Annotated in this window: 421 protein-coding genes, 8 tRNA genes, 3 rRNA genes, 2 other RNA genes, 5 pseudogenes and 1 riboswitch (2 of these 440 running past the window's edge); of the genes and pseudogenes, 190 read left to right on the forward strand and 249 right to left on the reverse strand. The window is 62.0% G+C overall.

Going from position 1 to position 458,247, the window contains the following annotated elements; genetic code table 11:
* A protein-coding gene (locus CLU93_RS03815; protein ID WP_099764222.1) for a DUF3617 domain-containing protein crosses the window boundary here: on the forward strand, window positions 1-482 show its 3' portion. It extends 91 nt beyond the left edge of the window; 482 of the gene's 573 nt are visible here — the last part of the coding sequence; its start codon lies beyond the left edge, outside the window; the stop codon is at window positions 480-482.
* On the opposite strand, the gene CLU93_RS03820 is transcribed toward CLU93_RS03815, so the two are convergent.
* On the reverse strand, window positions 470-1,579 hold the full coding sequence (locus CLU93_RS03820) for a porin (RefSeq protein ID WP_099760061.1): 1,110 nt from the start codon (window positions 1,577-1,579) through the stop codon (window positions 470-472). The genes CLU93_RS03815 and CLU93_RS03820 overlap by 13 nt on opposite strands.
* Before the next feature lie 318 nt (window positions 1,580-1,897).
* Between CLU93_RS03820 and CLU93_RS03825 the strand changes: the two genes are divergently transcribed.
* Window positions 1,898-4,009, forward strand: coding sequence for a site-specific recombinase (locus tag CLU93_RS03825; RefSeq protein WP_099764223.1), 2,112 nt, complete (start codon window positions 1,898-1,900; stop codon window positions 4,007-4,009).
* Complete coding sequence (cls, locus tag CLU93_RS03830; RefSeq protein WP_099760062.1) at window positions 4,006-5,397, forward strand: cardiolipin synthase; 1,392 nt, start codon at window positions 4,006-4,008, stop codon at window positions 5,395-5,397. The genes CLU93_RS03825 and cls overlap by 4 nt, the downstream gene beginning before the upstream one ends.
* Before the next feature lie 164 nt (window positions 5,398-5,561).
* On the opposite strand, the gene CLU93_RS03835 is transcribed toward cls, so the two are convergent.
* From CLU93_RS03835 to CLU93_RS03845, 3 genes are read right to left on the reverse strand one after another with little or no spacing between them, the layout of a single operon-like run.
* Window positions 5,562-6,380, reverse strand: coding sequence for a metallophosphoesterase family protein (locus CLU93_RS03835; protein WP_099760063.1), 819 nt, complete (start codon window positions 6,378-6,380; stop codon window positions 5,562-5,564).
* A 3-nt stretch (window positions 6,381-6,383) separates the two neighbouring features.
* Complete coding sequence (locus CLU93_RS03840) at window positions 6,384-7,292, reverse strand: diacylglycerol/lipid kinase family protein (protein ID WP_099760064.1); 909 nt, start codon at window positions 7,290-7,292, stop codon at window positions 6,384-6,386.
* A gap of 12 nt (window positions 7,293-7,304) precedes the next feature.
* Window positions 7,305-8,057, reverse strand: coding sequence for a phosphatase PAP2 family protein (locus CLU93_RS03845; protein ID WP_306594675.1), 753 nt, complete (start codon window positions 8,055-8,057; stop codon window positions 7,305-7,307).
* Window positions 8,058-8,203: 146 nt separating this feature from the next.
* Between CLU93_RS03845 and CLU93_RS03850 the strand changes: the two genes are divergently transcribed.
* Window positions 8,204-8,428 (forward strand): hypothetical protein, encoded by a 225-nt coding sequence (locus tag CLU93_RS03850; RefSeq protein WP_010396348.1) that lies wholly within the window; start codon window positions 8,204-8,206, stop codon window positions 8,426-8,428.
* Window positions 8,429-8,521: 93 nt separating this feature from the next.
* On the opposite strand, the gene CLU93_RS03855 is transcribed toward CLU93_RS03850, so the two are convergent.
* The 4 genes from CLU93_RS03855 to CLU93_RS03870 all read right to left on the reverse strand — a co-directional run bounded on the left by CLU93_RS03855 (window position 8,522) and on the right by CLU93_RS03870 (window position 13,469).
* Window positions 8,522-9,622 (reverse strand): AI-2E family transporter, encoded by a 1,101-nt coding sequence (locus CLU93_RS03855; RefSeq protein ID WP_099760066.1) that lies wholly within the window; start codon window positions 9,620-9,622, stop codon window positions 8,522-8,524.
* Between the two features lie 89 nt (window positions 9,623-9,711).
* Window positions 9,712-10,902 (reverse strand): DUF1501 domain-containing protein, encoded by a 1,191-nt coding sequence (locus tag CLU93_RS03860; RefSeq protein ID WP_099760067.1) that lies wholly within the window; start codon window positions 10,900-10,902, stop codon window positions 9,712-9,714.
* Between the two features lie 20 nt (window positions 10,903-10,922).
* Window positions 10,923-12,467 carry a DUF1800 domain-containing protein gene (locus CLU93_RS03865; RefSeq protein ID WP_099764224.1) on the reverse strand — a complete coding sequence of 515 codons (1,545 nt, stop codon included), beginning with the start codon at window positions 12,465-12,467 and terminating at the stop codon, window positions 10,923-10,925.
* Window positions 12,468-12,572: 105 nt separating this feature from the next.
* Window positions 12,573-13,469: a LysR family transcriptional regulator gene (locus tag CLU93_RS03870; RefSeq protein ID WP_099760068.1), complete on the reverse strand. Its 897-nt coding sequence runs from the start codon at window positions 13,467-13,469 to the stop codon at window positions 12,573-12,575.
* A gap of 226 nt (window positions 13,470-13,695) precedes the next feature.
* Here CLU93_RS03870 and CLU93_RS03875 point away from each other — a divergent pair, with 226 nt between their 5' ends.
* Window positions 13,696-14,712 (forward strand): zinc-binding alcohol dehydrogenase family protein, encoded by a 1,017-nt coding sequence (locus CLU93_RS03875; RefSeq protein WP_099760069.1) that lies wholly within the window; start codon window positions 13,696-13,698, stop codon window positions 14,710-14,712.
* Here CLU93_RS03875 and CLU93_RS03880 read toward each other — a convergent pair whose 3' ends face one another.
* Window positions 14,713-15,981, reverse strand: a complete 1,269-nt coding sequence (locus CLU93_RS03880) for a glycerate kinase type-2 family protein (protein WP_099760070.1) — start codon at window positions 15,979-15,981, stop codon at window positions 14,713-14,715.
* An 87-nt stretch (window positions 15,982-16,068) separates the two neighbouring features.
* On the opposite strand from CLU93_RS03880, the gene CLU93_RS03885 reads away from it, so the two are divergent.
* On the forward strand, window positions 16,069-16,422 hold the full coding sequence (locus tag CLU93_RS03885; RefSeq protein ID WP_099760071.1) for a YnfA family protein: 354 nt from the start codon (window positions 16,069-16,071) through the stop codon (window positions 16,420-16,422).
* Between the two features lie 6 nt (window positions 16,423-16,428).
* Here the strand turns inward: CLU93_RS03885 and CLU93_RS03890 are convergent, their stop codons facing one another.
* The gene (locus CLU93_RS03890; RefSeq protein ID WP_099760072.1) at window positions 16,429-16,830 is read right to left on the reverse strand and encodes a TerB family tellurite resistance protein; all 402 of its coding nucleotides are present in this window, start codon (window positions 16,828-16,830) and stop codon (window positions 16,429-16,431) included.
* Window positions 16,831-16,899: 69 nt separating this feature from the next.
* Window positions 16,900-17,862: a TerC family protein gene (locus CLU93_RS03895; protein WP_099760073.1), complete on the reverse strand. Its 963-nt coding sequence runs from the start codon at window positions 17,860-17,862 to the stop codon at window positions 16,900-16,902.
* A gap of 157 nt (window positions 17,863-18,019) precedes the next feature.
* Between CLU93_RS03895 and nhaR the strand changes: the two genes are divergently transcribed.
* Entirely contained in the window at window positions 18,020-18,919 is a 900-nt protein-coding gene (gene nhaR, locus CLU93_RS03900; RefSeq protein ID WP_099760074.1) for a transcriptional activator NhaR, read from the forward strand.
* A gap of 115 nt (window positions 18,920-19,034) precedes the next feature.
* Entirely contained in the window at window positions 19,035-20,357 is a 1,323-nt protein-coding gene (locus CLU93_RS03905) for a chloride channel protein (RefSeq protein ID WP_096234553.1), read from the forward strand.
* On the opposite strand, the gene CLU93_RS03910 is transcribed toward CLU93_RS03905, so the two are convergent.
* The 5 genes from CLU93_RS03910 to CLU93_RS03930 all read right to left on the reverse strand — a co-directional run bounded on the left by CLU93_RS03910 (window position 20,354) and on the right by CLU93_RS03930 (window position 25,890).
* Window positions 20,354-21,310, reverse strand: coding sequence for a toxin-antitoxin system YwqK family antitoxin (locus CLU93_RS03910; protein WP_099760075.1), 957 nt, complete (start codon window positions 21,308-21,310; stop codon window positions 20,354-20,356). The genes CLU93_RS03905 and CLU93_RS03910 overlap by 4 nt on opposite strands.
* A 77-nt stretch (window positions 21,311-21,387) precedes the next feature.
* On the reverse strand, window positions 21,388-21,882 hold the full coding sequence (locus CLU93_RS03915) for a MarR family winged helix-turn-helix transcriptional regulator (protein WP_099760076.1): 495 nt from the start codon (window positions 21,880-21,882) through the stop codon (window positions 21,388-21,390).
* Window positions 21,883-21,962: 80 nt separating this feature from the next.
* Window positions 21,963-23,078 carry a toxin-antitoxin system YwqK family antitoxin gene (locus CLU93_RS03920; RefSeq protein ID WP_180287801.1) on the reverse strand — a complete coding sequence of 372 codons (1,116 nt, stop codon included), beginning with the start codon at window positions 23,076-23,078 and terminating at the stop codon, window positions 21,963-21,965.
* Between the two features lie 160 nt (window positions 23,079-23,238).
* Window positions 23,239-25,074 carry a lipid A export permease/ATP-binding protein MsbA gene (gene msbA / locus CLU93_RS03925; protein WP_099760078.1) on the reverse strand — a complete coding sequence of 612 codons (1,836 nt, stop codon included), beginning with the start codon at window positions 25,072-25,074 and terminating at the stop codon, window positions 23,239-23,241.
* A gap of 429 nt (window positions 25,075-25,503) precedes the next feature.
* Complete coding sequence (locus CLU93_RS03930; RefSeq protein WP_143451692.1) at window positions 25,504-25,890, reverse strand: hypothetical protein; 387 nt, start codon at window positions 25,888-25,890, stop codon at window positions 25,504-25,506.
* 112 nt (window positions 25,891-26,002) lie between these two features.
* Here CLU93_RS03930 and CLU93_RS03935 point away from each other — a divergent pair, with 112 nt between their 5' ends.
* Window positions 26,003-27,067, forward strand: coding sequence for a ribonuclease Z (locus tag CLU93_RS03935; protein ID WP_257224874.1), 1,065 nt, complete (start codon window positions 26,003-26,005; stop codon window positions 27,065-27,067).
* On the opposite strand, the gene CLU93_RS03940 is transcribed toward CLU93_RS03935, so the two are convergent.
* Window positions 27,054-27,710, reverse strand: a complete 657-nt coding sequence (locus CLU93_RS03940; RefSeq protein ID WP_099760080.1) for a tetratricopeptide repeat protein — start codon at window positions 27,708-27,710, stop codon at window positions 27,054-27,056. The two genes, CLU93_RS03935 and CLU93_RS03940, sit on opposite strands and share 14 nt — an antisense overlap.
* A 163-nt stretch (window positions 27,711-27,873) precedes the next feature.
* Between CLU93_RS03940 and CLU93_RS03945 the strand changes: the two genes are divergently transcribed.
* Window positions 27,874-28,533: an XAC2610-related protein gene (locus CLU93_RS03945; RefSeq protein WP_099760081.1), complete on the forward strand. Its 660-nt coding sequence runs from the start codon at window positions 27,874-27,876 to the stop codon at window positions 28,531-28,533.
* 33 nt (window positions 28,534-28,566) lie between these two features.
* Window positions 28,567-29,037 (forward strand): GNAT family N-acetyltransferase, encoded by a 471-nt coding sequence (locus CLU93_RS03950; RefSeq protein WP_099760082.1) that lies wholly within the window; start codon window positions 28,567-28,569, stop codon window positions 29,035-29,037.
* Window positions 29,038-29,040: 3 nt separating this feature from the next.
* Here CLU93_RS03950 and CLU93_RS03955 read toward each other — a convergent pair whose 3' ends face one another.
* Entirely contained in the window at window positions 29,041-29,658 is a 618-nt protein-coding gene (locus CLU93_RS03955) for a TetR/AcrR family transcriptional regulator (RefSeq protein WP_099760083.1), read from the reverse strand.
* Window positions 29,659-29,815: 157 nt separating this feature from the next.
* On the opposite strand from CLU93_RS03955, the gene CLU93_RS03960 reads away from it, so the two are divergent.
* Window positions 29,816-31,051 (forward strand): MFS transporter, encoded by a 1,236-nt coding sequence (locus CLU93_RS03960; RefSeq protein WP_099760084.1) that lies wholly within the window; start codon window positions 29,816-29,818, stop codon window positions 31,049-31,051.
* A gap of 9 nt (window positions 31,052-31,060) precedes the next feature.
* On the opposite strand, the gene CLU93_RS03965 is transcribed toward CLU93_RS03960, so the two are convergent.
* Window positions 31,061-31,555, reverse strand: coding sequence for a prolyl-tRNA synthetase associated domain-containing protein (locus CLU93_RS03965; protein WP_099760085.1), 495 nt, complete (start codon window positions 31,553-31,555; stop codon window positions 31,061-31,063).
* Window positions 31,556-31,623: 68 nt separating this feature from the next.
* Complete coding sequence (locus CLU93_RS03970) at window positions 31,624-31,821, reverse strand: DUF3079 domain-containing protein (protein WP_099760086.1); 198 nt, start codon at window positions 31,819-31,821, stop codon at window positions 31,624-31,626.
* A gap of 430 nt (window positions 31,822-32,251) precedes the next feature.
* Between CLU93_RS03970 and CLU93_RS03975 the strand changes: the two genes are divergently transcribed.
* Entirely contained in the window at window positions 32,252-32,617 is a 366-nt protein-coding gene (locus tag CLU93_RS03975) for a hypothetical protein (protein ID WP_143451693.1), read from the forward strand.
* A gap of 202 nt (window positions 32,618-32,819) precedes the next feature.
* On the forward strand, window positions 32,820-33,203 hold the full coding sequence (locus CLU93_RS03980; RefSeq protein ID WP_099760088.1) for a c-type cytochrome: 384 nt from the start codon (window positions 32,820-32,822) through the stop codon (window positions 33,201-33,203).
* A gap of 178 nt (window positions 33,204-33,381) precedes the next feature.
* Here the strand turns inward: CLU93_RS03980 and CLU93_RS03985 are convergent, their stop codons facing one another.
* Complete coding sequence (locus tag CLU93_RS03985; protein ID WP_099760089.1) at window positions 33,382-33,774, reverse strand: GFA family protein; 393 nt, start codon at window positions 33,772-33,774, stop codon at window positions 33,382-33,384.
* Between the two features lie 208 nt (window positions 33,775-33,982).
* On the opposite strand from CLU93_RS03985, the gene CLU93_RS03990 reads away from it, so the two are divergent.
* On the forward strand, window positions 33,983-34,774 hold the full coding sequence (locus CLU93_RS03990) for an alpha/beta fold hydrolase (protein WP_099760090.1): 792 nt from the start codon (window positions 33,983-33,985) through the stop codon (window positions 34,772-34,774).
* 403 nt (window positions 34,775-35,177) lie between these two features.
* Here CLU93_RS03990 and CLU93_RS03995 read toward each other — a convergent pair whose 3' ends face one another.
* The 5 genes and pseudogenes from CLU93_RS03995 to CLU93_RS04015 all read right to left on the reverse strand — a co-directional run.
* Window positions 35,178-35,663, reverse strand: coding sequence for an arsinothricin resistance N-acetyltransferase ArsN1 family B (locus tag CLU93_RS03995; protein ID WP_099764226.1), 486 nt, complete (start codon window positions 35,661-35,663; stop codon window positions 35,178-35,180).
* Between the two features lie 102 nt (window positions 35,664-35,765).
* On the reverse strand, window positions 35,766-36,419 hold the full coding sequence (locus tag CLU93_RS04000) for an NADPH-dependent FMN reductase (protein ID WP_099764227.1): 654 nt from the start codon (window positions 36,417-36,419) through the stop codon (window positions 35,766-35,768).
* Window positions 36,420-36,457: 38 nt separating this feature from the next.
* Complete coding sequence (locus CLU93_RS04005) at window positions 36,458-36,958, reverse strand: arsenate reductase ArsC (RefSeq protein ID WP_071078820.1); 501 nt, start codon at window positions 36,956-36,958, stop codon at window positions 36,458-36,460.
* Between the two features lie 56 nt (window positions 36,959-37,014).
* On the reverse strand, window positions 37,015-37,362 hold the full coding sequence (locus tag CLU93_RS04010) for an ArsR/SmtB family transcription factor (RefSeq protein ID WP_099760091.1): 348 nt from the start codon (window positions 37,360-37,362) through the stop codon (window positions 37,015-37,017).
* 322 nt (window positions 37,363-37,684) lie between these two features.
* Window positions 37,685-37,996 (reverse strand): annotated as a pseudogene (locus tag CLU93_RS04015) (phage portal protein); the annotation flags it as partial.
* On the opposite strand from CLU93_RS04015, the gene CLU93_RS04020 reads away from it, so the two are divergent.
* The 7 genes from CLU93_RS04020 (at window position 37,973) to CLU93_RS04045 (ending at window position 42,734) form a co-directional block, all read left to right on the forward strand.
* On the forward strand, window positions 37,973-38,332 hold the full coding sequence (locus CLU93_RS04020) for a lysis system i-spanin subunit Rz (RefSeq protein WP_180287802.1): 360 nt from the start codon (window positions 37,973-37,975) through the stop codon (window positions 38,330-38,332). The pseudogene CLU93_RS04015 and the gene CLU93_RS04020 sit on opposite strands and share 24 nt — an antisense overlap.
* Entirely contained in the window at window positions 38,316-38,804 is a 489-nt protein-coding gene (locus tag CLU93_RS04025; protein ID WP_099760092.1) for a phage tail protein, read from the forward strand. Before CLU93_RS04020 ends, CLU93_RS04025 begins: the two co-directional genes overlap by 17 nt.
* A complete protein-coding gene (locus tag CLU93_RS04030; RefSeq protein WP_099760093.1) occupies window positions 38,801-39,259 on the forward strand; it encodes a phage virion morphogenesis protein in 459 nt (152 codons plus the stop codon). Before CLU93_RS04025 ends, CLU93_RS04030 begins: the two co-directional genes overlap by 4 nt.
* A gap of 504 nt (window positions 39,260-39,763) precedes the next feature.
* Window positions 39,764-41,041, forward strand: coding sequence for an AAA family ATPase (locus CLU93_RS04035; RefSeq protein WP_099760094.1), 1,278 nt, complete (start codon window positions 39,764-39,766; stop codon window positions 41,039-41,041).
* Window positions 41,031-41,639 (forward strand): hypothetical protein, encoded by a 609-nt coding sequence (locus tag CLU93_RS27785; protein ID WP_143451694.1) that lies wholly within the window; start codon window positions 41,031-41,033, stop codon window positions 41,637-41,639. Before CLU93_RS04035 ends, CLU93_RS27785 begins: the two co-directional genes overlap by 11 nt.
* Before the next feature lie 241 nt (window positions 41,640-41,880).
* On the forward strand, window positions 41,881-42,510 hold the full coding sequence (locus CLU93_RS04040) for a phage baseplate assembly protein V (protein ID WP_099760095.1): 630 nt from the start codon (window positions 41,881-41,883) through the stop codon (window positions 42,508-42,510).
* Window positions 42,507-42,734, forward strand: a complete 228-nt coding sequence (locus CLU93_RS04045; RefSeq protein WP_180287803.1) for a GPW/gp25 family protein — start codon at window positions 42,507-42,509, stop codon at window positions 42,732-42,734. The genes CLU93_RS04040 and CLU93_RS04045 overlap by 4 nt, the downstream gene beginning before the upstream one ends.
* Before the next feature lie 147 nt (window positions 42,735-42,881).
* Here CLU93_RS04045 and CLU93_RS04050 read toward each other — a convergent pair whose 3' ends face one another.
* Window positions 42,882-43,256 carry a VOC family protein gene (locus CLU93_RS04050; protein ID WP_208624553.1) on the reverse strand — a complete coding sequence of 125 codons (375 nt, stop codon included), beginning with the start codon at window positions 43,254-43,256 and terminating at the stop codon, window positions 42,882-42,884.
* A 572-nt stretch (window positions 43,257-43,828) separates the two neighbouring features.
* On the opposite strand from CLU93_RS04050, the pseudogene CLU93_RS04055 reads away from it, so the two are divergent.
* Window positions 43,829-45,299: pseudogene (locus CLU93_RS04055) on the forward strand (serine hydrolase domain-containing protein).
* A gap of 379 nt (window positions 45,300-45,678) precedes the next feature.
* Here the strand turns inward: CLU93_RS04055 and umoC are convergent.
* Complete coding sequence (gene umoC, locus CLU93_RS04065; protein ID WP_099760098.1) at window positions 45,679-46,179, reverse strand: lysozyme inhibitor LprI family protein; 501 nt, start codon at window positions 46,177-46,179, stop codon at window positions 45,679-45,681.
* 849 nt (window positions 46,180-47,028) lie between these two features.
* On the opposite strand from umoC, the gene CLU93_RS04070 reads away from it, so the two are divergent.
* A complete protein-coding gene (locus tag CLU93_RS04070) occupies window positions 47,029-49,299 on the forward strand; it encodes a restriction endonuclease (protein WP_180287805.1) in 2,271 nt (756 codons plus the stop codon).
* A 197-nt stretch (window positions 49,300-49,496) separates the two neighbouring features.
* Here the strand turns inward: CLU93_RS04070 and CLU93_RS04075 are convergent, their stop codons facing one another.
* The 10 genes and pseudogenes from CLU93_RS04075 to CLU93_RS04120 form a co-directional block, all read right to left on the reverse strand.
* A complete protein-coding gene (locus CLU93_RS04075; RefSeq protein ID WP_099760100.1) occupies window positions 49,497-50,234 on the reverse strand; it encodes an HNH endonuclease in 738 nt (245 codons plus the stop codon).
* Window positions 50,235-50,358: 124 nt separating this feature from the next.
* Window positions 50,359-51,000 carry an SOS response-associated peptidase gene (locus tag CLU93_RS04080; protein WP_099760101.1) on the reverse strand — a complete coding sequence of 214 codons (642 nt, stop codon included), beginning with the start codon at window positions 50,998-51,000 and terminating at the stop codon, window positions 50,359-50,361.
* Window positions 51,001-51,010: 10 nt separating this feature from the next.
* Window positions 51,011-51,349 (reverse strand): hypothetical protein, encoded by a 339-nt coding sequence (locus CLU93_RS04085; protein ID WP_143451696.1) that lies wholly within the window; start codon window positions 51,347-51,349, stop codon window positions 51,011-51,013.
* 506 nt (window positions 51,350-51,855) lie between these two features.
* Window positions 51,856-52,071: a hypothetical protein gene (locus tag CLU93_RS04090; RefSeq protein ID WP_099760103.1), complete on the reverse strand. Its 216-nt coding sequence runs from the start codon at window positions 52,069-52,071 to the stop codon at window positions 51,856-51,858.
* Window positions 52,068-52,655 (reverse strand): annotated as a pseudogene (locus CLU93_RS04095) (phage portal protein); the annotation flags it as partial. The pseudogene CLU93_RS04095 and the gene CLU93_RS04090, both read right to left, overlap by 4 nt.
* A 264-nt stretch (window positions 52,656-52,919) precedes the next feature.
* A tRNA-Ser gene (locus tag CLU93_RS04100) sits at window positions 52,920-53,009 on the reverse strand.
* A 162-nt stretch (window positions 53,010-53,171) separates the two neighbouring features.
* Window positions 53,172-55,217, reverse strand: a complete 2,046-nt coding sequence (locus CLU93_RS04105) for a putative bifunctional diguanylate cyclase/phosphodiesterase (RefSeq protein ID WP_099760104.1) — start codon at window positions 55,215-55,217, stop codon at window positions 53,172-53,174.
* A 1-nt stretch (window position 55,218) separates the two neighbouring features.
* The gene (locus CLU93_RS04110) at window positions 55,219-56,343 is read right to left on the reverse strand and encodes an EAL and HDOD domain-containing protein (RefSeq protein ID WP_306594677.1); all 1,125 of its coding nucleotides are present in this window, start codon (window positions 56,341-56,343) and stop codon (window positions 55,219-55,221) included.
* Between the two features lie 266 nt (window positions 56,344-56,609).
* Window positions 56,610-57,239: a response regulator transcription factor gene (locus CLU93_RS04115; protein WP_099760106.1), complete on the reverse strand. Its 630-nt coding sequence runs from the start codon at window positions 57,237-57,239 to the stop codon at window positions 56,610-56,612.
* Between the two features lie 28 nt (window positions 57,240-57,267).
* Window positions 57,268-58,638, reverse strand: coding sequence for a cache domain-containing protein (locus CLU93_RS04120; RefSeq protein ID WP_099764230.1), 1,371 nt, complete (start codon window positions 58,636-58,638; stop codon window positions 57,268-57,270).
* Between the two features lie 245 nt (window positions 58,639-58,883).
* Here CLU93_RS04120 and CLU93_RS04125 point away from each other — a divergent pair, with 245 nt between their 5' ends.
* From CLU93_RS04125 to CLU93_RS04140, 4 genes are all read left to right on the forward strand, one after another.
* On the forward strand, window positions 58,884-60,944 hold the full coding sequence (locus CLU93_RS04125) for a carbon starvation CstA family protein (RefSeq protein ID WP_099760107.1): 2,061 nt from the start codon (window positions 58,884-58,886) through the stop codon (window positions 60,942-60,944).
* The gene (locus CLU93_RS04130) at window positions 60,944-61,144 is read left to right on the forward strand and encodes a YbdD/YjiX family protein (protein WP_010396213.1); all 201 of its coding nucleotides are present in this window, start codon (window positions 60,944-60,946) and stop codon (window positions 61,142-61,144) included. The genes CLU93_RS04125 and CLU93_RS04130 overlap by 1 nt, the downstream gene beginning before the upstream one ends.
* Window positions 61,145-61,431: 287 nt before the next feature.
* The gene (locus CLU93_RS04135; RefSeq protein WP_099760108.1) at window positions 61,432-64,311 is read left to right on the forward strand and encodes a hybrid sensor histidine kinase/response regulator; all 2,880 of its coding nucleotides are present in this window, start codon (window positions 61,432-61,434) and stop codon (window positions 64,309-64,311) included.
* Between the two features lies 1 nt (window position 64,312).
* Window positions 64,313-66,472, forward strand: coding sequence for a putative bifunctional diguanylate cyclase/phosphodiesterase (locus CLU93_RS04140; protein ID WP_099760109.1), 2,160 nt, complete (start codon window positions 64,313-64,315; stop codon window positions 66,470-66,472).
* On the opposite strand, the gene CLU93_RS04145 is transcribed toward CLU93_RS04140, so the two are convergent.
* From CLU93_RS04145 to ubiD, 7 genes are all read right to left on the reverse strand, one after another.
* Window positions 66,441-67,589, reverse strand: a complete 1,149-nt coding sequence (locus CLU93_RS04145; protein ID WP_099760110.1) for an esterase-like activity of phytase family protein — start codon at window positions 67,587-67,589, stop codon at window positions 66,441-66,443. The two genes, CLU93_RS04140 and CLU93_RS04145, sit on opposite strands and share 32 nt — an antisense overlap.
* A 100-nt stretch (window positions 67,590-67,689) precedes the next feature.
* Window positions 67,690-68,907 (reverse strand): CaiB/BaiF CoA transferase family protein, encoded by a 1,218-nt coding sequence (locus CLU93_RS04150; RefSeq protein ID WP_099760111.1) that lies wholly within the window; start codon window positions 68,905-68,907, stop codon window positions 67,690-67,692.
* A 3-nt stretch (window positions 68,908-68,910) separates the two neighbouring features.
* Window positions 68,911-69,501, reverse strand: a complete 591-nt coding sequence (gene recR, locus CLU93_RS04155) for a recombination mediator RecR (protein WP_071078710.1) — start codon at window positions 69,499-69,501, stop codon at window positions 68,911-68,913.
* Window positions 69,502-69,548: 47 nt separating this feature from the next.
* On the reverse strand, window positions 69,549-69,875 hold the full coding sequence (locus tag CLU93_RS04160) for a YbaB/EbfC family nucleoid-associated protein (RefSeq protein ID WP_010396201.1): 327 nt from the start codon (window positions 69,873-69,875) through the stop codon (window positions 69,549-69,551).
* A gap of 40 nt (window positions 69,876-69,915) precedes the next feature.
* A complete protein-coding gene (locus CLU93_RS04165) occupies window positions 69,916-72,195 on the reverse strand; it encodes a DNA polymerase III subunit gamma/tau (RefSeq protein WP_099760112.1) in 2,280 nt (759 codons plus the stop codon).
* 214 nt (window positions 72,196-72,409) lie between these two features.
* An RNA gene (gene ffs / locus CLU93_RS04170) (signal recognition particle sRNA small type) lies at window positions 72,410-72,508 on the reverse strand.
* Between the two features lie 123 nt (window positions 72,509-72,631).
* Window positions 72,632-74,116 (reverse strand): 4-hydroxy-3-polyprenylbenzoate decarboxylase, encoded by a 1,485-nt coding sequence (ubiD, locus tag CLU93_RS04175; RefSeq protein WP_099380300.1) that lies wholly within the window; start codon window positions 74,114-74,116, stop codon window positions 72,632-72,634.
* Window positions 74,117-74,594: 478 nt separating this feature from the next.
* Between ubiD and CLU93_RS04180 the strand changes: the two genes are divergently transcribed.
* Window positions 74,595-75,518, forward strand: a complete 924-nt coding sequence (locus CLU93_RS04180) for a lytic transglycosylase domain-containing protein (protein ID WP_165829343.1) — start codon at window positions 74,595-74,597, stop codon at window positions 75,516-75,518.
* A gap of 121 nt (window positions 75,519-75,639) precedes the next feature.
* Here CLU93_RS04180 and nusB read toward each other — a convergent pair whose 3' ends face one another.
* The 3 genes from nusB to ribBA all read right to left on the reverse strand — a co-directional run bounded on the left by nusB (window position 75,640) and on the right by ribBA (window position 77,973).
* Window positions 75,640-76,110, reverse strand: coding sequence for a transcription antitermination factor NusB (gene nusB, locus CLU93_RS04185; RefSeq protein WP_071078713.1), 471 nt, complete (start codon window positions 76,108-76,110; stop codon window positions 75,640-75,642).
* A 202-nt stretch (window positions 76,111-76,312) separates the two neighbouring features.
* The gene (gene ribH, locus CLU93_RS04190; protein ID WP_099760114.1) at window positions 76,313-76,795 is read right to left on the reverse strand and encodes a 6,7-dimethyl-8-ribityllumazine synthase; all 483 of its coding nucleotides are present in this window, start codon (window positions 76,793-76,795) and stop codon (window positions 76,313-76,315) included.
* Window positions 76,796-76,857: 62 nt separating this feature from the next.
* Window positions 76,858-77,973, reverse strand: coding sequence for a bifunctional 3,4-dihydroxy-2-butanone-4-phosphate synthase/GTP cyclohydrolase II (gene ribBA, locus CLU93_RS04195; protein WP_071078715.1), 1,116 nt, complete (start codon window positions 77,971-77,973; stop codon window positions 76,858-76,860).
* Between the two features lie 348 nt (window positions 77,974-78,321).
* On the opposite strand from ribBA, the gene CLU93_RS04200 reads away from it, so the two are divergent.
* Window positions 78,322-78,747 (forward strand): OsmC family protein, encoded by a 426-nt coding sequence (locus CLU93_RS04200; RefSeq protein WP_099760115.1) that lies wholly within the window; start codon window positions 78,322-78,324, stop codon window positions 78,745-78,747.
* Here the strand turns inward: CLU93_RS04200 and CLU93_RS04205 are convergent.
* From CLU93_RS04205 to glyA, 11 genes are all read right to left on the reverse strand, one after another.
* Complete coding sequence (locus CLU93_RS04205; protein WP_099760116.1) at window positions 78,744-80,021, reverse strand: hypothetical protein; 1,278 nt, start codon at window positions 80,019-80,021, stop codon at window positions 78,744-78,746. The genes CLU93_RS04200 and CLU93_RS04205 overlap by 4 nt on opposite strands.
* A gap of 137 nt (window positions 80,022-80,158) precedes the next feature.
* On the reverse strand, window positions 80,159-80,794 hold the full coding sequence (locus CLU93_RS04210; RefSeq protein ID WP_099760117.1) for a riboflavin synthase: 636 nt from the start codon (window positions 80,792-80,794) through the stop codon (window positions 80,159-80,161).
* Window positions 80,795-80,824: 30 nt separating this feature from the next.
* Window positions 80,825-81,898 carry a bifunctional diaminohydroxyphosphoribosylaminopyrimidine deaminase/5-amino-6-(5-phosphoribosylamino)uracil reductase RibD gene (ribD, locus tag CLU93_RS04215; protein WP_180287974.1) on the reverse strand — a complete coding sequence of 358 codons (1,074 nt, stop codon included), beginning with the start codon at window positions 81,896-81,898 and terminating at the stop codon, window positions 80,825-80,827.
* Window positions 81,899-81,960: 62 nt separating this feature from the next.
* Entirely contained in the window at window positions 81,961-82,530 is a 570-nt protein-coding gene (locus tag CLU93_RS04220) for a GspH/FimT family protein (protein ID WP_099760119.1), read from the reverse strand.
* A 3-nt stretch (window positions 82,531-82,533) separates the two neighbouring features.
* Window positions 82,534-83,031, reverse strand: a complete 498-nt coding sequence (locus CLU93_RS04225) for a type IV pilin protein (protein WP_099760120.1) — start codon at window positions 83,029-83,031, stop codon at window positions 82,534-82,536.
* Window positions 83,032-83,091: 60 nt separating this feature from the next.
* The gene (locus tag CLU93_RS04230) at window positions 83,092-86,931 is read right to left on the reverse strand and encodes a pilus assembly protein (protein WP_099760121.1); all 3,840 of its coding nucleotides are present in this window, start codon (window positions 86,929-86,931) and stop codon (window positions 83,092-83,094) included.
* Complete coding sequence (locus CLU93_RS04235; protein ID WP_257224876.1) at window positions 86,928-87,584, reverse strand: pilus assembly PilX family protein; 657 nt, start codon at window positions 87,582-87,584, stop codon at window positions 86,928-86,930. The genes CLU93_RS04230 and CLU93_RS04235 overlap by 4 nt, the downstream gene beginning before the upstream one ends.
* 12 nt (window positions 87,585-87,596) lie before the next feature.
* Window positions 87,597-88,565 carry a PilW family protein gene (locus CLU93_RS04240; RefSeq protein WP_099760123.1) on the reverse strand — a complete coding sequence of 323 codons (969 nt, stop codon included), beginning with the start codon at window positions 88,563-88,565 and terminating at the stop codon, window positions 87,597-87,599.
* Window positions 88,562-89,149 carry a type IV pilus modification protein PilV gene (pilV, locus tag CLU93_RS04245; RefSeq protein WP_257224877.1) on the reverse strand — a complete coding sequence of 196 codons (588 nt, stop codon included), beginning with the start codon at window positions 89,147-89,149 and terminating at the stop codon, window positions 88,562-88,564. The genes CLU93_RS04240 and pilV overlap by 4 nt, the downstream gene beginning before the upstream one ends.
* Before the next feature lie 216 nt (window positions 89,150-89,365).
* Window positions 89,366-89,830 (reverse strand): transcriptional regulator NrdR, encoded by a 465-nt coding sequence (gene nrdR / locus CLU93_RS04250; RefSeq protein ID WP_071078724.1) that lies wholly within the window; start codon window positions 89,828-89,830, stop codon window positions 89,366-89,368.
* Between the two features lie 143 nt (window positions 89,831-89,973).
* Entirely contained in the window at window positions 89,974-91,218 is a 1,245-nt protein-coding gene (gene glyA / locus CLU93_RS04255) for a serine hydroxymethyltransferase (protein ID WP_099760124.1), read from the reverse strand.
* 111 nt (window positions 91,219-91,329) lie between these two features.
* Window positions 91,330-91,454: riboswitch (ZMP/ZTP riboswitch) on the reverse strand.
* 315 nt (window positions 91,455-91,769) lie between these two features.
* Here glyA and ybgC point away from each other — a divergent pair.
* From ybgC to CLU93_RS04305, 11 genes are all read left to right on the forward strand, one after another.
* Window positions 91,770-92,171, forward strand: coding sequence for a tol-pal system-associated acyl-CoA thioesterase (gene ybgC, locus CLU93_RS04260; RefSeq protein ID WP_046682324.1), 402 nt, complete (start codon window positions 91,770-91,772; stop codon window positions 92,169-92,171).
* Between the two features lie 47 nt (window positions 92,172-92,218).
* Complete coding sequence (gene tolQ, locus CLU93_RS04265) at window positions 92,219-92,908, forward strand: protein TolQ (protein WP_071078726.1); 690 nt, start codon at window positions 92,219-92,221, stop codon at window positions 92,906-92,908.
* 15 nt (window positions 92,909-92,923) lie between these two features.
* The gene (locus tag CLU93_RS04270; RefSeq protein WP_242428498.1) at window positions 92,924-93,364 is read left to right on the forward strand and encodes an ExbD/TolR family protein; all 441 of its coding nucleotides are present in this window, start codon (window positions 92,924-92,926) and stop codon (window positions 93,362-93,364) included.
* A gap of 48 nt (window positions 93,365-93,412) precedes the next feature.
* On the forward strand, window positions 93,413-94,426 hold the full coding sequence (gene tolA, locus CLU93_RS04275) for a cell envelope integrity protein TolA (RefSeq protein WP_099760125.1): 1,014 nt from the start codon (window positions 93,413-93,415) through the stop codon (window positions 94,424-94,426).
* Window positions 94,423-95,700: a Tol-Pal system beta propeller repeat protein TolB gene (gene tolB, locus CLU93_RS04280; protein WP_099760126.1), complete on the forward strand. Its 1,278-nt coding sequence runs from the start codon at window positions 94,423-94,425 to the stop codon at window positions 95,698-95,700. Before tolA ends, tolB begins: the two co-directional genes overlap by 4 nt.
* Window positions 95,701-95,743: 43 nt before the next feature.
* On the forward strand, window positions 95,744-96,265 hold the full coding sequence (pal, locus tag CLU93_RS04285; protein WP_096234468.1) for a peptidoglycan-associated lipoprotein Pal: 522 nt from the start codon (window positions 95,744-95,746) through the stop codon (window positions 96,263-96,265).
* 135 nt (window positions 96,266-96,400) lie between these two features.
* Window positions 96,401-97,159: a tol-pal system protein YbgF gene (gene ybgF / locus CLU93_RS04290; RefSeq protein ID WP_099760127.1), complete on the forward strand. Its 759-nt coding sequence runs from the start codon at window positions 96,401-96,403 to the stop codon at window positions 97,157-97,159.
* 67 nt (window positions 97,160-97,226) lie between these two features.
* Window positions 97,227-97,302: transfer RNA gene (locus tag CLU93_RS04295), tRNA-Lys, on the forward strand.
* Between the two features lie 89 nt (window positions 97,303-97,391).
* Window positions 97,392-97,467 (forward strand) — tRNA-Lys (locus CLU93_RS04300).
* Between the two features lie 146 nt (window positions 97,468-97,613).
* On the forward strand, window positions 97,614-97,817 hold the full coding sequence (relB, locus tag CLU93_RS27790) for a type II toxin-antitoxin system RelB family antitoxin (RefSeq protein WP_143451697.1): 204 nt from the start codon (window positions 97,614-97,616) through the stop codon (window positions 97,815-97,817).
* Complete coding sequence (locus CLU93_RS04305; protein WP_099760128.1) at window positions 97,792-98,067, forward strand: type II toxin-antitoxin system RelE/ParE family toxin; 276 nt, start codon at window positions 97,792-97,794, stop codon at window positions 98,065-98,067. Before relB ends, CLU93_RS04305 begins: the two co-directional genes overlap by 26 nt.
* 32 nt (window positions 98,068-98,099) lie before the next feature.
* Here the strand turns inward: CLU93_RS04305 and CLU93_RS04310 are convergent, their stop codons facing one another.
* The gene (locus CLU93_RS04310; protein WP_099760129.1) at window positions 98,100-99,230 is read right to left on the reverse strand and encodes an acyltransferase family protein; all 1,131 of its coding nucleotides are present in this window, start codon (window positions 99,228-99,230) and stop codon (window positions 98,100-98,102) included.
* Between the two features lie 122 nt (window positions 99,231-99,352).
* Window positions 99,353-99,694: an ArsR/SmtB family transcription factor gene (locus CLU93_RS04315; protein WP_099764232.1), complete on the reverse strand. Its 342-nt coding sequence runs from the start codon at window positions 99,692-99,694 to the stop codon at window positions 99,353-99,355.
* Between the two features lie 105 nt (window positions 99,695-99,799).
* Between CLU93_RS04315 and CLU93_RS04320 the strand changes: the two genes are divergently transcribed.
* A complete protein-coding gene (locus CLU93_RS04320) occupies window positions 99,800-100,888 on the forward strand; it encodes an NADH:flavin oxidoreductase/NADH oxidase (RefSeq protein ID WP_099760130.1) in 1,089 nt (362 codons plus the stop codon).
* On the opposite strand, the gene CLU93_RS04325 is transcribed toward CLU93_RS04320, so the two are convergent.
* Both CLU93_RS04325 and CLU93_RS04330 read right to left on the reverse strand, forming a co-directional pair.
* Complete coding sequence (locus CLU93_RS04325) at window positions 100,882-102,369, reverse strand: MDR family MFS transporter (protein ID WP_257224878.1); 1,488 nt, start codon at window positions 102,367-102,369, stop codon at window positions 100,882-100,884. The genes CLU93_RS04320 and CLU93_RS04325 overlap by 7 nt on opposite strands.
* Window positions 102,366-102,824, reverse strand: coding sequence for a MarR family winged helix-turn-helix transcriptional regulator (locus CLU93_RS04330; RefSeq protein ID WP_099760131.1), 459 nt, complete (start codon window positions 102,822-102,824; stop codon window positions 102,366-102,368). Before CLU93_RS04330 ends, CLU93_RS04325 begins: the two co-directional genes overlap by 4 nt.
* 119 nt (window positions 102,825-102,943) lie before the next feature.
* On the opposite strand from CLU93_RS04330, the gene CLU93_RS04335 reads away from it, so the two are divergent.
* The 3 genes from CLU93_RS04335 (at window position 102,944) to CLU93_RS04345 (ending at window position 106,119) form a co-directional block, all read left to right on the forward strand.
* Window positions 102,944-103,019: transfer RNA gene (locus tag CLU93_RS04335), tRNA-Lys, on the forward strand.
* A gap of 81 nt (window positions 103,020-103,100) precedes the next feature.
* Window positions 103,101-103,176 (forward strand) — tRNA-Lys (locus CLU93_RS04340).
* Window positions 103,177-103,482: 306 nt separating this feature from the next.
* Entirely contained in the window at window positions 103,483-106,119 is a 2,637-nt protein-coding gene (locus tag CLU93_RS04345; protein WP_180287806.1) for an AAA family ATPase, read from the forward strand.
* A gap of 119 nt (window positions 106,120-106,238) precedes the next feature.
* Here CLU93_RS04345 and CLU93_RS04350 read toward each other — a convergent pair whose 3' ends face one another.
* Window positions 106,239-107,021, reverse strand: coding sequence for an AraC family transcriptional regulator (locus tag CLU93_RS04350; protein WP_099764234.1), 783 nt, complete (start codon window positions 107,019-107,021; stop codon window positions 106,239-106,241).
* Between the two features lie 66 nt (window positions 107,022-107,087).
* On the opposite strand from CLU93_RS04350, the gene CLU93_RS04355 reads away from it, so the two are divergent.
* Window positions 107,088-107,345, forward strand: coding sequence for a hypothetical protein (locus CLU93_RS04355; protein ID WP_099760133.1), 258 nt, complete (start codon window positions 107,088-107,090; stop codon window positions 107,343-107,345).
* 66 nt (window positions 107,346-107,411) lie between these two features.
* Window positions 107,412-108,017 (forward strand): IMPACT family protein, encoded by a 606-nt coding sequence (locus CLU93_RS04360; protein ID WP_099760134.1) that lies wholly within the window; start codon window positions 107,412-107,414, stop codon window positions 108,015-108,017.
* Between the two features lie 3 nt (window positions 108,018-108,020).
* Here the strand turns inward: CLU93_RS04360 and CLU93_RS04365 are convergent, their stop codons facing one another.
* Window positions 108,021-108,410 (reverse strand): hypothetical protein, encoded by a 390-nt coding sequence (locus tag CLU93_RS04365; protein WP_099760135.1) that lies wholly within the window; start codon window positions 108,408-108,410, stop codon window positions 108,021-108,023.
* A gap of 13 nt (window positions 108,411-108,423) precedes the next feature.
* Window positions 108,424-108,801: a nuclear transport factor 2 family protein gene (locus CLU93_RS04370; protein ID WP_099760136.1), complete on the reverse strand. Its 378-nt coding sequence runs from the start codon at window positions 108,799-108,801 to the stop codon at window positions 108,424-108,426.
* A gap of 278 nt (window positions 108,802-109,079) precedes the next feature.
* On the opposite strand from CLU93_RS04370, the gene CLU93_RS04375 reads away from it, so the two are divergent.
* From CLU93_RS04375 to CLU93_RS04395, 5 genes are all read left to right on the forward strand, one after another.
* On the forward strand, window positions 109,080-110,480 hold the full coding sequence (locus tag CLU93_RS04375; protein ID WP_099760137.1) for an L-cystine transporter: 1,401 nt from the start codon (window positions 109,080-109,082) through the stop codon (window positions 110,478-110,480).
* A gap of 80 nt (window positions 110,481-110,560) precedes the next feature.
* On the forward strand, window positions 110,561-111,325 hold the full coding sequence (locus CLU93_RS04380; protein ID WP_099760138.1) for a histidine phosphatase family protein: 765 nt from the start codon (window positions 110,561-110,563) through the stop codon (window positions 111,323-111,325).
* Window positions 111,326-111,519: 194 nt separating this feature from the next.
* Window positions 111,520-114,027, forward strand: coding sequence for a TonB-dependent receptor plug domain-containing protein (locus CLU93_RS04385; RefSeq protein ID WP_257224879.1), 2,508 nt, complete (start codon window positions 111,520-111,522; stop codon window positions 114,025-114,027).
* A 17-nt stretch (window positions 114,028-114,044) separates the two neighbouring features.
* Window positions 114,045-114,968 carry an SAM hydrolase/SAM-dependent halogenase family protein gene (locus tag CLU93_RS04390; protein WP_099760139.1) on the forward strand — a complete coding sequence of 308 codons (924 nt, stop codon included), beginning with the start codon at window positions 114,045-114,047 and terminating at the stop codon, window positions 114,966-114,968.
* A gap of 251 nt (window positions 114,969-115,219) precedes the next feature.
* Entirely contained in the window at window positions 115,220-115,549 is a 330-nt protein-coding gene (locus CLU93_RS04395) for a hypothetical protein (RefSeq protein ID WP_099760140.1), read from the forward strand.
* Window positions 115,550-115,651: 102 nt separating this feature from the next.
* Here the strand turns inward: CLU93_RS04395 and CLU93_RS04400 are convergent, their stop codons facing one another.
* The 3 genes from CLU93_RS04400 to CLU93_RS04410 form a co-directional block, all read right to left on the reverse strand.
* Window positions 115,652-118,873 carry an efflux RND transporter permease subunit gene (locus tag CLU93_RS04400; protein WP_099760141.1) on the reverse strand — a complete coding sequence of 1,074 codons (3,222 nt, stop codon included), beginning with the start codon at window positions 118,871-118,873 and terminating at the stop codon, window positions 115,652-115,654.
* A 3-nt stretch (window positions 118,874-118,876) separates the two neighbouring features.
* Window positions 118,877-120,049, reverse strand: coding sequence for an efflux RND transporter periplasmic adaptor subunit (locus CLU93_RS04405; protein WP_099760142.1), 1,173 nt, complete (start codon window positions 120,047-120,049; stop codon window positions 118,877-118,879).
* Between the two features lie 239 nt (window positions 120,050-120,288).
* Window positions 120,289-120,714, reverse strand: a complete 426-nt coding sequence (locus CLU93_RS04410) for a divergent PAP2 family protein (protein WP_071078753.1) — start codon at window positions 120,712-120,714, stop codon at window positions 120,289-120,291.
* A gap of 234 nt (window positions 120,715-120,948) precedes the next feature.
* On the opposite strand from CLU93_RS04410, the gene CLU93_RS04415 reads away from it, so the two are divergent.
* From CLU93_RS04415 to CLU93_RS04475, 13 genes are all read left to right on the forward strand, one after another.
* Window positions 120,949-122,031 carry a DUF475 domain-containing protein gene (locus CLU93_RS04415; RefSeq protein WP_099760143.1) on the forward strand — a complete coding sequence of 361 codons (1,083 nt, stop codon included), beginning with the start codon at window positions 120,949-120,951 and terminating at the stop codon, window positions 122,029-122,031.
* A 100-nt stretch (window positions 122,032-122,131) separates the two neighbouring features.
* Window positions 122,132-122,707 carry a TerD family protein gene (locus CLU93_RS04420; protein WP_096234446.1) on the forward strand — a complete coding sequence of 192 codons (576 nt, stop codon included), beginning with the start codon at window positions 122,132-122,134 and terminating at the stop codon, window positions 122,705-122,707.
* 64 nt (window positions 122,708-122,771) lie between these two features.
* Window positions 122,772-123,488, forward strand: coding sequence for a TIGR00266 family protein (locus CLU93_RS04425; RefSeq protein ID WP_071078756.1), 717 nt, complete (start codon window positions 122,772-122,774; stop codon window positions 123,486-123,488).
* A gap of 95 nt (window positions 123,489-123,583) precedes the next feature.
* Window positions 123,584-124,621 (forward strand): ATP-grasp domain-containing protein, encoded by a 1,038-nt coding sequence (locus tag CLU93_RS04430; RefSeq protein WP_099760144.1) that lies wholly within the window; start codon window positions 123,584-123,586, stop codon window positions 124,619-124,621.
* On the forward strand, window positions 124,618-125,775 hold the full coding sequence (locus tag CLU93_RS04435; RefSeq protein WP_099760145.1) for a phosphoribosyltransferase domain-containing protein: 1,158 nt from the start codon (window positions 124,618-124,620) through the stop codon (window positions 125,773-125,775). The genes CLU93_RS04430 and CLU93_RS04435 overlap by 4 nt, the downstream gene beginning before the upstream one ends.
* A complete protein-coding gene (locus tag CLU93_RS04440) occupies window positions 125,753-126,505 on the forward strand; it encodes an HAD family hydrolase (protein ID WP_099760146.1) in 753 nt (250 codons plus the stop codon). Before CLU93_RS04435 ends, CLU93_RS04440 begins: the two co-directional genes overlap by 23 nt.
* A complete protein-coding gene (locus tag CLU93_RS04445; RefSeq protein WP_099760147.1) occupies window positions 126,502-127,608 on the forward strand; it encodes a cysteine protease StiP family protein in 1,107 nt (368 codons plus the stop codon). The genes CLU93_RS04440 and CLU93_RS04445 overlap by 4 nt, the downstream gene beginning before the upstream one ends.
* Complete coding sequence (locus tag CLU93_RS04450) at window positions 127,601-128,587, forward strand: HpcH/HpaI aldolase/citrate lyase family protein (protein WP_099760148.1); 987 nt, start codon at window positions 127,601-127,603, stop codon at window positions 128,585-128,587. The genes CLU93_RS04445 and CLU93_RS04450 overlap by 8 nt, the downstream gene beginning before the upstream one ends.
* Window positions 128,584-129,819: a TerD family protein gene (locus tag CLU93_RS04455; protein ID WP_099760149.1), complete on the forward strand. Its 1,236-nt coding sequence runs from the start codon at window positions 128,584-128,586 to the stop codon at window positions 129,817-129,819. The genes CLU93_RS04450 and CLU93_RS04455 overlap by 4 nt, the downstream gene beginning before the upstream one ends.
* Before the next feature lie 33 nt (window positions 129,820-129,852).
* Window positions 129,853-130,227 carry a hypothetical protein gene (locus CLU93_RS04460; RefSeq protein WP_099760150.1) on the forward strand — a complete coding sequence of 125 codons (375 nt, stop codon included), beginning with the start codon at window positions 129,853-129,855 and terminating at the stop codon, window positions 130,225-130,227.
* 222 nt (window positions 130,228-130,449) lie between these two features.
* On the forward strand, window positions 130,450-131,403 hold the full coding sequence (locus CLU93_RS04465; protein WP_099760151.1) for a hypothetical protein: 954 nt from the start codon (window positions 130,450-130,452) through the stop codon (window positions 131,401-131,403).
* A gap of 109 nt (window positions 131,404-131,512) precedes the next feature.
* Entirely contained in the window at window positions 131,513-131,863 is a 351-nt protein-coding gene (locus CLU93_RS04470) for a transposase (protein ID WP_099759988.1), read from the forward strand.
* Window positions 131,864-131,880: 17 nt separating this feature from the next.
* Window positions 131,881-132,765 (forward strand): IS3 family transposase, encoded by an 885-nt coding sequence (locus CLU93_RS04475; protein ID WP_243420400.1) that lies wholly within the window; start codon window positions 131,881-131,883, stop codon window positions 132,763-132,765.
* A 58-nt stretch (window positions 132,766-132,823) separates the two neighbouring features.
* On the opposite strand, the gene CLU93_RS04480 is transcribed toward CLU93_RS04475, so the two are convergent.
* Together CLU93_RS04480 and CLU93_RS04485 are read right to left on the reverse strand one after the other, a co-directional pair.
* Complete coding sequence (locus CLU93_RS04480; protein ID WP_099760152.1) at window positions 132,824-135,259, reverse strand: hypothetical protein; 2,436 nt, start codon at window positions 135,257-135,259, stop codon at window positions 132,824-132,826.
* Window positions 135,260-135,384: 125 nt separating this feature from the next.
* A complete protein-coding gene (locus tag CLU93_RS04485) occupies window positions 135,385-136,398 on the reverse strand; it encodes a serine/threonine protein kinase (RefSeq protein WP_099764236.1) in 1,014 nt (337 codons plus the stop codon).
* A 103-nt stretch (window positions 136,399-136,501) separates the two neighbouring features.
* Here CLU93_RS04485 and CLU93_RS04490 point away from each other — a divergent pair, with 103 nt between their 5' ends.
* The 6 genes from CLU93_RS04490 (at window position 136,502) to CLU93_RS04515 (ending at window position 142,834) form a co-directional block, all read left to right on the forward strand.
* The gene (locus CLU93_RS04490) at window positions 136,502-137,200 is read left to right on the forward strand and encodes a UPF0149 family protein (RefSeq protein ID WP_099764237.1); all 699 of its coding nucleotides are present in this window, start codon (window positions 136,502-136,504) and stop codon (window positions 137,198-137,200) included.
* Between the two features lie 77 nt (window positions 137,201-137,277).
* On the forward strand, window positions 137,278-138,198 hold the full coding sequence (locus CLU93_RS04495) for a LysR family transcriptional regulator (RefSeq protein ID WP_099760153.1): 921 nt from the start codon (window positions 137,278-137,280) through the stop codon (window positions 138,196-138,198).
* Between the two features lie 118 nt (window positions 138,199-138,316).
* The gene (locus CLU93_RS04500) at window positions 138,317-139,870 is read left to right on the forward strand and encodes an MFS transporter (RefSeq protein WP_099760154.1); all 1,554 of its coding nucleotides are present in this window, start codon (window positions 138,317-138,319) and stop codon (window positions 139,868-139,870) included.
* A gap of 26 nt (window positions 139,871-139,896) precedes the next feature.
* The gene (locus CLU93_RS04505; protein WP_099760155.1) at window positions 139,897-140,967 is read left to right on the forward strand and encodes an HlyD family secretion protein; all 1,071 of its coding nucleotides are present in this window, start codon (window positions 139,897-139,899) and stop codon (window positions 140,965-140,967) included.
* Window positions 140,964-142,403: an efflux transporter outer membrane subunit gene (locus CLU93_RS04510; RefSeq protein WP_099760156.1), complete on the forward strand. Its 1,440-nt coding sequence runs from the start codon at window positions 140,964-140,966 to the stop codon at window positions 142,401-142,403. The genes CLU93_RS04505 and CLU93_RS04510 overlap by 4 nt, the downstream gene beginning before the upstream one ends.
* Entirely contained in the window at window positions 142,400-142,834 is a 435-nt protein-coding gene (locus CLU93_RS04515) for a hypothetical protein (protein WP_180287807.1), read from the forward strand. The genes CLU93_RS04510 and CLU93_RS04515 overlap by 4 nt, the downstream gene beginning before the upstream one ends.
* A gap of 9 nt (window positions 142,835-142,843) precedes the next feature.
* On the opposite strand, the gene CLU93_RS04520 is transcribed toward CLU93_RS04515, so the two are convergent.
* The 5 genes from CLU93_RS04520 to CLU93_RS04540 form a co-directional block, all read right to left on the reverse strand.
* Window positions 142,844-143,632 carry an ATP-binding cassette domain-containing protein gene (locus CLU93_RS04520; protein WP_099760157.1) on the reverse strand — a complete coding sequence of 263 codons (789 nt, stop codon included), beginning with the start codon at window positions 143,630-143,632 and terminating at the stop codon, window positions 142,844-142,846.
* An 8-nt stretch (window positions 143,633-143,640) separates the two neighbouring features.
* Window positions 143,641-144,693, reverse strand: coding sequence for a FecCD family ABC transporter permease (locus CLU93_RS04525; RefSeq protein ID WP_180287808.1), 1,053 nt, complete (start codon window positions 144,691-144,693; stop codon window positions 143,641-143,643).
* Window positions 144,690-145,628 (reverse strand): heme/hemin ABC transporter substrate-binding protein, encoded by a 939-nt coding sequence (locus CLU93_RS04530; RefSeq protein ID WP_099760158.1) that lies wholly within the window; start codon window positions 145,626-145,628, stop codon window positions 144,690-144,692. The genes CLU93_RS04525 and CLU93_RS04530 overlap by 4 nt, the downstream gene beginning before the upstream one ends.
* The gene (locus CLU93_RS04535; RefSeq protein ID WP_218968324.1) at window positions 145,616-146,716 is read right to left on the reverse strand and encodes a hemin-degrading factor; all 1,101 of its coding nucleotides are present in this window, start codon (window positions 146,714-146,716) and stop codon (window positions 145,616-145,618) included. Before CLU93_RS04535 ends, CLU93_RS04530 begins: the two co-directional genes overlap by 13 nt.
* Window positions 146,717-146,909: 193 nt before the next feature.
* Window positions 146,910-147,809, reverse strand: coding sequence for a DMT family transporter (locus tag CLU93_RS04540; protein WP_071078773.1), 900 nt, complete (start codon window positions 147,807-147,809; stop codon window positions 146,910-146,912).
* Window positions 147,810-148,126: 317 nt separating this feature from the next.
* On the opposite strand from CLU93_RS04540, the gene gcvA reads away from it, so the two are divergent.
* Both gcvA and CLU93_RS04550 read left to right on the forward strand, forming a co-directional pair.
* Window positions 148,127-149,071: a transcriptional regulator GcvA gene (gene gcvA, locus CLU93_RS04545; RefSeq protein WP_099760159.1), complete on the forward strand. Its 945-nt coding sequence runs from the start codon at window positions 148,127-148,129 to the stop codon at window positions 149,069-149,071.
* Window positions 149,068-149,433: a hypothetical protein gene (locus CLU93_RS04550; RefSeq protein WP_099760160.1), complete on the forward strand. Its 366-nt coding sequence runs from the start codon at window positions 149,068-149,070 to the stop codon at window positions 149,431-149,433. The genes gcvA and CLU93_RS04550 overlap by 4 nt, the downstream gene beginning before the upstream one ends.
* Window positions 149,434-149,504: 71 nt before the next feature.
* Here CLU93_RS04550 and orn read toward each other — a convergent pair whose 3' ends face one another.
* A complete protein-coding gene (gene orn / locus CLU93_RS04555) occupies window positions 149,505-150,113 on the reverse strand; it encodes an oligoribonuclease (RefSeq protein WP_180287809.1) in 609 nt (202 codons plus the stop codon).
* 56 nt (window positions 150,114-150,169) lie between these two features.
* Here orn and CLU93_RS04560 point away from each other — a divergent pair, with 56 nt between their 5' ends.
* From CLU93_RS04560 to ppnP, 15 genes are all read left to right on the forward strand, one after another.
* On the forward strand, window positions 150,170-151,450 hold the full coding sequence (locus CLU93_RS04560) for a M48 family metallopeptidase (protein ID WP_099760161.1): 1,281 nt from the start codon (window positions 150,170-150,172) through the stop codon (window positions 151,448-151,450).
* Window positions 151,447-151,812, forward strand: coding sequence for a 4a-hydroxytetrahydrobiopterin dehydratase (locus CLU93_RS04565; RefSeq protein ID WP_099760162.1), 366 nt, complete (start codon window positions 151,447-151,449; stop codon window positions 151,810-151,812). The genes CLU93_RS04560 and CLU93_RS04565 overlap by 4 nt, the downstream gene beginning before the upstream one ends.
* On the forward strand, window positions 151,809-152,714 hold the full coding sequence (gene rsgA, locus CLU93_RS04570; protein ID WP_096234426.1) for a ribosome small subunit-dependent GTPase A: 906 nt from the start codon (window positions 151,809-151,811) through the stop codon (window positions 152,712-152,714). Before CLU93_RS04565 ends, rsgA begins: the two co-directional genes overlap by 4 nt.
* 282 nt (window positions 152,715-152,996) lie before the next feature.
* Window positions 152,997-153,413, forward strand: coding sequence for a hypothetical protein (locus CLU93_RS04575; RefSeq protein ID WP_099760163.1), 417 nt, complete (start codon window positions 152,997-152,999; stop codon window positions 153,411-153,413).
* 235 nt (window positions 153,414-153,648) lie between these two features.
* Window positions 153,649-156,492, forward strand: a complete 2,844-nt coding sequence (locus CLU93_RS04580) for an ATP-binding protein (RefSeq protein WP_243420154.1) — start codon at window positions 153,649-153,651, stop codon at window positions 156,490-156,492.
* Between the two features lie 286 nt (window positions 156,493-156,778).
* Window positions 156,779-157,699 carry an ornithine carbamoyltransferase gene (gene argF, locus CLU93_RS04585; protein ID WP_099760165.1) on the forward strand — a complete coding sequence of 307 codons (921 nt, stop codon included), beginning with the start codon at window positions 156,779-156,781 and terminating at the stop codon, window positions 157,697-157,699.
* Between the two features lie 69 nt (window positions 157,700-157,768).
* On the forward strand, window positions 157,769-159,004 hold the full coding sequence (locus tag CLU93_RS04590; protein WP_099760166.1) for an argininosuccinate synthase: 1,236 nt from the start codon (window positions 157,769-157,771) through the stop codon (window positions 159,002-159,004).
* Between the two features lie 186 nt (window positions 159,005-159,190).
* Entirely contained in the window at window positions 159,191-161,002 is a 1,812-nt protein-coding gene (locus CLU93_RS04595) for a methyl-accepting chemotaxis protein (RefSeq protein ID WP_099760167.1), read from the forward strand.
* Window positions 161,003-161,006: 4 nt separating this feature from the next.
* Window positions 161,007-161,462: a chemotaxis protein CheW gene (locus tag CLU93_RS04600; protein ID WP_099760168.1), complete on the forward strand. Its 456-nt coding sequence runs from the start codon at window positions 161,007-161,009 to the stop codon at window positions 161,460-161,462.
* Window positions 161,459-162,694 carry a CheR family methyltransferase gene (locus CLU93_RS04605; RefSeq protein ID WP_099760169.1) on the forward strand — a complete coding sequence of 412 codons (1,236 nt, stop codon included), beginning with the start codon at window positions 161,459-161,461 and terminating at the stop codon, window positions 162,692-162,694. The genes CLU93_RS04600 and CLU93_RS04605 overlap by 4 nt, the downstream gene beginning before the upstream one ends.
* A 9-nt stretch (window positions 162,695-162,703) precedes the next feature.
* The gene (locus CLU93_RS04610) at window positions 162,704-163,390 is read left to right on the forward strand and encodes a chemotaxis protein CheW (RefSeq protein ID WP_099760170.1); all 687 of its coding nucleotides are present in this window, start codon (window positions 162,704-162,706) and stop codon (window positions 163,388-163,390) included.
* Window positions 163,387-165,672, forward strand: coding sequence for a hybrid sensor histidine kinase/response regulator (locus tag CLU93_RS04615; RefSeq protein WP_099760171.1), 2,286 nt, complete (start codon window positions 163,387-163,389; stop codon window positions 165,670-165,672). Before CLU93_RS04610 ends, CLU93_RS04615 begins: the two co-directional genes overlap by 4 nt.
* A 10-nt stretch (window positions 165,673-165,682) precedes the next feature.
* Window positions 165,683-166,732 (forward strand): chemotaxis-specific protein-glutamate methyltransferase CheB, encoded by a 1,050-nt coding sequence (cheB, locus tag CLU93_RS04620; protein WP_099760172.1) that lies wholly within the window; start codon window positions 165,683-165,685, stop codon window positions 166,730-166,732.
* Between the two features lie 10 nt (window positions 166,733-166,742).
* Window positions 166,743-167,768, forward strand: a complete 1,026-nt coding sequence (locus CLU93_RS04625) for a diguanylate cyclase (protein ID WP_099760173.1) — start codon at window positions 166,743-166,745, stop codon at window positions 167,766-167,768.
* Between the two features lie 25 nt (window positions 167,769-167,793).
* The gene (gene ppnP, locus CLU93_RS04630) at window positions 167,794-168,108 is read left to right on the forward strand and encodes a pyrimidine/purine nucleoside phosphorylase (protein ID WP_099760174.1); all 315 of its coding nucleotides are present in this window, start codon (window positions 167,794-167,796) and stop codon (window positions 168,106-168,108) included.
* On the opposite strand, the gene murB is transcribed toward ppnP, so the two are convergent.
* The gene (murB, locus tag CLU93_RS04635) at window positions 168,109-169,137 is read right to left on the reverse strand and encodes a UDP-N-acetylmuramate dehydrogenase (protein WP_099760175.1); all 1,029 of its coding nucleotides are present in this window, start codon (window positions 169,135-169,137) and stop codon (window positions 168,109-168,111) included.
* Between the two features lie 185 nt (window positions 169,138-169,322).
* Here murB and CLU93_RS04640 point away from each other — a divergent pair, with 185 nt between their 5' ends.
* Together CLU93_RS04640 and CLU93_RS04645 are read left to right on the forward strand one after the other, a co-directional pair.
* Window positions 169,323-169,808 carry a YajQ family cyclic di-GMP-binding protein gene (locus CLU93_RS04640; protein ID WP_010396032.1) on the forward strand — a complete coding sequence of 162 codons (486 nt, stop codon included), beginning with the start codon at window positions 169,323-169,325 and terminating at the stop codon, window positions 169,806-169,808.
* Between the two features lie 183 nt (window positions 169,809-169,991).
* Complete coding sequence (locus tag CLU93_RS04645) at window positions 169,992-171,251, forward strand: nitronate monooxygenase (RefSeq protein ID WP_071078790.1); 1,260 nt, start codon at window positions 169,992-169,994, stop codon at window positions 171,249-171,251.
* Between the two features lie 53 nt (window positions 171,252-171,304).
* Here CLU93_RS04645 and CLU93_RS04650 read toward each other — a convergent pair whose 3' ends face one another.
* The 6 genes from CLU93_RS04650 to CLU93_RS04675 all read right to left on the reverse strand — a co-directional run bounded on the left by CLU93_RS04650 (window position 171,305) and on the right by CLU93_RS04675 (window position 177,873).
* Window positions 171,305-172,603: a leucine-rich repeat-containing protein kinase family protein gene (locus CLU93_RS04650; RefSeq protein ID WP_099760176.1), complete on the reverse strand. Its 1,299-nt coding sequence runs from the start codon at window positions 172,601-172,603 to the stop codon at window positions 171,305-171,307.
* Window positions 172,604-172,713: 110 nt separating this feature from the next.
* A 5S ribosomal RNA gene (rrf, locus tag CLU93_RS04655) occupies window positions 172,714-172,826 on the reverse strand.
* Window positions 172,827-172,964: 138 nt separating this feature from the next.
* Window positions 172,965-175,840: ribosomal RNA gene (locus CLU93_RS04660) — 23S ribosomal RNA — on the reverse strand.
* 243 nt (window positions 175,841-176,083) lie between these two features.
* A tRNA-Ala gene (locus CLU93_RS04665) sits at window positions 176,084-176,159 on the reverse strand.
* Between the two features lie 25 nt (window positions 176,160-176,184).
* Window positions 176,185-176,261, reverse strand: a tRNA-Ile gene (locus CLU93_RS04670).
* 81 nt (window positions 176,262-176,342) lie between these two features.
* Window positions 176,343-177,873 (reverse strand): 16S ribosomal RNA (locus tag CLU93_RS04675).
* Together the 16S, 23S and 5S rRNA genes with 2 tRNA genes alongside form the textbook arrangement of a ribosomal RNA operon.
* A gap of 612 nt (window positions 177,874-178,485) precedes the next feature.
* Here CLU93_RS04675 and CLU93_RS04680 point away from each other — a divergent pair.
* From CLU93_RS04680 to CLU93_RS04690, 3 genes are all read left to right on the forward strand, one after another.
* Window positions 178,486-179,778, forward strand: coding sequence for a sensor histidine kinase (locus tag CLU93_RS04680; RefSeq protein WP_099760177.1), 1,293 nt, complete (start codon window positions 178,486-178,488; stop codon window positions 179,776-179,778).
* 63 nt (window positions 179,779-179,841) lie between these two features.
* A complete protein-coding gene (locus CLU93_RS04685; RefSeq protein ID WP_096234411.1) occupies window positions 179,842-180,600 on the forward strand; it encodes a LytR/AlgR family response regulator transcription factor in 759 nt (252 codons plus the stop codon).
* A gap of 165 nt (window positions 180,601-180,765) precedes the next feature.
* The gene (locus tag CLU93_RS04690; protein ID WP_099760178.1) at window positions 180,766-181,956 is read left to right on the forward strand and encodes a PAS domain-containing sensor histidine kinase; all 1,191 of its coding nucleotides are present in this window, start codon (window positions 180,766-180,768) and stop codon (window positions 181,954-181,956) included.
* A 45-nt stretch (window positions 181,957-182,001) separates the two neighbouring features.
* Here the strand turns inward: CLU93_RS04690 and CLU93_RS04695 are convergent, their stop codons facing one another.
* From CLU93_RS04695 to CLU93_RS04705, 3 genes are all read right to left on the reverse strand, one after another.
* Window positions 182,002-182,949: a porin gene (locus tag CLU93_RS04695; RefSeq protein WP_099760179.1), complete on the reverse strand. Its 948-nt coding sequence runs from the start codon at window positions 182,947-182,949 to the stop codon at window positions 182,002-182,004.
* A 317-nt stretch (window positions 182,950-183,266) separates the two neighbouring features.
* Window positions 183,267-183,917, reverse strand: coding sequence for a class I SAM-dependent methyltransferase (locus CLU93_RS04700; RefSeq protein WP_099760180.1), 651 nt, complete (start codon window positions 183,915-183,917; stop codon window positions 183,267-183,269).
* Between the two features lie 61 nt (window positions 183,918-183,978).
* The gene (locus tag CLU93_RS04705; RefSeq protein WP_071078844.1) at window positions 183,979-184,920 is read right to left on the reverse strand and encodes a CysB family HTH-type transcriptional regulator; all 942 of its coding nucleotides are present in this window, start codon (window positions 184,918-184,920) and stop codon (window positions 183,979-183,981) included.
* Between the two features lie 160 nt (window positions 184,921-185,080).
* Here CLU93_RS04705 and CLU93_RS04710 point away from each other — a divergent pair, with 160 nt between their 5' ends.
* The 8 genes and pseudogenes from CLU93_RS04710 to CLU93_RS04745 all read left to right on the forward strand — a co-directional run bounded on the left by CLU93_RS04710 (window position 185,081) and on the right by CLU93_RS04745 (window position 192,838).
* Window positions 185,081-185,854 (forward strand): sulfite exporter TauE/SafE family protein, encoded by a 774-nt coding sequence (locus CLU93_RS04710; protein WP_096234406.1) that lies wholly within the window; start codon window positions 185,081-185,083, stop codon window positions 185,852-185,854.
* Between the two features lie 69 nt (window positions 185,855-185,923).
* Window positions 185,924-187,612, forward strand: coding sequence for a nitrite/sulfite reductase (locus CLU93_RS04715; RefSeq protein ID WP_099760181.1), 1,689 nt, complete (start codon window positions 185,924-185,926; stop codon window positions 187,610-187,612).
* Complete coding sequence (locus CLU93_RS04720) at window positions 187,605-188,165, forward strand: DUF934 domain-containing protein (protein ID WP_096234404.1); 561 nt, start codon at window positions 187,605-187,607, stop codon at window positions 188,163-188,165. The genes CLU93_RS04715 and CLU93_RS04720 overlap by 8 nt, the downstream gene beginning before the upstream one ends.
* 9 nt (window positions 188,166-188,174) lie before the next feature.
* On the forward strand, window positions 188,175-188,891 hold the full coding sequence (locus CLU93_RS04725; RefSeq protein WP_099760182.1) for a phosphoadenylyl-sulfate reductase: 717 nt from the start codon (window positions 188,175-188,177) through the stop codon (window positions 188,889-188,891).
* 33 nt (window positions 188,892-188,924) lie between these two features.
* Window positions 188,925-189,842, forward strand: a pseudogene (cysD, locus tag CLU93_RS04730) (sulfate adenylyltransferase subunit CysD); the annotation flags it as partial.
* Window positions 189,842-191,161: a sulfate adenylyltransferase subunit 1 gene (locus CLU93_RS04735; RefSeq protein ID WP_099760184.1), complete on the forward strand. Its 1,320-nt coding sequence runs from the start codon at window positions 189,842-189,844 to the stop codon at window positions 191,159-191,161. The pseudogene cysD and the gene CLU93_RS04735, both read left to right, overlap by 1 nt.
* A 14-nt stretch (window positions 191,162-191,175) precedes the next feature.
* Complete coding sequence (gene cobA / locus CLU93_RS04740) at window positions 191,176-191,940, forward strand: uroporphyrinogen-III C-methyltransferase (protein WP_099760185.1); 765 nt, start codon at window positions 191,176-191,178, stop codon at window positions 191,938-191,940.
* A 247-nt stretch (window positions 191,941-192,187) separates the two neighbouring features.
* Window positions 192,188-192,838, forward strand: a complete 651-nt coding sequence (locus CLU93_RS04745; protein ID WP_099760186.1) for a hypothetical protein — start codon at window positions 192,188-192,190, stop codon at window positions 192,836-192,838.
* A 6-nt stretch (window positions 192,839-192,844) separates the two neighbouring features.
* On the opposite strand, the gene CLU93_RS04750 is transcribed toward CLU93_RS04745, so the two are convergent.
* Genes CLU93_RS04750 through lptF form a run of 4 tightly spaced genes read right to left on the reverse strand, consistent with a single transcriptional unit; the run spans window position 192,845 to window position 196,531 of the window.
* The gene (locus tag CLU93_RS04750) at window positions 192,845-193,816 is read right to left on the reverse strand and encodes a Stealth CR1 domain-containing protein (protein WP_099760187.1); all 972 of its coding nucleotides are present in this window, start codon (window positions 193,814-193,816) and stop codon (window positions 192,845-192,847) included.
* Complete coding sequence (locus CLU93_RS04755; RefSeq protein ID WP_099760188.1) at window positions 193,813-194,220, reverse strand: sirohydrochlorin chelatase; 408 nt, start codon at window positions 194,218-194,220, stop codon at window positions 193,813-193,815. Before CLU93_RS04755 ends, CLU93_RS04750 begins: the two co-directional genes overlap by 4 nt.
* A complete protein-coding gene (gene lptG / locus CLU93_RS04760) occupies window positions 194,220-195,389 on the reverse strand; it encodes an LPS export ABC transporter permease LptG (RefSeq protein ID WP_096234398.1) in 1,170 nt (389 codons plus the stop codon). Before lptG ends, CLU93_RS04755 begins: the two co-directional genes overlap by 1 nt.
* The gene (gene lptF / locus CLU93_RS04765) at window positions 195,386-196,531 is read right to left on the reverse strand and encodes an LPS export ABC transporter permease LptF (RefSeq protein WP_099760189.1); all 1,146 of its coding nucleotides are present in this window, start codon (window positions 196,529-196,531) and stop codon (window positions 195,386-195,388) included. The genes lptG and lptF overlap by 4 nt, the downstream gene beginning before the upstream one ends.
* A 67-nt stretch (window positions 196,532-196,598) precedes the next feature.
* Between lptF and CLU93_RS04770 the strand changes: the two genes are divergently transcribed.
* Window positions 196,599-198,092, forward strand: coding sequence for a leucyl aminopeptidase (locus CLU93_RS04770; RefSeq protein ID WP_099760190.1), 1,494 nt, complete (start codon window positions 196,599-196,601; stop codon window positions 198,090-198,092).
* A 96-nt stretch (window positions 198,093-198,188) separates the two neighbouring features.
* Here the strand turns inward: CLU93_RS04770 and CLU93_RS04775 are convergent, their stop codons facing one another.
* Genes CLU93_RS04775 through CLU93_RS04790 form a run of 4 tightly spaced genes read right to left on the reverse strand, consistent with a single transcriptional unit; the run spans window position 198,189 to window position 199,807 of the window.
* Complete coding sequence (locus CLU93_RS04775) at window positions 198,189-198,722, reverse strand: hypothetical protein (protein WP_257224883.1); 534 nt, start codon at window positions 198,720-198,722, stop codon at window positions 198,189-198,191.
* An 11-nt stretch (window positions 198,723-198,733) separates the two neighbouring features.
* Window positions 198,734-199,204: a CreA family protein gene (locus CLU93_RS04780; protein ID WP_071079295.1), complete on the reverse strand. Its 471-nt coding sequence runs from the start codon at window positions 199,202-199,204 to the stop codon at window positions 198,734-198,736.
* Window positions 199,205-199,236: 32 nt separating this feature from the next.
* Window positions 199,237-199,425, reverse strand: a complete 189-nt coding sequence (locus tag CLU93_RS04785) for a DUF1653 domain-containing protein (protein ID WP_034782199.1) — start codon at window positions 199,423-199,425, stop codon at window positions 199,237-199,239.
* 10 nt (window positions 199,426-199,435) lie between these two features.
* A complete protein-coding gene (locus tag CLU93_RS04790; protein WP_099760191.1) occupies window positions 199,436-199,807 on the reverse strand; it encodes a hypothetical protein in 372 nt (123 codons plus the stop codon).
* Between the two features lie 570 nt (window positions 199,808-200,377).
* Here CLU93_RS04790 and xth point away from each other — a divergent pair.
* Window positions 200,378-201,142, forward strand: coding sequence for an exodeoxyribonuclease III (xth, locus tag CLU93_RS04795; protein WP_099760192.1), 765 nt, complete (start codon window positions 200,378-200,380; stop codon window positions 201,140-201,142).
* Here the strand turns inward: xth and CLU93_RS04800 are convergent.
* Window positions 201,139-204,798, reverse strand: coding sequence for a sensor domain-containing protein (locus CLU93_RS04800; protein WP_099764240.1), 3,660 nt, complete (start codon window positions 204,796-204,798; stop codon window positions 201,139-201,141). The genes xth and CLU93_RS04800 overlap by 4 nt on opposite strands.
* A gap of 209 nt (window positions 204,799-205,007) precedes the next feature.
* Here CLU93_RS04800 and prpR point away from each other — a divergent pair, with 209 nt between their 5' ends.
* The 4 genes from prpR to CLU93_RS04820 all read left to right on the forward strand — a co-directional run bounded on the left by prpR (window position 205,008) and on the right by CLU93_RS04820 (window position 209,388).
* The gene (gene prpR / locus CLU93_RS04805) at window positions 205,008-206,633 is read left to right on the forward strand and encodes a propionate catabolism operon regulatory protein PrpR (RefSeq protein WP_099760193.1); all 1,626 of its coding nucleotides are present in this window, start codon (window positions 205,008-205,010) and stop codon (window positions 206,631-206,633) included.
* Between the two features lie 104 nt (window positions 206,634-206,737).
* Complete coding sequence (locus CLU93_RS04810; RefSeq protein ID WP_099760194.1) at window positions 206,738-207,610, forward strand: alpha/beta fold hydrolase; 873 nt, start codon at window positions 206,738-206,740, stop codon at window positions 207,608-207,610.
* 3 nt (window positions 207,611-207,613) lie between these two features.
* Window positions 207,614-208,672, forward strand: coding sequence for a sensor histidine kinase (locus CLU93_RS04815; RefSeq protein WP_257224884.1), 1,059 nt, complete (start codon window positions 207,614-207,616; stop codon window positions 208,670-208,672).
* Complete coding sequence (locus CLU93_RS04820) at window positions 208,669-209,388, forward strand: LytR/AlgR family response regulator transcription factor (protein WP_099760195.1); 720 nt, start codon at window positions 208,669-208,671, stop codon at window positions 209,386-209,388. The genes CLU93_RS04815 and CLU93_RS04820 overlap by 4 nt, the downstream gene beginning before the upstream one ends.
* 5 nt (window positions 209,389-209,393) lie before the next feature.
* Here CLU93_RS04820 and CLU93_RS04825 read toward each other — a convergent pair whose 3' ends face one another.
* The 4 genes from CLU93_RS04825 to clpS all read right to left on the reverse strand — a co-directional run bounded on the left by CLU93_RS04825 (window position 209,394) and on the right by clpS (window position 216,877).
* A complete protein-coding gene (locus CLU93_RS04825; protein WP_257224885.1) occupies window positions 209,394-212,747 on the reverse strand; it encodes a S41 family peptidase in 3,354 nt (1,117 codons plus the stop codon).
* 375 nt (window positions 212,748-213,122) lie between these two features.
* A complete protein-coding gene (locus CLU93_RS04830; RefSeq protein ID WP_099760057.1) occupies window positions 213,123-214,148 on the reverse strand; it encodes an IS110 family transposase in 1,026 nt (341 codons plus the stop codon).
* Window positions 214,149-214,277: 129 nt separating this feature from the next.
* Window positions 214,278-216,578, reverse strand: a complete 2,301-nt coding sequence (gene clpA / locus CLU93_RS04835) for an ATP-dependent Clp protease ATP-binding subunit ClpA (RefSeq protein WP_099760197.1) — start codon at window positions 216,576-216,578, stop codon at window positions 214,278-214,280.
* Window positions 216,575-216,877 (reverse strand): ATP-dependent Clp protease adapter ClpS, encoded by a 303-nt coding sequence (clpS, locus tag CLU93_RS04840; protein ID WP_096234388.1) that lies wholly within the window; start codon window positions 216,875-216,877, stop codon window positions 216,575-216,577. Before clpS ends, clpA begins: the two co-directional genes overlap by 4 nt.
* 321 nt (window positions 216,878-217,198) lie before the next feature.
* Between clpS and cspE the strand changes: the two genes are divergently transcribed.
* The gene (cspE, locus tag CLU93_RS04845) at window positions 217,199-217,402 is read left to right on the forward strand and encodes a transcription antiterminator/RNA stability regulator CspE (RefSeq protein WP_010395943.1); all 204 of its coding nucleotides are present in this window, start codon (window positions 217,199-217,201) and stop codon (window positions 217,400-217,402) included.
* A gap of 92 nt (window positions 217,403-217,494) precedes the next feature.
* Here cspE and icd read toward each other — a convergent pair whose 3' ends face one another.
* A complete protein-coding gene (icd, locus tag CLU93_RS04850) occupies window positions 217,495-218,748 on the reverse strand; it encodes an NADP-dependent isocitrate dehydrogenase (RefSeq protein ID WP_099760198.1) in 1,254 nt (417 codons plus the stop codon).
* Between the two features lie 290 nt (window positions 218,749-219,038).
* Between icd and CLU93_RS04855 the strand changes: the two genes are divergently transcribed.
* From CLU93_RS04855 to CLU93_RS04865, 3 genes are all read left to right on the forward strand, one after another.
* Entirely contained in the window at window positions 219,039-219,602 is a 564-nt protein-coding gene (locus CLU93_RS04855) for a pseudouridine synthase (protein WP_096234386.1), read from the forward strand.
* A 111-nt stretch (window positions 219,603-219,713) separates the two neighbouring features.
* Window positions 219,714-219,992 (forward strand): hypothetical protein, encoded by a 279-nt coding sequence (locus tag CLU93_RS04860; protein WP_133250722.1) that lies wholly within the window; start codon window positions 219,714-219,716, stop codon window positions 219,990-219,992.
* A gap of 131 nt (window positions 219,993-220,123) precedes the next feature.
* Complete coding sequence (locus CLU93_RS04865) at window positions 220,124-220,561, forward strand: DUF192 domain-containing protein (RefSeq protein ID WP_099760200.1); 438 nt, start codon at window positions 220,124-220,126, stop codon at window positions 220,559-220,561.
* Between the two features lie 161 nt (window positions 220,562-220,722).
* Here CLU93_RS04865 and rpsT read toward each other — a convergent pair whose 3' ends face one another.
* Window positions 220,723-220,989 carry a 30S ribosomal protein S20 gene (rpsT, locus tag CLU93_RS04870; protein ID WP_010395935.1) on the reverse strand — a complete coding sequence of 89 codons (267 nt, stop codon included), beginning with the start codon at window positions 220,987-220,989 and terminating at the stop codon, window positions 220,723-220,725.
* Between the two features lie 308 nt (window positions 220,990-221,297).
* On the opposite strand from rpsT, the gene murJ reads away from it, so the two are divergent.
* Window positions 221,298-222,845 (forward strand): murein biosynthesis integral membrane protein MurJ, encoded by a 1,548-nt coding sequence (murJ, locus tag CLU93_RS04875; protein WP_099760201.1) that lies wholly within the window; start codon window positions 221,298-221,300, stop codon window positions 222,843-222,845.
* 122 nt (window positions 222,846-222,967) lie between these two features.
* Here the strand turns inward: murJ and CLU93_RS04880 are convergent, their stop codons facing one another.
* The 12 genes from CLU93_RS04880 to gspG form a co-directional block, all read right to left on the reverse strand.
* On the reverse strand, window positions 222,968-223,450 hold the full coding sequence (locus CLU93_RS04880) for an FxDxF family PEP-CTERM protein (protein ID WP_099760202.1): 483 nt from the start codon (window positions 223,448-223,450) through the stop codon (window positions 222,968-222,970).
* Window positions 223,451-223,708: 258 nt separating this feature from the next.
* Window positions 223,709-224,383: a type II secretion system protein gene (locus tag CLU93_RS04885; protein WP_243420150.1), complete on the reverse strand. Its 675-nt coding sequence runs from the start codon at window positions 224,381-224,383 to the stop codon at window positions 223,709-223,711.
* Between the two features lie 5 nt (window positions 224,384-224,388).
* Entirely contained in the window at window positions 224,389-224,781 is a 393-nt protein-coding gene (locus tag CLU93_RS04890) for a type II secretion system protein (RefSeq protein WP_099760203.1), read from the reverse strand.
* A gap of 3 nt (window positions 224,782-224,784) precedes the next feature.
* Window positions 224,785-225,267 carry a type II secretion system protein gene (locus CLU93_RS04895; protein ID WP_099760204.1) on the reverse strand — a complete coding sequence of 161 codons (483 nt, stop codon included), beginning with the start codon at window positions 225,265-225,267 and terminating at the stop codon, window positions 224,785-224,787.
* Entirely contained in the window at window positions 225,264-227,282 is a 2,019-nt protein-coding gene (locus tag CLU93_RS04900; protein ID WP_099760205.1) for a secretin N-terminal domain-containing protein, read from the reverse strand. The genes CLU93_RS04895 and CLU93_RS04900 overlap by 4 nt, the downstream gene beginning before the upstream one ends.
* Complete coding sequence (locus tag CLU93_RS04905) at window positions 227,282-227,803, reverse strand: hypothetical protein (RefSeq protein WP_099760206.1); 522 nt, start codon at window positions 227,801-227,803, stop codon at window positions 227,282-227,284. The genes CLU93_RS04900 and CLU93_RS04905 overlap by 1 nt, the downstream gene beginning before the upstream one ends.
* The gene (locus tag CLU93_RS04910) at window positions 227,800-228,369 is read right to left on the reverse strand and encodes a hypothetical protein (protein WP_099760207.1); all 570 of its coding nucleotides are present in this window, start codon (window positions 228,367-228,369) and stop codon (window positions 227,800-227,802) included. Before CLU93_RS04910 ends, CLU93_RS04905 begins: the two co-directional genes overlap by 4 nt.
* The gene (locus CLU93_RS04915) at window positions 228,366-228,914 is read right to left on the reverse strand and encodes a hypothetical protein (protein WP_099760208.1); all 549 of its coding nucleotides are present in this window, start codon (window positions 228,912-228,914) and stop codon (window positions 228,366-228,368) included. Before CLU93_RS04915 ends, CLU93_RS04910 begins: the two co-directional genes overlap by 4 nt.
* Window positions 228,911-229,711, reverse strand: coding sequence for a hypothetical protein (locus CLU93_RS04920; RefSeq protein WP_099760209.1), 801 nt, complete (start codon window positions 229,709-229,711; stop codon window positions 228,911-228,913). Before CLU93_RS04920 ends, CLU93_RS04915 begins: the two co-directional genes overlap by 4 nt.
* A 10-nt stretch (window positions 229,712-229,721) precedes the next feature.
* Window positions 229,722-231,428 (reverse strand): GspE/PulE family protein, encoded by a 1,707-nt coding sequence (locus tag CLU93_RS04925; RefSeq protein WP_165829341.1) that lies wholly within the window; start codon window positions 231,426-231,428, stop codon window positions 229,722-229,724.
* Window positions 231,425-232,630: a type II secretion system F family protein gene (locus tag CLU93_RS04930; RefSeq protein WP_099760210.1), complete on the reverse strand. Its 1,206-nt coding sequence runs from the start codon at window positions 232,628-232,630 to the stop codon at window positions 231,425-231,427. The genes CLU93_RS04925 and CLU93_RS04930 overlap by 4 nt, the downstream gene beginning before the upstream one ends.
* A gap of 35 nt (window positions 232,631-232,665) precedes the next feature.
* Entirely contained in the window at window positions 232,666-233,109 is a 444-nt protein-coding gene (gene gspG, locus CLU93_RS04935; RefSeq protein ID WP_099760211.1) for a type II secretion system major pseudopilin GspG, read from the reverse strand.
* Between the two features lie 274 nt (window positions 233,110-233,383).
* Here gspG and CLU93_RS04940 point away from each other — a divergent pair, with 274 nt between their 5' ends.
* Window positions 233,384-233,773: a protease inhibitor I9 family protein gene (locus tag CLU93_RS04940; protein WP_165829339.1), complete on the forward strand. Its 390-nt coding sequence runs from the start codon at window positions 233,384-233,386 to the stop codon at window positions 233,771-233,773.
* A gap of 29 nt (window positions 233,774-233,802) precedes the next feature.
* Here the strand turns inward: CLU93_RS04940 and CLU93_RS04945 are convergent, their stop codons facing one another.
* Both CLU93_RS04945 and CLU93_RS04950 read right to left on the reverse strand, forming a co-directional pair.
* Window positions 233,803-234,441 carry an NF038129 family PEP-CTERM protein gene (locus CLU93_RS04945; RefSeq protein WP_099760213.1) on the reverse strand — a complete coding sequence of 213 codons (639 nt, stop codon included), beginning with the start codon at window positions 234,439-234,441 and terminating at the stop codon, window positions 233,803-233,805.
* Between the two features lie 10 nt (window positions 234,442-234,451).
* Window positions 234,452-237,475 carry an ExeM/NucH family extracellular endonuclease gene (locus tag CLU93_RS04950; RefSeq protein WP_099760214.1) on the reverse strand — a complete coding sequence of 1,008 codons (3,024 nt, stop codon included), beginning with the start codon at window positions 237,473-237,475 and terminating at the stop codon, window positions 234,452-234,454.
* Between the two features lie 384 nt (window positions 237,476-237,859).
* Here CLU93_RS04950 and CLU93_RS04955 point away from each other — a divergent pair, with 384 nt between their 5' ends.
* Window positions 237,860-238,618, forward strand: coding sequence for a PEP-CTERM sorting domain-containing protein (locus CLU93_RS04955; RefSeq protein ID WP_099760215.1), 759 nt, complete (start codon window positions 237,860-237,862; stop codon window positions 238,616-238,618).
* Between the two features lie 6 nt (window positions 238,619-238,624).
* On the opposite strand, the gene CLU93_RS04960 is transcribed toward CLU93_RS04955, so the two are convergent.
* The 20 genes from CLU93_RS04960 to CLU93_RS05055 all read right to left on the reverse strand — a co-directional run bounded on the left by CLU93_RS04960 (window position 238,625) and on the right by CLU93_RS05055 (window position 263,366).
* Entirely contained in the window at window positions 238,625-239,629 is a 1,005-nt protein-coding gene (locus CLU93_RS04960; RefSeq protein ID WP_306594685.1) for a TIGR03790 family protein, read from the reverse strand.
* 184 nt (window positions 239,630-239,813) lie between these two features.
* Window positions 239,814-241,232 carry a mannose-1-phosphate guanylyltransferase/mannose-6-phosphate isomerase gene (locus CLU93_RS04965; RefSeq protein ID WP_099760216.1) on the reverse strand — a complete coding sequence of 473 codons (1,419 nt, stop codon included), beginning with the start codon at window positions 241,230-241,232 and terminating at the stop codon, window positions 239,814-239,816.
* A 16-nt stretch (window positions 241,233-241,248) separates the two neighbouring features.
* On the reverse strand, window positions 241,249-242,394 hold the full coding sequence (locus CLU93_RS04970; protein ID WP_099760217.1) for a sugar phosphate nucleotidyltransferase: 1,146 nt from the start codon (window positions 242,392-242,394) through the stop codon (window positions 241,249-241,251).
* A 150-nt stretch (window positions 242,395-242,544) separates the two neighbouring features.
* The gene (locus tag CLU93_RS04975) at window positions 242,545-243,270 is read right to left on the reverse strand and encodes a WecB/TagA/CpsF family glycosyltransferase (RefSeq protein ID WP_099760218.1); all 726 of its coding nucleotides are present in this window, start codon (window positions 243,268-243,270) and stop codon (window positions 242,545-242,547) included.
* Between the two features lie 18 nt (window positions 243,271-243,288).
* Window positions 243,289-244,788, reverse strand: a complete 1,500-nt coding sequence (locus CLU93_RS04980) for a lipopolysaccharide biosynthesis protein (RefSeq protein ID WP_099760219.1) — start codon at window positions 244,786-244,788, stop codon at window positions 243,289-243,291.
* A 13-nt stretch (window positions 244,789-244,801) separates the two neighbouring features.
* Entirely contained in the window at window positions 244,802-246,004 is a 1,203-nt protein-coding gene (locus CLU93_RS04985; RefSeq protein ID WP_143451698.1) for a glycosyltransferase, read from the reverse strand.
* 45 nt (window positions 246,005-246,049) lie between these two features.
* The gene (locus CLU93_RS04990) at window positions 246,050-247,117 is read right to left on the reverse strand and encodes an acyltransferase family protein (RefSeq protein WP_099760221.1); all 1,068 of its coding nucleotides are present in this window, start codon (window positions 247,115-247,117) and stop codon (window positions 246,050-246,052) included.
* A gap of 191 nt (window positions 247,118-247,308) precedes the next feature.
* Entirely contained in the window at window positions 247,309-248,436 is a 1,128-nt protein-coding gene (locus tag CLU93_RS04995) for a glycosyltransferase family 4 protein (protein ID WP_099760222.1), read from the reverse strand.
* On the reverse strand, window positions 248,426-249,712 hold the full coding sequence (locus tag CLU93_RS05000; RefSeq protein WP_099760223.1) for a polysaccharide polymerase: 1,287 nt from the start codon (window positions 249,710-249,712) through the stop codon (window positions 248,426-248,428). The genes CLU93_RS04995 and CLU93_RS05000 overlap by 11 nt, the downstream gene beginning before the upstream one ends.
* A 57-nt stretch (window positions 249,713-249,769) precedes the next feature.
* Window positions 249,770-250,483, reverse strand: coding sequence for an exosortase-associated protein EpsI, B-type (gene epsI / locus CLU93_RS05005; RefSeq protein ID WP_099760224.1), 714 nt, complete (start codon window positions 250,481-250,483; stop codon window positions 249,770-249,772).
* Window positions 250,476-251,369, reverse strand: coding sequence for an exosortase B (gene xrtB, locus CLU93_RS05010; RefSeq protein ID WP_099760225.1), 894 nt, complete (start codon window positions 251,367-251,369; stop codon window positions 250,476-250,478). The genes epsI and xrtB overlap by 8 nt, the downstream gene beginning before the upstream one ends.
* A 461-nt stretch (window positions 251,370-251,830) precedes the next feature.
* Window positions 251,831-252,931 carry a glycoside hydrolase family 5 protein gene (locus CLU93_RS05015; RefSeq protein ID WP_099760226.1) on the reverse strand — a complete coding sequence of 367 codons (1,101 nt, stop codon included), beginning with the start codon at window positions 252,929-252,931 and terminating at the stop codon, window positions 251,831-251,833.
* Between the two features lie 394 nt (window positions 252,932-253,325).
* Window positions 253,326-254,213, reverse strand: a complete 888-nt coding sequence (epsG, locus tag CLU93_RS05020) for a chain length determinant protein tyrosine kinase EpsG (protein ID WP_099760227.1) — start codon at window positions 254,211-254,213, stop codon at window positions 253,326-253,328.
* Between the two features lie 16 nt (window positions 254,214-254,229).
* Entirely contained in the window at window positions 254,230-255,639 is a 1,410-nt protein-coding gene (gene epsF, locus CLU93_RS05025) for a chain length determinant protein EpsF (protein WP_099760228.1), read from the reverse strand.
* A gap of 109 nt (window positions 255,640-255,748) precedes the next feature.
* The gene (gene epsE, locus CLU93_RS05030; RefSeq protein WP_243420149.1) at window positions 255,749-256,513 is read right to left on the reverse strand and encodes a polysaccharide export protein EpsE; all 765 of its coding nucleotides are present in this window, start codon (window positions 256,511-256,513) and stop codon (window positions 255,749-255,751) included.
* Between the two features lie 88 nt (window positions 256,514-256,601).
* A complete protein-coding gene (locus tag CLU93_RS05035; protein WP_257224886.1) occupies window positions 256,602-257,522 on the reverse strand; it encodes an EpsD family peptidyl-prolyl cis-trans isomerase in 921 nt (306 codons plus the stop codon).
* A 306-nt stretch (window positions 257,523-257,828) separates the two neighbouring features.
* Window positions 257,829-259,211 (reverse strand): undecaprenyl-phosphate glucose phosphotransferase, encoded by a 1,383-nt coding sequence (locus CLU93_RS05040; RefSeq protein WP_099760229.1) that lies wholly within the window; start codon window positions 259,209-259,211, stop codon window positions 257,829-257,831.
* A gap of 8 nt (window positions 259,212-259,219) precedes the next feature.
* Window positions 259,220-260,467, reverse strand: a complete 1,248-nt coding sequence (epsL, locus tag CLU93_RS05045; RefSeq protein WP_099760230.1) for an XrtB/PEP-CTERM-associated polysaccharide biosynthesis outer membrane protein EpsL — start codon at window positions 260,465-260,467, stop codon at window positions 259,220-259,222.
* Between the two features lie 59 nt (window positions 260,468-260,526).
* Complete coding sequence (locus CLU93_RS05050; protein ID WP_099760231.1) at window positions 260,527-261,198, reverse strand: CAAX prenyl protease-related protein; 672 nt, start codon at window positions 261,196-261,198, stop codon at window positions 260,527-260,529.
* A 275-nt stretch (window positions 261,199-261,473) separates the two neighbouring features.
* Window positions 261,474-263,366, reverse strand: coding sequence for an ATP-binding cassette domain-containing protein (locus tag CLU93_RS05055; RefSeq protein ID WP_099760232.1), 1,893 nt, complete (start codon window positions 263,364-263,366; stop codon window positions 261,474-261,476).
* 221 nt (window positions 263,367-263,587) lie between these two features.
* Here CLU93_RS05055 and CLU93_RS05060 point away from each other — a divergent pair.
* Window positions 263,588-263,662 (forward strand) — tRNA-Arg (locus CLU93_RS05060).
* Window positions 263,663-263,703: 41 nt separating this feature from the next.
* Here CLU93_RS05060 and CLU93_RS05065 read toward each other — a convergent pair.
* The 15 genes from CLU93_RS05065 to CLU93_RS05135 all read right to left on the reverse strand — a co-directional run bounded on the left by CLU93_RS05065 (window position 263,704) and on the right by CLU93_RS05135 (window position 284,141).
* On the reverse strand, window positions 263,704-264,933 hold the full coding sequence (locus tag CLU93_RS05065) for an ISL3 family transposase (protein ID WP_257225118.1): 1,230 nt from the start codon (window positions 264,931-264,933) through the stop codon (window positions 263,704-263,706).
* Window positions 264,934-265,407: 474 nt separating this feature from the next.
* Window positions 265,408-266,553 carry an acyltransferase family protein gene (locus tag CLU93_RS05070; RefSeq protein WP_099760233.1) on the reverse strand — a complete coding sequence of 382 codons (1,146 nt, stop codon included), beginning with the start codon at window positions 266,551-266,553 and terminating at the stop codon, window positions 265,408-265,410.
* A 208-nt stretch (window positions 266,554-266,761) separates the two neighbouring features.
* Entirely contained in the window at window positions 266,762-267,169 is a 408-nt protein-coding gene (locus CLU93_RS05075; RefSeq protein WP_099760234.1) for a RidA family protein, read from the reverse strand.
* A gap of 26 nt (window positions 267,170-267,195) precedes the next feature.
* Entirely contained in the window at window positions 267,196-268,350 is a 1,155-nt protein-coding gene (locus CLU93_RS05080; protein WP_099760235.1) for an acyl-CoA dehydrogenase family protein, read from the reverse strand.
* Between the two features lies 1 nt (window position 268,351).
* A complete protein-coding gene (locus tag CLU93_RS05085; RefSeq protein WP_099760236.1) occupies window positions 268,352-269,206 on the reverse strand; it encodes an enoyl-CoA hydratase family protein in 855 nt (284 codons plus the stop codon).
* A 2-nt stretch (window positions 269,207-269,208) separates the two neighbouring features.
* Window positions 269,209-269,721 carry a MarR family winged helix-turn-helix transcriptional regulator gene (locus tag CLU93_RS05090; protein ID WP_099760237.1) on the reverse strand — a complete coding sequence of 171 codons (513 nt, stop codon included), beginning with the start codon at window positions 269,719-269,721 and terminating at the stop codon, window positions 269,209-269,211.
* A gap of 12 nt (window positions 269,722-269,733) precedes the next feature.
* A complete protein-coding gene (locus tag CLU93_RS05095) occupies window positions 269,734-270,534 on the reverse strand; it encodes an SDR family NAD(P)-dependent oxidoreductase (protein ID WP_099760238.1) in 801 nt (266 codons plus the stop codon).
* Between the two features lies 1 nt (window position 270,535).
* Window positions 270,536-272,917, reverse strand: coding sequence for a bifunctional salicylyl-CoA 5-hydroxylase/oxidoreductase (locus CLU93_RS05100; RefSeq protein WP_099760239.1), 2,382 nt, complete (start codon window positions 272,915-272,917; stop codon window positions 270,536-270,538).
* Window positions 272,914-274,533 carry an AMP-binding protein gene (locus CLU93_RS05105; protein WP_099760240.1) on the reverse strand — a complete coding sequence of 540 codons (1,620 nt, stop codon included), beginning with the start codon at window positions 274,531-274,533 and terminating at the stop codon, window positions 272,914-272,916. Before CLU93_RS05105 ends, CLU93_RS05100 begins: the two co-directional genes overlap by 4 nt.
* 93 nt (window positions 274,534-274,626) lie before the next feature.
* Entirely contained in the window at window positions 274,627-275,337 is a 711-nt protein-coding gene (locus CLU93_RS05110) for a response regulator (RefSeq protein ID WP_099760241.1), read from the reverse strand.
* 85 nt (window positions 275,338-275,422) lie between these two features.
* Entirely contained in the window at window positions 275,423-279,628 is a 4,206-nt protein-coding gene (locus tag CLU93_RS05115) for a two-component regulator propeller domain-containing protein (RefSeq protein WP_373629872.1), read from the reverse strand.
* An 81-nt stretch (window positions 279,629-279,709) separates the two neighbouring features.
* A complete protein-coding gene (locus tag CLU93_RS05120) occupies window positions 279,710-280,879 on the reverse strand; it encodes a patatin-like phospholipase family protein (RefSeq protein ID WP_099760242.1) in 1,170 nt (389 codons plus the stop codon).
* Window positions 280,880-280,930: 51 nt separating this feature from the next.
* Window positions 280,931-282,706: a gamma-glutamyltransferase gene (gene ggt / locus CLU93_RS05125; protein ID WP_099760243.1), complete on the reverse strand. Its 1,776-nt coding sequence runs from the start codon at window positions 282,704-282,706 to the stop codon at window positions 280,931-280,933.
* A gap of 84 nt (window positions 282,707-282,790) precedes the next feature.
* Entirely contained in the window at window positions 282,791-283,549 is a 759-nt protein-coding gene (locus tag CLU93_RS05130; RefSeq protein ID WP_071078915.1) for a 3-hydroxyacyl-CoA dehydrogenase, read from the reverse strand.
* A gap of 166 nt (window positions 283,550-283,715) precedes the next feature.
* Entirely contained in the window at window positions 283,716-284,141 is a 426-nt protein-coding gene (locus CLU93_RS05135; protein ID WP_257224888.1) for a hypothetical protein, read from the reverse strand.
* Between the two features lie 241 nt (window positions 284,142-284,382).
* Between CLU93_RS05135 and CLU93_RS05140 the strand changes: the two genes are divergently transcribed.
* Window positions 284,383-286,452 (forward strand): TonB-dependent receptor domain-containing protein, encoded by a 2,070-nt coding sequence (locus CLU93_RS05140; RefSeq protein ID WP_099760244.1) that lies wholly within the window; start codon window positions 284,383-284,385, stop codon window positions 286,450-286,452.
* A 51-nt stretch (window positions 286,453-286,503) separates the two neighbouring features.
* Here the strand turns inward: CLU93_RS05140 and CLU93_RS05145 are convergent, their stop codons facing one another.
* From CLU93_RS05145 to CLU93_RS05175, 7 genes are all read right to left on the reverse strand, one after another.
* The gene (locus CLU93_RS05145; RefSeq protein ID WP_099760245.1) at window positions 286,504-288,627 is read right to left on the reverse strand and encodes a sodium-translocating pyrophosphatase; all 2,124 of its coding nucleotides are present in this window, start codon (window positions 288,625-288,627) and stop codon (window positions 286,504-286,506) included.
* A gap of 195 nt (window positions 288,628-288,822) precedes the next feature.
* Window positions 288,823-289,479, reverse strand: coding sequence for an adenylate kinase (gene adk / locus CLU93_RS05150; RefSeq protein ID WP_071078917.1), 657 nt, complete (start codon window positions 289,477-289,479; stop codon window positions 288,823-288,825).
* Between the two features lie 245 nt (window positions 289,480-289,724).
* On the reverse strand, window positions 289,725-290,480 hold the full coding sequence (kdsB, locus tag CLU93_RS05155) for a 3-deoxy-manno-octulosonate cytidylyltransferase (RefSeq protein WP_099760246.1): 756 nt from the start codon (window positions 290,478-290,480) through the stop codon (window positions 289,725-289,727).
* A gap of 2 nt (window positions 290,481-290,482) precedes the next feature.
* Entirely contained in the window at window positions 290,483-290,659 is a 177-nt protein-coding gene (locus CLU93_RS05160; protein WP_010395789.1) for a Trm112 family protein, read from the reverse strand.
* Window positions 290,640-291,695 carry a tetraacyldisaccharide 4'-kinase gene (lpxK, locus tag CLU93_RS05165; RefSeq protein ID WP_099760247.1) on the reverse strand — a complete coding sequence of 352 codons (1,056 nt, stop codon included), beginning with the start codon at window positions 291,693-291,695 and terminating at the stop codon, window positions 290,640-290,642. The genes CLU93_RS05160 and lpxK overlap by 20 nt, the downstream gene beginning before the upstream one ends.
* A 93-nt stretch (window positions 291,696-291,788) precedes the next feature.
* Window positions 291,789-292,229 carry an ExbD/TolR family protein gene (locus CLU93_RS05170; protein WP_099760248.1) on the reverse strand — a complete coding sequence of 147 codons (441 nt, stop codon included), beginning with the start codon at window positions 292,227-292,229 and terminating at the stop codon, window positions 291,789-291,791.
* The gene (locus CLU93_RS05175; RefSeq protein WP_099760249.1) at window positions 292,226-292,828 is read right to left on the reverse strand and encodes a MotA/TolQ/ExbB proton channel family protein; all 603 of its coding nucleotides are present in this window, start codon (window positions 292,826-292,828) and stop codon (window positions 292,226-292,228) included. The genes CLU93_RS05170 and CLU93_RS05175 overlap by 4 nt, the downstream gene beginning before the upstream one ends.
* A 1,330-nt stretch (window positions 292,829-294,158) precedes the next feature.
* Here CLU93_RS05175 and xseA point away from each other — a divergent pair.
* A complete protein-coding gene (gene xseA, locus CLU93_RS05180) occupies window positions 294,159-295,520 on the forward strand; it encodes an exodeoxyribonuclease VII large subunit (RefSeq protein WP_099760250.1) in 1,362 nt (453 codons plus the stop codon).
* A gap of 138 nt (window positions 295,521-295,658) precedes the next feature.
* Here xseA and CLU93_RS05185 read toward each other — a convergent pair whose 3' ends face one another.
* From CLU93_RS05185 to CLU93_RS05210, 6 genes are all read right to left on the reverse strand, one after another.
* Entirely contained in the window at window positions 295,659-298,109 is a 2,451-nt protein-coding gene (locus tag CLU93_RS05185) for a TonB-dependent receptor (protein WP_099760251.1), read from the reverse strand.
* Window positions 298,110-298,217: 108 nt separating this feature from the next.
* Window positions 298,218-299,270: an ABC transporter ATP-binding protein gene (locus CLU93_RS05190; protein WP_099760252.1), complete on the reverse strand. Its 1,053-nt coding sequence runs from the start codon at window positions 299,268-299,270 to the stop codon at window positions 298,218-298,220.
* Between the two features lies 1 nt (window position 299,271).
* Window positions 299,272-300,639 carry a GH1 family beta-glucosidase gene (locus CLU93_RS05195; RefSeq protein ID WP_099760253.1) on the reverse strand — a complete coding sequence of 456 codons (1,368 nt, stop codon included), beginning with the start codon at window positions 300,637-300,639 and terminating at the stop codon, window positions 299,272-299,274.
* A 32-nt stretch (window positions 300,640-300,671) separates the two neighbouring features.
* Complete coding sequence (locus CLU93_RS05200) at window positions 300,672-301,490, reverse strand: carbohydrate ABC transporter permease (protein ID WP_096234333.1); 819 nt, start codon at window positions 301,488-301,490, stop codon at window positions 300,672-300,674.
* Window positions 301,487-302,476, reverse strand: coding sequence for a carbohydrate ABC transporter permease (locus tag CLU93_RS05205; RefSeq protein ID WP_243420146.1), 990 nt, complete (start codon window positions 302,474-302,476; stop codon window positions 301,487-301,489). The genes CLU93_RS05200 and CLU93_RS05205 overlap by 4 nt, the downstream gene beginning before the upstream one ends.
* Window positions 302,477-302,483: 7 nt before the next feature.
* Window positions 302,484-303,773 carry an extracellular solute-binding protein gene (locus CLU93_RS05210; protein ID WP_099760255.1) on the reverse strand — a complete coding sequence of 430 codons (1,290 nt, stop codon included), beginning with the start codon at window positions 303,771-303,773 and terminating at the stop codon, window positions 302,484-302,486.
* A 423-nt stretch (window positions 303,774-304,196) separates the two neighbouring features.
* On the opposite strand from CLU93_RS05210, the gene CLU93_RS05215 reads away from it, so the two are divergent.
* The 3 genes from CLU93_RS05215 to CLU93_RS05225 all read left to right on the forward strand — a co-directional run bounded on the left by CLU93_RS05215 (window position 304,197) and on the right by CLU93_RS05225 (window position 306,612).
* Window positions 304,197-305,216 carry a LacI family DNA-binding transcriptional regulator gene (locus tag CLU93_RS05215; RefSeq protein ID WP_071078929.1) on the forward strand — a complete coding sequence of 340 codons (1,020 nt, stop codon included), beginning with the start codon at window positions 304,197-304,199 and terminating at the stop codon, window positions 305,214-305,216.
* Window positions 305,217-305,426: 210 nt separating this feature from the next.
* Complete coding sequence (locus tag CLU93_RS05220; protein WP_096234329.1) at window positions 305,427-306,005, forward strand: superoxide dismutase; 579 nt, start codon at window positions 305,427-305,429, stop codon at window positions 306,003-306,005.
* Between the two features lie 235 nt (window positions 306,006-306,240).
* Window positions 306,241-306,612: a lysozyme inhibitor LprI family protein gene (locus CLU93_RS05225; RefSeq protein WP_099760256.1), complete on the forward strand. Its 372-nt coding sequence runs from the start codon at window positions 306,241-306,243 to the stop codon at window positions 306,610-306,612.
* A gap of 32 nt (window positions 306,613-306,644) precedes the next feature.
* Here CLU93_RS05225 and CLU93_RS05230 read toward each other — a convergent pair whose 3' ends face one another.
* Complete coding sequence (locus CLU93_RS05230; protein ID WP_099760257.1) at window positions 306,645-308,240, reverse strand: CYTH and CHAD domain-containing protein; 1,596 nt, start codon at window positions 308,238-308,240, stop codon at window positions 306,645-306,647.
* A gap of 120 nt (window positions 308,241-308,360) precedes the next feature.
* Between CLU93_RS05230 and mgrA the strand changes: the two genes are divergently transcribed.
* Window positions 308,361-309,401, forward strand: coding sequence for an L-glyceraldehyde 3-phosphate reductase (gene mgrA, locus CLU93_RS05235; RefSeq protein WP_099760258.1), 1,041 nt, complete (start codon window positions 308,361-308,363; stop codon window positions 309,399-309,401).
* Between the two features lie 5 nt (window positions 309,402-309,406).
* Here the strand turns inward: mgrA and CLU93_RS05240 are convergent, their stop codons facing one another.
* From CLU93_RS05240 to CLU93_RS05250, 3 genes are all read right to left on the reverse strand, one after another.
* Window positions 309,407-309,895, reverse strand: coding sequence for a DUF2244 domain-containing protein (locus CLU93_RS05240; RefSeq protein ID WP_099760259.1), 489 nt, complete (start codon window positions 309,893-309,895; stop codon window positions 309,407-309,409).
* 87 nt (window positions 309,896-309,982) lie between these two features.
* Window positions 309,983-310,300, reverse strand: a complete 318-nt coding sequence (locus CLU93_RS05245; protein WP_099760260.1) for a hypothetical protein — start codon at window positions 310,298-310,300, stop codon at window positions 309,983-309,985.
* Between the two features lie 66 nt (window positions 310,301-310,366).
* Window positions 310,367-310,702 (reverse strand): hypothetical protein, encoded by a 336-nt coding sequence (locus CLU93_RS05250; protein ID WP_099760261.1) that lies wholly within the window; start codon window positions 310,700-310,702, stop codon window positions 310,367-310,369.
* Window positions 310,703-310,987: 285 nt separating this feature from the next.
* Between CLU93_RS05250 and CLU93_RS05255 the strand changes: the two genes are divergently transcribed.
* The 6 genes from CLU93_RS05255 (at window position 310,988) to CLU93_RS05280 (ending at window position 316,696) form a co-directional block, all read left to right on the forward strand.
* A complete protein-coding gene (locus CLU93_RS05255) occupies window positions 310,988-311,302 on the forward strand; it encodes a DUF4148 domain-containing protein (protein WP_099760262.1) in 315 nt (104 codons plus the stop codon).
* A 123-nt stretch (window positions 311,303-311,425) separates the two neighbouring features.
* Complete coding sequence (locus CLU93_RS05260) at window positions 311,426-312,838, forward strand: efflux transporter outer membrane subunit (protein WP_099760263.1); 1,413 nt, start codon at window positions 311,426-311,428, stop codon at window positions 312,836-312,838.
* Between the two features lie 72 nt (window positions 312,839-312,910).
* Window positions 312,911-313,417: a MarR family winged helix-turn-helix transcriptional regulator gene (locus tag CLU93_RS05265; RefSeq protein WP_099760264.1), complete on the forward strand. Its 507-nt coding sequence runs from the start codon at window positions 312,911-312,913 to the stop codon at window positions 313,415-313,417.
* A gap of 10 nt (window positions 313,418-313,427) precedes the next feature.
* Window positions 313,428-315,566, forward strand: a complete 2,139-nt coding sequence (locus CLU93_RS05270; RefSeq protein WP_257224889.1) for an FUSC family protein — start codon at window positions 313,428-313,430, stop codon at window positions 315,564-315,566.
* Window positions 315,556-315,756, forward strand: coding sequence for a DUF1656 domain-containing protein (locus tag CLU93_RS05275; protein ID WP_071078940.1), 201 nt, complete (start codon window positions 315,556-315,558; stop codon window positions 315,754-315,756). The genes CLU93_RS05270 and CLU93_RS05275 overlap by 11 nt, the downstream gene beginning before the upstream one ends.
* A 49-nt stretch (window positions 315,757-315,805) precedes the next feature.
* Complete coding sequence (locus tag CLU93_RS05280; protein ID WP_099760265.1) at window positions 315,806-316,696, forward strand: efflux RND transporter periplasmic adaptor subunit; 891 nt, start codon at window positions 315,806-315,808, stop codon at window positions 316,694-316,696.
* Window positions 316,697-316,699: 3 nt separating this feature from the next.
* Here CLU93_RS05280 and CLU93_RS05285 read toward each other — a convergent pair whose 3' ends face one another.
* From CLU93_RS05285 to CLU93_RS05300, 4 genes are all read right to left on the reverse strand, one after another.
* Entirely contained in the window at window positions 316,700-317,446 is a 747-nt protein-coding gene (locus CLU93_RS05285) for an SDR family oxidoreductase (RefSeq protein WP_099760266.1), read from the reverse strand.
* Between the two features lie 80 nt (window positions 317,447-317,526).
* Entirely contained in the window at window positions 317,527-317,751 is a 225-nt protein-coding gene (locus tag CLU93_RS05290) for a hypothetical protein (protein ID WP_099760267.1), read from the reverse strand.
* Window positions 317,752-317,763: 12 nt separating this feature from the next.
* Window positions 317,764-318,435 (reverse strand): thiol:disulfide interchange protein DsbA/DsbL, encoded by a 672-nt coding sequence (locus CLU93_RS05295; protein ID WP_099760268.1) that lies wholly within the window; start codon window positions 318,433-318,435, stop codon window positions 317,764-317,766.
* A gap of 147 nt (window positions 318,436-318,582) precedes the next feature.
* Window positions 318,583-320,148 carry a TonB-dependent receptor domain-containing protein gene (locus tag CLU93_RS05300; protein ID WP_099760269.1) on the reverse strand — a complete coding sequence of 522 codons (1,566 nt, stop codon included), beginning with the start codon at window positions 320,146-320,148 and terminating at the stop codon, window positions 318,583-318,585.
* Window positions 320,149-320,383: 235 nt separating this feature from the next.
* Here CLU93_RS05300 and CLU93_RS28150 point away from each other — a divergent pair, with 235 nt between their 5' ends.
* Entirely contained in the window at window positions 320,384-322,672 is a 2,289-nt protein-coding gene (locus CLU93_RS28150) for a M1 family metallopeptidase (RefSeq protein WP_218968325.1), read from the forward strand.
* Window positions 322,669-323,553, forward strand: a complete 885-nt coding sequence (locus CLU93_RS05310) for a hypothetical protein (RefSeq protein ID WP_099760270.1) — start codon at window positions 322,669-322,671, stop codon at window positions 323,551-323,553. The genes CLU93_RS28150 and CLU93_RS05310 overlap by 4 nt, the downstream gene beginning before the upstream one ends.
* Here CLU93_RS05310 and CLU93_RS05315 read toward each other — a convergent pair whose 3' ends face one another.
* Window positions 323,554-324,444, reverse strand: a complete 891-nt coding sequence (locus tag CLU93_RS05315) for a LysR family transcriptional regulator (RefSeq protein WP_099764250.1) — start codon at window positions 324,442-324,444, stop codon at window positions 323,554-323,556. It abuts the gene before it with no gap.
* Window positions 324,445-324,556: 112 nt separating this feature from the next.
* Here CLU93_RS05315 and CLU93_RS05320 point away from each other — a divergent pair, with 112 nt between their 5' ends.
* A complete protein-coding gene (locus CLU93_RS05320) occupies window positions 324,557-325,372 on the forward strand; it encodes a DODA-type extradiol aromatic ring-opening family dioxygenase (RefSeq protein WP_099760271.1) in 816 nt (271 codons plus the stop codon).
* A gap of 98 nt (window positions 325,373-325,470) precedes the next feature.
* Here CLU93_RS05320 and ylqF read toward each other — a convergent pair whose 3' ends face one another.
* On the reverse strand, window positions 325,471-326,391 hold the full coding sequence (gene ylqF / locus CLU93_RS05325) for a ribosome biogenesis GTPase YlqF (RefSeq protein WP_243420398.1): 921 nt from the start codon (window positions 326,389-326,391) through the stop codon (window positions 325,471-325,473).
* 227 nt (window positions 326,392-326,618) lie between these two features.
* Between ylqF and CLU93_RS05330 the strand changes: the two genes are divergently transcribed.
* Entirely contained in the window at window positions 326,619-327,416 is a 798-nt protein-coding gene (locus CLU93_RS05330; protein ID WP_143451699.1) for a hypothetical protein, read from the forward strand.
* A gap of 159 nt (window positions 327,417-327,575) precedes the next feature.
* Complete coding sequence (locus CLU93_RS05335) at window positions 327,576-327,902, forward strand: hypothetical protein (RefSeq protein ID WP_099760274.1); 327 nt, start codon at window positions 327,576-327,578, stop codon at window positions 327,900-327,902.
* A 12-nt stretch (window positions 327,903-327,914) separates the two neighbouring features.
* On the opposite strand, the gene CLU93_RS05340 is transcribed toward CLU93_RS05335, so the two are convergent.
* Window positions 327,915-328,841, reverse strand: a complete 927-nt coding sequence (locus CLU93_RS05340) for a histone deacetylase family protein (RefSeq protein WP_099760275.1) — start codon at window positions 328,839-328,841, stop codon at window positions 327,915-327,917.
* Window positions 328,842-329,085: 244 nt separating this feature from the next.
* Here CLU93_RS05340 and CLU93_RS05345 point away from each other — a divergent pair, with 244 nt between their 5' ends.
* The 5 genes from CLU93_RS05345 (at window position 329,086) to CLU93_RS05365 (ending at window position 334,977) form a co-directional block, all read left to right on the forward strand.
* The gene (locus tag CLU93_RS05345; RefSeq protein ID WP_099760276.1) at window positions 329,086-329,994 is read left to right on the forward strand and encodes an AAA family ATPase; all 909 of its coding nucleotides are present in this window, start codon (window positions 329,086-329,088) and stop codon (window positions 329,992-329,994) included.
* 5 nt (window positions 329,995-329,999) lie between these two features.
* A complete protein-coding gene (locus tag CLU93_RS05350; RefSeq protein ID WP_099760277.1) occupies window positions 330,000-331,028 on the forward strand; it encodes a DUF58 domain-containing protein in 1,029 nt (342 codons plus the stop codon).
* On the forward strand, window positions 331,025-333,052 hold the full coding sequence (locus tag CLU93_RS05355) for a transglutaminase TgpA family protein (protein WP_099760278.1): 2,028 nt from the start codon (window positions 331,025-331,027) through the stop codon (window positions 333,050-333,052). Before CLU93_RS05350 ends, CLU93_RS05355 begins: the two co-directional genes overlap by 4 nt.
* A gap of 8 nt (window positions 333,053-333,060) precedes the next feature.
* Window positions 333,061-334,206 carry a lytic murein transglycosylase B gene (mltB, locus tag CLU93_RS05360; protein WP_099760279.1) on the forward strand — a complete coding sequence of 382 codons (1,146 nt, stop codon included), beginning with the start codon at window positions 333,061-333,063 and terminating at the stop codon, window positions 334,204-334,206.
* 438 nt (window positions 334,207-334,644) lie between these two features.
* Window positions 334,645-334,977: a hypothetical protein gene (locus tag CLU93_RS05365; protein ID WP_034751784.1), complete on the forward strand. Its 333-nt coding sequence runs from the start codon at window positions 334,645-334,647 to the stop codon at window positions 334,975-334,977.
* A gap of 100 nt (window positions 334,978-335,077) precedes the next feature.
* Here the strand turns inward: CLU93_RS05365 and cysM are convergent, their stop codons facing one another.
* Entirely contained in the window at window positions 335,078-335,980 is a 903-nt protein-coding gene (gene cysM, locus CLU93_RS05370) for a cysteine synthase CysM (RefSeq protein ID WP_099760280.1), read from the reverse strand.
* A gap of 59 nt (window positions 335,981-336,039) precedes the next feature.
* On the opposite strand from cysM, the gene CLU93_RS28520 reads away from it, so the two are divergent.
* The 3 genes from CLU93_RS28520 to CLU93_RS05380 all read left to right on the forward strand — a co-directional run bounded on the left by CLU93_RS28520 (window position 336,040) and on the right by CLU93_RS05380 (window position 339,683).
* Entirely contained in the window at window positions 336,040-336,174 is a 135-nt protein-coding gene (locus CLU93_RS28520; protein ID WP_257224890.1) for a hypothetical protein, read from the forward strand.
* 54 nt (window positions 336,175-336,228) lie between these two features.
* Entirely contained in the window at window positions 336,229-337,992 is a 1,764-nt protein-coding gene (locus tag CLU93_RS05375; RefSeq protein WP_099760281.1) for an FAD-dependent oxidoreductase, read from the forward strand.
* A gap of 125 nt (window positions 337,993-338,117) precedes the next feature.
* Window positions 338,118-339,683 (forward strand): phospholipase D family protein, encoded by a 1,566-nt coding sequence (locus CLU93_RS05380; protein ID WP_099760282.1) that lies wholly within the window; start codon window positions 338,118-338,120, stop codon window positions 339,681-339,683.
* A gap of 118 nt (window positions 339,684-339,801) precedes the next feature.
* On the opposite strand, the gene CLU93_RS05385 is transcribed toward CLU93_RS05380, so the two are convergent.
* The 15 genes from CLU93_RS05385 to gyrA all read right to left on the reverse strand — a co-directional run bounded on the left by CLU93_RS05385 (window position 339,802) and on the right by gyrA (window position 356,656).
* Entirely contained in the window at window positions 339,802-340,332 is a 531-nt protein-coding gene (locus tag CLU93_RS05385) for a ComEA family DNA-binding protein (RefSeq protein ID WP_099760283.1), read from the reverse strand.
* A 176-nt stretch (window positions 340,333-340,508) separates the two neighbouring features.
* The gene (rfaE1, locus tag CLU93_RS05390) at window positions 340,509-341,462 is read right to left on the reverse strand and encodes a D-glycero-beta-D-manno-heptose-7-phosphate kinase (RefSeq protein WP_099760284.1); all 954 of its coding nucleotides are present in this window, start codon (window positions 341,460-341,462) and stop codon (window positions 340,509-340,511) included.
* The gene (locus tag CLU93_RS05395; RefSeq protein WP_099760285.1) at window positions 341,459-342,826 is read right to left on the reverse strand and encodes a UDP-glucose dehydrogenase family protein; all 1,368 of its coding nucleotides are present in this window, start codon (window positions 342,824-342,826) and stop codon (window positions 341,459-341,461) included. Before CLU93_RS05395 ends, rfaE1 begins: the two co-directional genes overlap by 4 nt.
* A 78-nt stretch (window positions 342,827-342,904) precedes the next feature.
* A complete protein-coding gene (gene lapB / locus CLU93_RS05400; protein ID WP_099760286.1) occupies window positions 342,905-344,080 on the reverse strand; it encodes a lipopolysaccharide assembly protein LapB in 1,176 nt (391 codons plus the stop codon).
* 46 nt (window positions 344,081-344,126) lie between these two features.
* Window positions 344,127-344,429 (reverse strand): LapA family protein, encoded by a 303-nt coding sequence (locus tag CLU93_RS05405; protein WP_077400759.1) that lies wholly within the window; start codon window positions 344,427-344,429, stop codon window positions 344,127-344,129.
* Window positions 344,430-344,561: 132 nt separating this feature from the next.
* Entirely contained in the window at window positions 344,562-344,867 is a 306-nt protein-coding gene (locus tag CLU93_RS05410) for an integration host factor subunit beta (RefSeq protein ID WP_008446215.1), read from the reverse strand.
* A 17-nt stretch (window positions 344,868-344,884) separates the two neighbouring features.
* Window positions 344,885-346,597, reverse strand: coding sequence for a 30S ribosomal protein S1 (gene rpsA / locus CLU93_RS05415; RefSeq protein ID WP_071650172.1), 1,713 nt, complete (start codon window positions 346,595-346,597; stop codon window positions 344,885-344,887).
* Between the two features lie 118 nt (window positions 346,598-346,715).
* Entirely contained in the window at window positions 346,716-347,384 is a 669-nt protein-coding gene (gene cmk, locus CLU93_RS05420; RefSeq protein WP_099760287.1) for a (d)CMP kinase, read from the reverse strand.
* A gap of 111 nt (window positions 347,385-347,495) precedes the next feature.
* On the reverse strand, window positions 347,496-348,851 hold the full coding sequence (gene aroA, locus CLU93_RS05425; RefSeq protein ID WP_099760288.1) for a 3-phosphoshikimate 1-carboxyvinyltransferase: 1,356 nt from the start codon (window positions 348,849-348,851) through the stop codon (window positions 347,496-347,498).
* An 18-nt stretch (window positions 348,852-348,869) separates the two neighbouring features.
* Window positions 348,870-349,778, reverse strand: a complete 909-nt coding sequence (locus CLU93_RS05430) for a prephenate dehydrogenase (protein WP_180287811.1) — start codon at window positions 349,776-349,778, stop codon at window positions 348,870-348,872.
* 4 nt (window positions 349,779-349,782) lie between these two features.
* Entirely contained in the window at window positions 349,783-350,889 is a 1,107-nt protein-coding gene (gene hisC / locus CLU93_RS05435; protein WP_099760289.1) for a histidinol-phosphate transaminase, read from the reverse strand.
* 128 nt (window positions 350,890-351,017) lie between these two features.
* Complete coding sequence (pheA, locus tag CLU93_RS05440) at window positions 351,018-352,088, reverse strand: prephenate dehydratase (RefSeq protein WP_099764252.1); 1,071 nt, start codon at window positions 352,086-352,088, stop codon at window positions 351,018-351,020.
* Window positions 352,089-352,170: 82 nt separating this feature from the next.
* Entirely contained in the window at window positions 352,171-353,262 is a 1,092-nt protein-coding gene (serC, locus tag CLU93_RS05445; protein WP_099760290.1) for a 3-phosphoserine/phosphohydroxythreonine transaminase, read from the reverse strand.
* A 24-nt stretch (window positions 353,263-353,286) separates the two neighbouring features.
* Complete coding sequence (locus CLU93_RS05450; protein ID WP_165829331.1) at window positions 353,287-353,871, reverse strand: DUF2059 domain-containing protein; 585 nt, start codon at window positions 353,869-353,871, stop codon at window positions 353,287-353,289.
* A gap of 106 nt (window positions 353,872-353,977) precedes the next feature.
* Window positions 353,978-356,656, reverse strand: coding sequence for a DNA gyrase subunit A (gyrA, locus tag CLU93_RS05455; RefSeq protein WP_099760292.1), 2,679 nt, complete (start codon window positions 356,654-356,656; stop codon window positions 353,978-353,980).
* 648 nt (window positions 356,657-357,304) lie between these two features.
* Here gyrA and ompA point away from each other — a divergent pair.
* From ompA to CLU93_RS05490, 7 genes are all read left to right on the forward strand, one after another.
* Complete coding sequence (ompA, locus tag CLU93_RS05460; RefSeq protein ID WP_099760293.1) at window positions 357,305-358,015, forward strand: outer membrane protein OmpA; 711 nt, start codon at window positions 357,305-357,307, stop codon at window positions 358,013-358,015.
* 127 nt (window positions 358,016-358,142) lie between these two features.
* Entirely contained in the window at window positions 358,143-358,838 is a 696-nt protein-coding gene (gene ubiG / locus CLU93_RS05465) for a bifunctional 2-polyprenyl-6-hydroxyphenol methylase/3-demethylubiquinol 3-O-methyltransferase UbiG (RefSeq protein WP_099760294.1), read from the forward strand.
* A 68-nt stretch (window positions 358,839-358,906) separates the two neighbouring features.
* Complete coding sequence (locus tag CLU93_RS05470) at window positions 358,907-359,611, forward strand: HAD family hydrolase (protein WP_099760295.1); 705 nt, start codon at window positions 358,907-358,909, stop codon at window positions 359,609-359,611.
* Window positions 359,612-359,694: 83 nt separating this feature from the next.
* Window positions 359,695-360,055: a transfer-messenger RNA gene (ssrA, locus tag CLU93_RS05475) on the forward strand.
* A 668-nt stretch (window positions 360,056-360,723) separates the two neighbouring features.
* Window positions 360,724-363,699, forward strand: coding sequence for a TrlF family AAA-like ATPase (locus tag CLU93_RS05480; RefSeq protein WP_099760296.1), 2,976 nt, complete (start codon window positions 360,724-360,726; stop codon window positions 363,697-363,699).
* A gap of 111 nt (window positions 363,700-363,810) precedes the next feature.
* Entirely contained in the window at window positions 363,811-364,512 is a 702-nt protein-coding gene (locus CLU93_RS05485; RefSeq protein ID WP_099760297.1) for a DUF2971 domain-containing protein, read from the forward strand.
* A 612-nt stretch (window positions 364,513-365,124) separates the two neighbouring features.
* Complete coding sequence (locus tag CLU93_RS05490; RefSeq protein ID WP_099764253.1) at window positions 365,125-365,427, forward strand: HNH endonuclease; 303 nt, start codon at window positions 365,125-365,127, stop codon at window positions 365,425-365,427.
* A 519-nt stretch (window positions 365,428-365,946) separates the two neighbouring features.
* Here CLU93_RS05490 and CLU93_RS05495 read toward each other — a convergent pair.
* Window positions 365,947-366,810: a hypothetical protein gene (locus tag CLU93_RS05495; RefSeq protein ID WP_143451701.1), complete on the reverse strand. Its 864-nt coding sequence runs from the start codon at window positions 366,808-366,810 to the stop codon at window positions 365,947-365,949.
* A 93-nt stretch (window positions 366,811-366,903) separates the two neighbouring features.
* Between CLU93_RS05495 and CLU93_RS05500 the strand changes: the two genes are divergently transcribed.
* The 3 genes from CLU93_RS05500 (at window position 366,904) to CLU93_RS05510 (ending at window position 369,242) form a co-directional block, all read left to right on the forward strand.
* Entirely contained in the window at window positions 366,904-367,524 is a 621-nt protein-coding gene (locus CLU93_RS05500; protein WP_143451702.1) for a penicillin-insensitive murein endopeptidase, read from the forward strand.
* Window positions 367,525-367,550: 26 nt separating this feature from the next.
* Entirely contained in the window at window positions 367,551-367,907 is a 357-nt protein-coding gene (locus CLU93_RS05505) for a hypothetical protein (RefSeq protein WP_099760300.1), read from the forward strand.
* 180 nt (window positions 367,908-368,087) lie between these two features.
* Window positions 368,088-369,242, forward strand: a complete 1,155-nt coding sequence (locus tag CLU93_RS05510) for a sensor histidine kinase (RefSeq protein WP_099760301.1) — start codon at window positions 368,088-368,090, stop codon at window positions 369,240-369,242.
* A 48-nt stretch (window positions 369,243-369,290) separates the two neighbouring features.
* Here the strand turns inward: CLU93_RS05510 and CLU93_RS05515 are convergent, their stop codons facing one another.
* Both CLU93_RS05515 and CLU93_RS05520 read right to left on the reverse strand, forming a co-directional pair.
* Entirely contained in the window at window positions 369,291-369,533 is a 243-nt protein-coding gene (locus CLU93_RS05515; protein ID WP_099760302.1) for a hypothetical protein, read from the reverse strand.
* 233 nt (window positions 369,534-369,766) lie between these two features.
* Complete coding sequence (locus CLU93_RS05520; protein WP_257224892.1) at window positions 369,767-371,137, reverse strand: hybrid sensor histidine kinase/response regulator; 1,371 nt, start codon at window positions 371,135-371,137, stop codon at window positions 369,767-369,769.
* A gap of 269 nt (window positions 371,138-371,406) precedes the next feature.
* Here CLU93_RS05520 and CLU93_RS05525 point away from each other — a divergent pair, with 269 nt between their 5' ends.
* From CLU93_RS05525 to CLU93_RS05535, 3 genes are all read left to right on the forward strand, one after another.
* The gene (locus CLU93_RS05525; protein WP_099760303.1) at window positions 371,407-371,712 is read left to right on the forward strand and encodes a hypothetical protein; all 306 of its coding nucleotides are present in this window, start codon (window positions 371,407-371,409) and stop codon (window positions 371,710-371,712) included.
* 5 nt (window positions 371,713-371,717) lie between these two features.
* Window positions 371,718-371,960: an Imm32 family immunity protein gene (locus CLU93_RS05530; protein ID WP_099760304.1), complete on the forward strand. Its 243-nt coding sequence runs from the start codon at window positions 371,718-371,720 to the stop codon at window positions 371,958-371,960.
* A gap of 63 nt (window positions 371,961-372,023) precedes the next feature.
* Window positions 372,024-372,968 (forward strand): SMP-30/gluconolactonase/LRE family protein, encoded by a 945-nt coding sequence (locus CLU93_RS05535; RefSeq protein WP_180287812.1) that lies wholly within the window; start codon window positions 372,024-372,026, stop codon window positions 372,966-372,968.
* Between the two features lie 116 nt (window positions 372,969-373,084).
* On the opposite strand, the gene CLU93_RS05540 is transcribed toward CLU93_RS05535, so the two are convergent.
* Entirely contained in the window at window positions 373,085-374,152 is a 1,068-nt protein-coding gene (locus CLU93_RS05540) for an SDR family oxidoreductase (RefSeq protein ID WP_099760305.1), read from the reverse strand.
* A 97-nt stretch (window positions 374,153-374,249) separates the two neighbouring features.
* On the opposite strand from CLU93_RS05540, the gene CLU93_RS05545 reads away from it, so the two are divergent.
* The 3 genes from CLU93_RS05545 to CLU93_RS05555 all read left to right on the forward strand — a co-directional run bounded on the left by CLU93_RS05545 (window position 374,250) and on the right by CLU93_RS05555 (window position 377,405).
* The gene (locus CLU93_RS05545) at window positions 374,250-375,161 is read left to right on the forward strand and encodes a LysR family transcriptional regulator (protein WP_099760306.1); all 912 of its coding nucleotides are present in this window, start codon (window positions 374,250-374,252) and stop codon (window positions 375,159-375,161) included.
* A gap of 69 nt (window positions 375,162-375,230) precedes the next feature.
* A complete protein-coding gene (locus CLU93_RS05550; protein ID WP_099760307.1) occupies window positions 375,231-376,256 on the forward strand; it encodes a MerR family transcriptional regulator in 1,026 nt (341 codons plus the stop codon).
* Window positions 376,257-376,325: 69 nt separating this feature from the next.
* Window positions 376,326-377,405, forward strand: coding sequence for a hypothetical protein (locus CLU93_RS05555; protein WP_099760308.1), 1,080 nt, complete (start codon window positions 376,326-376,328; stop codon window positions 377,403-377,405).
* Here CLU93_RS05555 and CLU93_RS05560 read toward each other — a convergent pair.
* Together CLU93_RS05560 and CLU93_RS05565 are read right to left on the reverse strand one after the other, a co-directional pair.
* Window positions 377,402-378,622, reverse strand: coding sequence for a D-amino acid dehydrogenase (locus CLU93_RS05560; protein WP_099760309.1), 1,221 nt, complete (start codon window positions 378,620-378,622; stop codon window positions 377,402-377,404). The two genes, CLU93_RS05555 and CLU93_RS05560, sit on opposite strands and share 4 nt — an antisense overlap.
* Window positions 378,619-379,071, reverse strand: a complete 453-nt coding sequence (locus tag CLU93_RS05565) for a winged helix-turn-helix transcriptional regulator (protein WP_099760310.1) — start codon at window positions 379,069-379,071, stop codon at window positions 378,619-378,621. The genes CLU93_RS05560 and CLU93_RS05565 overlap by 4 nt, the downstream gene beginning before the upstream one ends.
* A 90-nt stretch (window positions 379,072-379,161) precedes the next feature.
* Between CLU93_RS05565 and CLU93_RS05570 the strand changes: the two genes are divergently transcribed.
* On the forward strand, window positions 379,162-380,352 hold the full coding sequence (locus CLU93_RS05570; RefSeq protein WP_099760311.1) for an MFS transporter: 1,191 nt from the start codon (window positions 379,162-379,164) through the stop codon (window positions 380,350-380,352).
* Here the strand turns inward: CLU93_RS05570 and CLU93_RS05575 are convergent.
* From CLU93_RS05575 to CLU93_RS05590, 4 genes are all read right to left on the reverse strand, one after another.
* A complete protein-coding gene (locus tag CLU93_RS05575; protein ID WP_099760312.1) occupies window positions 380,349-381,044 on the reverse strand; it encodes a Crp/Fnr family transcriptional regulator in 696 nt (231 codons plus the stop codon). The two genes, CLU93_RS05570 and CLU93_RS05575, sit on opposite strands and share 4 nt — an antisense overlap.
* A gap of 155 nt (window positions 381,045-381,199) precedes the next feature.
* On the reverse strand, window positions 381,200-381,847 hold the full coding sequence (locus tag CLU93_RS05580) for a response regulator (RefSeq protein ID WP_099760313.1): 648 nt from the start codon (window positions 381,845-381,847) through the stop codon (window positions 381,200-381,202).
* Between the two features lie 38 nt (window positions 381,848-381,885).
* Window positions 381,886-383,118, reverse strand: coding sequence for a GAF domain-containing sensor histidine kinase (locus CLU93_RS05585; RefSeq protein ID WP_099760314.1), 1,233 nt, complete (start codon window positions 383,116-383,118; stop codon window positions 381,886-381,888).
* 64 nt (window positions 383,119-383,182) lie between these two features.
* The gene (locus tag CLU93_RS05590; protein ID WP_099760315.1) at window positions 383,183-383,764 is read right to left on the reverse strand and encodes a DJ-1/PfpI family protein; all 582 of its coding nucleotides are present in this window, start codon (window positions 383,762-383,764) and stop codon (window positions 383,183-383,185) included.
* Between the two features lie 171 nt (window positions 383,765-383,935).
* On the opposite strand from CLU93_RS05590, the gene CLU93_RS05595 reads away from it, so the two are divergent.
* Together CLU93_RS05595 and CLU93_RS05600 are read left to right on the forward strand one after the other, a co-directional pair.
* Window positions 383,936-384,262, forward strand: a complete 327-nt coding sequence (locus CLU93_RS05595) for a hypothetical protein (protein WP_099760316.1) — start codon at window positions 383,936-383,938, stop codon at window positions 384,260-384,262.
* Window positions 384,263-384,328: 66 nt separating this feature from the next.
* Entirely contained in the window at window positions 384,329-384,628 is a 300-nt protein-coding gene (locus CLU93_RS05600; RefSeq protein ID WP_096234226.1) for an antibiotic biosynthesis monooxygenase family protein, read from the forward strand.
* A gap of 42 nt (window positions 384,629-384,670) precedes the next feature.
* Here the strand turns inward: CLU93_RS05600 and pncB are convergent, their stop codons facing one another.
* Together pncB and CLU93_RS05610 are read right to left on the reverse strand one after the other, a co-directional pair.
* Window positions 384,671-385,861 carry a nicotinate phosphoribosyltransferase gene (pncB, locus tag CLU93_RS05605; protein ID WP_099760317.1) on the reverse strand — a complete coding sequence of 397 codons (1,191 nt, stop codon included), beginning with the start codon at window positions 385,859-385,861 and terminating at the stop codon, window positions 384,671-384,673.
* A 77-nt stretch (window positions 385,862-385,938) separates the two neighbouring features.
* Complete coding sequence (locus tag CLU93_RS05610; RefSeq protein ID WP_099760318.1) at window positions 385,939-386,802, reverse strand: cysteine hydrolase; 864 nt, start codon at window positions 386,800-386,802, stop codon at window positions 385,939-385,941.
* Window positions 386,803-386,873: 71 nt separating this feature from the next.
* Here CLU93_RS05610 and CLU93_RS05615 point away from each other — a divergent pair, with 71 nt between their 5' ends.
* Entirely contained in the window at window positions 386,874-387,113 is a 240-nt protein-coding gene (locus CLU93_RS05615; protein ID WP_099760319.1) for a TIGR02450 family Trp-rich protein, read from the forward strand.
* Here CLU93_RS05615 and CLU93_RS05620 read toward each other — a convergent pair.
* Entirely contained in the window at window positions 387,095-387,349 is a 255-nt protein-coding gene (locus CLU93_RS05620) for a hypothetical protein (protein ID WP_099760320.1), read from the reverse strand. The two genes, CLU93_RS05615 and CLU93_RS05620, sit on opposite strands and share 19 nt — an antisense overlap.
* Window positions 387,350-387,489: 140 nt before the next feature.
* Here CLU93_RS05620 and CLU93_RS27800 point away from each other — a divergent pair, with 140 nt between their 5' ends.
* Complete coding sequence (locus tag CLU93_RS27800; RefSeq protein WP_133250711.1) at window positions 387,490-387,681, forward strand: hypothetical protein; 192 nt, start codon at window positions 387,490-387,492, stop codon at window positions 387,679-387,681.
* Between the two features lie 17 nt (window positions 387,682-387,698).
* Here CLU93_RS27800 and CLU93_RS05625 read toward each other — a convergent pair whose 3' ends face one another.
* Together CLU93_RS05625 and CLU93_RS05630 are read right to left on the reverse strand one after the other, a co-directional pair.
* Window positions 387,699-388,190 (reverse strand): nuclear transport factor 2 family protein, encoded by a 492-nt coding sequence (locus tag CLU93_RS05625; RefSeq protein ID WP_165829325.1) that lies wholly within the window; start codon window positions 388,188-388,190, stop codon window positions 387,699-387,701.
* A 156-nt stretch (window positions 388,191-388,346) separates the two neighbouring features.
* On the reverse strand, window positions 388,347-388,952 hold the full coding sequence (locus CLU93_RS05630; RefSeq protein ID WP_099760322.1) for an FMN-dependent NADH-azoreductase: 606 nt from the start codon (window positions 388,950-388,952) through the stop codon (window positions 388,347-388,349).
* Between the two features lie 134 nt (window positions 388,953-389,086).
* Here CLU93_RS05630 and CLU93_RS05635 point away from each other — a divergent pair, with 134 nt between their 5' ends.
* The gene (locus CLU93_RS05635; protein WP_099760323.1) at window positions 389,087-390,001 is read left to right on the forward strand and encodes a LysR family transcriptional regulator; all 915 of its coding nucleotides are present in this window, start codon (window positions 389,087-389,089) and stop codon (window positions 389,999-390,001) included.
* 132 nt (window positions 390,002-390,133) lie between these two features.
* A complete protein-coding gene (locus tag CLU93_RS05640; protein WP_099760324.1) occupies window positions 390,134-390,361 on the forward strand; it encodes a hypothetical protein in 228 nt (75 codons plus the stop codon).
* 3 nt (window positions 390,362-390,364) lie between these two features.
* Here the strand turns inward: CLU93_RS05640 and CLU93_RS05645 are convergent, their stop codons facing one another.
* The 4 genes from CLU93_RS05645 to CLU93_RS05660 all read right to left on the reverse strand — a co-directional run bounded on the left by CLU93_RS05645 (window position 390,365) and on the right by CLU93_RS05660 (window position 393,559).
* Window positions 390,365-390,676 (reverse strand): MerR family transcriptional regulator, encoded by a 312-nt coding sequence (locus CLU93_RS05645; protein WP_099760325.1) that lies wholly within the window; start codon window positions 390,674-390,676, stop codon window positions 390,365-390,367.
* A 3-nt stretch (window positions 390,677-390,679) separates the two neighbouring features.
* Complete coding sequence (locus CLU93_RS05650; RefSeq protein ID WP_099760326.1) at window positions 390,680-391,600, reverse strand: DnaJ C-terminal domain-containing protein; 921 nt, start codon at window positions 391,598-391,600, stop codon at window positions 390,680-390,682.
* A 131-nt stretch (window positions 391,601-391,731) separates the two neighbouring features.
* Window positions 391,732-392,424, reverse strand: a complete 693-nt coding sequence (locus CLU93_RS05655) for a beta/gamma crystallin-related protein (RefSeq protein ID WP_099760327.1) — start codon at window positions 392,422-392,424, stop codon at window positions 391,732-391,734.
* Between the two features lie 160 nt (window positions 392,425-392,584).
* Window positions 392,585-393,559, reverse strand: a complete 975-nt coding sequence (locus tag CLU93_RS05660) for a beta/gamma crystallin-related protein (RefSeq protein WP_180287813.1) — start codon at window positions 393,557-393,559, stop codon at window positions 392,585-392,587.
* A 366-nt stretch (window positions 393,560-393,925) separates the two neighbouring features.
* Here CLU93_RS05660 and CLU93_RS05665 point away from each other — a divergent pair, with 366 nt between their 5' ends.
* Window positions 393,926-395,320, forward strand: coding sequence for an MATE family efflux transporter (locus tag CLU93_RS05665; RefSeq protein WP_099760329.1), 1,395 nt, complete (start codon window positions 393,926-393,928; stop codon window positions 395,318-395,320).
* Window positions 395,321-395,522: 202 nt separating this feature from the next.
* Window positions 395,523-397,733, forward strand: coding sequence for a S9 family peptidase (locus CLU93_RS05670; protein WP_099760330.1), 2,211 nt, complete (start codon window positions 395,523-395,525; stop codon window positions 397,731-397,733).
* Between the two features lie 77 nt (window positions 397,734-397,810).
* On the opposite strand, the gene CLU93_RS05675 is transcribed toward CLU93_RS05670, so the two are convergent.
* The 5 genes from CLU93_RS05675 to CLU93_RS28530 all read right to left on the reverse strand — a co-directional run bounded on the left by CLU93_RS05675 (window position 397,811) and on the right by CLU93_RS28530 (window position 399,615).
* The gene (locus CLU93_RS05675) at window positions 397,811-397,996 is read right to left on the reverse strand and encodes a CsbD family protein (protein ID WP_071079044.1); all 186 of its coding nucleotides are present in this window, start codon (window positions 397,994-397,996) and stop codon (window positions 397,811-397,813) included.
* A 164-nt stretch (window positions 397,997-398,160) separates the two neighbouring features.
* Window positions 398,161-398,811 (reverse strand): class I SAM-dependent methyltransferase, encoded by a 651-nt coding sequence (locus CLU93_RS05680; protein WP_099760331.1) that lies wholly within the window; start codon window positions 398,809-398,811, stop codon window positions 398,161-398,163.
* A 67-nt stretch (window positions 398,812-398,878) separates the two neighbouring features.
* Window positions 398,879-399,082, reverse strand: a complete 204-nt coding sequence (locus CLU93_RS28525; protein ID WP_257225148.1) for a hypothetical protein — start codon at window positions 399,080-399,082, stop codon at window positions 398,879-398,881.
* Entirely contained in the window at window positions 399,027-399,482 is a 456-nt protein-coding gene (locus CLU93_RS05685; protein ID WP_257224893.1) for a M13 family metallopeptidase N-terminal domain-containing protein, read from the reverse strand. Before CLU93_RS05685 ends, CLU93_RS28525 begins: the two co-directional genes overlap by 56 nt.
* Window positions 399,472-399,615 carry a hypothetical protein gene (locus CLU93_RS28530; protein ID WP_165829319.1) on the reverse strand — a complete coding sequence of 48 codons (144 nt, stop codon included), beginning with the start codon at window positions 399,613-399,615 and terminating at the stop codon, window positions 399,472-399,474. The genes CLU93_RS05685 and CLU93_RS28530 overlap by 11 nt, the downstream gene beginning before the upstream one ends.
* A gap of 152 nt (window positions 399,616-399,767) precedes the next feature.
* Between CLU93_RS28530 and CLU93_RS05690 the strand changes: the two genes are divergently transcribed.
* On the forward strand, window positions 399,768-400,595 hold the full coding sequence (locus CLU93_RS05690) for an HDOD domain-containing protein (RefSeq protein ID WP_099760332.1): 828 nt from the start codon (window positions 399,768-399,770) through the stop codon (window positions 400,593-400,595).
* Between the two features lie 224 nt (window positions 400,596-400,819).
* A complete protein-coding gene (locus CLU93_RS05695) occupies window positions 400,820-401,071 on the forward strand; it encodes a flagellar protein FliT (RefSeq protein WP_243420140.1) in 252 nt (83 codons plus the stop codon).
* A 427-nt stretch (window positions 401,072-401,498) separates the two neighbouring features.
* Here CLU93_RS05695 and CLU93_RS05700 read toward each other — a convergent pair whose 3' ends face one another.
* On the reverse strand, window positions 401,499-402,614 hold the full coding sequence (locus CLU93_RS05700) for a type IV pilus assembly protein FimV (RefSeq protein ID WP_099760334.1): 1,116 nt from the start codon (window positions 402,612-402,614) through the stop codon (window positions 401,499-401,501).
* A 172-nt stretch (window positions 402,615-402,786) separates the two neighbouring features.
* Between CLU93_RS05700 and fumC the strand changes: the two genes are divergently transcribed.
* From fumC to CLU93_RS05715, 3 genes are all read left to right on the forward strand, one after another.
* A complete protein-coding gene (gene fumC / locus CLU93_RS05705; RefSeq protein WP_099760335.1) occupies window positions 402,787-404,181 on the forward strand; it encodes a class II fumarate hydratase in 1,395 nt (464 codons plus the stop codon).
* A gap of 96 nt (window positions 404,182-404,277) precedes the next feature.
* Complete coding sequence (locus CLU93_RS05710) at window positions 404,278-404,499, forward strand: RNA-binding S4 domain-containing protein (protein ID WP_099760336.1); 222 nt, start codon at window positions 404,278-404,280, stop codon at window positions 404,497-404,499.
* Between the two features lie 125 nt (window positions 404,500-404,624).
* On the forward strand, window positions 404,625-404,909 hold the full coding sequence (locus CLU93_RS05715; protein ID WP_099760337.1) for a hypothetical protein: 285 nt from the start codon (window positions 404,625-404,627) through the stop codon (window positions 404,907-404,909).
* A gap of 4 nt (window positions 404,910-404,913) precedes the next feature.
* Here CLU93_RS05715 and bufB read toward each other — a convergent pair whose 3' ends face one another.
* From bufB to CLU93_RS05760, 9 genes and pseudogenes are all read right to left on the reverse strand, one after another.
* A complete protein-coding gene (gene bufB, locus CLU93_RS05720; RefSeq protein WP_099760338.1) occupies window positions 404,914-406,536 on the reverse strand; it encodes an MNIO family bufferin maturase in 1,623 nt (540 codons plus the stop codon).
* A 17-nt stretch (window positions 406,537-406,553) separates the two neighbouring features.
* Entirely contained in the window at window positions 406,554-406,856 is a 303-nt protein-coding gene (locus tag CLU93_RS05725) for a BufA1 family periplasmic bufferin-type metallophore (protein WP_099760339.1), read from the reverse strand.
* A gap of 252 nt (window positions 406,857-407,108) precedes the next feature.
* A complete protein-coding gene (locus CLU93_RS05730) occupies window positions 407,109-407,309 on the reverse strand; it encodes a YjfB family protein (RefSeq protein ID WP_096234204.1) in 201 nt (66 codons plus the stop codon).
* Between the two features lie 57 nt (window positions 407,310-407,366).
* The gene (gene mobB, locus CLU93_RS05735) at window positions 407,367-407,903 is read right to left on the reverse strand and encodes a molybdopterin-guanine dinucleotide biosynthesis protein B (RefSeq protein ID WP_099760340.1); all 537 of its coding nucleotides are present in this window, start codon (window positions 407,901-407,903) and stop codon (window positions 407,367-407,369) included.
* 491 nt (window positions 407,904-408,394) lie between these two features.
* A pseudogene (locus CLU93_RS05740) lies at window positions 408,395-409,378 on the reverse strand (alkaline phosphatase family protein); the annotation flags it as partial.
* A gap of 100 nt (window positions 409,379-409,478) precedes the next feature.
* The gene (locus CLU93_RS05745; protein WP_099760342.1) at window positions 409,479-410,168 is read right to left on the reverse strand and encodes a general secretion pathway protein GspB; all 690 of its coding nucleotides are present in this window, start codon (window positions 410,166-410,168) and stop codon (window positions 409,479-409,481) included.
* Window position 410,169: 1 nt separating this feature from the next.
* Window positions 410,170-411,807: an ExeA family protein gene (locus tag CLU93_RS05750; protein ID WP_099760343.1), complete on the reverse strand. Its 1,638-nt coding sequence runs from the start codon at window positions 411,805-411,807 to the stop codon at window positions 410,170-410,172.
* Between the two features lie 51 nt (window positions 411,808-411,858).
* Window positions 411,859-412,383: a hypothetical protein gene (locus CLU93_RS05755; protein ID WP_099760344.1), complete on the reverse strand. Its 525-nt coding sequence runs from the start codon at window positions 412,381-412,383 to the stop codon at window positions 411,859-411,861.
* Window positions 412,384-412,613: 230 nt separating this feature from the next.
* Window positions 412,614-412,901: a hypothetical protein gene (locus CLU93_RS05760; RefSeq protein ID WP_099760345.1), complete on the reverse strand. Its 288-nt coding sequence runs from the start codon at window positions 412,899-412,901 to the stop codon at window positions 412,614-412,616.
* Window positions 412,902-413,247: 346 nt separating this feature from the next.
* Between CLU93_RS05760 and CLU93_RS05765 the strand changes: the two genes are divergently transcribed.
* The 12 genes from CLU93_RS05765 to CLU93_RS28155 all read left to right on the forward strand — a co-directional run bounded on the left by CLU93_RS05765 (window position 413,248) and on the right by CLU93_RS28155 (window position 425,361).
* Window positions 413,248-414,120 (forward strand): BadF/BadG/BcrA/BcrD ATPase family protein, encoded by an 873-nt coding sequence (locus CLU93_RS05765; protein ID WP_099760346.1) that lies wholly within the window; start codon window positions 413,248-413,250, stop codon window positions 414,118-414,120.
* Window positions 414,121-414,122: 2 nt separating this feature from the next.
* On the forward strand, window positions 414,123-414,857 hold the full coding sequence (locus CLU93_RS05770) for a GntR family transcriptional regulator (protein ID WP_096238325.1): 735 nt from the start codon (window positions 414,123-414,125) through the stop codon (window positions 414,855-414,857).
* Window positions 414,854-415,966, forward strand: coding sequence for an N-acetylglucosamine-6-phosphate deacetylase (gene nagA / locus CLU93_RS05775; protein ID WP_099760347.1), 1,113 nt, complete (start codon window positions 414,854-414,856; stop codon window positions 415,964-415,966). Before CLU93_RS05770 ends, nagA begins: the two co-directional genes overlap by 4 nt.
* Window positions 415,956-416,969, forward strand: coding sequence for an SIS domain-containing protein (locus tag CLU93_RS05780; RefSeq protein ID WP_099760348.1), 1,014 nt, complete (start codon window positions 415,956-415,958; stop codon window positions 416,967-416,969). The genes nagA and CLU93_RS05780 overlap by 11 nt, the downstream gene beginning before the upstream one ends.
* Window positions 416,970-417,082: 113 nt before the next feature.
* Window positions 417,083-418,339: an ABC transporter substrate-binding protein gene (locus tag CLU93_RS05785; protein ID WP_099760349.1), complete on the forward strand. Its 1,257-nt coding sequence runs from the start codon at window positions 417,083-417,085 to the stop codon at window positions 418,337-418,339.
* A 7-nt stretch (window positions 418,340-418,346) separates the two neighbouring features.
* Entirely contained in the window at window positions 418,347-419,216 is an 870-nt protein-coding gene (locus tag CLU93_RS05790) for a carbohydrate ABC transporter permease (RefSeq protein ID WP_099760350.1), read from the forward strand.
* A 12-nt stretch (window positions 419,217-419,228) separates the two neighbouring features.
* Window positions 419,229-420,077 carry a carbohydrate ABC transporter permease gene (locus tag CLU93_RS05795; RefSeq protein ID WP_257224894.1) on the forward strand — a complete coding sequence of 283 codons (849 nt, stop codon included), beginning with the start codon at window positions 419,229-419,231 and terminating at the stop codon, window positions 420,075-420,077.
* Window positions 420,074-421,102, forward strand: coding sequence for a glycoside hydrolase family 3 N-terminal domain-containing protein (locus tag CLU93_RS05800; protein ID WP_099760351.1), 1,029 nt, complete (start codon window positions 420,074-420,076; stop codon window positions 421,100-421,102). Before CLU93_RS05795 ends, CLU93_RS05800 begins: the two co-directional genes overlap by 4 nt.
* A gap of 57 nt (window positions 421,103-421,159) precedes the next feature.
* Entirely contained in the window at window positions 421,160-422,506 is a 1,347-nt protein-coding gene (locus CLU93_RS05805; protein ID WP_099760352.1) for an MFS transporter, read from the forward strand.
* A 14-nt stretch (window positions 422,507-422,520) separates the two neighbouring features.
* Window positions 422,521-423,654, forward strand: coding sequence for an ABC transporter ATP-binding protein (locus CLU93_RS05810; protein WP_099760353.1), 1,134 nt, complete (start codon window positions 422,521-422,523; stop codon window positions 423,652-423,654).
* 158 nt (window positions 423,655-423,812) lie between these two features.
* The gene (locus tag CLU93_RS05815) at window positions 423,813-425,129 is read left to right on the forward strand and encodes a tetratricopeptide repeat protein (RefSeq protein WP_099760354.1); all 1,317 of its coding nucleotides are present in this window, start codon (window positions 423,813-423,815) and stop codon (window positions 425,127-425,129) included.
* Between the two features lie 79 nt (window positions 425,130-425,208).
* Complete coding sequence (locus tag CLU93_RS28155; RefSeq protein WP_180287814.1) at window positions 425,209-425,361, forward strand: hypothetical protein; 153 nt, start codon at window positions 425,209-425,211, stop codon at window positions 425,359-425,361.
* 118 nt (window positions 425,362-425,479) lie between these two features.
* Here the strand turns inward: CLU93_RS28155 and CLU93_RS05820 are convergent, their stop codons facing one another.
* Complete coding sequence (locus CLU93_RS05820; protein ID WP_099764256.1) at window positions 425,480-426,601, reverse strand: acyltransferase family protein; 1,122 nt, start codon at window positions 426,599-426,601, stop codon at window positions 425,480-425,482.
* A 255-nt stretch (window positions 426,602-426,856) separates the two neighbouring features.
* Window positions 426,857-429,520 carry a TonB-dependent receptor gene (locus CLU93_RS05825; protein ID WP_099760355.1) on the reverse strand — a complete coding sequence of 888 codons (2,664 nt, stop codon included), beginning with the start codon at window positions 429,518-429,520 and terminating at the stop codon, window positions 426,857-426,859.
* A gap of 388 nt (window positions 429,521-429,908) precedes the next feature.
* On the opposite strand from CLU93_RS05825, the gene CLU93_RS05830 reads away from it, so the two are divergent.
* Window positions 429,909-430,649 carry a GntR family transcriptional regulator gene (locus CLU93_RS05830; protein ID WP_071079073.1) on the forward strand — a complete coding sequence of 247 codons (741 nt, stop codon included), beginning with the start codon at window positions 429,909-429,911 and terminating at the stop codon, window positions 430,647-430,649.
* Between the two features lie 192 nt (window positions 430,650-430,841).
* Here CLU93_RS05830 and CLU93_RS05835 read toward each other — a convergent pair whose 3' ends face one another.
* The 10 genes from CLU93_RS05835 to rpsP form a co-directional block, all read right to left on the reverse strand.
* Window positions 430,842-432,314: a carbon-nitrogen hydrolase family protein gene (locus CLU93_RS05835; RefSeq protein WP_099760356.1), complete on the reverse strand. Its 1,473-nt coding sequence runs from the start codon at window positions 432,312-432,314 to the stop codon at window positions 430,842-430,844.
* Window positions 432,311-433,129, reverse strand: a complete 819-nt coding sequence (locus tag CLU93_RS05840; protein ID WP_099760357.1) for an AraC family transcriptional regulator — start codon at window positions 433,127-433,129, stop codon at window positions 432,311-432,313. Before CLU93_RS05840 ends, CLU93_RS05835 begins: the two co-directional genes overlap by 4 nt.
* 205 nt (window positions 433,130-433,334) lie before the next feature.
* A complete protein-coding gene (locus CLU93_RS05845; RefSeq protein WP_099760358.1) occupies window positions 433,335-433,784 on the reverse strand; it encodes a CBS domain-containing protein in 450 nt (149 codons plus the stop codon).
* 81 nt (window positions 433,785-433,865) lie between these two features.
* Window positions 433,866-434,201 (reverse strand): DUF3579 domain-containing protein, encoded by a 336-nt coding sequence (locus CLU93_RS05850; RefSeq protein ID WP_029496213.1) that lies wholly within the window; start codon window positions 434,199-434,201, stop codon window positions 433,866-433,868.
* 225 nt (window positions 434,202-434,426) lie between these two features.
* Window positions 434,427-435,386, reverse strand: a complete 960-nt coding sequence (locus tag CLU93_RS05855) for a CobD/CbiB family protein (RefSeq protein WP_096234185.1) — start codon at window positions 435,384-435,386, stop codon at window positions 434,427-434,429.
* A 97-nt stretch (window positions 435,387-435,483) separates the two neighbouring features.
* Window positions 435,484-436,143, reverse strand: a complete 660-nt coding sequence (locus CLU93_RS05860) for a CoA pyrophosphatase (protein ID WP_099760359.1) — start codon at window positions 436,141-436,143, stop codon at window positions 435,484-435,486.
* A gap of 81 nt (window positions 436,144-436,224) precedes the next feature.
* Window positions 436,225-436,608: a 50S ribosomal protein L19 gene (rplS, locus tag CLU93_RS05865; RefSeq protein WP_071079077.1), complete on the reverse strand. Its 384-nt coding sequence runs from the start codon at window positions 436,606-436,608 to the stop codon at window positions 436,225-436,227.
* 130 nt (window positions 436,609-436,738) lie between these two features.
* Window positions 436,739-437,485 carry a tRNA (guanosine(37)-N1)-methyltransferase TrmD gene (gene trmD, locus CLU93_RS05870; protein ID WP_099760360.1) on the reverse strand — a complete coding sequence of 249 codons (747 nt, stop codon included), beginning with the start codon at window positions 437,483-437,485 and terminating at the stop codon, window positions 436,739-436,741.
* Between the two features lie 50 nt (window positions 437,486-437,535).
* Window positions 437,536-438,093 carry a ribosome maturation factor RimM gene (gene rimM, locus CLU93_RS05875; RefSeq protein WP_099760361.1) on the reverse strand — a complete coding sequence of 186 codons (558 nt, stop codon included), beginning with the start codon at window positions 438,091-438,093 and terminating at the stop codon, window positions 437,536-437,538.
* Between the two features lie 13 nt (window positions 438,094-438,106).
* On the reverse strand, window positions 438,107-438,358 hold the full coding sequence (rpsP, locus tag CLU93_RS05880; protein WP_010395524.1) for a 30S ribosomal protein S16: 252 nt from the start codon (window positions 438,356-438,358) through the stop codon (window positions 438,107-438,109).
* Between the two features lie 277 nt (window positions 438,359-438,635).
* On the opposite strand from rpsP, the gene CLU93_RS05885 reads away from it, so the two are divergent.
* The gene (locus tag CLU93_RS05885; protein ID WP_099760362.1) at window positions 438,636-439,070 is read left to right on the forward strand and encodes an NINE protein; all 435 of its coding nucleotides are present in this window, start codon (window positions 438,636-438,638) and stop codon (window positions 439,068-439,070) included.
* Between the two features lie 135 nt (window positions 439,071-439,205).
* Complete coding sequence (locus CLU93_RS05890; RefSeq protein ID WP_096234180.1) at window positions 439,206-439,832, forward strand: glycine zipper 2TM domain-containing protein; 627 nt, start codon at window positions 439,206-439,208, stop codon at window positions 439,830-439,832.
* A 75-nt stretch (window positions 439,833-439,907) separates the two neighbouring features.
* Here the strand turns inward: CLU93_RS05890 and CLU93_RS05895 are convergent, their stop codons facing one another.
* The 6 genes from CLU93_RS05895 to CLU93_RS05920 all read right to left on the reverse strand — a co-directional run bounded on the left by CLU93_RS05895 (window position 439,908) and on the right by CLU93_RS05920 (window position 447,444).
* Entirely contained in the window at window positions 439,908-441,698 is a 1,791-nt protein-coding gene (locus CLU93_RS05895) for an acyl-CoA dehydrogenase (protein ID WP_099760363.1), read from the reverse strand.
* 89 nt (window positions 441,699-441,787) lie between these two features.
* A complete protein-coding gene (locus CLU93_RS05900; RefSeq protein WP_077400542.1) occupies window positions 441,788-442,720 on the reverse strand; it encodes an electron transfer flavoprotein subunit alpha/FixB family protein in 933 nt (310 codons plus the stop codon).
* Between the two features lie 76 nt (window positions 442,721-442,796).
* Complete coding sequence (locus tag CLU93_RS05905) at window positions 442,797-443,546, reverse strand: electron transfer flavoprotein subunit beta/FixA family protein (RefSeq protein ID WP_099379460.1); 750 nt, start codon at window positions 443,544-443,546, stop codon at window positions 442,797-442,799.
* Between the two features lie 243 nt (window positions 443,547-443,789).
* Window positions 443,790-444,047, reverse strand: coding sequence for a sulfurtransferase TusA family protein (locus CLU93_RS05910; RefSeq protein WP_225317265.1), 258 nt, complete (start codon window positions 444,045-444,047; stop codon window positions 443,790-443,792).
* A gap of 200 nt (window positions 444,048-444,247) precedes the next feature.
* The gene (alaS, locus tag CLU93_RS05915; RefSeq protein WP_099760364.1) at window positions 444,248-446,866 is read right to left on the reverse strand and encodes an alanine--tRNA ligase; all 2,619 of its coding nucleotides are present in this window, start codon (window positions 446,864-446,866) and stop codon (window positions 444,248-444,250) included.
* A 119-nt stretch (window positions 446,867-446,985) separates the two neighbouring features.
* On the reverse strand, window positions 446,986-447,444 hold the full coding sequence (locus CLU93_RS05920; RefSeq protein ID WP_099760365.1) for a Fur family transcriptional regulator: 459 nt from the start codon (window positions 447,442-447,444) through the stop codon (window positions 446,986-446,988).
* A 159-nt stretch (window positions 447,445-447,603) separates the two neighbouring features.
* Here CLU93_RS05920 and CLU93_RS05925 point away from each other — a divergent pair, with 159 nt between their 5' ends.
* Window positions 447,604-449,673, forward strand: a complete 2,070-nt coding sequence (locus CLU93_RS05925; protein WP_180287815.1) for a TonB-dependent receptor domain-containing protein — start codon at window positions 447,604-447,606, stop codon at window positions 449,671-449,673.
* Window positions 449,674-449,780: 107 nt separating this feature from the next.
* On the opposite strand, the gene ugpQ is transcribed toward CLU93_RS05925, so the two are convergent.
* Window positions 449,781-450,524: a glycerophosphodiester phosphodiesterase gene (ugpQ, locus tag CLU93_RS05930; RefSeq protein ID WP_099760367.1), complete on the reverse strand. Its 744-nt coding sequence runs from the start codon at window positions 450,522-450,524 to the stop codon at window positions 449,781-449,783.
* A gap of 198 nt (window positions 450,525-450,722) precedes the next feature.
* Here ugpQ and CLU93_RS05935 point away from each other — a divergent pair, with 198 nt between their 5' ends.
* Together CLU93_RS05935 and CLU93_RS05940 are read left to right on the forward strand one after the other, a co-directional pair.
* Entirely contained in the window at window positions 450,723-451,826 is a 1,104-nt protein-coding gene (locus CLU93_RS05935) for a sensor histidine kinase (protein ID WP_099760368.1), read from the forward strand.
* Window positions 451,823-452,695 carry a LytR/AlgR family response regulator transcription factor gene (locus tag CLU93_RS05940; RefSeq protein ID WP_099760369.1) on the forward strand — a complete coding sequence of 291 codons (873 nt, stop codon included), beginning with the start codon at window positions 451,823-451,825 and terminating at the stop codon, window positions 452,693-452,695. Before CLU93_RS05935 ends, CLU93_RS05940 begins: the two co-directional genes overlap by 4 nt.
* A gap of 24 nt (window positions 452,696-452,719) precedes the next feature.
* Here CLU93_RS05940 and CLU93_RS05945 read toward each other — a convergent pair whose 3' ends face one another.
* Window positions 452,720-453,046: a hypothetical protein gene (locus tag CLU93_RS05945; protein ID WP_099760370.1), complete on the reverse strand. Its 327-nt coding sequence runs from the start codon at window positions 453,044-453,046 to the stop codon at window positions 452,720-452,722.
* Between the two features lie 164 nt (window positions 453,047-453,210).
* On the opposite strand from CLU93_RS05945, the gene CLU93_RS05950 reads away from it, so the two are divergent.
* Window positions 453,211-453,873, forward strand: a complete 663-nt coding sequence (locus CLU93_RS05950) for a hypothetical protein (RefSeq protein ID WP_143451703.1) — start codon at window positions 453,211-453,213, stop codon at window positions 453,871-453,873.
* 5 nt (window positions 453,874-453,878) lie between these two features.
* Here the strand turns inward: CLU93_RS05950 and CLU93_RS05955 are convergent, their stop codons facing one another.
* The gene (locus tag CLU93_RS05955; RefSeq protein WP_257224895.1) at window positions 453,879-455,165 is read right to left on the reverse strand and encodes an MFS transporter; all 1,287 of its coding nucleotides are present in this window, start codon (window positions 455,163-455,165) and stop codon (window positions 453,879-453,881) included.
* Between the two features lie 103 nt (window positions 455,166-455,268).
* Here CLU93_RS05955 and CLU93_RS05960 point away from each other — a divergent pair, with 103 nt between their 5' ends.
* Entirely contained in the window at window positions 455,269-456,171 is a 903-nt protein-coding gene (locus tag CLU93_RS05960; RefSeq protein ID WP_099760372.1) for a LysR family transcriptional regulator, read from the forward strand.
* Window positions 456,172-456,220: 49 nt separating this feature from the next.
* Here the strand turns inward: CLU93_RS05960 and CLU93_RS05965 are convergent, their stop codons facing one another.
* The 3 genes in view from CLU93_RS05965 to CLU93_RS05975 are tightly spaced (at most 19 nt apart) and all read right to left on the reverse strand, a layout consistent with a single transcriptional unit that may run on beyond the window.
* Window positions 456,221-457,093, reverse strand: a complete 873-nt coding sequence (locus CLU93_RS05965; protein WP_099760373.1) for a hypothetical protein — start codon at window positions 457,091-457,093, stop codon at window positions 456,221-456,223.
* A 19-nt stretch (window positions 457,094-457,112) separates the two neighbouring features.
* The gene (locus CLU93_RS05970) at window positions 457,113-457,904 is read right to left on the reverse strand and encodes a hypothetical protein (RefSeq protein ID WP_099760374.1); all 792 of its coding nucleotides are present in this window, start codon (window positions 457,902-457,904) and stop codon (window positions 457,113-457,115) included.
* Window positions 457,894-458,247 carry the 3' portion of a hypothetical protein gene (locus CLU93_RS05975; RefSeq protein WP_099760375.1) on the reverse strand. The gene runs 159 nt beyond the window's last position, so the window shows 354 of its 513 coding nt (coding positions 160-513); its start codon lies off the right edge, out of view — the gene reads right to left on this strand; the stop codon is at window positions 457,894-457,896. Before CLU93_RS05975 ends, CLU93_RS05970 begins: the two co-directional genes overlap by 11 nt.

Raw genomic sequence — 458,247 nt, forward strand, 5'->3', positions numbered from 1 at the left:
CCGGCCTGTGGCAAGTCGACAGCAAGATGGCCTCGCCCGACGCCGCCACCGACAACGCCATGTCCATGGTGTTGCAGCAACTGGGCAACCTTCCTCCCGATCAACGCAAGCAACTGGAAAGCATGGCCGCCAGCCGCGGCATGGCCATGCCCACCGTGGGCGCCGACGGCGCCGTGCGCGTGACGGCCTGCGTGACGCCGGACATGGCTGCGCGCAAGCAGATTCCCACGGGCCAGCCCGGCGACTGCAAATCGAAAAATACGGATATCGCGGGCGGCATGCATGTGTCGTTTACGTGCGCCAACCCGAAATCGAGCGGCGAAGGCAAGGTCATGTTCACCGGCGAGCAGGCGTTCAGCATGCAACTGGCCGTGACGACCAGCGCGCGCGGCACGCCGGAACAGGTAAATGTGACGAGCAACGGCAAGTGGCTGGGCGCCAGCTGCCCGGCCCCGGCGGCAACAGCAGCTCAGAAGCCGTGACGGAAACCCAGATTAAAAGCGGCGTCGCCGCGGCCCGCATCGCTGGCGTTGCCCACCGTGTAGCGGGCGCCGTTCTTGTTGTGGATCTTCGCGTAGGACGCGTAGAAATCGCTGCGTTTTGACAAGGAATACGTGAGGCCGACGGCCACCTGGCTGGCGTCGCGGTTGGCCAGATCGCGGTCATCCTTGCGCACCCAGGACGCCAGCAGCTTGAAGCCGCCCACGGGCACGGACACGCCCAGCAAGGTGTCGCGACTGTCCGAGGACGACATCGACAGGGCCAGCGAGCTGTAGGCGTTGTTCGGATCCCACGGTGAACTGCCATAGCCCTTGTTCACGCCCACGGCGGCAAAGGCGGTGGCCACTTTCAGGTCGACATTGGCCGCGATCAGGGTATTGCGGGCCGACATGTCGATGGCGGGCAAGGTACCGGAAGCGAGGATGAAGTTGTTCTTGCGCTGGTGCGACACGCTAACATTCACGGTGCCGGCCGAATAGCCGAGGGTGGCGCCGTACGCGCGGTTGTTGGCGTTGCTGTACGGCGACTCGCCAAAGCTGTAGATGGCGCTGGCGGACACGCCGCGCAAGGCGGGCGACACGTATTTGACGGTATTGTCGTAGCGTTTCACGCTGTAGCCGGCCAGGTTGCTGGCGCTGCCGGCCATGCCGCCCTTGAACGGGTCGGCCACATCGGTGAGCGCCAGGTATTGCAGGTTGTACTGGCGGCCCAGGGTCAGCGCGCCCAGGCGGCTGTCGAGGCCCACGTAAGCCTGGCGGCCGAACAGACGGCCGTCTTCCGACTGGCCCGTGTCGTTCTGCACGCCCGCTTCCAGGGTAAATACGGCGGACACGTCATTGCCCAGCGCTTCGCGGCCCTGCAGCCCCAGGCGCGAGCCGGACGCAACGCCGCCGGACACCTTGCTGCTGGCGCAATTGGCGGCACAGCCCCGCTCGGCAACGATGCCCGCGTCAAGCACGCCGTACACGGCAACGTTACTCGCTGCGGCACTGCCTGCGCCATCGGCGGCCTGGGCCATTGCGCCCAGCGCGAACGGCCCCATCCCTATCACAGCGAGCGCAAAATACGAGGTCTTCATGATAAATATCTCGGTGACGTGGGTGAAACTTCCCGGTATTGATCAGGACATGCGCTGTGTGTCACATCCCAGTGTTACCTTATCCTCGCTTTTTGTCCAGCCATCCGTGCGTTGTACAACAGAAACTTCAGCTTAGTCCCAGGAAACACGTCGCGCACTGACAACACGCAAGTTTGACCAAGATTGTGGCAATCCGCGGCAAAATGGCGTTAAAAGCAGGCCCTGCCGCAAAGCAATGTTCGGTGGCGAACGTTGCGCGATTTGACGCAGGCGGTACACTACTGGTTTTACCGACAGCGGCTCGCCCGTTTTTTTTGCATGCTAGCTATCCTCGAACGCATTGACCCGAACTCCAGCAATATCGACTTGCTGGTGGAATTATTCAACTCACTGCGTCCCAAGCGCCCGCAAGACAGCGCTACCGCGATCGCCAACGTGCGCACCCTGCGCCAGCTTCTCAAAGGTAACCCCGCGCAAGCGCGCGCCCTGCACGAATACGTGCTGCGCGTGCTGGCCGCGCGCCGCCACGCCAGCCTGTACACGGACATCGGCGTGCTGTCGAACAGCGGCTTTTTCACCGAATTGAAACGCCGCATCGCCTACCGCATGCTGCCACCCGCCCTGGGCGACGAGTACCTGAACGACGCGCTCGACCAGGTGCTGTACCTGAAGACCGATTATTTATGGATCAGCAACGTGCCCGCCACGGACTGGCTGGAACTGTTCGACGTGCTCACCAGCGACGATATCGAGCTGGCCATCGGCGACGGCAATATCATGCTGCCCGGCATACTCGACGCCATCCGCACCCTGTCCTACCGCGTCTGCGCCATGGGACTGGAACCGGAACTGACGCGTTTCCACAATGAAATCGAAGTGTTCCAGTCGCCGTTCATGGTGCAGAACACGGAAGTGAACGCCTACCTGGACGCTTACACGAATTTACTGCAAGGCAACATCGAGCACATCGAGGATGCGCGCCACCTGCTGGTGATGCTGGACCAGTGCGATGCCGTCATCGCCAAGATCCGCAAGAAGGCCCTGTACCAGGGCACCAGCATTCCCCTCACGTATTTATTGGTGGCGCTGGCGCAAAGCATCGACCGCCTGCGCAAGCTGCTGTTCCTGGTCGACACGAGCGGCGAGCTGCCCAGCTCCGCCAACGTGGATATCGCCGCCATCACGGTGGACGCCACGCAAGACTTGCTGCACCCGCAACCGGTCAGCCGCCGCCGCGCGGGCGCCGTGGGGCTGGCGCTGGAACTGATACGCGCGCATAACCACAAGTACAAGGTCAGCGACCTGTTTTCCGACAATATCAACTTGCTGGCGCGCAATGTGACGGAAAACGCCAGCCGCACGGGCGAACATTACATCGCGGAAAACCGGCGCGAGATGGGCGCCATGTTCCTCTCGTCGGCCGGCGCGGGCGTGATCATCGGCTTCATGGCCCTGTTCAAGATATTGATGTCCTACCTGCGTTCGGCACCGCTGGTCGAAGCCTTCATGTTCAGCATGAATTACTCGATCGGCTTCATGTTCATCCACTTGCTGCATTTCACGGTGGCCACCAAGCAGCCGGCCATGACGGCCTCGCGCATCGCCGCCGGCCTGCACAGCAAGGATGGCCGGAATATCGACCTCGACAGCATGGCGGAACTGATCAACAAGGTCTTCCGCACGCAAAACATGGCCGTGCTGGGCAACCTGGCGACGGCCATCCCCACTGCGTGGCTGATCGCGCTCGGCTACAAGGCGATCACGGGCCACCACCTGGTATCACCGGAAAAAGCCATGCACTTGCTGCACGATATCGACCCCATCGGCAGCCCCGCCATCTTTTACGCCATGATCGCTGGCGTGTGCCTGTTCGTGGCCGGCCTGATTTCCGGCTACTATGACAACCAGGCGCTGTACACGCGCTGGGCGCAGCGCATCGCGCAATTGCGCGGCCTGGGCCGCGTCATCGGCCAGGATCGCTTGCAGCGCCTGGGCTTGTACCTGGAAAACAACCTGGGCGGCCTGATGGGTAATTTCTATTTCGGTATCCTGCTGGGTTCCATCGGCACCCTGGGTTTCCTGATCGGCTTGCCCATCGATATCCGCCACATTACCTTCTCGGCCGCCAACTTTGCCACGGCGCTGGTGGGCCTCGACCATAACATGAGCTGGCAGCTGGCCGTCAAATCACTGTCGGGCATCTTCGCCATCGGCACGGCCAACCTGCTGGTCAGCTTCGGCCTGGCCCTGTGGGTAGCGCTGCGTTCGCGCCAGGTGCGCTTCAAGCACGGCATGCAATTGTTGAAGATTCTGGGCAAGCGCTTCCTGCGCTCGCCCATCGTCTTCTTCTTCGGCTCGAAAAACCCGCCACCCCTGGCACTGCTTGACGACTCGGCAAACATGTCACTGACAAACAAGGCTCAAAAATGATCAACAGGCGCATGCAATCCTGCCTCACCGCCCTACTGCTGTGCTGGACCCTGGCTGCATGCGCCTCGCTGCCCGATGTCAAGAACCTCAACACCACTTTGGCCCCCGTGGCCAGGCCCAATGTAATCACGGGCAAGGGCGCCTTGCTGAACGTCAACAGCCGCGCCGCCCTGCTCAACAAGCGCTGGGCCAAATCCGGCATGGACTTGAAGGCCCAGGCCGCGCTGGAAGAGGCGGCCACGGGCGTGCCTTTGATCAAGGGCAACAAGGTAACCCTGCTGTTTGACGGCCCGCAAACGATGGCCGCCATGTTTCGGGCCATCAGCGAAGCGAAAAACAGCATCAACCTGGAAACGTATATCTTCGACCAGGATCCGCTGGGCCTGAAGTTTGCCGACATGCTCATCGAAAAGCAGCAATCGGGCGTGACGGTCAACGTCATCTACGACAGCGTGGGCACCCTCGGCGTGCCACAGGCGTTTTTCGAGCGCATGCGCGCGGCCGGTGTGCACCTGGTAGCCTTCAACCCCGTCAATCCCGCCAAGCTCAAGGGCGACGACTGGAAAATCAACAACCGCGACCACCGCAAGGTGCTGATCGTCGATGGCAAGACGGCGTTTACGGGCGGCATCAACATCAGCGATACCTATGCGAAAAGCTCGCTGTTCCGCTCGAAATCGAAACCCACCGACAAGAAGGACGTGGGCTGGCGCGATACCCACGTGAAAGTGGAAGGCCCGGCCGTGGCCGCCTTCCAGTGGCTGTTCATCCGCACCTGGGCCCAGCAAGACCAGGCCGACTTGCCGGACGCTAATTATTTCCCCGTACTGTCCGAAGTGGGCGACAAGCTGGTGCGCGTGGTGGCCAGCGAACCGGACGGCGGCTTCGAAATCTACAAGGCGTATATCCTGGCCATCCAGGAAGCCAAGAAATCCATCCACATCACCTCCGCCTATTTCGTGCCCGACCAGCAGACGGTCGATGCGCTGGTGGCGGCCGCGAAACGTGGCGTGGACGTCACCGTGGTGCTGCCCGGCGTGTCCGACAGCGGCCTGGTATTCCATGCGGGACACGCGCTGTACGACCAGCTGCTGGCCGGCGGCATCCGCATCTTCCACTTGAAACTGGCCGTGCTGCACGCCAAGACGGCCGTCATCGACGGCGCCTGGTCAACGGTAGGTTCGACCAACATCGACATGCGCAGCTTCCTGCATAACAGCGAACTGAACGTGATCGTGCTGGGCGACAGTTTCGGCCGCGAAATGGAAAACGCCTTCCAGGAAGACTTGCGCGACTCGGAAGAAATCACCAAAGCGAAATGGGAAACGCGGCCCATCTCGGACCGCATGAAGGAGTGGGCGGCGCGCTTCATGAACTACTGGCTGTAAGGCACAGAGCTGTGCCCCGGCAGGTCGGCGTAGGTCGGCGCAGGTCGGCGTAGGTCGGCTTAGCGCAGCGTAAGCCGACATCAGCGTAATCCGACATCACCACAGCTATTACCAAAGCCAACAATAGCGTCGGATTACGCGCGGCTTCGCCGCGCTAATCTGACCTACAGCGGCCGCAAACTGGCCCACACGCCGCCCTGGCGTGCAAACGCTTCCGTGCTGACCTTTTCAAAGTCGGCGCTGTCTTCATTCCAGCTGTAGCGCTCGACTCTGATGCCGCTGTCTTCGATTCGGATGACATTGAACGAGTTCGACTCGCCCCTGCCCCGCGTTGACGTGGCCGTGCCCGCCTGCACCATCAGGGCAGCGTAGCCGTCGATCTTGTAGCGCGCCGAGGTGTCGCCTGCATGGCTGGCGTGCAAATGGCCGGCCAGCAACAGATCCACGCCACATTCGGAAAACATTTGCAGTGCCAGCGGCGCGCGGTCGACCAGGTCATCCTTGTCGAAATGCTCGGGCAAGTCAAAGGGATGATGCGTGACGATGATGCGCGTCAAGCCGGGCGGCAAACGGCCCAGGCGTTCACGCAGGACATCGATCTGCTCGTGGCTGATGCGGCCATCCTTAAACGTCAGGGAGCGGGCCGTGTTGATGCCCAGCACGGCGATTTCCTCGTCCACGTATTCGGGTGACAAATCGTCCGTCACGTGGCGCCGGTATTTCACCAGCGGCGTCAAAAAGCGGGAAAAGACGTTATACAGGGGCACGTCATGGTTGCCCGGCACGATGATCTGCGGCCCCGGCAAGCTGTCGAGAAAGTGCCGCGCCTGCTGGAATTGGACGCTGCGGGCGCGTTGCGTGAGGTCGCCGGAAACGACGACGACGTCCGGTTCAAGGCGCTCGACCAGCGCGCGCAGGGGCGCCAGCAGGGCCGCATCGACCCTGCCAAAATGCAAATCAGATAAATGCACGAGGGTACGCATGGCCTACTCCTGGGCTGGCGCCGGTGCGGGCACGATCACGTCCAGCGCGGCGGGACGGATGCGGTAGCGCAGCGGCGTATTCATGATGGTCACTTCGCCATCGGTGGCCACGCGCAGGCGGCGGTGTTTCGTGGCGATTTCCAGGTCATTGGCCGTCAGCATATCGAAATCCTTGGCTTGCGAGAGTTTGCCGAACAGCGCGTGCAAGGCCAGTTTCAGCAAGCCCAGGCGGCCCGGACGCTGTGCCACGTAGAGGCTCAGCTGGCCGCAATCGAGCCGCTCGCGCTCGCCGATATTCAAGCCTTCCATCAGGTATTCATTATTGCCGATGAAGACGAAAGGCGTGCGGCGCGCATGCACGGCGTCCTTGAGTTTCAATTGCACGCTGAGAAACGGATAGCGGCGCAAGGCCGCCACCAGCGCCCAGCTGAAGGCCAGCCACTTGCCCCGTCCCAGCCGGCGCTGCTGCTTTTCGCGGTCGCGCACGATGTCCGGATACAGGCCCAGGCTGGAATTGTTCAGGAAAATGCGGCCATTCACTTCGCCCACGTCGACCTGGTGCCGCACGCCCTGCGCCACATTGGCGATGGCCGCATCGAGCGCCAAGGGAATATTCAAATCCTTGGCGAAATGGTTCAAGGTGCCCAACGGCAAGACGCCAAACGGCGTGCCGCTGCCGACCACGACAGAGGCGACGGCATTGATGGTGCCGTCGCCGCCACCGGCCACGACGATGGGCGCGCCATCGCGCAAGGCCTGCTCGGCCGTGGCGATCATGTCGGCGCCGCTTTGTGCCAGGGTGATGGCAGCGTCGAGGCCCACAGCCAGAAACTGTGCTTCGAGCTGCTGCGCCCAGTCGGGCGCATAGCCGCAACCGGCGCCCGCATTGATGATGACTGCAATCTTGCTCAGGATCGTTTCCCCTTATTTGGTTTGCCGGATATGCCGGCGGCGGCGCAGGGTCGACACGCCGGCGATGCAGATGGCCAGCCAGCCATAGCTTTCCGCCATGGCTGCCAGCACATCGCTCAGGTAATGCGCGCCCAGGTAGATGCGGCTGAAACCCACGAGTGACGCCATCAGGAAAGCGCCCAGCGCGATGGCGATGCGCTTGCCCCACGCGTTCGGTGCCGTCTGGCAAATCAGGTAGGCGGCCAGCAAGCCGTACAGGGCAGTCGAGGTGGCCGTATGGCCACTCGGAAAGCTGTACGTAGTCAAGGCCGTCTGCAGGAGCGGCTCATCAAAACTGGGCCGCGCACGGACAAAGATGTACTTTAGCAGCAGGTTCAAAAACATGACGCCCGGCATGGTGATGACCAGGGTAAACAGCCAGTAATCGGCGCCCTTGCGGTGCAGATACCAGCCCAGCAGGGTGGCCAGGGTGATGGCGCCGATTACGCCATGCATATGCGTGACGACCAGCAGGCAGCTGGTGATCCACGGCACGGCATGCTGGTTGAACCACTGCGCCACCTGCAAGTCGATCACGGTGATTTGAGCCATGCCCATCACCGCTTCGGCGATCTCGTGGAACACCACGATGGCCACCAGCATCAGCGCCACGCCCACCGTCATATGCAGGCCCAGCTCGCCTTCGGGCGACAGGCGCGCCTCGACGAAGCGGCGCAGTTTCGTGGTCCAGCCCGTGGTCATGCCCATGTCATTCTTCTCTTGCAAACTACTTACTCCTCAAATCAAGCGGGATGATCAAAAAAACCACACCATTAAAAAAATACTGTTTATTCATACAGTAGCTGTGTTTTCATACAGTAGTTATGCTATTCTGATGACTCGTTCAACACATCTCCCTCAAAGGAATTGTCATGGCAACATTGAATAGCGGTTTTGGCTCACGCTTCGGCCTGGAATACGCCCCAAGCTCTTTCCTCGTCCGCATGGGCAAGCGCGAAATCCTCGTCTGCCGCGACTTCCGCAAGCGCTACTACACCGTCAATCCCCTGATCGAGTGCGGTACGGGCATCGAGCCGGGCTATGTTGAAGTGCTGCTGATGCGCCGTTGGCTTTTAATATTATCTAAAGCGCATTAAGTCCACCTTAACCGCGTAGCGGTCCAGGTGTTCGGCCCGGCCACGCCGGGAACGCGCCAGTACCGGCCAGCGGCAACGCTGGCCGACCCCTCATTACTGTGTGCGTTCCGGTGCGGCCGGGCTGGCAGGTGTTTGCACTGGCAGCACCTTGTCAGACACATTCGCTTCGTACCACAAGGTCACGAACAGCACCATCACGACGGGACCGATGAACAGGCCCACGAGGCCCAGAGTCTCCACGCCGCCCAGAATGCCGAACAACACGGCCAGGAAGGGCAAGCGGGTGGCGTTGCCGATCATGCCGGGACGCACGAAGTGATCGGCCACGAACAGCACCACGGTGCCCCACACGGCCACGCCGATGGCGGCGCCCACATTGCCCTGGATGACCAGCAAGGCGGCCGCGCACAGGTAAGCGAGCGGTGCGCCGAACGGGATGATGGCCAGGATGCCGGTGGCGAACGCCCACAGGGCCGGTGACGGCAAGCCGGCGATGGCGTAGGCGATACCGATCAGCACGCCTTCGGCCAGACCCACCAGCACCAGGCCGTTGACGGTCGCGCGGATGGCGGTAGGAATCTTTTGCGCATAGCGGCCCCAGCGCTCAGGACGCAGGAAATGGCTGCCGACGGCCGTGATCTGGCGCGTCAGCGCTTCACCATCCTTGTAAAAGAAAAACAGGCACAAGAAGGCCAGGCCGAAGTCGACCAGGCGGTGGAATACGTCCGCGCCGAGGATTTTCAGGATGTCGCGCGCGGAATGAAAGCCGCCCACGGCGCTGCCCGCAAAGAAGTGGCCGAGGCCATGGGGCTGGCTCAACGTAGCTAGCCACCAGTCGCCGATGGCGCTGCCGGCCAGCGGAATATGCGCCACCCAGTCCGGCACGGGCAAGCCGTCGGTATTCGCATGGACGACAAAATTGGCCAGCACGGGCACTTCGCGCGCCGCCTGCGCCACGCCGAACAGCACGGGGATGATGAAGATGCAGGCGAACCCCAGGGTCAGCACGGCCGCCGCGATGATGGTGCGCTGCCCCAGCGCCGCGCGCACGCGCAGGTACAGTGGCCAGGTGGCCACGCACAGGATGCCGGCCCACACAAGAGGCAAAAAGAAACGCTGCATGACGAAGGCCGTCACGGCAATCAGGGCCAGGGAAAAGCCTGCGCTGACGATGTCGCGCTGGGTATCGGTCATACCACTCCATTCGTGCCCGGCGCCACAGGCCGCCAGTATTCGCCATGCGCCAGTTGCGCAGGCGTAGCGTAACACGGAGGCATTCCGATTTACACGAGGCCCAGCTCCACCGGTTTGACTCCGGCAAACACGTGCTCGAGTTGCGCCGGCGTCAAACCGAAGGTGCGGCGCAGCAAGCCGCCCAGTACGGCGCGGTATTCATTCAGCACGGGCATGTCGCGGTTCTGGAACAAATTCGCCTGCGAAATCGCCACCTGTTCGCCCGCCACCTGCTTGCCCTTGATCCCGCCGCCCAGCACCCAGAACACGCTGCCGTGGCCGTGGTCCGTGCCGCGGTTGCCGTTTTCGCGGAAGGTGCGGCCAAATTCGCTGACCACCACCACCACGGTGTTGCGCCACTCGCTGCCCATTTCCTGCGAAAACGCGGCCAGGCCACGCCCCAGCTCATCGAAACGCCCTGCCAGATAGCCGTTGGCGCCACCCTGCCCCACATGCGTATCCCAGCCGCCCACGTCGACGAAACCGATATTGTATTTGTCCTTCATCAAGCGGGCGATGCGCTGCGCTTCCAGTTCAAAACCCTTGGTACTGATGGCGTTGCGGTTGGCCGCCTGCATCTCTCCCGTCAATTCCTTCGTCACATCGTCGCGCACGGCAAAGCCCGCGCTGACCGGTTGCTGCAAGGGCGTGCCCTTGTACATGGCGGCGATGAGCTCACTTTGACGCGCATCAATGCCCGACTTGCCTACCGAGCGCAGCCCCATGTTCGGCACTTGCACGCCGCCCTGGAAAATCAGGGGCAACTGGTCGGTGAAGGAAATCGCGTGCTTGCCCTGATTGGCATTCAGGCTTTGCGCCAGCCGGTTCAAAAAGCCCGAGCGGAAATCGCGGCGTCCGCCGATCTCCTGCCCCAGCTCGATGCTGTCCTGCGTCTCGAAATGGCTGCGCGTCAAATCCGTCGTGCCCGCAAATGGAATGAAGGCCGCCTCGCCGCCGTTGAACATGGGGTAGATGGTCTCGCGCAAGGCCGGATGCAAGGCCCAGTCGGCATTCAGAGCCAGCGCGCCGTTGTCCGCGCCGGGTTTCGCAATGGCGATATTCGGCCGCGCCGCATAGTAAAAATCGCTGCCGAGCGGCACCAGCAGGTTGTTCGCGTCATAGCCGCCGCGCAAAAAGACGAACAGCAGCCGGGCATTCGTGGCGGGTGCGGCCAGCAAGCTGCCCGCATGCGACAGCAAGGGCGCGGCGGCCAGGGCTTTCAACAGGTCACGACGGTGCATGGCAATCCTCCGGTTTCAACTTAGCGGTGCATCATTTCGGGTGATGAGAGCAAGAAGGTGTTCCACTCCTGCGGCGAAGCGGCCTGTTCCAGGGCCTGGCGCGTGGCCGGGCTCAAGGTCGGCTGCAGCGACTGGTAATACAGAGCGCTGGCCAGCTGGGGAAACGCCACTTTTTCCTGCGGCTGCGGGCCCTCCGTCTTGAACAGGCCGGCGCTGCCCGAACCGATGGTGCGGGCGATATCGAAACGCGTCGTCATCTGGCCGGGGCTGGCCCAGGACGCATCCGTCATGGGATAGCCATCGGGCGTCTGGCGTCCGTACAGAGGCTGGCCCATGCGCGAAAGCCAGTTCAGCAAGGGGCCCGCGTTGAGGATGGGCTTGTCGTCATAGCTGAGGCGCACGGCCGACACCACATAATGCATGGGGTCCTTGAATTTCTTGCCCAGCGACTGCCTGAATTCGGGACTGTTGAACATGGTCTGCAGCACGTCGGCGATCATGCCATCGTTTTTCTGGAAGGTGGCGGCCATGCGCGCCACCAGCGGCGCGGGCGGATTGTCGCCCACGAAATACTGGGCCAGCTTGCCGCTGATGAAATGCGCGGTGGCGGGACTGCGGCTGAGGCGATCCAGCGCTTCGTCGAGTTCGGCCAGCCCCCTGCCCTTCACCGTTTGCCCGAGGAATTGCTTGTCGCCGTAATCGTGGCGGTTCGGGTTGAATTCGAACAAGCCCCGGCGCACGTATTGCGATTGCAAGGCCGGTTTCACCTTCGGCGTGTCCCCTCCCAGGTTGACGCCCACGCCCGTCAGGATGCGCGCCAGTTCCTGCACGTCCATCTGGCTGTAGCCGCCGTTGACGCCCAGGGTGTGCAACTCCATCAGTTCGCGCGCATAGTTTTCATTGATGCGCTTGACGGCGTTGGCTTCATTGTCCAGATAGCGCAACATGGCCGGATGGTGGACGGTCGCGCCCAGCAAGTCGCGAAACTTCCCCAGGGCATGCGGCGCGATGGCGTTCGCCTCGTAATCGCCCACCATGGCGCGCAAGTTGTGCTTGCCCTGGTGCACGCTGAAATGGTTGAGCCAGAACCAGCTCAGCTGTTGCTGCAGCTGGTTCGGCGAATACACGTCCAGCAACAGCGAACGCGTGGCCGCCTCGCGCGCCAGGCGGTTGAGTTCCTGCTGGTAATCCTTTTGCGCCTGCTGCTTCGCCATGTCATCCATGACGGCGGCCGACTCCTTGCGCTTTTGCTCCATCGACATCACCAATTGATCGAGCGGTACCTGGCTGATGGTCATGGCGTCGATCTGCGCCTGCACGGCGGGTGGCAGCTTGGTTTTGCCTGGATGCAACTGCGCCTGCAAGTAAGCGCTCCAGCCTTCCTTTTGCAGCTGGCGCACGCTGCCGCCATTCACGCCCCAGCTGACCCGTTCCAGCATGGCGATGCCTTGCGCGGCATTGTCAGGCACGGCGGCATGCTGCGCGGCGGGCGGCGCCGTCGCGGCGCAGCCGGCCAGCAACAGCAGACACATCAAGGTCGTCGGCAACAGTCGGTTCGGGTTCATGGCCATCCTTCAAGCGGTTTCATGCACAATGCCTGAGGGTACGCCCAGCTTGACCCGCGCATGATTGCGATTTGCAACGAGTTGTAATCAATACTGCCATTCTCATCATTGCGCACACTTGTCACGCAGGAAATCGCGCAGCTGCAGCACCAGCGGCGTCACCTGCGCCCGGTGCATGCACAGCAGTTGCAGGGGCGTGGCCTCGCCCGCCACCTCGGGCAGCAGCACCTGCAGGCGGCCGGCCGCCACGTCGCCGGCAACGTCGAGCCGTGATTTATAGGCGATGCCCAGGCCCGCCACGGCCCAGCGCCGCACCAGGTCGGCATCGTCGGCGCTGCGGTTGCCGCTCACTTGCACGGTGACTTGCTCGCGCTGCGGCAGGCGGTAAAAAGTCCAGCGGTCGTGCATGCCATCTTCCAGCGCGAAGCGCAGGCAATTGCGCTGCGACAAGTCTTCCAGCGCCAGCAGGGGGCCGTGCGCGCGCAGGTAGTCGGGCGAAGCCACCAGCACGCGGTCGTTGGCAGGCGCGATGGGCATGGCAACCATGCTCGAATCGTCTTGCTGCCCGTAACGCAGGGCAATATCGACTTGCTGGCGCACCATGTCGGCCACCCGGTCGCTGACGCTGAGCTGGTACTGCAGCTTGGGATGGCGCAACTGGAATTCGTCCAGCCAGCCCAGCATCAGATTGCGACCCAGGTCGGAAGGCATGGCAATTTTCAAGGTTCCGCCGAAACTGTCCTTGCCCGCCAGCAGCGCATCGTGGCCCGCGCGCAGCAGGCGCAAGGCTTCGCGCGCGTGTTCCAGGTATTGCGTGCCTTCCGCCGTCAAGCTCAGTGAACGCGTCGTGCGGGTCAGCAGGCGCAAGCCCAGCTCCCCTTCCAGGCGCTTGACGGCGGCGCTGGCCAGCGCGGGCGAAATGCCGATCTCGCGCGCGGCCGCCGACAGGCTGCCCCGGTCGGCCGTGCGGACAAACACCTGCAAGTCATCGAGTCGCAGCAATTTTCAGCATTCCTTTGAAAGTGTTTCGGCACACGCCCTCTTTTTCCCTGGCGAGAAAATGGCCATGATACGTCATCAAGCCTGTATGGCGTAGGTCGGATTAGGTCCGAAGGACCGTAATCCGACAACATTGTTGGCGTGGCCGATGGTGGTGTCGGATTACGCGCGGTACAGCCGCGCTAATCCGACCTACCCAACTCCATCACTGTTTTACCAAAGGAAGAATATGAAAGCCATCGCCTACCACCACAGCCTGCCCATCACGGATGCCGACGCCCTGCTCGACATCGAGCTGCCCACGCCCGTCGCCACGGGGCGCGACCTGCTCGTCGCCGTGCACGCCATCTCCGTCAACCCCGTCGACGCCAAGGTGCGCAAGAATCGCGCGCCGAAAGAAGGTCAGCCGGAAGTACTGGGCTGGGATGCGGCTGGCGTCGTCACGGCCGTCGGCCCCGACGTCACCCTGTTCCAGGTGGGAGATAAAGTCTGGTATGCGGGCGCCATCAACCGCCCCGGCAGCAACAGCGAATTTCAATTAGTCGACGAGCGCATCGTCGGCCACATGCCCGCCAGCCTCGACTTTGCGCCGGCCGCCGCCCTGCCCTTGACGGCCATTACGGCCTGGGAATTGCTGTTCGACCGCCTGCAGCTCAGCCGCGACAAGAGTCTGACGGGCAAGTCCCTGCTGGTGATCGGCGCGGCCGGCGGCGTCGGCTCCGTGCTGGTGCAGCTGGCGCGGCAATTGACGGGCGTGACCATCATCGGCACGGCCTCGCGCGCGGAAACGGCTGACTGGGTGAAGGAACTGGGCGCCCACCACGTGATCGACCACAGCCTGCCGCTGGCGCAGGAAATCACGCGCCTGGGCTTGCCGCCCGTCGATTACGTGATCAGCCTGAACCAGACCGACAAGCATTTCGAGCAAATCGTGGAACTGATCGCGCCGCAAGGCAAGTTCGCCCTGATCGACGACCCCGAGCACATCGACGTGCGCAAGTTCAAGGGTAAGAGCGTGTCGTTGCACTGGGAGCTGATGTTTACCCGTTCGCTGTTCCAGACGGCCGACATGATCCGGCAGCATGAACTACTGGAAGAACTGGCGCAGCTGGTGGATGCGGGCACCATCAAGACCACCCTGGCCGAGCGCTTCGGCACGATCAATGCGGCGAATCTGAAACGCGCGCATGCCCTGCTGGAGAGCAATACGGCCAAGGGCAAGATTGTGCTGGAAAATTTTAATTAATCAGGTAATCAGGATGGCCCGGAAATCATTGACATTCGTCAAGGTCGGGCCAGTGATCACGGAATCTCCCAGCGCCTGGAAGAAGCCGTGGCCATCGTTGTTGTCGAGGCTGTCGCGGGGACGGATAGCCAGGTCCCAGGCGCGCTGCAGGGTGTCCGGCGCCAGATACGCGCCGGCGATGTCTTCCTGGCCGTCGACGCCATCCGTGTCGCCAGCCAGCGCGTGGATGCCCGCGTGCCCATCGAGCGCGATGCCCAGCGCCAGCAGGAATTCCACGTTGCGTCCGCCGCGGCCATTGCCGCGCACGGTGACCGTCGTTTCGCCGCCCGACAGCAGCACGCACGGGGTGGGAAACGGCTGGCCGCGCAAGGCCGTTTGCAGCGCGATGCCGGCCATGACTTTGCCCACGTCGCGCGCTTCGCCTTCCAGGCTGTCGCCCAATATATACGGTGTGACGCCGGCCGCGCGCGCCACGCCAGCGGCTGCTTCCAGCGCCATCTGCGGCGTGGCGATCAGGGTTGTCTGCGTGCGCGCCAGCCGCGGATCGCCGGGTTTCACCGATTCGCCGCGCCCGCTTTCCAGCACTGCGCGCAAGCTGTTCGGCAAGTCCATGCCGTAGCGGCGCACGATGGCCAGCGCATCCTCGCACGTGGTCGCGTCGCCCACCGTGGGACCGGAAGCGATATCGCCCAGCTTGTCGCCGGGCACGTCGGAAATGGCCAAAGTGATGACTTGCGCCGGATGGCAGGCGGCTGCCAGGCGGCCGCCCTTGATGGCGGACAAATGGCGGCGCACGCAATTCATTTCGCCGATGGTAGCGCCCGAGGCCAGCAGCGCGCGGTTCAAGGCTTGCTTGTCTTCCAGGCTGATGCCGTCCAGCGGCAAGGCCAGCAGCGACGAGCCGCCGCCCGAAATCAGACACAGCACCGTGTCGTCCGCCTGCAAATTACCCACCAGGTCGAGCATGCGCTGCGCTGCCTGCATGCCGGCCGCATCCGGCACGGGGTGCGACGCTTCCACGATCTCGATGCGCTCGCACGGCACGGCGTAACCGTAGCGCGTCACCACGAGGCCAGACAACGGGCCCGGCCAGTGCTGCTCCACGGCGTGCGCCATGGCGGCCGACGCCTTGCCGGCGCCGATGACGATCAGCCGCCCCTTGGGCGCGGGCGGCAGATGGGGCGGTACGCAGTGCGATGGCTGGGCCGCTTCGATGGCGGCCTGGAACATGGCTTGCAGCAAGGCACGCGGCGCTGGGGTGGTCGTCATGGTGTTTCCTCCGGTATCCGAACCCGATCATAGCAGTGCCGCCAAGCGGGCAACTACAATGAGGGCAAAATTACTCACAGGAATGCAATGTACGACGCCATCGAATGGACCAGTCTAGCCCGCACTTTCGGGCTGTTTACCGTCACGGCCGTGGCCGAACTGCTGGGCTGCTACCTGCCCATGCTGTGGCTGAGCAACAAGGGCAGCGCCTGGCTGCTGTTGCCGGCCGCCCTCAGCCTCTTGATCTTTGTGTGGCTGCTGACCTTGCATCCAGCCGCCAGCGGCAGGGTGTATGCCACGTATGGCGCCATCTATATCGCCACGGCGCTGGGATGGCTGTGGCTGGTGGACGGCATCACGCCCGCCTGGACCGACATCGCCGGCGTGGGCCTGGCCCTGGCTGGCGCCGCCGTCATTGCCATGGGGCACAAGACGGCTTGATGTGCATCAGGCACCATGCGCACGGAAGTTCGTTTCCGCCGACCACGCGGCGCTGGCACGGGCCAGCAACACGGCTTCGCCATCGGCCAGCCAGTCGTCCGCATCGGCGATCTTCCACATGGCTTGCAGCAGCTTGCGGCGCAAGTCCGGATCATCAATTTCATCGAGCAGGCTGTCGATCACGCCATTGGCCAGTTGCACGGCGCCATGCACGGTCGAGGTCAGCATGTCGTCGCACAAGTCTTGCAGCAACTGTTGAAAAGCGGCTGGCGCCAAGTCGATATGCTCGAGGATCTTGCTGCGGTGCATCGCTTGCAGCTCGGTGCTGGCCAGGTTGCCATCGACTACCATCATCAGGGCCAAAATACGTCCCGCTGCCTGGGGACTGTTCGCTTCATAAGTACGCATGATTTTCTACTCTTTCTATTAGTCAATTAAAGGGCACGCCACCGCCAGGCGGGGCGCGCCGTACTGCATTTACTTCTTGTCGCTGCGGGTGATGAATACACTCGCCACGCAGCTCGATACGATCAGCACTGCCACCACCAGCAACGACGCTTCCACCGGCACGTGGTACCACGGCATGATCAGCATCTTGGCGCCGATGAACACCAGCACCATCGCCAGGCCATACTTGAGCATGTGGAAGCGGTCAGCCACATCCACCAGCAAGAAGTACAGGGCACGCAAGCCCATGATGGCGAACAGGTTCGACGTGAAAACGATGAACGGGTCCGTCGTGATGGCGAAAATCGCCGGGATCGAATCGACCGCGAACACCAGGTCCGTCACCTCGATCAGGATCAGCACCAGGAACAGCGGCGTGACATAGCGCAATTCGCCTTTTGCTACGAAGAAACGCTCGCCATGGTCGCCATCGGCTACTCGCAAATGGCGGCGGGCAAAGCGCAGCACGGGGTTGTTCGCCACGTCCGGCTCCGCATCGGCCGCCACCAGCATACGCATACCGGTAATCAACAGGAACGCGCCAAACAGGTACAGCACCCAGCTGAACTCGCTTACCACCCATGCGCCGGCCATGATCATCACGGCACGCATGACGATCGCGCCCAGCACGCCATAAATCAACACGCGGCGCTGGTACTGGATCGGCACCTGGAAGGCGCTGAAGATCAGCAGGAAGACGAACACGTTATCGACCGACAGCGCTTTTTCGATCAGGTAGCCGGAGAAAAATTCCAGCGCCTTCTGATTGGCGATCTCGGGTCCGGCCGTGCCGTTCAGATACCACCACAGGCCACCGTTGAACAGCAGGGCCAGGCTGACCCACACCAGCGACCACGTCGCCGCTTCCTTGACGCTGACCTTGTGCGCCTTGTTGCCGCCGAAGACGAACAAGTCCAGCGCCAGCATCGCCAGAACAAAAGCGATGAAGCCGGCCCACATGGGTGCCGTTGCAATACTCTCCAGGCCGTTCATCGCTGGCCTCCGCAACTGTCTGTTTCTATCCTGATGACCATGGCACTCTCCTTGCATGAATTGAGCAGCCATCATAGTCTGAATATAAACATCGAACAAATCGAATATAATTGACGAATACATCGAAAAACTCAATGTATTAGCTTTAGGGAAAAGCATGTCGACACTCAACTTCAAGCACTTGCGCTATTTCTGGATGGTGGCCAAGACGGGCAGCATCGCGCGCGCGGCCGAACAGCTGCACCTGACGCCGCAATCGATTTCCGGCCAGCTCAGCGAATTTGCCGACACCCTGGGCGTGGAACTGTTCCGCCGCAGCGGGCGCCAGCTGGAATTGACGGACACGGGCCGGCGCATCCTCAGCCATGCCGAAAGCATTTTCAGCACGGGTGATGAATTGCTGGAAATCGTGCGCGACCAGTCGCGCACGGCGACGACGACGTTTCGCGTGGGCTGCGCCGATTCCGTCTCGAAACTGATCGCCTGCCGCCTGGTTGAACCGGCGCTCCGCCTGGCCGAACCGCTGCGCATCATTTGCCGCGAAGGCCGGCTGGCCAGCCTGCTGGCGGACCTGGCCGTGCACCGGCTCGACCTGATCATGGCGGACCGCCCCATGCCCGCGCATTTGAGCGTGCGCGGTTTCAACCATTTGCTGGGCGAAAGCGGCATGACCCTGTTCGGCACACCGGCGCTGGCCGCCACCCTGACGGGGGACTTTCCGCTATGCCTCGATGGCGCGCCGCTGCTGCTGCCGGGCGAAGACTTCGCCATTTACGGGCGCTTGCTGCAGTGGCTCGGCGACAACCATCTGCACCCGCGCATCGTCGGCGAGTTCGACGACAGCGCCATGATGAAGGCCTTCGGCCAGTCCGGCGCGGGCCTGTTCTTTGCGCCCACCGTCATCGCGCCCCAGGTGTGCGAACAATATGCCGTGGTGGCGCTGGGCCGGGTCGACAGCCTGGTCGAGCAAGTGTATGCCATCACCACGGAACGGCGCCTGAGCCACCCGGCCACCATCGCCATCAGCCAGAGCGCGCGGCACGAGTTGTTTGTGTAGCAGTTCTACAACTGACGTTCCACAATTAAAACCCCGCAAATACATTCGAACAAATACATCTATATAATGGCAAGTCTCCCCGACGCCCTGCGCGCCCCTTCCCGGAATTGCCGCAATGAAGCACTTGCACGACATCCCCTCTGCCTTCAAGCATGAATTTGCCAACCCGCGCCTGTGGTGGTCGCGTGCCGTCGTCGTCGGCATGGCCGCCATCGCGGGGCTCGTCGTCGTGGGCTTTACATGGCTGGCGGAGGAAGCGCTGGACTTGTTTCTCTTTTTCAACGGCAAGGCCTGGTGGTTCGCCCTGCTGTGGACACCGGCCTGCGCCGCCCTGCTGGTCTGGCTGACGCGCCGCTACGCCATGGGTGCGGCCGGTTCCGGCATCCCGCAAGTGATGGCCACCCTGGACCCGGCCGTGGCGCCGGAACAGCGTTCGCTGTTCGTGTCCCTGAAACTGAGTGCCGCGAAAATCGTCCTGACGGCGGGCGGCTTGCTGGGCGGCCTATCACTGGGGCGCGAAGGACCGTCCGTGCAAATTGCCGCCGGCGTGATGCTGGCCGCGCGCCGCCTGCTGCCGCGCCACTCTCAGGTGAGCGCCCATTCCCTGCTGGTGGCCGGTGGCGCGGCCGGCATCGCGGCCGCCTTCAACACGCCGCTGGCGGGCGTCATGTTTGCCATCGAAGAATTGTCGCGTTCACCCGAGCAGCGCAACAGCGGGCTGATCGTCGCTGGCATCGTACTGGCCGGCATGATGGCCGTCTCGATCCACGGCAACGCCACCCATTTCGGCATCATCCATCCTGGCCCCATCGGCCTGGCGCTGGCACTGCCAGGTTTACTCGTGACCCTGGTCGCGGGTGTGGCCGGCGGCCTGTTTGCCAGGCTGCTGCTGGCCTCCGCCCGCGGCAACCCGCTGGGCAAATTGTCCGCGTGGAGAAAGGGCCGTCCCGTGCTGTTCGCCGCCGTCTGCGGTGTGCTGGTGGCAGCCATCGGCATCGCCAGCCACGGCGCCACGTTCGGCAGCGGTACCGTGGCCACGCGCGCCATGCTGGAAGGTTCCAGCGACGCCTCGCCCGCCTTTGTCGCCTTCAAATATGTGGCCACATGGCTGACCGTCTGGTCGGGCGTGCCGGCCGGCATCTTCGCACCGTCGCTGGCCATCGGCGCCGGCATCGGCCACGATATCGCCGTGCTGCTGCACTACCCGCACGCGCCGGCCCTGATCGCGCTGGGCATGGTGGGTTTCCTGGCAGCCGCCACGCAGGCGCCGCTGACGGCGTTTATCATTGTCATGGAAATGGTCGATGGCCACGGCATGGTGCTGAGCCTGATGGCCTGCGCCGTGGTGGCCAGCACCGTCTCGCGCGTGCTCAGCGAACCGCTGTACGGGGCGCTGGCACAACTGCAGCTGCAACGGCTGCCAGCGCCGCCCAACTAGAAATAGCTGCAGGGGCGCAGCAAGCTGCCGTCCTGCCAAGCGCAGACGGTACGCGTGCCATCTTCGCCCCATCGGCGCTCCAGGCCGTGCTTGCGCCCGTCGACATACTCCACGGCATGCAGCGGCGTGCCATCGTCGCGCCAGCTTTGCGTGCTCAGCATGACGCCATCCTCGAACAGGTTTTTCTGGTCCAGCTGGCCATTTGCGAAATACAGCAGCGACCAGCCCTGCGGCTTGCCATGCAGGAAATTGAGGCGCGACTTTTCGCGGCCGTCCGGCCACCAGGTCTGGTGCAGGCCGTTGCGCTGGCCTTCCAGATACGGCCCCCGCTCGGCCAGCCTGCCGTTCGGATGAAACGCTTGCGCCTCGCCCGACAGCACGCCGTCGGCAAAATGCGCGCGGTTGCTGACCTGGCCATGCTCGTCAAAGCTCAGGTACTCGCCATCGGCGGGCTGGCCGGCGTGATACAGCAAGGCATGACTCAGCTGGCCATTCGCATGATAGTGGCTATGCAAGCCCTCGTACTCGCCGGCGCGGTAAGCCTTGCGGCTTTTTACTGTTCCATCCGCATGGTAGGCGACGGTCACGCCATCGAAGTCGCCCTCCCCGTTGCGCTCTTCCAGCAGGGCCAGCCGGCCATCGGCGAAATACACGCTGCGCTGGTAGACGTAGCTGGGTGACTCCAGGTCCATGCTGCGCAGCCAGGCATCCATGTGCAGCTTGCCTGGCGGCTGCGCGAAATGCAGCTGCCAATGCCAGGCCTGGCGGGCCGCATCGTGGCGCAGTGGCGCGCGCTGCTCGTACACGGCAGCAGCGGCTGCGGCGGGCTGGTAATCCGCGTCAAAATACAGGGAAGCTGGCGCCTGCCCGGAAGGCAAGGCCGGAGTGGCAATGGACATGGGAGGGGAACCGGCCAGGATGGCGGCCAGCAAAACGGAAGTGAATATCTTCAATGCATGCTTTCATCAACGCTGCGACAGCGCCGATGATAATGGCAAGCGGGGCGCTCCAGCCACACGCTTGCGCGTCACTACATGGTGAAAGGAAACGGCTGCATGCCCGCCTGCCTGTCATCGGGGGCGACCACGGCCAGCAAGGCGTTCAAGCCCTGGTTCAGGTGCGCCAGGCTGTCGGGGTCCAGCTGGGCCAGCGCACTGGGCAGCAAGCCGCGCGCCGGCTGCGGCGCGCCGGCGATCACGGCCTGGCCCTCCGCCGTCAGGGTCAGCGTGACCACGCGCTGGTCGGGCTGGTCGCGCGCCTTGCGTACATAGGCTTTTTTCACCAGCGCGTCGACCAGGTTGCTGGCCGTCGTCTGGTGGATCGACATCGTGCCGGCCAGTTCGCCCATGCGCAGGCCTGGGCGCTCCAGCAATTCCTGCATCACCCACAATTGCGCGCCCGATACGCCGCATTGCTTCTCGATCTGCGCCGAGTGCCGCTGCGCCGCGCGCATGACGACGCGCATGTTTTGCAAGGCCAGGCCCTGTGCCCGGGCCACCGCCGAAACTTCCGCTTCCACCACCATTGCCTCCAGTTGTCAGACCCGGCTGCGCGCCTGCTGGCGGGCCGGAATCCCTGCATGATACCTGCAAAGGCGGCCCTCCACTAACTGCCTGTTACAGACTGTCCATCGCGCCAGGCCTGCTCCAGCACCAGCTTGCCGGTCTTGTCCCACTGGCGCTCGATGCCGTGCTTCTTGCCATGTTCGTAAGGCACGATCTGCCGCAGGCTGCCATCGCTGTACCAGGTCTGCAGCAAGCCGTGGCGCTGGCCTTTGACAAACGGCGTCACGCTGGCGCGCACGCCGTTGGCATGCCAATCCGTCGTATCGCCATGGTCGCGCCCCTGCGCGTCTTTCTGCCAGGCAAACACGGGCCGGCCATTCGGAGCCCACGTTTGCAAGCTGAGCACGGCACCTTTCCGGTACAGCGACTTGTTCGACACGACGCCGTTGCCATGGCTTTCAAACGACCAGCCGTCGGGCTGGTCGTGCACCCACATGGTCCTGGCCAGCACGCTGCCATCCTGGGCAACCGTGACAAACTCGCCCTCGCGCTTGCCATTCACAAACTGTCCCCGTTGGAACAGCTTGCCATCGTCATAAAACGATTCCTGCACGCCATCCATCTTGCCATTGCGTCGATACGAGCGGTGGCTGACGGCGCCGTTCGCGGCATACGACACTTGCTCGCCATCGGCCATCTCGTCGCCGTGATACAGCGTCTTGTGCGCCAGCTGGCCATTCTCGTGATACGTTTCCGAGATGCTGTCGCGCCCGTTCGGCAAGGCGGTCACCCGCTGCTGGACCTGGCCATTCTCGAAGTACACGCAGCCGCCGAGCAGCTCCTCGCCCTGGGCATTGAAGTAGGTTTCGCGCAGCAGTTGGCCATTCTCGTAGTAATGCTTGCGAAAACGCACGAACCTGACCTGGCTCAAGTCCAGGTCGGTGGTGTAGGTTTCAAAGGCCAGCATGCCTGGCGTGTCGGGAAATTCGAGCCGCACATGCCAGGCGCCCAGCGCCTCGTCGCGCACGGGCGGCGTGCGCAGCGCGTACACGGCGCGGCGCTGATTGCTCGGCATGAAATTTTCATCCAGATACATGGTCTGCTGTTCCTCCTGTAGCGTTGGCGTTGTCGTTGGCGCCAGTTCCTGTGCCGCCAGCGGCAAGGCCGCACCCAGCGCGGCGGCCAGCAGCCAACGCCGCGTTTGTTGATTCTTCATGTTGCTCCATTGATCATGTTGCTTTGCGGCCACCATCATAAAGGCAAGCGCCGTTCGCCATGGGCACGATTGCCGCCCATGAAAAAAGGCCGGGACGGACCTGCTGGTCCGGCTCCGGCCCGGCGGATGCACTGGCGCGCCAGGCGCCAGGTGTCAGGCTTCAGCTCACGCCATTCTTAACGGGAGACAACTGGCTCGCATGCAGCCGTGCATATGCGCCGCCCTGCTGCAGCAAGGCGGCATGGCTGCCCGACTCCACCAGGCGCCCGCCCTGCATGACGACGATGCGGTCGGCGCTTTCGATAGTCGACAAACGGTGGGCGATGACGATGGTGGTGCGATTGCGCATCAGCACTTCCAGCGCCGCCTGCACCTGTCGCTCCGACTCCGTATCGAGCGCGCTGGTCGCTTCGTCGAGCAGCAGAATCGGCGCGTCCTTGTACAGGGCGCGGGCGATGGCAAGGCGCTGGCGTTGTCCGCCCGACAGGCGCGAACCGTTCTGCCCCGCCTGCGTTGCGTAGCCTTGCGGCAACTGCATGATAAAGTCGTGCGCGTAGGCGGCGCGCGCCGACGCTTCGATTCTGTCCTGGTCCGGGGCCGGGTCGCCATACGCGATATTCGCCGCCATGGTGTCATTGAACAAAATCACATCCTGGCTGACGAGGGCGAACTGGCGCCGCAGGGCCAGCAGCGCGTAGTCGCGCAGGTCGACGCCGTCGAGCAGGATCTGCCCGCCGCTGACGTCGTAGAAGCGCGGCAGCAGGCCCAGCAAGGTCGTCTTGCCGCCGCCCGAGCCTCCCACCAGGGCCACCGTTTCGCCGGCGCGGATGTCGAGCGTGATATCGCTCAAGGCCGTGGGCGCATCGGGATCGTCGCTGTTGTAACGGAAGTGGACGTTTCGCAAGGACAGATTGCCCTGCACGGCCACCGGCGCGATGCTGCCCGGGTCCGGTTCCAGCGGCGTGTCGATCAGGCCGAAGACGGATTCGGCCGCCGCCAGGCCCCGCTGCAGTGGCTCATTGATCTTCGTTAAATTCTTGATCGGCGACTGCATCGCCATCAGCGCGCCCATGAAGGCGACGAAGGCGCCCGGCGTGATGGCGCCGCTTTGCGCGCGCAGCATGGCAAAGTAAATCACGGAAGACAGGGTAATGCCGACGAGCATCATGATGAAGCCGGAATTCATGGCCGAGGTGGCGGCATGTTTGACGGCCAACTGGCGGTTGCGCTTGACGACGTCGACGAAGCGCGCCTGTTCATAGTCTTGCCCGCCAAAGATCTTCACCACGCGCTGGCCGGCGATGCTTTCATCCAGCACGGACGTCAGCTCGCCCACGGCTTGCTGCGAACTCTTGCTCAGGTGGCGCATGCGGCGTCCCGCCAGGGTCACGACGATGGCCACGATGGGCATCGAGGCCATGCAGAACAGGGCCAGTTTCACATCGATGCTGAACAGCAAAATCAGGTAGCCAATGGTGGCGACGGAGTCGCGCACCATCACATTTAGCACGTTCAAGCCCGCCTGCGACACCTGGCTGGCGTCGAAGGCCACGCGCGACTGCGTCAAACTGGTGGTGGTGGTATCGAAGAAGCGGCTGGGCAGGCGCATGATGGTGGCGAACATTTTTTCGCGCAAATCGGCCTGCACCCGGCTCGATAGCCATACGGAACCGTAATCGCCGGCAAAGCTGGACACCATGCGCAGCACGGCCAGGCCCAGGATCGTGGCGGGAATCACCCACAAGTCCACCTGTCCCGCATGCGCGGGCAGGAAGCGGTCGACCCAGCCCTGCAGCATGCCCATCACGCCGGATGCGGGCGCGACCTGCTCGCTGGCCGTCGTGCGCATGGCATCGACGACGTTTTGCAACTGGCGGATTAACAATACATCGGTGGCGGACGCCACGCCGACAGCCAGCAAGGTGGCGGCAACGATGGCGCCATAGCGGCGAAACTGGCCGGCCAGGCGGAAGAACAGGAGGCGACTTTGCTGCATGTAGTTGGAAAAAGTGAGGGTAAAGCGTGATTCTAACCGCTGCCAGACTTACCTAAGCAGGTCGCAATAAGTTATTGTGATTTCTGACTTCCATAACCGACGCTCTGCGGTGTTGCCCGCTGCTAGCAGTGCTCGCACTGCGTCGCAGCGGGCGCCTTGCAGAGCATCCGGTTCTGTTCGTCATAACTTTACAATAATTTCCCACGACCTACTTAGAGCCTGTCCCAGTAGATGAATACATCCCCTGCTGGCGCCCCTCAGAAGCGGGGACTGCGTTGATCGTCGTCGCGTGGCTCGCCACGCGTCCTCCTCACGCCTTGTCCGCACTCCTGATGAACTGCCAGCAAAAGACGCTCCCTACTGGGATAGTCTCTTAGACGAAAGTCGCACCTTGCCGGTGCAGAACCGGCAAGGGCCATGCGCGGGAAATCAGCTCTTCGCTATTGTCCACGCGGCCGTGCCGGCCTTGCAGACTTTCAGCTTGAGGGTTTGTTCCTGGCCCTTGGCGCTCAAGCCCACCTGTACCTTGCGGCAGGTTTGCGCGTCCGTCTTTTGCGTGTCGCTGGCCGTGATCTCGGCGGCGATGCGCACGGAATTGCGCAAGCCTTCATTGCTCCATTGCACGGTTTCGCCATCCTTCTTGTCATTGAGCACGTCGGCGACGGCTTTCACGAAGACCGGCTTGTCATTCTTGTTCAGGTAAGCCATCGGCGTATCGGCCAGGAAACCCAGGCCGACGGCGGAAGCGGAAGCGGAAGCGCTGCAGGCTGCCAATGCCAAGGCGGCGACGATTTTCCGATAGTGTGTACGCATCATGTCCTGCCCTTTAAAGTGAATTCGATAGTAGCTACAGTATGACCCGAAATGACTCCGGATCATACTTTTAACGCAGGCATTCTATATTTGTTTGCGCAAAGCAAGTGTACGCTTGAGCTGGTACCGCGTTGCCTCGCGCCACAAGCTGGCTGCGGCCAACAGCGTTGGCAAGCCCGCACGCCTGCCGCATAATGCGCCCATGTTCAAACTGACTTTTCTCGGCACGTCTTCCGGCGTGCCCACGCGCCACCGCAACGTCACCTCGCTGGCCCTGCAAACCACGCACAACCGCGACTGGTGGATGATCGATTGCGGCGAAGCCACGCAGCACCGGCTGCAGCGTCTGCCCTTGTCCGTGCACGACCTGGTGGGCATCTGCATCACCCACGTGCATGGCGACCACAGCTATGGGCTGCCGGGCTTGCTGGCCAGCGCCTCGATGACGGGGCGCAAAAAACCCCTGCTGCTGATCGCCCCGGCCGCCATCAAGGCCTGGATCGACGCGACCCTGCTGCACACGGAACTATTTTTGACGTATCCGCTGATCCACATCGACGTGGACAGCGCGCCAGTCGTGCATGAGGAAGCGGGCTTGACCATCTCGCGCCATGCGCTGTCGCACCGCGCACCGAGCGTCGGTTATCGTTTCGCGCTGGAAACGAGCAGATGGAAGCTGGACAAGGCCGCCCTGCACGCAGCGGGCGCGCCACCCGGCCCCGCCTGGGGACTGTTGCAGGCGGGCCAGGATGCGATCCTCGACGATGGCACGGTCTTGCACGCCACCGCTTTCCGCCAGACGGAAACGCAGTGCGCCACGGTGGTGATCGGCGGCGACAACGACACGCCGGCGTTGCTGGCGGACGCCTGTGCCGGCGCGCAGCTGCTCGTGCATGAAGCCACCTACACGGAAGCGATGCTGCAAAAGGTGGGCCCCGGCCCCACGCACAGTTCCGTGCAGCGCGTGGCGCAGTTTGCCGAAGCGGTCCGCTTGCCGAATCTGATCCTCACCCACTTCAGCGCCCGCTATCACAATGCGGACGGCATGGCCGAGCTGGAAGCGGAAGCCCGGCTGCATTACTCGGGTGAATTGTTCCTCGCGCGCGATTTCGACAGCTATGAACTCGATGCGGCGGGTGTACTCACCAAGCTGCCGACAAAGAAATCTAGTGGGGATTGACGCCGTACTGCGCCGCATATTCAGCGGCCAGCGCGCGCGCCGCCTGCTGCTGTGACGGCGTGAGGATTTCCAGCAACTGGTCGCGGTTCTTGATCGATTGCGCGCTTCCCGCCTCGGCCGGCATGGCAATCCATGCATACGCCTGCACGTAATCGAGCTCGACGCCCTGCCCTTGCGCGTACAGCAAGCCGTATTCATTCTGCGCCGACAGGGAACCGGCCTCGGCCGCCTGCTTGTACCAGAACGCCGCCTCGGCATAGTCTTGCGGTACGCCATCGCCCTTGCGGTAAGCCTGCGCCAGGTTGAATTGCGACTGGCCATCGCCCGCCTCGGCCGCCTGGCGCCCGTATGCCAGCGATTGCGCCATGTCTTGCACCACGCCATCGCCGCTCGCATACATCAGGGCCAGGTTGGCCAGCGACGGCGGGAAGCCCGCTTGCGCCGCCGCCGTGAACAGTTCCACCGCTTTCGGCACGTCTTGCGTCACGCCATGGCCCTGGTAATACAGGCTGGCCAATAAATGCTGGCCGGCCGGTTCGCCGGTGCGCGCAGCCGCGCCGAATTGTTTAAAGGCCTCGGCGTAATTGCCGTCGTTATAAGCGAGGATGCCCGCTTCATTCAAAGATTCGGGAGAGGATGTCATCAGAATTCCTTAATCGTGGATTTTTTGGCATTGTACACAGCACTGTTCCGCGCCGAATGCACGATAGGAACGGTGTGGCGCATTGCCCAAATCCTGCGTTATGATCGTTCACTGCACGATTAAATCCCGGCATAACGACAAATGCCAGCCCAAGAATATCTCCATGAAACTGATTGTTTTGCTTTTATCCCTGATTTCCACCTCGGCTTATGGCGCCACGCTGCACCTGGACAAAGCCGCGACAGGCAAAGTGCGGCAAGCGGCCGATATCCGCTATGCGAATCACGATGAAAAGCAGACCTACCAGCTGAAAATCGGCAAGCAGTGGATAGCTGGCAGTTGCAGCAGCAGCGGCACGGGCAATTTGCATGCGCTGCTGCTGGACATGAATTTCGACGGCCATGCCGACCTGTGGGTGACCGGTTACACGGATAGCCAGGGACGCGTCCGCTGTTCCGACGTGTGGCTGTGGGATGCGCCAGCGAGGCAATACCGTTTCAACAAGCCCTTATCGGCGATTCCGAATCTGGATATCCGCATCGCCGATCAAGCAATCGCAGGCGGCATCGCCAATTGCGGCTGCGCGGCGCAATGCTTTTATGAAGACAGCTATGCTTGGCAAGCCAGCAAATTAATTACCACCGCCCGGCGCGAACAGGATTGCGAGCGCTACCGGGAATACCGCTTGAATGATAAAAACGACTTGATCATCGTCAAGGATGAAATCATCGATAGCGGCAATCCCGGCCAGCAGGCCATCGAGAATACCAAAGCCTATGACTGGCAGCGCCACGCGCACATCATGCGCAAACCGTGGGAATAAATCCTTCACTACCATCGAACAATGAACACACACATGACGACACATCCAGCATCGATCACTTTCCATGCCGCCAAGGCGGAAGACACCCCGGCCTTCATCGCATTGCGCGGCAAGACGCGGCAAAACGCCATTTCCAGAGAACGCCTGGCAGAAGTGGGCATCACGGCCGACACCTGGGCGGACATGATGCGCTCAGGCAGCCTGCCCGGCCAGGTCTGCCATCATGACGGCCACCTGGTCGGTTACTGCTTTGGCGAGCGCGACACGGGCGAAATCATCGTCCTGGCGCTGCTGCCGGAATTCGAAGGTCTGGGCATCGGCAAGACCTTGCTGGAATTGGTAATGATGGAGCTGCGCGCGCAGGGCCATCAACGGCTATTCCTCGGCTGCTCCAGCGATCCCGCCTCGCGCTCCTACGGCTTTTACCGCTACTTGGGCTGGACCGCGACGGGCGAGACCGACAAGTATGGCGACGATGTGCTGGAGTTTCGCTGGACGGCCTAGCGTCTAGCCCGGCACGCGGCTGGCATCCCACACGCGCAGGATCTGCGTGATGGCAGGTTCAAACACGGCGTAGCCCACGCCATCGCGGGCTTGAATCGCCACGCCCGATAAAAAACTGTCAAACACGGCTGCCAGCGCTACCCCATCCGTCTGCGCGGATAACTCTCCGCTGGCCATGCCCCGCTCGACACAGTTCACGAAGCCGGCGCGCGTGCGCGCGCGCGAAGCGGTCAGAGGCGCGGCCACGGCCGCATGCTCGGCCGTCGGCGCGCTCATGCAGCCGAGCGCCACCATGCAGCCCGGCGGATGCCCCGGCTCGGACTGCATCGCCGCCGACTGGCGCAAGGCCTGCTCGACAGCCGCGCGCGGCGCCAGTCCATCGTCCCACAAACACGCCGTCACGCGTGCAAAGGTATCCAGATAGCATTGCGCCGCCTCGCGGAACAGTGCTTCCTTCGAACCGAACGCCGCATAAAAGCTGGGCGCGGAAATGCCGCCGCCCAGGCTCGCCTTGAGCTGGCTCAAGGACGTCGATTCATATCCCTGCTGCCAGAATAAAAACATGGCCTGCTCGACCGCTGCCTGCCGGTCGAACGTGCGCGGCCGTCCCATTTGCGCCATTTATCGCTCCTTCTCATCTACTCATAGGCCACTTACATACTACTCGATACAGAAGTCGTTGACAACGCAGCGCGCCATCGCCTATATTTATACCGATCGATACATATGTACCGCCACGACGGTCAGGGGCAGTCCTGCGCCTGCCCACTTTACAAGGATGTTTTCCGTGAATCACGCCACACTCACCACCGGAACCAGCGCTGCGCTGGCCGACCGCCTCCCCATCGCCGGCCTGCTGGCCCTGGCCATGACGGGTTTTATCTGCATCGTCACGGAAACCCTGCCCGCCGGCTTGCTGCCGCAAATCAGCGCGGGCCTCGGCATCAGCGCCGCGCTGGCCGGGCAAATGGTCACGGCCTATGCGCTCGGCTCCCTGCTGGCAGCCATTCCACTCACCATCGCCACGCGCGGCTGGCGCCGCCGCAACGTGCTGCTGCTGACCATCATCGGCTTTCTCGTGTTCAATACCGTCACGGCCCTGTCGTCCCACTACTGGCTGACCCTGGCGGCCCGCTTCTGTGCCGGCATGGCGGCCGGACTGGCGTGGAGCTTGCTGGCCGGCTATGCCCGACGCATGGTGGCGCCGCACCAGCAAGGCCGCGCTCTGGCGCTGGCCATGGTGGGTGCGCCCATCGCCCTGTCGCTGGGCGTGCCGCTGGGTACCCTGCTCGGCTCGCTGGTGGGCTGGCGCGCCGCGTTCTGGATTATTTCCGCCCTGACATTAGTCCTGATCGCCTGGGTGCTGGCGAAAGTGCCGGACTACCCGGGCCAGTCCGTCCATGAACGCCTGCCCCTGCGCCGCGTCTTCACGACGCCGGGCGTGCGGCCCGTGCTGGCCGTCGTCATCGCCTGGATGCTGGCGCACAATATTCTCTACACCTACATTGCCCCGTTTGTGGCCCCTGCCGGATTGACGGGACGCATCGACCTGGTCCTGCTCGTCTTCGGTGCCGCTGCCATGGCCGGCATCTGGATCACGGGCAAGCTGGTCGAGCGCCATTTGCGCGCCAGCGTGCTGGCCAGCCTGGCCGTGTTCGCCACGACGGCCCTCGTGCTGGGCATCGCGTCGCACCTCCCTGCCGTCGTCTACCTGGGCATGGCCGTCTGGGGCTTGTCCTTCGGCGGCGCGGCAACGCTGTTACAGACGGCGCTGGCCGACACGGCCGGCAGCGGCGCCGACGTGGCCTTGTCGATGAATGTGGTGGCGTGGAATGGAGCGATTGCAGCCGCGGGCGTGGTCGGTGGCGCCTTGCTGGAAACCTGGGGTGCGGGCGCCTTTCCCTGGGCCATGGTGGCGTTGCTGGTGCTGGCTTTCGTGATCGCCTGGTCGGCCAGCGCACATGGATTCCGGCCAGGACGGCGCAGCGGCAGCGCGCCCGTAGCAAGGCACTGAGGCGACCGTTTAATCAGCCGCCGGCACCGTCACGATGCGGGGCACGTGCCCCGTATGCGCCAGGAAACTGGCCAAGGTGGCATGCGACAGCGCCACGGTGGCCGTGTTGCGCAGCGGATGGGCTTGCACAGAATCAGCTTCCCATACGGCCTGGTCCAGCACCAGTTCCACCGCCTGTGCGCCGTCGTGTATCAGCGCAAACAGGCTGACGGAGCCGGGCGTGATGCCCAGGTGCTGCAGCAGGCGCTCGGGCGAGGCCATGCTCAACTTGCTGGCCGTCAGCAAGCGCCCCAGTGCCGCCAGGTCAATGCGCTTGTCGAACGGCACGATGACGAGAAAATGCCGCCGGCCCTTCTCGTCGCGCACGAACAGGTTTTTCACCATCAGGCCGGACATGGCCGGCACGTGGTTCAGTGCTTCATCGATGGTGTGCACGGCCGGGTGTTCGACCAAGGTGTAGTCACCGGCGCTGCTTGCCAACCAGCGGAACAGGGTTTCTTGCATGGTGATTTTCTCAGCGCGGGCGCGTGTGTGATGGGCAATTGTAGCGCCGCGCCGCATGGTGCGCTTGACTAAGGCTTGCTTTCGTCCTCTTTCTTGTCAGCGGCCGCCAGCCCCCATTCATTCCAGCCTTCGCCAAACAGCTCGATAGGGTGCTGCGTGCGTTCGGAACCATTGCCGCAGCGCATAGCGTCCGGCGGGCAATACTTGTCGCAGCCCCAGCAGATGCGTTCGGGGTTCTTGGGGTTCAAGGGAAAGGGCTTGGCCATGGCGTGGGGATGCAGTCGGTTGAGGTCTCTTCGACGACTCTAGACCTGGCGCGGGGGGCGGTCAAACGAATTTCAGTTGGGAATTTGCTCAAGTCAAGTTTGCGAAGATTGCTGTCGCGGCAGCTGGCATCCTGCGTTCATCCAGGAGACCAGCGAATGTCATTCCCTCTCATAGCTGGTCACCGCATCATTAGCATTACTCTTGATGACCTTCATTATTTTGGCATTGCCTTTATACTTCATAATCGCTTTACCGCGTAGAAAAGGACGTTTCCAGTCGCGCCGTAGACAAGATGCATGCCCGCATTTAACGCTCATCAAGACCGAGGCGGCCAGGTCACGCAAGCAGGCACGCTGAAACTTATCGGATAAAGAACAAATTTGGCAAAGGATTATAAGTATGTTGCTACCGTTACGATTGCATAAACGCGTGTACGCCACCCTTGCTGGCTCCTTTTTTCTTGTTGCGGGTGCCTCATCGGCGTTTGCCAGCACGCTTGACGAGGATCGGACACGCGGTGACATACATGGATTGTTTGAGATAAGGGAGGCTGCGGTACAGTTCATTGCAGCAGAGAATGTAAAAAATGGAACAAAGTGGCAAGCCATGGAGCCGAACCGGAAGATTCTGGTTGCCAAATGTGCGGTATCTCTGCGCGTGAAATGGGTTCCGAAGAGCCATGGCCTGTCTGGACCGAATGTTGCGGTAAGTTGCAACCAGACCGTAAAGCCGACGATGCAAAAGAAGTGGGAAGTGTTCGTCCCCATCAACAAGGGGCCGATGGCGCATACATGAGCACATCGGGGTCATTCCATGGCATTGCACACGAACTGAGGTGCTGGACGTCATAGAAGCTGACTCAACCGAGGAGATAAGCGGAACCACGCGGCGCGGTCTTATCACTGGCACCACAATTTCGCTCCTGAATCGCTAAACTAGTGCAACCGAACAACGGCAGATATAATAATCGACTCAGATTTTATTAATACAAGACCACATGAAAATCAAAATATCATTCATCGCCTCGCTAGGAATGCTATCGCTCATTCAAGCATCACCATCCTTCGCGGATAATATCAACGGGAAAAATCTCTATATACAGCGATGCGCCGTGTGCCACGGAACAGATATCAAGGGAACAGGACCACTGGCGAATAAAAGCAATCCTCCCACGCCTGACCTTACAACCTCCGCCTTCAAAAAACGCCTGAAAGATTATCCGGGCGTTATTGTTTCATCAGTCATACTTCGCCCGAATGGCGACTTGATTCCAAAAACTTTGCGAGAAAATGGCGTAAAAATATCGCCGTACGCATGGAAGGTTCAGGATTTTCGCGACTTGAATCAATACATGAGTGGGGTGATTGCAAAGACTCGATGATTTCCAGACAAGATTGGTGCGTGAAGTTGCCGTTGGAGGATTCAGCGCGGGCTGGGCCGGCAGGCCCGGCGCTTCAAATCTCGCACGCAGGACGCGAAGGCAGCAAACGAACATCGACATTCTTCGAAATATCAAGAGTGCAATAAAAAAGCCAGTCAACTGACTGGCTTTTTTTGATTTATGTTGGACTTTCTTGAAACTGTTTTGCATTGTCACAAATTTCATACCATGCAGGCTTGGAGCCAACATAAACATGAAATTGCATTCTTACCTCAGGGTCATCATCCAGGCAGTTAACCGATATTGGAAATGAATCACTCTCTGAACCAATTTCCCCCAACGACGTTCCGCAGTTTTTGCAAAAAGTTCTTGCATATTTAAAAGGAGGCTCTGGCTCATAGCGTTGAATAAATTCCCGCCCCTCCAGCAAGGTAAAAGAGTTTTTATCAACAAAGGCCAAGGCACTCGCTCCAGCCTTCCGACAACGAGAACAGTGACACATGCCCATCATGCTTGGGGATGATGCCAATTCAAACTTTACTGAGCCACAGCAGCAACTGCCTTTGATCATGAGGTGTCCTTTTTGAAAGTTGACACTGTATTTTTACACAGTACTTCTGGACAGGCAAGGTCCACATGGAGAAATTTTCAGAAGTTAAAGCAGAAGCACCGTGTGGGCGCGAAGAGCCAGATACCGATCAGATACTGACAAAAACTGACAGTCGACCCACGTATGATCGGCAAATCAAAAACTAAAAGGTTACAGGGATAAATCCACCATGGCTACTTTTACGCATTCTTCAGGCCACTACTTATCCGTTGACGATGCCGAAATATACTTTGAAATCATAGGTAATCCGAAAGGGAGTCCATTGCTGTTACTGCACGGCGGCTTAGGCAACCTGACAGACTTCAATGGCATTGCCGCTCAACTTGCAAGTGAATTCAAATTGATTGGCGTTGATTTTCGTGGACACGGCAAGTCGACGCTCGGAAAATCCCGCCTGAGCTATCAACGATATCAAGCAGATGTTGAAGCTATTCTGGCGCACTTGAACATCGATTGTTTTTCCATACTGGGCTTTAGTGACGGTGGCATCACTGCCTTGCGCATGGCCGCTGAAACCCCTGCGCGGATCAAGGGACTGGTGGCTGTGGCGGCTCAAAGTCAAATGGAAGTGGACGACCCGATCCTTCCCATGTTAAGTGGCGTGACGGCTGATTTCTGGGAGACAAAGTTTCCCGATGCCGTCTCCTACTACAGAGAGAACAATCCAGAACCAGACCTTGATGCCTTGATCAAATCGGTGGTATCGCTCTGGACAGATATCAAACACAGCGCTTACCCTGGCAATCTGATCAAGCAGATCACGGCAAAAACGTTGCTGGTGCGTGGCGACGAAGATCATCTTTGTTCGCTAAAGTGCATCGCTGAACTACGAGATCAAATAAAAGGTTCTGCCTTCCTGAACATCCCATATGCGGGGCACGAGGCATACAAAGATTCTCCTGTTTTATTCATGGAGGTGGTGCACGATTTCCTTAGCAATCAGATTCCAAAAACATGTTAGTTGTCTAGTTTCGTGCTGATCCGCATTGGCGACACCAGACGCTTCCGGGTGCGAATTTTTGGTCAATCATTGCTTTGCGAAGGGACTCAGGGCGCGAGGTTCAGATCTGCCATTTTGCACACGGAGTGATGCGTTGAGTGCAGTGCGCGCCCTCGGTGCGCGGAGTTGCCGCGCAGTGGCCGCAAGGAGAGGATTCGAAGGGCTGGGCCTATCGGCCCAGCCCTTCGAATCTCACGAACAGTGTAACCCGTCGCTAGTTTTTAATCCTTCAAAATACTTCATACATTTCAGATGATTACGCGCGATTTCGTTCCGCAATCAGTGTTTTTCTACCGCCTAACAACGGGCTGTTTTCACCGCCCTACACGGACGATGCGGACATCCAATAATCATAAATAAATGACTACGCAAGCTGCAGCTCCCAATATCCCACATCAATCCACTGATCAAATTTACGGCCGACCCGCTTGAACATGGCCACCTTCTCGAATCCCAGGCGTTCATGCAAAGCGACACTGGCGTCGTTAGGCTGTGCGATACCCCCGATAACCACCTGCAGCTTTCGCTGACGTAAATCATCGATTAGCGTGCTGTAAAGCTGCAGGCCAACTCCCTGCCCCATATACTCATGCGCCACGTACACCGTCGATTCGACCGAAAAACGATAGGCGCTCCGCGCACGCCAGGGTGTTGCGTAGGCATAGCCGACTATCTCTCCGTCACGCTCAAAGACATACCACGGCAACTGCGCGCCGACAGAGGCGATACGCTGGGCCATCTCATCGATGCCCACTACGTGCTCTTCAAACGTGATGGTGGAGCTGCTGACGTAATGGTTGTAGATCGTGGCGATCATGACGGCATCGGCGGTAGTGGCAAGTCGAATCATCAGGGGATCCAAATAAACGTGAAGTGACAGGAGGTAGCGCGGCCGCAAGCTGCGCATGGCGCTTTTTAATGGCATTCCAGCAATAACTGATCCACTTGTGCCTCATGGCGCATTGCGCTGGGACGGGTCGCGCAGGAATGCCGGCGAAGGTCCTGTTCCTCCAGAACGCGCCCGCTCCCGTCCAGCGGCCTCGGCCCACCAGGTCAGCTGGGAAAAGGTGCGCTGGATATAGGAAACCCAGCGCGTACTGTCGACTTCGGGCGCAAAGGTACCATCTGCAGCGAAAACAGTGTGTGCGGCCGGGATGTGCACCATGGCTGACACCGGCAAACAACCCAGCTCGGACAGAAAAGCGCGCATGCCCACCGCCGCCCGCACGCCCCCCCACTGTCCTGTCGAATAAGTCACGATGGCACTGGGCTTGAAGGCAAACAGGGAACTGCCAAAATGGTTCAAAAGGTGCGCCAGTGCCGGACTCATCGAATGATTGTATTCGGGGCTGACCATCACATACCCATCGGCGCTGGCAATCTCACTTGCCAGGTGTTCCAACGGCAGGGGTGCCCGCCCCTTTGCATAGGAAAAGTGCGGCTTGAACACTTCACCCAGGTCGTAATCGAGTGGATCGATGAGCACCACATTGTGGCCATCGCGGCCGCACTGCGCCGCGCACGCCTTGGCGACGCGTTCGCCCACGCGCGCCGGCAGGGGTGGTGTGCTGGTGCGAATCGAACCGAGAAATACCAAAATTTTCATGTTGCCCTTTCCAGCCAAGACCTCGGCCGCGTCACACATCAGACGGCGCTTTGTCCGATGGCTTTGATCTCATGTTGAATCGCGTTTTTTTCCAGCATGTGCAGCGGCAAGCTGACGAAGACGTTCATTCGGGTCATTATCTGACGGAACACCTTATGAAATACCGCGCGCTTTTCTTCGTCGGTGCCGATCGCTGCAGCAGGATCTTCAAAACCCCAGTGCGCCGAAAGGGGATGGCCTGGCCAATAAGGGCAGACCTCGCCGGCCGCGTTGTCGCATACAGTAATGATGAAGTCCATGTGCGGTGCGTCAGTAGTTCCAAATTCATCCCAACTCTTGCTGCGCAGTTTTTCGAGCGGATAACCGGTCGCTTCAATTTGTTCGATGGCGAATGGGTTCACGCTGCCACCCGGATGGCTGCCAGCTGAAAAGCCGCGAAAGCGCCCCTTGCCCATAGTAGTGACCAGCGCCTCGGCCATCACGCTACGGGCTGAGTTTCCGGTACATAGAAACAATACGTTGTACACTTTTTCGGTCATGACGACTCCTTCAAACAATGCATGGTGGGTAAGCGGTTCGATTTGTACGTTTGGATTCATACAGCGTCACAGACAATGCCTTGCCCAGTAATGCAAGGTGCACCACCGCAGCAGTTATCGGTCAAGAAACCGACAAGGGCATTCATGTTGTCAACATCCGCTGCGTAGATGACAAAGCGTCCATCCTGGCGCGGCACGACAAGACCCGCGTGCACCAGTTCCTTTAAGTGAAATGACAGGGACGATGGCGGGATACCGATATGTTCGGCAATCTTCGTTGCCGCCATTCCTTGTGGCCCGGCCTGGATAAGCAGGCGAAAGCTGGCCAGACGCGATTCTTGCGCCAGCACAACTAAGGCAGCAATAATTTTTTTGGTTTCCGTATATCCCCAAGTCAATTCCATAATTCCATAATAGTCGAATTATGGAATGAAAGTAAAGCTGTTTATGCCACGCCGCCCCTAAGTTAGGTCGGCTGGATTAACTGTTTGGCCCAGCATTGCGCGCATGGCCGCGCTCGATGCGGCCCTGTTCGAATGACATGTAGGGGCGGCGCGAGGACTACGGCGCGAGGGTCTGGTCCGCCATTCGTACACGAACTGATGCGTTGGCCGTCGTTACAGGCTGGCTCAGTCGAAAAACTGATTAGAACTACGAACGCGCGCCTGCGGCGCGCGATGCTGCCGCGCAGCGGCAGCGGTTGGAGGATTCGAAGGGCGCGAAGGCGCCCTGCTCGCTTCCGCCAGGAAATAGAGAAACCGCTTTCTGAACTGACCCCAGATAGTTGCCCGGCCCCTTGCTGTCGCGCATGGTTTGGCGCAGGTTGTCCACGTCCTGCGTGTTGGCGGCGGCGTCCATCATGTAGAAGACGAAACCGGCGTGCGAACCGTTCTTGTAGTACTTGCGACGGAACAGGGTGGCCGCCTCATTAAGCCAGGCCGATTGCAGCGCGCTCAAGTACTGCGGCACGCCGTACAGCTCTTGGTTCACGTCCGGTTCCATCAGGTGGAAGACGTGGCCCTTGTCGAACTGCAGCGGGCGGCCGCCACCAGCAAAGCCGCCCTGGCACAGCGCGCCGACCACCTCACCCAGGAGCAAACCCATGCGAAAACTGAACGCGACCGTTTTAACGATGACGTGCGCAGCGGCGCTGTGCGCCTGTCAATCCCCGTCACCAGCGGCCAGTGCGCAGCCACTGCAGATTCCACCGCTGCCGCAAGCGATCAGCACCAAGCGCGCGCCGAACTTGACCCGGCGACTGCGGCAGCTCTTGACGCCATTGCCGGCGACGGCGACGACGCCACCCGCCAGATGAACGCCTGCATCGACGTTTACAACACCGTGCGAGACACCTACCATGTACAAACCGAATAGCCTGCGCCAGCACCTGGCCGCCGCCATCCCCGACCTGCAGCGCGACCCCGACCGCCTGCTGGTCTTCGCCGACGAGGGAAACGTGGTGGCGTCGGCCACCGCCTCCCTCTCCTTCGAATACCGCTTCAAGCTCAACCTGATCGTGACCGACTACGCGGGCGACGCGGACGCCATCATGGTGGCCCTGATCGCCTGGCTCAAAGTCCACCAGCTCGACCTGATGGCCAACGAGGAAACCCGCAAGCATGGCATCGCCTTCGAAGTCGATTTTAATAACCATGAAACGGTCGACATTTCCATCAAGCTGGACCTGACCGAGCGCGTGACCGTCAAGACCGGCGAAGCGGGCCGGTTGGACATCAAGCACCTGGCCGAGATACAGCACATGCCGGCCTATGCGGACGAGTTCTGGAAGCTGTACGACGGCGAGACGCTGCTGGCCGAATGGCGCACGCCCGAGGCCAAGGCATGAGCGACGACCTGCATGCGCTGGAAGCCTGGGCCGGCGCCCTGCTGGCCAAGCTGCAACCGGCCCAGCGCCGCGCCATCAATCACAAGGTAGCCATCGACCTGCGCCGCAGCCAGGCGCAGCGCATCAAGGCGCAGCAGGGGCCGGATGGCGCGGCCTATCCGGCGCGCAAGCGGCGCAAGGAATTCAAGGGAAAGAATGGACGCATCAAGCGGCAGAAGGCGGCTATGTTTGCCAAGATTCGCACCGCAAAACACCTGAAAGTGAAGGCGACCGGCGGCCAGATCGAAGTTGGCTTCTTTGGCTGGGCGGCGCGCGTGGCGCATGTGCATCAGTTTGGCCGGCAAGAGCGAGTCAATAAAAACGGACCACTCTGTAGGTATACGGAACGGCAGCTGTTGGGGTTGAGTGAGCGACAGCGAACATTGATACGTGAGACCTTGTTGTCTCACCTTTGAAAGAAAAAGCTACATCAATAAGCACCATTTTTCTCAAAAATTGACAAAAATATTATACTTTACTAACATTGAATTATAGGAATGGGAAACAGCGAAACACAAATTTTTGACCTTAAGCAACAACGCAGACGGTTCGCAGGCGAATTTGCGACAAACCGACACTACGCTGACGTAGCATATTGATTCCATAAAAGCAATATTTCTTGCCTGCATTAATTTCTAGTGATACCTAGCGCACGGGTGTATACATGTTAGGATCGAGCGGCACATCATGAACGATGCGACTACTTTTCAAGTGAAGTCCACGCGAACATACCTTTCCAAAATCGATGGCGCACTTTACACTAACGCTTCCGAACCCCACAACTGGGCCCTTCTCCGCCTTCATTGCTCTTAATGAGAAAATGCTTTTTGCTCGAATATTCGAACACGCCACAAAAATTAAAAAATTAAGAAAACTGTTTTTGGGAAATTCATGCTCGCTACTTACCATCAAAATTAAATATGAAATTAACCATAGAAAATATCGGTTCACTTAAAACTGCCACAATAGACCTCAAAGATATTACAGTAATTGCAGGGGAAAACGATTCCGGAAAAAGCACAATTGGAAAAGTTTTTTTCGCATTGATCCAGGCTTTTTCAAATTACCCAATTCTTTTGCAAAATGAACGAAAACAATATATTCAAAGTCAAATTGAAAGAATATATTTCGAACTTCGGCGAAATTTTGACTTAGCCCACTATCCCGACATCAGAGAAACATTCTCCATATCAAGAACTTTTCGTCGTTCCGAAATTCTTGACGATTCCATACTAATGGAAATGACTATGATGTTAAATCGTCTATATGAAATTTCACCTGAGAAATCACCCATTCTCAAACACTCTCAAGCGCGTCTAGACAATCTTCGCGAATATGTAAGTGTGAAATTATCAGAAAAGGAAGCAATTGCCAACTCAATCCTTAAGGCTCTTCAATCAGAATTTAGTGGTGAAATTGTCAGAAAGCCACAGTCTGAGCCTGCCAGAATAATATTGGCAGATGGCGAGACAACCATTCTCAATCTTTTGCTGACTGATGAAAAGATTTTAGACTTCCAAGGAGAGGAAGAAATTGAATTCAACGATGCAACTTTCGTTGATGGTCCTGCAGTTATACAATTTCATAACGCAATGAGTGGTTTTAGTCCATTAGGTGAGTCTCATCGACAATCGGAATCGATGCCATTTCACACACTTGATCTATCTCAAAAACTAAGGAATGGCGGATTCAATCTTTTTTCAATAGGAAAAGGAGATGCCTTCGAACTCAGCAATACTTACAAAGGAAAACTATATTTTGACAAGGAAAAAAAGAGCTTTCTTCTAGATAAGGGAAGCTATCATATCTCATCGAATAATATAGCATCCGGAGTCAAGGCACTTGGATTGTTAGACATGCTGATCGAAGGAGATTACATTCGTGAGCACACCCTACTAATACTAGACGAACCAGAGACAAATTTGCATCCAAAATGGCAAATAGAATATGCAAAAATGCTATGCAAACTCTCAAAAGCTGGCGCCACAATTTTAATAACAACACATAGCCCATATATGGTTGAGGCATTAAAAGGATATGTGGGAAAATATAAAATTAACGGTGGGTTTTATGTATCAAGACGGAATCCCGCTGGTGAAATAGAATACAATGACTGCACTCGCGACATTACACCAATCATTACTGCTCTATCCGAGCCACTTTCTGACCTTATAGATGAAATTAGCGATGACTTCTAAATCCAAGGAAATTTATGATCACTTAACACTAGATTTCCCTCATGCGCTACAACCGATCACCACATTAAGTAAAAACACTTCAGATAAACGAGATTTTGTTTTATCTACGCACCTGGCATTTAATTTCGACTTAATTCAGAACTATTGCCCAGTACACCCAAACCAAAAAGAAAAATCCCCAGACGCGCTATTTTTTTATGATGATATCTTATATTTCGTTGAATTTAAAGAAGGCGACATAAAAAAAGACGATGTTCGCTTAAAAATCCATGAAGCAATAGTCAGCTTATTTCATTATGCAATAAGTAAAAATATATCTACACGAGAAGAATTTGTAAATCTAGACATCAGGTATGCAATCATAATGCGTCCAACGGTACGCGGGACTCCCCAAAAGTCATTTCTAGATACTCTCGAAGCATCATCGAAATATTTCAATTTGAAAAACTTGGAGGGATTGCTAATAAAAAAAACAAAAGTAGCTTTTCAACCCATGTCCATTTTAAATCTACTAAACAAAATTACCAACGGCGCAGTTTCATCAATAAATGTAATGAATCGAGACCAGACAGCGTCCGAATCTTTTAATTGCACATAGAATTAATTATAGATTTTCATACTATCTCCAAAACCAAAAGCCAGTCAAAAGGTAGTGAAAAATAATTTATCTCATAGTACTCATCGGTAGTTCTTTTTTTGAGACGGCAGTCCTCGCTACCTAGTCGTCCATACCTAAGAAACAAAAGTATATGTATCTTGGGCTGCCGTAGCAGTCGCTAAGTCGCATAACAACCCGCCCCCGCGTGCATCCGCACGCGGACTTCGGCAACATGCACTGCATGAACGCCGACCTGTCCGACCTCCTCCGCTTGCTGCAAAACCTGATCCGCCTGGGCACTATTGCCGAAGTCAAAGGGGCCAAGGCGCGCGTGCGGCTCGGCCCGACACTCACCACCGAATGGCTGAACTGGGCTACGCCGCGCGCCGGCAGCACGCGCACCTGGTCGGCGCCTACGGTCGGCGAACAGGTCATCGTCTTTCCCCCGGGCGGCGACCTGACGCGCGGCATCATCGTGCCGGGGCTCTACTCGCAGGCGTTTGACGCGCCCGAATCCAGCCCCACCATCCACACCACGCGTTACCCCGACGGCGCCGTGGTACAGTACGACCATGCGGCCCACTCCCTGACGGCCACCCTGCCAGGCGGCACTGCCACCATCACCGCCGACAAGGTGACGTCGAACGCGCCCAGCACCATCTGCACGGGCGACCTGACCATCATGAAAAACCAGATCGTCAACGGCGCCACTACCCTAAACGGCGGCGTGAACGCCAAGGCCGGCGCCGCTGGCGGCGTGGCCATGGCCGTGCAAGGGACGATCAAAGCCAGCGAGGACGTGCTGGCCGGCGCCATCAGTCTGGCCAAGCATGCGCACGGCGGCGACAAGTCGGGCGGGCCGCAATCATGATGGGCATGCACGCCGCCACCGGGCGCAGCCTGACGGGCCTGGGCCACCTGCGCCAGTCAGTCACAGACATTCTCACTACGCCGATGGGTTCGCGCATCCGGCGCCGCCGCTATGGCTCCGAAGTGCCCGAGCTGATCGACCAGCCCCTGAACAACGCCACGCAGTTGCGCATCTACGCGGCCACCGCCTTTGCCCTGCGCCACTGGGAACTGCCTCCACTTTAAAGGCGTGTGCCAACTGACGCCCCTCAAAATACTCATTAAAGAATTTTCGAGTAATTCCAGAAAAGGTAGAAGTCTTTGCCCCAAGAGCTTTTGGAGTTTCAGAAACAAGTTCCGCAATATCAAATCTGCTTAGCGGCTGACCAGTCATCATTTGTTTTGGTATAGGTCCCAGCGATTTCCGTAGAGATCCTCAAATACCACGACCGTTCCGTACTCTTCCTGACGCGGTTCCTCACAAAAGTGAACGCCTGCGGCCTTCATGGCAGCATAATCTCGCCAAAAATCGTCTGTGTGGAGGAAAAGGAAAACCCGCCCACCACACTGATTGCCAATAAATACCTGCTGGCTGTCGTTTGAGGCACGAGCCAACAAAAGATTACAATCGCTTTCTGGGTTCGGCGTTACAACCACCCAACGTTTCCCTGCTTGTGGCGTGTCTTCGACCACCGTAAATCCGAGTTTTTCTGTGTAGTACTCGATAGCCCGATCGTAATCGTCGACGACGATAGCCACATACCCCATGCATCTTTTCTGCGTTCTCAAAATTCCAATCCTTCCATTTTCGCCAGCTGGCGGCGAGGGTTTTCACGGCTGAAGCCGAATAACATTCGTACCTACTATGCTACCTACGAATGAACATTGGAACAAAAATTCTTTGCGCACACGCCCCCAGGCGCGACGACATCAAGGTAAGAGTAAAGTCAGCGCCGTCTTGAGCCTGGCGTTGATTTGGCAGATGATGGCATCACACCGCTGGGAAGCGGCATGTTTTTTAAGCTGAGGGGAGCTGCGCGGCGCAGTTCCAGGGCAGGAAGTCGTCGACCGGCTGACCGGATGATCGGCGATATTGGTTGCGCGCCCCTACCATTAGATCCAGGGCGAGCAAATGGCAGTCTGCTGCTATGACCATGGCTGCTCCTCCCCGCTTTTGTCGGCACTGACCCCGCTGTTTTTGTTGGCAATGCCAGCGCCGCGTAGAGATTTTGCTGAAAACAATCGGCCTGGACCAAGCATTCCACCGTCCGTCGCAAATCCAGGGAGCCTCGGGCAACGCTCGATAAGATTAGCCCATCCAATTAATGAAAGGGAAGCTTATGCGCATTCGTCTATGGCTACTGCCAGTCCATGCTTCAAGCCGCGCGCTACGCCTGGGAGCCTTGCTGGGGGTGGCGGCATGTAGCGGCCCCGCCCACGCGGGCGAGTCCGATATAGCCGAGCGTATCGCCAGCGGGCTGCGGCAGCGGGTGGACATCGCAGGCGAGCCGACGCAGACCTTCGATATCCAGCAGCGCCTGCGCCGCTATAAGGTCTCCAGCGTCAGCGTGGCGGTCATCCGCGACGGCAAGATCGCCTGGGCCGGCGTCTACCGCCAACCGTCCGCACGTGCGGCCGACACCGACACGCTGTATCAGGCCGCGTCCATCAGCAAGGGCGTGACCGGCGCGCTGGCGCAGCGGCTGACGGGCAGCAGCAAGCTCCAGCTCGGTAGTCCGGTGGACGCCTGCCTGCGGCCGTGGAGCCTGCCCTCCGGACAGCAAAGCCCCGAGCATCCGGTGACCTTGCGCAATTTGCTCAACCACACCGCAGGGGCGACCGTGTCCGGCTTCCCCGGCTATCCGCCGTCGCAGGCGATCCCTACGGACCTTCAGGTAATCAAGGGCGAGCCGCCGTCGCTCACGCCGGCGGTCGCCATCCAGACCATCCCCGGCGCCGCCCATGCGTATTCCGGCGGCGGCTACACCATCGCCCAAGTCGCCATGCAGCAATGTCTGCGCACGCCTTTTGCGGAGTTGATGCGCCAGCAAGTACTGCAGCCGCTGCGGATGCGGCGCATTCGCGCAGCCATTGCCGGCGGCAGAACACAACCGCGCGCGCGGCCACTACGCCGACGGCAGCGAAGTCGAAGGCGGGGCCTTCGTCTATCCCGAACTGGCGGCCGCCGGCCTGTGGACCACGGCCAGCGACCTGGCGCGCTTCGCCATCGGTGTCCAGCAGTCGTGGAAAATCGGCACGGCCTTTCTGAGCACCACCAAGGCGCGCGATCTGCTGACGCCGGCGTTGAACAATTATGCGCAAGGCTTCTTCGTGGTCGGCGATGGTGAGCACAAACGCTTCATGCATGCCGGCGGCAACACCGGCTTCAAGAGCACCTACGCGATGTATCTCGACAGCGGCAACGGCGTAGTAGTAATGACCGACGGCGACAACGGCAGCTATCTTGGCGGCGAGATCGTCAAGGCGGTGGCGTCTGCCTACGACTGGCCGGACTTCAAACCTCGCCTGGCCCAGACGGCGCCGCTGGACCTGGCAACGGCCACACGCCACGTCGGCATCTACCAGCTCGACAACTTCGAGGGCCGTTTCGCCAACCGCTACGAACTGCGCTTCGACGGCAAGGACTGGACGATGGTGATGCCGGACATCGGCGCCACCCGGCTGGTGCCGACCGGAAAAACGAGCCTGGTGTGCCCCGAGACCGGCGACATCATCGAACTGATGCAGGATGGCGCCCAAGACCTGCTGTTAATCGGGGGGCGCAAGGCCCACCGCAGCCCGGACAGCTGAATCGGCAACGGTAGCGCCAACTCGGCAAGAGCGTACGAGGCGGTGCTGGCAAGCTACGCTCACGACGAGCATCCAGACTAGTTGCGGAAATCACTTCCGCAACTAGTCACCTTAAGAAAAGAAAAATTATTGTCTTTTTGGTAAAATAGATCTAAAAACAAGGACTTATTCCATAGTTCTGGCGGAAGCGGTGTACCGCGATTATCTCAGCTTTATGCGCCTTTTAAGCCGCCATACGCCAATCGTACCTACTCTACCTACGCATGAAAATCGGCACAAAAAGTCTTTGCGTACCCGACTGCGAGGGAATCATAGTGGTTGGCACATATTATCGAGCAAGCGAAAATAGCTCGATTTCAACGCTGAGCGGGCAATAAAATCAATTGGCAAGTTGCTTCGTTCTCCAGCGCATTAAATCGACTTCGCACGAATTTAAAAGATCTCCAGCGCCGGAGCCTCCCATCACAGAGTCGCCGACCCACCGGCACTGCGCAACCTTGAAGCTCTCGAAAGCTTTCTGAGAATTGCGCAACGAGGTCAGGGCTTTGACAGTCGCACTTGAATCAATTTCCTTTGTATTCGCCTCCAATTTTTGGTAGGCGCTATTCATTTGCGACTTGGCTTCCCGACGTTTCCCCTCAAGGCAAGACTGCAACGCTGTCCGGGGTTGATCGCCAATAGCGCTGTAGCACTCGTTCAACGCCCCAACCGGAGCGTTGCTGGTCACCGTAGCTTTTGCAGCGACGGTAGCAGAAGTAGTTGCAATATCGATCGCGCCATTTGTCATTGCACTCATGTCAGGTTTAGCGGGCACTTGAGCATTTGCCAAACCAATAGCGAACACAGTTGTGATAACGACCGCAGAAATGAGTTTACTCATATGTATTTATCCTTTGTAAAAACGTGCAACGCAGCGCTACCTACGACTTTCCGCAAGCAGGGAGCTGCAAGGTGTTGGCTGTGAAGCTAGTGACGAAAAATCGCGGCAACAGAACGCAGAGGGATCACTTCGTATGCTTGACAAACGAATGCCTGCAGGGTGCCGTCAAACGGTGCACAGCCTGGAATTGTCCAAAGAGTGTCTCGTACAGCGGCTCGTCTCCTAGTACGCCCGACTGACCGCCAAGAGACAGGCTTATTTCACTTCCAATATACATCACACGCGGACTCAAGCTGTGTACACATGGCATTGATTGGGGCGCGACGGTCTTGGGGCGCGAGAGTCTGGTCCGCCACTCGGACACGGACTGATGCGTTGGGTGGCGTGGAAGGTGGCTCAGTTGGAGACCTAATGAGAACTACGAACGCGCGCCCACGGCGCGCGGAGCTGCCGCGCAGCGGCAGCAGGTGGAGGATTCGGGGCGGGCTGGGCCGGTAGGCCCAGCCCTTCGAATCTCACACGCAGGGCGCGAAGGCGCCCTGCCCGCTTCCGCCAGGCAATAAAAAACCGCCCGAAGGCGGTTTCTTTATTTCCTGGCGGAAGCGGTGTAAGGCGAATAACCAATGTTTATGCGGCTTACAAGAGCAAAATAGCAATTGTACCTACCTAGCTACCTACGCACGGGAATAGGTAAAAAAGTCTTTGCATACAGCCCCCACCCACCCGACGACATCAAGAAAGAACACACTTGGGCGCTTTTGATTAGATACATGGCATGCAACCGCAATGCCATACTTGCCGATCTTGCCTCATCTATGCTCTACTGTTCAAACTAATAGGGAGACGTGGATGTCGGATTATGATTTTAAGACTTTGAATGATAAAGAATTTGAGATCTTCTGCTGCGATTTGCTTGGTGCTCATCTAGGTTTCAGGATTGAACGTTTTAAACCTGGGAAGGACTTAGGGGTTGACGGAAGATTCTTCGCCTCCGATGGCGCAGAAGTAATACTTCAATGCAAGCACTGGGCCAATACCCCTACGGCTCAGCTTATCAGAGCATTGAAGGACACGGAAAATCAAAAAATAAAAAAACTAAATCCAAGTCGCTATATATTAGCAGTATCAAATAAATTATCAAGATCCGACAAAAAATCAATAGCATTAGCGCTTTCCCCACATCTTCTATCTGAAAATGACATATTCGGCTGCGAAGACTTAAACGACATAATAAAGCAGCATGCAGGCATCGAACGCAATCATTACAAACTCTGGATGACTACAACCGAAGTTTTGTTAAATTTAATTAACAACGCAATTGTAGGGCGAAGTAAGAGTGAGTTAGACGCAATCCAAGATAGGTTTCTTCGCTATGTTAAAACGTCCAATCATCAACTTGCATTAGAAAAATTAGATCAACTGCACGCCATCATCATAACTGGAGAGCCTGGGATCGGAAAAACTACGCTTGCGGGGCAGATTTGCCTCGATTACGCAGCTCAAGGCTACCAATTCATAAAAATGAGTGATGACATTTTTGAAGCTGAAGCAGTTTGCGATCAGGACTCAAAACAAATCTATTTTTTTGATGATTTTCTCGGGCGAAATTACTTAGAAGCGCTCAATGGACATGAAGGATCAAAAATTACTGCCTTCATTAGGAGAATTTCCACAAGCAAAAATAAGAGGTTCGTTTTAACTTCTCGCAGCACCATATTAAGTCAGGGGAAATTTCTAATAGATCTACTTAGACATAATAAAACTGAGAGAAACGAATTTGAAATGAGCATCCACCGGCTTAGCGATTTAGATAAGGCCAAAATTTTGTACAATCACGTTTGGTTCTCTGGCTTACAACAAGAATACATAGATATCATTCATGAAAATGAAAATTACTTAGAGATTGTAAAGCATAAAAATTTCAATCCTCGACTCATCAGTTATGTAACTGACCCCTATAGATTATCAGACATTCTCAGTGAGAACTATTGGAAATTCATTTCCGGATCGCTTGACAATCCTTCCGAAATATGGGCGCATCCATTTGATGCGCAGCAAGATGATTTTACACGAGCAATAATCATTTTAGTCTCCATGAATGGGCGTCGCATAAATGAGAGTAGGCTTGCCGACGCATATTATGAATATATAGCCTTTCCCGAGAATAACACGATGAAAGGCAGGCGGGATTTCTATTCAAATATGGAGTTATTAACAGGATCATTTTTAAATCGATTCGTGGATCGGGATGGAGAGATTCAATTCGATTTATTTAATCCATCCATCGGTGATTTTATAATTAAAAGATACTCAAAAGATAAGTCGATTCTTAGATTATCATTTATCTCATTGAAAACAGTTGATTCTATAACGGCATTTTTTGGGTTATTCCGAGAGATGAAAATACGAGACGCGGTTTCGCAGGAAATAGTCTGCTCAGCTCTCAAAGCAGCTTCAAATAAGGAGTATGATGGGTACTCCCTTGGCTATCTTCTTGATTTATCAAGCTCTACCATAATAAAATGGGAGGATAGTTCAATATTCTCACCTACCCTTCGAAATCTGTGTAAGCATGTGCAATCCAATTTAGATAGTGTGCGACTATCCGAGAATTTGCTTACTTTATTTTTCTGGGCGGTTATTAATGACGCCATACCTCAAGCTGACATTGCAGATTATCTTAAAGATAATTTTGGATCTGTTACAGAAGATGGCGAAATAACAGCGTGTTGGGAATTAATCGAAATTTTAAGTTTATATGATGAAACGAAGGAAGAATTTCGCGAGCTTTTTAGTGAAGCGCTCAGAGAAACAATTTTGGACAATTTGTCAGCCTTCGTTGACATTACTGAAGCTTTTTCCCGTTGCGACTATGATGAGTCTTCAAAAGCAACTAGTAGGCTCGCAGAAATTATTTCTGACAAGCTCTCTGAGCTAGGGTTACCAGAAGAGTTCATTGATGCCTCTGATATAGCGAAAGACTATGATATTAAAAGTGAAATGGATGATTATTTCAGGAACTCATACATACCTAGTCATCAGGTAAATGAAATAAATTATCGGCCAAGTGAGGCGAAGTCACCAGATGATCCAATTCATGATTTATTTAATCGAAGCTAAGAAAATTTGAGATTGGCAGAGTGTTTTTTCTCCATTATTCATGAATGGCAGGCTATTAGCTATGTTCGTTTAATTGAATAGGTTCGCATAAGGACGCGAGGGTCAGGTCCGCCATTCAGACACGGGCTGATGCGTAGGAGGTCCTGGAAGCGGGCTCCCCATTATGCGACACCAGAAAGTAGGATAAGGCAAGCGTGCTACATCGTAGTGGCTGCCCCATGATGGAACCTTCGATGGCAGTTGGGACAAAGTGCAACAGTGTTCTCTATCGAATCATCACCACCGGCAGCTAGCCGCACCTTATGATGAACTTCCAGGTATGGTGTACCATCTGTGGCGCGCATGAAAGGCGCTTCAGCCAGACATGATTCGCATCGTCCACCAGCTCGTAGTAACCTTTCGGCGACAACATCCGGATTTCTGACAAAGACTGTTGACTGAACAACGATTGAAGTGGGTTTCCTTCCTGTATTTGCGAGACGTCGCAATCGATCTTTTGACGAACCACGCAAAGATCGTTCGACAGCAACGGCGAACTCAGCTTCAACCTCAACAATAGTCTTGGGTCTTTGCATAAGCGCATCAAAATAATTAGCGACCTCGCGCATCAAGTGCATCCGGGTCTTGTAGTGGTTTTCATAGTACGCTATATGACCTCGCAGAGCAGTAATGGCATTTACCTTACAATGCTCATCATTCTCTGCGAAAATCTGCTCCATGAAGTAACGCATCGCTGACGCACTCATAGCCCGATAAAACACCCTGCCTTCTAACAAGCACTTGTAGTCAACTATGAAATCATTTGCCGTGGTGTCGTTTAGGCCGTGTTCCGAAGAAAGAACTTTCCCTCCATAAGTCGCCTTCATATGACCATCAAACACTTTTTTTGCTACTTGGTAAGCTGCTGACACTTGTTCCTCAGTAATCTTCATCATTTCCCTCCCGATATACCGAGCTGTAATGACCTGAGATATAAGTGAAACTCAGTAGGCCATCTCTAATATTCTGCGATAGGCAACGAATACGTACTTGCTTTTTTAATAAAAACCAATCTGCGCTTCATTTTGCCTTTGCTCTGGGCGGAAGCGGATCAGCTACAGCTAGGAGGCGTTCTGCTGGAAACTGCTGGAACACATCCTCTTCGGTCACAAAGGAGCCATCGAGCCAGCCGTGATACTGGTCCGGGTCGAGGATCATCACCATCCGTTTTTCATCATCAGGCTTTTGGAAACGCTGCATGAGCGGGTGGCCATCGGCGTTTATCGTCAGCATCGAGAACGACAACAGCAAGTCTTGCGGCCGGAATTCCCATATCCCGGCGACGGCGGCCGGCATGCCATTGGCGCGCTCGATGCGCCAGCGAACCGGCTTTCCAGTCTCATAGCAAGGTTCAAAGAAATTTTCCGCTGGGATAATGCAGAACTGTTTGCGCTTCCAGGCATTGCGGAAGGACGGCTTCTGCGCTACGGTTTCGGTGCGGGCGTTGTAGGTCTGGCGCGCCAGCTTCATATCGGCCCAATGCGGCACCATGCCGAAACATGCTGGGGCAACTTCCAGCTCACCGGGCACATCGTGCGACGCGCGAATGATCGGCGCCATGTAGCCTGGCCAGGCTTCTGGCGGCAGGTCAAATTGAGGGGAGCGGACAGCAAAATGCTGTTCGATTTGATCGCTACGGCTGGGGGTATAGTCGGCGCACATGCAATTTATTCTACCTGCCTTCCGGCATTGGTGGCGGCTCCGTCCCGACAAAACACAGCCAGGACTGCGCATAGTCGCAAAATTGCATATCTTTCTTGCTGCGCTCAAATCCTGACAACACCATGCGCCCATCCCGATACCAAAGCAAATTCACATCGAACAGTGTGTCGACGTAGTTTCCTTTCTCTCCGTAAGTGAACCGGGCCAGCTTCACCAAACGGTGCAAGCCCTGGTCTGTTGTTTCAATGACTTCCAACGTTCCGGGTCGTGCCGAGTTGTAGCGATCATGCAGCCGTCGTTTGGGCACCTCCACGCCAGCAAGGCGCATCTTTAACATTTTAACAATCATCGTGACACCTGAATTAAATACTGTATATACATACAGTATAACAAGAGTTCTTGAGGTCGCAATACCCGGCAATGACGCGAGGGCGTGACGATGAATGATGCGCAGAATACAGACACCAGTACATGGGCCAGAAGCGCGCCAGGACGCGGCGCAGCGCGAAAACAACACCGTTCCCACGTCGCAACACCACCCGCACGAAAAAGCGCTCAAAGTGCGTCAAAATGCGTCAAATCGCATGCCCCCTATTCACCACGCGGCACCAGTCCTCATGCGCCTTCAGCCATGGCGCAAATTTGAGTCAAAAGAGCCCTATATAGCGGGCAGGTGTGGAGGGGGGGGGCAACTGCGCGCGCCGGGCCGAAATAGGCTTTTTTCTTGCGTTTGATGCAACATCCATCGTCGGGACGTGAAAAAGCCACCTCGTGGGCGGCCTGTGCGGTGGCTGGGGCGGTCCGGCACGGCTGGGGTGTCGCGGCCCCACCCTGGCGGCTAGTGCGGCGGGGCGGTCATCCTGGGCGGCCGGCGCGGATCATCGCCGCCTGTTCCTTCTCGTAGTCGTCGCGGCAGTCCACGCCACAGAACAGCAGCGCGGGCGCCAGCGGCTCGTCGCAGTAGTGGCAGCAGCCATGCGCCGCCAGGCCCGGCCGGCGCCGCACGGCGACCAGGCCGCGCGCCACCTCGGCAAAGATGATCTTGTCAGTGTTGTCGATGTAGTCGCTCATTGCGCGCCCTCCTTGCCCAGGCCCAAGTCATACGGGGCGAACTTCACCACTTCCACGCCGGCCCACTCGTTGATGGCCATGAACTGCGCCTGCAGCGGCACCAGCTCGTTGCGCGCGAAGACGCGCGCGGCCGGTTCCACGGCGCCGAAGCGGCCGGCATTGTTCGGCAGGATGCCCATCAGCTGCGGCGGCACGCGATGCGCGGCCAGCTGGTCGTCGCGCGTCACGCTCTTGATGTTGAAAAACTCGTCCTTGGCGGCCACGTCGGACACGGGCAGAATCTGGATGCCGTCCTTCTTGCCGTTCGGCGCGTACATGAACAGGTTGCGGAAGTTGCCCGGCCCCTTGCTGTCGCGCATGGCGTGGCGCAGGTTGTCTACGTCCTGCGTGTTGGCGGCCGCATCCGTTATGTAAAACACGAAACCGGCGTGCGAGCCGTTCTTGTAATATTTGCGACGGAACAAGGTGGCCGCCTCGTTGAGCCAGGCCGATTGCAAGGCGCTCAGGTACTGGGGCACTCGGTACAGTTCCTGGTTCACGTCCGGCTCCATCAGGTGGAACACGCGGCCCTTGTCGAACTGGTGCACGACGCAAGGGTCAGGTCCGGTATTCAGACACGGACTGGTGCGTTGGGTGGCGTGGAAGGTGGCTCAATTGGAGACCTAATGAGAACTACGAACGCGCGCCCTCGGCGCGCGGAGCTGCCGCGCAGCGGCAGCAGGTGGAGGATTCGGGGCGGGCTGGGCCGGTAGGCCCAGCCCTTCGAATCTCACACGCAGGGCGCGAAGGCGCCCTGCTCGCTTCCGCCAGGCAATAAAAAACCGCCCGAAGGCGGTTTCTCTATTTCCTGGCGGAAGCGGTGAGATTCGAACTCACGAACAGTGTAACCCGTCGCTAGTTTTCAAGACTAGTGCCTTCAACCACTCGGCCACGCTTCCTGATGGCAGCATTATACATAAAGGTCAGTGGCTTACCAATGGCTAGTACTCCGGTGGCCTTATTTCCCCCTAGCGGCAAGGACTGGGGTCGTACTCGGCGGGTACGACCCCGGCTCTTCGCCTGTGGGTTCAATACCTGCGCAGGCACTCCAAAGCAAAGCTCTACAGCCCCCAGTTTTCCCGCAGCGCCTTCTCGAACTCCAGCGCCGGCAACGGGCGCGAGAACAGGTAGCCCTGCACTTCGTCGCAGCCGGAGCTCTTCAAAAATGCCAGTTGCTCGGCCGTTTCCACGCCTTCCGCGATCACTTTATGGTGCAGCTGCTGGGCGATGCTGATGATGGTGCTGGCGATGGCGCAGTCGCTGGCGTCTGTCGGGATGCCGGTGGTAAACGAGCGGTCGATTTTTAGCGTGTCGATGGGGAAACGCTTGAGGTAGGACAAGCTTGAATAACCAGTGCCAAAGTCGTCCAGCGACAGGGCCACGCCCAGCGCCGTGATACGGTCCATGATGCCGATCACGCGCTCGATGTTGTGCATCAGCGTGCTTTCCGTGATTTCCAGTTCCAGCCAGGCCGCTTCCAGGCCGTAGCGGGCCAGGGTCGCCGCCACCCTGGCGGGCAGGGCCGAGGTGAATTCGCGCGCGGAGACGTTGACGGCCAGGCGGATCGGCGGCAGGCCGGCCAGTTTCCACGCTTGCGCCTGGGCGCAGGCCGCTTCCAGTACCCATTCGCCCACTTGCACCACCAGGCCCGTCGATTCGGCCAGGGGGATGAACTCGGCGGGCGGGATCATGCCGTGCTGCGGGTGGTGCCAGCGCACCAGCGCTTCGGCGCCGATGATGCGCCCGCTGCCCAGCGCGTATTTCGGCTGGTAGTGCAGCAACAGTTGCTGTTCCGATAATGCCTGGCGCAAGCCTGTTTCCAGGCGCATGCGCGCCTGCATGCCCAGGTTCATGTCCTGGCTGTAGAAGGCCACGCTTTCCGCTTCGCCGCCACTGTCCTGCTTGGCGCGGTACATGGCGATGTCGGCCTGGCGCAGCAGGGTTTCCGCGTCCTGCCCGTCTTGCGGGTACACGCTGATGCCGATGCTGGCGCCGACGCGCAAGTCGTGGCCTTCGATCAGGAACGGTTGCACCAGGGAAGCGAGCAGCTTTTGCGCCACCATGCTGGCCTCGAAGTGCTGGCCGATGTCGAACAGGCCCACGGCGAACTCGTCGCCGCCCAGGCGCGCCACCAGGTCCTGGTCGCGCAATACCTTGCGGAAACGCAGCGAGACCTGGCGCAGCAGTTCATCGCCGATGCGCCGGCCCAGGGTGTCGTTGATCAGCTTGAAACGGTTCAGGTCGATGAACAGCACGCAACCGAGCATCTTGCTGCGCTGCGCCACGGAGAGGGCCTGGTCGACCAGCTTGGCCAGCAAGGTGCGGTTGGGCAGGCTGGTCAGCGGATCGTAATAGGCCAGATGGTGCAATCGCTCTTCGGCCAGCTTGCGTTCCGTGATGTCCGTCAGGTAGGCGATGAGTCCGATGGGCTTGTCGTCCATGTCTTGCAGCGGCGACAGGGACAGGCTGGCCCAGAAGATTTCGCCCGACTTCTTTCGGCGGCGCACCTCCATCAGGCGCCCTCCCTGCTCCAGGAAGGCGTCGTGGAAGCCCGTATCTTCGTCGTCGTACAGGAACAGGATGTTGCGCCCCACGGCTTCCACCGAGGTGTAGCCGAACAGGCGTTCGGCGCCCTTGTTCCAGCTGGTGATGTAGCCCGTCAAGTCCATCGTCAGCACGGATTCGTGCAACTGGTCGAGGATTTGCGTCTGCTGCGCCAGCAAGGCTTCGACTTGCGCAAACGCATGGGTCGAGCGTTGCGCCAGCGAATGCACCTGCAGCACGCCGGCCGTCAGCGAGGCCAGGCTGGCCAGGTGGCGGCGGTCGGCGTCGTTGTACAGGCTGCGCCCCGCCACGCTGTAGTGGCCGAAGCAGTGGCCGTCAAAACTGATTTCCTGCAGCAAGGCAGGCGTGTCGCTGGGAAAAATCGCGGACGATGCAGCGGCGTCCATGCTGCCCGCAGGCAGAAACTGGCCATGCGGGCTGGCCATCACGGCGCTGGCGATGCGGCCCAGCTCAGCCACCAGCGCGGGACCGCGCAAACGCACGACGGCATCGCACAGGGCGGCGCTGTCACCGAGGTAATCCGACACCGGCAGCAAGGTCATGCTAGAGGTTCCGGCTGACCTGGATGGCCCATTGGTAGGCCTGTAGCAGGCTGCGCCAATAGGTTTCTCCATCGATGCCGGCACGGCGCAAGACTTCGGGCGGCGGCGTGGCGCTTTCGACCAGCGCCAGCAAGTTGCCCAGCTCGCCATTGCGTTCCAGCAAGGCGTCGTTGACTTCGGGTGCCAGGTTCAGGGTGGCGATGATCTCTTGCATCGGCATGCCCAGCAGGACGTCGAGCAGGGAAAACACGCCCGCCATGAAGGCCAGGTCTTGCGCATCGCGGTCACCGCCGCGCAACTGGCACAGCGCTTCCATCTGCGCCGCGCGCACGGCCGCCAGCGGCAGCAGCGCGTGGATCTTGCCGTCGTCTTGCTGGCGCGCATACAACAGCAGTTGCAGCCAGCGCTGCAGCTGGCGCCGGCCCAGCAGGCTGATGGCCTGGCTGAAGCTGGTAATCGGCGCCGTGAAACCGAAGGCGGCCGAATTGACCAGTTTTAATAGATGATAGCTGAGCGATGGGTCCTGTTTGAGCGGCACTTCCAGCTCGTGCGCGTCGGCATCGCGGGCCAGCAGGCCCAGCAGCGCCAGCAAGCGCCGGCGCGAGGTGGCGTCTTCCGGCTCGCTTTGCTGGCGCGCATGCTGCAAGGCGTAGTCACCGGCAAACCAGCTCACGCCGATTTCTTGCAATGCGGCAAGCTGCGCCGCGTCGACGATGTTGTAGGCCAGGTGTGGCCCCGGCAAGGGCAGCAGCTGATGCAGGGCCGGGCGTGCGCCCGCCGCGTCAAAACTCAGCGCGCGCGCGTCGACCTGCGCCGCCACCACGGGACCGGCATCGGCGCCATCGAGCAGGATGCGATAGCCGGCGTCGCGCCATTGCTGGCATTTTTTCTGAATTTGCTTGTCGCCCGCAAACTGCGCCGGCAAACGGAAAATGGTGCGTTGCGGCGCCAGTTGCGCCAGCACGGCCTCGTCCACGCCATGCGGGTCGGCCAGGGGAATAATGCAGTCGAGCGGTGCCAGGAAGGCATACGCATCGGCAGCGGCCAGCGCCGCCAGCAGCGGCGCCGTCGAGGCCTGCGGACCATGCAAGGTGACAGCGACCCACTCGTTATGAGCATTGGCCACTGCTTGTAATCCCACCAACGGAAACAGGTTTGATTCAGACGCTGACATCGGTATCTCAGTGTGGGTAGGGCGCCATAGTAAATAAACTGACCAGCATTGGCAACCCTGGCCCGACAGGGATGCTATTTCGACAGCGAGAATCATTCTATCCGAATCTCACCCGTGAAACAGTTTAATTTTGGCAATAAATATTCAAAAAAAACACTCCCCCCGGGAGACCCGCCTGTCATGCGGGTTTGAAAAAATCACCGTGACGCGAGCGCCGTTCAGGTGCCGCCGCCATGCGCATGTTCGACCGCGTATTTGATCAATTCAGCCTGCCCTTCGATGCCCAGCTTGCGCTTGATGTTCAGGCGGTGCGTCTCGACCGTGCGCACGCTCAGGTCCAGGTCGCGGGCGATCTGCTTGTTCGACTGGCCCGCCGCGATGTGTTGCAGCACTTGCTGCTCGCGCGTGGTGAGGAAGGAATCGTGCACTTGCGGCCGCGATAACTGCCGCGCCAGGGCCGCGCTGTAATAAATGCCGCCGGACATCACCGTCTCGATGGCGAAAACGATATCTTTCCCTGGAGCATCCTTCAGCACATAGCCGCGCGCGCCGGCGGCGATGGCTTGCGACACATATTCGAGCTTGTCGTGCATGGACAAGATCAGCACGGCAATCTGCGGAAACGCCTGCTTGAACAGCGCCGTCGCTTCAATACCATTCGTGCCGCGCATATTGATATCCATCAACACGAGGTCCACCTGGTGCGCCCGCGCCTGATTCAACGCTTCGTCGGCGCCGCCCGCCTCGGCCACGACGTCGAAATGCGCCACCGCTTCCAGGCGCGCGCGCAAGCCGTCGCGCACGAGGGGATGGTCGTCCACCAGCAGGATGTTGATCGTCTCGGTCATGTTTCGGTATCTTCTCGGTATCTGTTACTCAGTGTGTCGGTGGAAGGGCGAGCCGCGCCAGCACCAGGGTGCCGGCCGGCGACGAGGTGATGTGCAGGCTGCCGCCGATGGCTTCCATGCGTTCCGTCATGTTGCGCAGGCCGATGCCGCGCTGCGGATGCAGGGCGATGCCGTCGAAGTCGAAGCCGCCGCCATTATCCTCGATGCGCAATTCCACCGCCTTGCCCGCCTCGCGCAGGCTCACTTCCACGCCGCGGGCGTGGGCATGGCGCTCGCAATTGGTCAGCGCTTCCTGGGCGATGCGGAACAACACGGTATTGACCATGTCGGGCAAGCCCTCGCCCGCCGCCGCCGGACTGGCCGTGAAACTGGCTTGCGCGCTGCTGCTGTCGTTAAATTCATGCACCAGGTGGTCGAGCGCGGCGGCCAGGCCCAGGTCGTCGAGGATGGCCGGGCGCAGGTTGTGCGAAATGCGCCGCACCTCGCCCAGCACCTTGTTCAGCTGCTCGGCGGCCCGCTCGAACGTGGCGGGCGCCTTTTCTTTCTGCTCGGCATTACCGGCCAGGCGCGCGATGCCCGCCTCGATTTGCAGCTTGATCGACACCAGCCACTGGCTGATGCCGTCATGCAAATCGCGCGACAGCCGCGCCCGCTCCTCTTCCTGCGATTCGACCACGCGCTGCGCCAGCACTTTCAGTTTGGCGTCGGCCACGCGCAATTCGCGCAGGTTCAGCACCAGGCCGCAAGCGGCCACCAGCAGGGAACCGAGGATGGCGATGGCGGCGATCAGCTCCATGGTCGAGCGGATATTGCGCGACTGCTGGGCATCGACCTTGGCCAGCGCCTGGTCCACGTCATCCATGTAAATACCGGTACCCATCATCCAGCCCCATTCCGGCATCAATATCACATAGCCGAGCTTGGGCGCGGACTTGTTGCTCGAGGGCTTGATCCAGTTGTAGCGCTCGAAACCGCCGCCGCTCCTGGCGCGCTGCATCAGGCGCTGGATGGTCAGGTTGCCGTCTGCGTCGCGCAACTCCCACAGATTCTGCCCCACCAGTTCGGGCTGGCGCGGATGCATCAGCGACTTGCCCTGCAAGTCATAGATGAAGAAGTAGCCATCATCGCCATAGCTGAGGGCCGACAGGATGCGCTTGGCTTCCTCTTGCGTGGCGGCATCCTTGCGGCCCGAACCATATAACGAGGCGATGGAATGGCTGGCCAGGGTCACGTAATGCTTGAGTTCGGCTTCCTTGCTGGCCAGGTACGCTTGCTGGATGGTGGCGCGCTGCTGCTCGGCCAGGGTAATCGCCTGGTGCCGCACGGCAAACGCGATGGCGCACAGGGCAAGGATGAGCGGCGTGATGGCCAGGAAGATGACTTTCTGTCTGAGTTTCATGGCCTGGCGCGCTCCGGCGGCGTCGATGCTGGTGGGAATACGTGATTTTACGTCGCGGCGCGGCAATCATTCTGCGTAGTAATACTGAGCGTTACTGCGTAGTCGTGCGCTTGCGGCAATTATACGATTCCTGAATACTTGCCATAAGCTGCAAATACACCAAAAGTTACATCAAACTGGCGACGACCAGGACCCGCAGCACACATCATCGCACGGCACAGCGCCCGTCAATCTCTGGAGGAAGCATGAACCGCATTTTCAAACAGCTCGGCTGGGCAGCGCTTGCGCTTGCCGGCGCCGGATCCCTGGGCGTCGTCGCCCTGCAACGTGGCGAACCGATCAGCGCAATCTGGATCGTCATCGCCGCCGTCTGCGTCTACCTGATCGCCTACCGTTTCTACAGCCTGTTCATCGCCGACAAGGTGCTGGGCCTGGATGCACGCCGCATGACGCCGGCCTTCAAGCACAACGATGGCCTCGACCACGTACCGACCAACAAATATGTGCTGTTCGGCCACCATTTCGCCGCGATTGCCGGCGCCGGCCCCCTGGTCGGCCCCGTGCTGGCCGCGCAGATGGGCTATTTGCCCGGCATGCTGTGGATCTTGGCAGGCGTCGTGTTTGCGGGCGCCGTGCAGGATTTCATCGTGCTGTTCATTTCCATGCGCCGCGACGGCCGCTCGCTGGGCGACCTGATCAAGGCTGAACTGGGCGAAATTCCCGGCATGATCGCCTTGCTGGGCTGCTTCATGATCATGGTCATCATTTTGGCCGTGCTGGCCTTGATCGTCGTCAAGGCGCTGACAGGCTCCCCATGGGGCAGCTTCACCGTGATGGCGACGATTCCCATCGCCCTGTTCATGGGCGTGTACTCGCGCTTCATCCGCGTGGGCCGCATCGGCGAGATTTCCATCATCGGTTTTGTGCTGCTGATGCTGGCCATCATCGGTGGCCAGTATGTGCAGGAACACGCCGTGCTGGGCCCGATGTTCACGTTCACAGGCACGGAACTGACGTGGATGCTGATCGGCTACGGCTTCATCGCTTCCGTGCTGCCCGTGTGGCTGCTGCTGGCGCCGCGCGACTACCTGTCGACTTTCCTGAAAATCGGCACGATTCTGGGCCTGGCCATCGGCATCATCGTCGTCGCGCCTTACCTGAAAATGCCGGCCATGACCAAGTTCATCGACGGCTCCGGCCCTGTCTGGTCGGGCAATCTGTTCCCCTTCCTCTTCATTACGATTGCTTGCGGCGCCGTCTCCGGCTTCCACGCGCTGATTTCCTCGGGCACCACGCCGAAGATGATTGAAAACGAAAGCCACGCCCGCTTCATCGGCTATGGCGCCATGCTGATGGAATCGTTCGTGGCCATCATGGCCCTGGTAGCCGCCTCGACCATCGAGCCGGGCATCTATTTCGCCATGAACAGCCCGGCCGCCCTGATCGGCACGACAGCCGAGTCCGCCGCACAGGCGATTTCGCAGTGGGGCTTCTACGTGACGCCGGAAATGCTGACGCAGACGGCCAAGGACGTTGGCGAGCACAGCATCATCTCGCGCGCGGGCGGCGCACCGACCCTGGCCGTCGGCATGGCGCAGATTCTTTCCGGCGCCATCGGCGGCAAGGCCATGATGGCCTTCTGGTACCACTTCGCCATCCTGTTCGAAGCGCTGTTCATCCTGACGGCCGTCGATGCAGGCACGCGTGCGGGCCGCTTCATGCTGCAAGACTTGCTGGGCAGCTTCGTACCTAGCCTGAAAAAGACGGAAAACGTCATCGCCAACCTGCTGGCCACGGGCCTGTGCGTGGCGGCCTGGGGCTACTTCCTGTACCAGGGCGTGGTCGATCCATTGGGCGGCATCAACACCCTGTGGCCGCTGTTCGGCATCGCCAACCAGATGCTGGCAGCCATCGCGCTGATCCTCGGCACCTGCGTGCTGTTCAAGATGAAACGGGGACAGTATGCGTGGGTGACGATCACGCCAACCATCTGGCTGCTGCTGTGCACGCTGACGGCGGGCTGGCAAAAGATCTTCGACGCCAACCCGCGCGTCGGCTTCCTCGCGCATGCGAAGAAATACTCGGCGGCATTGGACGAAGGCACCTTGCTGGCACCGGCCAAGTCGGTGGCGCAGATGCAGCAGATCATCTTCAACGATTACCTGGACGCCGGCCTGGCCGCCTTCTTCGTCATCGTCGTGATCAGCGTGCTGTTCTTCGGTATCCGCACCATCATGAAGGCACGCGCCGACAGCCAGCCAAGCACCAAGGAATCGCCGTTCCAGGCCATGCCCACGGTGCAATGATGATCGACGAAATCATCAAGGCTGGACGGTATCTGGGGCAAAGCATGCGGCTCATGTGCGGCTTGCCCGAGTACGACACCTATGTGGCGCACCGGGAAGTGACCCATCCCGGCGAGCCGATGATGACGTATGAAGAGTTCTTCCGCGAACGCCAGGAAGCCCGTTATGGCGGCGCCGGCAAGCGTGGCGGCTGCTGTTAGTAGTGGGGTCAGACCCTTCGGGTCTGACCCCGGCTTTTCTCCGGGTTTGATTTCATTAGCCCCAAAAGCAAATACTGGGGTCAGTCCCTGCGGGATCGACATGTGCCCCATTGGGGCACATGTCCCCGACGGGTCCGACCCCACCCCTCGTTGTTTCATCTCGTATAAGTTCCCCTCCCCTCTCTTCCCTTAGACCCACATCAACATCGGGGTGTGTCTTCGCGTCTATATTTTTCCAATAGGAATTAAATAACAGTCAACGGGCGACCGGGGGAAGCAGCGAATTCATGTTCAATTTCCAACGCTCCAGCATCAGCCAGAAGCTGACCATGATCTCGGTACTGTCCTCGGGTTGCGCGCTGCTGCTGGTGTTCGTGGCGTTTGCGCTGACGTCCGTGCTCAGCCACAAGAATGATGAAGGCAAGCAATTGCTGTCGCTGGCGGGCGTGATCGGTGCAGCCAGCGCGGTGCCCTTGCTGCTGGGCAAATCGGCACAGCCGCAGGCCGAACAGGTGCTGGCCGCGCTGGCCGCGCGCGACGAGGTGGCCCAGGCGGCCCTGTTCGACCGGGGTGGGCGCCTGTTCGCCCTGTACCGCGCGCCGCAGCATGCGGATGGCCTGGCAGCACCGGAAGACATGGACCCGGCCCTGCTGGCCGACATGGCCGTGCAACCCGTCACGCAAGGCGCGGGCACGCCCCTGGCACCCGCCATGCGTTTGTACCGTCCCGTCTACCGGCCCGGCGAGCCGCAGCAGATCCTCGGCGCCGTGCTGATTGAGGCAGACCTGAACCACATGTGGCGCGACATCGGCCGCCACGTGGGCGCCATCGGCGGCGCCACCGTGCTTTCCTTCCTGATCGCCGTGTTCCTCGCGCGGCGCTTCAAGAGCGTGATTGCCGAGCCGATCACCAAGCTGATTGATACAGCGCAAAAAGTGTCGAGCAGCCAGACCTACAGCCACCGCATCGCACACCAGCGCAGCGACGAGCTGGGCGTGCTGATCGATAGTTTCAACGACATGCTGGCGCAGATCGACAGCCGCGACAGTACCCTGGCCAATTACCGCGACCAGCTCGAGCGCCAGGTGGGCGTGCGCACGGCGCAGCTGGAAAAGGCCAAGGATGCGGCCGAGGCGGCCAGCCAGGCGAAGAGCGCCTTCCTCGCCACCATGAGCCATGAAATCCGCACACCGATGAATGGCGTGCTGGGCATGACGGAACTGCTGCTGGCCAGCCCTTTGAGCCCGCAACAGCGCCACTACACGAGCATGGTGCAGCGCTCGGGGCAGAATTTGCTGGTGATCATCAACGACATCCTCGATTTTTCCAAGATCGAGGCGGGAAAGCTGAGCGTGGAGTACATCCGCTTCAATTTCCGCGAATTGCTCGACGACATAGAGCACGTGTTCGCGCCGCAGGCGGAAGCAAAAAACATCAGCCTGGAATTCGATATCGCGTTTGACATCCCCATCGCCATCTGCGGCGACCCGAACCGTTTGCGCCAGATCATCGTCAATCTGCTGGGCAATGCCATCAAGTTCACGGAAACAGGCAAGGTCACCGTGAAAGTGACCGTGTGCAGCGAAGATGCGCCCAGCGTGGGCTTGCGCTTCGAGGTGCACGACACGGGCATCGGCGTGTCGAACGAGGCGCAGACGCGCATCTTCGAATCGTTCTCGCAGGCCGATGGTTCGACCACGCGCAAGCACGGCGGCACAGGCCTGGGCTTGACGATCTCGAAACAGCTGGTGGAGCTGATGGGCGGCACTATCGGCGTCGATAATGCTTTAACGCAAGGATCGATCTTCTGGTTCGAAGTAAATTTCGATAAGCGGCGGGTCGACAACGATGACCCGTCCTTCAACCTGAAAACCACACGAGGGTTACGCGCCTTGATCGTCGACCACACCCCCGCCACGCGCGCCGTGCTGGAGCGGCAGCTGGCCAGCTGGCACATCGTCAGCGACAGCGCCGGCACGGCCAGCGATTGCCTGGGCAAGCTGCGCGCGGCCGCGCAGGCGGGCACGCCGTATGCCGTGGCCCTGCTCGACATGGAATTGCCGCGCACCAGCGGCCTGGCCCTGGCCGCCACCATCAAGAGCGATCCGTTGCTGGCCGACCTCAAATTACTGCTGCTGAGCACGGAACAGGCGGCGGCCGATCCCGTGCAGCGGCGCGAGGCGGGCGTGGCCTTCCAGCTGATCAAGCCAGCCCGCGAATGCGACCTGTTCGACTGCATCGTCACGCCGCCGCGCGCCAGCGAGGGCATGCGCATCCATCCGCCGCACACGGCGCGTCAGGTGGGCCGGCGCCAGCGCCGCCGCGTGCTGCTGGCCGAAGACAATCGCGTCAACGTGGAAGTGGCGCTGGCCATGCTTGACAGCCTGGGCCTGGACGTGGTGTGCGCGCACAACGGCGAAGAAGCGTTGCAGGCGGCGCAGGCCGAGGATTTCGATCTGATCCTGATGGACTGCCAGATGCCCGTGATGGACGGCTTTGCCGCCACGGCGGAAATCCGCCGCCATGAACAGCAGTGCGGCCACGCGCGCGTGCTGCCGATCGTCGCCATCACGGCCAATGCGCTGCAGGGTGACCGCGAAGCGTGCCTGGCGGCCGGCATGGACGATTACCTGAGTAAGCCTTTTACGCAGCAGGACCTGGGCCACACGATTGCGCGCTGGATCACCCTGCCGCGCGCGGCCACCGTGCACCACAGCGAGGCGCCGCAGGCGCAAACACCGCCAGCGCCGGTGGAAGTGCCGCCCGAACCGCCGCCCGAGGTAACGCCGCCATCGGCCGCCCCGCCAGCGGGCCAGCCCCTGAACCGGCAGGCGCTGGAAAACATCCGCGCCCTGTCGCGCACCGATGGCGATGCGCTGCTGGAACGGGTCATCCTGGCTTTTACCAGCGAGACGCCGCGCCAGTTGAGCGCCATGCGCGCAGCGATTGCCGGCGCGGATGCGGAAGCGCTGCGCAAGGTGGCGCACAGCCTCAAGTCGGGCAGCGCCAACGTGGGCGCCGATGGCCTGGCGCAGCTGTGCAAGGAGATGGAAAAACTGGGCCGCGCCGGCAGTACCGAGGGCGCGGCTCCCCTGCTGCTGCAGATGCAGCAAGCCTTCCTGGCCGTACGCGAATCGCTGAGCGCCATCCTCGTGAAGGAACACTGACATGACAGCGCCCCTCCCTCCCCCACGCGGCCTGGTGCTGGTCGCCGACGACGATCCCGTGATGCGCTTGCTGATGCGGCAAATGCTCACCCAGGTAGGCCTGGACGTGATCGAAGCCGAAGACGGCGTGCAGGCGCTGGCCAGCTACAAGCACAGCGGGCCGGATCTGGTCATGCTCGACGTCGACATGCCGGCCCTGGACGGCTTTGCCGTATGCCGCGAAATCCGCCGCCAGGAAGTGGGCGGCACCGTGCCCATCATCATGGTCACGGGCGGCGACGAGCTGGAAGCGGTCACGCGCGCCTACGAGGTGGGCGCCACCGACTTCATTTCCAAGCCCATCAACTGGCCCATCCTCGGTCACCGCGTGCTGTACGTGCTGCGCGCCAGCGACGCCATCGCCCGCCTGCGCATCGCCGACGCGCACAACCGCGCCGTGCTGGCCGCCATCCCCGACACTTTCTTTCGCCTGAATCGCGAAGGCTTTTATCTCGACTATGAACAGGGGCACGACGCCAGCGCGGGCTTTTCCCTCAGCGACTGCGTGGGCAGCCATATCCGCGATGTGCTGCCGCCCGAAATCGCCGCGCGCCTGCTGGACCAGGCCCACGCCGTGCTGGCCACGCAGCATATCGGCTCGGTCGACTACACGCTCACGCACGAAGACAGCACGCGCCATTTCGAGGCGCGCCTGGTGGCGACAGGGGCTGACGAGGTGCTGGGCCTGGTGCGCGACATCAGCGAGCGCAAGCGCACGGAAGAGCAGATCCGCCGCCTCGCCTATTGCGACAGCCTGACGGGCATCCCCAACCGCCAAGCGTTCCTGGAAACGCTGGAGCGCGAACTGCTGCGCTCGAAAGAACACGACAAGAAATTCGCCGTGCTGTTCATGGACCTCGATGCCTTCAAGCGCATCAACGACACCCTGGGCCACGACGTGGGCGACCATTTGCTCAAGGTGGTGTCCGAGCGCCTGCGCGAAACCATCCGCCCCAGCGACCTGGTGCTGCGCGCCGAACACGAGTTTGAGGCCAGCTTCGGCGGCAGCAACCTGGCGCGCCTGGGCGGCGACGAATTCACGATCCTGATTCCCGACCTGGAGCGCGTGGAAGATGCGCTGAACGTGGCGCACCGGGTCAAGGAAGCCATGCGCCGGCCCTTCATGATCGAGGCGCACGAGATTTTTGTGACGGCCAGCATCGGCATTTCGCTGTATCCGGAAGATGGCGAGGACTGCAATTCTCTATTGAAATATGCAGACACGGCCATGTACCACGCGAAGAACTGCGGCAAGAACAATGCCAAGCTGTACAGCTCATCGCTGACGATGGAAATCATGAGCCACGTCAAGATGGAAGTGGGCTTGCGCAAAGCCTTGCAGAACAACGAGCTGTACCTGCTGTACCAGCCGCAGATCGATGTGCCCAGCACGCAGATCGTCGGCGTGGAAGCGCTGGTGCGCTGGCGCCATCCCGAGCGGGGCATCATTTCGCCCACGGAATTCATCCCGCTGGCCGAAGAGACGGGCCTGATCGTGCCCATCGGAGAATGGGTACTGCGCACGGCGTGCAACCAGGCCAAGGCCTGGCAAAGCGATGGCGGGCGCGCGATCCGCATGGCTGTGAACCTGTCGGCCAAGCAATTCAAGGATGAAAACCTGATGCAGATCGTGCTCTCGGCCCTGGCCGACACGGGCCTGGACGCGCGCCTGCTGGAACTGGAATTGACGGAAGGCACCTTGATGGACGATGCGCGCGCCACCATGGTGACGCTGGAGCAATTGCGCGGCATCGGCGTGTACCTGTCGATCGACGACTTCGGCACGGGATATTCTTCAATGAATTACTTGAAGCGCTTCGACGTGCGGGCCTTGAAGATCGACAAGAGCTTTATCGCCGGCTTGCCGCAGGATACGGAAAACGCGGCCATCACGCGCGCCATCATCGCCATGGCACATGGCTTGAAAATGGTGGTGGTGGCCGAGGGCGTGGAAACGGACGAGCAGTTGCTGATGCTGGAAGAATACGGCTGCGACATGGCGCAAGGCTATTTCCTGGGCCACCCGTCGCCGCACGACACGATCACGGCCATGCTGGCCAGGCAAGCGGGCCAGCTGGCCAGCCTGGAAACTAGAGCACTTCGAAGGCAAGGATTTGCGTGACTTGCTGGGCGTTGAAATTATCGTCGGAAATCATCACCAGGCTGCGGCGGCCGTTTTCCAGGCGCGGGCCCCAGCTGATGCCTTCGATATTGTCGATTCTTGCCAGGCCGATCTTTTCCAGGTCCAGCAGCAATCGCTTGCGCGCCGGCACGTACTTCGCGCCCGCCAACGCCGGCATGGCCTGGATATCGGTGGCGCCATCGGTGTCCATCGCGTAGATGCGCACGTGGTTCGAATACACGCCGTCCGCGTGTTCCACGCCGGCCCGCTCCACCACCAGCACCTGATGGTCGTTGACGGCAAGGATTTCCGACACGCCATTGTCCGCCTCGCGCCCCGGCGCGGGCCGCGAGGCCACGGCTTCAATCGGATACGCGTACTGGCGCAGCACGGTGCCAGCGCGGTCCAGGCGCGTGATGCGCACCACGGAGCCATTGTCGGGCGTGGCCAGCGGGCCATCCTGGTACAGGGCCGCTTCCATGCCCAGCCACAGGCTCTTGCCATCCGAGGAAAACGACAGTGCCTCGAAGCTCATGTTGTTGCGCGAGCCAATTTCTTCCTGCGAAACCTTGAACATGGCGGGCGTGGGCAAGGTAGCCAGGTAGTGGCCGCCGCTATCGGCGTGGCGCACAAACGGATGCAGACCCACCTTGCGGTTGCCTTCGCTGCCATACCACAGGCTGCCGTCCTGCGGATCGACGCGGATGGTCTCGATGTCGGGCACCTGCTCGCCCTGGTCCAGTTTTGCATGCGCCAGGTTCGGGTAGCGGCTGCCGTCAGGCTGCGTGAAGAAATGCACGCTGTTCAAGGTCACGCCCGTAAACGCCTTACTGTCGTAGGACAAGGCAGCGCGGTAGAAGCGGGCCGGATTGATTTCCGAGCGGTCATCGCTTTCCATCACCCAGCTCTTGTTGGCCGCATCGTAGTCGATGCCGGACAAGCCGCCCACCGTGGTGCCTTCGAACGCCTGTTTCAAGGCGATGCGCTGCTCGCCGATCAGGCGCAGGCCGGCAATCGGCGCGTCGTGCGGGAAGCTGGCGCAGGCGGAGAGGAGGATGGATACAGCCAGCGCGGGGATCAGGCGCGCGCGCAGGGCGCGGAGGGACGACTGCTTCACTCAATTCCTTTATGAAAACCAAAGGGCGGAATCCGGGGTCGGACCCTGAGGGTCCGACCCCAGTCCTTGCCTGGGGTTAAAATGATTTGCCAAGCTAAACCTACACCACCCCATCGGCCTTCAGTTGCGCGATGGCGGCCGCATCGTAGCCGAGCGACGCCAGCACTTCATCGTTGTGCTGGCCCAGAGTCGGCCCCAGCCACTGCGTCTTGCCCGGCGTGGCGGACAGTTTCGGGCTGATGGCAGGCAATTTGACGGGCGTGCCGTCGGCAAAATGGTGTTGTTCGAACATGTCGCGGGCGAGAAATTGCGGGTCGCTCAGCATATCGCGCACGGAGTAAATTTTGCCAGACGGCACATCGGCGGCCTTCAGCACGGCCAGCGCGCTGTCTATCGTGTGGGTGGCGCACCAGGCTTGGACGGCGTCGTCGATTTCCTGCGTGCGCGCCACTCGGCCATCGTTGCGCGCCAGCTGCGGGTCGCCCGCCATGTCGATGCGGCCCATGGCCAGCATCAAGCGCTTGAAGATTGCGTCACCGTTGCCGGCAATCACGATGTTTTCGCCGTCGCCCGTCGTGTACGTATTCGAGGGTACGATGCCGGGCAGGGAACCGCCCGTGCGCTCGCGCACCACGCCCGCCTGGTCGTATTCGGGCACCAGCGACTCCATCAGGTTGAACACGGATTCGTACAGGGCCACGTCGACCATCTGCCCTTCGCCGTGCTCGCGCCCACCGGTCACGTCGCGGTGGCGCAGCGCCATCATGGCGCCAATCACGCCATGCAGGGCCGCCACCGAGTCGCCGATCGACACGCCCACGCGCACGGGCGGACGGTCGGCAAAGCCGGACACATAGCGCAGGCCGCCCATCGATTCGCCGATGGCGCCGAAACCCGGTAAATCCTTCATCGGTCCCGTCTGGCCGAAACCGGACAGGCGCACCATGATCAGGGACGGCTTGATCTGCTTGAGCTGTTCGTAGCCGAGATCCCACTTTTCCAGCACGCCGGGGCGGTAGTTCTCGACGATGATGTCCGCTTCCAGGGCCAGCTGGTGCGCGATGGCGCGGCCCTCGGGCGTTTTCAGGTTCAGCGTCAGACTTTTCTTGTTGCGTGCCTGCACCGACCACCACAGCGAGGTGCCATCTTTCAGCACTCGCCAGGTACGGATGGGGTCGCCGCCATCGGGCGACTCGATCTTGATCACGTCGGCGCCGAATTCGGCCAGCATGCGGGAGCAGAACGGCCCCGCGATCAGGGTGCCCAGTTCCAGCACTTTAATGCCCGCCAAAGGACCAGCCGACGTTTTCTCTTGCATGATTTAGGTTGCCCTGCGGTCGAGCATCGCGCGGGCAATCGTGCCCGCGTCGACGTATTCCAGTTCGCCGCCCACGGGCACGCCGCGGGCCAGGCGGCTCACGCGCAAGCCCCGCGCCTTCAGCATTTCGCTGATGTAGTGGGCCGTCGCTTCGCCTTCATTCGTGAAATTGGTAGCCAGTACCACTTCACCGACCACGCCATCGTTGGCGCGGCCCAATAATTTTTCGAGGTGGATATCTTTCGGGCCGATGCCGTCCAGCGGAGAGAGTCGCCCCATGAGGACGAAATACAGGCCCTTGTAGGTGAGCGTTTGCTCGATCATCAGCTGGTCGGCAGGCGTTTCCACCACGCACAGCAAGCGCTTGTCGCGCTCTTCGTCGAGACAAGTCTCGCACACTTCATGTTCGGTAAAGGTATTGCACAGGCCGCAGTGATGCACGGCATCGACGGCCTGGAACAGGGCGCGCGACAGCATGGCCGCGCCTTCCCTATCGTGCTGCAACAAATGAAATGCCATCCGCTGCGCCGACTTGGGGCCGACGCCGGGCAGGCGCCGCAGCGCCTCGGTCAAAAATTCAAGCGACTTGGACATGGATCAACCCTGCCCCGTGCCACAGATCGAGCGCATGCGGGATTGCATCAGAATGGCATTTTGAAGCCGGCTGGCAAGTTCATGCCGCCGGTCAAGCCTGCCATTTTTTCCGCGGACGTCGCTTCCGCCTTGCGCACGGCGTCGTTGAAGGCGGCAGCCACCAGGTCTTCCAGCATGTCCTTGTCGTCAGCCAGCAGCGACGGGTCGATGGAAACGCGCTTGACGTCGTTCTTGCACGTCATGACGATTTTCACCAGGCCGGCGCCGGACTGGCCTTCCACTTCCACCAGCGCCAGTTGGTCCTGGGCCTTTTTCATGTTGTCTTGCATTGCTTGCGCCTGCTTCATCAGGCCAGCCAGTTGATTTTTCATCATGAGAATGCTCCGTTCAATTCAGTTGTGAGTGTGTTAATCATCAATGCAGGGTTGGCGCGGCAGAGCCGGCCGGTGCAGGGGTAATCGTTCCCGGCACGACAAAAGCGTCGAATGCACGCTTCATGTCGAGCACGAAGGGATCGCTGGCGATGGTTGCTTCCGCTTGCAGCTGGCACGCCTCGCGGTGCGCCTGCGCTTCCGCGCTGGCCGTGTACCAGACGGCGCCCAGTTCCGTGTCGACCGCGACCTTGCGGCCGAAGCGTTCGGTCAGCGCGGCCGCCAGTTTTTCCACGTTGGCCGGGCTGCGCCACGTGTCGATCGGCACGCGCAGGCGGAACGTGGTGCTGTGGCCATCGTGCAGGCATTCAATCAGCTCGGCCTGCACGGCCAGCTGCTGGGCCACGCCGCGCAAGGGCAACACGGCGGCGACGGCCGGCCAGTTGCCATCCCAGTCGAGGCCCGGCACGGGCGTGATCACGTACGGCCCACTGGGCGCGGCTTGCTTGGCGGCACGCTGCGGCATGACGACGGCGGGCTGCTCGGAACTTTGCGCGGCGGGCGCCGACACGGCGGCGGACGCGCTGTCGTCGGAAAATTCGGTGACCCACGGCGGCAAGTCGTCATCGGCGGGCGCCTGCTGTGGCGGCGCCTGGCGTGCCGGCTGCACGGGCGCGGGTGTAGCCACAGGAGCTTCCATCACGGCCACGGGCGGCGCATCGTCCCACGGCGCCGGCGCTTTCGCGGCGGCCGGTGGTGGCGGTGCAGCCTGGACCGGCGCGGCCGGCGCGGCGACGGCAGCCGCTGGAGCCGGTGCGGGAACAGCCGGCTTGGGTGCCGATGTCGGCGCCGACGGCGCGCTGCCCGGACGGCCTTTCGAGGCGGCACGGGCCGCTTCCAGCGCCGCATTGATGGCGGCGCGCGCGGAACTGATCGGCGCGCCCGAGGCTGCCGGGGCAGCCGGCGGCGGCGCGGGGGCGGCTACTGGTGCCGGCGCCGGTGCAGTTGCGCGTGGCGGCGGCGCTTCGCTGCGCGCCATGCTGGCGGCAGCGGCGGCGACGACGGCGGGCGGGGTCACGGTTGCATGGCTCGCCACGCTGTTGGTAGCGGCGCGGGAGGCCGGTGCGGATGCGCCAGCGGCGGCGCGCGCGGCGGCGACAGCAGCGGGACGGTTGCCCGTTGCAGCGGCCGGTGCTGCCGCCGGCACGCCATCGGCGCCGCCCATGCCAGGCCGAAAGGCCAGCATGCGCAGCAAGGTCATGGTAAAGCCCGCATATTCGTCGGGCGCCAGGCCCAGTTCATTGCGGCCATGCACGGCGATCTGGTAAAACAGCTGTACTTCTTCCGCGTCAAACGCGCCGGCCAGACGCACGATGTCCGCGTATTCCGGCAAATCCTGCGGCAAGGCGGCCGGCACGGTTTGCGCCAGCGCAATACGGTGCAGCAAAGTGCCCAGATCCTGCAGCGCGCCGTTATACGACAGGCTGCGCGAAGCCATCTCGTCGGCCACGGCCAGCAGATCGGCGCCGTCCTGCTGCGCCAGCGCGTCGAGCAGGCGCACCAGATACGACTGGTCGAGCGCACCCAGCATGCCTTGCACGGCGTCAAGCGTCACTGCGCCGGCCGCGTACGCGATGGCCTGGTCCGTCAGCGACAGCGCATCGCGCATGGAACCGTGGGCGCCCTGGGCCAGCAGGCGCAAGGCCGGCTGTTCGAAATCTATGCCTTCCTGTCCCAGGATATTGTCCAGGTGGCTGATGATGTGGCCGGGCGGCATCTGCTTGAGGTTGAACTGCAGGCAGCGCGACAGCACGGTCACGGGAATCTTTTGCGGGTCCGTCGTGGCCAGGATGAACTTGACGTGTTCGGGCGGCTCTTCCAGCGTTTTCAGCATGGAGTTGAAGGCGTGATTGGTCAGCATGTGCACCTCATCGATCATATAGACCTTGAAGCGCGCATTGCTTGGCGCGTAGACCGCCTGTTCCAGCAGCTGCGCCATTTCATCGACGCCGCGGTTCGATGCCGCATCCATCTCTATATAGTCGACAAAGCGTCCCGCATCGATCGCCGTGCACGCTTCGCACACGCCGCAAGGCTGGGCCGTGATGCCGCCCGTGCCATCGGGGCCGATGCAATTGAGCGACTTGGCCAGGATGCGCGACAGGGTCGTCTTGCCGACGCCGCGCGTGCCCGTGAACAGGTAGGCGTGATGCAATCGGCCGCTGTGCAAGGCATGCGTGAGCGCGCGCACGACGTGCTCCTGGCCGACGAGCGTCTCGAAATTCTTGGGGCGGTATTTACGGGCGAGGACTTGATAGGACATGCTGAGATTTTACCATGCGATTTTGCGGGTGATCCTGCGCGGCGGGCGCAAGCCTCATGGCCGGGCCATACACTATGGCAAACGCGGCAAAGCAGCAATTGTATAACATGGAGGGTGGCATTTCTGGAAAATCAGGCAAGCATGCGGACTGGCAAAACACAGTGCCGCAAAACAAAAAAGCCGCCAACGGCAGCTTTACTGTTTGTTTCCCGAAGGAGGCGAGCCTGATCTGCGGCACTCATGGTTAATAGCCGTGGCTGCTTCGTTCCCGACCTGACCAGGTTAGCCATGCCACGATGCGCAGGGGCCCGCCAGGGACAATTATAACCGACCTGCGCAAGATTGGGGAAGTTGGTGCGCGACCATGCTAACCCAAAGGCAAAATCTGGGGTCGTACCCTGAGGGTACGACCCCGGCATCTGCTCTTGGGCTGGCCTTACAAGCCCAGCTCTTGCCAGATACCATCCACCTTGGCCTTCACTTCCGGCGTCATGGCAATCGTCGTGCCCCACTCGCGCGTCGTTTCGCCCGGCCATTTATTCGTCGCATCGATGCCCATCTTGCTGCCCAGGCCACTGACGGGCGAAGCAAAGTCCAGGTAATCGATCGGTGTATTGTCGACCAGCGTGGTGTCGCGGATGGGGTCGACGCGCGTGGTGATGGCCCAGATGACCTCTTTCCAGTCGCGGATATTCACGTCTTCGTCGACCACCACGATGAACTTGGTATACATGAACTGGCGCAGGAAGCTCCACACGCCGAACATCACGCGCTTGGCGTGGCCCGCGTACTGCTTCTTGATCTGCACCACGGCCATGCGGTAGCTGCAGCCTTCGGGCGGCAGATAGAAATCCGTGATTTCGCTGAACTGCTTTTGCAGCAAGGGCACGAACACTTCGTTCAGGGCCAGGCCCAGCACGGCCGGCTCGTCGGGCGGCTTGCCCGTGTATGTGGAGTGGTAAATCGGGTCACGGCGCATGGTGATGCGGTCGATGGTAAACACGGGGAAACTGTCCTGCTCATTATAGTAGCCCGTGTGGTCGCCATACGGCCCTTCCAGCGCGTGTTCATAGCCGCTCGGATGGTTTTCATCCGGGTAGATATGGCCTTCAAGCACGATTTCGGCCGAGGCGGGCACGCGCAGCTCGCTGCCAATCGCTTTTACCAATTCGGTGCGGCTGCCGCGCAAGAGGCCGGCGAACTGGTATTCCGACAGGCTGTCCGGCACCGGCGTGACGGCCCCTAATATAGTAGCGGGATCGGCACCGAGCGCGACGGCGATCGGATACGGCTTGCCCTTGCTTTGAATCGCATGCTCGCGGAAGTCCAGCGCCCCGCCCCGGTGCGCCAGCCAGCGCATGATGACCTTGTTGCGTCCCAGTACTTGCTGACGATAGATGCCCAGGTTTTGCCGCTTCTTGTTCGGGCCCTTGGTGATCACCAGGCCCCAGGTGATCAGGGGCGCGATATCGCCGGGCCAGCAATGCTGGATGGGCAGGCGCGCCAGATCCACGTCATTGCCTTCCCAGACGATTTCCTGGCACTTCGCGCCGCGCAACTCTTTCGGCGACATGTCCCACACGGATTTCACCAGCGAACCGAGGCCCAGCAAGTCCTTGAAATCCTTTGGCGGTTCCGGCTCCTTCAGGCGCGCCAGCACATGGCCGATCTTGCGCAACTCGCTGACGTCTTCCGCGCCCATGCCCAGCGCCACGCGGCGCGTGGTGCCGAACAGATTGCCCAGCACCGGCATGTCGTATCCGGTCGGATTATTGAACAGCAAGGCCGGTCCGCCAGCGCGCAAGGTGCGGTCGCACACCTCCGTCATCTCCAAAATCGGCGAAATGGGGGTCGAAATAGGCTTAAGTTCACCCATTTGTTGCAGCTGAGAAATAAAATCTCGCAAATCTGAATATTTCATGTGTTTTTAATTTTTTTTGACGTCGGACGCCGTTGCTGAAGGATCTATGCCAAGTAATTGATTTTATTGGCTTTTGGCACAATGCAAGACAAAAAGTAAGACATAAAAGTAATAAAGAATCGATTCGTTAGTATTGACTTGATATAAAACGGCTTCTACAATTCGCCCAACTTGAAAGAGCACGCCGGCCCAGGGCTTGATTTTAGCGTTTCTCTTTCATTCACGGAGTCGGGGCTCCACATGACATTTTAAGGAGTGTTTTCAAAAGGCGTCTGCCTTACCCCCGGTAAAAGTTGTATTGCGACTGATCCAATACCAGCATGGGACCGATCAGCTCAAGCAAGCAATGACGGCGTTTCTCGCACGCATCCATACGCGGCGGAAACGATGATATTTCTGATGCACGGCATTGGCAGTACCCACAACACCGCGAAACCGCGGAGGGACTGCCTGTTGACGCGACATTTCGGGGAACTCTATGACTCATCGTAGCACTGAAGCAGCATTGCCTGCTTCAACCGTGGCTGGCCAGCCAGCGTTGGCGCGTTTGCGCGCCCGCGCACAAGCCATTTCGGCACGTGGTGTATTGACTACGGCGCAACACACACTGACAGTCTTCGGCATTTCCGCCCTGGCACTGATCGCCCTGCTGATGTTCCGCCCCGACTTGGGCAAGCAACTGACGCACAGCCTGTTTCCGCTGCCGATGGCAGAGGCGCAAGCCGTTGAAGCGCCGGCCCTGTCGGCACTGATGGAAGCGCCTGCTTCCGTGCAAATGGCCGCCGCCAACGAGGCACCATTGACCAAGGAAGAAAAAGCCTTGCTGGGCACGCAAAAGCAGCAGCAATGGGTCACCAACTGGCTCTCCAAGCGCTACCGCGTGGCCAACGATGCGACCAATATGCTGGTCTCGACGGCGTACCTGACGGCGCGCGAAATCAAGCTGGATCCGCTGCTGATCCTGGCCGTGATGGCCATCGAATCGGGCTTGAACCCGTTCGCGGAAAGCCCGGTCGGCGCACAAGGCTTGATGCAAGTCATGTCGAAAGTGCACCATGAGCGCTTCCAGGAAATGGGCGGCGTGCAAGCAGCCCTGAACCCGGTCGCCAACATCCGCGTCGGCTCGCTGATCCTGAAAGACTACGTCACGCGTGGCGGTTCCGTCGAAGCGGGCTTGAAAACCTATGTGGGCGCCGCCAACTTCGCCACCGACTCGGGCTACGGCTCGCGCGTGCTGGCCGAATACCGCCGCCTGAAGCAAGTATCGGCTGGTCAGCGCGTGCCGACCAGCACGCCGGTGATGGCATCGAACACGCCAGCGCCAGCCAAGGCGCCGGCAGCGGTAGCGGAAAGCGGCATCACCATCAAAGTATTGCCCCACAACGAGATCGCCGGCCTGTGACCCTTTAAAAGCCCTCACAGGGGCATCCAAAAAGCTGCACCCAATGAAAAAGCCACCGCACGCAAGTGCCGGTGGCTTTTTTGTTGCCCTGCGGCAGCGGCCGCAGGAACTACGCTCTATATTACTTGCGCTTGTTGGCGCCCACTTCTTCCTCGCGGAATTTCACTGCCAATTTATCCAGCACGCCGTTCACATACTTGTGGCCGTCGATACCGCCAAACGACTTGGCCAGTTCGACCGCTTCGTTGATGACGACGCGGTACGGGATTTCCATGTTGTTCTTCAGCTCGAACGCGCCGATCAGCAGGATGCCGTGTTCGATGGGCGATAGTTCCGCGATGTTGCGGTCGATCAAGGGTGCCATGCTGTCGCGCAGCGCCAGCGAATCCTTGATGGCGCCGTACAGCAGCACCGTGAAATGATCGCCATCGGCCTTGTCGAAACCATGCGCGGCGCGAATATTGTTCACGACGGTGGTCGCGTCTTCATTGTTCAGCAGCCACTGGTACAAGCCCTGCAGCGCAAACTCGCGCGCGCGGTGACGCGGCGTGCGGTTTTTGCTGGGATTGGCGAGCAAATTTTTCTCAGTCATGATTGTTACCTGTTCTTAAGTACGTGTTCACTACAAATTCCGGCGAGACAGCACGGCGCGCTTTTCAACGCGCCGCAGCCAACCGCGTGTCAGAACGTTCGAGAAAATGCTCAGAGCAAGGCGCGAGCCCGAAGACAGTACGAATGTACGGCGAGGGCTTGCAACGCAGCTATGGGCGTTTTATCGGACGTTCACTACACGGCTAGTCCTCCTCGGATTCTTGCAACTCTTCTAGCGCTTGCGCTAAATTAGCCATTTCCACTGCCACGCGTGCCGCTTCGGCTCCCTTGACCAGCATGCGCACTTCCGCCTGCTCGTCGTTTTCGGTCGTCAACACTGCGTTGGCGATGGGGATGCCGTAATCGAGACCGATGCGCGTGATGCCTGCGCCCGATTCGTTCGATACCAGCTCGAAGTGATAGGTTTCACCGCGAATCACGGCGCCCAGTGCGATCAGGGCGTCGAATTGCTCGGTTTCTGCCATTTTTTGCAGAATCAGTGGGATTTCCAGGGCGCCCGGCACGGTCACGTGCAGGATATCTTCATCGGCCACGCCCAGCTTGCTCAACTCTTCCAGGCATGCCGACAGCAAGCCACCACCGACGATTTCATTGAATCGTGCCTGGACGATACCGACGCGCAAACCTTCGCCGGCAAAATTGGTTTCATAAGTTCCTACGCTCATCATATGCCTCTTTATAAGTGATCAGCGGCGGCGCCGTGCGCCAGGCCGCTGAAGGTGATTAATTACTGCTGGCCAGGATGGCACTGAAAACCCGTGACTTCCAGGTCGAAACCGGCCATCGACGGCATCTTGCGGGGGCTGGCCAGCAATTGCATCTTGCTCACGCCCAGGTCGCGCAGGATTTGCGCGCCGATGCCATAGCTGCGCAAGTCCATGCTGGCGGCACGGCCTTTCGGCTTGGCTTGCGGCGTGTCCAGCGCGGCGAACTGGGCAAACAGCTCGCTGGAGGTCTCGCCGCAGTTCAGCAAGACCATCACGCCACGCTCGGACTGCTTGATGGCCGCCATCGAGGCCGCTACCGTCCACGAGTGGGTGGTCGCTTCGCTTTCCAGCACGTCCAGCAGGGAAACGGGCTGGTGCACGCGCACCAATGCTTCCAGGCCGGGCGCCAGGTCGCCATGCACGAGGGCCAGGTGGGCCGAGGCGCTGGGCTTGTCGCGGAATGCGATCAAACGGAATTCGCCGTGTGCCGTGTGCAGAGTGCGCTCGGCAACGCGCTCGACCAGGGACTCCGTCTGGCTGCGGTAATGGATCAGGTCGGCAATCGTGCCGATTTTCAGGCCATGCTGCTCGGCAAACACCAGCAAGTCAGGCAGGCGTGCCATGGTGCCGTCGTCCTTCATGATTTCGCAAATCACAGACGCGGGCGTCAGGCCGGCCATGGCCGTCAAGTCGCAACCGGCTTCCGTATGGCCTGCGCGCATCAGCACGCCGCCTTTTTGCGCTTTCAGCGGGAAGATATGGCCAGGCTGGACGATATCGCTGGGCTGCGTGCCCTTGGCCACGGCCACCTGGATGGTCTTGGCGCGGTCGGCGGCGGAAATGCCCGTCGTCACGCCTTCGGCCGCTTCGATGGAAACAGTAAAATTGGTGCCGTAGGCGGTGCCGTTGCGCGACGTCATCATCGACAGGTTCAGCTCGTCGCAACGCTCTTCCGTCAGGGTCAGGCAGACCAGGCCACGCGCATGCGTGATCATGAAATTGATGGCTTCAGGCGTCACGAAATCGGCGGCAAGCACCAGATCGCCTTCATTTTCCCGGTCTTCTTCATCGACCAGTATCACCATGCGGCCGGCGCGTAATTCAGCGACGATCTCTTCGGTGCTGGATATAGACATATTCATCCTCGTATGACGCCGGTCAAAACCTGCTGCGTGTCGGTTTTGCCAAGCGTTGTTATGTTAATGAAACTAAAAACTACAACATGGAGCGCGAATACTCCGCGGATTTCCGGGAATTTTCTTATAACCTGCTATTTTAATGGATTTAGCGCTTGCAGACCTGAAATAAGACAGCTTTGCGGCACGGATGCCGCAGCTTGCCTACAAAGCGCCGATTCCTCGATCCAGCGCACACGGAGGCGGCAAGACGCGCGCCGCCGGCCTTGCGAAGAGCATAAGATCAGCCGGTCACCGCCACGGCGCTGACACCCCACTCGCAGCGACACCTCACACAGGAGCGGCAACATGAAAACCAACGGATCGGCCATCTGGTCAGGCGGCATCAAGGACGGCAAGGGCGCCATCAGCACGCGCAGCGGCGCCTTGCAGGAATATCCCTACGGCTTTGCCAGCCGCTTCGAAGGCAAGCCCGGCACCAATCCCGAAGAATTGATCGGAGCCGCCCACGCGGGCTGCTTCACCATGGCCCTGTCGCTGATCCTCGGCGAAGCGGGCCTGACGGCGGAAAAGATGGAAACGACGGCCGAAGTGACTCTCGACAAGGTGGACGACGGCTTTGCCATCACGGCCGTCCACCTGACCCTGAAAGCAAAGATACCGGGCGCCGACCAGACTAAATTCGAGGAATTGACGGGCAAGGCCAAGGCCGGCTGCCCCGTGTCGAAGTTACTTAAAGCCAACATTACCCTGGACGCTACCCTGCTGCCTTAAATTTTCGTCACGGGCTTGACGGGCTCCACGGCAGCGACGGGCGCCACCAGCGGCAGGCGCGAGTCGCTGGCCGGCAATGGCCGGTTCATCAAACCCGGATTCAGCGCTGCATTGTTCAGGTTATACGCGGCGATGGCCGCCGCCACGGATGGGTCTTGCGACGAGGGCGGCGGCACGGCCATGCCCGCATTTTGCGCGGCCAGCGCTTGCGCCTGGGCATTTTGCTGGGCCAGCTGGGCTTGCGCCGTCGCCAGGCCCGCATCGGCTTGTACTTGTGCTTCGCCTGCCAGCGACTGAGCCCGGTCGGACGCCGCCCGTATCGCCCCCGCAGCCTCCTCCTGCTGCGCCTGCTGATCGGTATTCATGCGTTCGCTGTCGATGCGCCGGGCATCCACGCGCAGGCTGTCTGCCCGCTGCGCCTGCAGCAAGTCCGGCTCATCGATGGTGACGGCTGCCGGCGACGGAGGCCGCAATTCCTGCAAGTCCTGGTTCAACTCTTCCGTTTCCAGTTGCTGCTGCAGTTCCAGTTGCCGTTGTGCAATGGCAGCCGTTTGCGGCGGTGCCGCATCAACGGCCTGCGGCTGCGCGGCCTGCACGGCGCTGGACGGCAGTGCTGCACCCGCCAAATCCGCTTCGACCACGGCCGCCAGCGGCGCGCCCTGCTGCCGGACCAGCACGGCGCCCACCTGTACCAGCACGTCCGTTCCCTGTTGCAAGGCATCCAGGGTGGCGCTACTGTCGGCCGCATATGCGGCTTGCAAAGTTGCTGCGTCGACATCTTCATTGCGCAAATCGATGCCGATGCGGGCCAGTTGCGCTTGCGTGAGCAAGCCACCGTCCTGCGCCAGCGCGGCGGCCGCATCCGTGGTGCCATCGCCCGACAGCAAATCGTAGCGCTGCGCCAGGCTGCCCGGCGTGTCGCCCGCCGTCGCCAGCTGGCTGGCATCGATGCCGCTCGTTTGCAGCTGGGCGAACGATTCCGTCAGCTGTCGCGCCAGCGCCAGCAAGTCGTCATTGACATTCACGGGGGTATTTGCCGTGCCGGCCTGCTCTGCGACGCCCTGCAAGGCCAGCAGTTGCCGGCGCGACAAGGCCACGCCGGACAAGAACTGCCCCAACGGAGAGAGGTCGACCTGGGTCGATGACAGAGCGGCAAGGGCCGCCGCCGCGCTGGACGACGGCACGGGCAGCGCCGGCGCCAGCGGTGCCGTTGCGCCCACGCGGGGCGTCGCCGGTATGACATTGGGCACGGTTGCGCGCGAAATCGGGTCCATGGCTAGCCTCCACTGCAGAAAGCTTCATAGTATGCGCGTCTGCAAGAAAAGCAACACACGCTTGGCAAGATGCGAAGGCCGGCGGGGGTGTTGCTGTGTTCCGTTGCTGTGTTCAGTTCCGGTATTCAGTTCTTGTTTCAGGCGGCGGCCTTGTCCAGCGACAGCATGCGCTCGACATAGCGGGCGATCAGGTCGATTTCCAGGTTGACCTTGCCATCGACCGTCAGGTGCTTCAGGGTCGTCATGGCGATAGTGTGCGGAATCAGGTTGATCGAGAAGCGGCAGCCATTGACGGCACCCACGCCCAGGTCTTCCACGCGGTTGACGGTCAGGGACACGCCGTTGACGACGACGGAACCTTTGAAGGCCAGGTATTTCGCCAGTTCATGCGGCGCTTCGATGACCAGCTCCCACGATTCGCCCACGGCTTCGAATTTGCGCACGATGCCCAGGCCGTCGACGTGGCCGGACACCAGATGGCCACCCAGGCGCTCGGCCAGGGTCAGGGCTTTTTCCAGGTTCACTTCCGTGGTCGTATCGAGACCCACGGTGCAATTGAGGCTTTCGCGCGAGACATCGACGGCAAAGCCCGTGTCCGACTTTTCCACCACCGTCATACAAGCGCCATTGATGGCGATCGAATCGCCCAGGGCCACGTCGGCCAGCGGCAAGCCGCCCGCATGGATGGTCAGGCGCACGCCGGCATCGAGGCCGCCGTCGAGTGCTTGCACGGTTTCAATCTTGCCAATGGCGGCAACAATTCCTGTAAACATGGAGCTAACCTTATAAAAAGTGTGAGTGTATTAATTGCGCTGCGCGAATCTTGCAAGGATACGCAAATCCTCGCCCACTTGCTGAACCTGGTGAAACTGCAAAGTGCGCTGCTGTTTGAGATCCGTCAAGGCAGGCAAGGCAAACATGCCTTGCGCATCGCCCAGCAAGGTGGGCGCCAGGTAGACCAGCAGCTCGTCGACGCAGCCTTCGCGGATCAGCGAGCCGTTCAGTTTGGCGCCGGCCTCGACGTGGACTTCATTGATTTGCCGGCGTCCCAGTTCCAGCATCAGCGCGGCCAGGTCGACCTTGCCGTCCCCGTTCGGCAACACGATGACTTCCGCGCCCAGGGCATGCAGCTGCGCCTCTTTCTCGGGGTTGGCGACGGCCGCCACGATCCACGTGCCGCCGCCTTGCAAGATGCGCGCATCGAGGCTGATGTCGAGCCGGCTGTCGACGACGATGCGGCGCGGCTGGCGTGGCGTCTCGACGGCGCGCACGTTCAATTGCGGATCGTCCGCCTTGACCGTGCCGATGCCCGTCAGGATGGCACAGGCGCGCGCGCGCCAGGCATGGCCGTCGGCACGCGCCTCCGGTCCCGTGATCCACTGGCTTTGTCCATTGTGCAAGGCAGTCATGCCGTCCAGGCTGGCCGCCGTTTTCATGCGCACCCACGGCTTGCCGCGCTGCATGCGCGAAAAGAAGCCGATATTCATTTCATATGCCTCGTCAGCCAGCACGCCCGTGCTGACGGCGATGCCGGCCGCTTCCAGCTTGGCCAGCCCCTGCCCCGCCACCAGCGGATTCGGGTCCGTCATGGCGGCCACGACGCGCCCCAGCCCCGCGCGCACGAGCGCATCGGAACAGGGCGGCGTGCGGCCATGGTGGTTGCACGGCTCCAGCGTGACGTACGCAGTGGCGCCGCGCACGTCGTTGCCGCGCGCCGCCGCATTCGCCAGCGCTTGCACCTCGGCATGATCCTGCCCCGCCGCCTGCGTCACGCCAGCGCCGATCACCTGGCCATCCCGGACGATCACGCAGCCGATGCGGGGATTGGGCGAGGTCGTGTACAAGCCGCGCGCCGCCCATTCCAGCGCCAGGCGCATGCCATCGATATCGTTGAGTATTTCCACGGGCTTCTTTGATAGTGAGTAATAGATAAGTCGGGTTACGAACTGTCGGCCACGCCGCTACAATTGGTCGCCTGCTGCTGCGGATCGCACACGCGCACCCGGCCCAGCATATTGATTTTAATATGCCGCACCTGCGTTCCCAAATTCAGGGACAAGGTACCCCAGCGCGCCGCCAGGCTATTGGTCGCGCTGCAACTGCGTCCTGCGCCATTGTAGGCGATATAAAACGGCGCCGTGGCCGAGGAAAACGCAAACTGGGCCGCAATGCCCGCCGGCAGCGGTCCCTGGCGCAACAGCAATTCGTCGCCGTCATCGAACGCCAGGTTGGCATTGCGGTCGATGAATGCCAGCCAGCCCGTGCCCCAGTCCGTGCCACCAGGCCCGGCCGGCATCAGCAGCACGCGCTGTCCCCGCGCCATCGCCTGCGCCCGCGTCAATTCGATGGCCGAGAACAAGTCCGTGGCCGCCGCGCGCACCTGCTGGCGCGCCAGCAACTGCTGCAGGCTGGGCATGGCGGCGGCCGTCAGCAGCGCGGCGATTGCCAGCACGGCCAGCAATTCGAGCAAGGTGTGCCCTGTCCGGCGCGGGTGCTTGCGCGTGCTCATGACTTAGGGCCAGCAACGGCTGGCGGGGCCGCTGCTGCCGCGCTGGCCCGTGCTGCTCAAGGACAGGACACCACAATCGGCATCCTGGAATTGCGCATCGACCTTGGACGTGCCCGGCATGGCCCGCAACAGCACGCATTGCCCTATCGCCATACCGGGACAGGCCAGCGCCTCGATTTCATACGCGCTGGCAACCGGCCCTTCGCCGGACCACCACGGAAACGCTTGCACCTGCGGCGCCGGCGAGGCCGAGGAAAAAGCCAGGTAATGATTGTTTTGCGAATAATAACGTTCCTGCTGCTGCATCAGCCGCAGCAGGGTCGCCTGCCCCTGCACCCGCTTGGCGCGCACGACATGGCCGTGATAAGCGGGTACGGCCAGCGCCAGCAGCAGGCTCATGATCGCCAGCACGGACAGCAGTTCGATCAGGCTGAAGCCCGGCGCGTTGGCAGCAGAAGCGCCACCGTTTGCGGCGACCCAATTCCGGCTTGCCACTTCCATGCGACCTCCCCTCTTCCCAAAAAAGCGCCAGCCGATACGATGCGCATGCCATGCCCACGCCTATTTCTTCTTGGCCGCCTCGTGCAATTCGCGCCAGTTCGCCACTTCGCGCCAGCTCAGGCGCCGCGCTGGCAGCGGCGCGCTGACGACCTTGAGCACCGTCCCGCTGGCCGCACCGGGCAAGCCAGGTTGCAGCACGGCCAATTCCTTGCGCCCCTCGGCCCGCCCTGCCGCCGTCGCGGCGCCCACCGTGCTGTTCAACTCCAGCGTCAGCGGCGGCGCGCGCGCCAGGCCATCGAACAAGCGCCCCGTCTGCGCGCCCGCCTGCACGACGCCGGCACCATCGGCGGCAAAGCCGCTCAGCACATCAAGCACGTACAGGCGTGTGGCCGGCTTGCTGCAGGGATCGCGCCCGGGAAGGACGGTATTGAACAGCACCTTGCCGGCGGCCAGCACGGGACTATTGATGCTGCGTTCGCCCGTCTGCGCCGTATGGAGAAAATCGAGGTACCAGCCGCGCATGGCCTCGCTGCCCGTATAGCGCAGCTCCGCGCCGTCGACGCGCACGCCGCCCACCGCCTCGCCCAAGCTGCGCGGCTCCAGGTCGGCCCGGCTGCGCGTGGGGGATGTTTCCCGCAAATCATCGTGCACGGCATAAAACGACTGGGACAGAAAGGCGGCAGGCCAGGTATCGGCCGTTTCGACCAGCTTGCCCGTGCCGAACAGCAGCACATAGCCGCCACCGGGCGCGTACGCCACGCTCGGTTGCTGCGTCACGGGCTGGCGCCGCCCCTGCGCGTCGCGCGCGACAAAGACCAGCTTGCGCCCCTGGCCCTCCTTCCACGGCGGCCCGCCGGCCATGCCGAGACGCCAGATATTGCCCTGCAAATCGCCCGCATACAGATACGCCAGTGCGCCATCGCCGCCCGGCACCACGGCGGGCGGCCCCAGCGCGTGGAGGGCGGCATCGGCGTCCTCATCAGTTTCGTGGCCACCGCCACCGCTGGCCACGGGCACCTTGAGCCGGAAGTAATTACTTCCCAACAGCCAGGGTGTGCCAGGCGCCTTGTCCAGCGCCAGCAGGAACATGGCGGCGGCCGCTGCGGGCGCCGTCGTCTCCTTGCCGTCATTCACATGGTTGTTGTAGCCGCTGGCAACGATGGCAAAATCGCGGTAGGCCACAGCGCCCTCCTTGCCGCCCATGTTGATGCGGGCGAAGGATGGCGGGGCGCGCACGTTGCCCATCAGCCTGTCGTCGCGATCGGTAAACTCCCACAGCGCCCCGTCCTGCGCGAAGCGCGCCGGGTCGGTGATGTCGAGCGCAAACACGCCCTGCGCCCCGCCACCCATGGCCGACACCAACACCGTCTTCCAGCGTCCCAGCGCCAGCACTTCCGCCGTGGCCGCCGCGCCATCGAGCAGCGGGCCAGGGCTGTAGTGAGTGCTCGCAGCGTCTGCCGCCGCGTGCAGCAGCGCCTGCGGCAGATAGGCAAACACTTCGCTGCCCGTGCGCGCATCAAAGGCGTGCAGCAAGCCATCGTTGGCGCCCACATACAACATTCTGCGCCGCTGCAGCAGCGCCTGGCGGTGCAAGCCATAACCGGTGCCCGGCATGCCCAGCCGCGGCGCACCCACGTACAGCAGATTGCCGTAGGGTGCCGCCCCCAGGCTGCCTGACCTGCGCCGCAGGAAGCCGCCCGGCTGGCCCACCTCGTGCGTGCGCTGGCCCAGCAGGTACGCCAGGCGCACCTCCCCTTGTCCATCGCCGCCGTTGAAGGCACTGCGCTGCTCCGCATCGAGCCGCGTCCAGGCCAGCGGCATCAGGGCGCCCTTCGCGTCGAGCGTGTAGACGGGACGCAAGGACGCGGGCGTTCCATCCGGTGCCACCTTGTCCAGCCCGCCGGCGCGCCACCATGGCTTGCCGGGAAGCAGTGCGCCATCGGCGCCCACGGCAAACGCGGTGCGCGACAAACTCATGCTGCCATCGGCCAGGCGCAGCTGCGTCTGGAACCAGTATGCCTCTTCCGTGCCGCTGGCCAGCGCCATCAGGGCCGGCCCGGCAAGCGCCGCCGGCAAGGTAGCCTTGTCGGCGGCAGCAAAGGCTGCGCGCAGTCCCGCGATCAGGGCAGCCGGGTCGCTGCCGGGCAAGTAATGGGCGGGCCAGCGGCCATCCACGCTCCACTCCTCCAGCGCGCTGCCCGTTGCACTCTTGAACGGGTTGGCGTCGCCATTCGCATCGATAAAACCGCCATATTTGGCCGCCAGCAACAAGGGCCTAGTGGCAGGAGAGGCAGCCGGGTCGCCCTGGCGCAAGTCGCCCGCATAGTGCTCGACCTTTGCGACGCTGTCGTTCTTGCCGCCAGGACGCAGTGGCTGCACATGCGACCAGTAGGCCAGCCCTGCCGCATGGTAGCTGGCACCGCCCGCCCCGTCGGACAGCCATTCCAGCGCCGCCAGGTCGGGCCGTGGCGCGGGATTGCCGGGCGTGCCGCCGCTTTCCAGGCTGCCCACCGCGTGCGTCCAGGCCATCGCATCAAATGGCGGCGACGCAAAACCATCGGCGGCGCGGACAAGGTCGCCGTTGGATGCGGGAGTTAGTGGGACATTGCCGGGCACGTAGCGGTCGCCCTCCATGCCCGCATCGCCGAGGCTGACGATGCTGTGGCGCTGGCAACTGGCCGTTTGCGGGTCGCTCCATGCGGTCACGACCGGCAAGCCATCGTCGATGGCGGGCGGGGCCGTGGCAGGCGGCACCGGGGCGCTCGCCTGCCTTCCCTGCAGGTAGCGCAGCGATTCGTACAGCAATTCGGCCAGCGGCGCCGCCCTGGCGTACGCACCGGGATGTCCGGCGTTGCTGCGGCCCAGGCCATTGATGTAAGCGGTCACCCCGCCGCCAGAGCCCGCAGCTTGAGAGCTATAGACGCCAGTGGCTCGATTCCATTCGGCGTCGGCATTGTCTTGCGGCATATAGTCGGGCGCCGCCCAGCGCTGCCGTCCCACATGGGCCAGCGGCGCGCGCAGCACGCCGCCATACACGGTGCCGGCGCTGGCGCTCACGCCGTTCAAGTGACCAAACACGCCCACGCGCACCCTGCCGCCATGGCGCTGCACGGCGCCCACCGGCTTGTAGTGCTTGCCATATGCCAGGCATAAATCGTCGCGCAGCGGCCCTTCTTGCGTGTCGCAGACGCGCACGCGGGCGAGGAACACACCGTGCGTGGCGGCAGTGCCGGGCGCGTTGCAACTGCCGCCCGGGGGCAAGCTGGCGTCGCCGAACAGCAGGCGGTTGCGGCAGGAAACGATAGCCAGTTGCGCCAGCGCAAACGGCGTCGCCGCCGCCACGCCAGCCTGCAAGACCTTGCGCGGGAAAAAGACAGGGTGGGCAAAGAAGTCGATGGGGCTGTCGGCATCGGGCAGCCAGGCACGCTGCAGCACCGTCTTGCGCACTTCGTCGATGACCCGGTCGCCGCCCGTCAGCGCATAGCGGACGATATCGAGCATGCTGGCGCTGGCCCAGTTCAGAAAGTTGCCACTGAAACTATCGCCGCCGCAGCCGTGCAGCGCATCGGCCCGTTTCAACACGGAGAAATAAGCGGTCGCCACGCGCAAATCGGGCTGCATGACGCCATCCTTGCTGCGGTACGGATAGCTGTAGCACATGCGCGCATGGAAGTACCCCAGGTACTCGCGCTGCGGCGCATAGTCGCCGCCATGTGCGGCAGCGGCTGCCGCATGCGTGAGGGACAGGTTGAGCAGCAGATTCGGCGGCACCCTGGCGCCGTGCAAGCCCGCGTCGGCCCGCGCCAGCGCCACCGTCGGCTGGGCCGCGACGGCACCACAAGCCAGGCAAGCCAGCAGCGTCAGGCAGACGGACCACAAAGCGAATGAGCAAGCCCTCATGGCCCCGCTCCCGCCGCCTCTTTGCGATAGTAGCTTTGCAGCACGACTTGCGTGCTTTCCTGCGCGCCAAAACCGATGGCCGTGATGCGGTACACATAGCTTTCCGTGGCCAGTCCGCCAGCCACTGCCGCCGCCTGCGCGCCGGGCGGGTGGAACGGCAGCAGTTCGATCAGGTAGCGGGGCCGGCGCGATGGCAGGAAACCCTGCCCCGTCTGCATGACGGCGCCCGTGAACTGGCCATATGGCACCGTGCGGCTGCTCCCTTCGGCGCCATCGAGGTCCGTACTTAGCCAGAGCGCCGGCGCCTCCGGCGCTGCGGGCAGGCACAGGCCCAGTGCGCCTGCCTCGCCACAGCCGTCCGCGAACCCGGCCGCGCTGCCTGGTGCGAAGAGGCTGCTACGCCCCGGCGCGCCGGGCAAGCCTTCGATATCGTTTTGCGCATCCACCAATGCCTCCTCCGCCGCCTGAAACGCGATCTGCCGGTCGCGCTCGCCACGTGCCGCCTTTTCGCCCTGCAAGGCCATCTGCGCCGCCGATATGCCCAGCAGCAAGATGATCACCAGCAGGCACAGCACATACACGAGGGTGGCGCCACCATGACGTACACGAGCTGCGCACCAAGGTTCGCAACAGCGCCCGCTCGCGCCCGCCATCGCGCCGCCCGCCTAGGCCGGCCCGTTGCGCAGCATGATGCTTGTCTGCACCAGTTGTCGCAGCCGCGAGCGCGTTGCTATGGGCAAGGCCGTGCGCGCGATGCGCACGCCCGTGTCGCCAGCGCCGTGCGCCTCGGCATATGCTTTGCCGAACAGGTCGAACTGCGCCGGCCCCAGTTCCGCCATCTTGTCCGCCTGGCCCGCCTCGCCATGCAACAGCAGCGCCACGCGCACGCCGGCCACGCGCTTCCAATGTGTGCGGCGGTGCAAATCGCGCTGGCGCGCGGCCGCATCCGCACCCACCAGCACCAGCGCCGCATCGTAGGCGTCGAGCGCGCTGGCGTTGACATAGCGGTTCGCCACGCCGTCGGGTGGCGTATCCGTGTCGAGGCCATACAGCACCTGGAAACCGTCGACGCCGCGGATGATGGCGTCCGCACCCCAGCCGTTCGCGCCACGGTATTTGCAGCGCAGTTCGCCTTCGCCATCGGCGCCCTGGGCCACATAGAAAATGCTCCAGCCCCGCTGCGCCTGCGTTTGCGCGGCGCCCACGCCGAAGCCGGCGCAATTGAGCACGGAACCGTCGCCACCCTCCTCCTTGCCGGCACCGTAATAGCGCAGGGCCAGCACGTCGCTGCCATGCAGGGCGCCGGGCAACGCGCCGCTGATGCCCTCGCTGTTCTTGCCCAGGCTGTGCGCGTCGAGCCCCGCGATATTCGCGCTGTCATACGCGGCATGAGCGACGGGCGCGGCGCTACTGTCCCAATTGACATACGCCGTCTGGCGCACGGCGCGGGCGATGGTGTCGAGCGCATAGCGGCCGTTATCATCCAGGCGCGCGCTGGCGGACTGGTCGCCATAACTGCCGCTGGCCGCCAGCAGCACGCTACTGGCCGCCAGCATCAGCAGCGCGCCCAGCGACAGGGCCACCAGCAATTCGACGAGGCTCATGCCGCGATGCCAGCGCAAGACCGTGTTCATGCGCCGCCTCCCAGCTGGAATGCCAGCCTGGGCAGCGACTCGCCTGCCGCATTCAAGGCCGGCGAGCCATCGGGCTGTCGGCCGCGCCAGCCCAGCTTGATGACGATGGGCGCGCCCTTGCCGCCGTTGCACGCCCACGGCAAGCCCTGGGCGGCGGCATCCCATGCAGGCGCGTCGCGGCAGATATGCAGGCGCGCGCCGGGCAAGGCCGCATGCAGTTGCTGTTTCCATTCGGCGATGTCGAATTGCGCCAGTTCGGCCGCGCTGCAGGCGGCAGCACCGAGGCAGTCGGGCACGCCACCGCCGGCTTCCGCGTCGTCCGCCGCCGCGTAGGCCACGTTCAGGTAGGGATTGCCCGTATCGGGGCCATTCATGAGTACGCTGTTCGCGCGCATGCGCTCGGCCATGCCGGCGGCCAGTTGCACGCCTGCCGACAATAGCGCCGACTCGTGGCGCGCGCGCAGGGAATGCAGTTGCAGGATGCTGGCGCCCAGCAAGCCCAGCGCCAACAGCAGCAGCGACACCAGCACCTCGACGAGGCTGCTGCCACCCGCAGGAAACATCGTGCGACCGCCATTGCGCATACGCTACTCCCTTCCGCAGACAGAGTCGCAAGAACAGGCGGCCCAGCTACACGATAGGCGCGCGCAAAAAAACGGGTCTGCGCTGGCGCAAACAGCACGGCGATAAGGTGAGAAGAACAGCGTAGGGATTGATCAGACCGCTTGCCAGGCGAACGCTGGCGTGGTGCACACGGGGCGCAGAACCGGCCCCGTTTTCAAGTTTTCAATAGGTGAGCGTCAGGGCTTGCTGCGCGCCTGGCCCACTTCGGCGATCGCATCCTGGAACTCGGCCAGGTCTTCGAAATTCTTGTAGACGGAGGCGAAGCGGATGTAGGCGATCTTGTCGAGGCGCTTGAGTTCTTGCATGACGAGCTCGCCGATATAGCCGGAATCGACTTCGCGCAAGCCGCTGGTCAGCAATTTTTCCTGGATGGAGGCGATGGCCGTATCCACGGAGGCGGCCGCGACGGGACGCTTGCGCAAGGCCAGCATCAAACTGCCGCGCAACTTATCCGCAGCGAACTCCGTCCGGCTGCCATTCTTTTTGACGACGGCCGGCATGATAAGTTCAATGCGCTCGTAGGTGGTAAAACGCTTGTCGCATTTGCCGCAGCGGCGGCGGCGCCGAATGGCATCCCCTTCCTCCGATACGCGCGTATCGAGAACCTGGGTGTCGCCGTGCTGGCAAAATGGACATTTCATGGGCTGGCTACAACTTTATAGTAATAATTACGGGAAATCGCCGCCCTTGTACAAAGGGCGCCCGAATCACTCCGGACGCCCTTGGGCACGAAGGAATGTGTCATACAGAATCTTACTCTGTATGACACATTCTGGACAAATAATTATGCGTACACTGGATGCGCGTCGGCCAGCACTTTCACGGCCGCTTTCACGCGCTCGATGGTGGCGGCGTCATGCGGATTGTCCAGCACGTCAGCGATCAGGTTGCCCACTTCTTCCGCTTGTGCTTCCTTGAAACCGCGCGTCGTCATCGCCGGGCTGCCCAGGCGGATGCCCGAGGTAACGAAAGGTTTTTGCGGGTCGTTCGGGATGCCGTTCTTGTTGCAGGTGATGTGCGCGGAACCGAGGATGGCTTCGGCTTCCTTGCCCGTCAGGTTCTTGGCGCGCAGGTCGACCAGCATGACGTGCGATTCGGTGCCGCCGGAAACGATGCGCAAGCCGCGCTTGATCAGGGTTTTCGCCAGCACGTCGGCGTTCTTGACCACTTGCTTCTGATATTCGACGAATTCAGGGCTCAGCGCTTCCTTGAAGGCGACGGCCTTGCCGGCGATCACGTGCATCAGCGGGCCGCCCTGGATACCGGGGAAGATGGCCGAGTTGATGGCTTTTTCGTGTTCGGCCTTCATCAGGATGATGCCGCCACGGGGGCCGCGCAACGATTTGTGCGTGGTCGAGGTAACGAAGTCGGCGAATGGCACCGGGTTCGGGTACAGGCCGGCGGCGATCAGGCCGGCGTAGTGGGCCATGTCGACCATGAAGTAGGCGCCCACTTCCTTGGCGATCTTGCCGAAACGCTCGAAGTCGATCTTTTTCGAGAACGCCGACGCGCCGGCGATGATCAGCTTTGGCTTGCGTTCGCGGGCCAGACGTTCCATTGCCTCGTAATCGATGTCTTCTTCCGCAGTCAAGCCATACGACACGACGTCGAACCACTTGCCGGACATGTTCAGCGGCATGCCGTGGGTCAGGTGGCCGCCTTCGGCCAGCGACATACCCATGATCAGGTCGCCTGGTTTCAGCACGGCAAAGAACACGCCCTGGTTCGCCTGCGAGCCGGAATTCGGCTGCACGTTCGCGCATTCGGCGCCGAACAGCTGTTTCACACGGTCGATGGCCAGTTGCTCGGCCACATCGACGTATTCGCAGCCACCGTAGTAACGTTTGCCTGGATAACCTTCGGCATATTTATTCGTCAGCTGCGAGCCTTGCGCTTCCATTACGGCTGGCGAGGTGTAGTTCTCCGACGCGATCAGTTCGATGTGGTCGTGCTGGCGCGTGTTCTCTTTTTGAATGACGGCGAACAATTCAGGATCGACGTTGGCGAGGGTGTCATCTTTTGCAAACATGTAAAAACTCCAAGTATGAGGGTGCTTGTACTGGCAGGTTGGATCGAATGAGGGGAGCCGGCGTTAAGTGAATAACAACATTGGACAGGCAGCCTCTTCGTGCTTTTCCATAGTGGCTACCCAGGCGAACGGCTGATGAAAAATCTCACGTTTCCCGGTGGGTGCCCACCTTTCGCCGGTTTGCCGATCGCCATCCAGGGAGATCGCCCGACTTTTCGCCAGTCACGTGAGACGTAATGGAAATCAAATTGTAAGTTAAGTGCCCAAATTGAGCAAGGAATGCAACCGTGCAGCTATAATCGCGGCGCACCATCGCAGCCCGGGCATGGCCACAGGCCGCCCCGCAGCATGGCTGCGGCTCTTAAGCTGAACGTAAACCTGGCTGCGGCATGTAAGCGTATGTTACGAAGCTTGCCATTGCGCCCCCCAGATTTACAATGCTGCGGTGCAACTTATATGCAGCTTTTGCATGGCTTTCCAGCAAGCGCCCACAGTCACAAGAAGAAAAATCGCGTAAAATGTTGCTCAATCTCACTACTGGCGCAATAAACATGCCTTCAGTCTTTACCTGGAACGTACGTGTCTACTATGAAGACACCGACGCCGGCGGCATCGTCTATTACGCAAATTACCTGAAATTCTTCGAACGCGCGCGTACCGAATGGCTGCGCGCCATCGACGTGGGCCAGCAGGAATTGCTGGAACAACACGACGCGATGTTCGTTGTCAAAAGCGTCAACGCCGACTATCATGCGCCAGCCAGGCTCGATGACACGGTAAGATTAACCTTAAGCATAGAAAAAATGGGGCGCGCCTCCATCGTTTTCCTGCAACAAGCCTGGTGCGGCGACCGCCTGCTGAACACGGCCCGCGTCAAGATCGGCTGCGTCGACTCGGCATTGCGCCCGCGCGCCGTGCCTGATGCAGTGGCGGCCCGCATGCGCGCTGCCTGAGCCCTACCGCCACCCCCCGGACAATTCACCCAACAGACTGCCAGCCAATGAACGTTACACAAGATCTTTCTTTCCTCGCGCTCATCTCCAATGCCCATTTGATCGTGCAACTGATCATGGCCCTGCTGCTGCTGATTTCCCTGACCAGCTGGACTTACATTTTCCGCAAGATGTTTGCCGTGCGCCAGGCGCGCAAGCAAACCATCGAATTTGAACGCAGCTTCTGGGCCGGCGGCAACCTGCATGCGCTGCATCAAAGCGCCAGTGGCAACCGCGACCAGAGCGGCGCGCTGGCGCGCATTTTTGACGCCGGCATGGGCGAATTCATCAAGGGCAAGGCATCGTACGGTTCGCGCGAAGCGCTGGACGTGGGCGCCGTGCTCGACGGCGCACGCCGCGCCATGCGCGCCGCCTTCCAGCGTGAAATGGACGTACTCGAATCGCACCTGGCCTTCCTCGCCTCCGTCGGCTCCGTCTCGCCCTACATCGGCTTGCTCGGTACCGTCTGGGGCATCATGAACGCCTTCCGCGGCCTGGCCAACGTGCAGCAAGCCACCCTGGCCGCCGTCGCGCCCGGCATTGCCGAAGCGCTCATCGCCACCGCCATCGGCCTGTTCGCGGCCATTCCCGCCGTCGTCGCCTACAACCGCTTTTCGCATGACATCGACCGCCTGGCGATCCGCTTCGAGAGCTTCGTCGAGGAATTCTCCAACATCTTGCAGCGCCAGTCGCGCTAAAAGGGAGCAAGGTCCATGGGTTCCTCATTCAATAGCGGCGGCATGCGCGGTGGCCGTGGCCGCAAGTTCAAGTCCGAAATCAACGTCGTGCCGTATATCGACGTGATGCTGGTGCTGCTGATCATTTTCATGGTGATGCCATCGTCGAACAATCCCAGCGTGGTGAACCTGCCCAACGCGGAAAGGTCGGCGAAACCACCCGATGACTATATTCAGATCGTGCTGAAACCGAATGGTTCGCTGTCGATCGGCGTCATCGGCAAGGAACAGTTGTCGCCGGAAACGGAACCGAACCGCGACGCCCTGCTGCGCAAGCTGCGCGGCTTGCACGAGAGCAATCCCGACTATCCCGTGATGATCGCGGGCGACAAGGAAAGCAAGTACGACGATGTGATCCAGCTCATTTCGGAAGCGAAAAAGATGGGCATTACCAGAGTCGGCCTGGCCACCAAGTAAGCGCATTACCCTGTTTCCAGACTTGACCGTTTTTAGATAGACTAGACTTTGCAGAACAAACAAATCGACCATGTACTCGGCAAGCCTTACAGCGTGCCGCGCGAACGCAGCCGCTGGCCCTCGCTGGGCCTGGCGCTGGCGATGCACCTTGGCCTGCTGTTTTTCCTGTGGGTGGGCGTACACTGGCAAAATACGGAACCTGTCGCCGTCGAAGCGGAAGTGTGGGACCTGAAAGTGCAGACGGCCGCGCCGCCGCCCGAGGTGGCGACGGAACCGGAGCCGACACCGGCGCCGCCGCCGCAACCGCAAGTGGAGCAGCCGGCCCCGCCGCCACCGCCGCCGGTGGCAGCGCCCGAGCCGAAGGTTGACCTGCGCGAGGCGGAGATCGCCCTGGAACGCAAGAAGGCCAAGCTGAAAGAAGAAAAAGACAAAGCGGCAGCGGAAGAACGCCGCAAGCAGGAATTGAAGGAACGCGAAGAAGAAAAGCGCGAACTGGAAAAACAGAAGCAGAAAGAAAAAGACAAGGCTGACAAGCTGGAAAAAGAAAAAGCCGACAAGCTGGAGAAAGCCAAGGAAGCCAAAGAAAAAGCGGCGGAAGAAAAAGCCGAGAAAGAACTGGCAGATAAAAAAGCGGCAGTGGAAAAAGCCGCCAAGGCGAAAAAAGCGGCAGCAGAAAATGCCGCCGCCGAGAAAGTGCGTTCCGATGCCATGAAACGGATGATGGCGCAGGCAGGCAATGGCACAACGGGCACGGCCGCGAAAGCGACCGCGCCACGCAAGGACAGCGGCTATGTCGCTGCCCTGACGAGCAAGATCAAGAGCAATATCGCGTACAGCGGTAGCACGGACGTGCCGGGCAACCCGCGCGCCGTGTTCAAGATCGAGCAACTGCCAACTGGGGAAATTATTTCGGTCCGAAAGATTAAAAGCAGCGGTCTGCCGGCGTATGACAGCTCGGTGGAAAACGCCATTAATAAATCGTCGCCACTGCCGAAGAAAAAAGACGGCACCGTGGAACGCGAGATTGAACTCATATTCGAGATGAAGGATTTGCCTAAATGATGATCATGAAAAAAATGAGCTATGTCGTGCTCTGTGCCGGCCTGATGCTGGGAGCCTCCGGCGCCCAGGCGCAGCTGCGCGTGGAGATTACGGGGATCGGCAGCAACCAGATCCCGGTGGCTGTCGCCAGCTTCGTCAATGAATCGGCGGCGCCGCAATCGCTGTCCGGCATCATCAAGGCCGACCTGGCGCGCAGCGGCGTGTTCAAGCTGATCGACGCCGATGCGCCCGTGTCGGAAACGGCACCCGTCAGCTACGACCAATGGAAGTCGCGCGGCGCCGACGCGCTGGCGGCCGGCAGCGTGCAAAGCATGGCCGATGGCCGCCTGGACGTGCGCTACAAGCTGTTCGACACCATCAAGGGCGCGCAGATTTCCAGCATGAACAATGCGGCCGCGCCGCAGTTCAACCGCCTGCTGGCGCACAAAATCGCCGATGACATCTATGAGAAACTGACGGGTGTCAAAGGCGCGTTTGCCACGCGCATCGCTTACGTCACGCAATCGGGCCGCGAATACCGCCTGGAAATCGCCGACGCCGATGGCGAAGGCATCCAGGTCGCCCTGCGCTCGAACGAGCCGATCATTTCGCCGTCGTGGTCGCCGGATGGTACCAAGGTGGCGTATGTCTCGTTCGAAAAGAAAAAACCCATCGTTTACGTGCAAAACCTGGTGACGCGCCAGCGCACCATCGTGTCGAATGAAAAAGGCAGCAATTCGGCGCCCAGCTGGAGCCCGGACGGTTCGCGCCTGGCCGTGGCCCTGTCGCGCGATGGCCATACCCAGGTCTATACCGTCAATGCCGACGGCAGCGGCTTGCGCCGTGTCAGCAGCAGCAGCGGCATCGATACGGAACCCCAATTCTCGGCCGATGGCCAAAGCATTTACTTCACCAGCGATCGCAGCGGCGGACCACAGATCTACCGCATGTCGGTTGGCGGTGGTGACGCCAAGCGCGTGACGTTTGGCGGCTCCTACAACATCAGCCCGCGGATTTCGTCCGACGGGAAGACTCTCGCTTATATTTCCCGTCGCGACGGCAATTTCCAGCTCTACGCGCTCGACCTGGCTAGTGGCCAGGAACTGCGCCTGTCGGACACCGCCAACGACGAATCACCGAGCTTTTCGCCCAACGGGAAATATATCATGTACGCGACCGAATCCGGACGACGCAAGTCGCTGGCAGTGGTATCGGTGGATGGCCGCGTCAAACAGCGTTTGACTACGCAAGCTGGCAATATCAAGGAGCCCACCTGGGGTCCTTTTATGAAGTAAATGCTGTACAGTTTCACCTTTAACCATGACCCGGAGAATAAAAATGAGTAACTTTAAAAGTTTGGCTTTCATCGCCGCTACCGCAGCCCTGCTGTCCGCCTGCAGCACCCCAGTCAAAGTCGCAGAAACCCCAGTGGTTGAGCGCGCTCCTGAAAAAGTCGTCGCTCCAGTTGACACCCGTCAAGTTCAGCCAGTAACGACCGCATCGGTCGATCCACTGGACGATCCAAAAGGCGTGCTGGCTAACCGCAGCATCTACTTCGACTTCGACAAATACGTCGTACGCGAAGCAGACACCGCAGTTGTGCAAAACCACGCTGGCTACCTGGTGAAAACGCCTAGCCGCAAGATCCTGATCCAAGGTAACACCGATGAACGCGGTGGCGCTGAGTACAACCTGGCCCTGGGCCAGAAACGTGCTGAAGCCGTGCGCAAATCGATGGCCGCCCTGGGCGTGCCAGAAGGCCAAATGGAAGCCGTGTCGCTGGGCAAAGAAAAGCCTAAAGCTCAAGGCAGCAACGAAGCAGCATGGGCAGAAAACCGCCGCGCTGACATCGTTTATTGATGTTCACGGGTGAGCGCTGCAGCATTGACGCTTACCTAACTGGCCAGTCATAGGCATAATAATGGGGCGCAGCGCGGTGATTCACCGCCCGGCGCCCCGTTTGCATGTTTTGCGTAACCTTTGAAAGCCCGACCCATGATGACATTCTCGAAAGCCGGCGTCGCCGCCGCCTTGATGGCCGCGTTTGCCTACCTGCCCCTGCACGCCAACGCCGCCCTGTTCGACGACGACGAAGCGCGCAAGGCCATCCTGGAGCTGCGCGCCAAGGTGGACGCCATGGCACGCGACCTGAACAGCCGCATCGACACCAAGGCGGACAAGACCAGCACCTTGAGCCTGCTCAACCAGCACGACCAGACCATGCAAGAGATCGCCCGCCTGCGCGGCCAGATCGAAGTGCTGGGCAACGACCTGACGAATGTACAAAAACGCCAGAAGGATTTCTACACCGACATCGACGCGCGCCTGCGCAAGCTCGAGCCGCGCCAGGTCACCATCGATGGCCAGGAAGCGGCCGTGGGCGTCTCCGAGCAAAGCGCGTACGAGTCCGCATTCGGCCTGTTCAAGTCCGGCGACTACAAGGGCGCCGTCACGGCCCTGGACGCCTTCGTGAAACGCTATCCGGAATCGGCCTACGCGGCCAACGCGCAATACTGGCTGGGCAACGCCTATTACGCCCAGCGCGACTGCAAGAGCGCCATCACGGCCCAGCAGGCAGTGCTGAAACACTATCCGGACAGCCCGAAAGCGCCCGACGCCATGCTCAACATCGCCAGCTGCTACACGGAGCTGAAAGACAAGCCGAACGCGACCAAGACCCTGAACGCCCTGATCTCGCGCTACCCGGACTCCAGCGCGGCACAAGCGGCCAAGGAACGGGGCGGCAAAAAGTAAAACGGGGGAAAAAGTTGCCCGTTAGGTTTGACAGAATCCCGGGCACCCCCTATAATCTTCCTTCTTCGGGTCGTTAGCTCAGCTGGTAGAGCAGCGGACTTTTAATCCGTTGGTCGCAGGTTCGAATCCCGCACGGCCTACCACGAATACGCAGTACTGATCTGCTTGCGAGTTGTACCAGCAAGCATTTTTTTACAGCACAGTGTTACCGAAGTTGTAGTAAAAAGTTTTTGGGTCGTTAGCTCAGCTGGTAGAGCAGCGGACTTTTAATCCGTTGGTCGCAGGTTCGAATCCCGCACGGCCTACCAAATACTATGAAGAAGCCAACCGTTCGCGGTTGGCTTTTTTGTTTTCAGCAGCATCACTTGCACGGGATGCCCCCACCCCTGACACAAATCAAACGCCTTATCACCTGCGATACAACTTTGTCGGACTGCCGTATAATCAGACCATCATGAACGCCACCCCATCCTCGACCCCGTCCGAATTTGCGACAACGGAAGCCGCCGAAACCTATGAGCACTGGTTTCGCGCAAAGGTGCTGGCGTCGCTCAATGATGACAGGCCTGCCGCACCGCACGAGACAGTCATGCTGCAACTGAGAAAAATCGTCACGCCGCAGACTGACGGCCATGCTGCCGATTCAATGGAAGGTTGAAGCGCAGGAAGATTTGACCGCGATACTCACGTATATCGCGCAGCGCAACCGGCCGGCGGCGTTGCAGCTTTACAATGACATCGACCACGCCATCTCCCGACTTCCCTGCCACCCTTACCTATACCGGCCCGGAAGAGTTTCAGGTACGCGCGAAATGCTTGCCCACCCAAACTATGTCGTCGCGTATCGCGTTGAAGCAAGCGCGATAGAAATTCTTGCCTTCATGCATACACGGCAACTATATCCTTAAGCCCCTTCTCCCGGCATATCGGAAACCAATCCTTAACGCGACACCAACGCCGGCCGCCCCGCCAGATGTGCCACCACACCGCCCATCACCCGCCCCAGCGGCACCTCCACCCAGCGGTAAAACGCCGCCCCGGCCGCCAGGCTGGCGCCCCAGGCCGTCAGCATGCCCAGCGCCTGCCACTCCGGTTCGAGCGGCACATACGTGATAAATAATGCATTGACCAGCAGGCTGACGGGAAAGTGCACGAGGAATACGGCATACGAGATGCGCCCCAGGACGTTGATGATGCGCCAGGCGCGGCCCTGCGAAGGCGTGCGGGCGCGGCCGAACAGGAACAGGGCGCAGGCGACGATCAGGGCCAAGGCGATGCGGCTGCGGTAGTCGACGGCCAGGGCCAGCAGGACGGGCACGGCGGCCATGACCATGAGCGCGGTCATGACACCGGGCTTGCGCCTGGGGTCGCTGGCCCACCAGGCCATGAGTCCCAGGCCATAGCTGCCGAAGAAATACGGCGCCCAGTTGTCCCAGTCCGCGTCGAGATTGAAATACAGCAAGGAAAAGGTGATGCCCACGGTGACGGCCAATGGCATCAGCCAGTGCCCGCGCCGCTGGCCCGCCAGGCGGCCGCCCAGCCACAGCAGCGATACCGTCAGCAGGTACAGCTGGAAATCGATGGCCACGTACCAGGCGCCGGCCGACAGCGATTCATAGCCCAGCACGCCGTGCAGCAGCAAGGCATGGGCGCTCAACTGGCCCAGGGTGACGGCGGCCGACATGGAGTCGTGCAGCATCCAGATGCCAGCCACAGGCGTGATGATGGCGGCGAGCAAGGTGGCGGCCAGGAAAGGCGGCGCCAGCTTGGCATAGCGGCGCCAGATGGCTTGCAAGGGGCTGGAGATGCCGGGATGGCCGGCGGGCGAGAGGGATTTGGCGACCAGAAAGCCGCCGATGACGAGAAACACTTGCACGGCGATGCGCGCGCTGCCGCCCAGCCAGTCCAGCAACTCGGGCCACAGGGGGCGCACGTAGTCGGACATGGGGCCGTAAAACGCCAGGTGGTGCAACACGATCAATTGCGCCGCGCCCGCCTTTAAACCATTGATCCAGCCAAACTGCGGACGATTTTCCAGGTCCGTCTGTACTACCACTGCTGCTGCCGTCATTCCCATCCCTTGCCATGCCAGGTAGTGTCGCCAGCCCATCGCGCAACAGGCGCGCGGCCGAGGATTTACCGAAAGGCCGACATGATAGCCGAGCCTGGCAAATGGCGGGGCACGGCAGGCGGCTAAGCCGCCGGTTTTTCCGCCTCCGGCGCCGCGGGCGCCAAAGGCTGCTGCGCCAAAATGGCATCGAGCAAGCCGGGGAAACGGCTCTCGATATCGGCGCGGCGCAAGGTATTCATGTGCGTCGTGCCCGCGTTTTCCGTGTAGACCAGGCCCGCTTCGCGCAAGACCTTGAAATGGTGGGAAACGGTCGACTTCGGCCGCCCGCCGTCGAGGTCGCCGCAGGCGGCCGCGTCCACTCTGGCCAGGTGGCGCACGATGTCGAGGCGGATGGAATCGCTCAAGGCATACAGCACTCTTTCGAGCACGAATTCGCTGGCGGGAGGATGTTTGTGTGGACGCATGAGCAGAATCATACAGCATGCGCTATACTAATTCCATTATTCGAATATTTACGAACTACCGAATCAGCATTTCCCTATCTACCACCAACACACACAAAGGCCACCATGTCCGCCCTCTTCCAACCCTACACCCTCAAAGACATCACCCTGCGCAACCGCATCGCCGTGCCACCCATGTGCCAATACATGGCCGTCGATGGCCAGGCCAACGACTGGCATCTGTCGCATTACGCAGGCATGGCGCGCGGCGGCGCGGGGCTGGTGATCGTCGAAGCGACGGCCGTGGCGCCGGAAGGCCGCATCACCCCCGGCTGCACGGGTATCTGGAACGATGATCTGGCGCAAGCCTTCGTACCCGTCGTGAAAGCCATCAAGGCGGCCGGCTCCGTGCCAGGCATCCAGATCGCCCACGCGGGCCGCAAGGCCAGCGCCAATCGCCCATGGGAAGGCGACGACCATATCGCTGAAGGCGACGCGCGCGGCTGGCAAACCATCGCCCCGTCCGCCATCGCCTTTGGCGGCGGCCTGCCGAAAGTGCCGCGCGCCATGGACCTCGACGATATCGCCCGCGTGCAACAGAACTTCGTCGACGCAGCCGTGCGCGCGCGCGAAGTGGGCTTCGAATGGCTGGAACTGCACTTCGCCCACGGTTACCTGGCGCAAAGCTTTTTCTCGTCCCACGCGAACCAGCGCGACGATATCTATGGCGGCAGCGTGGAAAACCGCAGCCGCTTTTTGCTGGAAACATTGAAAGCCGTGCGTGCCGTATGGCCCGAGCACCTGCCGCTGACGATCCGCTTCGGCGTGCTGGAATTTGACGGCCGCGACGAGCAAACCCTGCTCGAATCGATCGGCCTGGTGCGCCAATTCAAGGATGCCGGCATGGATATGCTCAGCGTCAGCATGGGCTTCACGATTCCCGACGTGTCGATTCCGTGGGGGCCGGCCTTCATGGGACCGATTGCCGAGCGCGTGCGCACGGAGGCGGGCGTGCCCGTCTCGTCCGCCTGGGGCTTCGGCACGCCAGCGATTGCCGAGCGCGTCGTCAAGGAAGAACAGCTGGACGTGGTCATGGTCGGCAAGGCGCACCTGGCCAATCCGCACTGGGCATACTTTGCCGCCAAGGAACTCGGCGTGGAACGCGCCTCGTGGACCCTGCCGGCGCCGTACGCGCACTGGCTCGAGCGCTATTGATCATCGTTGAGCGTTGCCGGATGCCCCTCCAGGGGCAGTTCCGGCAGAAACAGCAAGAAGACCAGCCCCACTAGCAGCAGCACGGCGCCGGCGCCAAACACGCTGGCGATCGCATGGCGGTAGACCTCTACCGTCTGAACCGCCGCATGCGCGCCCAGCGCCGAGACGGCTTCCACGCCATGCTGGTGCAGCTGATGCGCCAGGATGGCGCCGGACGCCGTCACGCCCAGCAAGCCACCCAATGAGCGGAAAAAGGCCAGCATGGCCGTACCCACGCCGCGGCGCGCCAGCGGCAAGGCATTTTGCACGGCAATCGTCATGTTCGGCATCACCAGTCCCAGCCCCGTGCCGAGGAAGAAGATGGCCGGCTCGATGATCCAGTACCCGCGCGACGTTGCCATGGCCCACGCCAGCACGGCAAACGCCAGCACCGCCACGCCCAATCCCGCCACCTGCACCATCTTGTACTTGCCCGAGCGCGACAGCACGCGGCCGTTGAACATCGACGACGCCACCAGCCCCACCATCATGGCCACCGTCATCACGCCAGACTCCGCCGGGCTGGTGCCCATCACCAGCTGGAAGAACAGGGGAAAGAAGACGCTGGCGCCCATCAGGCCCATGAAGGTCATGGCCATCACCAGGCTGGCAATATTGAAGGTACGGTTCTCGAACAGGTCGGGCGGCAGCACCGGTTCATCTACCCTGCTCACGTGGAAGGCCAGCCAGATACCCAGCAGCACGGCAATGCCGCCGCACACCTTGATGGCCAAGGCATCCCACGGCCACTCGGTGCCGCCCAGCGCCAGCACCAGCAAGGCCGCCGTGATGGCGCCCGTCAGCAATGCCGACCCCAGGTAGTCGATCTGGTGCGCATGCGTGCGCGCGGGTTTGCGCATGGCGCGCGCAATGATGACAAAGGCGGCCGCGCCGATGGGCAGGTTGACATAGAAAATCCAGTGCCACGACAAGGCATCCGTGATGACGCCGCCCAGCACGGGGCCCAGCACGCTGGTGACGGCATACACGATGGGCACCATGCCTTGCCGCTTGCCCCGTTCGGCCGGCGGCACGATGTCGCCGATGATGATTTGCGCCAGCGGCATGAAACCGCCCGCACCGAGGCCCTGGATGGCGCGGAAGATGATCAGTTCCGTCATGTTCTGCGCCAGCCCGCACAGCACGGAACCGAGCAAAAAGGTCAGCAGGGCTGTGAAGATCATGGGACGGCGGCCATACTGGTCGGCCAGCTTGCCGTACAGGGGCATGGTGGCCGTCGAGGCCAGCACATATGCCGTCACCACCCACGACAGATGCGCCATGCCGCCCAGGTCATCGACGATGCGCGGCAAGGCCGTGGCAACGATGCTCTGGTCCAGCGCACCCAAGCCCAGCACAGCCATCAGGCCCAGATAGATGGCGCGCACTTCGCGTTCGGTGACGGGTTTTACGGCATCGGAAGCTTGATCGTGGCCGCTCATGCCTGGCCAATCTCAAGCAGCGGCTGCATGGCAGCGGCCAGCGCATCGATCTGCGGCGGCGTCAGACGGGCGATGCGCCGCGCCAGCGCATCGCGGCGGCGCGCGCGCAAGGTCTCGAGCACGGTCAGCCCTTGCGCGGACACCTGCAGGCCAGAGCGGCGCCGGTCTTGCGGATCGGGCGCGCTGCGCTCGACCAGCCCCGCTTCTTCGAGCGACTTGACTTGCGCGCTGACGGTCGGCCCGCGCACATTCTGCAGCCGCGCCAGCGCGGCCACGCCGATGCCCGGTTGCTCGTGAATCAGCGCCAGCAGCATGTATTGCATCATCGACACACTGCCTTCCAGCTCGCCCCCTTCGCGCTGCATGGAACGCAGCAGGCGCTTGAAGGCAGTACGCAATTCATCGGACAGCGCCAGCGCGCGTGCGGGGATGGGCAGGTCTTCGGTAGTGGACATAGGAATATATAAGTAGGTAGGCTATCTACCCATATTATGCCCTACCCAGACACCATGCAAGGTTTTTTCCATCCCCGCCCTTCCCAAAACCGCCTTTGGCCGTCATAATAGCCGCCCTTGGGTCGTTAGCTCAGCTGGTAGAGCAGCGGACTTTTAATCCGTTGGTCGCAGGTTCGAATCCCGCACGGCCTACCAAGAATTTGCAGTGCGTTTGCATGCCTCCACGGCAAGCACGCACCGCACAGTGTTACCGCAGTTCAGTTGTAAAAAGTTTTTGGGTCGTTAGCTCAGCTGGTAGAGCAGCGGACTTTTAATCCGTTGGTCGCAGGTTCGAATCCCGCACGGCCTACCAAAAATTTAGCAGTACAGATAAGGGCTACCCGCTTCGGCGCGTAGCCTTTTTTTGCGTCCCCCATGAAAAATATTCCCCAATTGGGGAATATTTTCTCTTCCATCTTCCCAAGCATTGCATAATAGTCATCTCAATACCCTGAAACAGGTAAATTTACCTTTTCATTTCCTGATACTCACTTGAGAATTCATGCTGTATTTTTCCATGTTGAAGAAGTATTGAATCTGAGCTAGAAAAACATATACTGGCTTTCCGTTGCTATTAATGCAAGTTTGCTGCGTCGTTACTTCACTAACCAAGGAGAATATGAATATGCCTGATTCGATTGCAGAGGTAGTCGCCGCCGATCCTTTCGATACGTGGATTGCATCGCGTCCCCAATGGTTGCAAACGGCAGCCTCGGACATGCTTGCAAAGCGTGCACTTCCCGACTCTGGCGATATTGAAGCCCTTTCGAGCCTTTGTATGGAGGAAGCAGGCGGAGCGGGCAAGGACAAGTTTAAGTCGTTAGGAAACGGCGCTCTCGGCGCGGCGCAGAAACGCCCCCATTTGCATTTAGTTGGACTAACTAAAGTCATTGGTGTGAACGCGATATCGAATGACGCCGAGCTTGAGTTCGGGGATTCGTCCTTGGTTGCAATCTATGGGCCGAACGGCACCGGGAAATCCGGCTATTCAAGGCTGTTGAAGCACGCATGTGGCTCGCGCGCAAAAGAAGATATTCTGCCCAATGTGTACCATGAGAAACCGTTAGCGCCGAGTGCATGCGTCAACCTGACCTACGGAGGCACGGCGAAAAGCGTTGACTGGACTCTAACGAATGTGACAAACGGCATTCTGAAAGAAGTACATATTTTCGATGCCCACACCGCCGCCCTCTACTTCGGCCAAAAGAACGAAGCGTCATACGAACCGAGACGGGTCAGATTCGTGACTTCCCTAATCAAGATTTGCGAAGATATAGCCTCGAACCTAGATGCCCGCAAGAACGCGCTGCCATCGAAAATGCCAATCGTACCCGGCAATCTCCTTTTAGCTGCCGGGACGAAATGGGCAACAGCACTTTCCGCATCGACAAAAGATTCCGATATTGCAGTACGTTGCACATTTAGCCCTGAACTCGAAGCTGAGCGTCTGAACGTCGAACAGTCAATCAATCAAAAGAACATTCCTGAACGACTGGTCACCATTGCCAAGAACCTCGGCACCATAGCTACGGCGGAAAAATACATTTCCGGTCTCAAGCCTACATTCCACGACGACATCGCTGCACCCATTATTAAAGCGCGTGCCAATGCAGTTACCAAGCGAAAGTCCGCCACCGAGGAAGCTGGCAAGGTTTTCGCCAAGGCATCGCTCGACGGCGTAGGAAAGGAGACGTGGCAATCCCTTTGGGAAGAAGCAAGAAAATATTCGGAGCACAGCGCTTATCACGGACTTGCCTTCCCATTTACAGGAGACGGAAGCCAATGTGTCCTGTGCCAACAGCAACTCGACAGTGACGCCAAAACGCGCTTGGTTTCGTTCGAAGAATTCGTTAAGGGCGCGCTTGAGGCGGCGGCAAAGAAAGCTGAAAAAGATCTCAAAGACTTGGCATCCAATGGGCCAACTATGCCAGAAGAGAACGCCTGGCAGCTTCAGTGCGGGATACTCCAATTGGACGCGCCCTTTACTGAATCCAGCCGCAAGGCGTTGAAATTACGACTCGACGCTATCCAGTCGTTGGAAGACCCCGCGAACATTCCACAATTCGACTGGACACCCTTCGAACAGAAGGCTACCACGCTTCGAAACGGATTGGAGGCCGAGCAAAAGACTCTCAATGAGCTCAAGAACGACGAGAAGCGCAAGGAGCTCGAAGCCAGACTTACAGAACTCCAATGCATGAAATGGCTGTCGGAAAACAAGCAATCCATTACAGATGAAGTATTGCGCCGCAAGAAGCTGAAGGAAATCGATGCCGCTCTAGCGTTGACGAAAACGAACACTCTGACGACTAAGGTGAACGAACTCAGCGATCTCGAAATGGCAAAGGAATATCAGGATCGCTTCTTGGCAGAATTAGAGCAATTGGGCGGGAAGAAGATACCGATCTCGACATCGAGCAAGAAGCAGGGAAAAGGCAAGGTAAGTATCGGCCTTGCGATCAAAAGCGGCATATCAACAGCAGACGCGAAACGCGTCCTCAGCGAGGGCGAAAGCCGAATCGTAGCGTTGGCAGCCTTCCTCGCTGATATCGCGGGCTCCGGAGAACCCACGCCATTTATCTTCGACGACCCGATCTCATCTCTCGACCAGACGTATGAAGAAGCCGTAGTTCATCGGCTCGTCGAGCTCTCGAAAACGCGTCAAGTGATCATCTTCACGCACCGGCTTTCCATGATCACGCTACTCGAAGATGCTGTAGAGAAGGTCGAAAAGCAGGCCGAAGCTGCAAAGGAACCGTCACCCGTGAAGCTTTTGGCCCATACTCTGCACAAGCTCGGTTCAAGCTCCGGTATCGTCGAAAAATCCACTGTCAAGAATTCGAACATCCAAAAGTCCGCGAATGGGTTGCGCGACCAAGAAATGGCAAAGCTCCGAAAAGCACTTGAGGCAAAGGATGTTGCTGGTTATGAGGCTCAAGCAAAGTACATTTGCAGCACGTTTCGAACGCTCGTTGAGAATTCAGTCGAAAAGCTTCTAATGAATGGTGTGGTTGCCCGCTTCAGGAGGTCGATAGAGACCAAGAACAAAATTGGCGCACTTGCGAAGATCACCACCGACGACTGCGTTTTAATCGAGGACATGATGACACGTTATTCAGTCTTCGAACATTCTCAATCAAACGAACTACCAGCCGAAACTCCTGACTACGACAAGCTCAAGGAGGACATCGAACGGTTCGCCACCTGGGTCGGCGAGTTCACGAGCCGTAAATACGGGCCGATGGCCCAACAATGATTCAGACCACTTGAACGTCTCGGAGTGCCGGGGTCAAGCCCTGCACTCGTACACGATTTCAGCCTTGGCCGTCTCTATCTGCAGCAAGTTGTGCTTTATCAAATACCGATATTGCTCAATTAACTGCCATCCCCTTCCCCATACTTGCCCGGCGTCACGCCCATCACCCGCTTGAACATGGCGATGAAGGCGCTGAGGTTGTCGTAGCCTAGGTCCAGTGCAATCGTCGTGACCGGCTGGCCGGCGGCCAATAATTCCAGGGCGCGCAGGATGCGGGCGCGCTGGCGCCAGGCGGAGGGGGTAAAGCCGGTCTCGATCGTGAAACGGCGCGCCAGGGTGCGCGGGGATACGCCAGCCCAGGTGGCCAGCGCTTCCACGCCCCGCTCGTCGGCCAGGTCATCGAGCACGGCGCGCGCCATGCGCAGCAGGCGCGGGTCCGTGGGCAAGGGCAAGCCGAAGGATTCGTGCGGCGCGGCGGCGATCTCGTCGAGGATCACGCCCGCTACCCTGATCTGCCGCGCGTCCGGCGCGCCCTCGTCCCAAGCGCTGGCGCGGGCCACCGCCTCGCGCAGCAAGCCCGAGACGCGCATCACGCAAGGCGCGGCGGGCAAGCCGCCGCAACTGGCCTCGTCCACATACACGCTCCAGCCCGCAAACGGGCCGTGCGAGCGCAGCGCATGGACGTGATGGGGCGGCATCCACACGCAGTGGCTGGCCGGCACCACCCACTGCCCGCTGTCGGCGGCAACGGAGAGCAAGCCACGCATGGCGCCGAACAGCTGGCCGCTGGCATGGTGGTGCGCCGCCGTCACCCGTTCCTGCGGCTGGGCAATGCGCAGGGCGCGCAGCGGCGACGACGACGATGCTGCAAAAATTGGCGGATTTGACGTATCGAATGACATAAACACCGCAGGCAAGACAATCCGGCCATCATACAGTGAAGTCTTTCCAACCTTCAGGAGTTCACCATGCGTGCAGAAGACGTATTAGCCGATCAACAAAACCAGGGCCAGTTCAATGGCGTCACCGTGCGCAAGGGCACGGTGGGCGCCTTCCTCGCCAATGCCAGGCTATGGCTGGACGACGCCAGCAGCATCGACGAAAAGGCCGTCGCCGAGCGCGACATTGTCGACGCCTTGCCCGCCCTGCACGCGCTGGGCCTGTTCGATATCCTGCAAGTGCGCGATTCTGCGCTGCGCGAACTGGTGGCCGTCGCCGCCGCGTGAGCAGGCTGACTCGTCCACGGCGCGCATTTCCTCTATCATGCTGCTTTGCCCGCCTTCGCACCCGCCATGCCGTTTACCATTGCCACTCCCGTCCACAGCGAACTGATCATCAAGAAAAGCCGTTTCATCGGTTGCGTGCAGCCGATGACGGACCGCGCCAGCGCGCAGCAGGTAGTCCATGACTTGAAGGCGCAACATCCGGGCGCCTGCCATGTGTGCTGGGCCTTGCTGGCGGGTGGGCAGTCGGCGGCCGTCGATGATGGCGAACCGAGCGGCACAGCCGGGCGGCCCATGCTCGACGTGCTGCGCCACCAGGACCTGGAAGGCGTGCTGGCCACCGTGGTGCGTTACTTTGGCGGGATCAAGCTGGGCGCGGGCGGCCTCGTGCGTGCCTACACGGACAGCGTGGCGCAAGCGTTGTTGCAAGCGGAAAAGACGGCCATCGTGCGCCAGCGAACCCTGCGCTGCACGGTGCCGTATGCGATGGAAGGCATGCTGCGGCGCGAACTCGATGGCGCCGGCGCCACCTTGCTGAACGTGGAACACGGCGAGCATGTGCTGTTCGACTTCAGCCTGGCGGAAACGGCGGCCACCGCCCTGCTGGCCCATCTGCATGAGGCGGGCAATGGGCGGATAGCCTGGCTAAAAGTTGAAGCCGAAGAGGACGAGTAAAACCTACAGGTCGCGCGGCCGCTTAATCTGCAGCAAAATGAAATGTATCCACGCCAGCGCCGGCAACACCAGCAACAGCAGCATTAATCCGGCCGGCATGTCCGGCACGAAACGCACGAAGCAGGCAAGAAAAGCGGCGATGGCCAGCCAGAAGCGCCAGTTGAACGCATAGGCCTTGCGCGCCACCGTCGCCAGCGCAATGCGCCAGAATTCCAGCAAGACCCACAGGCCGCCCGTCAGCAACAGAGCGGCCAGGGCATGGTCTCCGGGGGCGTCGGCCCAGGTGCGCACCAGGTTATACAGCAGCACCGGATAGCCGGCCGTGACGGCCAGGGTAGCTGGGCCGGCGGCGATGACAGCTTCAAACAGCTGCCCTTTGGAACGATGATCCACTAAACCTTGCTCCTCAAGCCACGACGCCCGAATGGGCGGCGGTCACTTGCAGCGCGCCGGCCGCATCCTGCGTCCAGACGCGCGTAAAACGGAAGTCGCCATGCGTTTCCACGTCGTGATAACTGCCCGTCAACTGCATGCGCACGGAGACCACGGCCACGTGGCCGTTGACGCGCACATGGCGCTCGGAGGCGCGCAAGTCCGTGATGGTCAGCAGGCGCTGCTCGTGCGCCGCCAGGTCCGCATGCTTGCTCAGCAAGTGCCCCAGGTGATTGGTAAACAACAAGTCATCGGCCAGCAACACATTCAGTACAGCCACGTCGGAGGCCATCATGGCCAGGCGCAAGCGCTCTTCCGCATCGAGTACTTGGGCTTCCGTTAAAGCATTCATCTTTTTCCTTAAAAATAGTACGCCAGATTAGCAAACGAACAAACGTGCAATGCTGGCATGAAATCTTCCTTTTCACAATCATCCGGCAGACCTATTCCTGCGCTTATGCCTGTGAAGCATATTTATATAGCGTAATATTCGCAGCGGTATGGCACAAAACGCCACCATAGTACTGTACAGTGCTTGCCCTTCCGCCCCGGGCTGGGGCAGCTGTCAGTGGTAGTACAGTTTTATGTGCTGCGTGCAGTCTCGAATAAAACCAAGATAAGGCCCCCTTCATGGCAATTAACATCATTCTGAACCTGCTCGTTGCGTTGCTCGTCTTCGCCTTCATGTTCCACCAGCAACGCAAACACGCGACGTTTACCGTGCGCGTCTTCACGGGCCTGGGCCTGGGCGTGCTGCTCGGTGCGGCCGTGCAAGCGCTGTATGGCGCCGGTTCGCCCATCATCGCGGGCACCAATGAATACATCGACATCGTCGGCAGCGGCTACGTCAAACTGCTGCAAATGATCATCATGCCGCTGATCATGGTCTCCATCATTTCCGCCATTTTAAAGCTCAAGGATGCGAGTTCCCTGGGCAAGATCAGCGCGCTGACCATCGGCACCCTCCTGATTACCACCACGATCGCCGCCGCGCTGGGCATTTTGATGGCCAAGCTGTTCGGTCTGACGGCCGTGGGCCTGACCTCGAGCGCGGCCGAAGTGGCGCGCGGCGTGCAGTTGCAAGGCTCGCTGGAAACGGCAAAAGCCCTGTCGCTGCCAAAATTGCTGGTCAGCTTCGTACCGACCAACCCCTTCCTCGACATGACGGGCGCGCGCAAGACGTCGACCATCGCCGTCGTCGTGTTCTCCATCTTCATCGGCATCTCGGCCACGGGCATCGCGGCGAAAAAACCGGAAATCTTCGCTTCCTTCGAAAGCTTCATGAAAGTGGCGCACGCCATCGTCATGCGCATGGTCACCCTGGTGCTGCGCCTGACGCCGTACGGCGTGTTTGCGCTGATGTTTGAAGTGGTGGCCTCGTCGAGCTACACGGACATTTTAAAGTTGATCAACTTCGTCGTCGCCTCGTACAGCGCGCTGATATTGATGTTCCTGGTGCACCTGGCCATCATCGCCGGCGTGGGCCTGAACCCGCTGCGCTTCGTGAAAAAAGTCTTCCCCGTGCTGGCCTTCGCGTTCACGTCGCGCACGAGCGCCGGTTCGATCCCGATGAGCGTGCAGACGCAAACCCAGCGCCTGGGCACGCCGGAAGGCATCGCCAACTTCGCCGCCTCGTTCGGCTCGACCATCGGCCAGAACGGCTGCGCCGGCATCTACCCAGCGATGCTGGCCGTCATGATCGCCCCTACCGTTGGCGTCGACCCGTTCACCGTCAGCTTCCTGCTGCCCTTGCTTGCCATCATCACCATCGGTTCCGTCGGCGTGGCCGGCGTGGGCGGCGGCGCCACGTTTGCCGCCCTGATCGTGCTGTCGGCCATGGACTTGCCCGTCGCACTGGCCGGCTTGCTGATCTCCGTCGAACCGCTGATCGACATGGGCCGCACGGCATTGAACGTGAGCGGCTCGATCACGGCCGGCACCGTCACCAGCCGGGTCATGGGGCAAACCGACCTGGCCGTCTACAACAGCGACGACGCGCCTGACCTGGACGAAGCGGAACACGCCGCCTAAGAAGCCATCCACCGGCGCGCCGCGCCTTGCCGCTTTCGTCTATATTTATTCACAATAAATACAGAGGAAGGCGCAAGGCGATGGAGCAGAAATGGCCGCAGCAATTGTGGATCGTGCGTCACGGCCAAAGTGCCGGCAACGTGGCGCGCGATGCCGCCGAAGCGGAAAAACAGTTATTGATCGCCATCGCCGAGCGCGATGTCGACGTCCCCCTCTCCGAGCTTGGCGCGCACCAGGCGCACGCCCTGGGTGACTGGTTCGCCACCGTCCCCTCTGAACAACAACCGACCGTCGTGCTGTATTCGCCCTACGTGCGGGCGCAGCAGACGGCGCAAGCCGTGCTGGCGCGCCTCGATGCGGACAGCCTGAACTCCGTGGTGGCCGACGAGCGCCTGCGCGAAAAGGAATTCGGCATTCTCGACCGCCTGACCGTGCACGGCATCGCCAGCAAGTACCCGGAACTGTACGAACAGCGCCAGCACGTCGGCAAATTTTACTTCCGCCCACCGGGCGGCGAAAGCTGGTGCGACGTCATCCTGCGCCTGCGCAGCGTGCTCGACACCATCACCCGCGAATACCGGGGAGAAAGAGTGCTGATCGTCGGCCACCAGGTCATCGTCAACTGCTTGCGCTACCTGCTGGAACGCTGCGACGAGCACGCCATCCTGGCCATCGACAAGGCGGCCGACGTGCCCAACTGCGGCATCACCTCGTATGCCTTCAACCCCGCCCTGGGCAGGCACGGCAAGCTGCAGCTGGACCTGTGCAACTTCGTCGCGCCGCTGGAAGCGGCCGGCACCCCCGTCACGGCCCAGCCCGACATGCCGGCCGCGCCCAAATCCTGATCCTTCGGAGGCCTGCGTGGACGCTATCGACAGCACGCCTTGGCTACATCACGCCTTCCCTGCTGCGTTCCTGGCGGCATAAAAACAACAGCATAAGCATATCCAGAAAGAATCGTTAGCGCCGGCGGGCGCCTCCCTTAAGCTCATGGCAACTGTTTCCACACCGACACTAATCGAGCCCAAAGGACCACGCCGTGCATCCGCGCCACTTCTATCCTGTATCTGCCACTCCCGCCACGCCGCTGCGCGCCATCGTGCTGGCCTGCGCCATGCTGGGCGCACCGTCCGCCTGGGCACAAGATGCGCAAGCTACCACCGGCAGCGCCAATGAAACGGCCAGCGCCAGCATCGACCAAGTCACCGTCGTCGGCTCGCGCGCGCGCAACCGTACCGTCTTCGACAGCAGCGTGCCCATCGACCGTTTCGGCGCGCGCGAAGTGAGCAATGCGCTGTCGACTGGCGACGTGGGCGCGGCCCTGCAAAACCTGTCGCCGTCGATCAACTTCCCCCGCATCGAGTCGAGCGGCGCGTCGGATTCCGTGCGCGGCATCCAGCTGCGGGGCCTCGCGCCCGACCAGGTGCTGGTGCTGATCAACGGCAAGCGCCGCCACACGAGCGCCGTGCTGGACACGGAAAGCAGCTTTGCCGGCACCGTACCGGTCGACATCAACGCCATTCCGCCGAACGCCATCGACCACATCGAAATCCTGCGCGACGGCGCCGGCGCCCAGTACGGCAGCGATGCCGTGGCGGGCGTGATCAACATCGTGCTGAAAAAGGCGCGCACGGGCGGCGCCGCCTCCGTCAGCTATGGCACCAACCACACGCATTTCGACCCGACCGATCGAACCCTGACGGATGGCCAGACCGTCATCGTCAACGCCGACTATGGCGTGCCGCTGGGCGAGGCCGGATTCTTCCGCTTCGGCGCGGAAACGCGGCGCCGCTCGCCCACGGAACGGGCCGGCCCCAGCGACGCGGGCTGGACTTCCTACAACTTCACGCCGGCTGACCAGGCGCTCGACGGCAAGGTGGTGTTCAAGTCGGGCGACTCGCGCCAGCGCAACAACTACCTGTTCTACAACACCCAGCTCACCCTCGCGAATGGCCTGGACCTGTACTCGTTTGCCACCCTCAACGAGCGCAAATCGGACGGCAGCGCCTACTTCCGCTATCCGGGCGACCCGTCGAATGTGCCGGCCCTGTATCCGAACGGCTACCGCCCCGTCACCAATGGCGACAAGCGCGACCTCAGCATCGTGGCCGGCGTGCGCGGCAGCACGGGCGAGTGGAACTGGGACGCCAGCGCGCGCCACGGCAGCGACCGCTTTGACTACGGCGTGAGCCACTCCGTCAACGCTTCGCTGGGCGCGGCCAGCCCCACGCGTTTCAAGCTGGCCGGCTTCGACTTCCGCCAGAACGCCTTGAACCTCGATGCCACGCGCAGCATCGACATCGGTTTGCCCGCCCCTTTGAGCCTGGCAGTGGGCGCCGAATGGATGCGCGAAACCTACACCAGCTCGGCCGGCGACCCCGCTTCGTATGCGGCCGGCAATTTTACCGACGCGCCACCGGGCGCGCAGGCGGGACCGGGCTTGCGCCCGTCGGACGCCTACGACGGCAGCCGGCAGATCCGCTCCGTGTATGCGGACGTGGAAAGCGACCTCACGCCGCGCCTGCTGGTGGGCGCCGCCGCCCGCTATTCCCACTACAGCGACTTCGGCAGCGCCAGCACGGGCAAGCTGTCCACACGCTATAAAGTAACCGACACCTTTCTCGTGCGCGGCTCGCTGTCGAACAGCTTCCGCGCACCGGCCCTCGTGCAGACGGGATTCCGCTTCGCCACACTGAACTTCAATGCCGATGGCACGGCCCTGCAAACATCGGCCCTGCTACCGGCCAGCGACACGCTGGCGCGCAGCTTCGGCGCGCAACAGCTGAAACCGGAAAAGTCGACCAACGTCTCCCTCGGCCTGGCCTGGAAACCGGCGGCCGCCACCAGCGTGACGGTGGACGCCTATGTGATCCGCATCCGCGACCGCATCACACGCTCGAGCGATTTGCAGAGCGACGCCGTCACCGCCTACCTGGCCGCGAATGGCCGCAGCGACATCCAGTCCGTGGCCTACCTGGCCAACCTGCTCGACACACGAACCAAGGGGCTGGACGTGGTGCTGAATCACGACCTGGCCTTCACGTCAGGCAAGCTGAACCTGAACGCGGCGCTGAACCTGAACAAGACCAGTCTCGACAAGGTGCGCCAGAGTTCCGCTACGCTGGCCAATATCGATCCGAGTTTGACCCTGCTGACGGAGACGAGTTTGTTCCGCATCAAACATGCGTCCCCGAACAGCAAATTGATACTCGGCGCCGACTGGCAGACGGCTGGCTGGGGCGTGCAGGCGCGCGCCACGCGTTTCGGCGAGTTGAAAGATTTTTCCTACGACAGCGATGCGCCGCTGATCGACGGTATTCCCGCGCAGCGCTTCGGCGCCGTCTGGTCGCTGGACCTGGAAGGCCAGTTAAAACTGAGCAAGCAACTGACGGTGAGCGTGGGCGGCAACAATATCCTCGACCGCTATCCGCAGCGCGTGCGTGAAACGAATAACGCCACGTATGGCGGCGCCCTGCCCTACAATTTCATCAACCCCATCGGCGTGAACGGCGCGTATTTCTACGCCAAGCTCAGCTACACGTTTTAACGTTACGGAAAGAACCCATGATCATCAAGAAAATTTCCCACCTCGTCGCCGGCGCCTGCCTGAGCGCCCTCCTGCTGTCGCCCGCCCAGGCTGCCGCACCGCTGGTGCTGATGACGGACTTTGGTACGGCCGACGGCGCCGTGTCCGCCATGCATGGCGTCGCCTATGGCGTCGATCCCCAGCTGACCATCTCGGACCTCACGCACCAGATTCCCGACTACGACATCTGGCTGGGCGCCTACCGCCTGTACCAGACGGCCAATTACTGGCCGCAAGGCACGGTGTTTGTTTCCGTCATCGATCCTGGCGTGGGGACCAAGCGCAAGTCGGTGGTGCTGAAAACCAAGGGTGGCCGCTACTTCGTGGGGCCGGACAATGGCCTGTTCACCCTGATCGCCGAGCGCGACGGCGTGGCCGAATTGCGCGAAATCGATGAAAAGGTCAACCGCCTGGCTGGCTCCGCCGAGTCGTACACCTTCCATGGCCGCGACGTGTACGCGTATGTCGGTGCGCGCCTGGCCTCGGGCGCCATCAGCTATGAACAGGTGGGTCCGCCATTGCCGAGCGAATCCGTGGTGAAAATCGCGTATCAAAAACCTGTACGCGACGGCAATACCATCCGCGGCATCGTGCCCGTGCTGGACGTGAAATATGGCAATGTGTGGACGAATATTCCGAAATCGCTGCTCGACGAATTACAGGTGAAACTGCACGATCCGCTGCAAGTGCGCATCTTGCACAAGGGCAAGCAAGTGGCCAAGGTCACGGCACCCTTCGAACACACGTTTGGCGGCGTCGCCAAGGGCAAGCCGCTGGTCTACCTGAACAGCCTGCTCGACGTCGCTATCGCCATCAGCCAGGGTGACTTTGCCGCCCAACACCACGTCGCCTCGGGCGTGGATTGGGAAGTGGAAGTGAGCAAGGCCCCTGCCGCCAAATAAATGCCCTTGCGCGGCCAGGGCATCCTGCCCTGGCCCAACTGGCCATATCCATTGCGGGTTTGCGCTACATCAAACCCAGCGCTCTGCCGGCCCCCGCCAGCACCACACCTGTGCAAGTCCGGTGAACCTGTGCCGGCCCACCCGCTCTAAACCTTGCAAGCGATGCCAGCCATGTTTCAGATACGCAATCTGGCGAGGCATGCGTTTCCACGACAGTCTTCCACTGAATCTTCCACTGAAGAGGAACAATCATGACGGCTCCACTCCTGACCACCAGCAAGCTCGTCCTCGGTAGCGCCATCGTCTGTGCGCTGCTGGGCGGTTGCAACAAACACAGCGACACCAGCACCAGCACCACGCCCGCTGCCACTGCGCCGGCAGCGCCGCCCGCCACCAGCGGCACGTCCGGCACCACAGGCACGACCAACCCGGACACCACCACGCCGGTCACGCCAGGCATGACACCGGGCACCACCACCAACCCCGATGGCACGACCACTCCACCATCGACCACGCCGCCGAACAACGGCACGCCACCGGGAACAGGCACAGGCACCACGCCGCCACCGCGCAACAGCTAGCGCACACCGGTCCGCAGCGTCAACTGACAGGCAAAAAAAGAGCCTTCCGAGGAAGGCTCTTGAAATACCACGGCGCAGCGCAAGCTGCGCCTTGGCCCGGTACTATTTTTGCAGGCTGACCGACGCCGTTTTCGGCGTACGGCGTCCCATCAGGAACAGCACGGCCTTTTTCAGCATGCGGTAGACGAAGCGCACCATCAGCAAGGTCAGCACGCATTCGAGCAAGGTCAATATCATGGCCACGATCACGGGCATGTGCGCGGCGCGGCGGTGGAACTTGGCCACGGCGCCATCGCGGGCGATTTCGATGCTGTCATAGAAGGTCGGCACGACCAGCAGGGTCAGAATCGTCGAGGTGATGGTGCCGCCGATGATGGCGATCGCCAATGGACGGTAGAACTCGCCGCCCTCGCCCAGGCCCAGCGCCACGGGAAACATGCCGGCGATCAGCGCAAACGTCGTCATCAGGATGGGACGCAGGCGCATGCGGCCCGCATACATCAGAGCGTCCTCGCGGCCATGCCCCTCTTCCTCGCGCTTGCGCGCCGCGTCCAGCAGCAGGATGGCGTTCTTGGCGACCAGACCCATCAGCATGATGATGCCGATAAAGCTCATCAGGTTGAGGGTGTTATTGGTGATCACCAGCGCCACCACCACGCCGATCAGACTCAGCGGCAAGGACATCATCACGGCCACTGGCGCCGTGAAGGAACCAAACTGCATCACCAGGATCAAATACATCAGGCCGATACCCATCACCAGCGCGATCAGCATTTCCGTGAACAGCTCTTGCTGGTCCTGGCCGGCGCCACCGAGCGCCAGGCCGTAGCCGGGCGGGAAGTCGATGGAGTTGGCCAGTTTCATGGCGTCGCTCGTCACTTCACCGTTCGAGCGGCCTTGCGCATTGGCCGACACGGTGATCGTGCGCTTGCCATTCTTGTGCTCGATGCCGGACGGGCCCTTGCCCATGGTGATGGTGGCGATCTGGTCGAGCGGCACCATTTGCGACGTGCCCGTCACGCTGATCGGCAGGCGCTCGATGTTTTCCGATGCCACGCGGTCATCGGGATGCAGGCGCACGGCCACGTCGCGCGTTTCGCCCGTCGGATCGACCCAGTCGCCCACTTCCACGCCGGCAAACGCCACGCGCAACGATTGCGCCGCATCATTGACGGAAATGCCCATCGAGTTGGCCAGGCCACGGTTGAGCTCAATCTGCAGCTCGTTCTTCGGGTCTTGCTCGGACAGGCCCACGTCGACGGCACCGGGAATGGCGCGCAGCTTATCCATGTAGGCGTTGGTAATTTCCATGAGTTTACGCGAATCCGGACCCGTGAATTCCACCTGGATGGGTTTTTGCGAACCATTGCTCAAGTCATCCTGCACCACGTATTCGGCGCCCACCAGACGCGACATCTTCTCGCGCAGCTCGACCGCGATTTCCTTGGCCGAACGCTTGCGGGTGTTGCGCTTGCCGATGTCGACATACACTCTTCCGCCGCCCGCATTGATGGAGCTGTTGGTATCTTTGGTTTCAGGCAAGGTGCGCGCCAGCACGGCCGCCGCTTCCAGTTTCAGACGCGAATACTCGATGCTGCTCGACGATGGCGTGCGCACATTGATCATCAGATTGCCCGAATCGGATGCCGGCAGGAAACTCGTGCCGCCATGCGTGGCGTGCAGGGCGATGGCGCCCACCAGGCTGCCGAAGGCGATGACGGCCATCCAGCGGCGGTGATGCAAGGCCCAGGCGATCACGCGGCCATAGCGGTCCGCCTGGTGGTCGAACCAGTGGTTGAATTTCTCCAGCACGCGGCCGATGCCCTTTTTCGGCGCCGCATGTTCCTCGACCGGGTCGCCCCAGTAGGCCGACAGCATGGGGTCGAGCGTAAACGAGATGCCCAGGCTGACCAGCACCGAGCACGTCACCGTCAAGGCAAACGGACGGAACCACTCGCCAGATATACCGGGCATGAAGGCCACGGGAATGAAGACGGCGATGATGGAGAACGTCGTGGCAGCCACGGCCATACCGATCTCGGCCGTGCCTTCCAGCGCAGCCGTACGGCGATCCTTGCCCATCTGCATGTGGCGCACGATGTTTTCGCGCACCACGATGGCGTCATCGATCAGCACGCCAATGGCCAGCGACAGGCCCAGCAGGGTCATGAAGTTCAGGGTAAAGCCGCACAGCCACACGGCAATGAAGGCGGCAATCACGGATGTCGGCAGGCTCAGCGCCGTGATCAGGGTCGAACGCCACGAGTTCAGGAAGGCGTAGACGACGAAAATCGTCAGCACGGCGCCCAGCACCAGCGATTCGATCACGTTGTTCAGGCTATGCTGGGCGTTTTCGCCGCCGTCGCGCGTCACTTGCAGGATCGTGCCTTTCGGCAAGGTCTTGTTGATTTCCGCCACCATGTCGCGGATCTTGTTGGCCACGCTGACGGTGGAGGCGTCGCGCACGCGGGTAATCGATATGCCCACGTTGGGCTTGCCGCTGCGCATGCTCAGGCTGTTGACTTCGGCAAAGCCATCCACGATGGTGGCCACTTGCGCCAGGCGCACGATTTCCTCGCCGCGGCGCTTGATCACCACTTTTTCGAAGTCGCTTGGCGACTCGATGCGGCCCACCAGGCGGATGCTTTTCTCGTCCAGAATGCCGCGCACCTTGCCCACCGGGGCATTCGTGTTCTGGTTGCGCAAGGCGGTGACGACGTCGCTGACGGACACATTGTATTCACGCAATTTTTCCGCGCGCAGCAGCACGGACAGCTCGCGCTTCAGCGAACCGCCCACGTTGACCAGCGCCACGCCATCGACGGTGCGGAATCGGTCCGACAGCACGTCCTCGGCCAGGCGCGAAATTTCCGCGTGGCTTTGCGTATTCGACGACAGCGCCAGTTGCATGATCGGTTCGGCAGCCGGGTCGATGCGCTGCAAGATAGGCTCGCGCATTTCCGTCGGCAACTTGTAGCGCACGGCGGCAATCGCATTGCGGATATTGTCGGACGCTTCGATCAAATTGGAATTGAACGAGAACTTCAGGAAGATGGTGGCCGAACCTTCATTCGAATCGCTGTTGACCTCGGTCACGCCGGAAATGCTTTGCAAGGACTTTTCCAGGCGGTTCACCACTTCGCGCTCGACCGTATCGGGCGATGCGCCAGGGTAAGGAATGCTGACGACGATGAAAGGCACTTCAACGTCCGGATTCTGGTTGACGCGCAATTTCTTGAGCGCCAGCAAGCCGACGCACATCATCGCCAGGATCAGGACGATGGTGGCGGTGGGCCGCTTGATACTGAAATCGGAAAGGAACATGGCTTAGTTTCCTTTACCGGCAACGGCGGTGCTGCTGCTGGCCACGGCGGCAGCGGGCACGGCCTTGGCTGCCGTCAATTCCACCTTCTGCCCATCCTTGAAGGTCGAACCGGGCGTGCGCAGCACGGTATCGCCGCTGGCCAGGCCGCTTTGCACTTCCCACTGGCCCGTGCGCACATCGCGCGCGCCGATGCGCAGTGTGACTTTATGCAGAGCTTTATCCTTGACCTTCCACGTGTACGTGACGTCGCCCGCCTTCACCAGCGCCGAGTCGGGAATCATCAACGCGCTGATGCTGTCCGTCTCGATGCGCCCTTCCGCATACAGGCCGGCCACGCGCGGTTGTTCCTTGTCGTTGAAATCGACCAGCACGGCCACCTGGCGCGTGACGGCATTGGCAGCAGGATCGACACGGCGCACCTTGCCCGCGAAATCCTGGCCCGGATACCCATTGATGCGGAACAGCACGGGCTGGCCCACCTTGACGACACCGATCTTGTCGGCCGACACCAGGCCTTCCAGACGCATGCTGGTCGGATCGATGACCTTGATCAATTCCTTGCCGATTTGCGCCGTATCGCCATTCGATACCTTGCGCTCGCTCACGATGCCGTCGAACGGCGCGCGCACGAGGGTGCGCTGCAGTTGCTGGCGGGCCTGGGCGGCGCGGCTTTTCGCGGCGGACAGATCGCTTTGCGCATTGTTGCGGCGAATTTCCGCGTCTTCCAGTGCCTGCGTCGACGTCATGCCCGAAGCGCGCAGGGTTTTCATGCGCTGGAACATGCGTTCGGACTGTTCCAGCACCTGGCTGGCGGCACGGCTGGCTTCCTCGGCCGAATTGAGACTGTCGCGGATGGACGTTTCATCCAGGCGCACCAGTACGTCGCCCCGCTTGACGACTTCACCATTTTCCTTCATGACCTGAATCACCACGGCCGATACTTCGGCGCGCAAGTCCGCGTTGCGCTCCGGTTGCACGGAACCGGTGATGACGGGCCCCGAGGCCAGTGCATTGCTCTGGATGGTCAGCAAGTCTTCCGGGGAGACCAGCAAATTGACGGCGGCGCCCGCCTGTTCCTTGGCTCCTTTGTCACCCTTGCCGGGATCTTTGGACTCTTTGCCGCAGGCGGTCAGGGCGGAAGCGATTGCCAGAACAAACAGGGTTTTGCGCAACATGGGTAATTCTCCGGATAGATAGCACCGCTACCGTCCCCACGGCCCGGATAGGGCTGCAGGCGTTAGCAAGCATTTATTTTTATTAAAACCACAAGCGCCAAAGTATCCATGAGCGTGTCCGGGCATGTCAATCGGCCGTTTCCTGTAATGCTTTAATCAATGGATGAAACGTAGTTTTTACGCCCTGAAACGCAAAACCCCGCCTTGAAGCGGGGTTTTGCATTTCAGGGAAAGCGGGCTTAGCGGCTAAAAACGGTGTTGATCAGGAAGCCGATCGCCACGCCCGTGCACAGGCCGCCGGCGATTTCCACCAGGGTATGGCCCATGCGCTCACGCAAGGTCTTGTGCGCGGCGCTGGCCGCTTCCCCGGCCAGGCGGTTGATGGCCGCCGCCTGCTTGCCCACGTGCTGGCGCAGGCTGTTGGCGTCGATAATGACGATGAAGGCCAGGGTCACGGCCACGCCGAAGGCCGGGTGGCCGATGCCTTCGCGCAAGGCGATCAACGTTGCCATGCTGGACACGACGGCGCTATGATTGCTGGGAAAGCCGCCATTGCCGACCAGGCCGAACGCCCATTGCCGCGTGCGAACACTGTTGATCAGGAATTTGATCGGTCCGACCAGGATCCAGGCGATCAGGGGCGTGACGAGGTAAGCGATATCCACGGGTATTCCTTCTTTTATATGTAGAGAGTGTGTCTGGAGAGACGGGCGCGCCGCAATTATCGCAGATCATCCGCGCCAGCAGAACTGTCTGGCGTCAGACTATAAAACGCGGCCCCGGGGGGCAACTAATATAAAATCATGGCATATACAACAATTGACGTGTATCAACACTGAGTGCGTCGTGCACAGCGGCGCGGATAATCAAACGTCTTTCACACTTGCAACGGGGTCCTCATGCGGCATTTCAGAATTTCCTTTTTAGTCACTTTTATCCTGATGGCGGTGTCAGGCTGGTGGGGTTACAGCCATGGCGGCATGCCCGGCCTGATCAATGCCCTGTGGATCACGGGCGTGCTGGGCATCATGGAAGTGTCGCTATCGTTCGACAATGCCGTGGTGAATGCCTCGGTCTTGCGTCACTGGAATGAATTCTGGCAAAAACTGTTTTTGACGGTCGGTATCCTCGTGGCCGTTTTCGGCATGCGGTTGCTGTTCCCGCTGGTCATCGTTTCTGTCGCCACGGGCCTGGGCCTGGTCGATGTCTGGACCATGGCCACCACCACGCCGGACGTGTATGCCAAGCACCTGACGGACAACCATGCGCAAGTGGCAGCCTTCGGCGGCGCCTTTTTGCTGCTGGTGTTCCTGAACTTCCTGTTCGACGACGAGAAGGAATTGCACTGGCTGGGCTGGGCCGAGGAAAAAGTCAATGCGCTGGGCACCGAAAGCCTGGCCGTGCTGATCACCATGGGCGCCGTGGCGGCCTGCGTGGCGATGGGCCCTGCGGATGAAAAATACAGCGTGCTTGCTGCGGGCATCGTCGGCATCGCCGTCTACATCGGCGTGAACTGGATCAGCGGCTTGCTGGAAGAAGGCGAACCGGACTTGCAGGATGACGCGGAAGAAGGCGCCGCGCCAGCCAAAAGCGGCAATGGCGACCTGGTGAAAACGGTCGCGCGCGGCAGTATCGGCGGCTTCCTGTACCTGGAAGTGCTGGATGCCTCGTTCAGCTTTGACGGCGTGATCGGCGCCTTTGCCATCACCAACGACGTCGTCATCATCATGCTGGGCCTGGCCATCGGCGCCATGTTCGTGCGCTCGATGACGGTGTTTCTGGTGCACAAGGGCACGCTGGACGAGTTCGTCTACCTCGAACACGGCGCCCATTATGCGATCGGCATCCTGGCCTTGATCATGCTGGCATCCGTCAAGTACCATATTCCGGAGTGGTTCACGGGCCTGTCGGGCGTGGCCTTCATCCTGGTCTCGCTGTGGTCATCCCTGCGTTATCGCAAACGGCACGCGGCACAAGCTTGAAATCGGGGGTTGCGCCCCCAGTTATGAGAGTAATGGCACGAGCGCCTGGCGCTCATCCCATGAAGGCATGTTTAAGCTAAATCACTAAAAGGAGCACCACATGGCAATCAGTTTGCAAAAAGGCGGCAACGTCAACCTGAGCAAGGAAGCACCGAACCTGAAGAAGATCATCGTCGGCCTCGGCTGGGATCCTCGTTCCACGGATGGCGCCACCTTCGACCTTGACGGTAGTGCTTTCCTCCTGAAAAGCGACGGCAAAGTCCGTGGCGACTCTGACTTCATCTTCTACAACAACCTGAAGTCGACCGACGGTTCCGTCGTCCACACGGGCGACAACACCACGGGCGAAGGCGAAGGCGACGATGAGCGCATCGAAATCGACCTGTCGCGCGTACCAGCCGACATCGACCGCGTCAGCATCACCGTCACCATTCACGACGCCGACGCGCGCCGCCAGAACTTCGGCATGGTCTCGAAAGCCTTCATCCGCTGCCTGAACGCGGAAGGCGAGAAAGAAATCGCCCGCTACGACCTGTCCGAAGACAGCTCGACGGAAACGGCGATGATCTTTGGCGAAATCTACCGCTACAACGGCGAATGGAAGTTCAAGGCCATCGGCCAGGGCTTCAACGGCGGTCTCGGCCCTCTGGCCCGTTCGTTCGGCGTCAACGCTTGATTTTTTCATGAGCTAAACGCAGCCGCCTGAATATCCTCAGGCGGCTTTTTTTTGGAGATTTATCATGCCAGTATTTAGTGTCACGGGAGACGTCGATCCCTTCCTCCACGTCAGCATGAAGCAGGGCGAAACCATCTATTGCGAATCGGATGCGATGGTGATGATGGAAACGGCGCTGGACTTGAAAGGCAAGATGACGGGCGGCTTGGGCAGCGCCATCATGCGTCGCTTCGCGAATGGCGAATCGTTCTTCCAGCAGCACATCGAAGCGGTGCGCGGCAGCGGCGACTGCCTGCTCTCGCCCACCCTGCCGGGCGCCATCGAGGTGGTCGACGTGGGCGCGCGCCAGTACCTGCTCAACGACGGCGCCTTTGTCGCCGCCACCTCGGGCACGGAAATGAAGGTGCGCACGCAGAGCCTCGGCAACGCGCTGTTCGCCCAGTCGGGCGGCTTCTTCGTCATGGAGACGGCCGGCACGGGGCAAGTGGTGGTGTCGGGCTTCGGCTCCATGTTCCAGCTCGACGTCGAGCCGGGCAAGGATGTCGTGATCGACAATTCCCACGTGGTGTGCTGGGACAATAGCCTGAAATACGAGATTTCCGTGACCACGGGCGGCGGCTCGGGCGGCGGCGGCATCGGCGGCTTCCTCGGCAATATCGTCAATAGCGTCACCAGCGGAGAAGGCATCGTGCTGCGCTTTTCCGGCTCGGGCAAGGTCTTCATCTGCTCGCGCAACCGCGACGCGTTCCTGAAGTGGACGGCGTCGGGCAAAGCCGGCTGATTTCCTCCTTCTAAGGCCAGGTTAAGTCTGGTCGCTTAGACTCCCCGCGCGCGCACCTGCGCGCGGCTTCCCCTATTTTCACCCGGTCCCCGTACATGCAAAGAGTCTGGTTCAACAAAACATTTTCCTCGGTCGGCACGGCCATGCGTTTGATCCGCGAAGCCGACATGGCCGCCACTGGCGGCGCGCCGCGCTATCACATCGTGTGCAGCAATACGAACGCGCACGCGGCAGCCTTCTTGTCGGCCCACGAATACGCGGTCGAACCGTCGGGACTGACGGGCCACAACTATGTCGAGTGGTGCCTGGAATTTTGCCGCGAGCGGGGCATCACGATTTTCTGGCCCGGCAAGGAAGCGGGCCTGATCGGCAGCGCCAGCGCGCGCTTCGCCGCCCTCGGCACGCGCGTGCTCAGCGTGGCCACCGAAGAGGTACTCGACCTGATGCACGACAAGGCACGCTTCTGCGACGGCCTCGATCTGCCCATGGCGCGCCCGGCCGACTACCGCGCCGTCACCACCATCGAAGAATACGACGCCGCCTGGGCCGAGCTGCGCCCGCTGCACCGCAAGCTGTGCATCAAGCCGTCCGAATCCGTGTATGCCCTGGGCTTTGCCATACTCGATGAAGAGCGCAGCAGCGCCCAGCTGCTGCTGGCCGGCGCCGCCTACCAGGTCAATGCGCAAGAGCTGCGCAGCGGCCTGGCGCAGATGGCAACGTTCAAGACCCTGCTGCTGATGGAATACCTCGATGGCCACGAATACAGCGCCGACTGCGTCGCCGACCAGGGCAAGCTGATTTGCGCCGTGCCGCGCAAGAAGCTGCACGGGGGCGGCAGCGGCCAGCTGATCGAACTGCGCGACGACTTGCTGGCCGCCTGCGACAAACTGGCGCGCGACTACCGCCTCAATGGCGTCTTCAACGTCCAGTTCCGCGAAGGCGCGAACGGCCTGGCCTTGTTGGAGATTAACCCGCGCATGTCGGGCGGCATCGGCATGGCGTGCGCGGCGGGTCCCAACCTGCCCTACCTGGCGCTGGCCGGCTTCGACCAGGGCTTTGACAAGCTCAGCGTGCCCGCCATCCACGAAGGCATGCGCGTGGGCGAAGCCGCCTACGCCGTGGAGCTGCCATGAACAGCGTCAGGAAGCAGATGCCCACGGGTGAGCTGACCCTGAAGGTGGACGAGGCGCGCTTTCCGCTGGACTGGCTGATCGGCTTTGCCGCACGCGCCAACGCCAAGCGCGGCTTCCTGTTCCTGTCCAAGGTGCTGGGCAAGCACTGGCCCGTCACGCCGCGCGCCATGCAAGCCATCCACGACGACCTGGCCGCGCAAATCCCCCCCAGCCTGCCCGGCCCCGTGGTCTTCATCGCCATGGCGGAAACGGCCGTCGGCCTGGGCCAGGGCGTGTTCGAGGCGTGGCTGCGCGCCAACCCAAATGGAAAAGCGCTGTTTTTGCACAGCTCGCGCTACCGCGTGGGCACGGTGCCCTTCTTCGAGTTCGAGGAATCGCACAGCCACGCGCCGCGCCAGTTTTTGCATTTATCGGACGCGGCCAGCGCGCTGTTTTCCACCGCGCGCAGCCTGGTACTGATCGACGATGAAGCGTCGACCGGCAACACCTTCGCCAACCTGGTGCAAGTGTGCCGCGCGCGCTATCCGCAGCTGGAAAAGCTGCACCTTGGCGTAATCACCAATTTCATGGGCCAGGCCGCCAACGCGGGCTTGAGTGAGCGTTTCGGCCTGCCCACGACCATCGGCGCGGCGCTGTCCGGCCACTACGCCTTCCAGGCCGGCGATGCGCCAGCGCCGGTAGCGGCCAGCGCGCAGCGCTTCGAAGCGAATGCGGAACGCGGCGCCAGCCCCGCCTTCGGGCGCATCGGCGTGGGCCGCGCCCTCACGCCACCGCAAGGTCTTGCCGTGCAACTGGCGCAGGAAATCGGCGCCGGCGACTCCGTGCTGGTGCTGGGCACGGGCGAATTCATGCACCCGTCGTTCCTGCTCGCGCGCGAACTGGAAAGCCTGGGCAAGAACGTGGTGGTGCAATCGACCACGCGCTCGCCGATTTTGTCGTGGGGCTCCGTCGGCCATATCGTCCACTGCGACGACAATTACGGCGAAGGCATCGCCAATTACCTGTACAACGTGGCGCCTGGCCAGTACCAGCACGTTTTCATCTGCCATGAAACGCCGGCCAGCCCGGCCCTCATGCAACTCGCCGGCCAGTTGAATGGCCGCCTGTTCCACTTTCAGTCAGAGACCAAAATTGAAGAAATTCCTGTTTGTTGATCTGGACGACACACTGTTCCAGACCCCGAAAAAATGCCCGGGCGAGACCGACCTGCAAGCGGCCGCCTATTTGAAAAATGGCGACGCCTGTTCGTTTACGACGGCGCGCCAGCGCGCCTTCTTTGAATTCGCGCAAAGCGGCATGACCCTGATCCCCGCCACGGCGAGAAATGGCGACGCGTTTCGCAGAGTCGACCTGCCTTTTACCAGCTACAGCGTGCTCGACTATGGCGGTATCGTGCTGCAGCCGGGCGGCGCGCTCGACGCCGGCTGGCTGGCCCTGATGCAAAGCGACATGCAGACGGCGCTGCCCGGCCTGCAGGATGCCATGCGCATCATCGACGATTTCCAGATCAAGACGGGCATGCCCTCGCGCGCGCGCCTGATCGAGGATTACAACACGCCGTTCTACATCGTCGTCAAGGACCATGAAGCGCGCGGCGAACGCCTGGCCGACATCGAAGAGCAAGTGCTGCAGCAGTGGATCGCCACCGAAGGTTCGAACTACTTCATCCACCGCAACGGCAACAACCTGGCCGTGCTGCCGAAGACCCTGAACAAGGCGCGCGCCGTGGCTTACCTGCGCGCGGAACTGGAAGCCGAACATGGCCCCATCGTCAGCTTCGGCATGGGCGACAGCCGTTCGGATGCGCGTTTCATGGCCGCCTGCGACTACGCCATCATTCCCAACGGCACCCAGCTGGCGGCACTCACGGTGGCGGCGCTATGACCGACCGCACGCAGCATTTCAGCGGCAGCTACCGCCAGGAAGATGTGGAGTTTCTGCTCACGCCGATGGCGCTCGAACCGATCCTCGATCTGGCCGAAAAAGAGCGCTTGATCCAGTCCGGCCAGCGCCACTACAGCGAGATGCTGTCGCCAGAGTCCCTGCCCTCGCCCGCCTACCTGGCCCTGTTCCAGAGCGCATTTGCGGCCAACCGCCTGCAGATGGCGCGCGACTGCCTGCGCCTGGCGGCCCTGATCGCGGCGCGCCGCACTGGCGCCATCACGCTGGTGTCGCTGGCGCGCGCCGGCACGCCCGTGGGCGTCATCCTCGGGCACTTGCTGCGCCAGGTATTCCAGCGTGAGTGCAGCCATTATTCCGTTTCCATCATCCGCGACCGCGGCATCGATGCCAATGCCCTCAAGTACATCCTGGCGCAGGGCCACAGTGACGCCTCCATCGTCTTCGTCGATGGCTGGACGGGCAAAGGCGTGATTTCGCGCGAACTGCGCCAGACCGTCAATGATTTCAACGCGGCCAATGGCACGGCCATCGACGGCGGCCTGTTCGTGCTGGCCGACCTGGCCGGCACGGCCGCCTGCGCCGCCTCGGCCAGCGACTACCTGATCCCGTCGAGCATTTTGAACGCCACCGTCTCGGGCCTGGTCAGCCGCTCCGTGCTCAATGATGCCATCGGCCCCGACGACTTCCACGGCTGCGTGTACTACGCGCAGTTCGAAGCGCACGACCAGTCGCGCGATTTCGCCGACGGCCTGGTGGCCGACGCCATGGCGATCGCTGCCAGCAGCGGCGTCCCGCTGGCCGAAGCGAGCGATGCGCCAGCCATGGCAGCACGCTCGCAAGCCTACATGGCCGCTGCGCAGCAGGAATACGGCATCAGCGACATCAACCTGATCAAGCCAGGCATCGGCGAAGCGACGCGCGTGCTGCTGCGCCGCGTGCCCGAGCGCCTGATCGTGCGCGACACGAATGCGCCGGACGTGGCACATTTGCTGCTTCTGGCGCAGGAAAAAGCCATACCCGTCATAGTAGAACCGGCGCTGCCTTACCAGGCGGTCGCCCTTATCAGGAGCGCAGTCGATGGATAACAACTCCCTACACCCACAAAGTGAGCATAAAGCGGCGCTGGGCGCCTCCATGTATGTGCCGACCACGCACAAAGACTTGCTGGCAATCGCCAATGGCGACAAATTCAGCCATTTGCGCTCGGTCATCCTGTGCACCGAAGACGCCATCGCCGAACGCGATCTCAGTTACGCGCTGTTCAACCTCTCGCTGGCGCTGCAAAACATGTGCGACGAATCGGATACCTTGCGCTTCGTGCGCGTGCGTAATCTCGAAGTACTGGCGCGCGTGCTGGCCATGCCCGGCGCCGACAAATTGAGCGGCTTCGTGCTGCCGAAATCCACGCGCCACAACTTCGCCGCGTATTTCGAGCTGGTGCGCCACACGCACCATCTGCTGATGCCGACCCTGGAAACGGCGGAAGTGTTCGACGACGAGGAAATGAAGCAGTTCCGCATCATTTTGTCGGCACCGGAAGTGCGGCGCCGCATCCTGGCCCTGCGCATCGGCGGCAACGACTTATTGGCCCTGCTGGGACTGCGCCGCCCCACCAGCGGCACCATCTATCAAACGCCGCTGGGCCAGGTCATCGGCCGCCTGGTGACCATCTTCAAGCCGCACGGCTTCCAGCTGACGGCGCCCGTCTTCGAGCACCTGTCGCAGGGCAGCTGGCTCGATGCCGAAGTGGCGCAAGACATGGCGCACGGCATGATCGCCAAGACGGCCATCCACCCGGACCAGGTGCCGCAAATCGAGCGCCACTACCAGGTGGCGCAGTCGGACATCGAACTGGCGCTGCGCATCATCGACCCGGATAGCCCGGCCGTGTTCCGCATGCAGGAATCGATGTGCGAAGTGGCCACGCACAGCAGCTGGGCACAGCGCATCATCGAACAGGCGCGCCTGTTCGGCATCCGCCATGCGACCGACGCGACACCGGCGCACGTACCGACTACCTCATTGACTCAACTCTCAAGCGACGAAGGGATTGCACGACCATGACCAATTTCACACGCGGACAAAAAGGCAAACTGGCTGACCTGGGCTTGAATGGCCCGTTTGCCGTCACGCTCGATATCGTTTCGGGTTCGATGGAAGTGGACGTCAGCTGCTTCGGCGTTGATGCGGCCGGCAAGCTGTCGGACGACCGCTACATGGTGTTCTTCAACCAGAAAAGCGCGCCCGACAACGCCATCACGGTGGACTTGAACGGCCCCCGCTCCACCTTCCAGGTCGACCTTTCGCGTCTGCCCGCCTCGATCGACAAGCTGGTCTTCACGGCGGCGACGGAACAAGGCAGCATGCGCGCGCTGGGCAACTCCAGCATGGCGCTGGGCCAGGCCGCCACGTTTGCCTTCACGGGCAATGACTTCCAGGACGAAAAAGCCGTCATCATCGGCGAACTGTATCGCCGCGACGGCAGCTGGCGCTTCGGCGCCGTGGGCCAGGGTTTTGCGGGCGGCCTGGCGGCGCTGTTGAAACACTTTGGCGGCAGCGAAGCGGGGGCATCGTCCCCTGCTCCCGTGTCCACGCCAGCAGCGCCACCGCCACCGGCGAATAAAATCTCGCTGTCGAAAATCCGCCTGGAAAAACGCGGCGACAAAATCTCGCTCGACAAGCGCGACAGCGGCGGCTATGGCCGCATCAAGGTCAACCTGAACTGGAACCAGAACGCCGCGCAAGGCCAGGCGCCCGCCTCGAAGCTGGACACGGGCTTCCTGGGCAAGCTGTTCAACAAGCCGGCCAGCCGTTCGGGCGGCATCGACCTCGATATCGGCTGCCTGTTCGAAATGAGCAATGGCAGCAAGAGCGCCGTGCAAGCCTTGGGCAACAGCTGGGGCGCCTACGACCGTCCGCCGTACATTCACCTGGAAGGCGACGACCGCACGGGCAGTATCAGCAGCGGCGAAAACATCTTCATCAACGGCACCCATTTCGACCAGATCAAGCGCGTGCTCGTGTATGCCTTCATCTACGAAGGCGTGCCGAACTGGGCCGCCACCGATGGCATGGTGACGATCGAGATCCCCGGCCAGCCGACCGTGGAAGTACGCCTCGACAGCGACAGCCAGCACGCCATGTGCGCCATCGCCATGCTGGAAAACCACGGTGGCAACCTGCAGGTGACAAAACTGGTGGAATACTTCGGCGGCCAAGGTAAAATCACGGCGCACCAGGCCATGGACGAAAGATATAACTTTGGCCTCAACTGGAAAGCCGGCCGGAAAGACTAACTCTTTCTCCAACTAAACAATTCACCCCCAACCATGACCCCTACGACCAAAAAAGTCACCTTCGCCTTCGTCATCTTCCTCGTGGCCGGCTTCCTGCTGCTGGCCGCGTACACGTGGATGGCCCTCAGCTTCTCGTACTCGGAAGGCGAACGGGCGGGCTACCTGCAAAAGTTCTCCAAGCGGGGCTGGATTTGCAAGACATGGGAGGGTGAATTGCTGCTGACGGCGCTGCCGGGCACCATCCCGGAAAAATTCCAGTTCAGCGTGCGCGATGAAGAAGTGGCGAAGCAACTGACGGCTGCCGCCGGCAAGCGCATCCTCGTCACCTACAGTCAGCACAAGGGCGTGCCGACGCAATGCTTCGGCGAGACCGAATATTTTGCCGAAAAAGTCGTCTTGAGCCAGTAACACCACAATTCAGCAACATCGCGCCGGCCAGCCCTTCCAGGCCGGCGCCTCCCCTCCCGCCTCATCATTGGTGCGCATCACACATTCCCGCTTTCTTATACACTTGTGACGAGCTCTGGCTAAACAGTTTACCAATGTAGTCGATGTGCAAGATTCTTGCGCAATCGCATGACACTGCGCCAGCCTATCGTTAGGGTGTATTCACCCGTCACTGGAAACCGCATGCGCATACCATTTACCGTCCTGGCGCTGCTGGCCGCCACGCTCACCCCGTCCGCCCAGGCACAGGATATCTCCGGCATGGCCGGCGCCCTGAAAGTCAGTTCGACCAATGAGCGCACCTTTGTCGGCGCCATCAGCTACACGCAGCCGGTAGGCAATTACAATGCGGTAAGCCTGTCGTATATCAACGAAGGCCACCCGGAAGACCATCACCGCGACGGCATGGCGGGCCAAGTCTGGCTGCGCACGAAAAAAGTGGAGCAGGGCCTGATGCTGGGCGCCGGCGTGGGCCGCTACTTCTTCTTCGACACGGCCAAGACGGATGAAGCGCCGCACAATTTCGACAATGACCATGGCTGGGGTTCCATCGTCAGCCTGCAGGCACGCTGGCAGTTCGACAATCGCTGGTATGCGCAAGCGCAGCTCAACCGCATCCGCCCCAGCGGCAAGGACAACACCACGCACCTGCTGATCGGCGCCGGCTACCGCTATGACGGCGTGCCGGGCGCCAAGCTGCACTTGCAGAACTGGGCGCACGACGACACCTTGACCTTATCGACCGGGCACACCATCGTCAACAGCTTGCGCTCCGAATCCTCGCGCCCGTTCACCTTGGAATACCGGCGCGCAGCGGGAAAATACGTGGACTGGACGGTCACCGCCCTCGATGAAGGCAATGCCGACCTGGCGCACAGGCGCGGCGTGGCCACCCAGCTGTGGCTGATCCGTTCACTCAATGAAAAGGTGGAATTCGGCATGGGTGGCGGTCCCTACCTGGCGTGGGATGCGCGCGATACCCAGGGCCACGGCACGCGCCTGACAGGCTTGCTGTCAGCCACAGCCCGCTACCACTTCGACCGCCGCTGGGTGGCGCAAGTGGCGTGGAACCGGGTCGTCACCGATTACCACCGCGATGCGGATGTGATTTTGGTGGGGGTGGGACGGAAGTTTTAATGGAAATACAGACGCAACCCAAACCTGGGACTGGGGTCGGACTGAGCTAGCCCGGATTTGATGGAGGGTCACTAATTTGAGAAAATAGTGACATCCAAAGGAATCCATCATGACCAAGAAGCCATCGCTTGCCGTATCAGACGCTGTTCCCGCTACGCAAGTGCGGCGGGAACGCACCGTTTTCTCCAGGCAGTTCAAACTCACTGCTGTAGAGCGCATGCAGGAACCTGGCTGCAGCCCGGCCGCCTTGGCGCTGGAACTGGGCATCCGCCGCAATCAGCTGTACAAGTGGGCTGCCGCGCTCAAGCAAGCTGGCGAACTGCCGGCGCCGAAAGTGGTAACGCCTGTCTCGACCACGGATCTGGCCAAAGAGAATGTCCGTTTAAAGCGTGCACTGCAGGCTTCGCTGGAGGAGAACGCCATCTTAAAAAAGCTCGATGCGTACTTAACGCGGCGTTAAAGCACAAGTACGCTTTCATTACCGCGCACCAAGCCGAGTTTCGGCTCGCCGCGATGTGCCGGGTACTGCAGGTCAGTCCCAGCAGTTATTATGCGGCCGCGAAACGGTTGCCCAGCTTGCATGACACTGTCGATCTGGCGCTGCGCGAGGACATCAAGCGCCTCCATGCAGAACATCGCTGTGCGCCGGGCGCGGTCAAGACCTGGCGGCTGTTGCATGCACAGGGAATCATCTGCGGCAAGCACCGCGTGGCACGCCTGCGCAAGCTCGATGGCATTACGTCGATGCGCCGGCAGCGCTTTCGTGTCATGCAGACACATCAACACACCGAGCCTCCAGCGCCTGATTTGTTGCAACGGAAGTTCAATGTTGCCGCGCCCAATACGGCCTGGGTGGGCGATATCACGTCGATACGTACGCGTGAAGGATGGCTGCATCTGGCCATCGTGCTCGACCTGTTTGCACGCCGGGTGGTGGGATGGTCGATGGATACGTCGCAGCCTGCCATGCTACCCATCGCGGCCTTGAGGATGGCCATTGCGCAGCGCAAGCCGCCTGCCAATCTGATCTGTCATACCGATCAGGGCAGTGTGTACGGATCGGCGGCCTATCGCAGCGTGCTGCAGGAACATCAGTTGCGGCCCAGCATGAGCCGGCGTGGTAACTGCCACGATAACGCCGTGGCCGAGAGCTTCTTCTCGCAGCTGAAAAACGAAATCACGCACAATACGACGTATGCCACACGCGAAGAGGCCAAGGCTGCTATCGTCGATTACATCGAGGTGTATTACAATCGGATGCGCTTGCATCAAAGCTTGAAATACCGCACCCCAATCGAGGTTGAGGTGCATTACGCATCGATTAAAAATCCCCCGCACCGCGAGGGAGTGACTCTCCATTAAAACCGGGACACCTCAGACCTTAAGGTCCGACCCCGGCTGTTATCGGGTTCTCAGACTCTCAGCGCGAACGCCAGACGGCACCGACATCATTCGGCTGCGTCAATCTCTCGATCACTTCGCGCGTCAAACTGGCCGAGCTGACTTGTTCGGCTTTTGCGCGGGCGGCGCTCAAGGAGCTGGAAAAGACCGTTTGCGGCTGCTCCAGGCTGGCGCGCAGGGCAGCCAGTTCGCGCTCTTGCTGCTGCGCGCGCGCCGTGTCCTGTTCCAGCAATTGCTGCCTGGCGGCGGCCATCGCGCGCGTGGTCTCGGCGGCCTTGCGCTGCAGGGCAGCATGCGCCTGGGCGCTGGCCAGCAACGCTTGCTGCGCGGCGAGTTTTTCGCTGGCGGCCTGCTGCGCGACCCGTTCCAGCTGCTCGCGCTGGCGCATGGCGTCGAGCGCCTGCTGTTCCATGGCGGCGCGTGTTTCGGCGGCCGCCGTTGCCTGCTTTTCCACTTCCAGGCGACCGGCGATGGCTTGCGAGGCGCGCTCTTCGGCGCTGCTGGTCTGGCGTTGCTGTACCAGTTTTTGCGCGATCAAGGCCAGCGACTCGCGTTCGGCGGCGACGAAATCACGCTCGGATGCCAGCAGCGCGTCGGCCGCTTGCGCCTTGTCTTCTTCCACGCGGGCGCGCTCGCTATGCACTTGTCCCAGTTCCACGGCCAGGCGCGCCTGCGCCTGCACCGCTTGCGCGGCAGCCGCTTTCTGCTCGCCTTCGACCAGCGCCTGGTCCATCAGGATGCGAATGGCGTCGGCTTCCTTTTGCGCCGCTTCCCGCAAGGCCTGTTCGGCAGCGTGCTGGCCGCGCAGCAGTTCGGCTTGCGCGTCTTCTGCGGCGATGCGTTCCTGCGCCGCGTGACACGCCAGCGCTTCCGCTTCGAGTTTCTCTTTCAAGGCGGCCAGGGCGGCTTGTTCGGCGGCCAGACGCTCCTGCTCAGCTTGCAGCAATTGCTCCGCCTGCCGGACTTTTTCCTGCGCCAGTTGCGACGCCTGCGCCTGCGCAGCCAACGTCGCATTGCCGGCATCGACCGCGGCCTGCTCGGCATCATTCTGGCTGGCCGCCAGTTCCGACGCCTGGCGCGCCTGTTCGGCGCGTTCGTGCGCCAGGCTGGCGGCGCGCTGCTGCTCTTCCAGTTCGCGCGCAGCTGCCACGGCGGCTGCCTGCTCGGCCGCTTCGCGCGCCTTGGTCTGTTCCAGTGCGGCCGTTTCCGCTTCCAGCTTGGCGTGGCCAGCGATTTCCGCATCCTGTTCGGCCGCTACGCGGGCCAGCGCCACGGCGCGCAGCTGGCGGTCCACCTCGATGCGCGCCTCGGTGGCGGCCAGGATGCGCACGTCGGCATCGCGGCGCGCCTGCGCGCTGGCCACGGCGACCATTTCCAGGCGCTCGCGGTGAATGGCCGCGTCGCGCAATTCCTTTTCCGTCTGCAGGCGCAAACGCAGGGATTGGGCCGCATGGCGTTCCGATTCCGCCTGCGCCAGGGCGATGGCTTCGCGTTCCTGCTCCAGGTGCGCCAGCGCGCGCGCTTCTTCCAGGGCGCGCACTTCGGCGGCGGCGCGGTTGAAGGCCGATTCCAGCGCGATCTGGTCGGCGCGCTCGCGCTGCACCGTCAAGTCCAGCGCTTCGCTTTCCGCTTCGGCCAGCATCTGCGCCGTCTGGCGCGCACCGTGCGCATGGCGCTCGCGTTCACGCGCCAGCACGGCGACTCTGGCGTCGGCCGAGGCGATGCCCACCATTTCTTCCTTGGCCGCCTGCACGGCGGCGACGCGCTCGACGGCTTGCAGGCGCGCCTGCTCCGTCTGCACCTGCAATTCTTCGGCGGCGCGGGCGGCCTGCTCGGCCAGTTCCGACTGCACCGCCACTTGCTCGCAGGCGCGCAAGCGGCTTTCCTGTTCCGCGCGCGAACGCTGTTCGGCGGCCAGGCGGATGGCATTGTCGGACTCCACGCGCGCGCGCAGTTCAGCCGTCTCCTGCCTGACCGCCTCCAGGCGGGCCACGCTGGCCTGCGCGGCGGCGCGCATGGTATCGAGACGTTCACGGTTGGCGGCAATCGCTTCTTCGGCTGCCTGCGCATTTTGCTGTGCGGCGGCGGCGGCGGCCGCGTCGATGGCGGCGCGGTCCTCAGCCAGCGAGCGCACGCGCGCCTCGGCCAGCGCGCGGCTTTCGGCGGCGCAGGTGGCCTTCGCTTCCGCTTCCACGCGGGCAATCGCCTCGTGGATGGCCTTCAATTCCATTTTCTGGCGTTCGGCGGTGGGCGCCTTGCTGTCGGCGTCAGTTGCCGGCTCGGCTTGCGGTTCGGCGTGTAATTCGGGTGTGATGGCGACGGCCGGTGCTTCCGCCTTGCGCTCCAGGTCCTTGAAATCATGCAGCGAGACCATGCTGTCCTGGTCGAACTCATCGTCGGCGGAATACGCGACGGTGAGGGAGGCGGCCTGGCGCGGATTTTGCTGTGCTTGCATGATTTCTCGCTTATTCGGGTGAATTCTTTTGCTTATGGGAATTTATTACCACCATTATCGAACAGGCATGCACAAATCAGCACGGCAAGAAGAGCGCCTTTTACCACGCTTTTCGGACGTTTAGGTCAGACAGGCCACAATGGCGCTTCATCCATCAGCGCCACCTGCTCCCTGAGTTCAAGGATACGGTCCTGCCAGTAGCGCTGCGTGTTAAACCACGGGAAGGCGACGGGGAAGGCGGGGTCGTCCCAGCGACGCGCCAGCCAGGCCGAATAATGGATCAGGCGCAAGGTGCGCAGCGCTTCGACCAGGTACAGTTGGCGCGGGTCGAAATCGCAAAAATCTTCGTAGCCGGCCAGGATGTCGCTCATCTGGCGCACCTGGTCGCCCCGTTCGCCCGACAGCATCATCCACAGGTCCTGGATGGCCGGGCCCATGCGGCTATCGTCGAAATCGACGAAATGGGGGCCGGCGTCCGTCCACAGCACGTTACCGCCATGGCAATCGCCATGCGTGCGCAGCACGGCCACGTCACCTGCGCGGTCATAGCAGCGCTTGACGCCATCGAGCGCCTGCTGCGCCACGCTGGAATACGCGGCCAGCAGTTCTGGCGGCAGGAAATTGCCCTCCAGCAAGAACTCGCGCGGCTCGACGCCAAACGTCTGGTGATCGAGTGCCGGCCGTTCCTTATAGGTGGACAGCCCACCGACGGCGTGGATGCGGCCGATGAAGCGCCCTATCCATTCCAGCGTGGCCGGATCATCCAGCTCGGGCGCGCGGCCGCCGTGGCGGGGGAAGACGGCAAAGCGGAAGCCCTGGTACTGGTGCAGGGTGCTGCCGTTGATGGACAGCGCCGGCACCACCTGGATTTCGCGCTCGACCAGCTCGGACACGAACGCGTGCTCTTCCAGGATGGCCGCATCGCTCCAGCGTGCGGGGCGGTAAAACTTGGCCACCAGGGGCGCGCTGTCTTCGATACCCACCTGATAGACGCGGTTTTCATAGCTGTTCAGGGCCAGCAGGCGGCCATCGCCGCGCAAGCCCACGCTGTCGAGCGCGTCGAGCACGCAATCGGGGCTGAGAGCGGAAAAGGGATGGACGGGCCGGTCGTCCTCGTGCGGCTGGTTTTCATTGTGCATAAGCGACATTGTAAGGCGCACGCGAGCCGCCGGTGCAAACACTTCGGTGATGAAGCGCTGCAAGGCGTATACTGGCGCCTTACATTCAATCAAAGAGCAAGCCATGCAACTCGAACAGCCATTATCAGAAAAAGAATTCGACGAATTAGACCAATTCCTGTTGTCGGAGCGCTGCTCCGAAGACGCGATGACCATGGATATGCTGCACGGCTATCTGACGGCCGTCGCCATCGGCCCGGAACCGATCATGCCAGCCGAGTGGCTGCCGCGCGTGTGGGGCGAAGATGCCGAAGATGCACCGAAATTCAAGAACAGCAAGGAAGAAGAACGCATCGTCAACCTGATCATGCGCTTCATGAACGAAGTGCTGGTGACGTTTGAAGTGGCGCCGAAAGAGTTCGAAGCCCTGTTCGTCGAGCACGACTACGAAGGCCAGACCCTGATCGACGCCGAAGCCTGGTGCTGGGGCTTCTGGGACGGCATGGAACTGCGTCCTGGCTCGTGGAGTGAAATCTGGACCTCCGAAGTGGCCGAGCTGATGCAGCCGATCTACCTGCTGGGCGCCGACGAAATCAAGGAAGAAGAACTGAAACTGGTGGAAGACCCGGTCAAGGCGCACAAGCTGGCGCAGGAACTGGAAGCGAACCTGCCGGCCATCCACCGTTTCTGGGTACCGCGCCGCAAGGCACCGGTGCAAACCATGAAGCGCGAAGAGCCGAAAGTGGGCCGCAACGACGACTGCCCTTGCGGCAGCGGCAAGAAGTTCAAGAAATGCTGCGGCGCCGAGCCGGCAGCAGAGTAATACCGCAGTAGCATCCCTGTTGCGCCGGCGTCCTGCCGGCGCGGCGCTGGCGCTGGCCCCCGGGCTATAATCGCCGCATGAAACTCCCCGACCTGAACCTGCTCGTTGCCCTCGACATCCTGCTCGAGGAAGGCAGCGCCGTGGCTGCGGCGCGGCGCATGCATCTGAGTGCGCCGGCCATGAGCCGCACCCTGGCGCGCATCCGCGACGCCATCGGCGACCCCGTCTTCGTGCGCTCCGGGCGGGGCCTGGCGCCCACCCCGCGTGCGCTGGAATTGCGCGAGCAGGTGCGCGGCGTGGTGGAGCAGGCGCACGCCATCTTCACGTCCGGCCGCGAAGTCGACTTGCGCACCCTGGAACGCACCTTCAGCCTGTGCGCCAACGACGTGTTTGTCGGCGCCTACGGCGGCAAGCTGCGCGACCTGCTGGCCGTGCACGCGCCGCACACGGTGCTGCGCTTCGTGCCCGAAGGCGATGGCGCCACGGAAAACGACGCCTTGCACGCGGGCCGCATCGACCTGTACATCAGCGCGCGGCGCGCCTTTGCGCCCGACATCAAGCTGCAGCAGCTGTTCTCCAGCGGCTTTGTCGGCATCGCCCGCAGCGACCACCCGATCTTCGACGGCCCCATCAACCTCGACAGCTTTACCGAGTACGAACATATCAGCGTCTCGCGGCGCGGCCTGGCGCGCGGCCCGTTCGACACGGCCTTGGCCGAGCGGGGCTACACGCGCCGCGTTTCGCTGATCAGCCCCAACTTCCAGTCGGCCATTTTCGCCGTGGCCGATTCGCGCCTGCTGCTGCCGCTGATGCCCACGCCGCTGCTGGCCATCGTCGAGCGCCTGGGCCTGAAGCTGCGCACGTTCGAGCTGCCCATCCCCGTCGACAACGTGGAAGTCTTCCAGGCCTGGCACCCGCGCCTCGACCACGACCACGCGCACCGCTGGTTGCGCCGCATGATCAAGGAGCTGTGTGGCAGCACGCCGCCAGACGCTTAGGGTCTGAGCCCCACTCATCATTGCGTCTGACGCAACTCAGACTTCATCAATGATCAATTTTCATAACATTTAGCGCTACCTATACTGCGTGGACTGATCCTCATCCACGGAGTTGCCTGTGTCTGCTGTACCGTTTCCCGGCGCCACCCCCGCGGCCGCGCCACCCGCCCCTCCCGCACCTCCCGCACCTCCCGCCTTCGGCCTGCGCCTGGCCACGGGCCTGACCGGCGTGCTGCTGGCCGTGCTGGTGTCCGGCCTGAATGAAAACATCACCAAGGTCGCGCTGGCGGACATCCGCGGCGCCATGGGCATCGCGCGCGACGACGCCAGCTGGCTCGTGGCCCTGTACGCGGCCGCCTCGGTATCGGCCATGGCCTTTGCGCCATGGTGCTCCGTCACCTTCTCGCTGCGCCGCCTGACGGCCAGCGCCATCCTCGTCTGCATGGCCGCCGGTCTGCTATGCCCGTTCGCGCCGAACCTCTCCGTGCTGATGCTGCTGCGCGTGGTACAGGGCGCGGCCGGTGGCGCCCTGCCACCCATGCTGATGACAGTGGCGCTGCGCTTCCTGCCGCCGAACATCAAGCTGTATGGCCTGGGCGGCTATGCTCTGAGCGCCACCTTCGGTCCCAGCCTGGGCACGCCGCTGGCCGCCTTCTGGACCGAGTACCTGGGCTGGCAATGGGCCTTCTGGCAAATCGTCCCGGGCAGCATCGTCGCCCTGCTGATGGTGTCCTGGGGCTTGCCGCAAGACCCGCTGCGCCTCGAACGTTTCCGCCAGTTCGACTGGCGCGGCCTGCTGCTTGGACTGCCCGCCATCAGCATGCTGGTCATCGGCATGCTGCAGGGCGAGCGCCTGGCGTGGTTCGCCTCGCCGCTGATCTGCGTGCTGCTGGGTGGCGGCGCCGTGCTGCTGGTGCTGTTCTTCATCAACGAATGGTCGCATCCGCTGCCGTTTTTCAAGCTGCAGTTGCTGTCGCGGCGTAACCTCAGCCACGCCCTGCTTACCCTGGGCGGCGTGCTGTTCGTGCTGCTGGCCGTGATCCTGATCCCTTCGTCCTACCTGGCGCAGGTGCATGCTTACCGTCCGCTGCAAACGGCGCCCGTGATGCTGATGGTGGCGCTGCCGCAGCTGATCGCCCTGCCGCTGGTGGCCGCCCTGTGCAATCTGCGCGCCGTCGACTGCCGCTGGGTGCTGGCCATCGGCCTGGCTCTGCTGGCCCTGTCCTGCGTGCTCGGTGCGCGCATGTCGCCGGACTGGATCCGCACGCATTTCTACCTGCTGCAGGCGGTGCAGATTTTTGCGCAACCGATGGCCGTGATTCCCTTGCTGCTGCTGGCCACCACGGGCCTGGCGCCGCAGGATGGTCCTTTCGCCTCGGCCTGGTTCAACACCATCAAGGGCATGTCGGCCGTCGTCGCCACCGGCGTGCTCGATGCGCTGATCACGCGCCGCAACCATTTCCATTCGACGGTGCTCAGCGAACGCCTGGGCAATTTGCCTGCCGGCGTGGACATGGCAGGTTTGGATCCTGGCTTGGCGCAGCGCATGCATGCGCAAGTCGTCACCCTGACCTCGTCCGACCTGTACCTCACCGTGGCCGCCATCGCGCTGGCCATGATTGTGATCATTCCCATCCTGCCGACGCGCGTCTATCCGCCGCGCGCCGCCTGACTTTTACTTCACGAAAGAGCTTCTCCATGCAAAAACCCATACTGCGCTCGCGCGCCTTTCTTCTCGGCCTGGCCCTGCTGGCCTGCGCCCTCGCCTTTTGCGCCTGGCAACTGCTGTTTTCCCCCAGCGAAGAACAAGGCACCGACGACGCCTTTGTCAGCGCCGACTACACCGTGCTCTCCCCCAAGGTGGGTGGCATCGTGCGGGACGTGCTGGTGGAAGACAACCAGACTGTCAAGGCGGGTCAGCTGCTGGCGCGCATCGACGACCGCGATTACCAGGCCGCCGCCGCCTCGGCCCGCGCCGACGTCGCCGGTGCCGAAGCGCAGCTGGCGAATGCCCGCGCCACCTTGCAGCGCCAGCAATCGGTGATCGAGCAGGCCAGCACCCTGGTCGACGCCAACCAGGCGGAAGACAAACTGGCGCAGCAGGAGCTGGCCCGCTCAACGCACCTGGCCGGCCAGGGCGCGGGCAGCGTGCAGAACGCGCAGCAGGCACAATCGCGCTTCGATGTGAGCCGCGCGCGCCTGGCGCAAAACCGCGCCGCCCTCGTTGCCACCCGCAAGCAGACGGACATTTTGCAAGCGCAGCAAGGTGCGGCCGAAGCGGCCCTGCTGCGCGCCCGCGCCAGCCTGCAACGCGCCGAACTGGATTTGTCGCATACGCAGCTGCGCGCCCCCATCGACGGTATCGTGGGACGCCGCGCCGTGCGCGTCGGTGCCCTGGTCGCTCCCGGCGCCAGCCTGATGGCCGTGGTGCCCTTGAACCGCAGCTTCATCGTCGCCAACCTGCAGGAAACCCAGTTGACCCACGTGCGCCAGGGCCAGCGCGCCAGCATCGCCGTCGACGCCTATCCGGGCGTACTCCTGCACGGTACGGTGCACAGCATCGCGCCCGCCACGGGCGTGACGTTTGCCGCCATCGCGCCGGAAAACGCCACCGGCAACTTCACCAAGGTGGTGCAGCGCATCCCCGTCAGGATCGCGCTCGACCCGGGCCAGGATGGCGACAGTCGTTTGCGCGTCGGCATGTCGGCCGAAGTGCGCATCGATACGGCCATGCGCCGCCAACAGCTGCAACAGGTGAGCGCACGATGAAAGCACTGATACTCATCACGGCCCTGGGCCTGGCCGGCTGCGCCAGCGTCGGCAGCGACTTCCAGCGCCCGCACAACGATCTGGGACAGCAATGGCGTCAGGCGCAGGATGCCCGTTTCGCCGCAGCACAGGATGGCGCCATCGAACAGCGCTGGTGGGACAGTTTTGGCGACGCGACTTTATCCTCCCTGCTGCAGCGCGCCGCCGGCGCCAACCTCGACCTGCTGGCGGCCAGCAGCAGGCTGGAACAGAGCCGCGCCGCGCGCGGTGTGGCCGGCGCCGCACAAGGCCCGTCGCTGGGTGCGAATGGCAGCTACAGCCGCGCGCGCAACAGCGAGCAGGGCTTGAGCGACCCGTCGCGCAACAACGGCCAGTCCGCCTACAACCTGTGGCAAGGCAACCTCGACGCAGCCTGGGAACTGGACTTGTGGGGCCGCGTGCGGCGCGAAGTGGAAGCGGCTGACGCGCGCGTCGACGTGGCGCTGGAAACGCAGCGCGGCGTGCTGCTGGCCGTGCTGGCCGAAACGGCGCGCGACTACATCGAGCTGCGCGGCGCGCAGCAAACGCTGGCCATCACGCAGCAACTGCTCGATATCGCGCGCCATACCTTGAACCTGACGCGCATCCGCCTGCGCGAAGGCGCGGCGACGCAGCTCGACGAGGCCGAGGCGGCAGCCCACGTGGCCACCATCGAAGCGCGCCTGCCGCCGTTGCAGCAGCGCGTAGCGCGCCTGGGCAATGCCCTCGCCCACTTGCTGGCGCTGCCGCCGCAGTCCCTGCAGGCGGAACTGGCAGCCGGCAAGGACATTCCCGCCATGAGCATGCAGGTGCAACTGGGTGTGCCAAGCAGCCTGGCCGAACGGCGGCCCGACATCCGCCGCGCCGAAGCGCAGCTGCACGCGGCCACGGCTGCCATCGGCGTGGCGCAAGGCGATTTTTATCCACGCATCACGCTCTCGGGCAGCGTCGGCCTGCAGGCGATGCAGCTGTCCGATATCGGCTGGGACGCCAGGCGCTTCGCCTTCGGCCCCGGCCTCAGCGTGCCCCTGTTCGATGGCGGCCGCCTGCGCGGCAACTTGCAATTGCGCGAGGCGCAGCAGCAGGAAGCGGCCATCGCCTACCGCCAGACGGTGCTGGCCGCCTGGCACGAAGTGGAAGATGCGCTGTCTGGCTACCAGGCCAACGCCCGCCGCCAGGTCAGCCTCGATGAAGCCGTCAAGCAGGGACGCCGGGCGCTGGGCAGCGCGGAACTGCAGTACCGCCAGGGCGGCACGGACCTGCTCAACGTGCTGCATGTGCAAAACACCTTATTGAACAACGAAGCGGCGCTGGTCGACAGCCGCGCCACCGCTGCGCTATCGCTGGTCCAGGTCTACAAGGCGCTGGGCGGCGGCTGGCAGGCATTTTCAACCAACTCGCAAGGAAGCACGCCATGAAACCGAATCCCGCACATTTTTCCATCCACGACGTCAGCGACTTTCCCATCGTGCGCTTTCGCCCTGAAACGGCCGTTACCGGCTATGCCCCGCTGTGGGAAAACGACATGGAAGCCCTGCTGCGCCATGGCGCACCGTTCGTCCTACTGTTCGAAGAGGAACTCAGCGATGAAGCGCATATCGACCGCAAGCGGCGCGGCCTGTGGCTCAAGCACAACAAGGTGGCGCTGGCCGCCCTTTGCCGTGGCCTGGTATCGGTCGAGGCGGACGCGGAGCAGCGCGCGCGCCTGCAGGCGATGGCGGCCGGCGCCATGAAGGCGTTCGGCATCGTGCAGGAAGTCGCCGCCACGCGCGAACAGGCCGAGGCCCTGATGGTGTGGCTGCTCGGTAGCGGCCAGATGGCGCGGCCGCGCGCGGCGGACGTCTGGTGAGTGAATGAGTCAGGCGGCTCTGCGCACCGCGCTTCTGGCAGGGATGACGCACACGTCGCCATCGCTATTGGTCGCCGTCGTCAGGGCGATGCCGTACAGCGCGGCCAAGGCGGGAACGGCGCCGGCATCGCTGGCGATATCGGCGACCAGCTGGCCCGAACGCACCAGCAGCAGCCGGTCAAAACCCAGCAAGGCGTGATTGATGTCGTGCAGGATGGCGACGACGGCGTGGCCGCGCGCGGCGCAAAACTGCTGCAGGCTATCGAGCAAATCGAACTGCAGGCCGGGATCGAGCGCCGCCAGCGGTTCGTCGACGAGTATCAAGCCATTTTTCACATCCCACATCTGCGCGAAGAGGCGCGCCAGCTGCACCCTGGCCTGCTCGCCACCGGACAGGGTGTCCAGGCGGCGGCCCAGCAAATGCGCGGCGTGCGCCAGGGCGGCCGCGTCCTGCACGATCCGTTCCAGTTGGGGGTCAAGCAGGCGCGCCACCCGTCCCAGACCGATCACCAGCGCGCACTGCAATCCAAAAGCCACGTTCGAGCCTTGCGGCAGCACGGCGCGGCGCAGGGCCAGGTCGGCCAGCGGCCACTGCGCCAGCGGCCGGCCCGCGAATATCACCTGTCCCGCCTGCGGCTGCAATTCGCGCGCCATCAGTTTGAGCAGGGTCGACTTGCCCGCGCCGCTGGGGCCAAGGATGGCGACGCGCTCGCCGGGCGCCACCCGCACATTGAAGGGGCCGAAATACTGCTGGCCCAACTGGGCGGTGGCGAAGGAGAGTTCCAGCAGTGGCGTCATGTTCACCTCTAGGCGCTGGCGTGGCGGAAGCGCCGCAACAGCATCAAGAAAAATGGCCCGCCCAGCAAGGCCGTGAAAATACCGACGGGGACTTCCGCGGGAATGGCGACAGTGCGCGCCAGGGTGTCGGCCAACAGCAGCAGCAAGCCGCCCATCAGCATCGCCAGCGGCAGCACGCGGCGCTGGTCGGCGCCCAGCCAGGTGCGCACCAGGTGCGGCGCGATCAGGCCGATAAAACCGATGCCGCCGCACCAGGCGACGGCAAACCCCGTCAGCACGGCCACCAGCACGATCACCTGCGTGCGCAGCCGGCCCACGTCGATACCCACGTGCAGCGCCTGCGCCTCGCCCAGCGCCAGCGCATTCAATGAACGCATCAGGAAGCGCGTGGCCCACAGCGCGCCGGCCAGCACCAGCAGCAAGGCCGCCACCTGGCGCCAGCTGCCGGCCGACAGCGAGCCGAGGGTCCAGAAAGTCAGAGTGCGCAGCTGGTCGTCGCTGGCCAGGTAGATGCACAGGCCCATGACAGCCACCGTGATGGCATTGAGCGCCACGCCCGTCAACAGCAGGCCGACGATGGAGCCTGGCGTGGCCCAGCGGGCGACGCGGTCGAGCAGCACGCAAATGAGCATGGCGCCGGCAAACGCGGCCACCGGCAGCAGCCACACGCGCAGCTCGGGCGCCACGTGCAGGCTGGCGGCGAAGACGATGGTGGCCGCGCCCGCGCAGGCGGCGCCGCTGCTCACGCCCAGCAGCCCCGGGTCGGCCAGCGGATTGCGAAACAACCCTTGCGTCAGGCCGCCGGCCAGCGCCAGCGCGGCGCCGATCAGGATGGCAAACAGGGCGCGCGGCAAGCGGATATGCCACAGCACGTATGCGCCACCGGATAGCGCATCGTCGCCCGCTTGAAACGGCGCCAGCCAGTCGGCCAGTGTCACGGGCACGGCGCCCGCCTGCACGGCGATGAGCAAGCCGCACACCAAAGCGGCTGCCAGCAGCCCGCCAGCACCCCAGCGTGGCCAGCGCCACGGAGCGACGTGCATCAGCGAGGCGACGTTCATGCGGCCATGGCTTTGGCAAACGCTGCGTCGAGCTCCATCAGCGCCTGCGGCATGCGCGGGCCAAAGCCCAGCAGCAGCATGGCTTCCTGCGAGACGATGCGGTGCGTGCGCCCGGCCGGCGTCTGCGCCAGTCCTGGCAATTTGAGGATGCCATCCACGCCGCCCGATGCCTTCAGACCCTGGTCCGTGACGAGCACGATATCGGGCCGCGCGGCGATCACGGCTTCCGGCGTCAGGGGCTTGTAGCCGGCGAATCCCCCCTGGCCGCCCATCACGTTGACGGCGCCCGCGTACGCGAGCATGGCATCGGCACCCGTCTCGCGCCCGCCCACCATCACCTGGTTCGGCGCATGGGCGAGAATGAACAGCACGCGCACGGCCGATTGTATCGGTGATTGGCTGCGCTGGCGCACCTTGCCCAGGGCGCCGTCCCACTGCTGCTGCAAGGCTTGCGCCAGGCGCGCGGCGGGGTCGGCACGGCCCGTGATCTGGCCCACCTGTTTCACCCGTTCGAGCAAGCCTTCGAACTGGTTATTCGCGCTCAGCACCGCCACCGGCACGCCCGCGTCGCGCACCTGACGCAACACCGCTTGCGGCCCCGCTTCCTCGGTGGCGATCAGCTGCGTGGGCGCCAGCGACAGCACGCCCTCGGCCGACAGGGTGCGCGCGTAACCCACTTGCGGCAGCTGTTGCGCCACGACCGGATACAGCGACGTCGTATCGACGCCCACCAGTTCGCCCTGCGCTCCGAGCGCGTAGACGATTTCCGTCAGGGCGCCGCCGACGCTGACAATGCGCCGCGCTTTCGCCACGGGTTTACCCGCGTCGGACACGGCGGCCAGCACCTGCATCGGCGCGGCCAGGGCCAGTGCTCCCGCCCCCATTTTTTTCAGCGCGATGCGGCGCGCCACGCTGGCGGCGATCATGCGGCGCATAGTTCGCCCTCCTGCGCCACTCTGTCGACGATATGGCGCCATTCGCACAATTCATGCACGCCCGGCTTGCGTTCGCCGAAGAACATGACGATGGTGTCGCCCCTGGCGTCGAACAGTTCCACCGACGTCACCAGGCCATCGACTGTCGGCTTTTTCACCACCCAGGCGCTGGCGATATGGTCTTCGCGCAAATGCAGGTTGAAGCGCGTGTCGAGGACATTGATCCATGGCCCCATCACGGCGATCTTGTGCACGGGGCCAGAATGGATCTGGATCATGCCGGCATTGCCGACGAAGGCCATGATGGACACCTTTTCGAGGGCGGCATCGTTGAGCAGGTCGAGTACGCAGGATTTGTCGATCTGCTGCACGAAGCGCGGCTCGGCCAGGCGCAGGCCTTGCAGGCGCGAGACCGCATATTTTTTCAGCACGGTGAAAAATTCATGCGTGTCGCGCAAATCGGCCCAGGCGGCACGAAAACCGGCCACGTCGATCTGCGCGTCGGGCAATTCGGCCGGCGGCGCCGCCGGCGCCGTCACGGCAATGCCGGCCGCCTGGTTCGCATCGGCAAAATGCGTCACCAGCGCGTCGTAGGCGGCCAGGTCGCTGTGCGGCTTGAGGAAAATCTTGTGCACGGCATGGCCGGCCGCATCGAAGAATTGCAAGCTGCGCTGCACCGCGTTTTCGCCCTCGTTCACCTCGCGTACGGCAAAGCCATGCGCCCAGTGGCGGTAAAACACGCGCAAGTCGATGTCGCCACCAAGCACCAGGCCCACATGATTGTTGTGGCTGGCTTTTCGATAGACGCCCGTCTTTTCATGCACGCACGAGGCGTTGCGCGTCAGCGCCATGACTTCGCCCAGCGGTTCCAGCGCGGCGACGATGGCGGGCCAGTCGGCTTGCAGGCGCACCGCGCCCAGCAAGGCGCCATCGGCCAGCGACAGGCCCGCATGTGCGGCGATCAGCTCGCCTTCGGCAATGCCCAGTTCCTCGGCGATGTCGCGGTGGCGGGCCTTCTTTTCGCAGCGCAGGCGGGCAAATTCTCTGGCGACCAGTTCGGTATTGCAAATGGGGAACGTGCTCGACACGGTGTCTCCTTTCAAGGCGAACACTGGCTGGCATGCGGAGGGCTGGCTGGTGGTGGGGGAATCTTGCAGTCAATTATAAATGAGAATCATTCGCAATCAAGATTTTATGTGTAAAAAAAAGCGCCGCGACAGGAAACCCGTCGCGGCGCAAAGGAGACCGATCGATACAGCCGATCAGTTCAGAAAAACAGGATCAGGCGCTGGCCTGCACGCCCGGCATGGCTGCGGGCTTGGCAGTGGGACGCTGCGCCAGCAAGACGACGGCGGCCAGCACCATGGCGCCGCCCAGCAATTGCGTGCCGCTCACGGTTTCTTTCAGCATGGTCACGCCGAACGCCATCGTGATCACTGGTTCAAACGTGGAAATGATGGAGGCCTTGGCCGCGCCGATTTGCGCCACGCCGGCAAAGAAGGCGGCAATCGCGATGGCCGTCGAGAACAGGGCGATGGCGCTGACGGCCAGCCAGCCCGTCGCCGTGCCCGGCAAGGCCACGCCTTGCCACAGGGCAATCGCAGTATTCGACAGGCCAGCCGTGCCCAGGATCACCACGCAGGCGGCCAATGGGTGAATATTCTCGCGGCTTTTCGACAGGCTGTTGCCAAACAGGATGTACACGGCGTACACGCCTGCCGCCATCAATGCCAGCGCGATGCCGATGGGCTGGCCCTGCAGCTTGCCGCCCAGGGTGATGGCCATGCCGGCAATCGCCAGCGCCATCAGCACCAGCATGCGCCGGTCCAGCTTTTCCCAGCCCAGCGCCAGCGCCAGGATCGTCACCAGCACGGGATACACATACAGCAACATGCCGCACAGGCCACTGCTGGCATACATCAGGGCATTGAAATAGCCTTGCGACTGGGCTGTATACATCAGGCCCATCAGCATGTAGCCGGCCAGCAGGCGGCCGCGCGGCAAGCGCCAGCCACCGAGCCACACGAGCGGCAGCAACAGCATGGCGGCGATGACGAAACGCAAGGCCAGCATGGTCGACGGGTTGACCCCGGACGCATAGGCCGCCTTGGCAAACACTGCGGAACTGCCGAAACCGGCGGCCGACAGCAACACCAGCGCAACAGCGCGGCGATCAGACATGACTAAACCTCTTTGAGTACGCCAGGGTAAACCTGCTGCGCGTCGCGCTTTGCGGCCGGCGATGCTCACCGTACTGAAGTACGGTTGCGCTTCTCGGCCACAAATCACTGCCGCTCGCGACGGTTTTCCCAGGCGTTGTAAATATTAATGCCAAGCAAGGCTGGAAGGTGATGCGTACGTGAAATGCATGCGTGAATCCTATTGCGGGTCACTTCACGTAATGACGGCATCATATTCGCTTGCGCAAAATGAAACAAACCAATATTCTTCACGGATAGGCCGAATATTACTGAGGCTCAATTCTCTTGAAGAGTGCCATGTCACGTCCCTTGCCCCCGCTCGCCGCCCTGCACGCCTTCGAAGCGGCTGCCCGCCATGAAGGCTTCCAGCGCGCGGGCGAAGAATTGCACGTCTCGGCAGGCGCCATCGGCCACCACGTGAAACAGCTGGAAGCGTGGCTCGGCGTCGTACTGTTCCAGCGCCTGCCGCGCGGCGTGGTGCTCACCAGCGCCGGCCAGCGCTATGCGGCTTCGCTGGGACCGATACTCAACCAACTGGCCGACGTCTCAGAGCAGGCGCGGCGCCAGGGCGACGACAAGGTGGTGACGGTGACGGCCACCAGCTCACTCGTCTCGCGCTGGCTGATGCCGCGCCTGGGCCGGCTGCGCGACCGCTATCCGCAAATCGAGCTGCGCGTGCTGGCCTCGATGCACCCGGTCGACCTGGCGCGCGATGGCGTCGACGTGGCCATCCGCCTGGGACCAGGCCGCTATCCGGGCCTCAAAGTGGATTTACTCATGGAAGAATGGTTTTCCGCCGTCTGCAGCCCCGGCTTTCGCGCCAACGCGGCCAGCCTGCGCCAGCCCACCGACCTGCTGCGTTACCCGCTGCTACACGACGAGCCGGAAGTGCACCTGCCCGGCGAAATCGACTGGACGCGCTGGCTGCACAGCTGCGGCGTGCATTACAGCGGCAATAGCGGCAACAGCGGCGCGCGCTTTTCGCACACATACTTATGCTTGGACGCGGCCGCCAGCGGCCAGGGCGTGGCCATCGCCGCCAGTCCCCTGATCGGCGACGACCTGCGCTCGGGCCGCCTGGTGCGCGTCTTCGAACACGCCGTGCGCGGTCCCCACTGCTATTATCTGCTGCGCTCGCCCCAGGCGGAAACGCGTCCCCTCGTGCATGCATTCTGCGAATGGCTGATCGCCGAGGCTCGCGCCGACCAGGAAACCGTCTGGCCCACCGTGGAGAGCGCATGACGAACAGGGAACTGGCGCGCAGCGCCACCTATATTGTCCAGCATGAATATGAACAAGCCACGGTGACGGCGGCCGATGGCCGGCAAGCCAGCCTGGGCGAATTCTATGGCGATCCGGCCGTGGCCTTGATCGATATCCATGAGCAATGGTGCGCCGTGGCGGGCGAGGGATTGGTGCTGTGCCGGCTGGGACAGCCGTTCGGGCAGAGCGCGGAATATTTCCGCCAGCCTGGCGAAGTGCGCTGGATCACGGCTTTACGACAAACGGGGCCGTTTGCGCTGGAGTGGCAGGATGAGGATGGCACTTGGCGCAGCCTTGTCTTTGAGGCGGCGGATGTGTCGGCTTACGCGCCAGGGCGCTAACCCGACCTACGCCAGCGGCGGTAACGGCTCGTAGGTCGGGTTAGCGCATAGCGCGTAACCCGACAACACCATTACAATTTAATAAAATGCTCGCGGTAGTACTTCAGCTCTTCGATCGATTCCAGAATATCGGCCAGGGCCGTGTGCTTCTGGTGTTTCTTGAAACCGGTGGCGATTTCCGGCTTCCAGCGCTTGCACAGCTCTTTCAGTGTCGATACGTCCACATTGCGATAGTGGAAGAACGCTTCCAGCTTCGGCATGCCGCGCACCATGAAGCGGCGGTCCTGGCCGATGGTGTTGCCGCACATGGGCGACTTGCCTGCCGGTACGTATTTCTTCAGGAATGCGATCAGTTCCGCTTCCGCCTGCGCTTCCGTCACGGTCGACGCTTTCACCTTGTCGATCAGGCCGGAGCGGCCATGCGTGCCCTTGTTCCAGGCATCCATCTTGTTCAGCGTTTCATCCGACTGGTGGATCACGAACACGGGGCCTTCGGCCAGCAGGTTCAAGTGCATGTCCGTCACCACCACCGCCACCTCGATGATGCGGTCGGTATCGGGCTCCAGGCCCGTCATTTCCATGTCGACCCAGACCAGGTTCATCTCATTTGGACGTGCCGGGACGGCGGGTGCGGGGGTGGATGCAGAGGTGGGTGCAGATAAGTCGGTCGCTTGTGACATAATTCTCTCTTGGCCTAATCAAACTAAATAATCAGCCATTTTCTCACAGGCACAGAATGTATTCACTCGCGTTTTCGATTTTGTTTGTATCCGTCCTCCTTTTGACCCTTGCCGTGCGCTTCTGGCTCGCTTCGCGGCAGATCCGCCACGTGCTGGCGCACCGCGCCGCAGTGCCTGCCGAATTCGCGGAAAAGATCCCGCTGGCCGCGCACCAGAAGGCGGCCGACTACACGGTGGCGAAGACCAAGTTCGGCTTGCTGACCTTGCTGATCAACTACGCCGTGCTGATCGGGTTCACCTTGCTGGGCGGCTTGCAGTGGCTGGCGCTGTCCCTGAATGAATGGATGGGAGCGGGTTCGCCCATGCTGTACCAGATCGGCCTGATCGCCGCCTTCGCTGTCATTTCCGGCCTGATCGACCTGCCTTTTGATTACTACCGCCAATTCGTGCTGGAACAACGTTTCGGCTTCAACACCATGGCACGCAAGCTGTTCTTCACGGACATGCTCAAGGGCGTGGGCCTGGGCGCGGCCATCGGCTTGCCGCTGATCTGGGTCGTGCTGACCCTGATGGCCAGGTCCGGCGACCTGTGGTGGCTGTACGCGTGGTTCGTCTGGAGCGGCTTCCAGTTGCTGATGATGGTGCTGTTTCCCACTGTCATCGCTCCCCTGTTCAACAAATTCACGCCGCTGGCCGATGCAGCGCTGAAAAGCCGCATCGAAGGCTTGATGCAGCGCGTGGGTTTCGCTTCGAAAGGCTTGTTCGTCATGGATGGCTCGAAGCGCAGCGCCCACGGCAATGCGTATTTCTCGGGCTTTGGCGCCAACAAGCGCATCGTCTTCTTCGACACCCTGCTGTCGCGCCTGGCGCCGCAGGAAATCGAAGCCGTGCTGGCGCATGAACTGGGCCACTTCAAGCTCAAGCACATCGTCAAGCGCATCGCCATGATGTTCGTCATTTCGCTGGGCTTTCTGGCGCTGCTGGGCTTCCTGAAGACGCAGCCATGGTTTTATGCGGGCCTGGGCATCGATCCCGTCACCCTGGCACTGACGGGCCAGCCGACGGATGCGCTGGCCCTGCTGCTGTTCATGCTGGCCTTGCCCGTCTTCACTTTCCTGCTGGGACCGCTGACCTCGCTCAGCTCGCGCAAGCATGAATTCGAAGCCGACGCCTTTGCTGCCACGCACACGCAGGCGGACGACCTGGTCTCGGCGCTCGTCAAAATGTATGAAGACAATGCGTCAACCCTGACGCCCGACCCGCTGCACTCGGCCTTCTACGACTCGCACCCGCCGGCCAGCGTGCGCATCCGCCACCTGAAAGGGGCTACGACATGAATACGCCATCGACTTCGCAAGACCTGACCCAACTGAATTGCTCGCCACGCCAGCAGGCGCTGGGCGACACGGACATCGCCACCCTGCACGCCCTGCTGCCCCAGTGGACGCTGCAAAATGGCAAGCTGTGCCGCGACTTCGGCTTCAAGAATTACTACCAGACCCTGGCGTTCGTGAACGCCCTGGCCTATATGACCCATACGCAAGACCACCATCCGGAGCTCATCATCACTTACAAAACCTGCGCCGTGCGCTACGATACGCACTCGGTCAACCAGGGCGCCGGCGGCCTGTCCGAAAACGACTTCATCTGCGCCGCCAAGGCCGACCTCATCTACCAGAGCAGCCAGGTGGTCCCATGAGCGAAGGCAAGTTGACGGGTATCATCATCGCCGCCCACGGCCGCCATTACCTGGCCGACGTGGATGGCGCCAAGCTGCAATGCGTGACGCGCGGCAAGAAGACCAATGTGGCCGTGGGCGACATCGTGCACCTGACGCGCACTTCCAACGACCAGGCCGTCATCGACCGCATCGAGGAACGCAAGACCCTGCTGTACCGCTCGGACCAGTACAAATCGAAGTTGCTGGCAGCCAACCTGACGCAGCTGTTCATCGTCGTGGCGACGGAACCGGGCTTTGCCGACGACCTGATCTCGCGCTCGCTGGTGGCGGCCGACGCGGCCGGCATCGCGGCGCGCATCATCCTGAATAAAACGGACGTAACGGCCTCGCTGGAGCGCGCCCGCGAACGCCTGCTGCCGTATTCCTCGATGGGCTATCCCGTCGATGAGGTATCGGCGCGCGCCGAACCGGAACACGCCGTGGCCACCCTGGCGCCGCTGCTGGCGGGCCAGTCGTCTATCCTGATCGGCCAGTCGGGCATGGGCAAATCGTCGCTGATCAACCTGCTGGTGCCGGACGCGGACATCGCCGTGCGCGAAATCTCGGCCGCGCTCGACACGGGCAAGCACACGACGACCTTTACGCGCCTGTACAAACTGGACGAACTGGGCGCCAACAGCTCCATCATCGATTCGCCCGGATTCCAGGAATTCGGCCTGTACCACCTGTCCGAGGGCATGCTGGAACGGGCCTTCCGCGAGTTCCAGCCCTATCTGGGCGGCTGCAAGTTCTACAACTGCCGCCATCTGATCGAGCCGCAGTGCGCCATCCTGCAAGCCTTGTCTGAAGGCAAGATCGCCAAGATGCGCCATACCCTGTATGGCCAGTTACTGCACGAATCGGCGCAAACGCTGTATTGAACGCACGTGGCGCCCGTCCCCTGAGCGGGCGCCAAACCGATAAAAACATTACCACTGCAAATTAAACAGAATTAAATTCTGCTGACAAGCCCGCTTTCTCGCATTCATTCCAAAACCATCCATCGTCCGATTTCGCGTTTCAGCGCCGGATTCCTGCATTTCATCGCTTTGAGCTGGCATGGCGCCGGGCCACTTGCTACCTTGGCATTGTCCCCGCCAGCGAACCTGCTGGAGACAACATCAGTCTAACTCCAACCAGCATTTTGATCACAAGGTGAAATCATGAAAGCATCGTTCTCGCGTACCCTCGCCCTCGGTAGCGCCGCCCTCGTCCTCGGCCTGTCTTGCCTCAGCGCCAGCGCGCTGGAAATCGGCGAACAGGACAAGGTCCAGGTCTCCGGCACGGTCTATAAACTGGCCCCGCAGGAATTCAGCCAGTACGGCAATCGCTACATGCTCGACACGGGCGATACCTTGCTGCTGCGCCAGCAAGTCAACCGCTATTTCACGCAAATCAAGGGGCAGCCCGAAGTAGAACTGTTCGGCCGTGCGCCGGGCGTCTTTGAAACGGCCAGCGGCACGCGCCTGGAATTTCGCAACGATGGCGACGTCGTCGCCATTAGCGGACTGAGCAATATTCCGGGCGCCGTGGCCAAGGCGGGCGACACGGCCAGCACCGGGCACTTCGCCGGCCGCTAAAGCAGCGGCACGGCGACCGGCTGGCAAGCCATTGCCAGGCTGTCCACGGGGCGTGCATCAGCCGGCAGCGGCTGATGTACGCCCCGCCTGCTTTGCGCAGCCTGAAATGGCGCGCGCAAAAAATACTGTCGAGCCTGCCAAACAACTGCATCCGAATGCAGCTTACAATGCGATCCAATAAGGTGTCACTGGCCGCTGGCCAACACCATCGCCTTGCGGGAGATTTCGGATGGAAATGTTCGCACTCGAACATGACATTGCACAGTGGGAAGACACACTGCGGCCATTGCGCGCCCTGGAGCGCCTGCCCTTGCTGATGCTGCTGGCATGGCATTTGCGCCAGCGCAACTGCGGACAAGCACTGCACCATGCGGCCGAAGCGGCGGCCCTGCTGCCCCAAGCCCAGCTGCCGGCCCACGCCCTGGCGATCGCGCAGGCGCGTTTGCAACTGGTGCAGGCGGAAGTGGCATGGCTGCAAGGTGCGCTCGATGCGGCTGAAAGCCTGGCCATGGCGGCGCACGCCATCCTGTGCGAGCACAGCGACGGCGCCGGTTGCGCCGACGCCCACTGGCTGCTGTCCTCGATCGCCGTCGACCGGGGCGACCATGCCCGCTGCGATGCCGAGCTGCTGGCCGCTGCCGGACAAGCGCGCAGCGCCGGCGATGCGATGCGCGCCAGCCTGGCCGACGCGGCCACCGCGCGCTGGGCCGTCTTGCGCGATGCGCCGGCCGCACAGGCCCGCTGGGGCAAGCACTTCCAGGCCGACAGCGGCAAGCTGCCTGCGCCGCTGGCCGCCTGGGTGCATGACTTCCGTGGCTTGCTGGCGCATACGTCGCGCGACCTGGGCGCGGCTGCCGGCCATTACATGCAAAGCTATGAAGCGGCGCTGGAAAGCGGCCAGCTGCGCGGCGCCATCACGGCCGCCATCAATATCGGCGACTGTTTCTCCAGCCTCAACGACAATGAATCGGCCCTCGAATGGATGCAGTGCGCGCTGGACCTGGCACGCCCCACCGGCTGGCCGCGCAGCATCGGCGCCTGCCAGACGCATACGGCCGAAACCATGCGCAAGCTGGGGCGCCTGGCCGCCGCCGAAGACTTGCTGCGCGAAGCGCTGCACCTCCTGGCGCCCATGTCGGGAGCGCGCACGTATGCCAACGCGTTGCTCCACCTGGGCGAACTGAGCCTGGACAAGGGCGACTACGACACGGCGCTCGATGCCTTCAGCCGCCTGGCGCAGCGCGCCGAAGCGCTGGGCCAGGCCGATTTCCGCAGCATGGCCCAGCGCGGCAGCGCCCACGCGCTGTCCTACCTGGACCGCCCGGACGAGGCGCTGCAGGCGGCCGAGCGGGCCCGGCAGTTGGCCACGGCGCAGGGCGACGCCATGCACCAGGTGGCGGCGCTGCGCGTGCTGGCCATGCTGCATGCGCGCCACGAGCTGCCGCCGCCGGCAGGCATGCAGGAACGCAATCCGGCCTTGCATTTCCTGCACCAGGCGCTGCAGGTAGCTTCTTCCATCGAAGGCTATGTGCCGCCCGGCGAACTGCTCGATGCGCTGGCACGCGAATACGCGCATGCGGGCGACTATGCGCGCGCCTACGACATCGCCCTCGATGCGGGCGTGGCACGCGAAAAAAGCCACACCCAGCAAGCCAGCAACCGCGCCACCGCCATGCAGGTCTATCACCAGACGGAACATGCGCGCTCGGAAGGCTATCACCACCGCGAACTGGCCGCTTCCGAAGCGCGCCGCGCCGAAGTGCTGCAGCAGACCAGCGACACGCTGGAACGGCTGTCGGCCATCGGCCAGGAAATCACCACTCACCTGGACGCCAGCGCCGTGTTCCAGGTGCTTGACCGCCACGTGCATGCCTTGCTGCCAGTCAACACCTTCGCCGTCTACATGCTCGATGCCGCCGGCACGGCGCTACGCCGCGCGCACGGCATGGAAGCGGGCCGGCCCCTGTCCGACAACGCCATTCCCCTGAGTAATCCACGCGCCTACTCCGTGCGCTGCCTGCTGGGCCGGCGCGAAGTGTATATCGACCAGGTGCCGCCCAAGCGCCACGCCTACACCGTACCCGGCACCCTGCATAACCAGAGTGTGCTGTACGTGCCCTTGACGGTGGGCGAGCGCGTGCTGGGCGTGATGACGGTGCAGGCTTGCCATGCCCACGCCTACGGCGAACGCGAGCGGCTGATCTTCCGCACCCTGTGCGCGTATGGCGCCATCGCGCTCGACAATGCCAGCGCCTACCGGCAGCTGCAAGATGCCCAGGCGCAACTGGTGTCGCAGGAAAAACTCGCCGCCCTCGGTTCCCTGATGGCCGGTGTGGCGCATGAACTCAATACCCCGATCGGCAACAGTCTGTTGATCGCCAGCACCATGCAGCAAAAGACGGAAGACGTGGAACGCCTGATGAACGGTCCCGGCCTGCGCCGCTCCGACCTGGCCGCCTACATCGACGATGCGGGCAAGGCGTCGGCGCTGGTGATGCGCGGCCTGCACAGTGCGGCCGACCTGGTCAACAGCTTCAAGCAGGTGGCGGTCGACCGCACCACGGAACAGCGGCGCCAGTTTGACCTGCAACAGGTGAGCAATGAAATCATCGCCACCGTCATGAACCGCATCCGCAGCTCGGGCCACCGCATCGAGACGGACATCGCATTCGGCATCGCCATGGACAGCTATCCGGGCCCGTTCGGCCAGGTGATCACCAACCTGATCAACAACGCCCTGCTGCACGCGTTCGCTCCCGCGCCCAACGATGGCGGCGCCGGCGCGGGCTGCATGCGCCTGTCCGCCACGCTCGATGGCGCGCGCGTACAGATCGTCTTTGCCGACAATGGCGGCGGCATTGCCGAACAGCATCTGTCGCGCATCTTCGACCCCTTCTTTACTACCAAGCTGGGCCAAGGCGGCAGCGGCCTCGGTTTGTCGATCAGCTACAACATCGTCACGGCCTTGCTGGGTGGCACCATCCAGGTGACCAGCAGCGCCGCCGGTACGCGTTTCACGCTCGATCTGCCGCTGCTGGCGCCGCAGAACGATGCGGCCACGCCGGCCAACATCTATTGAGCCGGCAAGAGCCTGGCTGGACGCGGCCACTTGTCTACACAAGTACCCGTCCGGCCAGTCTTTCCAATCTAAAAGCAAAACCCTTATAATTGAATGGCTGAAGTCCCTGCCATTGCATGATTTACAACTTGGCAAACCGCATCGACCCGCGCGACAAACAGGCACGGGCACCGATCAACACAGCAGCGCGCCGGGCGAGGCAGTCATCAGACGAGATGTTGTACGCTGATGCAACCCGGCGGGAAAGGCACGCCGCCGGCGGCCTGCGCATCTTCAAGTGGTCATTATGTCGATAAAAAAACCGATCAAGCACTACCTCCAGTTCTCCGATTTCACGTTGGAAGAGTACGAATATGTGATCGAACGCGCCCATCTGATCAAGCGCAAGTTCAAGAATTACGAAATCTACCATCCACTGATCGACCGCACCTTGGTGATGGTCTTTGAAAAGAACTCCACCCGCACGCGATTGTCGTTCGAAGCGGGCATGCACCAGCTGGGCGGCGCCGCCATCTACCTGAACACGCGCGATTCCCAATTGGGCCGCGGCGAGCCGGTGGAAGACGCGGGCCAGGTCATGTCGCGCATGTGCGACATCATCATGGTGCGCACGTTTGGCCAGGAAATCATCGAGCGTTTCGCCGCCAATTCGCGCGTGCCGGTGATCAATGGACTGACCAATGAACACCACCCGTGCCAGGTCTTTGCCGACATCTTCACCTACATAGAACACCGCGGCTCGATCGCCGGCAAGGTCGTCGCCTGGATCGGCGATGCCAACAACATGCTGTACTCGTGGCTGCAGGCGGCCGAAGTGTTCGGCTTCCACGTCAACGTCTCGACGCCGCAGGGCTACGACATCGACCTGGCGCAAGTCAAAACGGAACGCTATACCTTCTTCGCCAACCCATCGGACGCCTGCGAGGGCGCGCACCTGGTCAACACGGACGTGTGGACCAGCATGGGTTACGAAGCGGAAAACGCGGCCCGCATTGCCGCCTTCGACGGCTGGATCGTCGATGGCGCGAAGATGGCCCGCGCCGCGCCCGACGCCCTGTTCATGCACTGCCTGCCCGCCCACCGCGGCGAGGAAGTGGCCGCCGAGGTGATCGACGGCCCGCAATCGGTGGTGTGGGACGAGGCGGAAAACCGCCTGCACGTGCAAAAAGCGCTGATCGAATACCTGTTACTCGGTAAAATCAACTAATTCGCCAGGCACTGCAACCATTCTGGCAGCATCGCAATACATACATCGACAACGACAACTGGAAGCAATATGAGCGACATTAAAAAAGTAGTCCTGGCCTATTCCGGCGGACTCGACACCTCCGTCATCCTGAAATGGCTGCAAGATAACTACCAGTGCGAAATCGTCACCTTCACGGCCGACCTGGGCCAGGGCGAAGAACTGGAACCGGCGCGCGCCAAGGCCATCAAATTCGGCATCAAGCCGGAAAACATCCATATCGAAGACGTGCGCGAAGAATTCGTGCGCGATTTCGTCTTCCCGATGTTCCGCGCCAACACCGTGTACGAAGGCGAATACTTGCTGGGCACCTCGATCGCCCGTCCGCTGATCGCCAAGCGCCTGATCGAAATCGCCAACGCCACCGGCGCCGACGCCATCTCGCACGGCGCGACCGGCAAGGGCAACGACCAGGTGCGTTTCGAACTGGGCGCCTACGCGCTCAAACCTGGCGTGAAAATCATCGCCCCATGGCGCGAGTGGGATCTGCTGTCGCGCGAAAAACTGCTGAAGTACGCGGAAGACGCCGGCATCGACATCGACATGAAGCACAAAAACGGCGGCGCGCCGTACTCGATGGACGCCAACTTGCTGCACATCAGCTTTGAAGGCCGTCACCTGGAAAACCCGAGCGCCGAAGCGGAAGAAACCATGTGGCGCTGGACCGTCAGCCCTGAAAACGCGCCGGACGAAGCCGAGTACCTGGACATCGAATACGAAAAAGGCGATATCGTCGCCATCAACGGCGTGCGCATGTCGCCTGCCACCGTGCTGGCCGAACTGAACAAAGTGGGCGGCAAGCATGGCGTGGGACGCCTGGACCTGGTGGAAAACCGCTACGTCGGCATGAAATCGCGCGGCTGCTATGAAACCCCGGGCGGCACCATCATGCTCAAAGCCCACCGCGCCATCGAGTCGATCACCCTGGACCGCGAAGTGGCCCACCTGAAAGATGACCTGATGCCGCGCTACGCGTCGATGATCTACAACGGCTACTGGTGGGCGCCCGAGCGCGTTGCCCTGCAAACCCTGATCGACCACACGCAGGAAACCGTGAACGGCTGGGTACGCATCAAGCTGTACAAGGGCAATGTCATCGTCGTCTCGCGCGATTCGAAGACCGACTCGCTGTTCGACATGAACATCGCCACCTTCGACGAAGACGGCGGCGCCTACAACCAGGCCGACGCCGGCGGCTTCATCAAGCTGAACGCCTTGCGCATGCGCATCGCCGCCATCGCCCGCGAAAAGCGCGGCCAGAAGTAATTGCTTACAGGGAGGCACCGCCTCCCGTACCAACCCAAGCCGCCCACGGGCGGCTTTTTTACGTCTGGAACGCACTGGTCCGCGATTTACGCCCCTGCGCGCCCCTGGATTGCCCCCCATTTTGCTGTCCCCGTGGCAAAATGCTACAGTGCAATTTAGTCGAAACTTCCCGCTTCCGGAGCCACCATGTTCAAAGACCTGAGTATCAAGAATAAACTGTACCTGGGCTTCGGCTCCATCGTGGCCATCATCCTGATCCTGCTGGGCGTCGCCTACAACAGTTTTTCGCGCCTGTCGGAGGCCAATGCATGGGACCGACATACGATGGACGTGCTGGTCGAGATCGACAAGATTCACAATTCCGTCCTGCAAATCCAGGTGGAAGTACGCGGTTTCATCCTGACCGGCAACGAAGCCTCGCTGAACCCGGAAACGGACGAGATGGCAGTGCTGAGCCAGCACACGCAAAAAGCCATCAGCATGACGACCGACAACAAGGTACAGTCGGAACGCTTCCGCAAGATCGACCAGCTGACCAGCACCTGGGTCAAGGAGTGGATCAATCCGCTAATCGAAAAACGCCGCGCGCTGGGCAATGGCCCGGGCGCCACGGAAGCGGTGGCGCGCACCATGCCGCCAGGCGGCTACCCGGCCGTCAAGCAAGCCAACAAGCTGCTCGACGAAGTCGCGGCCGAAGAGTCGCGCTTGCTGGCCGAGCGCACGGCCAATACGGAAAAATTGCAGGAAACCATGCTGCTGACCCTGGCCCTGGGCGGTCTGCTGTGCGTGGTGCTGGCGCTGGGCATTTCCTACCTGCTGGGCCGTTCCATCCTCGGTCCGCTGAACAACCTGACCGATGCCGTCGGGCGCATCGCCGGTGGCGAGCAAAACGCGCGCGCCGCCATCCTCTCGCGCGACGAGCTGGGCAAGGTGACGGAAGAATTCAACCGCATGGCGCAAACCATCCAGGACAACCAGGCCAATGAGCTGGCGGCCACCAACAGCTTGCGGGCCAAGGTCGATTCGCTGCTGGAAGTGGTGTCGAAGGCGGCCTCGGGCGACCTGACGGGCAAGGTCGGCATCACGGGCAGCGACGCCATCGGCCAGCTGGGCAATGGATTGGCGAAGATGTTTGAAAACCTGCGCAGCCTGCTCAACAATGTGCAAAAGGCCGGCATCCAGGTGACGACGTCGGCCACGGAAATCGCCGCCTCGGCACGCCAGCAGGAAGCCACGGGCATCGAGCAGGCGCAAACCAGCGTGGAAATTCTCAGTACCACCAAGGAAATCTCGGCCAATACGAGCCAGTTGCTCAAAACCATGGAAGACGCCACGGCCGTGGCCGACTACACGACGAATGCCACGGCCGAAGCGCAAAACAACCTCAAGCGCATGGATTCGACCATGCAGCACATGGTCTCGGCCACCGACTCCATCAATGCCAAGCTGGCCGCCCTGTCGGAAAAAGCCAGCAATATCAATAGCGTGCTGATCACCATCACCAAGGTGGCCGACCAGACCAATATCCTCTCGCTGAACGCCGCCATCGAGGCGGAAAAGGCGGGCGAAGCGGGCCGCGGCTTCTCCGTGGTAGCCACGGAAATTCGCCGCCTGGCCGACCAGACCTCTGTTTCCACTTGGGATATCGAGCAAATGCTCAAGGAAATGCAGTCGGCCGTGTCGGCCAGCGTGATGGGCATGGATAAATTTTCCGAGGAAATTCGCCGCAGCGTGGGCGAAGTGCGGCAAGTGGCCGAGCAGCTGTCATCCGTGATGGACCAGGTGCAAAAACTCACGCCGCAATTTGATGCCGTGCTGCAAGGCATGCAGTCGCAAGCGATAGGCGCGTCGCAAATTTCCGACACCATGATGCAGCTCAACGACGCCACCCAGCAAACGGTGGAATCCTTGAAAGCCACCAGCGAAGCGGTGCACCAGTTGCAATATGCGGCGGGCGACCTGCAGTCGAGCGTGTCGTCCTTCGCCGTCACCATCTGATCCCATGAAAGTACTGCTCTTTCACATCGGACGCGACCGCTATGGCCTGCCCCTGGCCGGCATCGTGCGCGTGCTGCCGCTGCTGGAGCTGAAACAGCTGCCGCTCACGCCAGACTATGTGGCCGGCCTGATGGACTTGCACGGCACGCCCGTGCCGGTGATCGATCTGTCGCGCCTGGCCGGGCTGCCGGCCGCCGTCGCGCAGTTCGACACGCGCATCGTCATCGTCGACTACCGCGCGCCTGGCGGCGCCACGCATGCGCTGGGCTTGATGGCCTCGCAGGTGCGCGGCATCGCCGACATCGACCCGCAAGGGCTTGAAGACAGCGGCGTGGCGACGGCGCCGTTCCTGGGCCAGGTGGCCAGCGACGCCGACGGCATCGTGCAGCTGGTCGAACTGGCACACCTGCTGCCGCCCGACGTGCGTGCGCTGCTGTTTCAAGACGCGAGCGCGCAATGACGGCACAAGCCCTGCTGCGCCGCGCGACCGGCCTGTCCGTCTCCAAAGCCGTGGCCGAGCGGGCCGTCGGCCAGCGCATGGAGCAAACGGGCTTTAGCGATAGTGCCGCCTACCTGCAGGCGCTCACGCCGGCCGAAATGACGCAGCTGATCGAACTGGTAGTGGTGCCCGAATCGTGGCTGTTCCGCGACCCGCAGGCGTTCTACGCCACCGTCGAACTGGTGCAGGAACGCTGGGCGCGCGGGCGCGCCACGCGCATCCTGTCGATTCCGTGCGCGGGCGGCGAAGAACCGTATTCGATGGCCATGGCGCTGCGCGACGGCGGCGTGCCGAAACAGGCCTTCAGCATCGACGCGTATGACCTCAGTCCCGGCTGCATAGAACGGGCGCAGGCCGGCGTGTATGGCCGCAACGCCTTCCGCGCGCAGGACGTGGCCTTCCGCGAGCGTTATTTCACGCACGTGGCCGATGACGCCTACCGCATCATCGACGCCCTGCGCGAACAGGTGACCTTCAGGCAGGGCAACCTGCTGCAGTTCGATACGGCCACCTGCAGCCGCCATTACGACGTCATCTTCTGCCGCAACCTGCTGATTTATTTCGACAAGCCGACCACGCGCACGGCCATCCATAACCTGTCCGCCCTGCTGGCCGACGACGGCATGCTGCTGGCCGGCTACGCGGAAGTACCGTCGTTTTGCCAGAACGGCTTTGCGCCGCTGCAGTTCCGCCAGGCCTTCGCGCTGAAAAAGGACGCCACGCCACCGGCCGCCGTGATCCAGGTGGCCGCCTTGCCGCCGCCGACGCGCACGCTGCGCAGCGTGCCGCCCGCGCCACGGCCCGCGCCGGCCCGCGCCGCCCCTGCGCCGGCGGCGCGTCCGCGCCCCGTGCCGGTGCCGGCGCCGCAGCCACCGGCGGATCTGCTGGCCGAAGCGCGCCGGCTGGCCGACCGTGGCCAGTTGCGCGAGGCGGGTGAAAAATGCCACGCTCACCTGGCCCGCGTGCCCGAGGCGGCCGAAGCGTATTTCATGCTGGGCATCATCAATGAACTGGCCGGCAAGATGGACCTGGCCGACGACTACTGGCGCCGCTGCATTTATTTGCAGCCGGACCATTACGAGGCGCTGTGCCACCTGTCCCTGCTGGCCGAACGCAATGGCAACCACACGGCCGCCACCACCCTGAAGGCGCGCGCGGCGCGCATCTACCAGCGCCGCCAGGCGTCCAACTAAGGGGCAAGCATGACCAACCTCATCGCCACCGAGTCCTCCGCCGGCATCGACGACTGCTGGAACCATATCGGCGTGGTCGGCGACCAGAGTTGCCCCAGGCTGCCAGCCAATGTACATTGCCGCAACTGCGACGTGTATGCGGGCGCCGCCCAGCGCAACCTGCAACGGCCCGTGGACGCACATTACCAGCGCGACTGGGCCAGCCACTTCCGCCAGATCGATGCGGGCGGCGAAGTGCGCGACAGCTCGGCGCTGGTGTTTCGCATCGGCCGCGAATGGCTGGCGCTGCCCACGCGCGTGTTCGATTCCGTCGCGCCGCAAGCGAAGCCGCACGTGCTGCCGCACCGCAGCGGGCGCGGCCTGTCTGGCATCGTCAATATCGGCGGCAAGCTGTATCCGTGCATGTCGCTGGCCAGTTTGCTGGGCATCGACGAACAGGGTGCGCCGCCGGCCCGCGGCCGCCACACCTTTGCGCGCCTGCTGCTGATGCGCTGGGAAGAGCAAGCCTATGCCCTGCCCGTGGCCGACCTGCACGGCATCGTGCGCTACGCCTCGGGCAGCGTGCAAACGCCCGCTGCCACCATCAACAAGGGCCTGTCGCGCTATCTGTCTGGTGTCATCACCGAGGGCGACATGCGCATCGGCTGCCTGGACACGGCGCTGATCGGCTTTCAACTTGCGAGACTATTACGATGAGCCAGGACCAGCACGGCGACCTGAGTGCCTTTTCCATGCTGGACCTGTTCCGCATGGAGGCGGACAGCCAGACCCAGATTCTCACCGATGGCTTGCTGGCCATGGAACGCCATGCGGGCGACGCGGCCGCCGTCGAATCGATGATGCGCGCGGCGCACTCGATCAAGGGAGCCGCCGCCATCGTCGGCCTGCAAGTGGTGGTGCAGCTGGCGCACGGCATGGAAGACAGCTTTGTCGCCGCCCAGCATGGCCGCCTGAAACTCACGCCGGAGCGGGTCGACGTGCTGCTGTCGGGCGTCGACCTGATCGTGCAGCTGTCACGCCTCGACGATGCGGGCGCCGAAGCGTGGCTGGCCGCCAACGCAACGCAGATCGACCAGACCCTGAACGCCATCGCCGGCATCGCCGAGCTGCCCGAACTGCCGGCCCTGCCCCCGCTGCCTTCGCCTGTGTCGTCGTCCCCCGCCGAACTGCAAGCGACGGTGGCCGGCGGCCTGGCGGGCGAGGAAGTGGAGTCGGCTGCCGCCCACGCGCCGCGCACCGGCGCGCCAGCCAAGGCCCAGGCGCAAAATTTCGACAAACTGCTGTCGCTGGCCAGCGAATCGCGCATCAATGCGCACCAGATGCACCCGTTCATCGGCGCCCTGCAGCGCTTCAAGCGCAACCAGAGCAGCCTGTTTTCCGCCATCGAACAGCTGCATGTCGCCATTGCCCGCTCGGGCGACCCGGACCTGATGGAAAAATCCCTGCTGGCGCTGCACAAGACGCAGCCCCTGAAGCAGTTCATGCTCGAACACATCGCCGATATCGAAACCTATGAACGGCGCCTGCTGGCCGTCTCGCAGGGCATGGTCGACGAAGTGCTGGCGCTGCGCATGCGCCCTTTCCGCGACGGCATCCATGCGTTTCCGCGCATGGTGCGCGACCTGGCGCGCAGCCTGGGCAAGGAAGTGCAGCTGGAGATCGACGGCGAAGACACGCTGGTCGACCGCGATATCCTGGCGAAGATCGAAAGCCCGCTGAACCACATGCTGAGGAATGCCATCGACCATGGCATGGAAGGTCCGTACGAGCGCATCGACGCCGGCAAGGCAGCAATGGGCACGATACGCATGGAAGCGCGCCACCGCGCCGGCATGCTGAGCATCGAGATCAGCGACGACGGGCGCGGTGTCGACCTGGAAAAAATCCGCCAGTGCGTCATCGAGCGCAAGATGGCCAGCCCCGCCATGGCCGCCGCGCTGTCGCCGGGCGAGCTGCTGGAATTCTTGTTCCTGCCCGCCTTCAGCCTGAAAGCGACGGCCAACCAGTTGTCCGGACGCGGCGTGGGCCTCGATATCGTGCACGAGACGATACGCCAGCAAAACGGCACGGTGCGCCTGGAGTCGGAGCCGGGACGGGGTTTTCGCGCCCTGATTACCCTGCCGCTGACGCAGTCGATCGTGCGCGCGCTGGTGATCGACATCCAGGGCGAGGCCTACGCCATCCCCATCGTCAAGGTGGAAAGCGTGGTGCGCGTGCCGCAAACGGCCATCCATACCTTGGAAAACAAGCAGTTCTTTGAACTCAAGGGCGAGCATCTGGGCCTGGTGTCGGCGGCGCAGGTGCTGGAGCTGGGCGAAACACCCAGCTGCGCCGACGATTTGCCGGTGGTGGTGATCGGGCGCGGCAAGCAAAGCTATGCGCTGGTGGTCGACGCCATCCGCGGCGAGCAAAGCCTGGCGGTGCAAGCCATCGACCCGATCTTTGGCAAGATGCGCGACATTTCCGCCGCCGCCCTGCTCGACGACGGCGAGCCGGTGCTGATCCTCGACGTGCCCGATTTGCTGCTGTCGATCGACAAGCTGCTGCACGAGGGCGGCCTGCACCAGCTGGCGCAGGCCGGCCACGCGCAGCAGCGCCGCGCCAAGCGCATCCTCGTCGTCGACGATTCGCTGACGGTGCGCGAAATGGAGCGCAAGCTGCTGCTGGCGCGCGGCTTCGACGTCGACGTGGCAATCGACGGCATCGACGGCTGGAACGTGGTGCGCAGCGGCGAGTACGACCTGGTGATCACCGACGTGGACATGCCGCGCATGGATGGCATCGAGCTGGTCTCGCTGATCAAGAAAGACCTGCACCTGCACAAGCTGCCGGTGATGATCGTCTCGTACAAGGACCGCCCGGAAGACCGCGCGCGCGGCCTGTCCGCCGGCGCCGATTATTATCTGACCAAAGGCAGCTTCCACGACGAGACCTTGCTCGACGCGGTGGCCGACCTGATAGGAGATGCCCGCTTATGAGTCGTACTTCATGAAAATTGCCATTGTCAACGATGTCGCCATGGCCGCCGAAGCCCTGCGCCGGGTAGTGGCCAGCACGCAGGAGCACCAGGTGCTGTGGATCGCCCGCACGGGACTGGAGGCCGTGCGCATGTGCGAGGCCAACCGTCCCGACCTGATCCTGATGGACCTGAACATGCCGGAGATGGATGGCGTGGAAGCGACGCGCCTGATCATGGAGCAAAGCCCGTGCGCCATCCTGGTGGTCACGGGACGCCCGCAGGACAATGTCAACCAGGTGTTCCGCGCGCTGGGCGCCGGTGCGCTCGACGTCACGGCCACGCCCGTGCTGCAGGGAGAAGTGGGCGGCGACAGCGAACTGCTGGCCAAGATCAAGACCATCGGCAAGCTGATACGCCACAGCGCCGAAGCGCCGCCGCCGCGCCAGGTGCAAGCGAACGGCGAGCGCGGCGATGGCCAGGTCACCACCCTGGTGGCCATCGGCGCCTCGACGGGCGGGCCGTCAGCGGTAGCCAAGGTGCTGTCCGGCTGGACGGCGCCGCCCGGCTGCGCCATCGTGGTGGTGCAACATATCGATGAAACCTTCGCCTCGCACTTCGCCAAATGGCTGGACGATCAACTGGACATGCCGGTGCGCGTGATCGCCGAGGGCGACGAACTGGTGGCAGGCAGCGTGCTGGTCGCCAAGACCAATGATCACCTGCTGCTAGATCAAAATTATCGTTTGGGTTACGATGCGGCACCACGCGACTATGTTTACCGTCCTTCCGTCGATGTCTTCTTTCATTGCGTGGCACAGCACTGGCGCGGCGATGCCATCGGCGTGTTGCTCACAGGCATGGGCCGCGATGGCGGCGACGGCTTGCTGGCCATGCGCCGCGCGGGCAAGACGACGATAGCGCAAGACCAGGCCAGCAGTGCCGTGTATGGCATGCCGCGCGCGGCAGCCGAACTCGATGCAGCGCAGCAAATCCTGCCATTGGATAGAATAGGCGCCAGCCTGCGCAACCGCCTGGGCGCGAAACTCAACAATGGGTGGGAGTCCTCCCCTAACATCTGAAAAGAATGCAATGCCAGAATTTTCCTCCAGTTTCACCCTGCATGAGCCCGCATTGACCGAATTCAAGGTCAGCGTGCTGCTGGTGGACGACCAGTTGATCATTGCTGAGGCAATCCGGCGCATGCTGAGCGACCAGCAGGATATCGAGTTCCATTACGTGACCGACGCCACGCAGGCGCTGGACACGGCGCTGCGCTTGCAACCGACCGTCATCCTGCAAGACCTGGTGCTGCCGGGCATCGACGGCTTCGCGCTGATCCAGCTGTACCGCGAACACGCGGCGCTGGCGCATGTGCCGGTGATCGTGCTGTCGGCCAAGGATGACCCGAAACTGAAGGCCCACAGCTTTGCCGTCGGCGCCAATGATTACGTGGTGAAACTGCCGGACCGCCTGGAATTGCTGGCGCGCATACGCTACCATTCGAATGCGCACATCAGCCGCCTGCAGCGCGACCAGGCATTTCGTTTCCTGCGCGAAAGCCAAAAAAACCTGGCCGATGCGAATATCGAATTACAGAAACTTGCCGCCCTCGATGGCTTGACGGGCATCGCCAACCGCCGCCGCTTCGATGAAACCTTGCAATTCGAATGGCCGCGGGGCCAGCGCGACAAGACGCCGCTGAGCCTGCTGTTCTGCGATATCGACCATTTTAAAAGCTATAACGATCACTTTGGCCACCTGGCGGGCGATCTGTGCCTGAAAAAAGTCGCTGCCGTGCTGACGGAACATCTGAAACGCCCGGCCGACCTGGCCGCCCGCTATGGCGGCGAAGAATTCGCCCTGATCCTGCCGGAAACAGAAGCGGCCGGCGCGCTGCTGATCGCCGAAGCGTGCCGGCGCCACCTGGAGGGCTTGCAGATCGAGAACCCGGCGGCAAGCACGGGCATCGTCACCATCTCGATCGGCGTGGCCACCATCGTGCCGTCCCCGGACTCGACGGTCGAGCAACTGATCAACCGCGCCGACCAGGCCCTGTACGCGGCCAAGCGCGGCGGACGCAACAGCGTGCTGAGCGCCGCTGACGTCGAAGACTGATTTTTAACAGCAAGGAAAGTGAAGCATGAGCACACAACTGGACAATGTCAGCGTCGTCAAAAAGTCGAATATCTACTTTGACGGCAAGTGCGTCTCGCACAATGTCATCCTGGCCGATGGCACGAAGAAAAGCGTGGGCGTGATTTTCCCGTCATCGCTGCGCTTCAACACGGGCGCGCCGGAAACGATGGAAATCGTCGGCGGCCTGTGCAAGGTCCGCCTGGCCGACGCGACAGAATGGAACAGCTTTGCCGCGGGCACGCAATTCAAGGTGCCGGGCAATAGCCATTTTGATATTGAAACCGTCGAAACTGTCGACTACGTCTGCCACTTCGGCTAATCAGACAAACACAGGCTCGGGCGACAGGCGCACGCCATATTTCGCCTCTACATCATCCTGTATCGCTGCCGCCAGCCGGGTAATGTCCGCGCCACGAGCGCCGCCATTATTCACCAGAACCAGCGCCTGCTTGGGATACACTCCCGCGGGCCCCAGGTTTTTTCCCTTCCAGCCACACTGATCGATCAGCCAGCCGGCTGCCAGCTTTTCCGTACCATCGGCTTGCGCATGGTGCACCAAGGTGGGAAAACGTTCCAACAAGGCAAGACACTGCTCGCGTGACACCACGGGATTCTTGAAGAAACTGCCCGCATTGCCGATCACGGCCGGGTCGGGCAATTTACGCCGGCGTATCGCCATCACCGTTTCAGCCACCTGTTGCGGCGTCGGTTCGGCAAGATGGCGCTCGGCCACGGCCTGTGCCAGTTCCGCATAGCGCAAGTTCGGCTGCCACTCGGCAGGCAAGGCAAACGTCACTTCCAGCACGATCAGTTCGCGCCCGTCCGCCTGCTTGAAGATGCTGTCGCGGTAAGCGAAACGGCAAGCATCGCGGTCCATGTCGAAGACGATGCCGCTGGCGCTGTGCATGACGCTCACGCTATGCAGATAATCCTTGATTTCAACGCCATACGCGCCAATATTCTGGATAGGGGCCGCGCCCACGGTACCGGGGATCAGCGACAGGTTTTCCAGCCCGCCCACGCCTTGCGCCAGGGTCCACTGCACGAAGTCGTGCCAGTTTTCACCGGCGGCGGCGGTGACGAGGATGGTCTCGAAGTCGGCCTGCGCCAGGCGCATGCCGCGCGTGGCCATGTGCAGCACGGCGCCGGGAAAGTCGCCCGTCAGGACGATGTTGCTGCCGCCGCCCAGTATCAGGCGCGGCATGGCGGACAAGGCGGGATCTTGCAGCGCGGCCTGCAATTGGGCTTGCGACGTGATGCGTACGTAGGCGGCCGCATTGGCCGTGATGCCGAAGGTATTCAGGCGCTGGAGGGAGTAATTGTGTTCGATGGTGAGCTCTGGATGCATGGGATAGGGGAATTTTGCTCGATTATAGAGCGAAAGCGACAAAAAACCACCTCAGGACAAGGGCGACTTGCCCGTTGTCCGTTAAAATGTCGCATCTTTAACAGGGCCGTCCCATGGCGCAGAATCAGCCGCCAAGGCCCAGTGCGCCGAGCGCGCGCTCGCTTTAACAAGAAAAGGAACAGACCATGCCATCATTTGATGTAGTCTCCGAAGCCGATATGATCGAAGTCAAGAATGCCGTCGAGCAATCCAACAAGGAAATCACGACCCGCTTCGACTTCAAGGGCAGCGACGCCCGCGTCGAACACAAGGAAAACGAATTGACCGCGTTTGCGGACTCGGAATTCCAGCTCAGCCAGGTGCGCGACGTCCTGACGAACAAATTGACCAAACGCAAGGTCGATGTGCGCTTCCTCGACGAAGGCGACATCAAGAAGATCGGCGGCGACAAGGTCAAGCAGATCATCAAGATCAAGAATGGCATCGAATCGGATGATGCCAAGAAAATCGTGCGCGTCATCAAGGACAGCAAGATGAAGGTACAAGCGAGCATCCAGGGTGAAGCCGTGCGCGTCACCGGCGCCAAGCGCGACGACCTGCAGGCGGCCATGACCATGCTGCGCAAGGACGTGCCCGACATGCCGCTGGAATTTAACAATTTCCGCGATTAATTTCGATGCGGCGCGCGATCCGGCCCGCGCTTGCACCAGCATGCTGGCAAGCTGTCCCGGAGAGCCTGCCCGCTTGGGGTAGAATTGAAGCTGCGCACAGCTACATGCGCCCGCGCGCCCGACCGGCAGCGGGCTTGACCGTACATCTGGCTCAGTGATAACCACGGTAGTCTAAGGATAGCAATGAAACGTGTTGATGATTTCCGCCTGCGATTTGGCAAAAAAGAATATGTGCCCATCATGATAGGCGGAATGGGTGTGGATATTTCCACGTCGGAGCTGGCCCTGGAAGCGGCCCGGCTGAACGGTATCGGGCATATCTCCGATGCCATGGTGGAAGATGTGTCGGATCGCCGTTTCGACACCACCTTCGTCAAAGACAAGACGAAACTGTACAAGTTCAACATCAATAATAGCGACAAGGCCGTGGTGCAGTTCGACCTGGGCCGCCTGGCCGAAGCACAGCGCCTGCATATCGGCCGCACCATGGAAGCGAAAAAAGGCGATGGCTTGATCTTCGTCAATTGCATGGAAAAGCTGACCATGAATGGCCCCCGCGAAACCTTGCGCGTGCGCCTGAATGCGGCGCTGGACGCGGGCATCGACGGCATCACCTTGTCGGCCGGCTTGCACTTCGGCTCGTTTGCCTTGATCGCCGACCATCCGCGTTTCCGCGATGCCAAGCTGGGCATCATCGTCTCGTCCGTGCGCGCCTTGCAGATTTTCCTGCGCAAGAACGCCAAGCTGGACCGCCTGCCCGACTTCATCATCGTCGAGGGACCATTGGCCGGCGGCCACCTGGGTTTCGGCATGGACTGGGCCAATTACGACCTGCACACGATTACCGCTGAAATCCTCGCCTACCTGAAGACGGAACAGCTGGACATCCCGCTGATCGCCGCTGGCGGCATCTTCACGGGCAGCGATGCCGTCTCCTTCCTGGAAGCGGGCGCAGCTGGCGTGCAAGTGGCGACGCGCTTCACCGTCACCGAGGAATGCGGCTTGCCAAACAAGGTCAAGCAGGAATACTACAAGGCCTCAGAAGAAGACATCATCGTCAACGGCGTCTCGCCGACGGGCTACCCGATGCGCATGCTGAAAAACACGCCCGCCATCGGCGCCGGCATCCGTCCAGGCTGCGAATCGTATGGCTACCTGCTCGACGCGACGGGCAATTGCGCGTACATCAACTCGTACAACCGCGAAGTGGCGGCCCATCCGGAACAAAAAACCGTCGTCGTGATGGACAAGACGTGCCTGTGCACGCACATGCGCAACTTCAACTGCTGGACCTGCGGCCATTACACGTATCGCCTGAAGGACACCACGCACAAGCTCGACAACGGCGAATACCAGATCCTGACGGCCGAACACGTCTTCAAGGACTACCAGTTCAGCGTCGACAACCAGATCGCCCTGCCGGAAAAAGCAGTCCAAGGCTGAATATGCTCAGCCTGAACTGAAAATGGCGCAGCCTGCGAAGGCTGCGCCATTTTTTATGCGGGAAGCATATCTCGCAATGCCCGCTCGATCACGTCGAACTGTGGCCGCCGCAGCACGTCTTCCTGCAGGCAAGCATCCATCATGGCCTGCAGGCCGGGCAAGGACGTCGCGCCATGCGCGATCAACTCGCCCAGCAGTACGCCAAAGGCGCGCGCCTCTATACCCTGCAGCAAGTCCCCTTGTGGCGAACCGGGCGCAAACATGGACGCTGCGCCAAAGTCGCCCAGCAGGCAGGCGCCACCATCCGCATGCAGGATATTGTGGCCATACAAATCACCATGCACGATGCCGCGCGCATGCAACTGGCACACGGCCGAGGCGATGCCATGGGCAATGGCCAGCGCTTGCGGCGTATCAAAGCGCACGCCATCGGCATACACATCGCGCGTGCATGATGCCAGGCTGGGTGGTCCCGCCAAATTGCGGAAAGCGGCATCGATGAGCGGCATGACCAGGCCCATCGCCTGTTGCGGATGCCCATCGAGCGTCCCAAGGATGGGAATCAGGCCCGCGTGCGTACCCGCGCCGACACAGGCGGCCATTTCGCTGCGCGGCAAGCCGTCGCTGGTCATCGCCCCCTTGAATACTTTGACGGCGACATCATCACGCCCATCGAGGCGGGCACGGTATATCACGCCAGATGCACCCTCGCCCAGCTGCTGCGCCAATGCCAGGCGGGACCAGGCCACACCCGCCACGCCGGCATCGCTCAGGGCCGCCAGTTCGCGCACTTCCGTGAACGGGTTGCCCGCGTACGCAAGCCAGCTCAGGCATGGCAAAGACAGCAGGCAATCGGGCAGCGCCGTGAAACGGTTGGCGGCAATGCGCACCAGTTCCAACTGGCGGCAATTGGCCAGGGAGGCGGGCAAGCGGGCCAGACAATTTCCCGCCAGCATGAGTTTCTGCAATGCACCGCACTTGCCCAACTCATCCGGCAAGACTTCGATGGCATTGTCGGTCAGGGTCAGCCAGCGCAGCCTGGGCGGCAAGGCTGCGGCTGGCACGTGGTCGATCCGGTTCGCCTTGAAACCGATCATTTCCAGCGCAGGACAGGAACCGAGCACGGCCGGCAAGGTGGTGAACAGATTATCCGAGCAAAAAATGATGCGCAGCTTGTGCAGGCGCGGCAAATCGTCAGGCAGGGAGGACAGCGCATTGCCCGATAAATCAAGGATTTCCAGGCTGTCGGCCAGGTCGAATATCTCACGGGGAAAGTCGCTCAAGCCGCAGGACAGCTTCAGGCGGCGCACGCCGACCAGTTGGCCAGTGTGTAATTGTTCCAGTGTATGCACAGCAGACAAGATATCCCTTTCAAAAACCCGGCAAGCGCTGGTATCGCTCAATCCAGCGGACGTAAAAAAACCCCCACCGGATCACCGATGGGGGTTTTTTCGAATAACAAGCCTGACGATAACCTACTTTCACACTGGTTGCAGCACTATCATCGGCGCAAAGTTGTTTCACGGTCCTGTTCGGGATGGGAAGGGGTGGGACCAACTTGCTATGGTCATCAGGCATAACTTGTACTGGCATTTGTCCTCAATGGAGCGACAAAGCCTGAATCTGGAAGAAGCAAAGATTGGGGTAATGAATTGTAGTATCAACAAACACGCAACGTTGTACCGTCTTATCCTCTGTACCTGCTAAGGTTATAGGGACAAGCCGTACGGGCAATTAGTACTGGTTAGCTTAATGCATTACTGCACTTCCACACCCAGCCTATCAACGTCCTGGTCTCGAACGACCCTTCAAAGAGCTCAAGGCTCTGGGAAATCTCATCTCAAGGCAAGTTTCCCGCTTAGATGCTTTCAGCGGTTATCTCTTCCGTATTTAGCTACCCGGCAATGCCACTGGCGTGACAACCGGTACACCAGAGATACGTCCACTCCGGTCCTCTCGTACTAGGAGCAGCCCCCTTCAAATTTCCAACGCCCACGGCAGATAGGGACCAAACTGTCTCACGACGTTTTAAACCCAGCTCACGTACCACTTTAAATGGCGAACAGCCATACCCTTGGGACCGGCTACAGCCCCAGGATGTGATGAGCCGACATCGAGGTGCCAAACTCCCCCGTCGATATGAACTCTTGGGAGGAATCAGCCTGTTATCCCCAGAGTACCTTTTATCCGTTGAGCGATGGCCCTTCCATACAGAACCACCGGATCACTATGTCCTACTTTCGTACCTGCTCGACTTGTCAGTCTCGCAGTTAAGCACGCTTATGCCATTGCACTATCAACACGATGTCCGACCGTATCTAGCGTACCTTCGAACTCCTCCGTTACACTTTAGGAGGAGACCGCCCCAGTCAAACTGCCTACCATGCACTGTCCCCGATCCGGATAACGGACCAAGGTTAGAACCTCAAACAAACCAGGGTGGTATTTCAAGGTTGGCTCCACGAGAACTAGCGTCCCCGCTTCAAAGCCTCCCACCTATCCTACACAGATTGGTTCAAAGTCCAATGCAAAGCTACAGTAAAGGTTCATGGGGTCTTTCCGTCTAGCCGCGGGTAGATTGCATCATCACAAACATTTCAACTTCGCTGAGTCTCGGGAGGAGACAGTGTGGCCATCGTTACGCCATTCGTGCAGGTCGGAACTTACCCGACAAGGAATTTCGCTACCTTAGGACCGTTATAGTTACGGCCGCCGTTTACTGGGACTTCAATCAAGAGCTTGCACCCCATCATTTAATCTTCCAGCACCGGGCAGGCGTCACACCCTATACGTCCACTTTCGTGTTTGCAGAGTGCTGTGTTTTTATTAAACAGTCGCAGCCACCAGTTTATTGCAACCCTTTCACCCTCATGGAGTAAACCAATCAAGCTACCGGGGCGTACCTTTTCCCGAAGTTACGGTACCAATTTGCCGAGTTCCTTCTCCCGAGTTCTCTCAAGCGCCTTAGAATACTCATCTCGCCCACCTGTGTCGGTTTGCGGTACGGTCTCGTATGACTGAAGCTTAGAGGCTTTTCTTGGAACCACTTCCGATTGCTTCGTGCACAAGTGCACTCGTCTCAACCCCTTGAATTGCGCACCCGGATTTGCCTAAGTGCCTTCTATGAGCCAAAAACCAACTATTCCAACAGTTGGACAACCTTCCGCGATCCGTCCCCCCATCGCATCATACGACGGTGCAGGAATATTAACCTGCTTCCCATCAGCTACGCATCTCTGCCTCGCCTTAGGGGCCGACTCACCCTGCTCCGATGAACGTTGAACAGGAAACCTTGGGCTTACGGCGTGGAGGCTTTTCACCCCCATTATCGCTACTCATGTCAGCATTCGCACTTCTGATACCTCCAGCATCCTTTACAAGACACCTTCGCAGGCTTACAGAACGCTCTCCTACCATATCCAATAAAGGATATCCGCAGCTTCGGTGACTGGCTTAGCCCCGTTACATCTTCCGCGCAGGACGACTCGATCAGTGAGCTATTACGCTTTCTTTAAATGATGGCTGCTTCTAAGCCAACATCCTGACTGTTTTAGCCTTCCCACTTCGTTTTCCACTTAGCCAATCTTTGGGACCTTAGCTGGCGGTCTGGGTTGTTTCCCTCTTGACGCCGGACGTTAGCACCCGACGTCTGTCTCCCAAGCTCGCACTCATCGGTATTCGGAGTTTGCAATGGTTTGGTAAGTCGCAATGACCCCCTAGCCATAACAGTGCTCTACCCCCGATGGTGATACTTGAGGCACTACCTAAATAGTTTTCGGAGAGAACCAGCTATTTCCAAGTTTGTTTAGCCTTTCACCCCTACCCACAGCTCATCCCCTAATTTTTCAACATTAGTGGGTTCGGACCTCCAGGGCGTGTTACCGCACCTTCATCCTGGCCATGAGTAGATCACTTGGTTTCGGGTCTACACCCAGCGACTGATCGCCCTATTCGGACTCGATTTCTCTACGGCTTCCCTATGCGGTTAACCTTGCCACTGAATGTAAGTCGCTGACCCATTATACAAAAGGTACGCAGTCACGGAACAAGTCCGCTCCTACTGTTTGTATGCACACGGTTTCAGGATCTATTTCACTCCCCTTCCGGGGTTCTTTTCGCCTTTCCCTCACGGTACTGGTTCACTATCGGTCGATTACGAGTATTTAGCCTTGGAGGATGGTCCCCCCATATTCAGACAGGATGTCACGTGTCCCGCCCTACTTGTCGTACGCTTAGTATCACCGGTCCAATTTCACATACGGGGCTATCACCCACTATGGCTCCTATTTCCAGAGGATTCTGTTATCGGTCCGACTATCACGTACAGGCTCTTCCCATTTCGCTCGCCGCTACTTTGGGAATCTCGGTTGATTTCTTTTCCTGCAGCTACTTAGATGTTTCAGTTCGCCGCGTTCGCCTTGCATACCTATGTATTCAGTATGCAATACCCTAAAAGGGTGGGTTGCCCCATTCGGAAATCTGCGGATCAAAGTGTGTTTGCTCACTCCCCGCAGCTTATCGCAAGCTACTACGTCCTTCATCGCCTGTAATCGCCAAGGCATCCACCATGTGCACTTATTCGCTTGTCCCTATAACGTTAGCCTCTCATCATTTGCATGAGGAAAGAGCGCTACAGGGATAAGAAAGTACAACGTTGTTGCTTGTTTGTTGATACATACAATCATTACCCATCGATTTGCTTTTTACGGCAAACCAATCAATAAATAATCTTTACTTCTTCCAGATTGTTAAAGAACATACAGCACTTGATCTCGAAAAGACCAAACCTAAATCCCGGTGCACTTATCAGCACTGATTTACGTTTGAACTTTTGGTGGAGGATGACGGGATCGAACCGACGACCCCCTGCTTGCAAAGCAGGTGCTCTCCCAGCTGAGCTAATCCCCCTAGGGTATTTCCAGACTACAGAAACTGGTAGGGCTGGTTGGACTCGAACCAACGACCCCCGCGTTATCAACACGGTGCTCTAACCAGCTGAGCTACAGCCCCAAATGCTGTTCTTTATATTAACAGCCGATAAGTGTGAACATTTGATGCGTGAATCAGTTACCTGACTCGTGCAAACTCTAGAAAGGAGGTGATCCAGCCGCACCTTCCGATACGGCTACCTTGTTACGACTTCACCCCAGTCACGAATCCTACCGTGGTAAGCGCCCTCCTTGCGGTTAAGCTACCTACTTCTGGTAAAACCCGCTCCCATGGTGTGACGGGCGGTGTGTACAAGACCCGGGAACGTATTCACCGCGACATGCTGATCCGCGATTACTAGCGATTCCAACTTCATGCAGTCGAGTTGCAGACTACAATCCGGACTACGATACACTTTCTGCGATTAGCTCCCCCTCGCGGGTTGGCGGCGCTCTGTATGTACCATTGTATGACGTGTGAAGCCCTACCCATAAGGGCCATGAGGACTTGACGTCATCCCCACCTTCCTCCGGTTTGTCACCGGCAGTCTCATTAGAGTGCCCTTTCGTAGCAACTAATGACAAGGGTTGCGCTCGTTGCGGGACTTAACCCAACATCTCACGACACGAGCTGACGACAGCCATGCAGCACCTGTGTACTGGTTCTCTTTCGAGCACTCCCTGATCTCTCAAGGATTCCAGCCATGTCAAGGGTAGGTAAGGTTTTTCGCGTTGCATCGAATTAATCCACATCATCCACCGCTTGTGCGGGTCCCCGTCAATTCCTTTGAGTTTTAATCTTGCGACCGTACTCCCCAGGCGGTCTACTTCACGCGTTAGCTGCGTTACCAAGTCAATTAAGACCCGACAACTAGTAGACATCGTTTAGGGCGTGGACTACCAGGGTATCTAATCCTGTTTGCTCCCCACGCTTTCGTGCATGAGCGTCAATCTTGACCCAGGGGGCTGCCTTCGCCATCGGTGTTCCTCCACATATCTACGCATTTCACTGCTACACGTGGAATTCTACCCCCCTCTGCCAGATTCTAGCCTTGCAGTCTCCAATGCAATTCCCAGGTTGAGCCCGGGGATTTCACATCAGACTTACAAAACCGCCTGCGCACGCTTTACGCCCAGTAATTCCGATTAACGCTTGCACCCTACGTATTACCGCGGCTGCTGGCACGTAGTTAGCCGGTGCTTATTCTTCAGGTACCGTCATTAGCAAGAGATATTAGCTCTCACCGTTTCTTCCCTGACAAAAGAGCTTTACAACCCGAAGGCCTTCTTCACTCACGCGGCATTGCTGGATCAGGCTTTCGCCCATTGTCCAAAATTCCCCACTGCTGCCTCCCGTAGGAGTCTGGACCGTGTCTCAGTTCCAGTGTGGCTGGTCGTCCTCTCAGACCAGCTACTGATCGATGCCTTGGTAGGCTTTTACCCTACCAACTAGCTAATCAGATATCGGCCGCTCCACGAGCATGAGGTCTTGCGATCCCCCACTTTCATCCTTAGATCGTATGCGGTATTAGCGTAACTTTCGCTACGTTATCCCCCACTCTAGGGTACGTTCCGATATATTACTCACCCGTTCGCCACTCGCCACCAGAGCAAGCTCCGTGCTGCCGTTCGACTTGCATGTGTAAGGCATGCCGCCAGCGTTCAATCTGAGCCAGGATCAAACTCTTCAGTTTAATCTCTGTTTAATGTCATTTCTGACAGGTCGGACAGTATCACTACCATCCAAATCTTTTGCATTACAAAAGATTTGCTCACTCAAAAAACTGACAGGCTACTTCCGAAGAAGTATCCTATTTCATTATTTCTTGTGAACATTTGATATTTTAAGTTAGACGCCAATCCGAAGATTGACGCTGCACTTACATCAAATGCCCACACTTATCGACTGTTAGTTGTTAAAGAACGGTATTCGGTACTGCTTTCGCGCTATCGACAAAGCGTTGTGTTTGTCAGCTGCGAAGAAGGGAGAGTATGAAGCTTTTTCAGCATTTCGTCAACCTTCTTTTTTGCCCGCTTCACTCGGCATTTGCATGCAGCGTTCAGCGAGGGGGCGAATTATAGCCTTGGGCTGCGCGTCCCGCAAGGGCTATTTTGATTCCGCACCTCCCCTCACCGCCCAGCAAGCCTTGTCTTCACTTCAAGCGCCTTTTTGTGCAGCCTGTCGCAATCGGCTGGCTTAGTTCGTGGTCTTTAGGCACAGTGGCAACATCAGACTCTGACGCTACTCAACAAGGGGTTAAACTTGCCCGCTGCGTCGATTAACTCTTGTACTTGAAAGTGCTCCCATGCTTCCGATTTCCAGCCTGCCCCAATTGTTGAAAACCATCCTCGCTTGGGTGCAACGGGCATTCGACGCGACGACAACCTGGGTTACCCAACTGTCTTGGTGGAAATTTTTCCTGTTCGCGGCGCTGGCCCTGATCGCCGGCTCCATTTTGCAAGATGAGCTGTTCTCGTCCAGCCCGGACGAAGAAGTGGTCATCAAGTCGCATAAACGCAGCAGCAAGGGAACGGGCGAAACCAATATCCTGATCGACGATACCGGCATCCATTTCAATCCCCGCAATAGCAAGAACCGGCGCAGCAGCGCGGCCGACGCGGCCAGCGATCCGGCCGATGCCGCCGAGGCGGACGCCCAAGCCAGCGCCGTACCGCCAGAGCCGCCTCAACCACCGGCCGCCCCCGCCAAACCCAGCTACCCAGTAACAACCAATGCTTCGGGGGAAGAAGTCCATATTGAATTGCCACCACAAATCGGCGAAGAGCTGTCGAATGCCATCGAAGAAGCTGTCGATGATGCTGCGGAGCAAAAAGTGTCGCGCTACCACCAGCAAGCGTCGACCTGGTTCAAGAGTTTTGTATCCTTGCTGGTGCTGGCCCTGTTCGCCATGAAAGCCCTGGTTGGCGGCAAAAAACGGGCCGAAGCGGAAACTGTCACAGCGAATGAGGCGGCCGAACGCGAATCCATGCAGCGCCAGCTCAGCGAAGCGAAGATGCAGATGATGCAGGCGCAAGTCGAGCCGCACTTCCTGTTCAACACGCTTGCCTCCGTCGAACACTTGATCCAGGTTGATCCACCGCGCGCGGCCAAGATGCAGCGCAGCCTGATCCAGTATCTGCGCGCGGTGCTGCCGCAAATGCGCGACAACGCCCTGATTACCAACCTGGGCCGCGAAGCGGACATGGTGCAAGCGTACTTGAACCTGCTGAAAATGCGCATGGAAGAACGCCTGACCGTCGATTTCCAGATTCCCGATGGCCTGCGCAGCGCCGCGTTCCCGCCCATGATGCTGCAATCGATGGTGGAAAATGCCATCAAGCATGGCCTGGAAGTCAAGCCGGAAGGTGGCACCCTGCGCATCGTGGCCGAAGTGGCGCACAGCAAGCTGCGCGTGATCGTCACCGATGACGGCCTGGGCTTTGGCGTGGTGCCCAGCGATGGCACGGGTCTGGGTTTGCCCACTATCCGCGAACGCCTGAAGCTGCTGCATGGCGACCAGGGCAGCCTGACCATCACGCCCAACCAGCCCAGCGGTGTATGCGCCGTGATCGAAGTGCCCTATCAGCTGTCTAAATAAGACAGTTGATAAAAACGCTAAATCATTGAATAATCAATCTTCGCCTGTTCACACTTGAGACCTATGCCTACCGCTATTATTGCCGACGACGAAAGACTGATGCGCGACCAACTGCGCCTGCGCCTGGGCCAGGCCTGGCCCGAACTGGAAATCATTGGCGAAGCCAAGAATGGCGACGAAGCGATCGAACTGGTGGAGCAACTCAAGCCCGACTTTGCCTTCCTCGATATCCGCATGCCGGGCAAGACGGGCATGGAAGCGGCGCAAGTGATTGGCAGCAAGACGCATATCGTCTTTGTCACGGCCTACGATACCCACGCCGTCGAAGCCTTCGAGCGGGGCGCCGTCGATTATGTGCTCAAGCCGCCCGAGCATGAGCGCTTGCTGGTGACGGTGGAGCGCCTGAAAACGCACTTGAACAAGCCTGCGCTGGACGTCAACAGCAGCGTGACGGCCATGCTGTCGCAACTGGCGGAAAAAATCACGGCCAAGCCCACCTATTTGCAATGGATACAGGCCAGCATCGGCCAGGACTTGCGCATGATCCCTGTGGAAGAGATTTTATTTTTCCGTTCGGACGAGAAATACACCTGCGTGCAAACCGCCAAGTACGAGGCACTGATCCGCAAGCCCGTGCGCGATCTGGCCGAAGAGCTCGATCCTGCGCTGTTCTGGCAAATCCACCGCGCCACCCTGGTCAACGTGAATGCCATCGAAGGCGTGACGCGCGACATCCGCGGCCGCCACCTGGTACTCATCAAAGGCAAGTCCGACAAGCTCGAAGTGAGCCGCAGCTTCTTGCACCTGTTCAAGCAAATGTAAGTCGCTCGCCGCCGCCCGGCCCATGCCGGCGCGGCGCCTTGATCTCTTCCTCCCCCCTTCCTGCGCCACATCAAGCCACGCCGCCCCAGCAGGCATAGGCTACATGAAGTCCCACTCTCCATCGCTGTCTTGCCTGCCTTCGTACACGTTCGCAAGGAGAAGCCCATGCCCGACCGAGGCAGTCCCACACTGCTGCGCATCCTGCCGCTGGGCATGGCGGCGGCGCTATTGCTGTGCTTGTTTCCTCCGCTGAAAGCCCGCCGGCAACGGCAGGCGCGCGGGCAAGCCATCATCGACAGCGCCAGCGACGCCATCATCAGCATCGACAGCGGGCAAATCATCCTGCATGCGAACGCGGCGGCAGCCAGATTGTTCGACGACACGCCGGCCGGCATGCGCGGCAGGCGCCTGGGCCACTATATCCTGCGCGACTTGCGTACCCTGGACGGCCTGGGCAAGCACGATGGCGATCCGCCGTTTGGCGACATCAACCAGGAGCTGCGCCTGACGGGCCGGCGCGCCACCGACTACACGCTGACGGGACGGCGCAGCGATGGCGCCATGTTTCCCCTCGAAGGCTCGCTCTCGGCCATGCAAGAAGACGGCCATAGCGTGTTTACCATCATCGTGCGCGATATCAGCGCGCGCCAGCAGATGCATGCACAGCTGGCCCGCTCCTTTTCGCAATTGCGTGAATTGTCGAGCGCCCTGCAATCTATCCGCGAAGAAGAGCGCAAGCATATCGCGCGCGAACTGCATGATGACCTGGGGCAATTGCTAGCCACCTTGCGGGTTGACCTGACTCTGGTGCGCCAGCACTCGGATACCACCGTGGCTCTGCAAGCGTTGCTGCACAGTATGGACGGCTTGCTGGTGACGGCCATCACTTCGCTGCGGCGCATCGCCAGCAACCTGCGTCCGCGCGCGCTCGATGAAGGAGGTTTGTATTTCGCGCTGCAAAAATTGCGCCACGACTTCCTGTTGCGCCGCGCCATCCATTTTGACTTGCTGGCCGACGAGGCCGACCTCGTGCTCGACGACGCGCGCAGCACGGCCATCTACCGCATCGTGCAAGAAGCGCTGACGAATATCGCGCGCCATGCCGAGGCCAGCCACATCACCATCGCTCTGCACCGCATCGATTCCTCGCTGGCGATCACCATTCAGGATGACGGCCGCGGCATTGCCGAACATGACCTGGAAAAAGCTGCGGCCCTGGGACTGCTGGGCATGCGCGAGCGGGTGTGGGGCTTGAACGGCAGCATCCATATCGGCGCCGATAACGAACTGGGCGGCACGCGCATCGACATCTCGCTGCCCATGCATGCCGGGGCGGCAGAAGCCGCAACGCAATAAAAAAGGCGCCCGCAGGCGCCTTCACTCCATCACATCGAATGATGCTTAGAATTTGTGTGCCAGGCCGATCTGGTACGAAGTCAGCGACTTGACGCGCTCGCGGCCAGCGTAAGCGTACACGTCGGTACGCTTCGACAGGTGATAATCGTAGCCGAAGCCGAATTCCTTGATGGTGTCCCGATCCTTGAACTTGTTGTTGCTTTGCTCTTGCTTGCCGTACGACACTTTGGCATCGCCGCCGCCAACCGTGTAGTTCAGGCCGATCAAGTAGGACTTGAATTCGCCGTTGGCAGCCACCTTGGTGTCGCCTTTCGAGTAGGCGGCCGTGATCTTGGCCGGGCCGAATTTATAGCCGCCACCGATGGACCACAGGTCAGGCTTGGCGGCCGTTGCCGTTGCTTGCACGGCTTTCTCGTAGCCGGCGTGCAAGCTGATCGGGCCATTATCGTAGGTTGCCAGGCCGATCACGCCTGCGTCAGCGCTGTTGACTTCGCTCAGTACGTATTGCAGGCTGCCCACGAAACCTTCAAAGCTTGGGCTGTTGTAGGTCACGGCATTGTTGACGCGCGACGAGCCGACACCCGAACGCAGCAGGGTTTCATTGTTCTTGCCGACCACGCCATAGGTATTGAATGGATCGACGCGGGCGATGGTGCCATCGACCAGATTCTTGGTGCGGCCCAGGATGGCGGTACCGAACGCGCCTTTCAAACCCACGTAAGCCTGACGGTCGAACAACACGCCCTTTTGCGCGCCGGTGTCAGCCAGGAATTCACTTTCCAGGTTGAAAATTGCGGACAGGCCGCCACCCAGATCTTCCGTACCCTTGAAACCGAGGCGCGACGCATTGTTTTCGCGTTGTACCGTCGGCTGGCCAGTGGTCTTGGCGATACCGAGGTCAACCAGACCATACACGGTAACGTTCGATTGTGCTTGCGCCGTAGCTGCTGCGAAGGTGCCGATGATCAATGCTGCCAGAGTAATTTTTTTCACTTGAGATTCTCTACATTAGGTTGGACAAGTTGAGCTGCTGCTGAGCTGCTTAGCTGCTGAACCGAATCATGCCCACGAAATACTTCAACAATATGACATCGACAAGATGTTGCTTTTTGGCACAACATCGTGTCACATAAAAACAACAGACGAAAAAAAACCGCCCGAAGGCGGTTCATGCGGCGTGAGGCCTATTTACCGTAGGTCGGATTAGCGTGGCAAGGCCACGCGTAATCCGACAACATTGTTGGCAAGGCGGCGGTGTCGGATTACGCGGCTGCGCCGCTAATCCGACCTACCATATAGACAGATCAGCTTTATTTCAGGCGGCAGCTCAGCAGCCAGTAGTATTCCAGGCGCTTCATGCGGATTTCACGAGCCGAGTGGGCAAACTTCTTGCGCAGATGACTATCCGACGGGAAATTCTTCAGCACTTCATAGCGCTCGCCCGCCTCCGTCGTGCGGAACTGGTGGGTATTGCCCAGCAAGTCAGTGCGCGCGATGACCGTGCTGCTGCCATCGACATAGGAATTGTCGATCAGCACCAGCAGGATGTCCTTGCCCAGCTTGTTGCGCAATTGCTTCAGGTATTTGTCCTGGTCTTCGCGCTTGACGTGCGACCACCAGAAACCGGCGAACACGGCCGTGAACTTGCCCAGCACATCATCGGGCAAGTTGAATGCGTCGAGCTTGGCGAAGGTGACGTTGTCGGGCAAGCCGCGGGCTTGGGCCAGCGCCAGCATTTCATCGTTGATATCGGTGGCCAGCACGGACTCGGCCGACTCGGCGACCACTTCCGTCCAGTAGCCGGTACCGCAGGCCAGTTCCAGCACGGTGTGGCCTTCCAGCACGTCGGCAACCTTGTCGCGCAACACTTCCAGGTCTTCCTGGCGTTCGGGCTTGTCATAGACGCGCTCGTACTGCTGCGCGATGGTGGCGTAATATTTGGCAAGCTGATCGGTAATCATTGTTTCTTCTCTTCTTAAATAATCTTGGCCAGGCACATCGCCCGGCCGACTTCATGCATTGTTATAGTTCGTAGTGCTCTTTATCACCGCTCATCGCCTGCTCAATGAGCTTGCGGTTCAGGGTCGGCGTCAGCAACTCGATAAAGGTATAAATATAGCTGCGCAAATACGCGCCCTGCTTGACGGCCACGCGCGACACATTCATGCCGAACAGGTGGCCGACAGGGATGGAGCGCAAGCCTTTGTCGCGTTCGGCATCAAAGGCCATACCCGCTATGATACCAATCCCCATGCCCAACTCGACATAAGTCTTGATGACGTCGGCATCGATGGCTTCCAGCAAGATGTCCGGCTTCAGGCCGCGCAGCACGAAAGCGTGGTCGATCTTGTTGCGTCCGGCAAACGCGCTGTCATAGGTAATCAGGGGGAAGGCAGCGATTTCTTCCAGGGTTACGGACTTCGATTTGAGCAGCGGATGGTCGACCGGCACCACCACCACATGCTCCCATTGATAGCAGGGCAAGGTAATCAGGCCATCGATGGCGGCGATCGATTCCGTGGCGATGGCAAGATCGGCCTGGTCGCGCTGCACCATCTCGGCGATCTGGCGTGGGTTGCCTTGCAGCAAAGATAAGCGTACCTTGGGGAACTTCAGCATGAACGCTTGCACCACCTTGGGCAAGGTGTAGCGCGCCTGCGTATGCGTGGTGGCAATGGTAAAGCTGCCGCTGTCCTGCGCCGCGAATTCCTTGCCGATGCGCTTCATGCTGTCGATTTCCTGCATGATCAGCTCGACCGATTCCAGCACCAGGCGGCCCGGCTCCGTCAAGCCGCGGATGCGCTTGCCGTGGCGTGTAAAAATATCCACGCCCAGCTCTTCCTCCAGCTCGATGATGGCTTTCGATACGCCCGGTTGCGACGTAAACAAGGCCTTGGCGGCATCCGTCAGGTTATAGTTCTGACGGACCGCTTCGCGCACGAAGCGCAGTTGATGGAGATTCATTGCTGGTTTGCCCTAGATTGCCGTAATTTACCGAGTTTCCGCCCTACCCATGATTTTGCGTTCATGCATATACGCATATCGCATATAAGCAAATGCGTACTAAGTAGTTTGGAATAAACACTAAGTTTATTACTATTGCGGGTACTTTGGGGGTGCAAGCATGACTTTGTCTTATATAGTCTCAGGATTTGCCGTAGGATTACTCGTAGGAATGACCGGCGTGGGCGGCGGCTCGCTGATGACGCCGCTGTTAACCCTGCTGTTTGGCGTACCGCCCTCCGTGGCCGTGGGCACCGACCTGGCGTTCGCCTCGATCACCAAGAGCGCCGGCACCCTGACGCACCGCCTGCGTGGCACCATCCGCTGGGATATCGTCAAGCGCCTGTGCATCGGCGCCCTGCCTGCCGCCGTCGTCGCGACCCTGGCGCTGAAATCATTCGGCACCCTGTCGCCGGAAATCGGCCAGATCATCCGTTACTCGATCGCCGCCTCCGTGCTGCTGACCGTCGTGGCGCTGATCTTCAAGGGCCGCATGCTGGCCTGGATCAACGCGCACCCTGAGAAACAATTACAAGGCAACAAACTTGCCGCCGCGACCATCATCGCCGGCGCCGTGCTGGGCGTGCTGGTGACGGTCTCGTCGATCGGTGCCGGCGCCATCGGCGCCACCTTGCTGGTGATGCTGTATCCACGCATGACCTCGGCCGAAGTGGCGGGCACCGATATCGCCTACGCCGTGCCCCTGACTGCCATCGCCGCCCTGGGCCACTGGTGGCTCGGCTCCATCCACTGGGAATTGCTGGCCTCGCTGCTGGTCGGCTCCCTGCCCGGCATCACGCTCGGCTCCTGGGTGGCCCGCTCCGTGCCGGAAAAGTTTTTAAGAGTGCTGCTGGCGATGACCTTGACCGGCGTGGCAATAAAGCTAATCTATTAAAGACAAGAGCAGTATCCAGAACATCATCCCAGGCAGTCTTCCAGTACCCCGGCTTTTTTAGGAATTGATATGTACCATTACGATCAGTACGACCACCTCATCATCAAAGAGCGCATCGCCCAGTACCGAGACCAGGTTGCGCGCCGTATCGCCAATGAACTGACGGAAGAGGAATTCATCCCGCTGCGCCTGCAAAACGGCCTGTACATGCAACGCCACGCCTACATGCTGCGCATCGCCGTGCCGTACGGCTTGCTGTCGTCGACGCAGATGCGCATGTTCGCGCACATCGCGCGCAAGTACGACCGCGGCTATGGCCACTTCACCACGCGCCAGAACATCCAGTTCAACTGGATTGAGCTGGAACAGACTCCCGATATCCTGACGGACCTGGCTTCCGTGGAAATGCACGCGATCCAGACATCCGGCAACTGTATCCGTAATACAACATCGGACCCGTACGCCGGTGTCGCCGCCGATGAAATCATCGATCCGCGCCCGTACGCGGAAGTGTTGCGCCAGTGGAGCACCTTCCACCCCGAGTTCATCGCCCTACCGCGTAAATTCAAGGTCGCCATCAATGGCGCCGAGCAAGACCGCGCCGCCATCGCCGTGCACGACATCGGCTTGACGGCCGTGCGCAACGCCGCTGGCGAGGTGGGCTTCAAGGTCATGGCGGGCGGCGGCATGGGCCGCACGCCGATTCTGGGCAGCGTCGTGCGCGACTTCCTGCCATGGCAGCATTTGCTGACATACATCCAGGCCATCATGCGCGTGTACAACCTGCACGGCCGCCGCGACAACAAATACAAGGCGCGCATCAAGATTCTGTTGAAAGCCATCGGCGTGGAAGAATTCACGCGCCAGGTGGAAGCGGAGTGGGTCGACTTGAAAGATGGTCCGGAAACATTGACCACCGAGGAAATGCAGCGCGTGGCGGACTTTTTCAATCCGCCCGCCTACCTTGCCCTGCCGGAACTCGACTACAAGGCCGAACACGCGGACAACAAGGCGTATGTGAACTGGCTGGCGCGCAACGTCAAGCCACACCAGCGCCCCGGCTATGTGGCCGTGGTGCTGTCACTCAAAAAAACCGGCGTGCCACCGGGCGACGCGACGGCCGAGCAGATCGATTTCGCGGCCGATCTGGCCGACCGCTACAGCTTTGGCGAACTGCGCGTGACGCATGAGCAAAACCTGGTGCTGGCCGACGTGGAGCAGTCGAAACTGTTCAAGCTGTGGCAGGAAGCCAAGGCGCACGGCCTGGCCACGCCGAACATCGGCTTGCTTACGGACATGATCTGCTGCCCCGGTGGCGATTTCTGCTCGCTGGCGAACGCCAAGTCGCTGCCGATCGCCGCCGCCATCGCGGAACGCTTCGACAACATCGACTTCCAGCACGACATCGGCGAGATCGAACTGAATATTTCCGGCTGCATCAATGCCTGCGGCCACCATCACGTGGGCAGCATCGGCATCCTCGGCGTCGACAAGGATGGCAGCGAATGGTATCAAGTGTCGATCGGCGGCGCGCAAGGCAACAACGCTGCCATCGGCAAGATCATCGGACCATCGTTCTCTTCCCTGCAGATGCCTGAAGTCATCGGCCGCCTGCTGCACGTCTACGTGCGCGACCGCCACGAAGGCGAGCGCTTCGTCGATACGGCCCAGCGCCTGGGCCTGGCGCCGTTCAAGGAACACGTATATGCAACGCCGATCACGGTCGGCAACCTGGTGGGAGAAGACGAATATGTTTGAAGTACGCGAAGAAATCATCAAGAACGCCGCCGTGGTGCCAAATACCTGGGGCTTGCTGCGCCTCGATGAAAACGACACGCCGGAAACGGTGGTCGTGCCTGCAGGCAAGGTCATCGTACCGCTGCCCGTGTGGCAAGCCCAGCGCGACACCCTGCTGGCGCGCCTGCCCGACATCGGCGTCTGGCTGGCCAGCGACGAGCGCCCGGAAGAGCTGGCCGCCGACGTGGCGCAACTGCCCGTCATCGGTGTGGACTTCCCGAAATTCACGGATGGCCGCGGCTATTCCATCGCCTTCAACCTGCGCGCCCGCCTGGGTTTCCAGGGTGAATTGCGCGCCATCGGCGACGTGCTGCGCGACCAGCTGTTTTCCATGCATCGCGTCGGCTTTGACGCGTATGCGACGCGCCCCGACCGCAGCATCCATGATGCTCTGAAAGGTTTATCGGTCTTTTCGGAAACCTACCAAGCCTCGTGGGATCAGAAATCGCCGTTGTTCCGCCGTCACCAGCGCGAAGGCCAGAATCCTGACCTCGACAACGCAGCCGGCATCTGAGGACCCATCATGAGCGATCTGACTTCTTTGATTGACGCCACCGAGCAAACGCTGACACGCATCGCCGCGGAGTTTTCGCCGGCCGTGTTCGCGTCCAGCCTGGCAGCCGAAGACATGGTGCTGACCGACATGATTCTCAAGGCAAAGCTGCCAATCGGCATCTTTTCCCTGGAAACAGGCCGGCTGCACCAGGAAACCCTGGCCGTGCTCGACAAGGTGAAAACCCGCTACGACCACGACATCACCCTGTACCGCCCGCAACCGGAAGCGGTGGCGGCCTACGTGGAACAGAACGGCCTGAACGCGTTCTACAACAGCGTCGAGATGCGCCGCGAATGCTGCCGCATCCGCAAGGTCGAACCGCTGGGCCGCGCCCTGGCCGGCAACAAGGCCTGGATCACGGGCCAGCGCCGCGCCCAGTCCACCACGCGCGCCGAATTGCACGTGCAGGAAGACGACGCGGCACATGCGATGACGAAATTTAATCCGCTGGCCGACTGGTCGGAAGAAGACGTGTGGGCCTACATCCGTGCCAACGACGTGCCCTACAACGCGCTGCACGACCAGGGTTACCCGTCCATCGGCTGCGAACCGTGCACGCGGGCCGTCCAGCCGGGCGAAGATGTACGGGCCGGACGCTGGTGGTGGGAAAACCCGGACTCCAAGGAATGCGGCCTGCACATGGTGGACGGCAAGTTGATACGCATCAAATCCGTGGCAGCCTGAACAGACACAACAGACTCAGCAGAACAAGAAAGCACCCATATGAGCAATATTTTGAACCAGCGTCACCTCGACAGCCTTGAATCGGAAGCCATCCACATCCTGCGCGAAGTGGCGGCCGAATCGGCCAATCCCGCCTTGCTGTTCTCGGGCGGCAAGGATTCCGTCGTCCTGCTGCGTTTGGCCGAAAAAGCCTTCCGCCCAGGCAAGTTTCCATTCCCCCTCGTGCATATCGACACGGGCCACAACTTCCCGGAAGTCATCACGTTCCGCGACAAGAAAGTGGCGGAACTGGGCGAACGCCTGATCGTCGGCTCCGTGGAAGATTCGATCCAGCGCGGCACCGTGCGCCTGCGCAACCCGGCCACGGATTCGCGCAATGCGGCGCAAGCCGTGACCTTGCTGGAAACCATTGCTGAATACAAGTTTGACGCCTGCATCGGCGGCGCGCGCCGCGATGAAGAGAAGGCCCGCGCCAAGGAACGCATCTTTTCATTCCGCGACGAATTCGGCGCCTGGGACCCGAAAGCCCAGCGCCCCGAATTGTGGGATTTGTATAACACGCGCGTCCATCCCGGTGAAAACATGCGCGTCTTCCCCATCTCGAACTGGACCGAACTGGACGTGTGGCAATACATCGCCCGCGAAAAACTGGAATTGCCGCCGATCTACTTTGCGCACGAGCGCCAGGTGATCCCGCGCAACGGTTTATTGGTGCCGCTGACAGACCTGACGCCGCCACGCGAAGGCGAAACGGTGGAAACGCAAGTCGTGCGCTTCCGCACGGTGGGCGATATCTCGTGCACCTGCCCCGTCTCGTCCGATGCGGCAACGGTCGACGCCATCATCGCCGAGACGGCAATCACGCAAATCACGGAACGGGGCGCCACCCGCATGGATGACCAGACTTCCGAAGCCTCGATGGAAAAACGCAAGAAAGCAGGGTATTTCTAATGAACGCAGCAATCTCCAACACCACCTCCACCGACAGTTTAGAGCGCGGCATGTTGCGCTTTATCACGGCCGGTTCCGTCGATGACGGCAAGAGCACCCTGATCGGCCGCTTGCTGTTCGACAGCAAGGGCATCTTCGCCGACCAGCTCGACGCCATGTCGCGCTCCAAGCACAAGCGCACGGTGGGCGACACGGTCGACCTGTCGCTGCTGACGGACGGCCTGGAAGCGGAACGCGAGCAAGGCATCACCATCGACGTAGCCTACCGTTATTTCGCCACGCCGAAACGCAAGTTCATCATCGCCGACACGCCGGGCCATGAACAGTACACGCGCAACATGGTCACGGGGGCGTCCACGGCCGACGCCGTCATCATCCTGATCGACGTGTCGAAAGTCAAACTCGGTGACGATGGCAGCGTGGAATTGCTGATCCAGACCAAGCGCCATTCGACGATTGCCCATTTGCTGCAGATCGAGCACGTGGTCGTCGCCGTCAACAAGATGGACCTGGTCGACTACGATGAGACGGTGTACAACCGCATCGTCGCTGCCTACCGCACATTCGCCCAGTCGCTGGGCTTGAAAGACATCACGCCGATCCCGCTGTCCGCCTTGACGGGCGACAACGTCGTCGAACGCGGCGACAAGCTGGGCTGGTACACGGGCCCGACCCTGATCGAGCTGCTTGAATCGCTGTCCGTCTACGACGAATCGCACGACACGCCTTTCCGCTTCCCGGTGCAACTGGTGGCGCGCCACAATGGCCACGAAGCGAACGACTTCCGCGGCTACATGGGCCGCATCGAGGCGGGCAAGGTCAGCATCGGCGACACCCTGGTGGTGCAGCCCTCGGGCCAGACGGCAACGGTCAAGGATATCGTCACGCTGGACGGCTCGCTGAGCACCGCCGTGGTGGGCCAGTCCGTCACCCTGCTGCTCAATGAATACCTCGACATTTCGCGCGGCGACTTGCTGGCCAGCAGCGAGCGCCCTGCCACCCTGCTGAAAACAGTGGTGGCCGACGTGTGCTGGCTGTCCGAAGACGCGCTGGACCTGCGCCGCAAGTACTGGATCAAGCACGGCACGAAACAGACGGCGGCGAAAGTGACGGCGATCGAGTCGATCCTCGACATCAATACGCAGCAGCGCCATCCGGCCGAAGGCTTGAAGCTGAACGATATTGCGCGCATCAGCCTGAACGTGCAGCAGGCACTGGCAGCCGACGCGTATGCCGATATCCGCGCCACCGGTGCGTTTATCCTGATCGATGAAGTGACCCACCAGACGGTCGCGGCGGGAATGATCCGTCTCGACTGAGGAAGGCAAGCACCATGAACAACTCCGCATCTCTCCCCGGCAAGGTCTATTTGATCGGCGCCGGCCCCGGCGCACAAGACCTGATGACCTTGCGTGGCGCGCGCCTGCTGGCGCAAGCAGACGTCGTGCTGCACGACGCGCTGGTGACAAGCGAGATGCTGGAGCTGTGCCCGCAGGCGCAAAAAATTCTTGTCGGCAAGCGCTGCGGCCAGTTGTCGACGGCGCAGGCGTTCATCAACAAGCAACTGGTCGACAATGCGCGCAAGCACGCCGTCGTGGTGCGGCTGAAAGGGGGCGACCCCATGCTGTTCGGCCGTGCCGACGAGGAGCTGCGGGCACTGGAAGAAGCGGGCATCGCTGTCGAAGTGGTGCCCGGCATTACCACAGCCCTGGCGGCGGCCGCCGCTACACAGCAACCACTGACCAAGCGAGGCGTCTCGCGCAGCGTGGCCTTCTTTACCTCCAGCACGGCGCCGGGCGAAACGGAGCAAACGCGCATTCCCGACTGCGATACCTTGGTGCAATACATGGGCGGACGCGAAGCCATCGCCACGGCGCAGCGCCTGCTGGCCCAGGGCCGGCGCATTGACACGCCCGTGGTAGTGATTGAAAACTGCAGCCGCCCGGAGCAGCGCATCGTGCGCCTGACGCTGAGCGCCCTGGCGCATGGCCTGGGCGACACCCACGGCCCCGTGCTGGTGATGCTCGGTGATGCCATGGCCGCGCGCGCGCACCAGGCCATCGAAGATGAGGCTGCTGTTCTGCTGCGCCATGCCTGAATAAATACAGCGTATTTTACCGACTTTAAAGTCAGTAACCGACGTCTTCAAAAGAAACATGATACGATGCACCCGCATCTTTTCTCGAGAAGTTGTTGCGTGATAGCAATCAAATCACGCTACACCCCGCCATAGCGCTTGCTGTGCGGCCTCCCCGCTGACGGGAAACGCGCAGCAGTCTCCCCGAAAAAAGCTGCGCCCGCAGGCTGCAATACCGCGCCGCGCAACTTTAGCCTTACGATCACACATGAATTTCTCTTCCGTGCGCGAAGCCCTGACTTCGCTCAGCCGCAGCAATGCCGGCGTCGCCAGCGCAGTACTCCTGAGCATGGCAGCCTCCATCGCCCTGTGGACGGTGTTTCCAGATATCGACGATGAAAACCATTTACTGGAATGGCTGCAGGCGCTGTTCCTGGCCCTGGCCTGTACGGTGCACGGCGTGCGCGCATGGCAAGAGCCTGACCGCCAGTCCCTGCGTTTCCTCATGCATGCAGGCTTGTCGGCCCTGCTGTTCGGCTTCCTGCTGCGCGAACTCGATATCGACCAGTTCGGTACGGCACCGGCCTGGGCACAGCTTGAAAAAGCCCTGCGCGTGGTGGAATTGCTGATCCTGATACGCGTGCTGATTTTCTTCGCGCCGCGCGCGCGCAAAGTCTTTGCCCATGCCGGCCTGATTTTCAGCATGCGCATCACCATCCTGACGGCCATCGGCGGCTTGCTGATGGTCGCTGGCTGGCCTTTCGACAAGAAGGTATTTCACGGCATGCCGGACGCTTACGCGCTGCTGGGCGAGGAAGTCTTCGAACTGGGCGCCTATTTGCTGCTGTTTCTCGCATCGCTGTCCGACACCACGGCCGCCGCCCGCATCAGCCTGGCGCCCCGGAAGAAAGCGGCTTAACCGTCTTCAAGTTTCAAAGGAAGATGGCAGCGGCAGCAGCCGCTGCAAGGACGCGGCCACGCGCTGCAGGCGCGGATCGTCATCCTCGGCCTCGTCGCAGGTATCGTTGATGCAGAAAAACGGCAAACGGCCGAAACGTGCCGCCAACGCCTCGAGCTGCTGCGGCGCATCCACATCGCCGCTGGCAATATGCAGCGGGTCGAGCATGCGCGAGCGCGCCAGTCCCTGATGCACCATCCAGCGCGGCACCAGGTCGGGCAGCAGTGCCGGCACCTGCCAGGAACGGAACACCGTCGCGCGCACGCCGGCAAACATGGCCGGCGCCAGCCCTTCCAGTGCATGCAGCGCGCTTTTCAGCATGGGCCGCGGCGCATGCGCATACAGGTGCGGTTCATGCCGGTAATCGGCGTACTGCGCCGACAGCCATTGCCGCGAGAGGGTGGCGCAATTCACGGGCGCCGCCACGTCGGCGCGCAAGCCCTGCAAATCGGGCTGCAGCGCACTCTCCGTAAACACACTCAGATGCCCCCCCCCTTCCTCACCGAACCAGAACGCGGGCTCGAACGGCGCGCCAAAAAATACGTCGTCGTTCAGGTACAGGAAGCGTTCGGACAAGCCGGGAATATGGTGCAGGTATGATTCGATATGGCCGGAGTCGAACACGGGCAGGGAGGCACCGGGCATCAGGCTGGCATGGTCGATTACCGTCAGGCGTGGTGAGACGCGCAGCCAGTGGGGCACTTGCCGGTCCGTCAGCAGGTAGATGTGGCCGTGGCCGGGGAAGAAGCGCTCGAGCGCGCGCAGGTTGTAGCGCAGTTCGCCGTTGTCGCGGTAGCGCCCCGCCACGTTGCCGTGCAGGGCCAGCTGGCCGGGATACGCCTGCGCCCAGGCGGCATAGGCGTGCTGCCGGCGCGTGCGCCATGCGGGATCGGCGCCGTCAACCCACAGGTAGACGATGTCGATGTCGATGCCGCTCAAGGGAGAATGCTGGAGCCTGGCGCCGCCACGCAGTAATCGGCGATGGCAGCGAGCACGCTGGCGTTCTCACCTACCGCCTCGACCACCTTCAGGCGCAATGCCGGATGCTGCTGGCGCAGTTCTTCCAGCAACAGCGGCAAGTCGCGCAGCACATGCCCGCCCTGCCCCAGGAACACGGGCACCACGGTGACGTCCAGGATGGCGCCGGCGGGCAGCTCGGCCAGCAGGGTCGCCACCAGTTCGGGCAGGCGCGGCGTCATCAGTTCCAGGAAGGCCAGGTGCACGCTGGTGCCGGGCATGCGCGCCTGGCTCAGATCACGCAGGCGCTCGAAGGGCGCGGCCCACGATGCGGCGCGCGCGCCATGGGCAAACAAGATCAGTGCCTGTTGCACGTTCGTCTCCATTAGTGTCTTTCCACCCACCACAAGGCGCCCAGCGCCAGCAGCAGATACAGGGTGCTCGGCGCCACCGCCGTCAGGAAGGCCGGCCAGGTGCTGAGCAGTCCAAGATGCGAAAACAGGGTGTTGACCAGCATGAAGCTCACGCCGATCATGATGCCGATGAAGATCTTCAGGCTGATACCGCCGCTGCGCGTGTGCATGTAGGCGAACGGCAGCGCCAGCGCCATCAGCACGAAGATGGCCAGCGGATCGATCAGCTTTTTCCAGAAGGCGATGCGGAAACGCTCGGTTTCCTGCTTGTTCTCGGCCAGGTGGCGCGTGTACACGGCCAGTTCGCTGGCCGACATGCGCTCGGGGTCGGAAGCCGACACCGTCAGGATCTTCGGCGTCACTTCCGACGTCATGTCCTTGCTGGCGCTCTGTACCGTGCGCACCAGGCTCGTTTCCTGCCCAAAGTAGTTCGCCAGCTTCGGTTCGAAGCCGGGCGAGGTCGCCGCGCTGTTCGAGAACGAGGTTTCCGTCACATCGGTCAGGCGCCAGATATTATTGCCCTGATACGTCGCCCCCTTGGCCACGGTCAGGGTGCGCAAACGCATATCGGTATCAAATTCATACAGCTTGACGTTTTTCAGCTGGCCGTCCGGACGCGCTTCGCCCACATTGAAAAAGCGCGAACCGGTGACGGTGCCCGTCAGGCCGTCGCTCTTGACCATGTCCTTGGTCCACAGGCCCGAGCGAAACTCGCTCGACACGGCCGCGCCGCGCGACGTCAGCTTGAGGCGTTCGGCCAGCGGCTCGGTACGCGGCGTGATCAGCTCACCAAAGATGAAGGTGATGACGACGAAGACGATACCGATGCGGAACAGGAAACCGGCCGCCATCGCCGTCGACATGCTCGAGGCGCGCATGATGGTAAATTCGGAGCTGGCCGCAAACTGCGCCATCGTGTAGATCGTGCCGATCAGTGCCGCGATCGGCATCACCTCGTACACATGCCCCGGCACCAGTACCAGCACATACAGGAAGGCATACTGGATGGTGTAGCCGTTGCGGCCCACCTTGGGCAGCTCGCCCGTCAGGTCGATGAAGGCTTGCAGTGCCAGGAAGGCCAGCAGCACGAACAGCACCGCCTGGAATATCGAGACCGCAAAATAGCGCTGTAAAATCTTCATTTCGATACCGCTTTACTTGGTTTGCCGGCGCGGCGCGCGCGCTTGAAGGACGCCAGCAGGACCAGCGGATGATAGCGGTGATTCACATTCAGGCGCCATGCAAACAGCGCCACCACGGCCAGTGCCGCCAGCAGGTGCAGCGGCCACCAGGCCAGGCCGAATGTCAGGCGCCCCTGTTTCACGCTCGCTTCGACGACCTTGATAAGATTGCTGTACGTAAAGAAAATCAGCAGGGCCACAATCAGGTTGGCCGAACTGCCGGCGCGCGGATTGACAAAGCCCAGCGGAATGGCCAGCAGGATCAGCATCAGGCCGATCATGGGCGCACTGACGCGCCACAGCAATTCGGCCATGGTGTAGGGATTCGGATCGGCGATGAGCGCCATGGTGCTCATCGCGCGCACGCCCAGTTCCGCGCCCAGTTCCTGCTGCTTGCTCTCGATGCGCATGATGTACTGCTCGAATTCCATGGTCTGGAAGTCCGCCTGCGTCGGCACGCCCTGGTAGCGGCGGCCGCTCTTGAGCACCAGGAAGCGTTGGCCCTTGGCGTCGGTATTGATCACGCCTTCCTTGGCGACGACGACGACGGCGCTGCCTTTCTCATCGACGGTATTGACGAAGACGTTCTGCACCACGTTCTTCTCGCCACTGACACCCTCGACGAAGAAGATACGGTTGCTGCCGGCTGATTCGCGGAACTGGCCCGGCGTGACTTTCTGCAGGTCTTCGCGCTTTTCAAAGCGCGCCACATATTCATCGCTTTTCTTTTGCGCCCACGGCGTGGCGTACAGGCTCAGGATGCCGGTGGCCAGCACCAGCGGCAGGCCGAAGCTGAGCACGGGCCAGATCCAGCGCGACAGGCTCAGGCCGGAGGCAAACCACACCACCATCTCCGACTCCTTGTAGCTGCGCGTGACGACCATCAGCACCGAAATGAAACCGGTCAGGATGATGATGGTGGGCAGCTGCATCAGAGCGGAAAAAACCATCAGCGACATGACGTCGGCCGACGCAATCTTGCCGCCCGCCGCCTTGCCGAGAATACCGATCAGCATCCAGGTGAGCAGGATGCTGAATAAAACAGTGAAGGTGGCCCCGGCGGCACTAGCCAATTCACGTCGAAGGGCGCGTTGAAAGATCATTCGGAGTTTATAATTCGGGTCAGTTAGTTGAGTAACACGTTACTAGTAAATGAAAACGGAGAACCAAATGGACTTTAGCATAAAAGCATTCGATACCAAGAGCACCCTCGGCACGGCCAAAAGCGGATGCATCGCGGTTGCGGTATTCGAAAACAAAAAACTGTCGCCAGCGGCAAAATCGCTGGACAGCAAGGGTGCGATTTCGGCTGCGCTGAAGTCCGGCGACATCAGCGGCAAGCCAGGCAGCACCTTGCTGCTGCGCGCAGTCGATGGCGTCGCCGCCGAACGTGTTCTGCTGGTAGGCATGGGCAGCGATGAAACTGTCAGCGAAAAAAGCTTCGCTACCGGTGTACAAGCGGCCCTCAAGGCTTTCGGCTCGCTGGGCGCTGCGGACGCCATTATCGCATTACCGCTGACGGAAGTGAAAGAGCGCGACGTAAATTGGGCAATCCGTTGCGTGGTGCAAGCCGCCCACGACAGCGAATACCGCTGCGACTCGCAAAAAAGCAAAAAAGATCCGGCACCAGCAGGCGTGCGCAAGATCGCCCTGGCAGCGCCGGCAACGGCAGCCACGCGCGGCGCGCTGGCGCAAGCCATCGCCATTGCCAACGGTTCCGACCTGACGCGCAAGCTGGGCGACCTGCCTGCCAACGTCGCCAACCCGACCTACCTGGCCAACACGGCCAAGCAACTGGCCAAGGATTACAAGTTTGAAGTCGAAGTGCTGGACCGCAAACAGCTCGAAGCGCTGAAAATGGGCAGCTTCCTGTCCGTCACCAACGGCAGCGAACAACCGCCAAAATTCATCGTCCTGAAACACATGGGCGGCAAGGCCAAGGATGCACCAGTGGTTCTGGTCGGCAAGGGCATCACCTTCGACACGGGCGGCATTTCGATCAAGGCCGGTCCTGGCATGGATGAAATGAAGTACGACATGTGCGGCGCCGCCTCGGTACTGGGCACCTTCCGCGCCATTGGCGAAATGAACCTGAAGCTGAACGTCATCGGCGTCATCGCCGCGTGCGAAAACATGCCATCGGGCCGCGCCACCAAGCCGGGCGACATCGTCACCTCGATGAACGGACTGACCATCGAAGTGCTCAATACCGACGCCGAAGGCCGTCTGGTGCTGTGCGACGCGCTGACCTACGCCGAACGCTTCAAGCCGGCAGCCGTGGTCGACATCGCCACCCTGACGGGCGCTTGCGTCGTCGCCCTGGGCCACCACAACAGCGGCCTGTTTACGCGCAGCGATGTGGCGCATGACCTGCTGGCCAATGAACTGCTGGCAGCGGGCAAACAGTCGAGCGACACGGCATGGCGCATGCCGATCGAAGAAGCCTACAACGAGCAGCTGAAGTCGAACTTCGCCGACCTGGCCAACATCGGTACACCAGGCGGCGGCTCGGTGACGGCAGCGGCGTTCCTGGAAAACTTCACCAAGAAGTACACCTGGGCGCATCTGGACATCGCCGGCACGGCATGGAAATCGGGCGGCGCAAAAGGCGCGACCGGCCGTCCAGTGCCCCTGCTGACGACGTTCCTGATCAATCGGGTCTAAGTTGACGCCTTGCCGGTAGCGCCCTGCGCTACCGGCGTCGCGAAACAGCCGCCACGGTCACTGACCATGGCGGTTTTTTCATGCGTGGCGTATTAATCAGTAGACGACGGGATTGGGCAAAGGCGATGGCGCCACCTTCGGCTGCACCACCGCTTCCGGCACGGCGGCCGCTGGCGGCGGCGCGGAAACCGGCGCGGGCGGCGGCGCCAGGCGCGCGGGGTCTTGCATGACGATGGTCAAAATCGATGGATAATCGAAGCCGGCGCCGGTGTTGCGGTCAACGAAATAGCCGACGCCCAAGGTCAGGATGACATTACCCCAGACGCTGGCATTGAGCTTGGGGTCGATGTGGTCGTCCGTGGCGATGGCGGGTGAACCGTGCTTGCGGCAATCGACCTTCAACGGCTCCTGGCTCTTGCGGATGGTAATGCGCCCCGGCGTGGTGACGAACCACTTGCCCACGTCGTTGCTGAGGATACAGCCGGCGCCATTGAGCTCGCGGTTGTCCTGGATGGTTTGCACCAGCACCATCTGCTCGGTATTGCCGGTCAACGTGGCGCAGCCGCCCAGCGCCAACAGCAGCGTCCCGGCGGCACAGGCGGCAAGGGGGGCAGACAGCGGCGCACGCATGGGTAGCTCGCTTAACGGACGGGAATCGGCTGGTCGCCGGGCACGGCGACGGCGGTGACGCTGTTTTTCGGGCTGCCCTCGATCAGGCGGTCGGAATACACGAGGTAGACCAGCGCATTGCGCTTGCTGTCGACCATGCGCACCACGCGCACATGCTTGAAGAAGATCGAGGCACGCTCGGTAAACACTTCTTCCTGGCGCGGCAGCTTGCCCTTGAATTGCAGCGGCCCCACCTGGCGGCAGGCGACGGCAGCATCGGCCTTGTCCTCGGCCAGGCCGACGGCGCCCTTGATGCCACCGGTCTTGGCGCGCGACAGATAGCAGCTGACGCCAGCGACACGGGGATCGTCGTAGGCCTCGACGACGATCTTGTGGTCAGGACCGATCAGTTTGAACACCGTGTCGACCGAGCCGATGGTTTCGGCATGCGCCGCGGTGCAGGCAAAGCCCAGCACCAAAGCGGCAGGCAGCAATTTACGCATGAAATAATCCCGGGCACGCACGCAGGCGGCCATCAGTTGATGGGAGCGAAACGCTGGACCATGACGCCTTCGACTTCGATCAGTTGAAAGAACACGTCTTTCGGCCGGGTCCAGATGGAACCGTCCGCGGCGCGATACACGATCATCGGCGTCAGATCCGCTTCCAGCGTGGCTTCGCACACCAGTTCATAAATGCCGCCCTTGTAGTGTCGATAACGCATCGCCGTCCCCTCAAGCCGTTGAATCTTCGCTCTTGTCGTCGGCCAGTGCCTTCTGCTTCATCTTCAGGCCCTGGATCACTTTCAGTATGCCTTCCATGCCGGCAGCGCCATCGGCGCCGCTGAAGGCGTCAAGCACTTCATTGAGCACCTTGTTGCGCACGATCGCCTCATCGGAGGACATTTCCAGCGCGCGCTGGGCTTTCGCCGCCTTTTCGGCCGCGCTCACGCGCGGCTTGGCCGCCGTCTTGCCATGCGTCAGAGCTGCCTGCCAGATAACCCAGCGGCGCTGGGTCTCGAAAATCAGGTACTCATCCGGTTTGTCTTCTCTTCGCCGCACAATGTGGCCGTCACGCTGCGCCCACGCTTCAAATGCAGTTCGCATTTTCTTCCTTTGCAAATGCTACGCGCAAGTCTCACTATTAAAACTGCAACATTTCAAAATAGTACCATCTATTGATGTTGCAAAACAGTCTCATAGATATAGTACTGCAATTTATATAACAAGTCTGGCGGCGCCAAGGACGGAACTGACGCTCCGCCCCGGCACAGTGGTCATGTAATCGGAATAGCAATTACAACTAATTACAACTGCTTCCTGTTCGGTTCTCAACTTGGCTGTAACAAAGCCGTGTGACACAGTTGTTACATTGTGCCATTTTAGTAGTTTTTATCGCGTTTCAGCGAGAAACTTTACACCTTTGTCGCGTTAAACGGCGAGACGCAGCCTGCCACGCCAGCCATTTATGCCAAATCAAACACAGGGGTTGATCAATCATACACAAAAACATAATATTCATGCGCCACGATTGGCTAAATATAAATACTTTATGAACACTCTTTTTCCCTGTGGGAAAATAAGGTGCTTGCGCGACAAGCGCCGGGCAGCACGCCGGCGACACGCATGCGGTAAGATTCGCGCTTATCGATACCTATTCAAGCAAGGATTTTTCCCATGAAACTCGCCACCTGGAACGTCAACTCACTCAAAGTGCGCCTGCCGCAAGTGCTGCAGTGGCTGACAGACAACCCGGTCGACATACTCTGCTTGCAAGAGACCAAGCTCACGGATGACAAGTTCCCCGTCACCGAGATCGAGGCGGCCGGTTACCAGGTGGTCTTCAGCGGCCAGAAAACCTACAACGGCGTGGCCATCCTGTCGAAGCTGCCGATCACCGACGTGGTGAAGAACAATCCCCGCTATGAAGATGCGCAGCAGCGCATCCTGGCCGCGACGATCGGTGGCGTGCGCGTCATCTGCGCCTACGTGCCGAACGGCCAGAGCATCGAATCGGACAAATACGAGTACAAGCTGGGCTGGCTGTCCGCCCTGCACGACTGGCTGGCCGAAGAAGCGCTGCAGCACCCGCAGCTGGCCGTCGTGGGCGACTACAATATCGCCCCCGACGACCGCGACGTGCACGACCCTGTCGCCTGGGCCGGCCAGGTGCTGGTCTCGGACAAGGAACGCGCCGCCCTGCAGCGCCTGTTCGACATCGGCCTGACGGACGCCTTCCGTCTGTTCGAGCAGGCGGAAAAATCGTTCAGCTGGTGGGACTACCGCCAGCTGGGCTTCCGCCTGAACAAGGGCTTGCGCATCGACCATATCCTGCTCTCGCCCGCCCTGGCTGGCCGCTGCACGGCGTGCGTGATCGACCGCGTGCCCCGTAAATGGGAACAGCCGTCGGACCACGCGCCGGTTGTGGCCACCATCGATTAAACGCTGCGTCTCTCTAGCAGCACCTGCGCATTAACCGCCGGCACGGGCGCGGAGAACAGATAGCCCTGCGCATAGCGGCAGCCGTTCGCCTGCAGCAGGGCGAACTGTTCTTCCGTCTCCACGCCCTCGGCCACGGTCGACAATTGCAGGCTGTCGGCCAGCGCGATGATGGCCGCCACGATGGCGCGGTCTTCCGCGCTGTGTTCCAGGTCCTTGATGAAGGCACGGTCGATCTTGACCTTTTTCACGGGGAAGCGCTTCAGGTAGGCCAGGCTGGAATAGCCGGTGCCGAAATCGTCGATCGACAGGCGCAGGCCCATGCCATTAATCTGCCGCAAAATCTCCAGCGTATGCTCGCCGTGCTGCATCAGCGCCGTCTCGGTGATCTCGAATTCCAGCAGCGCCGGATCGATGCCCGTTTCCCGCACCACGTCGCCGATGGCCGCCACCAGGCCCTTGTGCATGAACTGGCGCGGCGACAAATTCACCGCCAGGGGCACGGGCTGCAAGCCCTGGCGCTGCCAGGCCATGCTTTGCTCGCACGCCTGGCGCATGACCCATTCGCCCACCGGCACGATCAAGCCGTTTTCCTCCATGATGGGAATGAAGCGGTCAGGCAGCACCAGGCCGTGGCCAGGGCGGCGCCAGCGTAGCAGCACTTCCATGCCATGCAGGCGGCGCGTGGCGATATCGATGATGGGCTGGTAAAACAGTTCGAACTGCTGCAGCGCCAGCGCCGTGCGCAAGCTGCTTTCCAGGTCGAAGTGCAGGGCCGCCGCCTGGTTCATCGTCTGCGTGAAGAACTGGTAGTTATTGCGGCCATTGCCCTTGGCGTGGTACATGGCCGCATCGGCATGGCGCATCAGGGCGTCGACATCGCCGCCATCGTCCGGATACACGCAGATGCCGATGGACGGCGTCACGTGCAGCACGTGGCCGTCGAGCGGAAAGGCGGGCGTCAGCGCCTCGATGACCTTCTCGGCCACGCGCGCCGCCTCGTCGGTGTCGCGGATGCCCGGCACCAGGACGACGAATTCATCGCCGCCCAGGCGCGCCACCGTGTCGCTGGCGCGCACCGCGCGGCACAGCCGAGCAGCCACTTCCTTGAGCAGCACGTCGCCCGTCATGTGGCCCAGCGAATCGTTGATGGTCTTGAAACGGTCCAGGTCGATGAACATCACGGCCAGCTTGCGCCCGGAGCGCTGCGAGGCCAGCATGGCCCGCTCCAGGCGGTCCGACAGCAGTGCGCGGTTCGGCAAGCCCGTCAGGTTGTCGTGATAGGCCATGTGGTGCACGCGCGCCTCGGCCTGGCGCCGTTCGGCGATCTCGCCCTGCAGCAGCAGATTGGCGCCGGCCAGTTCGGCCGTGCGTTCGTGCACGCGCAGCTCCAGTTCGTCGCGCGCGCGGCGCACCGCCTCGGCCGCCTCGCGGCGCGCCGTCACGTCGTCGACCAGCCACACGGAACGGCCATGCGCATGCGCCAGGTCGAACGGCCGGCCGGACAGGCGCGCCCAGAAGCGGCTGCCATCCTTGCGCACCAGCTGGTATTCCGACATGTGCACACGCCCCGCCGCGAAGTCGCGCGCCGTCTCGCCGCGTGCCGTCTTCCACGCGGCCACGTCCGGATACAGGGCCTGCACCGACAGGCCGTTGATCTCGCCGGGTCCATAGCCGAACAGCTCTTCCATCTTGCTGTTGGCGCGCAAATTGTAGCCGCCCTCCACCACCGAGATGCCCAGCACGGCGCTGTCGAGGATGGCCTGGTTTTCCAGCAGCGCATTGCGCAAGGATTCTTCGGCGCGCTTCGCTTCCGTACGGTCCTCGATGATCCAGATGGTGCCGGCAGCGGGATCGTCCGGATTGACGACATAGGCGATCAGCTGCGCCCACAAGGTCGTGCCGTCGCGGCGCATCATTTCCACTTCCGTCTGGAACGGCTTGGCCACCGACAGGAAAGGGAAGGCCGCCGCGCCGAGCAACTCGTAGGACTGCTGCGACACGTACAGCGCGCGCCCGGGCAGGCCCAGCGCCTCGTCGCCGCTGTAGCCGAACATCGCGGCAAAGCCCAGGTTGTAGCGCGTGATCTGGCGGTTCTTGGTATACAGGATGCTCACCGAGGCATTCGTCATGATGGCCGCCACTTCCATCTGCGCCTGGCGGCTGTCCGTGACGTCTTCGAGTATCCAGATGGTGCCCTGCTCGCTATGCGCCTGGTCGACGGCCTTGGCGCGGATGCGGCACCAGAACAGGCTGCCATCGCGGCGGCGGAACAGCACCTCATCCTGCTCGTACGGCAAGCCCTGCCCCAGCAGGGGCGTGGCTTGCACTCCAAACGCTGCGTAGGCGGCGGGCGAGGGAAACAGCTCGGCGGCGGGCAGGCCCGTCATCTCCTCCTGCGCGTAGCCGAACATTTCGGCGAAGCGGGGATTGCAGCGCAAGACCAGGCGCGAACGCGAAAACAGGATGCCGACGGACGCATTGTCGAGGATGGCCTGCTGCTCCAGCATCAGCTGGCGCGTGGCCTCCTCGGCCGCTTTCTGCGCGCTGCGGTCGTCGAACAGCCAGATCGTGTCGCGCAAGCCGCGGTCGGTCTGGCTCTCCGGGTTCAGCACGTAGCCATACGCCAGCGCCCAGAATGTGGAACCGTCGCGGCGGCGCATCTCCATCTCGCCCTGGAACGGCTGGCCGCGCCGCAGCAGGGGCGACGCTTGCCGCACCACGTTCTCGTAGGCCGCGCGCGACGGGTACAGGTCGGCGACGGCCAGGCCCACGCCGCTGTCGCCATCAAAGCCGAAGCATTCGGCGAAGCGGCGGTTGTAGCGCAGCACGCCCTTGTCGCGCTGAAAACCGATGGCCAGCGGCGCGTTGTCCATCACGGCCTGCATTTCCAGCATGGCGCGGCGCAGCTGGTCTTCATCGCGCCGGTGGTCGCTGATATCTTCGATGATCCAGACCGTGCCGTCATGCGTATTCAAGGGATCGACGGCGCGCCCGTGCAGCCGGCTCCAGAACAGCGTGCCATCCTGGCGCCGCAATTCCAGTTCGGTGCGGTATGGCTTGCCCTTGGAAAGCAGCGGCGCCGCTTCCAGCCCCAGGATGCGGCAATGCTCGGCGGAGCGGTACAGCACCGCGCCCGGCATACCGGTCAACTGGTGGCGCGCATAGCCGAGCATCTCGGCGGCGCGAATATTGCACTCCTCGATGAAGCCGCCCCTGGAAAACACGATACCGACGGCCGCGCTTTCCAGGATGGCCTGCTGTTCCAGCAAGGTCTTGCGCAAGGCGTGCTGGTCGCGCTGCTGCACGCTGATGTCGGCAAATACCAGGGTCGCGCCCGGCAAGCCATCGCCCACCGGCAGCGGCTTGGCCCATACCTGCACGGCGATGGCCGCATCGATTCCCTCCAGGCTGCTGTCCCAGTGCCGTTCGCGCCCGGCCGCCCCCAGCGCGCCACGCAGCATGCTGCTGCTCGACGCGCGGTAAGCATCCGTGAAACAGTCGGCCAGCAGGCGGCCCGACACATCCCTGCCCAGCAGGGCGCTCAAGGCGCCATTCACCGCGACCACCATGCCGCAGGCATCGCAGGCGCAGGCGGGCAAGGCGATCAGCTGCAAGGCATCGGCGATGAAATCGGGACTGGTCGGTACGCGGTTCATGGACACCATGGGTCGGTTGTTAGCGGTCGGAATGCACCTGACCAATATATTCGTCAGGCATCATAGTGCTGTTAGATCATAAACCAGTTTCCCGGGGTTTTTTCATATTCCTTATTGGCAATACCTGAAACACCACAGACCACTTGCAACACGCCCGTTGCACCGGCGTTGCATGGCAAGAAAATGAAACAAATCGTTTAGAATAAAGCATGCGCCGCCCTCCCCAACCTCCGCTCGACCACCGCGACAAACCCGTCATCTGGACCGTCTCCGTCTCGCGGTTGTTCGACCTGTTCCGCGACATCACGCTCGAATACGACGACCTGGCGACGATTGAACCGATCAACCTGGGCTTCGACGACGCCGTGCGCCACATCCGCGAACGCATGGCCACGGAGCGCTGCGACGCCGTCATCGCGGCCGGCTCGAACGGCGCCTACCTGAAAGGCCGGCTGTCGGTACCCGTCATCATCGCCAAGGCCAGCGGCTACGACGTGATGCAGGCGCTGGCGCGCGCGCGGCGCATCTCGCCGGACATCGGCGTCGTCACCTACCAGGACCCGATGCCGGAACTGGCCGAATTTGCCGCCACCTTCGGCTTCCAGATTGCCCAGCGCACCTACGCCACCGAGGAAGACGCGCGCGCGCAGATCAATGAACTGAAGGCGGCGGGCGTCAAAGCCGTCGTCGGCGCGGGCCTCGTCACCGACCTGGCCGAGGAGGCAGGGCTGGCCGCCGTCTTCGTGTATTCGGCCACGGCCATCCGGCGCGCCTTCGACGACGCGCTGGAACTGGCCCGCCTGACCCAGATCGAATCGAACCGGGGACGGCGCGCGGTGGTGGCCGACACCCTGCGGGCGCGCCACGGCCTGCACGATTTGCGCGGCGACTCGGAAGCGATGGAAGCGCTGCGCCAGTCGGTGGTGCTGTATGCCCGCTCGCCGGCGACGGTGCTGATCCAGGGCGAGACGGGCAGTGGCAAGGAGCTGGTGGCGCAGGCGATCCACCGCGAAAGCCCGCGCAGCCTGGGCGCGAACCGGCCCTTCATCGCCATCAATTGCGGCGCCATCGCCGAATCCTTGCTGGAATCGGAGCTGTTCGGCCACGAGGATGGGGCCTTTACGGGGGCGCGCCGGGGCGGCCACGCGGGCCTGTTCGAGGCGGCCAACCACGGCACCCTGTTCCTCGATGAAATCGGCGAAATGCCGCTGGCCCTGCAAACGCGCTTGCTGCGTGTGCTGGAAGAACGCGAAGTGGTGCGCGTGGGCGGCACGCGGCCCATCGCCATCAATGTGCGCATCATCAGCGCCACCCACTGCGACCTGGAGCAGCGCATCCGCGAAGGACGCTTCCGCGCCGACCTGTTCTACCGCCTGGCCGTACTGCGCCTGCATTTGCCGGCCTTGCGCGAACGCGCCAGCGATATTCCCGGCCTGACCGAATGGTCGCTGAAAAACGCGCTGGCCGCGCTGGGCGCGCGGCCGCACCCCAACCTGCACGCGGAAATCCAGGCCTGCGCGCCGCTGCTGCGCCGCTACGACTGGCCCGGCAACGTGCGCGAACTGCGCAACCTGGCCGAACGCCTGGCCCTGTTCCTGGCCGCCGAACCGCTGCAGGCGCTGACGCCCGCCTTCGTGCTGTGTGTGGCGCCAGAACTGGCGCAAGGCGCCAGCCCGGCCACGGCTTTGCCGGCGCCGGCTGCCGCCGCACCGCCGCACCCGGAAGACGAAAGCGCCAGCGCCGTACTGGCGCGCTTCGGCGGGCGCCGCGACGCGGCTGCCCATTACCTCGGCATCAGCCGCACCACCCTGTGGCGCCGCCTGCGCGCCGGCTGAGGAGGGGAACAGGGCCGCTCATCCCTGCCTGCCGCCGCTCATCCTGCGGCGCTGGCGGCGGGCCGCCTGGCTCGCTAGCATCGTCGTCAAGGAGGAAACACCCCATGAAAAAAACGATATCCGCATTGACCTTGCTTGCCAGCGCACTGCTGACAGGCGCCGCACACGCGGCCACGCCAACGGCGTTCACGGTCGACGTCACCGGACAAGGCCGCCCGTTGATCCTGATTCCCGGCCTGGCGTCCTCGGGCGAAGTCTGGCAAGGCACGGTGGCGCGCCTGTGCGGACCGAAAACAGGACGCGCCTGCCATGTGCTGACCCTGGCCGGCTTTGCCGGCGTGGCGCCCATCGAAGGCGACCTGCTGGCACAGGCGGAGCAGCAACTGGCCGACTACATCAGCACCCAAAAACTGGGCCGGCCAGCCATCATCGGGCATAGCCTGGGCGGCTTCCTGGCGTTGAAAATGGCCATCGACCATCCGACCCAGACGGGCAAGCTGCTGATCGTCGACTCGCTGCCGGCGCTGGGCGCGGTGCAAATGCCCTCCATAACGCCGGAACAGCTGCAAGCCATGTCGAGCCAGATGCAATCGGCCATGCGCGCGCAGGATGCGGCCAGCTCCAGCGCCAGCCAGCGCCGCACCGTCGCCGGCATGGCCAGCGCGCCGGCCGACGTGGAGCGCATCATCGGCTGGGGCCAGCGCTCGGACCGCGAAACGGTCATCCGCGCCATGGGCACGCTGATGACCAGCGACCTGCGCCAGGAGGTGGCGCGCATCACCTCGCCCACGCTGGTGCTGGGCACCTGGATCGCCTACAAGGAGTATGCGCCGCGCGCCGCCATCGAAGCGACCTTCCAGCAGCAGTATGCACAGCTGCCAGGCGTCAAAATCGCGCTGGCCGACACGGCGCGCCATTTCATCATGTACGACCAGCCGGACTGGATGCATGCGCGCATCGAACAGTTCCTGGAGTAGGCAGTGAACGCACCCTTGCACCGGCCGCCGCTGCTGACCAGGATCAACTGGTACTGGACCTTCCAGCTGGCCTGCTGGGGCGCACTCGCCCTGTTCAACAGCGTGTATGGCGGCTCCTCGCAGCTGCGCATCGTCGTGACGATTGCCTGCTGGGGCTCCTTGGGCGGGCTGTTGCTGTCGCACCTGTGGCGTGGCGTCCTGCGCCGGCGCGGCTGGGCGGCGAACGGCTTGCGCTGGAAACGCATCTTGCCCTCGCTGGCCTTGCTGGCCGCCATCCAGACGGCCAGCGTGACGGCCGCCTTCCACGTCATGTATCCGCCCGACGTCCTGCGCGGCCTGGCATGGCTGCCCGGCGCGCTGCTGTTCTGGTTCGGCGTCTTCCTGACCTGGACGGTGTTTTACTTCACCGCGCTGTCGCTGCGCCGCGCCGCCCACCTGGAAGCGGAAACCCTGCGCCTGCAGTTGCATGGGCGGGAAGCGGAACTGCGCGCGCTGCAGGCGCAAGTCAATCCGCATTTTTTCTTCAACAGCCTCAATAGCGTGCGCGCCCTGATCTTCGAAGACCGCGAGGCGGCCGCGCACATGATCGACCAGCTGGCCAACCTGATGCGCCACGCGCTGCAATCCAGCCAGCACGCCACGGTGCCGCTGTCGACTGAACTGGACGCCGTGCGCGCCTACCTGGCGATCGAGCAGTGCCGCTTCGAGGATCGCCTGCGCGTCAGCTTCGCGATCGAGATAAGCGCGCCCGAGCTGGAACACGTGCGCGTGCCGCCCATGGCCCTGCAAACGCTGGTGGAAAACGCCGTCAAATATGGCGTCGAAACAAGCGCCGACGGCGGCGACATCCGCATCACGGCGCAGCGCGGCGCTGGCATCGATGCGCTGCAGATCGAGGTGGCCAACACGGGCGAGCTGCGCAGCGCGTCCGGCTCCACCGGCATCGGCTTGCGCAATGCGCGCCAGCGTTTGCAGCTGGCTTGCGGCGAGCACGCCAGCCTGGAACTGCGCCAGCAGGCGGGCTGGGTATATGCCACCATCCATTTGCCGGGGAAAATATGAACGGCCAGCCGCTCAAGGTACTGCTGGTCGACGATGAGCGCCTGGCGCGCGCCGAGCTGCGCCGCCTGCTGGCGCCGCATGTGCAGCGCGGCGCCGTGGAGATCGTCGGCGAGGCGGCCAGCGCGGCCGACGCCATCGCGCAGATCGGCAAGCTGCGCCCGGACCTGCTGCTGCTCGACGTGCAGATGCCGGGCGGCTCCGGCTTCGACCTGCTGGCGGCGCTCGATGATGCGCCCGACGTCATCTTTTGCACGGCCTTCGACCAGTACGCGCTGCAGGCGTTTGAAGTGAGCGCCCTCGACTACCTGCAAAAACCCGTGCAGGCGGCACGCCTGGCCACGGCCCTGGCGCGTGCCGGCGCGCGGGCGCACGCCATGCCGCCGCCCGCGCCGCGCAAGGTCTTCATCAAGGATGGGGAACGCTGCTGGTTTGTCGCGTTTGACGATATCCGCCTGCTCGAATCGGAAGGCAACTACACGCGCGTGCATTTCGGCGCACAGCATCCGCTGATGCTGCGCACCCTGAACCAGCTGGAAGCAAAGCTCGACCCCACCCTGTTCTTGCGCGCCAACCGGCGCCAGATCGTCAACCTGGCGCAGGTGGCGCAACTCACGGCAAATGCGGCCGATGGCCTCGACCTGCACCTGCTGGACGGCAGCGTGGTGGAAGTATCACGCCGCCGCGCGCAACAGTTCAAGGCCGCCTGCGGCCTGTAACGCGACTACTTCAGCGCGGGGATAGGCTGCGCCTGGAAGGCGGGGCGCGGCTGCTCCTTGAGCTTTTTCGCCAGCATGTCGAGCGCCACTTCCAGCTGGCGGTCGGCGCCGACGAAGGTGGCGTGCGGCGGATTTTCCACCTCGACGTCCGGCACCACGCCCACGCCTTCGATCAGCCACTGGCCATCGATGCCGAACTGGCCGTTTTCCGCCACGCGCGCCATGCCATTGTCGGCCAGGCGCGTATTGTCGCTGAGCCAGACGCCGGCGCCGGCCGTGCGCTTGCCTACCAGCGGCGCCAGTTTCAATGCCTTGATGCCCGCGGCGAAGGTCTCACCATCGGAGTACGTGAGCTCATCGACCAGCACCACCAGGTGGCCGCGGAAAGTGTTCTGCATGTTCGACGATGGCTGCACGCCCGGCGGCGCCCAGTAGGCCCAGGCCTTGCGCAGCAGTTTTTCGATGATCCAGCTGTCGATATTGCCGCCGTTATTGCGCCGCACATCGATGATCAGGCCTTCGCGGTTGATGTTGGCGTAAAAGTCGCGCGCGAACGAGGCGATGTCGTTCGCGCCCATGGCGCGCAGATGCAGGTAGCCGATGCGCCCCTGCGAGGCGGCCGCCACCTGCTCGGCGCGGCTCAATTCCCAGTCGCCATAGCGCAGCGCCGTCTGTTTCGCCATGTTGACGGGCGTGACGATGACGGCGCGCGGCGCACCTTTACCTCGTTGGACCTGCAGCAGCACCTGCTTGTCGGCCTGGTTCAGCAACAGGTCGCTGATATCGCGCGCGGCCAGCACGTCCTTGCCATTAACGGCCGTGATCACGTCGCCCGCCTTCACATCCACTTCGGGGCGCGACAGCGGTGCGCGCACCGAGGGCAATTCCGCTTCGCTGCGGTAGACATGCTCGACCAGGTAGCCCTCGCTGGTGCGCGCCAGCACGGCGCCCAGGCCGGCCGGCGTGCCTTCCTGCTCCGTGCGGCGCAATTCGCCGGGACGGATCTGCGAATGCAGGGCGCCCACTTCGGCCACCATCATGCCGAGTAAATCATTGAGTTCGGCGCGGTCCGTGACCCGCTCGACCAGCGGCGCATATTTGTCGCGCGCCGCCTTCCAGTTCACGCCGCGCATCTTCGCGTCGTACAGGAAATCGCGGTGCAAGCGCCAGGCGTCGTTGAACATCTGCTTCCATTCCAGGCGCGGATTCGACACAAACGTCCAGTCGTCGACTTTTACTTTCGCCTTCGACAGGTCGGCTGGCAGCTTGGCGCCCGCCTCGATCACCAGCATCTCGCCCGGCCCAGTAGCCGCTGTCCGGTAGTACAAATGCTTTTTATCCTGCGCCAGGTCGAATTCGCGCACATTCGCCACCAGCAGTTCCGGTTTGGAGCCGGTATTGCCGATGGCGAGCGTTTTCAGGCTGAACTTGTTCTCGCCGCTGTCGCGCTCAAGGAAATACAGGCGCTTGTCATCCATGGCCAGCGCACCGTAATTGCCCGCCGCCAGCGGCACTTCATACAGGCGCTCGGCCAGTCCCTTGAAGACGACGTCCGGCAGCGCCGCCGGCGCTTTCTTCACGCTCGTCTTGCCGCCGGCCTTCTCCAGGGCCTTTTCCGCCGCCAGTTCGGCCGCCTTTTCATCGTCCGTCTCGGCCGGTTTCACTCCCGGACGGCTCAGCTCATCATCGGGCTGGAACGGGAAACGGTTGCCCGGCTGCAGCGCCAGCGCATACACGCCGATGCGCTTGTCGAACACGGGCCCCATGTTGCGGTCGCCCCACGGCGACCCGTTGGCCAGCTGAAAATTGCGCGCCGACATGAAGTACAACCAGCGCCCATCGGGCGAAAACACGGGCGAACCGGACGTGTAGCGGTCGCTGGTGACGAATTGCAGCTGCTTCGAGGCGAGGTTGTACAAGCCGATCTGCTCGCGCTGCTCGTTGCTGGCCACACGCACGATGGCCAGGTTGCGGCTGTCGGGCGACCATTGCACTTCGTCATGCTTGTCCACGCCCGCCTTGCCCGCGTCGTCGATCAATTGATTGCCCTTGGTGGCCAGGTCCAGCAGCCAGAAACGGCCCTTCTTGTCCGTATGCGCCAGCCAGCGCCCGTCGGGCGACGGATACAGTTTCCAGCGGTGATTGTCGCCCTGCGTCGTCAACTGCTCGCCCTTGCCCGAACCATCGGCGGCGTACTTCCAGATTTCGTTCTCGCCGCTCGTATCGACGATGGCGAACACGGATTTTTCGTCGCTGGAAAAGACGGCGTCGCGCGCCCGCGCCCCTTCGGGAATGGCGATATCGACGCGGCGCAAGCTGCCCGTGCCGGCGATGCTGACGCGGCCCCTTGCCGTGAGGATGATGCGCTCATCCTTGCCCGACAGCTGCACATTGGAGAGGGTATCGAGCGGCGAGCGGATCTGGCGCGCGCGCTGCTGGTCGAAGTCGGACACGAGGCTGATGGCCAGCGCCTGCGACTCGCTGGCGCCGGGGGCGTTCAGGTCCAGCACGTGCAAATCGGCACCCAGCTGGTAGACCACCTTGCCGTCGCCCAGCGCGGCGTTGCGTACGTCCCACTGCGTGTGGCTGGTCAAGGCGCGGCGATCGGAGCCGTCGGGCAGCATGCTCCACAGGTTGTCGCTGCCGCCCGCGTCGCTAATGTACACCACGCGGCCCTGCCACCACATGGGGCGCTTGTTGTTGCCCGCCAATACAGCAGGGTCCGTGTGCATGCGCACGGCCTCGCCCTTGCCGCCCAGGTCATAGCGCCACAGCGTGGCATGCGCACCGCCCCGGTAGTTGCGCACATTGTCGTTGGTCACAGCCAGGCCGAAACGCGTGAAAAACAGCGTCTTGCCCGCATCGTCGAGCACGGCGTCGTTGGCGTCAGCCACGGGAAACACGCGGCGCGTCTGTTTCACGGGGTCGATGGCGGCGACGATGCGGCGCGAAGCGGGGCCGTCCGTATTTTGCGTGCTGACCAGCACTTCGCCCTGCGCCGTCCAGCCCAGCACCAGCACGCCGCCATTATCAAAGGAAATGCGGCGCGGCAAGCCGCCCGCCAGCGGCATCACATACGCTTCCTGCGCCCCTTCGTAGGCGGCGGAAAAAGCCAGCCACAGGCCGTCGCGCGAAATCGCCGCGTTCGTTTCATAGCCGGGATGCGTGGTCAGGCGCTGCGCCGCGCCGCCACGCACGCTGCTTTTCCACAAGTCGCCTTCGGCCGTGAAGACGACGGTGTCGCCGCGTACGGCGGGAAAACGGAAATAGCTGCCGGCAGGCGCGGTGGCGGCGGCCGCAGCGTCAGCCAGCAGGCCGGCGGAAAACAACAGGAAGGCGAGAGTGCGGGAAATTTTCATGTGGGCATCCAGATAGCGGTCAGGTGGCATGGACATCATGTCGATACCGGACAGCAATTCTGGCATAAGCGCGACCAAAGAAAACCTTCTTTATTGCCCACAAAAGCGTAAAAAAAATCTATGGTCACCCTCCTTTTTGCAAGCTGATTTTGTATGATGTGAGTAGGCTTGCTTAAATCTATCCGGCGTCTGGTTGGAGATGGATCTCCGCGCCACGATGAGAGTCGCGCCTGTCGGTCCTGAAAACCCGCTCGGCTTTCACAGCCGATTTTTTAGCCAGAGTATCCGGCAGGCCGGTGTGCCGTTCACGTCATCCAATATCAGCAGTCGCAAAACCAGGTAGGTGTGCTGTCAAACGGTGAGTCTGGGAGGCCCTCATGTTGTCATGGGGGCCTCTTTTATTTCAAATTCGGTATGGTGGGCCGCGATGGCCCATGCCATGCGCGCCAGTTTGTTGGCCAGGGCGCACGCCACCACATTCGAGTGGCGACGCGTGAGCATAGAGCGGACCCATTGTGCCAGCTGTCCGCGTTGGCGCTCCAGTCGCTGCATGTAGGCCCGCGCGCACTGCACCAGCAGGCGCCGCAGATTCTTGTCGCCGCGCTTGCTGATGCCCAGCAACTTGTTTTTACCGCCGGTACTGTACTGGCGTGGCACCAGCCCGACGGCGGCGGCGAAGTCACGCCCGCAGCGGTAGTGCTTGCCGTCACCGACTTCGGCGGCCAGCACGCTGGCGGTGATCGGTCCGATACCCGGTACCGTCATGAGCCGCTGGCCCAGATCATCTTCAGTGACTTGCCGGGTCAGATCCTTCTCGATCTCGGCGATCTGCTGGTCGAGGTACTTGAAATGGGCATGCAGTCGCTCCAGCACTTGTACCAGCCGTGCTGGCAGGCGCTGTTCTGCCAGCACGGAAGGCAAGCGCTTGATCGCCGCGTGGCCGACGGGCAAGCTGATACCGAACTCCAGCAGAAAGCCGTGGATTTGGTTGCTCGCCTTGACACGCTCGCGTACCAGCGATTCGCGCACGCGGTGCAGCGCCGAAAGCGTCTGTTGGGCCTCGTTCTTGGGCGTGACAAAACGCATGGCAGGACGGCTGGCCGCCTCACAAATGGCTTCTGCATCGATGAAGTCGTTCTTATTGCTCTTGACGAAGGGGCGCACGAACTGCGGCGAGATCAGCTTGGCCTCATGGCCAAAGCTGGCCAGTTGCCGGGCGATGCAGTGCGCTCCGGCACAGGCCTCCATGACGATGGTACAGGGATGAAAAGTGGCGAGAAACGCGATCAGTTGTGGGCGGCTGAACTTCTTGCGCAGCAGTGTTTTACCTTGACGATCCTGTCCGTGGACATGAAAGCTGTGTTTGCCGAGATCGATGCCGATGAGCATGACGTTTTCCATGATGGCCTCCTTCAGAAATGAAAACACCCTATAAGTTTAGTAACTTATAGGGTGGAGGGTGACCATCTCATTACCCGCGCCACTTGCGTGGGGCGGGTTTCTTGCGCACTGCGTCGCAGCGTAAAGCGATTACTCCACTTCCACCGTCTCCGGTGCCGCCGTCGGTGCCGCGTCTGGCGGTTCCGGGAATTCCAGCAAGACCTGGTCCTTGTCGTCAAGGTCGACGGTGACCCGTCCGCCGCTGACCAGGCGGCCGAACAGCAGCTCGTCGGCCAGGGCCTTGCGGATCAGATCCTGGATCAGGCGCGCCATCGGCCGTGCGCCCATCAGCGGATCGAAGCCTTTCTTGCCGAGGAAAGCACGCAGCTTCTCGGTAAACACGGCTTCGACCTTTTTCTCGTGCAACTGCTCTTCCAGCTGCATCAGGAACTTGTCGACCACGCGCAGGATGATGTCCTGATCCAGCGCGCGGAAGCTGATGGTCGCGTCGATGCGGTTACGGAATTCCGGCGTGAACATGCGCTTGATGTCGGCCATCTCGTCGCCTGCCTGCTTGGAGTTGGTGAAACCGATCGAGGCTTTCTGCAAGCTTTCCGCGCCGGCATTGGTGGTCATGATGATGATCACGTTGCGGAAATCGGCTTTGCGGCCATTGTTATCCGTCAAGGTGCCATGGTCCATCACTTGCAGCAGGATATTGAAAATGTCCGGATGGGCTTTTTCAATTTCATCGAGCAGCAAGACCGAATGCGGCTTCTTGGTGATCGCTTCCGTCAGCAAGCCACCCTGGTCGAAACCAACATAGCCTGGTGGCGCGCCGATCAGGCGGCTGACGGCATGGCGTTCCATGTATTCCGACATGTCGAAACGGATCAGCTCGATGCCGAGGATGAAGGCCAGTTGCTTGGCCACCTCGGTTTTTCCGACACCGGTAGGACCGGAGAACAGGAAGGAGCCGATCGGCTTGTCCGTCTTGCCCAGGCCGGCACGCGCCATCTTGATGGCCGAGGCCAGCGCGTCGATGGCGGGATCTTGCCCGAAAACAACGTTGCGCAAGTCGCGGTCGATCGTCTGCAGCTTGCTGCGGTCGTCCTGGTTGACCGTTTGCGGCGGAATGCGCGCGATCTTGGCGATGATGTCCTCGATCTCGGCCTTGCCGATGGTTTTCTTTTGCTTCGACTTCGGCAGGATGCGCTGCGCTGCGCCCGCTTCATCGATGACGTCGATCGCCTTGTCGGGCAGATGGCGGTCGTTGATGAAGCGCGCCGCCAGTTCGGCCGCCGTCGACAGGGCCGAGGCCGAGTATTTCACGCCGTGATGTTCTTCGAAGCGCGACTTGAGGCCGCGCAGAATCTGGATGGTTTGCTCGACGGTCGGCTCGTTGACGTCCACTTTCTGGAAACGGCGGGAGAGCGCATGGTCTTTCTCGAACACGCCGCGGAATTCCGTGTACGTGGTCGCGCCGATGCATTTCAATTGACCATTTGCCAGTGCCGGTTTCAGCAAGTTGGAAGCGTCCAGGGTGCCGCCCGAAGCCGAACCCGCACCGATGATGGTGTGGATTTCGTCGATGAACAGGATGCCGTTCGGATTGTCCTTCAATTGCTTGAGCACGGCTTTCAGGCGCTGTTCGAAGTCACCGCGGTATTTGGTACCGGCCAGCAAGGCGCCCATGTCCAGCGAATACACGACGGCATTTTGCAGGATTTCCGGCACATCGCTTTGCGTGATGCGATAGGCCAGGCCTTCGGCGATGGCCGTCTTGCCCACGCCCGCCTCGCCCACCAGCAGCGGATTGTTCTTGCGGCGGCGGCACAGGATCTGGATCACGCGGTCGACTTCTTCCTCGCGGCCGATCAGCGGGTCGATCTTGCCTTCGGCAGCGGCCTTGTTCAGGTTTTGCGTGAACTGGTCGAGCGGGCTTTCCTTTGGCTGGCCTTCGACCGGCGCGTCTTCCACGCCTTCGGAGGCTTTCGCGCTTTCCGTCGACTGGTCCTTGCGCACGCCGTGCGAAATGAAATTGACCACATCGAGGCGCGTCACGCCCTGCTGGTGCAGGTAGTAGACCGCATGCGAATCCTTTTCGCCGAAGATGGCCACCAGCACATTGGCGCCCGTGACTTCCTTCTTGCCATTCGAGGCGGACTGGACGTGCATGATGGCGCGCTGGATCACGCGCTGGAAACCAAGCGTCGGCTGGGTGTCGACTTCGCCCGTGCCAGGCACGGTCGGCGTGTTATCGCTGATGAAATTGGTGAGGGTCTTGCGCAGGTCCTCAATATTGACCGCGCAGGCACGCAACACCTCGGCAGCAGAGGGATTGTCCAGCAATGCCAGCAGTAAATGCTCAACCGTGATGAATTCATGCCGTGCCTGCCGAGCTTCGACAAACGCCATGTGCAAACTTACTTCTAATTCCTGCGCAATCATACTTCCTCCATCACGCACTGCAGGGGGTGCCCCGCCTTGCGCGCATGCGTTAAAACGAACTCCACTTTGGTACACGCTATATCTTTAGAGAACACGCCGCACACTCCTTTGCCGTAGCGATGAACACTGAGCATGATTTGCGTCGCCGTTTCACGGTCCTTGTTGAAATACTCCTCAATGATGGCCACCACAAACTCCATCGGGGTGTAGTCGTCATTGAGCAAGGCCACCTGGTAGAGCGGTGGCGGCTTCAGCACTTGCCGCTCCAGCAGGGTTTCTGTGTCGTGCTTGGTTGCCATACGCTTATTCTAATGCTTTCACAGTGGTTGTCATGCGCAATATCTACGCCTTTCCAATTGTTTTCAATCTTACGCGTTTTCTTAATAGTGCGCAGATGGCGACCTTGCTGTCAAAATCAAGAGTTGCTTTTTTGGTTGCCGTGAAGAATTTGGCAATCTCGATGGAAAAGCGCTTGACTTCATTATTTATTCCGCCAACAATGCTGTATCGACTGTTGCAGTAATGTACAGCTTGATAAGAAGTGAGACGTCGAGGAGGGGGCAAGAAGCTTCTTGCTTTTATGGCTCGTGTGATTTGTTTTAATTTTGAAAGTTCTTTTTATGGCAACAGGTACAGTTAAGTGGTTCAATGATTCCAAAGGTTTTGGCTTCATCACTCCAGATGACGGCGGCGAAGATTTGTTTGCTCATTTCTCCGCAATCAACATGAACGGTTTCAAGACCCTCAAAGAAGGTCAAAAAGTTCAATTCGAAGTCACGCAAGGCCCTAAAGGCAAGCAAGCTTCCAACATCCAAGCAGCCTAAGCATCGCCGGCCCTCAGATGTGAAAAACCCCGTTTTCGAACGGGGTTTTTTTTCGTCCGCAGGGTGCGCTGCACCCTGCCCTGCCCCGCGTGTTACATGTGCTCGATCATCACATCGCCGAAACCGGAGCACGACACTTGCGTCGCGCCTTCCATCAGGCGGGCGAAATCGTAGGTGACGCGCTTCGAGGCGATCGATTTTTGCATCGAAGAAATAATCAGGTCGGCCGCTTCCAGCCAGCCCATGTGGCGCAGCATCATTTCCGCCGACAGGATCAGGGAACCGGGGTTCACATAATCCTTGCCTGCATACTTGGGCGCCGTACCATGCGTCGCTTCAAACATGGCCACGGAGTCGGACAGATTGGCGCCCGGCGCGATGCCGATGCCGCCCACTTGCGCCGCCAGCGCGTCGGAAATGTAATCGCCGTTCAAATTCAAGGTGGCGATGACGCTGTATTCGGCCGGACGCAGCAGGATTTGTTGCAGGAACGCGTCAGCAATGGAATCCTTGACGATGATGTCGCGGCCCGTCTTCGGATTCTTGAACTTGCACCATGGACCGCCATCGATCAGCTCGGCGCCGAATTCCGTTTGCGCCAGCGCATACGCCCAGTCGCGGAAGCCGCCTTCCGTGTACTTCATGATGTTACCTTTGTGCACGATCGTCACGGATGGCTTGTCATTGTCGATCGCGTACTGGATGGCCTTGCGCACCAGGCGCTGCGTGCCTTCGATGGAGACGGGCTTGATGCCCAGGCCGGACGTGGCCGGGAAGCGGATCTTCGTCACGCCCATTTCATTGATCAGGAAATCCATCAATTTCTTGGCTTCGGGCGAGCCTTGCTGGTACTCGATGCCGGCGTAGATGTCTTCCGAGTTTTCGCGGAAAATCACCATATCCGTCTTTTCCGGCTCTTTCACGGGCGATGGCACGCCCGTGAAGTAGCGCACGGGGCGCAGGCAGACATACAGATCGAGCTGCTGGCGCAGGGCCACGTTCAGCGAGCGGATGCCGCCGCCGACGGGCGTGGTCAGGGGGCCCTTGATGGAGACGACGTAATCTTTCAGTACGGCCAGGGTTTCTTCCGGTAGCCACACATCGGGACCGTACACATTCGTCGATTTTTCGCCCGCGTAGATTTCCATCCAGCTGATCTTGCGCGCGCCGCCATAGGCCTTGGCCACGGCAGCGTCGATCACCTTGATCATGACCGGGCTGATATCGATGCCCGTGCCATCGCCTTCAATGAAGGGAACGATGGGATTATCTGGTACATTCAGCGAAAAATCGGCGTTGACGGTGATTTTTTGGCCGTCAGCAGGTACAGTGATATGTTGATACATCGTGATCTCCGAAGTGGGACACACCGCTGGCGGGCAACACTGGCCGGCGACGCGCTCTGCGGTTGCAGAGTTTACAAAAACAAGTCCGAACATGGTGGCAACAACGCACTTTAGCAGGGAAAGAACAGCCGGGCCATCTGCGGCGCCAAAGAACCTCGTTGCCATACCGCTTATGTCTTCTATAAGACATAAGACTGTGTTTCACATTATGCACCACTATCTTACAGGGCGCCACGCTTTTGCGGCGCCGACCAGCAGCCACCACCGCTTACATCCATTCCCCGACCAGCATGCCACTCATCCTCTTCAATAAACCATTCCAGGTCTTGTGCCAGTTTTCGCCGCAGGACGGCCGCGCCACGCTGGCCGACCATTTGACCATTCCCGGCATCTACCCGGCCGGCCGGCTCGACGCCGATAGCGAAGGCTTGCTGCTGCTGACGGATGACGGCCGCCTGCAGCACGAGATCAGCCACCCCGACCGCAAGGAAGCAAAAACCTATTTGGTGCAGGTCGACGGCGTGCCCGATGCGGCCAGCCTGGCGCGCCTGCAGGCGCCGCTGGACCTGGGCGACTTCATCACCAAGCCGTGCAAGGCCGTGCGCATCGCTGAGCCGGACTGGTTGTGGCCGCGCAACCCACCGATCCGCGCGCGCGCCGACAAGCCGACCTCGTGGCTGGCGATCACGTTGAAAGAAGGAAAAAACCGGCAAGTGCGGCGCATGACGGCTGCCGTCGGCCTGCCCACCCTGCGCCTGGTGCGCAGCGCCATCGGCCCGTTCTCGCTGGCCAGCCACCCTCTGCTGCCCGGCGAATGGTGCGAAGTGCCAGCGGAGAACATTGGCAAGGCGTGAACAGGACAAGAAAAAACGGCTTCAGCACTGAAATTTTGCCAATAAGCACTATTTATTTTTAGATAATGCATTAAAATCATCTGACCTTAACATGACGGAAAAGGAAAGATGATGACAAAAGTAATATTGATGTTGGCCGCCTCCCTGTTTGCCGGCGCCGCACTGGCGCAATCGGGCGCCAAGGTGCACGCTTCCGCAGCGACCGATGCCGTCAAGCCGCCACCGGCATCGGCAGCCAGCCATGCCTCGGCTGCCACCGATGCCGTCAAGCCGGTGCCGCCGGCGTCGGCTACCGTCAACGCCTCGGCCGCGACGGATGCGCCGCGCCTGATTCCCCAGCCGCGCAAGACCAGGCAGCCGGCCGCTGAAGCAGGCAAGCCCGTGAAGTAAGCGTCGTTCCCGGGGTGACCGCAGCGACCATGTTGCTGTAACCCCACGCTTTCGGAACGGCCAGGCAACATGCTTGACCAGGCAGGCGCCTGCATGGCTTAATCGCCGCTTCGCAGCCACCGTCCCGCGCCATGAAAAAACCCCTACGCCGTCTCAGCCTGTCCATCGCCCTGCTGGCATGCGCCAGCATTGCCCAAGCGCAGAGCGTGCAGCTGTCGGCCGGCATGCATTTGATCCAGGCGGAAGTGGCCGCCACGGAAGAACAGCGCGAACTGGGTTTGATGTACCGTGAGAAGATGCCGGCCAATGCGGGCATGCTGTTCGTCTTTGGCAACCCGTCGACGCAATGCATGTGGATGAAAAACACGACGCTGCCCCTGTCCGTGGCCTTTATCGATGCCAGCGGCAAGATCGTCAACATCGAAGACATGCAAGCGCACACGCTCGACAGCCACTGCTCGACCAAAACCGTGCCCGTGCGCTATGCGCTGGAAATGAACCTGGGCTGGTTCAGGCAAAAAAACATCAAGCCGGGCATGAGCATCGGCAACCTGCCCGCGACGCGTTAGGCCGTAGCGGCCGCAGTCAGCCGCTGGCGGGCGCGGCCGCAAAACCGCACAAAAAACGCGAAAAAACCCGCCAGAACGAATCTGCGGGTTTTTGCTTTTCAACCAGTGCCAGCGTACCGGCACAGGCAAGACCACCGTGGTGGCTTGCCTGCTGGCGAATATTAAGCGGACAGTGCTTTCAAGGCAGCTGCCAGACGGCTCTTATGGCGAGCTGCCTTGTTTTTGTGGATGATCTTCTTGTCAGCGATACGGTCGATGGTCGACACGGATGCTTGGAAGATTGCAGCAGCTGCTGCCTTGTCACCGCCCTGGATCGCTTTGCGAGCAGCTTTGATAGCCGTGCGCAAGGTCGAACGTTGGGACGAATTGTGTGCGTTTTGCTTAACTGCTTGACGAGCGCGTTTGCGCGCTTGTGCGGTATTTGCCATGGAATTTCCTAAAACAGGGTCAAAGTGCGTTTGCAAACATTAGTGTTTGCCAACCGGTGCGTTCTGTGCGTCTGCCGAACCATGTGTGCCAAACCAGTGCCTGTCAAACATTAGTGTCTGCGTAACAGAATTCTGTACAGCCTTCGATTATAGCGATATTTTCATGCGGGGGCAAATCAAAAAACCATGTGTGACACCAAAAACACCTGAAAATGGGCCCGGCAAGGGCGAATCGACAGCGAATCGGCCGCAATTGTTACCATATTTTAAGCGTTTAACGGTAGCGCGCCCGGCTATAATCTGCCCCCATGAACTTGCTTAAAACCCTCGCCGCCATCTCCAGCATGACCATGCTGTCCCGTGTAACCGGATTATTGCGCGAAAGCCTGTTCGCGCGCGCCTTTGGCGCCGGCGCCTACACGGACGCCTTCATTGTTGCCTTCCGCATCCCCAACCTGTTGCGCCGCTTGTTTGCCGAGGGTGCGTTCTCGCAAGCCTTCGTGCCGATCTTGTCTGAATACAAGAACCAGCATGGCCAGGAAGCGAGCAAGCAACTGGCCGACCACGTGGCCACCACCCTGGTCTGGGCCACTTTACTCGTGTCCGCCATCGGCATCGTCGGCGCGCCGTGGTTCGTGTATGCGATCGCCACGGGCCTGACCAAGGACGCGGGCGCTTTTGACGCGGCCGTGTGGATGACGCGGCTGATGTTCCCTTATATTACTTGCATGTCCTTCGTGGCCCTGGCGGGCGGCATCCTGAATACCTGGCGCGAATTCAAGATTCCCGCCTTCACGCCGGTGCTGCTCAATTTATCATTCATCGCCGCCTCGCTGTTCCTCGCGCCGCACCTGAAACAGCCGATCTATGCCATGGCCATTGCCGTGTTCGCCGGCGGCCTGCTGCAGGTGGCCATCCAGATTCCCGCGCTGATCAAGATCGGCATGCTGCCACGCCTGTCGCTCAATCCCGCCATCGGCCTGTCCGACGGCGGCGTGCGCCGCGTGCTGAAAAAGATGGGACCGGCCGTGTTCGCCGTCTCGGCAGCCCAGATCAGCCTGATGATCAACACCAGCATCGCCTCGCGCCTGGCGGAAGGCAGTATTTCCTGGCTGTCGTATGCGGACCGCCTGATGGAGTTCCCGACCGCCATGCTGGGCGTGGCCCTGGGCACCATCTTGCTGCCCAGCCTGTCAAAGGCCAACGTGGATGGCGACAAGATGGAATACTCGGCCCTGCTGGACTGGGGCTTGCGCCTGACTTTCCTGCTGGCCCTGCCCGCCGCCGTCGGCATGGCGACCCTGGCCACGCCGCTGATCGCGACATTATTTCACTACGGCAAGTTCACGGCCGAAGCGGTGGCCATGTCGACGCAACCGCTGGTGGCCTACAGCCTTGGTCTGATCGGCATCATCCTCGTGAAAACCCTGGCGCCCGCGTTCTATGCGCGCCAGGACATCCGCACGCCCGTGAAAATCGCCATCGGCGTGCTGATTGCCACGCAGTTGATGAATCTGCTGTTCGTGCCCTACATCGCCGTGGCCGGCCTGGCCCTGTCGATCGGTCTGGGCGCCTGCCTGAACGCCTCTTTTCTCTACTGGGGCTTGCGCAAGCGCGACATCTACCAGCCGAAACCGGGCTGGGCCAAGTTCTTCCTGCGCCTGTTGCCGGCACTCATCGTGATGGGCGGCGTGGCGTATGCTGGCGCCATGCGCATCGACTGGATCACCATGCAAGCCCATCCGCTGCTGCGGGCCGGCGCGCTGGCCCTGCTGGTGAGCCTGTGTGGCGTGGCGTACTTTGCCACCTTGTTTTTAGTTGGCTTCCGCTTCCGCGACTTCAAGCGCAGCGCCTGACACGCGGCGCAGGCCCCGCTGCCTGCGCCCTGCCATCGGCAGGACGCCCCGCGCAATGTGGCGGGGCGAAAAAAAACCCGCCGAAATGCAGGCGGGTTTGGCGATACGACAAGACAGCGTGATCAGGCTGCCTTTTTTGCGGCACGGCGACGCGCCATGAAGCCCAACAAGCCCAAGCCGCCCAGCAGCATGCCATAGGTTGCTGGCTCAGGCACGGCGCTGACGGTGTACGTCCCCGAGTAATTGCCGCCAGCCAAGGCGTTACCGTACAGTTGCAGCTTGAACGGACCGACACCGGTGTATTCCACGCCAAAGAAGCGCAGGCTGCCAATCGATAATGATTCACCCAGCTTGCCGTTCAAGTTCGATGTCAGCGCATTAAACGAAAGGTTCTGGCCGGAAATCGACAAGCCGATGTTGTACTTGCCCGCGCCCAAGCCGTTGAGGAAGATTTCATCGAGGCCGCCGGACAGGATGCCATCGTCTACGACGGCGCTGAAGGCATGCGCGCTGCCATCAGCATTAACATTGATGACTTGATCACCTGCATAAGCACTGAACGACGCCGCAGCCAGAATGCCGGCAGCGATAAATTTCAATTTCATAGTTTATCCCTTAAATAGTCATTTATGGCTGCGATGCGCAGGCCACCAATAGTTTTAGCACTAAGTAATTCACAATATTTTCCTGAGGATTACTTGAAGTACTGAACAGAATAGTAGCATAAATGCATTTAATTACTTGCAAATATTTTATCTAAGTTTCATCGGTGATAACCATTTACGGACTGAACTATTTGCCTACATCGAGCACTTTCCATAGGTAAATAGTTCCGCACGCATCGTCCCGCTGCCAGCCGCCCGCTAGCGGGGCACTGGCACTGCGGCGGCGTCGCCTGGCAGCTCGGCCGGAGCCTGAATCTGGGGCGCTTCTGGCGGCGCGTCTTCTTGCTGCGCAGAAATAGGCTGGGGAAATAAAGATGGTGGCGGTGCGGCGGCACCGCCTGGCGAAAGTGCGGCCGATTCATTTGCCAGGCCGGCTTCCCCAACCTGCGCCGCCGGCTGGAGCGCTTGTGCGTCGACCATGAAATGCCATTCCGACAGCCGTGCCTTGCCGTCGAAACCGGCAAACCGGGCCTCGAAGTTCCCTACTTTCAACGCTGCGGCCGGCGACAGGCTATGCACGCCGATGATGCCATTGCTGCCGGGCTGGTACAGCAAGCCCCATTCGGCACGCCCCGTGATGGGGTCAACATATAGCTTGCGCAGATGGCGGCGCAACTGCGGCACGCGGGGATCGCGCAGCAAGGCGGAAAGCGTCGGCGGCTGTTGCGGCTGCCCCGGGGGCGTGGCGGCAGCATAACTGCGCAGGGCATCGGAAAACTGCGCGCCGATGTCGAGCAGCTCCTGCTCGGCCGCCTGGCGCTGCAGCAGGGAACCCATCTTCAGGCCGGCCGCGCCCACCAAGCCCAGAATGGCCACCAGGATGATCAGCCCAAGGTAGGTGAAGCCGCGCTGGCGGTGCGCACGAGCATGCATCGCAGCTACCAGTCGGCAAACGGCGTGCCGTTGCGGTCCTTGCCAGGCGCGCCACTCTTGACGTCATACACCTGGCCCGGCGTATCGTCGGGCGGCGCCACGATCAGCCATGTCGCTTCGCTCTCCGTGATGGGGTCGATGGGCATGGCGCGCAGGTATTTCTTGTCCACCAGTTGCTCCAGGGTATCGGGATAGCGGCCCGTATCGCCGTGGTACTGGTCGATGGTGATGCGCAGATTGCGCAAGTTGTCCGCCAGCACGGTTTCCTTGGCCTTATCCAGGCTGGGAAAATAGCGCGGCACGGCCAGGGTCAGCAGCAGCGCCACGATGCCGAGCACCACCAGCAGTTCGATCAGGGTAAAGCCGCGCGCGCGCGCAGCATGGTTATCGGCAGCCATGGTTCACCATAAGCGGTAAGGCACATTGTTCAGGCCAGTCTTGCTGGACGTGCAATACACATCGTAGACGTCGTCCCCCTCGCGCGGCTCGGTCGCCTCGCTGGCGTAACTGCGCCGGCCCCACGTCTGCGCATCGCTGAGGCTGGCATCGGCATTGAACGGGTCGCGCGGCACGCGGCGCAGGAAGAACATCTTGCTGCGTTTCGGGTTGCGCTGATCCGGTACGCCCTCGACCAGCAGTTCCAGGCTTTTCGGGTAGCCGCTGGCGTCCGTGACGCGCACGATGCGTCCTTCGTCGCCGGCGCGCTTGTACGCGTCCAGAGCCTGGCGGATATCGCGCAAGGCGCGCCGCAAATCCTGTTCCTGGCGCCGCTGCATGGCCACCTGCGTGACGGGCACCACCAGCGTGGCCAGCACGCCCAGGATGGCCAGGGTCACCAGCAGTTCGATCAGCGTAAAACCGCCGTGCGCGCGCGCCAGTCTCATTTGGCAACCGGCACCGGCTGGCTCGACGAGAACGGCAAGGGCGCCGCCTGCAACGGCACGGACTGGCCGGACGATATCGGCAGGGGCGACGCGGCCGGCTCGGGCGATGGCGCCACTTCCGGCGCGGGCACGCTCTGCGGCAAGGTCGATGGCACCTGGCCCGGCACCATCAACGGCTGCGGCGGCGGCGCCTGCATGCCCACGGCCGACGGGCCGGAACGCACGACCACCGTACCCGGCATCTGCGTGGCTGCCTTGGCCGCCATGTCGGGGCGGCGGCGGAAGCTGCCTTCCGTGCCGGCCGAAAATTCCGATTCCTTCGCTTCCGGACGCTGTACCGTGCGCACCAGGTGCGGCGTGATCGACAGCACGATCTCGGTCTTCTGGCTGTCATCCTTGCTGCTGCCGAACAGCCGCCCCAGCACGGGAATATCGCCCAGGCCCGGCACCTTGTTGCCCGAGCTGCGCTCTTCATTGTTGATCAGGCCCGCCAGCACCTGGTTTTCGCCATCCTTCAATTGCAGCATGGTCGAGGCCTGGCGCGTGCCGATCTGGTACAGGGTCGAGCCGCTGCGGGTGGTGGTGGCGGCGCCCAGGTTGCTCACTTCGAGCGAGATGCGGATACCCACTTCATTGTTCAGATAGATGGTCGGCTCGGCGTTCACCGTCAGGCCCACGTCCAGGTAGCTGACGGATTCGGAAGCGAAGCCGCCCGTGCCCGGCGAAATGGTGGTGGTCACCACGGGCACCCTGTCGCCGATGACGAACTTCGCCTTTTCGCGGTTGCGCACGCGGATGCGCGGATTGGCCAGGATGTTGGCGTCGCCGTCCGTCTTGTTGACATTTGCCGTCACGGCCAGGTTGCTCACGCCGATAGTACGCTGGTTCAGATTATTCAAGTCGTTGACGGTCAGCCCCATCCCGCCCGAGGTGGAAAGCGGCGTCAGGGTCAGGCTCGTCGGCCAGGCCACGCCCAGTTCCAGCAGGCGGCTGCGCTTGACTTCGAGGATTTCCAGCTCCAGTACCACTTCCGCCTCGGGCACGTCCTGCAACGCGATCAGGCGCTCGGCCAGGCGGATCGCCTCGGGCGTGTCGCGCACGATGACGAGGTTGAGTTTTTCATCGGCCACCACGTCGCGCGTCTTCAAAATAGTCTTGAGCGTGTTGGCTACCTGCCTGGCGTCGGCATTGGCCAGGAAGAAGGTCTTCACCAGCACTTCCTGGTACTCTTTCAATTTTGCCGCCACGTTCGGATAGATCAGAATCGTGTTCGCATCCATCACCTGCTGCTCCAGCTGGTTCGTCACCAGCAGGAAGTAGATCGCCGATTCCACCGTGCTGTTCTTCAGGAAGATCGAGGTTTTCGCATCGGCCTTGACGTCCTTGTCGAAGACGAAATTGAGGCCGGAGCGGCGCGCAATCAGTTCGAACACCTGTTTTAATGGCGCGTCGCGGAACTCGATGCTGATCGGCTGCTTGTACGATTTGGCCAGGCCCGATTCGACGACAGGTGGCGCCGTCTTCTCATCGACTTCGCGCAGCAGCGCGCGCGCGCCCGCATGGTTCGGCTGCTCCGTCAGGATGGCGTTCAGGCGCTGGCGCGCGGGGTCGTAGCGCTTGGCGTCGATATCCTTCTGCGCTTCGGCCAGCAGCTTGCCCTGCCGCTGCGCGCGTTCGAGCGCGCGCAAGCCGCTGTTGGCGCGCTCGTTCTGCGCATCGATGTCCAGCACGCCAAGGAAAGAGGCGCGCGCCAGCTCGCCCTGCCCCGTTTGCGCCTGGCGCTCGGCCTGCTGCAAGCCGGTGCTGGTGGCCCGTTCGCGCGCCTGCAGGTAGGCGCTGCGGTACTGCACGTTGCCGGGGTCCTGCTGCAGCGCTTCCTGCAGCTTTTGCAGGCCGGCAGGCACCTGGTTTTGCGCGATCAGCTCGCGCCCGTCGCGGTAGGCCTGCTGCCCGGCACAGCCGGACAGCAGCACCAGCAGTACCGGCAGCAGCGCCGATGAAAAGGAACGAGACATCACTCGAATACTCCAATGTTGAGCTGCTGAACCTGGTTCAACGGCAGATAAGTGAGCGTCATGACGGGCGGCGCGATCGTCACGACCTTGTAGGCGCCATCGATAACGGTATTGGCACGCACGATATACGTCTTGTCGGCGCGCGACAAAAACACTTCCCAGGCGCCATCGGCGACCGCCTTGCCCAGGTAGACGAAGGGCAGCGGCGGCGCCATCGGCGGCGCTGGCGGCGGTGCGGCGCTGGCCACCATTTTCGGTGGCGGCGGAGTCCAGTTCTGGCTCTGGAAGACACCATCGGCGCCGCCAAAGGTGTCGCCGTCCTCGCCCGCCACCTCGCTGCGCGGCAGCAGAGCCAGGATGGCTGGCTGCGCGACGGCAGGCCGGGCAGCGCGCTGGCGCGCGGGCGCCACGGCCCGCTCGACCGCCTCGGCCACCTCGGAGACGGGCTGGCGCTCGCCAAACAGCAGCAAGGCGCCCGCGCCCAGCACACCGGCCAGCAGCAGGTAATGGCGCGGCGTCATGGTGCATCTCCCGCGCTGTCAGCTAAATAAAAGGTCAGGCGCAAACGCGCTTCGAGCTGCGTGTCGGCGATCTGCTCGCGGCGAAAACTCAGTTCATCGAGCGAGGCGAACGGCATGGCGCGCAGCGCCTGCAGCGCAAACTGCCACACAGCCGCATAACTGCCCTTGAGTGGCAAGGTCACCTGGTAAGTGGCGACGCGGCTGGCCTTGTCGTAGCCGCTCTTGTACTCGCCCTGCGCCAGCTGCAAGCCGTTTTTCGCGGCCAGGTCGAACAGCAGCTTGACTTGCTGCTCGACGTGGCGCTGCTGGCCCAGCGTCGCATGGAAGCGCGCCAGATTCTCGCCCGATGTCGCCACCGGTGCCGCAGCAACTGCGGCCAGCGAGGCCGCCGGCAATGGACGCGCTTCCAGCTGCGCGGCCACGGCGCGCTGCTGCCAGGCCCAGGCCCAGGCCCAGGCGGCCATGCCCAGCACCAGCAAGGCCACGGCCAGGCAGGCGGGCGCGCCCGCGCGGCGCAGCAGCAGTTGCGCGCGCAGGCGCAAGGCATGGAGGTCGATGGCCATCATGGCGCCCCCCAACGCGCTTCGAGCTGGAAGCGCAAGGGCTTGTTCGGGTCGAGTTCATTGATTTCATGGCGCAGCAACTGCACGCGGATGCCAAACAGCTGCTGCTGCTTCAATTGCGCCACATACGCCACCATGGCGTCGCTACTGGTGGTTTCGGCCGTGATTTTTAGTATCCGCTTGCGCGCATCCGGCTCCAGCGCCAGCAGCGCGATGCCGGGCGGCGTGGCGCTCGCCAGCGCATCCTGCAGGTCGCGCCACGGCAGGTTCAGTTGCAGGATGGCCGCATTCACGGCCGCCGCCTGCGCCGGCGCAATCGGCACGATCGCCACAGGTGCCGGCCCCTGCGTGGCTTGCGCGACGCGCTGCTGCGCGCGCTGCCATTGCGCCTCGCTGGCCTGCTGGCGCTGCAGCGCGGCACTGCCGCTGTATGCCGCCGTGGCGATCAGCGCCACGCCCAGCACCCCCGTGATCCATGCCCATGCGGGCACGCGGTGCAGGCTGCGGCGCCAGCCTGGTGGCGCGAAATCGATATCGAGGCGCGTCATGCCAGGCCTGCGCTGCGCGCCAGCCGCGCGGCGGCCGACAAGGCGCCGTCCCCGTCTGGCGTAGGGAAAATCTGGCAGTGGAACGCTTTCGCCTGCGTCAGCCATGCGGGCGGCGGCGCGCCGCACAGCTGCAGCAGCGCCGGTGCCGGCACGCCTTGCAGCAGCGCTTCGCGCATCAGCGTCTGCTCCAGCCAGCCATGGTCAGCGTCCGCGGGCACGGGCAACGCGCGCACGGCGCGCAGGCAGCCATCGTGACGCACGCCCAGGGTCAAGGTGTTCTCCTGCAACTGGCCAAACCAGGCGCCAGGCTTGAGCGCGCCATGCCAGCGGTTCCAGTGGCGCGCAAATTGCGGCGTAATAAAGATCAGGGAAAGCTTGCGCGCTTCGGCCACGCGCGTCAGCTGCGCCAGCAGCGCGCGCGGCACGGCGCAGAAAAACGGCGCGCGCGCGTCCCAGGCGTGGCAGCTTTGCCACAGGCCGGGAGGATCGCCATACAGCGACTGGAAACGCAGCGCGGCGGCCGCCTCGATATCGGCCAGGCGCGCGGCGCCCTGCGGCATGTCCACTTGCCACAGGCGCGCCAACGCATCGTCGAGCACCACGGACAAGGGCCAGCGCGCGTATTGCCCCGCCGGCAGCATCTGTTCCAGCGCCTGGCCCAGGGCGGCAAAGTCGCCATGCAGGCCGGTGTCAGGCACATACGCGACCTCGCGCAGCAGGGCCCATGCCGGTGCGCGCCAGCGGCTGCTGCACCACAGGCTGACGCTGCCCGCCGCTACGCCCAAACGCAAACCCATTCCAAAACTTCTACGCATGCAGGGTGACCCTCTTGATTTCCGTGATGGTGGTGGCGCCCCGCTTGACCAGTTCCAGCGCCGCCAGGCGCAGGCTGCGCGTGCCGTTCGCATACGCGGCCGCCTTGATCTGGCGGATCGGCTTTTTGTCGACGATGAGTTCGCGGATTTCATCGGTCAGCACGAGAATTTCGGCGATCGAGCGGCGCCCCTTGTAGCCCGTGCCGCGGCAGTCGCCACAGCCCTTGCCCTGCTTGAATTCATATGCATCAACGTCGGCGCGCACCAGCCCCACGCTGGCCAGCTCACCATCGTCCGGCGCGTACGGCGTGGCGCAGTGGGGGCAATTGGTGCGGATCAGACGCTGCGCCCAGATGCCGTTCAGGGCCGAGACGAACGCATACGGGTCGATGCCCATGTGGGTAAAACGGCCGAACACGTCGAATACATTATTCGCATGCACGGTGGTCAGTACCAAATGGCCCGTGAGGGCCGACTGCACGGCGATTTCCGCCGTCTCGCGGTCGCGGATCTCGCCCACCATGATTTTATCGGGGTCGTGGCGCAGGATCGAGCGCAACCCCCTGGCAAAGGTCAGCCCCTTCTTTTCATTCACGGGTATCTGCAAAATGCCGGGCAACTGGTATTCGACGGGGTCTTCGATGGTGATGATCTTTTCGCGCCCGTTATGGATTTCCGTCAGCGCCGCGTACAGGGTCGTGGTCTTGCCAGACCCCGTGGGACCGGTGACGAGCAACATGCCGTAGGCTTCCTGCGCCAGCGCGCGCAACGCTTCGAGCGACGGGGCGTCAAAGCCCAGTGCTTCGAGCGTCAGCGCGCCATATGCCTCGATCATGGCGCGCTTGTCGAGAATGCGGATGACGGCGTCCTCGCCATGGATGCTGGGCATGATGGAGACGCGCAAATCGATTTCGCGCCCGCCCGCCTCGACGCGGAAACTGCCGTCCTGCGGCACGCGGCGCTCGGCGATATCGAGTTCGGCCAGCACCTTCAGGCGCGAGATGATGTGTTCGGCCACTTCGATGCCGTTGACGGATGTGGCGTGATCGAGCACGCCGTCGACGCGGTACTTGACGGCCAGGCCGCCGGCCGTGCTTTCCAGGTGGATGTCCGAGGCGCCCGCCTTGAGCGCGTCGTACAGCGTCGAGTTGACCAGCTTGACGGCGGGGCTGGCCGCTTCCGAGACGCTGGCGAATGACAGCACTGCGGCCGTCTTGCCATCGCGGCGCGCGTCGTTCGCTGCGCCAGGCAGCAGGTTGTCGACGGCGCGCGCCGATTCTTCCTGCTTCGACAGGTAGGCGCCGATGTCGGCCTGCAGCGCCAGCCGCACGGTCAGGCTGGCCTGTCCCGCGCGCGCGCCCAGCCAGGTTTGCAGGTCGAGGTCGAACGGGTCGGCAATCACGCCCACCAGCTGACCATCGGCGGCGCGCAGCAGCACGCTGTGGCGCGCCAATGCCTGCGACAGCGGCAGCAGGTCGAAGGCGGGAACGTAGGCCAGCATGTCGGCCGTTTCCAGCACGGCCAGGCCGAACGGGCGGGCCAGTTCACGCACCACGGCGCGCGCCTCGAGGCCGCTCAAGTGCTGCAATTCTTCGACCAGGCTGCGCTTCGATTGCCGGCACACGGCGCGCGCGCGCTGCAGCAGCGCCGCGTCGATGGTCACGCCGGGTGCGCTGGATTCGGGACTGGTGTGCATCATGAAATATCGCCTGCAAGGTCAAAGATGGGCATGTACAGCAGGATCACGATGGCGCCCACGATCAGGCCGATGGCGGCCATCAGCAGCGGCTCGAAGGTGCGCGTGAAGCGGTCGATCCAGCGGCTGATCTCACCGTCATAAAAGGCCGCCGACTGCGTCAGCATGGGGCCCATGTCGCCCGTGCGCTCGCCCACGCGCAGCATGCGCAGGGAAATCGGCGTCGTCAGTTGATGCTGCTCAAACGCGGACGACAGGGGCTGGCCCGCCTCGATGGCGCCGCGCGCGCCCTGCAGCGATGCCTGCATGCGCGGCGAGACCATCGCTTGCACGGTGGATATTGCCTGCACGATGGTGATGCCGCCTTCTGCCAGCATGCCCAGCGTCAGGTACAGGCGCGACAGTTCATAGATGCGCACGCGCTCGCCGATGCCGGGCAGTTTCGCCAGCAGGCGCGCCACGCCGCCGTGGCGCAGCACGCGGCGCAAGGCCGCAAACACGACGCCACCGGCAATAAGCAGCCCGAGCAACAGCAGCACGCCATGCTGCGTGACGAACTGGCCCCAGCTGAGCATGACTTGCGACATCCACGGCAAGTTGCGCCCGGCGCCCTGGTACACCTCGGCAAAGCGCGGCACCACATAGCTGATCAGGAAGGCGCTGACGCCGCCGCCCACGGCCAGCAGGATGGCCGGATAGATGGCGGCGCTGACGATTTTTGAACGCACCGCATCGATGCGCTGCTGGTAGTCGATATAGCGCGACAGCGCGCGCGGCAAGTCGCTGGTGCCTTCGGCCGCCTTGACGATGCCAATGTAGAGCGGTGGAAACAGTTCGGCCAGCTCTGCCAGCACGGCGGAAAAACGTTTGCCTTCGCGCAAGCCTTCCAGCAGGCGCGTGAGCACGCTGCGCGTGGCCGGCGCCGCTTCCTTTTCCAGCAAGGCTTCCAGCGCTTCGACGATGCCCAGACCCGCATTCAATAGCGCCAGCAATTCCTGGCTGAACAGCAACAGGGGCAGCGCGCGCGCGCGCTGGCGTCCGGCCGCGCTGAACGGCGTGGTCCGCAGGGGACGGATGGCGCTGACGAACAGGCCGCGCGCCTCGGCCTGGCGGCGCGCGTCCGCTTCGTCGCGCGCGTCAATCACGCAAGTCGACAAGGTGACCGCTGCCTGGTCCGTGGAGAGCGCGCGAACTTCAAACTGCATGATGGCGTTTCCGTGAGGGAGGAGTGGCGCTGGCGCTATTGCGCGCTGATGTCGGCGTTGTCGCCGCTGCCACCGGGCTGGCCATCCTTGCCCATCGAGACGATGTCGTACTCGCCCTTGCTGCCAGGTGCGCGGTATTGATAGGCATGGCCCCAGGGATCGAGCGGCACGGCCTTTTTCAGGTACGGTCCATTCCAGCGCGTGCCCGCAGCCGGCGGCGCCACCAGCAGTGCGCCCAGCCCTTCTTCCGTGCTCGGGTAGCGCCCCACGTCGAGGCGATAGGTATCGAGCGACTTTTCAAACGCCTCGATCTGCGCCTTGGCCACCGTCACTTCCGATTTGCCCAGCTGGGCAAAATACTTGGGGCCGACATACGCCGCCAGCAAGCCGATGATCACGATGACGACCAATAATTCGAGCAATGTAAAACCACGCGCACCGCGCGCTGCTGCCAAGTTATGCTTGTGTGCTGCTTGCATCCGCGAACTCCCTCTTGCTTACCTTCGACATTGCCCCCCCATGCGCAGCTGATGGCCGCACGCAGGAGTGACACGCTTGCCTGATGCATATCAGGCTACCATGCCGCTTATGGTTAATACAATCTTTTCTTTGCATTGTAAATAACAAAATTTCAGCAAAAAAACATGAACTTGCGCAAAACGCCAGGTTGCGCCGCGCGCGCCGCCCGCCGCGCAGCACGCGTACAATCAGTGCACGGGTGGCATGCCGCCGCCGCGCACCGAAGGAGCATGCATGTCCGCATTCCATCTGAGTCTGGCCATTTTCGCTGGCGCCATGGCGCAGCCGGCAGGCGCATCGGCCGCCCCCGCGCGCCAGGCGTATATTGTGCAATTACCCGTGCAATTGCTGGCAGCGGCGCCAACGGCAGCCGCGCCAGGCGCGGCGCAGCGCGAAGCCCGGGCAACACAGGCCGAGGCGCAACGGCGCGCCGTGCTGGCGCTGGTGCCCGAGGCCAGCGTGCAACACCACTACACGGCCACGCTGAACGGCTTTGCCGCCCTGCTCACGCCCGACGAGGTCAAGCGCCTGCGCGCCAGTCCCCTCGTCGCGCGCGTCTCGCCCAGCACCGAAGAGCATGTCAATGACAGGGGCGCGCGCAGCGTGCCCGATGCGCAGCGCTGACGCCTGGCCCGGGTCGGCACAGCCGGTGCCTACGCCGCGGGCAGGCGCTGGCGGCGGCGCAAGGCAAAGCCGATCAGCGCCAGGCCACCCGTCAGCATCATCCATTCCGACGCTTCCGGCACGGCCGATATCGACGCGATGCTGGCATAGGTGCTGCCGGCGATGCTGGCGGGCAAGCCGCCATTGAGCGGCGTCAGTTCGAACTGCACCAGGTTGCCATTCACGTTGCCCAAGTATGAACCGGCGCTGGCGTCGAGCAAGCCCACGCCGAAGGTCGTGCCCGCGTTGCCGGCCGTGTTCAGGAAGTCGCCGCCAAAGACCACGTTGAAGGCGAACTTGCCGCCCAGGGTCACGTTGTGAAACCAGTCGTTGTAGGCGCCGCTATTGCCGAAGGTCAAGGTACCGGGCACGCTGCCGCTGACATTGCCTTCCTGCGATTCGAGCGCGCCAAAGGCGCCCGAGAAGTTGCTCAAGGTGGCACTGGCGCCTGGTGCGGGGCTGTTGCCGGCGATAAAGGCAAAGTCGAGGAAGCCGGCGCCGGAAAACTGGCTGGTGTCGATTTCCACGTGGTAACTGAGCGGGCCCGCAAGCGCCAGGCTGGAACTGCCAGCGAGCAAGGCGGCCAGCACGGCGTGGCGCAAGGTACGGCTGAGTGTCGTTGCAAACATGATGATGTCCTTAGAAGTTGCCGGCGAAGATGCTGGCCGAGTAGTGGATCGTCACTTTCGACGGATTGCTGAAACTGACGGAAAACGAAGCCGTCGCACCCGGCGCCAGGCTGGCCGCGTTCACCGTGACGTAGGGGGCGCCCGCATGGCTGCCCGTGGCGTTGCTCAGGCTGATGCCGGCCGGCAAGCCGCCGAACACCACCTGGAACGGGCCGCTGAGCGTGCTCGTGCCCGTATTGGTGAAGGCAAACGTCCCCGTGTATTTCTGCGTCACGCGGTTGAACGTCAGGCCCGAGCTGGCTTGCGCCACGGCGGCCGTGATGTCGCGGTAGGCGGGCTGCAAATCCAGGCTGACGACGACGGGGTCGTGGTCCGAGGCGCGGTATGGCAAGGCGTTGTACAAGTCTTGCGGCTTGGCCGCATCGATGTTGTAATCGATCACTTCCGGCTCGTCGGCATTCACATGCCACTCGGCAACTCCGGCCACTTGTGGGCTCAGCGCGGCGCTGGCCAGCGCATGGTCGAGGTAGCCGCTCTGGCCGCCAAACACATACGAATACGGTATCCCGGACGGGCGCACGAAACGTTCGAGTTCATTGACGAAGCCGGCGCCCGTGATGACCTGGATCGGGTCTTCCGCGCCATACGAATTGAGGTCGCCGATGACCAGCACGTCCGCGTCGCCGGCAGCGGCTGCTACTTGCGGCACGAAACTGCCCACCAGCCGCTGCGCCTGCTGCACGCGCATGGCGTTCCAGCAGCTCTGGCTATCGTTCTGGTCTGCGTCCAGCCCGCCCGACGGGCAGCTGCCCTTCGATTTCAAGTGGTTGACGACCAGCGAGAATTTCTCGCCATTGCCGGCGCGGAAGGTTTGCGCCATCGGCGGACGGTTGTTGATGGCATTCGCATCCGACAAGGCGCCGCCCACCAGGCCCAGCTTGGCCGGCTTGTAGATCATCGCCACGCGGATGGCATCCGTGCCGGTGGCGGCCGGTTTCGGCACCACGGCATAGCTCACGCCACCGATGGCCGCATTCAGTTGCTCGACCAGGTAGGTGACGGCCGTCTCGCCATTGTTCTGGATTTCCATCAAACCCACTACGTCGGCATCGATGGCTTTGAGTTCGGCGACGATCTTGTCGCGCTGGCGCACGAATTCAGCCAGGTTGTCGGCACCGCGGCAATTGCTCTTGCTTGTCGACGTGCCCAGGGTACAGCCCTGTCCCGTCTGGCCAAACACGTTGCTGCCATTCGTAAAGGTCGTGAAGAAATTGAGCACATTGGCGCTGGCCACCTTGACGTTACCAGCAGGCAATTCCGGGCCGGCCGCACGCGGGTTGTCGCGTGAAAACTGCGGCGCTTGCGTCGGCTGCAGTTTGTACGCGGCACCGCCACCGCCGATGGCGCCAAAGTCGACCACGCCTGTCAGGTCGGCCACCGTATCGCCGCTGCGCACGGTGTTGTCCTGGCCGATGTAAGGAATGGTGGGCGGCGTCACGAAAATGCCATCGTCGAGCACGATGAGATTGTTCGCATTGGCCGCGATCAAGGCTTGCGCTTCGTTTGATCCGGCTGGGTAACGGTTGGTCGGCACTTCGCGCCGTCCGGCCGACAGGGTCAATTCGCCGCGCGCGCCCAGGTAGGCGTTTTGCGACACGGTCAACGGCTGCGTGAAGCGCACCAGCATGCCTTCCACGGCGGCCAAGTTATCGTTTGGCAAGGTCACATTCGTCGGCACGACGGCGTGGCCGGCGCTTTGCGTGAGGATGGCCGTCACGTCCTTCAATTCCGTGTAGGAATTTTTCGCGCCCGTGGGCGTGTATTCAAACACCGTGCCCGTCACGCGCACCAGTTCGCCCGGCTGCACCGTGGAAACGGTATTGCCCGTGTAGACAAAGATGCCGTCCGAAGTCGATGGGTCGCCGTCGCCGGCCGCATCCTGGATGAAGAAGCCGGTGCCCACTTTCAGTGTCACCACGCCTTCGGTAGTCTGTACGGAATTGGCGTACGGGCTGGCCGCGCCGCTGCCCTGGATTTGCGGAATCGTATGGCTGATGGCGGCCAGGCCCTGCACGGCCACATCCACCTTGCACGAGGCTGTCTGCTGCTGGTCGTTGCTGAAACTGACGATGACGGGGTAATTACCCACCGGCACGCCAGCGGCCACCAGCAGGTTCACGCTGGCGCTTTCGCCAGCCACGCCGGCAGCGCTGAAGCTGGCAAGGCTGATGCCGGCCACGGCGGGCGAACTCAAGATGGCGGCATTCACGACGCCATCGACGTCGGAAGCGCGCAGCACGGCGTTGCCGCCATTGCCCACGGCCAAGGCCAGGCTGGCGGGGCAGTTGGTGATGATCTGGTGCACCACGGGGCCGCCGCAGGCATTGCGCGGCGAGGCCGTGTTGCGCGGCGTCACGCTGCCGCTGGCGAAATCCATGCCATTGTCGTCCGTATCGCTGCAGCCGCCGTTCGCGCGCGCAATAGACAGGGTATTCGATGGCGCGGGCGCCAGATTGCCCTCGAAACCGTTGGCCGTACCGAAGCCGACCAGGTCGATGACGGCTGCGCCCGTGGGGCTGGCGCCCACCTGGGCCGTCTTGCTATTGCTTAACAGCACCTTGCCCGTCGTGCCCGACATGGTCAGACTGCCCGAGGCATCGGGCGTGGGCAAGTCCTGCGTGCCGCCCGCGCCCTTGGCTTGCTGCACCAGCAAATACTGGCCAGGTTGCAAATCGATAGCCGGCAAGGCCGTCACGGACCAGCTCGTATTGGCAGCGGCGCCGTATTGCACGCTCCAGTTGCTCAGGTTCACGGGACTGGCGCCACGGTTGAACAATTCAATGAAATCGTTGCGGTACAGCGCACCCGTATTGCCGCCACCGCCATACACTTGGCTGATGACGATATCGGAAGCGGCCAGTGCCGGCATGCCCAGCGACGACAGCAAGCCGGCCATCAGGGTCAGGCGCCACGGCGCGGCGCGCAGGGACAGTCCGGGCAATGCAGGGCGAACCGGCGTGTAACTATTTTTCATAAAAATTCCTGGTGGAAACTTAAAGTTCCGTCTGCCAATACAAGCAGCCGGCGTTGAATTTCAGGCAATAACATTGGTCAATCAAATAGTCTTTTTACTATTAATTCATAGTAATATTCAAGCGTGACAGCTTGATGACAAAAGTTGATGAGAATGCATGCACTTTGCACGTACAGGAATGGCAAGCTGGACTATCACACAATATTTTGTTGCATAAAAGTATGCGCAACTGTATGAAATGATAATAAAAATAAGCTATGGGAAATTGCGTAGAGTACAAGTATGCTACCATCTGTTTGCGCGAGATAAACATCTGGCGGCAAACAGCAGAGATAGGAAAGATTGATCATGAGAAAAAATAGTTACCCTTCATACTCAACACTGTTGCTTGCAGGATCTCTGCTGCTGCCCCTGCTGCCGGCCCAGGCGAATACCTACGCTGGTTACTATGTCAATCCGCAAGCCGTGCCGCCTGGCAAAAAACCGAATTGCGCCCAGTCCATGCAAGATGGAAACACGAAAGCGCAGGGCCAGGGCGCATCCGGCGTCAGCATGGAAAGCGTGAACAGCCCGTGCAGCCTGTCCAATGGCGATATCAATTACGATGAATTCAAGAATGATGGCGTCGCTCCCGGCCCGGTCAGCAGCGTCGGTGACGATGCCGCCTACCACCGCAGCCTGCCCAGCGACGATGCCAAGACTGGCGTCAAACGCTTGCCATCGGATGCACTGGAGTTCACCAGCGTGAGCAGCCGTCCGCTCGCTACCATACCTGGCGCCTTGACCAGCACGGGCACGGACAGTTTCAATGCGGCGTCAACGTTGCAGCCTTTCGCGCCGGCTGGCTGGGTCGGCTGGCCTGCGGCGAATGCTGGCGGCACCGAACGCCTGGCAGCTGCCAGCTTCGTCAGCCCCGACGCCACCGGCGGCGCTTCCGGCGACCCTGGCGTGTTTGGCACCAATTCGCCCGTCGCGGGCGTGGAGACGCCAGAGACGCCCGTCGTCACGCCGCCCATCGTCACGCCACCGGTGGTGACGCCGGTCGATCCGAATATCCCGGCCATCCCGGAAGCATCCACCTGGGCCATGCTGCTGGCCGGACTGGCCCTCGTCAGCCTGGCGCTACGCCGCCGCAGCAGCTAATGTCTGTCAGCGTCGGTATGGCGTACTCAACGGTTCGCCGATGAAGATACCCTGCGCCGGCCAGGCCACGCTCTTCCAGTAAGCCTCGATCGCCGTATCGCCGGACAGATAGCGCTGCAGCAGCACCGTCGGTTGCGGAAACTTCTGCCAGTAATTACACGGTTCGCTAACACTACCATAACTGGCCGTGGCGCCCGCCTCGAGCCAGCGCAAGCTGCTCATCTGCCCCGTCCCCAACAAGTCGCCGCCATACGACGTCAAATGATCGGCCAGCGCGCCCGGTGCAAACTTGAGCGTGTCGAGCTTGGCCACGCGCGCCATGCCCGTCTGGTAGACCATGATGTCCGTTGCGCCGTCGAGCTCGTCGGCGCGCAGGCGCTTGATGTTCAGTTTTTTTGTCGGCAAACGTCCTGCCGGCGGAAAAAACGGCGCACGGCTGTTGCGCGCCGTTTCACCGGTCGTCAAATAATACGCATTCGCTTCCTGCAAGCGAAAACCGGCGCTGACGCCACGCTCGATCAGCTGGCGCGCCTGCGCCACCGATTCGGTGGGCAACAGCATGCTCAGGCGCATCTTGTATTGCGCATACGGCAGGCCGTGCGCGGCATTGAAATAAGGGCTGGGCTGGCTCGCGCCACAACTGCGTGCACACAGTCCCGCATCGACGCCCAAGGTGTAGGCGGCAGTGATGGAATTGCATTCGACGGCATACGGCGCCGTCCAGACCATCAGCACGGCCTGGATTTCAGGGCTGAGCTGGCTGTCGATCTGCTTTTTCAGAGTGGCGAACTCGACGGCGCTAAGCTTATGCGGACGATTGGCGATGCGCACGTGAACGATATTGGCAGCCGGTATATTGCGCGCCTGCCGATAATAGTCGGCGATGGCCACGCTATTGGGCTCATCGTCGTTGACCACCAGCGCCAGCTGCCCGGCCGATAGCGCCGGCGACATGGCGGGGGCGACAAACTGGGCGCGGGCGTCGGCCTGCACCAGGACGCTGGCGAGCAAGGGTATGAGCAGGTATTTCAAAGCGGAGAGACTGGCCTGTGCTGGTCGAAGGGGCAAGAGACGCTTGCGGCATGCTGCTAATCTACCTTGAAAGACTTGGCTTTACCAAGCAATATTGCCGGCAAATTCTGCTCGATGAAAACCTCGGAACGCCAGAACCGTCGCCCTGGCGTTGCATGTGTGCTTAGACGCGTTTGTAGACATCTTCGTAGCGCACGATATCGTCTTCGCCCAGGTAGCTGCCGGACTGCACTTCGATCAGGTGCAGCGGCAGGCGGCCGGGATTTTCCAGGCGATGCGTCATGCCGATAGGAATATAGGTCGACTGGTTTTCACTCAGCAATTTGACTTCATCACCGCACGTCACCTGCGCCGTGCCGCTGACGACGATCCAGTGTTCGGCGCGGTGATGATGCATCTGCAGGGATAGCTTGCCGCCAGGATTGACCGTAATGCGCTTGACCTGGAAACGGTCGCCGACGTCGATGCCTTCGTAGCACCCCCATGGGCGATACACCTTGGTGTGCTGCAAATGCTCGGTACGGCCCGTGCTTTGCAAGTGGGAAACTACTTGCTTGACGCGCTGCACCTGGTCCTTGTGCACCACCAGCACGGCGTCCGCAGTTTCCACCACGATCACGTCCTGCACGCCGATCAGCGCCACGATGCGGCTTTCGGCACGCACCAGCGAATTGCTCACGTCGTCCAGGTACACATCGCCGCGCACGGCATTGCCAGCGGCATCGCGCGGCAAGACCTCGCGCAGCGCGGACCAGGAGCCCACGTCGCTCCAGCCGATATCGGCCGGCACGACCACGGCGCGGCTCGTGTGTTCCATCACGGCATAATCAATGGAGTCGGCGGGACAGGCGGCGAACTCCTTCTCGCTCAGGCGGCAGAAATCGAGGTCGCGGTAAGCCAGGCGTACTGCCGCTTCGGTGGCATCGGCCATGGCGGGCTGGAATTGCGTCAATTCCTGCAAATAGCTGGCGGCGCTGAAGAGAAACATGCCGCTGTTCCAGAAGTAGTCGCCACTGGCAACAAAACCGGCCGCGCTCTGCGCATCGGGTTTTTCCACGAAGCGATCGATCTGGTAGCACGCTTCGCTGCCCGCGATGGCGGCGCCACGACGGATGTAGCCATATCCCGTTTCCGGCGCCGTCGGCACGATGCCGAAGGTGGCCAGCGCTCCTTGCGAGGCGGCCTGGAGCGCATTGTCGATGGCAGCATGAAAGGCCGCCCGGTCTTCAATGACGTGATCGGCAGGCAACACCAGCATGATGGCTTGCGGGTCGAGCGCTTGCAAATACCAGGCGGCGGCGGCGACGGCCGGCGCCGTGTTGCGGCCCACCGATTCGAGCATGATGGCCAGCGGTGCGATGGCGATATCGCGCATCTGCTCGGCCACCAGGAAACGGTGCTCGTCGCCACAGATCAGCAGCGGTGCCATCATCTCCGGCCAGCCAGCCAGGCGCAGCGCCGTTTCCTGCAGCATGGTTTTGTCTGATACCAGCGGCAACAACTGCTTGGGCAGCGCTGCGCGCGACAGGGGCCAGAGGCGGCTGCCGGCGCCGCCGGACAGGATGACGGGATAAATCTTCATGGTGGACGTCCTCTATTTATTTCAATAATGCAAGTTCAACGGCGCTGCGGCGCTTGCTGCGCCGGTCGCGCGCGTTCGACCATTGATCGGTCAGGCATTCGGACACGTGTTTCATGTCTCCGTTGCGGTCGACACTGTATTCCTTGAAGACGATAACTTCTTCCAGAGCAATGTTCTGCAGCACGCGCGTATATTCAAAAAGCACGCTGCGCACCACGCGCGCACCGGAACAGATATGGCTACCATGACCGATCCAGGTGGGGCCGATGATGGTGGCGCCCGCTTCGATCTTGCAGCCCGAGCCGATATACACGGGCCCTTCGATGTGCGTGCCTTCCCACTCGATGCTCGTATTCAAGCCCACCCAGATGCCCTCTTCCAACTGTACTCCAGGCACGTCCATGTGGGCCACTTCCCCCATCATGACGCTTTGCGATACTTCCCAGTAATCCTTGATGTTGCCGATATCAATCCAGTTGAAGGTGCGCGACTGGGCGTAGAAAGGCAAGCCTTTTTCTGCCAGCAAGGGAAACAAGTCCGAGCCGATGTCGAAGACCGTGTCCTTCGGTATCAAGTCCAGCACGGCAGGCTCGAAAATATAGATGCCGGTGCTGACATGGTTCGACAGGGCTGTTTCCTGGCTGGGCTTTTCCTGGAACGCCTTGATACGGCCATCCTTGTCGCTGACCACCACACCATAGCTCGACACCTTGTCCCACGGCACTTCGCGCGTGATCACGCTGGCCAGCGCCCCCTTGCGGCGATGCTCGAACAGGGCCGACTGGATGTCGAGGTTGATCACCGCATCACCGCACAGGACGATGGTGGTATCGTCAAAAAAGCCACCGAATTCCTGGATCTTCTTCATGCCGCCGGCCGAGCCTATCGGCTGCGGCACCACCACGCCGCCATCGGTCAGATAGCCTTCGAACGAGTAGCCGATCTGCACGCCATACTGGTGGCCATCGCCGAAATACTCTTCGATCTTTTCATGCAGGTAACTGACATTGACCATGATGTCGCGCACGCCATACTTGGCCAGATGCTCGATCAGATAGGCCATCACGGGCTTGCCCAGGATGGGGATCATGGGCTTGGGTAAGTCATAGGTCAGCGGGCGCACGCGCGTCCCCTTTCCTGCCGCCAAAATCATTGCTTTCATTTCACGCTCCAATGTCTATGGGGACGCCGAACTCTGCTTGCGCCTGCCCGAAGCCGTAGAATATCACCAATTTGGCAACACTATTACCTTTTTTATATTATTTGTTGCGCAGTGCAACATGCCAGACTGTCATCTTTGCTGGCGAGCGCGTCAGCGGTATTTGGCGCACTCGCGCAGGAATACCAGAATATCCCAGGTATAGCGTCGCAGCAGCCGGCGCGGCTCTTGCAGCAGACGGTAAAACCACTCCATGTGGATGCGCTGCACAAAAGCGGGCGCGCGCCGCTTGCCGCCGGACCAGAAGTCGAACAGCGCGCCCACGCCCACCAGTACGTTGGCGTCCAGGGCATCCTGATGGGCGAGTATCCAGCGCTCCTGGATAGGGTTGCCCATCGCCACGAGCACGACCTGGGCGCGCGTCGCATTGATTTGCTGCACCAGATCGGGCGCATTGCCGATGCCGGCATGGCCATCGCAACTGCCGACGACATCCTGCCCCAGCACCGTGCGCACATGCGTCACCGCCTTGGCCAGGATATCGGGTTGCGCGCCCAGCATGAACACGCGCAGCGGCTGCGCGCTTTGCTCGAACAAATACGGCGTGAAATCGGTGCCATTCAGATTCGCGGCGAAACGGCGCCCCTGCATCAGCCTGGCGGCGATATCCATGCCGACACCATCGTTGACGATGAGGTAGCGACGCGAGGGATCCGCTTCCAGTACGAAGCGGTTTTTCACGATAAAGTTGGTATTGGCAAAAAACAGCGCCGTCTTTTCCCCACGCGCGATGACGCCCAGCAAGTGCTGCGCAAGCCACTCGCGCGTCGTGCTCAGCACGGGAAAGCGGCTGATGTTGATGGTTTCTGGTGCTTCCATGGTGCTTGTGCGCCTCCTTCAATCCGCGGCAGCGCCGCGGTGCTTCAAATTGCGTAATTGTCTGAGCAGTGAGAATGGATCAAAGCCCCCTGCCGTGCCGCGCAGCGCGCGCCCCAGCAGCAGCATCGGCAGCAGATAGGCGATGGCGCCGGCAAACAGGGCCAGCACCAGCAGCACGATGGCGCTGCCCTGCAACCAGCGCGCCATCGCATACAAGGTCAGCAACAGTGCCGCAGCGCCCGCCAGGACAGGCTGCAGCGCCACCAGGAAGGTCGTCCAGGGCAAATCCATGGCCTTGCATGCCAGGTGCTGCGACCACGGCAACATCAGCAGGTAGGCGGCGGCAAACGACAAGCTCATCGCCAGCAAGCCATACTGGCTGAAGCAGGCGGCCAGGACCACGGCCAGGCTCAGCTGCAAGATACCGAGCAGCGGCGGCCAGCGGCTGTGTCCCAGGGCAAACAGCACATAGTTGTTCAGTTCCGCTACCGAAGAGAGGCAATACAGCAGTGCCAGCGCGGCGATGGTGCTACTGGCAGGCAACCATTTCTGGCCAAATACCGTTGCCACCAGCGGCTCGGCCAGGGCGGCCTGGAACAGCAGCATGGGCAGCATCAGGAACAGCATCATCACCAGCAATTGCAGGTAAGCATGGCGCAGCTGCTCGGGCTTGCCGCTGGCGGCGGCGAACACGGGCAGCGACACGCGCAGCAGCGACGCCGTGATGACCAGGTACACGGCCGACGTCAGGCGCTTGGCCAGGTTGTACAGTCCGGTCGCATACGGCCCCAAAAAGATACTCACCAGCAAGGAATCGCCATTGCTGTTGGCAAAGGACAAGATGCCGGAGACGCTGACCTGGCGCACATCATGCCAGTAGCGGCTGGGCCGCGCGCGCCACGCCAGGCTGGGCAGCCAGCCGCTTTGCAGCACCACCAGCAGCAGTGCCAGCCCGGCCGCCATCACTTGCTGCACCACCAGCGACATGGCGCCCCAGCCACGGTAGGCGAGTGCAATACCGAGCACGCCACCGAGCATGACGGACACGGTGGAGCGGATGGCCAGTTGCTTGAATTTCATCTGCCGCACCAGCCGCGCTTCGTAGGAACGCACCATGCCGAAGAACAGGATGGAAAGGCTCATGCCTTGCAGCACGGGCGCCAGCGATGGCGCGCTGAACAGCGCCGAGACGGGGCCGGCGCTCAGGAACATGCAGGCGCACAGCAACAGGCCGGCCGCCGTGCAGCGCCAGAACAGCGCCGAATAGGCGCCGTCATCGGGTTCTTTCGCGCGTATCACGGGCATGGCCAGTGCGTCGAGCACGACCAGGCGCGAGAACAGAATGAACAAATGAGCAATCGTCAACAAGCCGAATTCGGCAGGGTTGAGCAGCCGCGCCAGGATGGCGAAGATGATGAAGGACAAACCCTGCTGGGCCAGATTGTCGAGCACGGCCCAGAAGGAGCCGGACGCCATGCCAGGCGCCTTGACGTTGCCTTCGGCTTTGCTCTCGTTCATGCTGCTGCCCCGCTCACGGGCGTGCCTTGTAGCTGGCCACGGTCGCGCTGACGAAATCGCTGATGCGCGCGGCGATCGTGCCGATATCGAAGCGGTGCGAATGCTGCAGCGCATTTTGCGCCAGGCGCATGCGCGCAGGCTCGTCCGGTTCCAGCACGTCGCGTAGCAAGGTGATCAGTTCGTCGTGCTGGCCCGAGGCAAAGGTGTAGCCATTCTCGTTTTCGCGGATGCTCTCGGCGATGCCGCCGGAACGCGCGCAAATGACGGGCACGCCGTAGGCCAGCGCTTCGACCACGATGCGGCCAAACGGCTCCTTCCACTTCGACGGCACCACCAGCACGTCGAACAGCGGATACACGTCATCGGGCTTGACCCAGCCCATGAACTCGACATCGGCATCGCCGAATTTTTCACGCAGGCTGGCCACATACGCTTCGTCCTCGCCCGTGCCGCCGATCAGGAAGCGTACATTGCTGTTCGGTCCCATCAGGCGCGCCGCATCGGCCAGCACGTCGACACCCTTGTGCGGCGCCAGCACGCCCATGTAGCCAACGACCAGCTTGCCGTCGCGCGCCTTGGGCACCCGCCCCGCGATGGGGAACACGGGACCGGGAATGACGGCCGAGGTGGCGTGCTTGAAGTAGCCCAGTTCCAGATGTTGATCGACAACAAAACGCGTTTCGCCAAAGACCCCGTCCACCAGGTGCGACATCGGCTTCTTTCCCACTGACAACACCTTGCAACTGCCGCACTGGCCCGTGCAATTGGCGCCGTTCTTGAACAGGCCGCCACGCCAGCAAGCCAGAAAGTAACTCTGGATGACGTGTACCACGGGCACCTTGTGCATGCGCGCCAGCAACCAGGTTGCCACATTGATGTTTTCAATGCTGACCGTCATGACGACGTCGGGCCGGAAAGCCTTGACGTGCGGGCGCAAGCGCCAGTAGGCGCGCGGATTGAAATTTTCCAGCACATGCCACAACATCTTCAAGGCTGCCGGGCGTTTGGTAAAAAAGTAGTCCCAGTATACATTCGGCGAGCGCATGATATGCACTTCCACGCCCTTGTAGTGTTCCACGCCGGCGGCGTCGCCGACAGTGACGACGCGCACCTCGTGCCCCTGGGCCAGCAAGCCGCTGGCGATCATGAACGAGCCTTCCGGCCCGCCCCCTTTGCCGCGGGGAGGAAAGGCGGCACACACAAGCAAAATTTTCAAGTCGGCGCCCGATCAGTAAAAAGAGAGAAAAAAGTGGACATCGCGTCAGCTGACGGTGGCCCCGTTCTTGACGCCCAGGCGCGTGAACATGCCTTCGATCCGTCCGGCGTACTTCTTGCCGAGGGTTTTCACGGCCAGCGCGCAATAGCGTTCCACCGTATAGAAGTACAGGGTCGCCAGCGCAATGATCAGCATGAAAGTCAGCGCGACGACGACGGGATGGGTAATCTCGTCCGGATACAGTTTCTTGACCCAGTACAGCACCGGCATGTGCAGCAGGTACAGTGAAAAACTCAGGCTTCCCATCAGCCGCAGCAAGGGATTGCCGAACAGCAGGCGCGCGCTGAGGGAGTCGAAGGAAAAGACGAAAACAAAGAAGGCCACCAGCATCGCCATCACCAGCGTGCTGAGGTTTTCATGGGGCATGCGCTCGCTGAGCTGGATGATGCCGCATTCGACGCCAAGGAAAAGCAGCAACAAGCTCACATGGATGATATTGATCAACTGCGGCTGGTGAAATTCAATGTGCATCTTCCGGCGCACCACGCCGGCCAGCACGCCAAAGGCAAAGTAGTGCAGATTGGCGCCCACAAACGTGCCCGGCAGGCTGCGGCGCAGCATGATCAGCAGCACGCAGGCGAAGACGAGAAAGACCAGTGGCAAGGCATTCTTGGTCGACACATAGTGGGCCGTCGCGCTCCACAGCAGCAGGAACAGGACATAGAACTGCACTTGCGGGTCTATCGTCCAGAAGACAGACTCGTTACCGATGAACAACAGATGACGCAGCAAATTGTGTGCGCCGATCTGATACACGAACTGCGGGTCGAAGCAAGTGAAGATGACGAAGGACGCAAGGATCGTGAACAGGTAGACGGGCGCGATGCGCGTAAGGCGCGCCAGGCTGTAGGCAGTCACATCCTCGGCACAGAATTTCTTGTCGATATACAGGTAGGACAAGAGAAAGCCGCTGAGCGAGAAGAAAAACATCACGCCCAGGTTATGGAAATGGTGCGACAGGCGCAAAAATCCTTCGCTACCCATGTGGGCGTAAATCACCATCAGCGCGGCAAAACCGGCCAGACCGGAGATTAAATCGATTTTCTTGTTCACTCAGATAGCTCACCGGTTATGAAGGAAAAACATAGCCGTCTCGGCTGCTCCTGCAATCGGTGCATCAACACACCGCCGCGCAGCATTATTATAATTAGATTAATCTTTATTGCCTGCATATTAGGACATGCAGCTTGAAATAATTACCACTTACACCACAGTACCTATGAGGAAACATCTTTGACGCCAGCTTATTTTCGCTTGCGCAGCAGTTCTTCATAGATTGCCACGTAGCGCGCGCCGATGTGATTCCAGCTGTACTGCTCGGAAAAATGCTGCAATTGCATGCGCCGCGCCGCGTACGCATCCTGGTCTTGCGCATGCGCGGCGGCAATTGCCGCCATCGTCTGCGCCACGTCGCCAGTGTGCAAGATACCGAGCTGCGCCTTTTCCAGCAGCTTGCGAAATGGCGGAATATCGCTGAGCACGGGCGTCAAGCCCGCGCTCATCGCTTCGATGGCGGCGATGCCAAAGCCTTCATGACGCGACAGGCAAATATAGTAGCTCGACTGCGACATCAGCTCGGCCAGTTGCGCATCGCTGGGATTGGCGACGATGCTGACGCGTTCGGCAATCCCCTTCTCGCGCGCCAGCGCTTCCAGGTCGGCGCGGCTGAGGTCATACTCGCGCCCGGCAATCACCAGGCGCCATTCAGGATGGCGCGCGGCCAGTCCGGCAAACAGGTCCAGCGTTTCCTTCAATCCCTTGTTCGACGACCAGCGCCCGAAATACATGATGCACGGCAACTTCGTGGCGGAACCCTTGGCCTGGTACTTTTCCACATTGACGCCGTTTTCAATCACCGTCAGGCGCGGCGCCTTGATGATCTTGCCGAACAGATTGCCGTCATTGTCGCTGGTGCCGACCACGCGCGCATAGGCGTGCGAGGTGGCGCGCGTGACGGTATGGAAGAAGATCGTCTTCAAACGCGAAGCAAAGCTGGTATGAAAGAAGCCGCCATGGGTGGAGGCAAGCAGCGGACGTCGGTGCAGCCACTTGGTGGCTGCCAGGAAATCATAGGCAAAATCGACGCCATGCACGTGCACCACGTCAAAGTCGCCCAGCAGCCGCACCACGCTGGGCGAGAACGGATAGCGCGTGGAGCCCGAGTAGGGAATACGGATCACGCGCACGCCATTGACCACCTCTTCTGCCGGCAGGATGTCGGCCGGGTTCACGAATACGCGGTTCAGCGTGATGATGGTGGGAATATGGCCGTGGCAACGGGCTTGGTAATGGGCAATATTTTGTACGACATCTTCCATGCCACCGATCGATGGATAGTACTGGCGAACAACATGTGCAACTTTAATCGGCATAATGGGCTTTCCCGGCAACAAATTGGCCGGAGCGCAGCGGAGAGGCCAGCCATTTCTTGTCGCGCACGGCGCAACAGCCGAGCAAGAACCAGAGGACGCCGGCCGACTTCAGCGCGAACAGGGAGGTACCGCTGATGCACAGGATCAGCGACATATAGATAACGATGTAGGTACGGAAGCGCTCGCCGTGTTCGTCGCGCATCTTGATCATCCACAGGCCGATCCACAGCACCACGCAGCCAAACAGGCCAAAGCGCGTCAGGATGATGGAATAGCCCATGTCGCCGAAGTTGATGTTGTAGCCGGCCAGTCCGAAAATTTCCGCCGTGCCGAAACGCACCATGGTAATGCCGCTCGAATACAAGCGACCAGGAATATTGTCGCTGTAGCGCCCATCGTAATACAGGCCGAACAGGATCAGGATGACGGCGCACACGAAAGGCAGCAGCATCACCAGTCGATTGCCGCGTCCCGAAAAAAGCAGGCGCATCAGCACCATCACGCCCACAGTCACCAGGCCATAGCGCGAATCGGCCAGGGTGATCATGATGGCGGCGGCGGCGAGAAAAAAGGCCATCGAACGCCATTGCTCGCGGCCCTTGGACAAGCCCCATGCGGCCACGATCACGGAAAAGTTGCCGAGCGAGACAGGTTCGAGAAATACGGACGAAACGCGATGGTTGCCCAGCAGGAAAGGCAGGATGGTGCGGCCGATGCCGGCCGGGCGGATACCGTTCAGCGCCAGGGTACTGCCTTCAGCCCAGTTGGTACTGGTGGTTATATTACCTTGCGCCAGGTAATACGAATACACATTGAACAGCTTGGAATACACATCGACCAGCAGCAACTCGAAAAAGCCCACCGCCAGCACGATATAGATAATGATTTTCAACAGACGGTCGGCGTATTTCTCGTCACCGAAATTGCGCCCAAGAAAATAGAAGAGCACCAGGATGATAATGTCGCGGAAACCCTTGGGATCGAGCGAACTGCGCAGCAAGGCCAGCAGCAGCAAATACGAGGCGATCAGGGTCAGGATGGCCACGAAAGACAATTCGATGCGGCGCAACAGCAGCACGGCACAAGTGACGTAGATGCACAGCTCGGAAAACGCCACCAGCGCCGTCGATGCCTTGAAGAAATGCGTGTGCACAAAGCACAGCACGGCCTGGTAAACCGTGGCGGCGATCAGGATGGCCAGCAACAAATGGCGCTTGTTGCTCTCCTCGCCAGCGTCGGGCAGGCTGGCGTGAGCGGGGCGGGCGTAGAGTGTCATGCTTGTTTCATCATCGGTTAATAAGACAGATTGGTCAGGCTGCACGCCGTGGTATTGCTAGTCATCGAACTTGCCGGCGAGTTTTTCCGTCGGCGCCTTGCCGATATGGGTAAACAGGGCATTGACGAACTGATCCTGCAACGCATATGCCGCCGTCTTGTCGGCCTGGATGCTCGAGACGCGGAACAGCAAGCCATCGGGCACCTTGCCGCCCAGGCCATAGAACAGCTGGAGCAGCTTGCGCCCCACGCCGGGCAAGGTGGCGCGATCGCCAACGGTAACCCAGTAGGTAATCGGCTCATTGCGGCTGCCACTGACTGCCACCAAGCGGCGCACGGGAATGTTGCGCTCGGCCGCCTTCAACGTGCCAACGTCGTTGCTGGTGATGGCAAAGCCTTGCGCCGTATAGCAAATTTCGGGGCGGTGTGCCTGCGTCGCTTCGCCGCGCTGGTCATCGCCATAAGCGACCGACAGCAAGATGCGTTCGCCAGCGGCGTTCACATAGGTGCGCGCCAGCGTTTGCGTGTAAATCTTCGCCAGCGCAGCCTCGGCTTCCGGGTTGACCACGGCGGCTGCCGCATCGCGCTCTTCATGCCACTCGCCAAACTCGGCCGGCACCAGTGCCGTCAGATCCAGCATGGGCTTGCCTTCGGACATTTTGACCGTGGGCGTCACTATCTTCGTCAGCACCGAGGTCGATACCATCAGCACGCCCAGCAGCAGGCCCGCGAACAGCGTCTTGCGCTGCCTACCTTGCAGTGTATCAAGCATGTTTTTTCTCCCGCCGCTGCACATACGACTGCAACAGCCAATCAACGCCCAGGATCAGCAACAGGGCGGATATGAACAGCACCATGCCCGCAAAACCATGCAGGAAGCCCTGCCCTGCCGCGTCGCCGAAATAATACGTAATCAGGGTCAAGGTCATCACGCGGATCACATTGGCCGTAAAGGAAATCGGCACGATCAGTACAGCCAGCACGCCGTTGCGCAGGGCCGACGTATGGCGCACCAGATTGAGGTAGAACAAACCCAGGGCTTCGAGCGTAAACAGCGTGTGCAAACCGGCGCAGGCATCTGCTACCATCAACTGATATTGGCCCATCTGCAAAATCACGCCGCTGCGGGCGATCGGATAACCAAGGAAAAACAGCACATGTTCAGTGACATACGACACAGCCGTCTTCATCGGCATCGTCAACATCGCCACCAGGATGCCGGGCAAGGGAATCATGAACAGCATGAAGAACAGGGGGAACCACATGATGCGCAAGGCCAGGGTGCCGCGCTTGATCAACAGCACTGCCGCCAGCAGGACGATGTAGGAGCCGATTTCAAAGATGGAAAACTGTTGCGAGCGGCCCAGCACATACATGACCAGGCCCACCACGGCGACGATCCAGCCGGCCTTGGAGGTAGGCTGGCCTTCGGTTCTTGCCATCATTTCCGGCCACTTGCGGTACAGCAGCCAGGTCGACAGCACGAGGATGATCGGGCCATGCGCCTGCTCCTCGCTCATCCACAAGCCAGTGATCAAGTCATAAAAGGACGGGACGTACAGGGCCAGCAAACCGACCACGACCGGTCCCCATTCGGGAATGGCGGCCTTCCACCACGGTATCACGGCGTCGCGCGAGCTTAAGGAAGAGGTTTGCATCACTACCCCATGAATGACTGTCGTATCAAAAGCGCCTGCCTTACCGAATGGTACAGCACCGCATCGTTGGCATCGGTTAAACCTCGGCCTATCGTATTTGCAAGATAGCTCCCCCAGAAACCTTTAAAGGATAAGAAACTATTTTAACAAAACATTAAGATTATAACGGAGCCGCGACGCTGGTCAAGCTGAAATACTGCATTTGGGCAGGCTATTTTTTCGTCCACGCGCAAATATTGGCAAAATAGACAAATCCCTGTGCAATCAATCACTTGCCATACGGAAAAATGATTCTCTTGGTTAACTTTAACCTGCCGCAGTTGCCACGACGGAAACGGACTGACACAAACGGCAACACACGCACTTCAGCAGCAAGCTACACGATGAAACGGGGCGCATGACCGCGCCAACTGACGCGGCCATGCGTGTGCAACAAGCGATGTGGCACGCTACGCCACCGTCTATTTTTGCCACTCGACCTGCAGCAGGGACAGGGAATTGCGCGTCACGCCCACGACCGGCTGCACACTGAAGATATAATTCTTGCCCCACCACGCGCCCGCTGACCAGTACGTCCAACCGGCCCATGGCGCATTACGCATCGACGTCAGCGCCGCCTGCAAGGTGGGCCGGCACTCTAGCGTGTCGGCAACGCCAAATTCGCCCATGAATACCCTTTGCTTGTTGGCCACGGCCCAGACCCTGACCTTTTCGAGGATATCAGTCAGCTTCGCCGGTGAGATGCAATCGGCCTTGGTTCCCGAGTAATTCGAGTCGACATACTGGTGCACCTCGATCAGGGTGCGTCCCAGCGGGTCTTTCACGCTAGCAAAAGTCGTGGCGTTGGACACGCCGTCGCGCGGCGTGGCCCAGTCATGCGCGCCACTATAGGTACCGCCAGCAATGACGACCAAGTGTTTCGCGTCATTTTCACGCAATTTTGCCAGCGTGGCCTTGGACGTTTCGCCCCATTGCCTCAGGCTCGTCAGCACCGGCTCGTTCATGAGTCCAAGCGCGACCGTATCAACATCAGGGAAGGCTGTACTCATGCGTACCCAGAAATCGGCGAAGTCCTCGGTCGTGGCGCCAGGCCTGCCCAATGGAATATTGTTGTAGGCACCATAGTTATGCGCATCGAGCAGCACACACACGCCGTGCGATTTCGCCGTCTCCACCACCCTGGCAATAAATCTGAGCTGTGTCGGGTCGAGCGGGCCGCCCACGACCGGCTGCAAGCGTTCCCAGCGGAACGGCAGGCGCAGCATGTTCGCGCCCAGATTGGCAAAGTAGCTGATATCGCTCGCGCTCGGATACATGAAATCCTTGAATACGGTACCGGGAATCTTGCCACCATTGAATTCTGCTCCGGCCAGATTGACGCCGCGCAAGGGCGCCTTGTCCAGGCAAGTGGCGCCGACAGGCACGGCAACGGCCATCGCTGCGGCCAGCAACACGCCCAGCGCGCCCCGGCGCAAACGTCCTGCGCCCGCCATGGCGCTGCCGGCATCTGCCCCCCCGTGATCGCCGCTCAATTGTCGGACTGTGTCGAACAGAAATTTCATGTTGGCATCCCTCCATTGTGGAAATACATCGTTTGCCACTATACATTTCCCATCCTTGCTGGCGCAATACAAACCAGGCCTGGCTTGATGTTGAGCATGGCTGGCCTTGTCAATACGTGCATCGTGTTGCCACCGGCAAGCATTCCCCCTATCCGACCGCAAGCGGCCATCTTTGCCGAGCAACGGCCCGCTCAACGAGCGATAGTTGAATCATAAGCGCTAATTGCTACGACGCCAGGACAAGCCGCTCTATTTCATCATGGAAAAATTCGTGTGCCGCTTGCTCACATCATGAAAATGGCCGCACAGGGCGGCCAGGCAAGCTCGGGCAGAGGAAGCGTGCATATCATGCCTGCTCAGGCACGATATGCGCAGGGGCAGCAACAATGTGGGGTTAAAACTCTTGCATAACGGTACCGACAATTTCAACACCGTTACGCTCCAACTGTTCGGCGAAGGTTGCCAGATCGGCCAGTCCAGTGGCATTCTTGCGCGCCACCAGCAAGGCGCCGCCCGCACGCGCAGCAACGGCCAGCGCGTCCGAGCCGCTGGAGAATGGCGCGACGTCGTACAACACCACGTCATAGCGCGAGGCGACTTGCTCGTTGAGCGTGGCAAATGAAGTGCGGCTAAGCAATTCCTGCGGATTCGGCGGCAAGGTGCCCGCGCTCATGACCGACAAGGCAACAAACGAATCGATCTTGGCGATCGCGTCCAGGTCGCCGCGGCCAGCCAGCAGGTCCGACAGGCCCTGGCGACCTTTCAGGCCGAAGAATTCCTGCTGTTGCGGCGCGCGCAAGTTCGCATCGACCAGCAAGGTTTGCTCGCCGAGCTGAGAAAAGACCACGGCCAGGTTGGCGGCAAAGATGGCTGCGCCATCGTCCGCATTGATACTCACCACCACCAGCGCCTTGTGGCCGCGTGCGAACCAGCGCAGCATCAGCTGGCTGCGGATGGCGCGCAAGGTTTCGACTTGCTGGCCAAATGGCTCGTACGCGGCAAGCAGCTTGTCCGAAAAGTTGCCGGTGCCGCGCGGCAGGTAGGGATAATTGAACTGGCGTGCGAGTACCTGCTCGATATCGGCTTCGGTGATCAGGCCCAGGCGCTGCGCCGCTTCACCAAAACGGATGCCCAGTTCCTTCTGCATGCGCAGCACGCGTTCGGCATTTTCCGGCGTGATCTTGCCCGACTCCAGCAGCAAGCCGCCGATGCTGGAATCGCCAACGTGCGCCGTGTGGGCGCCAGGTGCTGGTACATGCCCAGCCAGTGCAGGATGATTCATTGTGTTTCCTATCGAATTAATTCAAACGCAAGCGGCTCGACAACACCGACTTCAGGGACTTGAAGCGGCGGCGCTTCGGCGCTTGCCAGGCGATCACGCCCAGCACCGGAATTTGCAGCGCATCGAACAGATCGCGTTCGGAGCGCACGCGGCGGTCCAGCATTTCCAGCAGAATACTCAAGCCCAGGCCCAGCAAGCCGCCAAAGAAGAAGGCAAGCACGGTGTTGAGGATGACTTTCGGCCCCGCCGGCGCGACCGGCGGCACGGCAGGATTGAGGATCGATATATCGGACTGTTCGGCCTGGCCTTCGATGCTGGTCTGCGAAAAACGCTGCGACGTGGCGTCGTAGGCGCGCTGGGCGCTTTCGACATCCTTCATCAGCACGCCCATTTCATCGCGCGTGCGGTTCAGTTCCAGCACCTTGGTTTTTTGCGCCGCCATGGCGCCACGGATGGCACCTTCGCGCTGCTGCAAAATCTGCGCATTGTTGCTCACGCTGCCTGCAGTGACACGAATAGCCGTTGCCAGGTCGCTGCGCAATTTATCGAGTTCCGCCTTGGCGCTGATGTATTGCGGGTGGTTCTGCGACAGGCGCTGTGAAATCTCGGCAAACTTCGATTCGGCCGTGCCGAGGGCAATCTTCAAATTCTGGATCATCGGATTTTGCGCCACATCGGGCGATTCCAGCGACGATGCACCTTGCGCCATGCGCTGGCGCGAGGTCGCTTCCATCGACTGCGACTGCGCCATCACCAGTTGCTGCGACAAATCGTTCAGGCGGTTCGATTCCACGTCGACGCGGTTATCCAGGCTGACGATGCCATTTTCCTGCTGGTACTTGGACAAACGGCTTTGCGTGGCTTCCAGTACATCGCGCATCTGGCGCGTCTGGTCATTGAAATAGGCCGATGCTTTTTTCAAAGGCTCAACTTTCAGCTGGATGCTGACGCGCTGGTACTCTTCGGCAAAGGCATTCGCGATGGCGGCCACGAAACTCGGGTCCGAACCGCTGAAACTGATTTCTACAACGCTACTTTCACGCGAAGGGACGACCTCGAGTTTTTTCAGCAACAGATCGGCCAGCCAGTCACGCACCGCGCCCTCGCCGCCCGTGGCAGCGTTGAACTGGGCGATGACGGCAGGATTTTGCGCCAACTTCAGCGAATCGACGACATGCAGGGCAACGTTCTTGCTGCTGATGATATCGATTTGCGTCGCCATGTAGCCGGCCATCAGTTGACCCGGCATTGCCAGGCCCGTGACGGTATCGACGCCCTTGTAATTAAGCAACACGGATGCCGTGCCCTTGTACGTCTTGGGCAGGAGCAGGCTGATCGCCAGCGTTGTCGCCACCACAATCACCAGGGTGATCCAGATGACGCGCTGGCGAGCGCGCAATATCAGTAAAAACTGGGAGAAATTCATAGAAACCGTCTCATATCATTGCAAAACAATCGGTGCAAAATAAGCAGCAAGGCTGCTGCCACCATCAGAGCCTATCCCAGCAGAAGACGCTCACTGCTGGAATCTGCTCTTAAAACCAGCTTTCCTTCACATACACCACGTCGTCGCTGAGCAGCAGGTCATCGTGATTGGCATCGAGGATCTGCAACTTGCCATCCGGACCCCGGCGCTTGATGCGGATGTTGCGCTCGGTGCCGCGCTGGGTCAGGCCACCACCGGCCGACAGCGCCTGCAGCACCGTCATCGAGCGCTCCAGGCGCATGGGGCCTGGACGTTGCACTTCACCATAAATATAGATGCGTGGCGCACGTTCTACAAATACAACATCGTTGGCGGCCAGGTCAAAATCGCGGTTCAGGTCGGAAGTACGCACCATTTCCACGACATCGACGACATCGGTAGTGGTCTTGCCATCGCGTTTGCGGATCAGGCTGACCGTATCGCCGCCCTCGGGACCGATGCCACCGGCCAGCGCCAGCAAGTCAAGCAGGCTGCGGCGGCCATCGACCGGATAACGGCCCGGTCGGTTCACCTGGCCCAGCACCGACACTTGCTGACTTTGCAACAAGGTAACGATGATATTGACTTGCGGCTTTTTCACAAAACCGCCCGTTTCGAGCTTGTTGGCAATCTTCTTTTCCGCCTCGGCGACGGCCATTTTCATGACGTTGACCTGGCCGATCAGGGGGAACGTGATGTCGCCCGCTTCGCTGACGCGCGTTTCCACGCCCAGATCCGGGTTGCCGTAGACGGAAATCTTCAGCACGTCGCCCGCGCCGAGCACGACTTCTCCGGCATTGGCACTGCCCAGCGTGAAGGCCAGCAGTGAAGTCATTATCAAAAGTATCAGTCGTTTCATCATCAGCTCGATCTCGTCGGTCATTACGGTTAGTTATGCAAAATATCAATGGTGCCAGACATGCTTATTTCAGGCCAGCAACGCCCCGTGCGGTAGCCGCAGCACTGGCGCTTGCCGAGGCGGCAGACGCCGCACCCGACGCCGCAGTGGCAGCAGAAGCGGCAGGCTGGTTCAGATACTCGATCTTGGCCGCTGCGCGCAGGCGCTCCATTTCTTTCTTGGCGGCATCCTTGGTCCTGGTATTGACCAGGTACTGCTCGATCTGCGGCGCGGCGGTGGCCAGCTTGACCGGCACATCCTTGATGTCGACGATCGTCATCAGCATCGCGCGTTCACCTTCATTGATGATGAACAGCTGGCCTTTTGGCATGGCTTGCAACTTGGTCACCAGCTCCGGCGCCAGGTCCGTCGTCGTGCGCGACACCTGGGCACGCGCAAAACCGATCTTGTTGCTCTCCATCCAAGCCGCTACCTCATCGAGCGACTTGCTCTTGTCGATCACTTGCTTGAGCGCATCGTTCATATCCTTGCTGGCGATCAGCAACTGGCGCATGTCGAACTGCTTGCGATTGCTGAACAACTCAGGGTGCTTGTTGAAGTAATCTTCCACTTCGGCCTTGCTCGGAGGCACCATGCCGCTCAATTTCTTTTGCATGTAGGCCTGGCTGATGATCAGCGCCTTGGCCCGCTCGACGGCTTGCATGACCTTCGGATCGCGGTCGATCTTTTCTTTCAACGCAACATTCTCGACCACTTGGCGGTCGATCAGTGCTTCGAGCAATTGTTTGCTGGCCGCTTCCTGCTGCGCCGCCGGCACGCCGGCGCGCTGTAATTCCTCGTTCAGTTGCAGCGCCGTGATTTCTTCGCCATTCACGCTGGCGAGCGCCTGGCCCACCTTCTTCTGCTTGTCGCCACCACAGGCAGCCAGGCCAGCCACTGTCAACAGGATAACGCCAGCGGTCAGGATGCGTTGTTGGACATTCATTCGTTTCATTTTCATCGGACTCGCCATCTCAGAGGGTTCAACATGTTTTCAAGCGCTGCCACGCTTTTCGGGCAGGCGGGTCAAAACGATGCATGCACTACATTGTTTCAGCACGTTATCTTACAGGCCCTGCAATCACTTTAGCATGCAACAGGTACAAATTATGCAACAAAATTATAGAAATCACAAATATTGCAACTAATTTTCTTTGGTCAACATAAAAGCCAGACGCCGGGCAAGCTGGGAGTTGTCGCCACGCCACAATGCTTGGCTGTGCGGCAATCTTCTTGATAGTCTGTCGCATCATCAATGGGCATTTTCCCGTTTCAGCACCACTTGCACCGTGCGCACCACGATCCACAGGTCCAGCCACAGCGACCAGTTACGCAGATAGTCCAGGTCGAAATGCACGCGCGCTTCCATCTTGTCGAGGGTTTCCGTCTCGCCCCGCAAGCCATTGACCTGCGCCCAGCCGGTAATGCCCGGCTTGGCCTTGTGGCGCAACATATAGCCCTTGATCAACTTGCGATACTGCTCGTTGTGCGCCACTGCGTGCGGTCGCGGGCCAACGATACTCATGCGCCCTTGCAACACATTGATAAACTGCGGCAACTCATCGAGCGAACTGCGGCGCAGGAAAGCGCCGATGCGCGTCAGGCGCTGGTCATCCTTGGTGGCCTGCACCACCTTGGCACCGTCTTCCGACACCGTCATCGAACGGAATTTATAGACGATAATTTCTTCGCCGTACAGGCCGTAGCGACGCTGCTTGAAAATGACGGGACCGGGCGAAGTCACCTTCACGGCGATGGCAATCATCAGCATCAGCGGCAGCAGGCACAACTGGATCAGGCAGGCGAGCACCAGGTCACTCATGCGCTTGATCGTGCTGTTCCAGCCTGTAAATGGCGATTCGCAGATGGCGATGACGGGCATGCCGCACACATTGTCAAAACGCGCCTGCATCAGGTCAAATACATAAATATCCGGCAGGAAATACACCGAGGTGGTGGTGTCCTGCAATTCATCGAGCAACTTGCGGATGCGCGGCTGCGCCGAGATGGGCTGGCTGATGAAAATCATCTTGGTCTGCTTGCTGCGCACGTAGGCGGCAATCTCATCCATTCGGCCCAGCATCGGGTGATGCATGCCCTCTGGCCAGCGCTCCTCTTCCCGGTCGTCAAAGTAGCCGTCCACCTGCATGAACAGGTTCGGGTGCTTGCTGATGGCGTCGGCAAAGCGCACGCTGACATTGTTGGCGCCGATGATGGCGACAGAGCGCACTTCGTCGCCGTTGCCCTGGATGGAATGCGCGCGGCGCACCGCCAGTTGCAGGAAGATCAGCAGCAACGGCGTGATGACAAACCAGGCATACACGGCCTTGACATGATAATGCTGCGCCAGGCCGCTGACCACGCCGAGCATGACCAGGATCAGCGCCGTGACGGCCCAGCCGACGATCACGTCGCGCGCATAGGCCCACATGCGCCCGGCACGCCAGGCGCGATACGGGTCGATATGCTGATAGATGGTCGATGAAATGAAAAACGCCAGTATCATCAATATCAGCGCATAACCGTCGAAGGAAGAACCGAGTACGATCGAGCACACATACAGCGTGACCATGATGACCAAGGGGTCGAGCACACGCTGAAAAAAGGAAATCAGAGGTATATCGTTAATCGTCATTTTACTTTTCAGAATTGAACATTGGCGGAGAACGAAACCCCTTGGGATCGGTAACTATTGCTGCCCACGAGAGGATTGCCGCTGCGCCTGCTGCGAAATACATCCGCTTCCAGCGTGATGTTGCGCAGTGGTGTGTAAGTCAGCCCCAGCGAACTGCTGGTGCTCGCATCGGACAGGCCATTCAAGGCCGTGAAGCCATTGATGGTGCTGAAATCACGCTTCTCGTGCTGCAGTTGGGCATTGACACCCACCTTGGCCGTAGCGCTCCAGAAGGCCGCCACGCTGGCGCCCTTGTTCAGGCTGCTACCGACGATGCCGCCTTCAACCACCTGGAATTCGCGCCACAGTGCCGCATTGAATCGCAATTTTCCCGTCGCCACCCAATCGGCAATCAGGCGGCCGTTGGTGCCGCTGCTGCTGCCCGAACCCGACAGCGGATGCGTACGCCGCACCCAGCCGCCGAGGAACGACAGCTTGGTCGGTCCGCTGACGAGCCACAGCACATTGGCCTTGATTTCATCCTGCGTGTAATCATTATCGGAAAAACCCGTCCCTGCGCCGCCTTTGAATTGATAGTCCGACTTCAAGCGGCGCAGCTGTACGCCCACCTTGCTGCCGCTGGCGGCGAGATAGTCGAGACCGAGTTCGGTCGCGTCTTCCGAGCGGTTGTTGATCTTTTGCGTGAGCAATTCATAGTCCGCATCGAAGCGCGAGACACCTGCGCGCACCTGCCAACTGGGATGGAACAGCCAAGTCACATCCGCATAATGGCGGCGCTGCGTGCGCAAATTGCGCTCCTTGGAATTGGTATCGGCAAATGGCGTCAGCGTTTCAAGGTAGCTGGTACCCAGATGGCCCTGTACGTGGTTGCCCAACTGCCAGGCCCAATCGACCAGCGCGTCCTTGCCGTTGTAATCGAGTTCCGTGTTGCGGTTGAAGGTCACGCGGCTCAGCTTGGCGTAGCCCGTGAACAACTGCCGGCCGATGGGACGTTCGAACAGGAAGCCGCCTTGCACCGTCCGGCTGGTATCGCTCAGATCCGGCGTTTGCCCCGGAAACTCGCTCAGGCGCAGCAAGTTGTCGTCATAGGCAATCGACGTCCGGAGGAACGGATGGATGGTGTCGCTGATTTCGGCATGGACGGCCGTGCTGAAGGCAGCGCCGATCAGCAGCGACAGCGCGCCCAGGCGCGACGTGCGAAAAACAGCTGGTGCGGCATCACGCGCGGCGCACTTTTTTTCAGTCAAGCTCAACATTTTTTTCATCTTTGTGATTACTGCATTAACTGCATTAATTAATGGCGCCGATGACGCGACTACCAATAAGCCCATTGCCCAGTCATGAGTACCCAGACACCCAGCAAGCCATTCGTCACGCCATGCGCGATGATGGCCGACCACAGGGTGCGAAAACGCACGTAGAGCCACCCATATGCCAAGCCGGCAAGAATGCCCGCAAACCACAAATTATGTTCAAAGCCAAACAGTATCGCCGTAATAAGAATATAGCGAAATCTCAGCAGTGACGGTTCAACGGCCAGAAAATTCGGCGATTGTAACCAACGCAATAGAAAGGAGCGCCAGAACAACTCTTCCATCACGGGCACCACCAACGCGGCACCGGCGATGCGGGCCACCAGCAGCGGCCAGTCGTAGCCATTACCGGAGCGCGGATCGAAACCGGCCGACTCGCCGATGACCATCCAGGACGCGCCCAGGTTGAGCCACAGCACCAGCACGACGATGCCCGCCAGCACGGCCCAGACAATGGCACGCCATCCCATGACCGCCGGACCGGGCCAGGCCAGCTCCGTATAGTGCCGGCGATATAGCCATAGCAGAGCCAGAACGACGCCAATTTTCACCACATACAAATAGCGTAGTTGCTCCTGAGCATAGCCCGCCCATATTAACACATCAGCAATAAGAATAAAAAATAGATAAGTAAAAAAAGGCAGCACGCGTGGCAGCGCGAGTCGGTCAAACATGAAGGCGCTCCCCCGTTTCCGGTCTGGTGATGGCTGGCAAATACAGATTGCTTGCGGCTGGCGCCGCTACAGTAACAACACGGGGAATAGTATCAGCAATATTGTCTTTGATGCATCAACAAGACGCAATGCCGCTCCGGGGTCTGTAACGGAGAGTATGTTGCCGCCCGACACGCTACACGCGTCGGGCGGCAACACCCGCTTCAGCCAGAGTTTATCACTACAGTATCAATTTTGATATTAATTGCCGCAGGCGGCAATCAATGAAAGGCAACTCAGCCTTTGGCGCGCGCTTCGATCGCTTCCCACTTTTCCAGCGCTGCCAGCAACTCTTTCTCGATTTCCGCCACGCGCGCATTGAGGCGTTTGCCTTCGGCCGGCGTTTTCTTGTAGAAATCGGGATGCGACAATTGCCCTGCCAGTACGGCTTGCTCATCTTCCAGCGCTGCCATGATGTTCGGCAGTTCGTCGAGTTCGCGCTGTTCCTTGTAGCTGAGCTTTTTCTGCTTCGCCGCCGGTGTGGCAGCCTCGACCTTCACGGCCGGCTTGCTGGCTGGCGCCGTGGCGATCGGCAAGGTGCGCACGCGCTCCCAGTCCGTGTAGCCGCCGACGAACTCGCGCCACTTGCCCTCGCCTTCGGCGACGATCACCTGCGTGACAACGTTGTCGAGGAAGGTACGGTCATGGCTGACGAGGAAGACGGTGCCGGTGTATTCTTCCAGCAACTCTTCCAGCAATTCCAGGGTATCGATATCCAAGTCATTGGTCGGCTCATCGAGCACCAGCACGTTGGCCGGCTTGGCGAACAGGCGCGCCAGCAGCAAACGGTTGCGCTCGCCACCGGACAGCGATTTGACGGGCGAACGGGCGCGTTCCGGCGCGAACAGGAAATCGTTCAGATACGTCATCACGTGGCGGCGCTGGCCATTGATCTCGACCCAGTCGCTACCCGGCGCGATGGTTTCCATCAGGTTCGCTTCCTCGTTCAGCTGCGTGCGCATCTGGTCGAAATACGCCACTTGCAGCTTGGTGCCCAGGCGGATGGTGCCCGTGTCGGACTCTTCCTGGCCCAGGATCATCTTCAGCAAAGTGGTCTTGCCGGCGCCGTTGGCACCGATCAGGCCGACCTTATCGCCGCGCAAGATGGTGGCGCTGAAATCCTTGACGATGACCTTGTCGCCATAGATCTTCGAGACGTTTTCCAGGTCCGCCACGATCTTGCCCGAGCGTTCGCCGGCCGACACGTCCAGTTTGACTTGTCCCTGCTGGTCGCGGCGCGCATTGCGCGTCAGGCGCAGCGCTTCCAGGCGGCGCACGCGGCCTTCGTCGCGCACGCGGCGCGCCTTGACGCCCTTGCGTATCCACACTTCTTCCTGCGCCAGGAACTTGTCGAACTTGGCGTTTTCCACGTCTTCGATTTCCAGCTGCTCGGCCTTGCGTACCTGGTACGCCGTGAAGTTGCCCGGGTACGACAGCAAGCGGCCGCGGTCGAGTTCGATGATGCGCGTGGCAACATTGTCGAGGAAGGAGCGGTCATGGGTAATGAACAGCACGCTGCCCTTGAAATCGCGCAACAGGCCTTCCAGCCACAGGATGGAGCTGAAATCCAGATGGTTGGTGGGCTCATCGAGCAGCAGCACGTCGGGCGCGGAGACCAGCGCGCGCGCCAGTGCGACGCGCTTTTGCATCCCGCCCGACAGGGTTTTCATCAGCATGTCGCCCGTCAGGTTCAGACGGTCGAGCACGGTTTCCACCTTGTTCGGCAAGCTCCACGCATCGGCCGCATCGAGTTTGACCTGGATGTCGTGCATGCGTTCCATCAATTCGTCGTCATTGCCCTGGCCAAACTGGCCCGTCAACTCGTCGTATTCCTTCAGCCAGGCTTGCGATTCGCCCATGCCGGAAGCGACGGCGTCGAACACGGACATGTCCGGGTCGAATTGCGGTTCTTGCTCCACATACGCGATCTTGATGCCTTGCTGCATGACCAGCAAGCCGTCATCGAGCTTGAACTTGCCCGAAATGACCTTCAACAGAGAGGATTTACCCGTGCCGTTGCGGCCGATCAAGCCCACCCGTTCCGAGTTTTCCAGTGAAAATTCCGCGTGATCGAGCAGCGCGACGTGACCGAACGCAAGTTGCGCCGATGAAAGAGAAATGACAGCCATAATGAGTAAGAGTGCTCGGGCGCCGTTTCCTGCACACCGCGTGGTGCGCAAAACAGCTGCCGATTAGATGAATGAAGCACGCATTGTACCGATACTCGCGCAAGCATAGGCATATCTTGCAAACTGTCGGCTATAATTGCGCTCGATTCGCGACACATGGGACGTCTTGCACGCCCCCCTGCCGCCGGATCCGGCATGGCCACTTGCCACGCCTGAGCGTCCTCCCCGTAGCACAATGGATAGTGCACATGCCTCCTAAGCGTGGGATACTGGTTCGATTCCAGTCGGGGGGACCAGTCGTATTTTCGACTCCCCCACACAAATCGTCACTTATCATTTAAAAACAGTCGCTTAGGCTTATTTTTGGTTCATCGCTTTTACCGGGGAAGGCATCCTTGATTTTGAGGAAAAAATATGCAGAGTCCCGGAATCCGTAGGCCATCCGTTTGATGACTTTGATGCGCTTGTTGACGCCTTCAAGAATGGACGAATTCATCGGATAGATGGCGGAGGCGATGATGCCCCGGACGTATTTGCGTAAGCGCTTGGTGAATTTGATCACGGGGGCGATCTCGCTCTCGAGGGCGAGGCGCATCCAGCGTTTCCATCGACGCGCGCCCTCGCGAACGGATGGCGCGAACCAGATTTCTTTGAGTTCGGTTTTGAGCAAATAGACCGTTGCCAGAGGGGCGTTGGCCGCGAGCAGTTCGTCAAGTTTGATAGCACGGTCGCCCTCAAGGTTGTCGCGATTGCGCAGCAGAAGCCAACGGCTACGCTTGATGACCTGGCGCGCTTTGGCATCGTCGCGCAGCGCGTTTGCCTGGTCTACACGCACCCGGTCAACGATCTCACGGCCAAAGCGCGCAACGACATGGAAAAGATCGTAGACGACTTCGGCGTTGGGACATTGCGCACGCACTTCGAGATCCATCGCCGTGTTCATATCCATCGCCACAGCCTCGATTCGGGCGCAGCCTTCTGCGCCCAACGCCTCGAAAAACGGCCGAATGGCCGCCCGACTATTGCCTTCACCAACCCAGAGCACACGCATGCGCTGAGCATCGAGAACGACTGTCGCATAACGATGGCCTTTGTGCAAAGCGAATTCATCCATGACGAGGCGCCGCACGTCGCCAGCGGCGAACTGGCCGTGCAGGTGTGCCAAGCGCTGTAGGTCAATGGCCTTGATGGTGTGCCAGTGCAGGCCTGTCAGCTGGGACACGTGCTTGATGGGGATAAGCTGTGCCAGCGCCTCCACCCAGACCCGGACGCGGTGAGTCATCCGCGAGCGCCGGTCCAGCCAGGAGATATGCTCTGTCACCCGGGCATTGCAATGATGGCAGTCCAGGCGCCGGATTGCTACCTTCACCCAAACCCGTCGATCCAAAATATCCCGATCCCGGATGCGCCGCCAGCGCCGCTCATGAACTAGAGCACAAGGCTGCCGGCAGCTACCGCAAAGCGCGTCGGCAGTGGGGCAGGCGTTGAGAACGATCAGCAGCGACTCGTCGTCCTGTTCGACGACGGAAACGACAATATGCCCTTCCCAAAATGGAAGAGAAGACATAGCATTGAGCATGGCGGCGAGAGTGGTAAGGTAATTGGTTTGTTTGGCGACAATCAATTAATCAATTCAAAACCCTTGCCGCCACCCCCTCCCAGCAAAAAACGTCAAGCCGGTCGTTCCCCATTAACCGCGATGAACCAAAAAAAAGGGGACGGGATGGCGCGCAGGCTGCCATGCTTGGCACTCGCGAATCCAAAACCTTCTCGACAAAAGGCGAGGCCATCAGTTGGTCAGCCGAACGCGAGACGGAGATACTGTAGCGCCATTACGGGCGATACGGTGCTCTATAGCGATGACCATCATTGAGCAAGTGGGGCGCGCTGGCCATCCGCTCGGCCGCATATCCGGCATTCCACGCACTGTCGGATGAATCAGGCGCCCACCGCCCGCCCGGCAACCATGCCATGCGGGTGACGCGCAAGCAGTTGCAATGTGCTCCCTGTCGGCAAATAAACACCACGCCTATCTGGGGTCTCAGTTCGCCGTCTTCGCCAGCACGGCACTGGATGGACAGGCAACGCGCTTGCGCGGCAACATTAACAGGGAGACGACCTTGTTGCGCTTTGCCAACTCCCAAAAAATGAGCGGGACGATGATTGCCGTCGTGATGGAAATACCCGCCACCAGGAAGCCGTTATTCAGCCAACGCAGCAACAACGTATCGAGCTTGAGCATGATCCATGCATGAAAAATGAGGATGAACAGGCTGCCACGCCCCAGATATGACAATACCCTGGATACTACGGCGGAGCGGTTCAGCAGGCTGCATACAGACAGCATGACATAAATCCCGCACAAGGCTTGCAGCGTCGAAACAAACAACGAATCGTAACGACGCTGGTTGAAATCTATCGTGAAACCGAAATAATAGTGTAGCGCCAGCATGGCCGAAAATGCCAGGCCCAGTACCAGCCAGTTCAAGTGAAATGCCTTGACGTTGCTCGACAGAAAATGGCCCAGCAAGAAAAAAACACCCGTCAACAACAGAATATCGGCACTAAATGGCAAGCCGCAATCGAACAGCGCTGGGCCGAACTCGACTATACGCAAACAGACCGGATTTTCCATGCCACTATCAAAACCCTGCATGACCAGATAGCCGGCTACGGACATAAACAGCAGCAAGACAATACGCCGCGGCCAAGTACTAGTCAGCGGGCGACCATAGGTGAGAAAAATAGCGGTGCTGACATACAGCAGCCATAGATGTGGCAGGAACCAGGTCGGCGTCCAGGTCAGGGTAAATCCCGTGCCGTACAATAGCCCCAGGAAGATCGTATCCATGGTGCCCAAGCCCAACAGTACTTGTAGCAGGCCGATCACGATCACCACTACGGCGCAGGGCTTCAGCCAAGCATCCGCGCGTAACCAGGCAATCTCCTTCACGCTGCGCATGCCGATGGCAAAGGTCGTGCCTGAGATGAAGAAGAAAAAGGGGAGCCGGAATGTTTTGAGGAAATCGCCAGCTTCGCTATAGCTGGCTGAAAAAATCGCATTGTGACCAATGACAATGAGCAATATGCCCAGGCCTTTTCCAACATCGATCATCGCCAAACGCACCTTTACAGGCAAAGGCGCAGTGCTTGCCGCAGATGCAGGAACAACTGGCGTCTTTTTCATTGATTCGTCTCAGAAATACATCGATGAAGCTTGATGGCAATGCGTCCGGGCAGGTAAATCAGGCACTCCAATGACAGGCAAGCGAGATAAAGATGACTATATACCAAATATAATTATCAATAATAACACGAATTACATCCCTTTCACACAAGAAAATATCACTCACATTGCACAACTTCGCATATCGTCGATAGCACGTTAACGGCCACTATGGCCGCAATGGCAGCGATGGCAGCACCGCCGTCACCTCGATCTCCACTTTGGCGCGATCCTCGATCAGGCCGGCCACCTGCACCGCCGTCATGGCAGGAAAGTGCTTGCCGATCAGCTCGCGGTAGGCCACGCCGATTTGCGGATACGCCGCCACGTACTCCTTCTTGTCGAGCACGTACCAGTTCATGCGCACGATATGTTCGGGCAAGGCGCCCGCCTCGGCCAGCACGGCGACGATATTTTGCAGCGCCTGGCGCACCTGTCCCGCGAAATCGTCCGTATGAAACTGCCCCTGCGCATCCCAGCCTATCATGCCGCTGACATACACCGTGCGCCCGCTGGCGGCCACGCCGTTCGCATAGCCGCGCGGCCTGGCCCATTCTGCTGGTTGCAGCACTTGCATTGTCTTCTCCTGATTGCTCATACCGTTCATGCGTCCACCGCCGCCTCGCGCAGCAATTCGCGCGCGATGATCAATTGCTGTACTTCGCTGGCGCCTTCATAGATGCGCAAGGCGCGAATTTCGCGGTACAGGCGCTCGACCGGATGGTCGCTGACCACGCCCATGCCGCCAAACAGCTGCACGGCGGCGTCGATCACCTGCTGCGCCGTTTCCGTGGCCGTCAGCTTGGCCATCGCCGCCTCCTTCGTCACCTTGCGACCCTGGTCGCGCTGCCAGGCGGCGCGGTAGGTGAGCAAGGCGGCGGCGTCGATGCCGGTGGCCATCTGCGCCAATTTCGCCTGCGTCAATTGAAAATCCGCCAGAGTCTGGCCGAACATCTGGCGCTTTGTCGCGTGGCGCAGCGCTTCATCGAAGGCGCGCCGCGCAAAACCCAGCGCGGCGGCGGCCACCGAGGTGCGAAACACGTCCAGTGTCGCCATCGCCACCTTGAAGCCCTGCCCCGCCTCGCCCAGGCGCTGCGACACGGGCACGCGGCAATTGGCAAAGCGCAGGCGCGCCAGCGGATGCGGCGCGATGACGGCGATGCGTTCAGCGATTTCCAGCCCGGGATTGTCGGCATCGACGATGAAGGCGCTGATGCCGCGCGCGCCGGGCGCTTCGCCCGTGCGGGCGAACACCACGTAAAAGTCGGCGATGCCGCCGTTCGAGATCCACGTCTTTTCGCCATCGAGCACATACTCGTCGCCGTCGCGCCGCGCCGCGCACGCCATCGCCGCCACGTCGGAGCCGGCCTGTGGCTCGGACAGGGCAAAGGCGGCGATGCGCTTGCCACTGGCCACGTCCGGCAAGTAGCGCGCCTTGTTCTCCAGGCTGCCGAACAGGCCGATGGCGCCGGAACCGAGTCCCTGCATGGCGAAGGCGAAATCGGCCAGGCCGTCGTGGCGCGCCAGGGTTTCGCGCATCAGGCAAATGGCGCGCGTATCGATCTTGCCATCGGTGCCGGTGGCGTGCGCCAGCCAGCCGTCCTGCCCCAGTTGCGCCACCAGCGCGCGGCAAGCCGCATCGACGTCGGCGCCGTGCGCGCCGTCCAGGTGCTGCGTCGCCCAGGCATCGAGCTCGGACGCAAGCTGCGCATGGCGCGCCTCGAAAAATGGCCAGTCCAGATAACTCGTATCACGCATGTCAATTACCCTCGAACTGTGGTTTTTCCTTCGCCACGAAAGCGTGATAGGCGCGGTGGAAATCGTTGGTGGCCATGCAAATGGCCTGCGCCTGCGCTTCCGCCTCGATGGCTTCATCGACGCCCATGTTCCACTCCTGCTGCAGCATTTTTTTCGTCATGCCGTGCGCGAAGGTGGGGCCGCTGGCCAGGCCGGCGGCGAACAGCTGCGCCGCTTCGGCCAGTTCCTCCGGTTCGACCAGGCGGTTGAGCCAGCCCCAGCGCTCGGCCTCGGCGCCGGCCAGGGAGCGCCCCGTGTACAGCAGTTCGGCGGCGCGGCCCTGGCCGATCACGCGCGGCAGCAAGGCGCAAGCGCCCATGTCGCAGCCGGCCAGGCCCACGCGGGCAAACAGGAAAGCCGTCTTGCTGCGCGCCGTGCCGATGCGGATATCGGAGGCCAGCGCCAGCATGGCGCCAGCGCCGGCGCAAATGCCGTCGATGGCGGCAATGATGGGCTGCGGGCAGGCGCGCATGGCTTTTACCACGTCGCCCGTCATGCGGGTAAACGCCAGCAAGCCGGGCATGTCGAGCTGCGTCAGCGGGCCGATGATGTCGTGCACATCGCCGCCCGAACAGAAATTGCCGCCGCTGCCAGTGATCACCACGGCCTTGACGTCGTCCGCATGCGCCAGCGCGCGGAACAGCTCGCGCAATTCCGCATACGAATCGAAGGTCAGCGGATTCTTGCGCTCGGGCCGGTGCAAGGTCAAGGTGGCGACACCTGCGTCAACGGAAAACAGAAAATGCCGCGCGGCGTAATGGGCCAGGCTGGCGCGGTTGCCTGGCAGGTCTTGCGGCTGGCCGGGGAGATGGCGCATGGTCAGTCCTTTATGGAAATGTCATTGAGTTGCTGTTTCATCTGCGACAGCAGGTCGATCAATCGGGTTTTATCGTCCGGCGTCACGCCGTGCAGCAGTTCGGCGATCCAGCCTTCGTGCACGCGCGCCATCTCGTCGAAGGCGCGCCGGCCGGCCGGCGTCAGCTTGACGCTGTACGAGCGGCGGTCCTTCGGGTCGACCACGCGCAGCACCAGTTTTTCCTGCTCCAGCTGGTCGGTGATGCCCGTGATATTGCCGCCCGTGACCATCATGCGCCGGGACAGTTCGCCCATGCGCAAGCCTTCGGGAAAGCGCTCGAGCTGCGCCATCAGATCGAAGCGGGGCAAGGTGATGCCGAAAGTAGCGCGCAAGCGCGTGCGCACCTCGTTTTCGATTTTCACCGTGCACGAAAGCATGCGCAGCCACAGCTTGAGCGACTGGTGGTGGTCCTGCGTCAGGCGGCTGGCCAGATCCAGCACCGGTTCGGCCTGCGGGAGGTCGCGTTCATTGTCCATTTTATCCATTGTCTACATGACTTCACCGCCGGCGACGGCGATCGATTGTCCATTCATGGCGGCCGACGCGGGCAGGCAGAGCCAGGCCACCGCATCGGCCACTTCCTGTGGCTGCACCAGCCGCTGCTGCGGATTGCCAGCCGCCAGCTCCGCGCGCGCCGCGTCTGCGCCACGCCCCGTCTTGCGCACGATGTTCTGCACGGCCTGCGCCACCATCTCCGTTTCCGTGTAGCCGGGGCAGACGGCGTTGACGGTGACGCCGCGCGGCGCCACTTCCAGCGCCAGCGCGCGCGTCAGGCCGATCACGCCGTGCTTGGCGGCGACATAGGCGCTGACATAGCGATAGCCTTTCAAGCCCGCCGTCGACGCCACGTTGACGATGCGTCCCCAGCCCGCTTCCAGCATGGCCGGCATGGCCGCCTGGCAGCAGTGAAACACGCCCGTCAGGTTCACGGCCAGCATCTGCTGCCAGATGGCGGCATCGGTCTTGCCGAATGGCGCCGCATGCGCCTGCCCCGCGTTATTGATCAATATATCGATGCGGCCGAAATGCGCGGCGGCCTGCGCGAAACCCGCCTGCACGGACGCTTCCACGCTCACGTCGAGCACGCAGATGGCCACCCTGCCCGCGTGGCCCGCCTCTTCCAGCTGCATGCGCGCGCGCGCCAGTCGCGCGCCGTCGCGCCCGGCCAGGGTGACCCGGGCGCCCGCGTCCAGCAAGGCGCCCGCGCACGCCAGGCCAATGCCGCTGCCGGCGCCCGTCACCAGCGCATGTTTGTCGGCCAACGCGCCGTCCCGTCGTTCCTTGTTCATGTCATCCTTCCAGCAGCCGCGCGGCCACCTGTTGCGGGGTCAGGCCCGTGCTGGCGGCGGCCAGCTGGCGCTCGCGCTGCAGATTGCGTTCCAGCTGCTGCTGGCCCGGACGGTACTGTTTCGGCCAAGTAGCGCCTGCCCCGGCGCCGCTGTAGCCGATGCGCGCCATTTCCGTCAGCGTCCAGGCCGGGTTGGCCAGGTGCGGCCGGCCCACGGCGCACAGGTCGGCGCGCCCGGCGGCGATGATGCTGTTGGCGTGGTCGGCTTCAAAAATCGAACCGACGGCCATGCTGGCGATACCCGCCTCGTTGCGCACGCGGTCGGCGAACGGCGCCTGGAACATGCGCCCGTACACGGGCTGTTCGAGTTTGCTGACCTGGCCCGAGGAACAGTCGATCATGTCGGCGCCGGCCTGCTTGAACAGGCGCGCGATGACGACTGCATCGTCGGGCGTGATGCCGCCTTCGACCCAGTCGTGGGCCGAGATGCGCACACTCATCGGCTTGTCCTGCGGCCAGGCGGCACGCATGGCGCGAAACACGCGCAAGGGATAACGGCAGCGGTTTTCCAGGCTGCCGCCATACTCGTCCGTACGACGGTTGGTCAGCGGCGAGATAAAACTCGACAGCAAATAACCATGCGCGCAATGCAGTTCCAGCCAGTCAAAACCGGCGACGGCTGCCGCCAGCGTGGCGCGCACGAAATCCTGCTCGATGCGCGCCAGGTCGCTTTCCGTGGCCGCGCGCGCCAGCTGCGACACGCCGGCCAGGTACTGCTGCTCCGAGGCAGCCAGCAGCGGCCAGTTGTCCTCTTTCAAAGGCAGGTCGATGCCGTCCCACATGGGGCGCGTCGAGCCTTTCGGCCCCGCGTGGCCCAGTTGCAGGGCGATCTTCGCATCGCTGTTGGCATGCACGAAATCGACGATGCGCCGCCAGGCCTGCGTATGCGCTTCGCTGTACATGCCGGGGCAGGCGGGCGTGATGCGCGCGTCGGCCGACACGCACGTCATCTCGGCAAACACGAGACCAGCGCCGCCCATGGCGCGCGCGCCCAGGTGCATCAGATGATAGTCGCCCGCCACGCCATCGACGGCGCTGTACTGCGCCATCGGCGAGACGGCGATGCGGTTTTTCAGCAGCACGCCGCGCAAGCGGAAGGGCGTGAGCATGGGCGGCATGGCTTCGTCCGGCAGCGTCACGCCGGCCTGTTCGCCCGCGCGCCGCGCCAGCCACCGTTCGTAATCGGCCACGTAGGCGGGATCGCGCAGGCGCAGGTTTTCGTGTGAAATACGCTGACTGCGCGTGAGCATGGAATAGGCGAACTGCGGCGCCTCCATGGCGCTGTAGCGCTCGACGTTTTCAAACCACTCCATGGAATTGCGCGCCGCGCTCTGGATTTTCAGCACCTCGATGGCGCGCAGCTGCTGGTAGGCGGCCAGCGCAACATCGGTATCCCCATGCTGGCCGAAGCAGCGGGCCAGCTCGATCGCGTCTTCCAGCGCCAGCTTGGTGCCCGAACCGATCGAGTAATGCGCCGTGTGGGCTGCGTCGCCCATCAGCACGACGGGCACGCCATCGTGCCGGTGCACCCATTGCCGGCAGACGATGCGGGGAAAGGTGATCCACTGCGCCGAGCCGCGCAAGTGCGGCGAATTGCTCAGCAGGCCATGGCCATCGAGTTCCTCGGCGAACAGCGCCTCACAAAAGGCGATACCCTGTTCCTGGCTCATGGCGTCCAACCCAGCCGCGCGCCACACGTGTTCCGGCGTTTCGACGATGAAGGTCGACGTATCACCGTCATATTGATAGATATGCGCCTGGAACCAGCCGTGTGGCGTCTGGCGGAAGGCAAACGTAAACGCCTCGAATTTCTTGCGCGTGCCCAGCCAGACGAAGCGGCAATGGCGCTGCTCGATGTCGGGCTGGTAGCTGGCCGCATAGCGCGTGCGGATGCGGCTGTTCAAGCCGTCGCTGGCGATCACCAGGTCGGCGCCGTACTGCTTCGCGATGGCCTGGTCGTCCTGCACTTCCGTCTCGAACACCAGCTGCACGCCAAGCTCCTCGCAGCGCGCCTGCAGGATATTGAGCAGGCGCTTGCGGCCGATGCCGCAAAAACCATGGCCGCCCGAGCGCACGGTCTCGCCCTTGAAGTGGATCTCGATATCGTCCCAGTGGTTGAACGCCTGCAGGATGGCGCGCGCCGTCGGCTCGTCCGCATTGGCCAGGTTGCCCAGGGTCTGGTCGGAAAACACCACGCCCCAGCCAAACGTGTCGTACGGGCGGTTACGCTCGATGACGGTGATGCGGTGCGCGGGGTTCTGCTTTTTCATGAGCAGGCTGAAATACAGGCCGGCGGGACCGCCGCCGATGCAGACAATATTCATGCGGTGTCCGTGCGAAGTTTGAAGCGCTGCAGCTTGCCCGTTTCCGTGCGCGGCAGGGAAGGCAGGAAACGGATGGCGCGCGGGTATTTATACGGAGCGATCTGCTGGCGCACGAAGTCCTGCAGTTCGGCCGCCAGCAGGTCACTGGGCTGGTAGCCCTCCTTGAGCACAATGTGCGCCTCGACGATCTGGCCACGCTCGGCATCGGCGCGCCCGACCACGCCGCATTCGGCCACGGCCGGATGGCGCAGCAGCGCCTCTTCCACTTCCGGGCCGGCGATGTTGTAGCCGGCCGAGACGATCATGTCGTCACTGCGCGAGCGGTAATAGAAATAGCCGTCGGCATCCATCTCGAAGGTGTCGCCCGTCAGGTTCCAGCCGTTCTGCACGTACTCGCGCTGGCGCGGGTCGGACAGGTAGCGGCAACCGGTGGGGCCTTTCACGGCCAGGCGGCCCGTCACGCCGGGCGGCTGCGGCACGCCGGCATCATCGACGATGCATGCCTGGTAGCCGGGGATGGCCTTGCCGATGGCGCCGCGGCGTATGCCCTCGCCCGTGGCGGAAATGAAGATGTGCAGCATCTCGGTGGCGCCGATGCCGTCCGTCATGGCCAGTCCCGTCGCCGCCTGCCAGGCGTCGCGCGTGGCCAGCGGCAGCGCCTCGCCGGCCGAGACGGACAGGCGCAGGCTGCGCAAGTCGTGCTGCGCGGCCAGGGGCGCCATCTGGCGGTAAAAGGTGGGCGCCGTGAAGCAGATCGTGGCGTGATAGGCGCCGATGGCGCGCAGCAGGGCCTCGGGCGTGAGTTTCTCCAGCAGCACGGCGCAAGCGCCAAAGCGCAGGGGGAACAGCAGCAAGCCGCCCAGGCCAAAGGTGAATGCCAGCGGCGGCGTGCCGATGAAGATATCGTCGGCGCGCACCTGCAGCATGGAGCGGGGAAAACAGTCGCAGATGGCCAGCAGGTCGCGCTGCATGTGCATGGTGCCCTTGGGGACGCCCGTCGTGCCGGAGGTAAAACTGATCAGGCAGACGTCGTCGGCTGCCGTGTCGCATGCAGCAAACGGTGCATCGTGGGCCGCCATGCGCTGTTCCAGTTCGGCGCCGGCGGCGCCAAAGCACAACATCGGCGGGCATGTCGACACACCGTCGAGTTCCGCGCGCAAGCCCTGCGCGCACAGCACGGCGTTCACTTCCGCCTTGAGGATAATCGTGGACAGTTCGCGCGCGCGCAGCAGCGGCATGGTCGGCACGGCGATGCAGCCGGCCTTCAGCACGGCCAGCAGGCAGGCGGCCATCATGGGCGTATTCGCGCCGCGCAGCAGCACGCGGTTGCCGGGGATCAGGCCCAGGTCGGCGCGCAGCACGTGGGCGATGCGGTCGACCTGGCGCGCCAGCTGCGCGTAAGTCCAGCGCTGGCCGTCGGCAAGGATGGCCGGGCGTTCGCCGCCACCGCTGGCGACGGCCGCATCGAGCAGCACCGCGACGCAATTGAGGCGCGGCGGATACTGCAGCTCGGGCAAGTCCAGGCACAGCTGCGGCCAGAGTGCGCGCGGCGGCAAGTGCGCGCGCGCAAAGTCGTCCTGGGGAGATGCGGTGCTGGGCGAAGGGTCGCTGCTCATGCTCATCCTGGCTGGTAGCGGGCGCGTGCACATGGCCCGGAAGCAGATACTTTAAACCTAAAGTATTTTCCCGGCAAGCAGAAAACAGCAGATTCAGTCGGCGCCGTCCTGTTGGCGCAGCAAACGCGCCTGCTGCGCCACGCTGCGCGCCAGTGCGGCCAGCGCCGCCTGTATCTGGCCGCCATCGAGCACCGATGCCTGCAGCAGGTCCATCATCCCCGCCTCCGCGCCATGCAAGCCCAGGGTGCGGCAACCGAGGTGCAGCCGTTCCAGCTGCTGGCGCGCCTGGGCCGGTTCGCCACGCGCCAGCAAGGCGTCGACCTGCTCGCTGGCGGCGCCCACCTGCCCCTGGAAACCCGTCAGATACGCCAGCAGGCGTTCGCTGTCGATGCCGAGGCGCTGCAGGGTGTCGCGCGACGCTTCGGCCGGCAAGGCGGAGATGTCGAAGCAGGCGTCGATATGCTGGCGCACCTGCTCCGGTTGGAAGGGCTTGACGATGTAGCCTGCGGCACCGGCCTGCACGGCGTCACGCACCGTATCCTGGTCATTCGCCGACGACACGAGCACCAGCGGCATGGCGTCGAGCGTGCTGTCGGAGCGGATTTTCTGCAGCAGTTCCATGCCGGACAGGCGCGGCATGCGCAAATCGCAAAAGCACAGCGACGGCCGCAAGCCCCCTTCGAGCTGCTCCCACGCCGCCGCACCATCTTCGGCTTCCACGATATCGTGCACGCCACAGCTGTCGATCAGATGCATCAAGACCATGCGCGACACGACATCATCGTCAACCACCAGTACTTTCATTGCTTTCTCCATTGCCGGCGGCGTCAGGGGCCTGGCCGTATTCTACCCAGTTTCGCCGCGCGTTCGAAGGCAGGCATTGCCTATTTTACATTTCCTTGCCCGAAACGGCTATTTGCGCCAACAGTGCGCGCAATTGCGGCAAATGCAAGGCCACCTGCGTCCAGCGCCCAGCGTCCGCCGCCTCTTCCATTTCCGTGCACAGCATGTGCAGCTGCGTTTCATCGAGATAGGCGGCGCTGCCCTTCAAGCCGTGCAGCAGGCGCCCGGCGTTGTCCCTGTCCTGCGCCGCCAGGGCGGCGTCGAGTTCACGCAAACGCCCCTCCAGGTCGGCGACGAAGGCGACGCGGATGCGCCGTTGCAGTTCACCGCTGCGGATGGACTGGGAGGGTGCCGCGACGGGCGCAGCCGGCGCGATGCCGAACAGGGCATCGAGTTCGGCCTGCCCCCGTGCGGCGGCGCGCGGCACGTTCGACGGCATGCGCGGCAACATGAAACCGCGCTGCAGCTGGCGCTCGATGGCGCGCGCCAGCAAGGCATGCAGCGCCGCTTCGTCGACCGGTTTGCTGAGGAAATCATCCATGCCGACGCCCAGATAGCGGCTGCGGTCTTCATCGCTGGCATTCGCCGTCAGGGCCACGATCATCAGTTCCTGGTCGCGCACGGGCTGGTCCGGCCAGCCGCCCACGCGGATCAATCGCGTTGCCGTGGCGCCGTCCATCTCCGGCATGCGCCCGTCCATCAGGATCAGGTCATAGCGCGTATGCACGCAGGCCGCCACCGCCAGTACGCCATTGGCGACCACATCGACCCTGTGCCCCAGTTCTTCGAGCATGACGCGGATGATGATCTGGTTGGTGGGGAAGTCTTCCGCGCACAGCACGCGCAACTGGTGACTGTGCGGCGCCAGCGCCACCTGCGGCACCAGCGGCGGCGCCACGCCATCGGCCAGCGGCAAGGTGAAGGCAAACGTGCTGCCCTGCCCCGGCGTGCTGGCCACCTCGATCTCGCCCTGCATCAGTTCGACCAGCTGGCGGCAGATCGCCAGGCCCAGCCCCGTGCCGCCGTAGCGCCGCGTGGTGCTGGCGTCGGCCTGCTCGAACTTCTGGAACAGGCGCGCCATCGCGTCCGCATCGATGCCGATGCCGCTGTCGCTGACCGTAAAGCGGATCAGGTTGACACGGCGCCCGCCCCTGCCGCTGGCCACGCCGGCCCGCTCGACGCAGACGCTGACGCCACCGCGCTGGGTGAACTTGAAGGCATTGCCGACCAGGTTGACCAGCACCTGGCGCAAACGGGTTGGGTCGCCCACCACGAAGGGCGGCAGGTCGGGCGCAAAATCGATGGTAAAACCGATGCTGCGCGCGGCCGCCTGCTCCTCGAACAGGGTGACGACCGTTTCGATGGCCGCACCGAGCGCGAAGTCGATATTTTCGATACTCAGCTTGCCCGCCTCGATCTTGGAAAAATCGAGCAAGTCATTGATGATCACCAGCAGCGACTGGGCATTGGCCTGGCCGCGCAGGATCTGCTCGCGCGTGGCATCGTGCAGCTGCTCGTCGCGCAGGGCAAAGCCCAGCATGCCGATCACGCCGGCCAGCGGCGTGCGCATCTCGTGGCTCATGTTGGCCAAAAATTCCGACTTCTGGCGCGTCGCATCCTCGGCCTTGCGCTTGGCCAGGCGCAGGCTTTCCTCGTTTTTCGTCAGGCTGCTGTTGGCTTGCGCCAGCTTTTCCGACTGCGCCAGCACTTCGATTTCCTTGCTCTGCAACTCGGCCGTGCGTTCGCCGACCAGTTTTTCCAGCTCGTTCTGCTGGCGCCGCAGCGCGCGCACGCGCTGCCGGTAAGCGCCATACACGGCGCCCAGCAGCAGTGCCGCCATCAGGGTGCGGAACCACCAGGTTTTCCAGAACGGCGGCAGGATCGTGATGGCCAAGGTGGCGCCGCTCTCGTTCCACACGCCATCCTTGTTGGCCGCCTTGACGCGAAACACATAATTGCCCGCATCGAGGTTGGTGTAGGTGGCAAAGCGCCGCCCCGCATCCGTCATGACCCAGTCCTGGTCGAAGCCCTCGAGCCGGTAGGCGAACATATTGCGCTGGGGCGCAGCGAAATGCAGGGCTGCGAATTCCAGCGAAAAGACGCTTTCACGGCTGGTCAGCACCAGCTGGCGCGTATGGTCGATGGCCATCCTGAGCACGTGCGCGAATTCGCCGCGGCCGATGGCCACCGGCTTGTTGAAGATCTGCAGTTCCGTGATGGCCACCAGCGGCGGCACGCGGTTGTCGTGGATATCCTGCGGCACGAACGCCGTCATGCCGTTAAAACCGCCGAAATACATGGTCCCGTCCAACGCACGCAGCGCCGCACCATCGAAGTACGAGCCTTCCACCGTGCCATCGGCGCTGTCGTAGTTGCGGAACAGGCCACTGCGCATGTCGAGCCGCGTGATGCCGCTATTCGTGCTCAGCCACAGTTGCTCGTTATCGTCGCCGAGGATGCTGGCGACGGCATCGTCGGCCATGCCATCCTTGCGCAGGAAGCGCCGGAAGCGGATGTCGCCCTTCGCATCGACATCCATGCGGTTCAAGCCATTGGCCGTGCCCACCCACAGCACGCCGCGCTTGTCCTCGTGCAGATAGTGCACCTCGTCGTGGCTGAGGCTATGCGGATTTTGCGGATCGTGGCGGAAATGCCGGAAGTGGCCGCTGGCGCGGTCCAGCAAATCGAGGCCGTGAAATGAGCCTATCCACAGCCGCCCCTTGGCGTCTTCCAGCACGGGCCGCACCATGTTGTCGGACAGGCTGTGCGGGTTGGCCGGATCGTGGCGGTAAGTGGTAAAGGTCCGGCTGGCGGGGTCGAAACGGTGCACGCCACCGCGCGTCGAGACCCACAGCATGCCGCTGCGGTCGCTCACGACATTGCGGATGGTGTCGCTGTTCGGATCGCCGGCGGCAAAGCGCATGGTAAAGAAACGCCCGAGTGCCGGATCGAAGCGGTGCAAGCCCGTCGAGCCGCCCACCCACAGCACGCCGTCCGGCGCCTTGTACAGGGTGGTGACCTGCTCGTCGCGCGACATGCCGGGCGAACTGCGCAGGTCGAACAGGCGCGAGCTGCCGTCGCGCGTATCGTACAGTTTCAGGCCGCCCTTGGTGGCCAGCCACAGCTTGCCATTGCCCGCATCGGCCACGGCGCGCACTTTCTTGTCCGCCAGCGCGCCCACATCGCCGGGCGCACGCGCCATGCGCGAAAAGCCGCCGCTGCCCAGGTCGACCCGGCTCACGCCGTTGTACCAGGAGCCGACCCAGAAAGTGCCCGCGCGGTCGCGGTACAAGGATGACAGCTGGTTGTCGGCGACGCTGAATTTGTCGCCCGTCTGGTGCCGGTACTGCAGGAAGGTGTCGCTCTCGGGCAGCCAGCGGAACAGGCCATCGGCATTGCTGCCCAGCCAGACGGTGGCGTCGATATCCTGGTACAGGCTGGCCACGCGGATGGCGGAAAAACCCTGTTTTTCATTCAGGCGCAGGCGCGACTGCGGTGCCTGGCCGGCGCCTCCCAGGCGCCAGCGCTCGGCGCCGGCCATGGTGCCGATCCACAGATTCTGCTGGCGGTCCACCAGCAGCGACTGGATCACGTTGTACTTCGAACCGGGCTCCGTATCGACGGCGAAATGCTCGAAGCGGTCGCTGCCCGGCGCCAGCATGTCCAGGCCTGTGACGGTGCCTATCCACAGCCGCTGTTGCGCGTCCAGCGCCAGCGCCTTGATTTCATTGTCGCCCAGGCTGTGCGGATTGCCCTCTTCATGGTGCCAGGTGCGGAAGGCGCCCGTGGCGGGGTCGAAATGCTGCAAACCGTCCGAGGTGGCGATCCAGAAGCCGCGCGCGCCATCGTCAAGAATGGCGTGGATATGCCGGTTGCCGTTGCCGCGCTTGCTCTTTTCGGCCGGGACGAAATGCGTGAAGGTCTGGCTGGCGGGGTCGAAGCGGTCCAGTCCGTTGTCGGTGCCCACCCACAGTTGCCCCTGGCTATCGACATGCAGTTCGCCGACCCAGTTGTCGGCCAGGCTGGTCTTGTCGCCCTCGATATTCTTGTAGACGACCATGCGATAGCCGTCGTAGCGGCTCAGGCCAGACTGGCTGCCGAACCACATATAGCCCTGCCGGTCCTGGGCGATGGCCAGCACCGATTCCTGCGCCAGGCCCTGTTCCACGCTGAGCTGATCGAAACGCAGGGTGGGCGCAGGCGCCGCCGCGGCCGGGCCGCCCGGCAGCAGCAAAGACAACAGCAATACCACTTCGCAAACACGTCGAAATACCAGCACAATCGTCCTGTCAAAAAAAACGCGAAAAAAACGCACGCCGCTCCAAGGGCCGTCTCAGGAACCAAAAAACGCCAGGACATCATCCTTGCGGGCCTGCGTATCGCGCTGTCCAAGACGGATCAGCTCGTTAGTATACGTCGATTCGAACAATAAATACGATGCCAGCGCCGCGCCGCGCGCTTCGGCCGCGCCGATGCCCGACAACATGGTGCGGATGGGACGCGGCAAACTGCCGATATGCCGGCTGGCGATGGCGTCGAGCCGTTCGGACGGCGCGATGACCAGCAATTCCACGGGCCGCAAGGCCGTCTTGCCCAGCAACTCGGGCGGCAGCATCGACAGGGTCAGGTTGATGCGGTTCAGGCGTTCGATGTCGACGGCCAGGCCATCGAGGAAGATCGACGACAGCGCATGGCCGGCGATCTGCGCCAGGCTCGGGTAGCGCGCCGCTTCGGCCGCGGCGGGCGCCGGTTCCGTCATGCGCCCCGCCCCCACCACCAGCACCTTGTTCGCCCCCAGGTGGATGGCCGGCGAAATCGGTGCCAGCTGGCGCATGGAACCGTCGCCGCAGTATTCGCGCTGGCCGCCCACGTACAGCGGCACGGCAGGAAAAATGAAGGGGATGGCGGCCGAGGCGAGCAAGTGCTCCACGCCGATCTGGTCTTGCAAGGCCAGGCGCTGCGTGCGCACCCACGGCGCGATATCCTCGGCCGTCTGGTAAAACGTCATGTGGCGGCTGCCCGAATACGACGACGCCGTCACGGCCAGCGCATGCAGCAGCCCATCGGCCAGCGCCGCGTCCAGGCGCGGCAGGTCGAGCATGCGGTGCAGCAGGCTGACCAGCGGGGTATTGTCGAGCAGGGAATTGGGCGGCGAGGCATGCCACTGGCGCAGCAGCCAGCCGAACGACAGCAGCGACAGCCAGCGCGCGCCCGAACGGATCACGCCCAGCGAATCGGCGCGGTAGACTTGCTCGACCTGGATATGCTGCCACACGTCGAGCAGCTTTTGCACGCCTTCACCGAAATTATCGGCGCGGCAGGCCAGCGCCGTGGCGTTGATGGCGCCGGCCGAGGTGCCGCAAATGATGTCGAACGGGTTGCGCGCCGGCGCCCAGCCCGCTTCCCACAATATCGCCGAAATTGCCTGCAGCACGCCCACCTGGTAGGCGGCACGGGCGCCCCCTCCCGTGAGTATCAAGCCTGTTTTATTTTGTATTCCCATGCCGGCAGATTAGCAGGGTCTTGATGCTTTGTGGAAAAGATTCGGGGGTGATTAGTCTCCTCGAACCATCCCTTCTCTTCTCGGGTCCGCCCCCCCAAACCAGAAATCCTTGCCATGCGCATGCAGGCGCATGATGCCCTGCAGGCCGGAATTCTGTTCGATGACGCGCACCTCATGGCCCATCGCTTGCAGTGCCTCGACTTGCGCGGCAGGCGCGCGCCCCTTTTCCAGCTCCGTCGGGCCATTGCGGCTGCCGAAGTTCGGCAGGTTGATGGCTTGCTGCACGTTCAAGCCCCAGTCCATGGTGCCGACCAGCACCTTAGCGACATAATTGATGATGGACGAGCCACCGGGCGAGCCCGTCGCCAGCACCAGCTTGCGCGTACCCTTCTCAAACACCAGCGTGGGCGACATGGCGCTGCGCGGGCGCTTGCCCGCCTCGACACGGTTGGCGATGGGGCCAGCGGCATCGCGCGAATCGAACGAGAAATCCGTCAGCTGGTTGTTCAGCAAAAAGCCGTCGACCATCTGGCGCGAGCCGAACGCGTCTTCCACGCTGGTGGTCATCGACAGGCCGCCCCCAAAAGCGTCGACCGCCACCAGGTGCGACGTCGACGGGCGCTGCAGCGCGTTATCCATGCCCCACGCCACTTGCATGCCGGGCGGCGTGCCGGGCAAGGCTTTCAGCATGGATTTGTCGCCGATCAGCGAGGCGCGCTGCGCCAGGTAGCTTTTATCGAGCATCGAGGCGATGCCCTTGCCGGGCAGCGGCACGAAATCCGTGTCGGCCACGTAGCGGTTGCGGTCCGCGTAGGCCAGGCGCCCCGCTTCCGAAAACAAATGGATCGCCTGCACATCGAGCACGCCGTCGACGGGCGCATACGGGCCGATGTCCTTCACTTCCAGCATGCCCAGCATCTGCGCGATGGCGATGCCGCCCGACGATGGCGGCGGCATGCCGCACACGGTCCAGGCCTTGTAATCGCTGCACACGGGTTCACGCACCTTGGCGCGGTAGCCGGCGATATCTGCCGCCGTCAGCTTGCCCGGATTGCTCGGGTGCGAGGCCACCTTGGCGGCGATGTCGCGCGCGATGCGGCCCTGGTAAAAGGCGTCGGCGCCGCCACCGGCGATCTCGCGCAGGGTGCGCGCCAGCTGCGGGTTTTTCAGCACATGGCCGACGGGCCAGGGCTTGCCCTCGCTGTCATAGAAATACGCGGCGGCGACGGGGTCGCGCTTCAGGGCCTGGTCCCAGCTCAACAGGCCGTTGAGGCGCTGGCTGACGGGAAAGCCGCCGTGCGCCAGTTTGATGGCGGGGGCGAACAGGGTCGCCCACGGCAGCTTGCCGTGTTCCTTGTGCGCCAGTTCCAGCATGCGCAGCACGCCCGGCGCGCCCACGGAACGCCCGCCCACCACGCCCGTGGCGCGCGAGACGGGGCTGCCGTCGGCATTCTGGAACAGGTGTTCGTCGGCGGCGGCAGGCGCCGTTTCGCGTCCGTCGAACGCTTGCACGCCCTTGGCCGTGGAGTACAGCAAAAAGGCGCCGCCGCCGATGCCCGACGATTGCGGTTCGACCAGGGTCAGTACCAGCTGCGTGGCGATGGCCGCGTCGATGGCGCTGCCGCCGCGCTTCAGCATCTGGTAGCCGGCATCGGCGGCCAGCGGATTGGCGGCGGCGACCATGAATTTCTGCGCCGCCCAACCACTTTTTTCCGCATACGCGGTGGCGATTTCCGGCGCCTTTTGCGGCACTTCGGCAAAGCAAGGATGGGCAGCCAGAGCTCCCAGCAAGGTCAGGCTCAGCGCCAGCGGCTTCAATGTGATCATGGATTCTCCGATAAAAAAAGGGCGCACAGCCGAGCAAGGCTGTACGCCCCATACGGGGGTATCCTACATCAAATCATGCCCAACTTACTTTGGCTGCATGCGGATCGCGCCGTCCAGGCGGATAGTTTCGCCATTGAGCATGACGTTTTCCACGATGGCTTTCACCAGCTGCGCGTATTCGCCAGGCTTGCCCAGGCGCGACGGGAACGGCACCATCTTGCCCAGTGCATCCTGCACTTCGGCCGGCATGCCGAGCAGCATCGGCGTTTCGAAAATACCGGGCGCCACCGTCATCACGCGGATGCCGTTGCGCGACAGGTCGCGCGCCATCGGCAGGGTCAGTCCCACCACGGCCGCCTTCGACGACGCATACGCGGCCTGGCCGATCTGGCCATCGTAGGCCGCCACGGACGCCGTGTTGATGATGATGCCGCGCTCGCCCTCAGCGGTGGCATCCTGTTTCGCCATGGCATCGGCCGCCAGGCGGCACATATTGAAGGTGCCCACCAGGTTGATGTTGACGACTTTCTGGAACAGGGCCAGCGGATGCGGACCATCCTTGCCCACGGTTTTCACGGCCGGCGCCACGCCGGCGCAGTTGACCAGGCCGCGCAATGTACCGAGCTTGCCTGCCGCTGCGACCACGGCCATGCCGTCTTCTTCCGACGTCACATCGCACTGCACGAACACGCCGTTCAGTTCAGCGGCCAGCGCCTGGCCCGCCTCCGTCTGCACATCGGCCAGCACGACCTTGCCGCCAGCAGCCGTCAGCATGCGCGCCGTGGCGGCGCCCAAACCCGATGCGCCGCCCGTGATGATGAATACATTGTCCTGAATCTGCATGAAATCTCCTGAGTATCCTGAGTAATAAGGGCCGTGTTCCCGGCGCCCGATGGTTGCATCGGTACATGATGCCATCATTACGTTTACGTAAACGTAATGTCGGCGACAATTGTAGCCACTTTTACGCGCGCTCAGCGAAAACTTGCAGCGGCAAGCAATGGCAAGGCTAAAAACACTGCATGAAAGTGCCATTGCGGTGACAAATACGCCCGTTGGCATCGAGCGTGGCATTGCCCGCGCCGTTGTAGCGCGCGCCGGCCGCATCGCGGCAACCGCCCGTATCGCAGGCACCGATGGGCTGCGGCGCGCCGGGCATGGGCACGCTCGAGCCGGGCGGCGGGGCTGCCATGGGCACGACGGGTGGCGCCGCGCGCTGCACGGGCATGCGGCCAATTACTTGCGCCACGGAACGGCGCGGCTGCACGGGCGGTGCCGGGCGGCATGGTTCCACCACCAGCTTGCCGCTGTCACGCGGGTCGAGCTGGCATACGGGCAAAGCATCGGAAACGGCCTGCTCCTGAGCGCCTGCATGGCCGCCAGCGAACAGCAGGGCGCAGGCCAGCACCGGTATGGTTTTGATCATCGTCTTCATGTCCCCTCTCCGAGCATCGATCATACCGCTTTCATTATTGGCACACGCCGCGCCAAATGCCATGTACATGCTGCAACGGTGTTTTATTTTCCCCTCAGCACTTTCCTTCTTGCCAGGATGGCATTACAATAAGAACGATTCTTATTCTCATTAACGGAATTCGAGCGCAGTTTATTCTATTCATTGATACCCGAGCCACCCGGAAGGCAGCCAGGAAATAACAACATCCGGAAAGTCCACCATGACCAAGCGCAGTCCCGCCTTCGCAACCTTCGTAGCCCCCGTCGCCACTCCCGCCCGCGCTATCCATTCCACCGCCCTGCTCCTGCCCTGCCTGCTGTCGCTGGCCGTCAGCAGCGCCTGGGCCGAAGGCAATGTGGCCGCCGATCCCACCATGAACACGGTGGTCGTCACCGCGTCCGGCACGGCCATCGACATCAAGGATGCGCCCGCCAGCATCAGCGTCATCACGCGCGAGGAAATCGAGCGCCAGCCCGTGTATGACCTCAACACCTTGCTGCGCCGCATCCCCGGCGTGACGGGTGGCACCGGCCCCGAAGGCGAAGCGTCGAAGATCAAGCTGCGCGGCTTGCCCGATAAATACACGCTGATCCTGGTCGATGGCAAGCGCGTGGGCAGCTCGGCCGACACGGCGTACCGCCCCGACCTGGGCCGCCAGGACTTGAACTGGATCTCGCCCGACATGATCGAGCGTATCGAAGTGGTGCGTGGCCCCATGTCCTCGCTATACGGCTCCGACGCCATGGGCGGCGTGATCAACATCATCACGCGCAAGATACCGGGCAAGTGGAACGGTTCGGCCACAGCCAACTACACGCAGCCGCAGGACAGCGACCGCGGCACGGCGCACCAGCTGGGCGTGAACCTGGCCGGGCCCCTGTCGGACACGGTCGGCATGCGCCTGGGCGTGAGCCAGTCGCGTCAGAATCCCGATGAAAAATTTTTCGAGAAAGCGGGCAGCATGGGCGGCGAACGCAACCAGACTGTCTCGGGCCAGCTGAACTGGGCGCTGGGCAAGAAACAGAACCTGTCGCTGGACGCCAGCTACGGCAAGCAGCAATCGATGGATTCGTCCGCGCGCGATGCAGATGGCGAGCCGCTGGTCTACAGCTGGGGCGCCAACAAACTGATACGCAAGAGCGTCAGCCTCGGCTACGAAGGCCGCTGGGACTTCGGCAAGACGACGGTCAACCTGTATCACAACGACTTCGATAACGAAGTCGTCGGCTCGGTAGCAAAATCCAAGGACAGCACGCTCGATGCCAGCCTGGAAAAACGGGTCGGCTGGGGCGGCATCGAACAAATGCTGGTGATGGGCGGCCAGTGGAAGCATCAGGAACTGACGAATACGAGTACCATCGGCACCGTGCCCACCGATTACCTGGGTAACACCGTGAGCGGCGCGACCCTGTCGGGCACCACCTCGGCCCTGTTTGCGGAAGATCAATTGTTCCTGCGCGAAGACTTGACGGCCACGGCCGGCCTGCGCCTTGATCACCACAGCAAGTTCGGCAACCACTACAGCCCGCGCTTGTACCTGGTGTACCACCCTGCCCCCGCCTGGACCATCAAGGGCGGCATCTCGCAAGGCTTCCGCGCCCCGAGCCTGAAGGAAAACTCGCCGGCGGCGGCGACCAACTCGGGCGGACGCGGTTGTGGCAGCCTCAAACCGCTGGGCTACATCAAGGGCTCCTGCTACATGGCCGGCAATGCAGACTTGAAGCCGGAAACGAGCACGGCCGGCGAGATCGGCGTGGCGTGGGAACAGAATGGCTGGGATGTGGGCCTGACCTACTTCCACACGGATTTCAAGAACAAGATCGACTATGCGCCGCTGGGCTTTTACCAACAGCGCTGGTGGACCAAGATGACGAATATCCAGAAGGCGCGTACCAGCGGCCTGGAAGCGACGGCCACCATCCCGCTGACGAAAAACCTGAACTGGCGTAACAACGTGACCTATATGGCGGAAGCGAAAAACCTGACCACGGGCGCCAACCTGCTGTCGACGCCAAAACTGTCGTGGTACTCGGCGCTGGGCTGGCAAGTCAACGACCAACTGTTCGGCGAAGTATCGGCCCAGTACACGGGCAAGGAACTCGATGCGGGCAAGCTGGCCGAAAAAGCCTACACCATCGTCGATACCGTCGTGTCGTACAAGGTCACGCCACAGTGGACCGTGCGCGGCGGCGTGCAAAACCTGTTCAAGAAGGGGCCGATGGCCGACGGCCTGGTCGACTATTACGTGCCGGGACGCCGCATGTTTGTCGGCCTGACGTCGCGCTTCTGACGCGGCACCGCCCTGCAGCATGTGCTGCGGGGCGGCAGGGAGTAACTGGCCCTACTGCGCCGGCAACACTTGCACCGGCGTGGCCGGCGCCAGGATGGGCGGCACGGGCGCGTGGATGGGCGCCGGCGCCTTGACGGCCAGCCAGCCCGTGGCCGGCAACAACGGCACCAGCAGCAGGGCCACGATATTGATGATCTTGATCAAGGGGTTCACTGCCGGGCCGGCCGTATCCTTGTACGGGTCGCCCACCGTATCGCCCGTGACGGCCGCCTTGTGCGCGTCCGAACCCTTGCCGCCGAAGTGGCCATCCTCGATGTATTTCTTCGCATTGTCCCAGGCGCCGCCGCCCGTGGTCATGGAAATGGCCACGAACAGGCCCGTGACGATGGTCCCCATCAACAGCCCCCCCAGCGCCGCTGGCCCCAGCAGCATGCCGACGACGATGGGCACCACCACCGGCAGCAGCGACGGCACGATCATTTCGCGGATGGCCGACGCCGTCAGCATGTCGACGGCCTTGTCGTATTCCGGCTTGGCCGTGCCTTCCATGATGCCCTTGATATCGCGGAACTGCCGGCGCACCTCGACCACCACGGCACCGGCCGCGCGGCCCACGGCTTCCATCGCCATGGCGCCGAACAGATACGGTATCAGGCCGCCGATGAACAGGCCGACGATGACCATGGGGTTCGACAAATCAAACGTAATGTGATGGCCCACCGATTCGAGCGCATGCGTGTAGTCGGCAAACAGCACCAGCGCGGCCAGGCCCGCCGAGCCGATGGCGTAGCCCTTGGTGACGGCCTTGGTGGTGTTGCCGACGGCGTCGAGCGGATCGGTGATGGCGCGCACGGAATCGGGCAGGCCCGACATTTCCGCGATGCCGCCCGCGTTATCCGTGATGGGGCCATACGCGTCGAGCGCGACGATGATGCCCGCCATCGACAGCATGGCCGTGGCGGCGATGGCAATGCCGTACAAGCCGGCCAATTGATACGAGACGAGGATGGCGACGCAGACGGCCAGCACCGGATACGCCGTGGACTTCATCGACACGCCCAGGCCGGCGATGATATTCGTGCCGTGGCCCGTCGTCGACGCTTCGGCGATGTGGCGCACCGGCTTGAAGTCCGTGCCCGTGTAGTACTCGGTGATGTACACCATCAGCCCCGTGAGGACGATGCCGACGACGGTGGCGCCCAGCATCTTGTAGCGCATGGCGTCATCGGGCCACAGCAGCCACGTCACCACGGCAAAGCCGACCAGGGAGAGGCCGGCGGCCCACCACAGGCCCGTGTACAGGGCCGACATGATCTTCGCGCCCGGCTTGGTCTTCACCATCGAGCAGCCGACGATGGAGGCGAGGATGGAGACGGCGCCCAGCAGCAGCGGGTAGATGATGGCCGTGCTGCTGGCCTCTGCCATCAGCAGTGCGCCCAGCAGCATGGTGGCGATCAGGGTCACGACATAGGTTTCGAACAGGTCGGCCGCCATGCCGGCGCAGTCGCCCACGTTGTCGCCCACATTGTCGGCGATGACGGCCGGGTTGCGCGGATCGTCCTCGGGGATGCCCGCCTCGACCTTGCCCACCAGGTCCGCGCCCACGTCGGCGCCCTTGGTGAAGATGCCGCCACCGAGCCGCGCGAAGATGGAAATGAGCGAGGCGCCGAAGGCCAGGCCGATCAAAGGCTTGATCAAATCATGCTGGGTCAGGCCGGGCGCGCCCGTCGTCACCAGCAGCCAGTAGAACAGGGTCACGCCCAGCAAGCCCAGGCCGACCACCAGCATGCCGGTGATCGCGCCGCCCTTGAAGGCCACGTTGAGGGCCTGGTTGATGCCCAGCGTGGCCGCCTGCGCCGTGCGCACATTCGCCCGCACCGAGACATTCATGCCGATGAAGCCGCAGGCGCCCGAGAGCACGGCGCCGATCAAAAAGCCCAGCGCGGTGTGCAAGCCCAGCAACAGGTAGATGGCGATCAGCAGCACCACGCCCACAAACGCGATGGTGCGGTACTGGCGCGCCAGGTAGGCGGCCGCGCCCTGCTGGATGGCCAGCGCGATTTCCTGCATGCGCGCGTTGCCGGGATCCTGGCGCAGAATCCAGCTACGCGACACCAAACCGTAAATGACTGCGACCACGCCGCAGGCTACCGCAAACCACAAACTGGCTGCCATATCGTCCCCTTCTGTTTTTATCCGACGTCATTGCCAACAGCTGCAGACCGCACCGGGTAGGCACGCGCAGCCAGGAAAACACGACCTGCAAAAAACCTGAACCACGAAAACGTTATGCATCCAGCCATGCTGGCAGTCTGCCTGAAAAGCGGGCAGAAAAAAAGCGGACACTCAGGTCCGCTTTTGAAAAACTGCTTATTCCGCCAGGGCGGCAAAGGCGCTGTCGCGGATTTGCTCGACCGGACCGACGCCGGCGATGCGGCGGTATTTCGGTGCGCCCGGCAGGCCGGACTTGGCCCAGTCGTTGTAGTAGCCGAGCAAGACCTTGGTCTGGTTGTGGTAGACGTCCAGGCGCTTCTTGACCGTTTCCGCCTTGTCGTCGTCGCGCTGGATCAGCGGTTCGCCCGTGATGTCATCGACGCCGTCGACCTTCGGTGGATTGAACTTGACGTGGTAGACACGGCCCGAACCGGGGTGGCTGCGGCGGCCGTCCATGCGCTCGATGATCGATGCGTCAGGCACGTCGATTTCCAGCACGTAGTCGACATTGATGCCGGCATCTTTCATGGCGTCCGCTTGCGCGATGGTGCGCGGGAAACCGTCGAACAGGTAGCCATTGGCGCAATCGGCTTCCTGCAGGCGGTTCTTGACCAGGCCGATCATGATATCGTCCGACACGAGGCCGCCCGCATCCATGACTTTTTTCGCTGCCAGGCCCAGTTCCGTGCCTTCCTTGATCGCCGCGCGCAGCATGTCGCCCGTGGAGATTTGTGGAATGTTGTATTTTTCTTTGATGAAGTTAGCTTGGGTGCCCTTGCCGGCACCGGGTGCTCCTAAAAGTATCAGACGCATTGAAAGTTCCTAAAAAACAGATTTTGGATGGTGGTATGTGTAATTATTTTTTTTAGATGATGTTGCTATGGCTATCTTTCCCTACGAAACTTACCACAAAAAATCCCCGGAGCGCCAGTTTGCTATCGAATTGCTATGCCCTGATTGATCAAAGCCAGCAATTAGCGCGACGGACGTTTCAAAATGTGGTTTTTACTGCAGGCGCACAAATTATATTTGCACGCCTGCCGTTTTGCGGGTAATGCCTACAGGGCGCCGTAGTGGGCTTGCACCCTGGCAAGATCTTCCGGCGTGTCGACACCGGCGGCCGGCGCGCTATCGGTCACATGCACGGCGATGGCATAGCCATGCCACAGCACGCGCAACTGCTCCAACGCCTCGATGGCTTCCAGCGGCGAAGCGGAGAGCGTGGGATACGTTTGCAAAAAAGCATTGCTGTAGGCATACAAGCCGATATGGCGCAGCGGCACATAGCCGGCCGGCAGGCTGTCTTTCGACTGCGCGAAGCCGTCTCGATGCCAGGGAATCGTCGCACGCGAGAAATACAAGGCACGGCCGTTCTTGTCCAGCACGACCTTCACCACGTTCGGGTTGAAGGCATCAAGCACATCATGCAGCGGATGCGCGCACGTGGCCATGGGCACGGTACTGCTGATCTGCGCCGCGCAGGCGGCCAGCAGGGCCGGATCGATCAGCGGTTCGTCGCCCTGCAGGTTGACGACGACGGCGTCCACTGGCAAAGCGAGCGTGCGCGCCACTTCGGCGATGCGGTCCGTGCCCGACGGATGATCGCTGCGCGTCATGCACACTTCCACGCCATGCGCGGCGCAGGCGGCGCGAATGGATTCATGGTCGGTGGCGACGATCACGCGCGCCGCACCAGACAGGGCTGCCTGCTCGGCCACGCGCACCACCATGGGTTTGCCGCCCAGATCAGCCAGCGGCTTGCCCGGCAGGCGCGTCGAGGCCAGGCGGGCCGGGATGATGACGATGAACGCCATCGTTATTCCACTGCGTCTTGCAAGGTGCGCGCTTCGTCCGCCCACATGATGGGGATGCCATCACGGATAGGATAGGCCAGGCGGTCGGCGCGGCAAATCAATTCCTGCGCCTTCTTATCGTGTTCAAGCGGACCCTTGCAAACAGGGCAGACCAGGATATCAAGCAGTCGAGCGTCCACGACATTTCTCCACAATTTGTTGGGCCAGCGCGCTATCGATGCGCGCACTGACGGGGACGACCCACAGTCTCGGGTCATCTTTGAGATATTCAATTTGCGCACATTTTACTGCATCCTTCTCGGTGATCAAGATCAGATCCGTGTCGAGTGCCGCAAATGGCTGGTCGAGGAAGTCGTGATGGTCGGGCAAAGGCAGTTCCGTAAAATCCAGTCCGGCGCCGCGCAGCATGGAAAAGAAGCGCTGCGGATTGCCGATGCCGGCCGCCGCCACGATGCGCTGGCCGCTGGCCGCCAGGGTGGCAAGCGGCAGGCTTACGCTGCGGTTCGCCATGCGTTCGGCCACGCCGCCATCGAGCAGCATCTGCACCACCAGAGAGCCCTGTGGTGCAACCTTGGCCACGAGTACCGGCGCCAGCTCGGGCGCATTGATCACCGTCACATCGCGCCGGCGGCGCGGCGATTCGCGCAAGGGGCCGGCCGGCAGCAACCAGCCGTTGCCCGCGCCGCGGCCGTCGAACAGCACGATTTCCACGTCGCGCTGCAAGGCGTAATGCTGCAAGCCGTCGTCCGTCACCAGCACGTCGACCTCCGGGTGTGCGGCCAGCAGCGCCCTGCCCGCTTGCGCGCGGTCGCGCCCCACCATCACGGGGCAGCCGCCTCGCTGGAAGATCAGCAGCGGCTCGTCGCCCACCTGCTGCGGCGTGGAAGCTGCTGTCACTGCGCGCGGCAGCCGGTCGGCGCTGCCATGGCCGCGTGAAATGACGCCCGGGCGCATGCCCGCATCGCGCAAGGCTTGCACCAGCCAGATCGTCAGCGGCGTCTTGCCCGTGCCGCCGATAAAGATGTTGCCGACGACGACAACGGGCACGGGCAGGCGCGTCGATGTCAACACACCGGCGCGGTACAGGCCGCGCCGCACGGCACTCAGGGCGCCGAACAGCAGCGAGACGGGCCACAGCGCGCACGCCAGCGGGCCGCGCGTCAGCCAGGCGCGGGTCAATGTGGTTTCAAGCTTGGCGGGGGAAGGTGTGGGCATGGGGGTCAAATAAAATTGGAACCCAAAATCAACACCTGGGGTCGGACCCTGAGGGTCCGACCCCGGCACTTCGGTTGGGGTTGGAGGTTTGCCTTACTTGCCACCCGCTTGCGCCGCAAACGTCAGCTTTTCATAGCCGGCCAGACGCGCCGCTTCCATCACGTGGACGACCATCTGGTGCATGGCGAACTGGTCGGCATTGACCACCACCACGGGCGTCTGCGCGGGCGCCTTGCCGCCATTGGCCGCCTTGGCTGCATTTTGCAGGGCATCGGCCAGGCCGGCCACGTCGCGGAACGAGACGGGTTCGCGGTTGACCGTGTAGTTGCCCTTGGCGTCGATGGTGACGTCGATCTGCTGCGGCTTGTCCTTGGCTTGCTCGGCGTCGGCCGTCGGCAAGGTGATCTGCAGCTCCGTAAATTTGCTGTAGGTGGTGCTGACCATCAGGAAGATCAGGATCACCAGCAGCACGTCGATGAACGGGATCAGGTTGATTTCGGGGTCTTCCCGCCCCTTGCCTTTGCGGAAGTTCATTGGCGGCCACTGTGGACGATGTCGACGAACTTGACCGCTTGCTGCTCCATGTCAATGACGAAGCTATCGACAAGGGCGCGGAAGTGGCGGTAGAAGATCAGGGCCGGCATGGCGATGGCCAGGCCAAACGCGGTGTTATACAAGGCGACGGAAATACCGTGCGACAGCGCCGAGTTCGACGCGGTGGCGCCGGGCGAGGCAAAAATCTCGATCATGCCGATCACCGTGCCGAACAGGCCCATCAGCGGCGCCAGGGTGGCGATGGTGCCCAGGGTCGTCAGGAAACGTTCCAGCGTGTGGGCCACGCCGCTGCCCGCCTCTTCGATCGATTCCTTCATCACCTCGCGCGGCGCGTCCACATTGCGCAGGGCGGCGGCCAGCACCACGCCCAGCGGCGAATTGTCTTCCAGCTTGGCCAGCGTATCCGGCGTGATCTTGCCGCTCCGATACACCTGCACCACTTCATCGAACAGCTTGCGGGGCAGGATCTTGGCGCGTCGCAAATACAGCAGGCGCTCGATGATCAAGGCCAGGGCGACGATGGAAGCGATCAACAACAGCCAGATGGGCCAGCCAGCGGCTTGAAATATAGCGAGCAAAAGAAACTCCTGGTAAAGGAAAGGCGGTGAATCGCCCGGTCAGCCTGTATTGTACCGAGCGCCGAAGACTGATGGCATGTCGGCGCGGGAATGGCGCAATGTAGCGCGTTGCCGCGCCGGCGGCAAGTGGCGCCCGCATGCTTACTTGTCCACACGGCGCGGCGGGCGGGCGCGGCCAGCGCACAGTTTTGCACACTTTGTGTGGATAAGATTGTGAGCAAGCATGAAGTCAAGCATGCAAGTACTTGATTCATATGGAAAATATCATTCTGCGCAAAATACAGGCATAGCAGCTTATCGACAGTAGTCAATGTCAATAAATTAATAGTTACAGAGTTCTGCACATTAACTGTGGACAAGATTGTGCGCAAAGCCGAGGAATTCAATTAAGCCATTGATTTTAAAGGATATTAAATCGATGCACAATAAAGTGGCAAGCAGAGCGAAACATGCGGCATTTCCAGCGTCAAAGTTCTGCACACAATCTGTGGACAAGATTGTGCGCAAGCGCAAGAATAGACGCCAAGTACCTTGATTTATATCGTTTTTATTGCCCTGCATAAAAATGTAGCAGGGCCTGAAAAGCGCAGGTTTTCAGGCCAAAACCCATCGTCAAACAATACTTTTCCACCGCCAATACAGTTCCACACATAAAGTGTGGATAAGATTGTGAGCAAGCCGATTGACTCCATGCAAGGCCCTTGATTTAAAAGGAGTTTTTTTCAATGCTCAAAAATAAGGCAGCAACGCAGCCTGTGCATGCCGTGGAAAACCCGGACAAACCACGAAACGGTTTATGCAGTTTTGCACACATTCTGTGGATAAGATTGTGAGCAAGGCGTACACCTGGATGCTACATCCTTGATTTATATGGTTATTTTTATGCTGCGTAAAATTCAGGCAAGCCATGCCATGGCCGTTTCCGTGGATAAATCCGGCGCTGCGCCAGAGTTCTGCACATTTTTTGTGGATAAGATTGTGCGCAAGGCCAGGCATGCGATACTAAGCGCTTGATTCCTATGTACTTTATTTCCGTGCGTAAAAATGTAGCAGGGCATTTTCCTTTGCCGAAAGGAGCCAGTCCGGCAACAATTGTCCAAGGCAAAAAGTTCCGCACACTTTCTGTGGATAACTTTGTGCGTAAGTGGCAGTGGCTGCACTGATGTGCTTGATATTAAAGGTTTTTTTCCCTGTGCACGCAAATCAGGCATACGGGAATTCTGCATGAAATCAAATACTTAGAAATAGAACTTGTTGTTTTGCGCGATATATGACATAAGCATGACCTCGCCGATAATATGTGGACAGCTTGCTTCTTTCCCCTTGCCAGATGATGAACGACACCCCGACTGACAGCGGCTTTGCCGCCCCGCCCGTGCTGACCGTCAGCGCCCTGAACCAGGCCGTCGCGCGCCTGCTCGAACGCTCGTTTCCCCTGACCTGGATCGCCGGCGAGATTTCCAACTTCACGCGCGCCGCCTCCGGCCACTGGTACTTCACCCTCAAGGATGACGGCGCCCAGGTGCGCGCCGTGATGTTCCGTGGCCGCGCCCAGTTTGCCGGTTTCACGCCGCGCGAAGGCGACAAGGTGGAAGTACGCGCCCTCGTCACCCTGTATGGTGCGCGTGGCGATTACCAGATCAACGTGGAAGCCATCCGCCGCGCCGGCGTGGGCGCGCTGTATGAAGCGTTCCAGCGCCTGAAGGAAAAACTGGCCGCGCAGGGCCTGTTCGACCAGGAACGCAAGCGCGCCATTCCCATGTTCGCGCGCAGCATCGGCATCGTCACCAGCCCGCAGGCGGCCGCCTTGCGCGACGTCCTGATCGCGCTCCAGCGCCGCGCGCCGCACGTCAATATCATCCTGTACCCGACACCCGTGCAGGGCCAGCAGGCGCCGGAAAAGATCGCGCACGCCATCCGCACGGCATCCACAAGGGCAGAGTGCGACGTGCTGCTGGTATGCCGTGGCGGCGGCAGCATCGAAGACTTATGGTCGTTCAACGATGAAGCCGTGGCCCATGCGATCGCCGACTGCTCCATGCCCGTGATCAGCGGCGTGGGCCACGAGACCGATTTCACCATCGCCGACTTCGCGGCCGACCTGCGCGCGGCCACGCCGACGGCGGCGGCCGAACTGGCGGCCACGCCGCGCGCCGACTGGCTGGCGTCCCTGCGCGCCGATGCGGCCGACCTGCGCCGCGCCATGCGCCGCCGCCTCGACGACGCGGCGCAGACGCTGGACCGTCACAGCCGCCGGCTGCTCAACCCCAAGGCGCAGTTGCAGCAGCAGCGCTTGCAACTGCTGGCACTGTCGACGGCCATGACGCATGCGGCGCGCGCGCCCGTGAACCAGTCGCAGTACGCACTGGAACGCCTGCATTCGCGCTGGGCGGCCTTGCGGCCCGACGTCACGGCGCCGCGCGCCCGCCTGGTGGACATGCAGCGGCGTGGCGGCGCGGCCATGGCGCAGCTGGTGACGCAGCGGCGCCACCGCCTCGACGGCCTGGCGGCGCAGCTGGAACTGTTGAATCCACAGCGCACCCTGGAACGCGGCTACGCGATTTTGCGCGACGAAAAGGGGAATATCGTGCGCTCGCCGGCACAGCTGCAGGCGCGCCAGAACGTCAATGTGCGCCTGGCCGAAGGCAGCGCGCAGATCGGCATCGCCAGCGTGCAAGCCACTTTGGAATAAAAAAGGCCGGGTGTCGTCACCCGGCCAAAACATGCTACTGAGAGCTGCCAAATACTGTTGATGTAACCCCAGAAGCAAACCCCGGGGTCGGACCCTCAGGGCCCGCCCCCAGCTCTTTTGCCGCTGGGGTTAACAACATCAGAACTTCATCGACACGCGCGCGCCAAACGTGCGCGGCGCATTGTAGAAGGCGCCGTAGATCTGCTGCGTCGGCTGGCATGGCATGCCCACGTCCGTGCAGATTTCATTGACGTCCAGCTTGACCGCCTTGTCGGTGGCGTTCTGCACGAACGCTTCCACCGTATAGGCCTTGTTCGCCGGCTGGAAGCGCAGGCTCAGGTCCAGCGTGGTGTAGGCTTCCTGGCGCTTGACGCCAGCATGGCCCGGCACGTCGCCGTTGAACGCCCCGGCCCCCACGTACGACATGGTTTCATAGTGCACCGAAGCACGCGGCGTGAGCTGGCCGCCGGCAACATTGAAATCATGCTCGTACTGCACCGTGGTGGAAAACTTCGGCGCATGCTTCATGGTGCTGCCGCCCACGTTCACCAGTGGCGCCGTCGAGCCGCAGGACTGGCCATTCGCGCGCGCCGCGTCGACGTCGCACGACATGAAATCATCGTACACGGCTTTGAGCCAGGTGGCGTTGCCCGTCAGGCGGTCGACCTTCGTTGGCCGCCACACCCACTCCGCTTCCAGGCCCTTGACGGTGGCGCCAGCCGCATTGAAGTTGGCCAGCACGCTGTTGACCACTTGCGATTCGAGCTTGTCTTTGTACTTCATCAAAAACGCGTCGAGGTTCAGGGTCAGTTCGCGGTTCAGCAAGTCCGACTTGAAGCCGATTTCATAGCTGGTCAGCTTTTCCGGCTTGGTGGTGGCGCCGCCGTCGCCGATGGCCGGCGAATGGAAGCCCGTCGTCACGGAACCGAACAGCAAAATGTCCGGACGCAGCTTGTACTCGATGCGGCCCAGCCAGGTGGCCTGACCGTATTTCAGGTCGGCCGTATTGTCGCCCGGCGTATTGCCGCAGCTGGCCGCCGTGATGGCGCCACCGGGTCCGATATTGTGCGTGTTGGCCAGGCCCGTGCCGGGCGTGACCAGCTGGCGCAGCTGGTCGGCAGTGAGGACCGTAGTGCCCAGCGGCGTATTCGCGGGCCAGTTCGGGCAGGCCCAGTTCTTGCCGCCGATATCGAATTTGTGGTCTTTCGTGTAGCGCGCGCCGGCCGTCAGCTTGAGCGTATCGGTCAGCTGCTGGCTGACCTGGCCGAACACGGCTTTCGATTTGAGCTGGCGGTCGCCCTGGATGAAGGACATGGCCGAGGCATACTGGCCCACGGTCGGCTGCACGAAAATCACGGCGCCGTTGGCGATATCCTGCTGCACGGCCGCCTGCGAAATCTGGCTGCGGTCGATATCGAAGCGCACCTTGTTCTTTTCATTGAAGAGGAACAGGCCGGCCACCCACTGGAACGGCGCATCGTCGTCCGAACGCGCCTGCAGCTCGTGCGAATAGCTGTCGAACTGCGCCCAGTCGGTGCGGTTTTCCGATTTGAAGCCGGGGAACAGGCCCGCATCCGAGTCGTTGCTGTTCTGGCGCTTGTAGCGGCTCCAGCTGCCCAGGTACGTGAAGTCCAGCGCATCCGTCGGCTTGTAATTGAGCTTGCCCTTGTAGGTCAAAATCGACTGGTCCAGGGTGCCCGGCGTATCGATCAGGGCCGAGCGCAGCTTCTCGCCCGGCTTCGGTTCGGCCGCCAGGTAGACGTTGCCGGCACCCTGGTCGAGGAAGTAGTCGGCGATGAAGGTGCCGCGCAGCTGCGGCGTGAACTTCCACAGCAGCGAGGCGCGCACGCCCATCTGGTCGCCGGCGCCATACTTGGCCGTGCCCGGCATGACGTTCGAGCCGCGGCGGAAGTCCACCGTGCCGTCGTGACTATCCTTGATGGCGGCGATGCGCAGCGCCACGTCGTCGGACAACGGGATATTGAGCATGCCCTGCGTCTGCAGGTGGCGCTTGTCGCCCACGGTGATGCCGGCCGAGCCCATGAACTTGGCCGTGCTCGGCGCGGCCGACACGAGGTTGACGGCACCCGCCGTCGAATTGCGTCCGTTCAGGGTACCCTGCGGTCCGCGCGCCACCTCGACGTGACTCAAGTCATACATCAGCGCCGTGGCGCCCTGGGGGCGCGGCGAATACACGCCATCGACATAGAAGGCGACGGCCGGGTCGCCCAGCTCCGTGTGGTTGGCCGAACCGACGCCGCGCATGTAGACGTGCACGCCGCCCGAGTCGCCATGCTGCTCGACGACGAGGCTCGGCACCATGGTCGCCAGCGAGGCCAGATCTTTCACTTGATTGTTTTGCAGGGTGTCCTGGTTGAAGGCGGTGACGGCCAGCGGCGTCTCCTGCACGAAGGTGTTGCGGCGCGTGGCCGTGACGACGATGCGGTCCATCTGTTCGGCGGCCGGTTTTGCCGCGTCAGTGGCTGCTGTGTCCTGTGCCAGCGCGGCGCCGCTGCCCAGCAAGATGAATTGGGCGAAGGTCGCATGCGCCAGGCTGAGGGCGATGGTATTGCGTTTGAGCTGTTGCATTATTGTTGTCTCCTGTACCGCTGGTTGAATGATGATCACATAGCTCTTTGGCTATTGCTGCACATTTTTTTGGGTGTCAATCTGAAGTCATGTCGCCTCCGTGCGGGGTCAATGGGTGGCCACGGCGCGCCCGGCCGTGTCGAATAGAAAGGCATGCCCCTCTTCCGGCGCGAAGCCGATGGCGCTGCCCTGCGCCAGCGCGTGGCGCGCCTCGCCATGCAGCTTGATGGCCACCGCATGCGGGCCGCCGTCGATGCGTCCATCAAGCGTCGCGTGGATGATCTGCGCGTCGCCCAGCTGCTCGATCAGCGTGACCGTGGCGCCGTAGCCCTCATGGCGCGGCACCAGGCGCAAATGCTCGGGGCGTATGCCGACCAGCATGCCGGCCTCGCCACCGAGCTGGCTGGCCAGTGCCGGCACGGCGGCGCACGGCAAAAAGTTCATGCGCAGCGCGCCGATGAAGCCGGCCACGAACTGGCTGGCCGGATGGCGGTACAGGTCCAAAGGCGCGCCCACCTGCTCCAGGTGGCCGCCGTGGAAGACGGCGACCCTGTCACCGAGGGTCATGGCTTCGACCTGATCGTGGGTGACGTAAATCATGGTGGTACCCAGTTCCTGGTGCAGCTTGGCCAGCTCGATGCGCGTTTGCACGCGCAGGGACGCATCGAGGTTGGACAGCGGCTCGTCAAACAAAAATACCTTGGGCTGGCGCACGATGGAGCGGCCGATGGCCACGCGCTGGCGCTCGCCGCCGGACAAGGCCTTGGGTTTGCGGTCGAGCAGGTGCGTGATCTGCAAAATCTCCGCCACCTTGCCGACGGCCGCGCGCACCTCGGCTTCCGGCTGGCCCGCCAATTTGAGGGCAAAGCCCATGTTGTCGCGCGCCGTCATGTGCGGATACAGGGCGTAGCTCTGGAAGACCATGGCGATGCCCCGCTCGGCCGGCGCCACGTCGTTGGCTAGCAGGTCGCCGATGCGCAGCTGACCCGCGCTGATGTCCTCCAGACCCGCGATCATGCGCAGCAGGGTCGACTTGCCGCAGCCGGACGGCCCGACGAAGACCATGAATTCGCCGTCATGGATATCGAGGTCCAGGCCCTTGACGATTTCCGGGCCGTCGCCGTAGGTCTTGCGGATGCCGCGCAGGGAAATGGCGGCCATGTCAGTGCTCCCCGGCCAGGGCAACGGCATGGGACGCGCGCTGGGCGATAATAAAATCGCGGTACCACAGGGCGCTGTCCTTGAAGCTGCGCTGCTGCGTGGCGTAATCGACGTACAGCATGCCGAAGCGCTTGGCGTAACCCGAGTTCCACTCGAAGTTGTCCATCAGGCTCCAGTAGAAATAGCCGCGCACGTCGATGCCCTGCGCGATCACGGCGCGCAAGGCGTCCAGGTGCAGCTGCACGTATTCGATGCGCGGCGCATCGTGGATCTTGCCATCGACGGGCTTGTCGGCCACGGCCATGCCGTTTTCCGTGATGTAGACGGGCGGCAGCCGGTACTCGCGGTGCAGGCCCACCAGCAGCTCCGTCAAGCCTTGCGGATAGGTTTCCCAGCCCATGTCGTTGACGCCGAGCTTGCACTCGGGCTTGCGCGGCGGCGTCTCGGCGCTCATGAAAGCGCGCGTGTAGTAGTTCACGCCGAGGAAATCGATGGGCTGCCTGATATCTATGAAATCGTTTTCAAAGATAGCCAAAGCGGAAGCATCCGGGTGTTTCAGGGCCAGCGCCGGGTAGCGGCCCTTGAAGATGGCGTCCATATACCACTGCACCGAGCGTGCATATTCGAGGTCGGCCAGCGCGCGGTCCTGGGCGCTGTCGGTGGCCGGCGTGGCCGTCCATTGATTGAGCACGATGCCCAGTTTCGCCGGCACATTCACGGCGCGCATGGCTTGCATGGCCAGGCCGTGCGACAGCAGCAAGTGGTGCGACACTTGCACGGCGGCGGCCGGGTCGGCCATGCCGGGGGCGAACTGGCCCGTGCCGTGGCCCAGCACGGCCGTGCACCACGGTTCGTTGTGCGTGGCGATGCTGGCGACCTTATGGCCGAAGCGGCGCGCCACCTCGGCCGCATAGACGGCGAAATGGTAGCAGGTGGCGCGATTGAGCCAGCCGCCCTCGTCCTGCAAGGCTTGCGGCAAGTCCCAGTGGTACAGGGTCAGGTGGGCATCGAGACCCTTGGCGGCCAGCGCGTCGAGCAGGCGCGCATAAAAGTCGAAGCCGGCCTCGTTCCAGGCGCCGGAACCCGTCGGCTGCACGCGTGACCAGGACATGGAAAAGCGGTAAGCGTTCACGCCCAGCTTGGCGATCAGCTCCACGTCCTCGGCATAGCGGTGATAGTGGTCGCAGGCCACGTCGCCATTGCTGCCGTCGATGATCTTGCCATCGGCATGGCTGAAGGTATCCCAGATGGACGGGCCACGGCCGTCGATGGCGGCTGCGCCCTCGATCTGGTAGGCGCTGGTGGCCACGCCCCAGGTGAAGGTGGCGGGAAAGTTGGTATCGGTGTCGTCGTTATGCATGGTGGTCATGTCAGTGTGAGGGGTTGAGATAAATGTGTGGATCAGCCTTTGACGGCGCCCTGCGTGAGGCCTTCTATGAGGCGCTTCGAGGCGACAAAAAACATCAGCAGCAGCGGCAGCACGGCAATCGCGGCGCCCGTCATCAGTGCGCCCCACTCCGTGTTGTTCGGTGCCTGCATGCTGCGCAGGGCCAGCGGGATCGTATAGTTCTCGACCGAGCGCATGACCACCAGCGGCGTGATGAAATTGTTCCACGAGTTGATGAAGGTGATCAGGCCCAGGGTTCCCATGGCGGGGCCGATCAGCGGCAGCACGACACGCCAGTAGATGGCGAATTCGCCGCAGCCGTCGATGCGCGCCGCCTCGATCAGGTCCCTCGGAATGGCCGTGCCGATGTACTGGCGCATCAGGAAGATACCCAGCGCGCCGGCCGCTCCCGGCACGTACAGGGCGCGCGGCTGGTCCAGCCATCCGAGGAAATCCATCAGCATGAAGGTCGGGATCATGTTCATGAACGACGGGATGATCATCGACGCCATCACCAGGGTAAACAAGGGCCGCTTGAAGCGGAACTCGTACATGGCAAACGCATAGCCGCCCAGCGAGCAAAAGAACAAGGTCAGCGCGGTGGTCATCAGGGCCACGTACAGGCTGATGCCGATATTGCGCCAGAACGGCAGGCGTTCCTGCAGCAGCTCGATGTTGTTGAGCAGGGCGGTGCCGAACCAGCGCGGCGGCGGCAGGCTGTAGATCTCGGCGCTCGTGTGCGTGGCAAAGACGAACATGAAGTAAAACGGCGCGACCATGATCAGGGCGCCGATGGCCACCATGGCGTAGGCCGTCCAGCGGGTAGTTTTCATTTGGCCTCCCTGCGCTCGTTGCGGCTGAAGATGCGGTTATTCACCCAGGTGGTGCTGGCGATGATCAGGAACAGCAGCCAGGAAATGGCCGACGCCGTGCCGAAGTCGCCCGAGGAAAACGCCGTCTTGTAGACGAAGATGGCAGTCGTCATCACCGACTGGCTCACGCCGCTCGATTCGGCCACCAGCACGAACGGTTCCTCGAACAGCTGCAGATTGCCCATGATGGTCAAGGTCACGGCCAGGTAGATCATGGGGCGCAGCTGCGGCAGTGTGATGTACCAGAACTGCTGGCGTTTCGAGGCGCCATCGATAGTGGCTGCTTCGTACAGATCTTTCGGGATCACCTGCAGCGCGGACAGATACAGCACCAGGTTCCAGCCCAGGTAGCGCCAGAAAATGACGAAGGCAACGGCCGGCTTGATGAACAGCGAGCTGCCCAGCCAGTCGATCGATTCGGCAGGGAACAAGCCACCGACCAGCGGCAGGCTGGCGCACCATTGGAGCAGCACATTGATCTGCCCATAGTCGCGCGAAAACAGCGTATTGAAGACCATGGCGATGGCCACGCTGGAGGTGATGAACGGTAAAAAGTAAATGCCGATCACCAGGTTGCGCGAGCGCTTGAAGCTGTTGTGGATGAAGGCTGCCAGCGGAATGGCCACCAGGTGCTGCGGCACGCCCGAGGCCAGCGCCAGCCACAGCGTGTTGCCCAGCGAGCGCAAGAACCACGGGTCGCTCAGCGCGTACTTGTAGTTGTCCAGGCCCACCCACTGCATGGCTTCCACGCCGCTGGCCGCTTCCCACTGGTTGAACGACAAATAGATGGAAAACAGCAGCGGGAACAGGCTGAAGACGGCGAACAGGATGAAGAAGGGGCTGATGAAAATATACGGCGCCCACTGCTTCATGTTGTAGCGCTTTCTGGCGGGCCGCGCCGCAGCAGCAGCGGGCGCGCCCTCGGTACAAGGCATGGAGGTAGTCATGCTGCTCCTAGCGCCGCGCGCGGTGGGTGATCAGGGCCTTGGCGTCGGCCAGCGCCGTCTTGATATCCTTGTTTTGCGCCAGCACACTTTCCAGTTCCATGTTGACGATGTCGCGCGCCACGGCGTCGAACTTGTCGACGCGGATGACGGGAATCTTCGCCGCCGTGTCGCGCGCCAGCAAACGCGTTTTCTGGCCGCCGAAATACGCCTGCGGCTCGTCCATCATCGGGTCCGCATACGCCGCCTTGAGGGCCGGGAAGGCGCCGATCTCTTTCAGGGAGTGCAGCTGGATATCCTTGTTGACGGTCATGAACTTGATGAATTCCCAGGCTTGAACCTTGTTGCTGGCCTTTTTCGGGATGCCGTAAAAAGAGCCGCCATACGACGCCAGCGCGCCGGCCGGCAGATTCGCCGCGCGCCACTGGCCGGCGGAAGCCGGCGCCAGCCACTTGGCCAGGTGGCCGCTGAGCCACGATCCCATCATCTGGCTGGCCACCTTGTCGCGTTTGAAGCCTTCGGCCCACTCGCCCGTCCAGGCCACGGTGCGCGCGTCGATGCCCGCCACGCGCGCCGCCTTGGCCAGTTCGAAGGCTTTCACGAAACGGGGCGAGTCGACCAGCACCTGGCCCTTGTCGCCGAAATAGATGCCTTCGCCATCCTTCAGATTGGCGCGTATATAAATGTCGGCCAGGTCGCTGGCGCCGGCCAGCAGATAGGTGCCGGTGGCGGCCTTGAGCTTCTTGCCAGCGGCGATGTACGATTCCCACGAAGCCGTCAAATCGCTTTCCTTGATGCCCGCCTTTTCCATCAAGTCCTTGCGGTAGAACAGGGTGCCCGGCCCCAGGTCGGCCGGCATCGCGCCCAGGGTGCCGCGCGAACTGGTCGCCTGGACGAAGGTGAACGGCACGAACTGGGCGCGGTACTGCCCTGCCCCGTAAGGTGGCTGCAGCAAGTCTTCCATGCCCTTCGATTCGGCGAAGCTGCCGACATAGCGGAAGTCGATGGCCATCACGTCGGGCAGGCGCGCGCCGGCCGCCAGTGCCGTCGTCATCGAGTTGTGGTGGTCGTCGATCTGCAGGCTGACCAGCTTGACCTTCACTTGCGGGTACAGCTTTTCCCACAAGGGCAAGGCCGTCTTGACGGCGCGGTCCAGGTCGGGGAAGGAGGCGACAGTGATGGTCGCCGGGGCCAGCGCCGGCAGGACGGCGGCCGGCGGGACGGCTGCGGGCGCGGCGGCCACACTGGCGGCCAGGGTCAGCGCGGCCAGAGGGGCGGCGCCAAGTATGCTTGACTTCATTATTTCATCTCCGTTTATTGAGCGTCTTCTATCTTGAAAACGTTTTCACAACATGTGGCCATTTAACACCGCAACGAAAATCAAGTCAACCGAAAAAGTTGTCATTTATTTTAAGATGGCTGACCGACATGCTGCCGACACTGCCCCTTCTCCTATGAAAAGCGGGAAAAATGGCGCTTGAAAAAAACTGTGGCTTTTTATGAAAACGTTTTCAGACGTAGGTCGGATTAGCGCGCGAGCGCGTAATCCGACAACATTGTTGGCCTTGATGTGTCGGGTTACGCCCTACGGGCTAACCCGACCTACCCCGGCCTACCCCGGCCTGCGCCGGCCTGCGATCGTTATCGGCCGTTTATGGTAATCTTTCACTGAAAAGGTTTTCAGAGCACTGACAACCAGCCATCTTGATACCCAGGAATCACCTTGAACGATAGCGCCCACGCTGCTCCCCCTTCCACCCTGCTCGACGTGGCCCGCCAGGCCGGCGTGTCGCCCAGCACCGTCTCGCGCATCCTGAACGGCACGGCCAGGGTCTCCGACGACAAGCGCGACGCCGTGCTGGCGGCGATTGCGCACATGAAATTTGCGCCGAACCAGATGGCGCAGGGTCTGAAAAAGGGCCGCTCGATGACCATCGGCATCGTGGTACAGGATATTTCCAGCCCCTTCTTCGATGAAAGCCTGCGCGGCGTGGACGATGGCTTGAAAGACACGGGCTATGCCTCCGTCATCGTCAGCGGACACTGGAATGCGCAGGAAGAGGCCGACCGCATCCGTTTGCTGCTGGCGCGGAAGGTCGACGGCATCATCCTGCTGTCCGGACGCATCTCGGACCAGAGCGTGCTCGATTTCTCGCAGCAGCGTCCGATCGTCTCGACGGGCCGCCTGCTGGCGACGAAAAGCGCCATCGGCTTCAAGCTCGACAACGAATACGGCGCCTACCTGGCCGTACGCCACCTGGTGGAACTGGGACACCGCCGCATCGCCTTTGTCTCCGGCCCCGCCAACAACACGGATGCGGCCGAGCGCCTGACGGGCTACCAGCGCGCGCTGCGCGAAGCGGATATCGCCATCGATCCGAAGCTGATGGTGGAAGGCGATTTCCACGAGGCAAGCGGGATGCTGGCCATGAACCATTTGTTCGATACGCAGCAGCAATTCAGCGCCGTCTTCGCCGCCAACGACCTGTCCGCCTACGGCGTGCGCCTGTGCCTGTACCGCAAGGGCATCCGCGTGCCCGACGATATCTCGCTCGTCGGCTTCGATGACTTGCCCGGCTCGTCTTACACGACGCCGCCGCTGACGACCATCCACCAGCCGCTGTACGACATCGGCCGCATCGCCACCGAAGCGCTGCTGGGACTGATCAATGGCGAAGCCGTGCAGGCGGCCATTCCGCCGCTGGAACTCATCGTACGCGAGACCACCCGCCGCATCCGCTGAGGCTTGCGGATGGGCACACAGCGCCCGATTCAAGCTAAACGAGAATCACTACGCCAACGGCATCCACGACGCGTGTGGGAATCTGCAGCAATGGCGCATCCGCTTTACAATAGTGGCTCGTTCAGCAAGAATGCTTGGTTCAAGCACGCAAGGCTCAACCCTCCGGCCCCGGCCGGAAGACTCCGAACACTCACCATAAAGGGACATCACATGGAACATACTCTGCCACCACTGCCGTATGAAATGGACGCTCTGGCGCCGCATATTTCGAAAGAAACCCTGGAATACCACTATGCCAAGCATCACCAGGCGTATGTCACCAACTTGAACAACCTGATCAAGGGTACCGAGTTCGAGAACCTGTCGCTGGAAGACATCATCAAGAAATCGTCGGGCGGCATCTTCAACAATGCGGCGCAAGTATGGAACCACACCTTCTACTGGAACGGCATGAAGCCGGCCGGCGGTGGCGCTCCTACCGGTGCCGTGGCGGACGCGATCAACGCCAAATGGTCGTCGTTCGACAAGTTCAAGGAAGAGTTCACCAAGTCGTGCGTGGGCAACTTCGGTTCGGGCTGGACCTGGCTGGTGCAAAAAGCCGACGGTTCCGTCGACATCGTCAACACCTCGAACGCCGGCTGCCCGCTGACCACCGGCGACAAGCCACTGCTGACCTGCGACGTCTGGGAACACGCTTACTACATCGACTACCGCAACCTGCGCGCCAAGTACGTGGAAACGTTCTGGGGCCTGGTCAACTGGGAATTCGTTGCCAAGAACTTCGCGTAAGCGGTTCCTGACAACGTAAAACGCACGGACCGGCGGCCTGCGCCGCAGTGACGTGTCCTGGAAAGAAGCCTGCGCTTGCGAGCGCGGGCTTTTTTTATGTCCAAGCAGAAAGTACATGTGGGCGGCAGGCACTGGTCAAACGAACAAGATCGGCATGCAGAATGTTATAAGATGCGCAAGCGCACGCCCGTGCTCATCGGCCAGCTTCGCCGCCATCCCTTGTTGAAAGAAAACAATGAAAAAATTCATGCTTGCCCTGCTCGTCCTTGCCTCCGGTTCCGCCTTCGCCAACTCGGCCTGCGACACGCCGCGCAACGACTTCGACGGCCTGTATTGCCTGAACAAGGTGTACCAGGAAGCGGACAAGGAACTCAACGCCAACTACAAGAAGCTGAGCGCCCAGCTCGATGCCAGCGGCAAGCAAAAGCTGAAATCAGGTCAGCTGGCGTGGATCAGCAACCGCAACCAGAATTGCTCCAAACGCGAATCGTCGGGCTTTTATGTGAACCTCGATTGCGCCACCCAGACCACCATCGAACGCGCGCAATTCCTGCAAGACCGCGTGCGCGAATGCGTCAGTGCCGGCTGCCAGAACAGCAAACTGTGAACTGAAGCTGCGCTGGCGCAAACGGGGCAGGCTCAGGCCGGCAAACGGGCCGCCTTGAAGCGCCGCCAGGCCTTGTGCATGCGGCCATCGGTGCCCTGCGCCTGCGCGCGCGCCGCCAGATAGCCGCGGATGAAGGCCGCGTGCAGCCGCAGCCCATCCTGGGCGGACTGGTCAGCCTGGTCGGCCTGGACATCGGGCAATTGCTGCAGCAGCCGGTCGGCCACCTGCACATCGTTGAGCCAGCCCAATTCATCCTGCAGGGCCGACAAGCGCCCCACATACGGTTGCACGGTGCGCGCGGCAAACAGCGAGGCAAAAAATTCCGTCGCGTAACGCGTCTTCTTGGCCGCGATACGCACCTGGTGGCGCTGCTGCGGCGAGGCATGCAGCAGGCGCTTGCCGCGCTTCATCAGGCGGCGCTGGTCCTTGCGCACGGTAGCCTGGGCAAACGGGGAAACGGGCGCGTCCAGCCGCCGCACCTGGCGCACGGAACAGCTGTCGCGCCAGGCGCGCGCCTGCAGCCAGCGCTGCAAGCCCAGCATGCAAGCCGTGCAGCGCGCCGAGGTAACGGCCTGGGCGGCCTCTACGTGCTTGAGGCGTGCCTGCGCGTGCGCCGCCGCTGCCAGCGCCGCCGCATCCGCCTGCGCCTCGCCATCGAGCTGCGCCAGTGTATTGCCAGCCAACACATCCCAGTCGCGCGCCTCGCCCAGCGCGCCGCCCAGCCAGCCGAGTTCGTTCTTCAAGCCGTCCGGCAGCGCCAGCAGGGACTTGAACATGCCCAGCGCCGAGCGCAGGCGCCGCAAGCCCACGCGCATCTGGTGCACGCTTTCCACATCCGCGCCCGCCGCCACGCCATCCTGGTTGCCGCTGACCTGTTCCAGGCAATTGCCGGCGATGGCCAGGAACGCTTGCTCCACCGACATCGCCGCGTCCAGCGCCAGGGGCTGCGCCTTAACGGCGCGCAAGGGTTGCTGCGCGGCGAGGCGGTAACCGCGTTCCGCCTTGCTCATGTGGCCCAGTTGCAGCGGCACTTCCTGCAGCAGCGCCAGCGCCACGTCGAACAGGCTGGCGGCCTGCCCTTGCTTCAACTCCAGCTCGATCTCGCTGACGGCCACGCTGTATCCCACACCATCGACACCATGGGCACCATCGGCACCGTCCGCACCGCGTTCGATGACACCCTGGTCCAGCACACATTCGATCTCGTCGCCCTGCGGCGTGCGCAACTGCCAGACGGTGCGCTCGATGCGCGTGGTAAACACGGGCCGCAAGGCGTCGCGGATGGCATCCTGGCGCAGCAGCGCACGGATGGGCTGCTTGCGGCCGATGGCAGCGTCGAGCGCGGCGAGGTCCGGCTGCGGCCCGGGCACCTCGCCTTCCCATTCGTGGCGGCTGTGCAAGCCGCCGCTGACCGTGCCGCCCGCCTTCAGGGTTTGCACCCAGCGCCCGTCCACCTGGCGCACGCGCAAGCCCGCCTGGTGGCGGCACAGCTGCAAATCGGGCGTATCGACATAGATATCGTGCATCTGCAGCACCAATGGCCCTTGCGCGGACTGCGCCAGCAACGGGTGCGCGCACAGGCGCGAGGCATCTTGCGGCGCCAGCAACAATTTCAATTCGATTTCCATGACCGCTCCTTGCGAGATTCCTCAACGCTTATTGTAAAGCGCGTCCCGTCGCGCGCAAGGCGCATGCACGCACACCTTGATTTTGCGCCAAAATAGGCGATTCATTGACAAGGAGATGCCATGACCTACCACGCCGCCAAGAACCGCTACGACAGCATGCCATATCGTACCTGCGGGCGCAGCGGGTTGAAACTGCCGCTGCTGTCGCTGGGACTGTGGCACAACTTTGGCGATAGCAACAGCCTCGCTTCCCAGCGCGACATGCTGCGCACCGCGTTTGACCTCGGCATCACGCACTTCGACCTGGCGAATAACTACGGCCCGCCGTATGGCAGCGCGGAAAGCAATTTCGGCAAGCTGCTGCGCGACGATTTTTTACCGTACCGCGATGAACTGATCATTTCCACCAAGGCGGGTTGGGACATGTGGCCCGGTCCGTACGGCCAGGGCGGCGGTTCGCGCAAATACGTGCTGGCCAGCCTGGACCAGAGCTTGCAGCGCCTGGGCCTCGATTACGTCGATATCTTTTATTCGCACCGCTACGATGCCGACACGCCGCTGGAAGAAACCATGGGCGCACTGGCCAGCGCCGTGCAGCAGGGCAAGGCGCTGTACGTGGGCCTGTCGTCGTATTCGCCGCAAAAAACGGCCGAGGCGGCCGCCCTGCTGAAAGAATGGAAAGTGCCATGTCTGATCCACCAGCCGGCCTACAACATGCTCAACCGCTGGATCGAGGAAGACGGCTTGCTCGACACCCTGCAAGAGCAAGGCATGGGCTGCATCACGTTCACGGCGCTGGCGCAGGGGCTGCTCAGCGACAAATACCTGGACGGCGTGCCGCAGGATGCGCGCGTCAACCGCCCAGGCGGCGGTTCGCTGACGCAACAGCACCTGAGCGCGGAGAACCTGGCCCGCGTGCGCGCCCTGAACCAGATCGCCGCACAGCGGGGGCAAACCCTGGCGCAGATGGCGCTGGCCTGGGTGCTGCGCGATCCCCGCGTCACGTCGACCCTGATCGGTGCCAGCAGCAGCGCACAAATCCGCGAAAACGTGGCCGCGCTGCAGCAACTGACGTTCACGGCCGACGAGCTGGCCGCCATCGACGTGCAGGCGCGCGAAGGCCATATCAATCTGTGGGAAGGTCCGTCGCGGGCCGTGTAAGGCGTTCACCGCGGCGCTGGCGGCGACATTGGCGGTGGCAACAGGGCCAGCAGTTCCTGCGCCACCTGCCGGCGCCGCTCGGGCGTGGCGTACACGCCCACGTCCACCTGCGCGCCGCCCGCACCGGTATCGTTGATATGTATCAACTGGCGCGGCCCATGCGACACAGCGATGCGCGTGCGCCACGGCGAAAAGTGGTGGCGCCGGCAATGGCCGGCGCTGACCTGTTCGATGATCAGCTCGCCGTCGCGCAGGGCGATGTGCTCATAGTCGCGCGCATGGCGCAGATAATGCAGCAGGGCGATGGCCACCAGGCCCAGTTCGGCGAACGAAAAGACGGGAATGGTCCAGATGCCGCGCAGCGCAAAGGCGGCGGCAATCGTCAGAGAAAACAGGCACAGCAAACCATAGGCGCGCAGCAACTGGCGCGCCGTCAAGGCACTGTGGCGCGCCAGCAGCCATTGCGGCTGCTCGCGCGAGTGATCGCGTGGCATGATGCCTCCCGCACTCTCTCCCCCATCACCGCAGCGGCCTTCGCCGCCGCAGGCTCAGCCAGGTCGTTCAGCCAGCTTGCGCCCGGCTCAGGCGCCCATGCGCAGCAGCGCATGGCCCACATGCTGCCACCAATGATCGCGCGACTTGACCTGCCTCAGGCAAGACATGTCGATTTCCGCAGGGAAGACGCGATCCTGGCACGCCTTCGTTGCCAGGGCATAGCGTTGGTTTTCCGCCGCCGCCAGGGCCACGACGAGCCAGAACACCAGCGCCAGCAACACCACCAGCAAACTCCAGGCCAGGTGATTGGTGTTACTTTTTATGCCAAAAAACTCGCGTAGCCGCGTCTCGCGGTACATCGACATCAAGTCTTTTTCTTTCTCTTGCGACATCTGCGTTTGCATCCTCTGACATCCTATCCTGTGCCGGCCGGCTGGCCCTGGCGGCGCGCACGCCGCCTTGCCTGCATTTTACGCTGATGGCGCAGGAGAGATAGTAATTCGTGGCGACAATTCGCCCTCGCCTTCCTCTGCCGGCGGCACGGGCGCCAGGCGCTCGACATGATCGACGTCGATGTCGCCGCCATCGGGTGCCCCGTTGTGCGGTTCCACGCCGGCCCGCTCGCCCGTGCCGGCCGCATCGCTGTCGTTGTCGAGCTCTTCCGCATCCTGGCCGGGCACGCCCTGCATGTCGCTGCCGCTGTCGGAACTGTCGCTGGGTCCCAGCGCGCCCTTGCCGTGACCGCTACCCAGAACGCGGTCGGGAGTGACGGGCAAATTGTCCGGATCGAGTGTGCTGCTGCTCATGGCTGACTCCCGTTGATCAAAAAACCAGCTTACTCCCCTGGACCGGCCAGCGGCGCACGCCTGCACGGCACCTCCTCTGGGGAATTGCGGCATCGCACAACTATTTTCATAAATTACTTCACAAATGTACTATTCATTGCTATAGTTAATTCAAGTAAGCATCTTCTCACCCAGAAATTGCTTCATCGGCGGCACGGCGCCCACCAGCGCCTTGCCACCGAACCGACCGGTACGTGGCGAGCCGGCCCATCCACCCAGCCATCATGCACATATTGGAGTTTCATCATGCAAGCCAAATCACTCATCGCAGCATTGTTTGCCATCACCACCGCCACCTCGGCTTTTGCCCAAAGCGCCGCGCCTGCCGCCAGCGAGCAACTCACGCGCGCCGACGTCACGGCCGAATACATCCGTGCCCGCAACGCCGGCGAAATCGCCACCAGCGAAGTCGACTACCCGAAAACGCCGGCCACCGCCGCCAGCAAAGTGACACGCGAACAAGTCATGGCCGAGTTCTACGCCGCCCGCAAGGCTGGCCTGATCCCGCAAACGGAAGCGGACTTTGACGTCGCGCAAACGACCAAGCACGTCGTGCAATAAGAAACCCGTCAGCCGGTTTCAGTCAGTAACAACTCAGTTGCGGCGCAGCACTCGGGCCACTCCCGAAGCTCCCGCGGCGAGCTGTCAGCATTCCCCCCACACGATCTCTCCCGGAGTCCCTGCATGCCCCTGCACCGCCGTTTGCTTGCCGCCAGCCTGATCCTTGCCTTGAGCGCTTGCGCCGACATGGGCCATATCGCGCCGCAATCGGCCATGCTCGACGCCAATAAACTGCAGGGTAGCCAGGCCATGGATGCCGCCGCCAGCGCCGCCATACAATGGCCGCGCGCGCAATGGTGGCAAGACTTGCATGACCCCCAATTGAACCGTTTGATGGAGCAGGCGCTGGCCGACAGCCCTACCCTGCGCGGCGCCCAGGCGCGCGTGCGCCAGGCCGAGGCGCTGGCCGGTGCGGCGCAAGACAAGACCCGCCCGCAGGCCGACGCCAATGTGTCCATCAACCGCGAACTGTATTCGCTGCACGGCAGCACGCCGGCGCCGCTGGCCGGCAATTACGCCTGGCGCAACCAGGCTACCGTCACCGCGTCGTACGACCTGGACCTGTGGGGCCGCAACCGCGCCGCCCTGTCCGCTGCCCTGGGCGACGTGCAACTGGCATCGGCCGAATCGCAGATGGCCCGCCTGGCGCTGGAAACGGCGCTGGTGCGCACCTACATCCAGCTGTCGTATGAGTTCCGGGTGCAGGACGTGATCGAACGCAGCCTGGCGCAGCGCGCGCGCATCCTCGACATCACGCGCCAGCGCAAGGCCGCCGGCATCGGCACGGACATTGACGTGGCGCAAATCGAAACCACCCTGCCCGCCGGCCGCCGCCAGCTGGAACAGTCGGCCGAGTCGCTGGCCCTGCTGCGCAACCAGCTGGCCGCCCTGGCGGGCAAGGGTCCGGCCGCCGGTGCGGCGCTCACGCGTCCCGTGATGCGCCTGGACCAGCCGCTGGCCATTCCCGCCGCCCTGCCGGCCGACCTGATCGGCCGCCGCCCCGACATCGCCGCCCAGCGCTGGCGAGTCGAAGCGGCGGCGCTGCGCATCGACGCTGCCAAGGCCGAGTTTTACCCGAACGTCAACCTGGTGGCCTTTGCCGGCTTCCAGGCGTTTGGTTTCAGCCATTTTCTGGACGCCAACTCGGACATCCGCGGCATCTCGCCCGCGCTGAGCCTGCCCATCTTTGCCGGCGCCCGCCTGCGCGCCCAGCTGGGCAGCCAGACGGCCGTGTACGACGGCGCCGTGGAGCAGTACAACGCCACCGTCATCAACGCCATCTCGGACGTGGCCAACGCCGTCACCCGCGCCCAATCGCTGGCAAAGCAGCACCAGCTGACCGTGCAGGCGCTGGCCACGGCGCAGCGCGCACGCGACCTGGCGGAAAAGGCCTACAAGGCGGGCATGAGCGACGCCATCGCCATGCTCAACACGCAAGTGGCACTGCTGGCGGAAGAACAGCAGCAGGCGCAAAATGGGGCGCGCGAACTGGATCTGTACGTTTCCTTGATGAATGCATTAGGAGGCGGCATCTAGTGTGGCAATCCTGGCATTGCCCTAGCTCAACAAGATACAATCGGAACTTTATTCACACATGAAGGAATTGACATGACCGCTTTTGACGCCACCTCCAAGCGGCTGCAAAACATCCGCACGCGCATGCCAGGCTTCCCCATGGAACTGATGCGCCTGCTGCGCATGACGTACCACATTCAAAAAGGCATGAAGGACCTGACCAATGCCGCGCTGAAAAAGCATGACCTGGTCGATGCCAGCTACATGGTGCTGGCCGTGCTGTACGGCACGGATGACGAAACCTCGAACGCCTGCACCCTGGGCATGGCCTGCCATGAAAAGCCGGCCAACCTGACGCGCGTCTGCAACGACCTGGAAACGCGCGGCCTGATCCACCGCGGCACGCGCCCCGGCGACCGCCGCTCGGTGATGATCTCGCTGACCGACAAGGGCCGCGCGCTGATCGAAACGGCGCTGCCCGACGTGTACCAGGAAACCTCGGCCCTGTACGAGGGCTTTACGCAAGAAGAGCTGCAAGTGCTCGACAAGCTGTACGTGCGCCAGTTGCGCAACCTGAATAATCTCAACAACCAGAACTGATAGCCTATCGATGACGCCAGCCACAACACCTACATATGGCCCCCTGAGCCGGGCGGCCCACAGGCTGGCGCTGGCGCTGCAAGACTGGCGCACGACGGAAGGCGAACGCTGGATCTACGTCGGCAAGACTCTCATCGCCGCGTTCTGCGCCCTGTGGCTGGCCTACCGCCTGGGCCTCGATTCGCCCAGCACGGCGATGACCACCACCATCATCCTGGCCCTGCCCAGCAGCGGCATGGTGCTGGAAAAAAGCTTTTACCGCCTGTGCGGCACCCTGCTCGGATGCACGGCCGCGCTGACCCTGATCGGCCTGTTCCCGCAGCAGCCCGTGCTGCTGTTCGCCGGCCTGGCCCTGTGGGTGGGCCTGTGCACGAGCGGCTCGGCCCTGCACCGCAACGCCCAGTCGTATGTGTACGTGCTGGCCGGCTACACGGCCTGCATGATCGTGCTGCCCGCCATCGAGCAGCCGATGCAGGTGTTCTCGCTGGCCGTCACGCGCGTGGCCGAAGTGGGCCTGGGCATCATCTGCTCGGCCGTCGTCTCCAGCGTGCTGCTGCCGCGTCACCAGGGCACGCAGGTGATGCGCACGGTACAGGCGCGCTATGGCAAATTTCTGACCTTTTGCCAGGACGTGCTGCAGCAACAGCTCACGCCGGCGCAGGTGGAACTGACGCATTTGCAGTTTGCCGCCGACGTGGCGGCGCTGGAACTGGGCCGCTCGGCCGCGCTGTTCGAAGTGACCAGCAAAGTGGGTCACGTGCGTGCGCAAAACCGCAAGCTGCACGCCTTCAACGCCACCTTCATGACGGCGCTGACCACCTTCTATACCTTCCACCGCCTGTTCGACCGCCTGCAGCGCGATGGCGAAACCCAGGTCATGCAGGCGTGCGCGCCCCTGTACGCCATCGTCGCCGAGGCGCTGCAAGCGACGCCGTCGCAAGACTCGCTCGACACCATGCAGCGGTATCTGCAAACGGCGCTGGCGCAGGCGCGCACAGATATTGACGCGGCGCCAGTCGCGCATGCGCAGCGCATCGACTTCGACACCGTGTGCGAACTGCTCGAACGCTTCGCGCGCGACATGAGCCGCTTTCACGAAGTGTATTTCAGCCTCGTTCATGACACGCCGCTGGAAGTAAGCACGCCGCAGGCGTATGCGCCGAAGACGCCGCCCGCGCTGGTCATCGCCAGCGGCGCGCGCGCGGCCATCAGCCTGGCCCTGCTGGCGCTGGGCGCCTACTTCCTCGCCTGGCCCTACGCCAGCACGGCGATGCTGATGGCGGCCGTGTTCTGCGCGCTGGCCTCGTCCTCGCCGCGCCCCATCCTGATGATCCGGCAAGTGCTGACGGGCTTTTTCATCGCCATGCCGCTGTCGCTCGTCTGCGTGTATTTCGTGCTGGTGCACGGCGACGGCTTCCCCATGCTGGTACTGAGTTTTACACCGTTCCTCGCCGTCGGCCTGTATCTGATGACCAATCCCGCCAAGCTCGGCGTGGGCCTGGGCGTGTCGACTTTCATCACGCAGATGGCGCCGGCGAACGTGATGCATGTCGATGGCGCGGCCTTTTTGAACACGGGCATGGCGCTGATCGTCGGCCTGATGCTGGCCGCCCTCGTGTTTGCCGTGCTGCTGCCCGAGCACACGATGGGCCACAAGGACCACATCGGCCGCGCCCTGTGGCGCGAAGCGCTGCATGCGTGCACGGCACCGGCGCGACGAGTCAAGCATCGTTTCGACAACCGCGTGCGCGACCTCCTCAGCCAGCTCAATGCGGCGGCCGGACCGGCGCCGGGCGTGGCCACGCGCGCCGTCGTGCGCCAGGCCTTGACCCTGCTGGAAATCGGCCATTCCGTGATCGAACTGCGCGAACTGATCGCAACCGCCCGCCCGGGCGCCACGCGCCACGCGCTGCAGCAGTGCGTGGAACACATCGCCGGCTGGCTGCGCACGCGCAGCGACACGGCACTGCAAGCGGCGCTGGCCGCCACCCTGCAGGCGGGCGCCGTGGTGCGCGCAGCCCAAACGGAAGTCGATGCAAGCGCCGAACGTAGCGCGCGCCTGCAGACCGCGCTGGCCGACCTGCACTCGATCTACACCTCATTGCTCGACCATATGGCGCCTGGCGCCGGAGACCACCATGCCGCGTGAATTCGCCCTGTTCGGAATTCTGATTCCTACCCTGCTGCCGCTGTTCATCCTCAGCATCGGCCTGCAAACTCTGCTCGACCGCGTGCTGGGCTGGCTGGGCGTGTACCGCATGGTGTGGCACCCGTCGCTGGCGCGGCTGTGCATCTTCATCGCCATCTTCGGCGCGCTGACCTTATCGCTGTACAAATAGCTCTGCAAATAAAAAAACTGTTCAACCCCATCAAGGAAAGGCTACCGACATGGTAAGCAAACTGACCCGCTACGCCATCACCCTGCTGCTGCTGGCTGCAGCCCTGTGGATCGGCAAGACCGTCTGGGACCGCTACATGGAGTCGCCGTGGACGCGCGACGGCCGCATCAAGGCCGACATCGTCAACATCAGCGCCGACGTGGCCGGCACCGTCACGGACGTGCTGGTGCGCGACAACCAGGTGGTGCAAAAAGGCGATGTGCTGTTCGTCGTCGACAAGGAGCGCTACGCCAGCGCGCTGGCGCAGGCCGACGCCATGCTGGCCACGCAAAAAACGGAAATGGGCCGCCGCGGCAAGGAAGCGCAGCGCCGCGCCAATCTGGACGCCAGCATCATCTCGACGGAAAGCCGCGAAAGCGCGGCGTTTGCCGCCAGCTCGGCCTCGTCGCAAGTGCAGGCCGCCGTGGCCGCGCGCGCGCTGGCCCAGTTGAACCTGGAACGCACCACCGTGCGCGCGCCCGTCAGCGGCTACGTGACCAACCTGAACGTGCACAAGGGCGATTTCGCCGCCGTCGGCGCCCCCAAGCTGGCCGTCATCGACAGCGCCTCGTACTACGTCGTCGGCTACTTCGAAGAGACCAAACTGGGCCTGCTGGCGCAGGACGACAAGGCGGAAATGAATCTGATGAGCGGCGGCACCCTGCATGGCCATATCGAAAGCATCGCGCGCGGCATCACCGACCGCGACGCCGCCACGGGCCGCGAACTGCTGGCCGACGTCAATCCCACCTTCAACTGGGTGCGCCTGGCGCAGCGCGTGCCCGTGCGCATCCACATCGACGAGCAACCAAAAGGGCATTTGCTGGTGGCCGGCACCACCTGCACCGTGGTGATCACGCCCCATTCGGCGCCGGCCAAGGCCGCGCCAGCCAAAGCGTAACCTTTAGCGCCCGCCCGCCACGTCGAGAATGCTGCCCGTCACATACGTCGCGCCCGGCCCCAGCAGATACACGATGGCGTCGGCGATTTCTTCCGGCTCGCCACCGCGCTGCATCGGCACGCCGGACGCCAGGCGCGCCACCCGTCCCGGTTCGCCGCCAGACGCGTGGATGTCCGTATAGATGATGCCGGGCCGCACGCCATTGACGCGGATGCCTTCGGCCGCCACTTCCTTCGCCAGCCCGAGGGTCAAGGTATCGACGGCGCCTTTCGAAGCCGCGTAATCGATGTATTCGCCCGGGGAGCCGATGCGCGCGGCCACCGACGAGACATTCACGATGCGCCCGCCCTGGCCCCCGTTCGCCGTCGACATGCGCCGCACGGCCTGCTGGCAGCACAGGAAATAACTGATCACGTTGGTGCGCAGCACGCGCTCGAGGCGCTGCACGGAAATGTCGGCCAGCCGGCATTTCTGCTCCAGCACGCCCACATTGTTGACCAGCGCCGTGAGCGTGCCCAGGCGAGCATCTACTTCGCCGAACAGCCGTTCCACGTCCGCTGCGTCGCCCACGTCAGCCTGCACGGCGATGGCTTCGCCGCCGCCAGCGACGATGCGCGCGCACAGGTCTTCGGCCGCCCGCGCATCGCGCACATAGTTGATGCACACGGCATAACCCTGGCGCGCCGCCTGCTGTGCAGTCGCCGCGCCGATGCCGCGGCTGCTGCCGGTAATCAGGATCACTTCCTTCATCGTTCCTCCGGGATGGTTGTGGCTTCATCATACGCAAACGAAAAAAAACCCGCGCGCGGCGGGTTTTCATGCAGGCGCATTCAATTTCGGAAATGCGTCATGGCGTAAGTCAGATGCTGCCACCAGTGTTCGCGCGACTGCACGGACGCCAGGCATTTCGCGTCGACCTCGTTCTTGAACGCGGGGTCCACGCACGCCTTGGTCACCAGCGCATTGCGCTGGTTTTCCACGCTGACGACGGCAAGCGCCAGCCACGCCACGAGGGCGAGGGCCAGTACGCACAAAGTCCAGGGCAGCTGTTTCATGGCGCTCTGCGCTTACTTCTTCGCTGGCGCGGGTGCACGCTCTTTCAGCGTGCGTGCCACCAGTTCATCCATCACGCGCAGGGTCGCTGCCTGGGTCTGCGGCTCGGACTGGCCGGGACGCGACAGCTGCGACGGCGACGTGACGAAGCGGCCGTCGATGACGATGGTCGGCGCGCTGTCGATCTTGCTGGCGGTGATCAGCTGTTCGTTGCGTTTCAGCTTGGTCTGCACGCCGAAGGAATTGAACATGTCCAGGTATTTGGCCTTGTCGATGCCGTTCTTGACCAGCAGGTCGAGGATGGCGTCATCACGGTTCAGACGGTTGCGCTCGACGTGGATGGCGCGGAAGATCTTGTCGTGGAACTGCTCCAGCTGACCCATCGCTTCCAGGGTGGCATACGCGTGCGCCTGCGGGTCTTTCGGGCCGGAGAAGGCCAGGTGGATGCGGCGGAAGGCGATCTTGTCGCCCTGCTTCTTGACCCAGTCGTGCATCAAAGGATCGAGCGCGTAGCAATGCGGGCAGGAATACATGAAGTACTCGACCACTTCCACCTTCTTGCCCGTGTCCGTGCGCACTGGCGTCGGAAGCGTGGTAAAGCCGGTATCGGCAGCCATGGCGCCGCCGGTGGCCGCCACCAGGGTGACGGCGGCGAGCAGGGGACGCAAGAAACGCAGAAAACGCATATTAATCCTTCATCATAAAGTGGTCGTGAACGGGGCGAGATTACCACTTTTTGCGCCGGTCGATGAAGCCAGGGCGGAAAAAAGCCGTATTTGTCGCCCCGCTTTGCGCCCGCTTAAGCCGCATTTAAGCCCCGCTGCGCCCCTGCCTCAGAAATGGTAGCGCGCCGACACGCGCAGCTGGCGCGCATCGTTGAGGTAAATGCTGGAGCGGCAGCCGGGCGCATCGCCGTAATGGCGGCGGTTGGCCAGGTTGCTGCCGGCCAGTTCCAACTCCCACGCGCCCAGCTTGCGCACATAGCGCCCGTCCACGGTGGCAAATGCGGGCACTTGCGCCAGGCAGCTGTTGTCGAAATCGGGGCCATAGCGCAGGGCGCGCAGCCATTGCACGCCCACGTCGGCACTCGCGCCGGCCTGCCCCGTCCAGTACAGGCGCAGGCTGGCCAGGGTCTTGGGCACGAGGGCGATATCCGGGCCGTCGTAGGTGTAATCGTCATAGCGCGCATGCACTTGCCGTACCTGCGCGTCGAGGCGCCAGTCGCGCGCCAGCGCCATGCTGGCCTCGATGGCGATACCGTCGCGGCGCGAGGGGTCGAGGTTGCCCGCAAAGCCCAGCTGGCCCAGGCTCTGGTCGAAGACGATCTGGTTGCTCAGGCGCTCGCTGAAGACGCGCACGGAAGCGCTGCGCGCCGCGTCGCCGAAGGTAGCGCCCACTTCCGTTTCGCGCCGCAGCTGTCCCGCCAGGGGGCGGTAGCCGGCGCGGGTATAGCCGTCGTCATCGATGCGGTAGCTGCGCGCGGCCTTGCCGTACACGCTCAGCTGCGGGCGCAGCTGCAGGCTGCCCTGCACGTCCCAGGCGTTCTGGTTTTCCCAGTCGCTGCCGCCGGCGGGCATGTCGGCCGGATCGAGCTGGAACTGTTCATGCCGCAAGCCCAGCAGCAGACGCGGCGCATATGGGCCGCCGAACGCCAGCTCTTCGCGCAGCAGCAGCGCGCGCGAATACTGGCGACGCTGCCCATCGCCATCGCGCCCCGAACGCCTTTCCCACTGCATCAGGTCCAGGCCCACTTCCGTATCCGTGCCCACGCCACCCACCTTGCCGTAATGGCGCACGCGGGGCGCCAGTTGCCGGCGGTGGCTGCTGTACCGCGATTCGCTGCTGCCGTCCTCGCCCGCATACAGGGCCGTGGCGTGCTTTTCCCGCTGCGACAGCTCCACGCCCAGCTCGAAACTGCCGACATAGCGCTGCACGAAGGCGCTGGCGCGCCGCACCTCATAGCGGTACAAGTCTTCCGGACGGGCCGCCAGCAAGGCCAGGAACGGCGCCTCGGGCGCGCGATAGCGGGTGTCCTGGTTCAGCTGGTCGGCGCTGAAGCCGAAACGGCCCTGGCGCAGCTTCCATTCCGCGCCGCCGTTGAAGCCGCGCTGGTGAAACACGCTGCCATCGCGGTAATTGCCATTGCGCAACTCATCGATGGCCACATCGAGCGACATGCCGTCCTGGTCGCGCGACAGGGCGCCGCGCACGCTGTGCTGGCCGCCCTGCGCCAGTTCGGTGGACAAGTCGCCATGCGTGACGCCTGCCGCGCCGCCGTGCTGCTGCACGGATGGCGGCGCGGCAGGCGATTCCAGCTCCTGCGCGCACGCCGGCATGGCCAGGGCGCACAGCAGCAAGGTACGCATGGCGATGGTCGGGGCGGAAGGGGCAGGCATCATGGTGGCAAGCTGGGTGCGCTATCGGGGCACGCACGGTAGTGAAACGGGAGGATGGCAAAAAGCGAATCATTATACGCGCGGCGCGGCAAGCGCCAGCCCGGTGGTACTTTCCTTATGCCAATATTTTATTGGTGATTTGGCATTTTTGTAGGTATATTAAGCTGCGCCCGGCGATCCTGGGTGCAGCCGACTGCATTTGAAAATCAACAATAAGAAGTCACTGTGGGAGTCACGCATGGAAAGTCGTAGCACAACGCGCCAGGGGCCGCCAAGTCCCCGCGGCACGCGCCGCAGCATTGGTTTTTTCCCCATCTCGGGCAAGCTCAAAGCCCTCTCCATCGCCGCCCTGCTGCTGGCCGGCCTCGCCCTGCAGGCCGAGCTGTTCGCGCAGCCGGGACAAGGCAAGCCGGCCGGCGCGCCCTTGCCGCTGGCGCCGTCCGCCGACGGCATCGCTCTGGCGTCGCCGAACGCGTCGGCCGTCAGCACGCCCAGCACCAGCAACGCCTGGGGCGGCGCGCGCACGGGCAAGCAAGCGACCCTGTCGGACCGCGTGGTCGACTACCAGATCGAAGCGACGCTCGATCCCGTCAAGCACACGATCGACGGCCAGCAGAAACTGCGCTGGCGCAACCGCAGCGCGCAAGCCGTCAGCAGCGTCTACCTGCATCTGTACCTGAACGCGTTCGAAGGCGAACATTCGACCTTCTTTACCGAGAAGCGCAAGCTCGACACGGGCTTTCGCTCGGGCGTCGACACGCGCGACGGCGAATGGGGCTACATCGAACTGCGCGGCATGACGCAGAACGGCGCCAAGGCGCCCTGGCATTTCGTCCAGCCCGACAACGGCCCGGCCACCGACCGCACCGTCGTGCGCGTCGACTTGCCGCAGGCCGTCGCGCCGGGCGCCGAGACGACACTCGACATCCGCTTCTTCGACCAGCTGCCGCGCGTGATAGCGCGCACCGGCTATTTCGGCAGCTTCCACCTGGTGGGCCAGTGGTTCCCGAAGATCGCGGTGCTGGAACTGCCCGGCGAACGGGGCGCCACCGCGCCGCGCTGGAACGCGCATGAATTCCACCTCAATTCGGAGTTCTACGCCGATTTCGGCAACTATGACGTGAAGCTGACCGTGCCCAAGGAATACACGGTGGGTGCCACGGGAGAATTGCAGGGCGCGCCGCAGGAAAAGAACGGCATGCTCACGCATCACTATGTGCAGGGCGACGTGCACGATTTTGCCTGGACGGCCGACAAGCGCAGCGCCCAGCCACTGACGGGCAGCTGGAGCGGCCCTGGCAGCCCGCCGGTGGCCATCAAGGTGCTATACCCGCCCGAATATGCATCGAACGCGGCGCCCGCGCTGCAGGCGGCGAAGGACTCGCTCACGTATTTCTCGCGCACCCTGGGCCCGTATCCGTACAAAACCCTGACGGTGGTGATTCCGCCGTTTAACGCGGCCGAAGCGGGCGGCATGGAATATCCGACCTTCATCACGGCCTCGAGCTACGCCAACCTGCAGCCGAAGACCATACCCGAATTCGGCCTCGACTTCGTCACCATCCATGAATTCGGCCATGGCTATTTCTATGGCATCCTGGCCTCGAACGAATTCGAGGAACCGCTGCTCGACGAAGGCTTGAACGAGTACTGGGACCAGCGCATGCTGCGCGCGCGCGGCCAGCACATCCACGCCACCACGCCCCTGCTCAAGCGCCTGGGCTTCGATCCCGTCTTCAAGGTCTTCGAATTCGAGCGCATGGCCGCGCCGCGCCAGGATGCGGCCGACCCGCTGGGCCAGAACGCGTGGGACCGCCTGCAAGGCGTGGGCCCCGTCTATAGCCGCACGGCCATCACCATGCGCGACCTGGAAGCGCGCATCGGCAGCGAAGCCATGGAACGGGGCTTCAAGGCCTATTACGAACAGTGGAAATTCCGCCATCCGAGCGTGGCCGACCTGCGCGAAACGCTGGCCGAGGCAACGGGCCAGCGCCGCATCGTGGAGCAGGTCTTCGCGCAGCAAGTGTATGCCAGCGCGAATATCGACGATCGCATCGGCACCTTCACCAGCGAAGAGCAGACGCCGCTGGCCGGCACGGCGCTGGTGAACGGCAAGCGCGTGGAACAAACGGCCGAAGCGCTGGAAAAAGAGGAGAAAAAAGTGCGCGAGGCGTGGGACCAGGCGCACCCGGACGCCAAACCCGGCACCGGGCCGTATCCGTATCTCACCAGCGTGGTCCTGCGCCGCCGCGGCGCGCCCGTGCCGCAGGTGCTGCTGGTGAAGTTCGCCGACGGCACGTCCGAACGCGTGGTGTGGGACAACGAACAGCTGTGGCAGCGCTACACCTGGAGCAAGCCCGTGAAGGCCGTCTCGGCCGAACTGGACCCCGACCGCGTGCACTACCTCGACGTCAACAAGCTCGATGACGGCCGCACCCTGAAAGCCGATACCTCGGCCTCGCGGCGCTGGAGCTTCGACCTTGCCGCCGTCTTCCAATACCTCCTTTCCCTGATTGCCATCGTATGAGCGCCACTTCCACGACACGGGCCAACGGCCTGACCCTGACCACGCGCGCCAGCCGCGCCGCCCTGCAATGGCGCTTGCTGCTGCTGTGGGCAGGCCTGCTGCTGATCCCCGCCATCCTTGCCGTCATTCCCCTCTGGCGCACCCTGGGCGCCAGCCTCGATAACGCCGTGCATGCGGCAACCCTGGCGCACAAGCTCGACCTGATGACCCTGGCCGACCTGGTGGCCAATACGGGACGCAACGGGGCCGCCATCAGCCAGGCCGCCATCACGGGCATCGTGCTGGCCCTGCTGCTGTCGCCGCTGCTGAGCGGCCTGGTGGTGACGGCCGCACGTGCGCCGGCGCCGCTCGGCTTCGGCCCCCTGCTGACGGGCGCCTTCAGCGAATACGGCCGCATGCTGCGCATGCTGTTGTGGAGCATCGTGCCGCTGGGCGTGGCGCTGGCGATCGGCGCCGGCGCGCTGAAACTGGCCGACAAGCAGGCGGCGAAAGCCATCCTGGAAGCCGACGCAGACCTGGCCCGCCACCTGGCCTTGCTGCTCACGGGCGTGCTGTTCCTGCTGGCCTGCGCCACGCTCGACGCCGGTCGCGCGGCGCTGGCCGTCGACCGTCGCCGCACCTCGGCCGTCAAGGCTTGGTGGCGGGGCCTGGGCATGCTGCGCCGGCGTCCGCTGGCCAGCCTGGCCATCTACCTCGTCATCACCTTGCTGGGACTGGCGCTGTATGCGCTGCTGGGCGTGGCGCGCCTGAACCTGGCCGCACCCGGTCCGCTGGCCATCGTTGCCGGCTTCCTGGTGACGCAGCTGGCGGCGCTGGTGCTGGCGTGGATGCGCAGCGCGCGCCTGTTCGCGCTGATCGACGTCAAGCGCTCGCTGGCGTAATCAAGTCCCCAGGCGCCCTTCGTCGGCGAGGAAGTCGATGAAGGTGCGCACTTTCGAGGACAGGTAGCGGCGGCTCGTGTAGACGGCGTACACCTTGCCGCCCGCCAACTGGTAGCCGTCGAAGAGGCGCACCAGCCGCCCCGCCGCCAGGTCCGCATCCGTTTGCCACGATGGCAGCAGGGCGATGCCCATGCCGTCGAGCGCGGCCGCGTGCAGCAGGCTCTCGTTATTGCATTGCAGGACGGGCGAAAACTTCACCGTCTCGCGCCCCTGCGGCCCGTCGAAATCGAGTTCATTGCCGTTTGCCAGCAAGGAATAGCTGATCATGGCGTGCTGCGCCAGGTCTTGCGGCAGCTGCGGGTGGCCCGCGCGCGCCAGGTAGGCGGGTGCGGCCACCAGGTGAAAGGCGATACTCCCGATGGGCCGCGCGATCAGGGCCAGCGACGGCGCCTGACTCACGCGCAGGGCCAGGTCGAAACCCTCTTCCACCAGGTTGACGACTCTTCCGCTCAGGTCGATGTCGAACGACACTTCCGGGAAACGTTCGCGGTAGGCGGCCAGGGTGCGCGTGAAGATGGCGTTGGCGAACCAGACGGGCGCGCTCAGGCGCAACATGCCGCGCGGCACCACTGTCGTGCGGCCCACGGTCGCTTCCACTTCATCGAGATTATCGAGCATGTCGCGGCACTGTTCGAAGTACACCTTGCCGATTTCCGTCAGGCTCAGGTGGCGGCTGCTGCGGTTCAGCAGGCGCGCGCCCAGGTGGCGTTCCAGGTGCATCACGTGCTTGCTGACCATGGCCGGCGACAGATCGAGGCGCTCGCTGGCGCGCACGAAACTGTCCAGCTCCACCACGGCGCGAAACACGCGCATGCTGCGCAAAGTATCCATGACCATCCCATCATCAACAAAATGGAAATGATATATCAATAATTGCGATCTTGATCAACTGACCGCGCATGACTATCATCGATAGCATCAGTCATTCCACTCTGGAGCCGCCATGCAAGAGCACACTTTCCCCACCTATTTCCTGTCGCACGGCGGCGGCCCGTGGCCGTTCATGAAAGAGCAGTTCGGCGGGCGCTACGACGTGCTGGAAGCATCGTTGCAGGATATCCCGCGCCAGCTCGGCGCGCGTCCCAAGGCCGTGCTGGTGGTCACGGCGCACTGGGAAGGGCCGCAGTTCCTCGTTTCGGCCAGTCCGCAGCCGGGCATGATCTACGATTATTCGGGCTTTCCGCCGCATACCTACCAGATCCAGTACCCGGCACCGGGCGCGCCGGCACTGGCGGCGCAGGTAAAACAGTTGCTCGATGCGGCCGGCCACGCGGCGCGCCTGGACCACGAGCGGGGCTTCGACCACGGCACCTTCAGCGCCCTGTTTCCCATCTACCCGCAGGCGGACGTGCCGCTGGTGCAGCTGTCGCTGAAACACGGCTACGATCCGCTCACGCACATCGAGGTGGGCCGCGCGCTGGCCAGCTTGCGCCGGCAAGGCGTGCTGATCGTCGGCAGCGGCTTGTCTTACCATAACCTGCGCCAGTTCGGCCAGGCGGGCGCCGTCGCCTCGCAGCAGTTCGATGCCTGGCTGCGCCAGACGTTGGCCTTGCCGCCAGAACAAAGGCTGGAGCAATTGCTGGCCTGGGACCAGGCGCCCGGTGCGCGCCAGGCCCATCCGCAGGAAGACCATCTGCTGCCGTTGATGGTGGCGCTCGGTGCGGCCGAGCAGGAAGCGGCGCACGTGGTGTACCACGAGGAGGATTTTTTTGGGGCGCTGGCCGTGACGAGTTTTAGGTTTGGCCAGGCAGCAACATAAACCCGCACTGCGAAAATGCTGGGGTCGGACCCTGAGGGTCCGACCCCAGTCGTCGCTATTGGGTTAAACAAAGCCGCTAACAAGCGGCTTTTAGTTCATTACGTCCCGCGCTTGCCCCGCGCCGCATTTTTTGCTTTTTCGGCGGCAATCGCTGCCGCTATGGCCGCTTTTTCCGCCATCTCGGCCGCGTGCTGGGCCATCAAGGCCGCGCGCGTGTCCGGCGTTTCCAGCGAGATACGACCGAGGATACCGCTGCGGTAGTCGAGCAGCAAGGTATGCGAGGCTTTCTCGAAATCGTAATCGCCGCCCTTGATGCGGAAACCGCGCTTGGCGGCGATACCTTCGACCACGCCGATGGCGTCGACTTCATCGACCTTGGTGCCATAGCGCGCCGCCAGCAAGGCCGGATAGCGCTTGAGCAATTCCTCGGCCAGGAACACGGCCACTTCTTCTTCGATCAGCGCGTTCGAGCCGATGGCGTGGCTGGCGGCGAGCATCAGGCCATCGCTGGGGATGGCGATCTTCGGCCACAGCATGCCAGGCGTGTCGACCAGGATGGTGTTCTTGTCCAGGTACAGCTTTTGCTGCATTTTCGTCACGGCCGGCTCGTCGCCCACCTTGGCCACGCGCTTTTTCAGCAGCGCGTTCATCAGGGTCGACTTGCCCACGTTGGGGATGCCCATGATCATGATGCGCAGCGGTTTCGTTGGCACGCCGCGGTGCGGCGCCAGCGATTTGGCCAGGTCAGGGATGCGCGCCACGTCGCCCGGCTTCTTGGTCGTCATCGCGTACGCGGTCACGCCTTCCTGGGCATTGAAATAGGCGACCCAGGCGGCCGTGGCGGCAGGATCGGCCAGGTCGGTCTTGTTGAGGATCTTCAGGCAAGGGCGCTGGCGGAACAGGCGCAACTCGTCCACCATGGGATTGCAACTGGCTGCCGGCAGGCGCGCGTCCACCACTTCAATCACCAGGTCGGTGTTTTCCATGGTCTCGGCCGCTTTCTTGCGGGCCGCGTTCATGTGTCCTGGGTACCATTGTATCGCCATGCTCTTGCCTTCAGTTCGTTCAGTCAATCCGCTATTTTACGTGGTTGCCGCCACGACGTCGCATTTTCCGCCGCCAGCACCAGCCGTGCGACGCGAACGAGACAATTGGTGATAATTTGGCAGTTACTTGAATGATAATATCGGCAGTCCATCCAGCCTGGCCGGCTTCCCCATTGCACGCTCAACCTGATACGCATTCCATGCATCTTTCCCGTTTTTTCCTCCTCGCCCCCCTCTGCGCCTGCCTGCTGCCCGCCATGGCCCAGGAACCAATGGCGGCGCCAGGCGACCCAGTGAACCAGGAAATGCAGCAGGTTGTCGACGTGCAAGGCACGCGCGATCCCGACTTGCGCCCCTACCGCACCATGCTCAAGGGACTCGACGCGTATGCCGACCACCAGCGCCTGGCGCCGGGCGCGCCGCTGCGCTTCATGCTGGTCCCCGCCACACCCCAGGCCAGGCTCGATGGCGTGACCTTGCACCTGTCGGCCGACAACCTGTCGATCCCCGTGCCGCTGGCGGCGGATGGCGGCTTCACCTTGACGCGCGACAAGACGGCCTACGATGCGAATGCCGACCTGGTCAGCAACAAGAAGCGCGACACCCTGCGCTGGCGCGCCGACATCCACACGCCGGGACTGCCCGCGAACGTGCGCCGCCTGGGCGACTTGCGCCTGGAATGCGAAATCCGCTGGGCCGTCGAACAGGACCAGTTGCCGTTTATGCGGCGCAACCTGTTCCGCTTGGCGGGCGGACCGTGCCACTCGTCGCTGATCCACGTGCTGTATCCCGTACCGCGCAACCTCGCCGCCGTGCAGGCGCGCTCGGGCGAGCGCGCGCTGGAGATCCGCGTCACGCAAGACCGCCAGCGCTACGTGCCGCCGCTGCATGACGCAAGCTGGGACGACAATACCCTGCTGACCCTCACGTATGCCGACGACGGCCACATGGCCGAAGCCGCCCCCGCTGCGCCCTTGAAGGCAGTACAACGCCAGTGATACGCCCCGGGAAGCCGTGCCAGATATTTCCGCAAGGATTTTTATATTTACTGCAAGCAATAAAAAAGTATGCTCTAATATCGCCTCTTAAATGAAAAGCAATTATTTCCAGGCTGGCTCCGCCAGGTGCAGGGAGATACGCGATGGGGATAGGTCGATATGATGATGGAACACACTGGCATGGCGCCCAAGCGCATGCCGCGCAATGACTGGAAGAAGGAATGCCGGCAGTTGCAGGGGCAAGTGGCGCAGCTGGAAGAGCGCCTGAAACGCCAGAGCGCCGACAGCTATGGCTTGCAAATGCTGTATGACCAATTGGTCAATGAAATCAAGCACCACCGCGACATGCTCCAGCTCGACAGCTTCGACGCGGAGAAATCATCGCTCGTCTACACGCAAGCCTGGCGCCGCTTCATGGCCGGCGACGCGCTCGACTACCAGACCCATCGCCACACCAATTCCAGCAGCCGTCCCAGCTTGCTGTAGTTCGCTGCAGCGTTACAGCTCCGCCAGCGCCTTCACGTGCGCCGCCACGCTGCGGCCCAGCGACGACAGGTTGTAGCCCCCTTCGAGGCAGCTGACGATGCGGCCCTTGCCATACTGATTGGCCACGGCCATCATTTGCTGCGTCAGCCACGTGTAGTCAGCCTCCACCAGGCCCATGCCGCCCACATCGTCTTCGCGGTGGGCATCGAAACCGGCGGAAATGAAAATCATCTGCGGCTGCTGCCGGTGCAGCGCGGGCAGCCAGTGGTCAAGCACCAGCTGGCGCACGGCATCGCCCTTCGAGCGGGCCGGCACGGGCACGTTGACGCGCGTATCCGTATAGGACTCGACATCGCTGTACGGATAAAACGGGTGCTGGAAAAAACTCACCATCAGGATGCGTGGATCATTTGCCACGGATTCGGCCGTGCCATTGCCATGATGTACGTCAAAGTCGACGATGGCGACTCGGTCAAGGCCGCGCACGTCGAGCGCATGCTTGGCGGCGATGGCGACATTGTTGAACAGGCAGAAACCCATCGGCTCGCTGGGCCGCGCATGGTGGCCGGGCGGTCGGATCGCGCAAAAGGCGTTGCTGATCTCGCCATCGATAACGGCGTCCGTGGCAGTCACGGCCGAGCCAGCGGCGGCCAGGGCCGCCTCATAGCTGTGCGCGTTGAGCAAGGTGTCGCCGTCGAGCGGATAGTAGTCGCCCTCGGCCGGCACATTGTCGCGCACCAGGCCGATGGCCGTGGCACTGTGGTTGCGCTCGATGTCGGACAATTGCGCACGCACGCCGTCGCGGTGCTCGACCAGGTCGCTGATATGCGCGAGGATCAATTGATCGTTGATGGCCTGCAAGCGGGCCGGCGATTCAGGATGCCAGTCGCCCATTTCATGGCGCTGGCAATCGGGATGGGTATAAATGGCTGTGCTCATGCGCTGTACTGGTTACCTCTGTCTCTGCTCTCTATCCATACCGGGAACGCGCGCCGGAATCACTGCAGAGCATTCCTGCCTGCCTGGCGCGTTCTCGCATAAAATCACTGGCTGGTCTGTGCTGCCCTTGCCGCCTTTGCTGTGACTCTAATCTACCACGAGCGCGCAACTGGCGGGCGCCGCCGTTTGACCTGGCCAAAGCGATTGTAAATTAAATAATCCGTTGTATTGTGATAGAAATAACATGTTTTCGAAAATACACCAGGCCGCACAGCAAATCGGCGAAGTTCTCGTCGGCAAACACTTGCAGATCCGCCAGACCCTCGCCTGCGTGCTGGCGGGCGGCCACCTGCTGATCGAAGACGTGCCCGGCGTAGGCAAGACCACGCTGGCGCATGCGCTGGCCATCTCGCTGGGCCTGCAATGGAAGCGCCAGCAATTTACCAGCGACCTGCTGCCTGCCGACGTGGCCGGCATGAGCGTGTATGACCGCGCCAGCGCCAGTTTCATTTTTCATCCAGGCCCCCTGTTTACCCAGGTGCTGCTGGCCGACGAGATCAACCGCGCCACGCCAAAGACGCAATCGGGCTTGCTGGAAGCGATGGAAGAGCGGCAAGTAACGCTCGATGGCGTCACGCACGCGCTGCCGCAGCCGTTTTTCGTCATCGCCACGCAAAACTGTGCACACCAGCTGGGTACTTTCCCCTTGCCCGAATCGCAACTCGACCGTTTTCTCATGTGCGTCACCTTGGGCTACCCCGATGCGGCCGCCGAACGGGCGCTGCTGCTGGGCGCCGACCGCCGCGCCATGCTGCAAACCTTGCCGGCCGTGATGAACGCGGAAGAATTGCTGCAGGCGCAAGCGGGCTTGCGCGCCATCCACGCCTCACCCGCCGTGGTCGACTACGTGCTGGCCCTCGTGCACGCTACCCGCGCGCCGGGCGTGTTTGCCGACGGCCTCAGCCCGCGCGCCGCGCTGGCCCTGTTGCAGGCGGCGCGCGCCTGGGCCGCCCTGGCCGGACGCGACCACGTGACGCCCGACGATGTGCAAGCCGTGCTGCTGCCTGTCTGCGCCCACCGCCTGCATGCGGCGCAAGGCTCCGTGGACAGCCGCGCGCTGCTGCAGCATCTGCTGTTGAGCATCCCCGTCTGAGCGGCATGCGCTGGCGCACTATTCCATGGCTACCGACGCGCCCCTGGCTGGGCGCGCAGCGCGTGCACATCCGCCCCTCGCGTGCGGGCCTGGCGTTTGCCGCGCTGCTGCTGGCACTATGGATCGCCGCCGTCAATTACGGCCTGGGCCTGGGCTATGCGCTCACGTATTTCGCGGCCGCCTGCGCCATCGCCGACATGCTGTTTAGCAGCCGCAACCTGGCGGGCCTGGCGCTGGCCGCCGCGCCGGGCAAGCCCGTGTTTGCAGGCAGCCACGCCTTGTTCACCTTGCGCCTGATCAACCGCAGCCGCCGCCCGCGCCATGCGATCCACTTGGCCGTCAGCGGTTCGCCAGCGGCACCCGGCCTGGCCGATATCGCCGCCCACGGCGAAACGGCCGTCAGCATCGGCATGCCAACCCGACAACGGGGGTGGCTGAATGCGCCAGCCGTGCGCCTGTCCGGCAGTTTTCCGCTGGGCTTGTTTGTTGCTTGGTGCCATTGGCAGCCCGAGGCGCGCGTGCTCGTATATCCACAGCCCGAGCAAGATGCGCCTCCACTGCCGTGGCCGGCCGGCACAATACAGCAGGCACGCCAGCCAGGCTGGCCAGACTCACCAGACTTGCCCGGCGGCGCCCTGGAACTGGCCGGCGTGCGCGCCTACCAGCCGGGCGATCCCTTGCAGCGCCTGGCCTGGCGCCAGATCGCCCGCCATGATGGCGAGCATTTATTCAGCAAGCAATTCCAGCCTGGCGCCGACGCACCAAAGGACGCAGCGCATGGCACGCATGGCAAGCTTATGCTCGACTACGCCACCCTGCACGCGCTGGCGCCGGAAGCGCGCCTGTCGCGCCTGGCCGCCTGGGTGCTGCAGGCGGAAAGCACGGGCTCGCCATATGGCTTGCGCCTGGGTGTGCTGACCCTGGCACCGGCCCTGGGTACCGGCCAGCGCGACGCCTGCCTGCGCGCACTGGCCCTGCATGGTTCGCCGCACGATTTGCCGCACAATTTGCCGCCAGCGCAGGCGATGCCATGAAGGCCTGGCTGAGCGGCATGCCGCGCGAGAAGGCCGACATTGTGCTGCTGTTGCTGGCCGCCGCCATGGTGCTCGCGCCCCACGCGCTGCACCTGCCCCCATGGCTGTCGGTAGCGACAGCCGCACCGCTGCTGTGGCGCGCAGTCATTACCGTGCGGGGCCGGCGCCAACCGCCGCTCGCCGTGCTGGCGCCGCTGGCCCTGCTGGGCATCGCCGGCGTGTACGCCAGCTATGGCACGCTGCTGGGACGCGATCCCGGCGTGGCCATGCTGGCCCTGCTGCTAGCCTTGAAGTCGCTGGAAATGCATGGCCGGCGCGACATCTTCGTGCTCGTCTTCCTCAGTTTCTTTTTGCTACTGGCAAACTTTTTCCATACGCAAAGCATCCTCAGCGCCGCCTGGATGCTGGCCACCGTCGTCGTGCTGCTGGCGGCCCTGCTGTCGGCCCAGTACGGCACGCTGCAGCCACGCCTGGCGCAACGGTTAAATTTGCTGGGGCGCATGCTGGCGCTGGCCCTTCCCCTGGCGGCCGTACTGTTTCTTGCCGTGCCGCGCCCCGGCGCTCCCCTGTGGGGCGCGCCGCACGAGGGCGCGCAGGCGCGCACAGGCTTGTCCGACAGCATGCAGCCGGGCGCCATCGCCTCGCTGGCCGTATCCAACGAGCCCGTCTTCACGGCCCGCTTTTCCACGCCGCTCCCGCCGCAAGACCAGCTGTACTGGCGCGGCGTGGTGCTGGGCGACTACGATGGCGCCACCTGGACGCGCAGGGGCGCTGGCCGGCGCGCACCCGCCAGCGACAGCCGCATCGACATCGCGCTGGAAGGGCCACCCAGCCACTACGAAGTGACCTTGCCAGCGAGCGGCCAGCGGCGCATCTTCGCGCTCGACGTGCCGCGCAGTATTGAACGCCTGCCTGGTAACCCTTATGTCGTGTCGTCTGCGCTGGAAGTGCTGACCATACAGCCCATTACTTCGACCGTGCATTACCGCGTCAGTTCCCAAGCCCGCTACCGCTTGCAGGCAAGCTTGTCGCCAGCACAACAACAGCCATGGCTGGCCTTGCCCGCTGGCAGCAACCCGCGCAGCATCGCCTGGGCCCGCGCACTGCGCGGCAGCGGCGCGCAGGCGCTGGCGCCCGCCGCCGCCATCGCCGCCGTCCTCACGCACTTCCGCCACGCGCCCTTCCGCTACACCCTGCAGCCACCGCTGCTGGGCAAGCATAGCGTCGACGACTTCCTGTTTACCACGCAGGCGGGCTTTTGCGAGCACTACGCGGGCAGCTTCGTCGTGCTGATGCGCGCCATGGGCATTCCCGCGCGCGTCGTCACGGGCTACCAGGGCGGCACACGCGACGGTGCCGACGGCAGCCCCAGCCTGACTGTGCGCCAGTCCGACGCCCATGCCTGGAGCGAAGTGTGGCTGGCGGGCCGGGGCTGGGTGCGCGTCGATCCCACCAGCGCCGTCGCGCCCCTTCGCACGCAGCGCAACCTCGATGCCGCCCTGCCAGCGGCCGCGTCGCCGCTGACGGCCTGGCGCGCGCTGGCCGGCCTCGATGGCGGCGCGACAGGGGCACTTGCCGCATGGCGCCAGCAATGGCAGCAGGCCGAGCACGCCTGGAGCAGCTGGGTGCTCGACACCACGCCGCAACGCCAGCGCGCCATGCTCGATCGCTTGAAAAACCTGCCGGCGACGACCCTGGCACTCGCTTGCGCCGCGCTGGCCCTGCTGTCCGCCGCAGCTGGTGCACTGGTCTGGTGGCGGCAGGCGCGGCAAGGCGATCCGCTCGACGCCCTGTACCTGCAGTTTTGCCACCAGCAAGCGCGACGCGGCTACAGCCGTGCGCCGCATGAAGGGCCGCACGGTTATGCTGCGCGCCTGGCCGCAGGCAAGGCCACACAAGAGGCGCACGCCGCCATCGCACAGTTTCTGGCAATCTATGCCACGATGAAGTATGGTAATGCCAACCCAAACGAACAATCCCGCGCGCGGCGCAGCTTGCGCCACCTGTTAACCCAATGCCGATGAGACGCTCCTTGTTACCGATCAAAACCTCCGCCCTGTGCCTGCTCCTCTCCCTTCCCCTGTGCCTGTCCACCGCGCACGCTGGCGAAAACAGCAACATTTCCGCCGCTGACCGCGCCCGTGCCGTGCGCGCGGCCAAGGCCCCGCCCGCCAAGGCGACGGCCAAAAAAGCACCGGCGAAATTCGACTTCGAAGGCGAGTTTGTCGACTATGCCAACTGGAAAGAAGTGCGTGCCTTCCTCGACGAGATGTCCGCCAAGCATGGTTTTGACCGCGCCGAACTCGATACCCTGATCGGCAAGGTGCGCTATGTCGAGTCGACCGTGCAGCTGATGAAACCGGCGCCGCCGGGCAAGCCGAAGAACTGGCAAGCCTACAGCGCCCGCTTCATCGAGCCGGTGCGTATCAATGCGGGCGTGAAATTCTGGGAAGCGAACGCGGAAGCGCTGGCGCGCGCCGAACGCGACTATGGCGTGCCGGCCGAAATCATCGTCGGCATCATCGGCGTGGAAACCGTGTACGGACGCAACACGGGCCGTTTCCGCGTGCTCGACGCGCTGACGACCCTGGCGTTTTCCTATCCGGAAAGCCCGACGCGCGCCGCACGCATGGAATTTTTCAAGGGCGAACTGGAAAACGCGCTGCTGTACGCGCGCAAGGATGGCATCGATCCCTTGACCCTGCTCGGCTCGTATGCGGGCGCCATCGGCCTGCCCCAGTTCATGCCCAGCAGCATCATGAAATTCGCGGTGGACTTCGATGGCGATAGCCACATCGACTTGCGCAATTCCACCGCCGACGCCATCGGCAGCGTGGCGCATTTCCTCGTCGAACACGGCTGGCGGCGCGATGACCCGGCCATCAGCACGTATCGCGTCACCGTCTCGTCCAGCCACGCCTGGGAAAAGTTCATCGGCCAGGGCTTGCAAGCCAAGTACCGGCTGGAGGAATTGCAGGAAGCCGGCGTGAGTACCGTCACAGCCACGCCCCAGAACATGTTGTTCGGCCTGATTGATCTGCAAAATGGTTCAGAAGCAACTGAGTATCACTTGGCAAGCAATAACTTCTTTGCTATAACTCAGTACAACAGAAGTTATTTTTATGCCATGTCAGTCATCGACTTGGGCAAAGCCATCAGCCAAGTGCGCGCACGCTAACCGAAAGTCAGTGTAAAGTTATAATATTACTTGTAAGAAAGCGTAAGCGATGTTGAAGCGACCAGCAAACAGGTCTATGGTGGGGCCGATAACATGTGCCAGCCTCGCTCGCCAGCCTTTGTGCGGCACGGAATACAGAAATGGTTTTATACTTAACTTTTGTCAAAGTACAATTTTTGTTCTATCATAGAGCATAATAAAGAATAAATAGCTGTTGCAGCATGACAACACTTTTTTTATCCAAAGCAAGATTACAGAGCTTTCCGGCCTGAAATGGAATCCTGCTGTACAATTGTGTATATATCATGAAAAACTGTATCCCGGATCGTACCGTGTGTGAATTTGTTCCTTTTAGTAAAGAATGAACATGAACGCAGCAAGAGCGAGCTCCGAGTGTTTTTTACTTTGCAGTGCAACTACAGAAGGAACATTAACATCATGACAAACCAAGTCGGCATTGATATGAACAGCGATTCGGACTCCGACGATCTGCTCCAGTACAACCCAAACAGATTGCTCGATACCCTGATCGAAAACCTGCGCCTGAAAAACGACGCAGCCTTGTCCCGCGCGCTGGAAGTGGCGCCACCGGTCATCAGCAAAATCCGCCACCACCGCCTGCCTGTCGGCGCATCGCTGCTGATCCGCATGCACGAAGTGAGCGACCTGAGCATCCGTGACCTGCGTTACCTGATGGGTGACCGTCGTAACAAATTCCGCATCAGCGACAAGCAATTCAAGCCAAAAGAAGGCGAAACGCCACAAGGCTGATCCTGCCAGTTTCGCAGGTTTTCCCTCCCCGCCATGGGGAGGGGGTATTTCCAGCAGTTCTCAGGCCGTTCTGGCCGATTTTATTTTCCCGTATCAACTATCAAGCAGGAAACACACCGGTGGACAGATAGCGGTCGCCGCGGTCGCAGACGACAAATACGATCGTCGCATTTTCCACCGTTTGCGAGATGCGCAGCGCGATTTCGCAGGCGCCGGCTGCCGAGATGCCGCAGAACAAGCCTTCTTCCGCCGCCAGACTGCGCGCCATGCGCTCGGCCACGCCCTGGCTCACGTATTCCACCTGGTCCACGCGCGACTTGTCGTAAATTTTCGGCAAGTACGCTTCCGGCCATTTGCGGATGCCGGGAATCTGCGATCCTTCCTCGGGCTGGGCGCCGATAATCTGGATGGCGGGATTCTGTTCCTTCAAATAGCGCGACACGCCCATGATGGTGCCCGTCGTGCCCATGGCGCTGACGAAATGCGTGACCTGGCCATGCGTATCGCGCCAGATTTCCGGCCCCGTGCTTTCGTAGTGGGCGCGCGAATTGTCTTCGTTGGCGAACTGGTCGAGGATGATGCCACGGCCATCCTTCTGCATCTGCTCGGCCAGGTCGCGCGCATATTCCATGCCGCCCGTCTTCGGCGTGAGCAGGATGTCGGCGCCGTAGGCGGCCATGCTCTGGCGGCGCTCCACGCTGAGATTGTCTGGCATCAAGAGCAGCATCTTGTAGCCGCGCAAGGCGGCGGCCATGGCCAGCGCGATGCCCGTATTGCCGCTGGTGGCCTCGATCAGGGTATCACCCGGCTTGATGACGCCGCGCTCTTCAGCGCGCTTGAGCATGGACATGGCGGCGCGGTCCTTCACGGAGCCGGCCGGGTTGTTGCCTTCCAGCTTGCCGAGGATGACGTTGTTGCGCGCAATCGCATCGGCGCCCGGCAAGCGCGTCAGTTGCACCAGCGGGGTGTTGCCTATCGTATCTTCAAGTGTCTTGTAAGCCATCGTGTCTGTTTAAGTAATTTCAACAAAGACCCATTCTAATATGAGATGCTGGACGGCGTATGGCTAAAAACCGCCGCCCCGCCAGGCTGCCCCCGCTGCGCCCGCCCACGCGCCAGGCCGCATGGCGCCTGGCGTTGCGCCATGCCAGGGCGGCCGCGCGCGGTGCGCCAGCGGGCCGCGCGCGCATGCGCTAGACTCGTGACGGTTAGTTATTTTAGTAATTTGCTTATTCAATCAATGGATCAGTCATGAGCAGCAGCGCACCCGAATTCATCCCCGAAACCACGCAGGACGATCCCGTCCAGGCCAGCAGCCTCGACATCCAGGGCCGCATGCACCAGATTTCCCCCGTCTTCAGCGAAGCCGAACTGCGCCGCCTGCAACGCTATGGCAAGGTCTGCCGCTACGCGGATGGCGCCACCCTGTTCGAGGCGGGCAACAGCAGCTTCGGCATGCTGGTCATCCTGGCGGGCCATGTCGCCGTCACGCGCCATGAGGGACTGGGCCGCACCTCGCTGATGCGAGAAGTCGGCCCCGGCCACTTCATCGCCGAAGTGGCGCAGCTGTCGGGCCGCCCCGCCCTCGTCAATGGCCATGCCGTGGGCGACGTGGAGGTGCTCGTCATCAGCTCGGAATCGCTGCGCGCGCTGATCGTGGCGGAAGCGGAAATGGGCGAGCGCATCGTGCGCGCCCTGATCCTGCGCCGCGTGGCCCTGATCGAAGTCAATTCAGGCGGCCCCGTGCTGGTGGGGCCGCGTGGCAATGGCAATCTGTTCCACCTGCAAAGTTTTCTATCGAGCAATGGCCACCCGCACACGGTGCTGGACCCGGCCAACGATGCGGCTGCCGCCGCGCTGGCCGAACGCTACCAGCCCACGCCGCAGGAATGGCCCTTGGTCGTCTGTCCCGATGGCAAGGTCATGAAAAATCCCGGCAATGCGGAACTGGGACGCTGTCTGGGCATGTTGCCTGATTTGTCAGGCGACAAGATCTTCGACGTGCTGGTGGTGGGCGCCGGCCCCGCCGGCCTGGCCACGGCCGTGTATGCGGCATCCGAAGGGCTATCGGTCCTGGTGCTGGAACAGCGCGCGTATGGCGGCCAGGCGGGCGCCAGCGCGCGCATCGAAAATTACCTGGGCTTTCCCACCGGCATTTCCGGCCGCGCCCTGGCGGGACGCGCCTATGTGCAGGCGCAAAAGTTCGGCGTCGAAATCGCCACCCCGGCCAGCGCCGCCAACTTGCTGTGCGACAGCTGGCCCCTGCGCGTCAAGCTGTGCGACGGTACCCAGGTGCGCGCCCGCACGGTGGTGCTGTCGTGCGGCGCGCGCTATCGCCGCCCCTCGCTGGCGAACCTGAAAACGTATGAAGGACGGGGCGTGTATTACTGGGCCTCGCCCATCGAAGCCAAGCTGTGCAAGCAGGAAGAGATCATTTTAGTGGGCGGTGGCAATTCGGCCGGCCAGGCGGCCGTGTTTCTCTCCGGCCACGCGGCCAACGTCCACATGGTGATCCGCGGCGCAGGGCTGGCGGCCAGCATGTCGAGCTACCTGATCGAGCGCATCGCCGCCACGCCCAACATCACCTTGCACACGCACACGGAAATCATCGCCCTCGAAGGCGACGACGATGGCTTGACGGGCGCCCGCTGGCACAACAAGCAGACGGGTGAAGAATGCGATTGCGCCGTGCGCCGCGTGTTTCTCTTCGTCGGCGCCGATCCGAACACGGACTGGCTGCACGACTGTGCCGTGGCCGTCGACGAACAGGGTTTCATTCGCACGGGCTTCGACGTCACGCGCGCCGAATGCCGCGCCCATGGCCACGGCCATACCGTGTCTCCAGCGGACTTGCCCGAGCGCGCCGCGCTGGAAACGAGCGTGCCCGGCGTCTTCGCCATCGGCGACGTGCGCGCCGGCTCGACCAAGCGCGTGGCGGCCGCCGTCGGTGAAGGCGCGGCGGTCGTGTCGCAAATTCACGGTTTTCTGGCGCGCCTGCCGGCTGGCTCCGCCTGAAAATCGTGCATTGTGGAAACTGCTACAATCGGCTGTTGCCATCCCGCTGAAAGAGTCCGCATGCTCCACACCACCAGGCTTTTCTCGCGCTGCAGCCTGCCCGCGGTCCGCTGACAGTGCGCCACATGCTCGTCAAATTGCTGCTACTGGCCACCCTGTTTGCCGGGCTCAGCATCGCTGCGCTGTACAGCTACGGGCGCTTCGCCGAACGGTCGCTGGGGGCGCCGGGAACGGCCTTGCCGGTGGCAGCCGACGCTACCCTGCTCGACCGCGTGCTGGCGCCGCAGCTGGCGCAACGCCCGGAGCAGAGCGGCACGGCCCTGATCGATGACAACCTGGAAGCGTTCGCCCTGCGCGCCCTGAGCGCACGCGAAGCGGGCCGCAGCATCGACCTGCAATACTACATCTGGCATAACGACGTCACGGGCCGCCTGCTGGTGCGCGAACTGCTGCGCGCGGCCGACCGCGGCGTGCGCGTGCGCGTGTTGCTTGACGATATCAATGCGCGCGGCCAGGACGCCGCGATCCTCGCGCTCGACAGCCATCCGCTGATCGACGTGCGCATCTTCAATCCGGGCCGCAACCGCGACGGCATCTGGTTGCGCGCCGTGGAAATGGCCTTGCGCGCCGTCAGCCTGAACCGGCGCATGCACAACAAGGCCTGGATCGTCGACGGCAGGGTGGCCCTGGTCGGCGGGCGCAATATCGGCGATGAATACTTTGATGCAGCCGAGCAAGTCAATTTCCAGGATGCCGACTTGCTGCTGGTGGGTCCCGCCGTACAGCAGACGAGCGACATTTTCGACCGCTTCTGGAACAGCCGCGCCGTCATCCCCATCGGCGCCCTGCACGCTGGCAAGAACGCCGGCACGCCGGAACTGCAGGCTGTGCGCGCCCGCCTCGACGCGCTCACGGGTGAACTGGGCGCCTCGCCCTACCTGCGGCAGCTGACCGATGCGGGCCAGCTGCAGGCCCACCTCGATGGCCGGCTGCGGCTGCACTGGAGCGCGCAGGTACAAGTGCTGTCGGACCCGCCGGAAAAAGCCGCGCCCGTGGCCAGTTTGCAGCGCAGCGAGCACTGGCTCATGCACAGCTTGCTGCCGCTACTGACCGAGGCGCGCGAGGAAGCGCTGCTGACTTCGCCCTACTTCGTGCCCGGCGCGGCGCTGACGCAGAGTCTGGCCGACAAGGTTGCCGCCGGCGTCAAGGTCAGTGTACTGACCAACTCGCTGGCCGCCACTGACGTGGCCCTCGTGCATGCGGGCTATGCGCGCTACCGCGAAGTGCTGCTGGGCGGCGGCGTCGACCTGTATGAATTGAAGACACAGCACCGCAAGCGCATCAGCCTGATGGGTTCGAGCCGCGCCAGCCTGCATACCAAGGCCGTGGTGGTCGATGGCCAGCGGGGCTTCGTCGGCTCCTTCAATCTCGATCCCCGCTCGGCCCAGCTGAACACGGAGATGGGCGTGCTGTTCCACGATGCCGCGCTGGGGGCCGACATGCGCGCGCTGTTCCTGCACTCGACGTCGGGCGACACCAGCTACCGCTTATTCCTCGACAACGGCGCCCTGCGCTGGTCCGACGCCACCGAACAGCCCTCCAAGGTATGGACGCACGATCCGGAGTCAGGCTTCTGGCGCCGCATGCTGGTATCCGTGATGCGCTGGCTGCCGATCGAGTCGCAGCTGTAGGCGCATCGGCAGGGCAAAGTGGCGGCGCATAAAAAAAACCCCGCGCGGCCGGTACCACGCAGGGTTTTCTTCTCGTGCTGCGCGGCACCACCACGCAACACGCTTTACAGCAACACGCTTACTTTTTCTCGGCTTCAGCCTTCTTCGCATCGGCTGCAGCCAGCTTCGCTTCTTTCTTCGCGGCAGCGGCGGCAGCCTTCGCTTCTTTCTTGGCAGCAGCAGCTTCTTTTTTCGTTTCAGCGGCCGTCTTGGCTGGCGCCGCAGCGGTGTCGGTCGCAGCAGCTGGCTTCGGTGCGGCTTCTTTCGCTGCAACTTCCTTCACAGCAGTTTCCTTTTTTGCCGGGGCAGCTTTCGCCACCGGAGCCGCTGGCGCGCCAGACTTGGCCTGACCATTCACCTGCAAGCCCGCTTCCGACAGTTTCACGGAACTTTTCGGTCCGATGCCTTTTACGCGGCTTTCGAAATCGGCCCAATCCTTGAAGGCGCCACCCTTGGCGCGTTCATCAAGGATGGCTTTCGATGTGACGGGGCCGATGCCCTTGACGCCGTCGAGTGCCGCCTGGTCCGCCTTGTTGACATCGACCTGGGCAAAGGCAAAACCCATCGTCGCGATCAGGGTGACGATGGCCAGCAGTATTTTTTTGAACATGGGTATCTCTCCGTGGTGTGGTTTCAAGATGACTCGAACGCAAGGGAGGAGCAGCGCCTTAACGGCTTTAACGGCTGTGGCGTGATACGGTTGACAAGACGGGACAGCGAAAGGACGGGAAAACCTGCGCCAGATCAAACGATGCGGCGCAGGCGAGATGCGGAATACGGCGGCGATTACTGCGGGAACAGCTCTTCGCGGGTGACGGTGGCCGTCCCGAGCTTGCCGACGACGATGCCGCCGGCCCGGTTGGCCGTACGCACGGCGTCGCCCAGGCTCATGCCGGCGCCCAGCATGGCCGCCATGGTGGCGATCACCGTATCGCCCGCGCCCGAGACGTCGAATACTTCGCGCGCATCGGTAGGCATATGCAGCACCTCGTCGGCCGTGTACAGGCTCATGCCCTCTTCCGAGCGGGTCAACAGCAAGGCGTCCAGGCCCAGCTGCGCACGCATCTGCTGCGCGCGTTCCGTCAATTGCTCTTCCGTGCTCCAGCTGCCGATCACGCGGCGCAGTTCGGACTTGTTCGGAGTGAGCACTGACGCTCCTGCATAGCGGCTGAAATCATCCCCTTTCGGGTCGACCATGACGATCTTGCCGGCCTTTCTGGCCGCCTTGATCATCTCGGCCACGTTCACCAGGCTGCCCTTGGCGTAGTCAGACAGGACCACCACGTCGTAGTGCGGCAGTAGCGCATTGAATTGCTTGAGCTTGTCGCGCAGCACCGTATCGCTGGGCGCATCCTCGAAATCGATGCGCAGCATCTGCTGCTGGCGGCCGATCACGCGCAGCTTGATGATGGTGGAAATGGCCACATCGCGCTGCAGATAGCTGTGGATGCCCCCCCCCTCGAGCAGGCGTTCGACCTGGCTGCCGGCCTCGTCGTCGCCGACCACGCCCAGCAAGCTCGTCTTCGCTCCCAGCGCGGCCGCATTGCGCGCCACGTTGGCCGCGCCACCCAGGCGCTCTTCGCGCCTCTCGATGCGCACGATGGGCACCGGCGCTTCCGGCGAAATACGGCTGACATCGCCGAACCAGTAGCGGTCCAGCATCACATCGCCCACCACCAGCATGCGCACCTGGGCCAACGCGGCCGGCGCCGTCAAGGCGACCACCTCTTGGGCGCTCATGCGCGCGTCAGGATCGAGCGACCGATCCCGTGGTATTCGATGCCATTCTCGGCCATGACGGCCGGCTCGAACAGGTTGCGTCCGTCAAAGATCACGGCCTGCTTCAGGCGCGCCTTGACCTGTTCGAAATCGGGACTGCGGAAGGCTTTCCATTCGGTCACGATGACCAGCGCATCGGCGTCCTGCAGCGCATCCTTCGGACTGTCGGCAAAGCGCACCCTTGCCAACTGCTCCGGCGTCAAGTCCAGTTGCAGCACGCGGCGTGCCTCGGGCATGGCCACCGGGTCATACACGGCCACCGTGGCGCCGCGCGCCAGCAAGTCCGCCAGCAGCACGCGGGCTGACGCTTCGCGCATGTCGTCCGTGTTCGGCTTGAAGGCCAGTCCCCAGACAGCGAAATGCCGGCCCGTCAGATCTGCGCCGAAGCGAGTGACCACTTTGCGCCCCAGCACCTGCTTCTGCTGGTCGTTGACGGCTTCGACGGCACGCAGGATCAGCAACTCCTGCCCGTAGCCGCGCGCCGTGCGCTCGAGCGCCTGCACGTCTTTCGGGAAGCAGGAACCACCATAGCCGCAGCCTGCGTACAGGAAGCTGTGGCCGATGCGCGGGTCGGAACCGATGCCGTGGCGCACGGCCTCGATATCGACGCCCACCTTGTCGGCCAGGTTCGCCAGTTCATTCATGAAGGAAATACGCGTTGCCAGCATGGCGTTCGCCGCATACTTCGTGAATTCGGCCGAGCGCACGTCCATCCAGTAGGTGCGTTCGCGGTTGCGGTTGAATGGCGCATACAGGCTTTTCAGCAATTCGCGCGCGCGCTCGCCGTCCGCCGTGCTGTCGCAGCCGATGACGATGCGGTCCGGACGCATGAAATCTTCGACAGCCGCGCCTTCCTTGAGGAATTCCGGGTTCGACGCCACCGAGAACGTGGCGGCCACGCCGCGCGCGTCCAGTTCGCCCTGGATGGCGGCGCGCACTTTTTCGGCCGTGCCGACGGGCACGGTCGACTTGTCGACGATGACCTTGAAGTCCGTCATGTACTTGCCGATGCCGCGCGCGGCCGCCAGCACGTATTGCAGGTCGGCCGAGCCGTCTTCATCGGGCGGCGTGCCGACGGCGATGAATTGCATCACGCCGTGCGCGGCGGCTGCCTCGACGTCGGTGGAAAAGGTCATGCGGCCGGCGGCGCGGTTGCGCGCCACGACTTCTTCCAGCCCCGGTTCATGGATGGGGATGCCGCCGCTATTGAGCAAGGCGACCTTCTGTGCGTCCAGGTCGAGGCAAAAGACGTCGTTGCCCAGCTCCGCCAGGCAGGCGCCGGTCACCAGGCCCACATAGCCCGTGCCGATAATGGTAATTTTCATGGTTGTGCCGTGTTTCTAAATATGGATGCTGCAAACAAGGACACGCCACGTTGCACTGGGGCAAGGTGGCGTGTCGGGTTAGTTCATGACGTTGAGTTCTTCCGTGCGGCGCGGTGGATACGTCTCCCACTTGTTGCAGCCAGGGCAATGCCAGTAAAACTGGCGTGCCTTGAAGCCGCAATGGCTGCATTGGTAGCGGGCAAGCTTCTGCGTGTAGCCGTGCACGAGGTTTTTCACCATCGACAGCTCGGACCAGATGGCGGCCGGCGCATCCATCATGCGCGCTTCCAGCAGTTTATCCAGGCCCAGCAGGGTCGGCGTACGGCGCAGCTCGGCGCTGACCAACTGCTTCGCCGCTTCCACGCCGTCGAGTTCGATGACGGCCTTGAAGACCACCTCGATCAGGTCGATCGAAGACGCATCTTCCAGGTAGGAGCGCAGCAGGTTGACGCCTTCCTGCGCGCGGCCCACCTTGGTGTAGCCATCCATCAGGCGCTGCGCTACCAGGGCCACGTGCGGCACGCTTTGCTGCTCCACGCGGCGCCAGGTGGTCAACGCGCCTTCCACGTCGCCGCGCGCCAGCAGCACGTCGCCCGTCAGGATGGTGGCGCGCACGCTCTTGCGATCCGTCTGCAGGGCTTTTTCCAGCAGCGGCATGGCTTCATCCGGCTTCATGTGCACCAGCGCGTCATGCGCCAGTTCGCAATAGAACTGGGCGATTTCCTTCTGCCGCGCCCCGGCGCCCGACTCCTGCAAGCCGACGGCCGCTTCGATGGCGCGTGGCCATTCCTTTTCGCGCTGATAAATTTCCAGCAGCGCGCGGCGCGCCTGGGCCGCGTATTGCGTGTCGATCAGGCTGTTGAAGGTTTCCTCGGCCCGGTCCAGCAAGCCTGCCTTCAGGTAATCCATGCCCAGTTCGTAGGCGGCATGGCCCTGCTGTTCCAGCGGCAGGTCCGGGCGCGCCAGCAAATTCTGGTGCACGCGAATGGCGCGCTCCGTTTCGCCGCGGCGGCGAAACAGATTGCCCAGCGCAAAGTGCATATCGGCCGATTCCGGGTCCAGCTTGACGACTTCGATGAAGGCATCGATGGCCTTGTCATGCTGCTCATTGAGCAGGAAGTTCAAGCCCTTGAAGTAATTGCGCGGCAGGCTGCGCGATTCGGACACCAGTTGATGAATGTCCACACGCGCGGCAATCCAGCCCAGCGCGAAAAACACCGGGATACCCAAGAGCCACCAGAGTTCAAAATCCATGCGATTGTTTTTATTCGAGTAAGAGAGATAGGAGCGACGGCGCCGCTTACTGCGCGCTCACGCTGTCCGGTTGCGGCTGGACATTGCTGGCCACGCCAACGGTTTGCAGCGCGGCAATGGTGGTTTTTTGCTTGCTCGCTTCGCGGCGGTGACGGAACACGGTCGGCGTCAGGGCCAATACGCCCAGGCTGGCGCCGGCGACAAAAAAGCCCAGCAGCATCAGGACCAGGGGGCCGCGAATTTCATAATTGAGGAAAACATGCAGGTCGACAACCTGCGCATTCTTCAGCGCAAAACTGAAGAACAGGACGAAAAGAACACAGCCAACGATGGTGGAGATGATTTTCATCGATAGGTCCAGACTAAGAAAAACGGCGATACAAAGGGTGTTCATGCCACACGGCATAAACTTGGGACATATTAACAAAAAAAAGCGGCATCCAAGGACGCCGCTCTTTATTTTCCGCCTTCCAGCAGACGATTAATCCTCGATAATCGGTTGCCCGACCATCGCGTCCACGCGCTCGCGCAACTGTTTGCCCGGCTTGAAGTGGGGGACCCGTTTTTCGGGAACCATCACCTTGTCGCCGGATTTCGGGTTGCGGCCGATGCGCGGGGGCCTGCTGTTCAGGGCAAAACTGCCAAAACCGCGGATCTCGATACGCTGACCAGTCGCCAGGGCGTTGGTCATCGCATCGAGAATGGTCTTGACGGCATACTCCGCATCTTTCGCCACCAGCTGAGAATAACGCTCAGCGAGGCGGTTGATCAGCTCGGACTTTGTCATCTGCCGTATCCGCAGTCTTAGTTCTTGTTATCGAACTTAGCTTTCAACAAGGCGCCCAGGCTGGTGGTGCCCGAAGCTGCGTTGTTGTCGGTAGCTGCCATCTTCTGCATGGCTTCCTGGGTTTCCACGTTGTCTTTCGCTTTGATCGACAGTTGGATACCACGGGCTTTGCGGTCGATGTTCAACACCATGGCTTCGACGGTATCGCCGACTTTCAGGTGCGTACCAGCATCTTCAACGCGGTCACGCGAGATTTCGGAAGCGCGCAGGTAGCCTTCGACTTCTTCGGACAGTTGGATCACGGCGCCTTTAGGCTCAACCGATTTAACGGTACCGGTTACCAGCGAGCCTTTGTCGTTCATGGCTGCGAAGTTGTTGAATGGGTCACCTTCCAGTTGCTTGACGCCCAGGGAAACGCGCTCGCGCTCAACGTCGATGGCCAGAACGATGGCTTCCAGTTCGTCACCTTTCTTGAAACGACGCACGGCTTCTTCGCCGGTTTCGGTCCAGGACAGGTCGGACAGGTGCACCAGACCGTCGATGTTGCCGGCCAGGCCGATGAACACGCCGAAGTCGGTGATCGATTTGATCGCGCCGCGGACTTTATCGCCCTTCTTGTGGGTAACGCCAAAGTCATCCCAAGGGTTGGCTTTGCACTGTTTCATACCCAGCGAGATACGACGACGCTCTTCGTCGATTTCCAGAACCATCACTTCTACTTCGTCGCCCAGTTGGACAACTTTGTTAGGAGCAACGTTTTTGTTCGTCCAGTCCATTTCGGAAACGTGTACCAGACCTTCGATACCCTGTTCCACTTCAACGAACGCGCCGTAGTCGGTCAGGTTCGTTACTTTACCGAACAGACGGGTGCTTTGTGGGTAACGACGGGACAGACCGGTCCAAGGATCGTCGCCCAGTTGTTTCACGCCCAGCGAAACACGGTTTTTCTCTTGATCGTATTTCAGGACTTTGGCGGTGATTTCCTGGCCAACCGTCAGTACTTCCGACGGGTGACGTACACGGCGCCATGCCAGGTCGGTGATGTGCAGCAAGCCATCGATACCGCCCAGATCCACGAACGCGCCGTAGTCGGTGATATTTTTGACGACGCCGGTCACGACCGTGCCTTCTTTCAGCGTTTCCATCAGTTTCTGACGCTCTTCGCCCATCGAAGCTTCGATGACGGCGCGGCGGGACAGAACCACGTTGTTACGCTTGCGATCCAGCTTGATCACTTTGAATTCGAGGGTTTTGCCTTCGAATGGGGTCGTGTCTTTGACAGGACGGGTATCAACCAGCGAGCCCGGCAGGAATGCGCGGATGCCGTTGGTCAACACGGTCAGACCGCCTTTGACTTTACCATTGACGGTACCGACGACGATTTCGCCCGATTCCATCGCTTTTTCCAGAGCCAGCCACGAAGCCAGACGCTTGGCTTTGTCGCGCGACAGGATGGTATCGCCGAAACCGTTTTCCAGCGATTCGATCGCCACGGAAACGAAGTCACCAACTTTGACTTCCAGTTCGCCGTGGTCGTTCTTGAATTCTTCGACAGGGATGAATGCTTCGGATTTGAGGCCAGCGTTCACGATCACGAAATTGTGGTCGAGGCGCACGACTTCAGCGGAAATAACTTCGCCGGAGCGCATATCTTGACGCGACAACGATTCCTCGAAGAGCGCAGCAAAACTTTCCATACCGGTAGATTCGTTAGTTGTAACAGTAGACATAGGGTTCACACAGGTTATCCAGCAGAGATCGCACGACGCGACTTAAACTGGGTTAGGTTTTTGACACACCCGGACAGGCCAGGAGCCGTCAACGGGCACCACATAGCACAACAACACGCTATTTTGCTGCAGCTGCATACCATTTCAACACGGTTTCAACGGCAACATCTGCCGTCATTTCCGACGTATCGAGGACATGCGCCCCTTCCGCAGGGACCAGCGGCGCAATCGCACGGTGAGTATCACGTTCGTCCCGCGCCTGCAAATCCATCAGAAGGTCTTCCATCTTAGCAGAAAAACCCTTGTCTATCAATTGCTTGTAGCGCCGTTGCGCGCGCGCCTCGACGCTGGCTGTCAGGAACACCTTCAATTGGGCGTGCGGGAAGATCACCGTGCCCATGTCGCGCCCGTCGGCCACCAGGCCCGGCGTCTTGCGAAAACCCAGCTGCAAGCCCACGAGCGCATGGCGCACCGTTGGTAATACAGCAATTTTCGACGCCGTATTGCCCACTTCTTCGGCACGGATCTGCTCGGTGACGTTTTCCTGCGCCAGCAAGATCTCGCCGCCCGCAAAATGGCAGGGCAGGTGCTCGGCCAGCTTGGCCAGCGCGTGCTCGTCGCGCAAGTCGGTGCCGCGGCGCAGCGCGCTCAAGGCCGTCAGGCGGTACAGCGCGCCCGAGTCCAGGTAATGAAAGCCCAGCTTGTCGGCCACGCGGTGCGCCACCGTGCCCTTGCCGGAAGCGGTAGGGCCGTCGATGGCGATGACTGGGATGTTGGAGGTCAGCATTATTTTGTCACTTTAAAAAAACTAAACCCAAAAGGGCTGGGGTCAGACCCCCACTTGCGTCAACGCCTGAACTGGCGTTACTGGTGGAGAGGGTCTGACCCCGGGTTTCGGTTAAATAAGACTATCCTTGGCAATCCCCGCAAACGCGGCGAAATACTCGGGGAAGGTCTTGGCCACGCATTTCGGGTCGTTGATGCGCATGGCGTTGCCGCGGCGCGCGGCGCCATCGAGCGAGGCGAGCGAGAAGCACATGGCCATGCGGTGGTCGTCATACGTGTCGATGGTCGCTGCGGCGATTGCGGCTGGCGGCGTCACGCGCAGGTAGTCCGCGCCCTCTTCCACTTCCGCGCCCAGCTTGCGCAATTCCGTCGCCATGGCGGCCAGGCGGTCCGTTTCCTTCACCCGCCAGCTGGCGATATTGCGCAAAGTGCTGGTGCCGTCCGCGTACAGGGCGGCCACGGCGATCGTCATGGCCGCGTCGGGAATATGATTGAAATCCATGTCGACGGCTTTCAAGACGCCGTTCGAACGGGCCTCGATCCAGTTCTCGCCCATGGTGATGGTCGCGCCCATCTGCTGCAAGGCTTCGACGAAACGCACGTCGCCCTGGATGCTGTCGCGCCCCACGCCTTCCACGCGCACGGGACCGCCGCCGATGGCGCCGGCCGCCAGGAAATACGAGGCCGACGACGCGTCGCCTTCCACGTGGATCGTGCCCGGGCTTTGATAGTGCTGGCCCGGCTGCACGGTGAACGACTGCCAGCCGTCATGCTCGACCGTCACGCCGAAGCGGCGCATCAGGTTCAGGGTAATTTCAATGTACGGCTTGGAAATCAGCTCGCCCGTCACGTCGATCGTCACCGCATGGTCGCGCGCCATCAGCGGCGCCACCATCAGGAGGGCCGTCAAGAACTGGCTCGACACGTTGCCGCGCACGGCGATGCGCTGCGCGTGAATGTGGCCACGGCGGATGCGCAGCGGCGGGAAGCCCTGCTCCCCCGTGTACTCGATCTGCGTGCCGACGGCGTTCAGCGCGTCGACCAGGTCGCCGATCGGGCGCTCGTGCATGCGCGACACGCCGTGCAAGGTGTAGTCGCCGCCGATCACGGCCAGCGCCGCCGTCAGCGGGCGAATCGCCGTGCCGGCGTTGCCCATGAACAGGTCGGCCGCGTGATGCGGGAACACGCCGCCGCAGCCTTCCACGTGGTGCACCTGGTGGGCAGAGGCAGGGTCGCCCGTCAACTCATCCTGCGTCCATTTCACGCCCAGCGACGTCAATGCCGTGAGCATGACGAAGGTGTCGTCGGAGGCGAGCAAGTCGATGATTTTCGTCGTGCCCCTGGCCAGCGCGGCGAGCAGCAGCACGCGATTGGAAATGCTTTTCGAGCCGGGCAAACGCACCGTGCCTTCGGCATGCATCACCGGCTGCAAATCGATATGGTGAGGGTAGTGCTTGGTCTGGGTCATGCTGGAATCCTTGAGTATTTATCGTGTGGGCGCGGCAGGTATTTCCGCCGTTTCAATCGCCTCGATCCATTGTTGCCGCGCGTGCTGGGCGTTCGCATACACGCCTTCGATGGCGGCGCCGTCGTTCGCGGCCAGGTGGGCGCGCAAGGTCGTCAACTGCGCCAGGTAGGCGTCCAGTTCATGCAGCAGCGCTGGCTGGTTGGCCAGGCTGATGTCGCGCCACATTTCCGGCGATGAGCCGGCGATGCGCGTAAAGTCGCGAAAGCCGCTGGCCGCGTATTGGAACAGCAGGCCCGCGTGCGGTTTGTTGGCGATGTCGTCGACCAGCGCAAAGGCCAGCAGATGCGGCAGATGGCTGACGGCGGCAAATACCTTGTCATGTTCTTCGGGTGTCAAGGTATGCAGGATGGCGCCGCAGGCGCGCCACGCGGCCGCCACCCGCTCCACGTCGGCGGCGCTATTTTCCGCCAGCGGCGTGAGCACCACTTTCTTGCCTTGATACAGATCGATGATGGCCGCGTCAGGCCCGTTCGTCTCGCGTCCCGCGATCGGGTGGCCGGGCACGAATTGCGCCACCTTGCCACCGAGCGCCATGCGCGCGGCCGCCACCACGTCGCTTTTCGTGCTGCCCGCATCGGTGACGATGGTGCCGGGCTGCAGATGCGGCGCGATGGACGCCAAAATAGCGCCCGTCTGCGCCACGGGCGCGGCGACCAGCACCAGGTCGGCGCCAAGCAAGGCATCAGCCATGTCGCCGCCGATTTCATCGATGATGCCCAATTCGAGCGCGCGCGCCAGCGAGGCCGGCGAGCGGCCCATGCCGACCACGGTTTGAACCGCGCCCGCGTGCTTCAGGGCGCGCGCGAACGAGCCGCCGATCAGGCCCACGCCAAAGATGACTACCTTGTTCAGTGCAGGCGTCGTCATATCGTCAGGCCAGCGCTTTCGTCAGCGCGGCGATGAAGATGGCGTTTTCCTGCGGCAGGCCGATGGAAATGCGCAGCCATTGCGGCAAGCCGTAGCTGCCGACGGGGCGCACGATCACGCCCTGCTGGAGCAGCGCCAGATTGACTCTCGCGCCGGCGCCATCATCGTCACCCACCTTCACCAGCACGAAATTGCCGTGCGACGGCACGAATTCCAGGCCCAGTTGCGTGAACGCTTCGATGAACTGCTGGTAGCCGGCCGCGTTGTTGCGCGCGCTTTGCTCGAGGAAGGCCTTGTCGTTCAGGGCGGCAATCGCGGCCGCCTGCGCCAGCGAGTTGACATTGAACGGCTGGCGGATGCGGTTCATCAGGTCCGTCAGCACCGGCTGGGCGATGGCGAAACCGATGCGCAGGCCGGCCAGGCCGTAGGCCTTCGACAGGGTGCGCGAGACCACCAGGTTCGGATACTGGCGCACCCACGCCGTCGACTCGTACTGCTCGTCTGCCGAGAGGAATTCGTTGTAGGCTTCATCCAGCACCACCACCACGTGCTGTGGCACTTTTTGCAGGAACGCTTCGAGTTGCGCGGCCGAAAGGAACGTGCCGGTCGGGTTGTTCGGGTTGGCGATGAAGACCAGGCGCGTGTCGTCGGCAATCGCTGCCGCCATCGCGTCGAGGTCATGGCCGTAGGCTTGCGCCGGCACGACGATATGGCGCGCGCCCAGGCCTTGCGTGGCCAGCGCGTACACGGCAAACGAGTACTGCGAGTACACCACGGACTGGCCATGCTCGACAAACGCGTGCGCGGCGATTTCCAGGATGTCGTTGCTGCCATTGCCCAGGGTGATCCAGTCGGCCGGCACGTCATAGCGCTGCGACAGCACGGCTTTCAAGTCGAAGCCGTTGGCGTCCGGGTAGCGGCCCAGGTCATCGATGGCGGCGATCATCGCCTGCTTGGCCGATTCCGGCATGCCGTACGGGTTTTCATTCGATGCCAGCTTGACGATGGCTGCCTCGTCGAGGCCGAATTCGCGCGCGACTTCGGCGATCGGTTTGCCGCTCTGGTAAGGGGCGATGGCGCGGACGTATTCTGGACCGATATTTTTAGACATGGTGTTCTTTAAAAGTTGGTGAATGATTAGGCTGGTGGCTGTTGTTGGGTTACGCTGCGCTAACCCAACCTACGGCTTATTGTAGGTCGGATTAGGCCGCAGGCCGTAATCCGACACCACCGTCGGCGTCACAAACTGACCGGATACGACCCCAGCACCTTGAAAAACGCCGCATTGCTCTGCAGCTCGGCCAGCGCCTGGGCGACGGCAGCGTCGTGCACGTGGCCTTCCACGTCGACATAGAAATAATACTCCCAGCTGCCCATGCGCGCCGGGCGCGACTCGAAGCGCGTCATCGACACGCCGTGCTTCGCCAGGGGCGCCAGCAACTGGTACACGGCGCCTGCCTTGTTCGGCACGGCCAGCACCAGCGAGGTCTGGTCCTTGCCCGACGGCGCCGTCTGCAAGGTGCCCACGACGGCAAAGCGCGTGCGGTTGTGCGGGTCGTCCTGGATATGGCCCTTGACCACGCCCAGCTTGTACTGCGCGCCCGCCAGTTCGCTGGCAATCGCTGCAACAGTACCATCTTCGCCGGCCATGCGCGCCGCTTCGGCGTTCGAGGCCACGGCGTGGCGCGCAATATTCGGATAGTGCTGATTGAGCCATACCTGGCACTGCGCCAGCGCCTGCGAATGTGCGCAAATCGAGGTCACGCCATCCATGTTGCCGCTCTTCGTCATCAGGCTGTGGTGCACGGCAATGGCGACTTCACCGCTGATGATGAGGCTAGTCTGCAGCATCATGTCCAGCGTGCGGTTGACGGCGCCTTCCGAGGAGTTTTCGATGGGCACGACGCCAAAGTCGGCCGTTCCCGCCTCGGCGGAGCGGAACACTTCATCGATGGACGCGCATGGCAAGCCTTCGACGGCGCTGCCGAACTGCTGGTACACGGCCTGCTCGCTGAAGGTGCCGGCCGGGCCAAGATAGGCCACGGTGACGCGCTTTTCCAGCGAGCGGCAGGACGACATGATTTCGCGGAAGATGGTCTGCACTTCACGGTCGCCCATGGGGCCGGGATTGCGCTCGGCCACGCCGCGCAGCACTTGCGCTTCGCGCTCGGGACGGAACACGGGCGCCTGCGTCTCGGCCTTCACGTGGCCCACTTGCTGGGCGATTTGCGCGCGGCGATTCAGCAGTTCGAGGATTTGCGCGTCGATCGCATCGATCTGTTCGCGCAACGGTTTCAATTTATCGGTCATGGTGGTTTGTTTCGTCAGCTGTACTTCAATCATGGCCGCGCGGCCTGCGCCGGCGGCGGGCCGGCGCGGTCGTCTAGTCGACTCAGCGTCCGGCAAACTCGTTCAAATAGTTGACCAGGGCTTGCACGCCCTCGATCGGCATCGCGTTATAGATCGATGCACGCATGCCGCCGACGGACTTGTGGCCCTTCAGTTGCAGCAGGCCGCGCTGCTTGGCGCCGGCCAGGAATGCGTCGTTCAGACTTTCATCGCGCAGATAGAACGGGATGGTCATGCGCGAGCGGTATGCGGGATCGACCCGGTTCTGGTAGAAGTCGTCCGCATCGAGCGCCGCGTACAGCAGCGCCGCTTTCTCAATATTACGCTGTTCCATGGCCGCCACGCCACCTTGGCGTTTGAGCCACTGGAAAACCAGGCCGGCGATATAGATGCCGTAGGTGGGCGGCGTGTTGTACATCGACTCATGTTCGGCCACGATGCTCCAGTCGAAGGCGGACGGACAGATCGGCAGCGCCTTGCCCAGCAAGTCCTCGCGCACGATGACCAGGGTCAGGCCGGCCGGGCCGATATTTTTCTGCGCGCCGCCGAAGATCACGCCGTATTGCGACACGTCGATCACGCGCGACAAAATATGCGAGGACATGTCGGCCACGATGGTGGTGCCTGCCGGCACGCCTGGCGCCTGCTGGAATTCCACGCCGTCGATGGTTTCATTGGTGCAGATGTGCAGGTAGGCGGCGCCTGGCGTCAGCTGCCACTCACCCACCGGCGGCACACCCGTGAAACGCGTGGCCTTGGACGACGCGGCCACGTTGACGTTGGCATACTTGGCCGCTTCCTGGATCGACTTGCCCGACCACGAACCCGTATGCACGAAGTCGATGGTGGCCGGCTGCTGCGCGGCCAGGCCCACCAGATTCATCGGGATGATGGCGTTCTCGCCCAGGCCACCGCCCTGCAGGAACAGGATCTTGTAGTTGTCGGGCACGGCCAACAGTTCGCGCAGGTCAGCTACCGCCTGCTGGTAGATGGAGATGAATTCGGGACCACGGTGGCTCATTTCCATCACCGACATGCCGCTGCCATGCCAGTCCTGCATTTCCGCGGCCGCTTGCGCCAGCACTTCCTTGGGCAGGACGGCGGGGCCGGCTGAAAAATTGTAGATATGGGTCACGATACGGTCCTTGGTAAAATGGAATTATTGGGGCGGCTGCGTGGCCGCCCGCATGACTTGCTCGAGCACGGCATTCACGCGCGGAATCAGCACGCGCTGGCTGATGGCCATCGATTCGGCCGACAGTTGCGGCATGGTGGCCAGCATCTTGCGTCCCAGCGGCGTCTTGTAGAAGGCCGTCAGCTGTTCGACTTCCTGCACCGTGTAAAAGCGCGCGTACAGGGGCACCATTTCGGCGCTCAACTCGTCGATCAGGGTCGGGTCGGCCAGCACCTGCGTCAGGGTGGCGATGGCGACGGGGATTTCTTCCTCGGCGCTGGCCAGCGCGCGCGCCTTGCGCTGCTCGTCCAGCTTCGGGTTGCTGCTGATTTGCTGCTGCGCCGACTGGCGGATCATGGCGGGCACCGATTGCAGCATCTGGTCGAAGATGCTGCGCGTGAGCTGCGGGAACTGCATCGCGTCGAGCATGCGCCGCACGGCCACTTTCATGGCGGGGCTGGGCGCCGCCTGGCGCGCAGGCGTGGCTTGCGCGCTCTGGGCCAGGGCCGGCAGGGTCGCAAGGAAGGCCAGCGAAAACGCGGCGAAGAAGGTGGCGACGATTTTTCTCATGGCATGCGGGACTTTATAAAAGCGGGGAATAACCTGGGACACGCAGGTTGGCGCCGCAACTGGCGCGCCAATAGCAATTGGGGCTCCCGAAAGAGCCCCAATCATCTTACTCCGGCTGGGCCGGATCGACAGGATCGGCTGGTTCAGCCGCTGCCGGCGCAGGCGCGGCATCCGCCTCCGTCGTCAGCTCGACTTCGTCGATATCCGTTTCCACCACGCGCTGCAGGCCGGACAGCTTGGTGCCGTCTTCCACGGCGATCAGGGTCACGCCCTGCGTCGCGCGGCCCATTTCGCGGATTTCCGACACGCGGGTGCGAATCAGCACGCCGCCGGTGGTGATCAGCATGATTTCATCGCTGGTATCGACCAGGGTCGCGGCAACCACTCTACCGTTGCGCTCGCTGGTCTGGATGGCGATCATGCCTTTCGTGCCACGGCCATGGCGCGTGTACTCGGTGATCGGCGTACGCTTGCCGTAACCGTTTTCGGTTGCCGTCAGTACCGACTGCTGCTCGTTCTCGGCCACCAGCAGGGCGATCACGTGCTGGCCTTCTTCCAGGTTCATGCCGCGCACGCCGCGCGCCGTGCGGCCCATCGGACGCACATCGTTTTCGTCGAAGCGTACTGCCTTGCCCGAATCGGAGAACAGCATCACGTCGTGCTGGCCGTCGGTCAGCGCCGCGCCGATCAGGAAGTCGCCGTCGTCCAGGTCGACCGCGATGATGCCGGCCTTGCGTGGATTGCTGAAGTCCTTCAGCGGCGTCTTCTTGACGGTACCGAGGCTGGTCGACATGAACACGTAATGGTCTTCCGGGAACGTGCGGTTCTCGCCCGACAGCGGCAGGATCACGGTGATCTTTTCATTGTCCTGCAGCGGGAACATGTTGACGATCGGCTTGCCGCGCGAATTGCGCGAGCCTTGCGGCACTTCCCACACCTTCAGCCAGTACATGCGGCCACGATCCGAGAAGCACAGGATGTAGTCGTGCGTATTGGCGATGAACAGCTGGTCGATCCAGTCTTCCTCTTTGGTCGCCATGGCTTGCTTGCCGCGTCCGCCGCGCTTCTGCGCACGGTATTCGGAAATCGGCTGCGCCTTCATGTAACCGGTGTGCGACAGGGTCACGACCATGTCTTGCGGCGTGATCAGGTCTTCCGTTTCCAGGTCGGTGGCATTGAGCTCGATCTGCGAGCGACGCACGTCCTTGTTGCCGGCGCCGTATTCGTTTTTCGCCGCCGTCATTTCATCGGTGATGATGACTGTGACGCGTTCCGGCTTGGCCAGGATGTCGAGCAAGTCGGCGATATGTTCCATCACGTCCTTGTACTCATTGACGATCTTGTCCTGCTCCAGACCGGTCAGGCGTTGCAAACGCATTTGCAGAATTTCCTGCGCCTGGTCGTCCGACAGCTTGTACAGGCCATCGCCCTGCATGCCGTAGTGCTTCGGCAGGTTTTCCGGACGGTAGGCATCGATGCCGCCTGGCGTCGTGCCGTCGCCCGTGCGGGCCAGCATTTCGCGCACGACGGACGAATCCCAGGCCTTGGCCATCAGCTCGACCTTGGCGATCGGCGGCGTCGGCGCGGCCTTGATGATGGCGATGAAGTCATCGATATTGGCCAGCGCGACAGCCAGGCCTTCGAGCACGTGGCCGCGTTCGCGCGCCTTGCGCAGTTCGAACACGGTGCGGCGCGTGACCACTTCGCGGCGGTGCGACAGGAAGCATTGCAGCATCTGCTTGAGGTTCAGCAGCTTCGGCTGACCATCGACCAGGGCCACCATGTTCATGCCGAAGGTGTCTTGCAACTGGGTCTGCTTGTACAGGTTGTTCAGCACCACTTCCGGCACTTCGCCCCGTTTCAGCTCGATCACCACGCGCATGCCCGACTTGTCGGATTCGTCGCGGATATCGGAAATGCCGTCGAGCTTCTTGTCGCGCACGTTTTCAGCGATGCGTTCCAGCAAGGATTTCTTGTTGACCTGGAATGGCAGCTCGTCGACGATGATGGCGATGCGGCCGCCATCCTTGCCGTATTCTTCGAAGTGGGTCTTGGCGCGCATGACCACGCGGCCGCGGCCCGTGCGGTAGCCGTCGCGCACGCCCGACACGCCATAGATGATGCCGGCGGTAGGGAAATCGGGAGCGGGAATGATCTCGATCAATTCATCGATCGTGCAATCGGGGTTGCGCAACACGTGCAGCGCGCCGTCGATGACTTCGGTGATGTTGTGTGGCGGAATATTCGTCGCCATGCCGACCGCGATACCGGACGAGCCATTGATCAGCAGGTTCGGGATACGCGTCGGCAAGACCGTCGGTTCCTTTTCCTTGCCATCGTAGTTGGGCTGGAAGTCGACGGTATCCTTGTCGATATCGGCCAGCAGTTCGCCGGCGATCTTGTCCAGGCGGCACTCGGTGTAACGCATCGCCGCGGCGCCGTCGCCGTCGACGGAACCGAAGTTACCCTGGCCATCGACGAGCATGTAGCGCAGCGAAAAATCCTGCGCCATGCGCACCAGTGTGTCGTAGATCGAGGCATCGCCGTGGGGATGGTATTTACCCATGGTTTCGCCGACCACGCGGGCGCACTTGACGTAAGGGCGGTTCCACACGTTATTCATTTCATGCATCGCGAACAAGACGCGGCGGTGCACCGGCTTCAAGCCATCGCGCGCATCGGGCAAGGCGCGACCGACGATCACGCTCATGGCGTAATCGAGGTAGCTCTTGCGCATCTCTTCTTCGAGGGAAATAGGAATTGTTTCTTTTGCGAATTGATCCATTGGCGGTTCGACTGATCTCAGGCTGTGGTTAACTTATCTGTTACGCAATGTATGACGCAATACTGCATATCCTGGGTGGCTGTCGTCGTGGACGCTGCGCCGTGCGCTGCTGGCGCGGCCCGGCGTCCATGTCGCAGAGTGCCAGAACAAATCGGCGGGCTGGCGGCACGGCCAGTACGGGTACCGCAGTGGTACCTGCTGGCCATGCAATGCCGCCGTGCTCGACACTCTTGACAGTCAAGCGCACGATTTTAGCATGCGCGCCCAGCTACCTGTACAAATTGGCCATACCAACAAGATTGGCAGTTTGCACCGGGGGCGTGCATGTTGACCTGTCGATAATGCACAATGACAATATCAGTTCAAGACACCTGCCCTTCAAAGTGGCAAAAAAAGCGATCAAATGTTACAGATGCGTTACAAATGGGCATTTTCGTTGCGCAAAAACAACGCACGGTCTAAAATCGGGCAAGCTTTGATTTAACCACGGTCGTGCGCCCCTGATGCGTGTGGCAAAATGACTGAGAAGTTAATTGCTAGTTTCGCAATCTGAAACGAGCGCATATGGTCTACATGATAAAATCTTGGCACGTAGCACCAGTAGCGCAGTGTTGTTCTGCGGATATCACCCCCCGAAAGGAAAAAAGAATGAATAAATTTGTAACGCTGTTTTTCGCTGCATCCGCAGTGATTGCTGGCTCGGCTTCGGCCCAAACCCCAACCTCCCCACCATTCGCGCCAGTTACCACTGACATCAAAGCACCAAGCCCAAAAAGCGCTTACGTGCAAGATGCCCGCGGCGTGATCGTGCGCGATCCATTCGGTCTGTGCTGGCGCACCGGCTACTGGACACCTGCTGACGCAGTGCCAGGTTGCGACGTGCCACTGTGCGTAGCTCCAGAAACCCTGCAAGACGGCAAATGCGTGGCTCCAGCAGCACCGGTCGTACCAGCACCGGCACCAGTCGTTGTCGTACCAGTACCAGTCGTTGTTGCTCCTACCTCGGAAAAAGTCAGCTTCGCTGCTGATGCATTCTTCGATTTCGACAAAGCTACGCTGAAGCCAGAAGGCAAAGCCAAGCTGGACGAGCTGTCCGCACAACTGGGCGGCATCAACCTGGAAGTCATCATCGCTGTGGGTCACACCGACTCCGTCGGCACCGATGCTTACAACCAAAAACTGTCGGTACGTCGTGCTGATGCTGTCAAAGCCTACCTGGTCACCAAAGGCGTTGAAAGCAACCGCGTGTACACCGAAGGCAAAGGCGAGAAACAACCTGTTGCTGATAACAAAACTGCCGAAGGCCGTGCGAAAAACCGTCGCGTGGAAATCGAAGTTGTTGGTACCCGCAACAAGTAATAGCTGAGCCCCCGGACTTGCCGCAAGTCATCGCGCAAGTCAAGGACAGCATGAAAAACCCCGCCGCGGCGGGGTTTTTTTTCGTCCGTGGCTGCCCGATTGTAAAATTGCCGCTATTATTCGACCTATGAACGCCGACCCTCTCGAAATCCAAAAATTCAGTGAGCTGGCCCACCGCTGGTGGGACCCCACTTCCGAGTTTCGTCCCTTGCACGAAATTAACCCCCTGCGCCTGGAATGGATCAACGCGAAAGTGCCGCTGGCCGGCAAGCGCGTGATCGACATCGGCTGCGGCGGCGGCATCCTGGCCGAATCGATGGCCCGCAAGGGCGCCGACGTGACGGGCATCGACCTGTCCGACAAGGCCCTGAAAGTGGCCGACCTGCACAGCCTGGAATCGGGCGCCAAGGTACGCTACAAGCTGATCGCCGCCGAAGCCATGGCCGAGGAAGAGCCGGGCCAGTACGACGTCGTGACCTGCATGGAAATGCTCGAGCACGTGCCGGACCCCGCCGCCATCGTCAAGGCTTGCGCCACGCTGGTGAAACCGGGCGGCCACGTCTTCCTGTCGACCCTGAACCGCAACCCGAAAGCGTACCTGTTCGCCATCCTCGGCGCCGAATACATCCTGCGCCTGCTGCCGAAAGGCACGCACGACTATGACAAATTCATCACCCCGGCCGAACTGTCGCAATACCTGCGCAGCGCCGGCCTGGACATCAACAGCATGCGCGGCATGGGCTACAATCCGCTGACCAAGATTTACTCACTTAATAGCGATACCGGCGTCAATTATCTGGTGGCCTGCACCCGGCCACTGTAACCATCACGCACAATACAAGGCGGCTGCGGCCGCCATTTTTCATTCTTACTTGACACACTTTGCCTGCCATGATCACAGACCATCTGCCAGCCCCGCGCGCCATCCTGTTCGACCTCGACGGCACCCTGGCCGACACCGCGCCCGACCTGGCGGCGGCCATCAATTTGCTGCGCGCACGCGCCGGCCTGGCACCGACCCCGTATGACATCCTGCGCCCCACCGCCTCGGCCGGCGCGCGCGGCATGATAGGCGCGTCGTATGGCGTGCAACCTGGCGAAAGCGGCTACGAAGCCCTGAAAGACGGCTTCCTGAACAATTACGAAGCGGCCCTGGCCGTGGAAAGCCGTTTGTTCGACGGCATCCCCGCCCTGCTCGACGGCTTGCAAACGCTGGGCCTGGCCTGGGGTGTGGTCACCAACAAGGCGGCCCGCTTCACCGACCCGCTGGTGGGCCAGATCGGCCTGGGCGCGGCCGGCTGCGTGATCTCGGGCGACACCATGTCCCACCCGAAACCGCACCCCGCCCCCCTGCTGGAAGCGGCCCGCCGCCTGGACCTGGCACCGCAAGACTGCTGGTACGTGGGCGACGACCTGCGCGACATCCAGGCCGGCCGCGCCGCCGGCATGCGCACGGTCGCCTGCGCCTGGGGCTACTGCGGCCCCGTCGAGCCGCAGCACTGGAAGGCCGACCACCTGCTGGACACGCCGCAGGCCCTGCTCGAGCTGGTGACTGGCGTGGTGAAGGCGGCGCAGGCGCGACAGCTGGCGGCATAAATCGGCCTCCACTTGATCTGGCGCGCCAACAAACGAATGCATCATGCAAGAGTGTGAAGATTGCGCTACAATGAAGGTTCTGTGGGGACGACCTGGTTTCGACGTGGGTTGCAAAGCAGCGCAGGGCATACCGAGGGCGGGCTACCTCGTAAATACAACCTGAAAAAACTTAACTGCAAACGATAACTCGTACGCACTGGCAGCTTAATTGCTGTTAGCTCTAGAACACCTCGTCCCTGGGGTGGGCCGTTAAAAGCTCTAGAGTCATTTACAGGGACTCGTCTGATGCTGGGTTACTTAGCGTCCGACTAAATAATAGGTAACTCGCTTGCCCATAACGTGCACATCCGTGCTGGCTGAGTTAAATTAAATGATAGTGCTAAGTATGTAGAACTGTCTGTGGAGTGCTTGCGGACGCGGGTTCGATTCCCGCCGTCTCCACCACTGAATAAATAAAAAGGGCTTCCCCGTTTTGGCGGGGAGGCCCTTTTTATTTATTCAACGCATGCAGAACGCGGGCATCAATCCGCGTCCGGTACGGACGCGGGGGTTTTGCGGGGCCTTCGGCGAGCGCAGCTCGGCGCCGCAAAACCGGGTTGCGCTTGCAAGCGCAACCCTCTCCGATTCGTCTGACTGGCTCTTGCGCCGCAGGCGGTTTTTCCTAACGACAACCTTAGCGGTTCAGGCTGTGCAGAATGCCGGACCTGACCCTCGCTCCCGATACCGCGCAAGGGGAAACAAAGAGGGCATAACTCCGCAGCTCAGGCGGCTGCGGAGTTATGCCTTTAATGAGGTGGAGTCGGCAAGGCAGAGACAACGGTGCTAGCGTTGATTTAATCAGTTTCTCGATCTTATTCTAAAAATATAGATCCGAAATTTTCTGGCTCAATAAAGATTCGGGAGTTCCACTGACAAAGCTTGCCCCTTTAATACAGGAAAGCTCGTCGATGCTGCCAGAATGTGGTGGAAGAAATTAATACGCAGAAACCTAAGTGTGTTGTAATATGTTCAACTTGCGCTCGGGCGAAAAATCGCGACCAAAATAAATTGGTCAACTAAATTGGATGCACGAGTATTCAGTCGAAGATGGATTGGTTAGAAAAAGAGGCGAGATGATTACACGCGGATCTGAATGGCATCGCTGGGAGCCGCATATTCACGGACCCGGCACGGTCTTGAACGATCAGTTTGGGGGCACTGACCCGTGGGAGGACTACATCAGCGCATTGGAAAAAAGCTCGCCACCGATAGAAGTTATCGCCGTCACTGATTACTATACAACTGACATATACGAAGAAGTTTTGCGGCGGAAGGCCGCAGAGCGACTGCCTAGGGTTAAGTTAATCTTTCCAAACATTGAACTACGTTTAGATGTTGCGGCTAAATCGGGTTTTGTGAATTTGCACTTATTGGTCAGCCCAGAAGATCCGGCACACATCGAGGAAATTCGTAGGTTCCTTTCACGGCTTCATTTTTCTGCACATGGTGACACATTCGATTGTACGCCTGGTGATCTAACTCGTTTGGGGATGGCGGCAGAACCTTCTATCATAGAACCTCGTGCTGCACTGGCTCATGGCGCTACTCAGTTCAAAGTTAATTTTTCCCAGCTGAAGACTGCTTACAATGAAAATGCTTGGGCGAAAAAGAACATCATTATTGCTGTTGCTGGTGCTGCTGGTGACGGGACATCAGGGATACGGCAAGCTGCGGATAAGACCATGCGCCAAGAGATTGAGAAATTTTCGCACATCATCTTTGCTAGTAGTCCGGCCCAGCGAGAGTTTTGGCTTGGTTTACGAGATGTTAGCGTCCTGCAATTGCATGCGAGATATGATGGCTGTAAACCGTGCCTTCATGGAAGCGATGCCCATGATCAAGCCTCTACTGGCCGACCTGTAGGTGACAGGTTTTCATGGGTAAAAGGCGCTCTGACGTTCGATTCGCTTCGCCAAGCGTGCATTGATCCAGGCGGACGAGCTTACGTTGGAATTGAACCTCCGGGAGCAGCGATACCATCCCAAGTAATTTCACATGTTGAAATCGAGAATGCCCCGTGGGTGATCACCCAGTCAGTTCCACTCAATCCTGGCCTTGTCGCGATTGTTGGCGCGCGGGGTTCTGGAAAAACAGCTTTAGCGGACATGATAGCTGCCGGATGCGATGCGATCCAAGAGAGTGTTTGGTCCGCTGATGAAAACATCAGCCCTTCATTTCTTGCTAGAGCGCGGCCACTTATCGGGAATGGAAAGGTCAAACTAACTTGGGGAGGCGGAGCGATCACGGAGTGTCACCTTGACGGCAGGTCCGCGAGCGACGCAATGTCGTATCCTAGAGCGCGCTATCTCTCTCAGCAGTTTGTCGAGAATCTGTGTTCCTCTAAGGGGGCTTCGGAAGGGCTTGTTCGCGAAATCGAACGAGTGATCTTTGAGGCACACTCGGAGCAAGGACAGGATGGCGCATTTAGCTTCGACGAGTTTCGTGATCAACGCACACTTCGATTTCAACATGCTAGACAGCGTGAGGTTGAGGCGATCTCCGCGACGTCTGACCACATAGCTGATGAACTGGAAAAAGAAGCGTTCGTGGTAAGCCTAGCCAATCAAGTCGCAGGCAAAGAGAGTTTAATCAAAGGCTACACTGCTGATCTCTCAAAGCTTGTAGTCAAAGGGACTGAGGCGCAAGCCCAACGCCACACAGCACTTAGCGAAGCAGCTCAGACATTAACAGCACGTGTGGCTGCATTCGGTACGCAGCGCCGCACGTTTGTCGCGATGCAGGATGAGGTGCAAAATACTCGTGCTTCAAAGGCCCCGGAAATGCTGCGCCAAGCCGTGACGCGGCATCAAGGGAGCGGCCTTAATGCGGAACAGTGGAATGACTTTCTATTTATTTACAAAGGTAATGTCGACAGCGCGCTACATGGCTATCTTACATGGGTTGATCACGAAGTCGGAAAGCTTAACGGCATGGCTCCTGCTAGCGATGATCCCAATGTTGTCCTGATTGCTGCCGATGCTGATTTGAAGTCAGTGTCGCTCGCTGTATTGAAGGCAGAGATGGCGAGACTAGAGAGGTTCATTAGTGCAGATACTGTTATTCGAAATCAGTACGCTGCGCTTTCTAAAAAGATCGCAACCGAGAACGGTGCCCTTCAGACTTTAAAGACGCGTTTGGCTGATGCGCAAGGAGCAACCGAACGGAGGAAGGATCTGCAAAAGGAACGGGAAGATGCTTACGGACGGCTATTTACGGCGGTCATCAGTGAGCAGCAAGCTTTGATCGAATTATACGCTCCGTTGATGGAGCGGATAGCTGCGACGTCTGGAACATTGAAGAAACTTAGTTTTAGAGTCTTACGGGTTGTCGACACTTCAGCCTGGGCTACCTTTGGAGAGGATGAACTAATCGATTGTCGCAAAGCAGGGCCATTTTACGGTCGTGGGGCTCTAGAAAAATTGGCGCTCGCCGAACTCAAGCCGGTCTGGGAAACGGGGAGCGCTGACGATGTTCGGCGCGCAATGGCGAACTTTATCGCTGCGCATTCTAAAGCGCTGTTGAGCCATGCACCTTACGCGCCAACGGAGAAGGAGGCCTTCCGCCAGTGGTCGAAGCAGTTCGCAGGCTGGCTATTTAGTACGAGCCATATCTCTGTCAGATACGAGATAGTTTATGATGGGATTGACATCCGAAAATTATCTCCTGGCACTCGTGGTATTGTGTTGCTACTCCTTTACTTAGCTCTAGACGATGCCGATGATCGCCCACTGATCATTGATCAGCCTGAGGAAAATCTCGATCCAAAATCTGTCTTCGATGAACTGGTTTCGCTGTTCATCGAAGCCAAGTCAAAACGTCAAGTGATAATCGTTACCCATAATGCTAATCTAGTTATCAATACCGATGCGGACCAGATAATCGTGGCAGATGCAATCCCGTCCTCCGATGGAGGCCTTCCCTCTTTCAACTATGTTGCTGGCGGCCTTGAAGACGCGGAAATTCGTAAGGTTGTATGCGATATACTCGAAGGTGGAGAGCGAGCATTCAGGGAACGTTCTCGTCGTCTTCGAGTAAAGCTCGAACGTTGACAAGATGATTTCGCAGTTTAGATTGGTTACGGGATTATATTTTGTAGAGACTTTTTCTGAACAAATATGCCAACCGATTCCCACTTGATTAGCACAAGTAAGGAGTAGAGCATGACTAGTAGTACACAGAAATCTTCTTCGTTATATCGGATAATGGATTTCACGCGAGTGGTTCAAATATTTGAACGCAAAGAACTGTTTTTTGCTCATCCAAAAACTTGGGATGATCCCTACGAAATGCGCCTCAATCACAAGCATAGTCATCTTCTTTTTGCGCAATGCTGGTGTCAACTTGCTGTTTCTGATGCAATGTGGCGAATCTATTCTCCGAATGGCATGGGAGTTAGAATATCAACAACAAAGGAAAAACTTCGAGCCGCTGTTAAGGCTTGGGCTGCGCCTAAAGGTTATAAATGGCGAGGCGAGGAAGTTGAGTACATGCCCCAAGGTGAACTTAACAAATCTGTTCGTGCGATTAAAAATGATCTTCTTGAAAATTTTTCTATCGGACGCGCGGCTGATAGTCTTTATCTTAAACGGGATGCATTTGCGCATGAGAGCGAGTGGCGGGCCTCGATCTACTGTCCTGATGATGACGCAATACGAAGACCTGCCTTAAGCGGATTGACTGTGCCTGTTGAACCTCACATTTTAATTAACAGAATCTTACTTGATCCGAGAGCTCCGCCAGAGCTGGTTGGCGCTTTTCAGTTTTACTTTAAAGAGAAGTTAAAATTTCGGGGCGATGTATCGCGCTCAGTTCTTTACAAATCGCCATTTCCAATGAATCTGGATGACGATGATGAGTGGTAGTTGAATGAATTATTGCATTTTTCACACTTACAGTGTCCAATGGCGTCCAACGCAATCTAGTTTTTTTGGGGGCATTTTTGGGGGTATTATATTAATTTATCCTAATTATTTTTTGTAGGCCATTGATTTTAAATTATATTTTCTATCCAGTTTGATTGATGCCGCCACCACTGAATAAATAAAAAGGGCTTCCCCGTTTTGGCGGGGAGGCCCTTTTTATTTATTCAACGCATGCAGAACGCGGGCGTCGCATCCGCGTCCGGTACGGACGCGGGGGTTTTGCGGGGCCTTCGGCGAGCGCAGCTCGGCGCCGCAAAACCGGGTTGCGCTTGCAAGCGCAACCCTCTCCGATTCGTCTGACTGGCTCTTGCGCCGCAGGCGGTTTCCTAACAACATCAGCTGCTCAGGCCGTGTAGGCATGGCGGACCTGCCCCTCGCACCCGCTAGCACCACGCACCAGAGCATGGGGACGTTGGATGCCGGATGCAGCTCAGACGGCCGGATCAAAAGCGAAATTTGTGTTCGCTCTTTAACGATCTACCGGCTGACTGTCATGCAACATCAGGGGCCGATGATATAGTGGCGGGAATGTATACACTGAAGGAAAATGCCATGAAAAACGACGCAACCGCTCGCCCGCAAGCAAACCCGGCACCTGCCAGACTCAGCAAAGGGGACTTCGTCACGGCACTGCGCAAGCAGCTGCAAGAAGCAGCAAAGGCCGGCGAAACCAGCGTGGACGTACGCGCTGCGACCCTGCACACTGACGTTGGCGTTTATCCCGCGCGCGGCCACTCAATGCCGACCTGTTGCACGGTAATGTATGAAGAGATGCAGCCCGGTGACGAGATACTGCTGACGCCATCCGGCGGCAAAGGACCTACGCTGCTGGTACGATATAAATTCCCGCGCTGAAAATCGCGGTCTGAAGTACTGGTGGCAATTCAGAGCGCTAATCGGCGCCGTGCGCTTCCTCCCTACTGTGTTGAAAAAGTTAAGTGGCAACAATTTCGGGAGGTCTCAGATCTCCAGCATGCCGGTGATCGGTCACTAGCGACGGTACTGGCCAGTCCAGGCTGGCAGGAATTCTATCTACAGGTCAACGTACCGGCGTTTTTCAACACAACAGGCCGACAGCTGCCGTTGCGGTTTGATTGTCTGTATTTTTCCAGTAAAACCTTCAAGATTCCTAAACAATCCCAGTTTGCGGTAGCTTCGATTCCCGCCGTCTCCACCACGGAATAAATAGAAGGGCTTCCCCGTTTTGGCGGCGAGGCCCTTTCTATTTATTCCATGCATGCAGAACGCGGGCATTGCATCGGCGTCCGGTACGGGTGCGGGGGTGCTGCGGGGGACGGGCAGCTTGCAAGCGCCATCCCCTCCGATACGCCTGACCAGGTTCTGCGCCGCAGGTGGTTTTTCCTGACGATAACCTTAGCCGCTCAGGTCGTGTACGAATGGCGGACTTGACCCTCGCGCCTTGGTTGCACGCCAGCCGCGGCGCTGCAAGTGGCACACGCTCGTGCACAGCAAGGCAGGCAACAATAAATTGAGGACCGGTACAAGCATCAGCAAGCACAACAGCAGACCCAGGGCAAAGATCGCCGGGCGCTGCTCGCGGCGCAACGCCGTTTGTTGTTCCACGCTGAGCACCTCTTCGGCCGCCGCGCCGTAGATCATTTGCACATTCCAGGCCAGCAAGTACGAGATCAGCACGCACATCGCCCACACGGGAATCAGCAGGGAAAGCAGCAGCAACAGGCGCTTGCGCCAGGCGGGGCGCGCGGCGGAGGCATCCAGTCCGGCCGGCGCTTGCCAGGCAACATAGCGGCGCGCCGCCACGACCTTGGCGCGCTCCAGCAACAACCAGCGCAGCGGCAAGCGCGCCGTGCCGATGGCGCCGACGATAAAGACCATCACATAGAAAAAAGCAGCCAGCGCCAGCAGCGCCAGGGCGATCTGGCCGATCGACAGCAGGGCCTTGGCGGCGCTGCCCAGGCCGCCGGCGATATTGCCCATCTGCGAGACGGTGGCCGGCCCGTTGGCGAGTGTCCCGACGCCATCCATCACGCCCAGGCCCAGCAAGCCGGTGACGGACACCAGCGCCAGCATGGCGCTCAGTTCGACAAAGAAACGGCCGAAGCAGCTATACAGTCCCAGCCACAGCGCAACGACCGCCATGCACCACAGCGCGGAGCGCCACCACAAGCCCGCATGACGCGCATCGCGCAGTCCCAGGCCGATACACGTGAAGGCTTCCCGCCAGGCCAGCAGCCAGGTTTGCAATGTTTGTGTCACGTTAGTGCGTACTCCGCAATGAAGGGGGGATACATCGATCCGTATGTTGCCAATTCTACATGGACAAGGCTGGCGCACGCGCCGCCGAGAGCGATGGACAAATCCGACCCCAGCTCGCCATTGTTTGCGATACCGCAATTCCCGGTGGAAAGAAATACGAAACAATGCCAGTTCCCCCCACCGTTGCGCCTGGCGGAGTCAACCATGCTTGAAGTTCAGCCCAGAGACAAGCGCGGGTTTTTTATCCTGCCCCAAGCTCCGGAAGATGCCGGGTATTACGTCTATGGCAATCTGCACCGGATGCCACATTCCGGCCATATGGCCCAATATGCGCACCCCAGCTTGCTATCCCTGATCTTTTACATCGAACGTGAATGGCAGGCAATTGATGATCGGAAATTTGGCATCGGCAATATCAGCATCGCGGAAGGATTGGCGTACGACAAGCATGTGAGCCACAGAAAGGGCATTGAAATGGATCTACGCCCCCTGCGGAAGGACAAGCTGGAAGGCCAGTGCGCACGCGTGTCGCGCTTTGATGCCGTATATGACCGGGACGCCACCATCAAATTGATACGGCTGTTTTTGCGCCATCCCATGGTCACCAAGGTCTTCTTTAACGACGGTGAGGTACAAAAGGCGATTGCCGGTGGGCGCGTCCGGTCTCTGCAAGGGCACGACGATCATCTTCACATTGAAATCAGAGAGCACTGATGAATACTCGGCTTGCATGCTGCGCCATGGCGCTCGCTGTATTCTTACCTTCCCAAGCTGCGGACAAGCCGCCGGCATGGACTGGCGAACCACGCCCCTTGCAGGGTGACTATCAGATTTATGGGGGAACGCTGTCCGACATGCTGCCGCCCACGCGAAACGACCGGAAAGTGGCAATCATGGTCAAAGGGGAATTGGCACGGGAACTGTTTGCCCAGCTCGGCCCCGATGTGAAACAGGAGCAGGCATGCAGTTCCTCGGCGGACTACCGTGAGCGGCGCAGGGGGGATATTAGCTGCGTGCATACAAAAGGGGCAGCATACGAATGCTATTTCGGACTCGACCTGCGTACGGGAAAAGGGATGTATGGAGCAATCTGCTAGCCCTGGCGCTGCCTGGCACAGCTAAAACCAGGGCCCGCCTCCTTGTACCGGCGCACAGCCAGCCGAATTCTTCCGCCTGAGCGACTCTACCTGCATATGACACCCGTAGCAGAACCCAATCCCCCATCCCTCACCTCAACAGCGTACACTGGCGCCTCTTCCATACCACATTGGTCCACAGTGAAACTATCGCGCTTTATTACCGGCCATCTGGAGCCAATCCTGGAAGAGTGGGAACTCTTCGCCAGGTCGCTTCCCATTCCTGGCAACGCCATCTCGAAAGCCGAATTACGCGATCATGCGAAGCAGATGCTGCAAACCATCGTGCGCGACATGGATGTCATCGAGAACGCGGCGCAGCGGAAAAAGAAATCGACCACGGGCGTGTCGGAAATAGAAGGCAAGGAAACAGCAGCGGCCACGCATGGCTCGCTGCGCCAGCAGATCGGCTTTACGCTGCCGCAGCTGACGGCGGAATTTCGCGCCATGCGGGCCAGCGTGCTGCGCCTGTGGATGGCACAGGTGTCGGTGACGACGAAAACGGCGACGCAAGACATCTTGCGCTTCAATGAAGCGATCGACCAGGCACTGCAGGAATCGGCGATACGCTATTCGCAGCAGAGCGACCGCACCCGCAATACCTTTCTCGCCATCCTCAGCCACGATTTGCGCAGTCCGCTGAGCACGATGACGATGGCCGGTGCGCTGCTGAGCCGGCCGAGCGCGACCTCTGCTTCCACGGTGCAGATCGGGGCACGGGTTGCCCGCAGCGCGGCCACCATGACCACCATGGTCAACGATCTGCTGGAATTTGCCAGGACGCAACTGGGGGGACGCATGCCCATTTCGCCCAGCCTGGGCGACCTGGGGGAAATCTGCAAGACAGCCGTCGAGGATGCCTCGGCCGCTCACCCGCAGTGCAAGTTTGAACTGAGTACCACGGGCGAGATGATCGGCGACTTCGATGCGGCCCGCCTGGCCCAGCTGTTTTCCAATTTGCTCAACAATGCCGCGCAATACCGCACCGACGACCAGCCGGTGAGCATCACGGCCTGCGGCGACGCCGATACGGCCGTGGTGCAAGTGAAGAATTTCGGCCGCCAGATCCCGGAGGCTGCGCTGAAGAGCATTTTCGATCCCCTGGTACAGCTGGCCATTTCCGACGATCACAAAGCGCCCAACGCCACCAGTATCGGCTTGGGCCTGTTTATCGCGCGTGAAATCGCCAGCGCGCACGGCGGCACCATCGGCGCCGAGTCGAGCCTGGAAAGCGGCACGATATTTACCGTGCGCCTGCCCAGGGTGTGGCGCAACGAGGGAGCGAACGGCGGCTAGCCGCGCGCCCTCGGAGAAGACGACCGCCCCTGCCGGGGCGGGGTCGCCTTATCTGCGGCTGAGCGGCACATACTCGCCCGGCAAGCTGGCCGCTTCCAGCGCATCGGCAAAGGCCAGCAGGAACTTGGCCGGGCCATGTTCCGACACCAGCAGGGAGGCGCCCTTGTGGCGCAGCAGCGTCAAGACTTCCTGCTGGTGCGCCTGGTATTCGCTGGAGTGACCATAAAACGTTTGATACATCTCCAGCGTTTCCATGGCTTTCGCGGCCAGGATGAATTCGGGTTTGTCCATCATATCTCCTCTTGATCAGCTGGGAAACCCAGAAGACGCATCATCCGTCCCCTTGGGTACAGCCATCGCCGTCGGCATGGCCGCACGTCCATCATACGCCTCAACTCAGCCGTCACCAACAGCATGCGTCCAGGCCACCCACCTTCACCACCGATACCACACGCTTGAACTGGCCTTCGAGCTCGATGTGGCACTGCATGACGATGTCGGTCAAGGCGGCCATTTCCGCCCTATCAGTGAGGAACCGTTGCCATGATTATTTTCGACAAAGCGTCGATATTGATGGGCTTTACCAGGTAGTGGTCAAACCCTGCCTCGCCAGCGCGGTCGAACTCGCCAAGCTGGCTGTAACCCGACGCGGCGACAAAGCACGGCAGCGGCGCCGGCAAGGCCGCGCGTGCCGAACTGATAACCTGGAAACCATCCATGCCCGGCAAGCCGATATCGCACACGACCATATCGTAGGGGGCATCGAGCGCGGCGCGCAAGCCACTGGGGCCGTCGTTGCGCACGTCGACATGGTGGCCGTCCTGCATCAGCAGCAGCGCCAGCATTTCTGCCGCATCGGCGTTATCCTCGATCAGCAATATGCGGCGCGGCAATGCGCACGTCGCAGGTAGCGCCTGCAAGTCCGTCTGCGGCGGCGCCAGCGACGACAGGGGCAGCTGCAAGACAAACTGGCTGCCAAAGCCGACCCCGGCGCTGAAGACGTCCACGGTTCCACCATGCAACTGGGTAATGATGCGCACCAGCGACAGGCCGATGCCCAAGCCGCCCTGCGCCCGTTCCAGCGAACGGAAACCCTGGGTAAACAAGTCGAAGATGAAGGGCTGAATATCGAGGGCGATGCCGGCGCCGTCGTCGCTGACGGCAATTTCCACCAGATCATCGTGGCGCCTGACGACGACGTCGATATGGCCAAACTCGTGCGTAAACTTGCTTGCATTGATGAGCAAGTTCGCAAACACTTGCGTCAGACGCACCAGATCCCCTTCGATGACCAGGGCTTCCTTCGGCATGCTCACGCTCAGCACTTGCTGGCGTTGGCTGATGCTGGCCTGGCCGACTTCCACGGCGCTGGCGATGATGTCGCTCAGCACGATGGGCGCCAGCTGCAAGGTGATCTTCCCGCTGCTGACGCGCGAGGCGTCGAGCAAATCGTCGATCAGGCGCGCCATGTGCGCCACCTGGCGGCCGATCACGTCATGCACGTGCGCCAGTTGAGGGTCGAGGTCGACCTTCTTGGCCAGCAAATCATTGGCCATTGCCAGCGGCTGCAAGGGATTACGTAACTCGTGCGCGAGCATGGCCAGAAATTCCGTCTGGCGCAAGGTTGTCGCTTCGGCGGACGCTTGCATATCCTGGGCGCCAAACGTTGCCAGCACCAGGTTTTGATTGGCTTCGCGCAACTGCATGATCAACATGCCAAAGGCGTCAGATTTGTCCTTTTCCTGCATCTGCATCTTGGCCATGATCAACAGTTGATTGATCGTCTCGCGCAGCAGTTTGACTTCGCGGTTATGCAATGCCTGCAGATTTTGCTCGGAGGACAACTGCTGGGCGGGCGCATCCTCAGGATCCGGCGAGAGTGCTGTGTGGTGCATGGTAACGATGTACGGCCTGTGGGGGCCGACCTCAAGGACAACTCTTCGTTCCGCGGCGTTCACTCAGACCTCGCCGCGCACGCCAGCTCTATTGCTGCATACGGTGTATTACTTTATAGCTGAGCACGATACTCTATTTTCCTTATGAAATGAAAGCATTAGCTTACTTATCGATCAGATCGCCTGACGGAATAGCCGCGCGCACGCGTTGGCAACATGTTGCACTCCGTGCAAAAATGCGCTTGTCGCAACCCTCCCCCGCATTGCCAATGGACCAATACCATTTCCTCGTCGGCGAATTCGCAAAAAACAGTCCCTTCATTCCCGCCGCGGCCAGCGCGCAGCTGTTTGCCTGGTTCGAACACGTGGGTGAGCGCGTCGAGCGCTACGGCAGCAAGCGCGGCAAGGTCGTCAAGTTCTCGCAGAGAAACTACGAGAAGATGCTGTTTGTGCCCGAGACCGACAGCATCGAACTGTTTTCGCCGCGCATCGTGCCGCCCGACGAGGCTGACGAAGTGAGCAACTGCGCCGCACTGAACGCACACGCCATGCTGGGCGCCTACATCAATAATTGACAACCATGACCCCACACTTATCGCTGCACTGCTATCTGCAAGACGAGGCCGCCGAACGTCCCAAACGCTGTTCCGACGTGACCATCGAGGCCGACCCGGCCACCCTGCGCGCCATCGCCCATTTTCTGCTGGCCAGCGCCGACGCCTTTGATCTGGCGCAAGAACGCGCCGGCATGCACGCGCATTTGCAGGATGCCTGGGCCGGCTGGCAGGACGACTTCCCCGACCTGGTGGTAGTGGCGGCATAGACTGGCGCCCCGGTCTGCGCGCGTCGGGTAACATACGCCACCCTTGCCATACAGAGAACCTTGATGCCTCATTCCCGAACCGCCCTGCCGGCGCTGCGCGCCGCCGTGCTGGCCGCCGCGCTGGCCAGCCTGTCCGCCTGCGCCAGTCCGCCCGCGCACGAAGCGCTGTTCCTCACCACCACCTTCACGCCCGCGCACTCCTTCACCAAGGGCATCGAAGGGCCGGCCGTGGATGCGGATGGCAATATCTACGCCGTCAACTTTGCGCGCCAGCAAACCATCGGCAAGGTCAGCCCCGGCGGCATGGGCGAGGTGTACCTGACGCTGCCCGGCACCAGCATCGCCAACGGCATCCGCTTCGGCAGCCGGGGCCAGATGTATCTGGCAGACTATATGGAACACACGATTTACCTGGTCGATCCGGCCACGCGCGCGCTCACCATCCACGCGCGCGAGCCGCGCATGACGCAGCCGAACGACATCGCCATCACGGCCGACGACGTGCTGTATGCGAGCGACCCGAACTGGAAGGAAAACACGGGCCGCGTGTGGCGCATCGCGCAAGACGGCACGGTGACGCTGGCGCTCGACACCATGGGCACGGCCAACGGCATCGAAGTGAGCCCCGACGGCAAGATTTTGTACGTGAATGAAAGCGTGCAGCGCAATATCTGGATGTATGACATCGCCGCCGACGGCAGCCTGAGCGGCAAGCGATTGCTGATCAAGTTTGACGATTTCGGCATGGATGGCATGCGCGTGGATGTCGACGGCAACCTGTACGTGACGCGCTACGGCAAGGGCACGGTGGTGAAACTGTCGCCGCAGGGGCGCATCCTGCGCGAGATCAGCGTGCCCGGCGCCAAGCCCAGCAACATCACCTTCGGCGGCCCCGACGGCCGCACGGCGTATGTGACGGAAGTGGTGCAGGGACGCCTGCTGCAATTTCGCGTCGACCGCCCGGGCCTGGAGTGGCAGCGGGCGCAGGAGCGACGCAAGGCCGAATAGCAGGATGTCGGCTTACGCGCTTGCGCGCCAAGCCGACCTACGCATTACCACGATGGCCCGGTAGGTCGGCTTAGCCGGAACGGCGTAAGCCGACAACATCGTTGGCGGCGACCGGGTCAGCGCGGAATGACGCGCTCCGCCTTCAATTTCTCGAACAGACTGAAGAAGGCATCCTGCGTATCCTGGTAGTCGAGGAAACCGGCCTTGCGGCTCTTGCCCATGTCCGTCATGACTTCCATCGGCCGCCCCAGGTCGGCATCCGTATGCCACCAGGAAGCCAGGCGGCTGATATCGGCTTCCGCCAGATCATGCTGCTGCGCGATGGCACGCCATTGCGCGGGCGCATCCTGCATGCGCTCGGCCAGCGGCGCCATCGTTTCCGGCAAGTCTGCCGCTGCCACGCCAAAATACGCGGCCAGGCGCGGCCACAGCCACTTCCAGCGAAACACGTCGCCATTGACGATATTGAAATCTTCGTTGCGTGCGGCGGGGCTGTCCGCCGCCCACGCCAGGTGGCGCGCGATCTGGCCCGCGTCCGTCATGTCGGACAAACCGTGCCACTGCGCGGGCGAACCGGGAAAGACGAAGGGCGCGCCGCTGGCCTTGCACAAATTCGCGTACACGGCCAGGGTCAAACCCATGTTCATGGCATTGCCCAGCGCGTAGCCAATGATGGTGTGCGGGCGGTGCACGCTCCACGTAAAACCGTACTGAGCGGCCGCTTCAAACAAGCGGTCTTCCTGTGCATAGTAAAAATTCTCCACGGGCTGGCGGCCCTGCTCTTCGCGGAACGGCGTCACAGGCACTGTTCCCTTGCCATACGCATCGAACGGTCCCAGGTAGTGCTTGAGACCCGTCACCAGCGCCGCATGGCGCAAGTGGCCGTTCGGCCCCAGCGCGGCCAGCACATTGGCCACCATGGCGCCGTTGACGCGGATGTTTTCCTGCTCGTTTTTCTGGCGCGCCCAGGCCGTGAAGAAGACGTGGCTGGCGTCCAGGCCCGCCAGCGCGGCGGCGACGGCCGCGCCATCCGTCGCATCGAGCTGCAAGGCCGTGCAGCCGGCCGGCACGGGCGTGCGTCCGCGCGAGACGCCCGTCACCTGCCAGCCTTCGCCGAGCAGATGCGTGGCAAGGTTGCTGCCGATGACGCCGCTGGCGCCGATGATGAGGGCGTGTTTTTGCATGTTAGAAAGCCTCCGAAAGAAAAACCCATCATATCCGCGACTGAAATTCTTATCCGCGATACTATTTCACATTATTCATGAAAAAAATTCGCGGATCATGTTTTCATCGGAACATTTAAAGGGCCTCACGCCCTTCCTCGCCACGGCCGACGCGGGCAGTTTTACCAAGGCGGCCGAACGCCTGCACCTGAGCAGCTCGGCCGTCAGCAAGAGCGTGGCGCGCCTCGAAGAGCGGCTGGGCGTGCTGCTGTTCGAGCGCAGCACGCGCCGGCTGAAACTGAGCGACGCTGGCCGCGCCTATTACGCCACCTGCAAGCGCGTGCTGCAGGAACTGGCGGACGCGGAAGACGTGCTGGCCGAACACGCGACGGAACTGACGGGCAAGGTGCGTATCGGCGTGCCCGCAGCGTATGGCCGGCTGCGCGTGATGCCGGCGCTGATTGACCTGTGCGAAAAATATCCGCGCCTGCAGCCGTCGATCGCCTTCAGCGACCGCTTCGTCGACCTGTTCGAGGAGCGCATCGATATCGCCGTGCGCATCGGCGCGCCCTCGCACTGGCCGGCCGCGCTGGGGCAGATGCACCTGGGCGACGAGCAGCTGATCCTGTGCGCGGCGCCCGCCTACCTGGCGCTGCGCGGCACGCCCGCGTCCATCGCAGATCTGGAGCAGCACGACTGCATCGCCTATGGTCGCGGCGACGGCTCGCCCATGCCCTGGCTCTTCCCCGGCGATAACGGCGGACAGGTGGAATACCGCCTGGCGTCGCCACGCATGACGGTGGGCGACGCGGAAGCGCGCACGGCCGCCGTGCTGGCGGGCCTGGGGGTGGCGCAGCTGGCCACCTGGTTGGTGCAGGAACACCTGGCCACGGGCACCATCGTGGCCATCCTGCCGCAGCTGGCCACGCCAGGCTTGCCCCTGTACCTGGCCTGGCCGCTGGCGCGCCAGCTGACGCCGAAAACGGGCACCCTGCTGCAGGAATTGCGGCAGCGGCTGACAATCAGATAAAAATACGGCTTGACCCTGACGTAACGTCATGGTCGATGCTGTCCGTACGCACCAGGAAAGGAGTACGCCATGCTGTTGAAAATCGGTGAACTGGCCAGGCTCACGGGCCTGACCATCCGCACCCTGCACCACTACGACAGCATCGGCCTGCTCTCGCCTTCGGCGCGCACACCCGCTGGCTACCGCCTGTACCAGCATGGCGACATGGACCGCTTGCACCGGATCATGGCGCTGCGCAAGTTCGGGCTGTCGCTGGCCGCTATCGCCAACGCACTCGCCGGGCCGGATCTACCGCTCTCCTCCATCGTGGCGCAGCAGATCGCCATGCTGGAACGCCAGATCGCGCAGGCTTCCACCTTGCGCGCACGCCTGCGCACCCTGCAGACGCAACTGGCGCAAGGGCAGGCGCCGGAACTGGCCGAGTGGCTCACCACAATGGAGTTGATGACCATGTACGACAAATACTTTAGCCCCGAAGAACTGCAACAACTGCCGCTGCTGTCAGACGCGGCCGTGGAACAGGAATGGAAGGCACTGGTAGCAAGAGTGCGCGCCGTCAAAGACGCGGGCGCCAGCCCCGACGATGCGCAGGCGCTGGCCACCGAATGGATGGTCAAGCTGGTGCGCGACACGGGCGCCCACCCTGGCCTGTTCGCGCGGCTGAACGACATGCACGCGCAGGAGCCGTCGATGCAGGCGACGACCAGCATCGATGCGGACTTGATGCAATTCATCATCGCCGCCTGCAATGCCTCGCGCATCGCGCTGTACCGGCCTTTCCTCGATGAGCAGGAATATGCGCACCTGGCCGCCAATTACGGCAAGCGTTCGGGCGAGTGGCCGGCCCTGATCGCCGCCGTGCGCGCCGCCATCGATGCGCGCACGCCGCCCACCGACCCGGCCGTGCTGCAACTGGCGCGGCAGTGGCTGGAGCTGTTCCGCGCGTATGCGGGCACGGACCCGGCCACGCAGCTGAAATTTCGCCAGGCGCACCAGCAGGAACCGCGTTTGATGGAAGGCAGCTTCGTCGACGCCGCCATGCTGCAGTACCTGGGTGCGGCGATGGCCGTGGTGGCGCAGGAAAAGCCAGCGTAAAAGTTGGCGTGCGGCATATCCAGGCGGTGGCCATGTAGAATCGGCCATCGCCAATCACAGGAAAACCCGATGCGCCGCTTTCTGCTAGCCTGCCTGACCCTGCCCGCCTTGCATATCGCCATGGCGGCCGAACCGCCCGTGCAAGGGGTATGGCAGGGCACGCTGGGCAAGGCGAATATCGTGGCTTGCGTCAACCAGCCCAGTCCCACGCAAGGAGCTGACCGCAGCGGCAATTACTACTACACGCGCTACAAGACCCCGATCATGCTGTCCATGCCGAACGGCAAGAGCGACTGGAGCGAATCCGATGCCAAGGGCGATACCACGGGCACGTGGAAACTCAATGCACCGCAGGGCGGCAAGCTCACCGGCACCTGGACGGAGCCGAAAAGCGGCAAGACCCTGCCCCTGGCCTTGACCCTGCTGGAAGCGGTGGGCGACCGCGACCATCCATCCTGCGCCAGCGATGCCTACAACCTGGCGCTGGAAGACTTTCCCGGCACAAAGGTCAGCAAACCCATTGCCTTCGAAGGCAAGCAATACCGCAACCTGCAAGTGGGCGACAGCATCACGGTGGAATTGATCGCGCCTGGCGATGGCGTGGCGAAAATCAACGCGCAACTGCGCGCCGTGCTGGCGAAGAACAAACAGGATCTGGCCGATTTCTATGCCACGCGCCGCGAGTATCTGGGCCGCAACGGTTTCACGACGGAAGACGAAGTGTATGCGGAGCCCACCTACTGGTCGCCACGCTGGGTGACGCTCAAATTTTACCGCTGGCCGGCCGGCTATGGCGCCAGCGGCATCTCCATCCGCTTCCGCACCTGGGACGTGAAAACGGGCCAGGAAACGGACGTGTGGAACTGGTTTGGCGCCAGCGCCAGCGATGGTGACGACAAGGCCGAATTGCCGGACCGCCTGCGCCAGGCCCTCTTCAAGAATGTGACAATCGACGCCGAATGCAAGGGCACGGATTACGACGGCCACGGCCGCTTCCACCTGTCACTGAAACCCGAAGGCGTGTCGTTCTGGGAAGACTCCAACGGCAGCGGCTGCGAAAACGATTTTTTACTGCCCTACAGCAAGGTCGGTCCCTTCCTCACCGTCAAAGGCCGCGCCGCGCTCAGCGATTTGCTGCCGAAGAACTAGGCGCCCGCCTTGTCCACCATCATGGCCACCATCTCCGCCGTCGCGGCCGCCAGGGTCCAGCCCAGGTGGCCGTGGCCCGTGTTGTAGTACACGCCCGGCGCCTTGCCCGGCCCCACCTTCGGCAGCATGGCCGGCAGCATGGGACGCAAACCCGCCCACGGGATCACCTTGCGCGTACTCACCTCAGGAAAACATTGCTCGACCCATGCCAGCAGCGGGCGGATGCGGTCGGCGCGGATATCGTCATTGAATCCATTGAATTCCGCCGTGCCCGCCACTCTGAGCCGGTCTTCACCGAGGCGGCTGCTGACCAGCTTGGTGGCATCGTCGAGCAGGCTGACCTTGGGCGCCGCCGCCCGGCTGGCGGCATCATCGAGCTGCACGGTGATCGAATAGCCTTTCACGGGATACACATTCACGTAGTCGCCCAACATTGCCGCCATGGCGCGGCTGGCCGTGCCCGCGCAGATGACGACGGCGTCGAACAGCACGCTGTCCTCGCCCACGCCGTCTCCCACGCTAACGCGCACCTTGCCGTGCTCGCGCGCCAGCGCCGTCACCTGTGCACCATAGCGGCACGCCACGCCCAGGCGCACGCAGGCGTCGGCCAGGCCGCTGGTAAATTTGTGGATGTCGCCCGTGGAATCGCTGTCCGTGTAGTAGCCGCCGTAAAAATCACCATGCAATGCAGGTTCGATGGCGCGCATTTCCAGCAAGCTCACGGCGCGCCGCTCAAGACCGCCCCGGGCCAGCAGGCGCGATACGCCGGCCGCCCGCTCGAAGCCGCGCTGGTCGCGGTAGACATGCAGAATGCCGGCGCGGCGATGATCGAATGCGATGTTTTCCGCTTGCGCCCACGCAAACAAGTGTTCGCGCGCGGCAATCGCCATGCGCGCCGTGGCGATGGTGTTGCGCTCGTAGTCCGGCATGGCGGCGAGAAACTCCGCAAACCAGTTCAGCTTGTGCCAGCCGGGAGTCGGATTGAGCAGCAGCGGTGCATCGCGCCGCGCCATCCATTTCAGCGCGTTCCATAGCGTCGCCTTGTGGTTCCACACTTCCGCGTGCGAGGCCGACAATTGCCCGCCATTCGCATACGACGTTTCCATGGCCGCATAGCGGTGGCGCTCGATCAGGGTGACATTAACGCCACGTTTCGCCAGCGCATACGCGGTGGTGACGCCCGTGATGCCGGCGCCGAGCACAGCCACGCGCGTCATAGTGGCGACACCTTGTGCACGACGGTATCGCCCGCCTGCAAGACGCGGCCATCCTCGGCCAGCACGTCCACCCTGCGCACGGGCAAGCCCGAGCCGCGCTGCAGCAGGGTGGAGTGCGCCTCGCCTGGTTCAAACAATTGCGCCTCGCTCCACTGGCGCAAGCCGACCACGACAGGAAACAGCGCCAGCCCCTTTTGCGTGAGCACATATTCCTGGTAGGCCGTGCCGTCCGACGCGGGCGCGATGGTAAAAATGCCCTCCTCCACCAGCGTGTGCAGGCGGTCGGCCAGGATGTTCTTCGCCACGCCCAGGCTTTTCTGGAATTCCCCGAACCTGCGCATGCCGTCGAAGGCGTCGCGCACGATCAAGAGCGACCAGCGCTCGCCGATCACGTCGAGCGCGCGCGCCACGGGACAGGGGTCGGTTTTCAGGCTCTTGCGCTTGGCCACGGGTGTCTCCTTGATTGACTGGTTGCATTTTAAAACTTCCCGGCGTAGACTCCAACTGGTTTTAATTTGAAACCACTTATGGACTAACCCATGCGCGACACAAACCCTCCCCTCACGACAGCCCTCCCCCCTACCCTCGTCTGGCTGTTCGCCTGCGCAGCCGGCCTCAGCGTGGCCAATGTGTATTACGCCCAGCCTTTACTCGCCACCCTGGCGCATGAATTCGGCATGACGGACGCCGCCAGCGGCATGGTCATCACGGCCACGCAGCTCGGCTGCGCGCTGGCCCTGCTGCTGCTGGTGCCCCTGGGCGACATGCTGAACCGGCGCCGCCTGACCCTGTTCCAGCTGGGCTTGCTTGCCATCACCCTGGCGGCGCTGGGCTGCGCCCGTTCCACGGCCGCCTTGCTGGGTGGCATGCTGCTGGTGGGCTTGCTGGGCACGGCCATGACGCAGGGCTTGATCGCCTATGCGGCCAGCGCGGCGGCCAGCCACGAGCGGGGCCGCGTCGTCGGCATGGCGCAGGGCGGCGTGGTGATCGGCTTGCTGCTGGCGCGCACCCTGTCCGGCGTGGTGGCCGATCTGGCCGACTGGCGCGCCGTGTATTTCGTCTCGGCGGCCATCGCCTGCGCCCTGCTGTTGCTGCTGTGGCGCAAGCTGCCGCCGGCGCAGCCGGCAAGTCAACGGCTCGCCTATGGCGCGCTGCTCGCTTCCATGCTGGACATGCTGCTGCACAACAAGGTGCTGCGCGTGCGCGGCATGCTGGCCCTGCTGATGTTTGCCGTCTTCAATATTTTCTGGAGCGCCCTGGTGCTGCCACTGACTGAGCAAGGCTATACGCACACGGCCATCGGCGCGTTTGGCCTGGTCGGCGTGATCGGTGCGCTGGGCGCGGCGCGCGCCGGGGCACTGGCTGACAAGGGCCGCGCGCAGTGGACGACGGGCGCGGCGCTGCTATTGCTGCTGGCCGCTTGGCTGCCACTCGGCTTTGCCGGCACGGCCCTGTGGCCCCTGGTCATCGGCATCATCGCGCTGGACCTGGCGGGCCAGGCCATCCACGTAACGAACCAGAGCCTGATTTTCAAGGACGACAGCGACGCGCACAGCCGCCTGGTGGCGTGCTACATGCTGTTTTATGCGGTGGGAAGCGGTGTGGGTGCGATTGCCGCCACCAGCGCGTATGCGCTGGCGGGCTGGCATGCGGTATGCGCGCTGGGCGCGGCGGTCAGCTTGCTCGCCCTGCTGTTCTGGCGGCTGACCTTACCTGCTGAAAAAACTTAGTTCAAGAGCGCCGTGGCGGAGCCGTGGCGATACGTTTTCAATGCGTCGGGCTGGATCTGGATCAGCGAACCGCTGACTTTAATCAGGTGCAAGTCCGTCAACTGGTGCAGCACGCGTGACAGGGTGGCGGGCGCCAGGTTCAGGAACGATGCCAGCAGACTTTTCTTCAAGTCCAGCTTGACCTCGTTCGAACGCTGCTGGTCCGATGCCTGCAACAGGTACTCGACCACGCGCTGGGTGGCGTTTTGCACGGAGCAGCGTTCCACGTTGCGGATAAAACCCATCAGGTGGTGCGACAGGCTGTTCATCATCTGGCGTGCGATACGCGGCGACTGGTCCAGCAGGCGCAGCAGCGCGTGCGGCGGGATGCGCAGCAGCAGGCAGTGCTCCAGCGCTTCGGCGCAGAACGGGTACGGTTCATCGAGGAAAATCATGGCTTCGCCGAAGCTCTGGCCCGGACGGATCAGTTCCAGTACCTTGTCGGTGCCTTCCATGGAAAACACGCTCAGCTTGACGAGGCCGAAGACCACCACATAGGCGCCTTCCGGCACTTCGCCCTTGCGGAACAGCACTTTGCCTTTTTCCACTTCGACGCGCACGACATCCTGGCGCAATTGTTCTAATTGCGAAGGGGAAATATGGCGGAACAGAGCCTGGCTCGATAGCAAGCCATCGACGTTGACCTTATGCATGACACTCTCTTATTAGATTAGCGAATGACTAAGAGTGTAATGCGCAGGCATCGTCAAGGCCATACGTCAAAGGAACTAGGGTTGTCTAGGCCGGAACGCCATGCAGATCAAACAATCGCGCATTCCTTGCGAACTATTTGCGCTTTGTTTGATCTTTATTTGCTTAACTCACGCTCGACGGCGTAGACGGCGATCTGCACGCGGCTGCTGAGCTTAAGCTTTTTGAGGATGTTTTGCACGTGGATTTTCACCGTGCTTTCGGCCACATCCAGCTGGCGCGCGATTTCCTTGTTGCTCAGCCCTTGCGCCAGGCAAGCCATGGCTTCGCGTTCGCGCGGCGTCAATTTGTCGTAGTCGGCCTGGGGCGCGTTCTGCCCCGCGCGGAACTGCGACACCAGCTTGGCCGTCATGGCGTCGGCAATCACGGACTCACCGGCGGCGGCGCGGCAGATGGCCTGGCCCAGCTGCTCGGCTTCTATATTTTTCAGCAAGTAGCCACGTGCGCCCGCGCGCAGGGCCGCGCCCAGGTCGGCCGCGTTTTCCGACACGGTCAGCATCAGCACCACCATCTGCGGCATGTCCTGCAAGATCAGTTGCAGCGCTTCGACGCCCGTCACGCCGGGCATGTTCAAGTCCATCAGCACCACGTCGGGCAGCAGCTCGGCCGTCAGGCGCACGCCGTCGAGTCCGTTCGATGCCTCGCCCACCACCTGGAATAGAGGATTGCGCTGCAACAGCAGCTTGACGCCGCTGCGCAGCAAGGTGTGGTCGTCGACCAGCAGGATTTTGATTGGAGCGTTCACGTATTTGTATCTTTTACCTGGTAAGAATGAATCTTCTGTTACGCGGCCTGGCGCCGGGCTGCCGGCAAGGCCAGCGAGATCGTCGTGCCGCCGCCGGGCGTGCTGTCGATGGCAAATTGCGCACCGAGCCGCTCGGCCCGTTCCTGCATGATACGCAAGCCGATCTGCAATTCCGTTTTCTTGTCGCGCAGGTTGGCGGCGAAGCCTTCGCCATCGTCGCGCACCTGCAGCGCAAAATCGCGCCCGTTGACCACGCGCAGGGCCACGTTGCTCGCCTGCGCGTGCTTGCGGATATTCGACAGTGCTTCCTGCACGATGAACAGGATCTGCAACTGCTGCTCCGGCGCCAGCGGCGCGCCATTGCCGCTCATGTCCAGGGTGCCGGCGACGCCCGTCTGCAGCTCGAACTTGGCCAGCACTTCGGACAGTTTGCTTTCCAGGTCGCTGCCATGCCAGCGCGTGCGGAAATTGACCAGCAATTCGCGCACATCCTGGTAGCTTTGTTCGACGCCCATGCGCATCAGCGGCAGCACCTCGGCCGCTTCGTCGAGCTGGCCCCGGCGCACGGAATCGTCGAGCATCTGGACTTGCAGGCTGATGAAATTGAGGCTTTGCGCAATGCTGTCATGCAAGCCTTCGGCCAGCAGGCTGCGTTCGCGCGCGACGGCAAATTCCTTTTCGCGCGCGATCAGGCGCTGGTTCTCGATGGCAATGCCCAGGCTCTGGCCCAGCGTTTCCAGCCAGCCCTGCTGCTGCGCATGCACCGCTTGCGGGCCCGCGAAGTGCAGCGAAAAACTGCCCACCACCTGGTCGCGCGCGAGGATGGGAAAGACGGCGATGGCAACAAAACCTTCGTCCTGGCAGCGGAAGCGCTGCAGCGCTTCGACCTGGCGGAAATCGCGGATCTGGATCACGCCCTGCGCCACGGCAGCGCCGCACAGGCAATCGTTATTGCGGATGCAATGTTCCTCTTCCACCATGGCGTCCGAAATGCCCTCATGCACGATGATGTGCACGGTATCGTTCTGCGGATCGAGGATGCGCACGGTACCGCCTTCGGCTTGCGCGAACTGCATCACGTGGTGCAGGAAGCCACGGCATAGCGCATCGATGGCGTGCTGTCCCGCCAGCAGGGTGGAAATCTCATGCAGGGTCGCCAGTTGACGTTCCTGCGCGGCGCTCAGGCCCGATGCGGCTTGCGCCAGGCGGCGCTGGCGCCAGCGCGACGCTGGAAGTTGTTTGCGGGAAGGTTGACTGCGCGGCGCATGCATGAAGAACTCGAATCTGAAAAGTGGGGCGCCCGGCAAGCGCTGCGGCCTGCCGGACAAACAAAGGTTACAAACGGATCTCGGTGCCGAGCAGCTTGACGAACTGCGCCAGCCAGGCCGGATGCGCGGGCCAGGCGGGGGCCGTGACGAACTGGCCATCGGTGACGGCGTCCGTGACGGCGATGTCGGCATACGTGCCGCCCGCCAATTTCACTTCCGGCGCGCAGGCAGGATAGGCGGAAATGCGCTTGCCACGGATGACATCGGCGGCGGCCAGCAATTGCGCGCCGTGGCACACGGCGGCGACCGGCTTGCCCGCATTGGCAAAATGGCGTACGGCGGCGATGACTTTCTCGTTCAGGCGCAGGTATTCAGGCGCGCGGCCGCCGGCGATCATCACCGCGTCATAGTCGGCCGGATCGATCTCGTCGAAGCTGGCGTTCAGGGTGAACAAATGGCCCGGCTTTTCCGTGTAGGTCTGGTCGCCCTCGAAATCGTGGATGGCCGTCTTGATCGTCTCGCCGCTTTTCTTGCCGGGACAAACGGCATGCACGGTATGACCGAGCATCAGCAGGGCCTGGAATGGCACCATCGTTTCATAATCTTCTGCAAAATCGCCGGTCAAAAACAGAATTTTCTTCGCTGCCATTTAGTTCTCCTATGAAAGATTGATCGCGCAAGGCGTATCTTAGCGCGACTTGGCGACCATACTGGATATTTATCAAATTTTCGCGCCTTGATCGAGGATTTTACAGGCTGAGACAGAATTTCTTGCAGGCTCGCAGGTCAAACTCGGATACCCCTCCCTGAAAGCCTGGCCATGCACACCGCCACCAGCCCCCTACTTTCACCCGCCCTGGTCCGTATCTTCGACCATTTCAGCGATGCGCAGCAGGCCCGCAGCGCCCTGTTCGACGCTGGCTTCGCCGCGCACGCCGTGCAGCTCGACACAGTCGACGACGAAGCCGTGCCCATACAGGGCAAGGCCGCGTGGCGCGGCATGTTCCGCCTCGTCGTGGCCATCGGCACGCCACAAGAGCGCGAACGGGCGCACGCCATCGTGCAGGCCTGCAACGGCTGCGATATCGAACAGCGCACGGCCAGGCGTGCAGACACCGGTGCCGGCAAACACGCGCTGGCGGGCTGACACCCTCCCCTGCGCGGACAAACTATGGCAAGATCGAGCTTCCTTCATTCCACAGTGGAACTTGCCATGATTTATGAAATTGCCCACATCCAGATCAAATCAGCCACGCATGACGCCTTCGAAGCGGCCGTCGCCAAAGCCGTGCCCCTGTTCCAGCGCGCGCGCGGCTGCGAATCGATGCGCCTGGAGCGCTCGATCGAAAATGGCGATGCCTACCGCCTGGTGGTCGGCTGGAGCACCCTGGAAGACCACACCGTGCATTTCCGCGGCAGCGACGACTTCCAGGCCTGGCGCGGTCTGGTCGGTGAATTCTTTGCCGCCCCGCCCCAGGTCGAGCACATGAACACGGTGGTCACGGGTTTCTGATACGGACGGGCGGCGCTGGCTGTTAACGCCCGCGCCGGCATCCTATACTGCCGGATGGTGAAACACCTGGCGCAAATACGCGAGGAAGGTTTCATCCTTGCACAAGGTCTTGCCCGGCGAATCCGACAATTTCGCCACCGACTGGCCATTGCAGCGCACCAGTTTCATGACGATGTTGAGCGGCGTCAAACCCACGTCGTTGGTCAGATTGGTGCCGATGCCGAAACCCGTCATGATGCGGTCGGCGAAATGCCGGTACAGGGCGAAGGCCTTGTCCAGGTCCAGGCCGTCGGAAAACACCAGGCGCTTGGTATTGGCGTCGATGCGCAGGGCCGCGTAATGGGCCAGCGCCTTCTCTCCCCATTCGACGGGGTCGCCCGAATCGTGGCGCAAGCCGTCGAACAGCTTGGCGAAATACAGGTCAAAGTCGGCCAAAAAGGCATCCATGCCCACCACGTCGGTCAGGGCGATGCCCAGGTCGCCGCGGTATTCCTGCACCCAGTCTTCCAGGGCCGCCTTTTGAAAGTCGCGCAAGCGCACGCCGAAGGACTGGAATGACTGCATGTATTCATGCGCCATGGTGCCGATCGGCACGATACCGAGCTTTTTCGCCAGGTACACATTCGACGTGCCCTTGAAATATTCGGGTACCTCATGCGCCAGCCGTTGCACCACTTCGTCGTGCCAGGCGCCGGAAAAGCGCCGGCGTACGCCGAAGTCGGAAAATTCAAACGGGTGCTTACGCCGCGGCAGCTTGCCGAATTCCTTGACGGCCGCCACTTTCAAGCCCAGGCGGTGGCGCCCTTCGCGCATGGCCGCATCGTGGTCGAAGCGGCGGAAATACAGTTCATTGATGATGTACAGCACGAAAATCTCGAAACCCATCACGTGCACCTGCGGCCCGGCCGCGTGCACCAGCAGGGTGTCACCGTCCGTGCTGACGTCGATGAACTTGCGCTGGAAGCGGAACACCGTCAAAAAGTCGACGAAATCGCTCTTCATGAAGCGCAGGGTACGCAAATAGGCCAGCTCGTCGTCGGCAAACGACATCGAGCACAGGTGGTCGAGCTGTTCTTCCAGCTCGCCCTTCAGCTCGGCCAGGGGAAAGGCGGTGGCGTTGCGGCAGACAAATTCGTATTCGGTATGGGTATTCGGATGACCGTGCAGCAATGCTTGCCACATTGTAAATTTATACAGATCGGTTTCCAGCAAACTGCGCACTATCGGGGTCATGTGTGTTTTCTCCAACTTCCTGAAGCCAGAATAGTACGCCACCGCAAGCATTTCAGCAGGGCACGCTCAACAATGGCTCAGGCCAGCGCATTGGCCAGCAACTCGGGCAAGACCTCGGCGGACGTGGCCAGCCGCGCGCCGCGCTCGTGCATGGCGGCCAGGAAGTCGCGCTGCTGCGCTGCGAAACCCGTGACGGGGCTCATGCAGTCCGTCAGCAGCACCAGGCGCGCCAGGGCCGGCTTGCCTTGCTGCGCTTGCAGATAGTCGGCGATATGTTCCGTGCTGGCTTTCACGCAGTGGCTGCCCGCCTCGCCCGTGACATACATCTGCTGCGCCGGCAGCAGGGTATCGAGGAAGGCGCGGTTCAGCTGGGTGGCCGCATCCTGAGGATCGGGCACTTCCGCCATGACGGCCGAGTAATGCTCGGTCCACGGATTGGAACCCTTGCTCAGCTTGGCCACCACTTGCAAGTTGGCCACTTCCCATGCGTTGTAGGCGGCGCGCACGGCCGCGTGGATATTCTGGCCCCAGCTGCCGATCTCGCAATGCACGGGCCACACCATCAATTGATAGCGCCCCGCTTGCTGCAAGGCATCGAGGTAGGCCAGCACACGCGGCAAGGCGCCGCTGGCGGCGGGCAGAAACAGGCGGTCGCGCACCTGCTGCGCGCTGATCTGCGTAAATGGCGCAACGGGGCCGCCATCGCCCGTGCGCCAGAAGGCGGGATGGGCGATGTCGTAGCGGTGGTGGGCGTCGAGGGTCACGCTGATCTGCGTCAGCCCGCCGCCCCCTTCACGGATCAGCTGCGCCACGCGCAGCATGTCGGCGTGGGCGCCGGGCACGGGCAGGGCCGGCGCCGCATCCTGCGGCAGCCAAGAGGGAGGTAAATCGCAAAAATCGTTTTGCGGGTCGATGACGAGCAGGTGCAGCTGGCGTTTCATGGCATTCCTCGTGCGTGGCGGGTATTGCATGATAATGGCAACATCACCATCACGCCAATCCGGGAGCCGCCATGAACCTTCTAAAGCGCAACAACTTGCGTCCGAACAAATTACTCAACAGCAAATGGACGGCCGTCACGCCAGCCAACAAGGAAAAACACTTCCTCGTCATCAAGCTATGCGCAGCCGCCACGCCCGATGAGCCCGTCACGCACGTGGCGCTGGAGGCCGTGCATTCCGGCCGCGTGCAGCTCCTGCCATGGCGCGCGCTGCAGGACGCGGCGCAATGGCATCAGGGATGGAAGACATAGCGGCGCCGGCGCCGCTCGACCAGCTTGACGGCCACCTCGCCCGCTTCCGCCATGGCGTCCGCTTCCGTGGTAAACGGGTGGTCGGCCGACACCCGGCGCTTGCGCAGCAGATTCACCCGGTGCATGGGGTTGGACGAGGGGGCATAGATGGCGACGTACGCGCCCCATAGTTTGCAGCCCCGCAAGCGCTCTGCCGTGTAATTCACTTCATAAAAATCAACATACTTTATCGGCACGATGTGCGCTCCAAAAATGACATGGCCGGACAGCTTGTCTCTACGGACTGACGCGGTGAGGGTAAAACCATGCGCTCGCGATTGCTCAGGATACTCAATTCGGCTCTCTTTTTAACACGCGGCACAGGAGAAAAGGATGAATGACGACATCATCTGCATGCATGACGACACACAAGCATCTGCTTGCAACGGCCAGGCCGGTGCAGGCACACTTGTCGGGCTATCTACTTGTGCAAGCCGAAAGTATAGACGATGCGAAAAAATTATTGCAGGGCAACACTGTACTGAACGCGGGTAGCACGCTGGAAATCCGCGCACTACCGCGCGACTGACGCGGCGTGGCTGGCACCTATTTCCCTGCCTCGGCGGCGGCATGCATGGACCAGACGACGCTGAGGATTTTCCATTCGCCATCGCGCTTGACCATTTGCCACGCTTCCACGCCATAGTTGGACAATGTGTCGCCGACGAAGAATTCATAGTCGAAGTTGACCCACGCCACATGGCGGTCCTGGGTGATCTTGACGTTGTAGAATTTTTCTTCCGTGCGCTGCGGTTCGCGCTGGATGAAGTTGGCGAAACCGACATAGCCGGCCACCGCGACGCCGTCGAAGTGGACGTCCGTCGTGTCGCGCATTTTCTTGATGAAACCGTCGTCTGCCGGCGAGGCGAACAGGATGTTTGTGTGCAGCATCAGCGACGACAGCAGCTTGACATCCTTGGCGATCAGGGCCGCCTGGAAGTCGGCGACGACTTTTTCGATGGCGCGCATATCTTCGGGCGTGGAGGCGTGGCGGCCCACGTGGGCTGGCGCCGCTGGCGCAGTGTGCGCTGGCGCCATGCCTGCCGCCAGCAGGGAACATCCGAATAGTACTGCGCTTGCCAACTTGTGCATGAGGGACTTTCATGGCGAACCGCTCGCCGGGCTGGCACGGGGCGTGCCGCCGGCAAGCTTATGTCAACCATGGTAAATTGGCAACCCCTCTGAAGGCCTGATTCAGGCGGCCAGGGCTTCGATCGAGGCGCGGCCCTTGGCGATCGCGCTGGCGACGGCCTCCTCGCCCATGGCCACGCCTTCGGCCTGCACGAACTCGATGTCGGTGATGCCGATGAAGCCCAGGGCCGTGCGCAGATAGGTGCTCAGGTAGTCATACGCGGCGCCCGGGCCTGCGCTGTAGACACCGCCGCTGGCCGTAAAAATAAGCGCTTTCTTGCCCGTGGCCAGGCCGACGGGCCCCGTCGCCGTGTACTGGAACGTGCGGCCCGCGCGCGCCACGTGATCGATCCACGCCTTCAGGGTCGAGGGCACGGAAAAATTGTACATGGGCGCGGCCAGCACCAGCACGTCGGCGGCCAGCAATTCGTCGACCAGGGTATCGGACAGCTGCACGGCGGCGACCGCTTGCGCGCTGCGCTGTTCGGCCGGGGTGAAGAAGGCGCCCATCACCTCTTCCGTCAGGTGCGGCACGGGCTGCGCGGCCAGGTCGCGTTCGACCACGCTGGCGCCTTGCGCGGCCAGTTTCGCGACGAATTCGCCCGACAATTGGCGCGACAGGGAACCGCTGTTGCGCACGCTGCTATTGATGTACAAGACCTTGCTCATGAATTGCTCCTGTGGAAATGGATGAGGGGATGGGCCACGTCGCAGCCCTTGCACACAGCATAGTTCGGGTCTACCATCGATGAAACCGTATAAATATCAATGGTTAGCATCGAATTTTTAGATAGGGAGTTTCCATGAGAGAACCGGGCCAGCCTTCGCTCGACCAGTTGCGCGTGTTTGTCGCCGTCATCGACGCGGGCGGCTTCGCCCATGCGGCGCGCCAGTTGCACCGCACGCAATCGGTGATCAGCTACACCATCGCCAACCTGGAAGAACAACTGAATGTGGTGCTGCTCGACCGCGGCAAGCGCAAGCCCACCCTGACGGACGCGGGCAAGGCCCTGCTGGCCGATGCGCGCGCCGTGGCCCTGAAAGTCGATGGCATGCGCGCGCGCGCCAAGGCGCTGGCCGGCGGGCTGGAGGCGGAAGTGTCGGTGGTGGTCGACGTGATGTTCCCCACCTGCGTGCTGGTGCGCGTTCTTGAAGCCTTCCAGGCGCAGTTCCCCACCGTCGCCCTGCGCCTGCGCATCGAAGCGATGGGCGCCGTGGCGCAGCTGGTGATGGATGGCAGTTGCCACATCGGCCTCGGTGGCTGGATGACGGCCACGGCCAGCGTCTTCGAGCGCCTGGCCGTCGGTCACGTGCGCCTGATTCCCGTGGCCGCGCCCAGCCACGCGCTGGCGCAACTGGCAGGGCCGATCGCCTCCAACGTGGCGCGCGAACACGTGCAGTTGGTGCTCAGCGACCGCAGCGATCTGACGCAGGGCCAGGATTTCGGCGTGCTGGGATTGCGCAACTGGCGCCTGGGCGACCTCGGTTCCAAGCACGCCTTGCTGCGCGCGGGTCTGGGCTGGGGCAACATGCCCGAAGCGATGGTGCGCGAAGATTTGACGCAGGGACGGCTGGTGCACCTGCCGCTGGCCGTCGACAAGGGCGAGAATTATCCGATTTATTTGATCCAGCGCGCCGACACGCCGCCCGGGCAGGCGGGCAAGTGGCTCACCGAGCGCTTTGCGGAGCAGCTGCCGCTGCTGGAACAAGTCTTTTAGATGCACGCGCGGGCAGGTATCATGCGTGGGCAAGCCCCAAACAACTGCTGGGGTCAGACCCTGCGGGATCGCAACCCGTCCCATTGGGACGGGTTGCCCCCGATTTCAGACACAACCTTGAAGAGATTCACCATGGCCGGTATCGACGACTTCGTCAACAAACAGAAACCTGGCGCGCGCTTCGTCATCACGGCGCAGATGCTGCGCATGACGCCGCAACAGTTCGACAGCGTGGCGCTGGAATGGATGGAAGACGGCGGCCCCGGCTTCGACGTGGCCGGCATCCCGCACCGGGTGGTCATCGACGGGCAGTTTTATATCGGCAGGATCACCGTGCAGCGGCACGGCGAGCCGGCCTGAGGGCTACTCGACGCCCAGCACGTGCAGGCGGCGGCGCAGGCGCGCCACTTCTTCCGACAGATCGACCACCAGCGCGGCCAGTTCGGCGTTCGCATCGAACACGGATTCGATTTCGTGCAAGCGGCGCGCGCGCACCAGATCCAGGCTGGTAAAGCGCCAGGCCGTCAGTTGCCCCTCCGGCGGGCCATTTTGCAGCAGCACGCCCGTCTGCACATGCCGCACCACCCAGTCCGGCTCCACGGCGCAGGCGCGCGCCAGTTCCTCCAGGCTCAGGGCACGATCTTCGAGCAGTTCGCCAATTACCTTGTTTGTCATGATTTACCCTCCCAGCTTCTGGCGCGGATTGAAAGCCATCTCGCGCGCCATGGTTGCATACAATTCGCGCGCCTTGTCATCGTTCGCCGGCGGCAGCACCACTTCCAGCAGCAGATACAGGTCGCCCGGCTGGGCGGCGGGAATACCGCGCCCCTTCAGGCGCAGCTTGCGCCCCGTCTGCGAATTGGGCGGCACCGTGACGGCCACCGTGCCCGATGGCGTGGGCACGGCAATTTCGCCGCCCAACGCCGCTTCCCATGGCGTCACGGGCACCGTCTCGAACACGTCGCGCCCTTCCACCTTGTAGCGCGCATCGGGCTGAAAGCGGATTTCCAGATACAAGTCGCCAGCGGGCGCGCCGCCGCTGCCGGGATTGCCCTGCCCCTTCATGCGCAGCTGCTGGCCCTCCGTGACGCCTTTCGGTATCGTCACTTCGAGCGTGCGCTCGCGCGTCACCACATGGCCTTGCGCGTCCGCTTCGGGCACGCGCATGACGATGTGGCGCTTGGCGCCATGGTAGCTGTCGTGCAAATCGATGGTGATGGCGGCGTGGCTGTCTTCGCCCTGCATCTGGAAACTGCCGCCGGCGCGGCGGCGCCCGCCCACGTGGGCAAACAGGTCGGCAAAGAAGTCGCTGTCGTCGGCGCCCGACGATTCGTAACCCGAACCCCAGTCCGGCGGCGGCCGGAAGGGCTGGCCCTGCGCACCCTGGTTGCGGCCCAGTTCATCGTAGGCGGCGCGCTTTTCCGCGTCACCCAGCACGCCGTAGGCCTCATTCAGGGCCTTGGTGCGCTTGTCCGCATCCGGTTCCTTGCTCACGTCGGGGTGGTATTTGCGTACCAGCTTGCGGTACGCCTTCTTGATCTCGGCCTCGGTCGCCGTCTTTTCGACGCCAAGTTCCTTGTAGTAGTCCTTGTATTCCACCGTGCTTGCTCCCCATGGTTGAACTGCCTATGGGAAGAGTACACGAATTGACTGTGACATAGCGTGCGCACAATACAACAGCGCCCGCGAAACATGAGGCACGCGGGCGCTGGAAGGGAAGGCCGAAACGCCTAGCGCACGCGGCGCAGCGAGGAAATGCGGCGGTCGAGGCCACCGTGCAGGCGGCCATAGCTGCCTGGCCCCATCACCACGCAGCGACCACGGAAGTTGGCATCGACGCAGAACTCCCAGCGGCCGTAATTGACGACGATCGATTCGGCGCGGTCGTTGAAGCCATAGCGGCTCAAGTCGCGCACTTCTCGGTCCAGGCGCACGGGCCGGCCGCGCATGCCGGCGTCAGGAAACATCAGCACGGCGCCATTCATGTCGGGACGGTGTCCGCCGCCATGGCCTGGATAATCGGGATGAGGACGCTCCGGCTCCGGACGCGGAGGACGCGGCGGATAGGGACGGTGATCGGGGCGGTGGTCGCCGCCGCCATGGCCCGGGCGTCCCGCTTCGCGCACGGAGGAAATGGCGTCGTTCATGCCCGGCATGCTGTCGTAGCGCCCCGGCCCGAAGGTACGGCAGTTGCCCCGGTAGTTGGCATCCTTGCACACTTCCCAGGTGCCCGAGCGCACGATGACGCTGGACGTCTTGTCGTTAAAGCCCATGCGCGACAAATCGCCCGCGTCGGAACGCAGGGTGACGGGGCGACCGCGGAAACCGGCGTCCTCGAACAAGGTGATTTCGCCCGCGGATGCGGCAAGGGGGGCGAGGAAGGTGGCCGCGCACAGCAGCGCGGGCCGGAAAGATCGAACCATGACAACTCCAATACTGATTACATTTTCGCCAGTGTAGTCCAGGCGGCAGGCGGCGAGTGTAACAAAGGGCAAGCAAATGTCAGCGCTTGGCAGCGAATGTAAAAACCGCCCGGCGGGATCAACCCGGCAGGCGGCCTGTCAGCATGTGTGCTGGAGAAAATCAGCGCACGCGGCGCAGCGAGGAAATCTGGTTTTCCATGTTGTTCAGGCGACCGTATTCGCCCGGCCCGATCACTTCGCAGCGGCCACGGAAGTTCGAATCGCTGCACACTTCCCACTGGCCCTCGTTGACGACGATGGACGAGGCGCGGTCATTGAAGTTGTGGCGTACCAGGTCTTCCGCATTGCGGTCCAGCGCCAGCGGTTCGCCGCGCATCCCCGCTTCGGGGAACAGCAGGACGGCGCCGCGCTGCTGGTACTGCGGCTGCTGCTGCTCGTATTGCGGCCGCTGGTACTGTTGATCGTACTGCTGTTGGCGACGCGCTTCGCGCTCGTCGACCATGCGCGCCGACGACACGCGCCCATCGAGGCCACGCCCCAGGTCATCGTGGCGGCCGGGGCCGAAGATGCGGCAGATGCCCTGGTAGTTCGAATCGCTGCACAGCTGCCAGTAGCCGTTGTGGATGACGATGCTGGTGGTGCGGTCATTGAAACCGATGCCGACGAAATCGTCCGTATCGCGGTTCAGGCGCGCCGAGCCGCCATTCTGTCCCGCGCCCGAATACACTTCCAGCGTGCCGCCACGGCCATAGCCGCCATTGCCACGGTCTGGATCACGTCCCGGGCGGCCCGGATTGTAGCCATCGCCGCGGCCCGATTCGCGCACCGACGTGATGGCGTCGTTCATGCCCGGCATCGAGCGGTATTCGCCCGGCCCCAGGGTACGGCAATTGCCGCGAAAACCGGAGTCCGTGCACACATCCCACGTACCCGAACGTACCATGATGCTCGACGCCTTGTCATTGAAACCCATGTGCGACAAATCGTCCGTCGTCTCGCGCAGGTTCACTGCGCGGCCGCGGAAATTGTCGTCTTCGAACAAGGTGATATCGCCCGCATGGGCGCTTGCATGCGCCCCCAGCGAAAGCAGCAAGGTCGCCGCGCATGCCAGCGTGTGTTTGAAAGGGCCCGTCATGATTAACTCCATTCTTCATTCTTTGGTGATGATTTGCCTGGCCAAAAGGGCAGGATGCCATTGTAACAAGTGCCAGCTCGCGCGGAAGGCCATCGACGCTTTTCAAAGTCGGTCAGGGCAAAGGCAAGTGATCGACATGACAACTGCTGTCAGTGTAGCCATCCGTAGAAAAAACGGTGTAACAAAGTATGGGAAAAGCACAATAAATTGTTACTAAAAGCAATCACAGGTCGCGCGAGGCCTGTGCTTGCCATTTGCCTGGTATCAAAGCACAGCGATCAACGTACGCCCGGGCGCCAGGGGCGCCGCGTCGGACAAGCACGGCGAATGCCGGTAGAATCTCATGTTTAGTCAAGCTTGCCACCCATGCCACACACTACCTCGTTCACCCTGCCCGCCGTCCGCACCGAAGTATCTTCATTATGGAAGCTGGCCTGGCCCATCCTGATCGGCCAGCTGGCCACCGTCGGCATGGGCGCGGCCGACGTGGCGATGACGGGGCATACGAATCCCGAGGAACTGGCCGCCGTGTCGCTGGGCGCGGCCATCTGGTCCATCGTGCTGGTCACCGTGAGCGGCATCATGATGGCGATCAATACGCTGGTAGCACATGAAATCGGCGCCGCGCGCCACGACCAGGTGCCGCACATCGTGCGCCAGTCGCTGTGGAAGGCGCTGCTCGTCGGCCTGGTGGCCTGCCTGCTGACGAACATGGCGGCGCTGGTGTTCGACCACCTGATGCTCGAACCTGCCGTGGCGGCCAAGGCCAAGCTGTTCGTGCACATCATCAGCTGCGCGCTGCCGCCGTTCGCCGCCTACCGCGCGCTGTACGGCTACAGCACCAGCATCAACCAGACCAAGCCCGTGATGGTCATCGCGCTGGCCGCGCTGGCGCTGAACATTCTCGTCAACTACCTGCTGATCTACGGCCACTGGGGCATGCCGAAGATGGGCGGCGTAGGCTGCGCCGTGGCCACCACCTGCTGCGTGTGGATGATGCTGCTGGCCATGCTGGCCTGGATCAGGATCGCGCCCGCCTACCACGCCACGTATCCCTTCACGCACTGGGAATGGCCGCAGCCGTCGTCCATCGGCCCCATGCTGCGCCTGGGCCTGCCCATCGGCGTCACCTACTTTGCCGAAGTGAGCGCCTTTGGCGTCATCAGCCTGCTGGTGGCGCGCTTCGGCGTGATCCAGGTGTCGGCGCACCAGATCGCGCTCAATTTCTCGTCCGTCGTCTTCATGGTGCCGCTCACGTTCGGCATCGCGCTGGTGACGCGCGTGGGCCATGCCGTGGGCGAAGCCAATCTGCGCCGCGCGCGCTTCATTTCGTGGGTGGGCGTGGCCATGTCGCTCACGGCGGCCATCGTCTCGGCCACTCTCATCACCGTGTTCCGCCACCAGATCGCGCAAGCCTATACGTCCGACCCGCAGGTGCAGGCGCTGTGCGCGCAGCTGCTGCTGTTCGCCGCCCTGTTCCAGCTGTCCGACGCCACGCAAGTGGCGACGTCCTGCGCGATTCGCGGCTACAAGGTGACGCGCCAGCCGATGCTGATCCAGCTGCTGGCGTTCTGGGGTTTCTCGCTGCCGATCGGCTATGTGCTGGGCCTCGCGCCGCAAGGCTTCATCTGGTCGCCGGCCGAACCGATGGCCGCCGCCGGCTTCTGGATCGGCCTGGTGACGGGCCTGACGGTGGCCGCCGTGCTGCTGACCTGGTATCTGAACCGGCTGTCGCTGCAGCGCCTGCGCACGGCGCATTGAACACAGGGCGGCGCGCAATTTATGCGTGCCGTCCTTCCTGCTTCGCCATACAAAGCGTCACCGTCCCACACTTTGCGCCAAAGTAAAGAAGGCAATTGCCGGATTATTCCGTGGCTGACCCTATCGCATTAAACGCCGTGCTCTGGTATCGTTTGCCGTCAAGCATCTGCTTGATCATCCCTTTACCATCACCGAGACATCCATGCGTTTTATTCTTTGTTTTCTGGCCGCGATGGCCAGCGTTCCCGCATCGGCTGAAAAGCTGACCCTGGAACGCATCCATGCCGATCCGGCGCTGGCCGGCCCCGGCGTGCGCAACCTGAAGGTCTCGCCCGACGGCGAGCGCGTCACGTTCCTGCGCGGCCGCGCCGACAACCAGTTCCAGCTCGACCTGTGGGAATTCAAGCTGAAGGACAAGAGCACGCACCGCCTGGTCGACTCGAAGGCGCTGGTGCCGAATGAAACGATTTCGCCCGAAGAGCAGGCGCGCCGCGAACGCGAGCGCACGGCCAGCCTGAACGGCATTCTCAGCTACAGCTGGTCGCCCGATGGCAAGCAGCTGCTGGTGCCGCTGGCCGGCAATCTGTACCTGGTCGATGCGGCCCACCCGGACAAGGCACGCCTGGTCGCCAAGGGCAATGTGCTCGATCCGAAAATTTCGCCGAAAGGCCGCTACGTCTCGTTCGTGCGCGACCAGAATATTTATGTCATCGACCTGAAGTCGGGCCAGGAACGCCAGCTCACCACCGATGGCAAAGGTGCGATCCGCAACGGCGAAGCCGAATTCGTGGCGCAGGAAGAAATGGGCCAGCGCACCGGCTACTACTGGGCGCCCGACGATTCCGCCATCGCCTACAAACGCTATGACGAAGCACCGGTGCCCGTCGTGCGCCGCTTCGAAATCTTCGCCGACCGCACCGACGTCGTCGAGCAGCGCTACCCTGCCGCCGGCGACCCGAACGTGCTGGTGCAGCTGCTGATCGTCTCGCCGGAAACGGGCGCGCAGCGCCAGGTGGACCTGGGCACCAACCCGGACATCTACCTGGTGCGTGCCGACTGGAGCGCGGACAGCAAGTCGCTGGTCTACCAGCGCCAGTCGCGCGATCAGAAGACCCTCGATCTGGTGGCTGTCGATGCAGCCACCCTGGCGCAGCGCACCCTGCTGACGGAAACGTCGACAACCTGGGTCAGCATCCATGACGACCTGCGCTTCCTGTCGAACGGCACCTTCCTCTGGTCGTCCGAGCGCACGGGCCGCAACCATCTGTATTTGTACGACATGAGCGGCAAGCTGCTGCACCCTGTCACTTCGGGCGCATGGGGCATCGACAGCGTGCTGGCCGTGAACCAGAAAACCGGCAAGGTTTATGTATCGTCGAACCGCGACGCCGTGATCGACAAGCAGACCTACGCCCTGGCCCTCGATGGCAGCACGGCCGACAAGCCGCAGCGCGTGACGAAAGCCGATGGCTGGCACGACACGACGTTCTCGCGCAATGGCGAAGTGTTCGTCGACACGTATTCCGACCCGGCCACGCCGCCGCAGGTGAGCATCCGCCGCCCGGACGGCGCCATGGTGGGCTGGCTGGAAGAAAACGCGCTCAACGCCAGCCACCCGTATTTCAAGTACAAGGCCGACCACCTGCCGACGGAATATGGCACCCTGAAAGCCAACGATGGCCAGACCTTGCACTATTCGATCGTCAAGCCGTCGAACTTCGACGCGACCAAACGCTATCCCGTCTACCTGTCGACGTATGGCGGCCCGCATTCGCAGCACGTGGCGCGCCGCTGGGGCAACAACTTCGACCAGTACATGGCGCAGCAGGGCTTTGTCGTCTTCCGCCTCGATAACCGGGGTTCCTCGCGCCGCGAGCGCGCCTTCACGGACGCCATCTATCACAACCTCGGTGCCGCCGAAGTGGCCGATCAACTGGTCGGCATCGACTGGCTGGGCAAGCAAAGCTTCGTTGACGCGAAACGCATCGGCGTATTCGGCTGGAGCTACGGCGGCTTCATGACCCTGCGTCTGCTGTCCGCAGCATCCGACAAGATCGCCATGGGCGTCTCGGTGGCGCCCGTGACCGACTGGTCGCTGTACGACACCCACTACACGGAGCAATTCCTCGGCATGCCGAAGGAAAACGTGGATGGCTACAAGGCCAGCACGGTGTTCGCCCACCTCGACGGCTTGAAGTCGCCGCTGCTGCTGGTGCACGGCATGGCCGACGACAACGTCTTGTTCAGCAACAGCACGCGCCTGATCGACGCGCTGGTGAACCGCGGCGTGCAGTTCGACCTGATGACGTATCCGGGCGCCAAGCACGGCATCTCGTCGCGCGCGGGCCAGCGCCACGTGTACAAGAAAATCGAGATGTTCTTCAAGCAGAACCTGATGAAACCAGCACAGTAAGCTTGCGCTGCATCCAATAAAAAACCGCCGCCTGTCTTGCAACAGGCGGCGGTTTTTTTACATTCGTGCTGCCAGAATTAAGGCTTGCGCGTGATGGTTTCCACCGCGTCTTTCACATCGCCAACTTTCTTCTGCACTTTGCCTTCGACCTGGTTTGCCAGGCCCTTGGCTTGCTGTTCTTCGTTGCCGACGACTTTGCCAGCGGCTTCCTGGATTTTACCGCCGACTTCCTTCAGTTTACCTTCGACTTGATCTTTGTTCATGATGGATCCTCACTGTAGTTGGTACATCTGTTGTCCAGCCCGCTAGGGCCGGTACTGCGGCTCACACGCTGTTGCAAACTGCTTGCTGCGTGTCGATGTGTCCATAGTACGCAGTGGCGATCAAAGGCTCTGTACGGTTCCTAACACAGTGCCAACATCGTCGATCAGGCCGTCAAATCCTTGCGCCAGACGGTGGCCAGCCACGGCTGCTGGTCGCGCGGCAAGCCGGGCGGGCGGTAGTACTGCTCGACCAGGGTAAAACCGGCGGCCTGCACGTACGCGGCCCACGTCGCTTCGTCGTGGTAGCTGCCATAGCGCGCGCCATTCCAGCCTTCCTGGTTCTGCCCGCGCGGGTTCGAGCTGAACAGTACGCCACCGGGCTTCAGGCAGGAGTACAGGGCGCGCAGCACGCCGGGCAAGGCGGCGCTGGGCACATGGAACAGCACGGCATTCGCGAACACGCCGTCGAAGTGCCCTGCAGGTAAATCGAGGTCGACGAAATCCTGCTGCCATACGGTGCAGCCGCTGTAGGCGCGCGCCATCTCGACGAAGCGGGGACAGCCATCGACGCCCGTGGCGTGGTGGCCCATGGCCGTGAACGCCTTCAGGTCGCGGCCGGGGCCGCAACCGAGGTCGAGGATCGCCAACGGCGCCGGCCTGTCGATGGCGGCCAGCAGCGCGGCGATGTTCTGGCTGACATCGTGGTCGCGCGTGCCTTCGAAAAACTGCTCGGCGCTGGCATCGTAATGGGCCAGGGTGCGCCCCGTGATGGCGTGGATGGGGTCTTGCTGATCTTGCTGCGGGGTCGGCTTCATGGCGCTCCTGTCATCGATGGGCGCATTTTACGCTGCCGGCCGGCTCCCCGTCCGGCAGCGCTCATGTCTACCAGGCGCGCACACGCTGTTGCGGCGCCAGGTACAGCTGCTGCCCCGGCTGGACGTCGAAAGCCCGATACCAGGCGTCGAGGTTGCGCACGGTGGCGGCGCAGCCGAGCGTCGCCGCGCGCCACGCGTTATTGCCCTTGACCACATCAGCCGAATCTTCGCGGCTGGCGTGACTGGCGGCAATCTCCCTGCTCCAGCGCAAACACGCGCGCGGCGCGGCCCGCCGCATCGCTGTAGCCGGCCTGCCGGAGCGTGGCGGCGATATGCGCCTGGTAGCCCGTGCGCAAGCTCTCGCCCAGCGCGCGGGCCAGGCCCGCCTGGTCGCGTATGCCATTGATCTTGCTCAATAGTGGCTTGATCGGCGCCCAGCCTTTCGCTTCGATAGCCGCTTCATCCATCCAGGAACGGTAAAAATCGCTAACCTGGCGCGCGGATGCCTCCGCCTGCGGCGCAGCCGCCAGGCCGTCGACGAGGCCGATGATGCGCTCGTTGGTCGCGTTGGCGAGGATGGCGAACGAGCCCCAGCTGCTGCGGTCGGCGGGAATCTGCGTGCCGCGCAGCCAGTCGCCATTCACGTAGTCATAGAAGTCGTCACCAGGCAAGACTTTGACGGGGACAGCGGCAGTGGCGCCGGCGGGCCTGGGCCGGCAAACCGGCCAGCGAGGCGCCGGCCAGGGCGAGGACGATGGCAGCCTGGACTGGCGTGCGGGACCAGGGGAAACGCAAACCGTGCATGGCGATCCTTTCACTGAAAACAAGCAAAATCATAGCCTGAAATCCTGCCTTTTGGGGGTCAGAAAACCGCCTCCAAACTTTCTTGCATGCGGACAAAAAATCAGCTTATAGTTGAACGACCCCGTGCCGCGTGTACGCCAAAGGAGATTGCCATGCAACTGGAAGCGCTGTTCCAGCAACCCCACGCCCTGCCTGTCGCCCCGAAGATCGTCAATGAACTGGTGCGCAGTTTCGACAACCCCGCCATTGCCACCGAAGACATCGCGCGCCAGCTGGGAGCGGACCCGGTGCTGAGCGCCAAGCTGCTGCGGCTGGCCAACTCGGCCTATTACCACGTCTCGCGCAGCGTCGGCACGGTGGAAGACGCCGTGCTGATGCTCGGTTTTGTGACCGTGCGCACCCTCGTCATCAGCTCGGGCCTGGTCAGCGGCTACAAGACCGTGCCCGGCCTGAATCTGCCGCAGTTCTGGCGCTACAGCCTGCACAGCGCCGTGTCGGCCCGCTGGATCGCCAGACAGACGGGCGACAACCAGGACCTGGCGTTCACCGTCGGCATGATGCATGCGATCGGACAACTGGTGATCCATGCCGCCATGCCCGAGCAAGCCATGCAGCTCGACAAGATCGCGCCGCCGCTCGATGCGCGCCGGCTCGATGCGGAACGCGTGTCGCTGGGCTATGACTATGCGCAAGTGGGCGCCGAACTGACGCGCCGCTGGAAGTTCCCTGCCACCTTTGCCGATGCCATCGCCGCCTTTCCCGATCCGTTGGCCAAGGCGCCCTTGAACCGCCTGGCCGCCATCGTGCACCTGGCCTCCTGGCGCGCGCGCGTTGAGGAAAATGCGTTGAGCACGGAAGAAATCATCGCCTGCTACCCGAATGAAGTGGCTGAAGCGCTCGGTTTGCCGCCGTCCGTGCTGGTGGACAGGATGCCGCCGCCTGCCGAACTGAGCGCGGGACTGGAAGAACTCGTCAAATAAACCGATCGCGGCCGGAATCATCCCCCCAGCATCCATGCGGGTTTGGCGGGCGATTCCGGCGGCCAGCCAAAACCATGCACATTATTTTTACTTTTTTTTCAAAAACACCCTAAAGTTCCCGCTGAACCTGCCGCTAATCTGGACAAGCGGTAATCCATTCACTAGTTACGGGTGTGCTCATGACCTCCAACGACGTTCTCTCGATGTATGAAAATATTGCAGGAATGACCAACAAAATGGTCGTGGCCGCACGTTCGAGCGACTGGGATGGCCTCGATACCCTGGAAAACCAGTGCGCCAGCGCCGCCAGCGCGACCTTGACGGGCAGCATGCCTGCCCAGGCCGGCGCCTCGCGCCTGCGCAAGATCGACTTGCTCAAGCAAATCCTGGCGAATGACCGCGAAATCCGCGCCATCACGGAACCGTGGATGACGCAGCTGTCGAATTCCATGCCAGGATCGCACGCTCGCATGTAATTCAATATGCAAGCTTGCCATGCCAGAAACGATAAAAGCACCCGAGGGTGCTTTTTTTACGTCTGCCGCCGTGCCAAGGAGCGCGCCATCTGCGGCACTCAAAAAGCAAGGAGGGGAAATTTGGAAGGCGAACCCCAGGTATCTCCTGGCGTCGCCTCGCTGCCGGTTGCATCCGGCGTTCGCGAGCACATCGTCGGCATCGCAAACCGCTTCCAGTCCCAGGCGTTTATGCAACGCTACACCTGTTTGCCGCGCCACACTATCGTTGGTGACTGCGACAGGCTGGGGCTGTTTTGTCGTAGAGCAAGTCCACTGAGTTAATCATATCACCATCTTTGAAAAATAGGCAACACCATACACAGGCACTTTCTGTCTTTTTTGAATATCTTTTTTTATATCAAATTTTTAGCGCGGCCTTGCAGCAGCACTAACGCGAAAACGGCTCCGCTTCCGCTTCGGCCACGTCCCCCTCCGCCGCCTCCGTCAGTACCGGCACCTCTTTCTTGCGGCCGAACGGCTTGCGCAGCAGGACCCAGTACTTCGACGGCGCGCCCGGCCCCGCCGCTTGCCTGCGCTTGCGCACGACATACACGATAAGCGCCGTCAACAGCAGGAAGGCCAGGGTGCCGATACCGAGCCACAGCAAGCCGTTGCCGCCCGTTTTCTTTTCCTTGTCAGCGGCTGGCGCCGCGTGCAGAGGCTTGGGCTTGGCATGCGGCGCCTGCGCCTCGGCCGGCACGGCGGCCGGCGCAGCGGCGGCGGTGACGGGCTGAGCCAGCGCCTTTTGCAAGGCGCCGATCTTGCCTTCCAATTCACCGAGCTTGTCATTCAGGGCCGCATTTTTCTCATCCAGCGCCACGCACGCTTGCGCCTGCCCAGCATCCACCTGGGGCGCGCAAGCGGCGACGGGCGCCCTGGCGCGGCGCAGCGGCGGCGGCGGACGCAGCGCGGGAGCAGTCGGCGCAGGCACGGCAGGCGGCGGCACGAACACGCGCGCCGGACGCACCAGTCCCTCGGCCCGCGCGCGCGCTGCCAGCGCGGCGGCATCGGGCGGCGGCGCGCCGGGCGCAACGCGCGGCAGCGGCACAGGCAAGGGCGCCGGAATGGCGGGCCTGACCGGCGCACTGGCAGCGGCGACGGGCGGTGCCGGCGTCAGCCACAGCGTACCGAGACGCACGACGGCGCCACTACCATTACCCAATAACAAATACAAATGTACATGGCCCGCCTGAATCGCTTGCCGGGTAGCCACGCGCACATACTGCCGCCCACCGCGTTCCAGCGGGCTGATCGTCAAGGTTTGCAAGGCCGGGTCCATGCCGATGCCGCCGCCCCGGTACACATCGGGCGAGGCCAGGCGCACGGCCACGCCGCCGGCCTCTTCTGGAGTCAGGGCCGTCAGTTCGATCTCGGCCAGCAAGGGCTGCCCCACATGCGACAGCACCGCCATCTCGCCCAGTTCGGCCGCCATCACGGGCGGCAAGACCAGGCTGGCGGCGGCGCACGCGATCAGGGACCAACGGGGGACAATGCTGCTTTGCATGGACTGATCGCTTTGATAACAAGATAGATAAGGGGAACTCGTCTGTCTTTAACGGCAGGAAATCGCAAAAATATAGATGGGCCAAGGTAAAAATGATGCAATACAGCATCATCCTGTGTCTTTTTGACGTCTGGAGTACACTCGATCCACCTCCATCGATGAAAGGGATGCCATGAGTAGCAGAATCGAACGCGACAGTTTCGGCCCGATCGACGTACCCGCCGACCGGCTTTGGGGAGCGCAAACGCAGCGCTCGCTTGAGCACTTCCATATCTCCACGGAAAAGATGCCGCCTGAACTGATCGCCGCCCTGGCCACCGTCAAGCGCGCGGCCGCCCACGTCAACCTGGACCTGGGCCTATTGGATGGCAAGAAGGCCATCGCCATCACGCAGGCGGCCGACGAAGTGCTGGCCGGCAAGCATGACGCGGAATTCCCGCTGGCCGTCTGGCAAACGGGCTCTGGCACCCAAAGCAATATGAACATGAATGAAGTGCTGGCCAACCGCGGTTCCGAACTGATCGGCGGCTTGCGGGGGGACGCGCGCCTGCTGCACCCGAACGACGACGTCAACCTGGGCCAGTCCTCGAACGACATCTTTCCCACTGCCATCCATGTGGCGGCCGCCCTGAGCGTCGCCAACACGGTCTTGCCGCCGCTGCGCCAACTGCGCGCCACGCTCGACGCGAAGGCCACCGAGTTTGCCGACATCGTCAAGATCGGCCGCACGCATTTGCAGGATGCCACGCCCTTGACCCTGGGCCAGGAATTTTCCGGCTATGTGGCGCAGCTGGACTTTGCCGAGCACATCATCACGGCAGCGTTGCCGCCGCTGCTGCAACTGGCCGCCGGCGGCACGGCCGTGGGCACGGGCTTGAATGCCCACGTGGAATTTGCCGGCCGCATCGCGCTAGAACTGGCACGCCTGACGGGCCAGCCGTTCGAGACGGCCAGCAACAAGTTTGCTGCCTTGGCCGCCCACGATGCGCTCGTCGCCGCCCATGGCGCGCTGAAAACCCTGGCCACGGCGCTGATGAAAATCGCCAACGACGTACGCTGGATGGCGTCCGGCCCCCGTTCCGGCCTCGGTGAAATCACCATCCCCGAAAACGAGCCGGGCAGTTCCATCATGCCGGGCAAGGTCAATCCCACCCAGTGCGAAGCACTGACCATGCTGTGCTGCCAGGTGTTCGGCAACGACGTCGCCATCACGGTGGGTGGCGCCTCGGGTAATTTCGAGCTGAACGTCTTCAAGCCCTTGATTGCGCACAACTTCCTGCAAAGCGCGCGCCTGCTGGGCGACGGCATGCGCAGTTTCGACGCGCATTGCGCGCACGGCATCGCGCCGAACCGTGTACGCATCGCCGAGCTGATGGAGCGCTCCCTGATGCTGGTCACGGCGCTGGCGCCCCACATCGGCTACGACAAGGCGGCGCAAATCGCCAAGCAGGCCCAGCATGAAGGCACGACCCTGAAGCAAGCGGCGCTGGCCCTGGGCTATGTGACGGAAGAGCAATTCAGTGCGTGGATCGTGCCACTGGAGATGACGCAGCCCAACAAAAGTTAAGGCTCAGCCTGCATTATCCCTGGCTTCATGTAAACTATGACCTTAGTTGATGCCGTCATCAAGTGTTTAAAACACATCATTGCAATAAGGGATACAATGCAAAAAGTAAGCTTTGATTTAACATCCGATTTCGTCGAGCTGAACCAGCTACTCAAGCTGGTCGGCTTGTGCGACAGCGGTGGCGCAGGCAAGGTCATGGTCGATAGCGGCGTGGTGAAGGTCGATGGCAAGAAGGAATTGCGCAAGACCGCCAAGATCCGCGCCGGCCAGGTCGTCAGCGTGGGCGATATCCGTATCACGGTCGTCGCTCCCGTCTGATCCCGGCATGGGGCGCGAAAGCAGCCCCATGCGTCCAGCCAGCATGCCTGCCAGCCCGGCTGCCCAAGTCAAGCTGCGACACGTCGTTATTGTCAGATAAATATCGATTGCGGAAGGGGAGCGCCATGGACCAGCCCGAACAAGGTACGCGCAGCCAGGAACGCCTGATCGGCGACTTGCGCCAGGTAATAGAAAACGCGGAAGAATTGCTGCGTAACACAGACAAATACACCAGCAGCCTGTACCAGAGCGCGCGCGCCAGGCTGGAACTGGCCCTCGTCGGGGCCACCGCCGAGCTGGCCCGCTTTGAAGAAGAGCAAGTCACGCGCATGATGGACGCCACCCTGGCCGCGAACACGCTGTACCGCGACCAGACGGGCGAAGCGCGCCTGCTGCGGGCCTTCGAATAAAGTGTCACGCCGCCAGCACCGCATGCGCCAGCCATTGGCGCAGGTGGGCGGCCAAATCGAATGCGGGGTCCCGCTCGAACGCCGCATCGAGCGCGGCGCCAAACGTCTGCCCCTGCTGCAAGACCAGCAAGGCCGCGTGCGCGGCCGCATCCACGACCAGCACCTGCGCCTTCCAGCGCGGCCGGCAAACCAGCGCGCAGCTGGCCACCTGCATTTCGTGCGGAAACATCCCCTGCCCTTCACCCTCCTGATGCGCCTGCCAAAGGGCCGCTACTTGCCAGTTCGATGCCAGCAAGGCGCAAGCGGGATGCAAACTAAAACGGCGCACTTCGAGCTGATCGGGATGCAGGGCGGCCAGCGCCTCGGGCGCCAGCGTTTGCGCATCGGCCGCGTAATGGGCCAGGTGCACGGCCCATTCCAGGCGCGCCATGTCGGGCAGATAGGGCAACTCGGCTGCAGGCGGAAAACTGCTCAGAAAATCGGCGAAACGGGCGCCAAACTGATTCAAATCGGCGCTATCTGACGGATACTGGCGTCCATACGCGCGGGCCAGGCCGCCAAAAAAATCCGCGCCCACCAGCGCCAGCACGACGGGATAGGCTTGGCCCAGGGTGCCGCGCCAGGCGGCGCTCAGATTGCCGCGATACAAAGAGAAACGCTGCGGCACCGCCGCTCCCGCGAACGATGGCAACGTTGCCGCAGTATCGAGCAAGGCCGTGGCAAATGCTTGCTGGCCGGCCACCAGCGCATCCAGCGACACGGGCGGTGGCGCCGCCGCCAGCAGCGCGCCCTGCCATGGCGCTTGCGGCGCATGGCGCGCCAGCATCGCTTGCGCCTTGCTTGCCTCGCCCAGCAGAATATCGAGCGGCGGCAAATGCGTGTCCCATTCGACCAGAGTGGGCACGGCGCCAAAGCGCAGCAAGGCGGCCGCATACAAGTCCCAGACGGGCTCGGCCACGGCGGCGCCATGGTGGTCGATCACGGCCTGCGGCGTCAGCAAATGGCCACCCAGGTGCAGCTCGCCCACGCTGCCCGGCGCGATGCTTTGCATGGCAAGCAGCGCGTCTTCGCCGTGGTTGCACTGATTCACATACAAGTTGTTGATATCGAGCAGCAGCCCGCAGCCGCTGCGGCGCGCCAGTTCCGCCAGGAATTGCGCCTCGCTCATGGCATCGTCGGCAAAACGCAGGTAAGTCGAGACATTCTCCAGCAAGATCGGCCTTTTCAGCACATCCTGCACCCTCCCCACTCTGGCGCACAGCAAATCGAGGGCCGCGCCATTCAAGGCCAGCGGCAACAGATCATTGAGTTGCTGCTGCGCCACGGCACCCCAGCTCAGGTGTTCCGACACAAGAAACGGTTCGATGCGCTCCACCACGGCGCGCACGCGCTGCAAATGGGCCTCGGAAAAGCCGCGCGCGGAACCCAGGCCCAGGCCCACGCCATGCAGGCTGATCGGGTAATCCTGGCGCAGGCTCTGCAGCACATGACTATCCCAGCCAGATGGCTGCAGATAATTTTCGGTATGTACTTCCAGCCAGCCCACGGCGGGCCGGCGCGCCAGAAAATCGCGGTAGTGCGCGGCGCGCAGGCCCACGCCGGCACGCGCCCGCAATGGCTGCGGCATGGGCAAGCGGCGAGAGTTTACGGCTGCGTGGCCGGTTTGGCGGCCTTGCCGGCCTTGATGGGCTTGACGGAACCGCCCGCCTGTTCGCACGTGCCCTTGGCAACATAGGCCCATTCCGTGGGCAGATTGTCCGCCTCGGCCTGGCCCGCGCAGGAATGCGCGCCATCGGACGAAGCGCAATCGTTCTGCCCGGCCTTGGCGACGCCGTAGCATTTTTCCTTGTCGCCAGGGGCGGGGCCATCGTGCGCGGCCGCGTTAAGGGTAGTGCCGGCACAGAGGCCCGCGAGGGCGGCGGCGATGAGAGCTTGACGTTTGTTCATGGGGATTCCTCTTGCATGGGTCAAAGTAATCGGTAAATTCTGACGGCACGCCCCCCGCTGCACGATGGGCAACGCGAGGTGATGGACGTCATTTTACTGAATCGGCCGTGCCATGGCGAACCATGGTCAATTAATCAACTTCACAGGAGCGGGAAAAAAAAGCGGAAAGACAGACAGCCCCTCTCCACCGTCGAGGACGGTGGTGTGGGCATGGGCACGGCAAAGCGCCAGACGGGCGCTACAGACCTGCGCTCAGGCTGTCGTGTTGATGCGGTTACCGAGGTGAGCCGGCAGACTTGGCGCCGACTGTATCGGTGGCAACGCTTCCAGCAAGGCAGTGGCGGTCGAACTTTGAATATCCTGGGCTTTTTTCAGGACAGTCAAGCCGACGGCTTGCCGCGTGCCTGTCTCCGCCATAGTGGTTGACAGTTGAGCAATGCTTCCGACGTCCATACATTTCTCCAATGAGGTTCTACCAGTATTAACGGATGGCCGCGGCAAACCTTTAGCTTATTTTTCCAGCTTATTTTCCAACTGCAGCAGCAACCAGGCCAGCACGTGCTCGCGCGCATTCAAGTCCAGCCATTGCACGCCCTCACGCAGGTCGGCCGGCGCCGGGCTGTCGGAGGCGACGGCGATCACATGCGGGTCATGCGGATACAGGGGCGCCTGCCCCACTTCCGGGCGGAACACTTCCAGCTTGGGAATGGGGTCCGTCTTGAAACCTTCGACCAGGGTCAGGTCCGCCGGCCCCATGCGGGCCAATTGCTGCGCCAGGCTCGGTTCGGGCGCGCCGCGCAACTCATGCACGATGGCAAAGCGATACGGCGACGCCACCAGCACTTCCGCCGCCCCAGCCAGACGCAACCGGGCGCTGTCTTTTTGCGGCGGTTCCAGCGCCAGGTCATGGTGGCTGTGCTTGACCAGGTTGACGCGCACGCCGCGCGCCGCCAGTTCCTTCACCACAAATTCCAGCAGGGTCGTCTTGCCGCTACCGGAACGGCCGATCACACCCAGTACCGGGTGGGTGGGCATCGCATCGTGCATGATCACTCCTTGATTGAGAAGCAGTGATTATACGCAGCCCTACCGGCGCCAGCGCCCGGCGCGGGCGCCATGCATTGCCCAACTCAGGCCGGTGTCGGCTTGCCACCCTGCCGCCGGCGCCGGCCCGCCGGCCCGGGCGCTGCCTGCGCATGCCTGGCCCAGCGCGCCAATTGCCGATGCGCAGCGATCACGCCCGCCTCGGCATCGGATTGCACGGGCACGGCGGCAACGGCAACCATCTCGCTGGCCTGCGCCAGCGGGGCGAAATCGTGCGCCCGCACATCCGCTTCCCACGCGGCCCGCTGCGCCGGCACAGCAAAGGGCACGGCGGGCGCCACGCGCGGCTGCGCCAGGGTCAGCACGGCGCCCAGGCCGCTGGCGGCCGCCACGCGCGCGCCCATCTGGGGCAAGCCGCCATCGGCGGCGTGGCAAAAGCGCTGCAGGATGGTTTTGATGATCGACGTGTGGTCGACCACCTGGTGGCTGACGCTGCCCGGCGCGATCAGCGGCGACACCAGCAGCATGGGCACGCGCACGCCGTACTGGCGAAACGCGGGGTCGTCATCGGCGGCGGCGGGCGGCGGCACATGGTCGAAAAAGCCGCCGTGCTCGTCATAGCTGAGGATCAGCAAGGTGCGCGGCCAGGCGGGACCGCGCGACAGGGCCTGGTAAACCTGCGCCACCAGCGCCTGGCCGGCGCGGATATCGGCCGGCGGGTGGTCGTCATTGTCGAAGAAATGCGGATCGATCCAGCTAACCGAAGGCAAAGTGCCCGCCAGCGCATCGCCGATGAAGCCATAGCGGCGCGCACTGGAGCCGAAGGGCTCATACCACTCGGACGAGCGGTAATGGTCGTCGCTGAAGGCCAGGCTCCAGGGTTTCCAGGCGGAATAAAATTTCCAGCTAACCTGGGCGCGGTCCAGGTGGCGCACGAAGGACTTGTTCGCATACAGGGGCACGCGCTTGCTGTCGCGGCTGCCGGCTGCCTTGCCGCTGATCGCATACAGGCGGTTGGGCCAGGTGGCGCCCGGCACGGAACTGTAGCAGCGGTCGCAGACGCAGAACTGTTGCGCCAGGAAATCATACATGGGCAAGTCGGCCGCATTGTAGTAACCCATCACCAGATCGATGTCGGGGTCGCCCGGATGCGTTTGCGCATAGTCGTCGACGAAGCCACCGTTATTGTTTTGCAATTGCTGCGCCACCGACAGGCCCGTATGCGACGGGTCTTGCTGCGGGCCGAAGGCCGTGCGCTGCAGATGGTGCACAGGATACGTCACGCCCGCGTGCACGTTGGCATGGCTGGCCTGCAAGCCATCGATGTCGGCACGCCCCCCTTCCAGACTCAGGTAGCCCAGCATGTGGTCGAACGAGCGGTTTTCCAGCATCAGCACGACGATATGCTCGATGCGCGCCAGATTTTCCGGCGCATCCGTATCAAGCGCACTCTCACCTGCAGCTGCGGCAGCAATCATGGGAACCCCCTGGCCGCGCACACGGGCGCAGCGACCCTGATTCGACCAGCCCAGCCCAGGTTGGTTCAGCTACGAAGGCCCGGCCTTGATGCGCAACAAGTCAATACGGCACGCGGTAGCGGTAGCCCTTGAAACTGAAGATGGCCGCCTTCGGCTGCAACTTTTCCAGTACCAGGCCCGGTGCCAACTCCTCGCCTTCGTGGCGCAGCACCTTGTCGATCAGCAACAGGCGGTCGGCCGGATTCTTCGAATAGATATAGCCGCCGATGGCAATGGCGGGGATTTGCCGTTGTATCGGCTCGGGCAAGTCGCGCATGCCGGGGACGCTTTCCTCGGCGGCGGGCGTGGGCGGCACTGCAGGCGCCGGGGCCGCAACGGGCGGCGACACGGCCTGGCCGGGCGTCTCCTGCTTCGGCTCCGCCACGGGCCTGGCATGGTGCACGGGTGCGGCGGTGGCCGCTGGCGGCACGGAGGCCGCCACAGGCGCTGGGGAGACCGCCGCTGGCGGGGCAGTCACGGGCAAGGGCGCGGGCACGGCCTGGGCCAGCACGGCCGGGACGACCGCAGCGGCCGCAGGCGCCGCCGCGTCCGCCTGCCAAGGCTGCCACAGCAGCAGTGCGGCAGCCACGGCCACCGTCAGGCCGCCCAGCGCCAGCCAGACGGGCATGCGCCGCGCAGAAGCGGACGCTGCGCCATCATGCAGCTGCACTTGCGGTGCGTGGATCGACGGCAACTCGCCCAGTTGGCGCTCGGCCTGCGATTTTTTCAGTGCTTCAAGTATGTAGGACATCTTATTTCCCCGCCACCATCGCCGTCGCAGCGGGTGCTGCCACGGCAGGAGCTGCGCTGCTCAGGCGCGGCTCCGCGTTGTCACCCAGTTGCCTCAGGCGTATGTACGTTTTCGGACCTGCCAAGCCATCGGCCCGCAGGTTCTGGCTCTGCTGGAAAGCACGCAGCTGGCCTTGCATCTCGGCATCGAGCGGCAGATTGGCGGCCGGCGCCGGCAAACCACGCTGCTGCGCCAGGCGCTGCGCCAGCCAGTCCACGTCGGCGCCACGGGCACCCAGCGGCACTTCGTCGCGCCAGCTGCGCGGGGCCCGCCAGAAGGTCGTGAAACTGCCATCGCTGCGCTGCGCCAGCTGGGCCAGCGACAGGCTTTGTTGTTTGCCATCGAGCATCAAGGTGGCCGTTTCGCCGTGCAAGCGCGTCAGCAGCGCCAGCTGTTCTGCTCCTTGCCCATCGCGCAAGGCCAGCATGGCGGGAGTATCCAGCACGCGCAGTTCGGCGATGCCGCCCCGGCTATGCAGGCAGCGCAGGCCGGCACGGGCGCCCGCCTGGCAAGCGTCGCCGGCCGGCAACTGCTCGCCCCACAGGGCGGCCAGTTGGCGCAGCACGGCATTGCGGTCCGGCACGCTAACGGGCGCAGGCACGGTCACCGCTGCGGACGCGGCCGGCACGGATGCGGCCAGGGCCGGTGCCGGTGCAGTGACCGCCGGTACGGGCACGCCAGCGCGCGGCATGAAGTGCCAGGCCAGCGCGGCCGTCACCACGGCACCGGCCAGCACGCCACCGGCCACGTGCGGCCAGCGCAAGCCCCGTCCGGCAGCCGGCTTGCCCTCTTCCGCAAACACTTCCTCGGCGGCACGGCGCAATATCTGGCGCGTCACCTGCGCCTGGTTTTCCACGTAGGCGCCCAGCAGCGCGCGGTCGCACAGCAGGTTGATGCGGCGCGGCACTCCCTTGCTCAAGGCGTGAATCTGCGCCATCAGGCGCGGCGCGAACGGTGTCTGCGCCGTGCTGCCTGCCACGGCCAGGCGGTGGCGGACATAGCTGGCCGTTTCCTCGGCCGTCAGCGAGCCCAGGTGATAGCGGGCAATCACGCGCTGCGCCAGCTGTTCCAGCTCGGGCCGGGCCAGCATGGCGCGCAATTCCGGCTGGCCGATGAGGATAATCTGCAGCAGTTTGCGCTCGCTCGTTTCCAGGTTCGTCAACAGACGCAATTGCTCCAGCACGGCGGCGGACAGGTTTTGTGCTTCGTCAATGATCAGCACATTGTTCTTGCCCTGCGCATGGCTGGCCAGCAAATGCGCATTGATGGCGTCGACATAGCCTTTCACGCTGGCCACGCCGGGCGCCACGGCGATGCGGAATTCCTCGCAGATCGACAGCAGCAATTCCTCGACGGACAGTTTCGGATTGAAGATATAGGCGAGCTGGCAATTTTCCGGGATCTGTTCCATGAAGCAGCGGCACACGGTGGTCTTGCCGGCGCCGATTTCTCCCGTCAGCAGCACGAAGCCGCCGCCGCTGCCCACGCCATACAGCAGGTGCGCCAGCGCTTCGCGGTGGCGTTCGCTCATGAACAGGTAGCGCGGATCGGGGGCGATCGAGAACGGCGATTGCTTGAGCTGGAAATAATGCGTGTACATGGAGACCCTGCGGATGAAACGATCAAAATGCGCGGCGGCAAGCCGAACCCCTCAGCGGGTGCGGGCGGGCGGCAACGGCTTGTATTTGGCGCAATACACTTTCGCCTTGCTACGGAAGTAGACGATTTTACTGCCAGGCATGGAACCACGGACAGGAAAGGCGGAATTGTCGAGTTTATTGAAACGCAGGCCCGAGGCGCTGCGGATGGCCGGTTCCAGCTTTTCCGGTGTCGCGTCCGCCACCACGCCCATGAAGACGAGGGGGCTGGTGTCGTCACTGACGATCACGTCGGTAACGGGCGCGCCCCACAAGGTGGCGTCCGTGCGGAACCAGTAGGCGCCGCCTTCATGCTTGTAGGCGGGGCCGAAAGCCGTCAGCAAATAGGCATAGAAGGCCTTGTTGTCGATCTGATCGATGCACAGCACGGCATTGCCGACCACTTGCCCGAACGTGGACGGCGGCGGCTTGGCCTGCGCCAGCACGCCGGACACGGGGACACCGAAGGCCAGCAGGGCGAACGCCGCCAGCAGGGCCGGCGCACGCCACGGGCGCATCAATGCACGGCGCACGCGCATGATCAGCGCTTGCGCTCTTCTTTCTTGACCTTCTTGGCTTCCTTCTTTTCCTTCATGCTCTTGGCCGGTTCCTTCTTGGCTTCTTTCTTGCTGTCCTGTGCCTTGCTCATCATCTACTCCATGCTTGGGCGAAAATGCCTTGGCCATTATGACACTCCCCCATGAAAATGCCACCCGAAAAGCAAAACGGCCGCACAAGGCGGCCGTTCCAGTCAGGCATCAGCGCACTATCAGTGCAGGCACAGGCGGCGGCGCGTCTTTTCGATCAGCTCCGCATCGTAGGGATACAGGTTCTCGATAAAGAACAATTCCGTTTCCGCTTCATCTTCCAGGCACATCTCGAGCATGACCGGGCCATCGCTTTCGCGGCCCAGGAAATCCTTCGGCCAGCGGTTCTTGCGGTGCGTGCGCATCATTTCCATGCCCAGCTTGGCCAGCGGCGCCGACACGCCGGCGGCCAGCGCCTCTTGCTGCCAGTCATCCCAGTACTCGCTCTTTGCTGCCTTGTCGTTCATCATGCTCTTCCAACTCAGGTGTAAAAGGCGGACTTTACTCTTCATGGCGCGCCTTGCCAAGCATGCATACAAGCAATAGCGCAACACCAGACCTGGACCAGTCTGAAAAAATTGGCATTAAACAAGGCCAATTTCAATACCATTCACAAAACACAAAAAACCCTTTATTAACAGCAACTTGCAATCACCACCTCGGGCATGGCACGGCATCGCACCACGCATTTATTAATACCACTTAAATACCTGTTGACAAGCCATCGAGGCGACAATATAGTGCCTTCAGCTTTTTCGCCGCCCGACAAATAAAAAACCAGACAGGCGCAATCAACCATATGCGGGACTGCACAACATGATCGAATACATAATCGGCGTCGACGGCGGGGGCAGCGGCACCCGCGTACGCCTGGCGCGCCTCGATGGCCAGGAACTGGCGCAGGGACAAAGCGGCCCATCCGGCCTGGGACTGGGCATCGACCGCGCCTGGACGTCCGTGGCACATGCCGTCACCCTGGCCTTCCGCGCCGCCGGCCTGGAACAGCCGTCGCTGCAGCGCATGGCCATCGGCCTGGGCCTGGCCGGCGTGCACAACAAGCAGTGGGCCGCCAGCTTTGTCGAACACAATCCCGGCTATGCCTTGGTGGCACTCGAATCGGATGCCCTGACCACCCTGCTGGGCGCCCACGCGGGCCAGCCGGGCGTCATCGTCGCCATCGGCACCGGCAGCGTAGGCGAAGTACTGCACGCGGACGGCAGCCGCCACGAAGTGGGCGGCTGGGGCTTTCCCTCCGGCGACGAAGCCGGCGGCGCCTGGATCGGCATGCGCGCCATCAACCACGCGCAGCAGGTGGTCGACGGGCGCGTGCCCGGCAGCGCCTTCGCCACGGCCATCATCGACGCCTGCGGCGGCCAGCGCAACGCCATGCAGGTGTGGCTGGCGGCCGCCAGCCAGACCACGTTCGCGCAACTGGCGCGGCTGGTACTCGAACACGCGGCCAGCAATGCCGTGGCACATGGCATCCTGAGCGACGCGGGCCAGCAGATCGCCCTCATTGCCAGGGCGCTCGACCCGGCCGGCACCTTGCCCGTGGCCCTGTGCGGCGGCCTGGCGGCGCCCTTGTCTGGCTACCTGCCGGCGGCACTGTTGCAACTGGTCGTGCCGGCACAGGGCGACTCGGCCGCAGGCGGCCTGCGCCTGATCAGCAAGCACTTGCAGGAGCAATGACCATGCTGACCAAACTGTCCGCCTTCAAACCGAATCCCGCCAGCGACACGCCGCTCTATATGCAGCTGGCGAACATGCTGTCGGACGGCATCGCCAGCGGCGACTGGCGTGCCAACCAGGCCTTGCCTTCCGAGCGCGTGCTGTCGGACATCCTGGAAATCTCGCGCGTCACGGCGCGCAAGGCCATCGACATGCTGTGCGACCGGGGCATGCTGACGCGCAGGCGCGGCTCGGGCACCTACATCACGCCCAAGCTGGAGCAGCCGCTGTCGCGCCTGACGAGCTTTTCGGAAGAATTGCGCCAGCGGGGCTTCACGGCCGGCTCGCGCTGGCTGCAGCGCGATATCGGTGCGGCGGCGCCGCTGGAACTGCTGTCGCTGGGCCTGTCGCCACACATGCCGGTGGCGCGCTTGCGCCGCCTGCGCACGGCCGACGACGTGGTGATGGCGATCGAGACGACCACCATCCCCGCGCTGTACATGCCGGATCCGCAGCAGGTCACCGATTCGCTGTACGGCTACCTGGAGTCGCGCGGCACCATCCCGATGCGCGCGCTGCAGCATATCCGCGCCGTCAACGCCACGGCGGAACAGGCCAAGCTGGCCAATATCAAGACGGGTGAAGCCATGCTGCACATCACCCGTGTCAGTTATCTCGACAACGGCGCAGCGGTGGAACTGACCCACTCGTATTGCCGCAGTGATTATTATGAATTCGTAGCGGAGTCGCGCAGATGAGCAGCACTATCAAAGGCAATATCCTTACCCCCGGCGGCTGGATCCACGGCGCCATCGCCTTCGGCGAGCGCGTCGACAGCATCACGGGCGAGTCCCTCCACCCGTCGACCAATGGCGACGACTATATTTTGCCCGGCTTTATCGACCTGCACGTGCATGGCGGCGCCGGCAAGGACATCATGCAAGGCGGCGACGCCGTCTACACCATCGCCGCCATCCACGCGCGCCACGGCACCACCAGCCTGCTGGCCACCACCATGACGGCGCCGCCGGAAGATATCGACATGGCCCTGACGGCCATCGGCATCGCTGCCAACCACCGCCGCCCGAACACGGCGCGCGTGCTGGGCGCCCACCTGGAAGGCCCGTACATCAATTCCGGCAAACTCGGGGCGCAGCCGAACTACGCGCGCGCCGCCACGCTGGCCGAAATCGAACGCCTGCAAACGCTGGCCAAGCTGCGCGTCATCACCGTAGCGCCGGAAATCGCCGGCCACCTGGACCTGGTGCGTGCCCTGGCCGACGCCGGCGTGCGCGTGCAGATCGGTCACACGCTCGGCTCCTATGAGGATGGCGTGGCCGCGCTGGAGCACGGCGCCATGGGTTTCACGCATTTGTTCAACGCCATGAGCGGCTTGCACCACCGCGAGCCGGGCATGGTCGGCGCCGCCCTGGCGCACGCCGAATACGCGGAACTGATTCCCGACCTGCTGCACGTGCACCCGGGCGCCATCAAGGTGGCCCTGCGCGCCATCCCGCGCCTGTACTGCGTCACCGATTCGACCGCCGCCACCGGCATGCCGGACGGCGAATACATGCTGGGCCGCCACGCCGTGCAGAAATGCATGGGCGGCGTGCGCCTGCCCGACGGCACGCTGGCGGGCAGCACCCTGACCCTGGACCAGGCGCTGCGCAACCTGGTGGGACTGGGACTGGACCTGGCCGACGCGTCCAAGCGCGTGTCGACCAATGCCGCCGATTACCTGGGCCTGGAAGAACGCGGCCGGCTGGCCCCCGGCACTTACGCCGATCTGGTGGTACTCGATCGCGATCTCAAACTCAAAGCTGTGTATATAGAAGGAGAAATCTGTGACCTCAATGATGCTTAAAGAAGCCATTTCCGCCGCCGAATGCGTCGCCCTGCAACTGGCCAGCGACACGGAACGCTACGCGGAACTGGGCCGCAAATTGAGGAGCACCTCGTTCTCGACCGCGCTGACCATCGCGCGCGGCAGCTCCGACCACGCCTGCAACTACGTCGCCTACCTGATCATGGCGCGCCTGGGCCGTGTCGTCGCCTCGCTGCCGATGTCGCTGGTGACCCTGAACAAGTCGCCGCTGGTAACGCGCGATACGCTGGCCATCTCGATCTCGCAATCGGGCCAGAGCCCGGACGTGGTCGAACCGATCCGCTACTTCCGCGACGGCGGCGCCACCACCGTGGCCCTCGTCAACGACATCGATTCGCCGCTGGCGCACGCCGCCGAATGGGCCATGCCCCTGCGCGCCGGCAAGGAACAAAGCGTCGCCGCCACCAAGAGCTTCATCACCAGCCTGGTCGCCGGTGCGCGCATGGTGGCCCAGTGGCAGAACGACCCCGAGCTACAGGCGGGTCTGGAAGCGCTGCCCGAAGCGCTGCTCGAAGCGACCCGCGTCGACTGGTCGCCGGCGATTGACGTGCTGGCGCCGGCGCGCAACATCATGGTCGTGGGACGCGGCATCAGCTTCCCAGTGGCGCTGGAAGCGGCACTGAAATTCAAGGAAACCTCGGCCCTGCAGGCGGAAGCGTTCAGCGGCGCCGAAATCAAGCATGGCCCGATGGCCCTGATCGAAGACGGCTACCCGCTACTGATTTTTGCCACGCGCGGCCCGACGCAAGCCGGTCTGCTGCAACTGGCAACGGAGATGCGCGGCCGCGGCGCCAAGGTCTTGCTGGCGGCGCCAAGCGATGTGGCCGAGCGCGACCTGACCCTGCCCGTGGCGGCCACGCCGGACCTCGACCCGATCGTCGCCATCCAGTCCTTCTACGTGATGGCGGCGAAGCTGTCGGCCGCGCGCGGCATGGACCCGGATGCACCGCGTCACCTGAGCAAAGTAACAAAAACAAACTAAGCAAGAAGTAGTAACTTACCCCCAAAAAGGCAGAGACGGGGGTCGGACGGGGGCACCTAGCCCCTGAGGGTCCGACCCCGGCACTTACGGGGCCACTGGCCGGGATAATAATAATGATCAAGAGACTGTTGGCGGTGTTTGCCTGCGCGGGCCTGCTCGCGCCACAGGCATGGGCTGCCGAGAAAATCGAATTCTGGACCTTCAGCATGAAGCCCAAGTTCACGCCGTATTTCAATGCGGTGGTGGCGCGCTATGAATCGCAGAATCCCGGCGTCAGGATCGAATGGATCGACTTCCCGTGGGACATCATCCAGACCAAGCTGGTCACGCGCATCGTGGCCGGCACGCCACCCGCGCTGGTCAGCCTGAACGTGCCCTGGGCCGATGAATTTGCGCGCGACGGCTTGCTCACGCCCATCGATGGCCTGATCGCGGAGGCGCGCGCCAGCTACATTCCCAGCGCCCTGGAAGACTTGCGCTTCAAGGGCCGCACCTATGGTTTTCCCATGTACAGCAATGTCGCGGTGATCGCCTTCAATACCGATATTTTCAAGCAGGCGGGCCTCACGCGCGGCCCCGCCAGCCTCGATGAACAGCTGGCGTTCGCGCGCCAGATCGCGCAACGCACGGGCAAGGCCGGCATCGCCCCCGCGCTGTCGAAAATCGATGGCCTGTTCATGCAGCAGGGCCTGGCCGTCATTACCGATAACCGCGCCGTCTTCAATTCGCCGCAGCACGTGGCGCTGGTGCAAAAACTGGCCGACACCTACAAGGTCGGCGGCCTGCTGAAGGAAAGCCTGTTCGCCGAAGATAACTTCCCGGCCGTGATCGACGCCTACAAGGGCGGCCGCCTGGGCATGCTGCTGGCGCCGCCCACGGCCATGCAGCGCATTCGCGGCGACGCGAAAGAGATCTACGCCATCACCGACGTGGCGCCCGCGCCGCGGGGTCCCACCGGCATCGCCGACGGCGGCTGGCTGGTGCACTTCGCCATTCCAAAAGGCGTGCCGGCGCGCCTGCTGCCGTCGGTCGGCAAGTTCGCGCGCTTCCTGACGAACGACGCCAACCAGCTGGAATTCGCCAAGCAGGCCAGCGTCTTTCCCACCACCGTCAAGGCGGCGGCCGATCCGTTTTTTCTATCCACGCCGCAGAACGCGGGCGCGGCCGAGAAAGCCGTCGCTGCCGGCGCCCTGTCGATGGGCCACTCGCGCACCCTGTACGTGGCCGGCATCGACGACTACGACGAATTGCGCCGCTCGCTGGTGAAAGCCGTCGAGGCGGGCGTGACGGGCAAGCAGGACGTGCAACAGGCGCTGGACCAGGCCGTCGCCATCTGGAACCGCAAGCTGGCCACCCTGCCGCGCCACTGAGGACAGCATGAAACTCACCCACCGCCACACCCTGCAAGCCTGGCTGTTTCTCGCCCCCGCCCTGCTGCTGCTGGCCGCCTTTTCCTTCTGGCCCGTCGGCTACGGCTCCGTGCTGGCGTTCACCGACTACAGCCTGATACGCGAGACGCGCTTCGTCGGCCTGGATAACTTCCGCTACATCTTCAACAACGAGATGTTCGTCTCGGGCCTGAAGAATTCGCTGATGTTTTTGTTGATGGTGCCCTTCGTGCAGGTGGGCGCCATCGTGCTGGCCGTGCTGGTGAACGACCGCCTGCCCGGCATCCGTTTGTTCCGCGCCGCCTTCTACGTACCCGTGGTGACCACCGTTTCCGTGGTCGGCATCATGTGGGGCTTCATGTTCCACGAACAGGGCGCCTTGAACTACGTGATGCTGACCTTAAAGCTGGTGAACGCGCCCGTGGGCTGGCTGACGAACGACAGCCTGGCCCTGTTCGCCGTCATGTTTGTCACGCTGTGGCGCGGCCTGGGCTGGTACATGGTGATGTACCTGGCGGCGCTGCAGTCGATCCCGTCGGACATGCAGGAAGCGGCCATGCTCGATGGCGCCAACCGCTGGCAGCGCTTCTGGAAAATCACCGTGCCGATGCTGCGCCCCACCATCATGCTGTGCACTATCCTGTCCGTGCTGGCGGCCCTAAAGGCTTACCAGGAAGTCGACGTGCTGACCCAGGGCGGGCCCATGAACTCGACCTTCACGGCGCTGTACTACGCGTATGACCAGGGCCTCAAGCACTTGAAACTGCCGCGCGCGCTGGCCGCCAGTTTCGTCGTCTCGCTGTTCTGCATAGCCATCGCCCTGCTGTGCCTGCGCTATCTGAAACCCAAGCATCGCTAAGAGGGACTGACCATGAAAACCCGTTCCCGCCCCCTGAAAACCCGCCTGCAACGCATAGTCCAATATGCGGGCCACTATGCCGTGCTGTGCGCAATCGCCGTCGTCTGCGTCTTCCCGTTCTGGTGGACCCTGGTGACGGCCATTTCCACGCAAGGCAATATCTTCGCCTTCCCGCCCACCTTCTGGCCGAAGGCGCCGTCCTTTGTGAACTTCATCGAAGTGTTCCATGCGATTCCCATCTGGTCGTTCTTCAAGAACTCCGTGCTGATCGCCGTGTTCACCGTCTTCTGGAAACTGCTGCTGTGCTCTTTGGCCGCGTATCCGCTGGCGCGCCTGAAATTCCGTGGCCGCAAACTCGTGTTCGGCCTGATCCTGGCCACCCTGGTGCTGCCGTCGGAAGTCAATTTTCTCGTCAACTTCATCACCATCACGCAAATGAGCCTGGTCGACACCTACACGGGCGTGATCCTGCCCAACGTGGTGACGGCGGTGGCCATTTTGCTGCTCAAGCAGGCGTTCGAGGAAGTGCCGCAAGACCTGATCGACGCCGCGCGTGTCGACGGCGCCTCCGAGTGGGTCATCTTCAGCCGCATCATGCTGCCCCTGATCACGCCATGGCTGGCCACCGTCGGCATCCTGACGGCCGTCGAATCGTGGAATGAATACATCTGGCCCTCCATCGTCATGAGCAAACCCGATGAATTCCCGCTGTCAGTCGGCGTGCTGTATTTGCGCGGCACGTTTGGCAGCAGCACGCGCGTGATCGCCGCCGGCACCCTGATCACCATCGTGCCGACCCTGCTGGCATTCCTGTTTACCCAGCGCTTCTTCATGCGCGGCATGGACGGCGCCGTCAAATGAGCGCCGCCATCGCCACCGACCTGCGCCGGCTTGCCGGGCAGCTGCTGATGACGGGCATCCCCGGCGCCGAACTCGATGCGGCCACGGCGCAATGGCTGCAGGCCAGCGGCGTGCGCGCCGTGTGCCTGCACGCGGCCAATCTGCGCGATGCGGCGCAGCTGACGCGCCTGAGTGCGGACTTGCGGCGCGCGCTGGGTCCGCAAGCGCTGATCGCCATCGACCCGGCCGGCATGCCCCAGGCTTACCCCGCCTGGCTGCCGCAGCCGCCGGGCGCCATGGACCTGTGCGCCGTCGGCGACGCGGAGCTGGCCAACGGCACGGGCGCGGCGACGGCGCGCGGCTTGCGCACATTGGGCATCAACTGGCTGCTGGCGCCCCTGATCAATCTCGACACCGGCGCCGCACGGGCGCCTGGCGCGGCGCAGGCGTTTGGCGGCGATCCGGCACAAGCGGCCGCCATGGCGCAAGCTTGGACGGCGGGCTGCCAGGCCGAGGGCGTGGCGTGCTGCGCCAGGCTGAACCTGCCGCAGCACGGCGCCGGTGGCCAGCTGCCCAGCGTCGACAAGACCCGCTCGCAGCTGGAAGAACACGATTTCGTGCCGTTTCGCCAGGCCGCCACGCAGACGGCCTCGATGCTGAGCGCGCACGTGGTCTATCCGGCCCTCGACGCAAGCCAGCCCGCCAGCCTGTCGCGCGCGGTGATGCATGGCTTGCTGCGCCAGCAGTGGAGCTATGGCGGCGTGCTGCTCACGCCCGGCATCGACGCGCAGGGCGGGCATGTCGGCGCGCGCGCCCTGGCCGCCGGCGCCGACATGGCCCTGCTGGCCGATGCCGCGCAGTTGCCGGCCGCGCTGGACGACGTGGGCGCCGCGCTGGCCTCTGGCGCCCTGCCGCTGCAGGCCGTGGGGGCGCGGCTGCAGCGCCTGGCGGCCATGGCCGCACGCTACCCGGCCGCCAGCGGCGTGTACGCGCAAGAGGCGGCCGACCGCATCATCATGGCCGAGGCCAGGCGGCGCTGCCAGTGAGCACCGCCCTTGCCACCGAACCAAACCGCACTTTCAAGACGACCCGAGGAAGCATCCATGAACGACAAGACCAGCAGCAGCAACCGTAGCAAGGGCGGCGTCCGCAGCCCGATTTCGTGGGTGCCCACCTTGTACTTCGCCCAGGGCCTGCCGTTTTACGCGGTGGCCCTGGTGGCCGGCCTGATGTTCAAGAGCATGGGCGTGCCGAACGACCAGATCGCCCGCTGGACGGGCCTGATCGGCTTTGCCTGGGTCTTCAAGTCGCTGTGGAGCCCCTTCCTGGAGCTGGCGTCGAGCAAGAAGACCATGGTGGTGCTGTTCCAGTTCCTCGGCGGCCTGAGCCTGGGCCTGATCGCGCTGGCGCTGCAAACGCCGCTGTGGTTCGCCGCCTGCATCGCCGTGCTGTTCGTCGCCGCGCTGGCTTCGTCGACGCACGACATCGTCTGCGACGGCCTGTACATCGCCAGCCTGTCCGACAAACAGCAGGCGGCCTACGCGGGCTGGCAGGGCGCCTTCTTCAACGCGGGCAAGTTTATCTCGCTGGGCGGCCTGGTGATCCTGGCCGGCTACCTGGAAAAAAATATCGGCGTCAAGCCTGCCTGGTCGGTGATTTTCCTGATCATCGGCGCCATGATGCTGTCGCTGGCCGCGTATCACCTGTGGGCGCTGCCGCAGGTGCGCAACGTTGCCGTGGCCGACAAGAGCGTGGCCGGCATCAGCGGCACCCTGTGGGACGTGCTGGTGGACTTCCTGAAAAAGCCCGGCATCTGGGGCATGATCGCCTTCATCATCCTGTTCCGTGCCGGCGAGGCGCAAGTGCAGACCATCGGCCCGCTGTTCCTGCGCGAAGCGCGCGAGCTGGGCGGCCTGGGCCTGTCGACGACGGAAGTGGGCGCCGTGTACGGCACGGCCGGCACCGTCGCTTTTTTGCTGGGCAGCGTAGGCGGCGGCTATTTCACTTCCTGGCTGGGCCTGAAACGCGCCATGCTGTTCCTGATCCTGGCCATGAATTTGCCGAATCTGGTGTTCTACTACCTGAGCCACAGCATGCCCACCGACCTGACCCTGATCACGGCCGCACTCAGCGTGGAAATGTTCGGCTACGGCTTCGGCTTCGTCGGCCTGATCCTGTTCATGATGCAGGTGGTCTCCGTCGGCAAGTACCAGACGGCCCACTATGCGTTCGCCACCGGCGTGATGCAGCTCGGTTTCGTGCTGTTCAAGATGATCAGCGGCGACATCCAGACGGCGCTCGGCTACAAGACCTTTTTCCTGTGGGTGCTGGTGTCGGCCGTGCCCGTATTGATCCTGTCGCGCTTCATGCGCATCGGCGCCAAGGCCGATGCCGGCAAACCCGACCTGAGCAAGGCCGATTCCCCCCAGGCGCCAGCCAGCGCCAGCTAGGATAGAACCACCACATGGCACATATCGTTTTAAAGAATATCGTCAAGCTGTACGACGACAAGCACACGGTCATCCACGGCATCGACCTCGCTATCGGCGACGGCGAATTCGTCGTCTTCGTGGGGCCTTCCGGTTGCGGTAAATCGACCCTGCTGCGCATGATCGCCGGGCTGGAAGACATCACGGATGGCGAGCTGCATATCGGCGGCAAGCTGGCCAACGATATCGCGCCGGCCGAGCGGGGCCTGGCCATGGTCTTCCAGAGCTATGCCCTGTACCCGCACATGACGGTGTACGAAAACATGGCCTTCGCCCTCAGCCTGGCCGGGCACAAGAAGGCGGAGGTGCGCGCCGCCGTCGAACGCGCGGCCGAGATCCTGCAGATCACGCCTTTGCTCAAACGCAAACCGAAGGACCTGTCGGGCGGGCAGCGCCAGCGCGTGGCCATCGGCCGCGCCATCGTGCGCAAACCCAAGGTCTTCCTGTTCGACGAACCGCTGTCGAACCTCGACGCCTCGCTGCGCGTGCAGATGCGCGTGGAGATTTCACGCCTGCACCAGGAACTCAAAACCACCATGATCTACGTTACGCACGACCAGGTCGAGGCCATGACCCTGGGCGAGCGCATCGTCGTCTTCAACGGCGGGCGCATCGAACAGGTGGGCAGTCCGCACGAGCTGTACAACCATCCCGGCAACCTGTTCGTGGCCGGCTTCCTGGGCGCGCCGAAGATGAACTTCCTCGCTTGCGAGGCCGTCGCCTGCGGGCCCGGCACGGTGGCCGTGCGCCTGCCCGGCGGCGCCGTCATCGAGGTCGAGGCGCACGGTGATGGCGTCACGCCGGGCGAGCAGCTGACCCTGGGCGTGCGCGCCGAGCATGTCAGCCTGCGCGCGCATGCCCATGCGGGTGACAACGTGGCCGACGCGGCCGTCAGCCATGTCGAGTACCTGGGCGACGTGGCCATCGTCTACGCCAGCATGCAGGGGGTAAACGAGATGCTGGCCGTCAAGCTGCCGGCCGAGGCGGGCTTGCGCCAGGCAGGCGAGGCCCTCTGCCTGCACTTGCCACGCGCGCACTGCCTGCTGTTCAATGCGGAGGGCCAGGCGCTGCCGCGCACGTTTGGCGCTCCAGCCCAGCCGTTTATGTGACAATAGCCTTTGTTTACCATGCTGCCGCCCTTTGACTTGTGCGGTCAGGATGGCAGAATACGTATTTTTTAAGATTCCCTGCCCCCGGTAATGCCACCGCGCCCTGTTGCGGCAAGCAGTACCGGAGCGTATTTTTGTTATTGATTGAAGGATAACCCATGTCCCAGTTCCGTCTTGCCCGTCTCAGCCTGCTCCTGGCCGCCATCGGCCTCAATGTCCTGCCTGCCCTGTCGCACGCGCAGGATGCCAAGCCAGCCGCTGCCGCCGGTGCACCCGCCGCCGTGCCCGCAGACACGGTACGTCCTGAAGTATTCAAGCTGCTCGATCCGGCTGTCGTGAAGGCCTCGATGGATGCGAAAAACTACGCCGACGTGCAAAGTCGCATCGACCAGGCAGCCGCCATTCCCGCCCTGACGCCCTACGAATTGTTCGTACTGAACCGCCTGCGCGTGGCGCTGGCCTCCACCACCAACAATACGGCCATGGCCATGACGGCACTGGAAGCGGTGATCGAATCGGGCAAGCTGGACAAGAAAGCCCAGGGCGACTTCATCCAGGCGCTGGCCAACTACCACTACAACGCCAAGGATTATCCAACCGCCATCAAATGGTTCACCCGCTACCAGACGGAAACGGGCGATGTCGCCAGCGTACGCAAGTACATCGTGCGCGCCTATTACCTGGGCAATGACTTTGCGCGTGCAAAACAGGAATTGTTGGCCGATATCACGGCACAACAGCAAGCGGGCAAGACACCTAGCCTGGAAGAACTGCAATTGCTGGCCAACACGGGCTCGAAGAGCAAGGATCCGGCCACCTACCTGATCGCCATGGAAAACCTGGTGCGCTACTACCCGTCGGATGACTACTGGAGCGACTTGCTGGGCCGTCTGCAGGGAAAAGCCGGCTATTCGGACCGCTTCGCGCTGGACGTGCTGCGCCTGCAATTCAAGGCCGTGGGCACCATGCCGCCGCAAGATTACAGCGACATGGCTGAAATCGCCTTGCAGAACGCCTTCCCGACAGAAGCGAAAAAAGTCCTCGACGCCGGCTTTGCCAAAGGCGTGCTGGGCACGGACGCGAATGCCGCCAAGCACAAGAAACTGCGCGACCAGGCCAACAAGGCTGCCGCCGACGATGCGAAAAGCATCGCCAGCGGCGAAGCCTCGGCCATGAAGAGCAAGGATGGCACGGGCTTGATCAACCTAGGTTACGCCTTCGTGACGATGGACCAGTTCGACAAAGGTATCGACCTGATCCAGAAGGGCATCGCCAAGGGCGGCTTGAAGCGTCCAGAAGACGCCAAACTGCGCCTCGGTTATTCCTACGCCATGGCCGGCAAGAAAGACGACGCCATCAAGGTCCTGGAAACGGTCAAGGGCGGCGACGGCGTGGGCGACCTGGCACGCTACTGGATCCTGTGGCTGAACCGTCCTGCCACGGCAGCGGCGGCACCGGCAGCAGCGGCGCAGTAATTCCGGCGCCCCGCAGCATGCGCAAAGCAGTTCCCGGCTCAGGCCGGGGCTGCTTTTTTTTCGACCTTTTCCTCCTTCCATGCCGCCAGCCACCACCCCCGCACCGGCACCTGAACGATTGATCAGCCTGGACGCCTTTCGCGGCTGCGTGATCGTCACCATGATCTGGGTCAACTACCTGGCTGGCATGCCAGGCATTGCCCTCTGGCTCGAACATGCGGGTCCGCGCTGAGCTATCGGCAACGCCTCCATTTCATGGCCTGGTTCGCGCTGGGCCTGCTGGCGGCCGACCTGCGGCTGCTCTTCACCGCAGTGGCCACGCGTTACGGCCTGAAGCTGAAGGTCTAGCGCTAGACCTTGATGTAGATCTTGCGCTTGTCCATGGCGTAGGCGATCAGCCAGCACAGCAGCATGAAGCTGACGGCAAACAGCAGCGAGCCCACACGCGCCGGCGCCCAGCCCGTAAACCACTGCTGGTACAGCCACTGGTACAGGTTGCCGCTGCCGATGTGCACGGTAAACGCGATAATCACCAGCACTTCCGACACCAGGTAAATGAACAGGGTGTTCTTGCCGAAAACTTCAAAAAAATACGTCCAGCCCGTGATCTTGCGCACATCGATGATGAACATCAGCAGCGCCAGCAGCAGCAAGTCCAGGCCGATGCCCAGCATCACGTAAGAGCTGGTCCACAGCTTCTTGTTGATCGGAAATACTTCATTCCAGCACAGGGCCACGGCCACGCAGATGACGCCGGCCACGGCCAGCTGAACCAGGCTGGAGCGCAGCCGTGCCGGCGTCGCCTGGCGTAAAAAACTGCCCGCCAGATAGCCGGCAATCACGTTGACGATGGCCGGCAAGGTGCCGAGAATACCTTCCGGATCGAAGGCGAGGCCTTCGCCGTGGTACAGGTGGCTGTCGCCCAGCAGGATCAGATCCAGCTTGGCCGGGGCATTGCCGTGCAGGCTGTAGTCGCCAAAGCATGCCAGGATGGCCCAGTAGCCGAGCAAGGCACAGGCGCAAAAGACCAGCGCGCCGCGCGTCTTCCAGTAATGCAGGATCAAAGCGGCGGCCAGGTAGCACACAGCGATGCGCTGCAGCACGCCGGGGATGCGCGTATGCGACAGCGGTGACCAGGCGAACTGGCCCGCATCGTCAATCTTGAAGAAAGGGAACCAGTACAGCAGGAAGCCCAGTAAAAAGATCAGCGCGCTGCGCTGGCACAGCCTGGCCAGCACGGCGCCATGGCCCAGGTGTTCATATTTCCCCAGCGCAAAGGCCAGCGCATTGCCGACGACAAACAAAAAGCTGGGAAAGACCAGGTCCGTCAGAGTAAACCCATGCCATTCGGCATGCAGGAACGGCGCATACACGCTGCCCCAGTCGCCCGGTGTATTGACGACGATCATCAGGGCCACGGTCAGGCCGCGCAGGACGTCGAGGGCGAGGTAGCGTTGAGATGCAATAGTCATGATCAAACAATTCCAGATGAGAAAAACCGCCTTCCTGCTTGCGGCAAGGAGGCGGCCGAAAACCTTACGCCGCCGGATACAAACGTAGCGGGCGCAAGTCATGCTGGCGACCGGCGGGGACAGCCCTGGCGTAAAAAAGACAGAAGCTGCCCTGCCGGTGAACGCAAAAAAAAGCAAGCCCCTGAAGCAGGAACTTGCTTGAAAGACCGAGGAAGACCTGGCCTGATGCGGGCGCATCAGGCCTGATCGTCTTGCTTACAGCTTGCCGCGCAGGCCCAGGTAGAAGGTACGGCCGTTGCTATAGAAAGCGCGTGGCTGATCCTTGTTCTCAGCGTACATCTTGATGGTGGTGTTCGTCAGGTTAAGCGCATCGAACGTGACCGTGAAGTGTTCGTTGATCTTGTAATTGAGCGAACCGGCCAGGCCGCCCGCGCCTGCAACGTGCTGGCTGGCGCCACGGTCCACACCCGCTTTGTAAGCCGAACGGTAGTTGTAGGCCAGGCGTGCGCTGAGGGCATTGGCTTCGTAGAAAGCCGTCAGGTTGTACGTGTTGCGCGATGCATTGACCAGCTCGTCACCATTGTCGAGCTTGCCGTCGGCATAGGTGTAGTTGGCCAGGATGCCGAAATCGCCGAACAGCGGTTGCTGGTAGCTCAATTCCACGCCCTTGTTCTTGCCGCTGGTGTTGAAGGGCGACGTGATCAGGTACACGGCATTGGCATTGCGCTTGCTGTTGAAGTAAGTGGCGCTGGTGGTACCGTTCGACACGACCGATTTCAAGTCCATGTAGAACAGGCCCGCCGAAACGGCCGACCTCGGCGCGAAATACCATTCGGCGCTGACTTCGGCGTTATCCGACTTGACCGGGTTCAGCTTCACGTTGCCGCCTGCACCGCTCAATGCATCGTCGTTCAGCGAGACGGAGCCGCCCAGCGCGCTGTAGTCAGGACGGGCGATGGTGCGGGCAATGGCGCCACGCACGACCAGGTCATTGCGCACATCGAACTTGATGTTGGCGCTAGGCAGGAAGTCATTGTAGCTGCGCTCGTACAAGTGCTGCGAGTACGGACCCCAGTCGGAACCGGTGATCGGGCCGCCGGCCTGGTTGACCAGCGTCGACTGCTTGGTGTGCACGGCGCGCAGGCCGAAGTTACCGCTCCAGTTGTCGCCCGTCAGGTTGGCCATGGCATAGACTGCCGAGGTTTTTTCCTGCAGCTTGAATTCGTCCGTCCAGTTGTGGCGACGCACGTAGTCGAACAGGCGGTTGCCGTTGGCCGCGCCCCAGGCACCCAGTGCCGCGCCGTCGTACTTGAAGTAGTTGCTCGACAGGTTGCCGCCCAGATTGCTGGCGAAGTCGCTCGGGTACATCGTGCCATTCCAGACCGGGCCCGGATTGGAGAAGCCCAGTGCGCCCGGACGGGTTTCAAACGGATGCTCGGCAGCGCGCTTGTGGTCGGTCAGACGGCCGCCGAACTTGATCGAGTCCCAGACGCCCGAGGACAGGCGCAGTTCGGCGTCGATCTGGGCATATTTTTCCTGGTCGACGGAACGCGATTCGCCACCGCCCGCCCATGCCGTCGAACCTGGCTTGGTGGTGGTGCCGCCTGGATAGGACACGTTGGCCGGGCTCATGCCGTTCAACTGGTACACCATGCCGCCGTCGACGTTATTCTGGTAGTACACATCGTCGCGGTCATAGCCCACGCCGTGGGTTTTTCCCAGCTTGCCGCTCAGGGTCAGGTCCTTGGTGGCGCGGTACTTGAAGTTGAAATCGAGGTAGTACGATTCGCCGCCTGCGTCAGGACGGTAGATATTGTCGACCTCGCCCGAGTTGGTGGCAAACGTGGCAGCCGTCAGGGTACCGCTCTTGACCGTGTAGTTGGTCGGTACCTGGTTGGCGCTGTTGATCGAGTTCGCCGGTGCGGCCAGCCAGTTGGTATTTTGATGCGGCGCCTTCAGCTGCGAATAGAAGCCGTTCACATCCAGGGTCAAGTCCTTGTTCGGCTTGAGTTCGATGTCGAACGCGCCGCCTTCGCGGGTTTTCTTTTGTTCGAACAGGCTCGCGCCGATAAAGGTCGGCACTTTCACGCCAGCCAGTTCAGGATGGGCCAGCGCTGCGGCACTGTTGGCCAGAATCGGTGTGTAGCCGAGGATTTCCTGGCCATCGCGACGCACGGTCGATTTTTGCGAGAAACCCTGCACCATGATGCCCAGGGTGTTCGTGTCGTTTTTCCAGTTCACCAGGCCGGAGAACTGCGGATCGGTCTTGCCCGCCAGGTCATTATGGAAGCCCTGAATCGAACCTTCGGCCGTGATCTGATTCTTGAATTCCAGCGGACGGCGGGTAATCACGTCGATCACACCCGAGACGCCGCCTTCGGGCAGGTCGGCCGTGGCGCTCTTGTGCACGACGACGGAACTCACCAGTTCCGATGGCAGCAAGGAAAAGCTGCTGCTGCGGCCGACGTTGCCGCCGAACTGGTTCAAGACGAACCAGTCGCCGGTGCTGATGGCGTGGCCATTGAACAGGGTTTGCTGGAAACTCGGGCTGGTGCCGCGCAGGCTGACGCGGTCGTTTTCGCCGAAGCCGCCTTCGCCACCGGCAGACGATTGGGTATTCACACCTGGCAGACGCTGGATCGCGTCAGCCACGTTACGGTCTGGCATCTTGCCGATATCTTCGGCGGTGACCACTTCCACCACAGAATCCGCATTACGTTTTTGCTTCAGCGATTTTTCCAGCGAGGCACGCACGCCGGTCACCGTCACTACGGTGGGCACATCGTCGGCGGGTGCTTCCTGCGCCTGCGCCGAAAAGGCCAGACCAGCGACCATCACGGCAACGGCCGTAGCGATCGGCGTACGGCTACGCGATCCGGATTTCACGACGGCAGCTGCAGGTGTCAAATTGCGTTTCATGTACTCCCCCTTGATTTAGGCTCCAGGATTGGACCCTTTTCATTTTTAACGTAGATCTTCTTTCCAGCCCGCCCACTCTCGCCGGCATGCTGCAGACCCTTCGGTACAACCACTTACAAAACCAATTCAACGCCAATATACTACTATCCAATACCAGAACACTACCAGTTGCAACTTTTTTTTTATAACGTTGTTTGAATCACACAGACCACTTCACCTGAATCAATCCGTAGCCCGTATGAGCGAGGTAAATACCAGCGAGGCCAGGCATAAATTGCCGGCCTGATAATTCAAATTGGTTTTATAACGGTCTTTTTTGGTATTATCCAGCGACACAAAACAGCTACAGAGCGCGTCTGCAACGCGCCGTAACGGAGACCCTCAGCGTATGACAACCCTGGCTCACATCATGCAAGGCCTGGGGCAGACGAGTAGCCTGCCCCTGTACCAGCAACTGCAGCGCGCGCTGCGCGAAGCGATCGACAAGCGCATCCTTGGCCCCGAGGAAGCCCTGCCGGCCGAGCGCCAGCTGGCCAGCGACCTGTCCGTCTCGCGCATCACCGTGCGCAAGGCCATCGATGGCCTCGTCAACGAGGGCTTGCTGGTGCGGCGCCCCGGCTCGGGCAATTTCATCAATACGCGCATCGAGAAGAATTTCGCCAAGCTGACCTCGTTTTCCGAGGATATGCGGGCGCGCGGGCGCACGCCCCGCAGCGTGTGGCTCAAGCGCGCAGAGGGCACCGTCACGCCGGAAGAGGCCTTGCGCCTGCGGCTGTCGCCGGGCGCGCCCGTGTACCGCTTCCACCGCATCCGCTATGCGGACGAGATACCGATGTGCCTGGAGTACGCGACCATCGTCGCCAGCTGCCTGCCGGCGCTCGACGCCGTCGACGTATCCATGTATGACGCGCTGGAACAGGCGGGCAACCGGCCCGTGCGCGCCTTGCAGCGCCTCAGCGCCTTGTTGTTGACGGGGGAACAGGCCAGCCTGCTGCAGGCGCAGGAAGGCGACGCGGGCTTGTCGGTGGAAAGACTGGGCTTTTTGCGCGATGGTCGCGCCGTGGAATTTTGCCGCTCCTACTTCCGCGGCGATATGTATGACTTCGTGGCCGAATTAAGTACCAATTAATACCAGCCGCGCGAATTTCTCAATACCAGATAACACCACTTATTGCGGTGCAATATATATACCGGCAACGCGCCTATATATGCACGGCGATGGTGCAATCATCGGCGGCGATTATGTGGCTGCGTGCGGAGAATATAAAAAAAGGGCGCATAACGCGGTTTTGCGCATTGCAGCAAAACGTGCCGTTATGCGTCAGGCGGCGGGCACCGCGCGGCGGCCCAGACACAGCAAAATCACGCCCAGCGCCACGCACAGCCAGCCGAACAGCGGCCCCAGCCATCCCGCCCAGGTGGAGACGGAAGGATGCGCCGGCAGCGGCGCCAGCAAGGTGCTGCCCGGCATGCTGCTGCTGGCCCGCTCCGCCAGTACCCGTCCATACGCATCGCTGACCGTCAGCACGCCCTCACGCGCCGCGCGCAGCACCGCGTAGCCGTTTTCCACGCCGCGCACCACGGTCATGCGCGCGCCCATCCAGGCGTCAAACTGGAAATCCCAGGCCGGCACCAGCATCGCCTGCGCCCCGGCTTTACCATATGCCAGCCCCAGCGGCGCGAAATGCATGTCCTTGCAAATGGCCAGGCCCATGGCCTGCCCCGCCACCGGCTGGACGGCATACGCGCTGCCAGCAAGAAAATCGCGCTCGGGCGGCGCCAGATGATGTTTTTGATAGCTGACGGGCGCGGCGCCATCGGGAGAAAACAGCCAGGCCAGGTTGCGCCGGCCGGCAGCGTCGTGCACGCCGATGCCCACGGTGATCCACACGCCCGCACTGCGCGCCAGCGCCTGGAAACCCAGCCGCACGGCGTCCGCCTGCGCGGGCGCCAGCACGGCGATCTTTTCCGGCAACAACACCAGCCTGGCACCCTGCCCGGCCAACTCTTCAACGCGGCGCACGTACTGGTCCCAGATGGCTTGCGCGCGCGCCGGCGGCGTGGCCGGGCCGATAAAGTCATCGATGGCCACCAGCCCTGCCAGCGGCCCGCCTGGTGCCGACTCGCTTGATGCCGACACGCCCTGCACGCGCCAAGCGCCACCCGTCCACGCCACCACCAGCAACAGTGCGGTGGCGCCCGCCGCTGGCGCATACGCGCGCCCACCGGCCAGCAGCAAGGCCAGCGCGGATGGCGCCAGGCACAGCAAAAACAGCAAGCCGGGCACGCCCGCCAGGGCCGCCACCTGCAGCACGGCAACGTTATCCGCTTGCGAATACGCGAGGCTGCCCCAATTACCATCCGGCAGCAAGGCCGCCATCAAGGTATCGATGGCGACCCACAGCACGGGATACGCCAGCACCGTCCAGCCGGAGCGGTAGCGCAGCACGAGGCGCCGCGTCGCCAGCACTACCAGCAGCCATAACAGTGCCTTGACGAGCATCACGGCCAGCACGGCCGGCAAGGGCATGAGCAGGCGAAAATAGGCAACGTTGGATGACAGGCCCAGCATGGCGGCCAGGAACGTCATCCAGGCCGCATCGCGGCGCGACGAGCGCAGGGCCAGCCACAGCACGGGCAGCGGCGCCCACCAGGCCAGCCAGCCCAGCGGCTGCGGCCCCAGCACCCAGTACAGGGGCAGGCCCGCCGCCAGCGCGGCGGCGGTTTGCAACAGGCGCTGGCGCAGCGCGGTGGCGCCGGCAGCCGGGGCAGACAAGATATCGAGCATGCTCATGCTTTCAAGGGGAGCCAGATTTCCACGCCGCCGATGCCGCTGGCAGGATCGAAATGCTGGTCGTAGCGTTCAAAATCGGGCGCGTCGGCCACTTCCAGCCCGGACTGTGGCAGCCACTCGTTCCACACCGAATGCCAGGTGACGCGGATGGTGGAAATATGCCCGCGGTGGTGAAACACGGCATAGCGCTGCGGCGCGATGCGCAGCCGCGTCCAGCCGTCGGGGGCCTGGGAAAAGTCGCTCACCGGCATGGCGCACAGGTAATCGAAATTGCCCGCATCGTCATTGTTGCAGCACACGCCATACACCAACTGGCCGGGCGCCACATGGGGCAGGAAGCGCTGCCACAGGGCGGGAATGCCGGCAGACGTTTCCGCGCGATAACGTTCGACCAGGCCCGCCACCAGCAAGGCGGGCCCCTGCTCAAAACGGGGCGCTTCCAGGGGCACGCCAGGCGCCACGTCCATTTTGATGGCCCCCACCAGCGCGAGGTTGGCCACATGGCGCTGGGCCCGCACTCTTTCCGGCGTCATCTGGAACTGTTCGCGGAAAGCCCGTGTAAATGCTTCGTGGGAACTGTAGCCAGCCTGCAGCGCAACACTGAGAATGTCTTGCGCGCCCTGCGCCAGCACGAGGGCGGCCTCGCTGAGCCGGCGCGCCCGCACATAACGCATCACGGAGAGGCCCGTGGCCAGGCCAAACGCGCGCGTCATGTGGCACGGCGAGGCGCCGCCCACGTGGGCGATATCACCGAGCGAGATATTCTCCGCGTAATGCGATTCGATATACCAGAGTGCCTTGGCCAGATAGTGCATGAACGCTTCCCGTTGAACGAGCAGCGACTGTAGCATTTTCAGCAAGCCGTTACTTGACCGGAATTGCGCAATACGCGCTAGCGGAACACCTGACAAAACCGTAGCGAGCGGCAGTGATTTGTGGCTGAGAAGCGCAACCGTACTGAAGTACGGTGAGCATCGCCGGCCGCAAAGCGCGACGCGCAGCAGGTTTTGACAGGTGTTCCTATTTTCTGGTGCGCTTTTCGTGGACCAGCTGGCCGCTGCTGATGCGTGCCAGCTCGGCCATCTCCTGGGCCAGGAAGGCCAGCAGGTCATCGATGCTGACGATGCCGGCAAGGCCGCCCAAGCTATTGACCACGGGCAAGCGGCGGATACCGTTGACGCGCATGCGTTCGATGATGTCGTAGACGTCTTCGTCCTCGCTGGCGGTGAGCAGTTGCGCACTCATGATGTCGCCCACCAGCAGGCTGGCAGGGTCGAGGCCCAGGGCGATGACGGAAATAACGATGTCGCGGTCGGTGAGGATGCCGATGGGGACGCGCTCGCCATTCGGCTGTTCGGCCACGATCAGGTCGCCCACATGATGCTGGCGCATCAGTAGCGCCGCGTCCTGCACGCTGGTGTCACGCTGGCAATGGATGGTGTGCAGGGTACAAATGTCGCCGATACGCATGTTGCCACTCCGTTTGAGACAGAGTGTCCACGCTACGCCAGCCCGCCGTAGCGGGTTTGAGGCAAATCAATGAAACGGGGCTTACTTTTCTTCGGGGGGCGGCAGGAAGCAGGCCTCGACGATCTGCAGGTCGTTATCCTTGGCGAATTCGCGCACGAAGTGAAACGCCATCGGCTCGATCTCGCGCAGCTTGGTGTTGACCACCACCGACTTGACGCCATTGACGACGGTCGGACGCACGTAGGGCGAATACTGGAGGTGCGCATTGCGCCCGCCACCTTCGGGATTGAAACAGGACATCACTCCACAAAGGCGCTCGGCCCAATCGCTGGGTCGGAATTGCTTGCCATTGCTGGTGAGACCAAGGATGAAGAACTCGTCTGAGAGTTCCCCTGTTTTTTGAGATAACTCGGCCATGTGGCTTGTCGGGACTGGATTGCGTGAATGGCCCCGGCGGGTAAGCCGGGCTGGTAATTCAACTACGTTTGCTGCGGTAAGCCAGTATTATATCTTATAGAAGACTTGGGTTCTACCTCGATCTGCCCTGACGCTGCAAACAGGGGCCGGCACGCGTAACGCGCCAGCCCCTATTTTAACCTTGTTCCACGCGCAAGGCGCATGGATGGCGCGTGTGCACCCGCATCAGCCGAGGAAAACGGCGCCCGACATCAACAGCAGCAGCAGCATCCACAGCAGCAAGGCGCGCCAGACCAGGCCGACCGTGCTCTGCAATGCGCGCGCGCCCGGCTCTTCGCCGGGCAGGATATCGCTTTCGCTGTCGCTGTCATCGACGGCCATGTCCGGGGTCACCAGCACACGGGCCGCCGTTTCCGCTGGCGTGCCCAGGCGTACACCCATGGCGCCGCCGCCGGCCGTCAGAATGATGCCGATGGCCTCGTCCTGCCAGCGCTGGGCGAAATTGCGCCAGGCATAGATGGCATCCTCGAAATTACCGACCACGGCAAACGCCACGGCCGTCAGGCGCACGGGGATCCAGTCGATCCAGTAAAAGGCGCGCGCGGCGAACTGGCCGAACGCTTCATTGCGCATGTGCTCGGGTTCGTTCCAGGCGCGCGCCAGGTATTCGGCCACGCGGTACATCACGGCGCAGGCAGGGCCCAGCGGCATCAGGAACCAGAAGAAGACGCCAAATACATTACGATGCGTGGTGATCAGGGCTTTTTCCACGGCGATGCGGGCGATTTCACTCGCTTCCATGCCCACCGTGTCGAGCTTGGTCCAGTCGGCCAGCAAGGTACGCGCGGTCGCTTCGTCGCCGGCGCTCAGGGCCAGCTGGATGGAGGTAAAGTAATGGCTGTAATGGCGGAAGCCCAGGGTCAGGTAGACGATGAGAACGTTCCAGGCAAAAGCCAGCAGGGTCAGCTGATAATGCTGCAAGAGCCAGTACACGCCTGCCGTCGGCAGCATCAGCACGCCGATCATGAGGAACCAGCCCATGCGGCCATGGTTGGCATGGCCGGCATTGAACCAGGTCTCCATGCGCATTGCCAGGCTCTTGATTTCGGCGTAGATCGGATTGTCCGCGCGCAAAGGTTTGAGCTGCTCGATCAGCAATGCGCAAAGTATGGAGAGAAATGTCATCAAACGTCCTTTTTGTCTTTTTCAGCAATACCGCAATGCCCGCTACGATAGCGCAGTGCCGTGCTGGAATCAAACTTATTACGTGCGCGGCATCATTTTACGCGCGCAAGAGGTGAAACAGATTGCGCAGCATGCCAGCGGTGGCGCCCCAAATGTAGAAGCGCTCGTAGGGCATGGCGTAGAACGAGCGCCGTCCGCCGGGCAATTCCACCGACAGGCGCTGGTGGTTGAGGCCATCCATGAGGAAGGCCAGCGGCACTTCGAAGATTTCCGCCACTTCGGACGGGTCGGCGCGCAGTTCGAACGGCGGCGTCACCAGGCCCACCACGGGCGTCACCTGGTAGCCGGTGCCCGTCAGGTAATCGGGCAGGTCGCCCAGCACTTCGATGTGCTCGCGCGCCAGGCCAACTTCTTCTTCCGTTTCGCGCAAGGCCGTGGCGATGGGCGACGCATCGAAGGCTTCGCTGCGCCCGCCGGGAAAGCTGACCTGGCCCGCATGGCTGCTCAGGTGGTCCGTGCGCATGGTCAGCAAGATGGTCAAACCATGCGGCCGTTGCACGAGGGGAATGAGCACGGCGGCGCGCACGGGCACGGCGCGGGCGGAGAGGAAATCCTGGGTAATCTCGGGTTGCCAGTCAGGCTGTTCGGCCAGGCGCTGGCGCAGCCAGGCGGGCGTCAGGCGCACGGCGTCCAGCGCCGCCTCACCGGCGATCGAATCGATGGCTAGTTGTTGTGGATCAAATGCGATGGTGGCCATGGCAGCTTGTCCCATTAGCAATACAGAATAAAAAAAGGGGCACCATAACCGGCACCCCTTTTCCCAACGCAGACGCTGATATTACGCGCTTGCTTTCGCCACAACGCGGCGATTTGGCAATTTTTCTTTGATACGCGCCGATTTACCCGAACGCTCACGCAGATAGTACAGCTTGGCGCGGCGAACATCACCACGGCGTTTCACTTCGATCGAAGCGATCAGCGGCGAGTACAGTTGGAACGTACGCTCGACGCCTTCGCCGGACGAGATCTTACGAACGATAAAGTTCGAGTTCAGGCCACGGTTACGACGGGAGATAACGACGCCTTCGTAAGCCTGGGCGCGCTTGCGCGTACCTTCGACTACGTTGACGCTGACGATAACGGTATCGCCTGGTGCGAAGTCAGGAATGGTTTTACCCAGACGAGCAATTTCTTCCTGCTCTAATTGTTGAATCAAGTCCATTTTTAACACTCCGAAAACCATCATGCCGGCGCACTGTGGATAGCAAGTATCCGCCCGGTAGAGGATGGGTAACACAATTTGGGCAACATGCCCGGCACTACTGACCACCCTGCCGACCGTCAGAGACGGCTTACAGGCTGGCCAAGAATTTTTCGTCGGTCTTGCTGAGCAAGCCGGCGGCGCGTGCGCTGACCAGCAGGTCAGGCCGCTTCGTCGCGGTCGCTTCCAGCATGCGCTGGCGGCGCCACTTGACGATCTCAGCATGATTGCCACCCATCAAGACGGGCGGCACGGCCATGCCTTCATATGTTTCCGGCCGCGTGTAGTGCGGCGAATCGAGCAAGCCATTGACGAAGCTATCCTCGATGGCTGATGCCTCGGTGTTCAAGACACCCGGCAACAGGCGAATCACCGCATCCATCAGTGCCATGGCGGGCAATTCACCGCCCGACAGGACAAAGTCGCCGACGCTGATTTCTTCGTCGACGCAACGGTCCAGCAAACGCTGGTCCACGGCTTCATAGCGGCCACACAGGATCACCAAACCAGGTTCGGCTTTCAGTTGCGTGACGCGCTCGTGCGTCAGCGCACGACCTTGCGGCGACATGAACACCACGCGGGGCGCCGCCAGGCCGAGTTCGGTCTGGCGTTGCTTGGCGGCATTAATTGTCGCTTCGAGGGGACGCGCCATCATCACCATGCCGGGGCCGCCGCCATACGGGCGGTCATCCACGGTACGGTGATTGTCGGTCGTGAAATCACGGGGATTCCACAGCGACAAGCCACATTTCCCCTGCTCGAAGGCGCGCCGGGTCACACCCGACTGCGTCAGCGCAGCAAACATTTCCGGGAACAGGGTCACGACATCAAATTGCATCGCTCACCATCCTGCAATGTTTGCCCGGCGCAAAATTATGCGCAGGCGGTTTAATAATCGAGGCCCCAGTCGACCGTGATCTTGTTGGCGGTCTTGTCAACGTTAATGACAAACTGGCCAACAAACGGGATCAGGCGCTCAGGCGCCTTTTCAACGGTCTCATCGGCAGTGGCCACGGGCGTAACGCGCAAGATCGACTGCGGACCATTGCTCATCATGTCGTGCACTGTGCCGAGGCACTCGCCTTGCAAATTCTCGACTGTCAGTCCGATCAGATCGGACCAATAAAATTCATCGGCCGTCAGCGTCGGGAAATGGCTACGCGGAATTTTCACAGAGACGCCTTTCAGCGCTTCTGCGGCATCCCGCCCGACCACACCCACCAGCTGGGCCACGACGTCGACGCCGTGTAACTTCGCTTGCCTGACTTCAACATCATGCAAGGTCGGTTTATCAAACCACCAGGTTTTAACGCTTAATAATGCATCCGCGTCGTCGGAGAAAGGAGTGATCCTGACCCCGCCAGCAATGCCATAAGCACCGGAGACATAGCCTACCTGTACCAGGTCATCGGGGACTTTCACCCCGGATGCAGTCTTGACCGTCAAACCAGTGATCTAATTAAGCTGCTGCTTTGTTGTTGCTGGCAACCAGGCGAGCAACGGTTGGCGACAATTGTGCGCCAACGCCTTGCCAGTAGGCCAGACGGTCTGCGGTGATACGCAGTGGAACTTCGCCACCTTGCGCCATCGGGTTGTAAAAACCGATACGCTCAATGAAGCGACCATCGCGGCGATTGCGCGAATCTGTAGCGACGATGTTGAAGAACGGGCGCTTCTTGGCGCCTCCACGAGCTAAACGAATAACGACCATAATATTTCCAAAAAGTGTGCTGAGGCGGAAAAAGCCGCAAATTATAGCGCGCTTTACCGCCAGGCAGCAAGCGTTATGATGACGGGCGTGTAATTTGGGCTAATCAAACATTATGACCAGTCATGACCGAAGACGCAATAGGCGTCTGCGCCTATCGTGCTGGCCATGACTGGAAATCAGGCCAAATCATTGTATAAACGCCACAGGAAAGTGCTATCGTTGTGCGAGACAATGACCGATACTGGCAATCTTTACCGATGAGCAACTCTGGAGTCCCATGACCACCGCTACCATTTTGCAACAGTCGCACAAGAACAAGGCCTTCACCACCTTGCTGGCCTTCCTGCTGGGCATGCTGGGCGCACACCGCTTCTACCTGCACGGCAGCAAAGACCGGTGGGGCTGGCTGCACCTGGCCGCCCTGCCCGCCTCCTTGCTGCTGCGCCAACTGCTTCCCGAGGCCGACTGGTTTTACCAGCTATTGCCGCTGACCCTGTCCGCCCTGCTCGGCTTCCTGGAAGCGCTGGTGCTGGGCCTGATGCCGGACGACAAGTGGGATGCGCGCTACAACGCCGCGTCCGGCCGCCTGTCGGACACGGGCTGGCCCCTGGCCGTGGTGCTGGTTGCCACCTTGATGCTCGGTGCGGGCGTGCTGATCGCCACCATGGCGCGCCTGTTCGACTTGCTGTACACAGGCGGCGCCTACGGTTAATTTCTGCACGGAAATGGCACCAGCTATTGCCTCGCGCACGCACATGTAAGTGTTGGTAAGCAATCATGATTTTCACCTATACTGCATTCACAATGCCGACATTACTGGCATATTCCACACCCCTAGGAGAAGATCATGATTCGTCGCCCACTCATCCTCGCAGTGGCCATCACGGCCCTGTTCAGCACCTCCGCCTTCGCGCAAAACCTGTCGCCGAAAGCGCAATACACCTACGACACGAAGCAAGCGAACACGCGCTATGCAGACGACAAGAAATTGTGCGCGGAAGAAAGCAGCTCGAAAGCCCGCATGCAGTGCCTGCGCGATGCCAAGAGCGAATACGACCAGGCCATCATCAATGCCAAGGCCGCACAGAAAGCGGGCAATTCCTACGCCAGCCAGCCTTCCAAGCAGCCACAACACCAGATCTGCGCCGATTGCGGCAAGGTGCTGGCAGTCAATGTCGCCGAGAAGGCCGGTGAAGGTGGCGCGCTGGGCATGATCGGCGGCGGCGTGGCCGGCGCCCTGCTGGGCCGCCAGGTCGGTGGCGGACGCGGCAAGGACCTGGCCACCCTGGCCGGCGCCGCTGGCGGCGCGTATGCCGGCAAGCAAGTCGAAGGCCACATGAAAAATGCCAAGACCTGGACCGTCACCGTGCAATACGAAACGGGCGCCAAGGCCGACTTCGCGTTTGACCAGGATCCGGGGCTGGCCGCTGGCGACCTCGTACGCAATTCCGGCAATGGCATTGCCAGAAGGTAAGCTGAACCCAAAAGCAAGGACCGGGGTCGGACCCTCAGGGTCCGACCCCGGCATTTGCAGTTGGGTTAGCCAAGCTTAAAACTGCTCTTCCGACAAGGCCATCACACCGGCGCTGCCGTCGATGATGGTGGCGCGCAAGCCTGGCGCTTGCGACAGGATGTGGTCGGCAAAGAAGCGCGCCGTGGCGATTTTTGCCTTGTAGAACGCCGCGTCGCCGCTGCCTTCTCCCAGCCTTTGCTGCGCCACCACGGCCGCGCGCGCCATTTGCCAGCCGCCCAGCACGATGCCGGCCAGCTTCAGATACGGCACGCTGCCCGCAAACACGGCCTTGATGTCCGTCTTCATGTTCGCCACCACGTACTCGACCACCGCTTCAAGCGCGGCGCTGCCTTCGGCCAGGTGGCGCTGCATGGCCTGGAAGTCGGCGCCGGAGAGCTCGCCCAACTGGGCTTCCGTGGCGCGCACCTGGGCGATGATGGCTTTCGCCACGGCGCCGCCGTCGCGCACCGTCTTGCGGCCCACGAGGTCGTTCGCCTGGATCGCCGTCGTGCCTTCGTAGATCGTCAGGATCTTGGCGTCACGGTAATGCTGGGCAGCGCCTGTTTCTTCAATGAAACCCATGCCGCCATGCACTTGCACGCCGTCGCGCGTGACATCCTGCGACATTTCCGTGGCCCAACCCTTGATCACGGGCACCAGGTATTCATACGTCGCCAGGCTTTCCGCGCGCACTTCGGCCTCCGGATGGTGGTGCGCCACGTCGCTGATGGCCGCGCCCACGTAGGCCAGCGCACGCGCCGCCTCCGTCTGCGAGCGCATCGACATCAGCATGCGGCGCACGTCCGGGTGGTGGATGATGGAAACGGGACCGGGCGAGCCGGCCAGGTCGCGCGACTGCACGCGGTCCTTGGCGAACGCCACCGCCTGCTGGTAAGCGCGCTCGGCCAGGCCGATGCCTTGCAGGCCGACACCGAAACGGGCCGCATTCATCATGATGAACATGTATTCGAGACCGCGGTTTTCCTCGCCCACCAGGGTGCCGATGGCGCCGCCGTGGTCGCCGAACTGCAGCACGGCCGTCGGGCTGGCCTTGATGCCCAGCTTGTGCTCGATCGACACGCAATGCGCGTCGTTGCGCGCACCCAGGCTGCCGTCCGCATTGACGAGGAATTTCGGCACGATGAACAGCGAAATGCCTTTCACGCCTGCGGGCGCGTCCGGCGTGCGGGCCAGCACCAGATGGACGATGTTTTCCGCCATGTCGTGCTCGCCATACGTGATGAAAATCTTCGTGCCAAACACTTTATAGGTGCCATCGTCCTGCGGCACGGCGCGCGTGCGCACGGCGGCCAGGTCGGAACCGGCTTGCGGCTCCGTCAGGTTCATGGTGCCCGTCCACTTGCCCGACACCAGGTTTTCCAGGTAGACCGCCTTTTGCTCATCGCTGCCGGCCGTCAGCAGCGCTTCGATGGCGCCGTCCGACAACAGCGCGACCAGGGCAAACGAGATGCTGGCGGAATTGAGCATTTCGATGCACGGCGTGGCCAGCAGCTTGGGCAAACCCTGGCCGCCGAATTCGGTCGGATGCTGCACGCCCTGCCAGCCCGCTTCGCCATACGCCTTGAAGGCTTCCTTGAAGCCTTTCGAGGTGGTCACTTGCCCGTCGTGCCAGAAACTCGGATCCTTGTCGCTGGGCCAGTTCAGGGGGGCCACCACGGCGCCGCAGAATTTGGCGTTCTCTTCCAGCACGGCTTCGGCCGTGTCGGGCGTGGCGTCTTCGCAGCCAGGCAAAGTATGGATTTCGGCCAGGCCGGCCAGTTCGTTCATGACGAACAACATATCTTTCAGCGGGGCTTGATAGCTCATCTATTTCTCCAAGAAAAAAGCCACGCGCGGCTCGCCGTGTGGGGCGGGCCGGCGTGGCTTTGTCAGTAACAAAACCGGAAGGGGTTTAATTAACCCAGTTCTTTGACCAGTTGCGGCACGATCTCGAACAGATCGCCCACGATGCCGTAGTCAGCCACGGCAAAGATCGGTGCTTCCGGATCCTTGTTGATGGCGACGATGGTTTTCGAGTCTTTCATGCCGGCCAGATGCTGGATCGCGCCCGAGATACCGACGGCGATGTACAGCGATGGCGCGACGATCTTGCCCGTCTGGCCCACTTGCCAGTCGTTCGGCACGAAGCCGGCATCGACGGCGGCGCGCGAAGCACCCATGGCGGCGCCCAGCTTGTCGGCCAGCGGTTCCAGGATGTGGAAGTTCTCGGCCGAACCCATGCCACGGCCGCCCGACACGATGATTTTCGCGGCGGTCAGTTCAGGACGGTCGGACTTGGCCAGCTCGCGGCCCACGAAGGCCGATTTGCCGGCATCGGCAACGGCGGCGACGGTTTCGGTGGCAGCCGAACCGCCGGTGGCGGCAGCGGCGTCGAAACCGGTGGTGCGCACGGTGATGACCTTGACCTTGTCGCCAGATTGCACGGTGGCAATGGCGTTACCGGCGTAGATCGGACGCTCGAACGTGTCAGGCGAGTCGACCTTGGTGATTTCCGAGATTTGCGCCACGTCCAGCTTGGCAGCGACGCGCGGCAGGATGTTCTTGCCGTAGGCGGTGGCTGGCGCCAGGATGTGGCTGTAGTTGCCGGCGATGGCCAGCACTTGCTCGGCCACATTTTCGGCCAGGCCGTCGGCGAAGTATGGCGCGTCGGCCACGATGACTTTCGTCACGCCGGCGATTTGCGCGGCGGCAGCGGCGGCAGCCGAGGCGTTCGAACCTGCGACGAGCACGTGCACGTCGCCGCCGCACTGGGCAGCCGCGGTCACGGTGTGGTGGGTGCTACCCTTTAAGGTAGCGTTGTCGTGTTCAGCAATAACTAATGCGACCATGATTATTCCTAGTAATGTGCAAGTGCCGGGGGTCGGACCTTCCAGGTCTGACCCCAGTTTTTGTCTTGGGGTATGTTTAAATAACCTTGGCTTCGGTACGCAGCTTGGCGACCAGCGTGGCGACGTCCGGTACCTTGATGCCGGCCGAGCGCTTGGCTGGCTCGACGACTTTCAGGGTCTTCAGGCGTGGCGCGACGTCGACGCCCAGGTCTTCCGGCTTGACGGTCTCGAGCGGCTTTTTCTTGGCCTTCATGATGTTCGGCAAGGTCACATAGCGTGGCTCGTTCAAACGCAGGTCGGTGGTGATGATCGCTGGCAAGGTCAATGCCAGGGTTTCCAGGCCGCCGTCGACTTCGCGCGTGACGGTGACTTTACCGTCTTCCAGCACGACTTTCGAGGCGAACGTGGCTTGCGGCCAACCCAGCAGGGCAGCCAGCATTTGGCCGGTCTGGTTGCTGTCGTCATCGATGGCTTGCTTGCCCAGGATGATCAATTGCGGCTGCTCTTTCTCGGCCAGGGCTTTCACCAGCTTGGCCACGGCCAGCGGTTCCAGTTCGGTCGTCGTTTCCACCAGGATGCCGCGGTCGGCGCCAATGGCCATGGCGGTGCGCAGGGTTTCCTGGCACTGCGTCACGCCGCAGGAGATGGCGACCACTTCAGTGACCTTACCGGCTTCTTTCAGGCGCATCGCTTCTTCCAGCGCGATCTCATCGAAAGGGTTCATCGACATTTTGACGTTGGCGGTATCGACGCCAGTGCCGTCACTCTTGACGCGGACTTTGACGTTATAGTCGACCACGCGTTTGACGGGTACCAAGACTTTCATAGCTATGCCTTTGGGAAATTATAAAAATGACGGATCAAGTGCTGATTGTGCGTTCGATTATAAGAGAAATTTGAATCCTGAACCGAATTTAAGCACGATCGTGCGATTTTTTGTTAGAGCAATCCATCTAAACTGTCCAGCTTCGGGGATTTCAGGGGAGTCTGCCGCTACGCTGCAGGGCAGCAAAAAAGCCGGCAAGGGAAGGAAAACCAGGCCGCGCCACGGCGGCCCCGGCTGGCAGAATTATTTGCGTTGCATCAGGAAGACGAATTCGGTGCCCGTCTGCACATGCGACAGCAGGGCATTGCCCGTTTGCTTGGCGAAAGCCTGAAAGTCACGCACGGAACCGGGATCGGTTGCCATGATGCGCAGCACTTCCCCACTCTGCAGCTCTGACAAAGCCTTTTTCGCCTTCAGAATCGGCAACGGGCAATTCAAGCCGCGCGCGTCGAGTTCTTTGTGAAATTCCATAATCTCGGTATCAAGTAGTGTGTCGCTCATCATCAATATCCCACCATTGTTTTGTTGTACTGATTTTCGACATACTACTCTAAATCAGGGGCATTGACGCGCTGCACCAAAATAGTTCATCGGCTGTTGTGGGGTCACAACGGGATTCCAAAAGAAATAACGGCCCGCAAACATCGTCTGCGGGCCGTTTTCAAGGGGCTGTGGGGCGCAAACCCCGCATGTCCTCTAGCTTACGCCTGTGTCGCGCGTTCGCCGACCCAGGCCGGTACGCCGGCCAGGGCATTCGCCAGACCACTCGGATCGGTACCGCCCGCTTGCGCCATATCGGGGCGTCCGCCGCCTTTTCCGCCCACTTGCTGTGCAACGAAGTTCACCAGTTCGCCCGCTTTGACACGGGAAGTGGCGTCCGCCGTGACGCCGGCGATCAGGCTGACCTTGCCATCCGTCACGCTGGCCAGCACGATGGCAGCCGTCTTCAGCTTGTCTTTCAGCTTGTCCATGGTTTCGCGCAGACGGGCCACATCGGCGCCATCGAGCACGGCGGCCAGCACCTTGATGCCGTTCACATCGACGGCTTGCGTAACCAACTCATCGCCCTGGCCGGAAGCCAGTTTCGATTTCAGCGCAGCCAGTTCCTTCTCCAGCGCCTTCACATGGTCCTGCACCTGTCCGATACGGGCAGTCAGCTCTTCCGGCTGCGCCTTCAGCGCTTGCGCTGCTTCGACCAGGCGGCGGTTGATGGTTTGCACCAGCGCCAGCGCGCCCTCGCCCGTCACCGCTTCCACGCGGCGAATGCCGGCGGCCACGCCGCTTTCGCCGATGATCTTGAACAGACCGATATCGCCCGTGCGCTGCACGTGGACGCCGCCGCACAGCTCTTTCGAGCTGCCGATGTCGAGCACGCGCACTTCGTCGCCGTATTTCTCGCCGAACAGGGCCATCGCGCCATGCTTGACAGCATCGTCAAACGACATCAGGTGGGCTTGCGTGGCGCGGTTTTCCAGGATCTCTTTGTTGACGATGGTTTCCACGGCGACGATCTGTTCCGCCGTCATCGGCGCATGGTGGCTGAAGTCGAAACGGGTCTTGTCCGGGTCGACCAGCGAGCCCTTTTGCGCCACGTGGCTGCCCAGCACTTCGCGCAGGGCCTTGTGCATCAAGTGCGTGGCCGAGTGGTTGCGGATGGTGCGCGCGCGCTTGGCCGTATCGACTTGCGCCGAGACGGCGTCGCCCACGCTCAAGGTGCCGGACTCCAGCACGCCATGGTGGCCGAACACGTCCGCCTGGACTTTCAAGGTGTCGCTGACGGCAAAGCTGCCCGCGCCCGAGGCGATCACGCCCTGATCACCCACCTGGCCGCCCGATTCCGCGTAGAACGGCGTGGTGTCGAGCACCACGATGCCCGCTTCACCGGCCTTCAGTTCCGTGACCGGCGTGCCGGCCGCGTACAGCGCCACGACCTTGCTGCTGAACGTCAATTGATCGTAGCCGACGAATTTGTTTTTCTCGCCCGTGTACTCGACCTTGCTGTCCTTGTGCGTTTTGCCGCCCTTGCGCGACAGTTCCTGGCTTTCCTTCAGGGCCGCGTCGTAGCCCACCTGGTCGAACGTGATATTGCGTTCGCGGCAAATGTCGGCCGTCAGGTCCGGCGGGAAGCCGTACGTTTCGTACAAAGTAAACGCGGTGGCGCCGTCGATACCCGTGGCATCCTTGGCCAGCTGCGCTTCCAGCACTTTCATGCCCGTTTCCAGGGTTTCGCCGAAACGCTCTTCCTCGGCTTTGAGCATGTTGGCGACGTTTTCTTTCGCGTCTTCCAGCTCCGGATAGGCGCCGCCCATCTCGATGGCGAGGTCCGCCACCAGCTTGTAGAAGAAAGGTTTGGTCTGGCCCAGCTTGTGGCCATGGCGCAGGGCGCGGCGGATGATGCGGCGCAAGACATACGCGCGGCCTTCGCTGCCCGGAATGACGCCGTCGACGATCATGAAGGCGGCGGAGCGGATGTGGTCGGCGATCACGCGCAGCGACTTGTTTTCCAGATCCGTGGCGCCCGTTTCGCGCGCGGCGGCGCGGATCAAATGCTGGAACAGGTCGATCTCATAGTTCGAATGCACGTGCTGCAGCACGGCGGCCAGGCGCTCCATGCCCATGCCCGTGTCGACGCACGGCTTCGGCAACTTGTGCATGACGCCCGCTTCGTCGCGGTTGAACTGCATGAACACCAGGTTCCAGATTTCAATGAAACGGTCGCCATCTTCGTCCGGCGAGCCCGGCGGGCCGCCAGGAATGTCCGCGCCGTGGTCGTAGAAGATTTCCGTGCACGGACCGCATGGGCCCGTATCGGCCATCTGCCAGAAATTGTCCGACGCGTAGCGCGCCCCCTTGTTGTCGCCGATGCGGATGATGCGCTCGACGGGCACGCCGATTTCTTTCGCCCAGATGTCGTACGCTTCGTCATCTTCGATGTAGACGGTGACGGTCAGTTTGTCAGCTGGCAAGCCATACACCTTGGTCAGCAGTTCCCACGCGTATTGAATCGCGTCGCGCTTGAAATAGTCGCCGAAGCTGAAGTTGCCCAGCATTTCAAAGAACGTATGGTGGCGCGCCGTGTAGCCGACGTTTTCCAGATCGTTGTGCTTGCCGCCGGCGCGCACGCAGCGCTGCACCGAGGTGGCACGCGTGTACGGACGGCTGTCCGTGCCCGTAAACACATCCTTGAATTGCACCATGCCGCTGTTCGTCAACAGCAAGGTCGGATCGTTGCCTGGCACCAGGGAGCTGGAACGGACGATGGAATGGCCCTTGGATTCGAAAAATTTGAGGAACTTGTCGCGGATTTCAGATGATTTCATGTTTTTTTGGCAAAAAGTGGCGGCAGCTTTAAAGGGAAGATTATACGTGATATGGGGTGCGGCAATGACGGCTGGCCAGGGCATTGTTGCGCCCGTGCCAACATCGACAGCCTGCCAGCTCAGGCCGGGTCGTGGTGGCTGGCACAGGCGTGCACAGTGGTGGCAACTGCGGCGCTCCCCGCTGCGGCCGTGGCGCCGGCGGCGGTATTGCAGTCGGCGCAGCGGCCGTACAGGGTCAGTTCGTGGCGCTCGACGACAAAGCCTTGCGGCGCCATGCGCTTCAAGTCGCCCGGGCAATCATGCACGTCGAACACGCGCTGGCAGGTGGTGCACTGGAAATGGTGGTGGTGATGATTGGCGGCCGTGTTCGACTCGTAGCGCGGGTTTTCGCCCGGCAAGGTCACCACGTGCACTTTTTCTTCCAGCACCAGCGATTTTAAATTGCGGTAAACGGTGGCGATGCCCAGCTGCGTCACTTGCAAGCTGGCCTGCTCGAGAATTTCCTGCGCCGACAGGGGGCGCTGGGCCGACTCGATGGCGGCTTGTATAGCGGTTTTTTGACGTGTTGTGCGTTCCATAGCCGACAGAATACACCATCCGCCTGCATCTCCTGCCCGGAAAACTGTCACACAGTAATGATAATGGGTTATCATTATCATCTTCGGGCAGTCACCCCATCCGGCAAGCGCCTGCCCAAACCCCGCAAACACCGATAGCCGATAAAGGAACTCTTGCCCATGTCCGTCCGTCCTCAACAACCAACTCCCCTCGCGCTGGCCATCATGTTGGCCTTTGCCGCCCCTGCCAGCGCCCTGGCGCAGCAAACCGCCACCTTGCCAGCCGTCACCGTTTCGGCCAGCGCCCTGGCCCTGGGCAGCGACGACATGAGCACGCCAGTGACCGTACTGGAAGGCGAAGCACTGGTGCTGGCAAGGGCTGCGACCCTGGGCGAGACCCTGGCGGGACAACCCGGCATCACCTCCAGCCATTTCGGCGCCGGCGCCAGCCGTCCCATCATCCGCGGCATGGATGGCCCGCGCGTCAAGGTGTTGTCCGACGGCGCCGAAGTGCAGGATGCGTCGACCATCAGCCCCGACCATGCTGTCGCGGCCGAGCCGATGCTGTCGGAACAGATTGAAGTCTTGCGCGGCCCGTCCGCGCTGGCCTATGGCGGCGGCGCCGTCGGCGGCGTCGTCAATGTGATCGACAAGAAAATCCCCACGCGCGTGCCAGCAAAAGGTTTCGAAGGCAGCGCGGAAGTGCGCGCCAATTCGGCCGCGCGCGAAAAAGCGGGCGCCTTTGAAGTGACTGGCGGCTCCGGCAACATCGCTTTCCACGCGGAAGGCGTCAAGCGCGATGCGAAGGAATACAAGGTCGGCAGCGGCTGGGAAGGCGGCTCCAAGGTGGCCGGCAGCTACAACAAGACGGACACGGGCAGCGTGGGCGTGTCGTGGGTGGGTCAACGCGGCTTCCTGGGCCTGGCCTTCACCAGCCAGCACGCGCAATACGGCTTGCCTGGCCACAACCATGAATTCGCAAGCTGCCACCCGCATGGCACGCACCTGCATTGCGGCGGCCACGAAGGCCACGACCACGGTGCTGAAGAGGAACATGACCACGACCACGAAGATGGTGCCGTTCCCTACGTAAAACTGAAGAGCGAGCGCTGGGATGTGCGCGGCGAATTGCGCGATCCCGTGCCCGGCTTCGCCAAGCTGCGCCTGCGCGCCGCGTTCACCGACTACAAGCACGACGAAATCGAAGGCACGGAAATTGCCACCACGTTCAAGAACAAGGGCCACGACGCGCGCCTGGAAATGGAACACCATCCCGTCTTCGGCTGGCGCGGCGTGGTGGGCCTGCAAACATCGAAGCGCGATTTCTCCGCCCTGGGCGAAGAAGCGTATGTAGCGCCAACGGTGACCAAAAAACACGCGGCCTTCCTGGTGGAAGAATACAAGCTCGACCAATGGCGCTTCGAGGCTGGCTTGCGCCACGAATGGCAAGACATCACGGTCGACAGCGCCACCTTGCAGGACCGCAGCGCCAAGGGCACGTCCGTCTCGTTGGGCGCCGTGTGGAAATTCGCGCCCCAGTATTCCCTGGGGTCGACCATCTCGCGCACGCACCGTTTGCCCAGCGCCGAGGAATTGTATGCGCACGGCGTGCACATGGCCACGGCCACGTATGAGCTGGGCAATCAAAACCTGGGCAAGGAAACGTCGAACAATATCGACTTGACCTTGCGCAAATATGCAGGCGCCACGACGTTCTCGGCCAGCGCTTACCGCAACAAGGTCGACAACTACATCTTCGGCTCCACGCTGGACAACCACGAAGGCTTCCAGCTGATCCAGTACGCCCAGCGCGACGCCACGTTTACGGGCGTGGAAGGGCAAATCCGCCAGCAGCTGAACCCCATGTTCGGCGCCAGCGTGTTCGGCGACTATGTGCGGGCCAAGCTGGCCGACGGTGGCGCAGGCAACAATAAAAACTTGCCGCGCATCCCGGCCCAGCGCGTCGGCGTCAAAGTTGACGCCAACTGGCAGGCGTGGAGCGGCGTGGCCGAGTTCTACCGCGTGGGCAAGCAAGACAAGGTCGCCGCGTTTGAAACGGCAACCCCGGGCTACAACATGCTGAACCTGTCCGCCAACTACGACACGCGCATCGGCACGACGCCGGCCCAGTTCTACATCAAGGCGAACAACCTGACGAATGAACTGGCGTACAGCCATACCTCGTTCATCAAGAACGCGGCGCCGTTGATGGGGCGCAATGTCACCGTAGGAATGCGCGTGACTTTTTAAGCTGTTTGAAACGTAGGTCGGCTTAGCGCGCAAGCGCGTAAGCCGACAACACCAATAACGTCAACAATGTTGTCGGATTACGCGGGGCTTTGCCCCACTAATCCGACCTACGCCATGGATGGAATAATATCGATCCGGTCCGTGCAAAACCCATCCACGCCCCAGGCCAGCAGCTCGCTGGCCCGTTCCGGGGTGTTGACGGTGTAGCAGAATAGCCCGTATCCCGCCTCCTTGACTGCCAGCGCCAGCGCGTGCGTCAGTTGCTGATGGTCGCAATGGATCGCCACCACACCCAGTTCCTTCGCCATGCGCTCCCAGCCAGCGGGAATGGCTTCGACCAGCCAGCCGCGCGCCAGTTCCGGCGCCGCCTGGCGCGCCGCTTCCAGTGCGGCGATGCTGAACGACGATAGCAGCGGCAATAGCTCTCCTGCAGCAATTTCCTTTGCGAAATAATCGCGCGTGGCCCGCGCCACCGCCGCGCCCGTGGCCACGTCAACGCCGGACGCCGGCTTGATTTCGATATTCATCCAGATGCGCTGCGCCTTGCAATAGTCCACCACGGCGTCGAACGTTGGCACGCCCTCGCCTGCGAACTGCGGGCCGAACCAGGCGCCCGCTTCCATGGCGCCCAGCTGCGCGGCCGTGTAATCGTTGACATGGCCGCTGCCGGCCACCGTGCGGCCCAGTTCCGGGTCGTGCACGACGACGGGCACGCCGTCGGACGCCAGCATGACGTCGAACTCCACGGCGCGGTAGCCGTAGGCCAGGCCGCAGCGCAGGGCGGCCAGGGTGTTTTCAGGCGCCAGGGTACCGCCGCCGCGGTGCGCCAGGGTGCGTGGATAGGGCCACATGCTGTTCCTTTATCGTGATGAGGTTGTCGATCAAGACGTCGTGCCATCATCGCGCGCAAGCGCCACTGTGTAAAGGACACGATCCCGCGATTGGCGCCACATCCGCACGGTTTCGTCGCAACCGCGTTGCGCCCGCGTGCAGAGCCGCCCATAATTGCCGCATTGCCAACCCGAGCATCCACCTGAAAGCAGTCCCGCATGCACACTACCGACGCAGCCCCGCGCAAGACGGGCTTTCCCTACCGGCGCCTGCTGGGCGATGCCCGCTATGCGCTGCTGCTCAATGTGCTGTGTGCCCTCTTCATCACCTTCGTGCTGAGCGGCGGACAAAGCTTCTGGCTCAACCTGCTGGCCTCGATGTGCATCGGCAGTATTGCTTTCCTGCTCATCGACGGCATCCGCCTGGCGTGCTGGGGCGAACAGCGGCGCGTCCCATTGCTGCCCTTCACTACCCTCATCATCGTCAGCGCCGCCGTGGCGCAAGTTGGCGGCACCATGCTGTTCGGCTGGCTGGCCAATATCGACGTGCCCGCGCCCGTTTCCATGTCGCCACGCAATGTCGGCATGACGGTGTTCACCTTGGCGGCGGCTGGAGCGGCCATCCTGTTCTTCGGCAGCCGCGAAAAAATTGCGCGCCTGCAAATGGAGGCGGCCCAGGAAAAAGCCCGCGCCGAATCCGTGGCGCGCCAGGCCATGCAAGCGCAACTGCAACTGCTTCAAGCGCAGATCGAACCGCACATGCTGTTCAACACGCTGGCCAATCTGCAGGGCCTGATCAGCTTTGATCCGGACCGCGCCCAGCTGCTGCTCGATCAATTGATCCAGTATCTGCGCGCCACCCTCTCTTCCTCGCGTGCCGGGTCCACCACCCTGGAGCAGGAGTTTTCCCTGATGCAAGCCTACCTGGGCCTGATGTCCACCCGCATGGGCGCGCGCCTGCGCTTTACCTTGGACTTGCCTGCGGCCTTGCGCGATATCAAAGTGCCACCCATGCTGCTGCAGCCGCTGGTGGAAAACGCCATCCAGCACGGCCTCGAACCAAAGATCGAAGGCGGCCATATCCACGTGCAAGCGTCCACGGAAGGCGGCGTGCTGATCCTGACGGTTGCCGACGATGGCCTGGGCCTCGATCATCCGGGCCAGACCAAGGGCACGCACCTTGGCGTGGCGAATATCCGCGAACGCCTGCGCGGCATGCATGGCGATGCCGCCAGCCTGTCGCTGGCCGCCAACCATCCGGCAGGCGTCGTCGCCCGCCTGACACTCCCCCTTCCACCCACCATCACGAGTCCCCTCGCATGAGCCACCACATCCCGCGCGCCCTGATCGCCGAAGACGAACCCATCCTTGCCGCCACCCTCACGCACGCCTTGCAGCGGCTGTGGCCGGAACTCGACATTGTCGCCACCTGCCCCAACGGCGTGGAAGCCTTGCGGCAAGGTCTGGCACTGCAGCCCGACATCCTCTTTCTCGACATCAAGATGCCAGGCAAGACGGGCCTGGAAGCGGCCGAAGAACTGGCGGAGCAGTGGCCCGACGGTATTGCGTTTCCCCACATCGTGTTCGTCACGGCCTACGATGAATACGCACTGGCCGCCTTCGAACATGCGGCCGCCGATTACGTGCTAAAACCCGTCAACGATGCACGCCTGGGCAAGACGGTGGAACGCCTGCAGCAGCGCCTGCGCGACAGCAGCGTTGGCAACGGCAACGCTACAACAACAGCAACCCCAGCGGCATCCACCACGACGGCACCCTTGGCGTCGACGGAAACAACAGCGTCCGCCAGCGACGACAACCTGGCCCGACTGCTGAGCCAGCTACAAGCCATGCTGCCGCCGGCGCCGCGCCTGCAAATGATACGGGCGGCCGTCGGCAACAGCGTGCGCATGATCGCCCTGGCGGACGTCGTGTATTTCGAAGCGCTGGACAAATACATCAACGTCGTGTGCCAGGACAGCGAAGCACTGATACGCACCAGCCTGAAGGAACTCTTGCCCCAGCTGGACCCGCAACAATTCTGGCAAATCCACCGGGGCACCATCGTCAACGCCAGCGCCATCGCCACGGCCGTGCGCGACGACGCAGGCAAGCTGTCGCTGACCCTGCGCCAGCACCCGGCGCAGCTGCGCGTCAGTCCCTTGTATGCCCATCTGTTCCGCCAGATGTAAAACGCTTGCAACACCTGGCAACACCTAGTGCAGCTGATGCTTCAGGTCCGACAATTCATCGTGCACCTTGAGCACGGCGCTCTTCATTTCCGGCGTCACGCTGGACGCCGTGCCACAGGCCCGCTTGGCGCGGTCGCCCAGCGACTCCATCTGGTCGACGGCCTGGCGGATGCGCGCATCGTCTTGCGTGTCGATGGCTTGCCGCACTGCACTTTTTTGCTGGTCCATCTGGTTGATGCAATCTTTCAAATCCATGGGCATGCCCTGCTGTTTGCCGCACAGCTGGGCCGCCTGGCCGATCGCGTGTTCGATGGCGCCAAAGCGCCGTGCCACTTCCTTTACCTGCATCATGATGTGTCCTCCCATGCTATCTGCAGTTGGATCGTCAGGCCGATCCAAGGTTCCCCACCGCCCGCCAAGGCATTGAAATTTCCATGAGGCACTTTTTTGTAAGTGCTTGTGACATTTTAGATAATATTCAAATACCTCGGATACATTGGCGTACCTGAACCACCGTGCCCTCCATGACCTCGCTGCCCATCCTGCCCCGCCGCGCGCCCGGCTTGCTGCTGATCGTCCTGCTGCACGCGGGACTGGCCTATGTCATCGTGCAGTCGCGACCGCGCATTGCCTCTGACGAGAACCTGCCGCAAGGTCCGGCCATCAGCTGGCTGCGCCACACGCTCCCGGTGCCGCCCAAGCCCCTGCCCTTGCCCAGCATCAAACCAGCCACCGCGCGCGTGCCACGCCTGCCGAATTTGCCCATCTTGGCGCCCGTCAGCCGCCCCCTGCCCGCCGCCAGCGTCGCGCAGGCGCCAGCGCCAGCGCCGGTAACACCGGAAGCGATCACGGCGCCGGCAGCGCCCAGCGCGGCCGAGATCCTGGCGCAAGCCAAACGCGACGTGGGCAAGATCGACAGGGAGTTGCGCAAGGAATTCCCGCAGCGCGGCGAACAAAAACTGGACGACACGGGCTTCAAGCGCATGCAGCAAGGCTTTGCCGAGGCCTTCGCGGCCGTGCCGCCGAAATGGTATGAAGCGTCAAAAATCGAGGAAGTGGGTGCGAATGCAGCCAAGGGCAGCCGCACGTATAAAATCACCAGCGCGCTGGGCACCTTGTGCGTGACCACGCGCGCGGGCAAGCAGGGGGAAACGATGATCGGCAACTGTCCCAAATAGCCGTCTCAGCCCACCGCTTCGCGCGCGCCCAGCGGCTGCAGATGGCGCAGGCGCAAGGCGATCAGCACGCCGCCGCCCAGGCACAGGCCCAGCATGATGATGACGCCCGTCCAGCCGTCGAAGCCCCACATCATGCCCGAGGCGGAACCGATCAGGCTCGAACCGAGGTAATAGAACAGCAGATAGAAGGCCGAAGCCAGCGCCTGCGGCGCGCGCGCGCGGCGGCTGACCCAGCTGCTGGCGATCGAGTGCGAGGCGAAGAAGCCGAAGGTGGCGAGCGCCATGCCGATGACGATCAGCGGCAGCGAGTCGAACAGGGTCAGCAGAATGCCGGCCAGCATCACCGACAGCATGATCCACAGCACGCCGCGGCGCCCCAGGCGGTCCACCAGGCGTCCCGCCCAGACGGAACTGAAGATGCCGATCAGGTACAAAAAGGCCAGCAAGCCGACCGTGCTCTGGCGCAAGTTGAACGGCGCGGCCAGCAGGCGGTAACCGATGTAGTTATACAGGCTGACAAAACAGCCCATCAGCAGGAATGCCAGGCAAAACAGCCACGGCAAGCCGCGGTCGGAAAAATGCTGTTTGATGGCGTGCGGCAAGGCATTCCAGCCACGGGTACTGGGCACGAAGTTTTTCGATGCGGGCAGGCTGCGCCAGAATTCCGCCGCCGCCAGCACGCCGGCCACGCCCAGCACGCCCAGGGCCCAGCGCCACGAGAGGAAATCGCTGAGCATGGAGGCGATCAGGCGCCCCGACATGCCGCCAAACGCGCTGCCCGCAATATACAAGCCCATCGACAGTCCCAGCGACGGCCCCTCGATTTCCTCGCCCAGGTAAGCCATGGCCACGGCCGGCATGCCGCCCAGGGCCACGCCCAGCGCCGCGCGGATCGCCAGCAGCTGCGCGTAATCCTGCGCGAAGGCGGACAAAATCGTCAATATGGCGGCAGAAAACATCGACGCCACCATCAAGGGCTTGCGGCCGATGCGGTCCGAGACGGCGCTCAGCAGCACCAAGGAAATGGCCAGCAAGCCGCTCGACACGGACAGCGACCAGCTGCTCTGCGCCGGCGTCAGGTGGAACTGCTGCGACAACAGCGGGAACAGGGGCTGGATGCAGTACAGCAAGCTGAAAGTGGAAAAGCCGCCGAAGAACAGGGCGCGGTTGCTGCGCTTGAATTCAATCGACCCCTTGGCGATGGCCGAACGGGGAGCGGGACCGGGACCAGGAGCGGAAACCGGGATGGCCGATGCGGCAGCGGGGGCAAAAGCGAGCGATGAATCAGACATGGCCGTGTTTCAAAAGAGAAGCGAATCTGCATGTTAGGATTGCCAACTCATATCGTCCAATATATATTCAAGGCCCAACTCATACTTTTAAAATATTACTGATATGGAACTGCGCCACCTGCGTTACTTTGTCGCCGTCGCCGAAGAGCTGCACTTCACGCGCGCGGCCGAACGCCTGCACATCGGCCAGCCACCGCTGAGCCAGCAAATCCAGGCGCTGGAAGCGGAACTGGGCGCGCAGTTGTTCGAGCGCAACAAGCGCTCCGTGCGCCTGACGCAGGCGGGTGCGCTGTTCCTCGACGATGCGCGGCGCATCCTGGCCCTGTCGGAACAGGCGGCCGTCACGGCGCGCCGGGCGCAGCGGGGCGAGGCGGGCGAGTTGCGCATCGGCTTTACGTTTTCCACGCCGTTTACGCCTTACTTCGCCACCGTCATCAACCGCTACCGCCAGCAATTCCCGCACGTCACCCTGACCTTGCACGAAATGGCGACCCTGCATCAACTGGAAGCGATCTCGGGCAGGACGATGGACCTGGGTTTCGTGCGACCGCCGGAAACGACGTATCCATCTGATATCAAGCTGACGCAACTGCGCCAGGACCCGCTGTTCCTTGTGCTGCCCGTCGCCCACGCGCTGGCGGCCAAGGAGGCGATTGCCATTGCCGACATGGCGGGCGAAGGTTTTGTGATGTACCCCAAGGATGCGGGCACGGGGATTTATCCGCAGATCTTCCGCCTGTGCAAGGCGGCCGGCTTCGTGCCCCAGGTAACGCAGGAAGCGGGCGAAGCGTCGACCATCATCGGCCTGGTGGCGGCCGGCTGCGGCATTTCCGTGCTGCCCGCCTCGTTCGACCGCATCCGCATGGATGGCGTGTGCTACCGCCCTATCGCCGACCCGCAGGCGACCACCAGTTTGTTACTGGCACAAAGGGAAGAAGAGACGTCGCCGCTGGTAGCGGCGTTCGTCAAACTGGCCGAGGCAGCGGCGCTGGAAGGGGGAGCATAAGCTGCAATGTCGGCTTAGCCCGAAGGGCGTAAGCCGACAATTGCTCGCATCAGGAATAATCCGCGTCCAGCTCCGAACCCGCATAGTTTTCCAGGTCCTCGAACAGGCTTTTCATGCTGGCCCGCGTGAGGATTTTATGCACGACGGTGCAGCTGCGGCGGTAGGATTCTATGCGGTCGAGCAACACGGGGTGATGCTGCACAGGCACCTTGGCCACCAAAGCGGCCCAGCCTTCCTCGAAGTCGGGCTTGTTCTTGCGCACGGAACGCACGAAGCGTTCAAACTCCTTTTGCCCCGTACGCGCCATGATGCGTCCGCCGCCTTCGATGGCGAAGATGATGGCCACGGCAATGACGCCCTCGGCATTCAGGTCGCTGTCGCTGACGGGGCCGTTGTCATGGTGGCGGCGCAGCCAGCTGGCCAGGCGCACCACGGCTTGCACTTCCTTGCGCTGTTGCAATTGCAACGCATACTTTTCATAGCCGGCCCAGTTCTGGTTCGGGTCGGCCTGGCAAATATCGATGAACAGCTCGCGCAAACGGCGCTGCAGGTAGACGGGGTCCTGGTCGTATTCACCGACGAGGGCGTCTTCCGGCAGCTGCGACAATTCCTTGATCAGGCGAAAGCCCACCTGGAACGCGTGCTCGGCGCCGTGCTCGACGAGGAAATCGAGGGCGGCCTGGTCGCCTTCATGCGTGACGGCCTGCTCCAGGCCCAGCGAGACGCCGCCCACCGTCAGGAACAGCGCTTTCTGGATGCCGTCGGCCGTGCGTTCATTCGTGAACTTTTCGGCCACCATGGCCGTGATGCCCGTCAACTCGTCGGCCAGGTCCAGCGCCGCATCTTCGCGCGGGTCGTTCGGCAACAGCTTGATGGCGCGCACCAGGCGCGGAAGATTCTCTACAACAATTGCTGGCAGCATTAGACGTTCCCTGCTTTCATTACGAGAAAATACCGGTGCCCAGGCTGCGGCGCGTGCTGGAACGCGGCGCGCTGCGCGTGCTCGGCACTTGCTTGCGCAGGCGGTACAGCAATTCCTTGGTACTGCGCTGCAACATGGTCGGCTCTTCGTCCGGGTCGTCCGAATATTCGGCATCGGCCAGGTCGGCGCTGTGGCGGAAGTCGGGGAACAGTTCGAACAGCGAGCGGTCCCAGCCGTCTTCATTCGCTTGCGCCAGCTCGATGGCCAGCGGCACGACGTCGTTGTCGGACGAGGTCACGCCCGTCACGTACGGTCCCTTGATGACGATTTCGCCCGCCACTTCGAGGATTTCCTTCGGCGCCATCGAGAACAGGATGGCGAACGCGGTGGCGCCCCAGTCGGTGGCGGACGCTTCGAGCAGCAGCTCGCGGCGGCGCTCGGCGTCGTCGGTGGAAAACACCACGCCGTGGATGTGCGCGAACAGCGACTCGGCGATGCGTTCCGGATCATCCTCGATCTGGTCGTCGCTCCAGGTGGCGGCGATGAAGGCCAGGCTGTCGGCCCAGGCTTTCGGCGGCACCAGCAAGGTGGCCAGCGACATCTTGCCGCCGTCAAAGCCGGCCAGGTGCAGGGCCGTCACTTGCGGCGGGATGGCATTGAGCACTTCCACCACGGCCAGATCGCCGTACTGGTCGGCCGCGTCCGCAAACGCCTGCTCGGCGTGGCCCAGCGAACCGGACAGCACCAATTCCATGACCTGTTTCGTCAGCGCGGGAAGATTACTCTTTTGATCATCCTTGTTATCGGCCATGGTCGTCTCCATCCTGGTCAAACATCTGGGCGAAATCGTCGGTGGCTTCGTCTTCATCGTGCTCGTCGTCGCCGTCGTCATTGGCCGCCAGCTGGTCGAGCGACTGGTCGTCGTCGTCCCACAGGCGCGGATTCTTGTGCAAAAAGGCCGTGATGATGGCCTGGCGCGCCAGGTCGGGGAAGCTCTCTTCGATGGCGGCGTACATCTTCGCCGCTTCCGGCGCGGCGCACGTGGCCATCGAGAACACGCGGGCCGGGTCGCCCAACTCGTAGTCTTCGCTTTCGGCCAGCAAGCCTTTCGGGTCGCTGAAGGTGATGTGGTCGACCAGCGCGAAGGCCAGCAT

Origin of the sequence: Janthinobacterium sp. 35 (assembly GCF_002754575.1) — a bacterium.
Lineage (GTDB): Bacteria > Pseudomonadota > Gammaproteobacteria > Burkholderiales > Burkholderiaceae_D > Janthinobacterium > Janthinobacterium tructae.

Bases quoted from the DNA above. Each gene is read 5' to 3' on its own strand.
- CLU93_RS03820 (WP_099760061.1), bottom strand. From the start codon at position 1,579: ATGAAGACCTCGTATTTTGCGCTCGCTGTGATAGGGATGGGGCCGTTC.
- CLU93_RS03825 (WP_099764223.1), top strand. From the start codon at position 1,898: ATGCTAGCTATCCTCGAACGCATTGACCCGAACTCCAGCAATATCGAC.
- cls (WP_099760062.1), top strand. From the start codon at position 4,006: ATGATCAACAGGCGCATGCAATCCTGCCTCACCGCCCTACTGCTGTGC.
- CLU93_RS03835 (WP_099760063.1), bottom strand. From the start codon at position 6,380: ATGCGTACCCTCGTGCATTTATCTGATTTGCATTTTGGCAGGGTCGAT.
- CLU93_RS03850 (WP_010396348.1), top strand. From the start codon at position 8,204: ATGGCAACATTGAATAGCGGTTTTGGCTCACGCTTCGGCCTGGAATAC.
- CLU93_RS03855 (WP_099760066.1), bottom strand. From the start codon at position 9,622: ATGACCGATACCCAGCGCGACATCGTCAGCGCAGGCTTTTCCCTGGCC.
- CLU93_RS03860 (WP_099760067.1), bottom strand. From the start codon at position 10,902: ATGCACCGTCGTGACCTGTTGAAAGCCCTGGCCGCCGCGCCCTTGCTG.
- CLU93_RS03865 (WP_099764224.1), bottom strand. From the start codon at position 12,467: ATGAACCCGAACCGACTGTTGCCGACGACCTTGATGTGTCTGCTGTTG.
- CLU93_RS03875 (WP_099760069.1), top strand. From the start codon at position 13,696: ATGAAAGCCATCGCCTACCACCACAGCCTGCCCATCACGGATGCCGAC.
- CLU93_RS03880 (WP_099760070.1), bottom strand. From the start codon at position 15,981: ATGACGACCACCCCAGCGCCGCGTGCCTTGCTGCAAGCCATGTTCCAG.
- CLU93_RS03885 (WP_099760071.1), top strand. From the start codon at position 16,069: ATGTACGACGCCATCGAATGGACCAGTCTAGCCCGCACTTTCGGGCTG.
- CLU93_RS03890 (WP_099760072.1), bottom strand. From the start codon at position 16,830: ATGCGTACTTATGAAGCGAACAGTCCCCAGGCAGCGGGACGTATTTTG.
- CLU93_RS03895 (WP_099760073.1), bottom strand. From the start codon at position 17,862: ATGAACGGCCTGGAGAGTATTGCAACGGCACCCATGTGGGCCGGCTTC.
- nhaR (WP_099760074.1), top strand. From the start codon at position 18,020: ATGTCGACACTCAACTTCAAGCACTTGCGCTATTTCTGGATGGTGGCC.
- CLU93_RS03905 (WP_096234553.1), top strand. From the start codon at position 19,035: ATGAAGCACTTGCACGACATCCCCTCTGCCTTCAAGCATGAATTTGCC.
- CLU93_RS03915 (WP_099760076.1), bottom strand. From the start codon at position 21,882: ATGGTGGTGGAAGCGGAAGTTTCGGCGGTGGCCCGGGCACAGGGCCTG.
- CLU93_RS03920 (WP_180287801.1), bottom strand. From the start codon at position 23,078: ATGAAGAATCAACAAACGCGGCGTTGGCTGCTGGCCGCCGCGCTGGGT.
- msbA (WP_099760078.1), bottom strand. From the start codon at position 25,074: ATGCAGCAAAGTCGCCTCCTGTTCTTCCGCCTGGCCGGCCAGTTTCGC.
- CLU93_RS03930 (WP_143451692.1), bottom strand. From the start codon at position 25,890: ATGATGCGTACACACTATCGGAAAATCGTCGCCGCCTTGGCATTGGCA.
- CLU93_RS03940 (WP_099760080.1), bottom strand. From the start codon at position 27,710: ATGACATCCTCTCCCGAATCTTTGAATGAAGCGGGCATCCTCGCTTAT.
- CLU93_RS03945 (WP_099760081.1), top strand. From the start codon at position 27,874: ATGAAACTGATTGTTTTGCTTTTATCCCTGATTTCCACCTCGGCTTAT.
- CLU93_RS03950 (WP_099760082.1), top strand. From the start codon at position 28,567: ATGACGACACATCCAGCATCGATCACTTTCCATGCCGCCAAGGCGGAA.
- CLU93_RS03955 (WP_099760083.1), bottom strand. From the start codon at position 29,658: ATGGCGCAAATGGGACGGCCGCGCACGTTCGACCGGCAGGCAGCGGTC.
- CLU93_RS03960 (WP_099760084.1), top strand. From the start codon at position 29,816: ATGTTTTCCGTGAATCACGCCACACTCACCACCGGAACCAGCGCTGCG.
- CLU93_RS03965 (WP_099760085.1), bottom strand. From the start codon at position 31,555: ATGCAAGAAACCCTGTTCCGCTGGTTGGCAAGCAGCGCCGGTGACTAC.
- CLU93_RS03970 (WP_099760086.1), bottom strand. From the start codon at position 31,821: ATGGCCAAGCCCTTTCCCTTGAACCCCAAGAACCCCGAACGCATCTGC.
- CLU93_RS03980 (WP_099760088.1), top strand. From the start codon at position 32,820: ATGAAAATCAAAATATCATTCATCGCCTCGCTAGGAATGCTATCGCTC.
- CLU93_RS03985 (WP_099760089.1), bottom strand. From the start codon at position 33,774: ATGATCAAAGGCAGTTGCTGCTGTGGCTCAGTAAAGTTTGAATTGGCA.
- CLU93_RS03990 (WP_099760090.1), top strand. From the start codon at position 33,983: ATGGCTACTTTTACGCATTCTTCAGGCCACTACTTATCCGTTGACGAT.
- CLU93_RS03995 (WP_099764226.1), bottom strand. From the start codon at position 35,663: ATGATTCGACTTGCCACTACCGCCGATGCCGTCATGATCGCCACGATC.
- CLU93_RS04000 (WP_099764227.1), bottom strand. From the start codon at position 36,419: ATGAAAATTTTGGTATTTCTCGGTTCGATTCGCACCAGCACACCACCC.
- CLU93_RS04005 (WP_071078820.1), bottom strand. From the start codon at position 36,958: ATGACCGAAAAAGTGTACAACGTATTGTTTCTATGTACCGGAAACTCA.
- CLU93_RS04010 (WP_099760091.1), bottom strand. From the start codon at position 37,362: ATGGAATTGACTTGGGGATATACGGAAACCAAAAAAATTATTGCTGCC.
- CLU93_RS04025 (WP_099760092.1), top strand. From the start codon at position 38,316: ATGTACAAACCGAATAGCCTGCGCCAGCACCTGGCCGCCGCCATCCCC.
- CLU93_RS04030 (WP_099760093.1), top strand. From the start codon at position 38,801: ATGAGCGACGACCTGCATGCGCTGGAAGCCTGGGCCGGCGCCCTGCTG.
- CLU93_RS04035 (WP_099760094.1), top strand. From the start codon at position 39,764: ATGAAATTAACCATAGAAAATATCGGTTCACTTAAAACTGCCACAATA.
- CLU93_RS27785 (WP_143451694.1), top strand. From the start codon at position 41,031: ATGACTTCTAAATCCAAGGAAATTTATGATCACTTAACACTAGATTTC.
- CLU93_RS04040 (WP_099760095.1), top strand. From the start codon at position 41,881: ATGAACGCCGACCTGTCCGACCTCCTCCGCTTGCTGCAAAACCTGATC.
- CLU93_RS04045 (WP_180287803.1), top strand. From the start codon at position 42,507: ATGATGGGCATGCACGCCGCCACCGGGCGCAGCCTGACGGGCCTGGGC.
- CLU93_RS04050 (WP_208624553.1), bottom strand. From the start codon at position 43,256: ATGGGGTATGTGGCTATCGTCGTCGACGATTACGATCGGGCTATCGAG.
- umoC (WP_099760098.1), bottom strand. From the start codon at position 46,179: ATGAGTAAACTCATTTCTGCGGTCGTTATCACAACTGTGTTCGCTATT.
- CLU93_RS04070 (WP_180287805.1), top strand. From the start codon at position 47,029: ATGTCGGATTATGATTTTAAGACTTTGAATGATAAAGAATTTGAGATC.
- CLU93_RS04075 (WP_099760100.1), bottom strand. From the start codon at position 50,234: ATGATGAAGATTACTGAGGAACAAGTGTCAGCAGCTTACCAAGTAGCA.
- CLU93_RS04080 (WP_099760101.1), bottom strand. From the start codon at position 51,000: ATGTGCGCCGACTATACCCCCAGCCGTAGCGATCAAATCGAACAGCAT.
- CLU93_RS04085 (WP_143451696.1), bottom strand. From the start codon at position 51,349: ATGATTGTTAAAATGTTAAAGATGCGCCTTGCTGGCGTGGAGGTGCCC.
- CLU93_RS04090 (WP_099760103.1), bottom strand. From the start codon at position 52,071: ATGAGCGACTACATCGACAACACTGACAAGATCATCTTTGCCGAGGTG.
- CLU93_RS04105 (WP_099760104.1), bottom strand. From the start codon at position 55,217: ATGACCTTGCTGCCGGTGTCGGATTACCTCGGTGACAGCGCCGCCCTG.
- CLU93_RS04115 (WP_099760106.1), bottom strand. From the start codon at position 57,239: ATGACCGAGACGATCAACATCCTGCTGGTGGACGACCATCCCCTCGTG.
- CLU93_RS04120 (WP_099764230.1), bottom strand. From the start codon at position 58,638: ATGAAACTCAGACAGAAAGTCATCTTCCTGGCCATCACGCCGCTCATC.
- CLU93_RS04125 (WP_099760107.1), top strand. From the start codon at position 58,884: ATGAACCGCATTTTCAAACAGCTCGGCTGGGCAGCGCTTGCGCTTGCC.
- CLU93_RS04130 (WP_010396213.1), top strand. From the start codon at position 60,944: ATGATCGACGAAATCATCAAGGCTGGACGGTATCTGGGGCAAAGCATG.
- CLU93_RS04135 (WP_099760108.1), top strand. From the start codon at position 61,432: ATGTTCAATTTCCAACGCTCCAGCATCAGCCAGAAGCTGACCATGATC.
- CLU93_RS04140 (WP_099760109.1), top strand. From the start codon at position 64,313: ATGACAGCGCCCCTCCCTCCCCCACGCGGCCTGGTGCTGGTCGCCGAC.
- CLU93_RS04150 (WP_099760111.1), bottom strand. From the start codon at position 68,907: ATGCAAGAGAAAACGTCGGCTGGTCCTTTGGCGGGCATTAAAGTGCTG.
- recR (WP_071078710.1), bottom strand. From the start codon at position 69,501: ATGTCCAAGTCGCTTGAATTTTTGACCGAGGCGCTGCGGCGCCTGCCC.
- CLU93_RS04160 (WP_010396201.1), bottom strand. From the start codon at position 69,875: ATGATGAAAAATCAACTGGCTGGCCTGATGAAGCAGGCGCAAGCAATG.
- CLU93_RS04165 (WP_099760112.1), bottom strand. From the start codon at position 72,195: ATGTCCTATCAAGTCCTCGCCCGTAAATACCGCCCCAAGAATTTCGAG.
- ubiD (WP_099380300.1), bottom strand. From the start codon at position 74,116: ATGAAATATTCAGATTTGCGAGATTTTATTTCTCAGCTGCAACAAATG.
- CLU93_RS04180 (WP_165829343.1), top strand. From the start codon at position 74,595: ATGACTCATCGTAGCACTGAAGCAGCATTGCCTGCTTCAACCGTGGCT.
- nusB (WP_071078713.1), bottom strand. From the start codon at position 76,110: ATGACTGAGAAAAATTTGCTCGCCAATCCCAGCAAAAACCGCACGCCG.
- ribH (WP_099760114.1), bottom strand. From the start codon at position 76,795: ATGAGCGTAGGAACTTATGAAACCAATTTTGCCGGCGAAGGTTTGCGC.
- ribBA (WP_071078715.1), bottom strand. From the start codon at position 77,973: ATGTCTATATCCAGCACCGAAGAGATCGTCGCTGAATTACGCGCCGGC.
- CLU93_RS04200 (WP_099760115.1), top strand. From the start codon at position 78,322: ATGAAAACCAACGGATCGGCCATCTGGTCAGGCGGCATCAAGGACGGC.
- CLU93_RS04205 (WP_099760116.1), bottom strand. From the start codon at position 80,021: ATGGACCCGATTTCGCGCGCAACCGTGCCCAATGTCATACCGGCGACG.
- CLU93_RS04210 (WP_099760117.1), bottom strand. From the start codon at position 80,794: ATGTTTACAGGAATTGTTGCCGCCATTGGCAAGATTGAAACCGTGCAA.
- ribD (WP_180287974.1), bottom strand. From the start codon at position 81,898: ATGCGCCTGGCGCTGGAATGGGCGGCGCGCGGCTTGTACACGACCTCG.
- CLU93_RS04220 (WP_099760119.1), bottom strand. From the start codon at position 82,530: ATGAGCACGCGCAAGCACCCGCGCCGGACAGGGCACACCTTGCTCGAA.
- CLU93_RS04225 (WP_099760120.1), bottom strand. From the start codon at position 83,031: ATGGAAGTGGCAAGCCGGAATTGGGTCGCCGCAAACGGTGGCGCTTCT.
- CLU93_RS04230 (WP_099760121.1), bottom strand. From the start codon at position 86,931: ATGAGGGCTTGCTCATTCGCTTTGTGGTCCGTCTGCCTGACGCTGCTG.
- CLU93_RS04235 (WP_257224876.1), bottom strand. From the start codon at position 87,584: ATGGCGGGCGCGAGCGGGCGCTGTTGCGAACCTTGGTGCGCAGCTCGT.
- CLU93_RS04240 (WP_099760123.1), bottom strand. From the start codon at position 88,565: ATGAACACGGTCTTGCGCTGGCATCGCGGCATGAGCCTCGTCGAATTG.
- pilV (WP_257224877.1), bottom strand. From the start codon at position 89,149: ATGCGCAATGGCGGTCGCACGATGTTTCCTGCGGGTGGCAGCAGCCTC.
- nrdR (WP_071078724.1), bottom strand. From the start codon at position 89,830: ATGAAATGTCCATTTTGCCAGCACGGCGACACCCAGGTTCTCGATACG.
- glyA (WP_099760124.1), bottom strand. From the start codon at position 91,218: ATGTTTGCAAAAGATGACACCCTCGCCAACGTCGATCCTGAATTGTTC.
- ybgC (WP_046682324.1), top strand. From the start codon at position 91,770: ATGCCTTCAGTCTTTACCTGGAACGTACGTGTCTACTATGAAGACACC.
- tolQ (WP_071078726.1), top strand. From the start codon at position 92,219: ATGAACGTTACACAAGATCTTTCTTTCCTCGCGCTCATCTCCAATGCC.
- CLU93_RS04270 (WP_242428498.1), top strand. From the start codon at position 92,924: ATGGGTTCCTCATTCAATAGCGGCGGCATGCGCGGTGGCCGTGGCCGC.
- tolB (WP_099760126.1), top strand. From the start codon at position 94,423: ATGATGATCATGAAAAAAATGAGCTATGTCGTGCTCTGTGCCGGCCTG.
- pal (WP_096234468.1), top strand. From the start codon at position 95,744: ATGAGTAACTTTAAAAGTTTGGCTTTCATCGCCGCTACCGCAGCCCTG.
- ybgF (WP_099760127.1), top strand. From the start codon at position 96,401: ATGATGACATTCTCGAAAGCCGGCGTCGCCGCCGCCTTGATGGCCGCG.
- relB (WP_143451697.1), top strand. From the start codon at position 97,614: ATGAACGCCACCCCATCCTCGACCCCGTCCGAATTTGCGACAACGGAA.
- CLU93_RS04305 (WP_099760128.1), top strand. From the start codon at position 97,792: ATGCTGCCGATTCAATGGAAGGTTGAAGCGCAGGAAGATTTGACCGCG.
- CLU93_RS04310 (WP_099760129.1), bottom strand. From the start codon at position 99,230: ATGACGGCAGCAGCAGTGGTAGTACAGACGGACCTGGAAAATCGTCCG.
- CLU93_RS04315 (WP_099764232.1), bottom strand. From the start codon at position 99,694: ATGCGTCCACACAAACATCCTCCCGCCAGCGAATTCGTGCTCGAAAGA.
- CLU93_RS04320 (WP_099760130.1), top strand. From the start codon at position 99,800: ATGTCCGCCCTCTTCCAACCCTACACCCTCAAAGACATCACCCTGCGC.
- CLU93_RS04325 (WP_257224878.1), bottom strand. From the start codon at position 102,369: ATGAGCGGCCACGATCAAGCTTCCGATGCCGTAAAACCCGTCACCGAA.
- CLU93_RS04330 (WP_099760131.1), bottom strand. From the start codon at position 102,824: ATGTCCACTACCGAAGACCTGCCCATCCCCGCACGCGCGCTGGCGCTG.
- CLU93_RS04345 (WP_180287806.1), top strand. From the start codon at position 103,483: ATGAATATGCCTGATTCGATTGCAGAGGTAGTCGCCGCCGATCCTTTC.
- CLU93_RS04350 (WP_099764234.1), bottom strand. From the start codon at position 107,021: ATGTCATTCGATACGTCAAATCCGCCAATTTTTGCAGCATCGTCGTCG.
- CLU93_RS04355 (WP_099760133.1), top strand. From the start codon at position 107,088: ATGCGTGCAGAAGACGTATTAGCCGATCAACAAAACCAGGGCCAGTTC.
- CLU93_RS04360 (WP_099760134.1), top strand. From the start codon at position 107,412: ATGCCGTTTACCATTGCCACTCCCGTCCACAGCGAACTGATCATCAAG.
- CLU93_RS04370 (WP_099760136.1), bottom strand. From the start codon at position 108,801: ATGAATGCTTTAACGGAAGCCCAAGTACTCGATGCGGAAGAGCGCTTG.
- CLU93_RS04375 (WP_099760137.1), top strand. From the start codon at position 109,080: ATGGCAATTAACATCATTCTGAACCTGCTCGTTGCGTTGCTCGTCTTC.
- CLU93_RS04380 (WP_099760138.1), top strand. From the start codon at position 110,561: ATGGAGCAGAAATGGCCGCAGCAATTGTGGATCGTGCGTCACGGCCAA.
- CLU93_RS04390 (WP_099760139.1), top strand. From the start codon at position 114,045: ATGATCATCAAGAAAATTTCCCACCTCGTCGCCGGCGCCTGCCTGAGC.
- CLU93_RS04395 (WP_099760140.1), top strand. From the start codon at position 115,220: ATGACGGCTCCACTCCTGACCACCAGCAAGCTCGTCCTCGGTAGCGCC.
- CLU93_RS04400 (WP_099760141.1), bottom strand. From the start codon at position 118,873: ATGTTCCTTTCCGATTTCAGTATCAAGCGGCCCACCGCCACCATCGTC.
- CLU93_RS04405 (WP_099760142.1), bottom strand. From the start codon at position 120,049: ATGTTGCGCAAAACCCTGTTTGTTCTGGCAATCGCTTCCGCCCTGACC.
- CLU93_RS04415 (WP_099760143.1), top strand. From the start codon at position 120,949: ATGCGGCATTTCAGAATTTCCTTTTTAGTCACTTTTATCCTGATGGCG.
- CLU93_RS04420 (WP_096234446.1), top strand. From the start codon at position 122,132: ATGGCAATCAGTTTGCAAAAAGGCGGCAACGTCAACCTGAGCAAGGAA.
- CLU93_RS04425 (WP_071078756.1), top strand. From the start codon at position 122,772: ATGCCAGTATTTAGTGTCACGGGAGACGTCGATCCCTTCCTCCACGTC.
- CLU93_RS04430 (WP_099760144.1), top strand. From the start codon at position 123,584: ATGCAAAGAGTCTGGTTCAACAAAACATTTTCCTCGGTCGGCACGGCC.
- CLU93_RS04435 (WP_099760145.1), top strand. From the start codon at position 124,618: ATGAACAGCGTCAGGAAGCAGATGCCCACGGGTGAGCTGACCCTGAAG.
- CLU93_RS04445 (WP_099760147.1), top strand. From the start codon at position 126,502: ATGACCGACCGCACGCAGCATTTCAGCGGCAGCTACCGCCAGGAAGAT.
- CLU93_RS04450 (WP_099760148.1), top strand. From the start codon at position 127,601: ATGGATAACAACTCCCTACACCCACAAAGTGAGCATAAAGCGGCGCTG.
- CLU93_RS04455 (WP_099760149.1), top strand. From the start codon at position 128,584: ATGACCAATTTCACACGCGGACAAAAAGGCAAACTGGCTGACCTGGGC.
- CLU93_RS04460 (WP_099760150.1), top strand. From the start codon at position 129,853: ATGACCCCTACGACCAAAAAAGTCACCTTCGCCTTCGTCATCTTCCTC.
- CLU93_RS04465 (WP_099760151.1), top strand. From the start codon at position 130,450: ATGCGCATACCATTTACCGTCCTGGCGCTGCTGGCCGCCACGCTCACC.
- CLU93_RS04470 (WP_099759988.1), top strand. From the start codon at position 131,513: ATGACCAAGAAGCCATCGCTTGCCGTATCAGACGCTGTTCCCGCTACG.
- CLU93_RS04480 (WP_099760152.1), bottom strand. From the start codon at position 135,259: ATGCAAGCACAGCAAAATCCGCGCCAGGCCGCCTCCCTCACCGTCGCG.
- CLU93_RS04485 (WP_099764236.1), bottom strand. From the start codon at position 136,398: ATGCACAATGAAAACCAGCCGCACGAGGACGACCGGCCCGTCCATCCC.
- CLU93_RS04490 (WP_099764237.1), top strand. From the start codon at position 136,502: ATGCAACTCGAACAGCCATTATCAGAAAAAGAATTCGACGAATTAGAC.
- CLU93_RS04495 (WP_099760153.1), top strand. From the start codon at position 137,278: ATGAAACTCCCCGACCTGAACCTGCTCGTTGCCCTCGACATCCTGCTC.
- CLU93_RS04505 (WP_099760155.1), top strand. From the start codon at position 139,897: ATGCAAAAACCCATACTGCGCTCGCGCGCCTTTCTTCTCGGCCTGGCC.
- CLU93_RS04510 (WP_099760156.1), top strand. From the start codon at position 140,964: ATGAAAGCACTGATACTCATCACGGCCCTGGGCCTGGCCGGCTGCGCC.
- CLU93_RS04515 (WP_180287807.1), top strand. From the start codon at position 142,400: ATGAAACCGAATCCCGCACATTTTTCCATCCACGACGTCAGCGACTTT.
- CLU93_RS04520 (WP_099760157.1), bottom strand. From the start codon at position 143,632: ATGACGCCACTGCTGGAACTCTCCTTCGCCACCGCCCAGTTGGGCCAG.
- CLU93_RS04525 (WP_180287808.1), bottom strand. From the start codon at position 144,693: ATGAACGTCGCCTCGCTGATGCACGTCGCTCCGTGGCGCTGGCCACGC.
- CLU93_RS04530 (WP_099760158.1), bottom strand. From the start codon at position 145,628: ATGCGCCGCATGATCGCCGCCAGCGTGGCGCGCCGCATCGCGCTGAAA.
- CLU93_RS04540 (WP_071078773.1), bottom strand. From the start codon at position 147,809: ATGTCTGATCGCCGCGCTGTTGCGCTGGTGTTGCTGTCGGCCGCCGGT.
- gcvA (WP_099760159.1), top strand. From the start codon at position 148,127: ATGTCACGTCCCTTGCCCCCGCTCGCCGCCCTGCACGCCTTCGAAGCG.
- CLU93_RS04550 (WP_099760160.1), top strand. From the start codon at position 149,068: ATGACGAACAGGGAACTGGCGCGCAGCGCCACCTATATTGTCCAGCAT.
- orn (WP_180287809.1), bottom strand. From the start codon at position 150,113: ATGTCACAAGCGACCGACTTATCTGCACCCACCTCTGCATCCACCCCC.
- CLU93_RS04560 (WP_099760161.1), top strand. From the start codon at position 150,170: ATGTATTCACTCGCGTTTTCGATTTTGTTTGTATCCGTCCTCCTTTTG.
- CLU93_RS04565 (WP_099760162.1), top strand. From the start codon at position 151,447: ATGAATACGCCATCGACTTCGCAAGACCTGACCCAACTGAATTGCTCG.
- rsgA (WP_096234426.1), top strand. From the start codon at position 151,809: ATGAGCGAAGGCAAGTTGACGGGTATCATCATCGCCGCCCACGGCCGC.
- CLU93_RS04575 (WP_099760163.1), top strand. From the start codon at position 152,997: ATGAAAGCATCGTTCTCGCGTACCCTCGCCCTCGGTAGCGCCGCCCTC.
- CLU93_RS04580 (WP_243420154.1), top strand. From the start codon at position 153,649: ATGTTCGCACTCGAACATGACATTGCACAGTGGGAAGACACACTGCGG.
- argF (WP_099760165.1), top strand. From the start codon at position 156,779: ATGTCGATAAAAAAACCGATCAAGCACTACCTCCAGTTCTCCGATTTC.
- CLU93_RS04590 (WP_099760166.1), top strand. From the start codon at position 157,769: ATGAGCGACATTAAAAAAGTAGTCCTGGCCTATTCCGGCGGACTCGAC.
- CLU93_RS04595 (WP_099760167.1), top strand. From the start codon at position 159,191: ATGTTCAAAGACCTGAGTATCAAGAATAAACTGTACCTGGGCTTCGGC.
- CLU93_RS04600 (WP_099760168.1), top strand. From the start codon at position 161,007: ATGAAAGTACTGCTCTTTCACATCGGACGCGACCGCTATGGCCTGCCC.
- CLU93_RS04605 (WP_099760169.1), top strand. From the start codon at position 161,459: ATGACGGCACAAGCCCTGCTGCGCCGCGCGACCGGCCTGTCCGTCTCC.
- CLU93_RS04610 (WP_099760170.1), top strand. From the start codon at position 162,704: ATGACCAACCTCATCGCCACCGAGTCCTCCGCCGGCATCGACGACTGC.
- CLU93_RS04615 (WP_099760171.1), top strand. From the start codon at position 163,387: ATGAGCCAGGACCAGCACGGCGACCTGAGTGCCTTTTCCATGCTGGAC.
- cheB (WP_099760172.1), top strand. From the start codon at position 165,683: ATGAAAATTGCCATTGTCAACGATGTCGCCATGGCCGCCGAAGCCCTG.
- CLU93_RS04625 (WP_099760173.1), top strand. From the start codon at position 166,743: ATGCCAGAATTTTCCTCCAGTTTCACCCTGCATGAGCCCGCATTGACC.
- ppnP (WP_099760174.1), top strand. From the start codon at position 167,794: ATGAGCACACAACTGGACAATGTCAGCGTCGTCAAAAAGTCGAATATC.
- murB (WP_099760175.1), bottom strand. From the start codon at position 169,137: ATGCATCCAGAGCTCACCATCGAACACAATTACTCCCTCCAGCGCCTG.
- CLU93_RS04640 (WP_010396032.1), top strand. From the start codon at position 169,323: ATGCCATCATTTGATGTAGTCTCCGAAGCCGATATGATCGAAGTCAAG.
- CLU93_RS04645 (WP_071078790.1), top strand. From the start codon at position 169,992: ATGAAACGTGTTGATGATTTCCGCCTGCGATTTGGCAAAAAAGAATAT.
- CLU93_RS04680 (WP_099760177.1), top strand. From the start codon at position 178,486: ATGCTTCCGATTTCCAGCCTGCCCCAATTGTTGAAAACCATCCTCGCT.
- CLU93_RS04685 (WP_096234411.1), top strand. From the start codon at position 179,842: ATGCCTACCGCTATTATTGCCGACGACGAAAGACTGATGCGCGACCAA.
- CLU93_RS04690 (WP_099760178.1), top strand. From the start codon at position 180,766: ATGCCCGACCGAGGCAGTCCCACACTGCTGCGCATCCTGCCGCTGGGC.
- CLU93_RS04700 (WP_099760180.1), bottom strand. From the start codon at position 183,917: ATGATTACCGATCAGCTTGCCAAATATTACGCCACCATCGCGCAGCAG.
- CLU93_RS04705 (WP_071078844.1), bottom strand. From the start codon at position 184,920: ATGAATCTCCATCAACTGCGCTTCGTGCGCGAAGCGGTCCGTCAGAAC.
- CLU93_RS04710 (WP_096234406.1), top strand. From the start codon at position 185,081: ATGACTTTGTCTTATATAGTCTCAGGATTTGCCGTAGGATTACTCGTA.
- CLU93_RS04715 (WP_099760181.1), top strand. From the start codon at position 185,924: ATGTACCATTACGATCAGTACGACCACCTCATCATCAAAGAGCGCATC.
- CLU93_RS04720 (WP_096234404.1), top strand. From the start codon at position 187,605: ATGTTTGAAGTACGCGAAGAAATCATCAAGAACGCCGCCGTGGTGCCA.
- CLU93_RS04725 (WP_099760182.1), top strand. From the start codon at position 188,175: ATGAGCGATCTGACTTCTTTGATTGACGCCACCGAGCAAACGCTGACA.
- CLU93_RS04735 (WP_099760184.1), top strand. From the start codon at position 189,842: ATGAACGCAGCAATCTCCAACACCACCTCCACCGACAGTTTAGAGCGC.
- cobA (WP_099760185.1), top strand. From the start codon at position 191,176: ATGAACAACTCCGCATCTCTCCCCGGCAAGGTCTATTTGATCGGCGCC.
- CLU93_RS04745 (WP_099760186.1), top strand. From the start codon at position 192,188: ATGAATTTCTCTTCCGTGCGCGAAGCCCTGACTTCGCTCAGCCGCAGC.
- CLU93_RS04755 (WP_099760188.1), bottom strand. From the start codon at position 194,220: ATGGAGACGAACGTGCAACAGGCACTGATCTTGTTTGCCCATGGCGCG.
- lptG (WP_096234398.1), bottom strand. From the start codon at position 195,389: ATGAAGATTTTACAGCGCTATTTTGCGGTCTCGATATTCCAGGCGGTG.
- lptF (WP_099760189.1), bottom strand. From the start codon at position 196,531: ATGATCTTTCAACGCGCCCTTCGACGTGAATTGGCTAGTGCCGCCGGG.
- CLU93_RS04770 (WP_099760190.1), top strand. From the start codon at position 196,599: ATGGACTTTAGCATAAAAGCATTCGATACCAAGAGCACCCTCGGCACG.
- CLU93_RS04775 (WP_257224883.1), bottom strand. From the start codon at position 198,722: ATGCGTGCGCCGCTGTCTGCCCCCCTTGCCGCCTGTGCCGCCGGGACG.
- CLU93_RS04780 (WP_071079295.1), bottom strand. From the start codon at position 199,204: ATGCGTAAATTGCTGCCTGCCGCTTTGGTGCTGGGCTTTGCCTGCACC.
- CLU93_RS04785 (WP_034782199.1), bottom strand. From the start codon at position 199,425: ATGCGTTATCGACACTACAAGGGCGGCATTTATGAACTGGTGTGCGAA.
- CLU93_RS04790 (WP_099760191.1), bottom strand. From the start codon at position 199,807: ATGCGAACTGCATTTGAAGCGTGGGCGCAGCGTGACGGCCACATTGTG.
- xth (WP_099760192.1), top strand. From the start codon at position 200,378: ATGAAACTCGCCACCTGGAACGTCAACTCACTCAAAGTGCGCCTGCCG.
- CLU93_RS04800 (WP_099764240.1), bottom strand. From the start codon at position 204,798: ATGAACCGCGTACCGACCAGTCCCGATTTCATCGCCGATGCCTTGCAG.
- prpR (WP_099760193.1), top strand. From the start codon at position 205,008: ATGCGCCGCCCTCCCCAACCTCCGCTCGACCACCGCGACAAACCCGTC.
- CLU93_RS04810 (WP_099760194.1), top strand. From the start codon at position 206,738: ATGAAAAAAACGATATCCGCATTGACCTTGCTTGCCAGCGCACTGCTG.
- CLU93_RS04820 (WP_099760195.1), top strand. From the start codon at position 208,669: ATGAACGGCCAGCCGCTCAAGGTACTGCTGGTCGACGATGAGCGCCTG.
- CLU93_RS04825 (WP_257224885.1), bottom strand. From the start codon at position 212,747: ATGAAAATTTCCCGCACTCTCGCCTTCCTGTTGTTTTCCGCCGGCCTG.
- CLU93_RS04830 (WP_099760057.1), bottom strand. From the start codon at position 214,148: ATGGAAAACGTCATGCTCATCGGCATCGATCTCGGCAAACACAGCTTT.
- clpA (WP_099760197.1), bottom strand. From the start codon at position 216,578: ATGATTGCGCAGGAATTAGAAGTAAGTTTGCACATGGCGTTTGTCGAA.
- clpS (WP_096234388.1), bottom strand. From the start codon at position 216,877: ATGGCAACCAAGCACGACACAGAAACCCTGCTGGAGCGGCAAGTGCTG.
- cspE (WP_010395943.1), top strand. From the start codon at position 217,199: ATGGCAACAGGTACAGTTAAGTGGTTCAATGATTCCAAAGGTTTTGGC.
- icd (WP_099760198.1), bottom strand. From the start codon at position 218,748: ATGTATCAACATATCACTGTACCTGCTGACGGCCAAAAAATCACCGTC.
- CLU93_RS04855 (WP_096234386.1), top strand. From the start codon at position 219,039: ATGCCACTCATCCTCTTCAATAAACCATTCCAGGTCTTGTGCCAGTTT.
- CLU93_RS04860 (WP_133250722.1), top strand. From the start codon at position 219,714: ATGACAAAAGTAATATTGATGTTGGCCGCCTCCCTGTTTGCCGGCGCC.
- CLU93_RS04865 (WP_099760200.1), top strand. From the start codon at position 220,124: ATGAAAAAACCCCTACGCCGTCTCAGCCTGTCCATCGCCCTGCTGGCA.
- rpsT (WP_010395935.1), bottom strand. From the start codon at position 220,989: ATGGCAAATACCGCACAAGCGCGCAAACGCGCTCGTCAAGCAGTTAAG.
- murJ (WP_099760201.1), top strand. From the start codon at position 221,298: ATGAACTTGCTTAAAACCCTCGCCGCCATCTCCAGCATGACCATGCTG.
- CLU93_RS04880 (WP_099760202.1), bottom strand. From the start codon at position 223,450: ATGAAATTGAAATTTATCGCTGCCGGCATTCTGGCTGCGGCGTCGTTC.
- CLU93_RS04885 (WP_243420150.1), bottom strand. From the start codon at position 224,383: ATGCATGCTCGTGCGCACCGCCAGCGCGGCTTCACCTACCTTGGGCTG.
- CLU93_RS04890 (WP_099760203.1), bottom strand. From the start codon at position 224,781: ATGGCTGCCGATAACCATGCTGCGCGCGCGCGCGGCTTTACCCTGATC.
- CLU93_RS04895 (WP_099760204.1), bottom strand. From the start codon at position 225,267: ATGAGACTGGCGCGCGCGCACGGCGGTTTTACGCTGATCGAACTGCTG.
- CLU93_RS04900 (WP_099760205.1), bottom strand. From the start codon at position 227,282: ATGTCTCGTTCCTTTTCATCGGCGCTGCTGCCGGTACTGCTGGTGCTG.
- CLU93_RS04905 (WP_099760206.1), bottom strand. From the start codon at position 227,803: ATGACGCCGCGCCATTACCTGCTGCTGGCCGGTGTGCTGGGCGCGGGC.
- CLU93_RS04910 (WP_099760207.1), bottom strand. From the start codon at position 228,369: ATGATGGCCATCGACCTCCATGCCTTGCGCCTGCGCGCGCAACTGCTG.
- CLU93_RS04915 (WP_099760208.1), bottom strand. From the start codon at position 228,914: ATGACGCGCCTCGATATCGATTTCGCGCCACCAGGCTGGCGCCGCAGC.
- CLU93_RS04920 (WP_099760209.1), bottom strand. From the start codon at position 229,711: ATGGGTTTGCGTTTGGGCGTAGCGGCGGGCAGCGTCAGCCTGTGGTGC.
- CLU93_RS04925 (WP_165829341.1), bottom strand. From the start codon at position 231,428: ATGATGCACACCAGTCCCGAATCCAGCGCACCCGGCGTGACCATCGAC.
- CLU93_RS04930 (WP_099760210.1), bottom strand. From the start codon at position 232,630: ATGCAGTTTGAAGTTCGCGCGCTCTCCACGGACCAGGCAGCGGTCACC.
- gspG (WP_099760211.1), bottom strand. From the start codon at position 233,109: ATGCAAGCAGCACACAAGCATAACTTGGCAGCAGCGCGCGGTGCGCGT.
- CLU93_RS04940 (WP_165829339.1), top strand. From the start codon at position 233,384: ATGTCCGCATTCCATCTGAGTCTGGCCATTTTCGCTGGCGCCATGGCG.
- CLU93_RS04945 (WP_099760213.1), bottom strand. From the start codon at position 234,441: ATGTTTGCAACGACACTCAGCCGTACCTTGCGCCACGCCGTGCTGGCC.
- CLU93_RS04950 (WP_099760214.1), bottom strand. From the start codon at position 237,475: ATGAAAAATAGTTACACGCCGGTTCGCCCTGCATTGCCCGGACTGTCC.
- CLU93_RS04965 (WP_099760216.1), bottom strand. From the start codon at position 241,232: ATGAAGATTTATCCCGTCATCCTGTCCGGCGGCGCCGGCAGCCGCCTC.
- CLU93_RS04970 (WP_099760217.1), bottom strand. From the start codon at position 242,394: ATGAAAGCAATGATTTTGGCGGCAGGAAAGGGGACGCGCGTGCGCCCG.
- CLU93_RS04975 (WP_099760218.1), bottom strand. From the start codon at position 243,270: ATGGAAGCACCAGAAACCATCAACATCAGCCGCTTTCCCGTGCTGAGC.
- CLU93_RS04980 (WP_099760219.1), bottom strand. From the start codon at position 244,788: ATGAACGAGAGCAAAGCCGAAGGCAACGTCAAGGCGCCTGGCATGGCG.
- CLU93_RS04995 (WP_099760222.1), bottom strand. From the start codon at position 248,436: ATGCCGATTAAAGTTGCACATGTTGTTCGCCAGTACTATCCATCGATC.
- CLU93_RS05000 (WP_099760223.1), bottom strand. From the start codon at position 249,712: ATGACACTCTACGCCCGCCCCGCTCACGCCAGCCTGCCCGACGCTGGC.
- epsI (WP_099760224.1), bottom strand. From the start codon at position 250,483: ATGCTTGATACACTGCAAGGTAGGCAGCGCAAGACGCTGTTCGCGGGC.
- xrtB (WP_099760225.1), bottom strand. From the start codon at position 251,369: ATGCAAACCTCTTCCTTAAGCTCGCGCGACGCCGTGATACCGTGGTGG.
- CLU93_RS05015 (WP_099760226.1), bottom strand. From the start codon at position 252,931: ATGAAATTTCTGTTCGACACAGTCCGACAATTGAGCGGCGATCACGGG.
- epsG (WP_099760227.1), bottom strand. From the start codon at position 254,213: ATGAATCATCCTGCACTGGCTGGGCATGTACCAGCACCTGGCGCCCAC.
- epsF (WP_099760228.1), bottom strand. From the start codon at position 255,639: ATGAATTTCTCCCAGTTTTTACTGATATTGCGCGCTCGCCAGCGCGTC.
- epsE (WP_243420149.1), bottom strand. From the start codon at position 256,513: ATGACTTCACTGCTGGCCTTCACGCTGGGCAGTGCCAATGCCGGAGAA.
- CLU93_RS05035 (WP_257224886.1), bottom strand. From the start codon at position 257,522: ATGAATGTCCAACAACGCATCCTGACCGCTGGCGTTATCCTGTTGACA.
- CLU93_RS05040 (WP_099760229.1), bottom strand. From the start codon at position 259,211: ATGACGATTAACGATATACCTCTGATTTCCTTTTTTCAGCGTGTGCTC.
- epsL (WP_099760230.1), bottom strand. From the start codon at position 260,467: ATGTTGAGCTTGACTGAAAAAAAGTGCGCCGCGCGTGATGCCGCACCA.
- CLU93_RS05050 (WP_099760231.1), bottom strand. From the start codon at position 261,198: ATGTTTGACCGACTCGCGCTGCCACGCGTGCTGCCTTTTTTTACTTAT.
- CLU93_RS05055 (WP_099760232.1), bottom strand. From the start codon at position 263,366: ATGGCTGTCATTTCTCTTTCATCGGCGCAACTTGCGTTCGGTCACGTC.
- CLU93_RS05065 (WP_257225118.1), bottom strand. From the start codon at position 264,933: ATGTCTTCTCTTCCATTTTGGGAAGGGCATATTGTCGTTTCCGTCGTC.
- CLU93_RS05070 (WP_099760233.1), bottom strand. From the start codon at position 266,553: ATGAAAAAGACGCCAGTTGTTCCTGCATCTGCGGCAAGCACTGCGCCT.
- CLU93_RS05075 (WP_099760234.1), bottom strand. From the start codon at position 267,169: ATGCAAGTGCTGCAACCAGCAGAATGGGCCAGGCCGCGCGGCTATGCG.
- CLU93_RS05080 (WP_099760235.1), bottom strand. From the start codon at position 268,350: ATGCGTGATACGAGTTATCTGGACTGGCCATTTTTCGAGGCGCGCCAT.
- CLU93_RS05085 (WP_099760236.1), bottom strand. From the start codon at position 269,206: ATGCGCCATCTCCCCGGCCAGCCGCAAGACCTGCCAGGCAACCGCGCC.
- CLU93_RS05090 (WP_099760237.1), bottom strand. From the start codon at position 269,721: ATGGACAATGAACGCGACCTCCCGCAGGCCGAACCGGTGCTGGATCTG.
- CLU93_RS05095 (WP_099760238.1), bottom strand. From the start codon at position 270,534: ATGAACAAGGAACGACGGGACGGCGCGTTGGCCGACAAACATGCGCTG.
- CLU93_RS05100 (WP_099760239.1), bottom strand. From the start codon at position 272,917: ATGAATATTGTCTGCATCGGCGGCGGTCCCGCCGGCCTGTATTTCAGC.
- CLU93_RS05105 (WP_099760240.1), bottom strand. From the start codon at position 274,533: ATGAGCAGCGACCCTTCGCCCAGCACCGCATCTCCCCAGGACGACTTT.
- CLU93_RS05110 (WP_099760241.1), bottom strand. From the start codon at position 275,337: ATGAAAGTACTGGTGGTTGACGATGATGTCGTGTCGCGCATGGTCTTG.
- CLU93_RS05120 (WP_099760242.1), bottom strand. From the start codon at position 280,879: ATGGGAATACAAAATAAAACAGGCTTGATACTCACGGGAGGGGGCGCC.
- ggt (WP_099760243.1), bottom strand. From the start codon at position 282,706: ATGATCACATTGAAGCCGCTGGCGCTGAGCCTGACCTTGCTGGGAGCT.
- CLU93_RS05130 (WP_071078915.1), bottom strand. From the start codon at position 283,549: ATGCAGATTCAGGACAATGTATTCATCATCACGGGCGGCGCATCGGGT.
- CLU93_RS05135 (WP_257224888.1), bottom strand. From the start codon at position 284,141: ATGAAGACGATGATCAAAACCATACCGGTGCTGGCCTGCGCCCTGCTG.
- CLU93_RS05140 (WP_099760244.1), top strand. From the start codon at position 284,383: ATGACCAAGCGCAGTCCCGCCTTCGCAACCTTCGTAGCCCCCGTCGCC.
- CLU93_RS05145 (WP_099760245.1), bottom strand. From the start codon at position 288,627: ATGGCAGCCAGTTTGTGGTTTGCGGTAGCCTGCGGCGTGGTCGCAGTC.
- adk (WP_071078917.1), bottom strand. From the start codon at position 289,479: ATGCGTCTGATACTTTTAGGAGCACCCGGTGCCGGCAAGGGCACCCAA.
- kdsB (WP_099760246.1), bottom strand. From the start codon at position 290,480: ATGGCGTTCATCGTCATCATCCCGGCCCGCCTGGCCTCGACGCGCCTG.
- lpxK (WP_099760247.1), bottom strand. From the start codon at position 291,695: ATGCCCACACCTTCCCCCGCCAAGCTTGAAACCACATTGACCCGCGCC.
- CLU93_RS05170 (WP_099760248.1), bottom strand. From the start codon at position 292,229: ATGAACTTCCGCAAAGGCAAGGGGCGGGAAGACCCCGAAATCAACCTG.
- xseA (WP_099760250.1), top strand. From the start codon at position 294,159: ATGATGAACGACACCCCGACTGACAGCGGCTTTGCCGCCCCGCCCGTG.
- CLU93_RS05185 (WP_099760251.1), bottom strand. From the start codon at position 298,109: ATGCAACAGCTCAAACGCAATACCATCGCCCTCAGCCTGGCGCATGCG.
- CLU93_RS05190 (WP_099760252.1), bottom strand. From the start codon at position 299,270: ATGGCCGCCATTTCCCTGCGCGGCATCCGCAAGACCTACGGCGACGGC.
- CLU93_RS05195 (WP_099760253.1), bottom strand. From the start codon at position 300,639: ATGACCACCATGCATAACGACGACACCGATACCAACTTTCCCGCCACC.
- CLU93_RS05200 (WP_096234333.1), bottom strand. From the start codon at position 301,490: ATGAAAACTACCCGCTGGACGGCCTACGCCATGGTGGCCATCGGCGCC.
- CLU93_RS05205 (WP_243420146.1), bottom strand. From the start codon at position 302,476: ATGACTACCTCCATGCCTTGTACCGAGGGCGCGCCCGCTGCTGCTGCG.
- CLU93_RS05210 (WP_099760255.1), bottom strand. From the start codon at position 303,773: ATGAAGTCAAGCATACTTGGCGCCGCCCCTCTGGCCGCGCTGACCCTG.
- CLU93_RS05220 (WP_096234329.1), top strand. From the start codon at position 305,427: ATGGAACATACTCTGCCACCACTGCCGTATGAAATGGACGCTCTGGCG.
- CLU93_RS05225 (WP_099760256.1), top strand. From the start codon at position 306,241: ATGAAAAAATTCATGCTTGCCCTGCTCGTCCTTGCCTCCGGTTCCGCC.
- CLU93_RS05230 (WP_099760257.1), bottom strand. From the start codon at position 308,240: ATGGAAATCGAATTGAAATTGTTGCTGGCGCCGCAAGATGCCTCGCGC.
- mgrA (WP_099760258.1), top strand. From the start codon at position 308,361: ATGACCTACCACGCCGCCAAGAACCGCTACGACAGCATGCCATATCGT.
- CLU93_RS05240 (WP_099760259.1), bottom strand. From the start codon at position 309,895: ATGCCACGCGATCACTCGCGCGAGCAGCCGCAATGGCTGCTGGCGCGC.
- CLU93_RS05245 (WP_099760260.1), bottom strand. From the start codon at position 310,300: ATGCAAACGCAGATGTCGCAAGAGAAAGAAAAAGACTTGATGTCGATG.
- CLU93_RS05250 (WP_099760261.1), bottom strand. From the start codon at position 310,702: ATGAGCAGCAGCACACTCGATCCGGACAATTTGCCCGTCACTCCCGAC.
- CLU93_RS05255 (WP_099760262.1), top strand. From the start codon at position 310,988: ATGCAAGCCAAATCACTCATCGCAGCATTGTTTGCCATCACCACCGCC.
- CLU93_RS05260 (WP_099760263.1), top strand. From the start codon at position 311,426: ATGCCCCTGCACCGCCGTTTGCTTGCCGCCAGCCTGATCCTTGCCTTG.
- CLU93_RS05265 (WP_099760264.1), top strand. From the start codon at position 312,911: ATGACCGCTTTTGACGCCACCTCCAAGCGGCTGCAAAACATCCGCACG.
- CLU93_RS05270 (WP_257224889.1), top strand. From the start codon at position 313,428: ATGACGCCAGCCACAACACCTACATATGGCCCCCTGAGCCGGGCGGCC.
- CLU93_RS05275 (WP_071078940.1), top strand. From the start codon at position 315,556: ATGCCGCGTGAATTCGCCCTGTTCGGAATTCTGATTCCTACCCTGCTG.
- CLU93_RS05280 (WP_099760265.1), top strand. From the start codon at position 315,806: ATGGTAAGCAAACTGACCCGCTACGCCATCACCCTGCTGCTGCTGGCT.
- CLU93_RS05285 (WP_099760266.1), bottom strand. From the start codon at position 317,446: ATGAAGGAAGTGATCCTGATTACCGGCAGCAGCCGCGGCATCGGCGCG.
- CLU93_RS05290 (WP_099760267.1), bottom strand. From the start codon at position 317,751: ATGAAACAGCTGCCCTGGACTTTGTGCGTACTGGCCCTCGCCCTCGTG.
- CLU93_RS05295 (WP_099760268.1), bottom strand. From the start codon at position 318,435: ATGCGTTTTCTGCGTTTCTTGCGTCCCCTGCTCGCCGCCGTCACCCTG.
- CLU93_RS05300 (WP_099760269.1), bottom strand. From the start codon at position 320,148: ATGATGCCTGCCCCTTCCGCCCCGACCATCGCCATGCGTACCTTGCTG.
- CLU93_RS28150 (WP_218968325.1), top strand. From the start codon at position 320,384: ATGGAAAGTCGTAGCACAACGCGCCAGGGGCCGCCAAGTCCCCGCGGC.
- CLU93_RS05310 (WP_099760270.1), top strand. From the start codon at position 322,669: ATGAGCGCCACTTCCACGACACGGGCCAACGGCCTGACCCTGACCACG.
- CLU93_RS05315 (WP_099764250.1), bottom strand. From the start codon at position 324,444: ATGGATACTTTGCGCAGCATGCGCGTGTTTCGCGCCGTGGTGGAGCTG.
- CLU93_RS05320 (WP_099760271.1), top strand. From the start codon at position 324,557: ATGCAAGAGCACACTTTCCCCACCTATTTCCTGTCGCACGGCGGCGGC.
- ylqF (WP_243420398.1), bottom strand. From the start codon at position 326,391: ATGAACGCGGCCCGCAAGAAAGCGGCCGAGACCATGGAAAACACCGAC.
- CLU93_RS05330 (WP_143451699.1), top strand. From the start codon at position 326,619: ATGCATCTTTCCCGTTTTTTCCTCCTCGCCCCCCTCTGCGCCTGCCTG.
- CLU93_RS05335 (WP_099760274.1), top strand. From the start codon at position 327,576: ATGATGATGGAACACACTGGCATGGCGCCCAAGCGCATGCCGCGCAAT.
- CLU93_RS05340 (WP_099760275.1), bottom strand. From the start codon at position 328,841: ATGAGCACAGCCATTTATACCCATCCCGATTGCCAGCGCCATGAAATG.
- CLU93_RS05345 (WP_099760276.1), top strand. From the start codon at position 329,086: ATGTTTTCGAAAATACACCAGGCCGCACAGCAAATCGGCGAAGTTCTC.
- CLU93_RS05350 (WP_099760277.1), top strand. From the start codon at position 330,000: ATGCGCTGGCGCACTATTCCATGGCTACCGACGCGCCCCTGGCTGGGC.
- CLU93_RS05355 (WP_099760278.1), top strand. From the start codon at position 331,025: ATGAAGGCCTGGCTGAGCGGCATGCCGCGCGAGAAGGCCGACATTGTG.
- CLU93_RS05365 (WP_034751784.1), top strand. From the start codon at position 334,645: ATGACAAACCAAGTCGGCATTGATATGAACAGCGATTCGGACTCCGAC.
- cysM (WP_099760280.1), bottom strand. From the start codon at position 335,980: ATGGCTTACAAGACACTTGAAGATACGATAGGCAACACCCCGCTGGTG.
- CLU93_RS28520 (WP_257224890.1), top strand. From the start codon at position 336,040: ATGGCTAAAAACCGCCGCCCCGCCAGGCTGCCCCCGCTGCGCCCGCCC.
- CLU93_RS05375 (WP_099760281.1), top strand. From the start codon at position 336,229: ATGAGCAGCAGCGCACCCGAATTCATCCCCGAAACCACGCAGGACGAT.
- CLU93_RS05380 (WP_099760282.1), top strand. From the start codon at position 338,118: ATGCTCGTCAAATTGCTGCTACTGGCCACCCTGTTTGCCGGGCTCAGC.
- CLU93_RS05385 (WP_099760283.1), bottom strand. From the start codon at position 340,332: ATGTTCAAAAAAATACTGCTGGCCATCGTCACCCTGATCGCGACGATG.
- rfaE1 (WP_099760284.1), bottom strand. From the start codon at position 341,462: ATGAGCGCCCAAGAGGTGGTCGCCTTGACGGCGCCGGCCGCGTTGGCC.
- CLU93_RS05395 (WP_099760285.1), bottom strand. From the start codon at position 342,826: ATGAAAATTACCATTATCGGCACGGGCTATGTGGGCCTGGTGACCGGC.
- lapB (WP_099760286.1), bottom strand. From the start codon at position 344,080: ATGGATTTTGAACTCTGGTGGCTCTTGGGTATCCCGGTGTTTTTCGCG.
- CLU93_RS05405 (WP_077400759.1), bottom strand. From the start codon at position 344,429: ATGAAAATCATCTCCACCATCGTTGGCTGTGTTCTTTTCGTCCTGTTC.
- CLU93_RS05410 (WP_008446215.1), bottom strand. From the start codon at position 344,867: ATGACAAAGTCCGAGCTGATCAACCGCCTCGCTGAGCGTTATTCTCAG.
- rpsA (WP_071650172.1), bottom strand. From the start codon at position 346,597: ATGTCTACTGTTACAACTAACGAATCTACCGGTATGGAAAGTTTTGCT.
- cmk (WP_099760287.1), bottom strand. From the start codon at position 347,384: ATGCTGACCTCCAACATCCCAGTCATCGCCATCGACGGCCCTACCGCT.
- aroA (WP_099760288.1), bottom strand. From the start codon at position 348,851: ATGACCCAGACCAAGCACTACCCTCACCATATCGATTTGCAGCCGGTG.
- CLU93_RS05430 (WP_180287811.1), bottom strand. From the start codon at position 349,778: ATGACGACGCCTGCACTGAACAAGGTAGTCATCTTTGGCGTGGGCCTG.
- hisC (WP_099760289.1), bottom strand. From the start codon at position 350,889: ATGTCTAAAAATATCGGTCCAGAATACGTCCGCGCCATCGCCCCTTAC.
- pheA (WP_099764252.1), bottom strand. From the start codon at position 352,088: ATGACCGATAAATTGAAACCGTTGCGCGAACAGATCGATGCGATCGAC.
- CLU93_RS05450 (WP_165829331.1), bottom strand. From the start codon at position 353,871: ATGAGAAAAATCGTCGCCACCTTCTTCGCCGCGTTTTCGCTGGCCTTC.
- gyrA (WP_099760292.1), bottom strand. From the start codon at position 356,656: ATGGATCAATTCGCAAAAGAAACAATTCCTATTTCCCTCGAAGAAGAG.
- ompA (WP_099760293.1), top strand. From the start codon at position 357,305: ATGAATAAATTTGTAACGCTGTTTTTCGCTGCATCCGCAGTGATTGCT.
- ubiG (WP_099760294.1), top strand. From the start codon at position 358,143: ATGAACGCCGACCCTCTCGAAATCCAAAAATTCAGTGAGCTGGCCCAC.
- CLU93_RS05470 (WP_099760295.1), top strand. From the start codon at position 358,907: ATGATCACAGACCATCTGCCAGCCCCGCGCGCCATCCTGTTCGACCTC.
- CLU93_RS05480 (WP_099760296.1), top strand. From the start codon at position 360,724: ATGATTACACGCGGATCTGAATGGCATCGCTGGGAGCCGCATATTCAC.
- CLU93_RS05485 (WP_099760297.1), top strand. From the start codon at position 363,811: ATGACTAGTAGTACACAGAAATCTTCTTCGTTATATCGGATAATGGAT.
- CLU93_RS05490 (WP_099764253.1), top strand. From the start codon at position 365,125: ATGAAAAACGACGCAACCGCTCGCCCGCAAGCAAACCCGGCACCTGCC.
- CLU93_RS05500 (WP_143451702.1), top strand. From the start codon at position 366,904: ATGGACAAATCCGACCCCAGCTCGCCATTGTTTGCGATACCGCAATTC.
- CLU93_RS05505 (WP_099760300.1), top strand. From the start codon at position 367,551: ATGGCGCTCGCTGTATTCTTACCTTCCCAAGCTGCGGACAAGCCGCCG.
- CLU93_RS05515 (WP_099760302.1), bottom strand. From the start codon at position 369,533: ATGGACAAACCCGAATTCATCCTGGCCGCGAAAGCCATGGAAACGCTG.
- CLU93_RS05520 (WP_257224892.1), bottom strand. From the start codon at position 371,137: ATGCACCACACAGCACTCTCGCCGGATCCTGAGGATGCGCCCGCCCAG.
- CLU93_RS05525 (WP_099760303.1), top strand. From the start codon at position 371,407: ATGGACCAATACCATTTCCTCGTCGGCGAATTCGCAAAAAACAGTCCC.
- CLU93_RS05530 (WP_099760304.1), top strand. From the start codon at position 371,718: ATGACCCCACACTTATCGCTGCACTGCTATCTGCAAGACGAGGCCGCC.
- CLU93_RS05535 (WP_180287812.1), top strand. From the start codon at position 372,024: ATGCCTCATTCCCGAACCGCCCTGCCGGCGCTGCGCGCCGCCGTGCTG.
- CLU93_RS05540 (WP_099760305.1), bottom strand. From the start codon at position 374,152: ATGCAAAAACACGCCCTCATCATCGGCGCCAGCGGCGTCATCGGCAGC.
- CLU93_RS05545 (WP_099760306.1), top strand. From the start codon at position 374,250: ATGTTTTCATCGGAACATTTAAAGGGCCTCACGCCCTTCCTCGCCACG.
- CLU93_RS05550 (WP_099760307.1), top strand. From the start codon at position 375,231: ATGCTGTTGAAAATCGGTGAACTGGCCAGGCTCACGGGCCTGACCATC.
- CLU93_RS05555 (WP_099760308.1), top strand. From the start codon at position 376,326: ATGCGCCGCTTTCTGCTAGCCTGCCTGACCCTGCCCGCCTTGCATATC.
- CLU93_RS05560 (WP_099760309.1), bottom strand. From the start codon at position 378,622: ATGACGCGCGTGGCTGTGCTCGGCGCCGGCATCACGGGCGTCACCACC.
- CLU93_RS05570 (WP_099760311.1), top strand. From the start codon at position 379,162: ATGCGCGACACAAACCCTCCCCTCACGACAGCCCTCCCCCCTACCCTC.
- CLU93_RS05575 (WP_099760312.1), bottom strand. From the start codon at position 381,044: ATGCATAAGGTCAACGTCGATGGCTTGCTATCGAGCCAGGCTCTGTTC.
- CLU93_RS05585 (WP_099760314.1), bottom strand. From the start codon at position 383,118: ATGCATGCGCCGCGCAGTCAACCTTCCCGCAAACAACTTCCAGCGTCG.
- CLU93_RS05590 (WP_099760315.1), bottom strand. From the start codon at position 383,764: ATGGCAGCGAAGAAAATTCTGTTTTTGACCGGCGATTTTGCAGAAGAT.
- CLU93_RS05595 (WP_099760316.1), top strand. From the start codon at position 383,936: ATGCACACCGCCACCAGCCCCCTACTTTCACCCGCCCTGGTCCGTATC.
- CLU93_RS05600 (WP_096234226.1), top strand. From the start codon at position 384,329: ATGATTTATGAAATTGCCCACATCCAGATCAAATCAGCCACGCATGAC.
- pncB (WP_099760317.1), bottom strand. From the start codon at position 385,861: ATGACCCCGATAGTGCGCAGTTTGCTGGAAACCGATCTGTATAAATTT.
- CLU93_RS05610 (WP_099760318.1), bottom strand. From the start codon at position 386,802: ATGAAACGCCAGCTGCACCTGCTCGTCATCGACCCGCAAAACGATTTT.
- CLU93_RS05615 (WP_099760319.1), top strand. From the start codon at position 386,874: ATGAACCTTCTAAAGCGCAACAACTTGCGTCCGAACAAATTACTCAAC.
- CLU93_RS27800 (WP_133250711.1), top strand. From the start codon at position 387,490: ATGACGACATCATCTGCATGCATGACGACACACAAGCATCTGCTTGCA.
- CLU93_RS05625 (WP_165829325.1), bottom strand. From the start codon at position 388,190: ATGGCGCCAGCGCACACTGCGCCAGCGGCGCCAGCCCACGTGGGCCGC.
- CLU93_RS05630 (WP_099760322.1), bottom strand. From the start codon at position 388,952: ATGAGCAAGGTCTTGTACATCAATAGCAGCGTGCGCAACAGCGGTTCC.
- CLU93_RS05635 (WP_099760323.1), top strand. From the start codon at position 389,087: ATGAGAGAACCGGGCCAGCCTTCGCTCGACCAGTTGCGCGTGTTTGTC.
- CLU93_RS05640 (WP_099760324.1), top strand. From the start codon at position 390,134: ATGGCCGGTATCGACGACTTCGTCAACAAACAGAAACCTGGCGCGCGC.
- CLU93_RS05645 (WP_099760325.1), bottom strand. From the start codon at position 390,676: ATGACAAACAAGGTAATTGGCGAACTGCTCGAAGATCGTGCCCTGAGC.
- CLU93_RS05655 (WP_099760327.1), bottom strand. From the start codon at position 392,424: ATGGTTCGATCTTTCCGGCCCGCGCTGCTGTGCGCGGCCACCTTCCTC.
- CLU93_RS05660 (WP_180287813.1), bottom strand. From the start codon at position 393,559: ATGACGGGCCCTTTCAAACACACGCTGGCATGCGCGGCGACCTTGCTG.
- CLU93_RS05665 (WP_099760329.1), top strand. From the start codon at position 393,926: ATGCCACACACTACCTCGTTCACCCTGCCCGCCGTCCGCACCGAAGTA.
- CLU93_RS05670 (WP_099760330.1), top strand. From the start codon at position 395,523: ATGCGTTTTATTCTTTGTTTTCTGGCCGCGATGGCCAGCGTTCCCGCA.
- CLU93_RS05675 (WP_071079044.1), bottom strand. From the start codon at position 397,996: ATGAACAAAGATCAAGTCGAAGGTAAACTGAAGGAAGTCGGCGGTAAA.
- CLU93_RS05680 (WP_099760331.1), bottom strand. From the start codon at position 398,811: ATGAAGCCGACCCCGCAGCAAGATCAGCAAGACCCCATCCACGCCATC.
- CLU93_RS28530 (WP_165829319.1), bottom strand. From the start codon at position 399,615: ATGCACGGTTTGCGTTTCCCCTGGTCCCGCACGCCAGTCCAGGCTGCC.
- CLU93_RS05690 (WP_099760332.1), top strand. From the start codon at position 399,768: ATGCAACTGGAAGCGCTGTTCCAGCAACCCCACGCCCTGCCTGTCGCC.
- CLU93_RS05695 (WP_243420140.1), top strand. From the start codon at position 400,820: ATGACCAACAAAATGGTCGTGGCCGCACGTTCGAGCGACTGGGATGGC.
- CLU93_RS05700 (WP_099760334.1), bottom strand. From the start codon at position 402,614: ATGCAAAGCAGCATTGTCCCCCGTTGGTCCCTGATCGCGTGCGCCGCC.
- fumC (WP_099760335.1), top strand. From the start codon at position 402,787: ATGAGTAGCAGAATCGAACGCGACAGTTTCGGCCCGATCGACGTACCC.
- CLU93_RS05710 (WP_099760336.1), top strand. From the start codon at position 404,278: ATGCAAAAAGTAAGCTTTGATTTAACATCCGATTTCGTCGAGCTGAAC.
- CLU93_RS05715 (WP_099760337.1), top strand. From the start codon at position 404,625: ATGGACCAGCCCGAACAAGGTACGCGCAGCCAGGAACGCCTGATCGGC.
- bufB (WP_099760338.1), bottom strand. From the start codon at position 406,536: ATGCCGCAGCCATTGCGGGCGCGTGCCGGCGTGGGCCTGCGCGCCGCG.
- CLU93_RS05725 (WP_099760339.1), bottom strand. From the start codon at position 406,856: ATGAACAAACGTCAAGCTCTCATCGCCGCCGCCCTCGCGGGCCTCTGT.
- CLU93_RS05730 (WP_096234204.1), bottom strand. From the start codon at position 407,309: ATGGACGTCGGAAGCATTGCTCAACTGTCAACCACTATGGCGGAGACA.
- mobB (WP_099760340.1), bottom strand. From the start codon at position 407,903: ATGCACGATGCGATGCCCACCCACCCGGTACTGGGTGTGATCGGCCGT.
- CLU93_RS05745 (WP_099760342.1), bottom strand. From the start codon at position 410,168: ATGTCCTACATACTTGAAGCACTGAAAAAATCGCAGGCCGAGCGCCAA.
- CLU93_RS05750 (WP_099760343.1), bottom strand. From the start codon at position 411,807: ATGTACACGCATTATTTCCAGCTCAAGCAATCGCCGTTCTCGATCGCC.
- CLU93_RS05755 (WP_099760344.1), bottom strand. From the start codon at position 412,383: ATGCGCGTGCGCCGTGCATTGATGCGCCCGTGGCGTGCGCCGGCCCTG.
- CLU93_RS05760 (WP_099760345.1), bottom strand. From the start codon at position 412,901: ATGATGAACGACAAGGCAGCAAAGAGCGAGTACTGGGATGACTGGCAG.
- CLU93_RS05765 (WP_099760346.1), top strand. From the start codon at position 413,248: ATGATCGAATACATAATCGGCGTCGACGGCGGGGGCAGCGGCACCCGC.
- CLU93_RS05770 (WP_096238325.1), top strand. From the start codon at position 414,123: ATGCTGACCAAACTGTCCGCCTTCAAACCGAATCCCGCCAGCGACACG.
- nagA (WP_099760347.1), top strand. From the start codon at position 414,854: ATGAGCAGCACTATCAAAGGCAATATCCTTACCCCCGGCGGCTGGATC.
- CLU93_RS05780 (WP_099760348.1), top strand. From the start codon at position 415,956: ATGATGCTTAAAGAAGCCATTTCCGCCGCCGAATGCGTCGCCCTGCAA.
- CLU93_RS05785 (WP_099760349.1), top strand. From the start codon at position 417,083: ATGATCAAGAGACTGTTGGCGGTGTTTGCCTGCGCGGGCCTGCTCGCG.
- CLU93_RS05790 (WP_099760350.1), top strand. From the start codon at position 418,347: ATGAAACTCACCCACCGCCACACCCTGCAAGCCTGGCTGTTTCTCGCC.
- CLU93_RS05795 (WP_257224894.1), top strand. From the start codon at position 419,229: ATGAAAACCCGTTCCCGCCCCCTGAAAACCCGCCTGCAACGCATAGTC.
- CLU93_RS05800 (WP_099760351.1), top strand. From the start codon at position 420,074: ATGAGCGCCGCCATCGCCACCGACCTGCGCCGGCTTGCCGGGCAGCTG.
- CLU93_RS05805 (WP_099760352.1), top strand. From the start codon at position 421,160: ATGAACGACAAGACCAGCAGCAGCAACCGTAGCAAGGGCGGCGTCCGC.
- CLU93_RS05810 (WP_099760353.1), top strand. From the start codon at position 422,521: ATGGCACATATCGTTTTAAAGAATATCGTCAAGCTGTACGACGACAAG.
- CLU93_RS05815 (WP_099760354.1), top strand. From the start codon at position 423,813: ATGTCCCAGTTCCGTCTTGCCCGTCTCAGCCTGCTCCTGGCCGCCATC.
- CLU93_RS28155 (WP_180287814.1), top strand. From the start codon at position 425,209: ATGCCGCCAGCCACCACCCCCGCACCGGCACCTGAACGATTGATCAGC.
- CLU93_RS05820 (WP_099764256.1), bottom strand. From the start codon at position 426,601: ATGACTATTGCATCTCAACGCTACCTCGCCCTCGACGTCCTGCGCGGC.
- CLU93_RS05825 (WP_099760355.1), bottom strand. From the start codon at position 429,520: ATGAAACGCAATTTGACACCTGCAGCTGCCGTCGTGAAATCCGGATCG.
- CLU93_RS05830 (WP_071079073.1), top strand. From the start codon at position 429,909: ATGACAACCCTGGCTCACATCATGCAAGGCCTGGGGCAGACGAGTAGC.
- CLU93_RS05835 (WP_099760356.1), bottom strand. From the start codon at position 432,314: ATGAGCATGCTCGATATCTTGTCTGCCCCGGCTGCCGGCGCCACCGCG.
- CLU93_RS05840 (WP_099760357.1), bottom strand. From the start codon at position 433,129: ATGCACTATCTGGCCAAGGCACTCTGGTATATCGAATCGCATTACGCG.
- CLU93_RS05845 (WP_099760358.1), bottom strand. From the start codon at position 433,784: ATGCGTATCGGCGACATTTGTACCCTGCACACCATCCATTGCCAGCGT.
- CLU93_RS05850 (WP_029496213.1), bottom strand. From the start codon at position 434,201: ATGGCCGAGTTATCTCAAAAAACAGGGGAACTCTCAGACGAGTTCTTC.
- CLU93_RS05855 (WP_096234185.1), bottom strand. From the start codon at position 435,386: ATGACATTTCTCTCCATACTTTGCGCATTGCTGATCGAGCAGCTCAAA.
- CLU93_RS05860 (WP_099760359.1), bottom strand. From the start codon at position 436,143: ATGGCCACCATCGCATTTGATCCACAACAACTAGCCATCGATTCGATC.
- rplS (WP_071079077.1), bottom strand. From the start codon at position 436,608: ATGGACTTGATTCAACAATTAGAGCAGGAAGAAATTGCTCGTCTGGGT.
- trmD (WP_099760360.1), bottom strand. From the start codon at position 437,485: ATGCAATTTGATGTCGTGACCCTGTTCCCGGAAATGTTTGCTGCGCTG.
- rpsP (WP_010395524.1), bottom strand. From the start codon at position 438,358: ATGGTCGTTATTCGTTTAGCTCGTGGAGGCGCCAAGAAGCGCCCGTTC.
- CLU93_RS05885 (WP_099760362.1), top strand. From the start codon at position 438,636: ATGACCACCGCTACCATTTTGCAACAGTCGCACAAGAACAAGGCCTTC.
- CLU93_RS05890 (WP_096234180.1), top strand. From the start codon at position 439,206: ATGATTCGTCGCCCACTCATCCTCGCAGTGGCCATCACGGCCCTGTTC.
- CLU93_RS05895 (WP_099760363.1), bottom strand. From the start codon at position 441,698: ATGAGCTATCAAGCCCCGCTGAAAGATATGTTGTTCGTCATGAACGAA.
- CLU93_RS05900 (WP_077400542.1), bottom strand. From the start codon at position 442,720: ATGGTCGCATTAGTTATTGCTGAACACGACAACGCTACCTTAAAGGGT.
- CLU93_RS05905 (WP_099379460.1), bottom strand. From the start codon at position 443,546: ATGAAAGTCTTGGTACCCGTCAAACGCGTGGTCGACTATAACGTCAAA.
- CLU93_RS05910 (WP_225317265.1), bottom strand. From the start codon at position 444,047: ATGAGCGACACACTACTTGATACCGAGATTATGGAATTTCACAAAGAA.
- alaS (WP_099760364.1), bottom strand. From the start codon at position 446,866: ATGAAATCATCTGAAATCCGCGACAAGTTCCTCAAATTTTTCGAATCC.
- CLU93_RS05920 (WP_099760365.1), bottom strand. From the start codon at position 447,444: ATGGAACGCACAACACGTCAAAAAACCGCTATACAAGCCGCCATCGAG.
- CLU93_RS05925 (WP_180287815.1), top strand. From the start codon at position 447,604: ATGTCCGTCCGTCCTCAACAACCAACTCCCCTCGCGCTGGCCATCATG.
- ugpQ (WP_099760367.1), bottom strand. From the start codon at position 450,524: ATGTGGCCCTATCCACGCACCCTGGCGCACCGCGGCGGCGGTACCCTG.
- CLU93_RS05935 (WP_099760368.1), top strand. From the start codon at position 450,723: ATGCACACTACCGACGCAGCCCCGCGCAAGACGGGCTTTCCCTACCGG.
- CLU93_RS05940 (WP_099760369.1), top strand. From the start codon at position 451,823: ATGAGCCACCACATCCCGCGCGCCCTGATCGCCGAAGACGAACCCATC.
- CLU93_RS05945 (WP_099760370.1), bottom strand. From the start codon at position 453,046: ATGATGCAGGTAAAGGAAGTGGCACGGCGCTTTGGCGCCATCGAACAC.
- CLU93_RS05955 (WP_257224895.1), bottom strand. From the start codon at position 455,165: ATGTCTGATTCATCGCTCGCTTTTGCCCCCGCTGCCGCATCGGCCATC.
- CLU93_RS05960 (WP_099760372.1), top strand. From the start codon at position 455,269: ATGGAACTGCGCCACCTGCGTTACTTTGTCGCCGTCGCCGAAGAGCTG.
- CLU93_RS05965 (WP_099760373.1), bottom strand. From the start codon at position 457,093: ATGCTGCCAGCAATTGTTGTAGAGAATCTTCCGCGCCTGGTGCGCGCC.
- CLU93_RS05970 (WP_099760374.1), bottom strand. From the start codon at position 457,904: ATGGCCGATAACAAGGATGATCAAAAGAGTAATCTTCCCGCGCTGACG.